At 68.1% G+C, this 457,639-nt stretch carries 410 protein-coding genes, 1 tRNA gene, 2 pseudogenes and 2 riboswitches (1 of these 415 cut by a window edge); of the genes and pseudogenes, 267 read left to right on the top strand and 146 right to left on the bottom strand.

Going from position 1 to position 457,639, the window contains the following annotated elements:
- Window positions 1-202: 202 nt before the first annotated feature.
- Entirely contained in the window at window positions 203-1,843 is a 1,641-nt protein-coding gene (locus ASC66_RS03960; protein ID WP_055834908.1) for a DEAD/DEAH box helicase, read from the bottom strand.
- A 406-nt stretch (window positions 1,844-2,249) separates the two neighbouring features.
- Between ASC66_RS03960 and ASC66_RS03955 the strand changes: the two genes are divergently transcribed.
- From ASC66_RS03955 to ASC66_RS03945, 3 genes are all read left to right on the top strand, one after another.
- Window positions 2,250-2,822, top strand: a complete 573-nt coding sequence (locus ASC66_RS03955) for an OsmC family protein (RefSeq protein WP_082491984.1) — start codon at window positions 2,250-2,252, stop codon at window positions 2,820-2,822.
- Window positions 2,823-3,022: 200 nt separating this feature from the next.
- Window positions 3,023-5,374 (top strand): HelD family protein, encoded by a 2,352-nt coding sequence (locus ASC66_RS03950; protein ID WP_055834904.1) that lies wholly within the window; start codon window positions 3,023-3,025, stop codon window positions 5,372-5,374.
- 207 nt (window positions 5,375-5,581) lie between these two features.
- The gene (locus ASC66_RS03945; protein ID WP_235496668.1) at window positions 5,582-6,034 is read left to right on the top strand and encodes an EVE domain-containing protein; all 453 of its coding nucleotides are present in this window, start codon (window positions 5,582-5,584) and stop codon (window positions 6,032-6,034) included.
- Here ASC66_RS03945 and ASC66_RS03940 read toward each other — a convergent pair.
- Window positions 6,006-6,533 (bottom strand): SRPBCC family protein, encoded by a 528-nt coding sequence (locus ASC66_RS03940; RefSeq protein WP_055834899.1) that lies wholly within the window; start codon window positions 6,531-6,533, stop codon window positions 6,006-6,008. The genes ASC66_RS03945 and ASC66_RS03940 overlap by 29 nt on opposite strands.
- A 122-nt stretch (window positions 6,534-6,655) precedes the next feature.
- Here ASC66_RS03940 and ASC66_RS03935 point away from each other — a divergent pair, with 122 nt between their 5' ends.
- From ASC66_RS03935 to ASC66_RS03840, 20 genes are all read left to right on the top strand, one after another.
- The gene (locus tag ASC66_RS03935; RefSeq protein WP_055834896.1) at window positions 6,656-7,945 is read left to right on the top strand and encodes a coiled-coil domain-containing protein; all 1,290 of its coding nucleotides are present in this window, start codon (window positions 6,656-6,658) and stop codon (window positions 7,943-7,945) included.
- Between the two features lie 52 nt (window positions 7,946-7,997).
- On the top strand, window positions 7,998-8,615 hold the full coding sequence (locus ASC66_RS03930) for a 2-phosphosulfolactate phosphatase (RefSeq protein WP_055834893.1): 618 nt from the start codon (window positions 7,998-8,000) through the stop codon (window positions 8,613-8,615).
- Window positions 8,616-8,841: 226 nt separating this feature from the next.
- On the top strand, window positions 8,842-10,614 hold the full coding sequence (locus tag ASC66_RS03925) for an ABC transporter substrate-binding protein (RefSeq protein ID WP_055834890.1): 1,773 nt from the start codon (window positions 8,842-8,844) through the stop codon (window positions 10,612-10,614).
- Window positions 10,615-10,715: 101 nt separating this feature from the next.
- On the top strand, window positions 10,716-12,623 hold the full coding sequence (locus ASC66_RS03920; protein ID WP_055834887.1) for a dipeptide ABC transporter ATP-binding protein: 1,908 nt from the start codon (window positions 10,716-10,718) through the stop codon (window positions 12,621-12,623).
- On the top strand, window positions 12,620-13,606 hold the full coding sequence (locus ASC66_RS03915; RefSeq protein WP_082491983.1) for an ABC transporter permease: 987 nt from the start codon (window positions 12,620-12,622) through the stop codon (window positions 13,604-13,606). Before ASC66_RS03920 ends, ASC66_RS03915 begins: the two co-directional genes overlap by 4 nt.
- A 3-nt stretch (window positions 13,607-13,609) precedes the next feature.
- On the top strand, window positions 13,610-14,575 hold the full coding sequence (locus ASC66_RS03910; protein ID WP_055834883.1) for an ABC transporter permease: 966 nt from the start codon (window positions 13,610-13,612) through the stop codon (window positions 14,573-14,575).
- A gap of 31 nt (window positions 14,576-14,606) precedes the next feature.
- Entirely contained in the window at window positions 14,607-15,893 is a 1,287-nt protein-coding gene (locus tag ASC66_RS03905; RefSeq protein WP_055834880.1) for an alpha/beta fold hydrolase, read from the top strand.
- A complete protein-coding gene (locus tag ASC66_RS03900) occupies window positions 15,890-17,320 on the top strand; it encodes an aminopeptidase P family protein (RefSeq protein WP_055834877.1) in 1,431 nt (476 codons plus the stop codon). Before ASC66_RS03905 ends, ASC66_RS03900 begins: the two co-directional genes overlap by 4 nt.
- A 102-nt stretch (window positions 17,321-17,422) precedes the next feature.
- Complete coding sequence (locus ASC66_RS03895; RefSeq protein WP_235496666.1) at window positions 17,423-18,121, top strand: GntR family transcriptional regulator; 699 nt, start codon at window positions 17,423-17,425, stop codon at window positions 18,119-18,121.
- Window positions 18,122-18,277: 156 nt separating this feature from the next.
- Window positions 18,278-19,462 carry an NAD(P)/FAD-dependent oxidoreductase gene (locus tag ASC66_RS03890; RefSeq protein WP_055834875.1) on the top strand — a complete coding sequence of 395 codons (1,185 nt, stop codon included), beginning with the start codon at window positions 18,278-18,280 and terminating at the stop codon, window positions 19,460-19,462.
- Between the two features lies 1 nt (window position 19,463).
- The gene (locus ASC66_RS03885) at window positions 19,464-19,787 is read left to right on the top strand and encodes a (2Fe-2S)-binding protein (RefSeq protein WP_055834872.1); all 324 of its coding nucleotides are present in this window, start codon (window positions 19,464-19,466) and stop codon (window positions 19,785-19,787) included.
- On the top strand, window positions 19,784-21,229 hold the full coding sequence (locus ASC66_RS03880) for an FAD/NAD(P)-dependent oxidoreductase (RefSeq protein ID WP_055834869.1): 1,446 nt from the start codon (window positions 19,784-19,786) through the stop codon (window positions 21,227-21,229). Before ASC66_RS03885 ends, ASC66_RS03880 begins: the two co-directional genes overlap by 4 nt.
- A complete protein-coding gene (locus ASC66_RS03875) occupies window positions 21,222-22,139 on the top strand; it encodes a dihydrodipicolinate synthase family protein (protein ID WP_055834866.1) in 918 nt (305 codons plus the stop codon). The genes ASC66_RS03880 and ASC66_RS03875 overlap by 8 nt, the downstream gene beginning before the upstream one ends.
- Before the next feature lie 26 nt (window positions 22,140-22,165).
- Window positions 22,166-23,167: a proline racemase family protein gene (locus ASC66_RS03870; RefSeq protein ID WP_055834863.1), complete on the top strand. Its 1,002-nt coding sequence runs from the start codon at window positions 22,166-22,168 to the stop codon at window positions 23,165-23,167.
- A gap of 45 nt (window positions 23,168-23,212) precedes the next feature.
- Complete coding sequence (locus ASC66_RS03865; protein WP_055834860.1) at window positions 23,213-24,712, top strand: aldehyde dehydrogenase (NADP(+)); 1,500 nt, start codon at window positions 23,213-23,215, stop codon at window positions 24,710-24,712.
- A gap of 174 nt (window positions 24,713-24,886) precedes the next feature.
- A complete protein-coding gene (locus ASC66_RS03860) occupies window positions 24,887-26,077 on the top strand; it encodes a branched-chain amino acid ABC transporter substrate-binding protein (protein ID WP_055834857.1) in 1,191 nt (396 codons plus the stop codon).
- Window positions 26,078-26,139: 62 nt separating this feature from the next.
- Window positions 26,140-27,057, top strand: a complete 918-nt coding sequence (locus tag ASC66_RS03855; protein WP_235496665.1) for a branched-chain amino acid ABC transporter permease — start codon at window positions 26,140-26,142, stop codon at window positions 27,055-27,057.
- Between the two features lie 4 nt (window positions 27,058-27,061).
- Complete coding sequence (locus ASC66_RS03850; protein WP_235496664.1) at window positions 27,062-28,306, top strand: branched-chain amino acid ABC transporter permease; 1,245 nt, start codon at window positions 27,062-27,064, stop codon at window positions 28,304-28,306.
- On the top strand, window positions 28,303-29,118 hold the full coding sequence (locus tag ASC66_RS03845; RefSeq protein WP_055834855.1) for an ABC transporter ATP-binding protein: 816 nt from the start codon (window positions 28,303-28,305) through the stop codon (window positions 29,116-29,118). The genes ASC66_RS03850 and ASC66_RS03845 overlap by 4 nt, the downstream gene beginning before the upstream one ends.
- Window positions 29,115-29,825 carry an ABC transporter ATP-binding protein gene (locus ASC66_RS03840; RefSeq protein ID WP_055834841.1) on the top strand — a complete coding sequence of 237 codons (711 nt, stop codon included), beginning with the start codon at window positions 29,115-29,117 and terminating at the stop codon, window positions 29,823-29,825. The genes ASC66_RS03845 and ASC66_RS03840 overlap by 4 nt, the downstream gene beginning before the upstream one ends.
- Here ASC66_RS03840 and ASC66_RS03835 read toward each other — a convergent pair.
- The 7 genes from ASC66_RS03835 to ASC66_RS03805 all read right to left on the bottom strand — a co-directional run bounded on the left by ASC66_RS03835 (window position 29,810) and on the right by ASC66_RS03805 (window position 36,115).
- Window positions 29,810-30,769 (bottom strand): ornithine cyclodeaminase family protein, encoded by a 960-nt coding sequence (locus ASC66_RS03835; RefSeq protein ID WP_055834838.1) that lies wholly within the window; start codon window positions 30,767-30,769, stop codon window positions 29,810-29,812. The genes ASC66_RS03840 and ASC66_RS03835 overlap by 16 nt on opposite strands.
- The gene (locus ASC66_RS03830; RefSeq protein ID WP_055834834.1) at window positions 30,766-31,794 is read right to left on the bottom strand and encodes a proline racemase family protein; all 1,029 of its coding nucleotides are present in this window, start codon (window positions 31,792-31,794) and stop codon (window positions 30,766-30,768) included. Before ASC66_RS03830 ends, ASC66_RS03835 begins: the two co-directional genes overlap by 4 nt.
- Window positions 31,795-31,871: 77 nt before the next feature.
- A complete protein-coding gene (locus ASC66_RS03825; RefSeq protein ID WP_055834831.1) occupies window positions 31,872-32,510 on the bottom strand; it encodes a CGNR zinc finger domain-containing protein in 639 nt (212 codons plus the stop codon).
- Window positions 32,511-32,560: 50 nt separating this feature from the next.
- Window positions 32,561-33,055, bottom strand: coding sequence for a SprT-like domain-containing protein (locus tag ASC66_RS03820; protein WP_055834828.1), 495 nt, complete (start codon window positions 33,053-33,055; stop codon window positions 32,561-32,563).
- A 64-nt stretch (window positions 33,056-33,119) separates the two neighbouring features.
- On the bottom strand, window positions 33,120-33,779 hold the full coding sequence (locus ASC66_RS03815; RefSeq protein ID WP_235496662.1) for a tetratricopeptide repeat protein: 660 nt from the start codon (window positions 33,777-33,779) through the stop codon (window positions 33,120-33,122).
- Window positions 33,780-33,800: 21 nt separating this feature from the next.
- A complete protein-coding gene (locus ASC66_RS03810; protein WP_502691572.1) occupies window positions 33,801-35,012 on the bottom strand; it encodes a PQQ-dependent sugar dehydrogenase in 1,212 nt (403 codons plus the stop codon).
- 227 nt (window positions 35,013-35,239) lie between these two features.
- On the bottom strand, window positions 35,240-36,115 hold the full coding sequence (locus ASC66_RS03805) for a spermidine synthase (protein WP_055834823.1): 876 nt from the start codon (window positions 36,113-36,115) through the stop codon (window positions 35,240-35,242).
- A 244-nt stretch (window positions 36,116-36,359) separates the two neighbouring features.
- On the opposite strand from ASC66_RS03805, the gene rpoB reads away from it, so the two are divergent.
- The 26 genes and pseudogenes from rpoB to ASC66_RS03680 all read left to right on the top strand — a co-directional run bounded on the left by rpoB (window position 36,360) and on the right by ASC66_RS03680 (window position 75,681).
- Window positions 36,360-39,848, top strand: a complete 3,489-nt coding sequence (rpoB, locus tag ASC66_RS03800) for a DNA-directed RNA polymerase subunit beta (protein ID WP_055834820.1) — start codon at window positions 36,360-36,362, stop codon at window positions 39,846-39,848.
- 43 nt (window positions 39,849-39,891) lie between these two features.
- Window positions 39,892-43,785, top strand: coding sequence for a DNA-directed RNA polymerase subunit beta' (gene rpoC / locus ASC66_RS03795; protein ID WP_055834817.1), 3,894 nt, complete (start codon window positions 39,892-39,894; stop codon window positions 43,783-43,785).
- 194 nt (window positions 43,786-43,979) lie between these two features.
- Window positions 43,980-45,128 (top strand): serine/threonine-protein kinase, encoded by a 1,149-nt coding sequence (locus ASC66_RS03790; RefSeq protein WP_082491982.1) that lies wholly within the window; start codon window positions 43,980-43,982, stop codon window positions 45,126-45,128.
- Window positions 45,129-45,171: 43 nt separating this feature from the next.
- On the top strand, window positions 45,172-51,303 hold the full coding sequence (locus ASC66_RS03785) for an Ig-like domain-containing protein (RefSeq protein WP_055834811.1): 6,132 nt from the start codon (window positions 45,172-45,174) through the stop codon (window positions 51,301-51,303).
- 87 nt (window positions 51,304-51,390) lie between these two features.
- The gene (locus tag ASC66_RS03780; RefSeq protein ID WP_055834809.1) at window positions 51,391-52,356 is read left to right on the top strand and encodes an AAA family ATPase; all 966 of its coding nucleotides are present in this window, start codon (window positions 51,391-51,393) and stop codon (window positions 52,354-52,356) included.
- Window positions 52,357-52,390: 34 nt separating this feature from the next.
- Complete coding sequence (locus tag ASC66_RS03775; RefSeq protein ID WP_055834806.1) at window positions 52,391-53,743, top strand: DUF58 domain-containing protein; 1,353 nt, start codon at window positions 52,391-52,393, stop codon at window positions 53,741-53,743.
- Complete coding sequence (locus ASC66_RS03770; protein WP_055834804.1) at window positions 53,740-56,352, top strand: transglutaminase-like domain-containing protein; 2,613 nt, start codon at window positions 53,740-53,742, stop codon at window positions 56,350-56,352. Before ASC66_RS03775 ends, ASC66_RS03770 begins: the two co-directional genes overlap by 4 nt.
- Complete coding sequence (locus ASC66_RS03765) at window positions 56,352-57,635, top strand: DUF5684 domain-containing protein (protein WP_157509622.1); 1,284 nt, start codon at window positions 56,352-56,354, stop codon at window positions 57,633-57,635. Before ASC66_RS03770 ends, ASC66_RS03765 begins: the two co-directional genes overlap by 1 nt.
- A gap of 3 nt (window positions 57,636-57,638) precedes the next feature.
- Window positions 57,639-58,514, top strand: a complete 876-nt coding sequence (locus tag ASC66_RS03760; protein ID WP_082491981.1) for a PP2C family protein-serine/threonine phosphatase — start codon at window positions 57,639-57,641, stop codon at window positions 58,512-58,514.
- A complete protein-coding gene (locus ASC66_RS03755) occupies window positions 58,504-59,583 on the top strand; it encodes a hypothetical protein (RefSeq protein WP_055834799.1) in 1,080 nt (359 codons plus the stop codon). Before ASC66_RS03760 ends, ASC66_RS03755 begins: the two co-directional genes overlap by 11 nt.
- A 400-nt stretch (window positions 59,584-59,983) precedes the next feature.
- Entirely contained in the window at window positions 59,984-60,670 is a 687-nt protein-coding gene (locus ASC66_RS03750) for a hypothetical protein (protein WP_157509621.1), read from the top strand.
- A 227-nt stretch (window positions 60,671-60,897) separates the two neighbouring features.
- Window positions 60,898-62,568, top strand: coding sequence for a GspE/PulE family protein (locus tag ASC66_RS03745; protein WP_055834792.1), 1,671 nt, complete (start codon window positions 60,898-60,900; stop codon window positions 62,566-62,568).
- Between the two features lie 27 nt (window positions 62,569-62,595).
- Window positions 62,596-64,671 (top strand): type IV pilus twitching motility protein PilT, encoded by a 2,076-nt coding sequence (locus ASC66_RS18540; RefSeq protein WP_200944686.1) that lies wholly within the window; start codon window positions 62,596-62,598, stop codon window positions 64,669-64,671.
- Window positions 64,671-65,900 carry a type II secretion system F family protein gene (locus ASC66_RS03735; RefSeq protein ID WP_055834789.1) on the top strand — a complete coding sequence of 410 codons (1,230 nt, stop codon included), beginning with the start codon at window positions 64,671-64,673 and terminating at the stop codon, window positions 65,898-65,900. The genes ASC66_RS18540 and ASC66_RS03735 overlap by 1 nt, the downstream gene beginning before the upstream one ends.
- Before the next feature lie 162 nt (window positions 65,901-66,062).
- Complete coding sequence (locus ASC66_RS18535) at window positions 66,063-66,491, top strand: type IV pilin protein (protein ID WP_055834786.1); 429 nt, start codon at window positions 66,063-66,065, stop codon at window positions 66,489-66,491.
- Between the two features lie 71 nt (window positions 66,492-66,562).
- Window positions 66,563-67,027, top strand: a complete 465-nt coding sequence (locus ASC66_RS03725) for a type IV pilus modification PilV family protein (RefSeq protein ID WP_055834783.1) — start codon at window positions 66,563-66,565, stop codon at window positions 67,025-67,027.
- Window positions 67,024-67,671: a PulJ/GspJ family protein gene (locus ASC66_RS03720; protein ID WP_055834780.1), complete on the top strand. Its 648-nt coding sequence runs from the start codon at window positions 67,024-67,026 to the stop codon at window positions 67,669-67,671. Before ASC66_RS03725 ends, ASC66_RS03720 begins: the two co-directional genes overlap by 4 nt.
- Entirely contained in the window at window positions 67,662-69,356 is a 1,695-nt protein-coding gene (locus tag ASC66_RS03715; RefSeq protein ID WP_157509620.1) for a hypothetical protein, read from the top strand. Before ASC66_RS03720 ends, ASC66_RS03715 begins: the two co-directional genes overlap by 10 nt.
- Window positions 69,353-69,565, top strand: a pseudogene (locus tag ASC66_RS18610) (prepilin peptidase); the annotation flags it as partial. The gene ASC66_RS03715 and the pseudogene ASC66_RS18610, both read left to right, overlap by 4 nt.
- Window positions 69,566-69,634: 69 nt before the next feature.
- Window positions 69,635-70,180: a prepilin peptidase gene (locus ASC66_RS03710; RefSeq protein ID WP_353612515.1), complete on the top strand. Its 546-nt coding sequence runs from the start codon at window positions 69,635-69,637 to the stop codon at window positions 70,178-70,180.
- Window positions 70,181-70,231: 51 nt separating this feature from the next.
- A complete protein-coding gene (pilM, locus tag ASC66_RS03705) occupies window positions 70,232-71,278 on the top strand; it encodes a type IV pilus assembly protein PilM (RefSeq protein WP_055834771.1) in 1,047 nt (348 codons plus the stop codon).
- The gene (locus tag ASC66_RS03700; RefSeq protein ID WP_157509619.1) at window positions 71,275-72,021 is read left to right on the top strand and encodes a hypothetical protein; all 747 of its coding nucleotides are present in this window, start codon (window positions 71,275-71,277) and stop codon (window positions 72,019-72,021) included. Before pilM ends, ASC66_RS03700 begins: the two co-directional genes overlap by 4 nt.
- Complete coding sequence (locus tag ASC66_RS03695) at window positions 72,021-72,875, top strand: GspMb/PilO family protein (protein WP_055834765.1); 855 nt, start codon at window positions 72,021-72,023, stop codon at window positions 72,873-72,875. Before ASC66_RS03700 ends, ASC66_RS03695 begins: the two co-directional genes overlap by 1 nt.
- A gap of 140 nt (window positions 72,876-73,015) precedes the next feature.
- On the top strand, window positions 73,016-74,143 hold the full coding sequence (locus tag ASC66_RS03690; RefSeq protein WP_055834763.1) for a hypothetical protein: 1,128 nt from the start codon (window positions 73,016-73,018) through the stop codon (window positions 74,141-74,143).
- A gap of 137 nt (window positions 74,144-74,280) precedes the next feature.
- A complete protein-coding gene (locus ASC66_RS03685; protein ID WP_055834760.1) occupies window positions 74,281-74,832 on the top strand; it encodes a DUF6121 family protein in 552 nt (183 codons plus the stop codon).
- Window positions 74,833-74,988: 156 nt separating this feature from the next.
- Complete coding sequence (locus ASC66_RS03680) at window positions 74,989-75,681, top strand: hypothetical protein (RefSeq protein ID WP_055834757.1); 693 nt, start codon at window positions 74,989-74,991, stop codon at window positions 75,679-75,681.
- 180 nt (window positions 75,682-75,861) lie between these two features.
- Here the strand turns inward: ASC66_RS03680 and ASC66_RS03675 are convergent, their stop codons facing one another.
- From ASC66_RS03675 to ASC66_RS03640, 8 genes are read right to left on the bottom strand one after another with little or no spacing between them, the layout of a single operon-like run.
- A complete protein-coding gene (locus tag ASC66_RS03675) occupies window positions 75,862-76,512 on the bottom strand; it encodes a hypothetical protein (RefSeq protein ID WP_055834754.1) in 651 nt (216 codons plus the stop codon).
- A complete protein-coding gene (locus ASC66_RS03670; RefSeq protein WP_055834751.1) occupies window positions 76,512-76,862 on the bottom strand; it encodes a hypothetical protein in 351 nt (116 codons plus the stop codon). The genes ASC66_RS03675 and ASC66_RS03670 overlap by 1 nt, the downstream gene beginning before the upstream one ends.
- Window positions 76,852-80,871, bottom strand: coding sequence for a type VII secretion protein EccCa (gene eccCa, locus ASC66_RS03665; protein WP_082491980.1), 4,020 nt, complete (start codon window positions 80,869-80,871; stop codon window positions 76,852-76,854). The genes ASC66_RS03670 and eccCa overlap by 11 nt, the downstream gene beginning before the upstream one ends.
- Window positions 80,868-81,707 (bottom strand): hypothetical protein, encoded by an 840-nt coding sequence (locus tag ASC66_RS03660; RefSeq protein ID WP_157509618.1) that lies wholly within the window; start codon window positions 81,705-81,707, stop codon window positions 80,868-80,870. Before ASC66_RS03660 ends, eccCa begins: the two co-directional genes overlap by 4 nt.
- A gap of 41 nt (window positions 81,708-81,748) precedes the next feature.
- Window positions 81,749-83,110 carry a type VII secretion integral membrane protein EccD gene (gene eccD / locus ASC66_RS03655; protein ID WP_055834746.1) on the bottom strand — a complete coding sequence of 454 codons (1,362 nt, stop codon included), beginning with the start codon at window positions 83,108-83,110 and terminating at the stop codon, window positions 81,749-81,751.
- Complete coding sequence (locus tag ASC66_RS03650; RefSeq protein WP_055834743.1) at window positions 83,107-83,358, bottom strand: DUF4179 domain-containing protein; 252 nt, start codon at window positions 83,356-83,358, stop codon at window positions 83,107-83,109. The genes eccD and ASC66_RS03650 overlap by 4 nt, the downstream gene beginning before the upstream one ends.
- Entirely contained in the window at window positions 83,348-84,472 is a 1,125-nt protein-coding gene (locus ASC66_RS03645; protein ID WP_055834740.1) for a DUF6177 family protein, read from the bottom strand. Before ASC66_RS03645 ends, ASC66_RS03650 begins: the two co-directional genes overlap by 11 nt.
- Window positions 84,469-85,422 (bottom strand): FHA domain-containing protein, encoded by a 954-nt coding sequence (locus tag ASC66_RS03640; RefSeq protein WP_055834737.1) that lies wholly within the window; start codon window positions 85,420-85,422, stop codon window positions 84,469-84,471. Before ASC66_RS03640 ends, ASC66_RS03645 begins: the two co-directional genes overlap by 4 nt.
- Window positions 85,423-85,571: 149 nt before the next feature.
- On the opposite strand from ASC66_RS03640, the gene ASC66_RS03635 reads away from it, so the two are divergent.
- From ASC66_RS03635 to ASC66_RS03565, 16 genes are all read left to right on the top strand, one after another.
- Complete coding sequence (locus tag ASC66_RS03635) at window positions 85,572-86,096, top strand: Imm61 family immunity protein (protein WP_055834734.1); 525 nt, start codon at window positions 85,572-85,574, stop codon at window positions 86,094-86,096.
- A 126-nt stretch (window positions 86,097-86,222) separates the two neighbouring features.
- Window positions 86,223-86,558 (top strand): hypothetical protein, encoded by a 336-nt coding sequence (locus ASC66_RS03630; protein ID WP_055834731.1) that lies wholly within the window; start codon window positions 86,223-86,225, stop codon window positions 86,556-86,558.
- 9 nt (window positions 86,559-86,567) lie between these two features.
- Window positions 86,568-86,885 carry a pore-forming ESAT-6 family protein gene (locus ASC66_RS03625; protein ID WP_055834728.1) on the top strand — a complete coding sequence of 106 codons (318 nt, stop codon included), beginning with the start codon at window positions 86,568-86,570 and terminating at the stop codon, window positions 86,883-86,885.
- 47 nt (window positions 86,886-86,932) lie between these two features.
- Complete coding sequence (locus tag ASC66_RS03620) at window positions 86,933-87,289, top strand: DUF6507 family protein (protein ID WP_055834725.1); 357 nt, start codon at window positions 86,933-86,935, stop codon at window positions 87,287-87,289.
- Window positions 87,290-87,292: 3 nt separating this feature from the next.
- Entirely contained in the window at window positions 87,293-90,451 is a 3,159-nt protein-coding gene (locus tag ASC66_RS03615) for a DNA/RNA non-specific endonuclease (RefSeq protein WP_055834722.1), read from the top strand.
- Complete coding sequence (locus tag ASC66_RS03610; RefSeq protein WP_055834719.1) at window positions 90,444-90,923, top strand: hypothetical protein; 480 nt, start codon at window positions 90,444-90,446, stop codon at window positions 90,921-90,923. The genes ASC66_RS03615 and ASC66_RS03610 overlap by 8 nt, the downstream gene beginning before the upstream one ends.
- Window positions 90,920-91,441 carry an Imm61 family immunity protein gene (locus ASC66_RS03605; protein WP_055834716.1) on the top strand — a complete coding sequence of 174 codons (522 nt, stop codon included), beginning with the start codon at window positions 90,920-90,922 and terminating at the stop codon, window positions 91,439-91,441. The genes ASC66_RS03610 and ASC66_RS03605 overlap by 4 nt, the downstream gene beginning before the upstream one ends.
- Window positions 91,442-91,664: 223 nt before the next feature.
- Window positions 91,665-92,144, top strand: coding sequence for a hypothetical protein (locus tag ASC66_RS03600; RefSeq protein ID WP_157509617.1), 480 nt, complete (start codon window positions 91,665-91,667; stop codon window positions 92,142-92,144).
- An 8-nt stretch (window positions 92,145-92,152) separates the two neighbouring features.
- Window positions 92,153-93,055 (top strand): hypothetical protein, encoded by a 903-nt coding sequence (locus ASC66_RS03595; RefSeq protein ID WP_055834710.1) that lies wholly within the window; start codon window positions 92,153-92,155, stop codon window positions 93,053-93,055.
- Between the two features lie 208 nt (window positions 93,056-93,263).
- Window positions 93,264-94,772 carry a YrhB domain-containing protein gene (locus ASC66_RS03590; protein WP_055834707.1) on the top strand — a complete coding sequence of 503 codons (1,509 nt, stop codon included), beginning with the start codon at window positions 93,264-93,266 and terminating at the stop codon, window positions 94,770-94,772.
- A gap of 21 nt (window positions 94,773-94,793) precedes the next feature.
- Complete coding sequence (locus tag ASC66_RS03585; RefSeq protein WP_055834706.1) at window positions 94,794-95,330, top strand: Imm61 family immunity protein; 537 nt, start codon at window positions 94,794-94,796, stop codon at window positions 95,328-95,330.
- Window positions 95,327-95,590: a hypothetical protein gene (locus tag ASC66_RS03580; protein WP_055834703.1), complete on the top strand. Its 264-nt coding sequence runs from the start codon at window positions 95,327-95,329 to the stop codon at window positions 95,588-95,590. Before ASC66_RS03585 ends, ASC66_RS03580 begins: the two co-directional genes overlap by 4 nt.
- 36 nt (window positions 95,591-95,626) lie before the next feature.
- Entirely contained in the window at window positions 95,627-96,091 is a 465-nt protein-coding gene (locus ASC66_RS03575) for a hypothetical protein (RefSeq protein ID WP_055834701.1), read from the top strand.
- Window positions 96,088-96,228, top strand: a complete 141-nt coding sequence (locus ASC66_RS18005; protein WP_157509616.1) for a hypothetical protein — start codon at window positions 96,088-96,090, stop codon at window positions 96,226-96,228. Before ASC66_RS03575 ends, ASC66_RS18005 begins: the two co-directional genes overlap by 4 nt.
- Before the next feature lie 84 nt (window positions 96,229-96,312).
- On the top strand, window positions 96,313-96,792 hold the full coding sequence (locus ASC66_RS03570; protein ID WP_055834699.1) for a hypothetical protein: 480 nt from the start codon (window positions 96,313-96,315) through the stop codon (window positions 96,790-96,792).
- 66 nt (window positions 96,793-96,858) lie between these two features.
- Window positions 96,859-97,257 carry an SseB family protein gene (locus ASC66_RS03565; RefSeq protein WP_055834697.1) on the top strand — a complete coding sequence of 133 codons (399 nt, stop codon included), beginning with the start codon at window positions 96,859-96,861 and terminating at the stop codon, window positions 97,255-97,257.
- Here ASC66_RS03565 and ASC66_RS03560 read toward each other — a convergent pair.
- Window positions 97,244-97,870, bottom strand: coding sequence for a TNT domain-containing protein (locus ASC66_RS03560; RefSeq protein ID WP_162243466.1), 627 nt, complete (start codon window positions 97,868-97,870; stop codon window positions 97,244-97,246). The two genes, ASC66_RS03565 and ASC66_RS03560, sit on opposite strands and share 14 nt — an antisense overlap.
- Before the next feature lie 356 nt (window positions 97,871-98,226).
- On the opposite strand from ASC66_RS03560, the gene rpsL reads away from it, so the two are divergent.
- The 4 genes from rpsL (at window position 98,227) to tuf (ending at window position 102,582) form a co-directional block, all read left to right on the top strand.
- Window positions 98,227-98,601: a 30S ribosomal protein S12 gene (gene rpsL, locus ASC66_RS03555; RefSeq protein WP_047405383.1), complete on the top strand. Its 375-nt coding sequence runs from the start codon at window positions 98,227-98,229 to the stop codon at window positions 98,599-98,601.
- Window positions 98,601-99,071 (top strand): 30S ribosomal protein S7, encoded by a 471-nt coding sequence (gene rpsG, locus ASC66_RS03550; protein ID WP_047405385.1) that lies wholly within the window; start codon window positions 98,601-98,603, stop codon window positions 99,069-99,071. Before rpsL ends, rpsG begins: the two co-directional genes overlap by 1 nt.
- Window positions 99,072-99,161: 90 nt before the next feature.
- Window positions 99,162-101,276: an elongation factor G gene (fusA, locus tag ASC66_RS03545; protein WP_055834692.1), complete on the top strand. Its 2,115-nt coding sequence runs from the start codon at window positions 99,162-99,164 to the stop codon at window positions 101,274-101,276.
- Window positions 101,277-101,388: 112 nt separating this feature from the next.
- Entirely contained in the window at window positions 101,389-102,582 is a 1,194-nt protein-coding gene (gene tuf, locus ASC66_RS03540; RefSeq protein WP_055834689.1) for an elongation factor Tu, read from the top strand.
- A 154-nt stretch (window positions 102,583-102,736) separates the two neighbouring features.
- Here the strand turns inward: tuf and ASC66_RS03535 are convergent, their stop codons facing one another.
- Window positions 102,737-103,144 carry an OsmC family protein gene (locus ASC66_RS03535; protein WP_055836288.1) on the bottom strand — a complete coding sequence of 136 codons (408 nt, stop codon included), beginning with the start codon at window positions 103,142-103,144 and terminating at the stop codon, window positions 102,737-102,739.
- Between the two features lie 175 nt (window positions 103,145-103,319).
- Here ASC66_RS03535 and ASC66_RS03530 point away from each other — a divergent pair, with 175 nt between their 5' ends.
- The gene (locus ASC66_RS03530) at window positions 103,320-103,502 is read left to right on the top strand and encodes an antitoxin (RefSeq protein WP_055834686.1); all 183 of its coding nucleotides are present in this window, start codon (window positions 103,320-103,322) and stop codon (window positions 103,500-103,502) included.
- A 104-nt stretch (window positions 103,503-103,606) separates the two neighbouring features.
- The gene (locus ASC66_RS03525; RefSeq protein WP_055834682.1) at window positions 103,607-104,335 is read left to right on the top strand and encodes a YoaK family protein; all 729 of its coding nucleotides are present in this window, start codon (window positions 103,607-103,609) and stop codon (window positions 104,333-104,335) included.
- 55 nt (window positions 104,336-104,390) lie between these two features.
- On the opposite strand, the gene ASC66_RS03520 is transcribed toward ASC66_RS03525, so the two are convergent.
- Complete coding sequence (locus ASC66_RS03520) at window positions 104,391-105,386, bottom strand: hypothetical protein (protein ID WP_055834679.1); 996 nt, start codon at window positions 105,384-105,386, stop codon at window positions 104,391-104,393.
- Window positions 105,387-106,038: 652 nt separating this feature from the next.
- Here ASC66_RS03520 and rpsJ point away from each other — a divergent pair.
- The 34 genes from rpsJ (at window position 106,039) to glmM (ending at window position 127,257) form a co-directional block, all read left to right on the top strand.
- A complete protein-coding gene (rpsJ, locus tag ASC66_RS03515) occupies window positions 106,039-106,347 on the top strand; it encodes a 30S ribosomal protein S10 (RefSeq protein ID WP_005050520.1) in 309 nt (102 codons plus the stop codon).
- A 10-nt stretch (window positions 106,348-106,357) separates the two neighbouring features.
- Window positions 106,358-107,017, top strand: coding sequence for a 50S ribosomal protein L3 (gene rplC / locus ASC66_RS03510; protein ID WP_055834676.1), 660 nt, complete (start codon window positions 106,358-106,360; stop codon window positions 107,015-107,017).
- Between the two features lie 4 nt (window positions 107,018-107,021).
- Entirely contained in the window at window positions 107,022-107,681 is a 660-nt protein-coding gene (gene rplD / locus ASC66_RS03505) for a 50S ribosomal protein L4 (RefSeq protein WP_055834672.1), read from the top strand.
- The gene (rplW, locus tag ASC66_RS03500) at window positions 107,678-107,980 is read left to right on the top strand and encodes a 50S ribosomal protein L23 (RefSeq protein WP_055834670.1); all 303 of its coding nucleotides are present in this window, start codon (window positions 107,678-107,680) and stop codon (window positions 107,978-107,980) included. Before rplD ends, rplW begins: the two co-directional genes overlap by 4 nt.
- Window positions 107,981-107,996: 16 nt before the next feature.
- Complete coding sequence (rplB, locus tag ASC66_RS03495; protein WP_055834666.1) at window positions 107,997-108,836, top strand: 50S ribosomal protein L2; 840 nt, start codon at window positions 107,997-107,999, stop codon at window positions 108,834-108,836.
- Between the two features lie 12 nt (window positions 108,837-108,848).
- Window positions 108,849-109,130 carry a 30S ribosomal protein S19 gene (gene rpsS / locus ASC66_RS03490; RefSeq protein ID WP_047405419.1) on the top strand — a complete coding sequence of 94 codons (282 nt, stop codon included), beginning with the start codon at window positions 108,849-108,851 and terminating at the stop codon, window positions 109,128-109,130.
- A 26-nt stretch (window positions 109,131-109,156) separates the two neighbouring features.
- On the top strand, window positions 109,157-109,522 hold the full coding sequence (gene rplV, locus ASC66_RS03485) for a 50S ribosomal protein L22 (protein ID WP_055834663.1): 366 nt from the start codon (window positions 109,157-109,159) through the stop codon (window positions 109,520-109,522).
- Window positions 109,522-110,277, top strand: a complete 756-nt coding sequence (gene rpsC / locus ASC66_RS03480; RefSeq protein WP_055834662.1) for a 30S ribosomal protein S3 — start codon at window positions 109,522-109,524, stop codon at window positions 110,275-110,277. The genes rplV and rpsC overlap by 1 nt, the downstream gene beginning before the upstream one ends.
- Window positions 110,278-110,279: 2 nt before the next feature.
- Window positions 110,280-110,699, top strand: coding sequence for a 50S ribosomal protein L16 (gene rplP / locus ASC66_RS03475; protein ID WP_055834658.1), 420 nt, complete (start codon window positions 110,280-110,282; stop codon window positions 110,697-110,699).
- Entirely contained in the window at window positions 110,699-111,019 is a 321-nt protein-coding gene (gene rpmC / locus ASC66_RS18530; protein WP_055834655.1) for a 50S ribosomal protein L29, read from the top strand. The genes rplP and rpmC overlap by 1 nt, the downstream gene beginning before the upstream one ends.
- 2 nt (window positions 111,020-111,021) lie before the next feature.
- A complete protein-coding gene (gene rpsQ / locus ASC66_RS03465; RefSeq protein WP_055834650.1) occupies window positions 111,022-111,327 on the top strand; it encodes a 30S ribosomal protein S17 in 306 nt (101 codons plus the stop codon).
- Window positions 111,328-111,361: 34 nt separating this feature from the next.
- Window positions 111,362-111,730, top strand: a complete 369-nt coding sequence (gene rplN, locus ASC66_RS03460; RefSeq protein WP_047405432.1) for a 50S ribosomal protein L14 — start codon at window positions 111,362-111,364, stop codon at window positions 111,728-111,730.
- Window positions 111,731-111,733: 3 nt separating this feature from the next.
- Window positions 111,734-112,093, top strand: coding sequence for a 50S ribosomal protein L24 (gene rplX, locus ASC66_RS03455; protein ID WP_055834648.1), 360 nt, complete (start codon window positions 111,734-111,736; stop codon window positions 112,091-112,093).
- On the top strand, window positions 112,093-112,671 hold the full coding sequence (gene rplE, locus ASC66_RS03450; RefSeq protein WP_055834645.1) for a 50S ribosomal protein L5: 579 nt from the start codon (window positions 112,093-112,095) through the stop codon (window positions 112,669-112,671). Before rplX ends, rplE begins: the two co-directional genes overlap by 1 nt.
- A 139-nt stretch (window positions 112,672-112,810) precedes the next feature.
- Window positions 112,811-113,209: a 30S ribosomal protein S8 gene (gene rpsH / locus ASC66_RS03445; RefSeq protein WP_055834642.1), complete on the top strand. Its 399-nt coding sequence runs from the start codon at window positions 112,811-112,813 to the stop codon at window positions 113,207-113,209.
- A 6-nt stretch (window positions 113,210-113,215) separates the two neighbouring features.
- Entirely contained in the window at window positions 113,216-113,752 is a 537-nt protein-coding gene (gene rplF / locus ASC66_RS03440; protein WP_055834639.1) for a 50S ribosomal protein L6, read from the top strand.
- Window positions 113,753-113,754: 2 nt separating this feature from the next.
- Entirely contained in the window at window positions 113,755-114,126 is a 372-nt protein-coding gene (gene rplR, locus ASC66_RS03435; RefSeq protein WP_055834636.1) for a 50S ribosomal protein L18, read from the top strand.
- Window positions 114,127-114,149: 23 nt separating this feature from the next.
- The gene (rpsE, locus tag ASC66_RS03430) at window positions 114,150-114,821 is read left to right on the top strand and encodes a 30S ribosomal protein S5 (RefSeq protein WP_055834633.1); all 672 of its coding nucleotides are present in this window, start codon (window positions 114,150-114,152) and stop codon (window positions 114,819-114,821) included.
- Window positions 114,821-115,006 carry a 50S ribosomal protein L30 gene (gene rpmD / locus ASC66_RS03425; RefSeq protein ID WP_047405444.1) on the top strand — a complete coding sequence of 62 codons (186 nt, stop codon included), beginning with the start codon at window positions 114,821-114,823 and terminating at the stop codon, window positions 115,004-115,006. The genes rpsE and rpmD overlap by 1 nt, the downstream gene beginning before the upstream one ends.
- Window positions 115,006-115,614: a 50S ribosomal protein L15 gene (gene rplO / locus ASC66_RS03420; protein ID WP_082491977.1), complete on the top strand. Its 609-nt coding sequence runs from the start codon at window positions 115,006-115,008 to the stop codon at window positions 115,612-115,614. Before rpmD ends, rplO begins: the two co-directional genes overlap by 1 nt.
- 124 nt (window positions 115,615-115,738) lie before the next feature.
- The gene (secY, locus tag ASC66_RS03415; RefSeq protein ID WP_055834630.1) at window positions 115,739-117,061 is read left to right on the top strand and encodes a preprotein translocase subunit SecY; all 1,323 of its coding nucleotides are present in this window, start codon (window positions 115,739-115,741) and stop codon (window positions 117,059-117,061) included.
- Window positions 117,058-117,702 carry an adenylate kinase gene (locus ASC66_RS03410; protein WP_055834628.1) on the top strand — a complete coding sequence of 215 codons (645 nt, stop codon included), beginning with the start codon at window positions 117,058-117,060 and terminating at the stop codon, window positions 117,700-117,702. Before secY ends, ASC66_RS03410 begins: the two co-directional genes overlap by 4 nt.
- 8 nt (window positions 117,703-117,710) lie before the next feature.
- The gene (gene map / locus ASC66_RS03405) at window positions 117,711-118,562 is read left to right on the top strand and encodes a type I methionyl aminopeptidase (protein WP_055834626.1); all 852 of its coding nucleotides are present in this window, start codon (window positions 117,711-117,713) and stop codon (window positions 118,560-118,562) included.
- A gap of 94 nt (window positions 118,563-118,656) precedes the next feature.
- Window positions 118,657-120,339: a phosphoenolpyruvate--protein phosphotransferase gene (gene ptsP / locus ASC66_RS03400; protein ID WP_055834623.1), complete on the top strand. Its 1,683-nt coding sequence runs from the start codon at window positions 118,657-118,659 to the stop codon at window positions 120,337-120,339.
- 158 nt (window positions 120,340-120,497) lie between these two features.
- Window positions 120,498-120,719 (top strand): translation initiation factor IF-1, encoded by a 222-nt coding sequence (gene infA, locus ASC66_RS03395; RefSeq protein ID WP_021759551.1) that lies wholly within the window; start codon window positions 120,498-120,500, stop codon window positions 120,717-120,719.
- Window positions 120,720-120,787: 68 nt separating this feature from the next.
- The gene (gene rpmJ, locus ASC66_RS03390; RefSeq protein ID WP_047405455.1) at window positions 120,788-120,904 is read left to right on the top strand and encodes a 50S ribosomal protein L36; all 117 of its coding nucleotides are present in this window, start codon (window positions 120,788-120,790) and stop codon (window positions 120,902-120,904) included.
- Window positions 120,905-121,069: 165 nt separating this feature from the next.
- Complete coding sequence (rpsM, locus tag ASC66_RS03385; RefSeq protein WP_047405457.1) at window positions 121,070-121,444, top strand: 30S ribosomal protein S13; 375 nt, start codon at window positions 121,070-121,072, stop codon at window positions 121,442-121,444.
- 42 nt (window positions 121,445-121,486) lie between these two features.
- Window positions 121,487-121,885 carry a 30S ribosomal protein S11 gene (gene rpsK, locus ASC66_RS03380; RefSeq protein ID WP_047405459.1) on the top strand — a complete coding sequence of 133 codons (399 nt, stop codon included), beginning with the start codon at window positions 121,487-121,489 and terminating at the stop codon, window positions 121,883-121,885.
- 160 nt (window positions 121,886-122,045) lie between these two features.
- Window positions 122,046-123,035 (top strand): DNA-directed RNA polymerase subunit alpha, encoded by a 990-nt coding sequence (locus ASC66_RS03375; protein ID WP_055834620.1) that lies wholly within the window; start codon window positions 122,046-122,048, stop codon window positions 123,033-123,035.
- Between the two features lie 64 nt (window positions 123,036-123,099).
- The gene (gene rplQ / locus ASC66_RS03370) at window positions 123,100-123,618 is read left to right on the top strand and encodes a 50S ribosomal protein L17 (RefSeq protein ID WP_055834617.1); all 519 of its coding nucleotides are present in this window, start codon (window positions 123,100-123,102) and stop codon (window positions 123,616-123,618) included.
- Window positions 123,619-123,818: 200 nt separating this feature from the next.
- Window positions 123,819-124,682 carry a tRNA pseudouridine(38-40) synthase TruA gene (gene truA / locus ASC66_RS03365; protein WP_055836280.1) on the top strand — a complete coding sequence of 288 codons (864 nt, stop codon included), beginning with the start codon at window positions 123,819-123,821 and terminating at the stop codon, window positions 124,680-124,682.
- A 204-nt stretch (window positions 124,683-124,886) separates the two neighbouring features.
- Window positions 124,887-125,333: a 50S ribosomal protein L13 gene (gene rplM / locus ASC66_RS03360; protein WP_055834614.1), complete on the top strand. Its 447-nt coding sequence runs from the start codon at window positions 124,887-124,889 to the stop codon at window positions 125,331-125,333.
- A gap of 52 nt (window positions 125,334-125,385) precedes the next feature.
- Window positions 125,386-125,868, top strand: a complete 483-nt coding sequence (gene rpsI / locus ASC66_RS03355; protein WP_055834611.1) for a 30S ribosomal protein S9 — start codon at window positions 125,386-125,388, stop codon at window positions 125,866-125,868.
- A gap of 27 nt (window positions 125,869-125,895) precedes the next feature.
- Window positions 125,896-127,257, top strand: a complete 1,362-nt coding sequence (gene glmM, locus ASC66_RS03350) for a phosphoglucosamine mutase (protein ID WP_055834608.1) — start codon at window positions 125,896-125,898, stop codon at window positions 127,255-127,257.
- 81 nt (window positions 127,258-127,338) lie between these two features.
- Here the strand turns inward: glmM and coaA are convergent, their stop codons facing one another.
- Complete coding sequence (gene coaA, locus ASC66_RS03345) at window positions 127,339-128,292, bottom strand: type I pantothenate kinase (RefSeq protein ID WP_055834607.1); 954 nt, start codon at window positions 128,290-128,292, stop codon at window positions 127,339-127,341.
- A gap of 83 nt (window positions 128,293-128,375) precedes the next feature.
- Here coaA and glmS point away from each other — a divergent pair, with 83 nt between their 5' ends.
- From glmS to ASC66_RS03305, 8 genes are all read left to right on the top strand, one after another.
- Complete coding sequence (gene glmS, locus ASC66_RS03340) at window positions 128,376-130,226, top strand: glutamine--fructose-6-phosphate transaminase (isomerizing) (RefSeq protein WP_055834605.1); 1,851 nt, start codon at window positions 128,376-128,378, stop codon at window positions 130,224-130,226.
- Window positions 130,227-130,263: 37 nt separating this feature from the next.
- The gene (locus ASC66_RS03335; protein WP_055834602.1) at window positions 130,264-130,677 is read left to right on the top strand and encodes a holo-ACP synthase; all 414 of its coding nucleotides are present in this window, start codon (window positions 130,264-130,266) and stop codon (window positions 130,675-130,677) included.
- Window positions 130,674-131,813, top strand: coding sequence for an alanine racemase (gene alr, locus ASC66_RS03330; RefSeq protein ID WP_055834599.1), 1,140 nt, complete (start codon window positions 130,674-130,676; stop codon window positions 131,811-131,813). The genes ASC66_RS03335 and alr overlap by 4 nt, the downstream gene beginning before the upstream one ends.
- A gap of 29 nt (window positions 131,814-131,842) precedes the next feature.
- Entirely contained in the window at window positions 131,843-132,301 is a 459-nt protein-coding gene (gene tsaE, locus ASC66_RS03325) for a tRNA (adenosine(37)-N6)-threonylcarbamoyltransferase complex ATPase subunit type 1 TsaE (protein ID WP_055836277.1), read from the top strand.
- Window positions 132,302-132,362: 61 nt separating this feature from the next.
- Window positions 132,363-133,031: a tRNA (adenosine(37)-N6)-threonylcarbamoyltransferase complex dimerization subunit type 1 TsaB gene (tsaB, locus tag ASC66_RS03320; protein ID WP_055834596.1), complete on the top strand. Its 669-nt coding sequence runs from the start codon at window positions 132,363-132,365 to the stop codon at window positions 133,029-133,031.
- Window positions 133,028-133,552 (top strand): ribosomal protein S18-alanine N-acetyltransferase, encoded by a 525-nt coding sequence (gene rimI, locus ASC66_RS03315; RefSeq protein WP_055834593.1) that lies wholly within the window; start codon window positions 133,028-133,030, stop codon window positions 133,550-133,552. The genes tsaB and rimI overlap by 4 nt, the downstream gene beginning before the upstream one ends.
- Window positions 133,553-133,560: 8 nt before the next feature.
- Complete coding sequence (tsaD, locus tag ASC66_RS03310) at window positions 133,561-134,631, top strand: tRNA (adenosine(37)-N6)-threonylcarbamoyltransferase complex transferase subunit TsaD (RefSeq protein WP_055836274.1); 1,071 nt, start codon at window positions 133,561-133,563, stop codon at window positions 134,629-134,631.
- 202 nt (window positions 134,632-134,833) lie between these two features.
- Complete coding sequence (locus tag ASC66_RS03305; protein ID WP_055834590.1) at window positions 134,834-135,388, top strand: DUF4190 domain-containing protein; 555 nt, start codon at window positions 134,834-134,836, stop codon at window positions 135,386-135,388.
- 70 nt (window positions 135,389-135,458) lie between these two features.
- Here the strand turns inward: ASC66_RS03305 and ASC66_RS03300 are convergent, their stop codons facing one another.
- The gene (locus tag ASC66_RS03300; protein WP_055834587.1) at window positions 135,459-136,661 is read right to left on the bottom strand and encodes a THUMP-like domain-containing protein; all 1,203 of its coding nucleotides are present in this window, start codon (window positions 136,659-136,661) and stop codon (window positions 135,459-135,461) included.
- A gap of 185 nt (window positions 136,662-136,846) precedes the next feature.
- Here ASC66_RS03300 and groES point away from each other — a divergent pair, with 185 nt between their 5' ends.
- The 3 genes from groES (at window position 136,847) to ASC66_RS03285 (ending at window position 139,681) form a co-directional block, all read left to right on the top strand.
- On the top strand, window positions 136,847-137,143 hold the full coding sequence (groES, locus tag ASC66_RS03295) for a co-chaperone GroES (protein WP_055834584.1): 297 nt from the start codon (window positions 136,847-136,849) through the stop codon (window positions 137,141-137,143).
- A 134-nt stretch (window positions 137,144-137,277) separates the two neighbouring features.
- Window positions 137,278-138,228: an EamA family transporter RarD gene (gene rarD / locus ASC66_RS03290; RefSeq protein ID WP_082492067.1), complete on the top strand. Its 951-nt coding sequence runs from the start codon at window positions 137,278-137,280 to the stop codon at window positions 138,226-138,228.
- A 142-nt stretch (window positions 138,229-138,370) separates the two neighbouring features.
- Entirely contained in the window at window positions 138,371-139,681 is a 1,311-nt protein-coding gene (locus ASC66_RS03285) for an ABC transporter substrate-binding protein (RefSeq protein ID WP_055834581.1), read from the top strand.
- Window positions 139,682-139,898: 217 nt separating this feature from the next.
- Here ASC66_RS03285 and ASC66_RS03280 read toward each other — a convergent pair whose 3' ends face one another.
- From ASC66_RS03280 to ASC66_RS03265, 4 genes are read right to left on the bottom strand one after another with little or no spacing between them, the layout of a single operon-like run.
- Window positions 139,899-140,678 carry an ABC transporter ATP-binding protein gene (locus ASC66_RS03280; protein ID WP_055834577.1) on the bottom strand — a complete coding sequence of 260 codons (780 nt, stop codon included), beginning with the start codon at window positions 140,676-140,678 and terminating at the stop codon, window positions 139,899-139,901.
- Complete coding sequence (locus ASC66_RS03275; protein ID WP_055834575.1) at window positions 140,665-141,579, bottom strand: ABC transporter ATP-binding protein; 915 nt, start codon at window positions 141,577-141,579, stop codon at window positions 140,665-140,667. The genes ASC66_RS03280 and ASC66_RS03275 overlap by 14 nt, the downstream gene beginning before the upstream one ends.
- On the bottom strand, window positions 141,569-142,549 hold the full coding sequence (locus ASC66_RS03270; RefSeq protein ID WP_055836270.1) for a branched-chain amino acid ABC transporter permease: 981 nt from the start codon (window positions 142,547-142,549) through the stop codon (window positions 141,569-141,571). Before ASC66_RS03270 ends, ASC66_RS03275 begins: the two co-directional genes overlap by 11 nt.
- Window positions 142,550-142,564: 15 nt before the next feature.
- Window positions 142,565-143,872, bottom strand: coding sequence for a branched-chain amino acid ABC transporter permease (locus ASC66_RS03265; protein ID WP_055834571.1), 1,308 nt, complete (start codon window positions 143,870-143,872; stop codon window positions 142,565-142,567).
- 259 nt (window positions 143,873-144,131) lie between these two features.
- Between ASC66_RS03265 and guaB the strand changes: the two genes are divergently transcribed.
- Complete coding sequence (guaB, locus tag ASC66_RS03260) at window positions 144,132-145,634, top strand: IMP dehydrogenase (protein WP_055834568.1); 1,503 nt, start codon at window positions 144,132-144,134, stop codon at window positions 145,632-145,634.
- A gap of 105 nt (window positions 145,635-145,739) precedes the next feature.
- Window positions 145,740-146,489 carry an SDR family NAD(P)-dependent oxidoreductase gene (locus ASC66_RS03255; RefSeq protein ID WP_055834565.1) on the top strand — a complete coding sequence of 250 codons (750 nt, stop codon included), beginning with the start codon at window positions 145,740-145,742 and terminating at the stop codon, window positions 146,487-146,489.
- Between the two features lie 182 nt (window positions 146,490-146,671).
- On the opposite strand, the gene ASC66_RS03250 is transcribed toward ASC66_RS03255, so the two are convergent.
- The gene (locus tag ASC66_RS03250; protein WP_055834562.1) at window positions 146,672-147,823 is read right to left on the bottom strand and encodes a MalY/PatB family protein; all 1,152 of its coding nucleotides are present in this window, start codon (window positions 147,821-147,823) and stop codon (window positions 146,672-146,674) included.
- A 302-nt stretch (window positions 147,824-148,125) separates the two neighbouring features.
- Here ASC66_RS03250 and ASC66_RS03245 point away from each other — a divergent pair, with 302 nt between their 5' ends.
- The 7 genes from ASC66_RS03245 (at window position 148,126) to guaA (ending at window position 157,112) form a co-directional block, all read left to right on the top strand.
- A complete protein-coding gene (locus ASC66_RS03245; protein WP_055834559.1) occupies window positions 148,126-149,871 on the top strand; it encodes an ABC-F family ATP-binding cassette domain-containing protein in 1,746 nt (581 codons plus the stop codon).
- A gap of 431 nt (window positions 149,872-150,302) precedes the next feature.
- Window positions 150,303-151,421: a GuaB3 family IMP dehydrogenase-related protein gene (locus tag ASC66_RS03240; protein WP_055834556.1), complete on the top strand. Its 1,119-nt coding sequence runs from the start codon at window positions 150,303-150,305 to the stop codon at window positions 151,419-151,421.
- A 101-nt stretch (window positions 151,422-151,522) separates the two neighbouring features.
- Window positions 151,523-153,259 (top strand): glycerol-3-phosphate dehydrogenase/oxidase, encoded by a 1,737-nt coding sequence (locus tag ASC66_RS03235; RefSeq protein WP_055834554.1) that lies wholly within the window; start codon window positions 151,523-151,525, stop codon window positions 153,257-153,259.
- Between the two features lie 63 nt (window positions 153,260-153,322).
- Window positions 153,323-154,078 (top strand): 2-oxoacid:acceptor oxidoreductase family protein, encoded by a 756-nt coding sequence (locus ASC66_RS03230; RefSeq protein ID WP_055834551.1) that lies wholly within the window; start codon window positions 153,323-153,325, stop codon window positions 154,076-154,078.
- Window positions 154,079-154,224: 146 nt separating this feature from the next.
- The gene (locus ASC66_RS03225) at window positions 154,225-155,046 is read left to right on the top strand and encodes an SURF1 family protein (RefSeq protein ID WP_235496658.1); all 822 of its coding nucleotides are present in this window, start codon (window positions 154,225-154,227) and stop codon (window positions 155,044-155,046) included.
- 9 nt (window positions 155,047-155,055) lie between these two features.
- Window positions 155,056-155,520 carry a DUF3817 domain-containing protein gene (locus ASC66_RS03220; RefSeq protein WP_055834548.1) on the top strand — a complete coding sequence of 155 codons (465 nt, stop codon included), beginning with the start codon at window positions 155,056-155,058 and terminating at the stop codon, window positions 155,518-155,520.
- A complete protein-coding gene (guaA, locus tag ASC66_RS03215; protein WP_055834544.1) occupies window positions 155,517-157,112 on the top strand; it encodes a glutamine-hydrolyzing GMP synthase in 1,596 nt (531 codons plus the stop codon). The genes ASC66_RS03220 and guaA overlap by 4 nt, the downstream gene beginning before the upstream one ends.
- Window positions 157,113-157,719: 607 nt before the next feature.
- Here guaA and ASC66_RS03210 read toward each other — a convergent pair.
- Complete coding sequence (locus ASC66_RS03210) at window positions 157,720-158,517, bottom strand: Bax inhibitor-1/YccA family protein (RefSeq protein WP_055834541.1); 798 nt, start codon at window positions 158,515-158,517, stop codon at window positions 157,720-157,722.
- Window positions 158,518-158,573: 56 nt separating this feature from the next.
- Complete coding sequence (locus ASC66_RS03205; protein WP_055834538.1) at window positions 158,574-159,134, bottom strand: hypothetical protein; 561 nt, start codon at window positions 159,132-159,134, stop codon at window positions 158,574-158,576.
- A gap of 49 nt (window positions 159,135-159,183) precedes the next feature.
- Between ASC66_RS03205 and ASC66_RS03200 the strand changes: the two genes are divergently transcribed.
- From ASC66_RS03200 to ASC66_RS03150, 11 genes are all read left to right on the top strand, one after another.
- Window positions 159,184-160,203 (top strand): glycerophosphodiester phosphodiesterase family protein, encoded by a 1,020-nt coding sequence (locus ASC66_RS03200; RefSeq protein ID WP_055836264.1) that lies wholly within the window; start codon window positions 159,184-159,186, stop codon window positions 160,201-160,203.
- Between the two features lie 109 nt (window positions 160,204-160,312).
- The gene (locus ASC66_RS03195) at window positions 160,313-162,859 is read left to right on the top strand and encodes an ATP-dependent helicase (RefSeq protein WP_055834535.1); all 2,547 of its coding nucleotides are present in this window, start codon (window positions 160,313-160,315) and stop codon (window positions 162,857-162,859) included.
- Window positions 162,860-162,895: 36 nt separating this feature from the next.
- Complete coding sequence (locus ASC66_RS03190; RefSeq protein WP_235496654.1) at window positions 162,896-163,963, top strand: FUSC family protein; 1,068 nt, start codon at window positions 162,896-162,898, stop codon at window positions 163,961-163,963.
- A gap of 168 nt (window positions 163,964-164,131) precedes the next feature.
- Window positions 164,132-165,418 carry a sugar ABC transporter substrate-binding protein gene (locus tag ASC66_RS03185; protein WP_055834533.1) on the top strand — a complete coding sequence of 429 codons (1,287 nt, stop codon included), beginning with the start codon at window positions 164,132-164,134 and terminating at the stop codon, window positions 165,416-165,418.
- A gap of 13 nt (window positions 165,419-165,431) precedes the next feature.
- Window positions 165,432-166,409 carry a carbohydrate ABC transporter permease gene (locus tag ASC66_RS03180; protein ID WP_082491975.1) on the top strand — a complete coding sequence of 326 codons (978 nt, stop codon included), beginning with the start codon at window positions 165,432-165,434 and terminating at the stop codon, window positions 166,407-166,409.
- Complete coding sequence (locus ASC66_RS03175) at window positions 166,406-167,248, top strand: carbohydrate ABC transporter permease (RefSeq protein WP_235496652.1); 843 nt, start codon at window positions 166,406-166,408, stop codon at window positions 167,246-167,248. The genes ASC66_RS03180 and ASC66_RS03175 overlap by 4 nt, the downstream gene beginning before the upstream one ends.
- Window positions 167,245-168,774 carry a glycoside hydrolase family 3 N-terminal domain-containing protein gene (locus ASC66_RS03170; RefSeq protein ID WP_055834530.1) on the top strand — a complete coding sequence of 510 codons (1,530 nt, stop codon included), beginning with the start codon at window positions 167,245-167,247 and terminating at the stop codon, window positions 168,772-168,774. The genes ASC66_RS03175 and ASC66_RS03170 overlap by 4 nt, the downstream gene beginning before the upstream one ends.
- Window positions 168,771-169,976 carry an anhydro-N-acetylmuramic acid kinase gene (locus ASC66_RS03165; protein ID WP_055834527.1) on the top strand — a complete coding sequence of 402 codons (1,206 nt, stop codon included), beginning with the start codon at window positions 168,771-168,773 and terminating at the stop codon, window positions 169,974-169,976. Before ASC66_RS03170 ends, ASC66_RS03165 begins: the two co-directional genes overlap by 4 nt.
- On the top strand, window positions 169,966-170,877 hold the full coding sequence (locus tag ASC66_RS03160; protein ID WP_055834524.1) for an N-acetylglucosamine kinase: 912 nt from the start codon (window positions 169,966-169,968) through the stop codon (window positions 170,875-170,877). Before ASC66_RS03165 ends, ASC66_RS03160 begins: the two co-directional genes overlap by 11 nt.
- Window positions 170,870-171,817 (top strand): N-acetylmuramic acid 6-phosphate etherase, encoded by a 948-nt coding sequence (gene murQ / locus ASC66_RS03155; protein WP_235496650.1) that lies wholly within the window; start codon window positions 170,870-170,872, stop codon window positions 171,815-171,817. The genes ASC66_RS03160 and murQ overlap by 8 nt, the downstream gene beginning before the upstream one ends.
- On the top strand, window positions 171,817-172,716 hold the full coding sequence (locus ASC66_RS03150; RefSeq protein ID WP_055834519.1) for a MurR/RpiR family transcriptional regulator: 900 nt from the start codon (window positions 171,817-171,819) through the stop codon (window positions 172,714-172,716). The genes murQ and ASC66_RS03150 overlap by 1 nt, the downstream gene beginning before the upstream one ends.
- 45 nt (window positions 172,717-172,761) lie before the next feature.
- Here ASC66_RS03150 and ASC66_RS03145 read toward each other — a convergent pair whose 3' ends face one another.
- Window positions 172,762-172,983 carry a hypothetical protein gene (locus ASC66_RS03145; RefSeq protein ID WP_157509614.1) on the bottom strand — a complete coding sequence of 74 codons (222 nt, stop codon included), beginning with the start codon at window positions 172,981-172,983 and terminating at the stop codon, window positions 172,762-172,764.
- A gap of 233 nt (window positions 172,984-173,216) precedes the next feature.
- Here ASC66_RS03145 and sucC point away from each other — a divergent pair, with 233 nt between their 5' ends.
- The 7 genes from sucC (at window position 173,217) to ddaH (ending at window position 181,941) form a co-directional block, all read left to right on the top strand.
- Window positions 173,217-174,386 carry an ADP-forming succinate--CoA ligase subunit beta gene (gene sucC / locus ASC66_RS03140; RefSeq protein ID WP_055834514.1) on the top strand — a complete coding sequence of 390 codons (1,170 nt, stop codon included), beginning with the start codon at window positions 173,217-173,219 and terminating at the stop codon, window positions 174,384-174,386.
- Between the two features lie 13 nt (window positions 174,387-174,399).
- Complete coding sequence (gene sucD / locus ASC66_RS03135; protein ID WP_055834510.1) at window positions 174,400-175,302, top strand: succinate--CoA ligase subunit alpha; 903 nt, start codon at window positions 174,400-174,402, stop codon at window positions 175,300-175,302.
- Between the two features lie 139 nt (window positions 175,303-175,441).
- The gene (locus tag ASC66_RS03130; RefSeq protein ID WP_055834507.1) at window positions 175,442-176,914 is read left to right on the top strand and encodes a hypothetical protein; all 1,473 of its coding nucleotides are present in this window, start codon (window positions 175,442-175,444) and stop codon (window positions 176,912-176,914) included.
- A gap of 183 nt (window positions 176,915-177,097) precedes the next feature.
- Window positions 177,098-178,354: a cell division protein PerM gene (locus tag ASC66_RS03125; RefSeq protein ID WP_055834506.1), complete on the top strand. Its 1,257-nt coding sequence runs from the start codon at window positions 177,098-177,100 to the stop codon at window positions 178,352-178,354.
- Between the two features lie 23 nt (window positions 178,355-178,377).
- Complete coding sequence (gene purN / locus ASC66_RS03120; RefSeq protein WP_055834503.1) at window positions 178,378-178,968, top strand: phosphoribosylglycinamide formyltransferase; 591 nt, start codon at window positions 178,378-178,380, stop codon at window positions 178,966-178,968.
- Window positions 178,965-180,569, top strand: coding sequence for a bifunctional phosphoribosylaminoimidazolecarboxamide formyltransferase/IMP cyclohydrolase (purH, locus tag ASC66_RS03115; protein WP_055834500.1), 1,605 nt, complete (start codon window positions 178,965-178,967; stop codon window positions 180,567-180,569). Before purN ends, purH begins: the two co-directional genes overlap by 4 nt.
- Window positions 180,570-180,660: 91 nt before the next feature.
- Entirely contained in the window at window positions 180,661-181,941 is a 1,281-nt protein-coding gene (gene ddaH / locus ASC66_RS18525; RefSeq protein ID WP_082491974.1) for a dimethylargininase, read from the top strand.
- A gap of 138 nt (window positions 181,942-182,079) precedes the next feature.
- Here the strand turns inward: ddaH and ASC66_RS03105 are convergent, their stop codons facing one another.
- Genes ASC66_RS03105 through ASC66_RS03090 form a run of 4 tightly spaced genes read right to left on the bottom strand, consistent with a single transcriptional unit; the run spans window position 182,080 to window position 189,705 of the window.
- Complete coding sequence (locus ASC66_RS03105) at window positions 182,080-182,763, bottom strand: ABC transporter ATP-binding protein (RefSeq protein ID WP_082491973.1); 684 nt, start codon at window positions 182,761-182,763, stop codon at window positions 182,080-182,082.
- The gene (locus ASC66_RS03100) at window positions 182,760-183,758 is read right to left on the bottom strand and encodes an ABC transporter ATP-binding protein (RefSeq protein ID WP_055836245.1); all 999 of its coding nucleotides are present in this window, start codon (window positions 183,756-183,758) and stop codon (window positions 182,760-182,762) included. The genes ASC66_RS03105 and ASC66_RS03100 overlap by 4 nt, the downstream gene beginning before the upstream one ends.
- An 8-nt stretch (window positions 183,759-183,766) precedes the next feature.
- Entirely contained in the window at window positions 183,767-186,601 is a 2,835-nt protein-coding gene (locus ASC66_RS03095) for an FtsX-like permease family protein (RefSeq protein ID WP_055834498.1), read from the bottom strand.
- Window positions 186,598-189,705 carry an FtsX-like permease family protein gene (locus tag ASC66_RS03090; RefSeq protein WP_055834495.1) on the bottom strand — a complete coding sequence of 1,036 codons (3,108 nt, stop codon included), beginning with the start codon at window positions 189,703-189,705 and terminating at the stop codon, window positions 186,598-186,600. Before ASC66_RS03090 ends, ASC66_RS03095 begins: the two co-directional genes overlap by 4 nt.
- Window positions 189,706-190,258: 553 nt before the next feature.
- Between ASC66_RS03090 and ASC66_RS03085 the strand changes: the two genes are divergently transcribed.
- The 3 genes from ASC66_RS03085 (at window position 190,259) to ASC66_RS03075 (ending at window position 195,043) form a co-directional block, all read left to right on the top strand.
- Window positions 190,259-192,115 (top strand): ABC transporter ATP-binding protein, encoded by a 1,857-nt coding sequence (locus ASC66_RS03085; RefSeq protein WP_082492063.1) that lies wholly within the window; start codon window positions 190,259-190,261, stop codon window positions 192,113-192,115.
- Window positions 192,112-193,929: an ABC transporter ATP-binding protein gene (locus tag ASC66_RS03080; protein WP_055834492.1), complete on the top strand. Its 1,818-nt coding sequence runs from the start codon at window positions 192,112-192,114 to the stop codon at window positions 193,927-193,929. Before ASC66_RS03085 ends, ASC66_RS03080 begins: the two co-directional genes overlap by 4 nt.
- 232 nt (window positions 193,930-194,161) lie before the next feature.
- Complete coding sequence (locus tag ASC66_RS03075; protein ID WP_157509612.1) at window positions 194,162-195,043, top strand: putative endonuclease domain-containing protein; 882 nt, start codon at window positions 194,162-194,164, stop codon at window positions 195,041-195,043.
- 80 nt (window positions 195,044-195,123) lie between these two features.
- Here ASC66_RS03075 and ASC66_RS03070 read toward each other — a convergent pair whose 3' ends face one another.
- Window positions 195,124-196,155, bottom strand: coding sequence for a LacI family DNA-binding transcriptional regulator (locus ASC66_RS03070; RefSeq protein WP_055834487.1), 1,032 nt, complete (start codon window positions 196,153-196,155; stop codon window positions 195,124-195,126).
- A gap of 207 nt (window positions 196,156-196,362) precedes the next feature.
- Here ASC66_RS03070 and ASC66_RS03065 point away from each other — a divergent pair, with 207 nt between their 5' ends.
- The 4 genes from ASC66_RS03065 (at window position 196,363) to ASC66_RS03050 (ending at window position 201,610) form a co-directional block, all read left to right on the top strand.
- Window positions 196,363-197,670 carry an ABC transporter substrate-binding protein gene (locus ASC66_RS03065; RefSeq protein ID WP_055834484.1) on the top strand — a complete coding sequence of 436 codons (1,308 nt, stop codon included), beginning with the start codon at window positions 196,363-196,365 and terminating at the stop codon, window positions 197,668-197,670.
- Window positions 197,671-197,799: 129 nt separating this feature from the next.
- On the top strand, window positions 197,800-198,813 hold the full coding sequence (locus ASC66_RS03060; RefSeq protein ID WP_082491972.1) for a carbohydrate ABC transporter permease: 1,014 nt from the start codon (window positions 197,800-197,802) through the stop codon (window positions 198,811-198,813).
- Entirely contained in the window at window positions 198,813-199,760 is a 948-nt protein-coding gene (locus ASC66_RS03055; RefSeq protein WP_235496647.1) for a carbohydrate ABC transporter permease, read from the top strand. Before ASC66_RS03060 ends, ASC66_RS03055 begins: the two co-directional genes overlap by 1 nt.
- Window positions 199,757-201,610: a glycoside hydrolase family 35 protein gene (locus ASC66_RS03050; protein ID WP_055834479.1), complete on the top strand. Its 1,854-nt coding sequence runs from the start codon at window positions 199,757-199,759 to the stop codon at window positions 201,608-201,610. Before ASC66_RS03055 ends, ASC66_RS03050 begins: the two co-directional genes overlap by 4 nt.
- Before the next feature lie 231 nt (window positions 201,611-201,841).
- Here the strand turns inward: ASC66_RS03050 and ASC66_RS03045 are convergent, their stop codons facing one another.
- The gene (locus tag ASC66_RS03045) at window positions 201,842-203,110 is read right to left on the bottom strand and encodes a type III PLP-dependent enzyme domain-containing protein (RefSeq protein ID WP_055834476.1); all 1,269 of its coding nucleotides are present in this window, start codon (window positions 203,108-203,110) and stop codon (window positions 201,842-201,844) included.
- A gap of 125 nt (window positions 203,111-203,235) precedes the next feature.
- Here ASC66_RS03045 and ASC66_RS03040 point away from each other — a divergent pair, with 125 nt between their 5' ends.
- The 3 genes from ASC66_RS03040 to ASC66_RS03030 are packed head-to-tail and all read left to right on the top strand — an operon-like array spanning window position 203,236 to window position 206,075.
- Window positions 203,236-203,586: a response regulator gene (locus ASC66_RS03040; RefSeq protein ID WP_055834473.1), complete on the top strand. Its 351-nt coding sequence runs from the start codon at window positions 203,236-203,238 to the stop codon at window positions 203,584-203,586.
- 15 nt (window positions 203,587-203,601) lie between these two features.
- Window positions 203,602-204,279, top strand: coding sequence for a LuxR C-terminal-related transcriptional regulator (locus tag ASC66_RS03035; RefSeq protein ID WP_235496645.1), 678 nt, complete (start codon window positions 203,602-203,604; stop codon window positions 204,277-204,279).
- Window positions 204,276-206,075 (top strand): histidine kinase, encoded by a 1,800-nt coding sequence (locus ASC66_RS03030; RefSeq protein ID WP_055834470.1) that lies wholly within the window; start codon window positions 204,276-204,278, stop codon window positions 206,073-206,075. Before ASC66_RS03035 ends, ASC66_RS03030 begins: the two co-directional genes overlap by 4 nt.
- Before the next feature lie 98 nt (window positions 206,076-206,173).
- Here ASC66_RS03030 and ASC66_RS03025 read toward each other — a convergent pair whose 3' ends face one another.
- The 3 genes from ASC66_RS03025 to ASC66_RS03015 all read right to left on the bottom strand — a co-directional run bounded on the left by ASC66_RS03025 (window position 206,174) and on the right by ASC66_RS03015 (window position 207,993).
- The gene (locus tag ASC66_RS03025) at window positions 206,174-207,022 is read right to left on the bottom strand and encodes an endonuclease domain-containing protein (RefSeq protein ID WP_055834467.1); all 849 of its coding nucleotides are present in this window, start codon (window positions 207,020-207,022) and stop codon (window positions 206,174-206,176) included.
- Window positions 207,023-207,211: 189 nt separating this feature from the next.
- Complete coding sequence (locus ASC66_RS03020; protein WP_055834464.1) at window positions 207,212-207,526, bottom strand: MGMT family protein; 315 nt, start codon at window positions 207,524-207,526, stop codon at window positions 207,212-207,214.
- Between the two features lie 11 nt (window positions 207,527-207,537).
- The gene (locus ASC66_RS03015) at window positions 207,538-207,993 is read right to left on the bottom strand and encodes a GNAT family N-acetyltransferase (protein ID WP_055834462.1); all 456 of its coding nucleotides are present in this window, start codon (window positions 207,991-207,993) and stop codon (window positions 207,538-207,540) included.
- A 176-nt stretch (window positions 207,994-208,169) separates the two neighbouring features.
- Between ASC66_RS03015 and ASC66_RS03010 the strand changes: the two genes are divergently transcribed.
- The 9 genes from ASC66_RS03010 to nagB all read left to right on the top strand — a co-directional run bounded on the left by ASC66_RS03010 (window position 208,170) and on the right by nagB (window position 219,267).
- Window positions 208,170-209,384: an NADP-dependent isocitrate dehydrogenase gene (locus tag ASC66_RS03010; RefSeq protein WP_055834459.1), complete on the top strand. Its 1,215-nt coding sequence runs from the start codon at window positions 208,170-208,172 to the stop codon at window positions 209,382-209,384.
- 128 nt (window positions 209,385-209,512) lie between these two features.
- Complete coding sequence (locus ASC66_RS03005) at window positions 209,513-211,414, top strand: heavy metal translocating P-type ATPase (protein WP_055834457.1); 1,902 nt, start codon at window positions 209,513-209,515, stop codon at window positions 211,412-211,414.
- 107 nt (window positions 211,415-211,521) lie between these two features.
- Window positions 211,522-212,679 carry an ROK family transcriptional regulator gene (locus ASC66_RS03000; protein WP_055834454.1) on the top strand — a complete coding sequence of 386 codons (1,158 nt, stop codon included), beginning with the start codon at window positions 211,522-211,524 and terminating at the stop codon, window positions 212,677-212,679.
- Window positions 212,680-212,729: 50 nt separating this feature from the next.
- Window positions 212,730-214,034 carry an extracellular solute-binding protein gene (locus ASC66_RS02995; RefSeq protein WP_055834451.1) on the top strand — a complete coding sequence of 435 codons (1,305 nt, stop codon included), beginning with the start codon at window positions 212,730-212,732 and terminating at the stop codon, window positions 214,032-214,034.
- Window positions 214,035-214,159: 125 nt separating this feature from the next.
- Complete coding sequence (locus ASC66_RS02990; protein ID WP_055834449.1) at window positions 214,160-215,116, top strand: carbohydrate ABC transporter permease; 957 nt, start codon at window positions 214,160-214,162, stop codon at window positions 215,114-215,116.
- Entirely contained in the window at window positions 215,113-216,036 is a 924-nt protein-coding gene (locus ASC66_RS02985) for a carbohydrate ABC transporter permease (protein ID WP_055834446.1), read from the top strand. The genes ASC66_RS02990 and ASC66_RS02985 overlap by 4 nt, the downstream gene beginning before the upstream one ends.
- Window positions 216,033-217,571, top strand: coding sequence for a beta-N-acetylhexosaminidase (gene nagZ / locus ASC66_RS02980; RefSeq protein WP_055834443.1), 1,539 nt, complete (start codon window positions 216,033-216,035; stop codon window positions 217,569-217,571). The genes ASC66_RS02985 and nagZ overlap by 4 nt, the downstream gene beginning before the upstream one ends.
- Window positions 217,568-218,482, top strand: a complete 915-nt coding sequence (locus tag ASC66_RS02975; RefSeq protein ID WP_055834440.1) for an ROK family protein — start codon at window positions 217,568-217,570, stop codon at window positions 218,480-218,482. Before nagZ ends, ASC66_RS02975 begins: the two co-directional genes overlap by 4 nt.
- Window positions 218,482-219,267 carry a glucosamine-6-phosphate deaminase gene (nagB, locus tag ASC66_RS02970; RefSeq protein WP_055834437.1) on the top strand — a complete coding sequence of 262 codons (786 nt, stop codon included), beginning with the start codon at window positions 218,482-218,484 and terminating at the stop codon, window positions 219,265-219,267. The genes ASC66_RS02975 and nagB overlap by 1 nt, the downstream gene beginning before the upstream one ends.
- Before the next feature lie 71 nt (window positions 219,268-219,338).
- On the opposite strand, the gene ASC66_RS02965 is transcribed toward nagB, so the two are convergent.
- Window positions 219,339-219,728, bottom strand: a complete 390-nt coding sequence (locus tag ASC66_RS02965) for a YrdB family protein (protein WP_082491970.1) — start codon at window positions 219,726-219,728, stop codon at window positions 219,339-219,341.
- Window positions 219,729-219,744: 16 nt separating this feature from the next.
- The gene (purU, locus tag ASC66_RS02960; RefSeq protein WP_055834434.1) at window positions 219,745-220,626 is read right to left on the bottom strand and encodes a formyltetrahydrofolate deformylase; all 882 of its coding nucleotides are present in this window, start codon (window positions 220,624-220,626) and stop codon (window positions 219,745-219,747) included.
- A 238-nt stretch (window positions 220,627-220,864) separates the two neighbouring features.
- Between purU and ASC66_RS02955 the strand changes: the two genes are divergently transcribed.
- Window positions 220,865-222,076, top strand: coding sequence for an MFS transporter (locus ASC66_RS02955; RefSeq protein WP_055834431.1), 1,212 nt, complete (start codon window positions 220,865-220,867; stop codon window positions 222,074-222,076).
- Between the two features lie 7 nt (window positions 222,077-222,083).
- Here ASC66_RS02955 and ASC66_RS02950 read toward each other — a convergent pair whose 3' ends face one another.
- The 7 genes from ASC66_RS02950 to ASC66_RS02920 all read right to left on the bottom strand — a co-directional run bounded on the left by ASC66_RS02950 (window position 222,084) and on the right by ASC66_RS02920 (window position 230,557).
- Window positions 222,084-224,552 (bottom strand): sigma-70 family RNA polymerase sigma factor, encoded by a 2,469-nt coding sequence (locus tag ASC66_RS02950; protein ID WP_162243465.1) that lies wholly within the window; start codon window positions 224,550-224,552, stop codon window positions 222,084-222,086.
- 328 nt (window positions 224,553-224,880) lie between these two features.
- A complete protein-coding gene (gene nagA, locus ASC66_RS02945; protein ID WP_055834425.1) occupies window positions 224,881-226,041 on the bottom strand; it encodes an N-acetylglucosamine-6-phosphate deacetylase in 1,161 nt (386 codons plus the stop codon).
- The gene (locus ASC66_RS02940; RefSeq protein WP_055834422.1) at window positions 226,038-226,826 is read right to left on the bottom strand and encodes a DeoR/GlpR family DNA-binding transcription regulator; all 789 of its coding nucleotides are present in this window, start codon (window positions 226,824-226,826) and stop codon (window positions 226,038-226,040) included. The genes nagA and ASC66_RS02940 overlap by 4 nt, the downstream gene beginning before the upstream one ends.
- The gene (locus ASC66_RS02935; RefSeq protein ID WP_055834418.1) at window positions 226,823-227,692 is read right to left on the bottom strand and encodes a class II fructose-bisphosphate aldolase; all 870 of its coding nucleotides are present in this window, start codon (window positions 227,690-227,692) and stop codon (window positions 226,823-226,825) included. Before ASC66_RS02935 ends, ASC66_RS02940 begins: the two co-directional genes overlap by 4 nt.
- Window positions 227,689-228,693, bottom strand: coding sequence for a 1-phosphofructokinase family hexose kinase (locus ASC66_RS02930; RefSeq protein WP_055834415.1), 1,005 nt, complete (start codon window positions 228,691-228,693; stop codon window positions 227,689-227,691). The genes ASC66_RS02935 and ASC66_RS02930 overlap by 4 nt, the downstream gene beginning before the upstream one ends.
- Entirely contained in the window at window positions 228,690-229,658 is a 969-nt protein-coding gene (locus ASC66_RS02925; RefSeq protein ID WP_235496642.1) for an ROK family protein, read from the bottom strand. The genes ASC66_RS02930 and ASC66_RS02925 overlap by 4 nt, the downstream gene beginning before the upstream one ends.
- Entirely contained in the window at window positions 229,655-230,557 is a 903-nt protein-coding gene (locus ASC66_RS02920; RefSeq protein ID WP_055834412.1) for an SIS domain-containing protein, read from the bottom strand. The genes ASC66_RS02925 and ASC66_RS02920 overlap by 4 nt, the downstream gene beginning before the upstream one ends.
- A 370-nt stretch (window positions 230,558-230,927) precedes the next feature.
- Here ASC66_RS02920 and ASC66_RS02915 point away from each other — a divergent pair, with 370 nt between their 5' ends.
- Genes ASC66_RS02915 through ASC66_RS02905 form a run of 3 tightly spaced genes read left to right on the top strand, consistent with a single transcriptional unit; the run spans window position 230,928 to window position 234,096 of the window.
- Window positions 230,928-232,181: an extracellular solute-binding protein gene (locus tag ASC66_RS02915; RefSeq protein ID WP_055834411.1), complete on the top strand. Its 1,254-nt coding sequence runs from the start codon at window positions 230,928-230,930 to the stop codon at window positions 232,179-232,181.
- Between the two features lie 41 nt (window positions 232,182-232,222).
- Entirely contained in the window at window positions 232,223-233,173 is a 951-nt protein-coding gene (locus ASC66_RS02910; RefSeq protein ID WP_055834407.1) for a carbohydrate ABC transporter permease, read from the top strand.
- Window positions 233,174-233,175: 2 nt separating this feature from the next.
- On the top strand, window positions 233,176-234,096 hold the full coding sequence (locus ASC66_RS02905) for a carbohydrate ABC transporter permease (RefSeq protein WP_235496639.1): 921 nt from the start codon (window positions 233,176-233,178) through the stop codon (window positions 234,094-234,096).
- A gap of 27 nt (window positions 234,097-234,123) precedes the next feature.
- Here ASC66_RS02905 and ASC66_RS02900 read toward each other — a convergent pair whose 3' ends face one another.
- On the bottom strand, window positions 234,124-234,897 hold the full coding sequence (locus ASC66_RS02900) for an AraC family transcriptional regulator (protein WP_286145580.1): 774 nt from the start codon (window positions 234,895-234,897) through the stop codon (window positions 234,124-234,126).
- 159 nt (window positions 234,898-235,056) lie between these two features.
- On the opposite strand from ASC66_RS02900, the gene ASC66_RS02895 reads away from it, so the two are divergent.
- The gene (locus ASC66_RS02895) at window positions 235,057-235,911 is read left to right on the top strand and encodes a phytanoyl-CoA dioxygenase family protein (protein WP_055834401.1); all 855 of its coding nucleotides are present in this window, start codon (window positions 235,057-235,059) and stop codon (window positions 235,909-235,911) included.
- Window positions 235,912-236,027: 116 nt separating this feature from the next.
- On the opposite strand, the gene ASC66_RS18385 is transcribed toward ASC66_RS02895, so the two are convergent.
- Together ASC66_RS18385 and ASC66_RS02885 are read right to left on the bottom strand one after the other, a co-directional pair.
- Window positions 236,028-236,441 (bottom strand): endonuclease domain-containing protein, encoded by a 414-nt coding sequence (locus ASC66_RS18385; RefSeq protein ID WP_235496638.1) that lies wholly within the window; start codon window positions 236,439-236,441, stop codon window positions 236,028-236,030.
- A 640-nt stretch (window positions 236,442-237,081) separates the two neighbouring features.
- Complete coding sequence (locus tag ASC66_RS02885; protein ID WP_055834396.1) at window positions 237,082-238,617, bottom strand: beta-N-acetylhexosaminidase; 1,536 nt, start codon at window positions 238,615-238,617, stop codon at window positions 237,082-237,084.
- An 87-nt stretch (window positions 238,618-238,704) separates the two neighbouring features.
- Window positions 238,705-238,788, top strand: a riboswitch (ZMP/ZTP riboswitch).
- Window positions 238,789-238,880: 92 nt separating this feature from the next.
- On the opposite strand from ASC66_RS02885, the gene glyA reads away from it, so the two are divergent.
- Window positions 238,881-240,158: a serine hydroxymethyltransferase gene (gene glyA / locus ASC66_RS02880; protein ID WP_055834393.1), complete on the top strand. Its 1,278-nt coding sequence runs from the start codon at window positions 238,881-238,883 to the stop codon at window positions 240,156-240,158.
- Window positions 240,158-241,045 (top strand): bifunctional methylenetetrahydrofolate dehydrogenase/methenyltetrahydrofolate cyclohydrolase, encoded by an 888-nt coding sequence (locus tag ASC66_RS02875; RefSeq protein WP_055834390.1) that lies wholly within the window; start codon window positions 240,158-240,160, stop codon window positions 241,043-241,045. The genes glyA and ASC66_RS02875 overlap by 1 nt, the downstream gene beginning before the upstream one ends.
- 93 nt (window positions 241,046-241,138) lie before the next feature.
- Here ASC66_RS02875 and ASC66_RS02870 read toward each other — a convergent pair whose 3' ends face one another.
- Complete coding sequence (locus ASC66_RS02870; RefSeq protein ID WP_055834387.1) at window positions 241,139-241,489, bottom strand: ArsR/SmtB family transcription factor; 351 nt, start codon at window positions 241,487-241,489, stop codon at window positions 241,139-241,141.
- A 57-nt stretch (window positions 241,490-241,546) separates the two neighbouring features.
- Between ASC66_RS02870 and ASC66_RS02865 the strand changes: the two genes are divergently transcribed.
- Together ASC66_RS02865 and ASC66_RS02860 are read left to right on the top strand one after the other, a co-directional pair.
- Window positions 241,547-241,975: an arsenate reductase ArsC gene (locus ASC66_RS02865; RefSeq protein ID WP_055836230.1), complete on the top strand. Its 429-nt coding sequence runs from the start codon at window positions 241,547-241,549 to the stop codon at window positions 241,973-241,975.
- A complete protein-coding gene (locus ASC66_RS02860; RefSeq protein ID WP_055834384.1) occupies window positions 241,972-243,327 on the top strand; it encodes an NAD(P)-binding domain-containing protein in 1,356 nt (451 codons plus the stop codon). Before ASC66_RS02865 ends, ASC66_RS02860 begins: the two co-directional genes overlap by 4 nt.
- 12 nt (window positions 243,328-243,339) lie before the next feature.
- Here the strand turns inward: ASC66_RS02860 and ASC66_RS02855 are convergent, their stop codons facing one another.
- Window positions 243,340-243,876 (bottom strand): gamma carbonic anhydrase family protein, encoded by a 537-nt coding sequence (locus ASC66_RS02855; protein WP_055834380.1) that lies wholly within the window; start codon window positions 243,874-243,876, stop codon window positions 243,340-243,342.
- A gap of 53 nt (window positions 243,877-243,929) precedes the next feature.
- Here ASC66_RS02855 and ASC66_RS02850 point away from each other — a divergent pair, with 53 nt between their 5' ends.
- Window positions 243,930-244,412: a YbaK/EbsC family protein gene (locus ASC66_RS02850; protein ID WP_055834377.1), complete on the top strand. Its 483-nt coding sequence runs from the start codon at window positions 243,930-243,932 to the stop codon at window positions 244,410-244,412.
- Between the two features lie 5 nt (window positions 244,413-244,417).
- Here ASC66_RS02850 and ASC66_RS02845 read toward each other — a convergent pair whose 3' ends face one another.
- Window positions 244,418-246,304 carry an ABC transporter ATP-binding protein gene (locus tag ASC66_RS02845; protein WP_055834374.1) on the bottom strand — a complete coding sequence of 629 codons (1,887 nt, stop codon included), beginning with the start codon at window positions 246,302-246,304 and terminating at the stop codon, window positions 244,418-244,420.
- 164 nt (window positions 246,305-246,468) lie between these two features.
- Complete coding sequence (locus tag ASC66_RS02840) at window positions 246,469-247,848, bottom strand: MFS transporter (protein WP_055834371.1); 1,380 nt, start codon at window positions 247,846-247,848, stop codon at window positions 246,469-246,471.
- A gap of 243 nt (window positions 247,849-248,091) precedes the next feature.
- Between ASC66_RS02840 and ASC66_RS02835 the strand changes: the two genes are divergently transcribed.
- Entirely contained in the window at window positions 248,092-248,541 is a 450-nt protein-coding gene (locus ASC66_RS02835; RefSeq protein WP_055834368.1) for a DUF2269 family protein, read from the top strand.
- A gap of 116 nt (window positions 248,542-248,657) precedes the next feature.
- Here the strand turns inward: ASC66_RS02835 and ribH are convergent, their stop codons facing one another.
- The 5 genes from ribH to ASC66_RS02810 all read right to left on the bottom strand — a co-directional run bounded on the left by ribH (window position 248,658) and on the right by ASC66_RS02810 (window position 253,540).
- On the bottom strand, window positions 248,658-249,140 hold the full coding sequence (gene ribH / locus ASC66_RS02830; RefSeq protein WP_055834365.1) for a 6,7-dimethyl-8-ribityllumazine synthase: 483 nt from the start codon (window positions 249,138-249,140) through the stop codon (window positions 248,658-248,660).
- The gene (locus ASC66_RS02825) at window positions 249,137-250,435 is read right to left on the bottom strand and encodes a bifunctional 3,4-dihydroxy-2-butanone-4-phosphate synthase/GTP cyclohydrolase II (RefSeq protein WP_055834362.1); all 1,299 of its coding nucleotides are present in this window, start codon (window positions 250,433-250,435) and stop codon (window positions 249,137-249,139) included. The genes ribH and ASC66_RS02825 overlap by 4 nt, the downstream gene beginning before the upstream one ends.
- Window positions 250,432-251,073 carry a riboflavin synthase gene (locus ASC66_RS02820; RefSeq protein WP_055834360.1) on the bottom strand — a complete coding sequence of 214 codons (642 nt, stop codon included), beginning with the start codon at window positions 251,071-251,073 and terminating at the stop codon, window positions 250,432-250,434. The genes ASC66_RS02825 and ASC66_RS02820 overlap by 4 nt, the downstream gene beginning before the upstream one ends.
- Window position 251,074: 1 nt before the next feature.
- Window positions 251,075-252,145: a bifunctional diaminohydroxyphosphoribosylaminopyrimidine deaminase/5-amino-6-(5-phosphoribosylamino)uracil reductase RibD gene (ribD, locus tag ASC66_RS02815; RefSeq protein WP_502691547.1), complete on the bottom strand. Its 1,071-nt coding sequence runs from the start codon at window positions 252,143-252,145 to the stop codon at window positions 251,075-251,077.
- Window positions 252,146-252,255: 110 nt separating this feature from the next.
- A riboswitch (FMN riboswitch) is annotated at window positions 252,256-252,396 on the bottom strand.
- 175 nt (window positions 252,397-252,571) lie between these two features.
- On the bottom strand, window positions 252,572-253,540 hold the full coding sequence (locus tag ASC66_RS02810; RefSeq protein ID WP_055834357.1) for a sugar-binding transcriptional regulator: 969 nt from the start codon (window positions 253,538-253,540) through the stop codon (window positions 252,572-252,574).
- Between the two features lie 192 nt (window positions 253,541-253,732).
- On the opposite strand from ASC66_RS02810, the gene ASC66_RS02805 reads away from it, so the two are divergent.
- The 3 genes from ASC66_RS02805 (at window position 253,733) to glpK (ending at window position 258,013) form a co-directional block, all read left to right on the top strand.
- Entirely contained in the window at window positions 253,733-255,496 is a 1,764-nt protein-coding gene (locus tag ASC66_RS02805) for a glycerol-3-phosphate dehydrogenase/oxidase (RefSeq protein WP_055834354.1), read from the top strand.
- A 232-nt stretch (window positions 255,497-255,728) separates the two neighbouring features.
- Complete coding sequence (locus ASC66_RS02800) at window positions 255,729-256,457, top strand: MIP/aquaporin family protein (protein ID WP_055836222.1); 729 nt, start codon at window positions 255,729-255,731, stop codon at window positions 256,455-256,457.
- A gap of 41 nt (window positions 256,458-256,498) precedes the next feature.
- A complete protein-coding gene (glpK, locus tag ASC66_RS02795; RefSeq protein ID WP_055834351.1) occupies window positions 256,499-258,013 on the top strand; it encodes a glycerol kinase GlpK in 1,515 nt (504 codons plus the stop codon).
- 445 nt (window positions 258,014-258,458) lie between these two features.
- On the opposite strand, the gene ASC66_RS02790 is transcribed toward glpK, so the two are convergent.
- The 9 genes from ASC66_RS02790 to sdhC all read right to left on the bottom strand — a co-directional run bounded on the left by ASC66_RS02790 (window position 258,459) and on the right by sdhC (window position 266,855).
- Complete coding sequence (locus tag ASC66_RS02790) at window positions 258,459-259,226, bottom strand: HAD family hydrolase (protein ID WP_055834349.1); 768 nt, start codon at window positions 259,224-259,226, stop codon at window positions 258,459-258,461.
- Window positions 259,223-259,795: a GNAT family N-acetyltransferase gene (locus ASC66_RS02785; RefSeq protein WP_055834346.1), complete on the bottom strand. Its 573-nt coding sequence runs from the start codon at window positions 259,793-259,795 to the stop codon at window positions 259,223-259,225. Before ASC66_RS02785 ends, ASC66_RS02790 begins: the two co-directional genes overlap by 4 nt.
- A gap of 8 nt (window positions 259,796-259,803) precedes the next feature.
- Entirely contained in the window at window positions 259,804-260,814 is a 1,011-nt protein-coding gene (trpS, locus tag ASC66_RS02780; RefSeq protein WP_055836219.1) for a tryptophan--tRNA ligase, read from the bottom strand.
- A gap of 64 nt (window positions 260,815-260,878) precedes the next feature.
- Entirely contained in the window at window positions 260,879-261,721 is an 843-nt protein-coding gene (locus tag ASC66_RS02775) for an exodeoxyribonuclease III (RefSeq protein ID WP_055834343.1), read from the bottom strand.
- Window positions 261,722-261,725: 4 nt separating this feature from the next.
- Window positions 261,726-262,997, bottom strand: coding sequence for a YihY/virulence factor BrkB family protein (locus ASC66_RS02770; RefSeq protein WP_235496636.1), 1,272 nt, complete (start codon window positions 262,995-262,997; stop codon window positions 261,726-261,728).
- Between the two features lie 346 nt (window positions 262,998-263,343).
- A complete protein-coding gene (locus tag ASC66_RS02765) occupies window positions 263,344-264,111 on the bottom strand; it encodes a succinate dehydrogenase iron-sulfur subunit (protein WP_055834340.1) in 768 nt (255 codons plus the stop codon).
- 2 nt (window positions 264,112-264,113) lie between these two features.
- Window positions 264,114-265,928, bottom strand: a complete 1,815-nt coding sequence (gene sdhA, locus ASC66_RS02760) for a succinate dehydrogenase flavoprotein subunit (RefSeq protein ID WP_055834336.1) — start codon at window positions 265,926-265,928, stop codon at window positions 264,114-264,116.
- 32 nt (window positions 265,929-265,960) lie between these two features.
- Window positions 265,961-266,413: a succinate dehydrogenase hydrophobic membrane anchor subunit gene (locus ASC66_RS02755; RefSeq protein WP_055834334.1), complete on the bottom strand. Its 453-nt coding sequence runs from the start codon at window positions 266,411-266,413 to the stop codon at window positions 265,961-265,963.
- A 16-nt stretch (window positions 266,414-266,429) separates the two neighbouring features.
- Window positions 266,430-266,855, bottom strand: coding sequence for a succinate dehydrogenase, cytochrome b556 subunit (gene sdhC, locus ASC66_RS02750; RefSeq protein ID WP_082492059.1), 426 nt, complete (start codon window positions 266,853-266,855; stop codon window positions 266,430-266,432).
- Window positions 266,856-267,036: 181 nt separating this feature from the next.
- Here sdhC and ASC66_RS02745 point away from each other — a divergent pair, with 181 nt between their 5' ends.
- The 8 genes from ASC66_RS02745 (at window position 267,037) to ASC66_RS02710 (ending at window position 276,522) form a co-directional block, all read left to right on the top strand.
- Window positions 267,037-268,158, top strand: coding sequence for a mannose-1-phosphate guanylyltransferase (locus ASC66_RS02745; RefSeq protein WP_055834328.1), 1,122 nt, complete (start codon window positions 267,037-267,039; stop codon window positions 268,156-268,158).
- A 30-nt stretch (window positions 268,159-268,188) separates the two neighbouring features.
- A complete protein-coding gene (locus ASC66_RS02740) occupies window positions 268,189-269,247 on the top strand; it encodes a BMP family lipoprotein (RefSeq protein WP_055834325.1) in 1,059 nt (352 codons plus the stop codon).
- A gap of 153 nt (window positions 269,248-269,400) precedes the next feature.
- Window positions 269,401-270,504: a BMP family lipoprotein gene (locus ASC66_RS02735; RefSeq protein WP_055834322.1), complete on the top strand. Its 1,104-nt coding sequence runs from the start codon at window positions 269,401-269,403 to the stop codon at window positions 270,502-270,504.
- Between the two features lie 188 nt (window positions 270,505-270,692).
- Window positions 270,693-272,210: an ABC transporter ATP-binding protein gene (locus ASC66_RS02730; RefSeq protein ID WP_055834319.1), complete on the top strand. Its 1,518-nt coding sequence runs from the start codon at window positions 270,693-270,695 to the stop codon at window positions 272,208-272,210.
- Window positions 272,207-273,475 (top strand): ABC transporter permease, encoded by a 1,269-nt coding sequence (locus ASC66_RS02725; protein ID WP_082491965.1) that lies wholly within the window; start codon window positions 272,207-272,209, stop codon window positions 273,473-273,475. Before ASC66_RS02730 ends, ASC66_RS02725 begins: the two co-directional genes overlap by 4 nt.
- A 14-nt stretch (window positions 273,476-273,489) precedes the next feature.
- On the top strand, window positions 273,490-274,770 hold the full coding sequence (locus ASC66_RS02720) for an ABC transporter permease (RefSeq protein ID WP_055836214.1): 1,281 nt from the start codon (window positions 273,490-273,492) through the stop codon (window positions 274,768-274,770).
- A 7-nt stretch (window positions 274,771-274,777) separates the two neighbouring features.
- On the top strand, window positions 274,778-275,215 hold the full coding sequence (locus ASC66_RS02715; RefSeq protein WP_055834315.1) for a cytidine deaminase: 438 nt from the start codon (window positions 274,778-274,780) through the stop codon (window positions 275,213-275,215).
- Window positions 275,216-275,220: 5 nt separating this feature from the next.
- Window positions 275,221-276,522 (top strand): thymidine phosphorylase, encoded by a 1,302-nt coding sequence (locus tag ASC66_RS02710; protein ID WP_055836210.1) that lies wholly within the window; start codon window positions 275,221-275,223, stop codon window positions 276,520-276,522.
- Window positions 276,523-276,525: 3 nt separating this feature from the next.
- On the opposite strand, the gene ASC66_RS02705 is transcribed toward ASC66_RS02710, so the two are convergent.
- Window positions 276,526-277,365 carry a siderophore-interacting protein gene (locus ASC66_RS02705; protein WP_055834312.1) on the bottom strand — a complete coding sequence of 280 codons (840 nt, stop codon included), beginning with the start codon at window positions 277,363-277,365 and terminating at the stop codon, window positions 276,526-276,528.
- A gap of 119 nt (window positions 277,366-277,484) precedes the next feature.
- Between ASC66_RS02705 and ASC66_RS02700 the strand changes: the two genes are divergently transcribed.
- The 3 genes from ASC66_RS02700 to ASC66_RS02690 are packed head-to-tail and all read left to right on the top strand — an operon-like array spanning window position 277,485 to window position 279,376.
- Window positions 277,485-278,606: an adenosine deaminase gene (locus ASC66_RS02700; protein WP_055834309.1), complete on the top strand. Its 1,122-nt coding sequence runs from the start codon at window positions 277,485-277,487 to the stop codon at window positions 278,604-278,606.
- 51 nt (window positions 278,607-278,657) lie between these two features.
- A complete protein-coding gene (locus ASC66_RS02695; protein WP_055834306.1) occupies window positions 278,658-279,104 on the top strand; it encodes a PTS sugar transporter subunit IIA in 447 nt (148 codons plus the stop codon).
- The gene (locus ASC66_RS02690) at window positions 279,101-279,376 is read left to right on the top strand and encodes a PTS sugar transporter subunit IIB (RefSeq protein WP_055834302.1); all 276 of its coding nucleotides are present in this window, start codon (window positions 279,101-279,103) and stop codon (window positions 279,374-279,376) included. The genes ASC66_RS02695 and ASC66_RS02690 overlap by 4 nt, the downstream gene beginning before the upstream one ends.
- A gap of 256 nt (window positions 279,377-279,632) precedes the next feature.
- Here ASC66_RS02690 and ASC66_RS02685 read toward each other — a convergent pair whose 3' ends face one another.
- Both ASC66_RS02685 and ASC66_RS02680 read right to left on the bottom strand, forming a co-directional pair.
- Window positions 279,633-281,357: a phospho-sugar mutase gene (locus ASC66_RS02685; protein WP_055834299.1), complete on the bottom strand. Its 1,725-nt coding sequence runs from the start codon at window positions 281,355-281,357 to the stop codon at window positions 279,633-279,635.
- Complete coding sequence (locus ASC66_RS02680) at window positions 281,357-282,184, bottom strand: purine-nucleoside phosphorylase (protein ID WP_055834296.1); 828 nt, start codon at window positions 282,182-282,184, stop codon at window positions 281,357-281,359. The genes ASC66_RS02685 and ASC66_RS02680 overlap by 1 nt, the downstream gene beginning before the upstream one ends.
- Before the next feature lie 104 nt (window positions 282,185-282,288).
- Here ASC66_RS02680 and ASC66_RS02675 point away from each other — a divergent pair, with 104 nt between their 5' ends.
- On the top strand, window positions 282,289-283,728 hold the full coding sequence (locus tag ASC66_RS02675; protein WP_055834292.1) for an NAD(P)H-quinone dehydrogenase: 1,440 nt from the start codon (window positions 282,289-282,291) through the stop codon (window positions 283,726-283,728).
- Window positions 283,729-283,859: 131 nt separating this feature from the next.
- Here the strand turns inward: ASC66_RS02675 and ASC66_RS02670 are convergent, their stop codons facing one another.
- The 3 genes from ASC66_RS02670 to ASC66_RS02660 form a co-directional block, all read right to left on the bottom strand.
- Window positions 283,860-285,059 (bottom strand): acyl-CoA dehydrogenase family protein, encoded by a 1,200-nt coding sequence (locus tag ASC66_RS02670; protein ID WP_235496635.1) that lies wholly within the window; start codon window positions 285,057-285,059, stop codon window positions 283,860-283,862.
- A 241-nt stretch (window positions 285,060-285,300) separates the two neighbouring features.
- Entirely contained in the window at window positions 285,301-287,061 is a 1,761-nt protein-coding gene (locus ASC66_RS02665; RefSeq protein WP_055834289.1) for an acetyl/propionyl/methylcrotonyl-CoA carboxylase subunit alpha, read from the bottom strand.
- Window positions 287,062-287,164: 103 nt separating this feature from the next.
- The gene (locus ASC66_RS02660) at window positions 287,165-287,803 is read right to left on the bottom strand and encodes a Maf family protein (protein ID WP_055834286.1); all 639 of its coding nucleotides are present in this window, start codon (window positions 287,801-287,803) and stop codon (window positions 287,165-287,167) included.
- Window positions 287,804-287,844: 41 nt separating this feature from the next.
- Here ASC66_RS02660 and ASC66_RS02655 point away from each other — a divergent pair, with 41 nt between their 5' ends.
- The 4 genes from ASC66_RS02655 (at window position 287,845) to ASC66_RS02640 (ending at window position 292,286) form a co-directional block, all read left to right on the top strand.
- On the top strand, window positions 287,845-289,218 hold the full coding sequence (locus tag ASC66_RS02655; RefSeq protein ID WP_157509610.1) for a class I SAM-dependent RNA methyltransferase: 1,374 nt from the start codon (window positions 287,845-287,847) through the stop codon (window positions 289,216-289,218).
- Between the two features lie 104 nt (window positions 289,219-289,322).
- Window positions 289,323-289,985: a response regulator transcription factor gene (locus ASC66_RS02650; protein ID WP_055836200.1), complete on the top strand. Its 663-nt coding sequence runs from the start codon at window positions 289,323-289,325 to the stop codon at window positions 289,983-289,985.
- Entirely contained in the window at window positions 289,972-291,270 is a 1,299-nt protein-coding gene (locus ASC66_RS02645) for a sensor histidine kinase (protein WP_055834283.1), read from the top strand. Before ASC66_RS02650 ends, ASC66_RS02645 begins: the two co-directional genes overlap by 14 nt.
- Complete coding sequence (locus ASC66_RS02640) at window positions 291,267-292,286, top strand: DUF8320 family protein (RefSeq protein WP_055834280.1); 1,020 nt, start codon at window positions 291,267-291,269, stop codon at window positions 292,284-292,286. Before ASC66_RS02645 ends, ASC66_RS02640 begins: the two co-directional genes overlap by 4 nt.
- Before the next feature lie 605 nt (window positions 292,287-292,891).
- On the opposite strand, the gene ASC66_RS02635 is transcribed toward ASC66_RS02640, so the two are convergent.
- Together ASC66_RS02635 and ASC66_RS02630 are read right to left on the bottom strand one after the other, a co-directional pair.
- Window positions 292,892-293,176 carry an acyl-CoA carboxylase subunit epsilon gene (locus tag ASC66_RS02635; protein ID WP_157509609.1) on the bottom strand — a complete coding sequence of 95 codons (285 nt, stop codon included), beginning with the start codon at window positions 293,174-293,176 and terminating at the stop codon, window positions 292,892-292,894.
- Window positions 293,176-294,813: an acyl-CoA carboxylase subunit beta gene (locus ASC66_RS02630; RefSeq protein WP_055834277.1), complete on the bottom strand. Its 1,638-nt coding sequence runs from the start codon at window positions 294,811-294,813 to the stop codon at window positions 293,176-293,178. Before ASC66_RS02630 ends, ASC66_RS02635 begins: the two co-directional genes overlap by 1 nt.
- 139 nt (window positions 294,814-294,952) lie before the next feature.
- Between ASC66_RS02630 and ASC66_RS02625 the strand changes: the two genes are divergently transcribed.
- From ASC66_RS02625 to ASC66_RS02610, 3 genes are all read left to right on the top strand, one after another.
- Entirely contained in the window at window positions 294,953-295,846 is an 894-nt protein-coding gene (locus ASC66_RS02625; protein ID WP_055834274.1) for a biotin--[acetyl-CoA-carboxylase] ligase, read from the top strand.
- Window positions 295,847-295,852: 6 nt separating this feature from the next.
- Window positions 295,853-296,449, top strand: coding sequence for a PH domain-containing protein (locus ASC66_RS02620; protein ID WP_235496634.1), 597 nt, complete (start codon window positions 295,853-295,855; stop codon window positions 296,447-296,449).
- Window positions 296,450-297,083: 634 nt separating this feature from the next.
- On the top strand, window positions 297,084-298,496 hold the full coding sequence (locus tag ASC66_RS02610; RefSeq protein ID WP_055834268.1) for an HNH endonuclease signature motif containing protein: 1,413 nt from the start codon (window positions 297,084-297,086) through the stop codon (window positions 298,494-298,496).
- Between the two features lie 46 nt (window positions 298,497-298,542).
- On the opposite strand, the gene ASC66_RS02605 is transcribed toward ASC66_RS02610, so the two are convergent.
- Window positions 298,543-299,046, bottom strand: coding sequence for a GtrA family protein (locus ASC66_RS02605; RefSeq protein WP_055834265.1), 504 nt, complete (start codon window positions 299,044-299,046; stop codon window positions 298,543-298,545).
- A 170-nt stretch (window positions 299,047-299,216) separates the two neighbouring features.
- Between ASC66_RS02605 and ASC66_RS02600 the strand changes: the two genes are divergently transcribed.
- The 3 genes from ASC66_RS02600 to ASC66_RS02590 all read left to right on the top strand — a co-directional run bounded on the left by ASC66_RS02600 (window position 299,217) and on the right by ASC66_RS02590 (window position 302,304).
- Window positions 299,217-300,347, top strand: coding sequence for a 5-(carboxyamino)imidazole ribonucleotide synthase (locus tag ASC66_RS02600; RefSeq protein WP_082491963.1), 1,131 nt, complete (start codon window positions 299,217-299,219; stop codon window positions 300,345-300,347).
- Window positions 300,348-300,433: 86 nt separating this feature from the next.
- Window positions 300,434-300,901: a 5-(carboxyamino)imidazole ribonucleotide mutase gene (gene purE / locus ASC66_RS02595; RefSeq protein WP_055836192.1), complete on the top strand. Its 468-nt coding sequence runs from the start codon at window positions 300,434-300,436 to the stop codon at window positions 300,899-300,901.
- Window positions 300,898-302,304 carry an LCP family protein gene (locus ASC66_RS02590; RefSeq protein WP_055834259.1) on the top strand — a complete coding sequence of 469 codons (1,407 nt, stop codon included), beginning with the start codon at window positions 300,898-300,900 and terminating at the stop codon, window positions 302,302-302,304. Before purE ends, ASC66_RS02590 begins: the two co-directional genes overlap by 4 nt.
- Before the next feature lie 110 nt (window positions 302,305-302,414).
- On the opposite strand, the gene ASC66_RS02585 is transcribed toward ASC66_RS02590, so the two are convergent.
- The 3 genes from ASC66_RS02585 to rfbD form a co-directional block, all read right to left on the bottom strand.
- On the bottom strand, window positions 302,415-303,551 hold the full coding sequence (locus tag ASC66_RS02585; protein WP_055834256.1) for a glycosyltransferase family 4 protein: 1,137 nt from the start codon (window positions 303,549-303,551) through the stop codon (window positions 302,415-302,417).
- Between the two features lie 20 nt (window positions 303,552-303,571).
- Complete coding sequence (gene rfbB / locus ASC66_RS02580; RefSeq protein WP_055836190.1) at window positions 303,572-304,570, bottom strand: dTDP-glucose 4,6-dehydratase; 999 nt, start codon at window positions 304,568-304,570, stop codon at window positions 303,572-303,574.
- A 67-nt stretch (window positions 304,571-304,637) separates the two neighbouring features.
- On the bottom strand, window positions 304,638-305,495 hold the full coding sequence (rfbD, locus tag ASC66_RS02575) for a dTDP-4-dehydrorhamnose reductase (RefSeq protein WP_055834253.1): 858 nt from the start codon (window positions 305,493-305,495) through the stop codon (window positions 304,638-304,640).
- A gap of 74 nt (window positions 305,496-305,569) precedes the next feature.
- Here rfbD and ASC66_RS02570 point away from each other — a divergent pair, with 74 nt between their 5' ends.
- The 4 genes from ASC66_RS02570 (at window position 305,570) to ASC66_RS02555 (ending at window position 310,735) form a co-directional block, all read left to right on the top strand.
- A complete protein-coding gene (locus tag ASC66_RS02570) occupies window positions 305,570-306,178 on the top strand; it encodes a dTDP-4-dehydrorhamnose 3,5-epimerase family protein (protein WP_055834251.1) in 609 nt (202 codons plus the stop codon).
- A gap of 5 nt (window positions 306,179-306,183) precedes the next feature.
- Window positions 306,184-307,044 (top strand): glucose-1-phosphate thymidylyltransferase RfbA, encoded by an 861-nt coding sequence (gene rfbA, locus ASC66_RS02565; RefSeq protein ID WP_055834248.1) that lies wholly within the window; start codon window positions 306,184-306,186, stop codon window positions 307,042-307,044.
- 241 nt (window positions 307,045-307,285) lie between these two features.
- Window positions 307,286-308,605: a hypothetical protein gene (locus ASC66_RS02560; protein WP_055834245.1), complete on the top strand. Its 1,320-nt coding sequence runs from the start codon at window positions 307,286-307,288 to the stop codon at window positions 308,603-308,605.
- A gap of 96 nt (window positions 308,606-308,701) precedes the next feature.
- Window positions 308,702-310,735: a cell wall-binding repeat-containing protein gene (locus ASC66_RS02555; RefSeq protein WP_055834242.1), complete on the top strand. Its 2,034-nt coding sequence runs from the start codon at window positions 308,702-308,704 to the stop codon at window positions 310,733-310,735.
- A gap of 46 nt (window positions 310,736-310,781) precedes the next feature.
- Here the strand turns inward: ASC66_RS02555 and ASC66_RS02550 are convergent, their stop codons facing one another.
- From ASC66_RS02550 to ASC66_RS02525, 6 genes are all read right to left on the bottom strand, one after another.
- Window positions 310,782-311,678: a hypothetical protein gene (locus ASC66_RS02550; protein WP_157509608.1), complete on the bottom strand. Its 897-nt coding sequence runs from the start codon at window positions 311,676-311,678 to the stop codon at window positions 310,782-310,784.
- Complete coding sequence (locus tag ASC66_RS02545) at window positions 311,675-312,538, bottom strand: glycosyltransferase family 2 protein (protein ID WP_055834235.1); 864 nt, start codon at window positions 312,536-312,538, stop codon at window positions 311,675-311,677. Before ASC66_RS02545 ends, ASC66_RS02550 begins: the two co-directional genes overlap by 4 nt.
- 19 nt (window positions 312,539-312,557) lie before the next feature.
- On the bottom strand, window positions 312,558-313,763 hold the full coding sequence (locus tag ASC66_RS02540) for an ABC transporter ATP-binding protein (protein ID WP_235496633.1): 1,206 nt from the start codon (window positions 313,761-313,763) through the stop codon (window positions 312,558-312,560).
- Window positions 313,764-313,816: 53 nt separating this feature from the next.
- Window positions 313,817-314,719: an ABC transporter permease gene (locus ASC66_RS02535; RefSeq protein WP_055834230.1), complete on the bottom strand. Its 903-nt coding sequence runs from the start codon at window positions 314,717-314,719 to the stop codon at window positions 313,817-313,819.
- Window positions 314,720-314,805: 86 nt separating this feature from the next.
- On the bottom strand, window positions 314,806-316,794 hold the full coding sequence (locus tag ASC66_RS02530; protein WP_055834228.1) for a glycosyltransferase family 2 protein: 1,989 nt from the start codon (window positions 316,792-316,794) through the stop codon (window positions 314,806-314,808).
- A 145-nt stretch (window positions 316,795-316,939) separates the two neighbouring features.
- Complete coding sequence (locus tag ASC66_RS02525) at window positions 316,940-318,292, bottom strand: glycosyltransferase family 4 protein (RefSeq protein ID WP_082491961.1); 1,353 nt, start codon at window positions 318,290-318,292, stop codon at window positions 316,940-316,942.
- Between the two features lie 198 nt (window positions 318,293-318,490).
- Between ASC66_RS02525 and ASC66_RS02520 the strand changes: the two genes are divergently transcribed.
- Complete coding sequence (locus ASC66_RS02520; RefSeq protein ID WP_055834226.1) at window positions 318,491-320,974, top strand: glycosyltransferase; 2,484 nt, start codon at window positions 318,491-318,493, stop codon at window positions 320,972-320,974.
- Here ASC66_RS02520 and ASC66_RS02515 read toward each other — a convergent pair.
- Entirely contained in the window at window positions 320,940-322,511 is a 1,572-nt protein-coding gene (locus ASC66_RS02515) for a DUF2142 domain-containing protein (RefSeq protein WP_055834219.1), read from the bottom strand. The genes ASC66_RS02520 and ASC66_RS02515 overlap by 35 nt on opposite strands.
- Window positions 322,512-322,731: 220 nt before the next feature.
- Between ASC66_RS02515 and ASC66_RS02510 the strand changes: the two genes are divergently transcribed.
- From ASC66_RS02510 to ASC66_RS02500, 3 genes are read left to right on the top strand one after another with little or no spacing between them, the layout of a single operon-like run.
- Entirely contained in the window at window positions 322,732-323,946 is a 1,215-nt protein-coding gene (locus ASC66_RS02510; RefSeq protein ID WP_162243464.1) for an acyltransferase family protein, read from the top strand.
- Window positions 323,939-325,006 carry an NAD-dependent epimerase/dehydratase family protein gene (locus ASC66_RS02505; protein ID WP_055834213.1) on the top strand — a complete coding sequence of 356 codons (1,068 nt, stop codon included), beginning with the start codon at window positions 323,939-323,941 and terminating at the stop codon, window positions 325,004-325,006. Before ASC66_RS02510 ends, ASC66_RS02505 begins: the two co-directional genes overlap by 8 nt.
- Window positions 325,007-325,009: 3 nt before the next feature.
- Complete coding sequence (locus tag ASC66_RS02500; RefSeq protein ID WP_055834211.1) at window positions 325,010-326,302, top strand: polysaccharide biosynthesis protein; 1,293 nt, start codon at window positions 325,010-325,012, stop codon at window positions 326,300-326,302.
- On the opposite strand, the gene ASC66_RS02495 is transcribed toward ASC66_RS02500, so the two are convergent.
- The 4 genes from ASC66_RS02495 to ASC66_RS02480 are packed head-to-tail and all read right to left on the bottom strand — an operon-like array spanning window position 326,227 to window position 329,809.
- Window positions 326,227-327,771 carry a DUF2142 domain-containing protein gene (locus ASC66_RS02495; RefSeq protein WP_055834208.1) on the bottom strand — a complete coding sequence of 515 codons (1,545 nt, stop codon included), beginning with the start codon at window positions 327,769-327,771 and terminating at the stop codon, window positions 326,227-326,229. The two genes, ASC66_RS02500 and ASC66_RS02495, sit on opposite strands and share 76 nt — an antisense overlap.
- 2 nt (window positions 327,772-327,773) lie before the next feature.
- Window positions 327,774-328,148, bottom strand: a complete 375-nt coding sequence (locus ASC66_RS02490; RefSeq protein WP_055834205.1) for a DUF2304 domain-containing protein — start codon at window positions 328,146-328,148, stop codon at window positions 327,774-327,776.
- Complete coding sequence (locus ASC66_RS02485) at window positions 328,145-328,882, bottom strand: glycosyltransferase family 2 protein (protein WP_055834202.1); 738 nt, start codon at window positions 328,880-328,882, stop codon at window positions 328,145-328,147. The genes ASC66_RS02490 and ASC66_RS02485 overlap by 4 nt, the downstream gene beginning before the upstream one ends.
- A 42-nt stretch (window positions 328,883-328,924) precedes the next feature.
- On the bottom strand, window positions 328,925-329,809 hold the full coding sequence (locus tag ASC66_RS02480; protein WP_055834199.1) for a glycosyltransferase family 2 protein: 885 nt from the start codon (window positions 329,807-329,809) through the stop codon (window positions 328,925-328,927).
- Between the two features lie 95 nt (window positions 329,810-329,904).
- Between ASC66_RS02480 and ASC66_RS02475 the strand changes: the two genes are divergently transcribed.
- Both ASC66_RS02475 and ASC66_RS02470 read left to right on the top strand, forming a co-directional pair.
- Window positions 329,905-331,059: a glycosyltransferase family 4 protein gene (locus ASC66_RS02475; protein WP_082491958.1), complete on the top strand. Its 1,155-nt coding sequence runs from the start codon at window positions 329,905-329,907 to the stop codon at window positions 331,057-331,059.
- The gene (locus ASC66_RS02470) at window positions 331,056-332,039 is read left to right on the top strand and encodes a glycosyltransferase family 2 protein (protein WP_055834193.1); all 984 of its coding nucleotides are present in this window, start codon (window positions 331,056-331,058) and stop codon (window positions 332,037-332,039) included. Before ASC66_RS02475 ends, ASC66_RS02470 begins: the two co-directional genes overlap by 4 nt.
- Before the next feature lie 6 nt (window positions 332,040-332,045).
- Here the strand turns inward: ASC66_RS02470 and ASC66_RS02465 are convergent, their stop codons facing one another.
- The 3 genes from ASC66_RS02465 to ASC66_RS02455 all read right to left on the bottom strand — a co-directional run bounded on the left by ASC66_RS02465 (window position 332,046) and on the right by ASC66_RS02455 (window position 335,895).
- Window positions 332,046-333,350 (bottom strand): O-antigen ligase family protein, encoded by a 1,305-nt coding sequence (locus ASC66_RS02465; protein WP_055834190.1) that lies wholly within the window; start codon window positions 333,348-333,350, stop codon window positions 332,046-332,048.
- Window positions 333,351-333,353: 3 nt separating this feature from the next.
- Window positions 333,354-334,655 (bottom strand): O-antigen ligase family protein, encoded by a 1,302-nt coding sequence (locus ASC66_RS02460; RefSeq protein ID WP_082491957.1) that lies wholly within the window; start codon window positions 334,653-334,655, stop codon window positions 333,354-333,356.
- Between the two features lie 61 nt (window positions 334,656-334,716).
- Window positions 334,717-335,895 (bottom strand): acyl-CoA dehydrogenase family protein, encoded by a 1,179-nt coding sequence (locus tag ASC66_RS02455; protein WP_055834186.1) that lies wholly within the window; start codon window positions 335,893-335,895, stop codon window positions 334,717-334,719.
- A 137-nt stretch (window positions 335,896-336,032) separates the two neighbouring features.
- Here ASC66_RS02455 and manA point away from each other — a divergent pair, with 137 nt between their 5' ends.
- Entirely contained in the window at window positions 336,033-337,274 is a 1,242-nt protein-coding gene (gene manA / locus ASC66_RS02450; protein ID WP_055834183.1) for a mannose-6-phosphate isomerase, class I, read from the top strand.
- 85 nt (window positions 337,275-337,359) lie between these two features.
- Here the strand turns inward: manA and ASC66_RS02445 are convergent, their stop codons facing one another.
- The gene (locus ASC66_RS02445; RefSeq protein ID WP_353612508.1) at window positions 337,360-338,436 is read right to left on the bottom strand and encodes a GlxA family transcriptional regulator; all 1,077 of its coding nucleotides are present in this window, start codon (window positions 338,434-338,436) and stop codon (window positions 337,360-337,362) included.
- Between the two features lie 36 nt (window positions 338,437-338,472).
- On the opposite strand from ASC66_RS02445, the gene ASC66_RS18000 reads away from it, so the two are divergent.
- The 5 genes from ASC66_RS18000 to ASC66_RS02425 all read left to right on the top strand — a co-directional run bounded on the left by ASC66_RS18000 (window position 338,473) and on the right by ASC66_RS02425 (window position 344,660).
- Window positions 338,473-338,637: a hypothetical protein gene (locus tag ASC66_RS18000; protein ID WP_157509607.1), complete on the top strand. Its 165-nt coding sequence runs from the start codon at window positions 338,473-338,475 to the stop codon at window positions 338,635-338,637.
- Window positions 338,622-339,584 carry a UDP-glucose 4-epimerase GalE gene (galE, locus tag ASC66_RS02440; protein WP_055834176.1) on the top strand — a complete coding sequence of 321 codons (963 nt, stop codon included), beginning with the start codon at window positions 338,622-338,624 and terminating at the stop codon, window positions 339,582-339,584. The genes ASC66_RS18000 and galE overlap by 16 nt, the downstream gene beginning before the upstream one ends.
- A gap of 148 nt (window positions 339,585-339,732) precedes the next feature.
- Entirely contained in the window at window positions 339,733-340,053 is a 321-nt protein-coding gene (locus ASC66_RS02435; RefSeq protein ID WP_082491956.1) for a WhiB family transcriptional regulator, read from the top strand.
- Between the two features lie 61 nt (window positions 340,054-340,114).
- Window positions 340,115-343,222, top strand: coding sequence for a glycosyltransferase family 2 protein (locus ASC66_RS02430; RefSeq protein ID WP_055834173.1), 3,108 nt, complete (start codon window positions 340,115-340,117; stop codon window positions 343,220-343,222).
- On the top strand, window positions 343,212-344,660 hold the full coding sequence (locus ASC66_RS02425) for a DUF5719 family protein (RefSeq protein WP_055834170.1): 1,449 nt from the start codon (window positions 343,212-343,214) through the stop codon (window positions 344,658-344,660). The genes ASC66_RS02430 and ASC66_RS02425 overlap by 11 nt, the downstream gene beginning before the upstream one ends.
- Window positions 344,661-344,767: 107 nt before the next feature.
- On the opposite strand, the gene ASC66_RS02420 is transcribed toward ASC66_RS02425, so the two are convergent.
- Window positions 344,768-345,226: a metallopeptidase family protein gene (locus ASC66_RS02420; protein WP_055834167.1), complete on the bottom strand. Its 459-nt coding sequence runs from the start codon at window positions 345,224-345,226 to the stop codon at window positions 344,768-344,770.
- A gap of 72 nt (window positions 345,227-345,298) precedes the next feature.
- Here ASC66_RS02420 and ASC66_RS02415 point away from each other — a divergent pair, with 72 nt between their 5' ends.
- Complete coding sequence (locus ASC66_RS02415; protein ID WP_055834164.1) at window positions 345,299-345,526, top strand: DUF3499 family protein; 228 nt, start codon at window positions 345,299-345,301, stop codon at window positions 345,524-345,526.
- A 68-nt stretch (window positions 345,527-345,594) separates the two neighbouring features.
- Entirely contained in the window at window positions 345,595-347,073 is a 1,479-nt protein-coding gene (gene ahcY / locus ASC66_RS02410) for an adenosylhomocysteinase (protein ID WP_055834161.1), read from the top strand.
- Between the two features lie 27 nt (window positions 347,074-347,100).
- Here ahcY and ASC66_RS02405 read toward each other — a convergent pair whose 3' ends face one another.
- Entirely contained in the window at window positions 347,101-347,946 is an 846-nt protein-coding gene (locus tag ASC66_RS02405; protein ID WP_055834158.1) for an RDD family protein, read from the bottom strand.
- A 17-nt stretch (window positions 347,947-347,963) separates the two neighbouring features.
- On the opposite strand from ASC66_RS02405, the gene ASC66_RS02400 reads away from it, so the two are divergent.
- Window positions 347,964-348,959 carry a stage II sporulation protein M gene (locus tag ASC66_RS02400; RefSeq protein ID WP_055834155.1) on the top strand — a complete coding sequence of 332 codons (996 nt, stop codon included), beginning with the start codon at window positions 347,964-347,966 and terminating at the stop codon, window positions 348,957-348,959.
- Window positions 348,960-349,007: 48 nt separating this feature from the next.
- Here the strand turns inward: ASC66_RS02400 and ASC66_RS02395 are convergent, their stop codons facing one another.
- The 6 genes from ASC66_RS02395 to ASC66_RS02370 all read right to left on the bottom strand — a co-directional run bounded on the left by ASC66_RS02395 (window position 349,008) and on the right by ASC66_RS02370 (window position 355,529).
- On the bottom strand, window positions 349,008-349,781 hold the full coding sequence (locus tag ASC66_RS02395) for an aquaporin (protein ID WP_055834152.1): 774 nt from the start codon (window positions 349,779-349,781) through the stop codon (window positions 349,008-349,010).
- 91 nt (window positions 349,782-349,872) lie between these two features.
- Window positions 349,873-351,243: a DUF58 domain-containing protein gene (locus ASC66_RS02390; RefSeq protein ID WP_055834149.1), complete on the bottom strand. Its 1,371-nt coding sequence runs from the start codon at window positions 351,241-351,243 to the stop codon at window positions 349,873-349,875.
- A 2-nt stretch (window positions 351,244-351,245) separates the two neighbouring features.
- A complete protein-coding gene (locus ASC66_RS02385) occupies window positions 351,246-352,223 on the bottom strand; it encodes an AAA family ATPase (protein ID WP_055836181.1) in 978 nt (325 codons plus the stop codon).
- A 41-nt stretch (window positions 352,224-352,264) separates the two neighbouring features.
- On the bottom strand, window positions 352,265-353,563 hold the full coding sequence (locus ASC66_RS02380) for a DUF4350 domain-containing protein (protein WP_055834146.1): 1,299 nt from the start codon (window positions 353,561-353,563) through the stop codon (window positions 352,265-352,267).
- A complete protein-coding gene (locus ASC66_RS02375; RefSeq protein ID WP_055834143.1) occupies window positions 353,560-354,255 on the bottom strand; it encodes a DUF4129 domain-containing protein in 696 nt (231 codons plus the stop codon). Before ASC66_RS02375 ends, ASC66_RS02380 begins: the two co-directional genes overlap by 4 nt.
- The gene (locus ASC66_RS02370) at window positions 354,252-355,529 is read right to left on the bottom strand and encodes a DUF7847 domain-containing protein (RefSeq protein ID WP_055834140.1); all 1,278 of its coding nucleotides are present in this window, start codon (window positions 355,527-355,529) and stop codon (window positions 354,252-354,254) included. Before ASC66_RS02370 ends, ASC66_RS02375 begins: the two co-directional genes overlap by 4 nt.
- Before the next feature lie 143 nt (window positions 355,530-355,672).
- Here ASC66_RS02370 and mtrA point away from each other — a divergent pair, with 143 nt between their 5' ends.
- From mtrA to ASC66_RS02335, 7 genes are all read left to right on the top strand, one after another.
- Window positions 355,673-356,350, top strand: a complete 678-nt coding sequence (mtrA, locus tag ASC66_RS02365) for an MtrAB system response regulator MtrA (RefSeq protein WP_055834137.1) — start codon at window positions 355,673-355,675, stop codon at window positions 356,348-356,350.
- A 3-nt stretch (window positions 356,351-356,353) separates the two neighbouring features.
- Window positions 356,354-358,018: an MtrAB system histidine kinase MtrB gene (mtrB, locus tag ASC66_RS02360; protein WP_055834135.1), complete on the top strand. Its 1,665-nt coding sequence runs from the start codon at window positions 356,354-356,356 to the stop codon at window positions 358,016-358,018.
- Window positions 358,011-359,744, top strand: coding sequence for an LpqB family beta-propeller domain-containing protein (locus ASC66_RS02355; protein ID WP_055834132.1), 1,734 nt, complete (start codon window positions 358,011-358,013; stop codon window positions 359,742-359,744). Before mtrB ends, ASC66_RS02355 begins: the two co-directional genes overlap by 8 nt.
- A 111-nt stretch (window positions 359,745-359,855) precedes the next feature.
- Window positions 359,856-360,611, top strand: coding sequence for a ComF family protein (locus ASC66_RS02350; RefSeq protein ID WP_055834130.1), 756 nt, complete (start codon window positions 359,856-359,858; stop codon window positions 360,609-360,611).
- A 90-nt stretch (window positions 360,612-360,701) separates the two neighbouring features.
- Window positions 360,702-361,370 carry a ribosome hibernation-promoting factor, HPF/YfiA family gene (hpf, locus tag ASC66_RS02345; RefSeq protein WP_055836178.1) on the top strand — a complete coding sequence of 223 codons (669 nt, stop codon included), beginning with the start codon at window positions 360,702-360,704 and terminating at the stop codon, window positions 361,368-361,370.
- Between the two features lie 234 nt (window positions 361,371-361,604).
- Window positions 361,605-364,412, top strand: coding sequence for a preprotein translocase subunit SecA (gene secA, locus ASC66_RS02340; protein WP_055834127.1), 2,808 nt, complete (start codon window positions 361,605-361,607; stop codon window positions 364,410-364,412).
- A 150-nt stretch (window positions 364,413-364,562) separates the two neighbouring features.
- Window positions 364,563-364,985: a DUF2871 domain-containing protein gene (locus ASC66_RS02335; protein ID WP_055834126.1), complete on the top strand. Its 423-nt coding sequence runs from the start codon at window positions 364,563-364,565 to the stop codon at window positions 364,983-364,985.
- A gap of 21 nt (window positions 364,986-365,006) precedes the next feature.
- Here ASC66_RS02335 and ASC66_RS02330 read toward each other — a convergent pair whose 3' ends face one another.
- Entirely contained in the window at window positions 365,007-365,462 is a 456-nt protein-coding gene (locus ASC66_RS02330; protein ID WP_055834123.1) for an Rv3235 family protein, read from the bottom strand.
- Between the two features lie 176 nt (window positions 365,463-365,638).
- Here ASC66_RS02330 and ASC66_RS02325 point away from each other — a divergent pair, with 176 nt between their 5' ends.
- The gene (locus ASC66_RS02325; RefSeq protein ID WP_055836175.1) at window positions 365,639-366,280 is read left to right on the top strand and encodes a hypothetical protein; all 642 of its coding nucleotides are present in this window, start codon (window positions 365,639-365,641) and stop codon (window positions 366,278-366,280) included.
- 7 nt (window positions 366,281-366,287) lie between these two features.
- Here ASC66_RS02325 and ASC66_RS02320 read toward each other — a convergent pair whose 3' ends face one another.
- Complete coding sequence (locus ASC66_RS02320) at window positions 366,288-366,623, bottom strand: helix-turn-helix domain-containing protein (RefSeq protein WP_055834120.1); 336 nt, start codon at window positions 366,621-366,623, stop codon at window positions 366,288-366,290.
- 130 nt (window positions 366,624-366,753) lie between these two features.
- Between ASC66_RS02320 and ASC66_RS02315 the strand changes: the two genes are divergently transcribed.
- Genes ASC66_RS02315 through ASC66_RS02305 form a run of 3 tightly spaced genes read left to right on the top strand, consistent with a single transcriptional unit; the run spans window position 366,754 to window position 370,179 of the window.
- The gene (locus ASC66_RS02315; RefSeq protein ID WP_055834117.1) at window positions 366,754-367,401 is read left to right on the top strand and encodes an SAF domain-containing protein; all 648 of its coding nucleotides are present in this window, start codon (window positions 366,754-366,756) and stop codon (window positions 367,399-367,401) included.
- 2 nt (window positions 367,402-367,403) lie between these two features.
- Window positions 367,404-368,663 carry a CpaE/TadZ family protein gene (locus ASC66_RS02310; RefSeq protein ID WP_055834114.1) on the top strand — a complete coding sequence of 420 codons (1,260 nt, stop codon included), beginning with the start codon at window positions 367,404-367,406 and terminating at the stop codon, window positions 368,661-368,663.
- 16 nt (window positions 368,664-368,679) lie between these two features.
- Window positions 368,680-370,179, top strand: a complete 1,500-nt coding sequence (locus ASC66_RS02305) for a sensor histidine kinase (RefSeq protein WP_055834111.1) — start codon at window positions 368,680-368,682, stop codon at window positions 370,177-370,179.
- A gap of 172 nt (window positions 370,180-370,351) precedes the next feature.
- Here the strand turns inward: ASC66_RS02305 and ASC66_RS02300 are convergent, their stop codons facing one another.
- Complete coding sequence (locus ASC66_RS02300) at window positions 370,352-370,600, bottom strand: WhiB family transcriptional regulator (protein ID WP_047407066.1); 249 nt, start codon at window positions 370,598-370,600, stop codon at window positions 370,352-370,354.
- Between the two features lie 219 nt (window positions 370,601-370,819).
- Between ASC66_RS02300 and ASC66_RS02295 the strand changes: the two genes are divergently transcribed.
- Window positions 370,820-371,224, top strand: coding sequence for a hypothetical protein (locus ASC66_RS02295; protein ID WP_157509605.1), 405 nt, complete (start codon window positions 370,820-370,822; stop codon window positions 371,222-371,224).
- Window positions 371,225-371,292: 68 nt separating this feature from the next.
- Here the strand turns inward: ASC66_RS02295 and bcp are convergent, their stop codons facing one another.
- The 3 genes from bcp to aroA are packed head-to-tail and all read right to left on the bottom strand — an operon-like array spanning window position 371,293 to window position 374,266.
- Window positions 371,293-371,772 (bottom strand): thioredoxin-dependent thiol peroxidase, encoded by a 480-nt coding sequence (gene bcp / locus ASC66_RS02290; RefSeq protein ID WP_055834107.1) that lies wholly within the window; start codon window positions 371,770-371,772, stop codon window positions 371,293-371,295.
- 34 nt (window positions 371,773-371,806) lie between these two features.
- Window positions 371,807-372,874: a ribosome small subunit-dependent GTPase A gene (rsgA, locus tag ASC66_RS02285; protein WP_055834104.1), complete on the bottom strand. Its 1,068-nt coding sequence runs from the start codon at window positions 372,872-372,874 to the stop codon at window positions 371,807-371,809.
- A gap of 30 nt (window positions 372,875-372,904) precedes the next feature.
- Window positions 372,905-374,266, bottom strand: coding sequence for a 3-phosphoshikimate 1-carboxyvinyltransferase (aroA, locus tag ASC66_RS02280; RefSeq protein WP_055834101.1), 1,362 nt, complete (start codon window positions 374,264-374,266; stop codon window positions 372,905-372,907).
- A 128-nt stretch (window positions 374,267-374,394) separates the two neighbouring features.
- Here aroA and ASC66_RS02275 point away from each other — a divergent pair, with 128 nt between their 5' ends.
- The 3 genes from ASC66_RS02275 (at window position 374,395) to ASC66_RS02265 (ending at window position 377,610) form a co-directional block, all read left to right on the top strand.
- Window positions 374,395-375,036 (top strand): sigma-70 family RNA polymerase sigma factor, encoded by a 642-nt coding sequence (locus ASC66_RS02275; protein ID WP_200944677.1) that lies wholly within the window; start codon window positions 374,395-374,397, stop codon window positions 375,034-375,036.
- Complete coding sequence (locus ASC66_RS02270; RefSeq protein ID WP_055834096.1) at window positions 375,033-375,275, top strand: zf-HC2 domain-containing protein; 243 nt, start codon at window positions 375,033-375,035, stop codon at window positions 375,273-375,275. The genes ASC66_RS02275 and ASC66_RS02270 overlap by 4 nt, the downstream gene beginning before the upstream one ends.
- 91 nt (window positions 375,276-375,366) lie before the next feature.
- Entirely contained in the window at window positions 375,367-377,610 is a 2,244-nt protein-coding gene (locus ASC66_RS02265) for an MMPL family transporter (protein ID WP_055834092.1), read from the top strand.
- 18 nt (window positions 377,611-377,628) lie between these two features.
- On the opposite strand, the gene ASC66_RS02260 is transcribed toward ASC66_RS02265, so the two are convergent.
- Complete coding sequence (locus ASC66_RS02260) at window positions 377,629-377,991, bottom strand: PGPGW domain-containing protein (RefSeq protein WP_055834090.1); 363 nt, start codon at window positions 377,989-377,991, stop codon at window positions 377,629-377,631.
- Between the two features lie 113 nt (window positions 377,992-378,104).
- Complete coding sequence (locus tag ASC66_RS02255) at window positions 378,105-381,800, bottom strand: multifunctional oxoglutarate decarboxylase/oxoglutarate dehydrogenase thiamine pyrophosphate-binding subunit/dihydrolipoyllysine-residue succinyltransferase subunit (protein WP_055834087.1); 3,696 nt, start codon at window positions 381,798-381,800, stop codon at window positions 378,105-378,107.
- Window positions 381,801-382,010: 210 nt separating this feature from the next.
- Between ASC66_RS02255 and guaB1 the strand changes: the two genes are divergently transcribed.
- The 5 genes from guaB1 to ASC66_RS02230 all read left to right on the top strand — a co-directional run bounded on the left by guaB1 (window position 382,011) and on the right by ASC66_RS02230 (window position 387,469).
- Window positions 382,011-383,450 (top strand): GMP reductase, encoded by a 1,440-nt coding sequence (gene guaB1, locus ASC66_RS02250; RefSeq protein ID WP_055834084.1) that lies wholly within the window; start codon window positions 382,011-382,013, stop codon window positions 383,448-383,450.
- Window positions 383,451-383,545: 95 nt separating this feature from the next.
- A complete protein-coding gene (locus ASC66_RS02245; protein ID WP_082491952.1) occupies window positions 383,546-385,024 on the top strand; it encodes a hemolysin family protein in 1,479 nt (492 codons plus the stop codon).
- Complete coding sequence (locus ASC66_RS02240; RefSeq protein WP_055834081.1) at window positions 385,021-386,076, top strand: hemolysin family protein; 1,056 nt, start codon at window positions 385,021-385,023, stop codon at window positions 386,074-386,076. The genes ASC66_RS02245 and ASC66_RS02240 overlap by 4 nt, the downstream gene beginning before the upstream one ends.
- Before the next feature lie 87 nt (window positions 386,077-386,163).
- Window positions 386,164-386,541, top strand: a complete 378-nt coding sequence (locus ASC66_RS02235) for a VOC family protein (protein ID WP_055834078.1) — start codon at window positions 386,164-386,166, stop codon at window positions 386,539-386,541.
- A 34-nt stretch (window positions 386,542-386,575) separates the two neighbouring features.
- Window positions 386,576-387,469: an ADP-dependent NAD(P)H-hydrate dehydratase gene (locus tag ASC66_RS02230; RefSeq protein ID WP_055834075.1), complete on the top strand. Its 894-nt coding sequence runs from the start codon at window positions 386,576-386,578 to the stop codon at window positions 387,467-387,469.
- Between the two features lie 180 nt (window positions 387,470-387,649).
- On the opposite strand, the gene ASC66_RS02225 is transcribed toward ASC66_RS02230, so the two are convergent.
- The 4 genes from ASC66_RS02225 to ASC66_RS02210 form a co-directional block, all read right to left on the bottom strand.
- Window positions 387,650-388,345 carry a YceI family protein gene (locus ASC66_RS02225; protein ID WP_055834073.1) on the bottom strand — a complete coding sequence of 232 codons (696 nt, stop codon included), beginning with the start codon at window positions 388,343-388,345 and terminating at the stop codon, window positions 387,650-387,652.
- 29 nt (window positions 388,346-388,374) lie between these two features.
- Window positions 388,375-389,163 (bottom strand): amino acid ABC transporter ATP-binding protein, encoded by a 789-nt coding sequence (locus ASC66_RS02220; protein WP_055834070.1) that lies wholly within the window; start codon window positions 389,161-389,163, stop codon window positions 388,375-388,377.
- Entirely contained in the window at window positions 389,160-390,029 is an 870-nt protein-coding gene (locus ASC66_RS02215; protein WP_055834067.1) for an amino acid ABC transporter permease, read from the bottom strand. The genes ASC66_RS02220 and ASC66_RS02215 overlap by 4 nt, the downstream gene beginning before the upstream one ends.
- 76 nt (window positions 390,030-390,105) lie before the next feature.
- The gene (locus ASC66_RS02210; RefSeq protein WP_055834064.1) at window positions 390,106-390,957 is read right to left on the bottom strand and encodes an ABC transporter substrate-binding protein; all 852 of its coding nucleotides are present in this window, start codon (window positions 390,955-390,957) and stop codon (window positions 390,106-390,108) included.
- 100 nt (window positions 390,958-391,057) lie between these two features.
- Between ASC66_RS02210 and ASC66_RS02205 the strand changes: the two genes are divergently transcribed.
- From ASC66_RS02205 to ASC66_RS02195, 3 genes are all read left to right on the top strand, one after another.
- Window positions 391,058-392,518, top strand: a complete 1,461-nt coding sequence (locus tag ASC66_RS02205) for a glycosyltransferase family 87 protein (RefSeq protein WP_162243463.1) — start codon at window positions 391,058-391,060, stop codon at window positions 392,516-392,518.
- 2 nt (window positions 392,519-392,520) lie between these two features.
- Window positions 392,521-392,838 carry a thiamine-binding protein gene (locus tag ASC66_RS02200; protein ID WP_055834058.1) on the top strand — a complete coding sequence of 106 codons (318 nt, stop codon included), beginning with the start codon at window positions 392,521-392,523 and terminating at the stop codon, window positions 392,836-392,838.
- An 82-nt stretch (window positions 392,839-392,920) separates the two neighbouring features.
- A complete protein-coding gene (locus ASC66_RS02195; RefSeq protein ID WP_082491951.1) occupies window positions 392,921-394,213 on the top strand; it encodes an MFS transporter in 1,293 nt (430 codons plus the stop codon).
- A 343-nt stretch (window positions 394,214-394,556) separates the two neighbouring features.
- On the opposite strand, the gene ASC66_RS02190 is transcribed toward ASC66_RS02195, so the two are convergent.
- The 6 genes from ASC66_RS02190 to ASC66_RS02165 form a co-directional block, all read right to left on the bottom strand.
- Complete coding sequence (locus ASC66_RS02190; protein ID WP_286145574.1) at window positions 394,557-395,213, bottom strand: response regulator transcription factor; 657 nt, start codon at window positions 395,211-395,213, stop codon at window positions 394,557-394,559.
- Between the two features lie 44 nt (window positions 395,214-395,257).
- Window positions 395,258-396,565 carry a hypothetical protein gene (locus ASC66_RS02185; RefSeq protein WP_055834055.1) on the bottom strand — a complete coding sequence of 436 codons (1,308 nt, stop codon included), beginning with the start codon at window positions 396,563-396,565 and terminating at the stop codon, window positions 395,258-395,260.
- Window positions 396,562-397,800, bottom strand: a complete 1,239-nt coding sequence (locus tag ASC66_RS02180; RefSeq protein WP_055834052.1) for a sensor histidine kinase — start codon at window positions 397,798-397,800, stop codon at window positions 396,562-396,564. The genes ASC66_RS02185 and ASC66_RS02180 overlap by 4 nt, the downstream gene beginning before the upstream one ends.
- A 42-nt stretch (window positions 397,801-397,842) precedes the next feature.
- Window positions 397,843-399,063 (bottom strand): homoserine O-acetyltransferase MetX, encoded by a 1,221-nt coding sequence (gene metX / locus ASC66_RS02175; protein ID WP_055834051.1) that lies wholly within the window; start codon window positions 399,061-399,063, stop codon window positions 397,843-397,845.
- A 370-nt stretch (window positions 399,064-399,433) separates the two neighbouring features.
- Window positions 399,434-400,765, bottom strand: a complete 1,332-nt coding sequence (locus ASC66_RS02170; protein ID WP_055834047.1) for a bifunctional o-acetylhomoserine/o-acetylserine sulfhydrylase — start codon at window positions 400,763-400,765, stop codon at window positions 399,434-399,436.
- A 154-nt stretch (window positions 400,766-400,919) separates the two neighbouring features.
- Window positions 400,920-402,011 carry an acyltransferase family protein gene (locus ASC66_RS02165; RefSeq protein ID WP_082491950.1) on the bottom strand — a complete coding sequence of 364 codons (1,092 nt, stop codon included), beginning with the start codon at window positions 402,009-402,011 and terminating at the stop codon, window positions 400,920-400,922.
- A gap of 78 nt (window positions 402,012-402,089) precedes the next feature.
- Between ASC66_RS02165 and ASC66_RS02160 the strand changes: the two genes are divergently transcribed.
- Complete coding sequence (locus tag ASC66_RS02160) at window positions 402,090-402,932, top strand: SDR family oxidoreductase (RefSeq protein ID WP_082491949.1); 843 nt, start codon at window positions 402,090-402,092, stop codon at window positions 402,930-402,932.
- A gap of 76 nt (window positions 402,933-403,008) precedes the next feature.
- Here the strand turns inward: ASC66_RS02160 and ASC66_RS02155 are convergent, their stop codons facing one another.
- Window positions 403,009-404,499 (bottom strand): MFS transporter, encoded by a 1,491-nt coding sequence (locus tag ASC66_RS02155; RefSeq protein WP_055834044.1) that lies wholly within the window; start codon window positions 404,497-404,499, stop codon window positions 403,009-403,011.
- Between the two features lie 80 nt (window positions 404,500-404,579).
- Between ASC66_RS02155 and ASC66_RS02150 the strand changes: the two genes are divergently transcribed.
- The 3 genes from ASC66_RS02150 to ASC66_RS02140 are packed head-to-tail and all read left to right on the top strand — an operon-like array spanning window position 404,580 to window position 406,460.
- The gene (locus ASC66_RS02150) at window positions 404,580-405,089 is read left to right on the top strand and encodes a phosphoribosyltransferase (RefSeq protein ID WP_055834042.1); all 510 of its coding nucleotides are present in this window, start codon (window positions 404,580-404,582) and stop codon (window positions 405,087-405,089) included.
- 52 nt (window positions 405,090-405,141) lie between these two features.
- Window positions 405,142-405,858, top strand: coding sequence for a uracil-DNA glycosylase (locus ASC66_RS02145; RefSeq protein ID WP_055836160.1), 717 nt, complete (start codon window positions 405,142-405,144; stop codon window positions 405,856-405,858).
- Window positions 405,859-405,881: 23 nt separating this feature from the next.
- Window positions 405,882-406,460, top strand: coding sequence for a GNAT family N-acetyltransferase (locus tag ASC66_RS02140; RefSeq protein ID WP_055834039.1), 579 nt, complete (start codon window positions 405,882-405,884; stop codon window positions 406,458-406,460).
- A gap of 89 nt (window positions 406,461-406,549) precedes the next feature.
- Here the strand turns inward: ASC66_RS02140 and ASC66_RS02135 are convergent, their stop codons facing one another.
- The gene (locus ASC66_RS02135) at window positions 406,550-407,374 is read right to left on the bottom strand and encodes an SDR family NAD(P)-dependent oxidoreductase (RefSeq protein WP_055834036.1); all 825 of its coding nucleotides are present in this window, start codon (window positions 407,372-407,374) and stop codon (window positions 406,550-406,552) included.
- A gap of 290 nt (window positions 407,375-407,664) precedes the next feature.
- On the opposite strand from ASC66_RS02135, the gene ASC66_RS02130 reads away from it, so the two are divergent.
- Entirely contained in the window at window positions 407,665-409,023 is a 1,359-nt protein-coding gene (locus ASC66_RS02130; protein ID WP_162243462.1) for a reverse transcriptase family protein, read from the top strand.
- Between the two features lie 128 nt (window positions 409,024-409,151).
- The gene (locus tag ASC66_RS02125; protein WP_157509602.1) at window positions 409,152-409,646 is read left to right on the top strand and encodes a hypothetical protein; all 495 of its coding nucleotides are present in this window, start codon (window positions 409,152-409,154) and stop codon (window positions 409,644-409,646) included.
- Here the strand turns inward: ASC66_RS02125 and ASC66_RS02120 are convergent.
- From ASC66_RS02120 to ASC66_RS02110, 3 genes and pseudogenes are all read right to left on the bottom strand, one after another.
- The gene (locus ASC66_RS02120; RefSeq protein WP_082491947.1) at window positions 409,643-410,344 is read right to left on the bottom strand and encodes a hypothetical protein; all 702 of its coding nucleotides are present in this window, start codon (window positions 410,342-410,344) and stop codon (window positions 409,643-409,645) included. The two genes, ASC66_RS02125 and ASC66_RS02120, sit on opposite strands and share 4 nt — an antisense overlap.
- A gap of 38 nt (window positions 410,345-410,382) precedes the next feature.
- On the bottom strand, window positions 410,383-411,282 hold the full coding sequence (locus tag ASC66_RS02115) for an ABC transporter ATP-binding protein (protein WP_055836155.1): 900 nt from the start codon (window positions 411,280-411,282) through the stop codon (window positions 410,383-410,385).
- Window positions 411,283-411,449: 167 nt separating this feature from the next.
- Window positions 411,450-411,800: pseudogene (locus ASC66_RS02110) on the bottom strand (GntR family transcriptional regulator); the annotation flags it as partial.
- 309 nt (window positions 411,801-412,109) lie between these two features.
- On the opposite strand from ASC66_RS02110, the gene ASC66_RS02105 reads away from it, so the two are divergent.
- The 9 genes from ASC66_RS02105 (at window position 412,110) to ASC66_RS02065 (ending at window position 421,814) form a co-directional block, all read left to right on the top strand.
- Window positions 412,110-413,516 (top strand): HNH endonuclease signature motif containing protein, encoded by a 1,407-nt coding sequence (locus ASC66_RS02105; protein ID WP_055834029.1) that lies wholly within the window; start codon window positions 412,110-412,112, stop codon window positions 413,514-413,516.
- A gap of 651 nt (window positions 413,517-414,167) precedes the next feature.
- Entirely contained in the window at window positions 414,168-415,595 is a 1,428-nt protein-coding gene (locus tag ASC66_RS02100) for an amidase (protein ID WP_055834026.1), read from the top strand.
- A 93-nt stretch (window positions 415,596-415,688) separates the two neighbouring features.
- Window positions 415,689-416,543: an ABC transporter ATP-binding protein gene (locus ASC66_RS02095; RefSeq protein ID WP_055834024.1), complete on the top strand. Its 855-nt coding sequence runs from the start codon at window positions 415,689-415,691 to the stop codon at window positions 416,541-416,543.
- 160 nt (window positions 416,544-416,703) lie between these two features.
- Window positions 416,704-417,693, top strand: a complete 990-nt coding sequence (locus ASC66_RS02090) for an iron-siderophore ABC transporter substrate-binding protein (protein WP_055834021.1) — start codon at window positions 416,704-416,706, stop codon at window positions 417,691-417,693.
- Between the two features lie 6 nt (window positions 417,694-417,699).
- Window positions 417,700-419,808, top strand: a complete 2,109-nt coding sequence (locus ASC66_RS02085; protein WP_082491945.1) for an iron ABC transporter permease — start codon at window positions 417,700-417,702, stop codon at window positions 419,806-419,808.
- Window positions 419,805-420,665, top strand: coding sequence for a siderophore-interacting protein (locus ASC66_RS02080; RefSeq protein ID WP_055834017.1), 861 nt, complete (start codon window positions 419,805-419,807; stop codon window positions 420,663-420,665). The genes ASC66_RS02085 and ASC66_RS02080 overlap by 4 nt, the downstream gene beginning before the upstream one ends.
- A 30-nt stretch (window positions 420,666-420,695) precedes the next feature.
- Window positions 420,696-421,061 (top strand): cupin domain-containing protein, encoded by a 366-nt coding sequence (locus ASC66_RS02075; protein WP_055834014.1) that lies wholly within the window; start codon window positions 420,696-420,698, stop codon window positions 421,059-421,061.
- An 80-nt stretch (window positions 421,062-421,141) separates the two neighbouring features.
- Complete coding sequence (locus ASC66_RS02070; RefSeq protein ID WP_055834011.1) at window positions 421,142-421,357, top strand: hypothetical protein; 216 nt, start codon at window positions 421,142-421,144, stop codon at window positions 421,355-421,357.
- Window positions 421,350-421,814, top strand: a complete 465-nt coding sequence (locus tag ASC66_RS02065) for a Clp protease N-terminal domain-containing protein (RefSeq protein WP_055834008.1) — start codon at window positions 421,350-421,352, stop codon at window positions 421,812-421,814. Before ASC66_RS02070 ends, ASC66_RS02065 begins: the two co-directional genes overlap by 8 nt.
- Window positions 421,815-421,854: 40 nt before the next feature.
- Here ASC66_RS02065 and ASC66_RS02060 read toward each other — a convergent pair whose 3' ends face one another.
- The 14 genes from ASC66_RS02060 to ASC66_RS01995 form a co-directional block, all read right to left on the bottom strand.
- Window positions 421,855-422,226, bottom strand: coding sequence for a hypothetical protein (locus ASC66_RS02060; protein WP_055834005.1), 372 nt, complete (start codon window positions 422,224-422,226; stop codon window positions 421,855-421,857).
- Between the two features lie 44 nt (window positions 422,227-422,270).
- Entirely contained in the window at window positions 422,271-423,821 is a 1,551-nt protein-coding gene (locus ASC66_RS02055) for a dihydrolipoyl dehydrogenase family protein (RefSeq protein WP_055834002.1), read from the bottom strand.
- A 52-nt stretch (window positions 423,822-423,873) separates the two neighbouring features.
- Window positions 423,874-424,701, bottom strand: a complete 828-nt coding sequence (locus tag ASC66_RS02050) for an arginase family protein (RefSeq protein WP_235496632.1) — start codon at window positions 424,699-424,701, stop codon at window positions 423,874-423,876.
- Between the two features lie 112 nt (window positions 424,702-424,813).
- Window positions 424,814-425,548 (bottom strand): PspA/IM30 family protein, encoded by a 735-nt coding sequence (locus ASC66_RS02045; RefSeq protein ID WP_055833996.1) that lies wholly within the window; start codon window positions 425,546-425,548, stop codon window positions 424,814-424,816.
- 115 nt (window positions 425,549-425,663) lie between these two features.
- The gene (locus ASC66_RS02040) at window positions 425,664-427,718 is read right to left on the bottom strand and encodes a TPM domain-containing protein (RefSeq protein WP_055833993.1); all 2,055 of its coding nucleotides are present in this window, start codon (window positions 427,716-427,718) and stop codon (window positions 425,664-425,666) included.
- Between the two features lie 148 nt (window positions 427,719-427,866).
- On the bottom strand, window positions 427,867-429,051 hold the full coding sequence (locus ASC66_RS02035) for an ROK family transcriptional regulator (protein ID WP_055833990.1): 1,185 nt from the start codon (window positions 429,049-429,051) through the stop codon (window positions 427,867-427,869).
- A gap of 139 nt (window positions 429,052-429,190) precedes the next feature.
- Window positions 429,191-430,165: an N-acetylglucosamine kinase gene (locus tag ASC66_RS02030; RefSeq protein ID WP_055833988.1), complete on the bottom strand. Its 975-nt coding sequence runs from the start codon at window positions 430,163-430,165 to the stop codon at window positions 429,191-429,193.
- Entirely contained in the window at window positions 430,162-431,433 is a 1,272-nt protein-coding gene (locus ASC66_RS02025; RefSeq protein WP_055833986.1) for a 6-phospho-beta-glucosidase, read from the bottom strand. The genes ASC66_RS02030 and ASC66_RS02025 overlap by 4 nt, the downstream gene beginning before the upstream one ends.
- Window positions 431,434-431,435: 2 nt before the next feature.
- Complete coding sequence (locus ASC66_RS02020; RefSeq protein WP_082491944.1) at window positions 431,436-432,257, bottom strand: carbohydrate ABC transporter permease; 822 nt, start codon at window positions 432,255-432,257, stop codon at window positions 431,436-431,438.
- Window positions 432,257-433,285, bottom strand: a complete 1,029-nt coding sequence (locus ASC66_RS02015) for a carbohydrate ABC transporter permease (RefSeq protein ID WP_082491943.1) — start codon at window positions 433,283-433,285, stop codon at window positions 432,257-432,259. The genes ASC66_RS02020 and ASC66_RS02015 overlap by 1 nt, the downstream gene beginning before the upstream one ends.
- Window positions 433,285-434,634, bottom strand: coding sequence for an extracellular solute-binding protein (locus ASC66_RS02010; protein WP_055836145.1), 1,350 nt, complete (start codon window positions 434,632-434,634; stop codon window positions 433,285-433,287). The genes ASC66_RS02015 and ASC66_RS02010 overlap by 1 nt, the downstream gene beginning before the upstream one ends.
- 228 nt (window positions 434,635-434,862) lie before the next feature.
- Window positions 434,863-436,050 (bottom strand): ROK family transcriptional regulator, encoded by a 1,188-nt coding sequence (locus tag ASC66_RS02005; RefSeq protein WP_055833983.1) that lies wholly within the window; start codon window positions 436,048-436,050, stop codon window positions 434,863-434,865.
- 204 nt (window positions 436,051-436,254) lie between these two features.
- The gene (locus ASC66_RS02000; protein WP_235496631.1) at window positions 436,255-436,920 is read right to left on the bottom strand and encodes a protein-L-isoaspartate(D-aspartate) O-methyltransferase; all 666 of its coding nucleotides are present in this window, start codon (window positions 436,918-436,920) and stop codon (window positions 436,255-436,257) included.
- Between the two features lie 32 nt (window positions 436,921-436,952).
- Complete coding sequence (locus ASC66_RS01995) at window positions 436,953-438,365, bottom strand: glycoside hydrolase family 1 protein (RefSeq protein ID WP_055833978.1); 1,413 nt, start codon at window positions 438,363-438,365, stop codon at window positions 436,953-436,955.
- Between the two features lie 243 nt (window positions 438,366-438,608).
- Between ASC66_RS01995 and ASC66_RS01990 the strand changes: the two genes are divergently transcribed.
- Entirely contained in the window at window positions 438,609-439,043 is a 435-nt protein-coding gene (locus tag ASC66_RS01990; RefSeq protein WP_055833971.1) for a hypothetical protein, read from the top strand.
- Window positions 439,044-439,169: 126 nt separating this feature from the next.
- Here the strand turns inward: ASC66_RS01990 and ASC66_RS01985 are convergent.
- Together ASC66_RS01985 and ASC66_RS01980 are read right to left on the bottom strand one after the other, a co-directional pair.
- Window positions 439,170-439,242, bottom strand: a tRNA-Arg gene (locus ASC66_RS01985).
- Window positions 439,243-439,308: 66 nt separating this feature from the next.
- The gene (locus ASC66_RS01980; protein WP_055833968.1) at window positions 439,309-439,947 is read right to left on the bottom strand and encodes a hypothetical protein; all 639 of its coding nucleotides are present in this window, start codon (window positions 439,945-439,947) and stop codon (window positions 439,309-439,311) included.
- Between the two features lie 45 nt (window positions 439,948-439,992).
- Between ASC66_RS01980 and ASC66_RS01975 the strand changes: the two genes are divergently transcribed.
- The 9 genes from ASC66_RS01975 to ASC66_RS01935 all read left to right on the top strand — a co-directional run bounded on the left by ASC66_RS01975 (window position 439,993) and on the right by ASC66_RS01935 (window position 452,690).
- The gene (locus ASC66_RS01975; protein ID WP_055833965.1) at window positions 439,993-441,690 is read left to right on the top strand and encodes an arginine--tRNA ligase; all 1,698 of its coding nucleotides are present in this window, start codon (window positions 439,993-439,995) and stop codon (window positions 441,688-441,690) included.
- A gap of 22 nt (window positions 441,691-441,712) precedes the next feature.
- Window positions 441,713-442,525, top strand: coding sequence for an LmeA family phospholipid-binding protein (locus ASC66_RS01970; protein WP_162243461.1), 813 nt, complete (start codon window positions 441,713-441,715; stop codon window positions 442,523-442,525).
- A gap of 158 nt (window positions 442,526-442,683) precedes the next feature.
- Entirely contained in the window at window positions 442,684-444,117 is a 1,434-nt protein-coding gene (lysA, locus tag ASC66_RS01965; RefSeq protein ID WP_055836142.1) for a diaminopimelate decarboxylase, read from the top strand.
- A complete protein-coding gene (locus tag ASC66_RS01960) occupies window positions 444,114-445,430 on the top strand; it encodes a homoserine dehydrogenase (RefSeq protein WP_055833960.1) in 1,317 nt (438 codons plus the stop codon). Before lysA ends, ASC66_RS01960 begins: the two co-directional genes overlap by 4 nt.
- The gene (thrC, locus tag ASC66_RS01955) at window positions 445,427-446,524 is read left to right on the top strand and encodes a threonine synthase (protein WP_055833957.1); all 1,098 of its coding nucleotides are present in this window, start codon (window positions 445,427-445,429) and stop codon (window positions 446,522-446,524) included. Before ASC66_RS01960 ends, thrC begins: the two co-directional genes overlap by 4 nt.
- 11 nt (window positions 446,525-446,535) lie before the next feature.
- Window positions 446,536-447,504: a homoserine kinase gene (thrB, locus tag ASC66_RS01950; RefSeq protein WP_055836139.1), complete on the top strand. Its 969-nt coding sequence runs from the start codon at window positions 446,536-446,538 to the stop codon at window positions 447,502-447,504.
- A gap of 483 nt (window positions 447,505-447,987) precedes the next feature.
- Window positions 447,988-450,180: a transcription termination factor Rho gene (gene rho, locus ASC66_RS01945; RefSeq protein WP_055833954.1), complete on the top strand. Its 2,193-nt coding sequence runs from the start codon at window positions 447,988-447,990 to the stop codon at window positions 450,178-450,180.
- A 99-nt stretch (window positions 450,181-450,279) separates the two neighbouring features.
- Window positions 450,280-451,362 carry a peptide chain release factor 1 gene (gene prfA / locus ASC66_RS01940; RefSeq protein WP_055833951.1) on the top strand — a complete coding sequence of 361 codons (1,083 nt, stop codon included), beginning with the start codon at window positions 450,280-450,282 and terminating at the stop codon, window positions 451,360-451,362.
- Window positions 451,363-451,538: 176 nt separating this feature from the next.
- The gene (locus ASC66_RS01935) at window positions 451,539-452,690 is read left to right on the top strand and encodes a N(5)-(carboxyethyl)ornithine synthase (protein ID WP_055833948.1); all 1,152 of its coding nucleotides are present in this window, start codon (window positions 451,539-451,541) and stop codon (window positions 452,688-452,690) included.
- 118 nt (window positions 452,691-452,808) lie between these two features.
- On the opposite strand, the gene epsC is transcribed toward ASC66_RS01935, so the two are convergent.
- Window positions 452,809-453,387, bottom strand: coding sequence for a serine O-acetyltransferase EpsC (gene epsC, locus ASC66_RS01930; protein ID WP_055833946.1), 579 nt, complete (start codon window positions 453,385-453,387; stop codon window positions 452,809-452,811).
- 4 nt (window positions 453,388-453,391) lie between these two features.
- Window positions 453,392-454,330: a cysteine synthase A gene (gene cysK, locus ASC66_RS01925; protein WP_055833943.1), complete on the bottom strand. Its 939-nt coding sequence runs from the start codon at window positions 454,328-454,330 to the stop codon at window positions 453,392-453,394.
- Between the two features lie 153 nt (window positions 454,331-454,483).
- Between cysK and prmC the strand changes: the two genes are divergently transcribed.
- A complete protein-coding gene (gene prmC, locus ASC66_RS01920) occupies window positions 454,484-455,365 on the top strand; it encodes a peptide chain release factor N(5)-glutamine methyltransferase (RefSeq protein WP_055833941.1) in 882 nt (293 codons plus the stop codon).
- A gap of 272 nt (window positions 455,366-455,637) precedes the next feature.
- Here the strand turns inward: prmC and ASC66_RS01915 are convergent, their stop codons facing one another.
- Entirely contained in the window at window positions 455,638-456,603 is a 966-nt protein-coding gene (locus tag ASC66_RS01915) for a TetR/AcrR family transcriptional regulator (protein WP_055833938.1), read from the bottom strand.
- 131 nt (window positions 456,604-456,734) lie between these two features.
- Here ASC66_RS01915 and ASC66_RS01910 point away from each other — a divergent pair, with 131 nt between their 5' ends.
- Window positions 456,735-457,639: the 5' portion of an ATP-binding cassette domain-containing protein gene (locus ASC66_RS01910; RefSeq protein WP_055833936.1), read on the top strand. It continues 58 nt past the right edge of the window; only the first 905 of its 963 coding nucleotides appear in the window; its start codon is at window positions 456,735-456,737; its stop codon lies off the right edge, out of view.

Raw genomic sequence — 457,639 nt, 5'->3', positions numbered from 1 at the left:
GAGACATACCCTTGGCCCCAGCGATTCACATGAGCTGAGCAGATGAGGCGCGCGAAGACGCTCGCGCGCTGCCTTCATTCCTGATCTCGTCCGCTGACCGGCATCGGCGCGAACTCGAGGAGGAACGAGGCTGGGTGGGCACCGGTCCACGCGCAGAAAGACGCGTGCGACCGGATGCACACCTGGGTGATGGGCGGAGTGACTAGCCCTGTGCGCGACGCGGGCCGCGGCCCTGCGCCGATCCGCGCACGAGGCTGCCGACCTGCAGGCCGCCGGAGCGGCCGCCCTGCGAACCGGATGCCGAACGCTCACCCTGTGCGGAACGGCTACGGCCGCCTTGCGCAGAGGTGGTGCGTGCGGCGCCGGAGCGCTCACCCTGAGAGGAACGAGGAGCACCGTCACGGCCGCCGTTGCCGGCGCCGTCACGGCCGCCGCGACCGCCGCCGGCGGAACCGCCGCGCGAGGAGTCCGACGAGGAGGAACCGGCTGGGCGACCAGAGCGGTCCCGACGGGCACGGCCTTCGCCACCAGCCGAGCCTGCACCACGGCCACCGGCGACGTCGCCACCGTCACGCAGCGCGCGCTTGCGCTGGGCGTTGGCGCCCTGCGAACGACCGCCGCCACCCTGCTGGGTGCGTGCGGCATCCACCGGGAGAGGCTTGACGTAGGCGGCAACCTCGCCGACGAGCGCCGACACGGCCGGCGAGTTCGGCGTGACAGCCTGGATGGCGACGTTGATGTCGGCCTTGCGCATGAGCTGCTGCAGGTCGCGCTTCTGGCCGGGGATGATGACGGTGACGACATCACCCTCGCTGCCGGCGCGGGCCGTGCGACCCGAACGGTGCAGGTACGCCTTGTGCTCCATGGGCGGGTCGACGTGCACGACGAGCTCCACGTTGTCCACGTGCACGCCGCGGGCTGCGACGTCGGTGGCCACGAGCACGCGGGCCGTGCCGTCGGAGAAGGCGGCCAGGTTGCGGTCACGCTGCGGCTGCGAGAGGTTGCCGTGCAGGTCAACGGAGGGGATGCCCTGCTCGGTGAGCTTCTTGGCCAGCTTCTTGGCGTGGTGCTTGGTGCGCATGAAGAGGATGCGGCGGCCGGTGCCGGAGGCGAGCGTCTTGACGAGCTCGTTCTTGGCGTCGACATCCGACACCTCGAAGACGTGGTGGGTCATCGCGGCGACGGGGGAGTTGGCCTCGTCGACCGAGTGCAGAACCTCGTTGTGCAGGAACTGGCGGACCAGCTTGTCTACACCGTTGTCGAGCGTGGCCGAGAACAGCAGGCGCTGGCCGTTGTTCGGGGTCTTGTTCAGGATGCGGGTGACAACCGGCAGGAAGCCGAGGTCGGCCATGTGGTCGGCCTCGTCGAGCACGGTGATCTCCACGGCGTCGAGCGTGACGAAGCCCTGCTTCATCAGGTCCTCGAGGCGGCCGGGGCAGGCCACGACGATGTCGACACCGTCACGGAGGGCGGCAACCTGGCGGGCCTGCGAGATGCCACCGAAGATCGTGGTGGTCTTCAGTCCGTAGGCGTCGGCCAGCGGGGAGAGCGTCGCGGTGATCTGCGTCGCCAGCTCGCGGGTCGGAGCGAGGATCAGGCCGAGCGGGCGACCCGGGCGGCGCTTGCCGCCGGAGAGCACGCCGCCGAGGCGGGCGACCATGGGCAGCGCGAACGCGATGGTCTTGCCGGAGCCGGTCTTTCCGCGGCCGAGAACGTCGCGGCCGGCGAGGGTGTCCGGCAGGGTGTCGGCCTGGATGGGGAACGGCTGGGTCTTGCCGTCGGCCGCGAGAACGGCGACGAGCGGGGCCGGGAGGCCGAGCGAAGCAAAGGTGATTTCAGACAAAGTGATGCCTTTCGGGCAGACCCCGGGGCGAGTGGCGCTCGGGGCACCGGTCTCGGTCGGATTTCTGGGCGGATCCGCACCGTGCATGCACAGGGCGGTTCAACCCACACGACCGACGATCGGGGATAATTGGCGAAGGTGCCGATGGGCACATCCGTTCGCCGTATGAAGAGTCAAATGATGTTGCGGGGCCAGGCCCGGCGCACACCGAAAGAATGCGTTCTACGACGCAAGGAGCGCAACAACGCACTCGCAAGTTCCATCAGTCTAGCACGAGCCGCCTTCGGGGCCGCTTGGGGCCCCTGTGACGCACTGTGACACGGGCGCTCGCGGCATCCGAATGCCGTCACTAACGTCGCAGCAACGGCGTGCGCATCGTGCGCCCCCGAGAATTCGAGGAGTTGCCATGAGCGCCGATGCTGCTGTTCTGACCGAGCCCGTTCCGTCAGAGATCCCGTCGATCACGCCGGAGGCGCGCCAGGAGCGCCTCACCGCCGTCGCGACCAACTGGATCGGCACTCTGAAGGAGCAGCCGGCCAAGGCGCAGCTCGTCTTCAGCGCGAGCGGCGAGGGCGTCGGATCGGTCGGCACCACCGTTCGCACCGGCAAGCACAGCTTCCAGATCGATGAGCCGGCCGGTCTTGGCGGCGACAACGCCGCACCGAACCCCGTCGAGGTCGCCCTCGCCGCGATCATCTCCTGTCAGGTCGTGACGTACCGCGTGTGGGCGCTCAGCCTCGGCATCGTGCTCGACACGATCGAGGCCAGCGCGGAGGGCGACCTCGACGTGCACGGCTTCTTCGGCCTCGACGAGTCCGTGCGCCCCGGCTTCACCGCCGTGCGCGTCACGGTGAACGTGAGCGGCCCGGAGACGGAGGCGCGCTACCGCGAGCTGCACGCCGCCGTCGACGCGCACTGCCCCGTGCTCGACCTCTTCGCCAACCCGACCCCGGTGCGGACGACGCTCATCGTCGACTGATCCACGACCCAGGGTTTCGACAGGCTCAACCAACGGGGTTGAGTCGAGTCGGGGTTTCGACAGGCTCAACCAGCGGGATGCGCGCAGCCCCCGTTGATTGAGCCTGTCGAAATCGTCTGCGGGAATGGGACGAAAAACGGGCACTCAGCTTCGGCTCCCCCACGGGGCGTAGACTTTCGGGCCGGAGAAAGTGGGGTCGTGTGCCGTCATCGGAACTCGAGCGGGAGCGCGCTGTCATCGCGTCGTTTTACCGTCGTCTTGACCAGTTGCGCGCCGAAGTCGAGGCCCGCCTCGGTGCCGTGCAGCGGGGCAATGTCGGCAGCAATCACCAGGCGCGCAGCGAAAGGGACTCCTTCGCCCGCCTGCACGAAGACAACCTCGCCCAGCTGAACGAGGTCGACGCCCGCATCGCCTTCGGGCGGTTGCAGGTGGTATCCGAGAACTCAGGCGACCACGGCGCCGACGAGATTCACTACATCGGCCGGATCGGCCTGCGCGACGTCGACCAGTCCACGATGCTGCTCGACTGGCGCGCGCCACAGGCTGGTGCCTTCTATCAGGCGACAGCGGCCCATCCGCTCGGCGTGCGCGCACGCCGGCACCTCACCATGCGTGAGCGCGAACTGACCCGCATCGACGACGAGGTGCTCGACGCCACGCTGCTCGACGAACTGCGCGAGGCGGCGCCGGGCGGGGCGGCGGGCATCGCCGCGCACGGCGCCGCCGTGGCATCCGGAGCCCTGCAGGGGGAGGGGGCGCTGCTCGCCGCCCTCACCGCGGAGCGCACCGGTCACATGCACGACATCGTCGCAACCATTCAGGGCGAGCAGGACCGCATCATCCGCTCCGAAATGCGCGGAGCCCTCGTCGTGCAGGGCGGGCCGGGAACGGGCAAGACGGCCGTCGCCCTGCACCGTGCCGCCTTCCTGATCTACGCCAACCGCGAGCGCCTCAAGTCGGCCGGCGTGCTCGTCGTCGGCCCGAGCGCCGCGTTCGTGCGCTACATCGAGGCCGTGCTGCCGTCGCTCGGCGAGACGGGCGTCGTCATGCGCACGCTCGGCTCGCTGTTCCCCGGCGTCGAGGCCGACGCCGACGACCGTGCGGATGTCGCCGCCCTCAAGGGCCGGCTCGAGATGAGTGGCTTGCTCGCCCGGGCCGTGCGATCGCGCCAGCGCGTCCCGGCGGAGGCGCAGCAGATCGTGCTGAACGGCGACACGCTCACCGTGCAGCCGACACTGATCGAGAACGCGATCCACCGCGCCCAGCGCACCGGCAAGCCGCACAACGTCGCCCGCGTCACCTTCGTCAAGCACGCCATCGCCGAGCTGGCCACCCAGCTGGCGACCCAACTGGCGGCAGCCGGGGCCGCGATCGACGACTCCGACGTCGCCGCACTCCGCGAGGACCTGCGCGAGAGCTACGAGGTGCGGGTGCTGCTGAACACGGCCTGGCTGCCGCTGACCCCGGAGAAGCTGCTCGGTGACCTCTACGCACGGCCGGAATGGCTGGCAGAGCTGACCCCGCGCTGGACTCCCGAGCGACGCGCCCTGCTCGCCCGCGAGCGCAACGCGCCGATGACGGTGAGCGACGTCGCCATGCTCGACGAGGCCGCGGAGCTGCTCGGCGACATGCCCGCCCGCCGCAGCGCTGCCGACCGCGAGCGCGAGCGCCAGCGCGAGGCCGACATCGAGAACGCCCGCGCCGCGATCCGCAACATGGGTGTCGAGGGCATGGTCAACGCCGAGGCCCTCGCCGACGGTTTCGCCGAACGGGGGGAGCGGATGAGCGTGGCGGAGCGGGCGGCATCCGACCGCAGCTGGACCTACGGTCACGTCGTCGTCGACGAGGCGCAGGAGCTCTCGCCGATGCAGTGGCGGTTGCTCGTGCGCAAGTCGCCGATGCGTTCCTTCACGATCGTCGGCGACATCGCCCAGGTGAGCTCTGCGGCCGGCGCACGCAGCTGGACCGAGGCGCTGAACGCCGGATTCGGCGACCGCTGGCGGCTCGAGGAGCTGAGCGTGAACTACCGCACGCCGGCCCAGATCGCCCGCGCCGCCGAGTCGTTCGCCGGCCAGGCCAAGCTGCCCATCACGCCGGCACGTGCCGTGCGCGAAGGCGACTGGCCGATCCTCACCGTTGTCGCGCCCGGAGAGCTTCCGGCTGCGGTGCTCGAGACCGTGCAGCTGCTGCTGGCGGATGCCGGGGCGGGCAACCTCGCGGTGATCGTGCCGGAGGAATCCGTCGACGACATCGCCGACTCACTGCGCGAGGCGCTGGACGGCGCGCTCACCGGCGGCGGCGCGCGGCGCATCGTCGGCAGGGGAGCCGCCGGCCTGGAGCTGCCGCTCGCGGTGCTCACCGCCCGTGAGGCGAAGGGGCTGGAGTTCGACACCGTGCTGATCGTCGACCCGCGGGGGATCGTCGCCGAGACGCCGCGCGGCGCCGCGGCGCTGTACGTCGCGGCGACGCGGCCCACGCAGCGACTGGCGATGGTCTACCCGCGCGGTGAGAGCGCGCTCACAGGCTTCGCGGAGGCGCCGAAACTTTTTTGACGCCACGCCGAGAATCTCTCACAAGATCGCGCGGTTGCGGCATCGGACTATGCCACTATGGCTTCACACGTTCGTCGCGAGATGTGCGTCGCGGGGCTCAGATGACCATTCGGGTTGGTTTTCTGAGCCCCCACCCTTTCCTCCGGGCCGCTCGGCCGGGGGTCGAGGGTGGCGTCACGGGTCGCTCCGATGCGCAACAATCGAGCCATGGCGATTCGGTACTGGCTCGGGGTTGTGCAGCGCGATCACGTGCGGCGCGGCGTCGAGCTCGGGATCGCCCAGCTCAACCACGGCTCGAAGCAGGCCGTCTCGCAGCTGCGTGAGGCCGACGGACTGATCTACTACTCGCCGCGGGTGAGCTGGCCGGACGGCGAGCCACTGCGGGAGTTCACGGCGATCGGGCGAGTGGCCGACGACACCGTGTTCCAGGACGGCGATGGCGCGGTCATGACCAACGCCTTCGGCGAGCCGTACCGGCCGTGGCGGAGGCGCGTCGATTATGACCAGTTCGCGGTGCCGACATCCGTTCGCCCGCTCATCCCGGTGCTCGACTTCACCTCGGCGTCGCCGAACTGGGGGTTCCAGCTGCGGCGTGGTCTGATCGAGCTGAGCAGGAACGATTTCGAGATCATCAAGGCCCAGATGCGGGCGGTGCTGTAGCGGGCGGTGCTGTAGCGGCGCCCTCTGCGCTCCATGTCGGCGCGAGCTGGCGCAGCCGTGCCGCGCGCCACTGCCAGAACAGCCAGACGGGGTACCAGGATGCCGCGGCGAGCGGTCCGCCGAAACGCAGCCGGTCCCGGTAGAGGGTGCCGCCGGACCCAGCCGGATCCGGCGAGACGGCCATGCGGTGATCCCAGGAGCGGATGATCGCGCCAGGGCCCGATCGCATTCCTCCGGTGTCGCGCAGCATCCGGACGCCGTCGGGCAGGCCGCCCGGATAACTCACGTCGACCGCGCTGGTGCCGACCGCGATGGTGCGGAGCGCGAGCGTCGTCATCAGGTGCTCACCCTCCGGCCACTGGGCCGGGAAGCCCCCTGCCTCCAGCGAGGCGAAGTCCAGCCACGGTGAGACGACCTCGCGCAGGGCCGCCGGGCTCCGCAATGCGTGCCAGGCGGCATCCGGGTCACAGTCCAAGACGACTTTGAGCATGACGATCATGCGGCGAGGTTACGCGGCCCCCGCGGGGAACGCGAGAGGCCGCTCAGAGCTCACGGCGGACGTACCGCGGGCGCACAGACGACAGACAGCTTGCTCTCACCGGCGCGTTCTAGGCTGGCCGCATGTCTGACTCGCTCTGGTGGCTGCCGTCGCTGCTGATATTCGCCATCGCAGCGGTCATCAGCGTCGTCGGCATCGCGGCGCTGCGCCGCGGTTCGGAACGCCGCGAGGCCGTCACCGACTCGAGCCTCATCGAGCTGCAACGCCGCGCGGGCGGGCTGCTCGTGCGCACCGACAATCGGGTGCAGGAGAGTGAAGACGAGCTCGGTTTCGCCCTGGCCGAGTTCGGAGACGCCGCAGTCGTCGACTACCGGCGCGCGATCAAGACTGCCAGGCGCCGGCTGCGCGAGGCCTTCCTTCTCCAGCAACGCCTCGACGACGCCGAACCGGACACGGTCGAGGAACGCCGACGCTGGAACACCCAGATCATCGAACTCTGCAACTCAGCGGATGCCGCACTCGCCAGCGAGGACGCCCGATTCCGTGAGCTTCGCAGCACCGAGCGCAACGCGCCGCAACAGTTCCTCGTCGTGCAGACCCAGTTGGCCGAGGCCGAGGCGCGCGCCGACGAGATCCGCGCGGTGCGCGTTGCCCTCGCCGCGCGCTTCTCACCGACGGCGCTCACCGCGCTGGAGCGACACCTCGATGAGGCGAGTGAGCTGTTGGTGTCGGCATCCGGCCTGCTCCAGGCTGCGGCGATGCGCATGCAGGGTGCTGGCGCCGAACCGGTCGCCGATGCGCTGCGCTCAGCCCACGACGATGTGACGCGCTCGGGGGCTGCGCTCTCGGCCGCCGAGGCCACCGCTGCACGCATCGCGGCCGCCGAGCTGGCGGCAACGAGCCTCGCCGGACAGCTGCGCGACGGAATCGAGGAGGCGCGTCAGGTGCGCGACGGCCACGTCGACCCCGCCGCCGCGGCGACGCTGAACCTCGGCATCGATCAGGCGGCCATGGCCATCGCCGAGCACGCCCGATCCGCACGTTTCGGCAGCGTCATGGCCGACCCGCTGGCCGACCTCGACGCACTGCGCAGCGCGATCGACCGGCTCGACAGTGCGACCGCGGCCGCCCGCGGCCAGCAGGATCGCCTCGAGCACGCCCGGCTCGCCCTCGGCGGGGCCCTCGTCGCCGCGCGCAGCCACATCGCCGTCGCCCGCGACTGCATCGTCGAACGGCGCGGCATCGTCGGTGCCCCCGCGCGCACCCGGCTGGCCGAGGCCGAGCGGCAGCTCATGCTCGCCGAGGCGGAATCCGACCCCGTGAGCGCGCTCGACATCGCCCGCCGTGCGGTGCGCCACGCGGATGATGCCGAGGCGCTCGCCCGCTACGACGCCGAGGTCCGCGGCCACTGAGCCCGCGCAGCCCCCGGCGACGAACAACCGCGGGCCGTGCCACGATGGACGGGTGACTTCCGCCCCGCTCCCCGCACACCCGGCCGCCCAATCCAAGTACCAGGTGCGTTTCGACTGGGGCGTCGACGGTGCGGAACGGATCGCGGCCGGCGCCGATGTCGTGGTCGTCGTCGATGTGCTGGGCGCGCAGCGGCACACGGTTCTGGGTGCCGGAGAGCAGGCCGAGCTGGATTCCCAGCAGGACGCGCTGCTCGCGGCCCTGCCACCGCAGGCCGCCGTGCTGAGCGCCGGATTCGGCACGGCATCGGCCGCGGCCCGCTGGATCACCGAGCAGCAGCACGCACTCGGTCGGCGCGCGATGATCGCCATCGTCGCGGCGGGCGGCGTCGCCGACGGTGAGGCCGCCGGCAGCGGCATCCGCTTCGCCGTGGAGGACCAGCTCGCCGCCGGAGCCCTCATCGACGCGCTCGCGACGCTCGGCATCGACTTCTGCTCGCCGGAGGCCGCGGCGAGTTGCGCCGCATTCACCGGGCTGCGCGGCGCCGTCGCCCATCTGCTCACCGCCAGCGCATCGGCGCAGCAGCTGATGGCGGCCGGTGTCGATGCGGGCGCGATCCGTGCGGCGGGTGCGCTCGACACCGGTGACGCGGTCACGATTCTGCGCGGCTGAATCATCCTCGCCGAGGCTCCCGGAACGCAGAGGGCTAGCGGAACACCGAGGGTTCCCGTATATTCCTTTTCACATCAGTAATATGTCACCGATCACACATCCACACCATCCTCGTGGATGTCGACACCGGCCGCGTGATCGGGCCGGGCGCGTGAGCCACGGCACAGGGCGCAGCGCCCACCATCATCCCCTGCACCACCCGAGTGATATCAACGAGGAGTCACACATGACCAGATACAGCCTGAAGCTGCAGACGATCGGGGTGCTCGCCGCCGCGGTGCTGCTCGGCACCGCGGCCTGCTCGGCCACGCCGGCCACAACGGAGGAGAGCGGCGGGACCGCGGAGACCGGCGGCACGCTCAAGGTGCTCGGCACCGGCGACATCGACCACCTCGACCCGGCGCTGACGGCGTTCGTGCCCGTCACCGCTCTGATGCGCGCGGTGAGCAGGCAGCTCATCAGCTACAAGACGATCGACGACGAGACCGAGCGGCTGGCCCCGCAGGGCGACCTGGCCACCGAGGTGCCGGAGCCGACGAACGACGGTCTCACCTACACCTTCACCATTCGCGACGGCGCCCAGTGGGACGCGCCGGACGGCGCGCGAGCAATCGTCGCAGCCGACTTCATCCGTGGATTCCAGCGCCTCTGCAACCCCTCGCAGGCCAGCCCGATGCTCGGCTACTTCTACGATCTGATCCAGGGCATGGACACGTTCTGCGAGGGCTTCTCCGGCGTCGCTCCCGAGGCCGCCCCGATGAAGGAGTACATCGAGGCGAACACGATCTCCGGCCTGGTCGCAGTGGACGACAAGACCCTCGAGATCAACCTCAATGAGGCAGCAGGTGACTTCGTCTACATGCTCTCGCTCAGCCCGGCATCGCCCGCGCCGGTCGAGGTGCTCGAGTACGTGCCGGATTCCGGGGAGTACCGTGCCAACTTCATCGCCAGCGGCCCGTACACCGTCGACTCCTACACCCCGGACAAGTCGCTCGTGCTCGTGCGCAACCCGGCGTGGACGAAGGAGAGCGACCCGCTCCGTGCCGCGAACGTCGACGGCATCGAGCTGACGGTCGGTCTCACCGGGGACGCCATCATGCAGCAGCTCCAGGCCGGAACCGGCGACATGCTCTTCGACACTGCGCCCGCCCCCGCGGTCGTGCAGCAGCTGAAGGCGGCAGGCGACCCGAAGCTCAGCTTCGTCGCCAGCGGCGGCGTGCAGCCCAACATCTGGATCAACACGGTCAGCGAGAACAACGGCGGCGCCCTGAAGGACCTCACCGTGCGCCAGGCGCTGCAGTACGCGGTCGACAAGGCCGCCGTCGTTCAGACGCTCGGCGGGCCGGACATCGCCGTCGTGCAGAACGGCATCTTCGGACCGGGCGTCCTCGGCTTCCACGAGTTCGCGCCGTACCCCAGCGATGGAGGAAAGGGCGACCCGGAGAAGGCCAAGGAGCTCCTCGCCGAGGCCGGCTACCCCGACGGTCTCACACTCAAGATGCCGTTCCGCAGCCGTGCGGGTGACTCCGAGATCGCTCAGACCATTCAGGCCAGCCTGGAGAAGGCCGGCTTCACGATCGAACTCGTTCCCGTGAACCCGACCGACTACTACTCGAAGTTCCTCGTTGATCGGGACGCGACCGCGGCGGGCGTGTGGGACATCGCCCCGACCGGGTGGACGCCGGACTGGCAGGGTGGAGCGGCGCGCTCCGTCTTCCAGCCGCAGTACACCTTCACCGGTGCGCCGCAGACCTACAACTATGTCGACTACAACAACGAGGAAGCGAACGCCCTCGCGGCGGAGGCCATCAAGGCCACCGACCCGGACGAGGTCGCCGAGCTGTGGGCCCAGGTCGACGAGCTCGTGCTCGCGGACTCCCCGACGATCCCGATCGCGTCGTCGAAGGCGATCCTGTACCACTCGGAGCGGGTGCAGGACTTCACGCCGTACGCGCTCAGCGTGCAGGGCGACTGGGCGAACGTCTGGCTCTCTGAGTAGCAGCAGGGCCACGGGGTGGCGGACCGCGACTGCGGTGCGCCACCCCGCGCCGAGCCGAGGCGCGGCGATGAGACACGCGTTCACTGACGACAGGAGACACCATGGCCGTTCTCGAGGCCCGCAACCTCAATGTGAGGATCCCGACAGAGGACGGGGTGATCCACGCCGTGCGCGATGTCTCGTTCTCGGTCGAGGCCGGCGAGTTCTTCGGAATCGTCGGAGAGTCCGGATCGGGCAAGAGCGTCATGGTGCAGGCCATCATGGGGCTGATCCCGCAGGCGGAGGTCACCGGGGAGGTGTTCTTCGACGGCCGGGATCTGCTCACGATGTCGGATGCCGAACTGCGCGCCATCAGGGGCGCATCGATCAGCATGGTGTTCCAGGACCCGCTCAGCAGCCTGCATCCGCAGTTCACGATCGGCTGGCAGATCATCGAGCAGATCCGCACCCACCGCTCGGTGAGCAAGGCGGAGGCCAAGGCCATGGCCATCGAGATGCTCGGCAAGGTCGGCATCCCCAACCCGGCCGAACGCTTCGACTCCTACCCGCACCAGTTCTCCGGCGGCATGCGCCAGCGGGTGATGATCGCGATGGCCCTCAGCCTGAACCCGCGGCTCGTGATCGCCGACGAGCCGACCACCGCGCTCGATTCCACCGTGCAGGCGCAGATCCTCGAGCTGCTCGACGTGATGCGCAGGGAGTTCGACGCGACGATCGTCATGATCACCCACGACCTCAACGTGCTCGGCCGGGTCGCGGACACCCTGATGGTGATGTACGCCGGGCACCGCCTCGAGCTCGGCGCCGCCGATCAGGTGTTCGGCCTGCCCGTACACCCATACACCGCGGGGCTGCTCCGCTCCTCGCCGAGCAACTACGCACCGGGCACGGCCCTCGTCCCCATTCCCGGGCGCCCGCCGAGCCTGCTGAACGCCGTCTCCGGCTGCGTCTTCGCCGAGCGCTGCCCGGAGGTGATGGAGCGGTGCCACAGCGAGCGGCCGCCGCTGCGCCGCTACGAGAACGGCAGCGAGGCGCAGTGCTGGCTGGAGGAGCCACCGGCAGAGGCCGCCGCGGCCGCGTCTGCGCCGCACGCGGTGCGCGCCGAGCGGCCGCTCACGATTGCCGGCCAGAACTCCCTCACGGAGGTCGCCAGCGCGGCCGTGCCCCCGCTCGTCCGCCTCGACGGTGTCGAACTCTCCTTCCGCGACAAGCGCCGGCGCGAAGACGTCCCCGTGCTCCGCGGCATCGACCTCACCGTCGAACGGGGTGAGACCCTGGGCCTGGTCGGCGAGAGCGGATGTGGCAAGTCAACGTTGGCGCGTGTGATCGCCGGGCTCATCCCCGCCGGTTCCGGCGAGGTCGAGGTGTCTGGCCACCGGCTCGGGGCGATGAACCGCGACGAATGGCGCGGACTGCGCCGCGATGTGCAGCTGATCTTCCAGGACCCATACGGCGCGCTCAACCCCCGCCGACGGGTCGGGTCGATCATCGGAGACCCGTTCCGGCTGCACAAGATCTGCTCCGGAGAGGAGCGCAAGCGCCGGGTGCAGGAGCTGATGGAACTCGTCGGCCTGAACCCGGAGCACTACAACCGCTTCCCCGCCCAGTTCTCCGGCGGCCAGCGTCAGCGCATCGGCATCGCCCGCGCCGTCGCGCTCCGGCCGGCGCTGATCATCTGCGACGAGCCGGTGTCGGCGCTGGACGTGTCGATCCAGGCCCAGGTGCTCAATCTGATGAGCAGCCTCCAGCGCGAGTTCACCCTCAGCTATCTCTTCATCTCGCACGACCTCTCCGTCGTCAGGCACGTCTGCGACCGCATTGCCGTGATGGATGCGGGCCGCATCATCGAACTCGCCCCGACAGAGGAGCTCTACCGCAACCCGCAGCAGCAGTTCACCAAGACCCTGCTCGCCGCATCCGCGCCCCTCGCCAGGCCGGAGCGCGGCGCCACGCCCAGGCTCATCGACTCGCGGGCGACCGCACAGCTCCAGGAAGAAGGCGCAGCATGAACGGGCCCACCTCGCGTCCGGCCAGGGTGAGCGGAGCCGCGACGACCGCGGTCGCCGTCGCCCGTGGCGGCGCGCAGAAAGTCGGCAACGACGCCGTCGTGCAGAGGGGCTCGGCCTCGCTCACCGTGCGTCGCCTGGTCAGGGACCCGGCGAGCATGGTGGCCGTCGCGGGGATCGTGCTGATCGTCGTGCTGGCCCTCGCGGCGCCGCTGATCGCACAGCTCACCGGGCACGGTCCGAACGAACAGTTCCGCGACATCGGCCTGACCCCGGAGGGGCTGCCCGTCCCACCGGGTGAGACCTTCCTCTTCGGCACCGACCAGTTGGGCCGCGACGTGCTCGTGCGCCTCGCGTTCGGGGCACGGGTCTCACTCGTCGTCGGCGTCGTCGCCTCGCTCGCCGCCGCCATGATCGGCGTGCTTGTCGGCATCACCGCCGGATACTTCGGCGGCAAGGTCGACACCGTGCTCAGCAGGGTCATGGACCTCGTGATGAGCATCCCGTTCCTGCTCGCCGCGATCGCCCTCGTCTCCGTCGTCGGGCCGAGCCTCGCGCTCAGCACCGGAGTCATCGTCTTCTTCACGTGGACGCCGCTGGCTCGCGTGATTCGCGGGCAGACGCTCGCGCTGCGGCAGCGCGAATTCGTCGAGGCCGCGCGGTCGCTCGGCGCCGGCCAGTTCTCGATCATCGTGCGCGACATCCTGCCGAATCTGATGGTTCCGATCCTGATCTACACGACGCTGATGGTGCCGGGCGCGATCGTCTTCGAGGCGACGCTGTCCTTCCTCGGAATGGGTGTCGTCCCGCCGACGGCCAGTTGGGGAGGGATGCTCGCCGAGGCCGCGAACAACTCGATCTACCTCGTCGCACCGTGGCTCGTGCTCATCCCGGGAACGGCGTTGCTCATCGCCACGCTGGCGTTCAACACCCTCGGCGACGGGCTGCGCGACGCCCTCGACCCGCGCGCGAGCAGGAAGGCCTGACCCATGCTCTGGAGATATCTGCTCAAACGGGTCGGCTTCGCCATCCTCGTGCTGTTCGTGCTCAGCCTCTTCGTCTTCGCCCTCTTCTACATCGCGCCCGGCGATCCGGCGCGCGCGATCGCCGGCGACAAGGCGACCGCGGAGGTGCTCGCCCAGATTCGGGAGAACCTCGGACTGAATGAACCGATCTACGTGCAGTACGGCGTGTTCATGTCGAACCTGCTGCAGGGAGACCTCGGCTATTCCTACCGCAGCCAGCTGCCCGTGACCGAGATCATTGCCGACCGCATCCCGGTGACGGTGTCGCTCGTGTTCGGCGCCGTCGTGCTCTGGCTCGCGATCGGGCTGCCGATCGGCATCACCTCCGCCCGCCACCCCGGCAGCTTCCGCGACCGGGCCGGTCAGGCGTTCGCCGTCGTCGGAATCAGCTTCCCCACCTTCGTGCTCGGCATGATGGCGTTGTACCTGCTCTACTTCATACCGACCCGCGCGGGGCTGATCCTGTTCCCGCCGAGCGGCTACGTCCCGCTGACGGAGAGTGCGGGCCAGTGGGCATGGCACCTGCTGCTGCCATGGCTCACCCTCGCGCTCGTGTCCGCGGCGATCTACGCCAGGCTCTCCAGGGCGCAGATGCTCGAGGTGCTCGGCGAGGACTACATCCGCACGGCCAGGGCCAAGGGCCTCACCGAGCGCCGCGTCGTCTACCGGCACGCGCTGCGCAGCGCGATGCCGCCACTGGTCACCCAGCTGGGAACGGACATCGGGCTCATGCTGGGCGGTGTGATCGTGATCGAGACCGTCTTCGGCCTGCCAGGGCTGGGCCGACTCGCGGTCACCTCCGTTGCGAACCAGGATCGCCCGGTGATCATCGGGGTCGTGCTCGTCGGCGGCCTGTTCATCGTCGTCATCAACATCATCGTCGACACCCTCTACGCGCTCATGGACTCGCGGATCCGCACCGCATCATGAGCAGGACGACAGATCAGGCAAGGACACCGCGATGACCATCGAATACACGATCCCCGGCATGCACGTGCGGGAGCACCGCATCATTGTTCCGCTCGACTGGGCGAGGCCGGATGCCGGCCAGATCGAGGTCTTCGCCCGCGAGCTGGTCGACCCGGCCCGCCGCGCGGAGGAGTTGCCGCTGCTCGTCTACCTGCAGGGCGGCCCCGGCGGCAAGTCGCCGCGGCCCACCTCGACGGATGGCTGGCTCGGCGCGGCGCTGAAGCGCTTCCGTGTCATCCTGTTCGACCAGCGCGGGACGGGCAGGAGCACCCGCGTGACCGCGGCGACGGTGCGCTCGCTCACCGAGCGGGACGCCGCCGCCCACCTCATGCACTTCCGCGCCGACTCGATCGTGCGGGACCTCGAGCACCTGCGGCGCTCCGTGTTCGGCGGTGTGCGGTGGCGGACGCTCGGCCAGAGCTACGGCGGCTTCATCACACTCAGCTATCTGTCCACGGCGCCGGAGGGCCTGGCCGCCTGCTACATCGCCGGTGGCCTCGCCGGGCTGGATGCGACCGCAGAGGAGACCTATCGGCGGACCTATCCGAGGGTGGCCGCCAAGACCCGCCGCTTCTACGAGCGCTACGAACGCGATCGCGCGAGGATCGCCGCCGTCGCCGATCGCCTCGACGCCACCGACACGCGTCTCCCGGACGGTGACCGTCTCACCGTGCGGCGGCTGCAGACACTCGGCATCGACCTCGGCATGGGGCGGGGGGCCGAACGGCTGCACTGGCTCTTCGAGGAGGCCTTCGAGGGCGAGAGCCCCGAGGCCGGCCTGAGCGACACCTTCCTCGCCCAGGTCATGACGCGAACCAGCTACGACGACAATCCGCTGTTCGCCGTCATGCAGGAGAGCATCTACGGGCAGGATGCCGCGCCCACCGCCTGGGCCGCGGAGCGTGAACGCACCCGGCATCCGCAGTTCGATCCGGCCGCCAGGCCGCTCTGCTTCACCGGCGAGATGATGTACCCGTGGATGTTTGACGAGATCCGCTCCCTGCGGCCGTTCAGGGCAGCGGTCGACGGGCTCGCCGCGTGGCAGGAGAACAGCCCGCTCTACGACGCGGAGCGACTGGCCGCGAACGAGGTCCCGCTCGTCGCCGCCGTCTATGACGACGACATGTACATCGACTCGGGGCTCTCCAGGGGGACGCTCGACCGGCTGGGCAACGCGACCGCCTGGATCACCAACGAGTTCGAGCACGACGGGCTGCACGGCCCCGTCGTCGCCGAGCGACTTTTCACACTCATGGACGACCGCGGAGGGGCACGATGACAACGATCACGACCAGCGAACGGGGCCGCCTGCCGCTCCTGACGACGAACGCCGGATTCCAGCGCCGCATGGCCGAGAACTGGGGGGTTCCCGATCGGGCCCCGCGCCTGGCCGCCGGGCTCTCCGCCTCGACGGCCGGGCACAGGGAGAGGCTGAGCGCGGAGTGGCCAGGCGCGACGCTCGTCGTCTCGGCCGGCGGCGCGATGCTGCGCAACGACGACGAGTTCTTCCCGTTCCGAGCCGACAGTGACTTCCTCTGGCTGACCGGATGCCCGTCTCCCGACGCGGTGCTGGTCATGTTCCCGAGCGGCACTGGGCACGACGGGGTGCTCTACCTCAGCGAGCCGATCGTCGCCGGCGATCCGGACTACGTGTCCGGGCGTGAGCGCAGCGAACTCTGGATGGGTGGCGCCCCGACGTTGCGGGAATGGTCGGAGGCGCTGGCCATCGAGGTGCGCGGCCTCGGCAGCCTCGCCGGAGACCTCGGTGTTGCGCGCTCGTCGGCGCTCTACTCTGCCGGTCGGCCCACCGCGGCATCCGGGCTCCCGAGCGAGCTGCACGCGCGCGGCGGGGCTGAGCTCGGCCGGAGTATCTCGGAACTGCGTGTCGTGAAAGACGACTGGGAGATCCAACAACTGCGGGAGGCCGTCGACGCGACGGTCGAAGGCTTCGAGGCGGTCGCCTCCGAGCTGCGCCGGGCGAGCGAGGACGGCGGCGAACGGTGGCTGCAGGGCACCTTCGACCGCATCGCACGCACGCGCGGCAACACGACCGGCTACCGTACGATCGTCGCGGCCGGTGACCACGCGCCCGTGCTGCACTGGACCCGCAACGACGGACCGATCCGCGACGGCGATCTGCTGCTGCTCGACGCCGGCGTCGAGATGCGCACCTTCTACACCTCGGACATCACGAGGACCTTCCCGGTCAGCGGCAGCTTCTCCGCGCCCCAGCGGCAGGTGCACGACCTCGTCCAGGCCGCCCACGAGGCGGGAATGGCCGCGGTGCGCCCCGGCAACACCTTCACCGACTTCCACCACGCCGCGATGGCCGTGATCGCGCAGGGCCTGCACGACTGGGATCTGCTCGGCGTGTCGGTCGACGAGGCGCTGAGCGAGGCCGGCCAGCACCACAGGCGCTACCTGATCTGCGGAATCGGACACCACCTCGGCATCGATCTCCACGACTGCAGCAAGGCCAGGCACGAGCACTACAACGGCGCAGAGCTCGCTCCGGGCATGGCGCTGACGGTCGAGCCCGGTCTGTACTTCCACGCCCACGACCGGAGCGTTCCGCCGGAGCTGCGCGGCATCGGCGTGCGCATCGAAGACGACCTCGTCGTCACGGCGAGCGGGGCCGACAACCTCAGCGCGGCACTTCCCCGCGACGCGGCCGGACTCGAAAACTGGGTGCGGAGGCTCAGATGACACGGAACCGCGCACGCCGTGCCCTACGATTCAAGGGGAACAGGCGCATGCCGTGCGTCGCGGGCGAGCCCGGTGTTCGAGCTGCTGCAGGAAGAGGCCGTCGTGGCTGAGAGTATGACGTTTGTCGGAGTCGAACGCCTCGAGCGCGGGGTGAGCCTGCGCGAGATGGTCGAACGCGCGCTCGCCGCGGCCATCATCTCGGGCGAGATGCCTCCGGGCAAACTCGTCTCGGCGCCCGGCCTGGCGGCACAGTTCAACGTGTCGGCCACCCCCGTACGCGAGGCCATGCTGAATCTCGAGAAGCGGGGCTTCGTCGAGGCCGTGCGCAACAAGGGGTTCCGGGTCACGGATGTCAGCGAGGACGACCTGCGCCAGATCGTCGGCGTTCGTCGCCTGCTCGAACCGGAGGCCATGCAACAGCTGGCCGGCGCCCTGCCGGAGAACGAGCTCCCCGAGCTGCGTCAGATGGCCGAGACCATCGTCGCCGGCGCGCAATCCGGTGACCTCCGCAGCTATCTGGAAGCCGATCAGCGCTTCCACCTCCGACTCACGGCACTGCTCGGCAACCCGCTCCTCGTCGAGGTCGTCGCCGATCTGCGCTCACGCACCCGCCTCGTCGGACTGGTCTCGCTCGTCAAGTCCGCCCAGCTCGAACGCTCGGCCGCTGAACACATCGAGCTGCTCGAGGCCCTGGCATCCGGCGACGGCGACGGTGCCCGCGCCCTGATGCACCGCCACATCGGTCACACCCTCGGCTGGTGGGCCGGCCTGCCGGAAGACGACGCAGACGCGGCGCACTGAGCCGAATGGTGCACACGCCGATGCCCACCCGGGCATTGGTGCGCCGATCACGCCGGCGCATGGCCGCAGAGCCGAGGGCGACCCACAACGGGGGCTCGCAACTTTTAGCAATGTGTGACATATTACTAATGTCACCACGCCAAAGGAGGAGTCGAGATGGCCACGGATGTACTCATCGTGGGTGCCGGAATCATCGGCGCCGCGTGCGCGCGCACTCTCGCCGAAGCCGGGCTGACGGTGACCGTCCTCGACCGTGGCGCCGCGGCATCCGGCACCAGCGCCAAGGGTGAGGGCAACCTCCTCGTCTCCGACAAGGGCCCGGGCGCCGAGCTGCGGCTCGCACAGTACGCTGCATCGCTCTGGCCCGCCGTGACGGCGCAGCTCAGAGAGCAGCTCGGCCCGCGCTTCCCCGACATCGAGTACGAACGGAAGGGCGGCATCGTCGTCGCGACCACGGAGGCCGGGGTGGCGCCCCTGCTGGCGTTCGCGGGCTCCCAGCGCGCCGCCGGCGTCGATGCCCGTGTGCTCGGGGTCGCAGACGCCATGGCGCTCGAGCCGGAACTGAACCCCCGCATCACCGCCGCCGTGCACTACCCGGAAGACGCCCAGGTGCAACCGGTGATCATGACGGAGGCGCTCCTGGCCTCCGCGCGCAGAAGCGGCGCGGTCGTGCACGCCGGCGTCGAGGTGATCGGCGCGCTCCGCGATGCGAGCGGCAGAATCAGTGGGGTGCGCACGAGCGCGGGCGAGATCTCGGCCGGCGTCGTGCTCATCGCGGCCGGTCCGTGGTCCGGTGAGGTCGCGGCGGCACTCGGAACGACGCTCCCCGTTCGCCCGCGACGCGGGGTCGTGCTCGTCACGAGCCGCATGCCGCACCGCATCTTCCACAAGGTCTACGACGGCGACTACTTCGGTGCGACCCAATCCAGCGACGCATCCCTGCAGACCTCGAGCGTCGTCGAATCGACCGCGGCCGGAACCGTGTTGATCGGTTCCAGCCGCGAACAGATCGGCTTCGACGACCGTCTCCGCGTGCCCGTGCTGCACGAACTCGCGGTCAAGGCGCTGCGGATCTTCCCCTTCCTCGCCGGCGCGAGCATCATGCGCAGTTACGGCGGATTCCGGCCCTATATGCCCGACCACCTGCCCGTGATCGGCGCCGACCACCGCATCGACGGGCTCTGGCACGCGAGCGGGCACGAAGGAGCCGGCATCGGCCTGTCGCTGGCGACCGCTGAGATCATCGCGGCCGACATGCTCGGACGCACCCCGCCGATCGACCCCGCCCCGTTCCGGCTCGACCGAGCCAGCCTGGTAGCCCACCTTGCGGAGGTGGCCTGAGATGGTCGCACGGCTCCTTCCCTTCGGCGATGACCGCGCCCGCCCCGCCCCGCCCACTCCCATCGAGATCTCCGTCGACGGCGTCACCGCCACCGGCGTGGCCGGCCAGAGCATCGCCGGTGTTCTGTTGGCCTCCGGCCGCCTCGACTGGCGGCGCACATCGACCGCCGGCGCCCCGCGCGGGCTATTCTGCGGCATCGGCGTGTGCTTCGACTGCATCGTGACCGTCAACGGTGATCGCGACGTGCGTGCGTGCATGCGCCGCGCCGCCGACGGCGACGAGGTGCTGAGCCAGCACGACGCCCTTCCGGAGGTGACCGCGTGAGGCGGGTCCTCGTGATCGGAGCGGGGCCGGCCGGGCTCGCCGCGGCGACCGCCGCACGGGCCAACGGTGCCTCCGTCATCCTGCTCGACGCCGCCGACGAGCTCGGCGGGCAGTACTGGCGGCACCTGCCCGCCGAACGACCCGCGGCCGACGAGCGCATCCTGCACCACGGCTGGTCGAGATTCACCGCGCTCCGCGAGGGGCTGGAATCCGACGCCGGCTGCGAGATCATCACCGGAGCACAGGTCTGGGCGGTCGAGGCCGGAACGGATGCCGCACCGACGGTGCACGCGCTGATCGGCCCCAGCGACGGCGGGCGCCGCCGCGGACGCAGCTTCACCCCCGACGCCGTCGTGTTCGCCACCGGCGCCCACGACCGCACGCTGCCGTTCCCCGGCTGGGAGCTGCCCGGCGTCTTCACCGCCGGAGCTGCCCAGGCCTTCGCCAAGGGCGAGCGGGTCGCCATCGGCCAGCGCGTCGTCGTCGCCGGCGCTGGCCCATTCCTGTTGCCGGTCGCCGCCTCCCTCGCCCAGACGGGTGCGACGGTGCTCGGCGTCTACGAGGCCAGCCGCACGGCCGGCCTGCTGCGCGGATGGCTGCCGAAGCCGTGGCAGCTGCTGGCGTCCGCGAAGAAGGGCGGCGAGCTTGCCGGCTACCTCGGCAGCCACATCCGGAACCGGATCCCGTACCGGCTCGGCCGTGCGGTCATCGCCGCGCACGGCAACGAGCGGGTCGAAGCGGTCACCATCGCCAGGCTCGACGCCGACTGGGCGCCGATCCCGGGAACGGAGCGCAGGATCGCGGCCGACGCTGTCTGCGTCAGCCACGGCTTCACGCCGCGACTCGAACTTCCGATCGCCGCCGGATGCCGGATCACGGGCGATGGTTTCGTCGAGGTCGACGCCGCGCAGCGTTCCAGCATCCGCGGCGTGTACGCGGCGGGCGAGATCACGGGCATCGGGGGAGCCGACGCCGCCCTGGCCGAGGGCGGGGTCGCCGGCCACTGCGCCGCCGGCGGCGACCCGAGCGACCGTGAGCTGCGCACCACCGTGCGCGCCCGCGGCAACGCGGGCGGCTTCGCCGCGCGGATCGAGACCGCCCACGGCATCCGCCCCGGCTGGACGGCCTGGCTCGGCGACGACACGATCGTCTGCCGCTGCGAGGAGGTGCCATACGGGCGGCTCCGTGACATCGCCCACGACACCTGCTCGAGCGGCCTCCGCTCTCTCAAGCTCAGCACCAGAGCCGGCCTCGGCATCTGCCAGGGCCGGGTCTGTGGCCGCACGGTCGAACAGCTGCTCGGAACCGCGGGCGGCGCGGGGGAGTCGGTCGGCAGCGACCGCCGCCCCATCGCCGCCCCCGTGCGCATCGGCGAACTCGCCGGAACCCTTTCACCGCAAGACCCCACCGAACACGTCCAAGGAAAGGACACCAATGTCTGAGAAGAAGTTCGACCTCGGCGGCGTCGTCGTCGCAACCACCCTCGCGTTCAAGGAAGACGCGTCGGCACCGGCCGGCCTCGCCGTCGACTATGACAAGTTCGCAGCCCACTGCGACTTCCTGATCGAGAACGGGTGCCGCGGCGTCGGCCCGAACGGCTCGCTCGGCGAGTACTCCAGCCTCACCGACGAGGAGCGTCGCCGCGTCATCCAGGTCGCCGTCGACACCGTCGCGGGCCGCGGCCTCGTCGTCGCCGGTGTGCACGGTGTCGGCTGGCACCAGGCCGTGCAGTGGGCCGAGTACGCCAAGGAGGACGGCGCGGACGGCGTGCTGTTGCTGCCGCCGACGATCTACCGGGCGAACAGGGCAGAGGTCATCGAGCACTACGCGAAGGTGAACGAGGTCGGGCTGCCGATCATGCTCTACAACAACCCGATCGACACGAAGGTCGACCTCACGCCCGATCTGGTCGCCGAGCTCTCCCAGCTCGAGAACGTCGTCGCCATCAAGGAGTTCACGACCGACATCCGCCGGGTGCTCGAGATCCAGGAACTCTGCGAGATCGACGTCATCGCCGGAGCGGACGACCTGCTGTTCGAGTCGCTCGTCGTCGGTGCGACCGGCTGGTTCGCCGGCTACCCGAACGCGTTCCCGAAGGAGGCCGTCGAGATCTACACGCTGGTCAAGGAGGGCCGGATCGACGAGGCGCGCGAGCTGTACAAGGCGTTGGTCGCCGTGTTCCGTTGGGACTCCAAGACCGAATTCGTGCAGGCGATCAAACTCTCCATCGACATCGCAGGGCAGAGTTACGGTGGCCGCACACGTCCGCCCCGCGGTCCGCTGAGCGCGGAGACCGAGTCCCGCGTGCGTGCAGACACGGAGAAGGCGCTCGCGTACATCGCGGGCCGCTGACCGCCGGGGACCTCAAGGAGCAAACGATGCGTTCCACGCGACTGATCAGCGCCGTCGATTCGCACACGGAGGGGATGCCGACGCGCGTCGTCACCGGCGGCGTCGGCGTCATCCCCGGTGCGACGATGAACGAGAAACGGCTCCACTTCATGGAGCATCTCGACGACATCCGCCTGTTCCTGATGAACGAGCCACGCGGGCACGCCGCCATGAGCGGCGCGATCCTGCAGCCCCCGACCCGGGAGGACTGCGACTGGGGCGTCGTCTACATCGAGGTCTCCGGCTGCCTGCCGATGTGCGGGCACGGCACCATCGGTGTCGCAACGGTGCTCGTCGAGACCGGCATGGTCGAGGTGATCGAACCGGTCACCACGATCCGGCTCGACACCCCGGCCGGACTGGTCATCGCGCGGGTCGCCGTCAGCGACGGTCACGCCGACTCGGTCACGATCGAGAACGTGCCGAGCTACGTCGACGTGCTCGATGCCAGCATCGAGGTTCCGGGTCTCGGAACGGTTCCATACTCGATGGCATTCGGCGGCAACTTCTACGCGATGGTCGAGCTGGATGCCGTCGGGCTCCCGTTCGACCGGGAACACCAGCAGTCCATCGTGCAGGCCGGGCTTCTGATCATGGACGCCATCAACACCACGGCGCCGCCGAGGCACCCCTCGATCCAGGGCGTCGACCACTGCCACCACGTCGAATTCATCGCACCAGGCTCGGACGCGACGCTCTCCAGACACGCGATGGCGATCCACCCGGGCTGGTTCGACCGCTCCCCGTGTGGGACGGGCACCTCCGCCCGCATGGCCGAGCTCTGGGCGCGCGGGGAGCTGGCCCTGAACACCGACTTCATCAACGAGTCGTTCATCGGCAGCCGGTTCATCGGCCGACTGATCGCCGAGACGGATGTCGCCGGGCGCCCAGCCGTCATCCCGACCATCACCGGGCGGGCGTGGGTGACGGGGATCGGGCAGTACATGCTCGACCCAGCCGACCCGTTCCCCACCGGATTCACCTTCTAGAGCACCGCACGTCCTAGAGCGCCGCACGTCGACCAAGGAGTCACCATGAGCAGCACCGCCACCCACGACCTCGACGCGATCGCGACAGCAGCCGCGGCGGCCGCCGAACCGTTCGCCGCGACGGACCCGCGTGCTCGGGCGGCCGCGATCGTGGCGATCGCCGACGCACTCGCCGGCGCCGCGGACGAACTCGTCGCCATCGCGGAACGCGAGACCGGCCTCAGCGAGGCCAGACTGCGCGGCGAGCTCAACCGCACATGCGTGCAACTGCGCCTCTTCGCCGACACCGTCGTCGACGGCAGCTACCTCGACGTGCGCATCGACCAGGCCGATCCCGGATTCGTGCTCGGCCCACGGCCCGATGTGCGCCGCTACCTCATCCCGCTCGGGCCCGTGCTGAACTTCGCGGCAAGCAACTTCCCCTTCGCCTTCTCCGTCGCCGGTGGCGACACCGCCGCTGCGCTCGCGGCCGGCTGCCCCGTGATCGTCAAGGGGCACTCCGGCCACCCGGAACTCTCCGCCCGCACGGCGCAGATCGTTGCGGAGGTCCTGGATGCCGCCGGGATGCCGCATGGCGTCTTCCAACTCATCAGCGGCCAGCGGGAGGGCGCCACGATGCTCAAGGACCCGCGCGTCAAGGCGGGGTCGTTCACGGGATCGATCGCTGCGGGCCGGATGCTCGCCGACATCGCCGCCGCCCGCCCCGCCCCGATCCCGTTCTTCGGCGAGCTCGGCAGCGTCAACCCGGTCTTCGTCACCCAGGCGGCACTCGACGAACGCGGCACCGGCATCGCCACCGGCCTGGTCGCGAGCGTCGCCGGCTCGGCCGGCCAGCTCTGCACGAAGCCGGGATTCGTCTTCGTGCCGGCCGGGCACGGGCTCGACGCCGTGATCGCGGATGCCGCGGCATCCGTTCCGGAGCACCGCATGCTCAACCAGCGGATCGCGGCCGGCTTTGTCGAGCGCCGCTCAGCGATCCTGGCGGCGCCCGGCGTTCGCGCGGTCGCCGCAGGAGCCGTGCGCATCGACGATGACGGCCACGGCTGGGCGACACCGAGCATCGTCGCCGTCTCACTCGCCGACCTCATCGCGGGCCGGGACGAGCTCCTGGACGAGTGCTTCGGCCCGCTGTCGATCCTCGTCGAGTACGAGGAGGGCACCGATCTCGCCGCGGTCGTTCCCACACTGTTCGAGGGCAATCTGACGGCCACCGTGCACGCCGGCGACACCGAGGACACCGCGGCGTTGCGTGCGCTCGTGCGCGTTCTGACCGGTCATGCCGGGCGTGTGCTGTTCGGCGGCTGGCCCACCGGTGTCGCGGTGACGCCTGCGATGCAGCACGGCGGCCCGTGGCCGGCGACGACCAACGACTCCAGCACCTCGGTGGGCACGGCGGCGATCGGCAGATTCCTGCGCCCCGTCGCCTACCAGGGTGCCGCAGAGCACCTGCTCCCGGAGCCGCTGCGCTCGGCCAACCCGTGGAACGTGCCGCAGCGCCTCGCGCCGATGGGAGAGTCCGACGGTTGGGGAGCCGCTTCGCGCTGAACCACAGCTGACGCCGGCTCCGTATCCGAATCGTGACCGACGAGCGGGGGCCGGCTCTTCCGCTCTCTGCATGCAGTATGTAACATGTCACACAGCAGACTCAGCACCACCACACGGGGCGCAGAACTCGGCGCCCGATCCGACGATCCACTGACGTATCCCGGAAGGAACACCATGACCAAGCACGGACAACCACGAGCAGCTCGTAGGCTCGTTCCCCTCGCCCTCGCGGCAACCGCCGCCCTGATCCTCTCCGGCTGCGCCGGTGGACTCGGGCAGGACACCGGCGGTGGGGACAGCGCGGAGGGCACCATCAAGCTCGGCATGCTCGCACCGTTCTCCGGGTCGGAGTCGGCGTTCGGCGTCTACATGGAGAACGGCGGCCAGCTCGCGGTCGATGAGATCAACGCGGCAGGCGGCATCGACGGCCGCGAACTCGAACTGATCACCGAGGATGACGCCTGCGATGCGACCGCCTCCGTCGCCGCCGCCAACAAGCTCGTCACCCAGGGCATCGTCGCCTCGGTCGGCGGCTACTGCTCCGGCGCGACCCTGCCGACCCTGCCGATCTTCAACGACGCCGGCATCCCCATGGTGATCCCGGCCGCGAACTCGAACAAGCTCGTCGACGCCGGCCTCGACACGGTGTTCCTGATCAACGGAACCGGGACCCAGCAGGCCGCGGCGACGCTGCAGTACGCGCTCAAGTCGGGTGCGAGCAAGGTCGCCGTGCTCAACGACAACACCGACTACTCCAAGGACCTCGCGACGTCCTTCGTCAACCAGGCCACGGAGGAGGGCACTCTGGAGATCGTCCTCGACCAGTCGGTCACGCCCGGCGAGAAGGACTACTCGGCGAACGTGAACAACGTGATGAACTCCAACCCGGATTTCGTCGTGTGGACCGGGTACTACCAGGAGGGCGCCCTCATCACGCGCCAGCTGATCGATGCCGGCTACACCGGCCCGATCCTCGTCGGTGACGGCAGCGTCGACAAGAAGTTCGCCGAGATCGCCGGCCCCGGCTACACCGACACCGTGGTGGGCACCTTCACGCAGACGCCCGACATGCTCGAGGGCGCTGGCGACTGGATCGCCTCGTACTCCGAGGCATTCGGCGCAGACCCCGGCCCGTACTCGACCCAGTCCTACGACGCCGTGCGCGTCATGGCAGAGGCCATCACGAATGCCGGCTCGACCGAGACGGATGCCGTCGTCGCCGCGCTGCGCGAGCTCGACGGGTTCCCGATCTTCTCCGGACCGCTCACCTTCACGGAGGAGGGCACCCTCAGCGAGGGCGGCTTCGCCATCGTGCAGATCGGCCCCGACGGCACCTTCGTGCTGAAGGACGACCTCCAGAACTAACCGTCCGCGTGCGGGCGCGGCGACGGCGCCGCGCCCGCACCCAGCAGTGAGGATCGCCCTTCGTGATTGACTTCTTCAGCGACCAGCTGTTCCAGCTGGTGTGGAACGGCCTGTTCGTCGGCTCGTTCTACGCGCTCGTGGCCCTCGGCTACAGCATGGTCTACGGCATCATCAAACTCCTGAACTTCGCCCACGGCGACATCTACATGCTCGGCTCGTTCATCGCCTTCGTCGTGCTCGGCGGGGCGGTCGGCCTCCTCGGAACGGCGTCGCTGCCGATCCTGTTGCTCGTGCTGCTCATCACCATGCTGCTCACCGGCGGCATCGGCGTCCTGATTGAGCGGGTGGCGTACAAGCCGCTGCGCTCGAGCCCCCGGCTGGCGGTGCTGATCACCGCCGTCGGGGTGTCGTTCACGATCGAGTACGGCGTGCGTCTGATCTTCGGCGCGGAGCCCAAGGTCTTCCCGTTCCGGATGGGCGGCGAGACGTTCTCGATCCTCGGCGGCCGGATCTCTCTGCCGCAGGTGGTGTTAATGCTGATCGCCGGCGGTCTGATGTGGGTGCTGCAGGCGTACATCATGCGCTCCCGTGAGGGCCGGGCGATGCGCGCCATCGCGCTGGACCCGCGGGCATCCCTGCTGATGGGCGTCAACGTCGACCGGGTGATCTCGCGCACCTTCTTCATCGGCTCGGCCCTCGCCGGCGCCGCCGGGGTCATGGCGGGCGCGTACTACGGCTCCATCGACTTCTTGATGGGCTTCACCATCGGACTCAAGGCCTTCACGGCCGCCGTCATCGGCGGAATCGGAAACCTCTACGGCGCCATGCTCGGCGGGCTCGTGCTCGGGCTGCTCGAGTCCTTCGGCACCTTCGTGCTCGGCGGCGAGTGGCGCGATGTGTTCACCTTCGCCTGCCTGATCCTGTTCCTCTCGATACGACCAACCGGCATCCTCGGCGCCCGCGTCGTGGAAAGGATGTGATCGCGTGACCGACAAGACCGTGCTCCCGCGGCTGGACCGCCTCTCCCGCATCACGGCGCCCCTGCCGATGCGCGAGCGCCCGCCGGCGCTCAGCGGCCTGCTGGCGCCGAAGCGATTCATGAGCATGCTCGGCCTGGTGCTCTTCCTCTGCGCTCTCCTGCTTCCCTTCATCACCGCCTCGCCGTACGTGATCTCGATCCTCACCTCCGCGTTCATCTACGTGATGATCGCGATGGGGCTGAACGTCGTCGTCGGCTACGCCGGGCTGCTCGACCTGGGCTACATCGCCTTCGTCGCCGTCGGCGCGTACACCTCCGGCATCCTCTCCACCCAGTTCGGTTTCAGCATGCTGGAGACGGTCCCGTTCGTGATCCTCGCCTGCATCATCGCGGGGCTGATCATCGGCGGTCCGACGCTGCGGCTGCGCTCCGACTACCTCGCGATCGTCACCCTCGGCTTCGGCGAGATCATCCGCATCACGGCGACCAACCTCGAGCTGACCGGGGGTGCCAGCGGAATCCACGGCATCCCGACCTGGGAGTTCTTCGGCTGGTCGTTCGCGGATGGCATCGAACTCGGCGGCATCTTCTTCAGCGCCAAGGTGCTCTTCTACTACTTCGTCGTGTTCGTGGCACTCGGCGTCGCCACCGTCGGTGCGGCGCGGCTGGCCAGCGGCAAGCTCGGTCGGGCGTGGAAGTCGGTGCGCGACGACGAGGACGCCTCGGAGGCGATGGGCATCAACGGCTACAAGGCCAAGCTTTCCGCCTACGTGATCGGCGCGGTCTGGGGCGGAGTCGCCGGTTCCCTGCTCGCGACCCACCTGAGCGCGATCTCGCCGCCGAGCTTCGAGTTCCTCTACTCGGCGCTCGTGCTCATGGCCGTCGTGCTCGGCGGAATGGGATCGACCCCCGGTGTCATCATCGGTGCGCTCTTCGTCTCACTCGCTCCCGAGTTCCTCCGCGACTTCGCGGAGTGGCGCTACCTGATCTTCGGTGTGCTGCTCGTCGTCGTCATGATCTTCCGGCCCGCCGGTCTCTGGCCGGCGAACTACGTGCTGCCGTTCCTCAAGAAGCGCGTCGTCGAACCCGTGCCGACCACGAACATCCCCTGGGCTGCGGTGTCCAAGGCGGATGTCGCCGCCGCCGAGGCGGAGCTGGACGCCACCGCGCCCCAGCCACCGGCTGCACCGTCGGCGGAACAGAGCCCTGCATCCGATCCGGGTGCCACCGATCACGGGAGCCGGCCATGACACAGCTGACAGAGACCCAGCCGAGCGACGCTGCCCAGCGGGGCGAGCTGCTGCTCTCCGTGCGCGATCTGGCCGTGCAGTTCGGCGGCGTGCGCGCCGTCGACGGGCTGAGCTTCGATGTGCACGAGGGCGAGATCGTCTCGGTGATCGGGCCGAACGGGGCGGGCAAGACCAGCGCATTCAACTGCATCACGGGCTTCTACCGCCCCAACGCCGGCCGCGTGCTCTTCGGCGGCGAGGACATCACCAGGGTGCGCCCGTCGACCATCACCATGAACGGCATGGCGCGCACCTTCCAGAACCTCCGCCTGTTCTCGGACATGAGCGTTCTCGATAATGTGAAGACGGCGATGCACAGCAGGATCCGCCAGAACGTGTTCGACCAGCTCCTGCATAACCGGCGCTACCGGGCGAGCGAGCAGAGGTGCACGCTCGACGCCCGCGGCTGGCTCGACTTTGTCGGCTTCCGCGGCGACGAGGAGCTCTTCGTCACCCAACTGCCATACGGTGAGCAGCGCCGCGTCGAGATCGCCCGCGCCCTTGCGTCGCAACCGCGGCTGTTGCTGCTCGACGAGCCCGGCGCCGGTCTCAACCATCAGGAGAAGGCCGAGCTGATGGTGCTGATCCGGCGGATTCAGCAGCTCGGGGTCGGGATCGTGCTGATCGAGCACGACATGGGCCTCGTGATGGAGGTGTCGGAGCGCATCGTCGTGCTCAACTTCGGCAAGGAGATCGCCGACGGAACACCCGTCGAGATCAAGAACAACCCGGCTGTCATCGAGGCCTACCTCGGAGCGGAGGAGACGGAATGAGCGTGCTCGTGCTCGACCAGGTCGAGCTGTTCTACCACAGGGTGCAGGCGCTGCGCGGGCTCAGCATCGAGGTGCACGAGGGTGAGATCGTCGCCCTGCTCGGCAACAACGGCGCGGGCAAGACTTCAACGCTGTCGATGATCTCCGGCCTCGTGCGCCCGCGCTCCGGCACGGTGCGCTGGGGCGACGCCGACCTCACCGCGATGAACCCGTGGGACATCGTCGGCGCCGGGCTGCTGCACATCCCGGAGGGCAGGCGCATCTTCTCCACGATGACGGTGCACGAGAATCTGCTCATCGGCGGCTACCTCGTCGCCGACCAGAAGCTCGTGCTCGATCGCATCGAGCAGGCCTACGCGTTGATGCCGCGCCTGGCCGAGCGCAGGGCGCAACAGGGCGGAACACTCTCCGGTGGTGAGCAGCAGATGCTCGCCCTCGGCCGCGCCCTCGTCGGAGGGCCGAAGCTCCTACTTCTCGACGAACCGTCGATGGGGCTGGCCCCGCTCGTCGTGAAACAGGTGATGGAGATCATCTCCGCCGTCAAGGCGCAGGGCACGACCGTGCTGCTCGTCGAGCAGAACGCGCGCGCCGCGCTGCGGATCGCCGACCGCGCCTACGTGCTCGAAAGCGGAGCCGTGACGATGTCGGGGCCGGCGGCCGAGCTCGCCGCCGACCCGCGCGTGATCGAGGCCTACCTCGGCGCCTGAACGGTGTCGGCGTGCGCGGCGGGAAGGCGCCGGAACACCTCGGCGGCGACAACCAGATCCTGCCAGCCCTGCCCGACGCTCTTGAAGACGCGCGGGCGGGGGCGGCCCGGCTGCGCCCGCCCCGTCACGAGTTCGGCGAGGGGCACGAGCGCGGCGGCATCCAGCACGCCCTCGTTCAGCGGCACGATGATGTCACCCGGCTCTCGCAGGGCGGTCGCCCGATCCTCGACGACGACCTGACTGCGGGCCATCAGGGCGGAGTCGAGCTCGCGCATCGTCGGCTCGTGCGAGCCGACCGCGATCACGCACGCGTCGTCCCGCACCAGCGCGCCGTCAAACACGGGTTCGCTCGCGGTCGTCGCGCAGACGATGAGGGGCGCGGATGCCACGGCGGAGGCGTCACCGACCGTGGCGAGCAGGCCGTCGGCACGCAGTCGCGCGGCCAGTGCCTCGGCGCGGCCGGCGTGACGGGCCACGATCGTCACCCGTTCCAGCGGGCGCACGGCCCGGAGCGCCTGCACGTGCCCCAACGCCTGAGGGCCGGAGCCGAACACCACCAGCTCGGCCGCGCCGGGCTCCGCGAGGTACGAGGCGGCGACCGCGGAGACGGCCGGGGTGCGCAGAGTGGTGATGGCGGTGCCGTCGACGAGGGCCAGCGGGCTCAGCGTCTCCGAATCCATCAGCAGGTAGACCGCCTGAATGCGTTCGAGACCGCGGTCGGGGTTGCCGGGCGCGACGGACGCCAGCTTGACCCCGGCGAAGCCCGCGCCCTCGGCCGGCATGAGCAGGAGCTGGCCGTTCTGCACATCGACGATGCTGCGCGGCGATCCGGCGGCCGGGTCGAGGCCGGCACGCAGCGCCGCGTCGAGGGCGGCGACAGCGCGCCCGAAATCCACGGAGGCGAAGACCTCACCGGCCGAGACGAATCGGGGTGCGGCGCTCATCGCAGCACGAACCCCGTGCCGAGCTCATCGTCGGCGTCGAGGACGAAGAGGTGCTCGCCGGTCTTGTGCGCCGAGCCGGTCACCTCAGGCACGACGGTCGCGACGCCGTGGTCCGCGGCTGGTCCGTTCTCGAAGCCGGCCTCGAAGACGGTGCCGACGATGGATTCGTGGCGGAGCGTCTGCTCAGGCAGCAGCGTGCCGTCATCGGCCAGCAGGGCGACGCGGGCGCCGGTTCCCGATCCGCAGGGGGAGCGGTCCACCTCGCCATCGGCGAAGACGGTGACATTGCGCTGGCGCGGGCCGGATGGGGTGGCGGCCAACTCGTCGAAGAGGATCGTGCCGTACACGCCGGAGAGCCGCTCATCGGACGGATGCCTGGCGTGGGCGGAGTCGTTGAGCAACCACTTGACCTCCCGCCCGATGGCGATGAGCTCGGTGTAGTCCTCTGGCGTGACGGCGAGCCCGACGTCGGCGGCGCGCAGCGAGGCGTAGATCGCCCCGCTGTAGCTGAGATCGACGAGCACGTCACCGCGGCTGGTGGAGACGGTCACGCCGCGAGCGATCACATACGACGGCACATTGCGGAACGTCACCCGCGTCGTGCGGCCGCCGACCCTTTCGACCCTGGCGGCGACGCGTCCGGACGGGACGTCGACGGTGACCGTGGTGACCCCGTCATCCGCGGCCTCGACCAGCCCGGACTCGACCGCCCACGCGCCCAGCGCGATGGTGCCGTGCCCGCACGCCGTCGAGAAGCCGTCCTTGTGCCAGAACAACACTCCGAGATCCGCTCCGTCGTCGTCGGGCGGAACGATGAAGCCGCCGTACATGTCGGCGTGGCCGCGCGGCTCGTTGCAGAGCAGGCGTCGGTAGCGGTCGATCTCTTCACTGCGCTGGGCGAAGACCCGCCGCGCTCCGACCGTCTCGCCGGGAATGGCCGGCATCCCGCCGAGGATGATCCGGAACGGCTCGCCGGCCGTGTGGTAGTCGACCGTTCGGACAGAGAGTGATGGCGTCATCGTCATGGCTCAACGATAGCGGCACAATGTGTGACATGGCACTGGGCCACGATGTCGATGTCTCGACGGACGCGCAGAGCGGACTACGCCGCGCTGGCGGCCTTGGCGCGGTGCTTGCGCACCTTGGCGCGGTTGCCGCAGCGCTGCATCGAGCACCACCGCCGGCTGCCGGCGCGCGAGGTGTCGAGGTAGATCAGCGAGCAGTCCTCGGCCGAGCAGCTGCGAATGCGCCCGCCGGCCTCCGGGCCGAACAAGCGCACGGCCTCGCGGGCGAGCGTCGAGAGCGCCTGCTGCGTGCGCACGCTGGCGTGCCCGGCCTGACGGGTGCCGCCGCCGAGGGCAGGGGGTACGTCGGGGGTCGCCGCGAAGAGGTTGACGATGTCGATGTCGGATGCCACCAGCTCCGTGCCGAGCGAGGAGGCGACGGCCAGGCGGGCGATCGAATCGCGGAGGCCCCGCGCATCGTCGAGGTCGCCGGGCCTGGGCGCACCCTGCACGGAGCCGAAACGTTCCGCCAGCCAGGCGATGAGGTTGTCGAGGCTGTGCAGCAGCTCGATTCCGGCACCGGAATCGTCGAGGGGGCCGCCGTCTGCCTGTTCGGCGACGATCGTGCCGGTGTAGGCGAAATCGAGCGCGGCGGAGCCGGAATCGAACCACCAGCGTGTGCCGTCATCCGGGGCCAACCACTGACCCGTGGGGATCACAACACTCGCAACTGCCATGTAACTACGGTATCGGGTTACCCGAGGGTGGCTGAACTCAGCCGCCGGCCTCAGCTGCTTTGGGCAGCGGCGAGGCGTCTGGCGGCCGGCGTGATCACACGGTGCTCCCAGACGATGAGGTTGGCCGTCGAGAAGCCGCGGCCGCAGACACCGCAGGAGAGCTGGCGCACCGGCTTGCGGTAGCGGTAGTGCGTGTGACCCGCCGGGCAGAGGCCGAGCCACGGGGCGAGCTCGTCGGCGATCTCGCCGTGGTGGGTGCGTTCGCCCTCGTAGCCGAGGTCGCGGGCGATCGCCGCCCAGCGTGGGCCGTGCCCGGCCCGGGAGCCGGCCAGCGCGTGCGCGACCTCGTGCAGCAGGATCTGGTGGATCTCGTCGTCGTCGTAGCGGGCGGCGAGATAGCGGGAGACGGTGATGCGCTTGGCGGTGAAATTGCAGAGGCCGGCGCGCTTCTTGGCGTTGTCGAAGCCGAAGCTCCAGACGGCAGGGTTGAGGTGCAGGGCGATGAGCGCATTCGCCCAGTGCCTCACACGTTCGAGATCTGCCATGGCATGAGACTACTGCCGAGCACCGACGCGGCGGAATGCCCGGATTCTTGGAGTTTCAGCGTGCTCAGGCGCTGCGCTCGACGCGGCCGATGAGCGGAACCGTTGCCGCCATCGACTCGGCGATCAGCGACTCGACGACGAGCACGGAGGTGAGCGATGTCTCCATCTGGTCGGCTGGGGCTCCGTGCTTCTCGCGGAGGAAGACCGCGGCTTTGAAGTCGGCGAGGGCGGCGGGCAGGTCGCCGCCGTCGAAGTGCACCTTGCCGCGGTGCTGCCTGGCGAAGGCCTCGATGCGGGTCCACTCGTGGGTGGCGGCATCCTCGGCCACCGCCGTCATCTCGGATTCGGCCTCTGCCAGCTTGCCCTGGAACTGCAGCACCTGCGCGCGGCGCAGCCTGGCCGCCGCGAGATCCTTGCGCTGACCGGTGAAGCGCGTGAGCCGCAGCGCCTCATTAGCGACGTCGAACGCCTCGTCGAGGCGTCCGAGCAGGCGCAGCAGAGACGTGCGTTCGGCCAGAGCGCTGAGGCTGCGCAGCTCGGCGATTTCGGCGAGCCGCTCCGTGGCGGCTGCCGTGTCGACCTTCTCGCGCAGTGTGACGGTGTCGTAGCCAAGAATGATGCTCAGAAGATTATCCAGACGTGCGTCGCGATGCTCTCGCGTGGCGGGGTGTTCCTCTCCACGATAACCCGCGCTTGGCCCACACGCGGGGGCCGCCACGCCCATCGTGCGAGTCGTGTACGCGGCTCAGCCGCCGGCCGGCACCAGCGCGACCTGCCACAGCCGGTCGTCGCCGTCGCTCGGGTCGCCGCGGCCGTCGGTGTTGTTGCTGAGGAACCACAGCGTTCCGTCCGGCCCGGCTGCCACGTCTCGGATGCGCCCGAACGCCCCGGTGAAGAGCGCGGTCGGCGGTTGACCGGCATCCGGCACCCAGCTCCAGAGGCGCTCGCCGCGGAGCGCTGCGATGAAGACGGTGTCGCTGATGACGGTCAGGCCGCTCGGGCTGGCCTCGCTGGTCGACCACTGCAGCACGGGGTCGACGAAGCTCGGGTCGCCGGCCGCGCCCTCGACGACCGGCCAACCGTAGTTGGCGCCCCGCGTGATGAGGTTGAGCTCGTCCCAGGTGTTCTGGCCGAACTCGCTCGCCCAGAGCCGCCCGCGGGAGTCCCAGCCGATGCCTTGCGGGTTGCGATGCCCGATGCTCCAGACCAGGCTGCCGAACGGGTTGTCGCCCGGCACCGCCCCGCTCGGAGTCATCCGCAGGATCTTGCCGCCGAGGCTGTCGGCGTTCTGCGCGTTGGCACTGTCGCCGGCGTCTCCGGCCGTCGCGTAGAGCATGCCGTCGGGGCCGAAGGCGATGCGCCCGCCGTCGTGGTTGGCCGCGCGCGGGATCCCGCTTGTCACCGGCTCCGCTGCCCCGAGGGCCAGCGCGCCGGCCGCGCCCTGCAGCGGCATCCGCACGATGCGATTGTCGGAGTCGCTCGTGAAGTAGGCGTAGATCCAGGTGCCGGACGCCGCGGGTGGCTGCGTGCCTGCGTCGGCCCCGGGTTCGAGTGCCGCGCCGACCGAGCGTGCGGCGAGCCCGAGTAGGCCGCCCTCCCCGCCGGGCGCGACGCCGTCGACGGTTCCGACAACGCGGGTGCTGCCGTCACCCTGCAGCTCCAGGATGTCGCCGGTGTCGCGCTCGCTCAGCAGGGTCGTGCCGTCGGGGATCGCGGTGCCGTCCGTCGTCGTGACCGATGGTGAGGCACCGACGGCGGCCGCCGTCATCCGCAGGATCGACCACGGCGCATCGAGTCCACCCGTCACGGCCCCCGGCTCACCGCTCGGCTGCACGGGAACGAGCACGGGCAGAGCGGATGCCGTCGCGCTCGCGGTCGGCCGCGGCACGGCGCTACTCGGCGCCGGGCTCGGTGCTCGCTCCGGCACGGTCGCCGTGCACCCGCCCAGCACCGCCATGGCCAGCGCCGCAACGAGTACGTGCCGTCCACCGCCCTGCACACTGCCCTGCACACTGCCCTGCACCCTGCCCTGCATCCTGCCCTGCACCGGTCCTCCCACCGTCGGGTCCAGTCTGCGCTCTCGCGCCCACCGAATCCAGAGTCCATTGAGAGCGGTCAAATGGCCGCTTTTCACGGTGTGGAAGCGGCCATTTGACCGCTCTCATCGGAAGTTGCGCAGGCGGGCTAGCGCTTCAGCTGGAAGATCGTGCGCTCCGGCAGCGGTGACGCGATCGCCGTGGCATCCGTCACGACGGTTCCGGCGTTCGCGAAGGCGTCGAGTTCCCTGCCGTCGATCACCTTGGCCGGGTGCGGCCCGCCCGCGAGCAGCCGGGGCAGCCAGTCCGTGTCGATGGGGTTCGGCGCGGCCACGAACACGAAGTTGCCGAAACGGCGGCCCTTGAGCACCTGCGCCTCGGCCATCGCGATCACGTTCGGCAGCACGGAGCGCAACGTCGCCGCCTGCGCCTTGGCGAAGGCGGAGCCGGGACCGTCGGCGATGTTGACCACCATGACGCCGCGCGGCGAGAGCAGGGGTGCTGCGAGGGCGTAGAACTCGCGGCTGGTCACGTGGGCCGGGGTGCGCGCTCCGGAGAAGATGTCGATGACGATGAGGTCGACGGTGCCACGCAGCCCCGGCGGCAGCTTGCCGAGCACCTCGCGGGCATCGCCGTGGCGCACGCGGATCTGAGCCCGCTTCGACCACGGCAGCGCGGAGCGCACGAGGTCGACGAGGTCGCTCTCGATCTCGACGACCTGCTGGCGGGAGCCGGGCCTGGTCGCCTCGACGTAACGGGGGAGGGTGAGTGCGCCGGCGCCGAGGTGCACCGCCGTGATCGGTTCACCCGGGTCGCCGATCAGGTCGATCACGTGGCCCATGCGCTGGATGTACTCGAAGAACAGTTCGCTGGGGTCCTCCATGTTCACGTGGGACTGCGGTGTCCCGTCGACAACGAGCTGGTAGGCGCCCTCGACGTAGGAATCGGGGGTGATCTCGGCTCTGTGCCCGCTGAGGGCGAGCTTCACGCTCGGGATGTCGTCGTTGCCGCGCCGTGAACTCATGTGTCCAGCGTAACGAGGCCGCGACGCGCCGTTATACCGGAGAATCGAAATCAGGTCAAGATTTGGCTGGACACGGCGCGTCAAAAGCCGTATGCTTGTTCTTTGCGCTCCCAGACATAACTATGCCTTCATATTGCGGTCGGCCTTGTGTCTCCTGATTTCATTCAGGCGCCACGCACATAGCGTCTGCGGAGTTCTCCTTACTGATCGTAACGACCCGACGGGGTCCACGGAGGTTATTTCCTTGGCTGCTGCGCGCAACGCAACCACCAACTCACCCAAGAACGGTCGCGCCGCATCGCGTCTCTCGTTCGCAAAGATCACTGACACCCTGACGGTCCCCGACCTTCTGGCTCTGCAGACCGAGAGCTTTGACTGGCTCGTCGGTAACGACGCCTGGAAGGCGCGTCTTGCAGAGGCAAAGGCCGCCGGTCGGACAGACCTGCCGGAGCACACCGGCCTCGACGAGATCTTCGAGGAGATCTCTCCCATCGAGGACCTCGGCGAAACGATGCAGCTCAGCTTCACCAACCCGGAGCTCGAGCCTGAGAAGTACACGATCGACGAGTGCAAGCAGAAGGGCAAGACCTACTCTGCGCCCCTCTACGTGAACGCCGAGTTCATGAACCACCTCACCGGTGAGATCAAGACTCAGACCGTGTTCATGGGCGACTTCCCGTTGATGACCCCCAAGGGCACCTTCGTGATCAACGGCTCGGAGCGCGTCGTCGTTTCGCAGCTCGTTCGTTCGCCCGGTGTGTACTTTGAGCGTCAGCAGGAGAAGACCTCCGACAAGGACATCTTCTCTGCCCGCGTGATCCCGAGCCGTGGTGCATGGCTCGAGTTCGAGATCGACAAGCGCGACCAGGTCGGCGTTCGCATCGACCGCAAGCGCAAGCAGTCCGTCACCGTGTTCCTCAAGGCTCTCGGACTCACCTCCGAAGAGATCATGGAGGAGTTCAAGGGCTTCGCGTCGATCGAGCTCACCCTTGAGAAGGATGCCATCCTCACCAAGGAAGAGGCCCTCAAGGACATCTACCGCAAGCTCCGCCCGGGCGAGCAGGTTGCCGCCGAGGCTGCGCGTGCGCTGCTGGACAACTTCTACTTCAACCCGAAGCGCTACGACCTCGCCAAGGTTGGTCGTTACAAGATCAACAACAAGCTCGGCCTCGAGGCCCCGCTGACCGACTCGGTGCTGACCGTCCAGGACATCATCGCGACGATCAAGTACCTCGTGTCGCTGCACGACGGCCAGACCACCATGCGTGGCACCCGTCAGGGCAAGGCTGTTGACCTGCGTCTCGACACCGACGACATCGACAACTTCGGTAACCGTCGCATCCGCGCCGTCGGCGAGCTCATCCAGAACCAGGTTCGCACCGGTCTGTCCCGCATGGAGCGCGTCGTCCGCGAGCGCATGACCACGCAGGACATCGAGGCGATCACGCCGCAGACCCTGATCAACGTGCGCCCCGTCGTCGCCGCGATCAAGGAGTTCTTCGGAACGTCGCAGCTGTCGCAGTTCATGGACCAGAACAACCCGCTCGCGGGTCTGACCCACAAGCGCCGCCTGTCGGCTCTTGGCCCGGGTGGTCTCTCCCGTGACCGCGCCGGTGTCGAGGTGCGAGACGTTCACCCGTCTCACTACGGCCGCATGTGCCCGATTGAGACCCCTGAAGGCCCGAACATCGGTCTGATCGGTTCGCTCGCCTCGTTCGCGCGTATCAACTCCTTCGGTTTCATCGAGACCCCGTACCGCAAGGTCGTCGATGGAATCGTCACCACGCAGATCGACTACCTCACCGCGATGGAAGAGGACGACTACATCGTCGCCCAGGCCAACGCGCTGCTGAAGTCGGACGGTCGCTTCGCCGAGGAGCGCGTCCTCGCTCGTAAGAAGGGTGGAGAAGTCGACCTCTTCAGCCACGACGAGATCGGCTACATGGATGTCTCGCCGCGCCAGATGGTGTCGGTTGCAACCTCGCTGATCCCGTTCCTCGAGCACGATGACGCGAACCGCGCCCTCATGGGTGCCAACATGCAGCGTCAGGCTGTTCCGCTGCTCCGCAGCGATTCGCCGCTCGTCGGAACCGGTATGGAGGGCTTCGCGGCCATCGACGCCGGCGACGTCGTGACCGCCGACAAGTCCGGTGTCGTTGCTGAGGTGTCGGCCGACGCCGTCACCATCCAGCTCGACGACGGTGGAACGCAGAGCTACTTCCTGCGCAAGTTCGACCGCTCCAACCAGGGCACCAGCTACAACAACCGCGTCGTCGTCTCCGCGGGTGACCGCATCGAGGCCGGCGAGGTCATCGCCGATGGTCCCGCGACCGACAACGGTGAGCTTGCTCTCGGTAAGAACCTGCTCGTCGCGTTCATGCCGTGGGAGGGTCACAACTTCGAGGACGCCATCATCCTGAGCCAGAACCTGGTGAAGGATGACGTGCTCAGCTCGATTCACATCGAGGAGTACGACGTCGATGCCCGCGACACCAAGCTCGGTAAGGAAGAGATCACCCGTGACCTTCCGAACGTGAGCCCGGAGCTGCTGGCCGACCTCGACGAGCGTGGGATCATCCGCATCGGTGCCGAGGTTCGCCCCGGCGACATCCTCGTCGGCAAGGTCACGCCGAAGGGCGAGACCGAGCTCAGCGCCGAGGAGCGCCTGCTGCGCGCGATCTTCAACGAGAAGAGCCGCGAAGTCCGTGACACGAGCCTCAAGGTTCCCCACGGCGAGCAGGGCACCATCATCGGTGTCAAGGTGTTCGACTCGGAGCAGGACGACGAGCTCGGCTCCGGCGTCAACCAGCGTGTTGTCGTCTACATCGCCCAGAAGCGCAAGATCACCGAGGGTGACAAGCTCGCCGGTCGTCACGGCAACAAGGGTGTCATCTCCAAGATCCTTCCGGTCGAGGACATGCCATTCCTGGCCGACGGCACGCCCGTCGACGTCATCCTGAACCCGCTCGGTATTCCGGGTCGAATGAACTTCGGCCAGGTCCTGGAGACCCACCTCGGGTGGATCGCCAAGCAGGGCTGGAAGGTTGAGGGAAGCCCCGCCTGGGCCAAGAAGCTGCCCAAGCAGGCTCACGAGGCTGCCCCGGGCACCAAGGTTGCGACCCCCGTGTTCGACGGCGCGTCCGAGGAAGAGATCGAGGGTCTTCTCGACTCCACGACGCTCACCCGCGATGGCGACCGTCTGATCGACCGCACCGGCAAGGCTCAGCTCTTCGATGGTCGCTCCGGCGAGCCGTACCCGCACCCGGTCTCGGTCGGTTACATGTACATCCTGAAGCTGCACCACCTCGTCGACGACAAGATCCACGCTCGTTCGACGGGCCCGTACTCGATGATCACCCAGCAGCCGCTCGGTGGTAAGGCGCAGTTCGGTGGACAGCGATTCGGTGAGATGGAGGTGTGGGCCCTCGAGGCCTATGGCGCCGCCTACGCACTGCAGGAGCTCCTCACGATCAAGTCGGATGACATCCTCGGCCGTGTCAAGGTCTACGAGGCCATCGTCAAGGGCGAGAACATCCAGGAGCCCGGCATCCCCGAGTCCTTCAAGGTTCTGATCAAGGAGATGCAGTCGCTCTGCCTGAACGTCGAGGTGCTCTCTGCCGATGGCACCGCGGTGAGCCTGCGCGACACGGATGACGAGGTGTTCCGCGCTGCGGAAGAGCTCGGCATCAACATCTCCGCTCGGTTCGAGTCGTCCTCCGTTGACGAGATTTAAGGCTGGCTTTTAGATGACTTCTGGAAATTTCCAAGGAGAGAAATTGCTCGACGCAACCACCTTTGACGAGCTTCGTATTGGTCTGGCCACCGCTGACGACATCCGTCGTTGGTCGCACGGCGAGGTCAAGAAGCCCGAAACAATCAACTACCGCACCCTCAAGCCCGAGAAGGATGGTCTGTTCGGTGAGCAGATCTTCGGCCCGAGCCGTGACTGGGAGTGCTCCTGCGGCAAGTACAAGCGTGTCCGCTTCAAGGGCATCGTCTGTGAGCGCTGTGGCGTAGAGGTCACCAAGTCGTCCGTGCGCCGCGAGCGCATGGGCCACATTGAGCTCGCCGCCCCCGTCACGCACATCTGGTACTTCAAGGGCGTTCCGAGCCGTCTGGGCTACCTGCTCGACATGGCTCCGAAGGACCTGGAGAAGGTCATCTACTTCGCCGCCTACATGGTGATCGACGTAGACGAAGACGGCCGCCACCAGGACATGCCTGGCCTTGAGAACGAGCTCCGTCTCGAGATCAAGACGCTCGGCGACGGTCGCGACTCCCGCATTGCGGCTCGTCTGGCCAAGCTCGAGGAAGACCTCGCCGCCCTGGAGGCGGAAGGCGCCAAGAGCGACCAGAAGAAGCGCACCAAGGACGCAGCCGAGAAGGAGATGACTCAGACCCGCAAGGCGGCCGACGAGCAGATCGCCCACCTCGAGCGCGTCTGGGAAGACTTCCGCAACTTGAAGGTCGGCGACCTCAAGCCTGAGGATGCCGTCTTCCACGAGCTGCAGGACCGCTTCGGCATGTACTTCGAGGCCTACATGGGCGCCGAGGCCATCAAGAAGCGTCTTGAGGCCTTCGACCTGGCCGCCGAGGCCGAGAACCTGCACCTGCAGATCACCGAGGGCAAGGGTCAGAAGAAGATCCGCGCCATCAAGCGTCTGCGCGTGGTGAGCTCCTTCCTCGCAACCGGCAACTCGCCGGCCGCGATGGTGCTCGACGTGGTTCCCGTGATTCCGCCGGAACTGCGCCCGATGGTGCAGCTCGACGGTGGCCGCTTCGCGACCTCCGACCTCAACGACCTCTACCGTCGTGTGATCAACCGCAACAACCGTCTGCGTCGTCTGCTTGACCTCGGTGCCCCCGAGATCATCGTGAACAACGAGAAGCGCATGCTGCAGGAGGCCGTTGACGCACTGTTCGACAACGGTCGTCGTGGACGCCCCGTCACCGGTACCGGCAACCGCGCCCTCAAGTCCCTGAGCGACATGCTCAAGGGTAAGCAGGGTCGTTTCCGCCAGAACCTGCTCGGAAAGCGCGTTGACTACTCCGGCCGTTCGGTCATCATCGTCGGCCCGCAGCTGAAGCTGCACCAGTGTGGTCTGCCCAAGCAGATGGCTCTGGAGCTCTTCAAGCCGTTCGTGATCAAGCGCCTGATCGACCTGAGCCACGCTCAGAACATCAAGGCCGCCAAGCGCATGGTCGAGCGTTCACGCCCGCAGGTGTGGGACGTGCTCGAGGAGATCATCCGCGAGCGCCCCGTTCTGCTGAACCGCGCACCAACCCTGCACCGCCTGGGCATCCAGGCCTTCGAGCCTCAGCTCGTCGAGGGTAAGGCCATTCAGCTGCACCCGCTCGTGTGTGCCGCGTTCAACGCCGACTTCGATGGTGACCAGATGGCTGTTCACCTGCCGCTGTCGGTCGAGGCCCAGGCCGAGGCCCGCATCCTGATGCTGGCATCGAACAACATCCTGAAGCCGTCTGACGGCCGCCCGGTGACCCTGCCCACCCAGGACATGATCATCGGTCTGCACCACCTCACCACCGTCAAGGATGGTGTCGTGGGCGAGGGCCGCGCGTTCTCCTCTGTGTCTGAGGCGATCCTCGCCTTCGACCAGAAGTCGCTCGACATCAACGCCAAGGTGCGCATCCGCCTCACCGACCAGCACTTCGCCGAGGGCACGCAGCCCGAGGGCGTCGAGCTCGTCGACGGCAAGGCGCAGGGCGTTGTGCTGGTGAACACCAGCCTCGGCCGTGCACTGTTCAACGAGGCGCTTCCCGCCAACTACCCGTACTTCGAGAAGGTGGCCGACAAGGGCACCATCTCCGAGATCGTCAACGACCTCGCCGAGCGGTACCCGAAGGTGGAAGTTGCCGCCGCCCTTGACAACATCAAGGACGCCGGATTCAAGTGGGCAACCCGTTCCGGTGTGACCGTCGCGCTCAGCGACATCCTCACGCCGCCGAACAAGCGCGAGATCGTCGCGGGCTACGAGAAGCAGGCCGCCAAGGTCCAGACCCAGTTCGACAAGGGTCTGACCACCGACCTCGAGCGTCGTCAGGAGCTCATCAAGATCTGGACCAAGGCGACCGAAGACGTTGCCGAGGCCATGCGGGCGAACTTCCCCGAGGACAACACCATCAACCGCATGGTGACCTCTGGTGCTCGTGGTAACTGGCTGCAGGTGCGCAACATCGCCGGTATGCGTGGTCTTGTGAACAACCCGAAGGGTGAGATCATCCCTCGCCCGATCATCTCGAGCTACCGCGAAGGCCTGTCCGTCGCCGAGTACTTCATTGCTACTCACGGTGCTCGTAAGGGTCTGGCCGACACGGCTCTGCGTACCGCAGACTCGGGTTACCTCACGCGTCGTCTGGTCGACGTGTCGCAGGACGTCATCATCCGTGAAGACGACTGTGGCACCGGCAAGGGCCTCGAGCTGCCCATCGCAGCCGAGGTTGACGGTGTTCTGCTTCGCGACTCCAACGTCGAGAACGCGGTCTACGCCCGCAGCCTGGCCGCAGCAGCGGTCAACGCCGCCGGTGAGGTCGTCGCCGAGGCCGGTGAGGACGTCGGTGACGTGCTCATCGACCAGCTCATCGAGAAGGGCGTCGGCAGCATCAAGGTGCGCTCCGTCCTCACCTGTGAGTCGGCCGTCGGTGTCTGCGCGAAGTGCTACGGCCGTTCGCTCGCAACCGGCAAGCTCGTCGACATCGGAGAGGCCGTCGGCATCATCGCGGCCCAGTCGATCGGTGAGCCCGGAACGCAGCTCACGATGCGTACCTTCCACACCGGTGGTTCGGCATCCGCCGACGACATCACGCAGGGTCTGCCCCGCGTGCAGGAGCTCTTCGAGGCCCGTACCCCCAAGGGTGCGTCGCCGATCGTCGAGGCCCCCGGCCGCATCACGATCGAAGATACCGACCGCAACCGTCGCGTGATCCTCACCCCCGACTCGGGCGACGAGCCGATCATCTACAACGTCCTGAAGCGTTCCACGCTTCTCGTTGAGGATGGCCAGCACGTCGAGCTCGGTCAGCAGGTCATCGTCGGCACGCTCGACCCGAAGGAAGTTCTTCGCGTCAAGGGTGTCCGCGAGGTGCAGAAGCACCTCGTCGGCGGCGTCCAGGGCGTTTACCGCTCGCAGGGTGTTCCGATCCACGACAAGCACATCGAGGTCATCGTTCGCCAGATGCTGCGCAAGGTCACCGTCGTCGACCACGGCGACACCGACCTCCTGCCCGGCGAGCTCGTCGACCGGATGAAGTACAACGAGCTCAACCGTGCTGCGCTCACCGAGGGCAAGAAGACGGCTTCGGCCCGTCAGGAAGTCATGGGTATCACCAAGGCTTCGCTGGCGACCGAGTCGTGGCTGTCGGCCGCTTCCTTCCAGGAGACCACCCGCGTTCTGACGCAGGCGGCCATGGAAGGCAAGAGCGACCCGCTGGTCGGCCTCAAGGAGAACGTCATCATCGGTAAGCTCATCCCCGCCGGAACGGGTCTGCCGCGTTACCGCGACGTCACCGTCGAGGCGACGGAGGAGGCCAAGGCCGAGCGTTACCCGAACCGCATCTTCACCGACGATGCCACGTTCAACGAGGGTGACCTGAGCTTTGTCGACTTCGACAGCTTCAGCTCCGACGACTTCACCCCGGGCAACTACAGCTAGTTTGTAGCAGCCTGGCGTGTAAAACGTCACCAGAAAGGCTCCGGATGCCGCTTCACGCGGCATTCGGAGCCTTTCTGCATCCGCGCCGGGGCCGACATGGCGCGTGTTCGGGGCGTCGGCGATCGGCCCGAGGGTAATTTAGGCTAGAGGGGCATATGTCTCGGCCGAGTGCCGCGAGGGAAGGGGACGCAGTTATGGCCAGTCGGCTGCCATCGACTCCTCCTGTGCTCTCCGGGTACAACTACGTTCGCCCGCTCGGCGCCGGCGGTTTCGCCGATGTGTTCCTGTTCGAGCAGAACCTGCCGCGCCGTTCCGTCGCCGTGAAGGTGCTGCTGCAGAGCGTCGTCGACGCCGAGGTGCTGCGCATGTTCAACGCCGAGGCCGACGTGATGGCCAGGCTCAGCTCGCACCCGTCGATCCTCACCGTCTACTCCGCCAGCATCTCCGCCGATGGCCGGCCGTACCTCGTGATGGAGTATTGCCCGAGCGGCCCGGCCGGCCGGTTCCGACGCACGCCGTTCACCACGACCGATGCACTCGACGTCGGAGTGCGCATCGCCAGCGCGCTGGAGACCGCGCATCGGGCGGGAGTGCTGCACCGCGACATCAAACCGTCAAATATTCTCGCAACGGCATACGGGGCGGCCGTGCTGAGCGACTTCGGCATCGCCAGCTCGCTCTCGCACTCGAGCTCCGCAGAACTCTTCGCGATGAGCGTTCCGTGGAGCGCACCGGAGGTGGTCGAGGAGCGCACCACCGGAACCATCGCCAGCGAGGTCTGGGGTTTCGGGGCGACGCTCTATTCGCTCCTCGCCGGGCGCACGCCCTTCGAGCCCGCCGACGGCGGCAAGGTGACGACCGAGCAGCTGCGCCAGCGGATCCGGCGCGCCAAGTACACGCCGATCAACCGCGCCGACGTTCCGGCCAGTCTCGAAACGGCGCTCTCACGCATGATGAGCTCCGACCCGCGCAAGCGCCCGGCGAGCCTGCTCGAGTGCGCCGAGATGCTGCGCGCCATCCAGGCCGAGATCGGGTTGACCCCGACGGCGCTCGAGGTGGCCATCGACGAATGGGCATCGGCCGGCGCCCCGATCGACTTCGCCAACACGGTCGTGCGCGAGCCCGTCGTCGCCTCCGTCCTCGTCGACGACTCCCGCGCCCGCGCTCGTGCGAGGGCGCGCGCCCGGGCGGCCAGACCCCGCTCGGTGACGGCACAGCCGAGCGACGACGGCAGCACCCAGAACGGCGCGACCGGTGCGCACCTCTGGCTGAAGCTCGGGGCGGCGGTCGTCGTCGGGGTGGGCCTGAGCGTCGGTGCCATGGCAATGCTGGGACTAATCTGATGCGGGCCGGAGTGCGCCAGTGACCCGCGCCGCGCGTCGTCGTATGCCCAGGGCGGTCTTCCAGGGCATCGCCGTCGGCGTCATCGGTGCCGTGCTCGTAGGCGCGGCGGTCGTCGCGGCCGGCTTCGACGTGAAGCAGACCCCGGTGAACGACGCCTCGATCTGGGCGTTGCAGAGCGGCGACGGCAACCGCTACGCCCGCGTGAACACCGAACTCGGCGAGCTCGACACCATCAAGACGGTGCGCAACCCGAGCGGCCTGGCCCAGAACGACAAGCACACCCTCCTCCTCGCACAGAACAACGAACAACTCGTCGACATCGACGCGGTCCGTCCGGTCGACCTCGACGCCACGAGTTCGGAGTTCGGCCACACCCCTGCCGGCACGGTGCAGGTCGTCAGTTCGCGCGACACCATCGCCTACCGCACGAGCACGGGCAGCGTCTACGTCGCCCGGATCAGCGACGGGGCCGCTGCCGTTCCGCTCGCCGTCGACCCCTACGCCGCCGATGAGGTCGAGCCTGGGCAAGAGCGCCGCTTCTACCGCTCCGACGCCATCGCGATCAGCGACAACGGCACCCTCGTCAGCTATTCATCGGCCGATCAGAGCGTTCTGCGCTATGCGATCGCGGACGCCGCCGTCGCCGGTGTCGACCCCGTCGCCGACGGTCCGACGGAGGGCTCCCCGCAGCTCAGCCTCGTGGGCGACGACTGGGCGCTGGCATCCGAGGATGGGAACGCGCTCTGGCTGCGTGGACGCGCCGCGCCCATCGACCCGCTCGTCACGGATCTCTTCGTGCTGCAGCAACCGAGCACGAGCGGCCGCGTGCTCCACATCGCCGATGACCGCGGCCTGCTCAGCGTCAGCATCGCCGACGGCTCGCTCGATCGGGTTCTCGGCGAGCCGGAGGGCGCCGCATCGCCGCGGCTCGGCGTCCCGGCCAAACCCACCGTGTTCCGCGGGCAGAGCTATGCCGCCTGGCTGCCGAGCGGCACCTCCGATGGCACGATGTGGACGAGCGACGGCGGTGAGCTCCCGCTCGACTTCGGCGAGCAGACGCTGAGCGACGACGCGCAGCCGGTGTTCCAGAGCAACGGTGCCAGGCTGATTCTGAATGACACCCAGAGCGGCTGGGTGTGGACGCTGCCGGACGGCGCCCTCGTGCCGAGCTCGCAGGACTGGGGTGTGCTCTCTGCCGAGCAGGAACAGAGCAGCGCGGAAGAGGAGCAGACGGCCGAGGTCCTCGACCCGAAGCCGCCCGTCGCAGAGCCGGACAACTTCGGAGTGCGGGCAGGTGCTCTCGTGATGCTCCCGGTGCTGCTGAACGACCATGATCCGAACGCCGACGTGCTCACCGTCGTGCCGGGCTCCATCACCGGGCTGCCGGCCGAGTTCGGAACCGTGAGCCTCACCGAGCAGTCGCAGAGCATCGCCGTGCGTGTCCCGGCCGATGCGCAGGGCAGCGCGAGTTTCAGCTATGGCGTCACCGACGGCACCCGCGCCGACGGCCTGAACTCGGAACCGACCACCGTCACGCTCACGGTGCGCGACCAGCTCAGCAACGAGGCACCCGTCTGGTGCGGAACGGAACGCTGCCTGGCGGCCTGGCCGACGCCGGAGCTGGCGCCGGGCGGAACTGTCACCGTGCCCGTGCTCCCCGGCTGGGTCGACCCGGACGGCGACCCGCTGTTCGTCTCCTCTGCGGTCAACCAGAGCGGCGTCGGCAGCGTCGGAACGACGCAGGCCGGCGAGGTCGTGTACCGGCATCCGAATCCCGCACTCGCAGAGCCGCTCACCGTGTCGATCCTCGTCACCGTCTCAGACACCAGGGGCGCAACGGCAGAGAAGACGCTCACGCTGCTCGTCACACCGTCGCCGCGCCTCGTCGCGACCCCGTTCGCCCTCACCACGGCCGTCGGTGAATCGCTCACGGTCGACCCGAGTTCGTACCTCGACGGCGTCTCCGGCAGCTACCGGATCGTCTCGGCGACCGCGCCGCCGACCGCGCAGGGCGTGGCCGTCAGTGTGAACAGCGGCGCATCGACCCTCGACTTCAGCGCGACGAACCCCGGCGACTACATCGTGCGCTACTCGGTCGCCGACGCCGTCGGCGAGGTCGCCTCCTTCGTCCGAGTGACCGTGCTGGCCCGGGATGCCGCCAGCCTCAGCACCGCGCCCGTGACCGTGTTCGTGCGGCCCAAGGCCGATGCCAGCGTCGACGTGTTCACCGCCGTGTCGAACCCGGCCGGCCGGGTGCTGCTCGTGAGCGACCCGTTGCCGCGCCCGGAACCCGGAGCCGCGCTCGAGGTGAGCGTCGTCGGCCAGAAGCTGCTGCGCATGCGCGGGACGACGGCCGATGAGCAGCCGGGACTGCTCGGAGTCGTCGCGTACACCGTCTCGGACGGCACGGGAGATCCGCGCTACCAGACCCAGGGCGAGGCCAGCGTCTACCTGCTCCCGGCGCCCACGCCGCAGCCGCCGATCGCGGTCGGCGACAGCATCCGCGTGCGCGCGGGGACGCAGATCGACATTCCTGTGCTCGCCAACGACCTGGCACCGGACGGCAACCGCATCACGCTGAACCCCGACTCGATCGTCAACCAGTCCGGCGAGGGGCTGGCCTTCGCCGCCGGCACGACGCTGCGCTACCTGGCGCCGAGCACGCCCGGCGACTACGAGCTGCGCTATTCCATCTCGATCGCCGGCTCCCCTGAGCTCAGCGACACCGCCGCCGTCACCGTGACCGTGACGCCGGAGGGTGAGAACCAGAAGCCGTTGCCACGCATGCTCACCGGGCGCGTGCTCTCCGGCGAGACCGTGCGCATCCCCTTCGACAGCTTCGGCATCGACCCGGACGGCGACGAGGTGTCGCTCGACCGGGTGCTCGGCCAGCCGAGCAGCGGAACGGCCTCGATCTCGGCCGCCGGCGACGCGATCGTCTACAGCAGCGTCAAGGGTTTCCGTGGCCCCGTGCAGTTCGACTACCGCGTGCGCGACGCGCAGGGCGACACCGGAACAGCCACGGTGCGGATCGGCGTGCTCGACGAGCAGTCCGACCCCAGCCCGATCACGTTCAGCGACTATGTGCAGGTGCAGGCCGGCGCCGACCGTCAGGTCGTGCTGCACCCGGCAGCCAACGACATCGACCCGACGGGCGGGGAGCTCAGCCTGACCGCGGTGCTGCCCGACGCGGTGCAGGGCACGGATGAGCACGCGGAGCTCGCAGCCCACATCCTCTCGGTGAACGGCGACGGCGGCAACGAGGTCGTGCTCAAGGCCGGAACCGAGCCGGGCACGATGGCCTTCACATACACCGTGGAGAACAGCCGCGGCGACGTCGGCGTCGGCCTGATTGTGATGACGGTCCTGCGCGCGTCGATCCCCGACCACCCGGTCATCGCTGACACCGTCGTCACCCTCGACGAGCGAGCGACGTTCGAGTCCGGCATCGACGTCGTCACCGGCAAGGTGTCGTGGACAGCGGGCGACGTCAACGACCTCACCCTGAGCATCTGGGGCGATCCGCACGGCGTGCGCGCATCCGGGTGGAAGCTGAGCGGTGAGGCACCGGATGCCGGCCTGCTGCTGCCGTTCGCCCTCACCGGCACCAACTTCGCCGGCGTCGAGGTCACCAGTTACGGCTTCCTGCGCATCCCGCCCGTGCGGGACGTCATCCTCTCGCTCAAGCCGGACCTCGCCCCGCAGAAGGTCAAGGAGGGCGAATCGCTGAGCTTCGACATGGCTCCGCTCGTCGCCATCCCGGCCGGCGAGACGCTCGAGATCGGGCGCGGCGACGTCGCGGCATCCGGTCAGCGGCCCGGCGGCAGCTGCCAGGCGGGCAGCGGCACCCGCATCGGCTACGAAGCCGGTGAGGGCCAGCCTTGGACGGACTCCTGCGTCGTTCCGGTGCGCCTGGCCGGCGGTGACGACTACACCCACCTCGTCGTGCCGATCGAGGTCACGCCGAAGGACCCGCAGCCCGAGCTGCGTCCTTCCTCGATCACCGCGAGCCCGGGCGCCGGCGCCGTCAGCTACGACCTGAAGCAGATGGTGCAGTGGCAGGGCAAGGCCGACCCGAGCTCGCTGGTCTTCGCCATCGACCAGGCTGCCGATCAGTTCACGGTGACGCAGGACGGCGAGCAACTCACGGTCACGGCGCTCGACACCGCGACTCCCGGCCTGGAGAACCCGGTGACGGTGCGGCTGAGCAGCCACCCGAACACCCCGCCCGCCGTGCTCTCGCTGCGCGTCGGACCAGCGCCGAGTGCTCTGCCGAAGGGTGGAACCGTTGCCCAGGAGTGCAGCCAGAACGCCGGCAGCAGCTGCGTCATCGACGTGATCGGTGCGCCGGGCGAGGCGAACGTCTTCCCGAACACCCCACTCAAGCTGGTCTCGGTGAGCGCAGTCGGCAGCTGTGCCGGCGTCAGCTTCTCCACCGAGGGCAGCTCGCAGGTTCGCGCCAACTGGTCGAGCGACGCGCCTGGCGGCATCTGCCAGGCCAGCTTCGTCGTCGAAGACGCACAGGGCAAGCGCAGCGCGGCCGAGCGCAACGGTTCGGTGACCCTCGACCTGCAGGGCCTGCCGCGGGCTCCGGATGCCGTCACCCAGGTGGCATACGGCGACGGAACGCTCACGCTGGCTGTCGCGCCGGGGGCCGCGACCGCCGCGCACCCGGCTCTGCAGGGCTTCGTCGTCACCCGTGGCGGCGCCGACGTGGTCAACTGCAACGCCAGCGGAGTCTGCCCGCCGATCACCGGCGTGAAGAACGGCGAGAAGGCGCTGTACGAGGCGCGCGCGGTCAACGCGACCGGTCGCTCGCAGGGCGCGGTCGGAGTGACGGCCTGGTCGTACGAGGTTCCCGGAATGGGGTCCGCCTCCGCCGAGCCCGTCTACGACTCCGCTCAGACGACGCTCAACCAGGGCGTCGCCGAGATCACCATCCAGAACACGGATCCGTCGACACGCTCCTACCTCGTCGGCGGGCGTGAGTTCCCGGCGTCATCCGCTGGCAGCGGATCGACGAAGATCACACTCGTGCTGCCCGTCGGCCCGAACACGCTGACGGTCCAGCCGCTCAGCCGGTTCGAGCGGCCGAGCGGAACGGGCCCGAACGACAGGCAGAACTCGGTCAGCGTGCGCGTGGCCGGATCGCCGAGCGTGAGTGCCGGCGGCCAACTTTCGGCCAGCGAGCGGAGCATCACCGCGCCGTCGGCCAGTGGGTCGAGCAACAACAGCGCGCGCGACACACAGCTGCTCTACATCGCGACCCCCGCCCCGGGCTCCGCGGTGTGCCGGGTCGACGGCTCTGGAGGCAACCTCAGGGTCGTCGGCAACGGCAGCGTCAGCTCGACGAGCCCGACGATCGGCGACCTCAAGCCCTTCACGAACTACAACGTCGACGTCTGCTTCTCGAACGGTTTCGGCTACGCGCAGCAGGGGCTCGGCACGACGTACACCTGGGACCAGCCGGCGGCGCCCTCCGGCTACAGCTACACCGTCAGCGGATCGAACGGCAGCTACACGATCGACGGCGAGCCGAGGAGCAGCGAACGCGTGCCCAACGGCTACAAGGCCGTGTTCAGCGGCTACCCGAGCGATGTGTGGGGCGCCGACCCCGGCATCACGGTGAAGTACTGCGTCTCGGGCAGCTCCGATCGCTGTGGGCCGGCGTCGGCCGTTCCTGCTGCGGAATCGAACAAGGCCTGGCAGCTCGCCCTCGACCCGATCGGACTCGCCGCGTGCGTTCCGGGTAATCTCCTGTCCTTCGCCGTCGGCGGTCGAGGAATCCAGAACGCCGCGCCCACGGTCGGCTCCACCGGCTACGAGTACTACTTCCCAGGCAAGGAGGGCGTGCCAGGCAAGGATGCAGTGGAGTACGACCCAGGATCGCCAGAAGTTCCGGCGGTGGAGCCGGATCTGGATGCCGAGGGCAATCCGATTCCGGGTACCGGGTCGCCGGCGATTCCGGCGGTCCCCCCGACGGCCGCGCAGCCCGCGGTTCCGGAAATCCCCGCTGAGCCTGCCGAGTGGCGCCAAGCTCCGGCCGACCTCGTCGTGCCCGCCGAGGCGACCAAGGTGCGCAAGGTCGCGTGGAGCCTCGCCTGGGTCGCCGCGCAGACCACGGGCTTCGACCCGATGAGCGGAACGCTCAGAGGCGAGTTCGACTGTGGCTGACGCGCGCGGCATCCGCACCTTTCAACTTGAACAGCACGCACGACCGACAGCTCAGACAACACGAATCCCTCAGAAGGCGACAACACGATGACAATCAGCCCCGAACAGACAGCCTGGTTCGCCGCGACCTTCCGCTCGATGGTGGAGAACGTCGAGACGGTCGTGCTCGGCAAGCGTCACGTCATCGAGCTGGCGTTCACCGCGATGATCAGCGAGGGCCATCTGCTGCTCGAGGACTTCCCCGGCACGGGCAAGACCTCGCTCGCGCGGGCCATGGGCCAGACCGTGCACGGCACGAACTCGCGCATCCAGTTCACGCCGGACCTGCTGCCCGGCGACGTGACCGGCATCACCGTGTACGACCAGAAGCGGGGCGAATTCGAGTTCCACTCCGGGCCGATCTTCGCCAACATCGTGCTCGCCGACGAGATCAACCGGGCGAGCCCGAAGACGCAGTCGGCGCTGCTCGAGGCGATGGAGGAGGGCAAGGTCACGGTCGACGGCATCACGCGCAGCACCGGAACGCCGTTCCTCGTGATCGCGACCCAGAACCCGATCGAGCAGGCGGGAACCTACCGGCTGCCAGAGGCCCAGCTCGACCGCTTCATGATGAAGACCTCCCTCGGCTACCCCGACCTCGCATCGACGATCCGCATCCTCGAGGGCACCAGCTCCGCGCAGCTGACGGTGAATCCCGTCATCACGCCGCAGGCCCTCGTCGGCATGAGCGACCTGGCCCGGGGCGTCTTCGTGAACCCGCTCGTGCTCGACTACATCGCCCGCATCGTCGAGGCCAGCCGCACGACGAGCCAGCTGCGCATGGGTGTCAGCGTGCGTGGGGCACGGGCGCTGACCAAGGCCGCCAAGACGTGGGCGGCCGCACACGAGCGTTCCTATGTGATCCCGGATGACGTCAAGCTGCTCGCCGAGCACATCCTCGCGCACCGCGTCGTCGTCGACCCGGAGGCCGAGTTCGACGGCGTCACCGCCAACGCCGTGATCGGGCAGATCCTGCTCGACATCGTTCCGCCGCTCCGCAGCGAACTGGCGTGACGATGACCGCAGCCAGCCAGGGGAGCGACCCGGCGTGACATTCAACACCGAGTCGCGGGGCACTCAGACCGCGACGTCGACGGGCCTCACGACGCACACCCGCTACTCGACCTCGCGTCGAGGGCCGGTCGTGCGCGCGCTCGTCTGGTGTGCCCGCGCCTGGGAGGCCGTGCGTTCCGCGGCCGTCGCGACCTGGAGTTGGTTGCGGGAGACGGTCACGGCCGCCGGCTGTCTCGCGCTGCTGGCCGTGCTCGCGCTTCCGGTCGGCCTGGTGCTGGGCTGGACGGAGCTGATCGTTGCCGGCGCCGTCGCAGCCGGCATCCTGCTGCTCGCACTGCCGTTCCTCGCCGGTGGCAAGGCCTACTCGGTCAGCTTCCACGTGCCCGTCGAACGCGTCGTCGCCGGTGGGGAGGTGCTCGGCACGCTCGACGTCACGAACGTTGCGAAGAACTTCGAGCTGCCCGGCCGCATCGACGTGCCGATCGGGCACGGAACGACCGAGATCTCCGTGCCGCTGCTGCGGCCGGGGGCGCACCACAGCGAGGTCGTCACGATCCCGACGCCGCACCGCGGCATCATCGACATCGGGCCCGTCACGACGCTGCGCACCGACCCCGTCGGGCTGTTGCGCCGCGAGCACGCGCAGGCGCAGGTGCACCGGCTCTACGTGCACCCGATCACGGTGTCGATCCCGAGCACCAGCGCCGGCTTCGTGCGTGATCTCGAGGGCAATCCGACGAACCGCATCGTCGCCTCCGACATGTCGTTCCACGCGATCCGCGAGTACGCGCCCGGCGACGCCCAGCGCAGCATCCACTGGAAGTCGACGGCGAAGACCGGTCAGCTCATGGTGCGCCAGTACGAGGAGAGCAGACGCTCCCGCCTGCTCGTCGCACTCAGCCTGTTCCAGAACGACTTCGCCGACGCCGACGAGTTCGAGATCGCCGTCAGCGTGGCCGGCTCGCTCGGTGCCAGGGCGATCCGTGACGGCCGTGACGTCGCCATTGTGGCGAGCGAGCAGATCGAAGAGCTCGCACGGAGCTCGGTGCACAGCATCCGCAGCCTGCCCGTCGTCTCGGCGCGCGCCCTGCTCGACGAGCTGAGCGCCGTCGACCGCACGCCGACAACCATGCCGATCGACGACGTCTGCGCACTCACCTCGCAGGCGATCCCCGACGTGTCGATCGCCTTCGTCGTGTGCGGGTCGACCGTTCCGGCCGCCCGCCTGCGCGCTCTCACCCTGCGATTCCCCCCGGATGTCGCCGTGGTCGCCGTACGGGTCGATCCGCTCGCGGTTCCGAGCTACCGTGAGCTCGCCGGCACCGGGGTCCTGACCATCGCGGTGCTCGACGACCTGCGCTCGCTGCTCGCCAGGAGGGCCTCGTGAACGGGCGGGCGCCAGGCGCAGGCGCGCGGCCGGGTGCTCGTCAAGAGGGTCGGCGCTCGGCGGCCAAGAAGCCGCTGCGCACCCGACTCGGCGAGGCCCCGCTCCTCGCCGGAGCCGCCTACGTGCTCGTCATGGCGCTGCTCGCGGCGTGGGCGGCCTGGCCGATCTACCAGAATCCGTACTTCTTCATCACGGCGACCGGCGCCATCGTGGTCGGGGCCGGTGTCGCCTTCCTCGGGCTGATCGGTGGCTGGTCCTGGTTCAACACCCTGCTCGCGGCGCTCGGCGCCTACCTGCTGTTCGGGGTTCCGCTCGCCATCCCCTCTGCATTCGGCAGCGTGACCGACGCATTCGGCGGCTTGATCGAGCTGTTGGCGCGCTCCGTGTTCGGGTGGAAGGAACTGGTGACGATCTCGTTGCCGGTCGGCAGCTACCAGGCGTTGCTCGTGCCGTTCTTCGCCGTGCTCTTCTCCGCCGTCGCTCTCTCGCTCTCGCTCAGCTGGCGTGCCAAGCGCGTCGACGTGCTCGCCGTCCCCGTGATGATGCTCGCAATCGGCTTCGGCATCCTCTTCGGCTCCAGCCTGATGAGTCCGGCGTGGAGCATCGGCGGGCTCACGATCCCGGCGCCGCGCGAGACAATGATCGGTCTGCTCGGGTTCCTCGCCTCGCTGGGCTTCCTGGTGGCGCGCACCCGCAGGGCCCGTCGGGCCGCGCAACGCCGCGGTGTGGCATCCGGAGGCGCCGTGCGCAGCCTGGCCGGATCGGCCCGCCGGGCCAGTCGGGTCGCGCTGACCGTCGGCGTGCTGGTGCTCGCCGCCGCGGTCGCCGTGCCCGTTGCCGCCGTGCCGTTGCGCGTTGACGAGCGCGATGTCTTGCGCACCACTATCGAACCCGAGCTGCAGCTGCGCGAATTCGTCAGCCCCCTGAGCTCCTACCGCGGCTTCCTCGGCGACGACGGCTTCGACGAGGAGCTGCTCACGGCCGAGGCGAGCGGCGAGGCGCCAGAGCGCCTCCGGCTCGCGGTGATGAGCTACTACGACGGTGAGGTGTTCCGTGTCGTCGACCCGGCCCGCGGGGTCACCGAACGCGAGACGGCGTTCGCCCGCACGCCCGGCGCAGCCTTCGGCTCCGATTCCGACACCCGCCTCGACGTCACGATCGCCGGGTACTCCGATGTCTGGATGCCGTTGGCCGGCAGCCTCTCTCGTGTCGACTTCCTCGGCGCCCGCAAGCAGGCGCTCACCGACGGCTTCTTCTACAACGACCAGACCCAGGCCGGCGTGCAGCTGAATGGGCTCCAGGAGGGTGACCGCTACCGGCTGCGGGCGATGGTCGACGGCGAGCCCATGGCGCTCAGCGACGCCCGGCCGCCGAAGAATCCCGACGAGCTCTTCGATGATGCGGTCATTCCCGAGAGCCTCGAGAAGTGGGTCGCCGCCCAGGAGATCGGCGCCAGCGACGGTGCGGCGCTGCAGGAGCTCGTCACCCGGCTCCGCGAGCGCGGCTACCTCAGCCACTCGTTGACGGCGGCGGGCGACGGCGGCCATAAATGGCAGCAGGAGCGCGGCGACGTCACCTTCGCGCCCAGCCTGGCCGGCCACTCCACCGGCCGCATCGACATGCTCTTCAGCGCTCTGCTCGACAAGCAGACCTCCACAGCCGCCACCGACAACGCCGACCTCGTCGCAGCGGTCGGTGACGACGAGCAGTTCGCCGTCGCGACGGCCCTCATCGCCGAGTCGCTCGGGTTCCCCGCCCGTGTCGTGCTCGGCTTCCGGCTCGACGGCGGGGCTCCGGCATCCGGAATGCCTGCCTGCCAGCTGGGAGTCTGCACCGGTCGGAACCTCAGCGCCTGGGCCGAGGTGCAGGATGCCGGCGGCGGCTGGATCACCGTCGACGCCACGCCGCAGTCCGCCAACCCGCTCGCCCCGAGCGACGAGCAGAAGCGCGACCCGCAGAACACGACGGAGGTCATCGCCGAGGGTGCAACCGAGGTGACCCCGCCGGACGCGGAGCCGGCCGGTGGCGGCGAGAGCCCGGAAGAGCCCAGCGAGGAGGGCGTCGACCTCGCCTGGCTGTTCGCGCTCTTGCGCATCGTCGGCCTCAGCCTGCTCGGACTGCTCCTGCTCTGCTCGCCGCTGATCGTCATGACGATCGTGAAGGCGATGCGCCGGCGCGGGCGCAAGAGCGTCGCAGACAGCACGGAGCGGATCGCCGGTGGCTGGGAGGACTACGTTGACACGGCCGTCGACTACGGTCTGCCGCGGCCCGGTGCGCGTACCCGGATCGAACTCGCCGAGCGCTATGAGAGCCCGAACGGGCACATGCTCGCCGTGCTCGCCGACGAGGCCGTGTTCGGCCCGGTCGAACCGAGCACCAAGGAAAGCGATGCGTTCTGGGCGGTCGTCGACGCCGAACGCGCGCTGCTCGCCCGGGAATTCACGTGGTGGCAGCGGCTGCGGGCCCGGCTCTCGTTGCGCTCCTTAACCCGCGTCATGGCGACGAGGGCACGCCGAGTCGATAGATTCGCAGGGATGCCCGCTACGACCACGCTTGCAGGGGGGAAGGCGCAGGCAGCTGCCGCGCCGGACGACGATGGGGGACGATGATGAGTGACAATTCTGTTCCGGGCTTCGGCGTGCTCATCGCACTGCTGCTCTCGCTCGCGTTCTACGTGTGGGCGTCCGCAGCGCTGGCCGCGGTCTTCAGCAAGCTGGGGGAGCCGGGCTGGAAAGCCTGGGTGCCGGTGTACAGCAGCTTCGTGCTGTTCCGGCTCGGCGGAGTGGCGCCACTCTGGGCCATCACGCTCTTCCTGCCGTTGATCAACGTCGTCGGTTTCGTCTTCTCGATCCTCGCCATCCACTCCATCTCGAAACAGTTCGGCAAGGGGGCGGGCTTCACCGTGCTCGGCGTGCTGCTGACGCCGATCTGGTCGAGCATTCTCGGCTGGGGCAGGGCCACTGCCGGGCAGACGGGTGCTGGGCAGGCGGGTGCTGTGCTGACGGGTGCTGTGCTGACGGGTGCTGGGCAGCCGGATGCCGCCGCGCCCGTCGCCGTCGTCTCGCCGTTCGGCATCACCTCCGGCGATGCCGTGCCGGCCCGAATCCCGTTCGGCGAGACCGTCCAGCCGGCGGCGCCGCCAATATCCGCAGCGCCGGTCTCCCCAACTGCGCCCGTTTCCTCGGCAGGGCCAGCAGCGCCCGCGGTATCCGTCCCGGCCGCCGCACCCGCTGTACTCGCCGACGAAGCGGTCCAGGAATCGCCAACCGCACCGCCCGTGTTCAGTTACACGCCCGCCGTGATCGCGACCCCGTCTCCGGTCGCGCCCCCCGCCCCCATCGAGATGCCGGAGGAGCTCTCCGTACGCGTCGAGCAAGCAGCGGGTGCTCCGGCCCGCGCCGCCACGCCGCTGATCGACTCCGTCCCCGACTTCAGCTCGCCGGTCGTTCCCGCCGCAGCGGCATCCGTCGTTCTCGACGAGCAGCGCGCGGAGACGCCCGCGCCGCAGCCGGCCGATGACGACGACGACATGGATGCGACGGTCATCGCCGGCCGCCGCAACAAGGCCTGGGTGTTCGAGACGGAGTCCGGCCAGCGCGTGCCGCTGAGCGCGGAAGTCGTGCTCCTCGGCCGCAACCCGGCCCCGCTGGACGAGCACCCCGATGCCCAGCTCATCACCGTGCGCGACGCCGGCCGCACCGTGTCGAAGACCCACGCGAGCGTGCAACTGCAAGGCGCCGCCTGGGTGATCACCGACCTGAATTCCACCAACGGTGTCTACGTTCTCGATGCCGAAGGGGCCGAGAACGAACTCGAGCCCGGCATCGCGACGGAGATCGCCGGCCGTTTTGTCTTGGGCGAACTCTCCGCCCGCATCTTCCAGGAGGAGTGACCGGTGCCCCAGCCGTCATCCGAAACACCGCCAACAGACGCCGTCGTGCTCCGCCATCAGGCGCGCAGCGACGTCGGGCACAAGCGAGCGGTGAATGAGGACTCGGTGCTCGCCGAGCACCCCGTCTACATCGTCGCCGACGGCATGGGCGGGCACGAGGCCGGCGATCTGGCCAGCGCCGCCGTCGTCGCGGCCTTCCGACCACTGGTCGGTGAGCGCGAGGTGCTGCCGGAGCAGGTCGTCGCCGCCGTCTCGCAAGCGCAGGCGGCGGTCGAGCGCATCTCGGCGGGGCGGGCACGCGGCGCAGGCAGCACGCTGACCGGAATCGTGCTCGTCAACGAGAGCACGAACCCGGCCTGGCTCGTGCTGAACGTCGGCGATTCGCGGGTCTACCGCCTGAGCGCCGGTGACCTCGGACGCATCACGCACGACCATTCGCTCGTGCAGGAGATGCTGGATGCCGGCACGCTCGCGCCGGCCGACGCGGCCGACTATGTCGGGCGAAACGTGATCACGCGGGCCATCGGCGCTGCCGATGCGCGGGCCGACTACTGGTTGCACCCGGTCATCACGGGGGAGCGGCTGCTGGTCTGCTCCGACGGTTTGAGCGGTGAGATCAGCGACGAGGGGCTGCGCGCGGTGCTGACCATGGGTGGCTCGGTCGACGCGACGGCCACCGAACTGCTGACCCAGGCACTCCTGAGCGGCGGACGCGACAACGTCTCGCTCATCGTCGTCGACGTGCTGAGCAGCGGCGTCACGGCGCCGGTGGATCCGAGCGGCGTCGATGTGAGCGAGAGCGAACACGACACCGTCGACCTCTCCCTCGAAGACACGGCAGAACTGCCGTGGCGAAAGGGGCGCGGCGGTGGGCGCTGACAACACCGATCTCGATCCCGATCTCGATCCCGAACTCGATGCCGATCTTGACGCCGACCTTGATGAGGCGACGCGCATCGTCACCCGCGGCGCGCAGCCATCGGTGTTCGACGACGCCACGCGCGTCGTCGCCAAGGGTGAGCCGGATGACGCCACGCGCATCGTGACCCGCAGGGCCGCCGCCGCTGCGCCGCCCACCCCCGTCATCACCGAGGCGTCCGTTGAGGGCCACGTCGCTGCCGAGCCCATTGTCGCCGAGCCCAGTGTCGCCGTGCCCAGTGTCGCCGCGCCTCCGAAAGCTGCCGGTGCAGTGCCGGCCGTCGCAGAGCGGTACATCCCCACGTCGGTGGCCGAGCCGGAGCTCGACGAGGCGACCCGCATCGTTCGGCGTGCAGCGCCCGCGCCCGCCAATGCTGCGCAGCCAGAGGATGATGACGCGGATGACGACGACGCCACCAGGATCGTGCGGCGCGCGCCCGCCGTCCCAACGCCCGCCGTCCCAACGCCAGCCACCCCGGCGCTCGCTGTTCCGGTTGCCGTCGCTCCAGCGCCCGCCGCGGCGCCGGAGTCTTCCGACGAGCCAGACGATGACGACGCCACCAGGATCGTTCGACGCCCGGTGCCCGAGGAGGAACCGGAGGACGACTCGACTCGAATCGTGCGCCGCGCTGCCCGCGCGGACGGTGACTCCGCAACTGCCGCCCCTGTGGCCGGCATTGCTGCCGACTCCGCACCGGATGAGTCCGCCGGTGAAGAGACCCGCGTCGTCGTTCGCGCCGGCGCATCGGCGCAGAAAGTCGCCGAGACGCCGCTGCCTCCGGTGACGGTGCCGACGGCATCCACGGTTCAGGCCCCGCCCGAGCGTGAGGTCTATTCGCCGCGGGCTGTGCCCGAACAGCAGCCATTGCAGCGCACGCACATCGAAGCGAGCTCACGGCCACCGGCCGCGGCTGCCTCCGCCGGCGCCCAGGCCCGTCGGCGTCTCGTCATCGCGGTGACCGCAATCGCCGGCGTCGCGGTGCTCGGCGCGGTCATCGCCGCCGCGGTGGTCCTGATCGCCGCCCTCTAGCGTCCTCGTCCCCTCGACCGCTCCGCTGGTTGAGCTTGTCGAAGCCCCGACACCATGAATGACGCCTCCTCCGCACGCTGGCTGGAGCGAGCGCCAGCGACCGAAGCCCTGACACCGCCGATCACGCCGCGCCCCTCCACGCTGGCTCGAGGGAGCGCCAGCGACCGAAGCCCTGACACCGCCGCAAACGCCACGCCCCTGACAACTCCGCAACTCCGCTGGTCGAGTAGCGAGGAACGAGCGTATCGAGGCCTCACGGGCTGCAGATTTCGCACGCGCGGGGGTCTCGATACGGCCCTGGCGGGCCTACTCGACCGACGGGTCCACACGGCCAACGCCGAACTGCCGACAGGCGGCTCGGCCGAACGGTAGCGGAGGGTGTGCTCGATACACTGAATCCATGACTGCGACGCAACCGCCGAAGCCTCGACTACGGCGCCCGGTGCTCTGGATCTCGATCGCAGCGGGGCTCGTGCTCGCCTTCGGCGCCGTCGCCGCCGGCTACGCGGTCGGTGCCGCGTCGTCCTCCAGCGAGGCAGCAGAGGTCGCGGCGGATCCGCCCGCCCGCCCCGAACCAGAGGCGAGCGCGCCGAGCGTGGCACTGCCGGAAGCAGAGCCGAGCGAGGAGCCCGTCTCGGTCATTCCGGCCGAGTGCACCGGAATCTACAGCTCCGACTGGTCCACCCAGCTGGACGGCTATGTCCTGAACCCCGCGTGGACCGCGGACCCCGATCGGAACTCCGCCATCGACCTGACCGACGACGAACTCAACGCGATTGTGCAGGCCGGCGATCCGCTTCGTTGCCAGTGGGGTCATGAGAGCGGGGGCAGCGACCGCAGTCTGAGGACCGTCGTTGTCGCGGTCACCGCAGAGCAGAGCGCGGCCGTGCTCGCGCGCCTGCAGACGCTCGGCTTCAGCTGCTACGAGGAACTCGGAGGCACGCGCTGTGTCAGTGAAGAGAGCGACGACAACGGCACCTTGGGCGAATCGCACTTCGTGCGCGAGGGCGTGTGGATCGCTACACGCTGGATGAACATGGCTCCCGACGGTTACACGCACGACATCGTCAACACGCTCTGGCCGTAACCAGCGCGCCACGCGGTCACGCCGTCGACGCGTCGTTCGCACGCGACTCCGCGAGCTGAGGCCGCCCCGGCTCCAGTGATAGTCAACACCCCGAACTAGGGTCTATCGGCGCGCCCGGAGCGCGCGCTACGTTGTCACGCTAGATAAAAACCTGAGCGCGTTCTTGCCCTACACAACTGCGGCTGCTCGGGAGTGCCGCAGCACGCCTTTTTCCCGAGGAGGTCATTGTGGCTACGTTGTCGGAAATCCTGATCCTTCACGGACATCTGCCGATCGAGCATCTTGACTCAGTGTCTGCGCCTGGCAGCAACGACGAAACCGTCGTGCGCGCACTGGTCGAGCGGGGCGTGATCTCTGAGATTCAGCTCACCAAGGCCCGTGCCGCCCAAGCTGGACTGCCCTACGTCGAGCTTCTCGACTTCCCCGTGGACCGTGTCGCGGTCGCGCTCGTGAGTGCCGCAGTCTGCCGGCGTCACGAACTCCTCCCCGTGGCCGTCTCCGGCGATCGCATCGCCGTGGCCATGGTGAATCCCGGCAATGTCTTCGCCATCGATGATGTGCGCGAGGCTTCCGGCCTGCACGTCGACCCGATCGTCGCCGAGCGCAGCGACCTGCTGGCCGCCATCGCCCGCTACCACCGCGCAGATGACGAGCTCAGCGACCTCACCACCACTCTCGAAGAAGAGAACGCGCCGCAGGAGTCCACCGACTTCGGCGTCGGCGACCCCAGCGAAGACGACGCGCCGATCGTGCGCTTCGTCAACCTGCTCGTGAGCCAGGCCATCCAAGACAAGGCCTCCGACATCCACATCGAGCCGGCCGAGCGCGAGATGCGGGTGCGCTACCGCATCGACGGCGTTCTGCACGAGATGCAGGCCGCCCCCAAGAGCATCCAGAACGGCGTGATCTCGCGGCTCAAGATCATGAGCGACATCGACATTGCCGAACGGCGCAAGCCGCAGGACGGCCGGATGTCGGTGAGCCACGGCGGACGCAAGATCGACCTGCGTGTCGCCACCCTGCCGACGGTGTGGGGCGAGAAGGTCGTCATGCGAATTCTCGACAACACCAACACGAGCCTCGACGTCCGCGACCTGGCCCTGCTCGACTACAACTTCGAGGCCTACAAGACCAGCTACTCGAAGCCGTACGGCATGATCCTTGTCACCGGCCCCACGGGTTCCGGCAAGTCGACGACGCTGTACACGACGCTCGGCGCCGTGGCCCGCCCCGAGATCAACGTGATCACGGTCGAAGACCCGGTCGAGTACCGGATGCCCGGCATCAATCAGGTGCAGGTGAACCCCAAGGCCGGTCTCACTTTCGCCAGCGCCCTCCGCAGCATTCTTCGATCTGACCCCGACGTCGTTCTGCTCGGTGAGATTCGCGACCACGAGACGGCTCAGATCGCCATCGAGGCGTCGCTCACCGGCCACCTCGTCCTCTCGACCCTGCACACCAACGATGCCCCGAGTGCGATCACCCGCCTCACCGAGATGGACATCGAACCGTTCCTCGTCGGTTCGGCCCTCGACTCCGTGGTCGCCCAGCGCCTCGCTCGCCGACTGTGCGAGCGCTGCAAGGCGCCGAGCGAGCTCGACCCGGAGTATGTCGCCCGCTTGCGATTCCGCTACGACCCGAGTCAGCCGCGGCCCGTCGTCTACGAGCCGATCGGATGCCAGAGCTGCTCGAACACGGGTTACCGCGGTCGCATCGCGGTGCACGAGGTGATGACGGTGAGCGAGGAGATCGAGCGCTTGGCCGTGGCCCGCGCATCGAGCGCCGAGATCGGCCGGCTCGCCCGCGAACAGGGCATGATCACGCTGCGCGAGGACGGTTGGGAGAAGGTCAAGATGGGCCTGACTTCGATCGAGGAGATCTTGAGGGTGGTGTCCTGACCCATGTGGAGAAAACGGAGAGAGACGATGGAAGACGCAGTGAACGAGACGCAGGGCGCCTCCATTGACGCGGACGCGTCGTCTGCCGGCTTCGATGATTTGTTCGCCGAGTTCACCCAGCGTGCGCAGGCGGCAGGGCTCGCCGTTCCTGGCGGGGACTCCGGCGTCCCCGCTGCGCCTGCTGTTGCGGCGCCCGTCGCGACGCCCATCGCGCCAGTGGCTGAGACACCCACACCCGAGCTGCGCCCACGCCTCGCAGTGCCGCCGGTCGGAGCGCCGTTCGGTGCCACCTACGCCCCGCAACAGACTGCGCCGATCGCCGAGCCCGCGGCTCCGCACTCCGACGTGCACGCGCCGGCCTATTCCGCGCTGACCGCTCGCCCTGCTCCGGTCGCGGCCGCGGAGTCTGCCGAATTCGACGTGCACCGCTTCGACCCCATCGCCTACGCCAGTGGGCTGGGAGCAGCCCCGAGCGCGCCGGCTCTAGAGTCGCCGATCTTCACGCCACCGGTTGCAAACGTCTCAGACGACGGGCTGCTCCGCGAACTCGGCTTCGCCGAGCCGGAGGAGCCTGCGGAGGAGCCTGCGGTGGAGCCCGCGGTCGAGTCAGCGGTGGAGCCCGCGCCGATCGTCGCTGCGGTCGAGGCCCCTGTTGCCGAGGTCCCTGCCTTCGACGAGAGAGACTTCGACGCGGCGCAATACCCGCCACCGACCCAGATGGTTCCGGTGGTGGAGCTGCCGGCTCCCGACGCTGTTCCGACGGAGCCCATCTTCAAGGCCCGACCGTACGTCGTACCTCCTCCCGTCGAGCCCGCGGTGGCAGAGGCGGCCGCGGTCACCGAGCCGCTCGAGATCAGCACCGAGCCGCTCGGCTCCGCGGATGCCGTCTTCCGCACCGACACCGGCGACGACCGTGAGTTCACTACGCTCAGCGCCGCCGAGCGCGATGCGCTCGCGAATGCCGACGCCTCCCTGGTCGCCGCCCTCAAGCAGGTCGTCGTGCAGCGGGCATCCGATCTGCACGTCACGAGCGATGCCCCGCCCATGCTGAGAATCGATGGCGGGCTGCGCCCCGTCACCGAGGGCGCTCAGCCATGGTCGCAGGAGAAGGTGCTCACCGCACTGTTCACGCTGCTGAGTGAAGAGCAAAGTGAACGTTTCGAGCGCGAACTGGAACTCGACTTCGCGTTCACGATCTCAGCGAATGCGCGCTTCCGTGTGAACTTCTACCAGCAGCGCGGTGCGGTCGGTGCAGCGTTCCGATTGATCCCGACCGACATCAAACAGCTCAAAGAGCTCGGCATCCCCGATGTCGTGGGCAAGTTCGCCGCGCTGCCGCGTGGTCTCGTGCTCGTCACCGGCCCGACGGGCTCCGGCAAGTCGACCACCCTGGCCGCGCTCATCGACCTCGTCAACGAGACCCGCGCGGACCACATCGTCACGGTCGAAGACCCGATCGAGTTCCTGCACACCCACAAGAAGGCGCTCGTGAACCAGCGCGAGGTCGGGTCCGACACGCACAGCTTCACCGCCGCGCTCAAGCACGTGCTACGCCAGGACCCCGACGTCATCCTCGTCGGCGAGCTGCGCGACCTCGAAACCATCTCCGTCGCACTCACAGCCGCCGAGACCGGACACCTTGTCTTCGCCACGCTGCACACGCAGTCGGCGCCACAGACCGTCGACCGCATCATCGACGTCTTCCCGCCGCACCAGCAAGAGCAGGTGCGCGCCCAGCTCGCCCTCACGCTGCAAGGCGTGGTGTGCCAGACGCTCGTCAAGCGCGCCAGCGGTGCCGGCCGCGCCGTCGCGACCGAGATTCTGGTGACCACGCCGGCTGTCAGCAACCTGATTCGCGAGGGTCAGACCCACCAGATCACCGCTGCGATGCAAGCCGGTGGCCAGTTCGGCATGCGTACCCTCGACCAGCACCTGGCAGAGCTGGTGAACGCAGGAGTCGTCAGCCATGCGGCGGCCACAGAGAAGTCACAGGACCTCGAGAGCCTCAGACAACTGATCACGCGTGCAGACAACGGTCGACCCGTCAATGCACTCTCCACGGGAGTCGACTACCGCGACGCCTACTCCGGAGCCACCAGCTGATGTCACAGACGAAGCCCTTCGCGTACACGGGGCGCGACTCCACTGGCAAGATCACCAAGGGGAAGATCGAGGCGATCAGCAGTGCCGCGGTCTCGAACAAGCTGCGCGGCCTCGGCATCGCGCCCGTGACGATCACCGAGACGCCGACCGGCTCCGGGCTCAATATGGAGATCAACCTCGGCAACCTCGGCGGGGGCGTGAAGCTCAAAGACCTTGCCGTGGCGAGTCGGCAGATGGCCACCATGATCGCCGCCGGCCTGTCACTGCTGCGCACGCTCACGATCCTGGCGGGGCAGACCGAGAACAAGAAGCTCGCCAGCACACTCGACGCCGTGCGCTCCGACATCGAGACAGGAGGCTCGCTCTCGGGAGCCATGGCCAAGCATGCGACGGTGTTTCCGCCGATCATGATCCACCTCGTGCGCGCGGGCGAGACCGGTGGCTTTTTGGAGCGTTCGCTCGAGCAGGTGGCCGACAACTTCGAGGCCGAGGTCAAGCTCGTCAACACGGTCAAGTCGGCACTCACCTACCCCGTGGTTGTGCTGATCATGGCGCTTCTCGCGATGGTGGGCATGCTCATCTTCATCGTGCCCGTGTTCGAGAACATGTTCGCCGGTCTCGGCGGCGAGCTGCCGTGGGCGACCCAGGTGCTCGTCGTGCTCTCCAAGGCCATGATCTGGGTGGGACCGGTGCTGCTCGTGGCGGGCATCGTCTTCGCCGTGTGGTGGGGCAAGAACAAGCACACAGAGGAGGTGCGCAAGGTTGTCGACCCGATGAAACTGCGGCTGCCGGTGTTCGGCGACCTGTTCAGGAAGGTCGCGCTGGCCCGCTTCACGCGCAACTTCTCCACCATGCTCGGTGCAGGAGTGCCAATCCTGCAGGGGCTCGCAATTGTCGGCGAGACCAGCGGTAACTATGTGATCGAGGAGGCCCTGCGCAAGGTGGCCGAGTCGGTGCGTCAGGGCCGTTCCATCGCCGAACCGCTCGCCAAGGAAGACGTGTTCCCGCCGATGATCGTGCAGATGGTGGCCGTCGGTGAGGATGCCGGTTCGCTGCAGCAGATGCTCGCGAAGATCGCCGATTTCTACGACGAAGAGGTGGAGTCGACCACCAAACAGCTCACCTCGCTGATCGAGCCGCTCATGATCGCCGTCATCGGCGTGATCATCGGGTCGATGATCGTCGCGCTCTACATGCCCGTCTTCAGCGTCTTCGACGAGATCAAGTAACACTCTGTTGCAAGGTTCCCGCTGTGGGGCCCCTGCAGTGGGGGTAGTTTTCCTTACAATCACCCCCGTTAGGGGATTTCGCTGGGAACTTGCTGTCAATATGCTCGTCACTCGGCAGACTCGTTTGCCGGTAATCCATCACCCTACAGATTGGAGACCGTCATGGTCACCCGCGTACAAGACGCACTTGCAGCACGACGCAATGCCGCCGGAGACCGCGAGAAGGGCTTCACCCTGATCGAGCTCCTCGTCGTCGTCCTCATCATCGGCGTGCTCGCCGCCATCGCCATCCCGATCTACCTCGGCCAGCAGGACACTGCCAAGGACAACGCGGTCAAGGCGGCTATCACCAACGCCAAGACGGCGGTTGTTGCCCAGTACGTTGTCGATGGGGTGCTTCCGACCGCCATTGGTGATGTCGATGCTTTCACCAGCAGCGACGACATCGACGTTGTGCTCGCGGTGACCGGCACGGCTCCCAACCAGCACTTCACGGTCACGGGTAACTGGGCGCCGGGAGGCACAGTCGTCACGGGCCACACCTGGGTGATCTCAGACACTGGTGCTGCAACGAAGCCCACTACTCCGTAACGCATCAGCACTATGACAGTCCTACTTTCAGTAGACGACTGACACCCGAACACAGAGTGGACTGACTCCCTATGGTCACCCTCACACCCGAGGCCGCGCTCGTCACCCCCGAGGGGGATGCTGATGAGCGCGGCTTCGGCGTGGTCGAAATCGTGATCTCGATGTTCCTGCTGCTCATCATCTCGGCGGCATTCCTGCCGCTGCTCATCACGGCGGTGAAGACCTCGAGCCTCAACGTGAGCGTCGCCACGGCGACGCAGATCGTCAACGAGCAGCTCGGGCTTGCACGATCCGAGATATCCAGCTGCTCCACCCTCACCACATACGGCGCATTCACCCCGAGCCCCGTCGTCGATCCACGCGGGATCAAGCTGTCGGTGGCGCGTTCCGTCCAGTTGTCGGATTGCCCCATTGCCATCGCCCCGGCCACGTCGCCGCTCTACCCTGCGATCGCCACCGTGCGGGTGTCGGTCGCAGACCCCAGTGGCGCCGTCATGGCCAGGGGCGTTGCGCTCGTCAAGATGGACAGGCCATGACGCTCCCGACGCGCGCGCGCCCCGATTCCAGTTCGGCTTCCATCGCGCCTTCAAGCGCGACCGACGAGCGCGGCTTCACGCTCATCGAGCTCCTGGTCTACTGCTCACTCTTCGTGCTCATCCTGACGATCGTCGGCGGTGTCCTCATCAACACGATGCAGAACGAGGGCCGTGTGCGCGACGCCTCCGCCGCAAGCTCGGCAGGCCAGCTGGTGGCGCAGTCGGTCAAGCGGGGCGTCGCAAACGCCACTGACATTTCGCACGTCGTCAACGCGGATGGCTCCGAGCGCATAATCGTGCACACCCGCAATCCGGACTCGCCGATCGGCTTCTCGTGTGAGGCGTGGGAGTACGTGCCGAATGCGGACACCCACCCTGATGCGTGGGTCGATGCCGACGAAGACGGCTCGATCTTCCGCAAGCGCGTGGCTCCCGTCTCGTCGGCATCAGTTTGGGGGCCGCAGCAGAGTGGCTGGATTCTGCTCGCCACCGGCGTCAAGCCCGTCGGTAGCAGCGTGTTCACCGCGATCGGGCCGCGCGTCGATCTGCGATTCAGCGTGGATGCCGGCGCCGCCCAGCCCGTCCTGATTTCGACAACCGTCCACCAGCGAGTTCCCGGAGCGGAGAGCACCGCATGTTTCTAAGCGCACAACACCGGCTTCACCGCAGCGCAGAGCACGGCAGCGCCCTGATGGCGGTCATCGCGGTGCTCGGAGTGACGGTCATCATCACGATGGCACTCGGCGCCATCACGATCAACGCGCTCAGCGCGACGGCGGCGACCCGCGCCGCCGTGCAGTCCGTGGCCGCAGCTGAGAGCGGCATTGACGCGGTGGCAGTGCGCATCCAGACGACACCGTGGGTGGCGGGCGGCATCTACACCAGTGCGAGCACCGATGCCCTGAGCTACACCGCAATCGTGAAGTGGTCGGCCTCGGCCGACCCGGCCGCGACGGAGTCGTCGTGGAAGACGACAGCACCCGACTCGACCGCTCGCCTCGTCCGGATCACCTCGACCGGCCAGGCGGCCGACAGCGGCGTCGCGGGCAATGCCATCGGCGATGTGCGCACCGTCGAGGCGATTTACTCCATGACGGTGAACCCCCCAGGGGTCGAGGCCGATGGCGCCGCCGTGTATGCCTACAGCTCCGGCAACTTCACTGGCTCTGGCACACTCACCTCCGGAACCGGCACCGTCCCGAGTGTTCAGATCCGCAAGGGTGACATCGCCTGCTCCGGCGCGAGCCCGACCTACGCAAATGTCATCGTCGCAGATGGCTCGTTCGACTCGAGCGGCTCCTGCTCCGTCAATGGCAACGTCTGGGCCTCGGTCGACGTGACGACATCGGGTACGGGATCGATCGGTGGCAGCGCCATCGCCGGCCGGAACGCCAGCGTGAAGGGCAGGATCGGTGGGAGTGTCTGGGGGCCCACAAGCGTCTTCCTCGGCAACGGCGCACAGGTTGCTGAAAACGTCGCAACCAACGGCACCCTGACTTTCAAGGGCGGAAACGTTCAAAAGGTGGCATGGTCGGCCAACGCCACGGACATTGCCCAGGGCGGTATGAACGTGGATGGCAAGCTCATCACGAAGACGCTCACGGGCAGCCCAGCCACATTCGCGGGCGGTGTCCTCAAGGGGAGTAACTGGTACAACCCCGGTTTCGTGGCTCCGACAATTCCATTCGTGCCCGACTGGATCGAATTCGACGGGAATCCCTCGCGGTGGACCGGGTTCTCCGTGACGACGTTGACGGGCACGTGCAACGCGATCGACGGTGCATCCAACTCCACCGCCATCAGCCGGGCCATCGCCGCATTGGGCGCGCAGCCGGGCGTCATCGACGCCCGAGGCTGCACGGAGCCTGCGGTGAACCTCGGCGGCACGGTGAAGGCGACGCTCACCTCTAACGTCGCCATCATCGCGAAGTCGTTCGCTCTGAGCAACGGCACCTTCGCTTCGGCGTCCACCCGCAAGCTCTGGCTCGTGGTCCCCGACCCGAACCCCGGCGACGCGGCGCCGACGTGCCCGAATACCGGAACGGTCAGTAGCCCGATCTACAAGGGCAATATTGCCCTCACCGGTGGGCTGACCCTCGAGCCGACAGTCTCCGCCATCCTCTACTCCCCGTGCCAGGTGCGAATCGGCTCGGGGATCCAGTGGCAGGGCCAAGTGTTCGGATGGCAGACCGTCATTGACGGTGCCGCCAAGCTCACCTACATGCCCGTGGGGCTGCCCGGTGTGAACCTCGCCACGGGCGAGGTATCGACGGTGCCGTCGGTCTATCCGACATTCGCCTCGCCCCTGTCGATTCGAGACGTCGGGTGACAGCCCTCCTTGTCGGCGTATTCGGCGCGTTCATCGGCTCGTTTCTCAACGTGGTGATCTACCGGGTTCCGCAGAAGGCCTCGGTGGTGTCGCCGCCGAGCGCGTGCCCGAACTGCGGCGCGCGGATCACGCCGTGGCAGAACATTCCCGTCATTTCGTGGTTGGTCTTGCGCGGCAAATGCGCTGCGTGCACGGATCCGATCTCCGTGAGATACCCGCTGGTCGAGCTCGGGACTGGGCTGGCCTTCGGCGTTGTCACCTGGAAGTGGATTTCGGCGATGCCAGTCGGCACTGCCCAGGGCGGCCTCGCCAGCGCGGGGGCGATTGTGCTGCTGGTGGCGTTCCTCTACCTGGCAGCGATCACGGTGGCGCTCGCGCTGATCGACCTGGAGCACCACCGCTTGCCCGACAGCATCGTGCTGCCGAGCTACGTCGTCGCGGGGGTGCTGCTGGCGGCATCCGCACTTCTCACCCAGAATCACACGGCAATGCTCGGCGCCGCCATCGGCGGTGCGGCCATGTTCCTGTTCTACTTCGTGCTCGCATTCATCTCGCCGCGCGGAATGGGCATGGGCGACGTCAAGCTCGCTGGCGTGCTCGGCCTCTACCTGGGCTACATCGGCTGGGGCGCTCTGCTGGTGGGCAGCTTCGGGGCGTTCGTTCTCGGCGGGCTGTTCTCGATTGTGCTGCTCGTGCTGCGCAAAGCCGGGCGCAAGTCGAGCATTCCCTTCGGGCCGTGGATGCTGGCGGCAGCATGGATCGGCATCTTCTTCGGCGAAACCCTGTGGTCGGGTTACCTCGGCCTCTTCGGTGTGCAGGTCTAGGGCCATGCTCGCAACTCTCGTGCATCTCGCACTCACAGAAAGGAGCCGCCTGTGGCTCACACGATAGTCGGAGTGGACTTCGCCGACGGCGTCATCCGAGCCGCCGAGCTAGGCGGCGCCCAGCGTCGCCGGGTGCTCGAGCGTTACAGCGAGATCGCCGTGCCGGAAGGCGCAATTGTGCGCGGCGAGGTGATGGAGCCGCACACCGTCGCGACCGTGCTCAAACAGCTCTGGGCGCAAGGCGGTTTCGGCAGCAAACAGATCGCGATCGGTATCGGCAACCACCGGGTGCTCGCCCGAGAGCTGACCGTTCCGAAGGCCTCGCGCCAGCGCATTCGCGAAGCACTGCCGCACCAGGTGCAAGAGATGATCCCGATGCCAGTGGCTGACGCGCTGCTCGACTTCTACCCCGTCGCTGAGGTCGACAGTGAGCACGGCCCGCAGGTGCAGGGTCTGCTCGTGGCCGCGGCCAAAGACGCTGTGCTCGGCAACATCCGTGCTGCCAAACTGGCCGGGCTCAGCACAGTCGAAGTCGATCTCATTCCCTTCGCGCTTTCTCGCGTGTACCTGCAGGGGCCGGATGCCGCCGGCACGGTGGCCCTCATCGAAATAGGCGGCAGCACCACCAGCGTGGTCATCGCCCGAGACGGCGTGCCGCAGTTCATCCGTATCATCCCGAGCGGGAGCGACCAGATCACGCACGAACTCAGCCGCCGGCTTGAACTGCCGCCGGCGCAGGCAGAACATCTCAAACGCGGCATCGGGCTGTCCGTCACCCCGGTTGCGCCCGAGAACCAGCGCGCTCTGGAAACGATCTATGAGGTGGCCGGCGAATTGCTCACGAGCCTCCGCAACACCATCAGCTACTTCACCAACACCCGCCCGGAGCAGCCAGTCCAGCGGATTCTGCTCGCAGGCGGCGGTGCGCTGCTACCCGGCTGCGAGCGGGCAGTCACCGAGGTGACGCGCGTGCCGGCTGTCATGGTCGACCCGCTGAACGGCATCGAGCTCTCACACAAGATCGATGAGGCCGCGCTGCGGGCGAACCAGCCGAATCTGGCGGTCGCTCTCGGGCTCACGCTGGGGATGGCCGCATGAGCGCGCAAAACATGCGCAGTCGCGGCGCAGTCGCACTGGACATCGGTGGATCCCCGCGGGTCGATCTGCTCCCGCCCGAGGTGCGCTCGGCCAGCGCCGCCCGGGTGCTGCGCCGGCGCCTCGGCGTTGCGATGATCGGCGTCGTCGCCGTGGTGGTGCTGGGGATCGCGGCATCCTCGATCTACGCACTCAGCAGCGTTGGGCGCCTCCTTGCCGCACAGAACAGCACGGGCGAGCTCCTCAGCGAGCAGGCCAAGTACATCGAGGTTCGCCAGGTGCAGCAGGAGCTGGCCGCGGTCGGCGACGCTCGTCAGGTCGGATCGTGGACCGAGGTGCAGTGGCGGGAGTACCTGGGCGCCGTCCAGGCGTCCCTGCCCGCCGGCGTCGTGGTGACCAACACGATCGTGACGGCGGCTTCACCGTTCGACGAGTTCCCGCAGGCGGTCAGCCCGCTGCAGGTTCCCCGCATCGCCACGCTGGCGCTGCAGGCCGAGTCGACCACGCTGCCTGACGTTCCGCGCTGGCTCGATGGCTTGGCCACGGTGCCCGGCTTCGCGGGTGCGACGCCCGACACCATTTCGCTTGACGCCACGAGCGGCATCTACAAAGTCACGCTCACAATGCACGTGAACGGCGTAGCCCTGGCCGGCCGATTCGTTCCTGAGGCAGCCGATCCGGCCGTCGCCGAAGCCGACGAGTCTGCCGATGCCGATGCCGACGCGACTGCGCAGGGGGATAACTGATGAATGACAAGAGAGTATGGACCATCGGTGCGGCGCTGCTGGCTGTCGTGCTGCTCGCCGGAGGCTATTTCCTCGGCGTCTCGCCGCAACTGGCCGCGGCATCGGCTGCCGACGCGGAGCGGAGCGCTGTCGAGGCGCAGAATGACGCCCTCGCGGCTGAGCTCGAGGTGCTGAAGAGCGACTATGAGAGCATCGACGCCTTCAAGGCTGACCTTGCCACGCTGCGCGAAGCTGTGCCGGACAACGCAGAGCTCTCGGCGTTCGTCGCCGAGCTCGATGCACTTGCCGCCGAATCAGGGGTGCAGCTGACCAGCGTGACCATTGCCGAGGCGAAGCCCTACACCGGACCGATGAACGCGGCCGCTCTGGTGCAGCCGCCCGGGCCGGTGAATGCGGCGGCGGAGGCGGTCGCGAAGGCCGCAGAGACCGGTGACCCCGCGGATGCCACAGCTGCCGCCGCGCTCGAGGAGGCGCTACTGCGCACGATCACCGCGCCGGTCGAGAGCCCGAACGTCACTACCCAGAACTTCGTGGCGATCCCGGTCGTGCTGACGATGGCGGGGGAGTATCCCAACTTGCTCGACTTCGTAGCCGGGTTGCAGAATGGCTCGCGGCTCACCTTGGTGAACGCGCTGTCGCTCTCGCAGGCGCTCGACGCGGCGCCGAGCGCGAGCGAGGATGCCGGCGGTCCGGCCGCGTCCGTGGTGCCGACGGCCGGCGGCGCGTACACAGCGTCGCTGAACGCAAACATCTACGTGCTGCTGAAGCCGGGTGATGCCCCCGTCGATCAGGCGGCAATTGATGCGGCGGCTGCTGCGGCCGCCGAGACTGCGGCCGCGCCCGACTCCGAGTAGGCGCTCGCGTGGGCGGCCCCGCCTGCGGCTTTCTCGTCGACTTTGTCGGGGAGCTGCCGCGAGGCTCATGACGATTGCCGCAGGGCATTGCTACAGTTACGGCTGAACTGGGCGCCATTGTGCGCGGGAGGAGAGTCAGCATGAGCGACACCACGCCGGAGCACGAGAACCACGAGGGCGAGGTCAGCGAAGCGCACGACACCGAGTCGAGCGGGGCGACTGGATCCGTACCCACGAACGATGAGGCGATCGATCTCGCCAACGAGCCGGAGTCCGCTCCCGCCGCAAACACCGCTGCATTCGACGACGCTGCGTTCGTCGAGCCGGTGACCGAAGAATCCGTCGCTGTCGAAGCTGAGCCGGATGCCGCAACCGCAACCTGGTCCGAGCCCGCACCGGCCGAGCCGACCAGCGCGCCGGAACCTGATGTGCAGGACACCGTTATCGTCGATGCGGTGCCTCTATCGCCGGTCGCAGCCCCCGAGGCAGCGCAGGCTGCTCCGGTTGACGCCGCAGAGGTGCCCGTTGCCTACCCGGTCGCGCCGGTCGCCCCGCAGCAGCCCGCTGCCGAGATCGACTACGCCTCGGCTGGCGTCGTCGGCGCGGCTGGTGTAGCCGGTGCTGCCGCTGCGGCATCCGCAACGCCCGGCGCCGTCTACGACCCCGCGACGATGAGTCCGGCCGACCAGTACGCCGCCAGCCCGCAGCCGATCTTCGTGCAGGCCCCGACGCCGCCCGCCAACAAGGGCAACCGCGGCATCGGCATCCTGATCGGTCTGCTCGCAACGCTCGCCTTCGCCCTGCTTTACGCGGGTGGCACGTACCTGATCAGCCTGAGCCAGAACGCGAGCATCGAAACCGCGAGCGAGAGCTTCGCGCTGTTCATCAGTAAGCCGGTGTTCTACATTCCGGTGATCTTCTTCTTCGGCGCATTCGCGCTGCTCGTCGCGATCGTCAATCGCGGCGGTTGGTGGGCCTACGTGCTCGGCGGTTTCGCCGTCGCCCTGATCGTGTACTTCTCCTTCGTCGGCGGTTCGCTGCTCACCGTGAACGCCTGGGAGATGACGCCGACCCAGGCCGCTCAGTTCATCGCGGCCCAGTGGCTGAACCCGGTCGCGATCATCGCCGCGATCGCCGCCCGCGAGGTTCCGATCTGGTTCGGTGCCTGGATCGCCGCCCGTGGTCGCAAGGTCACCGCACGCAACATCGAGGCTCGTCGCGAGTACGACCGCGTGCTGGCACAGGGTCCGACGCTCACCCGTCCGTAGCGTTCGCGCGTCGTACGTGCGAGAAACGGCACTGTTGCTGCAGAAGTATCTGCAGCAACAGTGCCGTTTCTGCGTGCCGCCGTCGGTGCCATAGTGGAGACAAGCGCGTGTGGAGACAACCCCGATGGGAGCAGGCCATGATCCCGCTCGATGAAACCGAGTACCGCCGATACGCATCGACGCTCGCCTTCTTCGCGCTCGGCCTCTACGTCGCACTCGTCGTGGCGAGCTTCGGCATGCTGAGCCTGTTCCTTGACCAGGAGGTGGTCGCCCAGACGGATGCCGGCCCGCTCGTCGGCCCGATCATGGTCGGTGCCGCAACGCTCGCCCTGTTACTCGTGATGTGGGCGGGAGTCGGCCGAGCGGGGCACGCGATGCACACCGTGCCGGTGAGCATGGTGCTGCTCGCCGCCGGGCTCAGCTACCTCTTCTACGGCTTCGCCGGTGCGCTCGTCTACGGGCTGAACGCCGGGAACACGGTCATTCCCGGCGAGAACGACGGCGTCGGCGGGGTGCCGGCCGAGCCGATCAGCGCCCTCCTCTTTCTTGCGGAGCAGCTGACGAGCCCCTTCGCCGGTGCCGTCGCGTTCTGGGCAGCGATTGTCGCGCTGCTCTACTTCGTCTTGCTGATCTGGCGGGCCCACGGGGGCCAGCGCCCGCGCTGGCCGTGGGAGAAGCGCCAGCAGTAGGCAGTAGGCAGTAAGCAGTGGGCAGTAAGTCGTCACAGGGGAGGGCGGCAAGCATCGGTTGCGGTTCCAGGGATTACCTGATTCTGGGCTGCCGCCTTTCGTGGCGCTGCGCGCCACGCTCGCGCAAGCACTTGCTTGGGAGTACCGTTTGAGGCTATGGAGGGCTCGATCGAAGCGCGCGTCAGCCACGAGGTCGACCTCTGGCTGCGCTGGCTGCCCAAATGGCAGCCGGGGACCCACCGCGCCCGCATGCGCCTCTGCCGCACCTGCTTCGGCTCGCCCGTGATCGCGGCGGCCGGTCTGACCACCGATGTCCCGCATGCCGTGCAGCACAGCATGTCCATGCGCATGAAGCTCATCATCGATGCCGCCGTCGACGACTACACCGACCGCAACCTGCCGCTGCTGCAGCGGGAACTCGAAGAGGCCGAGCGGCGCGATCGGGCCCAGCACTATCACCCGAGCGAAGGCCTCGGCCCCGAGGCAGCCGGGCTCGAGCTCGACCCGGAGCCCGAGGACGGTCACCCGTTCCTCTTCACTCTCGGGGAGCTCGCAGCCGGTTCTGCCCCGGATGCCGCAGGCGCTGCCGGGCGGGAGTCGGCCGCATCCGCCCCTGAACTGCCGCTCGAGCCGCCGCCGCTCTCCGAGGAGGAGAAGCAGGCGATCCGCGCCGAGGTGAGGCTCGCCGACGAGTTCGCCCAGCAGGTGGGCCGCCGCGTCTGTGCAGAGCTCGTGCAGCACCGCGAACGGATCACTGCCGGCGTCGCCCGCTACGTGGAGCCGCAGGTCGTGGCGCTGCTCGCGGATCTCGGCCGCGAGCTCGACTCACCGATGTGGCCGAGTTCCTGACCCTCTGAGGCGGCGCTGTCCGACCGGCGGAGCGTGCGCTGCGCCGGAGATCCGGGTGACTCGCGGCATCCGCCGCCCGAAATCACGGCGTGTCGACCGAAACTCCGGCGGAACGCACAGCAGCCACAGCGACGGCAGCAACAGCCGCCGCAGCCGCAGCAGCCGCCGTGCCGTCCGGGCTCAGCGCGCGCGACCGCGCAGGCCGCTCGGTGTGGGCGCCGGCAGCTGCGTGCGCACCACCGCCGTGATCGCCGCGATCGCGTTCGTGGTGCTCGCCGAGAGGGTGCGCGCCGACGCGGTCTGAGCAGAGAGCAGCGCGCGGTCGTACGGCAGCACGCCTGCCAGGTCGAACCCGCTCTCCGCTGCGGAGCCCTTCAAAACGGACTCCGGCGTGCGAGCCCCGCCCTGCCGAACGGCGACGAGCAGCGGGCGCGCCGGTGCCAGCGCGCCCCCGACGGCGCGCACGTGGTCGAGGGCGAGTGCGGCCGCGCGGAGACCATCGACGGTCGCAGCGGTCACCAGCACGACGACCGTGTCGCGCGTGAGCAGCGCGTTGACGCCGGCCGAGTAGAGCGTCGCGCCGACGTCGTGCACGGCCAGGCGGTCGTCGACCGAGCGGTCGAGCACGGCCGGGTCGAGGCGCGCGGCCAGTGCGCCCCCGCTGTGGTCGAGCAGCTGCGGGGCGCTGACGGGCGTGCCGAGCGATGCGGCGAGCAGCGCGGTGACGGTTGTCGTTCCAACTCCTCCGGCGGCGCCGACCACGACGACGCGCATCTGCTCCACTGCCTGCGGGGTCGCGGTCACCACTTCGGTGCCGAGATCGATGCTCATCAGCTCGCGTCCTCGAGCACGAGGGTCGCGCCGAGGTGCACGGCGAGCCGGTAGAGGATGTCGAGGCCGGGCTGGCCGTCGCTCCGCCACGGAATGTAGACCTCGCTCCACCAGAGCGGAGTGTGCACGGCGGGCGCCGACGGCAGCAGGCGCTCGATCTCGTGCGCGTTGGCGATCAGGGTGGAGTGTTGCACCGTGATCACGGCCTGCCCGTCGGCTCCGAACAGCTGGAGCGCGGCGCCGTCGTAGAGCGAGCGCACCTGGAGCTGCTCGTCGATGGCCGCCGCGGCCCGCAGCACGGCCTCGAGATTCACTCCGGTGGGGCTGAGCAGCACAGCGTCACGAGGCATGGGCCGATTCCTTTCGCTGGTCGTCGATCTCGTCTGCTTTGCCGTCGGCGTTGCCCTGCGCCGTGGCGCCGAGCGGGACGTTGGCGACCTGGATGAGCCGGGGGCGTTCGCCGCGCCGCACGAAGCGCCCGCGACCCGGCACCATCTGCTCGGCGTAGAGCTGCGGCAGGATCTGGCCCTCGCTGCGCTCACCGGACATGACGATCGCCGAGCCGCCCGTGTCGCGGATCGTCTGCAGCGCGACGTCGAACATGGCGCGACTGCTGCCGGAGACCGGCCGCGCGAGCAAGACGTGCAGGCGCAGATCGCGGGCGGATGCCAGATAGGGCAGCAGCGGCTTCAGCGGCTCCATGCCGCCGGAGGCCAGGATGTCGTAGTCGTCGACGACCACGACGATGCGCGGGCTGGCGTTCGTCGCGCCGGCAGCCTTGCCGGCATCCTGACGCTTCTCCAGCTCTTCGGCGATCGCGACGGCGAGACCCCGCGCCTCCCGGCTGTTCGAGGCGTGCCCGCCCATGTAGTCGTCGGGCACTCCGCCGACCAGGTCGCCGCGGAGGTCCATCAGCGCTACGACGAGCTCGTCGGCCGTGTAGCGATCGACGAGCGCGGAGAGCAGTGAGCGCAGCACCGTCGACTTGCCCGCCTGGGTGTCGCCGAAGACGAGCAGGTGCTGGTCGCGCGTGCCGAGCTCGAGGAACACCGGTTCCATGGTGTCCTGGCGCAGGCCGAACGGCAGCCGGTCCGGCTCGTCGAAGACGTCGGGCAGCAGCGCGGGCGAGAGGTCCTCCGGCAGCAGGCGGATCGGCGCGGCGGCCGGACCCTGCCAGCCGGCGGCGGTCTGCGCCGCGAGCGCCTCGAGGGCGTCGCCGAGCAGCGCGTCATCCACGTCTTCCATGGTCGGCAACGCGGTCTGCGCGAGCAGGCTCGCATCGGTGAGGATGCGGCCGGGTTGATTCGCCTTGAGCGTCGTGCTCAGCTTGCGGCTGATCACCGAGTCGGCCGGGTCGTTGATGCGCAGCTCGAGCCGGGTTCCGACGAGCGACTGCAGGTTCATCCGCATGTCGTTCCAGCGGTTCATCGTGATGACGACGTGGATGCCGAAGCTGCCGCCGCGGCGGAGCAGATCGGCCAGCGGCTCCTCGAGGTCCTCGAAGTCGGCGCGCAGCTGGGCCAGCCCGTCTACGAGCAGCACGACGTCGGCGCTCACCAGCTCGGGAATGCGGCCGGCCGCGTGCGCCGTGCGCAGCATCGCCGGCGAGTCGATGCCGTGGTCCCGGAACACCGCCTCGCGGGTCGCCAGCATGCCGTGCAGCTCCTCGAGCAGGCGGCGCAGCCGGTCGCGGTTGCCGCGGGTGGCGACACCACCGACGTGCGGGAACTGTTCGATGCGGCCGAGCCCGCCGCCGGTCAGGTCCATGCCGTACACGGTCACCTGGCGCGGCGTCTGGGTGAGGGCGATGGATGCCGCAACGGTGCGCAGGAAGGTGGAGCGCCCCGATTGCGGCGCCCCGATCACGGCGACGTGGCCGCCGGAACGGGTGAGGTCGAGTCGCCACGGCGCCTGCCGCTGCTTGGTCGGGTCGTCGAGCAGGCCGATGGGGACCTGCAGCGTGCTGGCGCCGTCCTCGGTGACGGCACCCTGCAACGCTCGGGCGAGGGTGACCCGGTTCGGCAGCGGCGGCAGCCAGACCGGGGCGGTGGAGCGGGCAGCCGTGCGCAAGCGGTCGACGCACTCGTCGATCAAGGCGCGCCCCGTCGTCGGACGCGACAGCTCCTCCTCGGCGGCCGCCTCGTCGCCGTCGGTGGCGACGCCGTTGTAGGCGGGCAGCAGCAGCGGCACCGCGGCGGTCTCCGGCTCGGCCAGCTCGCGGGCGAGATCGCCGGGCACCGGCCCAGAGACGTAGCCGGCGCGGAAGCGGCGGTAGATCGAGGTGTCGACCTTCAGGTAGCCGAAGCCGGGAACGGCGGGCAGGTGGAAGGCATCGGGGGTGTCGAGGATGACGGCGCTCTCGGCCTCGGAGAATGTGCGGAGGCCGAGCCGGTACGAGAGGTAGGTGTCGAGGCCGCGCAGCTTGCCGCCCTCGATCCGTTGGCTGGAGAGCAGCAGGTGCACGCCGATGGAGCGGCCGATCCGGCCGATGGTCAGCAGCAGGTCGACGAAGTCGGGTTCGGCGGTAAGCAGCTCGCCGAACTCGTCGATCACGACGAGCAGGTGCGGCATCGGCGGCAGTTCTGGCCGTTCGGCGCGGAGCTCCCGATAGTGGCTGATCGACGCCGAGCTGCCGGCATCCTTCAGCAGCTGCTGCCTGCGCACGACCTCTCCGGCGATGCTGGAACGCGCGCGCTCGGTGAGCTGCGGGTCATCGGCGAGGTTGTCGATGATGCCCGCGACGTGCGGGAGCCCCTTGAACGGCGCGAACGCCGCGCCACCCTTGTAGTCGACGAGCACCATGCTGAGGTCGTCGGGAGAGTGCGAGAGCGCGAGCCCGAGAATCAGGGTGCGCAGCATCTCGCTCTTACCGGAGCCGGTCGCTCCGATGCAGATGCCGTGCGGGCCCATGCCGAGCTGGGCGGACTCCTTGAGGTCGAGCAGCACGGGGGCGCCGACGTCGTCGACACCGATCGGCACCCGGAGGAAGTCGCGCGGCGATCTGGGCGCCCAGGAGGCGGCGGTGTTGAAGTCGGCCAGGTCGCGGATGCCGAGCAGCTCGGTCACCCCGATGGCCCGGCCTTCGTCGAGCTGCTCCTGCGCGCTGAGGCTCACGCGCAGCGGGCTCAGTGTGCGGGCGATGCCGGCGAGCAGCGGGAGCTCGACGCGGTCGATGCGGGCGCTCACGGCCTCGTCCGCGGCATCCGCACGCACGTCGTCGACCGTCGCGGTGCCGGCGTCGATGCTCAGACGCACGGTGACCTCGCTCGGCTCGTGCAGGCGGTCGCTCAGGAGGTGCACGGCGATGATGCGCAGCTCCGAGTCGCCGAGTTCCGCGTCGACGCTGGGCAGCACGGATGCCACCTGGCCGAAGTCGTCGATGAAGACGACGAGCGCCGAATCCGGCAGTGCGCGGGCGCGGCCGGCCGGAGGCTTCCGCTTGGCGGTGGCCGCCCGCTGGGCGCGCTCACCGAGCTCGCCGCAGATCACCTGGGCCAGCGCCGCGGTACTGGAGGCCAGCCGCCGCGCTGGCACGGGGCCGTCGAAGGTGTCACTCATGCTGAGGTGGGGGAGCAGGTCGACGCCCGCCCAGTCGGCGGCGGCGTGCTCGGGGAAGACGGCGGCCAGCTGCACGTCGTCCGGCGAGTGCATGGCCGCGATCTGCAGCAGCAGCGCGCGGGCGGCACCGAGCACGTCGCCCCGCTCTCCGATGATCGAGACGTGGCTGGCGCCGGCCAGGTCGATCGTCACGGGCATGGCCTGCACCCGGGAGTAGTGCCGCACGACGGCCTGCGCCTCGCCCGTCATGATCGGGTCGTATGGCTGGACCGGGTTCGCGTCATCCGGGATCGCGAGATCGAAGCAACGCACGTCGCCGAGGCCGATGCGCACACGGAGGAAGTCGACGTCGGAGCGCCTGCGCTCCCACCGTCTGGCCGGGTCGTTCACGAGCTCGCCGAGCGTTCCGGGGTCCGGGTCGAGGAGCAGCGCGTTCTCCCGCAGCTCCCTGCCGCGCCCGCGCAGGGTGCCGCGGAGCGTCTCGAGGTAGTCGAGGTAGTGCTCGCGTTGGGTGCGCCTGGTCTTCGCCTGGTTGCCGCGCTGCGACAGCGCCATGCCGACGCCACCGACGAGCGCGACGACGAGGATCATCGCGCCGACGACGACCATCACCGGGTTCGTGCGCAGCACCATGATCATCGTCATCGACGACAGGGCGCCGAGCACGGGCAGCATGGTCTGCATCGGCAGCCCGCCGACGGGGCCGTCCGGCATGATCGGCGGCGGCGCGATCATCTCGCGCTCGGTCGCTTCGACGGCGCGCGTGACGCGCGCGGGCCGGTGCACGATGCGGAGGGTCATGCGGGTACTCCCTCGCGAGCGGCGGTGACGCGGGTGGTGATGGCGCTGCTCACGATCGTGCCGGCGAGCCGGGCCGCGGCCAGGCGCGAGTGGGAGCGGGCGGGGCGGCCCGCCGCTCGCGCGGTGTCGAACGGGATGCCGAGCACGGGGACACCGGCGTGGCCCGCGACGGTCTCCAGCACCCGACCGGCGTCGCGACGCCGACCGTTGGCGACATCGACGAGTGCGAGCACGACGCGCGGCTCGGATTCTTGCCCCTGCAGCGCGGCGATCATGGCGACCGCCTCTTCTGCCGCACGGCGCTCGGCGCGGGCGATCAGACACACGACGTGGCTCGAGTCGGCGATCTCGGCGAGGTCGCTCTGCCAGGGGCGAACTCCCCAGTCGGTGCAGACGAGGTCGAAGAAGCGCGCGATCGGGCTCACCTCGGCCGCCCAGCTCGCAGTGGATGCCGGTGCGCCGGCGTCCCCGACGCGCAGCGTGAACAGGCCGCTCGCCGCCTGGGGCAGCCCGGCGACGGCATCCGCACCATCGCGGGCGCGCAGGCGGCGCTCGCTCGGCGCTGTCGGTATGGGCGGAGCAGCGGGGTCACTCGTTCCGGCATGCCAGCCGAACCCGAGTGGACCGCTCGCCGCGTCGACGCCCAGTACCCGACCGCTCCGTCGGGAGGCGAGCACAGAGGCCACGGCCGCAGCGGTCGTCGAGAGCCCGCTGCCGCCGTGCAACTGCACGAAGCCGACGCGCCTGCTCGTGGAGATGGGCTGGCGAATCGCGGTGTCGCCCTCGGAGATCGCCCGCGTGGTGTGCGCGGTCGAAGTGAGCATCGCGAGGGGCATCGCTCCGAGCGTCGCGAGGGGGGACAACGGGCGGGCGGCCATCAGAAGGTCTCCAGCAGCTGTGCGTACAGCCCGAACACGCCGAGCAGCAGCGGCACGGTGCTGACGACGGCGAGCGACTCGATCGTGTTGCCGAATCGGCGCAGCGTCGCCCGCGTGTGCGCGGCCGGCCGCACTCCGGCGCCGATGGCCACGAGCACGGCAGCCACGACGAGAGCCGCGAGCGCGAGCCATATTCCCGAAGCGGCATGTGCCGTGAAGGCGCCAACCGCGATGAGTGCGGTCGCCGTCCAGAGTGCGATCGCATCGATCGCCACGGGGAACGCGCGGGTGCGGAGCGCGGCCGTCGCCGCGAGGGCGGCGCCGAGGCCGATCGCCCAACCGTTCGTGCTGGCCACGAGGCCAACGCCGCAGAGGGCGAGCACGATGGCGGCGGCCACGGTCGACCACGACAGGGTGCGGTACGCCTCGTCTGCGGTGCTGAGCACGGTGCGCCGCGAACGGAGCCTGCCGGCGACGACCTCGTCGTCGAGGCCGGTGAGCCCGGCGGCGGCGAGGGCGAACCACGGCACGATGCCGCTGGCGAGGGCGGCAACGACGCCGCCGATGCCGAGTGCGCCGAGCGGGTCGACGCCCAGCGCAAGCAGGAGGAGCGGAACGAGCAGCAGGGCGACCCCGAGCAGGCTGCCGGCGAGGGCGGCCCCGCGGCGCTGACCGATACCGAAGCCGGCGGCAATGCTGAACCAGGCCAGAGTGATCGCGAGCGCGATGAGGGCGCCGAAGCGGGTCGGATCGGCAGTACCGGATTCGTCGAGCGCCGGCATCGCAATGGGCAGCAGGGCGGAGGCCAGCGGCAGGGAGAGGCCGAGCGCGGCGGCGGTGGTCGCGGTGCCGGCCCAGCTGAGCCCCGCGCGGCCGAGCAGCACGGCGGCGACGAGCAGCGCCGGCCAGGCGATGGCCAGCGGAAGCAGCGTCCCTGCCGCGGGCAGCGAGCCGGTGAGCAACGGGAGGGCGACGCCGCCGGCGATGGCGGCGATGAAACCGATCGCCACGGCGGCGACGGCGTGCCTGCTGCCCTCGCCCCAGAGGCCGCTACGGGTGCGCAGGGCGTCGGCGACGGCATCCGTCACGTCGGAGACCTCGGGCGGAGCAGGGGCGTCGTCGATGCGGCTGAGGTGCAGCAGCTCCCCGTCGAGCACGAGCTGTTGCGCGGCGGAGAGCCCGAGGTCGAGCTGCTCTCCTGTGCTGCGCACCAGCGCGAGCGGGCGGGCGATCGATCCGCTCGGCTCGGCGAGCAGCCCCATCAGTCGCGGCATGAGGCCGGCGAACGGCTCCTCGCTCGGAACGACCAGTTCTGCCTTGTTCAGGGTGCCGATCACGGTGAGGCGGGTGAAGTCAGTCATGGTGTCTCCGAAGACGATGTGGCTGCGGGCTTCTGCTGCTGCTGGGTGGCGAGGGTGTTGCTGACGAAGGAGACGCCGACGCACACGGCGCAGGCGACGGCGGCCAGAACGATGCTCGTCGTGAAGCGTTTGCGGTTGTCGTTGATCAGCCGCCGGCCGTCGAGCTCGCCGGTGAGGAAGGCTCCGAGCAGCCGGTTGCGGTGGGTCTTGACCGCCTCGAGCAGGATCGCGTCGTGGTTACGCGCCATGCTTGCCTCCGCTCTCACTCGTGTCGGTGTCATCTTTGCGGTGCCGGGCGTTCAGGCCGTCCAGGATCGTGCTGCCGCTGCCGAGGAGTGCGCCGAGGCGTTCGGCGTCGACCGCGCCGAGCACCGCCTCGACGCGGGGCCAACCGAGCTCGTCGAGGGTGCCGAGCGGGAAGAGCAGCGCGGGAATCCGCGGCCGGCCAACGGCGATGGCCCCGAACTCGGCGACCATCCGCGCTGGGTCCAGACCCAGGGCGCGTACACCGGGCGCCCCGATCAGCAGGGCGAGGGGGTTGGCCGGTGCCTGCAGCACCGGGGAGCGCAGCTGGCTGCTGACGCCCGGCCGGGCCAGCGCGAGCGCGATGAGCGGCATCGTCTTCTCCTCGCCGGCGGCGAGCAGGTCGAGCACACGTTTGGGGGCGGCGGTGGCCGAGTCCGACCCGGCAGCGCCGACGCCGAGGAACAGCTGCGAGATCTCCTCGAGGCCGCGGTCGGTGCGTCGGACGCCGAGCGTGCCCGTCAGCGGGTGCGTGCGCGTTCCCGCCAGCGCGAACTGGGTGTCTGCCGGCATCCGGCGGCGGGCGAATGCGGTGAGTTCGGCGCGATCCCAGCCGACGGTGGCCGGCTCCGTGACGCCCCAACCCATCGGTGCGACCCCCTGCAGCGTCGTCGTGGCCTGCTCGGCGAAGCCGCCGAGCACGGCGTCGGCGTCGGCGCGGTGGCGCACGGAGGCGTTGAGCAGGATCTCGAGCTGGTCGGTGGGCTTCGGCCGCAGGTAGTCCACGGCGACGTCGTCGATGTCGCGGATCGCGGGCGAGGCGAGCACCTCGTCGATCGCCGCGAGCTTCGCGCCCGTGATGCCGTCACGCAGCGTGCCGCCCTGGCCGCGCACGACCCACGCACCGCGGTAGTCCCGCATCGCCTGGTAGTACGCCTCGGTGAGTGAGCTGAGCTCATCGGTCACCAGCACGACGCGCACGTCGCCGCTCGCCGCCTGCACGAAGAGGTCGGCGCGCCCCTCGCTGAGGTAGATCACCGCGCTGCGGCTCTCGCTCTGCACCCAGCCGGCGTGCACGGCATCGACCAGCGGATGCCGGATGGTCTCGTGATCGGTCACTGTGCGCCTCTCATCGGCTTCACGAAGCTCAGCGAGCGGTCGCCGAGTGCGAGCGTCCAGCGCTCGGGAACGGGGGTGCGGATGCCGGCCGGAAGCGCTTCGCCCGGTGCTTCGGTCTCCGCGGTGCCGAGCAGCGCGGTGCCGTTGGTCGACCCGAGGTCTGTGACCCAGATCTCGCCGCCGGCCCATTCGATCAGCGCGTGTGTCTTCGACAGGGTGCGGGAGAGATCGGGCAGGGCCAGCAGTTCGTGCTGGATGCTCCCCACGGCATTGGACGGGTTGCGCCCGATGAGCAGCCCACCGTTCAGGCTGACGCGCTGCCCGCTGTCGAGCACGAGGGTGAGCGGGCCATCGTGCAGGGGAGCGGCCGCAGCGGCGGCAGCGGGAACAACTGCGGGAGCGCGAGGAGGCTGCGGCAGCTCGGCTGAGGCGGCGGGCTGCGCTGGCGCGATCGCCCGCGGCGCGAGCGGGACGAAGACGGCCCGGAGCGGGTCGCGCCCATTCAGCAGGTCGATGCACGACAGGCCGCGCCCGGCGCGCGTCACGATCCGTGTCAGGAGCGCCAGCGAACCGAGCGGTGTCGCGGTGAGGCTGTCGACCGTGCGGGTGCGGGTGATCCAGCCGCCGAGCCAGCGCCCGCTGCGCCCATTCGAGACCAGGCAGAACACGGCGGCAAGGACGCCGAGCAGCAGGAAGAGCAGGCCGACACCCTTCCCCGGGGGCAGGAACGCGCAGGCGATCACAGTAATCGGCACGAGCAGATCGATCAGTATCGCGAGCAGATGCCGCCACGGCGGTGCGACGGCGGTGCCGTTCAGCAGGGGAGCGGCGCTCGCGGCATCCGCGGAGGGTGCGTGCCTGCTTCCGCAGTGCCGGCAGTGCACGTCGCCGGCGTCGGACCATGCGCCACAGCGGCCGCATGTTGCGGTGAAGACGACTGCCGAAACCATGTACCCCCACCGCTCGATCGCGGGGCACCCCGCCCCGGTGTGGTCAAAGTTACCGTCTACCCCCCGAAGGCGTGTAATCACCTCGCCCGGATCCGACAGAATGGCTGCGCTCCGTATCGCTCGGGGCAGACGTGGAGAGGGGTCGGCCCATGCCAGACGAGGACTTCGGCGACGCGGACCGCGACGACGCGATCATCGCCCTGCTCGTGGAGAGTGGTGAGGCAGCCGGGCTGAAAAGGCTCGAACGGCCGGACTCGCTCGTAGTGCTGCGCGATCCCGAGATGATCTACACGCTGAGCGAGCGCGACGGCCTCTTCATCGTGCAGAGCAGCGGCCGCGGCACGGCTCCGTGGCTCGCGATGGCGAGCGAACAGCTCGAGGCGGCCGCGGCGGGGCTACTCCTCCTGATCGCGGTCCCGCTGCGTCAACGGCTGGGCCTGCCGCACCTTGAGGTTCCGCGAGAGTTGACCGACGGGGTGACCCTGGTACCGGATGTCGACGGGCTCCGGTTGCGCTGGAGCGCTGCCGGCCAGCCGCGCTCGGCCTGGTTTCCCGACAGTCACGCGGGGCGGCGCTCGGCGGTCGAGCTTTCGCACGCCGCCGGTCATCCCCCAGAAATGGTGGCGGTTTCCGTGCGCGACCAACGAGGGGCGCCGCTCTTCGCGCGGAAATGAAATGTCGCGTCACCCCCCGAAGGCGTGTCATCATGTCTTTCGGGGGAAATCCCTGCCGCAGCATTCGCACGCGACACTGGGGCTGAATTTCGCGCACGTCAGTGGCGCACGACGAGGGGAACAGTCATGAAGTTCGCAATGGGGGCCAGCACGCTGAGCACCTTGACCAAGAACACGTCGACGTCGAATGACGATCTCGGCGCACTGGTCAAGCAGCTCGCGGAGTCGGCCGAGCCGCTCCAGGGCAAGTTCAACGGCGCCGGCCGCGCCGCGTTCGATGCATTCAAGGGGCAGACCGACCGCATCGCAGCCGAGCTGAACGGCGCGCTCGCCGCGGTGCTCGGTGGTATCGCTGGCATGGACAAGGCCCTCGGTGAGGGTGACCAGGAGATGGGCAGCTCGACGCAGTCGTTGATGGCCAACTCGAACTTTGACGCAGCCCGCTTCGGCGGAAAGGCATAGGGGGAACCGATGAGTGCACAGGGTCAAGCGGATCGCCGCGACTACGACATCCACGCCTCGCAGAACGCGCAGGAGAACTTCAACCGCGTTGCCGCACAGCTGGAATCGCTGATCGATCAGCGCCAGAAAGACGTCAACGCCGCCATGAGCGACTACCAGGCGGACGGCGTCTCCGACGAGTACGCCGGCAAGGAGCTTGCCTGGCGCAATGCCGCCGGCGAGGTCAAGACGATCATCGCGACGCTCCGCGCCTCGATGGAGCAGAACGACGACACGGCTCAGACCGCTCTCGGCAAGGCCAAGTCCGCTGTCGACGGAATCGGCTAACTGACTCTGTCGGCACTGGTCGCGTAACGAACGAGGGGGATGGCGCGATGGCATCATCGGAAGGCTGGAGCATCCAGCCGGAGCAGGTCGCAACCGTGCTCACGGCGGTGAACGGCAAGGCGGAGCTGATGGGGGCAGCATTGGCGACGATGCAGGCCGACGTCTCGTCCGCCGCTGCGGCCACGGGCAACTCCGCGGCCATCTCGCAGGCGCTGATGGACTTCTTCGCGCAGGAGGGCCCGCGCCTCGAAGGGGTGAGCAAGCGCATCGCCGCTTCGCTCACCGGTGCTTCGGATGCCACATCCGCCTACGTCAAGGGCGACTACGAAATGGCCAGCACCTCACAGAGCCTGCAGGTCGAGCTGATCAACAACCCGGTACTCCCGGGCAACGGGGCGTACTAGAGCATGGCCGAACACATCAATCCAGCGGCGATCCCCGGCGACGCCCTGCAGCCCGAGCTGCTCGTACAGCACGCGGACTCGCTGTCGAAGGCGGCATCCGGCACCCGAGACCACGGCGCAGAGGTCGTCGCCGAGTGGCAGAAGCTCGCCGCGTACTACACAGCGCCGGAGGGCCCGCAGCTCTTCGCCGTGATGACACCGGTCGGGCCGGCCACCTCGGCGTTCGGTGACAACCTCGACGTCGTCGTCGCGGCGCTTAAGACCTTCGCCGACGAGGTGACCCCGATCAAGGCCGAGCTCGCCAGGCTTAAGGGCGAGGCCCAGACCTTCGTCGACACCACGGTCGCCAACGGCGTCGACGTGAAGTACACCGACTATGGCTACGGATACGGCGGATACGGCGCATCGGGCGCGTACGCCGGCTACGGCTACAACGCCTTCGGCTCATACACGCAGGCGGCAGAAGACAACCCCGTCACGCGCACGCACCACCAGAACTGGGACGAGAACCAGGGCGCCGTCGACAAGAACAACTCGCTGATCGCTGCGGTCAGCGCCCAACAGGTGAAGCTGTGGGCCGCGGAACGCACCTGCGCCAACAAGATTCGCGCCCTCTTCGGCGCCGAGCCGCTGCGTTCGATGCAGAGTGAGGATGACGCCCTCGGCTACGGCCTGAGCGAGATCCCCGAGGGCACCGAGATGCCGTGGGGCGCGGCGACGAAGCGCACGGAGGGCTGCGCAGAAGCATCGCTCACGTTCGTCTTCGAGGACGTGATCTGGAAGGGCATCGCCGTCGGAGGCGTCTGGGGCACGATCACCGGACTCGGCACCCTCCTGCTCGGCTACAACCCCGCCACCGGCGACTTCTTCAGCGGCGACGCCTACGGCGCGGCGTGGAGCGGGCTCGGCATGCTCGCCTTCGGGCTCGCGACCAGCGGCACCGTCGGCATCGTCGGCAGCTTCGTGCCCGGCCCGGTCGGCGACTTCTTCCGCGGCGGGCAGGAAGCCGTGGTCAACACGCTCAAGGGCGTTGTCGCCTGGGACACCTGGGCGGAGAACCCCGGTGAGGCGCTCGGCTCCTCCATCTTCAACATCGCGACGATTGTCATCCCGGCCGGCGCGGTCGTCGGCGGCGTCAAGACCGCGACCGGTGCGGCCAATGCCCTCGGCAAGGCCGCGAAGATCGTCGACATGGTCGACCCGGGGGCCTGGCTCAGCAAGGGTGTCCTCGGCGGCTCGAAGTTCATCGCGCCCTCGGTCGCCGATCTGTTGAAGTCGCTCGATTTCAACCTCGGCGACAACATGGGCAACCTCTTCGACGGTTCGACGCTCAAGATCGCGAACTTCGACGGCTCCACCTTCGACTTCACCCCGCCCAAGGCCGACGTGCCCGACAGCTTCGACGTGCCACCGGCGCGGGGAGCGGACGCGGCGGACGTTCCCGTGCGGATGCCGGAGTCCGTCGTCGCCGGCGCACCCGGTTCCTCCCAGCTCCTCAGTCCCGACACCCACATCGGTGGTACCGGCACGACCGTGCTCGACACGCCCCCCGGTCACGGCTCGGGTGGCGGCAGCGGTTCCGGCAACGGCACAGGTAGTGGCTCCGGCACGGGTGCCGGCGGCGGTTCTGGCTCTGGCGCGGGAACGGGTACCGGTGGCGGTTCCGGCCATGGTTCCGGCTCTGGCGCGGATGGCGCCGACGGCGTGCCGCCCAAGGACCCGAGCGATGTCGCCGACCCCACCGATCCGCCGAAGAAGCCGTGGGACCCCGAAATGGGCGACCCCGTGCTCAGTGATGCTGACTACGGTCCCGGGTTCGAGCGAGTCGATGACCGCACAGGCAGCAACCCGATCGATCCGAACTACGGCGACGTGCGTGCTGACGGCACGAGCGGCCACCTCGGTGACGCCTATGCGCACCCAGGCGCGATCTCCGACGACATCGCGCACATGATCGAAGACCCGCAAGCGCCCTACGGGCGGGGCGAGGACGGCCAGCCTTACTCGCGCGAGGAGTGGGAGTCGCGGTACACCGACGCCAACGGACGCCCGATCTACCCTGGCAACGATGGCGGCAAGGTCGACAGCTTCGTCGAGTTCAACACCATGGCCGACTTCAAGGCGCACTACGGCGAGACGCTGGATCGCTTCGGATCCGATGAAGGCAAGTTCCTCTCCTTCCCCGAGATGTCATTCGAATCTCGTTCGCTGCCGCCCAGCAACCTCAGCGACACGTACTCCACTTTCCAGCTCTCCGATGAGCTTCCCAAGGGCGCACACATCGAGGTGTCCGAGATCGCTCCCGCGTTCGGCCGTGACGGAGGCGGGCTGCAGGTCCGCATCCTCGATGCGGACGGCACGCCCCTCTCTGTTGAAGACCTGATGCATGGCGACAACCCCGTCCTGGTCCGGTCCGCACCGGGCGTCGAGGGCGGAACCTTCGGAACACCGGTGCACATCACTCCGAACGCATCGGGAGAGTTCGCGGCGCCGCCCGTGCAGAACAGCGTGGACGTGCCGGCCGCTGAGGTGCCGGGATCCCGCAGCCCCTTCGCGCCTCAGGGCGGTCTGCTTCCGGACACGGTCTATCACGTCGAGGGCCGCGGAGATTTCTACACGGACGCCGGCGGCTCCGTCGTCCACGTCGAAACCCGATATGGCGGCACGGGCAGCCTTCACCCCGACCTCATGACGCCGCAGCCGAACACGACGTATGTCGTTCACCCCGACGTGACCGCTCCGGTTGATGGCGCCAACCACGCACACGTGTTTCAGACGGATGCTGAAGGACGCACTGTACTCGCGCACACGGACCACCTCGCGCTGGGCGACGCCGACCGTTCGGCCTCGGTGCAGAGCCGGGTCGGGCACGAGGGTGGCGATGGCTACGAAGGCGGGCACCTGTTCGGCAATGGCTACGGTGGTGGCGGAGAGTACGCAAACACCGTTGCCATGTTGCGCGATCTGAACCGCGGTGCCGGCGACAGCTTCTTCAACCTGGAGAATCATTGGCGAGGGCTACTCAAAGCCGATCCCACAGTCATGATCGAGGTGGACATTCGACCGCACTATTCTGGGCAGAGCGTCGTGCCCGATGTGTTCGAGGTTGAGTACCGGATAGACGGCGGGCCCTTGGTCCGAAAGGAATATGAGAATGGCTGAGCAATCTCAGTTTGAGATCGAGCGCGACGCATTCAATGCGCTCGGCGTGCTGCTCTACTCGCTGCTTGCTGCTGGGGATGAGCGGATCGTGCTCGGTGTGAGCGCCACCTCGTCAACGAATGAACAGCATCTCAGGGCATACAACCCAGAGGGCCGGTTTGAGTCGCCCGAGGGGCGTTTCAACGACGCTCGTGGTTCGTTTGAGCTGTCGAAAGCGATGAAGGCTTTGCGGTCTGCGCAGTATCGTCCGGGCGCCGGAACGTGGTTCAGCGCACGCATCACGGTGAACGCGGACGGCAGCGCGACCGCGGAGTACAACTATGACGAAGAGCCAAAGTGGGATGTTCCGGTCGACCCGATCGCGTACGTGACAGATCAGGACGTGTTCCCGCGCGATGAGGCGCATCAGCCGGAGTGGTTGAAGCAGAAGCTTGCCGAGGGGCGTGTGCGTCTGGCGGCTCGCGACAAGTGAGCGCAGCCGGGACGCGTGACGAGGACGTCGCGGCGCTGGGCGTCGTGCAGCGGGTCGCCGCGCTGGCGAAGTTGCAAAGCACTGATGAGGAGGGCCTCCTCGTCAGCCTCTGGGACATGGAGATGAGATACACCATCACCGCCAACGACGGTCTCTTCGTCGTGCAGAGCAGTGACAGGGGCACGGCGCCTTGGCTGGAGATGGCCAGCGAGAGCCTGCCCGTCGCAGCCCGTGGCCTGGTGCTCATGCTGGCCGCGCGTGTACGACGGAATCTGGGGTACCCACCGATCGCGAAGGCGCTGGACTCGGCGGGGATGCCAGCCGGTGTCGTTTTGGAGCCGGACGTCGACGGGCTTCGGCTGCGCTGGAGTGAGAACGGTGCGCCGTGTTCCGCGTGGTTCCCCGACAGCATCAAGGGGCGCAGGACCGCGGCGCGATTCGCGTACATCGCCATGCACTCCCTCGACGAACTGGAACGGTCGCTCACATCGCACGACGGCGCACCGTTGTTCGCATGAAGACGCCCCCAGAACCCCGGCTTTGTCGGCGAGGGGGAGAACGCGATACTCCCTGAGTATTATCTCGATGCACCAGTTGATGGTCTGAAAGTGGGAGCAGAGATGTGGCGAATCCGTCCGGATGGAACGGAATCGCTCATGGCTGTGCTGGGGGAAAAGGGCTGGGTGAGGATCTGTGGATAGTCGCGTGCGGGAGTCGAACGATAGCGGAGTAGGTTCAGCCGTGCGAGCGCACGACTTCTTCGCGGTGGTGCACGGCGAATGGTTTGAATGGGAAGCCGTTTCAGGCTCCGGAGGAGCGATGCGGCTGTTGCCTTCATCCGCGCAGATTGCTGCGTTGCCGTGGGTAGCGGAATCGGTGGACGATCGTGGTCATCTCGACGTTTCCCATGACGAGATCGAGCGAAGCCTCTATGTCAAGCCACAGTGCACATTTCGGGGTGGCGGGCCGTTTGAGGTTTCGGGCATCAAAGATGCCGACGGTGCCTGGGTACGGCATGCCGTGTCGGCAGGCTCACCCGGGTACCGTGCGTTGATCCGCTATGTCGGTGAGGACTGGGCGTGGGCGGAGCAGTTGGAGGGTTTCGAGGTCTATGACGTGTACAGCGCCATGGGCGACTGTGTCCAGGCGTGGGTTCCCCTGTCGCAGATTTCCGACTATCGCGAGATTGTGGAGGAGCGCCCCATCCCCGGGCGCGGCTAGGAATTCTTGTGAAGTATCTGCAGAAGGCCGTGATGCCGGCGCGCGAGCGTGAGTGGTTGGCGTATGGCGAGGAAGCTGTCTACGGCTTTGTCGTTCAGGCCGAGCATGCCGTGTGGGCGGACACTCCGGAGAAGCTGTTCCGTGTGCACGGTCTGGGCTTTCCGGGTTCGCCGCTCAGCGCCGAGTTGAGTTTTCTTGATGTGATTCGGATTCCGGTGACACCGTTTGTACGGGTCGAGGCCGCCGTCGGCGGCACGACGCCGCAGGAGGCACTCCTGACCGGGGGCGCGTTCGTCGACCACCCGCCGTTCACGGGCAATGGTTTCGTCGGCGGTGTTCCCGAGCACATTGTGCCGTTGTGGTGGTTGGACCCGATCCGTATTCCGGCAGGCGCGGAGCTGTGGCGGGTCTTTGCCGACGCGCATGAGGAGCGCATCGCAACGTACGGGCACGTGGCCTCCGGCTGGTCGGCGGAGGGCGAGCACGCACTGGAGCGGGCTGCGTGGATGCCGCCGTCGGAGATCAACGGCGTGTTCGGCACGTGGCGGGGTGCGCGGGTTCTCGCCGATCCGCTGCCGAACGGTTCGGTCGTCATCGCGTCGGCGGGCGAGCTGCCCGGGCTGCGGCTGACCGAGCGGGGCATCTGGGCGGGCGTCGTCGATCAGGCGGAGGTCGACTCGCTGGTGGGGTTGCGGTTCACCTGCGTCTGGCATGGTTTGCGTTTCCAGATCGTTCGCCGTCTCCTCGGCGAGAACGGCACTCTGCAGGCTCGTCTGGTCTACATTGGGCGCAATGCGCTCAGCGCGGAGGCGGCCGGTTTGCAGAAGACGGATGCCGGCGCTTACGAGGCGACGGCCGCCTGGAGCGAGTTGGGCGAGGTGCAAGGCATCGAGCTTACGCCGGTCGAGTGATGGCCATGTTCGCGGATTCCGGCTGCGAATATTGTCGCGCCTACTGCACAGCGCACATGAATGAGGAGGTCTGGTTTGTCGGGCCCGGTCGGAATCAAGCGGATTTTTACCAGTGTCGCCAGTGTGGCTCGTATTGGGCGGTACCAGTCGGCGCGTATCCGGCCGTCGTTGTGAAAGACGTCGTTGATCGCGAATTGGACCGCCCAGAATGACGAAGATCTCTGCCGATACGGTCGATGCCCGCGCACGGGCCGTCGACGAGTTGTCGAAGATGGAGGCCACCGCCGGCCGGCCGCTTCGCTTCTTCGCGGGGGAGTTCGGCGTGCCCGAGTGTGTTGATCTCGGTGATGCCTGGCTCTTCAATTGGAATTCGGTCGCATACATCGAGGGTGGATCCCCATTCGATCAGGTGCTGATGGGGCCGATCGTGGTTCCGAAGGATGGCGGCGAGGTCGTACTGCTCGGAACCGCTGGAACAACCGAGGAACGTGTGGAGCACTGGAGACGCGCTCGACGGCCCCGCACGGTGCCAGAGGTGAAGCAGCTGACGCTTGCGGATGTCTGGCGCACCCACTTCGCGGGCACGGAAACCAGGGTTACGGCACGCGCCAGCCTGGGCCCCGCTCGCGTGATCGTCGAGGCCATCAACCCCGACGGGTCGCTGCAACTCGTCGGCGATGTGGCGCAGCTCGGCTCACGGGCGATTCGTGCGGCTGACTCCACCTACGCCTACTCGCGTGATCCGTGGGCGCTGGCCGAGGCTCATGCGGAGGAGCTGCACGACATCGTGATGGAGCGCACGAGCACGCGCGCCATCACCCGAACGGATGAGCTGCGCGGCGGCGCATTCACCGTCTACGATTCCAAGCGCTACGCCGTGCTCGACCGCACCGGCCACGTGGTCGATGGCGTGCCCCATGTGCAGCTCACCGCCATGCCGTCTTCCGCGGGGCCTTCCTCCGCTCCGATCTCCGTGCCGCGCGCCGAACTTACGGAGATCGAGCTGGTGACGTCGCGGGCCCGATGGCACGGGCTCGACGTGACCGTGGTCGGGATCAGCGCGGGAATGGCCCACATCACGGCGCCGAAGTCGGCTCCGCTGCGCGACGAACTGGGGCAGATTCGAGCAGGGATCGTGCACAGCGACAATGAGCGCTGTGGCTGGTCTGGTCTCGTGCCGCTGGTTGAGCTTCAGCCGCTCGCGGTGCAGAGCGTGGCCCGGCCACCGGGGCCGGCCGTGGTCAACGGCATGGTTGCCCGAGTGGATGGCGTCTATCTGCATGTCTCGGCATCCGTCGTCGATGGGGCGCGGGAGAGCGATGTCGTCGTCGCGGTGAAGCCCATCGGCGAGCCTGTCACGCCCGACTTCGCCCTCTACCCGCTGCGGGCACTCGCCTCGTCGCGGTTGGAGTGGCGCCGCGTCATCCCGGTGTCGGCCATTGAAAGCCTTGAGTGGGCCGAGACGGTGCTCGGCCACGATGTCGATGCGCACGGCGGCACTGACAACGGCAGCGTGCATGTGAGCGGCGTGAATCTGGATGACTGGGTTCTGTACACAGGCCACACGCAGGTCGCGCTGGACTCGGCCGCGCAAGCGGCGCTCCGGTACCGCAGCGTGCGGCTCGAACCACACGCGTCGGTGTTCGATGAGAGAATTTCCGAGGTGGCGCAGGGGTTCGGGCGCGTGCGCTCCCGACCGATCGCCGCGGCGGTCTGAGATCGTTTCAAGGGGGTACACATGGCTGAGTTGCTGCAGAAAGCACTGCTGCCCGCGCAGAGCGAGGCCATCGTCGAGCTCGGGCGGCAATGCCGCTCCACTCCGACGGCCAAGCCGGGATTCCTGCTGTGGATGAGCGATGGTGAGGTGCACGACATGATCACCGAAGCCGACGGCTACTTCGTTCTGCAGTACGCCACCCGGGGCGCGGCCCCGCAGCCTCTGTTCGCCAGCGAACACCTGGAAGACGTCGCCAAAGCCCTCGTCCTCCGGCTGGGCCCGGATGCGCGCGAGCTCGCCCGAGCGCACCCTCTGCCATTGCCCAGCAAGGAATCCGAGCTGGCCCCTGGCTGTGAACTCTCCCACGATGTCGACGGGCTTCGCTTGAGCTGGACCAGCGGGGGGCGTCTGCATTCAGCCTGGTTGCCCGACAGCCGGTCCGGCCGGATCCGCGCTGTGGAGTACTCGCACATCGCGCAGCTTCCGATCGAAGAGCTCGTACACGCATTTCTGGATGACGTCGCCCTCCGTCCCGGTGGGGCGGACGGCAGACGGTGAAGCCTCGTGATGAGTTCTTCTCCCACGCGGACCGGTACTCGCTCGGAACCGACGAGGAATCTGGACGACGGTTCGCATCGCTGCCGGTGAGCGCTGGGGTCGTCGACTATGAGGAGTACTACGAACTGACCGACGAGCAGTTCGCGCAGCTTCTTGCGGTGCCGACGGACGCGGTGACCTTCATCGAGGAATGCCGTCGCCGCGAGCACGATGACCTGCTCCTGCAGAATCCGGGATGGAACCGGGGCACCCAGGTTTGAGCGGCCCGGCTGTGTGGGAGGCGAAAGGCATGAAGAATGGATGACGAACGCGGCCTGATGGCTGAGCAGGAAGCGCTCGCCGTGGTCGGTCGGCAGCTGTACCGACTCATCCCGGAGGGGGCGCGCGCCGTCGTGTTTCGTGCCGCCGTGCTCTCCGCGGTCATGTCGGCTTCCGCTGTCGCAGAGGCCGAAGACGGATCGACGAGCGCTCTTCGTCTTGGCGGGAAGCTCGACAGCGATGACGTCGACGCCCTGCGAAGCCTCATGTATCGGCCGGGCAGTGGCACGTGGTTCAGCCTGGAGCTGACCGTGACCGCACAACAGAGCATGACATCCAGATTCAATAACGATGACGAACCCGACTTCGGTCTCGGCGGTGTGGACCCGATCGCCTACGTGACGGATCAGGACGCGTTCCCGCGCGATGAGGCGCATCAGCCGGAGTGGTTGAGGCAGAAGCTGGCTGAGGGGCGTGCGCGTCTGGCGGCTCGCGACAAGTGACGATTCCTGCATGGGGTGAAGAGAACATCGCTGCGCTGGGTGCCGTGGCGGCGCGATTCGCGCAGATCGCCGGTCGTTCTCTCGACGAGCTGGGACGGTCGCTCACGCCGCACGACGGCGCACCGCTGTTCGCATGATGCGGTCTGTCGACGATCCGCGCGCACGGGCCGTCGCTGAATTAGGGTCAACGATGGTGAATCTGAGAAGAAGGGTATTCCTGAATGGCCGACAACCACGGGATCAGTGCGGAACGAGACGCGTTCAACAGTGTTGGGGTCGGACTGTACCGGCTCATGCAGAATGGCGACTCGAAGATCGTGTATCTGGCGAGCATGACGGCGCCAGTCACCTACGAGCGCGTACGCGCCTTCAACCCGGATGGCCGCCTTGCCTCCACCGAAGGCCCATTTCGCTCTGTGCGGATTCCTTCCGAGCTTTCAGAGGCGCTCGGTCAGTTGAGAGCCGCGAGCAGCCGCACCGGCACAGGCACGTGGTTCAGTGCGATCATCGCGGTGAATGCCGATGGCAGTGCGTCGGCAGAGTACAACTACGAACGGGAGCCGGAGTGGGATGCCCCGGTGGACCCGATCGCGTACCTGACGGATCACGAAAAGTTCCCTCGCGATGAGGTGCATCAGCCGAAGTGGTTGCAGCAGAAGCTGGCCGAAGGGCGCGCACGTCTGGCGGCTCGCGAGAGGTGATGCTGCCCACGCTATGGGGCACAGGGCCGCCTACCATTGTGAGCTCAGGACAGAGGAAGAGGGACCATGAATTCGGCACGACCGGCGACAGTACTGGAACGAGCAATCGCCCGCGCGCACGCGGGCACGCTCGCCGCCCCGATCGTCCTCTGGACGCTGGCCGCCAGCGAGCTGCTCATCGTCAACCGGGATGCTTCAGATAACGGGGCCATGCCGGCGGATCCCGTGCTGCTGCACAGCGACAAGGGCACCTTCCTCGCGCTGTTCAGTCACAGCGACCAGGCGGCTGCCTATCTGACGGAGGGGCACGCGGCGGTCGCCATGGCCGGCCTGCAGTTGCTCCGGCGCTTGCCCGACGGCGTCGGCATCGTGATGAATCCAGGTTCGCGGCTGGGCTTCGAGGTGCCGGCCGACGGCGTGCAGGCCTTCGTCCGTGACCTGATTGGCGACGTCAGCGGTAGCTGATGCGCTGCAGGCGCCCGGTGGCGACGAGGTCGCGGATGCCGGTGTAGTCGTCGGCGAGGGTGAAGCGCAGACCGCCGCCCGGCTGGCCGAACCACGGCTGGGCCAGCTCGGCGCGCACCAGGATGTCGCCAGTCGAGAGGAAGCGGTGGATCTCTGCACCCTCGAGCGCGGTCGGCGGCAGCGAGCGCTGCCCGGCCGAGGTGTTCAGCGGGTAGAGGATGACGCCATCGAGGCAGCCGACCCGGTCGAGCGGCAGTCCGGCCGGCAGCTGGATGAGCAGCGATGAGCCGGGCTCCGCGAGCCGCTGCATGAGCTCGATGTAGTGCTCGCCGACCTTCTGGATCAGCTCGAACACCTGCTCCGGCGTGTACTCGACCGTGGCGGGCAGCGGCTGGTCGAGGTAGGCGAGGAGGCGCTCCTCGGCGTGCTCGGGGGAGTCGGCGGTGACGAGCGGGTACGTCCGGCCGTAGTCGATCGTGGCGACGACGGGGCCGCGCGGCCCGGCCGCGATTGTCAGCGCACCCTCAAGTGGCGTGCCGGAATCTCCGGGCAATTTCACAGCGCGCGGATTGATGCCGCGTGCGTTCAGCTGGGCCCGGAGATTTTCTACCATGGTGAACACGCTAGCCGACGCGTCTCGGGCCGGCATCCCGCCCCGCATTGCCAGCCATTGCACAGCTCTCGCCATTTGACCGCAGCGACACGGGAAGGTAATATTTCGTGGGTGTGCGCTTCGTCGTGCGCATGGTCCCTGCCCGAAAGGCGGAGCCCAGGCGCCTGAGGCACACACGCGGGAACCCTGAATTCGGGTTACCCCCACGGCATATCCACCATCCAAAAGCACTGCTACTCAGCGGCGCCGGTGGGTCCAGATGAACTCGACACACACTCCCAGACGCAAGTCAGGAAGAGCGTGTCGAATGCTAATCACCAGGCTGTCACCGTGCAGCACAAATAAGGAGCTCAGTAGTGCCAACGATTCAGCAGTTGGTCCGCAAGGGACGTACGCCGAAGGTCACCAAGACCAAGGCCCCCGCCCTGAAGGCCAACCCCCAGCAGCGTGGTGTTTGCACCCGTGTTTACACCACCACCCCGAAGAAGCCGAACTCCGCGCTCCGCAAGGTCGCTCGTGTCAAGCTCTCCAACGGCACCGAAGTAACCGCCTACATCCCCGGTGAGGGCCACAACCTCCAGGAGCACTCGATGGTGCTCGTTCGCGGTGGTCGTGTCAAGGACCTCCCCGGTGTGCGCTACAAGATTGTTCGCGGCGCGCTCGACACTCAGGCAGTTAAGAATCGTAAGCAGGCTCGCAGCCGCTACGGAGCGAAGATGGACAAGAAGTAATGCCTCGTAAAGGACCAGCACCCAAGCGCCCCGTCGTAGCAGACCCGGTATACGGCGCCCCCATCGTCAGCCAGCTCGTCAACAAGATTCTTCTTGATGGCAAGAAGGGCCTCGCCGAGCGCATCGTGTACGACGCACTCGAAGGCGTTGCAGCCAAGAACGGCCAGGACGCCGTTGTCACGCTGAAGAAGGCCCTCGACAACGTGCGCCCGACCCTCGAGGTCCGTTCGCGCCGCGTCGGTGGTTCCACCTACCAGGTCCCGGTCGAGGTCAAGCCTCACCGCGCCAACACCCTGGCTCTCCGCTGGCTCACCAGCTACGCCAAGGCTCGTCGCGAGAAGACCATGACCGAGCGCCTCACCAACGAGATTCTCGACGCGAGCAACGGCCTCGGTGCCGCTGTCAAGCGTCGCGAAGACACGCACAAGATGGCCGAGTCGAACAAGGCCTTCGCACACTACCGCTGGTAGTAGTCGCTTGTCGGATGCCGCAGGCTCACGCCTGCGGCATCCGAGAGCCTCGTTCGACCCCACCACAAACAAAACTTTCGGAGGAAATCCGTGGCACAAGACGTGCTCACCGACCTGAGTAAGGTCCGCAACATCGGCATCATGGCTCACATCGATGCCGGTAAGACCACCACGACAGAGCGCATTCTGTTCTACACGGGTGTGAACCACAAGATCGGTGAGACCCACGACGGTGCCTCGACGACCGACTGGATGGAGCAGGAGAAGGAACGTGGCATCACGATCACTTCTGCTGCCGTGACCTGCTACTGGAACAAGAACCAGGTCAACATCATCGACACCCCCGGCCACGTCGACTTCACGGTCGAGGTCGAGCGTTCGCTTCGCGTGCTCGATGGCGCCGTTGCCGTCTTCGACGGCAAGGAGGGCGTTGAGCCCCAGTCCGAGACCGTGTGGCGTCAGGCTGACAAGTACAACGTTCCCCGCATCTGCTTCGTCAACAAGATGGACAAGCTGGGCGCTGACTTCTACTTCACCGTCGACACCATCATCAAGCGCCTCGGCGCCAAGCCGCTGGTCATCCAGCTGCCGATCGGTTCCGAGTCCGGCTTCGAGGGCGTTGTCGACCTCGTCGAGATGCGCGCACTCACCTGGCGCGGAGACGCCAAGGGTGACGTCCAGATGGGCGCCAAGTACGAGATCGAAGAGATCCCGGCCGACCTCGTTGAGAAGGCTGCTGAGTACCGCACCCTCCTGCTCGAGACCGTTGCTGAGACCGACGACGCACTGATGGAGCGCTACTTCGGTGGCGAAGAGCTCACCGTCGCCGAGATCAAGGGCGCGATCCGCAAGCTCACGGTCAACAGCGAGATCTACCCGGTTCTCTGTGGCTCTGCCTTCAAGAACCGCGGTGTTCAGCCGATGCTCGACGCCGTCATCGACTACCTCCCGTCGCCGCTCGACGTGCCGGCCATCGAGGCCCACGACGCTCGCGACCTCGAGAAGGTCGTCATGCGCCACGCCGACGCGACCGAGCCCTTCACGGCTCTCGCGTTCAAGGTTGCCGTTCACCCGTTCTTCGGTCGTCTGACCTACGTGCGCGTGTACTCCGGTCGCCTCGACTCCGGTGCCCAGGTCATCAACTCGACCAAGGGCAAGAAGGAGCGCATCGGCAAGATCTTCCAGATGCACGCCAACAAGGAGATCCCCGTTGACTCGGTGACCGCCGGCAACATCTACGCCGTGATCGGCCTCAAGGACACCACCACGGGTGACACGCTGTGTGACCCGAACAACCAGGTTGTCCTCGAGTCGATGACCTTCCCCGAGCCCGTCATTGAGGTCGCTATTGAGCCCAAGACCAAGGCTGACCAGGAGAAGCTCGGCACCGCGATCCAGAAGCTCGCCGAAGAAGACCCGACGTTCCGCACGGAGCAGAACCAGGAGACCGGTCAGACGGTCATCAAGGGCATGGGCGAGCTCCACCTCGATATCCTCGTTGACCGCATGAAGCGCGAGTTCAACGTTGAGGCCAACGTCGGTAAGCCGCAGGTTGCTTACCGCGAGACCATCAAGCGGGCTGTCGAGAAGCACGACTACACCCACAAGAAGCAGACCGGTGGCTCGGGTCAGTTCGCCAAGATCCAGTTCGGCCTCGAGCCGATGGAGGTCACGGCCGACAAGATCTACGAGTTCGACAACAAGGTCACCGGTGGCCGCATCCCTCGCGAGTACATCCCCTCGGTTGATGCGGGCTTCAAGGACGCCATGCAGTACGGCATCCTCGCTGGGTACCCGTTGGTCGGCGTCAAGGCGATTCTGCTTGATGGCGCTGCCCACGACGTCGACTCCTCGGAGATGGCGTTCAAGATTGCCGGCTCGATGGGCTTCAAGGAAGCCGCTCGGAAGGCAAACCCGGTTCTGCTCGAGCCGCTCATGGCCGTCGAGGTGCGCACCCCTGAGGAATACATGGGTGATGTCATCGGCGACCTGAACTCGCGTCGCGGTCAGATCCAGTCCATGGAGGACGCAAGCGGTGTGAAGGTTATTCGCGCCAATGTTCCGCTGTCGGAGATGTTCGGTTACATCGGTGACCTGCGGTCGAAGACCTCTGGTCGCGCCGTGTACTCGATGACCTTCGAGAGCTACGCCGAGGTCCCGAAGGCTGTTGCCGACGAGATCGTGGCAAAGAACAAGGGCGAATAGCCCCTGTTAGTGCGAGCCGCCCGGTTCGCGTAACATAACAAAACAATCACCGTAGAGAACCGGTCGCAATCCAGCGACCGGGGCTTCTACTCAAGTCCTGAGGAGGACCCCAGTGGCTAAGGCCAAGTTCGAGCGGACCAAGCCGCACGTCAACATCGGAACGATCGGTCACGTCGACCACGGCAAGACCACGCTCACCGCAGCGATCTCGAAGGTTCTGGCGGACAAGTTCCCGTCTGCAACCAACGTTCAGCGCGACTTCGCGTCGATCGACTCCGCTCCCGAGGAGCGCCAGCGCGGCATCACGATCAACATCTCGCACGTTGAGTACGAGACCCCGAAGCGCCACTACGCGCACGTTGACGCCCCGGGTCACGCTGACTACATCAAGAACATGATCACCGGTGCTGCCCAGATGGACGGCGCGATCCTCGTGGTTGCCGCTACCGACGGCCCGATGGCTCAGACCCGTGAGCACGTTCTTCTCGCCAAGCAGGTCGGCGTGCCGTACCTCATGGTCGCGCTGAACAAGTCCGACATGGTTGACGACGAAGAGATCCTTGAGCTCGTTGAGCTCGAGGTTCGCGAGCTCCTCTCCAGCCAGGGCTTCGATGGCGACGAGGCTCCCGTCGTTCGCGTCTCGGGCCTCAAGGCTCTCGAGGGCGACGAGAAGTGGGTTGACTCCATCGTTGAGCTCATGGCTGCTGCCGACGAGCACATCCCTGACCCCGTGCGTGACCGCGACAAGCCGTTCCTCATGCCCGTTGAGGACGTCTTCACGATCACCGGTCGTGGAACGGTCGTCACCGGCCGCGCCGAGCGTGGCACGCTCGCTATCAACTCCGAGGTTGAGATCGTCGGCATCCGCCCGACCGTCAAGACCACGGTCACTGGTATCGAGATGTTCCACAAGCAGCTCGACGAGGCATGGGCCGGCGAGAACTGTGGTCTTCTTCTTCGTGGCACCAAGCGCGAAGACGTCGAGCGCGGCCAGGTCATCGTCAAGCCGGGTTCGGTTACGCCGCACACCGACTTCGAGGGCACCGCCTACATCCTTTCCAAGGATGAGGGTGGCCGTCACAACCCGTTCTACGCGAACTACCGCCCGCAGTTCTACTTCCGTACCACCGACGTCACCGGCGTCATCACGCTGCCCGAGGGCACCGAGATGGTCATGCCCGGCGACACCACCGACATGACGGTCACGCTGATCCAGCCGATCGCCATGGAAGAGGGCCTCGGCTTCGCCATCCGTGAGGGTGGCCGCACCGTTGGCGCCGGCACGGTTGTCAAGATCATCAAGTAGTTTCAACTACTGATCTCTGAAGGGGTCGAGCCTTATGGCTCGGCCCCTTCAGGCTTTAACGGCTCCGTTGGTTGAGCACCAGCTCGGTTGCCTGAGCACCAGCTCCGTTGGTTGAGCCTGCGCCGCCCCGAGCCTGTCGAAGGGTCGAAACCCCTCAGTGCGCGGGGTGGCCGTTGACGGTCGTGCTGACGTCGATGCTGCCGACAACGCTCCGGCCCACTGTGCACGCGCGATCGATCGACTTGCCGATGATTGTGCGCAGCGTGGCGACATCCGACTCGTCCAGGCCGTCGAGCTCGAGCAGGATCTCCTCCGCGATGGCACGGTACCGCTCCTCGTTGGGGTCGGCGACGCCATGCGCCCACACGGTGGCACGGTAGTCATCACCCAGCCGCCGAGCGGTGACGCGATCGGAGCTCATGCCGGCGCAACCGGCCAGGGCCAGCTTCAAGAGCTCTCCTGGCGTGAAGTGGCCCGCCAGCTCCGCCGGTCCGATCAGCACCTCACTCCCGCGCGCGTTGCGGCCGATGTAGCTGCGCGGGCCCGTACGGGTCGCGCTCACGCTGCCCGGTCCTGCGTGGGTGGACGGTGTTGGCTGTGGTGCGATTTCGCTCATCATTCATTGTGGCCCGCCCTCGCCGGAAACCGCCACAGCTCTTGCAGGTGTCAGCGCGCTGACACCACAATGAGGGTGGGCGTGCCGCTCGGCTCGCGCGCAGTGACCAGAGGGGCAACACATGGGTATCGAAGATCTGACCAACCAGGCCAAGGATTTCCTGAAGAGCGAGCACGCTGAAGGCATCAGCGACCAGCTGCTCGACGGGGCGGCCGGCCTCGCCAACAAGGTCACTGGCGACAAGTTCGCTGAGCACGTCGACACCGCGCGTGACGCGGCAGACGGAGCCGTCGGCAACGAGTAGGGGTTTCTTGGGCAGATGCCCGAAGGGAAGCGGGTCGGGCAGTCGCCCGGCCCGCTTTTCATGCCTGGGCTGCCGGCTTCGCTACAGTGTGAATGGAGGTCGGAATGACGGATGCAGTGCGCTCACCACTCGACAAGCGGAGTGCGGATCGGCTCTATCTGCCAGCCCTGTTGCTGCTCACCCTTGCCACGGGCGTCGTCGACGCGGTCAGCTACCTCGCGCTGGACCGGGTCTTCACCGGCAACATGACCGGCAACGTGCTCTTCATCGGCTTCGCGCTCACGGGGGAGGGCGGCATCCCGCTGCTGAACAACCTCATCGCGCTGCTCGGCTTCCTGGTCGGCGCCTTCGTCGCCGCTCGCATCCTGCGCCGGCGCAGCCACGACTCCCGGCTGCCGACCGCGAACCTCGTCGTTCTGCTCGGCGGAGCCGTGCTCACCCTCGCCCTGGCCGGCTTCTGGCTCGCCGTCGGCACGCTGGACGAGGCCACGCTGGTGCCCGTGACCGCGGTGCTCGCGATTGTGATGGGTGCGCAGGCGGCGAGCGTGCGGGCGACGGGCATCTCGGATGTCAGCACGATCGTGGTCACGAGTACCCTCGCCAATCTCGCGATCGACAGTCACCTCGCCGGCGGCACGGGCGACAAGTGGCGCCGCCGCGTGCTCGCCGTCGTGGCGATGGGCGGGGGAGGCGCACTCGGCGCGCTCATCATCCGCGCCACCGACCACGGAGCCGTGCCGCTGTTCGTCGCGGGAGCGGTCATGCTCGGCTGCGTCGCGCTGTTGCACTTCGCCCGTCGGCGCGAGGCGGCCTCGCTCGCGGCAACGCGGTAGAAGCGACAGTTTCGCGCCCCGACTGTCTGGCGCGGGTGCGTGGTTTCTACCGCGCTCAACGCCCGATGAGCCGTGGCGCACGCTCCGGCACGACGCCGATGCGAGCGAGCCGAGCCGACAACCGCACCGTGCTCATGCCGAGCTCGTAGTCCCAGCGGGTGAACGCACGAGCCTCGCGGCGCAAGGCGTCCTCACGGAGCTTCTCCGCGTAGACGATGTCGCGCGGATCCCGCGCTCCGAGCAGACGGGGGTCTGTGTACTTGCCCCGGCCGTCAGATTCACCGATTGCATCGACATGAGGCCAGTAGAAGTCGCTGTCGTAGTGCTCGCCGTCGATCACCCAATGATGCTGGAGCTCCGGCTGTGGCACTCCGATCCGCGCCATGGTGACCCGGCTGTTCGATTCGCTCACCGACTCGGCGCGTCCGTCACCGAAGTCGAGGAGTCCACGTGCGCGAGCCGATCGCTGGAACGGCAGCATGCGCTCGAATGTCTCGTCGAGCTCGGCCCTCGTGATCGCAGGGCGGCCGCCGAAGCGGGGAACGTGGAGGGCCGCATCGATGCTCGCCACCGCGGTGAAAGCGGAGGCGCTGCGCGCGAGGTCGATAAGCGTTCGCGCGAGGCCGGTGAGCACCAGCCCGTCGCGCTCGACAATGTCGGCGCCATCGAGCTCGGCGGCATGACGAATGCGATCCGGCGTCGACCTCCCGCCGGCTCTGGGACTGATCAGCTGATGCACCTCCGTGGGCCAGCGGCCGACGACTGGCAGCCCGTGTATGACAGCTGCTGAGGCGTGCGACAGCACTGGGACCTGTCCGCTCGTGCGCGCGACGCCGAGCACGAGGGCTTGGTAACGCTCGGTGGCGCTGAGTTCGTCCCAAACCGTGCGCCTCGCATAGAGGCCGCGTCGTAGCCTGATCAGCCGTCCGGCTGCGACTTCTCGAGCAAGCTGGCCGCGCACAGCACCGAGCGCGTTGTACTCAGCTGCGAGGAGAAGCGCGGGCGCAATGCGAAGGAGGTCGAGGGACTGAGCGCTCAATGCGGTCTTCATGTCGCCATCCTGAGCCCTCGCGCCGCCGAGGCGCCCGCGAACGTCGAAGCTGTGCAGAGCAGCCGGGGATGCCCAGCCTGTGCACAACAGCCGCGCGCACAATGGGCGAAGAGGCCCCGGACGCAGGCGCTGCAGAAGGTGCGGCTTCGCGGCACGAGGTGCTGGCGCGAAGGTGCAGTTTCTGGCGCGCGAGTGGCTGTGAAAACGCCCAGTGTGCGTGGCATCTCCGAGCGCCGCTGATGCCCGGAATCACGGGCCGGACGGGCGCCACGCCGACGCGACACGCCCGGGTTGCAGTTACCCCGGATCTATGGCAAACTTGTCCAGTTCAACATTTCTGTCGCGCGTGCCTCGCACGGTGACGGAATCACTGCCAGGCAGTGCATAGTTTCATCCGCGTCATCACCTCTGGTGAGCCGGATCGGGCTAGGCCGCGGGGAGCAGAACACACTTCATCACAACCTTCAGCACAGAGCCTCGCTCTGTGCTGTGACGGCCTCGGCCTGAGCGGGGAAGCGATGTGGGTGGGAGCGGGCTTCGGCCCCGAACCGCCCGATTGACAGATAAATAGTGGTGCGACTTACGAAGTACTACGACGGCGTCCAATGCAGCCAACCGGATGTAAGACGCCTTGACAGAGAGAGAGTCAGACATGGCGGGACAGAAGATCCGCATTCGACTTAAGTCTTACGACCACGAGGTCATCGATACCTCGGCTCGCAAGATCGTTGACACGGTCACCCGTGCTGGTGCCACCGTTGTTGGCCCGGTACCGCTTCCGACCGAGAAGAACGTGGTGTGTGTCATCCGTTCTCCTCACAAGTACAAGGACAGCCGGGAGCACTTTGAAATGCGCACCCACAAGCGTCTGATCGACATCATCGACCCGACGCCCAAGGCCGTCGACTCGCTTATGCGTCTCGACCTGCCGGCAGACGTCAACATCGAGATCAAGCTCTAAGGGGGCCGGGATGTCTTACGCAGATACGAAGACCTCCAAGGGACTGCTCGGCACGAAGCTCGGCATGACCCAGGTCTGGGACGAGAACAACAAGCTCGTTCCCGTTACCGTCATCGAAATCGCACCGAACGTGGTCACCCAGGTTCGCAACGTCGAGACCGACGGCTACCTCGCCGTCCAGATCGCGTCCGGTCAGATCGATCCCCGCAAGGTGAACAAGCCTGCCGCGGGTCACTTCGAGAAGGCTGGCGTCACGCCCCGCCGTCACGTCACCGAGGTCCGCACCGCGGATGCCGCTGACTACAGCGCGGGCCAGGAGCTCACCGTTGACGGTGTCTTCGAGGCCGGCCAGCTGGTCGACGTCATGGGCACCTCCAAGGGCAAGGGCTTCGCCGGTGTCATGAAGCGTCACAACTTCAAGGGTGTCTCCGCTTCGCACGGTGCCCACCGCAACCACCGCAAGCCCGGTTCCATCGGTGCTTCGTCGACCCCGAGCCGTGTCTTCAAGGGCATGCGCATGGCCGGTCGTATGGGTGGAGAGCGCGTGACCGTGCTCAACCTCAAGGTGCACTCGGTTGACGCCGAGAAGGGCCTCCTGCTGGTCAAGGGCGCCGTTCCCGGTGCTCGCGGCCGTCTCGTTTTCGTTCGCAACGCAGTGAAGGGGGCGTAACCAGATGGCTACAGCTACCAACACCATTGACGTTCTCGACGTAAAGGGCAAGAAGGCAGGCTCGATTGAGCTTCCCGCCGAGCTCTTCGACGTTCCGACGAACGTTCCGCTCATCCACCAGGTCGTTGTCGCGCAGCTCGCTGCCGCACGCCAGGGCACGCACAAGACCAAGGGTCGCGGCGAGGTTTCTGGTGCAGGCCGCAAGCCGTTCAAGCAGAAGGGAACCGGTCGCGCTCGTCAGGGCTCGATCCGTGCCCCTCACATGACCGGTGGTGGCATTGTCCACGGCCCGACGCCTCGTAACTACGAGCAGCGCACCCCGAAGAAGATGATTGCCGCTGCTCTGCTCGGCTCGCTCTCGGACCGCGCTCGTGGAAGCCGTCTGCACGCTGTCGAGACTCTCGTCCTTGGCGAGACCCCGAACACGCAGGCCGCACTGGCGTACCTCTCGACCATCTCGACCTCGAAGCACGTTCTCATCGTGCTCGAGCGTGGTGACGAGCAGAGCGCCAAGGCCGTGCGCAACATCCCGTCCGTGCACGTGCTGCCGGCCGACCAGCTGAACGCCTACGACGTGCTCGTCTCTGACGACATCGTCTTCACCAAGGCTGCACTCGAGGCGTTCATCGCTTCGAAGAGCAAGAAGGAAGAGGTCTCCGCATGAGCGCCACTCAGAACAAGGACCCTCGCGACGTCATCATCGCTCCGGTCGTTTCCGAGAAGAGCTACGGACTGATCGACCAGGGCAAGTACACCTTTGTCGTCGACCCGCGCTCGAACAAGACCGAGATCAAGCTCGCCATCGAGAAGATCTTCAACGTCGAGGTCGCGTCCATCAACACCCTGAACCGTCAGGGCAAGACCCGCCGCACCAAGTTCGGCATGGGCAAGCGCAAGGACACCAAGCGTGCCATTGTCACGCTCAAGTCCGGTTCCATCGACATCTTCACGGCTGTCGGCTAGGGAGCAGAGGAAAAACATGGCTATTCGTAAGTACAAGCCCACGACCCCGGGTCGTCGCGGATCTTCTGTTGCGGACTTCGCAGAGATCACCCGCTCGACCCCCGAGAAGTCGCTGCTGCGCCCGCTGCCCAAGACCGGTGGCCGTAACAACCAGGGACGCATCACGACCCGTCACATCGGTGGTGGCCACAAGCGCCAGTACCGTGTCATCGACTTCCGTCGTAACGACAAGGACGGCATCAACGCGAAGGTCGCTCACATCGAGTACGACCCCAACCGCACCGCACGTATTGCTCTTCTGCACTACGTCGACGGCACGAAGCGCTACATCATTGCGCCGAACAAGCTGTCGCAGGGTGACATTGTCGAGTCGGGTCCCGGCGCTGACATCAAGCCCGGCAACAACCTGCCGCTGAAGAACATCCCCACCGGTACCGTGATTCACGCTATCGAGCTCCGCCCCGGTGGCGGCGCCAAGATGGCCCGCTCGGCCGGTGCATCGGTTCGTCTCGTCGCCAAGGATGGCCCCTACGCGCAGCTTCGTCTGCCGTCGGGCGAAATCCGCAACGTCGACGCACGCTGCCGCGCCACGATCGGCGAGGTCGGCAACGCCGAGCAGTCGAACATCAACTGGGGAAAGGCCGGCCGTATGCGCTGGAAGGGCGTTCGCCCGACCGTGCGTGGTGTCGCCATGAACCCGGTCGACCACCCGCACGGTGGTGGTGAGGGTAAGACCTCCGGTGGACGTCACCCGGTCAGCCCCTGGGGCCAGAAGGAAGGCCGCACGCGCAAGCGCAACCTTCCCAGCGACCAGCTCATTGTTCGTCGACGCAACGTCGGCAAGAAGCGTAAGTAGGAGTTGTAGAAGATGCCACGCAGTCTTAAGAAGGGCCCCTTCGTTGATGACCACCTGCTCCGCAAGGTGATCACGGCGAACGAAGCCAACAACAAGAACGTGATCAAGACCTGGTCGCGCCGCTCGATGATCATCCCCGCAATGCTGGGACACACCATCGCAGTACACGACGGTCGCAAGCACATTCCGGTGTTCGTCACCGAAACCATGGTCGGGCACAAGCTCGGCGAGTTTGCGCCCACCCGCACCTTCCGTGGTCACGTGAAGGACGACAAGAAGGGCCGTCGCCGCTAACGCGGTGACGTGAAGGAGGAGAAGAAATGGTGGAGTCGATCGCACGCGTGCGACACATCCGCGTCACCCCCCAGAAGGCTCGTCGCGTTGTCAACCTGATCCGCGGCAAGCAGGCACAGGAAGCTTTGGCAATCCTGAAGTTCGCACCCCAGGGTGCGAGCGAGCCCGTGTACAAGCTGGTTGCCTCGGCAATCGCTAACGCGCGAGTCAAGGCAGACGCCTCGAACACATTCCTGGACGAGCAGGACCTGTACATCTCGCAGGCATTCGTTGATGAGGGTGCAACCCTCAAGCGTTTCCAGCCGCGTGCACAGGGCCGCGCATTCCAGATTCTGAAGCGCACCAGCCACATCACTGTTGTGCTCACCACTCCTGAGGAGGGCACGAAGTAATGGGTCAGAAAGTAAACCCTTATGGCTTCCGTCTGGGAATCACCACCGACCACGTGTCGCGTTGGTTCTCTGACAGCACGAAGCCCGGGCAGCGTTACCGTGACTTCGTCACGGAAGACGTCAAGATCCGTCGCCTGCTGAGCACCTCGCTCGACCGCGCCGGCGTTTCGCGCATCGAGATCGAGCGCACCCGTGACCGCGTCCGCGTCGACATTCACACCGCCCGTCCGGGCATCGTGATCGGTCGTCGTGGTGCAGAGGCCGAGCGCATCCGCGCCGACCTCGAGAAGCTCACGAAGAAGCAGATCCAGCTGAACATCCTCGAGGTCAAGAACCCCGAGGCCGACGCTCAGCTCGTCGCGCAGGGCATTGCCGAGCAGCTCACCGCACGTGTGGCCTTCCGCCGCGCGATGCGTAAGGGCCTGCAGGGCGCCCAGCGCACCCCAGCAGTCAAGGGTGTTCGCATCCAGGTCTCCGGCCGCCTCGGCGGCGCCGAGATGAGCCGTTCGGAGTTCTACCGCGAAGGCCGTGTGCCCCTGCACACGCTGCGCGCGAACATCGACTACGGCTTCTACGAGGCGAAGACCACCTTCGGCCGCATCGGCGTGAAGGTCTGGATCTACAAGGGCGACATCACCAACAAGGAACTCGCTCGCGAGCAGGCGAACCAGAAGTCGTCGCGCCCCGAGCGTAGTGACCGTCCCCGTCGTGCCCCGCGCGCCGAGGCACCGGTTGCAGCAGGAGTTGAGGCATAACCATGTTGATTCCACGTAAAGTCAAGCACCGTAAGCAGCACCACCCGGGTCGTAGCGGCCACGCCACCGGTGGTACCAAGGTCACCTTCGGTGAGTTCGGTATCCAGGCGATGACCCCCGCTTATGTGACCAACCGTCAGATCGAGTCCGCTCGTATCGCCATGACGCGTCACATCAAGCGTGGCGGAAAGGTGTGGATCAACATCTACCCCGACCGTCCGCTGACCAAGAAGCCGGCCGAAACCCGCATGGGTTCCGGTAAGGGTTCCGTCGAGTGGTGGGTAGCAAACGTCAAGCCGGGTCGCGTGCTCTTCGAGGTTGCCGGTGTCCCAGAGGCACTGGCCCGCGAAGCACTTACCCGTGCAATCCACAAGCTGCCCCTCAAGGCACGAATCATCAAGCGCGAAGAGGGTGACGCATAATGGCGATCGGTACCAAGGAGCTCGCAGCCGTCGAGCTCGACACATTTGAAGACGAGCGTCTCGTTGACGAGCTGAAGAAGGCCAAGGAAGAGCTGTTCAACCTGCGCTTCCAGTCCGCCACCGGTCAGCTCGAGAGCCACGGCCGCCTGCGCGCCGTCAAGCGCGACATCGCTCGTATCTACACGGTTCTCCGTGAGCGTGAGCTGGGCATTCGTGCCACGCCCGCACCGGTCGAGGTTCCCGCCAAGGCTGAGAAGAAGACGAAGGCCAAGAAGGACGCCGTCGAGGCTCCTTCGGCTGAAGAGACGAAGGAGGCCTAGTCATGGCTGAGACCAAGAAGGCTGCTGCAGCCGAGGTCGCCGAGACGGCTGAACTCGTCCGCGGCTACCGCAAGACCCGTCGTGGCTACGTCACCAGCGACAAGATGGAAAAGACCATCGTCGTTGAGGTCGAAGACCGCGTGAAGCACCCTCTGTACGGCAAGGTCATCCGCCGTACCTCCAAGGTGAAGGCTCACGACGAGCTCAACGCCGCAGGCATTGGCGACCTCGTTCTCATCAGCGAGACCCGCCCTCTCAGCGCTTCCAAGCGCTGGCGCCTGGTCGAGATCCTCGAGAAGGCCAAGTAAGCCCCCCGGGCTTGCTTCGTAGAAGGAGTTAGAAGTGCTTCAGCAAGAATCACGGCTCAAGGTCGCCGATAACACGGGCGCCAAAGAGCTGCTCACCATTCGCGTTCTCGGTGGCTCCGGCCGTCGTTACGCCGGCATCGGTGACGTCATCGTTGCCACCGTCAAGGACGCAATTCCTGGCGGCAACGTCAAGAAGGGCGACGTCGTCAAGGCTGTCGTCGTTCGCGTCAAAAAGCAGACCCGTCGTCCCGACGGTTCGTACATCAAGTTCGATGAGAACGCCGCTGTAATCCTGAAGAACGACGGTGACCCCCGCGGTACCCGTATCTTCGGACCGGTCGGCCGTGAACTTCGCGACAAGAAGTTCATGAAGATCATCTCGCTGGCACCGGAGGTTATCTAAGTCATGGCGAACATCAAGAAGGGTGACCTCGTAGAGGTCATCACCGGCCGTCGTCAGGAAAAGGGCGGCGACCGCGGCAAGCAGGGCAAGGTCCTCCAGGTCCTCGTTGAGAAGAACCGCGTGATCGTGGAGGGTGTCAACTTTGTCACCAAGCACGTTCGCGTCGGCCAGACTCAGGGCGGCACCAAGACCGGTGGCATCGAGCAGCACGAGGCATCGATTCACGTCTCCAACGTTGCTCTCGTTGACCCCGAGACCAAGAAGCCCACGCGAGTCGGCTTCCGCAACGAAGAGGTAACGAAGGACGGCGTCACCAAGACGGTCCGCGTTCGTTACGCAAAGAAGTCAGGTAAGGACCTCTAATGACTGACATCGCTACTGGCAAAATCCAGCCGCGTCTCAAGGCGAAGTACCAGAGTGAACTCTCTGCACAGCTGAAGGCCGACCTCGGCCTGACGAACGTGCACCAGGTTCCGGGTCTCGTCAAGATCGTCGTGAACATGGGTGTCGGTGAGGCGGCCCGCGATGGCAAGATCATCGACGGCGCTGTTTCCGACCTGACCAAGATCACCGGCCAGAAGCCGCAGATCAACAAGGCGCGCAAGTCGATCGCTCAGTTCAAGCTGCGTGAGGGTCAGCCCATCGGCGCCCACGTCACGCTGCGTGGCGACCGCATGTGGGAGTTCCTCGACCGCACGCTTTCGCTCGCGCTGCCCCGTATCCGCGACTTCCGCGGCCTGTCGGACAAGCAGTTCGATGGCAATGGAAACTACACCTTCGGTCTGACCGAGCAGGTTATGTTCCACGAGATCGACCAGGACAAGATCGACCGCGTTCGCGGCATGGACATCACTGTTGTGACGACTGCCAAGAACGACGAACAGGGTCGCGCGCTGCTCAAGGCGCTCGGCTTCCCGTTCAAGACGGCCGAAAACTCCTAGTAGTATCAATCGGTTGGCTCGTTGCGCTTGCAGCGGGCCAACCGATTACCGGGCACACGCATCCGCGCGTGCTCTCGCACCACAGGTCGGCACTCTTGTAAAGGGCGTCGAAACCTGGTGAATGAAGGAAATGCATCCTATGACGATGACAGATCCGGTCGCAGATATGCTGACCAGACTGCGCAACGCTAACTCTGCGTACCACGACACCGTGGCCATGCCGCACAGCAAGCTCAAGTCGCACATTGCCGAGATCCTCAAGCGCGAGGGTTACATCTCCGGCTTCGAGGTCACCGACGCGAAGGTCGGACAGACCCTCACGCTCAGCCTCAAGTTCGGCCCCAACCGCGAGCGTTCGATCGTTGGCATCAAGCGCGTTTCGAAGCCCGGCCTTCGCGTTTACGCAAAGTCGACCGAAATCCCCACCGTCCTCGGTGGCCTCGGTGTTGCCATCCTGTCCACCTCCAGCGGTCTGCTCACCGACCGCCAGGCCGAGAAGAAGGGCGTGGGTGGGGAAGTCCTCGCCTACGTGTGGTAATCACCTATGTCACGTATTGGTCGACTCCCCATTGACATCCCCGCAGGCGTCTCCGTGACGATCTCGGGTCAGAATGTTGCCGTCAAGGGTCCGAAGGGCGAGCTCGCTCTCGTCATCGCCAACCCGATCCAGGCCACGGTCGAGGAGAACCAGGTTCTCGTCACCCGCCCGGACGACGAGCGCGCATCGCGTTCGCTGCACGGCCTCACCCGCACGCTGATCGCAAACCAGATCATCGGCGTCACCCAGGGCTACTCCAAGGGCCTCGAGATCGTCGGTACCGGTTACCGCGTCGCGCAGAAGGGCAACTCGCTCGAGTTCGCCCTCGGCTTCTCGCACCCCGTCACCGTTGATGCTCCTGAGGGCATCACCTTCACGGTCGAGGGCAACACCAAGCTCACCGTTGCTGGCATCGACAAGCAGGCCGTCGGTGAGGTTGCCGCCAACATCCGCAAGATCAAGAAGCCGGAGCCCTACAAGGGCAAGGGCATCCGCTACGCCGGCGAGGTTGTCCGTCGTAAGGCCGGAAAGGCTGGTAAGTAACCATGGGTCTCGGAACCAGAGGAAAGAGCAAGTCGGCTGCGCGCACACGTCGCCACACCCGACTTCGCAAGAAGATCGAGGGCACCGCGGTTCGTCCGCGCCTCGTCGTCAACCGTTCAGCACGCCACGTATTCGTACAGGTTGTGGACGACAGCAAGGGCCACACGCTGGCTTCCGCTTCCACCATGGAAGCAGACCTGCGTACCTTCGACGGTGACAAGACGGCCAAGGCACGCAAGATCGGCGCACTCGTCGCCGAGCGTGCACAGGCTGCTGGCATCGACGCCGTCGTTTTTGACCGTGGTGGCAGCAAGTACGCGGGTCGCGTAGCCGCTGTCGCTGATGGAGCGCGAGAGGCAGGGCTCAAGCTGTGAGCGAGATTACTAAGGAGCAAGAGGTGGCTGTTGTAGAGGCACCGGTGGAGACCGCTGCATCGACGGCACCCGCACAGAACGAGCGTGAAGCTCGTCGCGGTGGCCGTGAGCGCAACCCCAACCGCGGCGATCGCGGAGGCCGCGACGCCGAGAAGAGCCAGTTCCTGGAGCGCGTTGTCACCATCAACCGCGTGTCGAAGGTCGTCAAGGGTGGTCGTCGCTTCAGCTTCACCGCTCTCGTCGTCGTCGGCGACGGCAACGGACTCGTCGGTGTTGGTTATGGCAAGGCCCGCGAGGTGCCGACCGCTATCTCCAAGGGCGTCGAAGAGGCCAAGAAGAACTTCTTCCGCGTTCCCCGCGTCGGCAGCACCATCCCGCACCCCGTCCAGGGTGAGGCCGCAGCCGGTGTCGTTCTGCTTCGTCCGGCCGCTGCCGGTACCGGTGTTATCGCCGGTGGCCCGGTTCGCGCCGTGCTCGAGTGTGCAGGCATCCACGACGTGCTGAGCAAGTCGCTCGGTTCGTCGAACACGATCAACATCGTGCACGCAACCGTCGCAGCCCTGCAGCAGCTCGAGGAACCTCGTGCCGTTGCCGCTCGTCGTGGGCTCCCCTACGACGAGGTCGCCCCGGCCCGTCTGTTGCGTGCCGAGGCTCAGGCAGCCGAGGCTGCCGCAGCAGCGAAGGCAGGTGCCTAATGGCCGCGCAGCTCAAGGTTACGCAGATCAAGTCCAAAGTTAGTGAGAAGCAGAACCAGCGCGACACGCTTCGCAGCCTGGGACTCAAGCGCATCGGTGACGTTGTCGTTCGTGAAGACACCCCGCAGAACCGCGGCTACGTCAACACTGTCGCTCACCTTGTCAAGGTCGAGGAGATTGACTAATGGCTGAAGCCAAGGAAACAGCAGAGAAGGAAGCCGTCAAGGCTGCCCCTAAGAAGGCAACCACGGCTAAGGCAGCAACCAAGGCTCCGGCCAAGGCTGCAGCCGAGAAGGCGCCCGCAAAGGCGCCCGCAAAGGCCAAGGCCGTCAAGGCCGAGGCTGGCGAGGCGCGCGAGCAGGTCCTCAAGGTGCACCACCTTCGCCCGGCTCCCGGTGCGAAGAAGGACCGCACCCGTGTTGGCCGCGGTGAAGGCTCCAAGGGTAAGACGGCTGGCCGTGGAACCAAGGGAACCAAGGCGCGCTACCAGGTCCGCATCGGCTTCGAGGGTGGGCAGATGCCTCTGCACATGCGCACCCCGAAGCTCCGCGGATTCAAGAACCCGTTCCGCGTTGAGTACCAGGTCGTGAACCTGGACAAGCTCGCCGAGCTCTACCCCACCGGTGGAGACGTCACCATCAGCGACCTCGTCGCCAAGGGTGCGGTGCGCAACAACGAAAAGGTCAAGGTTCTCGGCGATGGCGACATTGCGGTTAAACTGAACGTAACGGTCGACAAGGTCTCCGGCTCCGCCGAGGCTAAGATTGTCGCCGCTGGCGGATCAATCAACTAGTACACCAGTAGTTGTAACGAGCCTGTCGGGACCTCGCGTAGTATTCGTGGGGGCCCGGCAGGCTCGATTCACACAGTGGGTGTGAGAGCAGTGACTGATTCTTCACGGAATTACAGGAGGCCTTGTGTTTAGCGCGATCGCGCGGATTTTCCGCACGCCCGACCTTCGGAAGAAGATCGGCTTCACCTTGGGCATGGTTGCCCTCTTCAGACTGGGCTCGTTCATCCCCGCCCCGTTTGTCGATTTCGACAGCGTGCAGCAGTGTCTGGCAGCCAACTCCGACACCTCGGGCCTCTATGAGCTCGTCAACCTGTTCAGCGGTGGAGCCCTCCTCCAGCTCTCCATCTTCGCGCTGGGCATCATGCCGTACATCACGGCCTCGATCATCGTGCAGCTGCTGCGCGTGGTCATCCCTCACTTTGAGACCCTCTACAAGGAGGGTCAGGCGGGTCAGTCAACGCTGACGCAGTACACCCGCTACCTCACGATCGCCCTCGCGGTCCTGCAGTCCACCACGCTGATCACCGTCGCCCGCAGTGGTGCGCTCTTCGGCAGCTCGGGCAACCCTGCCTGCACGCAGCTGCTGACCAACGACGCCTGGTACGCGATCATGCTGATGGTGCTCACCATGACCGCCGGTACCGGTGTCATCATGTGGATGGGCGAGCTCATCACGGAGCGCGGCGTCGGCAACGGCATGTCGCTGCTGATCTTCACCTCGATCGCAGCCATGTTCCCGGCGTCCCTCGGACGCATCGCGTCCGCCAAGGGCTGGGACACGCTCGCCATTGTGATCGCCGTCGGCCTCGTCGTCGTCGCCGCTGTCGTGTTCGTCGAGCAATCGCAGCGCAGGATCCCGGTGCAGTACGCGAAACGCATGGTCGGTCGCCGCACCTACGGCGGCAACAACACCTACATTCCGATCAAGGTCAACATGGCCGGCGTCATCCCCGTGATCTTCGCGTCGTCCCTGCTCTACCTGCCCGCGCTGATCGCCCAGTTCAACCAGCCGGCTCCCGGCCAAGAGCCGCAGCCCTGGGTGCTGTGGGTGACCGCGAACCTCACCGGCGGCGGGCAGCCGCTGTACATGATCTTGTACTTCCTGCTCATCGTCGGATTCACCTACTTCTACGTCGCGATCACCTTCAACCCTGAAGAGGTCGCAGACAACATGAAGAAGTACGGTGGCTTCATCCCCGGCATCCGTGCCGGCCGGCCCACCGCCGAGTACCTCGACTATGTACTCACCCGCATCACGCTCCCCGGCTCTCTCTACCTGGGTGTCATCGCCCTGCTGCCGCTGGTCGCGTTCTCTGCGGTCGGTGCCGATCAGAACTTCCCGTTCGGCGGCGCCTCCATCTTGATCATCGTTGGTGTTGGTCTCGAGACGGTCAAGCAGATCGACTCGCAGCTGCAGCAGCGTCACTACGAAGGGTTGCTGCGATGAGCAAAACCGCCGCAGAACGCAACATCGCCCGAGGCGCACGCCTCCTGATCGTCGGTCCTCCCGGCGCGGGCAAAGGAACTCAGGCCAAGCGCATCGGCGAGACGTTCGGCATCCCCGACGTCTCGACCGGAGACATCTTCCGCTTCCACATCAAGAACGGCACGGAACTCGGCCTGCGCGTGAAGGCGATCGTCGATGCCGGTGACTACGTTCCCGACTCGCTCACGAACGAGATCGTGACTGCCCGTCTCGAGGAAGAGGATGCCGCCAACGGCTTCCTGCTCGATGGTTACCCGCGCACGATCGACCAGGTGCGCTACCTGGACGAGCTCCTGGCGAAGAAGGGCCAGCCGCTCGAGGCCGTCATCCGCCTCGTCGCCGACCAGGAAGAGATCATCGCGCGTCTCTCCAAGCGTGCGCTCGAGCAGGGTCGCGCCGATGACACCGAGGAAGCCATCCGGCACCGCCAGGAGGTGTACGCCCGCGAGACCGCTCCGCTGGTGGAGGTCTTCCGTGAGCGTGGCCTGCTGATCGACGTCGACGGCCTCGGCAACGTCGATGAGGTCGGCGACCGCATTAGCGCAGCGCTGCAGGCCGCGGGGATCGGCGAAGCCGACTCCGACGTCGCCGCCGCGTCTTAGGCCACTCGATGGGTTTTCGGCGCACGTCGATCTACAAGTCGCCAGCCGAACTCCGGCAGATGGTCGCGCCCGGTCTCGTGACCGCGGCCGGCCTGGCCGCCGTTCGCAGCAACATCCGGCCCGGCATCACGCCTCTCGAGCTCGATGGCATCGCAGAGGCCGCGATCATCGCGGCTGGTGGCGTTTCGAACTTCCAGCTCGTTCCCGGCTACCGCCACACCCTGTGCATCTCGGTGAACGCCGATGTCGTGCACGGGATCCCGAGCACACGCCCGCTCGAACCCGGTGATATCGTCTCCGTCGACGGCGGGGCAGATGTTGCCGGATGGAGCGGTGACTCCGCGTTCACCGTCGTCGTTCCCGACCCGTCGCGCCCCGAGCTCGTCGCGGCCCGTCAGCACCTCAGCGATGTCACGGAGCAGTCGCTCTGGCACGGCATCGCCCGGCTCGCACGGGCCCGGCACCTCAACGAGGTCGGTGACTCCGTGCAGGGCTACGTCGAGGCCAACCCGGCACCCGGCTCTGACGAGCCGTACGGGATCCTCACCGACTACATCGGTCACGGCATCGGGCGCAGCATGCACGAGGAGCCGCCGGTGTTCAACTACCGTGTGCGGCAGAAGGGTCCCGAGGTGAAGGCCGGCCTGGTCGTGGCCATCGAGCCGATGGTCGTCGCGGGCGACATCGACACCTTCACCCAGGACGACGAATGGACCGTCACCACGGAGGACGGCGGCGACGCCGCCCACTGGGAACACAGCGTTGCCGTGCACAGTGGCGGCATCTGGGTGCTCACGGCTGTCGATGGCGGAGCCGCGCAGCTGGCCCCGTTGGGCGTGACGCCCGTTCCCATCCCCTGAGCTCAGCGGCTAGGGTGTTCTCGACAGCAGCTCAGCACTGGAGGTCACTCGTGATGTGTGCACACAGAGGATGTCGAGCCGGGGGAGCGTTCCCATGCAGGTGAGCGGAACAGGCATCGGCAGCGGAATCGCCATCGGGCCGGTGGTGCGCATGCCAGACCCGCTGCCCGAGCCTCTCGACGTTCCGAGCGCGATCGGTGCGGATGCCGAGGGGCAGCGTGCCGAGCGAGCGCTCCGTGCCGTGGCCGCAGAGCTGCGCCGTCGCGGCGGGCTCGCCGGCGGAGCGGCATCCGAGGTGCTCGAGGCACAGGCGATGTTCGCAGAGGATCCCATGCTCGAGAGCGATGTCAGCGCCCGGATCGCATCGGGCAAGACCGCGGAACGAGCCGTGCATGAGGCCTACGCCGCCTACCGTGCCCAGCTCGTGGCGCTCGGCGGCTACATGGCGGAGCGCGCGGTCGACGTCGATGACGTCTCGCAGCGTGTCGTCGCGGAGATCCTCGGGGTTCAGGCCCCCGGTGTCCCGCACCCCGGCCACCCCTTTGTGCTCGTGGCGCGCGACCTGGCCCCCGCCGACACCGCGACGCTCGACCTCGAGCAGGTGCTCGCCCTCGTCACGATCGGCGGCGGCCCGACCTCGCACACCGCGATCCTCGCCAGGGACAAGGCCATCGTCGCCATCGTCGCGGCCGAGGGCGCGAGCGCGCTGAGCGATGACGACGAGGTCATCGTCGATGCCGAGAACGACGTGCTCGTGATCGGACCGACGGCGGCCGAACGGCGTGAGGCCGAGGCGCGGCTGGCCGAACGCGCGACGCGTCGTGCGGCCCCACTCACTCCGGGGGCGTTGGCCGACGGCACCCCCGTCCCACTGCTCGCGAACCTCGGTTCGTCCGCGGGAGCGGCCGGTGCCCTGGCCGCGGGCGCTGAGGGCGTCGGACTGTTCCGCACCGAGTTCCTGTTCCTCGAGGCAACGAACGCGCCGACGGTCGCGGAGCAGCAGGCCGAGTACACCCGCCTGCTGCAGGCCTTCGACGGCAAGAAGGTCGTCGTCCGTGTGCTCGACGCCGGCGCAGACAAGCCGCTGGCGTTCCTGCACGGAGACGGTGACCACGAGGACAACCCGGCGCTCGGGCTGCGCGGCATCCGCTCGCTGCGTGCTCATGAGCAGATCCTGCGCGACCAGCTCACCGCACTCGCGGCGGCCGATGCCGCCACGAACGCCGAACTCTGGGTGATGGCGCCGATGGTCGCAACGGTCGAGGAGGCCGAGTACTTCACGGCGCTCGCGCGCGAGCACGGAATCCGAACGGCTGGGGTCATGATCGAGGTGCCATCGGCGGCGCTGCTGGCCGACCGGATGCTGCCGACGACCGACTTCGCATCGATCGGCACCAACGATCTCACCCAGTACACGACCGCCGCCGACCGCCTGCTCGGCAGTGTCGCCGCGCTGCAGAGCCCGTGGAACCCGGCAGTGCTCCGCTTGATCTCCGAGGTCGGCGCCGCGGGCAGGGCCCTCGGCAAGCCGGTGGGCATCTGCGGCGAGGCGGCGGCCGACCCGTTGCTGGCCGTCGTGCTCGTCGGGCTCGGAGCGACGAGCCTCTCGATGTCGTCGGCCGCGATCGCCGACGTGCGAGCGTCGCTGCTGCGTTTCGATGCGGCCCAGGCCACCGCGATGGCGGATGCCGCCCTTGCTGCGGTCGGAGCCGCAGAGGCGCACGCGTCCGTCAAGGCTCTCGCCGCCGGCCTCAGCACGCCCAACAGTCACGAATGATACAGCCTGAGTTGGCAAAAACGGTGTTCATCCCATAAGATTGACCCTTGGTGTTTTGTGCACGTTTAGCGTGCCTCATTCGGCGGTTCCGCTCGGGTGAAAACACCGAAAACACACGCACGATCAGCATCCAATTACTTATTAGCGACGAAGAGGCTATGGCCAAAAAAGACGGCGTCATCGAAATCGAGGGCTCGGTGGTAGAAGCTCTGCCCAACGCGATGTTTCGCGTAGAGCTCACCAACGGACACAAGGTTCTTGCTCACATCTCGGGCAAGATGCGTCAGCACTACATCCGCATCCTCCCTGAGGACCGCGTGATTGTGGAGCTGAGCCCCTACGACCTGACCCGTGGTCGGATCGTTTACCGCTACAAGTAACGGGCGGCTGTTAAGTAACGGCTCGCGGCATCCCGCGAGTACGAAGACAGCGAAAACAAGGAACCACAATGAAGGTCAACCCCAGCGTCAAGCCGATCTGCGAGCACTGCAAGGTGATTCGTCGCAACGGCCGCGTCATGGTCATCTGCAAGAGCAACCCGCGCCACAAGCAGCGTCAGGGCTAGTCTCTTCTCCTTCACGGGGCAGATACACAATTCAACAACGAAATCGCATTCTCAAGAAGCTGAGCGCCTGTGCCTACACGGTCGGTCGCCCGGCGGACACCCACGGTTGGAGGCCGTGGCACCGAGAATGCACCACACCTCCACTCACCTCAAGGAGCAGCCACCATGGCACGTCTCGCAGGCGTAGACATCCCGCGCGAAAAGCGCGTGGAGATCGCACTGACCTACATTTACGGTGTTGGGCGCACAAGCGCGCTCAAGACCCTCGCTGACACCGAGATCGACGGAAACATCCGCGTCAAGGACCTCAGCGACGACCAGCTCGTTGCACTTCGCGACTACATCGAAGGCAACTTCAAGGTAGAAGGTGACCTTCGCCGCGAGGTCGCCGCCGACATCCGCCGCAAGGTTGAAATCGGATCCTACGAGGGCATCCGCCACCGTCGCGGCCTGCCCGTGCGCGGACAGCGCACCAAGACCAACGCTCGTACCCGCAAGGGCCCGAAGCGCACCGTCGCCGGCAAGAAGAAGGCTCGCTAGGCCCCGGCCAGCGACCCTCGCCTCTAGGATTCAGGAGAAATCATGGCAGCACCAAAGTCGGCCGCACGGAAGCCGCGTAAGAAAGAAAAGAAGAACATTGCTGTGGGCCAGGCCCACATCAAGAGCACGTTCAACAACACGATCGTTTCGATCACCGACCCCAGCGGAGCTGTTATCAGCTGGGCCTCGTCGGGAGCCGTCGGCTTCAAGGGTTCGCGCAAGTCGACCCCCTTCGCCGCTCAGCTCGCCGCCGAGTCGGCTGCGCGTCAGGCGCAGGAGCACGGCATGAAGAAGGTTGACGTCTTCGTCAAGGGCCCGGGTTCGGGTCGCGAGACGGCAATTCGTTCGCTTCAGGCCGCAGGCCTCGAGGTCGGCTCCATCAACGATGTGACGCCGCAGGCGCACAACGGATGCCGCCCGCCCAAGCGTCGCCGCGTTTAAAGCACTCTTCGCCGCAGTCTGAGCCTGCCTGGCCCCCTCCGGGGAGCCCGGCAGGCTCGGGCCGTGGAAAGTTCCTTACACAATTCAACAACGCCGGGCCAGCTACCCGGTCGACAACGCAAGTGTCATATAGCGGACACTTAGCCGAAAGGAATCAATAGTGCTTATTGCACAGCGTCCAACGCTCACCGAAGAGAACATTTCCGAATTCCGCTCGCGGTTCGTCATCGAGCCCCTCGAGCCTGGCTTCGGTTACACCCTCGGCAACTCGCTTCGCCGCACCCTGCTTTCCTCGATCCCCGGCGCTGCTGTCACCAGCATCCGCATTGATGGCGTTCTCCACGAATTCAGCACCGTTCCCGGTGTCAAGGAAGACGTCACCGAGATCATCTTGAACATCAAGGGCCTCGTTGTCTCGAGCGAGCACGACGAGCCCATCACCGCTTACCTGCGCAAGCAGGGCGCCGGTGAGGTCACCGCCGCCGACATCTCGGCTCCGGCCGGTGTCGAGGTGCACAACCCCGAGCTCGTCATCGCGACGCTCAACGACACCGCCAAGTTCGAGCTCGAACTCACCATCGAGCGCGGCCGCGGCTACGTGTCCGCCACGCAGAACCGCAACGAGTACTCCGAGGCCGGCCAGATTCCGGTCGACTCGATCTACTCGCCCGTTCTCAAGGTGACCTACCGCGTCGAGGCGACTCGTGCCGGTGAGCGCACTGACTTCGACCGCCTCGTGGTCGACGTCGAGACCAAGTCGGCCATCAGCCCGCGCGATGCAATTGCATCCGCTGGTCGTACGCTGACCGAGCTGTTCGGCCTCGCTCGCGAGCTGAACACCGCCGCAGAGGGCATCGAGATCGGCCCGGCTCCCGTCGACGCCGTGCTCTCGAGCGAGCTTTCGATCCCGATCGAAGACCTCGACCTCTCGGTGCGCTCGTACAACTGCCTCAAGCGCGAAGGCATCAACAACGTGAGCGAACTGGTCGCCCTCTCGGAGACCCAGCTCATGAACATCCGCAACTTCGGACAGAAGTCGGTGGATGAGGTCAAGGACAAGCTCGTGGAGCTCGGCCTGTCGCTCAAGGACTCCGTTCCTGGATTCGACGGCGCTCACTTCTACAGCGGCTTCGAAGACGAGACCAACTAGCGCTTTCCGCGCTACCCGTGGCTCGTCGCGAGCCTCCCACCACATTTGATACTGGAGATACAAAATGCCTAAGCCTACAAAGGGCCCCCGCCTCGGAGGCGGTCCGGCACACGAGCGCCTCATGCTCGCTAACCTGGCTGCTGCCCTGTTCACGCACAAGTCGATCAAGACCACGGAGACCAAGGCCAAGCGCCTGCAGCCCGTCGCCGAGCGCTTCGTCACCTTCGCCAAGAAGGGCGACCTGCACGCTCGTCGTCGCGTCCTCGCGTCGATCGGCGACAAGTCCGTCGTGCACGAGCTGTTCACCGTGATCGCTCCGCAGGTCGCCGAGCGCGATGGTGGCTACACGCGCATCACCAAGCTCGGCTTCCGCAAGGGCGACAACGCCCCCATGGTGCAGATCGAGCTCGTTCTCGAGCCCGTCGTCGCCAAGCCGAAGTCCGCCAAGAAGACCGCTGCTGCAGCTGCTGCCGCGGCTCCTGCTGCCGAGGCTCCGGCCGAGGTCGCCCCGGCTGAGGAGACCGTCGAGGTCGCCCCCGCCGAGGCAAGCGAGGCTCCGGCCGAGGAGAAGGCCGCCGAATAAGGCTGTCTCACCCTGCATCATCCGAAGGGCCCCGAACGCGAGTTCGGGGCCCTTCGTCGTTCCCGGGCACCCGGCGCGCTTTGCCGTCACGAATCGGGTCGGCCCGCTCTCCTAGACTGGATGCCGTGACTGAGCAGTATGCAGCCCCAGAGCCGGACCCGATCGATGACGACGCGGTGACTCGGCTGGCCCCCGGCAGCATCCGGCTCCGCCTCGACATCGCCTACGACGGCACGAACTTCAGTGGCTGGGCGATTCAGCCCGTGCTGCGCACCGTGCAGGGCGAGATCGAGTCGGCTCTCGACTCGATCCTGCGCCGCAACCCGCCGACGCCCCGCCTCGTGGTCGCCGGCCGCACCGACGCCGGTGTGCACGCGACCGGCCAGGTCGCGCACCTCGACCTCACCGAGGCGCAGGCGGCCAGCGTGCTGAGCCCGGCCAGGGGGCGCAACGCCCGTGCGGCGGACAGCGATGCCGCGATCGCACTGGCACGGCGCCTGAACGGCATCCTGAGCCAGAAGGGCGACATCGTCATCCGGTCGGCGCGGCTCGCGCCACCCGGCTTCGACGCCCGATTCGGCGCCCTCTGGCGCCGCTACGAGTACCGCATCGCCGACGCCTACTCCGAGCGCGACCCGCTGCAGCGATTCCGCACCACCTGGCTGCCTGGCCGGCACCGACTCGAACCGATGGACGAGGTCGCCCAGGAGCTGTGCGGGCTGCACGACTTCGCCGCCTACTGCAAGCCGAAGCCCCGCGCGACGACGATCCGCACCCTGCAGAGCTTCTACTGGCGCCGCGACGATCAGGGTGTGCTCATCGCCTCGCTGCAGGCCGACGCCTTCTGCCACAGCATGGTCCGTGCCCTCGTCGGCGGCTGCGTCGCGGTCGGCGTCGGCCGACTCACGCCCGCGCGACTGATCGAGCTGCGCGATGCGCGCGAACGCACCGCCGCGTTCAAGGTGATGCCGGCCCGCGGCCTGGTGCTCACCGAGATCGGTTACCCGGATGACGCCGCGCTCGCGTTGCGCGCCGCCGAGACGCGCGCGCACCGCGCCCTCTAGCAATTCACATGGCCGAGAGCGGGAGGCGCGGCATCCGGCCCGAATTGCCAGCACGCCGCCGAACGTCTATTATTGATCCTTGGTGCCTCGGCTAGCTGGCCGGGCCCGCGAACGTGAGCCCTCCATCGTTTGTGTTCCAGTTGAGAACACGCCCGGAGCGGGATTCACGAACACCTCCGTTCGACACAGAAAGCAGCCACTACAGTGACGCGCACTTACACCCCGAAGGCTTCCGAAGTTTCGCGCAGTTGGGTCATCATTGACGCAACTGACGTCGTTCTCGGCCGCCTCGCCAGCCACGCAGCAGTGATCCTCCGCGGCAAGAACAAGGCGACATTCACCCCCCACATGGACATGGGTGACTTCGTCATCATCATCAACGCCGAGAAGGTCGCCCTCACCGGCTCCAAGCTCGACCAGAAGAAGGCCTACCGCCACTCGGGTTACCCGGGCGGACTCACGGCTGTCAGCTACTCCGAGCTGCTCGAGAAGAACCCCGAGCGCGCCGTTGAGAAGGCCATCCGCGGAATGCTTCCGAAGAACTCGATCGGTCGCGCTCAGCTCAAGAAGCTCAAGGTCTACGCAGGCTCCGAGCACCCGCACGCCGCGCAGCAGCCGGTGCCGTACACCCTGACCCAGGTCGCTCAGTAGAGCCTCCCGGTCCCAGACTTCTCGACTTCTAAGACAAAGGATTACCACCATCGTGGCTAAGATCGCAGACCAGATTGACGCTCCGGAGAGCTACTCCACCGAGACGCCGGCCGAGGCAGCCCCCAAGGCTCCCCGCGCAGTGCTGAACGTTGGCGGCGCAGCTGTCGGACGTCGCAAGCAGGCCATCGCCCGCGTGCGCCTCGTTCCCGGCTCGGGCACGCTCAGCGTGAACAAGCGCGAGTTCGCCGAGTACTTCCCCAACAAGCTGCACCAGCAGCTCATCACCGACCCCTTCAAGGTGCTCGACCTCATCGGCAGCTACGACGTCGTTGCCAAGGTCACCGGTGGCGGCCCCTCGGGTCAGGCCGGCGCCATGCGTCTCGCCATCGCTCGTGCACTCAACGAGATCGACCGCGAGAACAACCGCGCCATCCTCAAGAAGGCCGGCTTCCTGACTCGCGACTCGCGCGTCATCGAGCGCAAGAAGGCTGGTCTCAAGAAGGCCCGCAAGGCCTCGCAGTTCTCGAAGCGCTAACCAGCGCCTCAATCGGAGTATCAGGCTTTGCCTCGACTCTTTGGCACGGACGGCGTCCGGGGCCTGGCCAACCGTGAACTCACGGCTGACCTGGCCCTGGGCCTCGCCCAGGCCGCAGCCACGGTGCTCACACAAGGGCGCCGTGCAGAAGAACGCCGTGCGTCTGGCCGACGACCTGTTGCAGTCGTCGCCCGTGACCCGCGTATCTCCGGTGAGTTTCTCACCGCCGCCGTATCGGCTGGTCTCGCCTCCTCAGGCGTCGATGTTCTCGACGCCGGAGTGCTGCCGACCCCCGCTGCGGCTTTTCTGATCGCCGACATCGGCGCAGACTTCGGTGTGATGCTCTCGGCATCGCACAATCCCGCCCCCGACAACGGCATCAAGTTCTTTGCCTTCGGTGGCACCAAGCTCCCCGACGAGGTCGAAGACCGCATCGAGGCGCATGTGCACAAAGACGTTCTCCTGCCGACCGGCGCAGACGTCGGGCGCATTCGTCGTTTTGCGGATGCCGAAGACCGATACGTCTTGCACCTTCTCGGCACCTTGCCGAATCGGCTCGAGGGGATCCACGTCGTTCTCGACTGCGCTCACGGCGCGGCATCCGGCGTCTCGCCGGAGGTGTTCACGAACGCGGGCGCGAAGGTCACCGTGATCGGTGCCGACCCCGACGGCATGAACATCAACGATGGCGTCGGTTCGACCCACCTCGACAATCTGGCCCGCGCTGTGCTCGAGCACGGTGCAGACGTCGGTATCGCGCACGATGGCGACGCGGACCGCTGCCTGGCCGTTGACCACGAGGGCAACATCATCGACGGCGACCAGATCATGGCGATCTTGGCCGTCGCGATGAAGGAACGCGGTCACCTCACCAACGACACCTTGGTCGCAACCGTCATGAGCAACCTGGGGCTGCGCAAGGCGATGGCGGCCAACGGCATCCACATGATCGAGACGCGTGTCGGCGACCGCTACGTGCTCGAAGAACTCAACGCCGACAAGCTCGCTCTGGGCGGCGAACAGTCCGGCCACGTCATCATGACGGAGTACGCGACCACAGGTGACGGCGTGCTGACCGGCCTGCACCTGGTCGCCGAGATGGCGCGCACGGGCAAGTCCATCGCCGAACTCGCATCGGTCATGACGGTCTACCCGCAGATCCTCGTGAATGTGCGTGGCGTCAATCACACGGCCATGGCGGGTGACGAGGGCATCGCAGACGCCATTCGCGCCGCTGAGGCCGAGCTGGGTGAGACCGGGCGTGTGCTGCTGCGACCGTCCGGTACCGAGCCGATGGTGCGCGTCATGGTGGAGGCCGCTGACCAGGCGACTGCCGACCGACTCGCGAACTCGCTCGCCGACGTCGTGCGGGAGCGCCTCGCGCTGTAGCAGAACTCGTAGAAACGGCCCGATACTCGCTGAGTACCGGGCCTTTTCTACGAGTGCGCCGCTCCCTGCGCCGCCCCGCTGTTAGAGCTTGCGGAGGAGCACGCTGGAGACGGCGTGGTCCGAGTCCTTGCGGAGCACGAGCGTGGCGCGGGAGCGGGTCGGGCGGATGTTCTGCAACAGATTCGGCTCGTTGATGCTCTGCCAGATGCCGCGGGCGCGGGCGCGCGCCTGCTCCTCGGAGAGCGAGGCGAAGCGGTGGAAGTAGGACTTCGGGTTGCTGAACGCCCCGCGCTGCAGTTTGAGGAAGCGCTCCTCGTACCAGCGGGCGATGTCGGAGGTGCGCGCATCGACGTAGACCGTGAAGTCGAAGAGGTCGCTCACGGCGAGGCGGTGGCCAGGTGCGGGTGGCTGCAGCACGTTCAGGCCCTCGACGATCAGCACATCGGGCTGGCGCACGGTGATCTGGGCGTCGGGCACGATGTCGTAGCTGAGGTGCGAGTAGAACGGCGCGCGCACCTCCGGCGCCCCCGACTTCACCGCGTTCACGAAGCGCAGCAGCGCACGGCGGTCATAGGACTCGGGAAAGCCCTTGCGCTCCATCAGGCCACGGCGCTCAAGCTCGGCGTTGGGCAGGAGGAAGCCGTCGGTCGTCACGAGCTCGACGCGGGGGGTGTCCTCCCACCGGGCCAGCAGCTCGCGCAGCAGGCGGGCGATCGTCGACTTGCCGACGGCAACAGAGCCGGCGACACCGATGACGAACGGCGTCGTCGCCGAGCGTTCACCGAGGAAGTCGCTCGTGGCGCGGTGCAGCTGCTTGGTTCCGGCCACATAGAGATTGAGCAGCCGGCTGAGCGGCAGGTAGACGTCGGTCACCTCGGAGAGGTTCAACGGTTCACCGAGGCCGCGAAGTTGCACGAGCTCTGTCTCCTGCAGCGGCAGGCGGGTGGATGACGCCAGTGCGGCCCAATCGGCGCGCTCCAACTCGACGAACGGAGAGTTGTGGCCACTGCCATTCTGGTTGCGCTGCTCGGCCATAACCCCCGAGTTTACTGGCATGCGGCGTGCCCCAGTCGCCGCGTCCGGAGCTCACAGCTTTTAGTCGACTAAAATCATGTCTCATGTGTGGAATCGTTGGATATGTCGGTGACAAGAAGAGCCTCGAGGTACTCGTCGGCGGACTGCGCCGTCTGGAGTACCGCGGTTATGACTCGGCCGGCGTTGCGGTGATCGACGACGCGGGAAATCTCGGCACGGCCAAGAAGTCCGGCAAGCTCGTCAAGCTCACCGATGAGCTCGCCGCGCACCCGATCGAGGACGGCCGCGCCGGCATCGGTCACACCCGGTGGGCGACCCACGGCGGTCCGACCGATGTGAACGCCCACCCGCACCTCGGCGACGACGGCAAGCTCGCGCTGATCCACAACGGCATCATCGAGAACTTCACCGAGCTCAAGAACGAGCTGTTGGCCGAGGGCTACGACTTCGAGAGTGAGACCGACACCGAGGTCGCCGCAGTACTGCTCGGCCGCGAGTACCGGCAGACCGGCGACCTGCGTGCGGCCTTCCGCAACGTGGTCAGCCGCCTCGACGGAGCCTTCACGCTGCTGGCCCTGCACCGCGATGAGCCGAACCTTGTCGTCGGCGCGCGCCGCAACTCGCCGCTCGTCATCGGCCTCGGCGACGGTGAGAACTTCCTCGGTTCCGACGTCGCAGCCTTCGTGCAGTACACCCGCACCGCGATGGCCGTCGGCCAGGACCAGATCGTTGCCATCACCCCCGACGCCGTCGTGGTCACCGACTTCGCCGGCGCCCCGGTCGAGGTCGAGACATTCGAGGTCGAGTGGGATGCCGCAGCCGCAGACAAGGGTGGCTGGTCCAGCTTCATGGCCAAGGAGGTCGCAGAGCAGCCCGACGCCGTCGCCAACACCCTGCGCGGCCGCATCGTCGGGGATGCCGTCGTCGTGCCGGAGCTGGCCGCATTCGGCGATGACGTGCTCGCCGGCATCCGCCGCATCGTGATCATCGCCTGCGGAACGGCCGCATACGCCGGCATGACCGCGCAGTACGCGATCGAGAAGTGGGCGCGGGTTCCCGTGACCGTCGAGCTCAGCCACGAGTTCCGCTACCGCGACCCGGTGATCACCGAGGACACCCTCGTGATCTCGATCAGCCAGTCCGGCGAGACCATGGACACGCTGATGGCCGTCAAGTACGCACGCGAGGCCGGGGCCCGCGTGATCTCGGTGTGCAACACCCAGGGCGCGACGATTCCGCGCGAATCGGATGCGGTCGTCTACACGCACGCCGGACCAGAGGTCGCCGTGGCATCCACCAAGGCCTTCGTCGCCCAGATCACCGCCCTCTACCTCTTCGGCCTGCACCTGGCCCGCGTGCGCGGCACGCTGAGCGAGGCCGAGCAGGCCGAGCAGGTGGCTGAGCTCCTCGCGATCCCCGCGAAGATCGCGACGGTGCTGGAATCCAGCGCAACGATTGCGCAGCTCGCGCACTGGATGGCCGACACCCGTGCCGTGCTCTTCCTCGGTCGCCACGTCGGCTTCCCCATCGCCATGGAGGGTGCGCTCAAGCTCAAGGAGCTCGCGTACATCCACGCGGAGGGATTCGCCGCCGGCGAGCTCAAGCACGGCCCGATCGCCCTGATCGAGCCGGGCCAGCCCGTGTTCGTCGTTGTTCCGAGCCCGCGGGGCTCGGCGACGCTGCACCCCAAGGTCGTCTCGAACATCCAGGAGATCCGCGCCCGCGGCGCCCGTGTGATCGCGATCGCCGAGCAGGGCGACGTCGCGGTGCTGCCGTTCGCCGACGAGGTCGTACGGATCCCGCTCGCCGGGCCGCTGTTCGAGCCGCTGCTGGCCGTCGTTCCGCTGCAGATCTTCGCGATGGAGCTCTCCATCGCCAAGGGCCTCGACGTCGACCAGCCGCGCAACCTCGCCAAGTCCGTCACGGTGGAGTAGCGCGTGCCACGCGGAGTCGAATGATCGGCGGACTCGGATGATCGTCGGGATCGGGATCGACGTCGTCGACCTCGCGCGATTCGAGCGCGCCATCGCCCGCACCCCACGGCTCCTCGAGCGCTTGTTCGCCGAGAGCGAACGAAGCAAGCCGGTGCACTCACTGGCTGCCCGCTTCGCCGCCAAGGAAGCGCTGATCAAAGCGCTCGGCGGTCCGGAGATGCTGCGCTGGCACGACATGGAGGTCATCAACGACCGAGACGGCAACCCCGGCTTCGCGCTGCACGGCGCGACGGCCGCCGAGGCCGCGGCCCGCGGCATCACGCGGATCCACCTCTCGATGAGCCATGACGCCGGAATCGCGACGGCCTTCGTGATCGCGGAATCGGAACCGACGACACCAGCACCACCAGCACCACCTGCACCATCTGCAACGGGAACGGACGAGACATGAGCGGCAACAGCGAAGCGGCACTGCGCGCTGCGGTGATCGACCTGGACGCGGTGCGTGGCAATCTGCGCGCCATCCGCGCGTTCGTGGGCCGCGACACCGCACCAGCGCCGCTCGTGATGGCGGTGGTGAAGGCGAACGCCTACGGCCACGGTGCGATCGCGGTCGCCCTCGCCGCTCAGGACGGCGGAGTCGACTGGCTCGGCGTCGCCGACATCGGCGAGGCCCTCGAGTTGCGTTCCGCCGGGGTGACAGCGCCGATCCTCGCTTGGCTGCACGGCCAGGACGCGGATTTCGCGGCGGCGATCGCTGCCGAGGTGAGTATCGGGATCTCCTCCCTCGCGCAGTTGCGGGCGGTGGCGGATGCCGCTCGCGCACTGCGGCGCGTGGCATCCGTCCAGCTGAAGCTCGACACCGGGCTGAGCCGCAACGGCATCGGAGCCGGCGAGTGGGCGGACGTCTTCGTGGCCGCCCGCGAGGCCGAGCTCGCCGGAGAGCTGCGCGTGGACGGCCTCTTCAGCCACCTCTCCAACGCCTCGCCGGCCGATGACGCCGCGCAATGCGCACTCTTCGACCGCGGCATCGCGGCGGCGAAGGCCGAGGGGCTCAGCCCGGCGTTGCTGCACATCGCCGCAACGGCCGCCGCGCTCAGCCTGCCGGCCGCGCGCTACTCCATGGTGCGCATCGGCATCGGCATCTACGGGCTCTCGCCCTGGGGCGACTCCCTCCCGGACGGCCTCGACCTCGTGCCCGTGATGACACTCACCGCCCGCATCGCCGCCGTGCGCCGGGTGCTGGCCGGCACCGCGGCCAGCTACGACTACACCTGGCGGGCCGAGCGGGACACCACGCTGGTGCTCGTGCCGCTCGGCTATGCCGACGGAATCCCCCGTCAGGCGTCGGGTCGGGCCAGCGTCTCGATCGGCGGTGTTGTGCACCCGGTCGTCGGCCGCATCGCCATGGACCAGTTCATCGTCGACGTCGGCGACGCCGAGGTGCACACGGGCGACGAGGTCGTGCTGTTCGGCGATCCGACGCGTGGGGTTCCGAGCGCAGAGAACTGGGCGGATGCCGCGGGCACGATCAATTACGAGATCGTCACCCGCATCGGCCAGCGCGTTCCCCGGAGCACCAGGTGATCACCCGCACCATCGACACGGCCGACGAGATGCACGAGTTCGGAGCGGCCATGGCCGTGCGTCTGAACGCCGGCGACCTGCTCGTGCTCGACGGCCCGCTCGGCGCGGGCAAGACCACCTTCACCCGCGGCCTCGGCGAGGGGCTCGGAATCCGCGGCACCGTCACCAGCCCGACCTTCGTGCTCGCCCGCACCCATCCGAGCGTCGTCGGCGGGCCGGCGCTCGTGCACGTCGACGCCTATCGGCTCGGCGACGCCAGGGAGCTCGACGACCTCGACATCGACTACGCGAACTCGGTGGTCGTCGTGGAGTGGGGCGCAGGCATGCTCGACGGCGTGAGCGAGTCCTGGCTGGAGCTGACCCTGCAGCGACCGACGGGGGCCGGGCCGGACGCCGCAGACTCAGCGGAGCTGGACGGCGACGAGCCCCGCGTGGTCACCGTGCGCGGCTTCGGGCCGCGCTGGGCCGGCACCGAGTTCGCCGCGTAGTCTCCCGGGCGCAGGCTGCCGCCTTTCGCGATGCTGCGCATCGCGCGCGTAGGCTGGAGGGATGCTCCTCGCGATCGATACCTCCGCCGGAACGAGTGTCGCCATTGTCGACCGTGACGCCGGGATCCTCGCGGAACGCTCCGTGGCCGACACGATGCGCCACGCCGAGGTCATCGGCGGCATGATCCAGGAGTGCCTCGCGGCATCCGGAACCAGCCGCGGCGCCCTCTCCGGCGTCGTCGCCGGAATGGGCCCCGGCCCGTTCACCGGCCTGCGCGTCGGCATCGCCGCCGCCCGCACCTTCGCGCTCGCACTCGGCAAGCCGCTCGTGCCCGTCGTGAGCCACGACGCCATCGCCTTCGCCCACTACGGAGGCCGATTCGCAACGACCGGCACTCCGGTCGACGCGCCACTGCTGGTGGTGACCGACGCGCGGCGCCGCGAGCTCTACTGGAGCGCCTACTCGGGCGTCGATGCGCTCGGTCTGCCCGTTCGCCGCGGCGGCCCCGGCCTCGCAAAGCCCGACGAGGTGTCGACGAGCGTTCTCGACGGCCTCGCCTTCGCCGGTGATGTGGAACGTCTGGATGCCGCAGAGGTCTCCGCCGGCGCCCTCGGCATGTTCGCAGAACTCAGCTTCGCCGCCGGCCGTCCATTCGCCGCCGACGAGCCGCTCTACCTCCGCTCGCCCGACGTCATGATCTCCACCGGTCCCAAGAGGGTCACCCGGTGACCTGGCAGCTGCGCCGGGCCGGTGCCGCAGACGTTCCGGCGATCATGGCCATCGAGACGGCGATGTTCCCGACGGACGCCTGGTCGCCAGAGGCGATGGCGCGCGACGTCTCCGACCCCAACTGCTACTACCTGGTGGCGTTCCCGCCCGAGGCACCGCAGCGCATCGAGGCCTACGCCGGGCTGCTCGCCCCGCGCGGCGCCTTCGAGGCCGACATCCAGACGATCGCCGTCGCAGAGGCCGCTCAGGGCAAGGGCCTCGGCCGGGTGCTCATGCTGCGCCTGATCGACGAGGCGCGCAGCCGCGGCGCGCGAGAGCTGTTCCTCGAGGTGCGTGCAGACAATCCGGGGGCCAGACACCTCTACGAGAAGCTCGGCTTCGCCGAGATCGGCGTTCGCCGCGGCTACTACAAACCCGACAACGTCGACGCCGTCGTGATGCGGCTGGCGATCACCGCGCCGCAGCCGGGCCTGGCCCAGTCGGGCGACATCACTTTCAAGCAGCAGGAGACACCCTCGTGAGCAGCACCATGAACCGCACCGATCCACTCGTGCTCGGCATCGAGACGAGCTGTGACGAGACCGGAATCGGGATCGTGCGCGGCACGACACTGCTCGCCAACACGATCGCATCGTCGATGGACGAGCACGCGCGCTACGGAGGGGTCGTGCCCGAGGTGGCCGCCCGCGCACACCTCGAGGAGATGACACCGGCGATCACCGCGGCACTGGCGGAGGCCGACATCCGGCTCGAAGACATCGACGCCGTGGCCGTCACGAGCGGTCCCGGGCTCGCCGGGGCGCTGATGGTGGGCGTCGGCGCGGCCAAGGCGCTCGCGATCGCGCTGGACAAGCCGATCTACGCCGTCAACCACCTCGTCGGCCACGTCGGCGCCGATCTGCTCGCCACCGGGCAGGACGGCGTCTCCGAGCCGCTGGAGTACCCGACCATCGCCCTGCTCGTCTCTGGCGGGCACACCTCGCTGCTGCTGGTGCGCGACCTCACCGGTGACGTCGAACTGCTCGGCGAGACCATCGATGACGCGGCGGGGGAGGCCTTCGACAAGGTCGCCCGCGTGCTCGGCCTGCCCTATCCCGGCGGCCCGCACATCGACCGCCTCGCTGCCGACGGCAACCCCAAGGCGATTCGCTTCCCCCGCGGGCTCACACTGCCCAAAGACATGGCCAAGCACCGCTACGACTTCAGTTTCTCCGGGCTCAAGACGGCCGTCGCCCGCTGGGTTGAGCAGAAGCAGGATGCCGGAGAGCCGGTGCCCGTCGCCGATGTCGCCGCGAGCTTCCGCGAGGCCGTCGTCGATGTGCTGATCGGCAAGGCGATCGCCGCCTGCACCGACCACGGGGTGCCGCGGCTGCTGCTCGGCGGCGGCGTTGTGGCCAATGCACGCGTGCGCGAGGTGGCCGGGGCGCGGGCCGCCGCAGCCGGCATCGAGCTGCGCATCCCGCCACTGAGCCTCTGCACCGACAACGGGGCGATGATCGCCGCACTCGGCGCGCAGTTGATCATGACGGGCCATGAGCCCAGCTCGCTGGACTTCGGCGCGGACTCGACCCTGCCCGTCACCGACATCCAGGTGCACTGACCCATCCAGGTGCACTCACTCATTCAGCTGAGCTGTCGATTTCCTGTGCTGACGCCGCACAACCTTGAAGCTGAGGTCTAGGCTTGAGGTGTGTCGCCCGGTTGCCGCTGTCGTTGACAGCCAGACTGCTCGATGCGACCATAGCTCCGCGGTGACCGTGAGGCCGGATTGGCCCGCACCGCAGACGAGAAGGGCTCAAACCATGACCGATCAGAATCTGCCCCCCGTACCGCCCAGCGAGCCGACGCCGCCGAACACGCCCGATGTTCCGGCAACCCCAGACGTTCCAGCGGCCCCCGAGGTTCCCGCAGCTCCGGCCTATGTCGCGCCCCCAGCGGCCTCTGAGGTTCCGCCGGCTCCCGCCTACGGTGCCCCGCAGGCTCCGCCCGCCCCTGCGTACGGTGAGGTTCCGCCGGCTCCGGCCTACGGTGCCCCGGCATACGGCGCCCCTGCTGCCGGCTACGGCCAGCCCGCTTTCGGTGCCGCACCGAAGACGAACACCTTCGCCATCGTGTCGCTGGTCGCCTCGATCGCCGGTCTGTTCACCGGAATCACCTTCCTGGTCGGCATCATCTTCGGCCACCTGTCGCTCAGCCAGATCAAGAAGACGGCAGAGGGTGGCCGCGGCATGGCGATCGCCGGCCTCATCATCGGCTACGTCGGCCTCGTCATCGGCATCATCGTGACGATCGCTCTGATCGCCTTCTTCGCGGCGCTCGCCTCGAACCCGAACTTCGACGGCACCTACAACTACTAGGCGCCGCGAGTTCCCAGCAACGGCTCCCATCCGCACGGATGGGAGCCGTTTCTGCGCGTTCGCCCGGTGGTTACACGCGCTCCACGAGCAGAGTCACGTGCTTGCCGGCGGCGCGGGTGAGCACGATCGTGGCGGATGCCGTGCCCTTGAGCTTCAGCCGGGAGCGCAGCGTGGCCGGGTCGATGTCGATGCCGCGCTTCTTGATCTCCAGCGTGCCGATGCCGCGGGCGGCCAGGGCGGCCTTGAGCTTCTTCTCGTCGGCCGGCAGCCGCTCGATCACGCGGAAGCACGTGGCGAACGGGGTCTCGTGCGCGGCATCCGCCGTGAGATAGGCGATGCCATCGCTCATCATCGATGCGCCGAGCGCGCGGGCGAGGTCACCGATCAGCCGTGAGCGGATGACGGCCCCGTCCGGTTCGTAGATGTACGCGCCGAGTTCGCCGACCTCGACGTCGTCGCTGTCGGCCGCCGCAGAGAGCTCGTGGCTGCCGTCGCGACCCAGCACCAGGGCGCTGCGTCGGATGCCGGGCCGCGCGAGCGCGCCGAACCAGAGTCCCATCTCGACGAGCTGGCCGTCGACAGAGACCCACTGCGCCTCCGCCTCGGCCGGGATCAGCGAGCGATCGAAGCCCGGGCCAAGCTTGACGCCGGTCGGCATCCGCTCGGCCAGGCCGAACGCGAAGTCCAGCGACGGCGTGTAGTCCTCCGGCCGGGTGAGCCTGGAGGTGTTGCCGTGCCCAGCGCTGCGGCGGGCGGGGTCGAGGTAGACGCCATCGGCCGGGCCGCCGTCCAGGGCCCCGAGGTCGACCTCCTCTGCGCGGGCGTGCAACACCGTCGCATGTGGGAACGGCGCGAGGTTGAACGAGGCCAGCGTCGCGGTGATCTCATCGGCATCGGCCGCGGTGACCCGCAGCTCCAGTGCGGCCATGGCGATGGCGTCCCCGCCGATGCCGCAGCCGAGATCGGCAACGTGCTTCACCCCTGCGCCGGCGAAGCGTCCGGCGTGCAGCGCGGCGACACGGAGACGCGTCGCCTGCTCGAGGCCCGCCTCGGTGAAGAGCATGGTGCGGGCGAACTCACCGAACTTGCCCGCGGCCTTGGCGCGCAGCTTGGCCTGGCTGAGCACGGCGGCGACGAGACCGGGAGCGTGCCCGGCCTTGCGCAGCTCGGCGACCGTGCGCACGACGTCGGCAGAGGAATCCCACTCCGGCAGTGAGTCGAGGAGCCGCAGCCCCTCGGGGGAGAGCAATTCGATGAGCTCGGAGCGTTCCATAGCTGCCACGCTAACACCGCAGCGGGGCGGCGACTGTGCCGGTGCCCCGGCCATCGATCCGGCGTACTCTCTGGGCGTATTCACTGGCACTCACGTTGCACGAGTGCCAACCAAGGCCTAAACTCGACTTAGCACTCTCGGTGTGAGTGTGCTAACTCCACGTCTTTTCTAGAAAGAGGTCAACCGTGTCGGTCAGCATCAAGCCGCTCGAGGATCGCATTGTCATCAAGCAGGTTGAGGCCGAGCAGGTCACTGCGTCGGGACTCGTCATTCCTGACACCGCCAAGGAGAAGCCCCAGGAGGGCGAGGTCGTGGCTGTGGGCCCCGGTCGCATCGACGACAATGGCAACCGCATTCCGCTCGACGTCGCAGTCGGCGACAAGGTTCTCTACTCCAAGTACGGCGGAACCGAAGTGAAGTTCGGCGGCGAGGACCTCCTCGTGCTGTCGGCTCGCGACGTGCTCGCTGTGGTCGTGCGCTAAGCATCACCGTTTTCGAAAGACCCGGATGGCTTCGGCCATCCGGGTCTTTTTTGTCGGCGCAACACGCCCGACGGCGCGGTGCACACTGTATACAGGCGTAGACTGCCGAAGTGGAAAAGCCCAACGAACCGCAGATCACCTCCGCACCGCCATCGGCCGCGCAGGTCTCGAACGCACCGGGCGCTGGTCGAGCCGGTCTGATCTACGCCGGCATCGCCTACGTGCTCTGGGGCTTCCTGCCGATCTACTTCATCTCGCTTGCCCCGAGCGGCGCCTTCGAGATCGTCGCGTGGCGCATCGTGTTCTCGCTCGTGTTCTGCGCACTGCTGCTCGCGGTCACCCGCAAGTTCAAGCCGTTCTTCGCGTTGCTCATGCAGCCACGCATCTCGCTCACCATGGCTCTGGCCGGCGCGCTCATCTACGTGAACTGGCAGACCTATATCTACAGCGCGATGAGCGGCCAGGTCGTCGAAGCCTCGCTCGGCTACTTCATCAACCCGATCGTTACCGTGTTCCTCGGCGTGTTCTTCCTGCGCGAGCGGCTGCGGCCAGCACAGTGGGCCGCCGTCGGTGTCAGCCTGCTCGCGGTGCTCGTCATTGCGATCAGTGCGGGCAGCGTGCCCTGGATCGCCCTCACGCTCGCCTTCTCCTTCGGCTTCTACGGGTACATCAAGAAGCGGGTCGGCAACACCGTCGATGCGGTGGCGGGGCTCACCATGGAGACGGTCTGGCTGTTCCCTGTCGCGATCGTGCAGCTCATCGTCGTGGCGGCGACGGTCGGCATCACCTTCGGCACGGTCAGCCCGGTGCACACAGCGCTGCTCATCGGCACCGGCGTCATCACCGCCGTCCCGTTGATCCTCTTCGCGGCGGCGTCGCGCAGGCTGCCCCTGATCTACATGGGCTTCATCCAGTACTTCGCCCCGGTCATCCAGTTCCTTGTCGGCGTGTTGATCCTCCAGGAGCCGATGTCCCCCGAGCGGTGGGTCGGCTTCTCGCTGGTCTGGCTGGCGTTGCTCATCCTCACCGTCGACGCGCTCGCCGGCAGACGTGGGAACCGGCAGACGGTCGCCGAGCTCGTCTGAGCGGAGGCGTTGTAACGATTTGACTCACTCCGCAACGTTGTGGCATCGAAGCCTTGTTTCGATGCTCAGTGGCCAATACTGTGACACCACGGCAGTCTGTTGACTGTCTCATCGGTGTTCATTCAAGCCATATAGGAGCAACATGAGCGTATTCGCGAAGGCCTCGGCCTCCCGCTCCGTTCGGGCAATGCTGAGCGGAGTCGCCCTCATCGGCGTCAGCGCACTCGTACTGACCGGATGCAGCAGCCCGGGAGAGGGCGAAAGCACCACATCGCCCGAGTCCACTACCCCTGCCGACGCCGGTGACGCACTGCCGATCGACGCAGGCGACCGCGAGCTTGCGCTCAAGCTGGGCCAGCTGGCCCCGCAGAGCGGATCGCTCGCATTCCTCGGCCCGCCCCAGATCGCTGCAGCGCAGCTCGCCGTCAACGACATCAACGCGGCCGACTTGGGCATCCAGCTCGAGCTGAACGTGCGTGACGAGGGTGACACGAGCGTCGACGTCGCCACCGGATCCGTGACCGACCTGCTCTCGCTGGGCGTCTCGGCCATCTCGGGTGCTGCAGCTTCGGCACAGACCCGCAACGTCTACGAGCAGGTCACGAGCGCAGGCGTCGTGCTGATGTCGCCGTCGAACACCGGCCTCGACCTCACCGACATCGCTGACAACGGCCTGTACTGGCGTACGGCGCCGTCTGACGTGCTGCAGGGTGAAGTGCTCGGAAACCTCATCGCTGAGGACGGAAACAGCACGCTCGGCATCATCTACCAGAACGATGCATACGGCACCGGCCTGGCCGAGACCACGAAGACCAACTTCGAGGCCGGCGGCGGAACCGTTGTCGCAGAGTCGAGCTTCAACACGGGTGACACGAACTTCACGACGCAGATCAGCGACGTGACGGCGCAGAACCCCGATGCGATCGCCCTGATCACCTTCGACCAGAGCAAGATCATCATCCCCGAGCTGGTCGGTTCCGGCTTCGCCGGAGACAAGCTGTACCTGGTTGACGGAAACCTCGTCGACTACAGCGCCGACTTCGCACCCGGCCTCATCACCGGCGCGAAGGGCACCAAGCCCGGTCTCGACCTGACGACGCTCGGTGACTTCACCGACCGCCTGCTCGAGGTCGACCCGACGCTGACCGACTTCACCTACGCGCCTGAGTCGTACGACAACGTCGTGCTCTTCGCTCTGGCGGCCTTCGCGGCCAACGACACGACGGGGCAGTCGATCGCCGACTACCTCCGCCAGGTCTCCGGCGGCAGCGGCGAGGGTGAGAAGGTCGACAGCTTCGAGGCTGGCGTCGCACTGCTCGAGAAGGGTGAGCAGATCGACTACGACGGCTTCTCCGGCCCGATCACCTTCGATGAGAACGGTGACCCGACCGAGGCGACCATCGGCATCTACCAGTACGACGCGGGCAACCTGCCCTCTGAGCGACTGAACTAGTAGCAGTCACGCGCAAGGGCCCCGGCTTCGGCCGGGGCCCTTCTGCATGCCCCGGAGGCCCCCTGCGCCCGCGCGCGACCGACCGCGGGCGGAGTTCGTGTTGGTCGACGGCCTACTCGATCAGCGCCGGCGGCAGAAACGGCGCAAGCGCGGCAGGAGTTGCTGCCGCGCTTGCGCCGTTTCTGGGGCGGATGCCGCGGCATCCGCTGGAGAGTAGCTAGTCGTCCTGTCCGAGGGTGCCGAGGTAGAGGCCGATCACCTTCGGGTCATTCAGCAGCTCGCGACCCGTGCCCGTGTACGCGTCGTGGCCCTGATCCAGCACGTAGCCGCGGTCGCAGATCTGCAGGCAGCGGCGTGCGTTCTGCTCGACCATGATCGTCGTGACGCCGGCCTTGTTGATCTCCTTGACGCGCAGGAATGCCTCGTCCTGTCGCACGGGGGAGAGGCCGGCGCTCGGCTCGTCGAGGAGCAGCACGTGCGGCCCCATCATGAGCGCGCGCGACATGGCCACCATCTGGCGCTCGCCACCGGAGAGCGACCCCGCCCGCTGGGAGAGGCGCTTGCCCAGCTCGGGGAAGATGGCCGTGACGAACTCCAGCCGTTCCGCGAGCCCCTTGGGCTTCTGGTAGATGCCCATCTCCAGGTTCTCCTGGATGGTGAGGGTCGGAAACACGTTGTTGGTTTGGGGCACGAAGCCGACGCCCTTGCCGACGAGTTTGTTCGCCTTGAGGTTCGTGATCTCCTCGCCGTGCAGGTAGATCCCACCCCCGCGCACCTTGACCAGGCCGAAGATCGACTTCAGCAGCGTGGACTTGCCGGCACCGTTCGGGCCGATGATCCCGATCAGCTCGCCCTGCCTGGCGGTGAGGGAACAGTCGGTGAGGATGTTGATGCCGGGCAGATAGCCGGCCGTCACGCTGCGCACGTCGACGACGACCTCGCGGTTGTCGGTTTCCGGCTGGGCGGCGGGCACGATCCCCGGGCTACTGTTCGTCATCGAGGAGCTCCTTAATGGCTTCGACATGCTCGCTATCGCTGCTGCCGAGGTCGCTGTCGTGGTGCTGGCCGAGGTAGGCGTCGATCACGGCCGGGTTCTGCATGACCGTGTACGGGTCGCCCTCGGCGACGACACGGCCCTCGGCCATCACGATCACCCAGTCGGCGATGTGGCGCACCATGTGCATGTCGTGCTCGACGAAGAGCACCGTCATCCCCTGCTCCTTGAGGCCCAGGATGTGGTCGAGCAACGACTGGGTGAGGGCCGGGTTGACACCGGCCATCGGCTCGTCGAGCATCACCAGGGTCGGATCGCTCATCAGCGCGCGCGCCATCTCGAGCAGCTTGCGCTGGCCACCGGAGAGGCTGGCCGCGTAGTCGTCCTGCTTGGCGTCGAGCTTGAACCGGGTCAGGAGCTCGAGTGCCTTCGCCTCGATCTCTTTGTCTTGCTTGCGCCAGAGGAACGGCAGCAGCGCGCGGAACATGTTCTCGCCGATCTGGCCGGTCGCGCCGAGCTTCATGTTGTCCATCACGCTGAGCAGGGCGAGGGATTTGGTGAGCTGGAAGGTGCGGATCAGGCCGAGCCGCGCCACCCGGTAGGCGGGGACGTGGGCGAGGTCCGTTCCGTCGAACGTCCACGTTCCGGCGTCGGGCTTGTCGAATCCGGTGAGCAGGTTGAAGAACGTCGTCTTGCCCGCGCCGTTCGGCCCGATCAGCGCTGTGATGGCGCCGCGCGGAATCTCGACGTGGTCGACATCGACGGCGGTGAGGCCGCCGAAGGTGCGTCGCACGCCGTCGGCGACGAGGATCGGATCGTTCTTGCGGCAGCCGGGGGCCGCGTCGCCGATGTGCAGGTCGACCGACTTGATCGGCTTGGCGCTGGGGGTCACGTTATTTGACAAAAGCCAGCTCCTTCTTGTTTCCGAGTATGCCTTGCGGCCTGAATATGACGATCAGCATGATGGCGACGCCGACCAGGATGAAGCGCAGCTGCCCGCCCTGCACCTGGGAGATCGGCAGCCACCCGGCCTCGACGGCGCGGGCGATGAAGCCGGAGAAGAACGACAGCAACACCCAGAACAGCATCGAGCCCACGACGGGGCCGAGGATCGTCGCGGCACCGCCGAGCAGCAGGATCGCGTAGATGAAGAAGGTGAGCGATGTCGCGTAGTGGGCGGGGATCACCGCGCGCGGCATGATGAAGATCATGCCGGCGAGCGTTCCGAACACACCACCGAGGATCAGACTCTGCATCTTGTAGGAGTAGACGTTCTTGCCGAGGGCGCGCACGGCGTCCTCGTCCTCACGGATGCCCTTGAGCACGCGCCCCCACGGGCTGCGCATGAGCAGCCAGGTGAAGACGCAGGCGAGCGCCACGACGGTCCAGGCCACGATGATGACCCACCAGTCGTCCGCGCTGTGCACCCACGGGCCGAAGCCGACCTGGCCCTCGAAGTTCAGCGGGTTCAGGGCGCGGAAGCTGTCCTTGTACTCGCTGAGGCCGTTGGCGGAGCCCGTGACGGCCACGAAGGAGTTCGTGGTGAAGAGCAGTCGCACGATCTCGGCCGCCGCAATCGTCACGATGGCCAGATAGTCGGCCCGGAGTCGCAGCGTCGGAACGCCGAGAATCAGGGCGAAGATCACGGACGCCCCGACGCCGACGAGCACGGCACCCCACACGGGGAGCCCGAAAGTGAGGATCGAGATGGCGTAGCCGTATGCGCCGAGCGCCATGAAGCCCGCCTGGCCGAAGTTCAGCAGTCCGGTGTATCCGAAGTGGATCGCCAGACCGAGTGCGGCGAGCGCGTACGCGGCCGTGGTCGGGCTGATCAGCTCGACCGCTGCGTTGGAGAAGATGAGTTCCCAGTCGATCATTGTTCAGCCCTCCTAGCCGATTCTCTCTTTGCGGCCCAGGATTCCCTGTGGCCGAACCAGCAGCACGACGATCAGGACGACGAGCGCCCCGACGTATTTCATGTCGGGCGGGATGACAAGCGTTGACAGCTCGACGAATAGGCCGACGATGATGGAGCCGACGAGGGCTCCGAACGCCGTTCCGAGCCCGCCGAGCACGACCGCCGCGAACACGAGCAACAGGATCTGGAAGCCCATGTCCCAGCTGACGCCGGGGCGGAAGTACGCCCAGAGGATGCCGCTCAGGCCGGCCAGAGTCGCGCCGATGACCCAGACGATGCGGATCACGTAGTCGACGTCGATGCCGCTGGCCGCCGCGAGGCTGGGGTTGTCGGAGACCGCGCGCGTCGCCTTGCCGATGCGGGTGCGCAGCAGGAAGTACGCGACGGCGAGCAGCACGACGATGCTGATGCCCATGCTGGCGAGGTCGATCCACGACAACGAGAGCGGCCCGAGCTGGAGCTCGGCCGGTGATGCGCCCGGCAGCTGCCTCGTGGCACCGCCGTAGAAGAACTGGTACGTGTAGCGCATCGCCAGTGCCAGGCCGATGCTCACGATCATGAGCTGGATGACGCCGACGCCGCGCTTGCGCAGCGGCTTCCAGAGGGCGGCATCCAGCCCCCAGCCGAGCGCGGCGCTCAATGCGAGGGCGATGATGATCGCCAACCACACGGGCAGCGCGAACGTCACCGAGAACGTCAGCGTCATCAGGGCGCCGAAGGTGATCAGCTCGGAGTGGGCGAAGTTGCTGAGCCCGGTAGTTCCGTAAATCAGCGAGAGGCCGATCGCCGCCAGCGCCAGCAGGAGCCCGAAGTTGAGACCGTTCGCGACCCTGTTGATCAGCTGGTCGAAGAAGGAGACCGTTGTCCTGGTGCCCTCGCCGAGGAAGAAGTTGACCGATTTCGTCTTGGTGAGCCCGAATTCCGCCGTCAGCGGGTTGCCGCCCTCTTTCACGACAACGCCCTTGGGGAGGGTGTCCTCGTCGAGCGTCACGGTGTACGTGGCCTTCTCCGGAACGCCGACACGCCATTTGCCGTCTGCGCCGGTCTCCACGTCGGTGTCGGTGCCTGGCCCTTCGACCGTGATCACCACGTCCTCCAGCGGTTCGCCGTCGAACGTCACATTCCCGGAAAGGACGTAATCGTATTTATCGACGTCGACGTCGTCGGCATGAGCCGGAGACGCGCCGAGGAGCGAGAGCGCGAGCGCGACGAATAGTAAGAGCACCGTCGCGACGACCGCGCGTGGTGACCTCTTGTGAGCCGATTCAGTGGATATCACTGCACCTCCATGGGTGGCGCCGACGAGTGAACTCGCTCGGCTCCGGGGCCTTACCGCTGACAACAGCGTCGACGGTACGTGCTGATTATGTCGTAAGTGTTTCGACTCGTCGCACTTTCAGCACTTGATTGTGATCTGAGGAATGCTCTGCGCGCAAACTCGCTTAACATTGACGTAAGCCAAGACCACGAGTTTTCGGCTCATACTGTGCTGGCGAATGCCAGGCAGACGACTTATTTCCTAGACGCAAAGGGGAGAAATGGATCAGGCAGATCCGTTCGGATTCATTGGACTTACCTACGACGACGTTCTGCTTCTCCCCGGCCATACGGATGTGATCCCGAGTGAGGCCGACACGAGTTCCCGGCTGACACGCCGGATCAACGTGGCGACTCCGCTGCTCTCGGCCGCGATGGACACCGTGACCGAGACGCGCATGGCGATCGCCATGGCCAGGCAGGGCGGCATCGGCATCCTGCACCGCAACCTGTCGATCGCCGACCAGGCCGACATGGTCGACCGGGTCAAGCGCAGCGAGTCCGGCATGGTCTCGAACCCCGTCACGACGACGCCGGAGGCCTCGGTCGCCGAGGTCGACGCCGTGTGCGCGACCTATCGGGTGAGCGGCCTTCCGGTCGTTGACACCGATGGCAAGCTCGTCGGCATCATCTCGAACCGCGACATGCGCTTCGTCGCGAACGCCGACAAGGCCACAACGCTGGTGAGCGAGGTGATGACGCGGATGCCGCTGATCACCGGCCACGTCGGCATCAATCCCGATGAGGCGCTCGCGATCTTCGCCAAGCACAAGATCGAGAAGCTGCCCCTCGTCGACGCAGAGGGCCACCTCACCGGACTCATCACCGTGAAGGACTTCGACAAGTCCGAGCAGTACCCGAACGCCACCAAGGACGCCGAGGGCCGCCTGCGCGTCGGTGCCGCGATCGGCTTCTTCGGCGACGCCTGGGAGCGCGCGGAGGCCCTGCGCGATGCGGGGGTCGACGTGATCGTCGTCGACACGGCCAACGGCCACTCCGCGGGCGTCATCGAGATGGTGCGACGCATCAAGTCAGATCCCACGTTCGAGCACATCGACGTGATCGGCGGCCAGGCGGCCACCCGCGAAGGCGCGCAGGCGCTCATCGACGCGGGCGTCGATGCGGTCAAGGTCGGCGTCGGCCCCGGTTCGATCTGCACCACCCGCATCGTCGCCGGTGTCGGCGTGCCGCAGATCACCGCGATCTATGAGTCGTACCTCGCGGCGCGCGAGGCGGGCGTGCCGATCATCGCCGACGGCGGCCTGCAGTACTCGGGCGACATCGCGAAGGCGCTGGTCGCCGGTGCCGACACCGTCATGATCGGTTCGCTGCTCGCGGGCACCGACGAGTCGCCCGGCGACGTGGTGTTCCAGGGTGGCAAGCAGTTCAAGCTGTACCGGGGCATGGGTTCGCTCGGCGCCATGCAGACGCGGGGCAAGAACACCTCGTACTCCAAGGACCGCTACTTCCAGGCAGATGTTCCGAGCGACGACAAGCTGATCCCCGAGGGCATCGAGGGCCAGGTCGCGTACCGCGGTTCGGTCGCAGCCGTCACACACCAGCTCATCGGCGGCCTGCGTCAGTCGATGTTCTACGTCGGCGGCCGCACCATCGTCGAGCTGAAGAACAAGGGCAAGTTCGTGCGCATCACGGCGGCCGGCCTCAAGGAATCGCACCCGCACGATGTGCAGATCGTCGTCGAGGCGCCGAACTACAAGCGCTAGCGGCTCCGGCTTGGCCCATCGGGGGCACCATGGCTCATGTGCGAACGTGGGCCACGGCGCCGCCGATGGGCCGTTGCTGTGTCGGCTGACGGCACAATGGAGTCCATGAGACGTTCAGTCGTGGTCGTGACCGGAGGAACCCGCGGCATCGGCGCGGCCATCGCCAGGGAGCTCGCGGCATCCGGTTGTGACCTCGTGCTGAGCTACCGCAGCAATGCGGATGCCGCGACGGCACTCCGAGCGGAGCTGCTGGGCCTCGGCGCCTCCTGTGAACTCGTGCAGGCCGATGTCACGGTCGACGGCGACATCGAGCGGCTCTTCGACGGCGCGCTCGCCCGCTTCGGCCGCATCGACGGCCTGGTGAACAACGCCGGTGCGACGATGCACATCGGCCCGCTGGCCGAGACACCCGCCGACGTCGTCCGTGCCGTGATCGAGCTCAACCTCACCGCCGCGGTGCTCTGCGCCAGGCGGGCCGTGCAGCTGATGTCCACGCGACTGGGCGGGGCGGGCGGCGTGATCGTCAACATCTCTTCCGGCGCTGCGACCCTCGGTTCGCCCGGCGAGTACGTGCACTACGCGGCGGCCAAGGCCGGCATCGACGCCCTCACGGTCGGTTTGGCCAAGGAACTGGGGCCGGAGGGCATCCGCGTCGTCGGTGTCGCCCCCGGCACGATCCGCACCGAGATCCACGCCGATGCCGGCGACGCCGGCCGACCGGACCGCGTTGCGGCCCGCGTCCCACTCGGCCGTGCCGGAGAGGTCGGCGATGTCGCCCCCATCGTCGCGTGGCTGTTCGGGCCGGGTGCCGCGTTCATCAGCGGGACCACGATCCGCGTGGCCGGCGGAGCGTAGCCTCTCAGCGGGCGGCGGTTCTCGGCGGCCTTGGCCTCGATACGCTCGTTCCTCGCTACTCGACCAGCGGGGTTTCTCCGTCCCGCGTGGCCGGCGGAGTTTCCTTCCCGCACGGCCGGCGGAGTTTCTCCGTTGATCGAGTAGGCCGCCCGCGGTCGTATCTAGATCCTGTGCGCGTCCGCTCAGCGGGCGGCGGCGATGCGCGCGACGGCCTCGCGCAGCAGTTCCGGCGAGCAGGCGAAGTTGAGCCGGGCGTGACCGCGGCCCACGTCGGCGCCGAAGTCGACCCCGGGCGTGAGCGCCACCTTCGCGACGTCGAGCGTCCGCTCGGCCGGTCGGTCGCCCCAGCCCAGCGCACTGAGGTCGAGCCAGGCGAGGTAGGTGGCATCGGGTAGGCGGTAGCGAGTGCCTGGCAGCTGCTCCTGGAGTAGCGAGGCGAGCAGGCGCCGGTTCTCGTCGAGCGTGCCGAGCACGCCGTCGAGCCACTCGCCGCCGCTCTGGAACGCAGCGACCGAGGCGATCTGGCCGAAGATGCTCGTGCGCCATTCCACCTCGTACGGCATCGCGGCGCGCAGGGCGTCACCGCGCTCGCTCGCCGTCACGATGAGCGCGCACTTGAGCCCGGCCAGATTGAACGCCTTGCTCGCGCTGGTGACCGCGACGCCGTGCTCGCGGGCGGCATCCGACACCGTCAGGAATGGCACGTACGGCACCTCGCCGTAGCTGAGGGCGCCGTGGATCTCGTCGCTGACGATCGTCGCGTTGTGTCGGGCCGCGATCTCGGCGAGCTGCCGCAGGGACTCGGCCGAGTGCACGAGGCCGACCGGGTTGTGCGGGTTGCAGAGCACCATGGCGCGGGCCCCGGCGGCGAATGCGGCATCGATGCCGTCCAGGTCGAGCGACCATCCCTCGTCAATCCCTCCGCTGAGCGGCACCTCGACGATCCGGGCGGATGCCTCCGGCGCCAGATCGAAGAATGGCGGGTAGATCGGGGGCGTGATGATGACCCCGTCGCCGGGATTCGTCGCCTGCCGGAGCGCCTCAACGATGCCCATCGAGACATCGGCAGTGCTCGTCACGCGGGCAGGGTCGACGGTCCAACCGAAGCGGGCCTCGGCGAAGGAGGCGAACGCCTCCGCCTGCGGCAAGCTGCTCGCCGTGTAGCCGGTGTCCGAACGACGGATCGCGTCGTGCAAGGCCGCCGCAACGGGCTCGGCGAGTGGGAAATCCATCTCGGCAACGGGCAGCGGCAGCACGTCGACGGGGAACAGCGCCCACTTCGCGCTGGTGCGGGTGCGCAGACGGTCGAGGGATTCGGCGGGGATGTTCGGCATAGCTCCAGCATGGCCCGCCGCCGTGCAGATTGCACTCATTTCCAGCCGACGTCGGCCGGGCGCGCCACTCGGAGCATCCGCCGTGTGACGCGTAGCCGGTTCGCGGAGGAGCGACGCAGATCGGCGTATTCCGGCGCCGAATCACGGCGTGTCGGCGCTCGCATCCGCTGACCGGCCGCCGCCGCGCGCACCGCTGACCGGAAGCGGCCGCTCGCACTGCGGCGAATGCCGTTGTAGTCTGGTCGGCTGCCCACTCGGCGGCGCTGTGATGCACGCATCCGGCCACCGACCTGGAGTTTCACATGGGCTACATCGACGTCAACGGCGTCTCTTTCTCGCTGCCGGACGGCAGGCCGCTGCTGGCCGACATCGCGTTCCGCGTCGGCGAGGGCACGACGACCGCGCTGATCGGGGCGAATGGGGCAGGCAAGTCGACGCTGTTGCGCATCATCCGTGGCCGGCTGCGAGCAGATGAGGGCAGCGTGTCGATCGACGGCGGGCTCGGCGTGATGGATCAGTTCATCGGGCACGGGGCGGTCGGCGGGCGCGACGGCCTCGATGACCCGGTCGACGCGGCAGCGGGCGGTGCGGCGTCTGCGCCCAGCATCGCGAGCCTGCTGATCGCGGTGGCGCCGCAGCGGGTGCGCGAGGCCGCGCTCGAGCTCGAGGCATCCGAACTCGCCATCATGGAGCACGACGACACCGTGAGCCAGATGCGGTACGCGACGGCGCTCGCCGAATACGCCGACGCCGGCGGCTACGAGCAGGAGACCATCTGGGATCACTGCACGATGGCCGCACTCGGCGTGCCGTTCGAGCGGGCCCGCTGGCGCGATCTCGGCACGCTCTCCGGCGGCGAGCAGAAACGGCTGGCGCTCGAGGCACTGCTGCGCGGCCCCGAGCAGGTGCTGCTGCTCGACGAACCGGACAACTACCTCGACGTTCCTGGCAAGCGCTGGCTCGAGGAACAGCTGCGGCAGACGCCGAAAACGGTGCTGCTGGTCTCCCACGATCGGGAGCTGCTGGCGCGGGCGGCCGATCGCATCGTCACGATCGAGCTCGGCGCGGCCGGCAACACGGCCTGGGTGCACGGCGGCAGCTTCGAGGATTACCACGAGGCGCGAAACGCCCGCTTCGACCGCCTCGACGAGCTGCGCCGACGGTGGGACGAGCAGCACCAGGCGCTGAAGACCCTCGTGCAGACCCTGAAGATCAAGGCGACGTACAACGACGGCATGGCCTCGCGCTATCAGGCGGCGCAGACGCGCCTGCGTCGCTTCGAGGATGCCGGCCCGCCAGAGGAGCGCCCGCCGGCCCAGGCCGTGAAGATGCGGCTGCGTGGCGCGCGCACCGGCAAGCGCGCCGTCGTCTGCGAGCAGCTGGAGCTGAGCGGGCTGATGCGCCCGTTCGATCTGGAGGTCTGGTACGGCGACCGGGTCGCCGTTCTCGGTTCCAACGGATCGGGCAAGTCGCACTTCCTGCGCCTGCTGGCCCGCGGCGGAACGGAGCCGGACGGCACGCTCGGGCACGTGACGGCGATCGGGCAGACGCTCGCCCCCGTTCCCCACGCGGGCCGAGCCGTGCTCGGCGCGCGGGTCGTGCCCGGCTGGTTCGCGCAGGTGCACGAGCACCCCGAACTGCGCGGGCGCACGCTCCTCGACATCCTGCACATGGGAGACAGCCACCGCTCCGGAATGCCGCGCGAGGCGGCCAGCGGGGCGCTGGACCGCTACGGCCTCGTCGCCGCCGCCGAGCAGACGTTCGACTCGCTCTCCGGCGGGCAGCAGGCGCGGCTGCAGATCCTGCTGCTCGAACTCTCCGGGGCGACGTTGCTGCTGCTGGACGAACCGACCGACAACCTCGACCTGGTGTCGGCGGAAGCGTTGGAGGACGCGCTCACCCGCTTCGACGGCACCGTGCTCGCGGTCACCCACGACCGGTGGTTCGCCCGTGGCTTCGACCGCTGCCTCGTGTTTGGCTCCGACGGCGAGGTGTACGAGTCGGAGGAGCCGGTCTGGACGGAGTCCCGCGTCGTGCGCGAACGGTGACGTGCCGCCGGTTGCGCCCCACCCGCTGGTTGAGCCCCCACCCGCGGGTTGAGCCCACACCCGCCGGTCAGCGCATGCCCGATGGTTGAGCCCACACCCGCGGGTTGAGCCCACACCCGCCGGTCAGCGCATACCCGATGGTTGAGCCCACACCCGATGGTGAGCGCACACCCGTTGGTTGAGCTTGTCGAAACCGCCTGAGAGGGTTTCGACAGGCTCAACCAGCGGAAGGCCGAGGCGCAACCAGCGGGAAGCTGTGACGAAACCAGCGGGAGATGCGGCGGGACCAGCGGAAGGCTGAGGCGCAACCAGCGGGAACCTGTGACGAAACCAGCGGGAGGAGCTCACGCCGCGGGAGGCGACGCTCAACCGGCAGGCGCGCGGCGCCCGGAACGCCGGGCCGCCGGGTTCGATAGGCTGGAGGGGTGAGCATGGAGATTGAAATCGGCCGGTCCAAGCGGGCACGTCGTGTCTACGCATTCGACGACATCGCGATTGTGCCGTCTCGGCGCACCCGCGACCCCGAGGATGTCTCGGTGAGCTGGTCGATCGACGCGTACCAGTTCGACATCCCGTTCCTCGCTGCGCCGATGGACTCCGTCGTCTCCCCGCAGACGGCGATCATGATGGGCCAGCTCGGCGGTCTTGGAGTGCTCGACCTCGAGGGCCTCTGGACCCGCTACGAGAACCCGGAGCCCCTGCTGGCCGAGATCCGCGGCCTGAGCGAGGCCAAGGCGACAGCGCGCATGCAGGAGATCTACTCCGCGCCGATCAAGCCGGAACTGATCACCGCCCGCATCGCCGAGGTGCGTGCGGCCGGCGTCACCGTCGCCGCAGCGCTCTCGCCGCAGCGCACGCAGGAGTTCTACAGCACCGTCGTCGCGGCCGGCGTCGACCTCTTCGTCATCCGCGGCACCACCGTCTCGGCCGAGCACGTCTCCAAGAACCAGGAGCCGCTCAACCTCAAGAAGTTCATCTACGAGCTCGACGTTCCCGTCATCGTCGGCGGCGCGGCCACCTACACGGCCGCCCTGCACCTGATGCGCACCGGTGCGGCCGGCGTGCTCGTCGGCTTCGGCGGAGGCGCGGCATCGACCACCCGTGCATCGCTCGGCATCCACGCCCCGATGGCAACGGCCGTCGCCGACGTCGCAGGCGCTCGCCGCGACTACATGGACGAGTCCGGCGGACGCTACGTGCACGTGATCGCCGACGGCGGCCTCGGAACCTCCGGCGACATCGTCAAGGCGATCGCCTGCGGCGCGGATGCCGTGATGCTCGGTGCGGCGCTCGCCCGCGCGAGCGACGCACCCGGCGGCGGCTACCACTGGGGCACGGAGGCACACCACCCCAAGCTGCCCCGCGGCAACCGGGTCCACGTCGGAACGGTCGCCCCACTCGAGGAGATCCTCTACGGCCCCGCACCCGTCGCGGAGGGCACCGCGAACCTCGTCGGCGCGCTGCGCCGCTCGATGGCAACGACCGGCTACTCCGACCTCAAGGAGTTCCAGCGGGTCGAAGTTGTTGTGGCTCCGTACCAAGCCAACTAGCCTCGAAAGTAGTCCGGCCGCCAGCCGGGCCCCGTAGTTCAGCACCACCGCAGCACCGCAGCACAGCAGTCCGTCAGTACCACGTACCTCGGGAGGCAATGATGGCCCAGCGCAACAGCGTGACGCGTTCGAGCAAGCTCGGACCGGAGGAGAGGGCTGCGGCTCTCACCCGGCTCAAAGAGAAAGAGCTGGACATCCTGGTGGTCGGGGGTGGCATCGTCGGGGCCGGGTCGGCGCTGGATGCCGTCACCCGCGGCCTGAGCGTCGGAATCCTCGAGGAGCGCGACTGGGCTTCGGGCACGTCGAGCCGATCATCGAAGCTGGTGCACGGCGGCATCCGCTACCTCGAACAGCTGGACTTCCGGCTCGTGCGGGAGGCGCTGATCGAGCGCGGGCTGCTGTTGCAGCGCATCGCACCGCACCTGGTGAAGCCGGTGCGCTTCCTCTACCCGTTGAAGCAGCGGGTCATCGAGCGCGCCTACGTCGGCGCCGGCATGCTGCTCTACGACATCTTCAGCTACACCGGCGGTCGCCCGCCGGGGGTTCCGCACCACCGGCACCTCAGCAAGCGCCAGGTGCAGCACCTGATCCCGTCGCTGGCGAATGACGCGCTGATCGGCGGCATCACCTACTACGACGCGCAGGTCGATGACGCGCGCTACGTGTCGTCGCTCGTGCGCACGGCCTCCTTCTACGGTGCGCACGCCGCCTCCCGGGTGCGTGTCGAGGGCTTCATCAAGGTCGGGCAGCGGGTCGTCGGCGTGCAGGCGCATGACCTGCAGACCGGCGAGAAGTTCGAGGTGCGGGCCAAGCAGGTCGTCAATGCGACCGGCGTCTGGACCGACGACACCCAGCGCATGGTGGGGGAGCGCGGCACATTCAAGGTGCGCGCATCAAAGGGCATCCACCTCGTTGTGCCGCGTGACCGATTCCAATCGGCGATGGGCCTGCTGCTCCGCACGGAGAAGAGCGTGCTCTTCGTGATCCCCTGGGGCAGGCACTGGCTGATCGGCACGACCGACACCGACTGGAGCCTCGACAAGGCACACCCGGCCGCCACGGCATCCGACATCGACTACCTGCTCGAACACGTCAACAAGGTGCTCTCGATCGACCTCACCAGAGAGGATGTCGAGGGTGTCTACGCCGGGCTCCGCCCGTTGCTGGCCGGCGAGAGCGAGCAGACATCGAAGCTCTCCCGCGAGCACCTCGTCGCGCACACCGTTCCGGGGCTCGTCGTGATCGCCGGCGGCAAGTGGACGACCTACCGCGTGATGGCCAAGGACGCCATCGATGCCGCCGTCGACGCGCTGGACGGCCGCATCCCACCGTCGACGACGCAGGACATCCCGCTGCTTGGCGCGGAGGGATACCAGGCGGCCTGGAACAAGCGCGGCCGCATCGCCCAGGCATTCGGGGTGCACAAGGTGCGCATCGAACATCTGCTCAACCGCTACGGCACGCTCACCGATGAGCTGCTCGATCTGATCAAGGCGGATGCCACGCTCGGCGAGCCGCTGCCGGGGGCCGACGACTATCTGGCAGCCGAGATCGTCTACGCCACCTCGCACGAGGGTGCATTGCACCTCGAAGACGTGCTCGCCAGGCGCACCCGCATCTCGATCGAGGCGTGGGACCGCGGCGTCTCTGCTGCGCCCGTCGCCGCCAAGCTCATGGCCGGCGTTCTGGGGTGGGACGAGAAGACCGAGGAACTCGAGGTCGCCAACTACCTCAAGCGGGTCGCGGCGGAGCGGGCATCGCAGGAGCAGCCGGACGACGAGTCCGCCGACAGGGTGCGGCTGGAGGCCCCTGACATCATGGCGGTCGAGGGCAAGTAGCTCTCGATCGAGCGTGTGGGCGTGTCGCCACCGCGGTGCTGCGCCCTCTGCGACGATGAGCTCATGGGGAGAATCACGCGGGACGGGCGGGGCGCCAGATCGAGCCTCATCGCGCTGGCTGTCGGGCTTGCCCTGGTCTTGGGCGGATGCAGCGCGACCCCGCTCTCCCCACAGGCTGAGCCGACGCCCACCGCGCCCGCGCGGCCGGTGCCGACCACCACGCTCGCGCCGGTCCCGGTCCCGGCGCAGCCTGTCATTGACGAGGAGATGCTCGGGCGGGTGAACGGCTTTGTGGCCAGACCCGATGTGCTTGAACTGCGCGGCGACGGCGTCGTCCTTACAACTCTCAGCTACATGTCGTCGCCGGCCAACGCGATCGCGGTGCTCAGCGCGGTGTTCGGCGAGCCGCCGGCCGACGAGGCCTACCAGGGGACGAACCACGCGCCGCCCGGGGTCTTCCACCGCTGGGACGACTTCGTTCTCGACGAGCGGCTGTACGACGAGCAGCGCCGCATCGACGACGGGCTCGACTACCTCGTGTGGCCTCGATTCGCGGTCTATTTCGACGGGCCTGCCAGCGGAGACATGCCCATGTCGAGCAGTGAGGGGATTCAAGCCGGCGACAGCTGGGAGTTTGCGTCAAGCCGTCCCGGTTTCGACAGTGACCTGTACACATGCATCGGCACCGTCGTCGACGTCGTTGATGTCCCCGCCCCGGACGGGAGCACCGCCCAGGCCGCCGTCGTCGCGGTTGAGTCCGATGAGGGCACGGTGCGTTGGGTCGGTGCGCCGGAAATGGTTGTCGACGGCTGCGCCTGAGACCACCAGCAAAGCGCGATAGCCTCGAGGGTATCGATTGCCTCGACAGAGCCTTCCTCTCGACAGAGCCTTCCTCTCGACTGGCGAGCGTTCGCCAGCATCACATTCCGCCCGTTCGCCGATACCCCGCAGGACACGATTCAACAATGCTCTCGATCATGCTGCGTCCGCGCTGGATTCTCGCCCTCCTCGGCGCGCTGGCGGTTGCCGCGGTCTTCGCGCTGCTCGGTCAGTGGCAGCTCCAGAGCGCCATGGAGAGCGGGCAGGCCGAGGAACGAACGACCGAGGTCGTGCAGCCACTCACCGAGGTCGCCAACCCGGCCGACCCGATCCGGCAGACCGCGACCGGCCAGATGGTCAGCGTCGACGGCCGCTACGTCGGCGGTGACGAACAGATCATCGCCGGCCGGCTGAACGGCGGAGTTGCCGGCTACTGGGTGGTCAGCCACTTCGCCGTCGAGCTGCCGGACACCCCCGGCATCCCCGTGGCCCGCGGCTGGGCTGCGGACGCCGAGACCGCAGAGCAGGTGGCCGCAGCGCTGGCCGAGCAGGACTCGGCCTCCGAGACCATCAGCATCACCGGGCGACTTCTTCCCACCGAAGGCCCCGAGGTCCCGGCGGAGGGAACCGACCCGCACGAGATGCGCACCGTCGCCGTCTCCGCGCTGATCAACCTCTGGGCGGACTTCGACAATCAGTCCGTGTACACCGCCTACATCGTCTCGGCTGACGCACCGACCGGGCTGAGCAGGATCGATTCGCCGGAGCCGAACCCCGAGGTCGAACTCAACTGGTTGAACATCTTCTACGCCATCGAGTGGGCGGTGTTCGCCGGCTTCGCGGTCTTCCTCTGGTACCGCCTCGTGCGCGACGCCTGGGAGCGCGAGCGTGAAGCGGCCGAAGACGCCGCAGCACAGGATGCGGCGGCGGCGCCAGCGGCGGACGAAGCGCTCAACGAGCGCGCGTAGACTAGAGTCATGCCCCTCGAGCCGAAACCCGCCGTATTCCCGCGCATTCGGAAGGCAGTGAAGCTGTACAAGGTCACCTCGGTGATCACCGGTGTCATGCTGTTGCTGCTCTGCGCCGAGATGATCGTGAAGTACGCCTTCCACCTCGAACTCTACGGATTCGGTGACGCCGGCTTCCTGTACTTCGCCCCCATGGTCGAAACGGCCACCGGCTGGGAGTCCACCGGCGTCGGAGCGAATCTCTCCACCGGCATCCTCATCGCGCACGGCTGGTTCTACGTCGTGTACCTCTTCGCGTGCTTCCAGCTGTGGAGCCTGATGCGCTGGCTCTTCCCGAAGTTCCTGCTGCTCGCCCTCGGTGGCGTGATCCCCCTGCTTTCCTTCTTCCTCGAGGTGCGCGTTGCACGCGAGGTCGAAACCTATCTGGCCAAGCGTGAAGCGGCGGCCACCGACCCCGTGGAGGCACACGCGTGACCGACCCCCAAGCTGAGGCGCCAACGGCGCAACGACCCGTACTGGTCGTCGACTTCGGCGCGCAATATGCGCAGCTGATCGCCCGACGCGTGCGCGAGGCATCCGTCTACTCGGAGATCGTCTCGCACGCGATCACCGCGGCGGAGGTTGCAGAGAAGAACCCGATCGGCATCGTGCTCTCCGGCGGGCCGTCGTCGGTCTACGAAGAGGGTGCCCCGCAGTTCGACCCGGCCATCTTCGAGCTCGGCATCCCCGTGCTCGGCATCTGCTACGGCTTCCAGGTGATGGCGACCGCCCTCGGCGGCGAGGTCGCACAGACCGGCAACCGCGAGTACGGCGCGACCCCGGTGACGGTCACGGATGCCAGCGGCAACGTGCTTCTCGCCGACCAGCCGAGCGAGCAGACCGTGTGGATGAGCCACGGCGATTCCGTGTCGAAGGCCCCGGAGGGCTTCACCGTTCTCGCCTCCACCGCTTCGACCCCGGTCGCCGCTTTCGCGAACGACGAGAAGCGCCTCTACGGCGTGCAGTGGCACCCGGAGGTCAAGCACTCCGAGCACGGCCAGCACGTGCTGGAGAGCTTCCTGCACCGTGCCGCGGGCATCGCAGCCGACTGGAACAGCGGCAACGTCATCGCCGAGCAGGTCGCCAAGATCCAGGCGCAGGTCGGCACCGGTCGCGTCATCTGCGGCCTCTCCGGCGGAGTCGACTCCGCGGTGGCCGCCGCCATCGTGCACAAGGCCGTCGGCGACCAGCTGATCTGCATCTTCGTCGACCACGGCCTGCTGCGCCAGGACGAGCGTCGCCAGGTCGAAGAGGACTACGTCGCCTCCACCGGCGTTCGCCTCGTCACGATCGACGCCCGTGAGCAGTTCCTCAACGCCCTCGCCGGTGTGAGCGACCCGGAGACGAAGCGCAAGATCATCGGCCGCGAGTTCATCCGCAGCTTCGAGCAGGCCGAGCGCGAGCTCGTCGCCGAGGCCTCGGCCGACGGCGAGCCGATCCGCTTCCTCGTGCAGGGAACCCTGTACCCAGATGTCGTCGAATCCGGTGGAGGCTCTGGCACCGCGAACATCAAGAGCCACCACAACGTCGGCGGTCTGCCTGAGGACCTGCAGTTCGAGCTCGTCGAGCCCCTCCGCACCCTGTTCAAGGACGAGGTGCGCGCCATCGGCCGCGAGCTCGGTCTGCCGGAGGTCATCGTCGGCCGCCAGCCGTTCCCCGGCCCCGGCCTCGGCATCCGTATCGTCGGCGAGGTCACCTTCGACCGCCTTGAGCTGCTGCGCAAGGCCGACGCCATCGCGCGCGCCGAGCTGACCGCCGCCGGCCTCGACAACGAGATCTGGCAGTGCCCGGTCGTGCTGCTGGCCGATGTGCGCTCCGTCGGAGTGCAGGGCGACGGCCGCACCTACGGTCACCCGATCGTGCTGCGCCCGGTCTCGTCCGAGGACGCCATGACGGCGGACTGGACGCGCCTGCCCTACGACGTGCTGGCGAAGATCTCCAATCGCATCACGAACGAGGTGGACGGCGTCAACCGCGTCGTGCTCGACGTCACGAGCAAGCCGCCGGGAACCATCGAGTGGGAGTAGCTCTGCAGCTATAGCCGGGAGCGGATGGTTCGCTCCTCAGCTCAGACAATGAACGACAGAGGCCGGGCCCCACCGGATCGCAGATTGCTTGCGATTGACGGTGAGGGGCCCGGCCTCTGTCGTTCATAACTCGGCACCCCGACCCAGGCAACCTCGAGAACCGTCACCGATGCCCGTGCTCCGGCGGGCGACCCGATCCGGCTAGAGAGCCAGCGTGAGGATGCACGCCGGCTCGAGCGAGCGACGCCGCGACGAAGGAGCAGCGCCGCACGCGAAGCCCCGAGCGGATCCGCCGATGCTGGTGCTGCGGCGGGCGACCCGATCCGGSYAGAYGYTCAGGGCTTCGGTCGCTGGCGCTCCCTCGAGCCAGCGTGAGGATGCACGCCGGCTCGAGCGAGCGACGCCGCGACGAAGGAGCAGCGCCGCACGCGAAGCCCCGAGCGGATCCGCCGACACTGCAGCCGCGACACCCTGACGACCCGAGCTGGTCACACGTTCAGGAGTGCGGACGCCGGCGTTCCCTCAGCCGCCGGCCGCCGGCGCCCGGGAACGCAAACGGGGCCGCCCAGAAGGGCGGCCCCGTGTGACGGGTGATTCGAGTGGCTGGTTAGTCGCGAGCGATCGCGAACATGCGCAGGATCTCGAGGTACAGCCAGATGACGGTGACCATGATGCCGAAGGCACCGGACCACGCGTACTTGCGCGGTGCACGGTTCTTGACGCCCTGCTGGATGAAGTCGAAGTCGAGCACGAGCGAGTAGGCGCCCATGATCACGACAAGCACGCCGAGCAGGAGGCCGATCGGGATGCCGAAGATCTCTTCACCGCGCAGGCCCCACGGGTTGCTGACCGCGCCCGTCATGCTGAGCACCAGGTTGAGCAACGAGAACACCAGATAGCCGACCATGGCGATCAGGAAGACCTTGGTGGCCTTCTTCGATGCGCGGATCTTGCCGCTGGCGAAGAGGGCCAGCGTCACGCCGACGACGGCGAGGGTGGCGAGTACGGCCTGAATGACGATGCCATCGTAGAGCGCCTCGTAGGTCGCCGAGATCGCACCGACGAAGATGCCCTGTGCTGCGGCGTAGGCGAGGATGAGGGCCGGCGACGGCTCCTTCTTGAAGATGTTCACGAGCGCCAACACGAAGCCGATGACGCCGGCGATCATCCACACGGCGGGCATGGTTGCGGCGGTGACCCAGCCCAGTGATGCGCCGAGGAGCATCACAGCGAAGGCGGCGACGCTCTTGACGACCGTGTCTTCGACCGTCATCCGGTCAGTGTCAGCGGCGCCGGCCGTCGGCCGGTTGTAGATGTCCTGCAGCTCCTCGACCGACACGGCGTTCGCGACGGACGAATTGCCGGTGAAGGCTTGGCTGCGGAAGGCGGGGTTCTCGAGTGCCATGGGATCCTCTGGGGCTCGGGGCGAAGCGCACGAGACGATGATGCCGCGTGCGGGTGCTATCCCTCTAAACTAGCGGATCTTGCTGTGCGTTGGCGGGAAGTCGCGCGGGCGAGCAGACGTGCCAACCAGGCACCGGCCAGCACGGCGGCACCGCTGATTGTGAACACAGCCCAATTTTGCTCGTAGCTGGCGAAACCCGCGCTGCACGCAGCCCCGACGCCGATCGGAAGCGCGAGAGTGAGCCACGCCAGTGGCGGTCTCTGACGCACCAGCAGCCAGCCGGCCAGGAACACCGTCGAGAAGACGGCGAAGTCGGCTCCGGCGAGCATCAGCCACGACACGAAAAGGCAGGGCCCGAGCGCGAACAGCCTGCGCCAGCCGCGGGCGGGGAGCACAATCCATCCCGTCGCCTGCAACAGCGAGCCGACGGCCAGAAACTGCAGGCTGTAGGTGCTGGTGAACAGCACGGATGCCACGCCGATCACGATCGCGCAGCCGCCGCCGATCAACCTCCAGCGATAGCTTCCCCAGCGCAGCGGCAACGCCCGAGTGGGTTCGGTGAACGGCAGCGGCTCGTTCGAATCGAGGGGCGCTCGGGATCCTGAATGCGTGGACATCGTCTCGATTGTTGCAGCGCAGCGCCTCTACGGCCATTACCCTTATGCCATGTCGCTCGTGTCTCCGCTCATCATCGGTCATCGGGGCGCCAGCGGATACCGTCCTGAGCACACCGAGGCGGCGTACCGGCTGGCCTTCGCCCTCGGTGCCGACGCCGTCGAGCCCGACATCGTCGCGACGCGGGACGGCGTGCTGGTGCTCCGGCACGAGAACGAGATCTCGGGCACGACGGATGTGGCGCGGCATCCGGAATTCGAGGGCCTGCGCACCACGAAAGTGATCGACGGCAAGGAGCTGACGGGCTGGTTCACCGAGGACTTCACCTGGGGTGAACTCCGCACGCTGCGGGCGCGCGAACGCCTGCCCAAGCTGCGCGCCGCGAACACGGCATTCGACGGCCGCTACCCGATCATGCGACTCCGCGACCTCTTCAACCTGATCGACGAGAGCTCTGAGGTGCTGCGGCGCAGCATCGGAATGGTCGCCGAGATCAAGCACGCCAGCTATTTCGAGTCGATCGGGCTGCCGCTCGACGAGCTCTTCGTTGCAGAGCTCGATGACTCCGGTTGGAGCTCCCGCGATGGGAGGCTCACGATGGAGGCCTTCGAGCTGACGGTGCTCGAGAAGCTCTCCGCGCTGGGTGCAGGCGGCAAGCGGGTGTTCCTGCTCGAGTCATCCGGCACACCGGAAGACCAACGTCTCGCTCACGGCGCCGCCGCGAAGAGTTACGCCGACTACGTGACGGAGGCGGGACTCTACGCGCTCGGCGGTGTCGTCGATGGCATCAGCGTCGACCGCAGGATGATCGTGCACCAGGATGCCGCAGGCCAGCCGCAGTCGAGCGACCTCGTCGATCTGGCGCACGCGGCGCGGCTCCAGGTCTACACCTGGACTCTGCGTCCGGAGAACCGTTTCCTGCTGCCGGCGCATCGAATCGGCAAGGGGGCCGGCACCTTCGGCCACTGGTGGAGCGAATTCGAGCTCGTGATGAGCACGGGAATCGACGGCGTCTTCGCCGACCACCCCGACCTCGCGCTCGCGGTACGCGACGGCCTGCGCGACGCGTAGCGTCGCGAAAGGCGGCAGCCCATTCCAAGGAAGCCTGGGGAACCGCCACCGATGCTGGCTAGGGGGCACGGGCGCTCTGTCAGCGGCCCCGCCTACACTGGAGTCAGACATGAGCACTCTCTTTGATCCCGACGAACCGACCGACTCGCGACCCATGATCGTGCACGACGGACCGGGTGGCTTTCCGTCCTCCGGCGGATCGAGCGGAGCGTCTTTCGGCGGGCCAGGCGCCATGCCGGGCGGACTTCCGGGTGGGGGAGCGTGGGCGGGCGGCGACAGCCTGCTCGATGGTTTGAACCCCGAACAGCGTGAGGCCGTCGAGTACCGCGGCCCCGCCCTGCTCATCGTCGCGGGCGCAGGCTCCGGCAAGACGCGCGTGCTCACCCACCGCATCGCCGGCCTCATCGGCAGTCGCGAGGCGTGGCCCAGTCAGATCCTGGCCATCACCTTCACCAACAAGGCCGCGGCCGAGATGCGCGAGCGTGTCGAACAGCTGCTCGGACAGGCCTCCAGCGGCATGTGGATCTCGACCTTCCACTCCTCCTGCGTGCGCATTCTGCGCGCGGAGGCCGAGAAGGCCGGGCTCAGCAGCAGCTTCACGATCTACGACTCAGCCGACTCGCGCAACGTCATCAAGCGCATCATCAAGGAGCTGGACGCCGACACGCTCGGGTTCACGGCCGCCGGCGTCTCCAACAAGATCTCCAAGCTCAAGAACGAGCTGGCGGATGCCGACAGCTACGCGCGCAACGCCAACCTCAGCGACCCGCAGGAGCTCATGTTCCTCGAGATCTTCCGGCAGTACACCCGCCGGCTGCGGGCCGCCCAGGCTCTCGACTTCGACGACCTCCTCGCCGAGACCGTCTTCCTGTTCCGGGCGTTCCCGGCAACCGCGGCGCTCTATCAGCGCCGCTTCCGGCACATCCTGGTCGACGAGTACCAGGACACGAACCACGCGCAGTACTCCTTCATTCGAGAGCTCACCCGCCCGATCGAGCCGCACATCGTCGCCGAGATGGCCACGGCAGGCCACCACGTGCAGTCGCTGCGCGACGCCAACGGCGGTATTCCGGGTGCATCACTCACCGTCGTCGGCGACTCCGACCAGTCAATCTACGCCTTCCGCGGTGCCGACATCCGCAACATCGTCGAGTTCGAGCGTGATTACCCGGGCGCGAAGGTCGTGCTGCTCGAGCAGAACTACCGCTCGACGCAGAACATCCTGAGCGCGGCGAACTCCGTGATCTCCAACAACTTCGACCGCAAGGACAAGAAGCTCTGGACGGCCGTCGGCGACGGGGCCAAGATCATCGGCTACACGGGATACTCCGGCCACGACGAGGCACAATTCATCGCCGACGAGATCGAGAAGCTGCACGGCGAGGGCGTCGCATACCGCGACATCGCCGTGTTCTACCGCACCAACGCACAGACCCGTGCGTTGGAAGAGATTTTCGTGCGCTCTGCCCTGCCCTACCGCGTTGTCGGTGGCACCAAGTTCTACGAGCGGGCCGAGATCAAAGACGCGATGGCGTACCTCATCGCCGTGGCGAACCCGGCCGACGAGCTCGCCCTCCGTCGCATCCTGAACACCCCCAAGCGCGGCATCGGCCCGGCCACCGAAACACAGCTCGCGAGCTTCGCCGAGGCCAACGGCATCAGCTTCCGCCAGGCCATGCGCGACGCGGGGAGCCTGGGCATGGGCCCCAAGGTCACCGGTGCGATCCTGCAACTGGCCAAGCTCCTCGACGAGGCCGCGCTCATGCTCGACCCGGTTTCGACAGGCTCAACCAGCGGGGGTGCCGGCGCGGCCAAGGTCAGCGACGTGCTCGGCTTCCTGCTCACCGAGAGCACACTGCTCGAGACGCTGCGCAACAGCCGCGACCCGCAGGACGAGACGCGTGCGGAGAACGTCGAGGAACTCCTCGCCCAGACCAAGGACTTCGTCAAGGAGAACCCGGATGCCGGCCTGATCGACTTCCTCACCCAGGTGTCGCTCGTTGCCGCAGCAGACGACCTCGACGACTCCAGCGGAACCGTCTCGCTGATGACGCTGCACACGGCCAAGGGGCTCGAGTACGACTCGGTGTTCCTGACCGGCATCGAGGAGGGGCTGCTGCCGCACCAGATGTCGGCGGGAGAGCCCGGCGGTCCGGCCGAGGAGCGCCGCCTGTTCTACGTGGGCATCACCCGTGCCCGGAAGCGCCTCTACCTCTCGCTCGCGATGACGCGCGCCCAGTTCGGCGAAACCAATGTGGCGATGCCGAGCCGCTACCTGCAGGAGATCCCCGGCGATCTGATCGAGTGGCGCCAGTCGCCAGGCATGGCGAACTCGCGCGGCGGAACCCAGCCCCGAGCGCTCAACGCCCGGCGTGACGGCTACGGCTCCCGCGGAACCGGCTCCGATCGCTTCGGCGGCGAGCTGCCGCCCGCGCCGAAGCCCAAGACCGAGTGGGCCAACCGGGTCACCGCGCAGGTGCGCGACAACGGTGACCTGACCCTGCAGGCGGGCGATCGCATCCGCCACGTCGACTTCGGCGATGGCCGCGTGAACCAGGTCACTGGCGAGGGAACGAAGCGGGTCGCCCATGTGCAGTTCGACAAGGCCGGCGCGAAGAAACTGCTGATCAAGATCGCCCCGATCGAGAAGTTGTAGACGAGAACACGAGAACACGAGTAGAGCAGCAGGCCAGTGAGCGTGGAAGAAGCGAAGCGGCCGCAGTCGTTGACCCAACGTCTGCGCTCATTGAGCGCGCTCGACGTCGAGGTTGCGAGTCGTGCAGCGCTCGCGATGGCGGTCCCGCTCTTCGTGCTTCTCGCGCTCGACCGTCTCGATCTCGCCGCCTATGCGTCGTTCGGCGCGATGACGGCGCTGTACGGCCGGAGCGAGCCGTACCGGCTGCGCTTCCGGAGCGTCAGCATCGCCGCAACCGGTCTCGTCGTGAGCGTTGCGCTCGGCACGACCATCGCCGCGACGGGTGCGGCACTCTGGGTGACCGCGCTGGCGCTCGTGCTGGTGATCGTCTGCGGCCTGGTGTTGGCCGCAGTCTTCGGCCTGTTCCCGCCGACGCCGCTGTTCTTCGTCTTCGGCCTGCTGGTCTGTGCGGCCGTGCCGACGCCGAGCGGAGAGCTCGTGCTGCGCATCGGAATCGCGGTGTGCGCCGCCCTCTTCGCGCTGGCGGTCTCGATGTCGGGATGGTTGCTGCGCCGGATAGCGGGCAGACGGCACGCTGACTGGTTCAAGACGCTGCCTCGCTCGCCGCGCATTCGATGGTCGGCCGCGCGCGAACCGCAACTGTGGTTGGCGGTGGCCCAGAACGTGGTCGGTGCTCTGCTGGCCGGTGCGCTCGCGATGGCGTTCGGAATCGGGCATCCGTACTGGGCTGTCGTGAGCGTCATCGCGGTGATCCCACCGCCCCACGCCCGGCATTCGATCTCGCGCGCCGTTCATCGCATCGTGGGAACGGCGATCGGCGTGCTCGTGACGGGGCTGCTGCTGTTCCCAGAGCCGCCGCCGCTTGTCATCCTGATCGCCGTGGTCTTCGCTCAATTCGCCGCCGAGATCCTCGTTGCCCGCAATTATGGTGCCGCACTCGTCTTCGTGACCCCGCTGGCTCTCGGCGTCGCTCATCTGGCGAGCCCGCTGCCGGTCGGCACGCTGCTCGTCGACAGACTGATCGAGACCGCCCTCGGCGCGGCCATCGGTCTGCTCCTCGTGCTCGCGGCCCGCCTGCTGCCGCCGCGCATTCTGCAGCCGTAGCTCGGAGGCGGCTTTCCCGTCGTCGGGACGGCCCTCTGGCACACAGTGCGCGAATCACGAGGTATCGTATTCAGAGTGCGTGAAAATAACTTTCGCACGTACGCATCAGCTTGGATACTATTTTCAATTCGCAATCACGGGCCTCGGCCCATCAATGAGGAGACTGCTATGAAAAAGCGTTACCTGCCGCTCGCCATCTTGGCAACGGCTGCACTGAGTCTGACTGCCTGTTCTGCCGGAACCACCGGCGGAAGTGGCAGTGACGCCACGGGTCAAACCCTTGATGTCTGGATCATGCAGGGAACCAACACCGAATCTGACGAGTTCTTCGAACGTGTCGGTGACGAGTTCACGAAGGAGACCGGGGCGAAGCTCAATGTTGAGATGGTGCAGTGGGCTGACGCTCACGACCGTTTCGTCACCGCGATTGCCGGTGGCACGACGCCCGACATCGCCGAGACCGGCACGACGTGGACCGCGGAATTCGCCGAGTCCGGCGCCCTCGCGCCGATCGATGACTATGTCACAGAGGCGGGCCTCGACGGCAAGCTCGTCGAAGGACTGGTCGAGGCGGGAACGCTCGATGACACCCTCTACGGCATGCCGTGGTACGCCGGCGTGCGCTCCGTGATCTACCGCACCGACCTCTTCGAAGCGGCCGGCATCGCCGTGCCGACGACCTGGGCCGAGTTCCAGGATGCGGTTCTCTCGCTCAAGGCGAGCAACCCCGACATCATTCCGTTCCCCGTCGCCGGTGATGCCGAACAGCTCACCTACCCGTGGGTTTGGGGTGCCGGTGGCGAGGTGGCCACGAAGAAGGGTGACACCTGGACCTCGGGTCTGGACAGCGCGAAGTCGCAGGCCGGAATCCAGTTCTACACCGACCTCGCGCTCAAGCACGGTGCGTCGACCGCTGGTGCAACCACGTGGAAGGAGACCGACATCCTCGACAACTTCGCCCAGGGCAAGGTCGGAATGGCGGTCATGGGCTCGTGGACCCCCGCGACGATCCTCGACAAGAACCCGGAGCTGGAAGGCAAGATCGGCTCATTCCCGATCCCCGGCCAGACCTCCGGCATCAGCCCGTCGATGCTCGGTGGCTCGCACCTCAGCATGTTCGAGTCGAGCGAGAACAAGGACCTCGCGTGGGAGTTCATGAACATGATGACCACCGGCGAATTCGCCACCGAGTGGGCAACGCAGAGCGGTTACTTCCCGGGCGAGACCACGGCACTCGACGCATCAGTCGCCAGCGCCGATGAGATCACCCAGGCCTTCGCGACCCAGATGGTCGACGGCGGCGCTTCGCTGCCCGTCACGCCGAAGTTCGGTGCCGTACAGGCCAAGAAGACCACCAACACGATGATTCAGTCGATCCTCTCCGGCGAGAAGACCGTTGAGCAGGCCACTGCCGACGCCGCAGCCGAGATGACCGACATCCTCAACGAGAAGTAAGAAGACACACTCGATGACCACCACGATTCAGTCGCCGGCCGCTGTCGGAACCTCGCGTTCCGCAGCGGCCGGAGGCCCCGGCCCTCGGCGGCGCAGGGCGATCACGATCGCCGCCGCCCGGCCGTGGCTCCTGCTCGCGCCGGCACTGATCGTGCTGGCCGTCCTGCTTCTCTGGCCGCTCGTTCGCGTCCTGATCTTCTCGTTCCAGGACTACGGACTGCGCGAGATTGTCAGCGGTGACACAAACTTCATCGGCGTCGACAACTACGTCGAGGCACTCACCGATCCTCAACTGTGGTCGGTCGTTCTGCCCAACACCGTGATCTTCGCCGTTCTCGCCGTGCTGTGCACGGTGGTGCTCGGCACTCTCGTCGCCATCTTGATGACCAACCTCTCCGTGCTCTGGCGCACGGTGGTCGGCAGCGCGATCATGGTCGCCTGGGCGATGCCCGCCGTGACCGGTACCTACGTCTGGGTGTGGATCTTCGACGCCGACAACGGCATCGTGAACCAGCTCCTCATGGGTGCCGGCCTGATGGACGAGCCATTCAACTGGTTCACCAACCGGTGGACCTTCTACCTGATCGTGCTCATCAACGTCGTGCACCACGGGTTCCCGTTCGTGGCGATCACGGTGATGGCCGGTCTGCTCGGTGTCTCCAAGGAAATGCTGGAGGCGGCGCAGATGGACGGCGCTGGCCCCATCCGCCGGTTCTTCCAGATCATCTTCCCGTCGCTCAAGCAGGTCTTCACCGTGGTCATCATCTTGTCCACGATCTGGGACTTCAAGGTGTTCGGGCAGGTCTATCTGATGCCGGGAGGCTCGGGTACCAACCGCAATGTGCTCAATCTCGGCGTGTGGTCGTATGTCGAATCGTTCGGTCAGAACCGCTACGGATTCGGTTCCGCGATTGCAGTGCTGCTCACGCTGGTGCTGCTCGTGATCACCATCATCTACATCCGGGTGCTCATGAAGGAGGACGAACTGTGAGTCGGAAAATCACGGCAACACGCGTTCGCCGCAACGTCATCGTCGGCGCCCTCGTAGCGCTCCTCCTGATCTTCACGCTGTTTCCCGCCTTCTGGATGATCTCGAGCGCGTTCGACGCCAACGCGGCGAGCGGATCCCGCGGGCTCTTCCCGTCTGAGCTCACCCTCGACAACTTCATCTACGTTCTCAACGACGGCGGCTTCGCGGTCTTCCTGCGGAACTCGCTGATCGTTGCCGTCGCCGTCGTGCTGTTCAGCGCGGTGCTGTCGCTGCTCGCATCCGTCGCCGTGGCACGCTTCCGCTTCAAGTTCCGCACCTCGATGCTGCTCATGATCCTCATCGTGCAGATGGTGCCGATGGAAGCCCTCGTGATCCCGCTGTTCGTGCAGGTACGAGACCTTCACCTGCTCAACACGCTGCTCGGTCTGATCATCGTCTACATCACCATCTCGCTTCCGTTCGGAATCTGGATGCTGCGCGGCTTCGTCGCCGCGGTCCCGGTGGAGCTCGAAGAGGCCGCGTTCCTTGACGGCGCGAGTTGGTGGCGGATGTTCCGCTCCGTCATGCTCCCGCTCGTCATGCCTGGCCTCGTCGCCACGAGCGTGTTCAGCTTCATCACCGCCTGGAATGAGTTCATCTTCGCGATGACGATGCTCGGCGGTGCCAGCGAGAAATACACGGTTGCCATCGGCCTGAAGCAGTTCTTCGGTGAGAACTCGAACGACTGGGGCAGCGTCATGGCGGCGTCCACCCTCATCACCCTGCCCGTCATGATCTTCTTCATCGTGGTTCAGGGCAAGCTCTCCTCCGGCCTCGTCGCGGGAGCGGTGAAGGGATGAGCGACTCAGCACTCACCCCGGATCGGGACGTCCTGGAGGCCGTCAACGGGGTCATCGTTCCCGGCTTCTTCGGCACCGAGCTGCCGCAGTGGCTTGCCGATGCGCTCGATGAAGGTGTCGCCGGCGTCGTCTACTTCGGCCAGAACATCTCCGAACGCACCGAGGAACTCTCCGCGGCGATCCGCGCGCACCGCGCGAACGCGCTCATCGCGACGGACGAAGAAGGCGGCACCGTCACCCGGCTGGAGTCAGTGCACGGCTCGACCATTCCAGGGCCGGCGCAGCTTGGCGTGGTGAACGACCCTGAGTTCAGTGCCGCGGTGGGTGCCGCGATCGCCGCCAGGGCTGACGCCGTCGGCATCAACCTCGTCTTCGGGCCGGTCGCCGACGTGAACACCAATCCGGCGAACCCCGTCATCGGAGTCCGCTCGTTCGGAACCGAGGCTCTCACCGTCGCCACCCATGTTGCGGCGACCGTGCGCGGCATCCAGGCCTCCGGTGCCGTCGCGGCGTGCGCCAAGCACTTCCCCGGCCACGGCGACACCCACTCCGACTCGCACCTCGCTCTGCCCGAGCTGAGCATCGCGGTCAGCGAGATCGAAGACGTGCACTTTGAGCCATTCCGAGCGGCAATCGCCGCGGGTGTGCGGAGCATCATGACCGCGCACATTCGGGTTCCGGCGTGGGGCGAGGCGCCGGCCACGCTCAATCCCGTCATCCTGGGCAAACTCCGAGCGCTGGGTTTCGACGGCGTCATCGTGACCGATGCGCTCGACATGGCGGCGATCCGAGAAAGCGTCGGCGCCGGGCCCGGCGCCGTGGCGGCGATTCAAGCCGGTGCCGATCTGCTGTGCATCGGCAACCCGCAGACCAATCTCGGCGGTTCGGGTGAGCCCGACGCCGACCGGCAGGACTACCTCGAGGTACGCGACGCACTGTTGGGGGCCGTTACGTCGGGAGCGCTTGACCTCGATCAGCTGCGCCGGGCAGCCGAACGCGTTCGGTTGCTCGCAACCGAGCTGGAAGCCGCGCGCGGCCCCGCCCGGCCACAGACCGTGGAACCCGAATGGGCAGCCGTCACCCGAGCGGCGATCGGCGTCCACGGCGACGTGGTGCGCTCGAAGGCGCGGCTGTCCCTGCTCGACCTGCGCGCCCGTGCGACCCTGGCGGTTGCCAATGAATCCGACGCGTTCCGGCTCGCCTTCGCGGCACACCGCGTCGTTGACACGCCGGCACGGATGACGCGGCAGGGCGTCGGCGCCCTCGACCACCTCGATGATGTGCTCGGCCACATTCGCGGCGACGACGATCTCGTCGTTCTCGTCGACCGGATCGGCGTGCCGGGGGCCCAGCGCGACGCACTCGCCCATCTCGCCGGATCCCGGCCAGACGCGGTCGTCGTCAATGTCGGCGTTGTTCCCGATGATGACTCCCTGAGCCCTCTGGACCGGATCGACGCCCGCGCCAGTTCTGCCTTGGCCGCTGGGATCGTCGCCGAGCTCATCTGCGCGGGGGGCCCCGCATGATCATCCTCTCGCTGCAGTCAGGCACGAGTGCCGACGGAATCGACGTCGCACTGGTCGAAGCGACCACGAGCGGCGATCCGGTCACTCCCGAGCTCACCATCGTCTCGCGGTGGAGCCGCACGCTTGACTGGGCCCCAGAGCTCCGCGCCCGAATCCTCGCCTACGCCGATGGAGAGTCGCTGGACGCCGGCGCGCACACTGCGCTCACGACAGCGATCGGGCACGGCTTCGCAGCGGCAGCGGCCACCGCGATATCCGATTCTGGTCTCGCACCGGATCTCGTCGTGTCGCACGGCCAGACCGTGTTCCATTGGGTCGAAGACGGCCGCGCCCGCGGCACCCTTCAGCTCGGTGAACCGGCCTGGATCGCCGAGGCCACCGATGCCCCCGTGCTCTCCAATCTGCGCGCCGCGGACATCGCCGCCGGCGGTCAGGGCGCTCCGCTCATGGGATTGTTCGACGCAGCGTTCTTCGGTCCTGCCGTCGACGTCGCCTCGCTGAACCTCGGGGGAATCGCGAACCTGCAACTCCTGCGCCCCGACGGTTCCTCCCTCGCATTCGACACCGGCCCCGCGAACGTGTTGATCGACGCGACCGTTGCCGAGCACAGCGGTGGGGCACTCGGATTCGACCGGGACGGGGCGCTTGCCGCCGCGGGCACCGCTCACGACGGCGTGCTCGCGGCGCTGCTCGCGCATCCGTATCTTCGACAAGCGGTACCCAAGAGCACGGGGCGTGAGACGTTCACCCTGGCTGTCGTCCGTGACGCCGAGGCGACGGCAGGCGTGCGCCTCGAGCTCCCGGATCTGATCGCGACGCTCACCCGGTTCACGGCGCTCACGGTTGCCGACGCGCTGCGCCGCACGGGGCCCGACGTTCGCACCGTTGTCGCCTCCGGCGGTGGCGTGCTGAACCCCAGCCTCATTCGAGAGCTCTCCGACGTCCTGGCCCGCGACGGGGTGAGCCTGCGCACGAGCGACGAGTTCGGCATTGATCCCGAGTTCAAGGAATCGTTGCTCTTCGCATTCCTCGGCTTTTGCTCGTGGCACCGCATCCCGGTGAGCCTCGTCCAGGGAATCGCCAGAATCGCGGGCACGATCAGCCCGGGGCCGCGTGGCTTCACCCTTCCTGCGCCGCTCAACGGGATCTCCCGGTTGAGTGTGGCCGCTGCACCGAACACCGGAGCCCACCATGCAGACTGAACCGCGCTATCTGGCAGTCGACCTGGGGAAGACCTCCTGCCGCGTCAGGCTGTTCGACGATGCCGGCATCATCGCCGAGGAGAGCGGCCCCGGTGCTCCAGGCATCGCCGATCTCGACGGGGCGACGCTGTCTGCTCACGCGATCCGCGACGTGTTCCTCCGGCTCCCCGCCACCGAGCGGGCAGCGCTCGCCGGTGTCGGAATCGGCGCGGCCGGCGTCGAGGCGGCCGGCATCATCGCCCGGGATCTCGTCGCGGAGGTGCGCGCGTTCACCGGCGCCCCGGTGGCCCTGATCAATGACGCCCTCGCCGCACACGCCGGCGCGTTCGATGGCGGTGCGGGAGTCATTCTGATCATCGGCACCGGTGCGATCGCCTACGCCGTCGCCGACAACGGGGCAACGCGTCAGATTGACGGCTGGGGCCCCTGGCTCGGCGACGAGGGAAGTGGGCGCTGGATCGGCCAGGAAGGCCTCTCCGCTGCCCTACGCGACGTCGATGGCCGTGGTCCAGGCACCGCGCTGACGGCCCGCGCCCGAACTCTGGTCGGTGACCTCGCCGCGATGCCCGCATGGGTGAGCGCAGAGGGCAACCCGGCCCGTCGTCTCGGCCGGTTCACCCCAGATGTGCTCGACGCCGCCGGCGACGGTGACGCGGTCGCCAGAGACATCGTCTCGCGTGCGTGCAACGCGCTTGTCGGAACCGCACGCGCCGCGGGTGCCTCCGAGATCACGATCTGGGGCGGCGTCGCCGCACACCCGTATTTTTCTGCCGAGCTGAGCGCGACCTTCGCCAACGCCGGCATCACCATCATCCCGTCTCGCGGGACTGCACTTGACGGATCAGCGCTCATCATCACGCGCACCGACTTGGGCTATGAAGAGAGGATCATCCGTGGATAGCTCGAACTCGACCGAGGACCGGGAGCAGCTGCGCGACTTCCTCGGTACGTTGCCGACCGAGACAGTCGGTGAGCGCTACCCGGATCTCGATCTGCTGGACGACGCCGAGCTCGTGCACGCAATGATCGAGAGCGAGCGCGCCGTCGCCGACGCGGTTGCCGCCCAAAGCACTCAGATCACCGCGGCACTCGCCGGAATCGTCGCGGGCATGGCGCGCGGCGGTCGGCTCATCTATATGGGTGCCGGGACCGCTGGACGTATGGGAATCCTCGATGCGAGTGAGGCCCCGCCGACGTTCGGCATCTCCAACGATGTCATTGTCGGCAGGATCGCCGGGGGCGAGACCGCCATCCACACGGCCGTCGAGAACGCCGAGGATGACGCGGATTCCGGTGCCCATGACGTCGATGGCCTCGAACTCGGACCAAACGACAGCCTTGTCGGCATCTCGGCCTCCGGACGCACCCCGTACGTCGTCGGAGCGCTGAACCGGGCTCGGGAGCGCGGTTCGTTCACCGTCGCGCACTCCTGCAACCCGAACTCGGCGATCGGTGCCGCGGCGCATGTCGCGATCGAAACGGAGGTCGGCCCCGAACTTCTCACCGGTTCAACCCGCCTCAAAGCGGGGTCTGCGCAGAAACTCGTGCTCAACACACTGAGCACGGGAGCCATGGTGCGAGCAGGCAAGGTCTACCGTAACCTTATGGTTGACCTTCGCGCGACGAATGAGAAGCTGCGTGCGCGCAGCGAAAGAACCGTCATTCTCGCCACTGCGGCCGAGCCCGCGATCGCGGCGGCGTCGCTGGAGGCGACCGGCGGCTGGGTCAAAGCCGCGATCCTGGCGATCGAGGCGGGGATCCCCGCAGCTGCCGCCGTTGCGACACTCGAAGGCAACGGTGGCTACCTCCGCGCCGCGATCACAGAGGCAACAACCAACTAGTGCGAGCACTCACGAGGATTCAGGGCTCGCTCGATCGATTCAGCGCCGCAGAGGCGCGGGTTGCCCGAGCGATCCTCGCTGATCCGCGAATCGTCGTCGACAACCCGATCAACGTCGTCGCGGAACTGTGTGGAACATCGGCGGCCACCGTTGCCCGGTTCTGCCAGGGCCTCGGCTACTCGGGCTACCGCGAGTTCCGGTTCGATCTTGTCGGCACGACGAGCCGCGACCAGGCCGACCTCGACCGTTCCAACGTGTTGACGGGCGACATCGACCCGGCAGACACCGTGGCCGACGTCGCCGCGAAGGTGCTCTTCCAGGAGACCCAGGCGATCGAGCACACTCTCCGCGAGCTCGACCTTGACGCGGTCGACCGCATCCGCGACGCTCTCGTGCTCGCGCCCGACGTCGTCATCGCAGGCTTCGGTTCCTCCGGCCTCACCGCGCGCGACCTGACCATGAAGCTGCAGCGCATCGGTCGTCGCAGCTCGTACCATCCAGACGTCCACCTCGCGCTCTCGTCGACCGCGCTGCTGGGCCATGGAGGTGTATTCATCGCCGTGTCACATTCCGGCGGCACGCCGGAGATCCTGGGGCTGTTGCGGGAGGCCAGGCGGACCGGTGCGACGACGATCGGAATCACCAATGACCCGGGATCGCCGATGGCAGAACTCTGCGACATCCTGCTCACGACGCAGGCACGCGAGAACGCGTTCCGCTCTGGCGCGACGGCAAGCCGGACCGCGCAGCTCGCCGTGACCGACGTGCTCTTCGTGCGTCTCGCACAGAGCCTGTTCGACACCATGACCGACTCGCTCAACCTCACCAGGGACGCGGTGCTCCGCCATCGCGACGAACCGGAACAGCACCGCCGCGCCGGGCTGCACCGCACGTCCTGACCGCGGACCCGGCCCGTGCCCCGGCTCGGCGAGGTGCTTGGCCCGCTATGTCGCGTCGTTGCCGGCGCGACGCAGCCGTTGGGCGCCGGGGCGCAGCGTCGTGCTGCTCTGCCACTCCTCGTAGCTGTGCGGCCGCCCGATCGGGCAGACGCACCCGACGTGGATGGGTTCCCCGGTCTGGCTGCTGACGTAGCTCTCGAGGTGCGGTGCCACCTGGCGCGCCGGGCGCGGCATCTGACGGCGTACTGAATCTCTGGGCGTGCTCACTGCGGTTCCTCACTGCTCCGGCCGATGCACTGTGGGGTGCATCTACTGGGAAGACGCCGGATGGCAGGATTCATGACGCCACTGCAGGAAATTCGTCGGAACTGTCGCTCGATCATGACGGGGTAGGCTGGACTACGGCCAGTGTGTCTTGACGCCGAGCTAGTCTGCGTCTGAACGCTGTTGCCACACCCTCAAACCATGCAGGAACGCTGAGCGCGGATTGGAAGAGCAGCGTGGATCTTTACGAGTACCAGGCCCGAGACCTATTTGAAAAGTACGAGGTCCCGGTACTCCCGGGTATCGTCGCGGACACTCCGGAGGAGGTGCGTGCAGCAGCCGAGAAGCTCGGCGGCGTCGTCGTTGTGAAGGCCCAGGTCAAGGTCGGAGGCCGCGGCAAGGCCGGCGGCGTCAAGGTCGCCAAGACTCCCGACGAGGCAGAGGCAGCAGCCCGTGCCATTCTCGGACTGGACATCAAGGGTCACATCGTGAACCGCGTCATGGTCGCCGGCGGCGCCCGCATCGCGCAGGAGTTCTACTTCTCCGTGATGCTCGACCGGTCGAACCGTTCGTACCTCTCGCTCGCCAGCTACGAAGGTGGCGTCGAGATCGAGGTTCTCGCAGTCGAGAAGCCCGAGGCTCTCGCACGCGTCGCGGTGGACCCGAGCGCAGGCATCGACCTCGCCAAGGCTCGCGAGATCGCGGTTGCCGCGAAGTTCCCCGCAGAGCTCGTCGACAAGGTTGCACCGATTTTCGTGCAGCTCTACAACGTGTACAAGGGTGAAGACGCGACGCTCGTCGAGGTCAACCCGCTCGTTCTCACTGAAGAGGGCGACATCATCGCCCTCGACGGCAAGGTCACCCTCGACGAGAACGCCGACTTCCGTCACCCGCACCACGCCGAACTCGAAGACAAGGCCGCTGCTGACCCGCTCGAGGCGAAGGCCAAGGCCAACGACCTCAACTACGTCAAGCTCGACGGTTCCGTCGGTGTCATCGGTAACGGTGCAGGCCTCGTCATGTCGACCCTCGACGTCGTTGCCTACGCCGGTGAGAACCACGGCAACGTGAAGCCTGCCAACTTCCTCGACATCGGTGGCGGAGCATCCGCCGAGGTCATGGCTGCCGGCCTCGACGTCATCCTCGGCGACCCGCAGGTCAAGTCGGTGTTCGTCAACGTCTTCGGTGGCATCACCGCGTGTGACGCTGTTGCCAAGGGCATCGTCGGCGCACTCGCCGAGCTCGGAAGCGCCGCGAACAAGCCGCTCGTCGTTCGCCTCGATGGCAACAACGTCGAAGAGGGTCGTCGCATCCTCGCCGAAGCGAACCACCCGTTGGTCACATTGGCCGCAACCATGGACGAGGGCGCCGACAAGGCCGCCGAGCTCGCCCACGCAGCGAAGTAAGGGATTTTCGAACATGTCAATCTTCGTCAACAAAGACTCCAAGGTCATCGTTCAGGGGATCACCGGCGGTGAGGGCACCAAGCACACCGCTCTCATGCTGAAGGCCGGCACCCAGGTCGTCGGTGGCGTGAACGCCCGCAAGGCGGGCACCACCGTCATCCACAAGGATGCAGAAGGCAATTCGGTAGAGCTGCCCGTGTTCGCAACGGTCGCTGAAGCGATGGAGAAGACCGGCGCAGACGTGTCGATCGCCTTCGTGCCGCCAGCCTTCACCAAGGATGCCGTCGTCGAGGCCATCGACGCCGAGATCCCCCTGCTCGTCATCATCACCGAGGGCGTTCCCGTTTCTGACTCCGCCGAGTTCTGGGCACACGCCCAGGAGAAGGGCAATAAGACCCGCATCATCGGGCCGAACTGCCCCGGCATCATCACGCCCGGAGAAGCACTCGTCGGCATCACGCCCGCGAACATCACCGGCAAGGGCCCGATCGGCCTCGTCTCGAAGTCGGGCACCCTGACCTACCAGATGATGTACGAGCTGCGCGACCTCGGCTTCTCGACCGCGATCGGCATCGGCGGCGACCCGATCATCGGCACGACGCACATCGACGCACTCGCTGCGTTCGAGGCTGACCCCGAGACCAAGGCCATCGTCATGATCGGTGAAATCGGTGGCGACGCCGAAGAGAACGCCGCTGCTTACATCAAGGCACACGTGACCAAGCCGGTCGTTGGCTACGTTGCAGGCTTCACCGCTCCCGAAGGCAAGACCATGGGCCACGCCGGCGCCATCGTCTCCGACGGAGCTGGTACCGCACAGGGCAAGAAGGAGGCCCTCGAGGCCGCCGGCGTCAAGGTCGGCAAGACGCCGTCCGAGACCGCAGCCCTGCTGCGTGAGGTCTACGCGGCCCTGTAGGCCCGCTCGCATCACGACGATCAGGAGGCCCGTTCCGCTCACGCGGGGCGGGCCTTCTGCGTGCCGCAATGCAAACTCCCCATGTTGCTCGAGCCGCTGCGTCACTACAGTGGGGGCAGCAGGAGCCGAAGGGGGCGTTATGACACGCAGGACGAAGGCAGAGCTGGAGGCGCTCGTCGCCGCACTCGAGGGCGAGAACGCTGCGCTCAAAGCCGGCGGCGTTGTCGACGCCACGGTGACGGATGTCGTGACCCCCGTAGCTCCACACGGCGTGGTCCTGACGCACCGGCGCAGCCGCTGGTGGGCGGTGCTCTCGAGCACGCTCATCATCATCGGGCTCATACTCACACCGATCGCCGTGGTCTCCAGCTGGGCGAAGGTGCAGCTGAGCAGCACCGACCAGTTCGTGGCGACCTTCGCCCCCCTCGCGGACGACCCCGCCGTGCAGAGCTACGTCTCCGACCAGGTCGTCGCCGTGATCGAGGAACAGGTCGACATCCCGGCCATCACGGCCGACCTCTTCGACGGGCTGGCACAGCTCGACCTGCCGCCGCGTGCGGCATCCGCCCTGGCATTGCTCGAGGCACCCGCCGCGGCCGGCGTTCAGAACCTCGTCTCGACGGCCGTCGACCGACTCGTGGCGTCGGACGCATTCAGCGACGTCTGGGCACAGGCGCTCCGCGTGAGCCACCGCCAGCTCACCGCCACCCTGCAGGGCGACTCGAATGCGGCGTTGTCGATCAGTGGGGGCGGAGAGCTCGGCGTGCAGCTCGGGCCGATCATCGAGGAGGTCAAGAAGCGGCTCGTCGACCAGGGCTTCGGCTTCGCGTCGAACATCCCCGTCGTCGAACGCACCATCGTGATCGCCACCGCCGATGCGTTCACCACGGCCCAGCTCGTCTACGGGTTGGCGATCGCGGTCGGCACGTGGCTTCCCTTCATCGCACTCGCGCTGTTGGCCGCCGGGGTGCTCGTCGCCAAGCGCAAGGTGCGCGCGCTTGTCGCCACCTCGGTCGCCCTCGGCGTGGTGATGCTGATCCTGGCAGCCGGCTACGGCATCGCGAGCATCTTCTTCGTCGCCTCCGTCTCGCCCGGTCTCATGCCGAGCAATGCCGCCGAGGTGATCTACAACCAGGTGATCGAGCTGATGCGTTCGACGACGACCGCGATGATCGTGCTCGCCTTCACGGTCGCACTCATCGCGTGGTTCAGCGGTCCGTTCGTGCCGGCGGTGAGACTGCGCGGTTTCGTGGGCTCCGGCCTGGATTCCGTGCGCACGGCGGCCGATCGCCGCGGAATCAGCACCGGCGGCTTCGGGGTGTTCCTGTACAAGCAGCGCGTGCTCGTCCGCGTTCTGATCGGTGTGGTCGCCGCGGCGGTGCTGCTGCTCTCCCGCCCGCTGAGCGGCGCGACCATCGTGTGGACCGCAGTGCTCGCCCTCCTGGCGGTGCTGGTCGCCGAGCTGCTGCAGCGGAGAGGACTGTTGGCCGATGTCGACGACGACGGCGAGGCTCCGGCCGCGGAGCCACCGGCAGGAGACTCGCCCAGCGGCCAGGACTCGGTGACTGAGGTTCTGTTCAGCGCAGAAGTCACCAGTGACAAGTCCGTCTGAGCGCGGCATACTCGGCTCATGGAAACCATTCTGATCGGCTACCTCGTCACCTTCGGCGTGGTCATGGGTGTCTTCGGCATCGCCTGCCTCGTCGCCCTGGCCAAGGCACCGTACGGCAAGAAGTAACGGCGCCCCGAGCGGCTGCCTGGCCTCCCGCGATGGCGGCGGTAGGCTCGTGAGCGCATGAATCGCATAACCATCGCCCTGCTCGCCGCGCTCGAAGCGGTCATCGCCGTTGCCATCGGGCTCGGCATCGCCCTCGTGCCTCTGACCATCCTGTGGGCGACGCAAAACGGCCTGAGCACCGACTGGACCGTGTTCTGGCGGGCAGCATCCGACGTCTGGTTGCTCGGACACGGGGTCGACCTCACCGTCACGCTCCCCGCCGCCCTCGTCGCGTCACTCGCCCTGCCTGGGGCGGATGCCGCCTTCACGCTGTCCATCGCCCTGCTCGGCTTCTCGGTGCTGACCATCGTGCTCGGCATCGGCGCCGGTCGCAGGGCGGCGCACTCGGCGCACCCCGTGCAGGCCGCCGTCATCGTCGTCGCCGTGTTCTGCGTGCTCGCAGCGCTCATCGCCCTGAGCGCCGGGCACCCGCTTGCCGCTCCGGCGCCGACACAGGCCATCATCCTGCCGGGGCTGATCTATGCGTCATCCGTCGTGATCGGCCTCGCCAGCTCGCGGCGCCCCGTACTCGGCGCCTTCGGGCGCACGGTCCAACGCGGCGTGGTCGACTGGGCCCGCCAGCTCCCCCCGCTCGTTCCCCAGACGGTTGCCGCCGGGCTGCGCGGGGGGACCATCGCGGCAGCCATCGTCGTCGGCGCGGGCGGGCTGCTGCTGACGTTCTCGCTGCTCACGAGCTACGCCACGGTGATCGGCCTGTACGAGTCCCTCCAGGCCGGGGCGCTCGGCGGCATAGCGCTGACGCTCATGCAACTGGCACTGCTGCCGAACGCCGTGATCTGGGCAGCCAGTTGGGTCGTCGGGCCCGGCTTCGCCGTCGGCGTCGGCACGAGCGTCTCTCCGGGTGCCACCGTGCTCGGCCCTGTTCCCGGGCTGCCACTGTTCGCCGCCCTGCCAGACGGCCAGGCGAGTTTCGGCTTCCTGGTGCTGCTCGTGCCCATTCTGGCCGGCTTCGCCGTCGGCGTCCTGTTGCGTCAGCGGATGCCGCAGCAGCAGCCCGGCTGGAAGATCCTGCTCGCGCACGGCCTCGCCGCCGGGCTCAGCGCCGGCGTCATCCTCGGACTCCTGGCGTGGTTCTCCGCCGGATCCGGCGGGCCAGGTCGCCTGCAGGAACTCGGCCCGAACCCGCTGCTCGTCGCTGTCTTCGCGGCACTCGAGGTGGGCGCCGCCGCGCTGCTCGGCTTGTTCAGCGGCGCGGTCGTGGCCAAGCGACCCGCTCGCGTGGTTCCGTCGGCCGCCGACTCGCTGAGCGAGTAGGCGGCAGGCGGTAGGCTCGACTCGTGCTGAAGCTCGTCGTCTTGATCTCCGGAACCGGATCGAACCTCCGGGCACTGCTCGAAGCCACACAGGCAGCCGACTACGGCGCCCGCGTCGTCGCCATCGGCGCCGACCGTGACGCGGATGGCCTCGCCCTCGGTGAGGAGTTCGGCATCCCCACCTTCACCGTGCCGTTCACCGCCTTCGACGACCGTGCGGCCTGGGGCGACGAGCTGCTCGCCCAGGTACAGCTGTGGGAGCCGGACCTCGTTGTTCTCAGCGGGCTCATGCGCCTGGTGCCGCCGCGCTTCGTCGCGGCCCTCACCCCCCACCTGCTGAACACCCACCCGGCCTACCTCCCCGAATTTCCCGGGGCCCACGGGGTTCGCGACGCGATCGACGCCGGTGTCGATCAGAGCGGCGCGAGCCTCATCATCGTCGACAACAGCGTCGACGGCGGGCCCATCGTGGCGCAGGAGCGCGTGAGGGTGCTGCCCGGTGACACCGAGCACGATCTGCACGAGCGCATCAAACCCGTCGAGCGTCGCCTGTTGATCCAGGCTGTGCGCGATCTAGCCGACGGCCACGTCAATCTCAAGGAGTTCACGCAATGAGCGGCCCCAGCCACGACCCATCCCTCTACCGTTCTCGCGACCTCGTCGCCGTGCGCCGTGCACTGCTCTCGGTGAGCGACAAGACCGATCTGCTCGAGCTGGCGGCGGCGCTTGCGGCATCCGGTGTCGAGATCGTCTCGACCGGCTCCACCGCGTCGACCATTCGTGACGCGGGCTTCGCTGTGACGGATGTCGCCAGCGTGACCGGCTTCGCCGAGGCACTCGACGGCCGCGTCAAGACGCTGCACCCCTCGGTGCACGCCGGCCTGCTCGCCGATCTGCGCCTCGAGTCGCACGAGGCGCAGCTACTGGAACTCGGCATCGCCCCGTTCGAGCTCGTCGTCGTCAACCTCTATCCATTCGCCGAGACGGTCGCCTCCGGCGCCCCGGCCAGCGATGTCGTCGAGCAGATCGACATCGGCGGCCCGGCCATGGTGCGCGCATCGGCCAAGAACCACGCCAACGTCGCCATCGTCGTCTCGCCGACGAGCTACCCGCAGATCATCGCCGCGCTGCAGGCCGGCGGCACGACACTCGCCCAGCGCCAGGCGCTGGCGGCAGAGGCGTTCCGCCACACGGCCACCTACGACGTGAACGTCGCATCGTGGATCGGCAACGTCGTCGCCCCCGACGATGAGGGCACCGGATTCCCCGGCTGGATCGGTGCGACGTGGACCCGCCAGCAGAGCCTGCGCTACGGCGAGAACTCGCACCAGAAGGCGGCCCTGTACCGCAACCGGGAGGGCGGCGGCATCGCCCAGGCCGAGCAGCTGCACGGCAAGGAGATGTCGTACAACAACTTCGTCGACGCCGACGCCGCCGTGCGGGCCGCCTACGACTTCGCGGAGCCGGCCGTCGCCATCATCAAGCACGCGAACCCGTGCGGCATCGCCGTCGGCGCCGCGGATGCCGTCGACCCGATCGCCTCGGCCCACGAGCGCGCCCACGCCTGCGATCCGGTGTCGGCATTCGGCGGCGTCATAGCCGCGAACCGCACCGTCACCGCCGAGATGGCCCGCACCGTGAGCGGCATCTTCACGGAGGTGCTCGTCGCCCCCGGCTTCGAGCCGGAGGCCATCGAGATCCTGACCGCCAAGAAGAACATCCGTCTGCTGCAGCTTCCGGCCGACTACCGCCCGATCGCGACCGAGATCCGCCAGGTTTCCGGCGGACTGCTCATGCAGCAGGCCGACTCCTTCGCGAACTTCAGCTCGGCCGGCTGGACCCTCGCCGCCGGCGAGGAGGCATCGGCAGAGACTCGGGCCGAGCTCGAGTTCGCGTGGCGTGCCTGCCGTGCGGTGAAGTCCAACGGCATTCTGCTGGCCTCCGGCGGCGCGTCCGTCGGTGTCGGCATGGGCCAGGTCAACCGGGTCGACTCCTGCCACCTCGCCGTGAGCCGCGCCGGTGAGCGCGCGAGCGGTTCGGTCGCCGCGTCCGACGCATTCTTCCCCTTCGCAGACGGCCTGCAGGTGCTGCTCGACGCCGGGGTGACGGCCGTCGTGCAGCCCGGTGGATCGGTGCGCGATGAGGAGGTCATCGCCGCGGCGACGGCCGCCGGCGTCACCATGTACTTCACGGGCGAGCGCCACTTCTTCCACTAGGGACTCCACGCTGCACGAGATGGCCGGATGCCGCGCACTGCGGCATCCGGCCATTCTGTCTGCGAGGGCTGTGAGCGATAGTCTCGCTGCTATGACTTCTTCGGATGCCGGGGCCCCCGTCCCCGCTCAGCACCCATTGCCCCAGCGCCGTCCCGGCGCAGACCGCCCCCGCAGCACCGCGGCATCGGTGCTCTCCGCACTGAGCGTCGTGTTCGGCGCCTACCTCGTCACCGTGCTCGGCTACTTCATCAGCAGCGGCCAGCAGGCCCAGGCGATCGCCCAGTTCGGCGGATTCTTCGCCCTGCCCGCACTCATCGCGTTCGTGCTGCTCAGCGTCTTCAACCTGCTCGGCGCCACGCGCGCCTGGCTGCCTGCCCTCGCCGGTGGCCTCGGCGCCGGCGTTCTCGGTGCGCTGCTCGGCTCGGCCGTGCTGATCTCCGGCACATCCGGCAACGTCTTCGCCTCGGACGTCGTCATCTACCTGTTCAGCAGCCTGTTCAGCTTCAACCTGCTCTTCGTGCTCTCCATCGCCGTCGCCTCCGCCCTGCTCGGGCCGATCGTCTACGACGCCGTGATCGGCTTCCGCACGATCGGGCGGCGCGTCGGCGAACGCCACGTCGCGCTCGTGCGCATCCCTGCATCCAACCTCGCCGATGGCGAACTGACCCACATCGACCGGATTCCGGTGAACGTCGAACTGGCCGACCAGCAGTGGGACAACTACTGCGCCGCACTCGACGCCGAGGGCTGGGAGACGATCGAGGTTCCTGCCGCGCCCGAGATGGCCGACTCCGTGTTCATCGAGGACGCCGTCGTGATGTTCGGCGAGCTGGCCGTGATCACGAGCCCCGGAGCCGATTCCCGCCGCGACGAGATCGCCGGCGCCGAGCAGGCCGTGCGTGAACTCGGCGGCCTGGCCATCGAGCGCATCCTCGCCCCGGGAACGCTCGACGGCGGCGACGTGCTGAAGATCGGCAAGACCGTCTACGTCGGTCGATCGCTGCGCACGAACGCCGAGGGCATCCGCCAGCTGCGCGTGCTGCTCGCCTCCCGCGGCTACACGGTTGTCGCCGTGCCGTTGACCAAGGCGCTGCACCTGAAGAGCGCCGTCACCGCGCTGCCGGACGGCACCGTGATCGGCTGGGCGCCCGTCGTCGACAACCCCGAGATCTTCGACCGCTTCCTGCCGATGCCGGAGGAGGCCGGCTCTGCCGTCGTCGTGCTGAGCGAGGACACGGTGCTCATGTCGGCATCCGCACCGCAGAGTGCCGCCCTGATCGCCGACCTCGGCTACCGGGTCGTCACCGTCGACATCTCGGAGTTCGAGAAGCTCGAAGGCTGCGTCACCTGCCTCAGCGTCCGCGTCCGCTAACACTCGGAAGACATCCGGTCCCGCTCACCGGAGCTGTTCCGTTCACCGGAGCCGTCCCTTCCCCGGATCTCCGGCCAGCGTACGGGAGCAGAGGTGGCCCGAGCGGCACGGGCGGCATCCGGCGGCAGGGGCGTGCGGTTAGCGGGCCCGCCCGTCGTGCAGCTCAAGGATCCGATCGGCTCGCTGCATCAACAGCGGATCGTGCGTGGAGACGACCGCGGCGATGCCCTGGGAGCGGACGAGCTCGACGATGAGGTCCATCACGGTTCCTGCCGTGCGACTGTCGAGCTGGCCGGTCGGTTCATCGGCGAGCAACACAGGGGGCCGCGTCGCCAACGCGCGCGCGATGCCGACCCGCTGTTGCTGACCGCCGCTCAGCTCGCCCGGCCGCTGTGCAGCGTGCCCGGCGAGGCCCACGAGGGCGAGGACCTCGGCGACCCTGGCGTCGCGCTCAGCGGCCGGAAGGCGCTGCAACCGCAACGGAACCTCGACGTTCTCCGCGGCGGAGAGCACGGGGATCAGCCCGAATGACTGAAATACGTAGCCGAGTCGGTCACGACGGATGCCGGCCAGCTCCGCCTCGCTCAGCATGCCGAGCTCCGCCTCGCCCAGCCACACCCGGCCAGAGCTCGGGGTATCCAGACCGCCGAGCAGGTTGAGCAGCGTTGTCTTGCCTGCGCCCGATGGCCCACAGACCACGAGGAGCTCACCCGGGTGCACCTCGAGCGAGAGATCGACGCACGCGTGGACGGCTCCGGCCGTGCTCTGGTAGACACGGCTCAGATTCTCTGCGCGCACCGCGGGCGCGCCTCGCTCGATCACGGCTTCTCCTCCGTTTCGGCGTCCCCGGCATCCGGTTCGGCCCCTGCTGCCGGTTCAGCCCCTTGGACTTGTTCAGCGGCCTCGCGATGCCCCGGCCACACGCCGACGTGGTCACTCTCGAGCGCCAGACGCACGCGGTCACGCAGGCTCAGATGCGTCACGAAGTCATCGGGGAGCTGCAGTCGGCCGACGCTGTCGATGACGGCGAACTCCTCTGCCACGGCGTGCTCCGTTCCGTGCTCGTCGCGCCGGGTACTGCGCAGGACCTCGGTCGATGTGCGGCCGTCGCGAATCTGCACGGTGCGGCGCACGTGCCCGGAGACGGTGGGATCGTGGGTCACGATGAGCGTGGTGACGCCGAGCTCCTCATTCACGCCGCGCATGGCCTCGAGCACCTGGGCCGATGTCTCCTCATCCAGTTCACCCGTCGGCTCATCGGCGAGCAGAACGGTGGGATTGTTGGCGATGGCCACGGCGATCGCGGCCCGCTGTTGTTGGCCGCCGGACATTTCGATCGGGCGCCGACCCGCGCACTCGCCCACCTGCAGCAACTCCAGCAGCTCGGAGACGCGTCGTGCACGAGCGGCCCCGCGCACACCGCCCGCCACGGCGATCGCCATCGCGACGTTCTCGGCGGCGCTGAGGTACGGCAACAGGTTTCGCGCCGTCTGCTGCCACACGAAACCCACCGTGTGACGCTGGTACCGCACCCGCTCCGCCCGTCCCATCGTGACCAGGTCGTGGCCGGCAACCCTGGCGACTCCGGCCGTCGGGGTGTCGAGCCCGGAGAGGATCGTGAGCAGGGTCGACTTCCCGGAGCCGGAAGCGCCGATCAGCGCCACCATCTCGGCAGCGTCGATGCGCAGGTTCAGGCCCTGCAGCGCCTGGACCTCGACACCCTGCGCCGTGAAGATGCGCACCAGGTCGGAGCACAACACGTGCGGCTCGGCGCCGGCCTGTTCACCGGTTCGCGCCGGTGCGGTGAAGCTCGTCATCTCTGCCATCATTCCTCTTCCAGACGAATTGCACGAGCGAGGCTCGCGCGTCGGGCCAGCGCGAGCGAGCTCGCCGCGGCCAGGAGCACGACGGCAAGGAAGCCACCGATCGATGCCACGATGAACAGTGGGTCGATGGATGCCGCGGGCTGCACGCTGCCGCCGGTGAACGGGGTCAGATCCACTCCGGCGAGCACCAGCTGTGGCAGCCAGAGCCCGAGCAGCGATCCGAGCGTGAGCGCCACGACCGCCACGGGCCCGATCTCCCAGAGCAACAACGCCCTGGCCTGCCCACGGGGGAGCCCGAGCACCCGCAGCACGCCGAGCAGCCGCTCGCGCGCCGGCGCACCGAGAACGAGCGTCATGACGACGGCGGCCGCGCTGAGCAACGCCGCGATGGTGATCGCAATGGCCAGCGCCGTCTGCAGCCCCGCGATCGACGGGTTCTGACGGATCTCCGCGCTGAGCCCGGCCGGGAGGGTCACCTCGATGTCGTCGCCGAGGAGCTCCACCAGCCGTTCCTGCACCGCCCGAGGGTCTGCGCCGGCCGTGAGGTCGATCAGCACCATCCGGGGGAGGAGGGTGGGCGTGAGAGCGGCGGCGTTCGCCTTGTCGATCAGCAGCCAGCGTGAACTCGTGGTGAGCGGCGAAGGGTCGGGACTGATCCCCACCCTTTCCGCCGGGTAGGTGCCGATCTGGAACTCTATGGCGTCGTCGAGGAAGTCCGATGCCCCGCGGGAGACCACGACGGGCGTCGGCCGAGCGCCCTGATCGTCCACCGCAGCCCCGAGCTCTGCCGGCAACGTGGGCGCCCCGGGAACACCGGCCTGCACCGCGGCGAGTTCCTTGCTGTCGACGACGAGCAACACGGCTGGAACGCGGGACGACTCGGCCGAGATCAGCACGGAACGCGCGGAATAGACCGGGGCCGTCGCCTCGATCCCCGGCACGGCGCGGAGCTGCTCAAGCTGATCCGCGGTGATCGGCGCAGCGCTCAGGCGCATGTCTGCGCCGACCCTGGCCGCTGCAGTCTGTTCAACGCCGCTGCTGACCGTGCCGAGCATCACGCCGGAGAAGACCGCGACGGAGACGCCGACGACCAGGGCGAGTACCGGCGCGAAGCCGGTGGCGGGCTCGCGCAGCGCGCGACGGGCTCCGAGCACGGAGACCAGGCCGCGACGGCGCCCGGCGGCCCGCTCGATGGCGGCCAGGGGGAGCGGGTACAGACGGAGCGCCGCGATACAGACCGCGAGCGAGAGCAGCAGCGGAGTCGCCGCCACGAGCGGATCCACCCCCGACGAGTCCTCGTCGTAGCCGCGGCCGAGAACGGAGACGGTGCCGGCCACCGCCAGGCCGATGGTGGCGAGCTCCAGCATCCAGCGCAGTCGCGGCCGCGCACGATGCGAGCTGCCACCGATCGCCCCACCCGCTCCGGGAGCACGCAAGCCGCCTGCGCCGAATTCGGACGCTCGCGCCACGAGGACCGTCAGCGGCGTTGCAGCCAACAGCACCGTGCAGGCGAAGCCGACTGTCGACGGGGCGACTCCGGGCACGAGCAGGGTGCCGAGCACCGCGCCGAGCACCGCCGCCGGCACGGCGATGAGCGCCCCCTCGATGCCCAGGACGAAGCGCAGTTGTCGTTCTGACGCGCCTCTGGCGGCAGCGAGGCCGATCGAGCGCCGGCGGCGATTGGCGACGATTCCGGTGCCGAGCACGATCACCGCGACGCTCACCCCGAACGGTCCGATGGCCGTGAGCGCGAGCACGGTGACGAGCGCGGCGTCGGCGCGCTCTGAACGCTCCAGGGTCGCGATAGCGGAGGAGCCGAGCTCCACCGCCCCGATGCTCGGGATCGACGGCACCGTTCCGGGCGGATCGAGCGGAGCGAAGCGGTCGTAGCTGTGCCCGGAGTCGACGACGACGGGCTGCGTCGAGACTTCGCGGAGATCGACGAGGAGCGCGGCGTTCTCTGTCGATCGAAGCGTCTGAAGCTGCAGGGGGTACCAGATGTGGCTGCGCGGCATCACGGGCATCACGCCGAACGCCGCCCACGATTTCGGATCGACGAACGCAACGCTGGTGAACTGCGGTGGACTGATCCCGTCATCGACGATGCTGGATGCGAGCGCGGCGAGGGTGTGCTGCCAATAGGGATCATCGGCATCGGCCGCGACGAAGATTCCTGCAAGCCGCAGCAGTTGCGCTCCAGCTCCATCGAGCTCCGTCCACCGTTCCTCGCCGATGGGCCACTCCATCTCGGTCGCCGTCTGCTCGGAGAGGGCGATCTCGACCGCATCCGCACGCGGCAGGGGCGTCGCGTCGCTCCGCGGGGCAGCCCCGTCGATGTAACGCACACGCTCGGCCATGCGCGGGTCGAAGGTCGGCAGCACCAGGTGCACCGGCGCGGCGGGTCCTGCACCGGGCTTCTGCGCACGGAGGGCACCGAACTGCACGGTGTATTCCGGTGCGCCGAAGCTCCGCTGGAGGAGTGGGCTGAGATCGTCCCGGATGCCGCGGAGCGCCGCCTCCTGCTTGCCCCACACCGCGGCGACCTCCTCGGAGAGACCGAGCTCGGCAGCAGATGAAGCCGATGGAACGGGCCCGATCTCCGGCCCGCCGGCCGCATCGGCGACGAGGTCGCGCTCCGGTGCGGTGAGCTCGGAGACCCGCTGTTGCACCGAGGCCGTGTTGAGCCGCTCGACGGCGCGGGGCGCAGCCATGCCGATCGTCGCCGCCCCGAGCACGAGGAGCGCGACGCCGATCGATGCGCCGGCCCGCGTGCTCAGCTGACGCCAGAGCAGCGTGGTGTCGCCGAGACGGCGAAACGGCGGGCGCGCGCTCATTCGCCCGCCTCGCGGAGTGTCGTGCCCTCCGCCTGACGGCGTACCCGGCGCGCGTAGTCGGCCGCCACGATGGCCACACCGAGCGCCAGCAGCCCGAGCAGCAGGCCGGCGGGGCCGAGGTCCACTCCGAGCGGCACGTGCAGGGCGGCAGGAGCCGCGCTGACGGCGGCGCGGGCCAACGAGGAGACAGTCAGTCCGGCAACGAGGAGCCCGCCCAGCAGCCCGAGCACTGCGGCGACGCCGAGCACCGCGACCAGCTCCGCGCTGCGGCCGCGGGCCTGCTGCCCGGCCGTCACACCGAGCGCGCGCAGCAGCACGGATTCGCCGCGCCGGGCGCTCAGCAGTGCCATGGCCGTGGCGAAGACGGCGAGCAGCGCGAGAGCGATCGCACCGGCCGCGCCCACCCAGAGGGCGAGCACCGCGGGCAGGAGGATGGCCTCCGTCGAGAGTTGGGCGGGCGTGGTCACGGTGGCGCCGGGTATGCCCAGAGCGCGGGCCGCCGTCGCGATGCGCGCGCTCGCCGCGGCGTCGCTCACACCCGCCTCGACGCCCGCCTCGGTGGGCCGCGGTGCTATCCACAGTTCATTGCCTCCCGGCACCGCGTCACCGGCGGCGAGGGCGAAGCGTTGCAGCGTGCCCAGGTCTGCCATCACGCCGGCCGAATCGCTGAGCGTCGGGAGCAGGGCCGAGCCCGCCGCGACGACACCACGCACGCGTCGGCCGTCTGCGGAGAAACGGAACTCGATCTGGTCGCCCGGCTCCGCGCCGAGACGGGCGGCGAGCGCCGTGCTGAGCGCGAGCGGTACCGGGCCGCTCGTGGCCGGGTCCACGAGCGCGCGGCCGTTCGTCGCATCCCAGGCGAGCGTCATCGCCGCAGGCAATCCAGCACTGACCAGATCCTCCGCATCCGAGGCATCGGCACCAGGGGATGCCGCGACACCCCGCAGGGCGATCTGCACGTCATCGGCACCGCCGGAGCCGAGGAGGTGACCCTCCAGCGCGACGAGCGAGCCGCCTGCGGCATCCGGCAGCGGCACGGCGAGCTCGACGCTGTTCCCGGCGGACAGCGCGAGGTCGCCGGCCGGCTGGTGACGCAGAGTGCCATCGGCAGCCGCCAGCCAGATCGAGAGCTGCACGGTTCCAGCGCGCGCGGCCTCGGGGACGACACTCTCGATGCTCAGCAGCACAGTGCGGGTGCCATCGGGCAGAGCGAGGCCGCCAGGCTCGCCCGGGAGCGCGTTCCGCAGGGCGGCGATGTCGAGTCGGCCGTGCAGATCGGGAACGACCGAGCCCAGCAGGGTGGATGGCAGCGCGATGAGGCTGGCCTTCTCTGAGCCGATGGTGATCGCTTCGGTGAGTGCCGGTGCGGCGGTCGCCGCCTCGATCTCGGCCGGCCCGGTGGAAACGCGCCCGGCCGAAACCAGCCCGGTCGCCTCCGATCCGCCTGGTGCCAGCTGCACCCGCACGGCGCTGCCCGTGCCGAGCATGGCCGTCGCGGTGTCGAGTTCCCGCCAGGAGGCGGCGAAGGCCGCGGCAAAACCCGTCCCGGCCGTCGCCAGCATCACGAGGATGGCGGCGACCGTGAACAGCGAGATGCGTCGCGCCACCTGCCTGGCCGGCAGGACGGGACTCAGCCCCGGGCGGCGTGCGGCGATCACGGCCGCGGTGGTGCCGAGCGGCGCGAGGAGCAGCGCGCCGAGCAGCGCGCAGGCCACGAGCGCCAAAGCGGGGGCGAGGGCGCCGAAGACCCCGCCGCGCCCGGCAACCGTGTGGAACTGCCAGAGAGCCAGCGCGGCGGCCCCGGCCACCAACACGCCGGCACCGATCAGCACGGCGCGGGAGCCGCGCCCGGCCGCCTCGCCGCGCGCTCGGTGCACGGAGGCCGCGTCCCGCAGCGCCACGATGATCGCGAGCGTCACCGCAGCGGCGGAGACGAGCAGCCCGATCGGCAGCGCCTGCAGGGCCGCGGATGCCGGATCTCCCGTGGCCGCGGCCGCCGCCAGCGCGCCGCCGAGAGCCGCACCGACGACGCCGGCCGGCACGGCGATGATCGCCGTTTCACCGAACGTCACCGCGCCGAACTGACGCAGGGATGCGCCGCGCGCGCGGAGCAGCCCCGTCTCAACGGACCGCGCCGTGGCGAGCACGCGGCTCAACTGGGTCAGCGCGATCAACCCGATGGCGGCGATCAGCACGACCGGAATCGGAGCGAGTCCCGCAACACTGCGCAGCGAGTTGTGCATGCGGTCCAGAGTGAGCGGCAGGGCGCCGCTCAGCGACACTCCGCTGCCGTTGAGAGTCGGATCCTCGCGCAGGGCACGCTCCGTTCCAGTGAGCGCATCACGCAGCTCGGCGACGCGGGGCTCGGTGAGCGTTGCGGCATCCGGAATGAGTGTCCAGCTGGCGTAGGGGGCGACGGGGACGCCGCTCTCTGCAAGCACGGCGAGGCCCGCTTCCCCGATGAGGAACGGGCCGAAGTCGGTTCCGCTCCGCCCGGTCTCGGCCATCGCATCGCCGAACCAGAACGGCGAGTTCGCGTCGATCGGGCGCCAGGTCCCGACAATGCGGAGAATTGCACCATCGCCCTCACGCGAATCAAGTCGGACGGTGTCGCCGATTGCGAGGCCGAGCGCATCGGCCGAGTCCTCGTGCACCGTGGCCTCCAGGCCGTCGGCCGATCCCGCTGCCGGCCAGTCGCCGGCGATGAGCTGCGCGTCGTCGTGCACGCCTTCGACTGCGGCAACGACGAAGCGCGCCTGCCCGCTTGTGATGGGGTTCGTGCCGCTTGTCGTTCCGGTGAGCGGGGAGGCCTGGACGGTGCGCGGCATGGAAAGAGCGCTCTCGGGCAAGATGCGCCGGAACGTCTGCTCGACACGCTCCCGTTGGTCCACCGCGTCCGGGGCGAGACGCATCGAGACCCGCAGCGCGGCGTCCGCCGGGGCGGAGTGCTCGAGCGAGGCGCGCATCCCCGCCTGCACCGCTGCATCGAGGTAGCCGAGCACCCCTGCCAGCAACGCTCCGGTGATGAGGACGACTCCGGCACAGGCTGCCAGAAGGCTCCGCGCTGCGCGCGAACGACGCGCGAGCAGGCCTCCCCAATGCATCCGTACTCCTTCGCACTCGCCGTCCAGCGTATAGCGAGACTGGTGCTTGCGCGGGGCGTCGATCTACCCATAGTCTGTAAGGCTGTGCGCCGAACGGATCCGTTCCACTCGTTCGCGGCACCGGATGACACGCAGCACCAGATGACAACGACGCGCCAGGAGGATGCAATGACACAGACAGCACACACCACGGTTCAGAGCCGTTATGTGGGTAGCGCTGCCCGTGCCGCGTCCCCGCTCTCCGCCCGCGTCTTTCTTCCGGCGCGCTAGGCCGCGCCGCACACGCGCTGCCCGCAGATCGCATCTGGCGCTCTGCCCATCCATCACTACGAGACCGCCTCGTCTTCTCTCGATCGCCCTGCGTTCGATGGCGCGAGCGAGCCGGATCTGAGCCCGCGAGATCGCGGCCTTTCTGCCACTCACACTCTGGGGAACCACCTTGTCTTCAACCGCTGAACACCAGCACCCGCCCACGCAGCACGGCGACGACGCCGCACCCCGGCTCGGCACCCTGCGCACGCTCTGGCGCCTACGCGCCTACGTCGGTCCCGCCATGCCCGCCTTCGTCGGCAGCATGCTCGCCGCGCTCGTCGCGCAGCTCATCGCGCTGACCATCCCGCAGGTTCTGCAACAGATCGTCGACGGTCCGCTGGCCGACAAGGATGCCGCGGCCGTCGTTCCACTCACCGTGCTCGTCTTCGTGCTCGGCGCCATCGAGGCGCTGCTCTACGGCCTGCGCCGCTGGCTCGTCGTCGGCCCGGGAACGCGGGTGGAGGCGCGCATGCGCAACGCCCTCTTCGCGAAGCTGCAAGACCTCCCGGTGAACTTCCACGACAAGTGGCCGAGCGGGCAGCTGCTCTCTCGCGCCGTCAGCGACCTCGGACTCATCCGCCGGTGGCTCTCCTTCGGCCTCGTGCTGACGATCGTCAACCTGCTCGTGATCATCGTCGGCGTCGGCATCCTGATGTCGATGAACTGGTTGCTGGGACTCATCTTCCTGGTCTGCTCGCTTCCGCTCTGGTGGGCCGGATACCGCTTCGAGGGGCGCTATTCCGAGAAGTCCCGCCTGAGCCAGGATCAGGCCGGCGACCTCGCCACCGCCGTGGAGGAGTCGGTGCACGGCATCCGCGTGCTCAAGGCATTCGGTCGCGGCAAGCACGCCCTGTCGAACTTCCGCAGCCAGGCCGAATCGCTGCGCAACACCGAGATCGCCAAGGCGAAGCTCGACGCGAGCATCTGGGTGTGGATCATGGTCGTGCCCGCGATCGGGCTCTCGATCTGCCTGGTCGTCGGCATCTGGCTTGCCGCACAGGGGCAGCTCAGCGTCGGTGAGTTGGTCGCATTCTTCGCGACGGCCACCGTGCTGGCGTGGCCGATCGAGTCGATCGGATTCATGCTCGCGTTCGCGCTCGATGCCCGCACGGCGACAGACCGCTTCTTCGACATCCTCGACAGCGAGAACACCATCGTCGACCCGGACGAGCCGCAGCGGCTGGATCGCCCTCGCGGCGAACTCGCGTTCACCGATGTGCACTTCCGCTACCAGGACTCGCCCGAGCGCTTCGGCGATCTGCTCGACGGCGTCGACCTCGTGCTCACGCCGGGAGAGACGATGGCGCTCGTCGGTCTCACCGGCTGCGGCAAGACCACCATGACGGCGCTCACGACCCGCCTCTACGACGTCACGGGCGGCTCGGTCACGCTCGACGGCGTCGACGTGCGGGCGTTCAAGCGCGAGGAGCTGCGTACCCACATCGCGATGGCGTTCGAGGATGCCACGCTCTTCAGCGCCTCGGTGCGCGAGAACGTGCTGCTCGGCCGCCCGGAACTCGCCGGCGATGACCCGACCGTGGTGGCCGAGGCCGAGCGGGTGCTGGAACAGGCACTCGCGATCGCCCAAGCCGCTTTCGCCTACGACCTGCCGGAGGGCCTGGACACCCGCGTCGGCGAGGAGGGCATGAGCCTCTCCGGTGGACAGCGGCAGCGCCTGGCGCTGGCGAGGGCCGTCGCGGCCAAGCCGGCCGTTCTCGTGCTCGATGACCCGCTCTCGGCGCTCGACGTCACAACCGAGGCGCGCGTTGAGGCTGCACTGCGCGACGTGCTCGCCTCGACGACGGCACTCATCGTCGCGCACCGCCCGTCGACGGTGATGCTCGCCGATCGGGTGGCTCTCCTGGAGGACGGCCGCATCACGGCGGTCGGAACCCACTCGGAGCTCCTGCGCACGAGCGACCACTACCGTTTCGTGATCACGAGCCTCGAGGAGGACGCGCGCATGACCGGGGTCGTCGACGATCGTGAGCCCGATCCGGACGTGGACCGCGCGATCGAGCGAGAGCTGACGATCGTCGCCGAAGAGGCGGCGGAGACCCGCGCAGAGCGCGCAACGCGAGAGGAGGCGGCACGATGAGCGACCAGACATCAGTCAGTGGAGTCCAAGGCGAGGAACGCAACGAGTACAGCAAGGCCGAGTCCAAGCAGATCCGTGCCCGCTCGCGGGCGTTGCTCGGCTCACTGCTGAAGCCCCTGCACGCCAAGCTGTGGGTCACCGCGGCCGCAATCGTCGTGTCCTCGGCCGCCCAGGTCGCCGGGCCGGCACTCATCGCCTACGGCATCGATCAGGGTATTCCAGCGCTCATCGACCAGAACTGGTTCCCCGTCGCCTTCGCCGGTCTCGCCTACCTGTTCACCGGCCTCATCGGTGGTGTCCTGATCGCCAGCTACATCAGGCTGTCGGCCAGGATCAGCCAGGCGGTGCTCATCGACCTGCGCACGCGGGTGTTCCTGCACACGCAGCGGCTGAGTCTGGAGTTCCACGAGTCCTACACCTCCGGTCGCATCATCTCCCGTCAGACCAGCGACCTCGATGCGATCCGCGAGCTGTTGGATGAGGGTCTCACCCTGCTCGTGCGCGGCCTCATGTACATGGTGTTCACCGCCGTGATGCTGCTGATCCTGGACGCTCCGTCCGGCCTCGTGCTGCTCGCCTCGCTGATCCCACTGGGGATCCTGACCCGCTGGTTCCAGTTGCGCTCGCAGACCCAGTTCCGGCGCTCGCGCGTGGCATCCGCAAAACTCATCGTGCAATTCGTCGAGACCATGACCGGCATCCGTGCGGTCAAGGCCTTCCGCAAGGAGAAGCGCAACGAAGACGAGTTCGGCAACCTCGTCGAGGACTACCGCAACGTGAACGCCAAGGTGCTCGGCCTCTTCGCCGTGTTCAACCCGGGCCTGGCGTTGATCGGCAACACGGCGGTCGCCGTCACCCTGCTCTGGGGTGGCTTCCGCGTCGTCGACGGCAGCCTCGAGGTCGGCGTGCTGCTCGCTGCCGTGCTGTACACCAAGCGCTTCTTCGACCCGATGGAGGACATGGCGATGTTCTACAACGGCTACCAGTCGGCCTCGAGCGCTCTCGAGAAGATCTCGGGCGTGCTTGAGGAACAGCCGAGCGTTCCCGACCCGGTGAAACCGGTCGACCTGTGGAATGCGAATGGCACGGTGCGCTTTGACGGTGTGCGCTTCGCGTACACGAAGGATCGCGACATCCTGCCCGAATTCGATCTCGAGATACCGGCCGGGCAGACCATCGCCCTTGTCGGCTCGACGGGTGCGGGCAAGACGACGCTGGCCAAGCTCATCTCGCGCTTCTACGACCCGAGCGAAGGCAGGGTCAGCCTCGACGGCGTCGATCTGCGCGACCTCCACCCGAAGGACCTGCGCCGCGCCATCGTGATGGTCACGCAGGAGGCGTACCTGTTCTCCGGAACGGTCGCAGACAACATCGCGATCGGCAAGCCGGATGCCACGCTCGATGAGATCAAGGCGGCGGCCCGTGCCGTCGGAGCCCATGACTTCATCGAGTCGTTGCCGAACGGTTACGACAGCGATGTGAACAAGCGAGGCGGCAGGGTCAGCGCCGGTCAGCGCCAGCTGATCTCCTTCGCCCGCGCCTTCCTGGCGAATCCGGCCGTGCTGATCCTCGACGAGGCCACGAGTTCGCTCGACATCCCGAGCGAGCGTTTGGTGCAGGAGGCGCTGCAGACCCTGCTCGCCGATCGCACGGCTGTGATCATCGCGCACCGTCTCTCGACGGTGTCGATCGCCGACAGGGTTTTGGTGATGGAGCACGGCCGCATCGTCGAGGACGGCACGCCGGAGCAGCTCATCGCGGGCACCGGCCGCTTCGCGCAGCTGCACGCCGCCTGGCGCGACTCGCTGGTCTAGCGGCCTGGAACAAGCGCAGTTCTCGCCCCTCCGCGCTGCCAATCGGGGCGAGAACTGCGCTTGTTGCGCGTCGTCGACGCGCCCACAGGCCCTCCTGTGGATAACTTTCGCACGAGCGTGGCGAATCCGTCACGATGGGCGCGTGCCAACGTCAAGCCCACTTCCGTCTCATCTGCGTGGTTCGGCGTTCGGCGTTCGGGACATCGGATGGCACGGGCTGAGCGACAAACGATTGCGCGGCAGGGACATCGATGCTCCATTCCACGGCGTGCGCAGTATTGGAATCGATACGCGGGACATTCGCGGACTGTGCGTGGCTTTCGAGCCATTGTTGGTGGGCAGCCGGGTGTTCTGCGGGGCGACGGCAGCCATTCTGCTCGGGATGCCGCTGCCGCTGAGACTGAGAACCGGCCGACTGCTGCACGTCGGGACTCTCGACGCACGGCAACCGCCACGGCGCCGTGGAGTCGTCGGGCACCGCCTCACAAAAGGAACTCGCACGATCGATGTGCCTGGCGGCTTCACTGTGACGGATGCCGCTTCGACGTGGTGCCAGTTGGCGGCCGAGCTCAGCCGTGAGGAGCTCACCGCCGTCGCAGATTACGTGCTCTCGGGGCTGCCGCTGTCTGGTTCTCGCCGGAACGCGCCGCTGTGCTCACGGGACGAGCTCAGCGCGGCCATTGCTGAACACGGCGCGCGCGTCGGCGTTGCGAAGTTGCGTTGGGCGCTGGAGCAGGCTCGCACCGGCGTCGACTCGGCACCCGAGACGGCGCTTCGGCTACTGCTCGTGGAGGAACACTTCACCGAGCCCGTCGTCGCGCTGCCCGTTCTTGTCGAACGCGGGACCATCACCCTGCATCCCGATCTCGCCTGGCCCGAGCTCCGCGTGGTGCTGGAATACGAGGGCGACGGGCATCGCGAGAGCAAGCGACAATTCCGTGCAGACATCCGCCGACGCGAGATGTTCGAAGCGGCCGGCTGGCGGGTTATCCGCGTCACCGCCGACGATCTGGGCCCTCTGCGAGACGAATTTGTCACGCGGGTGCATTCCGTTCTGGCCGCGCGAGTCCGGGACCTGCACCTCATGGCCCGCTTTCCCCAGAAAGCGCAGTAACCGCCCCCACAATCGCAGTCGTAGGGCGGAACCTGCGTTTGCTGTGGCGGATGCCGGCGGGCGGCGCGGCGGGCGCTGCGCTACGCGGCCGGCGGCGCGGTGCTGCCACGCACGACGAGCTGCGGCGACACCGACTCCGGTTCGGCCGCGGCGCTCGGGTCATCGATGCGGCGGAGCACGTGGGCGACGGCGCGACGGCCGATCTCGTCGAATGGCTGGGCGATCGTCGTCAACGCCGGGCTGCAGTATGCGGCCAGGGCGATGTCGTCGAAGCCGACGATCGAGACATCCTCCGGCACGCGGCGGCCGAGCTCGTGCAACGCGCGGATCACGCCGAACGCCATCTCGTCGCTGGCGACGAAGACCGCGGTCACCTCCGGCATCCGCCCGATCAGGAGGCCGGCCTGATAGCCGGATTCCGGCGACCAATCGCCGTGCAGCTCCGGCGGCACGGAGCGGCCCGCACTCTCGAGCGTCTCGCGCCAACCGTGCGCGCGGCTGGCGGCGTCGAGCCACTCCAGTGGGCCGGCCAGGTGCCACACGGTCTGGTGGCCGAGTTCGAGGAGATGCTCCGTGGCAAGGCGGGCCGCGGCGACCTGGTCGAGTTCAACGACCTCGGCAGACTCGGTGCGTGAGCCGTCGATTGTCACCGTGGGGATGCGACGGCTGAGTGCCTCGACGTCGTCGTTGGCGCTCAGCACGGGCACGGCCAACACGATGCCCTCGACGGCTTGCTCGACGAGCCGGGCCATGGCGGAGGCGATGGCAGGTGCGTCGAGGGACGCCGTCGTCGCCGTCGACACGGTGTAGCCGGCGGCGCGCGCGGCGCTCTCGATGCCGTAGGCCATCACCGCGCCGGAGTAGTTGACGGTGGCCAGGCTCACGACGCCGATGGTGCGGCTGCGGCCGGACGAGAGGGTGCGCGCAGCACTGTTGAGGCGGTAGCCGAGCTGATCGACGGCCGCGAGCACCGCGACTTTCGTCTTCTCCTTGACGTTCGGATGCCCGCTCAGCACCCGCGAGACAGTCTGCGCCGAGACGCCGGCCAGCTCGGCGACGTCGGTCATCCCCGGCGGGCGCGAGCCGCTGGCCGTGGCGGTCTGCTGGCTCATGTGCTGCCCTCCTGCGAGTGAACGTGATGTCGTTGACGAGGCAGTGGCGCGATGCCACGGTCACGATTGATAACGATCATAGTGGAAAAGATGCCTGAATTGCCGGGAATTTTGGGTGCAATGCGGAGAAAATCGAGGGCGTAATTGTTACCGATAACAAAGTGTGGCATAGTCGACCCAGCCACATTCTGGATCAAAGGAGAGACAGTGAAGAAGTCCGTATTCCGCTCAGCCGGCCTCGCCGGCGTCGTCACGCTCGGCCTCGCGCTGACCGCATGCGCCGGTGCAGCCCCCGCCGCGACCGGCGACGCCAGCAGCGGCACGCCCACCGAAGTGACCTTCTGGGGCTGGGCCCCCGGCTACGCCGAGGCGGTGGACGCGTACAACGCCTCGCAGAGTGATGTCACGGTCACCTTCGAAGAGGTCGCCCCCGGAGCCAAGGGCGGCTACGAGAAGATGCTCAACTCGGTGACGGCCGGCAATGCGCCGTGCCTCGCCCAGGTCGGTTACGAGACGCTCACGAGCTTCGCCGCACAGGGCGCTCTCGAAGACGTGTCGGAGTTCGCCACCGCGAACGAAGGCGAGTTCACCCCCGCCAGCTGGTCGGCGATGAGCATCGGTGACGCGGTCTACGGCGCTCCAGTCGACCAGGGCCCGATGGCCCTGTTCTACAACAAGGAGGTCTTCGACAGCCTCGGGATCGCCGTCCCGACCACGTGGGACGAGTACAAGGCGGCCGGCGAGAAGATCCACGCCGCCGACCCGAATAAGTACATCTCCTCCACCTACATGGACTACGACTACGCCGGATTCAACTGGCAGGCCGAGGCGCCGTGGTTCGGCGTCGACGGCGACGCGTGGACGGTGTCGATCGACTCCCCGGAGACCCAGAAGGTCGCGAGCTACTGGCAGGGCATGGTCGACGGCGGCCTGCTCAGCCCCGCGCCGATGTGGGACCAGTCCTGGTACGCCGGCCTCGGCGACGGCAGCATCGCCACGCACGTCGGCGCCGTCTGGATCGCCGGAATCCTCAAGGGCAGCGCCGCCGATGGTGCGGGCAAGTGGGCCGTCGCGCCGATGCCGCAGTGGGAGGCCGGAGACGACAAGGTCGGCAACGTGGGCGGCTCTGGCACCGCCGTGCTGAAGGGTTGCTCCACCCCCGAGGCAGCCTGGGACTTCGCGCACTTCATGAGCACGGATGCCGACACCTTCACGAACCTCGTGTCGACGGCCGGTCTCTACCCGGCGGCGACCGAGCTGCTCAGCCTCCCGGTTCTCACCGAGGGAGACGACTACTTCGGTGGCCAGGCGATCTTCGATGTCTTCGCCGAGGCCTCCCCGAACGTCACAACCGGCTGGACCTGGGGCCCGAACATGCCGGAGACCGTCGGCTTCCTGAACGACGGACTGGGCAAGGCCTGGGCCGGCGACGGCACGATCGCCGACGCACTCGCCGCGACGCAGACCAAGACGGTCGACGCGCTCACCGCACAGGGCCTCAGCGTTGCCGAATAACCGCGTTGCCGAATAGCCGCATCGCCGACTAACCGCGTCGCCGAGCAACGACACCGGTGGCGGGCCGATCACCCCCGGCCCGCCACCACCCGGCCCCGTCACACCCATCCCACCGCGAAAGGAGGCAGCATGACCGCCGTTGCAGCCACAGCAGCAGCCACCCAGTCATCGTCGCCCCAGTCCTCGTCGCCCCAGTCCTCGTCGCCTCAGGCATCGCCGAGCACGCCGTCGGCGAGTACCCGGAAGTCGGCCAGCGCGGCGGCTCTCCGCTGGCGCACCCCGATGCTCTTCCTGGCACCGTTCCTGCTGCTCTTCCTCGGCATGTACGTGCTGCCGATCGCCTTCGCCATCGCGCAGAGCCTGTTCACCCTGAAGCGCGACGGGCTCGGACTCACCGCCCCCACCCTGAACTTCGATCCGCTGGCGAACTACGCCAGGGTCTTCGCCGACACCGAGTTCACGGCATCCCTCGGCCGCGTTCTGCTCTTCGGCGTCGTGCAGGTGCCGCTCATGCTCGGGGTCGCCCTGCTGCTGGCGCTGCTCATCGACTCCAAGTCCGCGCGCGCCAAAGGCTTCTTCCGGTTGAGCAGTTTCCTGCCGTTCGCGGTTCCCGGAGTCGTCGCCGCGGTGATGTGGTCGTTCCTGTACTCGCCGGTCACCAGCCCGATCAACGGTTTCCTCCAGGACAGCTTCGGCTTCTCGATCCCGTTTTTCGGCGATGGCCTGGCCCTGTGGTCGGTCGCCAACGTCGTCACCTGGTGCTGGACCGGGTACAACATGCTGATCATCTACTCCGCGCTTCAGACGATCCCCGCCGAGACGCTCGAGGCGGCCAAACTCGATGGCGCCTCGGCCGTGCGGATGGCGTGGAGCATCAAGATCCCCATGGTGCGCCCAGCGATCATCCTCACCACGGTCTTCTCGATCATCGGTTCGGCGCAGCTGTTCAACGAGCCGACCGTGCTCAAGTCGATCTCTGGCGGCGCCATCACCTCCACCTTCACCCCGCTCATGGCGGCGCAGGCATCCGTCGCCGCCCAGAACTACCCCTACGCCGCGGCGCAGTCCGTCGTGCTCGCCGTGCTCGTCGGCGTGCTCTCCTGGGCGTTCTTCCGCATCACCAGCCAGGGAGATGACGCCTGATGCCAACGCTCAGCCCGCACGATCTCCGCCAGAACACGCTCGGCACCGCCACGCTGGTCTCTGCCACGAGGCCGCCGCGCCGTCAGCGCAGCCGTGACGGCAGCGCGGCCAACCCCATGGCCGGCTTCGCGAGTCGCTTCGGCGTGATGGCGGTGCTCCTCATCGCAGCCGTCTACTTCCTGCTGCCGATCTGGTGGCTGCTGGTCGCCAGCACCAAGCCGGCCGGCCGCCAGTTCGTCGGCAACGGGCTGTGGTTCGACGGCTTCGGCCTGGTCGAGAACGTGACCGCCGTCTTCGATGTCAACAACGGTGTGTTCGGCCGCTGGATGCTGAACAGTGTTTTCTACGCCGGAACGGCCGCCCTCGTCGGCACCGTGCTCTCGGCGATGGCCGGCTATGCGATCGCGAAGTACAGCTTCAAGGGCCGCGGCCTGATCTTCGGCGCGGTGCTCGCCGCCGTGCTGATCCCCAAGGTCATGTTCACGCTTCCGCTGTTCCTGATGTTCAACCAGGTCGGCCTGCTGAACAACCCGCTCGCTGTGTTGCTGCCGAGCGTCGTCAGCCCGTTCGGCGTCTACCTCGCCCGTGTCTTCGCCGCCCAATCCGTGCCGGACGAACTCATCGAGGCCGGGCGGCTCGACGGCGCCGGTGAGTTCCGCATCTTCCGTTCGGTGTCGATGCGCATCATGGCGCCTGCCCTCGTCACGATCTTCCTGTTCCAGTTCGTCGAGGTGTGGAACAACTACCTGCTGCCTGCCATGGTGCTCAACGACACCAGCTTGCAGCCGGTCACGGTCGGGCTCGTCGGCTGGGCGGCATCCAACGGCAATGTGCCGGCCGGAACCGTCGTCGTCGGTGCCTTCCTCTCGATCATCCCCCTCGTCATCGCCTTCCTGTGCCTGCAACGCTTCTGGCGCGCCGGCCTCACCGCTGGAGCAATCAAGTGAGTCTTCTTGCCGAGACGGATGCCGCGGCATCCGTCGCCGACAACCCTGCCCTCCCGGCCACCCTCGGCTACCGCGACGGCCAGTTCGTGCGGAGCGGCACCCCGCACCGCGTGCTGAGCGGGTCGGTGCATTATTTCCGGGTGCACCCGGAGCAATGGCGCCAGCGCCTGGAGGCGGTGGCCGCCCTCGGGCTGAACACCGTCGACACCTACATCGCCTGGAACTTCCACCAGCAGGGCGACGGCCCGGCCGATTTCACCGGCTGGCGCGACGTCGAGCGCTTCATCGGCATCGCCGCCGAGTTGGGTCTGGACGTGATCGTGCGGCCGGGCCCCTACATCTGCGCGGAGTGGAACAACGGCGGGCTCCCCGCCTGGCTCACCGGTCAGCCCGGGCTGCACCCGCGCTCGAGCGACGAGCGCTACCTGGCGGCGGTCACCGAGTGGTTCGACGAGCTGATCCCGCGCCTCGTGCGGCTGCAGCGGAGCAACGGCGGGCCCATCGTGGCCGTGCAGGTCGAGAATGAGTTCGGCAGCTACGGTGACGATCACGGCTACATGCGCTGGATGCGCGACGCCCTCGTGCAGCGCGGAATCACCGAGCTGCTCTACACGGCAGACGGTCCGACCGAGCTGATGCTCGACGGCGGAACGCTGCCAGACGTGCTCGCCACGGCCACATTCGGATCGAGGGCAGCCCAGGCGGCCGCCCTGCTGCGCTCGCGTCGGAGCGGTGAGCCCTTTCTCTGCGCCGAGTTCTGGAACGGCTGGTTCGACCACTGGGGTGAGCGGCACCACATCCGCGAGCCGGATGGCGTCGAGACCGTCGTGCGCGACATCCTCGGCGAGGGCGGATCGGTCAGCTTCTACATGGCCCACGGTGGCACCAACTTCGGCCTCTGGGCCGGAGCGAATCACGACGGCGATGTGCTGCAGCCGACGGTCACCAGCTACGACTCCGACGCGCCCGTCAGCGAGGGCGGCACCATCACGGCCAAGGGACGGATGCTGCGGCGCGTGCTCGGAGAGTTCACGGGACTGCCCCTGCCAGCCCCGCCAGCGCCGACACCGGTGCTGGGCGCGCGGGTCGTGACCGTCGAGCACCGTGCCGATCTGCTCGCCGCGGCGCGATCCGTCTCGGCCTCTGCCGAGAGCAGCGTGGCGCCCCGCCCGCTGAGCTTCGAGGAACTCGGCATCGACAGCGGGCTCGTGTTCTACCGGGCGGAACCGATCCTGCCGCGGGGGCAGAGCCTGCTCACGATCCGCGGCCTGCATGACCGCGCCCAGCTCTGGATCGACGGCGCGCTGATCGGAATGCTCGACACCGAGACTGCCGGGCACGGAATCCCCGTCGCCGGCGCGGGGGAGCGCGTCGTGCTCGAGATCCTCGTCGAGAACCAGGGGCGCATCAACTACGGCCCGCTGCTCGGCCAGGGCAAGGGGATTCTCGGAGGGGTGCAGATCGAGCGCCGACTCGTGCAGGGGTGGAGCAGCACGCCGCTGCCGCTGGAGCAGTGGGATGCCGCGCTGCTCGCGCGCGCAGCGGCTCCGGCATCCGCCGACCCCGATGGCCCTGGTTTCGCCGTCGCGACGTTGGACATCGAGCAGGCGGGCGACAGCTTCATCGCGCTGCCCGGCTTCGGCAAGGGCTTCGTCTGGGTGAACGGCTTCCTGCTCGGCCGGTACTGGGAGATCGGGCCGCAGCTGACCCTCTATCTGCCGGCGCCCCTGCTTCAGGCCGGCGAGAACACGATCACGGTGCTGGAACTGGAACACCGCGGCGCGGTGATCGAGCTGCGTGAGAGCGCCGTGCTCGGCCCGGAAGAGGAGTTCATCGAGACGTTCGACTGAACGCGACCGACTGTACCCGGGAGGATGCACGCTGTGCGGGCGCAGAAGCCCTACGCCCGCACAAACGCAAATTAATGAGCGGCCAGCCGACTCGTTTGTCGGGTACTCGGAGCACGCGGGCCGCAGCACTGGGATCAATCATGACGTTTACTCGCATTCGGGGCATCGGGGCGGCCCCTGAAAGCCCGGCCGGTGCACGTCAGACCCGGTGAACGTCAGACCCGGTACACGTCAGACGTTGACGGTGCGCTTGCCCTGGGCGCGTGAGGGGCGCAGCACATGCACACGCGTGCGGTGCACCGCCTCGAAGTTCGAGGCCATGACGAGTGAGTATGCACCCATGTCCGGGCAGAGCAGAACATCGTTCACGCCGAGGGGCGGCAGCGGGATCCCGCGGGCGATGACATCGATTCCGTCGGTGCTGGCGCCGACCAGGGTGCACGGGTACAGGGGTTCACGCGCGTCGCTTCCCGCGCGCTCGACCTCGCTCAGGCTGAACATGGTCGGCACCTCGCCGGAGCCGCGCAAGCCGGCGAAGCTGCCGTGCATGCCGTCGTCGAGGTAGTGCCAGACCTCGCCGTCCCTGGTCGCCTGACCGACCACGCTGGTGGCGAGGAGCATCGCCGGCGCAGCGATGCAGCGCCCGAGCACGGCCAGCACGCTGAGCCCCGGAACGCGCGGGGCCAGGATGCTGCGCACCACGGCGGTCATGGCATCGGCCCCGGCTTCGCCGCCCTCGTGATCCGTCGGCATCCCGCCGCCCAGATCGATGGTGTCGAGTCCGAGCCCCCAGCGGGCGTTGCCCTCGTCGATCAGCCGCAGAGCCTCGTGCACCATGGTGGAGAGTGCGGCAGGCGCGTCGGGCTCAGAGGCGTCGACGTGAACCGAGAAGCCCGCGACCCCGACTCCGAGGCTCGTGGCGAACCGGGCCAGGTTCAGGGCGTGCTCGCTGTCGATGCCGAAGTGCGCAGCATCGGCAACGCGGCGCAGCCGCAGCAGCAGCCGCAGCTCTGGGTGCACGCCGGCGAACTTGCGCACCTCGGCCGGATTGTCGGCGACGAAGAGACGCACCCCCGCGGCGGCCGCGGTCGCGATGTCGTCTGCGCGCTTGATGGGGTGCGAGAACACGGCATCGGATGCCGGAATCTGCTCGTGAGCGAGCATGGCCAGTTCGCCGGTGCTCACCGCGTCGAAACCGCCGCCACACGAGGCGACCGTGCGGATCACAGCCGGATGTGGCAGCGCCGCGAGCGCGTAGCGCAGCCGCACGAACGGCAGCAGCTCAGTGAAGCGCTCGAACTCGCCGGCGACCCTGGCCGGGTCGAGCACGAACAGCGGCGTGCCGGCACGGCGCACGAGCGCGGCCAGGCCGATGGTGCTCGCGTACTCGTGCAGCGCGGCGCGGTCGCTGCGGCGGTGCTCCTCTCTCTGGAGCTCGGCGCTGCGAATCCGGTTGGCAGCGGATCGCGGGCGTGACGGAATGACGGTATCGATGCTCATGACTGCCTCCTTGCAGAATTCCAGCTTCGCCGCTTCGCGAGACGGTGCGCATCCGCACCACCCCTCTGCATGCTCAGGGCACACCCCGATAGCCGCGGGAATGCGTCGGCGGTGAGAATCAAAACATGAACGCACGGGTACTGATTGTTGATGACCACCCTGGCTTTCGTGAGCAGGCCCGCCGCCTGCTTGAGCTCGCTGCATTCGACGTTGTCGGAGACACCGCGTCAGCGGAGCTCGGAGTCCAGCTCGCCCTCGATCTCACTCCAGATCTGATTTTGCTTGACGTAATGCTGCCCGATGCGGTGGGATTCGATGTAGTACCGCTTCTGCGCGAGCAGGGAAGCGCTGTGATCGTGCTCATTTCGAGCCGCGATCAGAGCGATTACGGCACTCGTGTTGAGTCCAGCGGTGCCGACGGATTCATTCCAAAGGACGAGCTCTCCGGTGAGATGCTGCGGAGGTTCGTCGCGTGAGCGAGGGCGTGAGCGGTGACGGGCGAAGCGGGGTCTGCCGGCAATCGCGCTCCTCTGCGCGTCGCGATCGCTGACGACTCAGTGCTGCTCCGCAGCGGCATCGAAACGGTGCTGCTGGCGCACGGTTTCGACGTCGTCGCCTCCCTCGACAGCGCAGACGGCGTGCATGAGCTGATTGAGGATGACCGCCTCGACGCGCTCGTCCTCGACATCCGGATGCCGCCGACGCACAGTGACGAGGGCCTGCTCGTGCTCGAGGCGCTCCGGGCGTCCGGATCCGACGTCGGGGTGCTGATGCTCTCGATGTATGCGACTCCCTCCTATGCGATTCGGGCCATGAGCGCGGGCGGCGGCACCGGCTATCTGCTGAAGGATCGCATCGCCGACCCGGAGTCCTTCGTCCACGCCGTGCACACGGTGGCGGGCGGGGGCTCGGTGGTTGACCCGGAGGTCGTCGCCCTGCTCGTCGGTACGCCGAGCTCCAACGCGCTCACCTCGCTGACCCCGCGCGAGCGGGAGGTGCTCACCCTGATGGCCCAGGGCAAGTCCAACGGCGGCATCGCCGCGGCGCTCTTCCTCAGCCTGAAGACGGTGGAGACGCACATCGGCAGCATCATGGCCAAGCTCGGCATCGACGATTCGCCGGGGGAGCACAGGCGGGTGCTGGCGGTTCTGCGGCTGCTCGGGCCGTGAGCCGCTCGCTGCCGCGACTGCGTCTCGCGCTCGTCGTCCTCGCGACCGCGGTCGTCTTCGCGGTCGAGGTGATCGGTTCGGAGGCGGGCGTCTTCCAGCCGGAGTGGACGGCGCCGTACACCGTCATGCACACGGCCGTCGGCCTCTGTTACGTGGTCTGCGCGTGGATGGCCTGGCGCACGGCCGACTCGCCCGTTCCCGGCCGCATCATGATCGCCGTCGCCTTCCTCTGGCTGCCGCCCACCTTCATCGCGGCGACGGAGCAGATCGGCTGGCTGTGGCCGCTGATGGAAGGGCTCGGGCTGGTCTGGGCTGTGCTTGTCGGGGCCATCGTCCTGGTGTACCCGGCCGGGCGCCTGCACGGCCCGATCGACGTCGCGATCGTCATGGTGGCGTGCACCGCGACCTCGATCAGATTCGTCTGTGCCGTGCTGTTCAACCAGCCGTCGGACGCGAGCCGCGACGTGGCGCCCAACCCCTACGCGATCGTGCCGGGGGACGAGATCTTCCTGCTCGTCGACCGGGCCTTCCGGCTCTTCGGTGTCGCACTGATCGTGCTGATCGTCGCGCTCGTGGTCACCCGTTGGGTGAGGGGGAGCACCCCGGCACGGCACATCGCGTTCGTGATGCCGGTCGCCCTGGTGCTCTGGGCGGCGGCGATCGCGTACGAGACGCTGATGTACTCCTTCGGCGGCACCGTGCTCGAGGTGCTCGGTTACGTCTCGCTCGCGGCGACGGCGGCCGTGCCGGTCGGCTTCGTCGCCGGACTCAGCTATCTGCTCGGGCTGCGCGGCCGCGTCTCCGACCTGATGGTGATCACGCGGGACGGCGTCGACCGCACGCTGTGGCAGTCGATCCTGGCCGACACGCTCCGGGATCCGTCGCTGCGGGTCTACTGGTGGGACGACGAGCGCCGACGCTACGTCGATTCACGCGGGCAGATCGCGGTTCCGACCGCACGCGGGGAGGGGCGCAAGCGGGGGGAGCGGCGCGGGTCGCTGCTGCCGATCAACACCCCGGACGGGCCGCTCGCCGTCATCCGGCACGACAGCGCGCTGAGCGAGAACGCGAAGCTCCTCGACGCCGTGTCGACGGCTCTGCGCTTGAGCGTGGACAACGGGCGGCTGCGCGGGGAACTCGAGGCCACACTGCGCGAGGTGCGGGAGTCGAGGCTGCGCATCGTGGATGCCGGCATCGCGGCCAGACGGCAGATCGAGCGTGACCTGCACGACGGCTCCCAGCAATCGCTGGTCGCCCTGGCGTTGCGCCTGAGGATGGCATCCGGCAAGGCGGAGCAGCTTGAGCAGCACGAGATCGCCGCCGACCTCGATGCGGCGCTGCAGCAACTCTCTGCCGCGCTCAAGCAGTTGCGCGAGCTGGCCCGCGGCATCCACCCCACCTCGCTCACCGTCGGTGGGCTGGCCTCGGCCGTGCCGGAGCTCGTCGCGCATTCCCCGGTGCCGATCGACACGCGCATCGGCATCGATGCCCGGCTGCCGTCCGTGATCGAGGCGACCGGCTACTTCTTCATCGCGGAATGCCTCACCAACATCGCCAAATACGCCGAGGCACGGGCCGGTCGCGTGATCGTGGTCGAGAGCGATGGCGAGCTCGTCATCGAGGTGTCGGATGACGGCAAGGGCGGTGCGTCGCTCGGAGTCGGCAGCGGCCTGCTCGGCCTGATCGACCGGGTCGAGACGCTCGGCGGGCGGGTGGAGCTGCGGAGCGCACCCGAGAACGGAACATCGGTGACGGCGTGGATCCCGCTCGTGCGCGACGCCGGCGTCGTCGCCTGACTCACTGGGACTGACTCGGGAGGAGAAAGCGCGGTGCGGAGGGCGCAATCGCGGAATCCATCCTCCCGATCGCGCTTTCTCCTCCGCAACGCACTCCGTCAGCGCGCATGCTTCTGGGCGTCGAGGTGCAGCTGCTGGGCCATGGCCCGGAGGATCTCGGCCTCCACCCGGGGCCACTCGAACAGAATCTGCTTGTAGTCGTAACGGAACACGGTGTAGCCGAGCAGGGCGAGTGCACGGTCGTGGGCGATGTCCGAGCGGCGCTGAACGGCATCCCGGTGATGCGCGAATCCGTCGATCTGCAGCACGAGGCGCTCGCCGATGAGGCCATCGACGCGGTGGCCCTCGATGAAGACCTGCTGGCGAACCGTGACGCCCAGGGCGGCCAGCCTCGCCACGGGGATTGTCTCCAAGCCGGAGTCGGACAGGCTCGAACACGCTGAGCGCAGCCGGCGGGCGGCGACGCTTCGGAGCGGAAGTCTGGCCAGATGGGCCTCGGAGACAAGCCCGTGGTTGAGCGCGGAGTCCCACACGGCCAACGCGTTCTCGAATGGTTGGCACCGCGCGAGGTGCACAAGCACGTTCTCGATTGGCTCAAGAAGCGAGTACGGCCTGGTCGGGGCCGGTCCAGCGCTCCAATGCAGGATGAGCCCGTCGCCGGTGACGTGGCCGGAGCGTGGATTGACCGAGAGGTGTGTCAGGCCGTCACCGAGGTGCCAGAGCCCGAGCCGTTGTGCGGCGCTCAGACAGCTCAGCCTGCCTCCGGCCTGAGCGGCCAGCCTGAGCTCGTCGGGGGTTGTGGGGAGTGCGATCCAATCGCGGCGGATGCGCTGCGCTGCGCCGGATTCGAGCGCGGCGCGCACGCTGTAGCGGGTGAATCCGGCAGTGGCGACGGTCTTGTTGTGCGCGATGCCGTCGTGCTGGGCCAACCATGCTGTGAGATTCATGACTCAAGCCTGAGCGTCGGCATCCGCTCGCACGGGTCCGGTCGTGATTCTGTGCAGAACTCCGCGGGAACGGTCGACTGTGCACAACTCGCTTGGGAGGAGAAAGCGCGGTGCGGAGGGCGCAATGGCGGAATCCATCCTCCCGATCGCGCTTTCTCCTCCGAATCCGGGGGCACGCGCGGGGCGGGGCTAGGGCCGCCAGCGCGCCGCGGCGTAGTCGACCCGGTATCCGTCCTCGCTCGTCGTCGTGATGAGCGGGGTGCCCTCTGCGTCGTAGTAGGGCAGCGCCCTGGCCGCCAGCCCGCGGGGAGGGTGGCCGCCGGCGCGCAGCACACGCCACCAGGGTGAGCTCGACCCGTAGTAGGCCATCACCTGCCCGACGGCGCGGGCGCCCCGTGATCCGAGCATCGCTGCAACGTCGCCGTACGTCATCACGTGCCCGGCAGGGATGTCGTCGACCACGGCCAGCACCGCCTCGGCGAATCCGCGATCAGGAACGGCCATGGCCGTGCAGGCTAGGCGATTTCGAGTGCGCCGATGACGTCGCCGTACTGCGTCTCGCCGATGTCGACGAAGCCGATGCGGTGGAAGAACGCCTCAGGGCCCGTCTCGCCCGGCTCCCACATCACCGTGATGCGCTTCACGCCGCGCTTCAGGGCCTCCTGGGCCAGCGCCTTCGCCGCGAAGCGACCGACACCCTTGCCTTGTGCGTCGGCGTCGACGTTGATGCGCCAAATGCATGCGCGGAATTCTTCATGCTCATTGTCAGGATCGAAGTTGCCGTGGATGAACCCGACGACCTTGTCGTCCTGCAGGACGACGCGCTGCCATGCGCTGCCTGGAACGAGTACCGAGGTCTCGGCCGAGTATGAGACGGGCGTGATGAACTGCTCCTGCCCGGGCTTCAGGCTCAAGCTGTTCGCCGCCACAACGTTCGACGCGGACAATTCTTCCAGTCGCAATTCAGCCATGGCCTTAGGCTAACCCGCCGAGCCCCGTTCGAGGTAGTCGAGCGGGGCTCGGTTACCGCGCATCTCGCGGGAACCGGGTATCCGGCATCCGGATCTCTCGATGTCAAGACAGTTGCGTGGCTCGGGTACGATTGCAGAGGCCGCTTCGGCCCCCCAACTTCTTGCAAGGAGACCCATTGTCAAAGATCAAGGTTGAAGGCACTGTCGTCGAGCTCGACGGCGACGAGATGACCCGCATTATCTGGCAGGCCATCAAGGACACGCTCATCCACCCGTACCTCGACGTGAACCTCGAGTACTACGACCTCGGCATCGAGAAGCGCGACGAGACCGATGACCAGATCACGATCGACGCCGCTCACGCCATCCAGAAGCACGGCGTCGGCGTCAAGTGCGCCACGATCACGCCGGACGAGGCGCGCGTCGAGGAGTTCGGCCTGAAGAAGATGTGGAAGAGCCCGAACGGCACCATCCGCAACATCCTCGGCGGCGTCATCTTCCGCGAGCCGATCATCATCTCCAACATCCCGCGTCTGGTTCCTGGCTGGAACAAGCCGATCATCATCGGCCGTCACGCCTTCGGTGACCAGTACCGCGCAACCGACTTCCTGTTCAAGGGCGAGGGCACCCTCACGGTCGAGTTCACGCCCAAGGACGGCGGCGAGGCACAGAAGTTCGAGGTCTTCCAGGCCCCGGGCGACGGCATCGCACAGGTGCAGTACAACCTCGACGCCTCGATCGTCGACTTCGCACGCGCCAGCCTGAACTACGGCCTGAGCCGCAACTTCCCGGTGTACCTCTCCACCAAGAACACCATCCTCAAGGCCTACGACGGTCGCTTCAAGGACATCTTCCAGGAGATCTTCGAGGCGGAGTTCAAGGAGCAGTTCGACGCTGCAGGTCTCACCTACGAGCACCGCCTCATCGACGACATGGTCGCCTCGGCCATGAAGTGGGAGGGCGGCTACGTCTGGGCGTGCAAGAACTACGACGGCGACGTTCAGTCGGACACCGTCGCTCAGGGCTTCGGCTCGCTCGGCCTCATGACCAGCGTTCTGGCCACGCCGGACGGCAAGGTCGTCGAGGCGGAGGCCGCGCACGGCACCGTGACCCGTCACTACCGTCAGCACCAGGCGGGCAAGCCCACCTCCACGAACCCGATCGCCTCAATCTTCGCGTGGACCCGTGGCCTGCAGCACCGTGGCAAGCTCGACGGCAACCAGCCGCTCATCGACTTCGCGCACACGCTCGAAGACGTCGTCATCAAGACCGTCGAGAGCGGCAAGATGACCAAGGACCTCGCCCTGCTGGTCGGCCCGGAGCAGGCCTACCAGACCACGGAGGAGTTCCTCGCCGAGATCGCGGACAACCTCAAGGCGCGCCTGGCTTAAGGCGCGACAGAGCAGTTCCCAGAGGGTCGGATGCCATGGCATCCGGCCCTCTGTCGCTGCCACCGCCAGGCACTGAGGCGAGCCTCGGCTTGCTGGCGCCGCCATCCAGAATGGGCCAAGCTCGAGGTATGGCATGGATTCTGAGGAACGCCCGCCGCTACCCGCTGCTCGCGACGACGCTGCTCGTCGCCGTGCTGGGAATCGTGCTCTGGGCCGGCGGCTGGCCGAGCGCCGTGCAGTGGCTGTTCAGCGGCTTCGCGCTCGTCGTCGCGGCGATGCAGGCCTACGAGATGGTCCGTGACATCATGCGCGGGCACTGGGGTCTCGACATCCTCGCCGTCACCGCCATCGTGGCCACTGTGCTCGTCAACGAATACGTCGCGAGCCTCGTGATCGTGCTGATGCTGACCGGCGGCGAGGCGTTGGAGGATTACGCCGCCGGACGCGCGAAGCGAGAGCTCAACGCGCTGCTGGAGAAGTCGCCGCAGTCGGCGCACCGGGTGCTGCCAGACGGATCGATCGAGGAGATCCCCGCCACCGCGGTCGCCGTCGGCGACACGCTGTTGCTGCGTCCGGCCGAGATCGTTCCGGTCGACGGCGTACTGCTCGGCGAGGAGCTGCCGGAGGGTGGTGGAGCGTTCGACGAGTCCTCGCTGACGGGCGAGAGCATGCCCGTGCAGCGCTTCGCCGGCGACGGCGTGCTGAGCGGTGCCGTCAACGGGCAGGCGGCCGTGCAGATCCGGGCGAGCGCGACAGCGGAGAACAGCCAATACCAGCGCATCGTCGCCCTCGTCGCCGAGGCCAGCGAGAGCAAGGCGCCGGTCGTGCGTCTGGCCGATCGTTACGCCGTGCCGTTCACGCTGTTCGCGCTCGCCGTCGCCGGCGCCGCCTGGGCGATCAGCGGGGACCCGGTGCGCTTCGCCGAGGTGCTCGTGGTCGCGACGCCGTGTCCGCTGCTGATCGCGGCGCCGGTCGCGTTCATGGGCGGCATGAGTCGTGCCGCACGCAATGGCGTGATCGTGAAAGGCGGCGGTGTGCTGGAACAGCTCTCCCGCGCACGCACGGTCGTCTTCGACAAGACGGGGACGCTCACCCACGGCACGCCGAGCCTGGCCGAGGTGCGGCCGGAGCCGGGGTTCACGGCCGACGAGGTGCTCGTGCTCGCGGCATCCGCCGAGCAGTACTCCTCGCACGTGCTCGCCGCCTCGATCATGCAGGCGGCACGGGATCGAGGCCTGACCCTGCTCCCGGCCGAGACGGCCAGGGAGGTGGCGACGCATGGCGTCGTCGCCAGAATCGACGGCCGGACCGTCACGATCGGCAAGCTGGGCTTCGTTCGCGACGCGGCGCCGGATGCGCTGGCCACACCGCTCTCCGGTGGCCAGCTCTCGATCGCCGTCGCCGTCGACGGCCGCTTCGCCGGCAGCATCGTCGCCAGCGACAGCCTGCGCGAGAATGCTGCAGCCACCGTGCGGGAGCTCGCCCGCCTCGGCGTTCGGGAGAGCATGATCCTCACCGGCGATGCCTGGCCGACCGCCGAGCACGTGGCCGCCCAGCTCGACATCACCAGAGTGCGGGCCGAATGCCTGCCGGAGGACAAGGTCACCGCCGTCCGCGAGATCACCGCCCGCCCCGTGATCATGGTCGGCGACGGCGTCAACGACGCCCCGGTTCTCGCCGCGGCGGATGTCGGCATCGCAATGGGCGCCAGGGGCTCCACCGCGGCAAGCGAGTCGGCCGACGTCGTGATCATGGTGGACGACATCTCGCGAGCCGCCCGCGCCGTGTACATCGGGCAGGACACGATGCGGATCGCCCTGCAGAGCATCTGGATCGGCATCGCCTTCAGCGTCGTGCTGATGCTGATCGCGGCCTTCGGGGTGATCCCGGCGACCGTCGGCGCCGGGCTGCAGGAGGTCGTCGACCTCGTGGCGATCCTGAACGCGCTGCGGGCGATCGGCTCGCGCCGCGACCGGGCCTGGTCTGTGCCTGCGGCCCCGGCGCCGCCGGTCACGGAACTCGCGCGCTGACGCCAGGGCGCAGCGGCCGAGAGCCCAAGGTCACAGATCCATAAAGGGCGGGAAAAATGTGCGTCCCGGGGTTGCGCATTGTTTGTTCGTAAGCTTTACTAACAACCATGACCGCAACGCAGCCCAGTCACGGGCGCATCCTCAGGCCCACCGCCAAGGTGCTGCCCGAGCATGCACGCGGCCACAATCGCGCTCTGGTGTTGCAGACCCTCTACGTGCAGGGTGCCCAGAGCCGCGCAGACATCGCCCGCGAAACCGGGCTCACCAAGGTCACGATCTCCGACCTCGTCGCGGAACTGATCGTCGACGGCATCGTCACTGAGCTCGGGCAGCGTGAGTCGACCCGTCCCGGCAAGCCGGCCACGATGATCGACATCGACCGCGGGGCGTTCCAGATCATCGGGATCGACCTCTCCGATCAGAACCTGCGTGGCGCGCTCCTCGACGTCGACGGGCGGGTTCTCCTGCGCGAGGGCGCCGATCGTGCCGGACGCACCGGTGACGCAGCGCTCGCCGCGGTGATCGAGCTCATCGAATCGCTGGTGCACCAGGCCAGCGCGCCGCTGCTCGGAATCGGCGTTGGCTCTCCCGGAATCGTCGACGTCACCGGCACCGTGTTGACCGCCGCCAACCTCAAATGGGCGAAACTGCCACTGCAGCAGCTGTTGCAGGAGCGCTTCGGCGTTCCGGTCCTCGTCGCCAACGACGCGGATGCCGCAGTGCTGGCCGAGCACAGCTTCGGCGACGCCAGCGGCGACGTGGTGCTCGTCAAGGTCGGCGCCGGCGTCGGCGCCGGGCTGATCCTCGGTGGGCGCCCGTTCTACGGCAGCAACTCGGCCGCCGGCGAGATCGGCCACGTCGTCATCGGCACAGACGGTGGACCCGTCTGCGCCTGCGGCAAGGTCGGCTGCCTGGAGGCCTGGCTGAGCGTACCGCGATTGACCGCACAGCTCGACGCGATCACGGGCGACGCCGCAGAGCGCTTGGCCGAGCGCGAACTCATTCTTCGGGAGGCAGGTCGCCGACTCGGCATCATCCTCGCCCCCGTCGTCGGTGCCCTCAATCTCTCTGAGATTGTCTTGAGCGGCCCGACGGAACTCCTTGATGGCCCGCTGGCGACAGCAACCATCGAGACACTCCGGAAACGCACGATGGCCGAGTTCACCGGCGATCTCACCCTCCGGATGACCGCACTGGCGCGAGACGACATCGTCTTGCGCGGCGCGGCCGTCATGGTCCTCTCAGGACAACTCGGGGTTTCATAGAACCCCACCGACCCGCAGCACAACACCCAACCAAGAGTAAGGAATCCGCAATGAAGAGAAGGTATGCAGGCCTCGCACTGGCCACCGCAGCGGCACTCGTTCTTGCTGGTTGCAGCGCAACCACCGGCAACGAAGGCGGTAACGACGGCGGCTCTGCCGACGGGCAGGACATCACGCTGTGGCTGATGGGTGGCGACACACCCGACGCACTGCGCGACTACCTCAAGACCGAGTACAAGGATGCCACCGGCGGCACCCTCACGATCGAGGAGCAGGGCTGGGGCGACGCACTCGCCAAGCTCACCACCTCGCTTCCCGACGCTGAGAACACCCCCGACGTCGTCGAGATCGGCAACACCTGGTCGCCGACGTTCACCAATGTCGGTGCGTTCAGCGACGTCAGCGACATGGTCGAGGAGCTCGGCGGCGACAAGCTGATCCAGTCCTTCGTCGAGGTCGGCGCGGTCGACGGCGCCAACTACGCCCTGCCGTACTACTTCGGCTCGCGGTACAACTTCTACCGCAAGGACATCTGGGCGGCAGCCGGCAAGCAGGTTCCGACCACCCTCGCCGAGTTCGACGAGACCGTGAAGGCGCTCCGCACCGACAGCCAGTCCGGTTTCTACATCGGTGGCTCCGACTGGCGCAACGCGATCTCCTGGATCTTCGCCAACGACGGTGAGCTCGCAGAGAAGGACGGCGACCAGTGGGTCTCCACCCTCTCCTCCGCCAACACCCAGAAGGGCATCACCCAGTTCGCCGAGCTCTTCGCGGGCGCATCCCTCGCCCCGGCCACGGAGTTCGACAGCACGCCGTGGGTCAACATCAACAACAACGAGGCGACGGGCGTTCCCGAGGCCGCGACCATCATCGCTCCGGGCTGGGCCCACTGGTCGATCGGTGACCTGAGCGCCGACCCCGACGATGCAACCAAGACGGTCGCGACCTGGAACGACGATGTCTTCGGTACCTTCGTGCTCCCGGGCGTCGACGGTGGCGCAGCCCCCGTCTTCGCCGGTGGCTCGAACATCGCCATCTCGGCGGCCAGCAAGAACCAGGCAGGCTCGCGCGAGCTGCTGAAGATCGTCTTCTCCCCGGAGTACCAGACGCTCCTCGGCGAGAACGGCCTCGGCCCGGCAAACCTGGACTACGCCTCTGCACTCGGTGAAGACCAGTTCGCCGCCGCGCTGATCGAGTCGGCCGCCTCCTCCAAGCTGACCCCCGCCGCTCCCGGCTGGGCTGCAGTCGAGGGTGCAGCACTGCTCGAGGAGTTCTTCGGCAAGGTGACGGCCGGTGGCGACATCAAGGCGCTCTCCGCCGAATACGACGAGAAGATCACCGCGCTCCTCAACTAGTCGGAGCGCAGCACCACAGCACTACAGCACGACAGCAACAAGGGGGCCGCGGGAACACCACCCGCGGCCCCTTCCCCTGAGACCACGCACTCGCATCGAACTCGCATTGAAAGGAGGATGAGACCATGAGCTCAACCGTCGCCACCGCTCCGGAACAGGCCGCGAAGCAGAATCCATCGCCCGCCCCACCCCGGCGCCGCGTTCCCGCCCCGTATTTCCTCCTCATCCCAGCCGTTGTCATCCTCCTCATCGGAATGGGCTACCCGCTCGTCTGGCAGATCGTCACCTCCTTCCAGGAGTTCGGCCTGAAGCAGCAGTTCGGCCAGCCGGCCGAGTTCGTCGGGCTCGCCAACTACCTTGATCTGGCCACGAACCCGGACATGTGGGGCGTCGTCGTGCGCTCGCTGCTCTTCATGGCGATCACCGCGTTCCTCACGCTCGCCATCGGCCTGCTGCTCGCTGTGCTGATGACCGCCGTCGGCAAGGCTGTCCGTCTGACCCTGCAGGTCTCGCTCCTGCTGGCATGGGCCATGCCGGTCGTCGCCGCGATGACGGTGTGGATCTGGCTGTTCGACCGCCGCCGCGGTGTCGTGAACTACCTGCTCGACATGATCCCCGGCGTCGACATGAACCGCTTCGCCTGGCTCGAGCACCCCCTCACCTTCTTCATGGTCGCGAGCATCATCGTCATCTGGATGTCGGTGCCCTTCGTCGCATTCTCGGTCTACGCCGGCCTCACCCAGGTCTCCGACGAGGTGCTCGAAGCCGCCCAGCTCGACGGTGCGACCCCCTGGCAGCGCCTGCGCTTCATCATCATGCCGATGATCCGCCCCGTCATCGCGATCGTGCTGCTGCTGCAGCTGATCTGGGATCTGCGCGTCTTCACCCAGATCACCATGCTGCAGGATGCCGGCTCCCGCGCCTCGGAGTTCGATCTGCTCGGCACCTACATCTACAAGCTCGGGGCCGGCTCGCAGGACTTCGGGATGGCCTCGGCCGTCTCCATCTTCGTACTCGTGCTCACCGTCGCGATCAGCTGGTACTACGTGCGCAGCCTGCTCAAGGAGGACGAACAGTCATGACCACAGCAACCACCCCGGCACAGATCCCGGTACCGCCGGCCGAGAAGCGTCCCTCCGGACGCAGCGCCAAGCTGCGCACCCGCCCGCCGCTCCGCCTCAGCCGCGTGATCTATTCGGCCCTCGCGATCGCCGTCGCCATCGGCTGGGTGTTCCCGGTCTACTGGATGATCAACTCCTCGCTGCTGCCCAACCGCACCCTGCAGTCATTCATCCCGACCTTCTTCCCGGTCAACGGCTCGCTGAACAACTACGCGAACACCCTCGAGGACGGCACCTTCTTCTCGGCTCTCGGGATCAGCCTCTCGGTCACCCTGATCGCGGTGTTCTGCTGCCTGCTCTTCGCCTTCCTGGCCGCGGTGGCGATCAGCCGCTTCCGGTTCAAGGGTCGCAAGAGCTTCGTGCTCGCCGTGCTCATCGTGCAGATGCTGCCGGCCGAGGGCCTGTTCATCGCCCAGTACAAGATGGTCGCCAGCGTCGGCCTGTTGAACTCGATCATCGGCCTGAGCGTCATCTACACGGCCGCCGTCGTGCCATTCACGATCTGGATGCTGCGCGGCTTCGTCGCCGGCATCCCGGCCGACCTCGAAGAAGCCGCCATGGTCGATGGCCTCAGCCGTACTCAGGCCTTCATGCGGATCACCTTCCCGCTGCTGGCTCCAGGCCTCGTCGCGTCCGGCGTCTTCGCGTTCCTGCAGGCGTGGAACGAGTTCACCGTCGCGCTCGTGCTGTTGCCGGCCGAGGCGATGCAGACGCTGCCGCTCTGGCTGCGCGGCTTCATTCAGGCCAGCGCCACCCGCGAGACCGACTGGGGCCAGGTCATGGCCGCGTCGACTCTCGTCGCCGTGCCCGTGATCGTGTTCTTCCTCATTGTGCAGGGCCGCATGACCAGCGGGCTCGTCAGCGGGGCGGTCAAGGGATGACTCTGCTCGCCAACGACCGGGCCACGCAGGCCGAACTGCGCCGCCGGGTCTCCACTACCTTGCTGCCCGGATTCGTCGGAACCGTGCTCCCCGAGTGGCTCGCCGCGCGGCTGCGCGACGGCCTCGGCGGTGTCTGCCTCTTCGGCATGAACATCGAATCAGGCAGGCAGCTGCGCGAGTTGACCGCCGCCATCCGCGCCGCGAACCCGCACGCGATCATCGCCATCGACGAGGAGGGTGGCGACGTCACCCGGCTCTACTACGACATCGGTTCGCCCTATCCAGGGGCAGCGGTGCTCGGCCGCGGCGACGACCTCGAACACACCGAGAACATCGGCAGGCTCGTCGGGTGGGAGCTGCGCCGCTCCGGCTGCAACCTCAACTTCGCGCCGTCGATCGACATCAACTCCAACTCCGACAACCCCGTCATCGGTGTGCGGAGCTTCGGCGTCGAGCCCGAGCGGGTCGCCGCGCACGCCGCGGCGTGGATCCGCGGACACCAGCAGACCGGTGTCGCCGTCAGCGCCAAGCACTTCCCTGGGCACGGAGACACCGCCGTCGACTCTCACCTCTCGCTGCCCGTGATCGAGCGCAGCATCGACGAGCTGCGCGAGCGCGAACTCGTTCCGTTCCGTGCCGCGGTCGCCGCCGGTGCACGCACGATCATGAGCTCGCACATCCTGTTGCCCCAGGTCGATCCCAATCAGCCTGCGACCTTCTCGGCCGACATCCTGCAGGGGCTGCTGCGCACCGAACTCGGCTTCGACGGAGTCATCGTGTCCGACGCCCTGGACATGAAGGGTGCCAGCGGGGTCCACGGCATCGCCGAGGCCGCAGTCCGGGCTCTCATCGCCGGCTGCGATCTGCTCTGCATCGGCACGGAGAACAGCGACGCGCAGATGGACGAGATCGAGGCGGCCGTTCTGGCCGCGATCGGTTCCGGGAGGCTCGGCGCCGAGCGGATCGCTGATGCCGCCGGCCGCGTCATCCGTCTGGCAGAGGAATCCGCCGCCCTCGAGGCGAGCATCCCGGTACCGGATGCCGTCGACACCGCCACCGACCCGATCCTCGCCACCGACCGCGTGATCGACACCTTCTCGATCTCAGAGCGTGCCGCGCGCTGGCTGGGCGCCGGAACGCGGGCGCAGACCGTCGTGCGCATCGACACGGTGGCGAACATCGCCGTCGGCGTCGCACCGTGGGGGCCGTTCGCCGAGATCGCGGAGGGAACGGTCGCGGCCGACCCGGCCTGGCTCGAGCCGAATGTCATCGGCATCTCGGCCGCAGCACCGACGATTCCGGCGCTCACCGGCCCGGTGCTGGTCATCGGCAAGGACAACCACCGGCATGGCTTCGCGACGGCGGCGATCGACACCCTGCGCGCTGAGAACCCCGAGGTGCTCGTCATCGACGCCGGCTGGCCGTCGGATGATCGCGCCTATGCCGACATCGCGACCTTCGGGGCCTCCCGTCTGCTCGGCCGTGCGTTGCTCGCCCTGCTGAATGCGGAGAATCGGCAGGAGCGCCGGGCGTGAGGATCGGCATTGACATCGGTGGCACCAAGACGGCTGCCATCGCGGTGTCGGATGACGGAACCTTCGGCGAGGTCGTGAAACGCTCGACCGGATTCGGCGGCCGCGCGGTGCTGCACAGCGCGGAGACGAGCGTGCGGCTGTTGGCAGCGCGCTCCGGCCTCACGGTGTCCTCACTGCGCTCGATCGGCGTCGGCATCCCCGGCGCCGTCGACAGTGCGAGCGGCATCGTCTCGCACGCCGTCAATCTCGGCGTCTCCGAGCTGGCGCTGGGCGCGGAACTCGGTCGGCGAATGGGCGTGCCCGTGCACGTCGAGAACGACGTCAAGGCGGCCGCGCTCGGTGCGCACCACCTGACGAGCATCGCTTCGGGGCTGAGCGACGGCTCGAGCATGGCCTATCTGAACCTCGGCACGGGCCTCGCAGCCGGAATCGTGCAGAACGGCGTTCTGCTTCGTGGCGTCAGCGGGGCGGCCGGCGAGATCGGTCACCTGCCCGTCGACCCGAGCGGCGCGCTCTGCGGCTGCGGCCAGCGCGGCTGCCTGGAGACGGTCGCATCCGGCTCGGCCATCGCCCGCATGTGGCCGAGCGACGCCGCGCTTCCCGCCGTCGAACTGTTCGAACGCGCCGCGGCCGGCGATGCGGAAGCAGTCGCCGTGCAGCGGACATTCTTCGAGGGAGTCGCCGCCGGGGTGCGCATGCTCGTGCTCACGGTCGACGTCGACCGCGTCGTGATCGGCGGTGGATTGAGCGCCCTGGGGGAGCCACTGATTCACGGCGTTCGCGGTGTACTGGCAGACTGGTCTCTGAGCTCCCCGTTCCTGGCCTCCCTGCGGCTCTCCGACCGCGTGCAGCTCATTCCCATCGGTTTTCCGGCCGCTGCGTTTGGCGCGGCACTAGTAGGAGTGAAGTAATGGCAGAGATCATCATCGTCAAGGATGCGGCCGCCGCCGGCGAGCTGGCTGCAGAGGCGATCCTGCGGCTCGTTGCCCGCAAGCCGGACGCCGTGCTCGGCGTCGCAACCGGCTCGACCCCGCTGGGCACCTACCAGGCCCTCGCTCGCACGGTGAAGGCAGAGAACCTCGACCTCAGTGCGGTGCGCGGCTTCGCCCTCGACGAGTACGTCGGCATCCCGGTCGAGCACCCGGAGAGCTACCGCTCCGTCATCACCCGTGAGGTCGTCGAGCCCCTCGGGCTCACCCCGTCGCTCGTGCACGTGCCGAACGGCCGACTCGACGGCATCCAGCACGCAGGCGACGAGTACGAAGCCGCGATTCGGGCGGCAGGGGGCGTCGACCTCCAGATTCTCGGCATCGGCCGCACCGGCCACATCGGCTTCAACGAACCAGGCTCATCGCTCGCCTCGCTCACCCGCACCAAGACGCTCACCGAGCAGACCCGCATCGACAATGCCCGCTTCTTCGATTCGATCGACGACGTGCCAACGCACTGCATCACGCAGGGCCTCGGCACGATCCTGCGCGCAGAGCACCTCGTGCTGCTGGCCTTCGGCGAGGCCAAGGCGGATGCCGTCGCCGCCGCCGTCGAGGGCGCGGTCACCTCGAGCCAGCCCGGCTCCGTCATCCAGCTGCACGCCCACGCGACCGTGATCGTCGACGAGGCCGCCGCGTCCAAGCTCGCCTTCGCCGACTACTACCGGCAGTCGTGGGACACCCGTTTCGACTGGGAAGTGATCTAGACCGCATCCAGACCGCAGATACAAGAAGCCCCGCACCTCCATGAGGTGCGGGGCTTCTGAAAGTCTGAGCGTCAGATCCGGCTGCGGCCGTTGATCACGCCGCTGACCGTCGCCACGAGTGCGAAGGCCGCGGCGATGTAGGGCTGCTCCATGCTCCACCAGGCGAAGGCGACGGAGCCCATCACGACGATCTCGATCAGCGCGCGCCCGAAGGCGTCGAGCTGGAACACGGCCTTGGGTGAGAGGAAGAGCGCCCAGAGCAGGATCGCCAGCAGCGGCGCGCCGATCCCGAAAGCGATTCCGGGCCACGGCATCGGCCACATGGTGAACCCCCAGATCGCGAGCGACACGACGGCGACGATCTCCAGCAGGAAGCGGATGATGTCGTTCGGGCTGACGCGCGGCGCGCGTGTTGCGGCGTCGCTGGCGGTCGGGCGGGAGGTTCCAGGCGTTTCAGTCACGTCTCAAGCCTACGTGCTAGCGGAAGATGATCGTGCGGGCGCCGTCCAGCAGCACCCGGTCCTCCGCGAACCACTTGACGGCCTGCGTGAGCGTGCGGCTCTCCTCGTCCTGCCCGATCGCGACGAGCTCCGAGGCACTGCGCGAGTGGTCGACGCGCACGACGTTCTGCTCGATGATCGGCCCCTCGTCGAGATCGCTCGTGACGAAGTGGGCGGTCGCTCCGATGAGCTTGACGCCGCGGGCGTGCGCCTGCTTGTAGGGGTTCGCGCCCTTGAAGCCGGGCAGGAAGCTGTGGTGGATGTTGATCGCGCGGCCGGCGAGTGCCGCGCAGAGCTCAGGGGAGAGGATCTGCATGTAGCGGGCCAGCACCACGAGCTCGATGTCGTGTTCCTCGACCGCGCGCAGGATGCGCGCCTCGAAAGCCGCCTTGCTTGCGGCATCCACGACGGGGAGGGACTCGAACGGCACGCCGTAGAAGCCGGCCAGATCGCGGAGGCTCCCGTGGTTGGAGAGCACGAGGGGGATGTGCACGGGCAACTGGCCGGCACGCTGGCGGAACAGCAGATCGTTGACGCAGTGCGCGGCGGTCGATGCGAGAACGAGCGTGCGGAGCGGGCGCCCGACGACGTCGAGGCGCCACTCCATGGAGTACGTCTGCACGACGGGCGCGAGGGCCGCCTCGAGCTCATCACGGGCCGCGTGCGTCTCGATCTGCAGCCGCATGAAGAAGCGCCCGGTGTCGTGGCTCGTGAACTGCTGGCTCTCGGTGATGTTGCCGCCGGCCGCGACGACGGCGCCGCTGATGGCGTGCACGATTCCCGGTCCGTCGACACAGATCAGCGTGAGCACCCAGTGGTGCTGCGTGGCCGGGGGTGTGAGTGCGGCGTCAAACTCCATCTGCCCAGATTAGTTGGAAAGGTGCGGGCGCGGATGCCGCTGCTAGGCTGAACCCGGTCGTGCGAGCGCGCACGGCCCTGGGCGCGCACAACAGCGCGTAGTCGACCCGCCCCTCGTGTCTGCCTCTGCGGGCGCTGCGATCCTGGACAGCTGAGATTCTCGACAGCCGAGATTCTCAACAGTCGAGATTCTCAACAGCCGAAGACGGGCGGGGAACGCCATTCATGGGTACTCACGAATGACTGCACACACCACCTCTCGTCCCACCGCCCCGGTATTCCCGTGGGTCGGACTCCTCACACTCGCCGTCGCGGTGTTCCTCTCGATCACGATCGAGATGCTGCCGATGGGCCTGCTGCCCGATATCAGCGAGGAACTGGGGGTCAGCGAACCCCAGGTCGGATTGCTCGTGAGCGTCTTCGCGTTCACCGTCGTCCTCTCCAGCGCCCCACTCATGGCCCTGACCCGTCGCCTGCCGAGGCAGCCGCTGCTCGTGGGCGTGCTCGTCATCCTGGCGTTCTCCAGCGTGCTCACCGCGATCGCACCGAGCTACGAATTCATGGTGGCAACCCGTGTGCTCGGCGGCGCGGCGCACGGACTGTTCTGGTCGATCGTCGGGGCCTACGCCGGCCATCTGGTTCCGAAGGAGCAGCTCGCCCGCGCCGTGGCCATCACCACGGCCGGAGGGTCGCTCGCCTTCGTGCTCGGAGTGCCGCTCGGCACGGCCCTCGGCCACGCCTTCGGCTGGCGGATCGCCTTCGCCGGCATCGCAGCGCTCACGCTCATCGGTGCGCTGCTCGTCTGGCGGTTGCTGCCGGGGGTGCAGCACCGGCACGCGCCGGCAGAGGGAACGGAGCACGTCTCCGTGCGCCGCGACCCGACCATGATCGCGGTGATCGTGGTCTGTGTGATCACCGGCGTCGTGATGATCGGCCAATACGCCGTGTACACGTACATCGCGCCATACCTGACCGATGTCGTCGGTGCGGATGCGGCACAGCTCGGCCCGCTGCTCTTCGGCTACGGAATCGCCGGCGCCGTCGGCCTGGTTCTGGCCGGCACGGTTCTCGGCCGGCGGCCGACGCTCGGCCTGTTGATCGCCTTCGCCGGCGTCGGGATCGGTGTCGCAGCGCTCGCCGCGTTCAGCGCGGTCCCCGTGCTCGCGATCGGCGCCTTCTTCTTCTGGGGTATTGCGTTCGGTGCGCTGCCGCCGCTGCTGAACACGCGCCTGTTGCACAGCGCTTCCGCCCGCATCCGCGATGCCGCCGCGGCGTTCTACACGACGGCATTCAACCTCGGCATCGGCGGCGGTGCGCTGCTCGGTGCCGCGCTGTACAACACCCTCGGACTGCAGGCACTGCCGTGGGTGTTCGTCGGCATCCTCGCGCTGTCATTCCTGATCGTCGTCATCACGGCACGGCGCCCCCACGTGCACCCGCACACCGACTGACAGAGGGTCAGAAAGCGCGCACCAGCGAGACGCTCGCCACGGGTCCCACCCTCGTCCCATCGCTGTAGTGGACGCTGAGGGTACCGGTATCCCAATAATTGCGATCCCGGTAGTCAAAGCTCGTCGTCGCCTCTCCCGCGGCGTCGACGGCAATGGCCCGTGTGTCGGTGGCGAACGGGACGCCGTCCCTGGAGGTGGCGAGCGCGACGGTGATGACGGCGCCGGGTACACCTCTGGCCAGGAGCACGACATCGGTCGACAATGGGATTCCGGCGCCATCCGATGGTGAGGCGATCTCGGGGGAGCGCAGCGCGAACTCGGTGACGGCACTCGTCTCGGAGCTGAGCCCGCCGACGCTCTGGGTGACGGCGACGCCATAGGGTGTGTCGGCCACGAGTTCGGTGACGGTCAGCGACCAGTGCCCGTCGGAATCCGCGGTCGCGGCGGCGCGGGAGACGCCGTCGACGAGCACGTCGATGTCCGCCCCCGGGACCGCATCTGTTCCCGCGATGACCGGGAAGTACCGGCCGTCTGCGGTGTCGACGGTGAAGCCGGGAGCGCTCGGGGCCGTGGGCGCGGCGCTCACGCTGAACGAGCTGGCGGACGCCGGTCCGTGACGGCCGTCGCTGCCGGTGTAACGCGCAGCCACGGTGGCCACACCGGTCGGGAGATCGGAGAGAGCGGAGGCCGCGCGGCCGTCGGCGTCGAGTGTCTCGCCAACCCAGCCGGAGCCGCCATCGAGACTGAACTCGAGCGCGGTGCCGGGGGCCCCCGCGAATTCCAGTGTCGGGAGCTGGTCTTCGCGGTGTTCTGAACCGGCGAGCGGGGCCGTCAGCGTCGGCGCCGAGAGAGTGAAGCTGCGCGCCGTGCTCGCGTCGGACGTCGCGCCTCCGGCAATCTGGCGTGCCGTCACCGTGTGCGCGCCCGGCACGAGCTCTGCACCGTCGCCCAGGCGGCTGACCGCAACAGACCACGCACCCGTTGCCGCGTCCGCGGTCACCGCTGCCACAGGGCCGGCTGGGCCCTGTCCATCGCGGCTGATCGTCAGCTCAACGGTCGCGCCCGGCTCCGCTGCGCCGGAGAGCAGCGGGAACAAGGTCGAACTCCCGGTGTCGACGGGGTCAAGCCGCGGTGCTGCCGGGACCGCGGGGATCACCGGTGGAGCGCTCGGGCCCGGCGTTGGAGTCGGCGTCGGACGTGGAGCCGGCGTTGCCGTTGGAGTCGCCGATGCGACGGGGGAGGGCAGCGCGGTGTCCGCCTCGATGCGCTCGGGAACCAGGGGGAGCGGAGCGGGGAGAGCGCTCGCCACCGGTGTCGGCGGCGGCGACGGTGGCGTGGCCACGTCGCCGGGGGCCGCCGCCTCGGCTTCCGCTACGGCGACCGGAGGCGCTGCGTCCAGCGAGCCGAACAGACCGGGTCCGACGGTCACGGCGGCGATCACCCCCGCCGCGACGGCGAGGGCGCCCAGGATGCCGGCGACCGTTCCGCCCGCAACCGCTGATCCTCCGCCGCTCGTGCCCGCTCCGCTGCCCGTCGCGGTGCCGCCACCGAAACCGCTCGTGATGCTTGCCGGCATCGCAACGACCGCGCCGGCGAGCTGGCTTGTCGGTCCGCCGGTCTGCAACCAGTACGTGTACGCGGCGGCCCCGCCGATGCCGGCCGTGAGGGGCAACAGCACGAGTGCAAGTCTGGAACCGACGTCCCTGGCCTCCGACGCCGCGATGGTGCACCTGGCGCAGTCGTCCAGGTGCTTCTCGAGCCGTGTCGTCTCGCGCTGTGAGAGGTTGCCGCGCGTGTAACCGCCGAGGCGTTCGATACTCCACCGGCAGTCCTCGTCGGCAGAGACGGCGTTGAGGTGCGCGCCGATCCACGCCTGCCGCAACCCCTCCCTGGCCCGATAGCTGAGCGCGGAGACGCCGTTGGGCGTCATCCCGAGCAGCGGCGCGATCTGGGCGGGCGTCATCGACTCGACCTCGCTGTACCAGAGCACCTCCTGCCAGCGCGTCGGAAGGGTGCGGAACGCCGTCGCGGTGAGGCTGCGGTCGAGGGCGAGCAGCCCGGCCGCCTCACCGCTGTTCGGATCCTCGAAGCTCTCCAGGGTGTCGATGGACGTCTCGCGCCTGGCCCGGCCCCAGCTCGCAGCGGTGTTGCGGATCGTCGTGAACAGATACGGCCGGAACGCCGCGGTCGGGCCGCGGCCCTTCTGCAGCAGCTGATAGATGCGCGTGAACGACTCGGCGACGAGATCGTCGGGATCGAGGCTGGAGGTGAACGACCGCGCGACCGTTCGCCCTGCTGCCGCGTGTCTTTTCCACAGCTCGGCGAATGCGGGGGAGTCCCCGTGCTTACAGCGCTCGACGAGTTGCGAGTCCGAGCTCGTCGCAACGGGTGGCGTCGCGCCACCGCCTTCTGTGGAGCTGAGGTCTGTCACGGGCTGTCTCTTGGCCTTCGTCGTCGGGTCGAGGGGTGTCGGCATGCAGCAGGGGGTAAGTCCGGAAACATGCTTACGTTGAGAGACGCAACGCGGTGCCATCTATGACGCGAGAAACACGACAATTCTCAGAATCTCCACGCTAACGCGCCGTTCGGGTGTTGCTTGTCAGAAACTCCTGTGAATCGGCGTCATGATCTCGGTGATCTGCGCTCTCTCCCGGTGAGAGGGATGCGCACCCGAAGCGAATCCCCCTCGACTCAAGGGAAAAAGCGTGCTCGAGCAGTGCTCGCGCACGGGGGACGGCGACGCTTCGGCGTGGCCGCGGGGGTCGGGGCGCCGGGACAGTGAGCCCGGCGTCCCTCCGCCGCGATCAGACGGTGACGGGAGCGCCGTTCGCCCAGACCGCGGCAACGGTGAAATCGTCGCGCATGATGACCGCGTCGGCCGCGAAGCCGACGGCGAGGCCGCCGAGGTCGGCACCGCGCCCGATCGCACGGGCCGGCACCGCGGTGACGGCCTCGATTGCCGTCGCCATGTCGATCCCGACCTCGGTGACCGCGCGGCGGACGGCGTCGTCGAGCGTGAGCGTTGAGCCGGCGATCGAGCCGCCGTCGACCAGGCGGGCGACGCCGCCCTGCACGTCGACGGCGAGCGCCCCGAGCAGGTATTCGCCGTCGGCCGAACCGGTCGCGGCCATCGCGTCGGTGATGAGGGCGATGCGGCCGGGGGCCGATGCGAAGGCCATGCGCACGACCTCTGGGTGCACGTGGGTGCCGTCGTTGATCACCTCGAGTGTCACCCCTGGCGTGTGCGTGGCGGCCGCAACCGGGCCGGGTGCGCGGTGGTGGATGCCGCGCATGCCGTTGAAGGCATGCGTGAGGATGCTGGCGCCGGCATCGAAGGCGGCACGGCTCTGTTCGTAGTCGGCCGCGGTGTGCCCGACGGCAACGGCCACGCCGGCGTCGACGAAACGCCCGATCGCGGCGGTCGCCCCCGGCAGCTCCGGTGCCAGCGTGATCTGACGGAGTGTGCCGTCTGCGGCATCGAGCATGGCGTCGAGCTCGTCGGCATCCGCTCGGCGCAGCAGACGCTCGTTGTGCGCGCCCTTGAACTCGCTGTCGAGGAATGGGCCCTCGAGGTGGGAGCCCAGCACGAGAGGGTCGATCGCGGCCAGCTCGGCGATTCCGGTGAGGCTCGCGAGAAGGTTGTCGCGGGTGTTCGTGACCAGCGAGATGACGGAGCGGGTGGTGCCGTGCGCCCGGTGCACGGCGAGGCCGGTGCGGATGCCCTCTGCGCCGTCATCGAAGGCGGCGCCGCCCGCGCCGTGACAGTGGACGTCGACGAATCCCGGCGTCAGCCAGAGGCCGCCGGCGTCGGTGAGCACGGTCTGGGCTCCCGCCAGCTCGCGCCAGCCGTCTGCGCCTCCGACGGCGAGGATCCGAGGGCCGGAGAAGGCCACCCAGGCGTCGTTCGTGACGCTGCCTCCTGAGACGAGGCGGGCGGAATGGATGACAACGGTTGCAGTACTCACTCGGCGATGATCACGTCATATCCGTGCTCGGTCAAGGCGGCGCGCTGCTCCGCCGTGATCCCGGTGTCGGTGATGAGTGTTCCGAACAGGCGGGCATCGCCCATCGTGGCGAAGGCCTTCTTGCCGATCTTGCTGGAATCGGCGACGAGGACCGCGCGGGCCGCCCTCGTGGCCATCAGGCGGTTGACGTTCGCCTCGCGCTCGTCGTGCGCTGTCGGACCGAGCACGGGGTCGATCCCGTTCACACCGATGAAGGCGATGTCGAGCGCGATGCTGTTCAGCACGACGTCGGCGTAGCCGCCGACGAGTTCATAGGAGCGGGAGTGAACGACACCGCCGGTGACGACGGTCTTGATCTGGGGGCGCATCGCCAACTGGGCGGCGATGTTGATCGCGTTGGTGACGACGGTGAGGTTGGCGTGCGGGCCGGCCTCCATCAGATCGGCGCGAGCGCCGAGGGCCGAGGCGATGGCCGTCGACGTGGTGCCTCCGCAGAGGCCGACGACGGCACCGCGCGGCGTCATCGCACTGGCGTACTGGGCGATCATCACCTTGCTGTCGGCGTTTTGTTGATGCTTGTAGCGCAGCGGGAGGTCATAGGCGACGGTCTGGCCGACCGCGCCGCCACGGGTGCGGGTGAGGAGCTGTTGCTCCGCGAGGGTGTCAAGGTCGCGCCTGGCCGTTGCGGGCGAGACGGCGAGCTTGCTGACGATCTCATCGACCTCGACCTGGCCGGTGTCGGCGAGCAGGTCGAGCACGGCATTGAGCCGCTCGGCTCGGTTCACGGTGTTCCCCCCTCGATTGCTGGGCCCGACGGGCGCAACGCGAACAATTCAAGCAGTCTGGCGGCCTCGACGGTGACCGCGGCGCGCCCGGGCGCAAGGTACTTGCGCGAGTCGACGAGGGTGGGGTTCGCGCTCAGCGCCTCGCGCACGGCGGAGGTGAAGTGGCCGTTGAGGTGCGTGGACACGTTGATCTTCGTCATGCCGGCCCGGATCGCGGACTGGATCTGTGCGTCGGAGGCGCCGGAGGAACCGTGCAGCACGAGCGGGACGGCGAGCGCGGCGTGCAGCTGGGCGATGAGTTCGGTGTCGAGGCTGGCGGAGCGTTCCGTCATGGCGTGCGATGAGCCGACGGCGACGGCGAGTGCGTCAACGCCCGTCGCGGCGACGAAGCTCACGGCCTCGGCCGGGTCGGTGCGCACGCCGGGCGCGTGGGCGCCGTCCTTGCCGCCGACCTTGCCGAGCTCCGCCTCGACGAAGACGCCGGCCGCGTGGGCGCGCTCGGTGACCTTGGCCGTGATCTCGACGTTCTGCGCGTACGGCAGGTGCGCGCCGTCGTACATCACCGAGCCGAAGCCGAGTTCGATCGCCGCGTAGGCGAGCGACTCGTCCTCTGCGTGGTCCAGGTGCACGGCGACGGGCGCGCTGGAGGCCCGCGCGATGGCGATCGTCGCCAGCGCGATCGGTTCGAGCGCACCGTGGTAGCGGGCGCAGTTCTCCGAGATCTGCAGGATGACGGGCAGGCCGGCCCGCTCGGCGGCGGCGACCAGCGCTTCGGCGGTTTCGAGGTGGATCACGTTGAACGCGCCGATCCCTGTGCCGCCTGCCGCGGCATCCGTCATCAGGGTGCGAGTGGGGGTCAGTGTCATGATCGGCTCTCTGTTGCGTGCGGGATGGTGTGGCGCTCGATGATGAGGCGCTCGGCGAGCTCGGCGTGCAGCGGAGAGATCTCCCCGGCCAGCGGCATCAGCACAGCGGCGGCAGACCAGGCGGTCGCACGGCGCACAATCGCCTCGGTGCTCGTGAGATCTGTGCTGCTGAGATCGGTGCCGCCGTTGCCGGCCTCGGCGAAGCAGCTCGCGACGGCCGCGACGGCGGCGTCACCGGCGCCCGTCGGGTTGCCGACGAGCGGTGCGGGCAGGCGGGCGCTGAGGTACTCGTCGCCGGCGCCGACCGCGATCATGCCCGCGCTGCCGAGCGAGAGCAGCACGAGGCCGGCCCCGCGAGCGATCAGGGAGCGTGCCGCCAGGATCGGGTCGCCGATGCCCGTCGCGGCGATGAGTTCGTCGCGGTTGGGCTTCAGGACGGTCGCACCGGCGTCAGCAGCCGCGAGCAGAGCCGTGCCAGAGGTGTCGATGATGCTCGGGATGCCGCGGGCCGCGGCCCTGCGGACCAGCTCGGGGTAGAAGTCGGCGCTGTCGTAGCCGCCGCCGGGGACGGGCGAAGCCGGCGGCAGGCTGCCGGAGCCGACCAGGCAGTGGGCGGCGGGGAGCGCAGCGTCGACGGCGTCGAGCAGGAGCAGCCACTCGGCGTCGCTGTGGTTCTCGCCGAACTCGTTGAAGATGCTGGTCTCGTCGTTGCCGGCGTCGTAGAGGGCCAGGGAGCGCCTGGTGCTCGCCGCGACGGGAACGAGTTCGTGCGGCAGGCCGCTCGCGCGCAGCTCGAGGTCGAGCTCTGCCCCCGTCGTTCCGCCCGCCGTGGCGATCGCGAGCACCGCGGCACCCTGTTGGTGCGCGACGCGGGCCACGTTCAGGCTTTTGCCCCCCGCCCGTGCCATGCCGCTCGGCACGCGGTGCGTTGCGCCGGGCTCGATGCGGTCGACCCACCAGGTGAGGTCGAGTGCCGCGTTCGGGGTGACGGTCAGGATCATGCGCTCTGCCCCGTCGCAGTCGTCGCGGAGAGATCGCGCGCCCGCAGCGCGGCACCGAGGAGCCCGGCGTCCTCGCCGATCTGGGCGCCGATGATGCGCGGTCGGCGGTGGAAGGTGAGCATGCCGTCGAGAGCGCGCTCGAGCGGGTCGAAGAGCGCGGGGCCGGCCTGGGCGAGCCCGCCGCCGAGCACGACGACCTCCGGCGCGATGATCGTGACGACCTGGCTGATGCCGAGGGCCAGGGCGTAGACGGCCCCGTCCCACACGGACTGGGCCGCGGTGTCGCCGGCCTGGGCGCGCAGCAGCACGGCGCGGGCGCCGTCGAGCGTCTCGCCGCTCAGCTCCGCGTAGCGGCGCACGATGGCGCCGGCGGACGCCAGCATCTCGAGGTGGCCGCGGCCGCCGCACGGGCACTCCGGGCCGTCAGGGATGACGATCGAGTGCCCGATCTCGCCGGCATAGCCGCCGGCGAGGTGCGGTTTGCCGTCGATGAAGAACGCGCCGGCGATGCCGGTGCCGATCACGAGAATCGCGGCATCCTGTGCCCCGCGTGCCGCACCGAGTCGGAACTCGGCCTCGCCGGCTCCGCGTACGTCGTGGCTGAACGCCACCGGCATGCCGAGGCTGTCTTGGCCGAGCTGCCTGAATGGCGCGTCGCGCCATCCGAGATTGCTGGAGAACACCCCGATCCCGTTCTCGTCGTCGACGAGTCCCGGCACGAGGATGCCGGCCGCGCGCGGCGTCACCTCGGGGAAGCGTGCGGCGTAACCGGCCGCGATCTCACGCGCGACCGCGACAACGGCCTGCGGCGTCTCGGCGCCGGCGAGCGGCGTCGGCGTGCGCGTGAGGCCGAGCATCGTGCCGTCGCCCGCGAACAGCGCCGACTTCATGTCGGTGCCGCCGACGTCGAAGGCGAGCACGGCGTCGCCGTGTCCGAGGGGGAGAGGGGAGTTCAGTGTGATCACGCGCCCAGAATGACAGATCGCGTGAGGTTGCGCGGCTGGTCGGCGTTCAGGCCCTTGGCGCGGGCGCGCTCGAGCGAGACGCGCTGCGCACGGATGAGGTCGGCCAGCGGGTCGAGCGAGCTGTTCTCGAAGCGCGCGCCGGTGCGGGCGACATCCGCGGCCAAGCCGGCAGGGGCCTCGCCGAACATCCAGGTGACACGGCCGGGGGCGGCGATCGCGATCGGGCCGTGGCGGTACTCCATGGCGGGGTAGGACTCGGTCCAGGACTGCGAGGCCTCGCGCATCTTCAGGCCGGCCTCGTGGGCGAGGCCGACCGTCCAGCCGCGGCCGAGGAAGCTGTACTGCTCGGCGGTGAGGAGCTCCTCGTCGAGCTCGGCCTCGACGGCGGTCTGTGCATCGTTGATCGCTGCGTCGAGGTTCTCGCCGAGCGATGCGCGCAGGAATGCGAGTGCCGTCGTGGCGAAGCGGGTCTGCACGACCGACTGCTCGTCGGCGAATGGCAGCTTCACCAGGTCATCGACGTTGTCGACGAACGGCGAGTTGACGTCGCCGACGATGCCGATGATGCGCTTCTTGCCGCGTTGGGCGTTCACCAGTTCGAGCACCTCCGTGGTGGTTCCGGAGCGGGTGAGGGCGATGATCGCGTCGTAGTCGCGGTCGACGAAGGCCTCGGATGCCGCGTAGGCATCGGTCAGGCCGAGACCGGCCCGCTCGCGCAGCTCGGAGTATGCCTGCGCCATGAACCACGAGGTTCCACATCCGACGATGGCCACCTTCTGGCCGGCGGCGGGGAGCAGCGCCTGCTCGGCGGTGAGAGCGGCGGCGCGTGCCCAGACCTCGGGCTGCGACGCCAGCTCGAGAGCCATGTGTTCGGTGGGTGCGGGGGTGCTCTGGGGCATGGGATCTCCTCGAAGGTTGCGCCTGAGCAGCCGCCTCGACGAAATGCTCACGATGACACTCAAAATGATTACTTCTGACTCTATCCGCTGTCAAGTGATCAGTTCAACGCTCGAAATACAGGTTTCCTTCCAGAAAGCTGATTTGTAAGGACGGTTTATAAACACCCGGTAACGATTCTGGAGAGGTGTTGACGGGGCGGCCATTGCGAGTAATGATTTCGATCACCCAGTGAACGGTCTTGATTGTTTACAGGATGAAACAGTCACGAAACATCAGACGAGCACGCTCGATCCAATGTTTCCGGCGAAACGCACTGTCGCGTGAGGGTCCTTCGGCGGCAGAGCATCCCAACAAGAGTGAGGAAGCACTATGAAGAAGACTCTGCGCGTCGGGGCCATGGTCGCCACTGCGGCACTGGCAACCATGACGCTCGCATCCTGCGGATTCGGCGGCGGTTCGAACGATGGCGGTGACAGCAGCGGCTCCGGCACGACGCTCAACCTGCTCGTCCCCAGCTACTCCGACAACACCCAGGGCCTCTGGGAAGACGTCATCGCCGGCTTCGAAGAGGCGAACCCCGACATCGACGTGAAGCTCGAGGTCCAGTCGTGGGACAACCTGGACTCCGTCATCACCACCAAGGTCTCCGGCGGCCAGGCGCCCGACATCTACAACGGCGGGCCGTTCGCCGGTTTCGCCGCCGATGAGCTGCTGTACACGACGGAAGAGGTCGTCTCGCCCGACACCTACTCCGACTTTCAGGACACCTTCATCAAGAACGCATCGGTCGACGGCACGGCATACGGCCTCCCGCTGATCGCATCGGCACGCGCGCTCTTCGTCAACAACGACCTGCTCGAGCAGGCCGGTGCGACGATCCCGACCACCTGGGACGAGCTCCTCGAGTCGGCCAAGAAGATCTCGGCTCTCGGCAATGGCGTCGCCGGCTACGGCATGCCGCTGGGCTCAGAAGAGGCGCAGGCCGAGGCCGCGGTGTGGCTCTGGGGCGGCGGCGGCACCTTCGGTGACGCGGACGAGATCACGATCGACACCCCCGAGAACCTTGTCGGCGCCGAGTTCATCCAGAAGATGGTCACCGAGGGCGCGACCCAGGCCGACGCCGGATCGACCGACCGCAGCCCGCTGATGGACATCTTCATCCAGGGCAAGATCGGCATGCAGGTCGGTCTCCCGCCGACAGTCGGACAGATCGCAGACGGCAACCCCGATCTGAACTACACGATCGCCCCGATCCCGACCCAGGACGGCAGCGCGCTGACCGTCGGAGTCGCCGACCACCTGATGGCGTTCAAGAACGACGGCAAGAAGCAGGAAGCGATCACGAAGTTCTTCGACTACTACTTCTCGCCTGATGTCTACGTGCCGTGGGTGCAGACCGAGGGCTTCCTGCCCACCACCAAGTCCGGTGCAGAGGCGCTGAACGGCGAAGAGGCGCTCAAGCCCTTCCTCGACGCTCTGCCCGCCGCACAGTTCTACCCGAGCACGAACCCCAACTGGTCGGCAACCGACGCCGCGTTCAAGGCGCTCTTCGGCCAGCTCGCGCAGGGCAAGGACGCCGCAACGGTTCTCCAGGAGATCCAGGCTCAGTCCGACGCCGGATAACCGACAGAACCAACACCCGTGGGATCGATGAAGGCAGTGAAATGAGCAACGCAACACAGAAGAAACCATCGATCCCCGCGGGGGCGGCCACCGGCCGCCCCCGCGCAGGGACGGGCGGCAAGGACCTGCTCGCGGCGTTGCCGTGGATCGGGCCCGTGCTGATACTGATCGTCGGCGTGGTGTTCTTCCCCGCCGGTGTGATGTTCTTCAACTCCACACGGGACATCAGTCAGAGCGGAATCGACAAGGGGTCCGTCGGCTTTGCCAACTACCTCGAGGTGTTCAACTTCGCCTACTTCTGGCCGATCTTCGGCCGGACCATCGTCTGGGTGATCGCCGTCGTCGTGTTGACGGTGCTGATCTCGCTCGGACTCGCCCAGCTGCTGAACAAGGCATTCCCGGGGCGCCAGCTGGTGCGTCTCGCCGTGATCGTGCCGTGGGCGGCATCCGTGGTGATGACGACGATGGTCGTCTACTACGGCCTCGAGCCGTACTTCGGAATCATCAACAAGTTCCTGGTGGACATCGGGCTCATCGACACGCCCGAGGGATACGGCTGGACGAGGAACGCCGACACGGCGTTCGCCTGGTCGATCGTGATCGCCGTCTTCGTGTCGCTGCCGTTCACGACCTACACGATCCTCGCCGGGCTCCAGACGATCCCCGGCGATGCCATCGAGGCCGCGAAGATGGACGGCGCAAGCCCCTCGCGCACCTACTTCAGCATCGTGCTCCCCCAACTGCGCGGGGCGCTCGCCGTCGCCGTGCTGATCAACATCATCAACGTGTTCAATTCGCTCCCCATCCTCAAGGTGATGACGGGGTCGATACCGGGCTACGACGCCGACACGATCATGACGATGATCTTCAAATACATCCAGAACCAACACAAGATCGATGTCGCCAGCGCGCTGAGCGTCGTCGCATTCGTGATCGTGATCGTGATCGTGGCGATCTACGTCAAGGTCGTCAAGCCCATGAAGGAGGTCTGATCGTGACTGCGACAGCCACGCCGGACCGCGCGTCAGAGACGCCGAACGCCTCCCGCCCGCCGATCACGCGCAAGCGCCGCTACACGGAAGACCAGATCTCTGCCGGCCGCGTCGCCTGGCGCATGGCCGCCGGACTCGCCGTGCTGCTGATCTTCATCCTGCCGTACGTCATCATGTTCTTCGGCTCGGTCAAATCCAAGTCAGAGATCCGCTCCGTCGACCCCACCTACTTCCCCACGGAATGGCACTGGGAGAACTACATCACCATGTGGTCGACGCCGGAGACCCCGCTGGTGCAGAACCTGATCTCGACGATCGTCATCTCGGTGTTCGCGACGCTGCTGGTGCTGCTCGTGGCGCTGCCGGCCGCCTACTACACGGCCAGGGCCCGCTTCCCCGGTCGCCTGATCTTCCTGTTCCTCGTGATCGTCACCCAGATGCTGCAGCCCGCGGTGCTGACCTCGGGTCTGTTCCGGCAGTTCGTCACCCTCGGCCTCTCGGACACCTGGCTCGCGATGATCCTCGTGAACGCGGCATTCAACCTCTCCTTCGCGGTGTGGATCATGCACAGCTTCTTCGCCGGCATCCCCAAGGAGGTCGACGAGGCGGCGCAGATCGACGGCGCGGGACGACTGACCGTGCTGTTCAAGATCAACCTGCCCCTGGTGTGGCCGGGCATCGTCACGGCGATCGTCTTCACCTTCGTCGCCTGCTGGAACGAGTTCGCGGCATCGCTCGTGATCCTCTCCACCGCGGGCAACCAGCCGCTCTCCGTCGCGCTGACGAAGTTCGTCGGGCAGTACGAGACCAGCTGGCAGTACGTCTTCGGCGTCTCGATCGTCGCGATCATCCCCGTCGTCGTCCTCTTCATGCTGATCGAGAAGCGTCTGGTCGGCGGACTCACCGCCGGCAGCGTGAAGTAGCGCACGGCGCACGGCGCGTCGGCGCGGCTACCCCGCTGGCCGGCCGCGGGTGAACTGGGAGCGGTGGCGGCTGGGGGAGACCCCGGCGCGCCTCGCGAACAGGCGACTGAAGTAGGCGGCATCCGCGTAGCCGACGAGCTCGGCGATGCGGGAGACCGGCAGCTCTGTGTCGACCAGGAGCTGCCGGGCCATGCGGATGCGTGACTGCACGAGCAGCTCGATCGGGGTGCTCCCCGTCGCGAGGCGCACCGCATCGCGCAGCTCGGCGATGCCGAGGCCGAGCCGCCGCGCGCGCTCCTCCATCGAGATATCGAGGGACGCGGATTCGACGAAGGCGGCGGTCGCACGCGCCGCGGCATCCGTGGGGTCCGCGGGCCGGATCGCGGCGGCGACGGCCACGAGAATCCGGTGGCAGAGAGCGGATGCCGAGAACGGCGCGATCGGGTCGGCCGCGCCGAGCGCGGTGCGGAGCTCGGCGAAGTCGCCGCCGAGCGTCGGCAGCTCCCGCAGCGGCAGCACCGGGCGCGCGCGGTCGAACAGCCCGAGCCGTGTGTACGGTTGCACGCCGCTGCCCGTGACAAGCAGCCAGCTCTCGCTCCAGCCCGCGGCATCAGGGGCATAGCCGTGCTCGGTGCCCGGCGTGACCGACAGGATGGCCGGCGCCTGCACCGGAATGCCGTCAGCGCCGGTGCGCCGATCGCGGTAGCTGCCGGAGCCGCTCGTGATGATCACGAGCGCATGGGAATCCAAGTATCGACTGTCGAAGCCGGCGGTGGCGTCTGCCTGTTCGCCCGCTCCCACGCAGCTAAGGCCGAAATCCCGGAGAACTCCGAGCGGATTCGCGTACTCGGCCCAGTCGTCCACCAACACTCCTTGTCGCGACGTGATCGTCAGAAGAATCCAAGTCGCAGTCTAGCGATGTGCATGGATTCCCGGGGCACGGCCCGGCAGAGTTGCTGCATGCTCACGTCAAACAGCTATGTCCTCGATGAGGATCTCGCGCGGCTCGCCGCACTGGAGCCGGTCCCGCCGGCGGAGCGCGGCAACCGCGAGGCGCTCTGGCAGCGCCTGCGCCGCGACGGCTACCTCTATCTCAGCGGGCACCTCGACCCCGAGCTCGTCGTCGAGTTCCGCCGCTATTACTTCGCGGCGCTGGCGCACACCGGGCTGGTCGCGCCGGGGAGTGACCCGGTCGACGGCATCGCGGGCGACGGACCGCTTGATCGCGGTGCCTACCGCGAGACCCTCTTCGACTCGATCGTGCCGAGCGCCGAGTACGAGGCGCTCTGCAGAAACCCGCTCATCGCCGAGTGGTTCGCGTGGTTCTTCGGCGACGACGACGTGCACCTGCACCGGCGCAAGATCATCCGGCACATCGCGCCGGACGAACGGGGCATCGGCACGGCGACGCAGGCGCACTACGACCTCGTCTACCTGCGGGAGGGCAGCGACAGGGTGCTCTCGATGTGGATCCCGCTCGGTGACATCCCGCTCGGTCTCGGTGGTCTGGTGTATCTCGAGGGCAGTCACCACTGGGTGATGGCCGAGGAACGCGAGGGTCGGCTCGCCAGGCCCGCGGCGTCCATCACCGCCGATCTGCCCGGGCTGGCGGAGCGCCACGACACCCGCTGGCTGATCACCGACTACGCAGCAGGTGACGTCATGGTGCACTCGGCCCACATCGTGCACGCGAGCCTCGACAACACCGACGCGGGCGGTCGGATGCGGCTGTCCACCGACATCCGCTACCAGCGCGCCGGCGAGCCCATCGACTGGCGTTGGCAGGAGCACTGGCACGACGACGACGGTCTCTGACCCCGCCCCGCCGCCGCCGTACACCCACGCGGCAACGCCGGCGGAGGCCTTCGGCGTGGCGGGAGGCCACAACTCCAGATTCCGGCCTCCCCTCGCGCCGATCACCTCCCGTCGCGCTAGTGCCTCACGGCGGCGAGGTGCAGGCCGCGGGCCATCGCAGCCAGAATCTCGGCCTCGACGGTGGCCCATTCGAAGAGGATCTGCTTGTAATCGAAGCGCAGCACGGTGTACCCGCGCAGAGTCAGTCGCCGATCGCCCGCGATGTCGCGGCGACGCTGCTCCGGCGTGCCGTGGTAACTAAAGCCGTCGATCTGGAGCACGAGCCTGTCACCGATGAGGCCGTCGACGGGGTGCCCGTCGAGCACGACCTGCTGGCGCATTCGAATTCCGATGCGTTCCAAACGTGCGCGGGGGATCGTCTCGACGCCGGAGTCGGACAGGCTCGAGCTGGCCGTGCGTACACGTCTGGCGGCAGCACTGCGCAGTGTGAGGCCGGCGAGGTAGTCGGGGTGCACGAGTCCCTTGTTCATGGCTGACTCCCAAACGACGAGAGCATTCTCAAACGGCTGGCAGTCGGCGACGTGTACGAGCGCGTTCTCAAGCGGTTCGACCAGCGCGTACTTCGGCGTTCCGACGGGGCCACCGCCCCAGTGCGCACGATGATCGCCGACCGCGAAATGTCCAGCGTTCGGAGGTACCGCGAGATGCGTCTGGCCATCTGGCAGGTGCCACAGCGAGTGGCGAGAGGCGACGCTGAGGCAGGTCAGCCGTGCGCCATAGCCAGCTGCGATGCGGAGGTCAGCTGGGGCATCCGCAGTGGCGAGCCACCGGCGCCGAACGCGCTGGACGGCACCGGCCCTCACGGCTGCCTCGATGCTGTATCTCGTGAAGCCAACGCGAACGGCATCGGTCGAGTGGGCAATTCCGGACTGTGAGTTGAGCCAGGTGATGAGGTGCATGCACCGAGCGTCACCCGCGGCGTCCTGCTCGGCCAGAGGAACGGTGGGAGCTGTGGAGAATCGCCACGCTGGCAGCGCCTGTGCAGGGCAGCCGCCACCGGGTGTCCGACGCATCACGGGAGGTGAAAGGCGCGAAGGGAGGCCGCAAATGAGAGAAGTGGCCTCCCGTGCCGCTCTTTACCTCCCATGCCGCGGGCGGGCGGGCGGGGAGCTAGGCGAGCGCGGTGCGGTGGTAACGGATGCCGAGGGCGTCGAGTCGCTCCGCGAACGCCGTGAGGCGGGGCGAGAACTCCGCGAAGCTGCGCTCTGCGGCATCCGGAGCGGCGCTCGGCGTGCCGGCCGGGGCCGGAGACCATGCGATCTCGGCGACCGCAACGATGCGCGGGAAGGCCATGACCTCGACATCCTCGATTCCCAGCATCGTCTCGGTCCAGATCGCGGCCTCGACGCCGAGCACCGACTCCTCCGGCAGGCCGGGCACGATCGCCGCCGGATCCCAGGAGTACGCCTGCTCGACGGAGGTGGGGCCGTCGGCCCAGTCCTGGCCGAGGCGGTCGCTGTCCGGGTAGTGGATGTCGAGGTAGCTGACATCGGCGGGGGAGAGGATGACGCTGCCGCCCTGCTCGACGAAGCTGAGTGTGTGCGCGGCGGCATCGGCCCGCGGCACGAGGTAGTCCCAGTACTGCCCGACGGTGCCGGGCGCCAGATCGCCGGACTGACCCATCTCGTGCCAGCCGATCACCGTCTTGCCGCTGGCCGCTCCGACACGGCTGGCGCGGGCGACGAAGCGCGCGAAGTCCTCGGCACTGAGGGTGAGGGACTCGTCGCCGCCGAGGTGCAGGTAGGGCCCGGGCGTCATCTCGGCCACCTCCCGCACAACATCCTCGACGAAGCGCCAGGTGGCCTCGGCTGTGGTGTCGACGGTGCTGATGCCCACCTCCGTTCCGCGATAGGTCGAGGTGGCGACGCCGCCGATGTTGAGTTCCGCGTAGCTGGCGAGGGCGGCGTTCGTGTGCCCGGGCAGGTCGATCTCCGGGACGATCGTGACGAAGCGGCTGGCCGCGTGCGCGACGATCTCGGCGTAGTCGGCCTTGGTGAAGAAGCCGCCGCCGCCGAGCACCGAGGTGGAGCTGCCGATCTCGGTCAGGCGCGGCCAGCTGTCGATCTGCAGGCGCCAGCCCTGGTCGTCGCTGAGGTGCAGGTGCAGGTGGTTGAGCTTCAGCAGCGCGATCGTGTCGATGTAGCGGGTGACCTCCGCGACGGAGAACACATTGCGGGCGACGTCGAGCATCGCGCCGCGGTAGGCGAAGCGCGGTGCATCCGTGATGAGCACGGCCGGGGCCACCCAATCGCCGCCGGCGGCACCAGTGTCGCCGCCGAGCGGCGCCTCGATCGCGGCGGGGAAGAGCTGGCGCAGCGTCTGGACGCCGTGGAACAGGCCGGCGGCGCTCGCCGCGGTGATCGTGATGCCGTCGGCACCGCTTCGCAGCGTGTAGCCGTCCGGAGCAGCGGCAGATGCAGCGGGGTCGAGCGTGAGCCGGATGCCGGCGGCATCCGCGGCGTCATCCGCTCCCGCGTCGACCGGCAGCGCGAACCCCGTGCGCGGCCGCAGCAGCCCGGCCAGATACTCACCGACGGCCGCAGCCCCACCCGCCGCGTTGATCCTGCTGGCGGCATCGAGCCGGAACGGGTCACCGCCACGCGACGTCAGCGAGACGGGGGCAGGCACGACTGTGATGCTGGACATCCCGCGAGTCTGGCAGGGTTCCTTACTACCGCGCAAGTGGGCGGAGCGGGGTCACAGGGTTTCGGCCGACCGGCCGAGCGACTAGGCTGAATGGGTCGCAACTGGCGTTCGGATGGTTCACCATCGGGGAGCGACTGACACGGTTAGTGGCCGCACGCCTGGGCCACGACGACTCGCTTTGCCCTGCGTTCAGCGAGAAACAAGCATCCGCTCGTTCACCGTGTTCAGGACCCTGAACCGGTACCCCTCTCAAGGAGTTGCCAGTGTCTGTACCGTCTACGTTCAACCAGCCGCTCGAGGTCGTCGACCCCGAGATCGCCGCCGTGCTCGAGCAGGAGCTCGGCCGCCAGCGCGACTACCTCGAGATGATCGCGAGCGAGAACTTCGTTCCCGTCTCGGTTCTGCAGTCGCAGGGTTCGGTTCTCACCAACAAGTACGCCGAGGGCTACCCCGGGCGTCGTTACTACGGCGGCTGCGAGTACGTCGACATCGCCGAGTCGCTCGCGATCTCGCGTGCCAAGAGCCTGTTCGGCGCCGAGTACGCCAACGTTCAGCCGCACTCGGGCGCCACGGCCAACGCCGCGGTGCTCAGCGCGATCGCCGCCCCCGGCGACACCATCCTCGGCCTCGAGCTGGCCCACGGCGGCCACCTCACACACGGCATGAAGCTCAACTTCTCCGGCAAGCTCTACAACGCCGTCTCCTACGGCGTCGACCCCGAGACCTTCCTCGTCGACATGAACGTCGTGCGCGACAAGGCCCTCGAGCACCGCCCGCAGGTCATCATCGCCGGCTGGTCGGCCTACCCCCGCCAGCTCGACTTCGCCGCCTTCCGCGCCATCGCCGACGAGGTCGGCGCCAAGCTCTGGGTCGACATGGCGCACTTCGCCGGCCTCGTCGCCGCAGGCCTGCACCCCTCGCCCATCCCCTTCGCGGATGTCGTCTCGACGACGGTGCACAAGACGCTCGCCGGCCCGCGCTCCGGCCTCATCCTCTCCCGCGACTTGGAGCTCGCCAAGAAGCTCAACTCCAACGTCTTCCCCGGCCAGCAGGGCGGACCGCTCATGCACGTCATCGCAGCCAAGGCGACCGCCTTCCTGCTCGCGGCGCAGCCCGAGTTCGCCGACCGCCAGGCACGCACGCTCAGCGGCGCGCGCATCCTGGCCGAGCGCCTCGTCGCCGACGACTCCCGCGCGGCCGGCGTCGACGTTCTCACCGGTGGAACCGATGTGCACCTCGTGCTCGCCGACCTCCGCAACTCGCCGATCGACGGCCAGCAGGCCGAGGACGCGCTGCACGCCGTCGGCATCACGGTCAACCGCAACTCGGTTCCCTTCGACCCGCGCCCGCCGATGGTCACCTCCGGCCTCCGCATCGGCACCCCGGCCCTGGCCACCCGCGGATTCGGCGATGTCGAGTTCACCGAGGTCGCCGACGTCATCGCCGAGACGCTGAAGCCGGATGCCGACATCAACGGTCTCCGCGCCCGCGTGAAGACGCTCACCGACGCGTTCCCGCTCTACCCCGGGCTGCAGCAGTAATGACGGCCATCACGCTGGACGGCGTCGCGACGGCGTCCGCCATCAAGGGCGAACTTGCCGATCGCATCGCCGCGCTCCGGTCCGACGGGGTCGTGCCGGGTCTCGGCACGCTGCTCGTCGGCGACGACCCGGGCTCCCGCAGCTACGTCGCGGGCAAGCACCGCGACTGCGCGGAGGTGGGCATCGAGTCGATTCGCGTCGACCTGCCCGCCGCGGCGACGAGCGCCGATGTGAAGCGGGCGATCGCCGATCTCAACTCGGCGCGCGAGGTGACCGGATACATCATCCAGTTGCCGCTGCCCGCCGGGCACAACGAGAACGCCATGCTCGAGCTGATCGATCCGGCCAAGGACGCCGACGGCCTGCACCCGACCAACCTCGGTCGGCTCGTGCTCGGTGTCGACGGCGCCATGGACTCGCCGCTGCCGTGCACCCCTGCGGGCATCGTCGAGATCCTGCGCCGCTACGACGTGCCGATGCAGGGCAGGCACGTCGTCGTCGTCGGCCGCGGTCTCACCGTCGGCCGGCCGCTCGGCCTGCTGTTCACGCGCAAGGGCATCGACGCGACCGTCACGCTCACGCACTCCCGGACCGTCGACCTGGCCGCCGAGGTGCGCCGGGCCGACATCGTCGTGGCCGCGGTCGGTGTTCCGCACCTGATCAAGCCCGACTGGATCAAGCCGGGCGCCGCGGTGCTCGACGTCGGAATCACGCGGGTGCACGACGAGGAGACGGGCAAGGGCAAGCTCACGGGCGACATCGACCCCGCCGTTGCCGCCGTCGCCGGCCACCTCTCGCCGAATCCGGGCGGTGTCGGCCCGATGACCCGAGCGATGCTGCTGAGCAATGTCGTGCAGGCCGCCGAGAGGCGCCTGCGCTCGCACTGATCGCGAGCACCGCACCGGATGCCGCGTGCGCCAGCCTCAGGGCGGCGCACGCGGCATCCGTCGTTCGGGCCCCGAGCAGTCAGGCGGCGCGGCTCAGACGGCCGTGATCAGCGCGGCGACACGGTCGATGGCGCCGGGTACGAGGGAGTAGTAGGCCCACGTCCCGCGCTTCTCGCGGTGTAGGAAGCCGGCGTCGACGAGGGTCTTGAGGTGGTGGGACACGGTCGGCTGGCTCAGGCCGAGCGGCTCCTGCAGATCGCACACGCACGCCTCGGATGCCGGGTGCGCAGCGACCATCGACACGAGCCGCAGCCGCGTCGGATCGGCCAGCGCCTTGAGCTGGCGGGCGAGTCCCTCCGCGGCCTCCGATGTGATCGCGTCCACGCTCTGCGGGGCACAGCCCTCGCTCACATCGCGCAGGGGCAGCAGCTCGATCGACGTCATAAACATAGACTAGCGTCTATATTGACAAACGTCGATGGATGCAGTGTGATTGCTCTCATGAACGCTGAAATCCCGCAGAACCCGACCGTGCTCTTCGTCTGCGTGCACAACGCGGGCCGCTCCCAGATGGCCGCCGGCTTCCTGCGCGAACTCTCCGGCGGAGTCGTCACCGTGCTCTCTGCCGGCTCGCTGCCCGCGGATCAGATCAACCCCACCGCGATTGAGGCCATGGCCGAACTGGGAATCGACATCGCCGGCGAGCAGCCGAAGGTGCTGACCGTCGACGCCGTGCGGGAATCCGATGTGGTGATCACCATGGGCTGCGGCGACGTCTGCCCGATCTTCCCCGGCAAACGCTACGAGGACTGGGAACTCGACGACCCGGCCGGGCAAGGCATCGACGCCGTTCGCCCCATCCGCGACGACATCAAGGCCCGCATCGAGGCGCTGCTCGGCGAACTCCTGCCGGCCGGCGGTGCCGCATGAGCATTGCCGGGGCAGAAGCGGAGCGTGCACAGCTGCCGATCGTCGTCATCGGTGCCGGACCGGTCGGGCTGGCCGCCGCCGCCCACCTGGTCGAGCGCGGCGAGTCCTTCCTGGTGGTGGAGGCCGGGCAGACCATCGCAGCGGCGGTGCGCGAGTGGTCGCACGTGCGCCTCTTCTCCCCGTGGAGCATCGTCACCGATGCCGCCGCCGTGCGCCTGCTCGAGGTGGAGGGTTGGACCGCCCCGGATGCCGCGGCGCTGCCCTTCGGCGGCGAACTCGTCTCCGACTACCTCGAGCCGCTCGCCGCGCTGCCAGCCATCGCCGCGGCGCTGCGGCTGAACACGGAGGTGCTCGCCGTCACGCGGGACGGCGCAGACAAGACGCGCTCGCGCCGCCGGGACCGCTCGCCCTTCGTGCTGCGGGTGCGCGGAGCGGATGGCGCCATCGCCGAGTTGGCCGCACGGGCCGTGATCGATGCCTCGGGCACCTGGCGCACGCCGAACCCGGTCGGCGCAGGGGGGCTTCCGCCGCTCGGCAGCGAGGCGGAGGGTGTCTCCGCCCTGCTCGAGACGGCGATGCCCGATGTGCTCGGGCGGGATCGCGAACGCTTCGCCGGGCGCTCCGTCGCGGTCGTCGGCTCCGGCCACTCCGCGACGAACACGCTCCTCGCCCTGGCGACGCTCGCCAGGGAGGAGCCGGAGACGCGACTGCACTGGGTGATTCGCGGCGCATCGGCCGCGCGCAACTACGGCTCGGACGCCGACGAGCTGCCGGCACGCGGAGCGATCGGTTCCCGCCTGCGGCGCCTCGTCGAGTCCGGGGCCATCACCGTGCACGAGCGCTTCGGCATCACGGCGCTGGAGGAGCGCGACGGCGCACTGCGCATCCACGGCGGGCGGGCGGGCGGGCCCGTCTCGCTCGACGTCGATCGGCTCGTCGCCGCGACGGGCTTCCGGCCGGATCTCGGCGTGCTCAGGGAGCTGCGCATCGAGCTGGACGACATCGTCGAGGCCCCGCGGGCCCTCGCGCCGCTGATCGACCCGAATCTGCACAGCTGCGGCAGTGTTCCCGCGCACGGGGAGGCCGAGCTGCGGCATCCGGAGGCCGACGTCTACATCGTCGGCATGAAGAGCTACGGCCGCGCGCCGACCTTCCTGCTGGCCACCGGCTACGAGCAGGTGCGCTCGGTTGTTGCAAGCCTCGCCGGGGACGACGAGGCAGCGCGCCGGGTGCAGCTGGTGCTGCCGGAGACCGGCGTGTGCAACACGGGCGATGCCGGTGACGCCGGCGGCGACGCCTGCTGCGCCGATCCGGCTCCAGTGCGGGTCGAGCTCAGCCTCGCCCGGCCCTGAGCGCGGCAGCGCTCAGTCGACGGCGGTCGTGTGCAGTTCGACGTGGCGCAGGTAGCCGGTTGCATTGGTGCGGATGCCGTCCCGCTCGGCCTCCGTCAGCTCCCGCCGTACCTTCGCCGGAACGCCGGCGACGAGCGAGCCGGGCGGAACGATCGTGCCCTCGAGCACGACGGCGCCGGCCGCCACGAGGGATCCGGCACCGATGACGGCGCCGTTCAGCACCGTCGATGACATGCCGATGAGACAGTCGTCCTCGACGGTGCAGCCGTGCAGCACCGCACCGTGGCCGACCGAGACGTTGCGTCCGACGGTGAGCGGGAAGCCGGCATCGACGTGGCCGGATACGTTGTCCTGCAGATTCGAGCCCGCGCCGATCACGATCGGCTCCTGCTCCGCCCGCAGCACGGCGTTGTACCAGACGCTCGAATCCTCGGCCAGGGTCACCCGGCCGACGAGCACGGCACCGGCCGCGACGAATGCCGAGTCTGCGACATCCGGTGCGGGAATGCCGTTGAGCGTGAGCACCTTGGCGAATGGATCGATCTTCATGCCGCCAGCCTAACCGCCGGGCCGGGCATCGGCCACGGCTCTAGGATCGGGGAATGGTCAACACAGAACACCCCGCCGTCGACCGGGTCCGCGAGGCGCTGGCCGCGCACGGAGTCACCCCGGAGATCCGCTGGTTCGACGAGGCGACGCCGACGGCGCAGGCCGCGGCCGACGCCATCGGCATCGAGCTCGGGCAGATCGCGAACTCGCTCGTCTTCACTCTCGACGGCGAGCCGTTGCTCGTGCTCACCTCCGGCGCTCACCGCGTCGACACCGCGTGGCTCGGCGAGCAGCTCGGCGGCCACATCGCGCGGGCGAGCAGAGAGACCGTGAAGGAGGCGACGGGCCAGGTGATCGGCGGTGTCGCCCCGCTTGGACACCCGGCCCCCGTGCGCACACTCGTCGACACCGCGCTGGCCGGTTACGACGTGGTGTGGGCCGCTGCCGGCCACGCCCACACGGTGTTCGCGACGAGCTACGACGAGCTGCTGCGCGTCACCGGCGGCACACCGACAGCGGTCGAACCGCCCGCCTAGCGGGGCTAGACCAGGAGCTGGTGCTTGGCGAGCTCCTTGTAGAGCGGGGTGGAGACCACCAGCTCCGAGTGCGTGCCGACGCCGACGACCTCGCCGTGGTCGAGCACGACGATCTGGTCGCTGTCGACGACGGTCGAGAGCCGGTGGGCGATCACGATGAGTGTGCGCCCCTCGGCGACGGCATCGATCGCGGCGCGCATCATCTGCTCATTCACTCCGTCGAGGCTCGACGTCGACTCGTCGAGCAGCAGGATCGGGGGAGCGGAGAGCAGCGCACGCGCGATGGCGAGGCGCTGGCGTTCGCCACCGGAGAGCATCACGCCGTCCTCGCCGACGGGGGCGCTGAGCCCGAGCGGGTTGCGTTCGAGCACCTCGCCGAGATTCACGGCCCGGAGCACCCGCTCGCACTCCTCGTCGCTGGCATCCGGTGTCGCCAGCTTCAGGTTCTCGCGCAGCGTTCCGGCCAACACGGGCGCGTCCTGCTCGACGTATCCGATCTGCGCGCGCAGTTCGGTGCGCGAGAGACCGCGGATGTCGAGGCCGGCCAGTCGGACCGCACCGACGCTCGGGTCGTAGAAGCGCTCGATCAGCGCCAGGATCGTGCTCTTGCCCGCGCCCGACGGGCCGACCAGCGCGGTGCGCTTGCCGCGCGGGGCCGCGAAGGAGACGCCGTGCAACACCGGCTGCTTGTCGGTGACGTTGCCCTCGGGCAGGTGCTCGTCGACGCTCTCGTTGGCCGGGTCGGCCTCGTCGGAGCGATTGAGGGCGTAGGCGAAGTGCACATCGTCGAACTCGATCGCCGTGTCATCCGTCGCGAGCAAGGCCCTGAGCTCGTCGGGAGAGACGCCGGCAAGCGGGGCGATCTCACGGTCGTAGTCGGACTCGGTCGGCAGCTCGATGATCTCCTGGATCCGGCCGAGGGCGCCGAGCGCCGCGTTGACGGAGGTGATGGCCCCGAACGCCGTGCCGAGCGGCATGATCAGCATGAACAGGAACAGGATGAACGTGACGAGGTCCGCCACCGAGATCGCGCCGCTGGCGACACGGAAGCCACCGACGCCGAGCACGACGAGCAGCGAGACCTGCATGGCGATGCCGGCGACGGGCACGACGAGGGCCGAGATACTGGCCACCCGGATGCCGGCTTCCCACGCACCCTTCGCCTCCTCCGAGACGGCCGCGATCTCACGGTCGGTGGCGTTGGACGCGCGGACGGTGCGAACGGCGCTGATGGCGCGCTCGACGCTGGCGGCCAGATCGCCGACCTTCGTCTGTGCCTGCAGGCTGGCCACCCGGATGCGGGCGGAGAGCAGCACGACGGTCACGATGGAGATCACGATCACGAGCAGCGTGAGACCGAGCAGCACGGGGTCGATGATGAGCATCGCGATGAGCGCGCCGACGAAGGTGAGCACGCCGCCGACGGCATCGACGAGGCCCTGGGTGAGCACCGCGCGGAGCAGCGTGGTGTCGCTGCCGACGCGGGACACGAGGTCGCCGGTGCGGCGGGTGTCGAACTCGGCGATGGGCAGGTGCAGCATGCGGGCGACGAGCTGGCGACGGCTGGAGAGCACGACGCCCTCACCGGTGCGCTGCAGCAGGTAGTGCTGGTAACCGCTGATGAGCGCGGCGATGACGACGAGGGCGACGAGGGCCCAGACGAGCATGCCGAGCGGCTGGCCGGCCTGCACGACCTCGATGAGCTTGCCGACGAGCAGGGGCTGCGCGAGGCTCGCCGCTGCGCCGAGAATGCTGAGCACGACAACGACGCTCAGAACGGCCTTGTGTTCGAGCAGGTACGGCAGCAGCTGGCTGAACTTCGCGCGCGGACCGGTTTCGACCGCGGCGCCCCTGCGACCGAAACCGCGTCGGCCGGGTGCTGCCTGCTTCACCGCTTGCTCGGGTGCTGCCTGCTTCGGTTCTGCCGACCCGGATGCTGTCGGCCTTGTTGTGCTGCTCACTGCTGCCTCTCGAACGACGGATGCCACGCGCTCAACTCTATTTCAGTGGCGCGTGGCATCCGGCCGGGTGGCCTGTGAAAAGGCTGGCCGTGAGACTAGGCGTCGATGTCGACGTCCTTCGTCTCCTTCGACAGGATCAGGGCGATCAGGGTGAGCACGGCCATGGCCGCCAGGTAGATGCCGACCCAGAACGGGCTGCCGTCACCGGCGCTCCACAGCGCGACGGCGATGAACGGTGCGACGGCCGCGCCGAGGATCGACGACACGTTGTAGCTGATGCCGGACCCGGTGTAACGCACATTGGTCGGGAACAGCTCGGGCAGCAGCGCGCCCATCGGGCCGAAGGTGAGCCCCATCAGCGAGAAGCCGATCACGAGCCACGCCATGACGCCGACGGTACCGGCGCCGAGCAGTGGAACCCAGAGCAGACCGAAGGCGATGATGCCGAGCGTCACCCAGATCAGCGTCTTGCGGCGGCCCCACTTGTCGGCGAGCGGGCCGGAGACGAGGGTGAAGATGCCGAAGAACACCACGCCAGCGATGAGCATGAGCACGAAGGTGTTGTAGGAGTAGCCGAGTCCTGGCTGCACGGTCGGGCTTTCCGGCGAGACCGGGGAGCGGCCGTAGCTGAGCGAGAACGTCGTCATCAGGTAGAACAGCACGTAGGTGGCGAGCATGAAGAAGGTGCCGAGCACCAGCTGGCGCCAGTGCTTCTGGAAGACGGTGGCCAGCGGCAGCTTGGTGAGCCTGCCTGCTGCGGATGCCGTCGAGAATGCGGTCGACTCGACGAGGCGCAGGCGCACCCAGAGGCCGACGATCACCATCACGACGGAGAAGAGGAACGGGATCCGCCAGCCCCACTCGAGGAACGCTTCAGACGGCATCGATGGGTCGTCCGAGGGGAGGGCGGCCGCGATGATCAGGAACAGGCCATTCGCGATGATGAAGCCGATCGGTGCGCCGAGCTGGGGGAAGGTGCCGTACCAGGCACGCTTGCCCTTCGGCGCGTTCTCGGTGGCGACGAGCGCGGCACCAGACCACTCGCCTCCGAGGGCGAAGCCCTGTGCGATGCGCAGGATCACCAGGAGCAGCGGGGCGAGCCAGCCCACCATGAGGTAGGTGGGCAGCAGGCCGATCATGAAGGTCGCGATACCCATCGTGAGCAGCGCGCCCACGAGGGTGGCCTTGCGGCCGTGCTTGTCACCGAGGTGGCCGAAGATGACGGCGCCGATGGGGCGAGCGACCATCGCGGCGCCGAAGACGGCGAAGGACTGCAGGAGCGCCGTCGTCTCGTCGCCCGCCGGGAAGAAGAGGTGGGGGAAGACGAGCACGGCGGCCGTGGCGTAGACGTAGAAGTCGTAGAACTCGATCGTCGTGCCGATGAGGCTGGCCAGGATGACCCGGCTGCGCGGGTTCGCCGGGGCGGATGTGGTCTGTGTGGATGTGGTCTGGGGGGACGAGGATGGTGCAGACATGCGTGAAGAGGCTCCGATGGGGCGCGCCACTGGCTGAGAGGCCGTGGGCGCAGAGATATGGAACCACGCGGTGTTGGCGTCGATCGGGCGCACGGGGCCACGGTGGTGAAGAGAGCGAGTTTTTGTCGCTTGTGGCAACCTATCCAGCCTACGCGGGCCGCACCTCGACACCGAATCGACGGTGAGCGCAGAACCCATCGAAAGACTGATGGCCCTCATCCGGCCGCTGACTAGGCTGGAACCATGGATACCCTGTTCAGCATTTTGCACGTCGTCAGCGCCGTCTTCATCGTCGGCCCGATGGCCATCCTGCCCATGACCGCCATGCGTGCCGTCCGTGCCGGCAACGGCGCCCAGGTCGCGGTGCTGGCCAAGTCCACCTACCTGATGAGCCTGCTGTCACTGCTCGTCGTGGTGTTCGGCTTCGGAGTGATGGGCATGTCCGACCCGAAGTATGACCTGTCCGTCACCACGCCGTGGGTCCTCTGGTCGATCGTCCTCTACCTGGTCGCGCTCGGCATCTCACTGTTCGTCGTCGTCCCGACGATGCGCAAGGCCGCCGAGGCGCTGCAGGCGAACGAGGGCTCAGCAGTCGCGGCCGCCCCGGTCAAGTACCCGGCCATCGCCGCCGGCAGCGGTGTCGTGGCGCTTCTGCTCGTCGCCGTCACGGTGCTCATGGTCTGGAAGCCGTAACAGCATCTCCCACGCCGGCTGAGAGAGCGCCAGCGAACGAAGCCCCGAGCGTTTCACTGAAACGCTCGGGGCTTCTCCCGTTGATGAGCCTGGTCGGCCCGCCGATCGAGCCTGAGTCAGGCGCGCAGCGTCGCGAGGGCTCTGGCTGTGGCGATGGCGGCCGTGGCGGCCTCCTCGCCCTTGTCCTCTTTCGAGCCGGGGAGGCCGGCACGGTCGAGTCCCTGCTGCTCGTCGTCGAGGGTGAGCACACCGAAGCCGACCGGCTTGCCGGTGTCGAGCGCCACCCGGGTGAGGCCGTCGGTGGCCGCTGCCGAGACGTACTCGAAGTGCGGGGTTCCGCCGCGGATGATCACGCCGAGCGCCACAACCGCGTCGGCACCGGCCTCGAGGGCCGCCTTGCTGACGACGGGCAGCTCGAAGCTGCCGGGAACGCGCACGATCTCGTACTCGGCGCCGGATGCCGTGAGCACCCGTTCAGCACCGGCGATCAGACCGTCTGTGATGACCTCGTGCCACTGCCCGGCCACGATCACGACGCGAAGGCCGCTGCCATCGATCGTCTCGCCGAGTGCTGCCGTTGGGGATCCTGCTCCGCTCATGATGCGTGCCCTTCTAGGAGTTCTTCAATGGGGAGATCGTCGTTGGCATCGGCCAACTGCTGATCGTTGATGCTGTGACCCATGCGGTCACGCTTGGTTTCGAGGTAACTCTCGTTGAAGGCGCCGACACCGACGACGAGCGGGACCCGCTCGCTCACCCGGACTCCGTGGAGTTCGAGCTGGCGCACCTTCTCAGGGTTGTTGGTGAGCAGGCGTACCGCATCGATGCCGAGATCGTCGAGAATCGCTGCAGCGGCGCCGTAGTCGCGGGAGTCGGCTGGCAGGCCGAGCGCGAGGTTCGCGTCCAGCGTGTCGAGGCCGTCCTCCTGCAGGCGGTAGGCGCGGAGTTTGTTGATGAGGCCGATGCCACGACCTTCATGCCCGCGCAGGTATATGACGATTCCGCCGTCGCGTTGGATCGTGGCGAGTGCCGCGTCCAGCTGCGGTCCGCACTCGCACTTGAGCGAACCGAAGGCCTCGCCGGTGAGGCACTCGGAGTGCACCCGGACGAGCGGGGCCTGCGAGCCGGGATCGCCGGCGAGGATGGCCACGTGGTCGGCCCCGCTCGTGCGGTCGCGGTAGGCGCGCACACGGAACGGTCCGTGCGTCGTGGGGATCGTGGTCTCGACCTCGAAGTTGACGCGCACATTCTCGACGACGGATGCCGCGGCATCCGCCTCGTCGTCGTGCTGCGCGTGCAACCAGTCCGCGATCGCGGCGACGGTCGTCACCGGCAGCCCCTCGCGGTCGCCGAGCTCGAGCAGCCCTGGCAGTCGCATCATCTCGCCGTCGTCGGCGACGAGCTCGCCGATCACGCCGACGGGGCTGAGCCCTGCCATCAGCATCAGGTCCACGGCCGCCTCGGTGTGGCCAGCACGCTCGCGCACTCCGCCGGCCACCGCGCGCAACGGCAGCACGTGGCCGGGGCGGATCAGGCTGGCCGGCTGGGAATCCGGGTCGGCGAGCACCCGCAGCGTGCGGGCGCGGTCGCCGGCGCTGATGCCGGTCGTCACCCGCTCCGCGGCGTCGACGGTGATCGTGTAGGCCGTGTTGCGGGCGTCCTCGTTGGCCTCGACCATGAGCGGCAGGCCCAGGCGGTCGGCGAACTCTGCCGGCATCGGTGCGCAGAGGAATCCGCTGGTGTTGCGCACCATCCACGCGATCCACTCCTGGCTGGCCAGCTCGGCCGAGAGGATGGCGTCGCCCTCGTTCTCGCGGCCCTCATCGTCGGCCACGATCACGGGCTTGCCCGCGCGCAGTGCCGCGATCACCTCGGGCATCGTCGACAGGCTCATGAAGCGCTCCTTACTGATTCAGCGGATGTCGCGCCCTGCAGCGCGAACATCCGTGCAACGTGGCGGGCCAAGATATCGGTCTCGATGTTCACGCTGTCGCCGACGACGCGCTCACCGAGCGTGGTCGCGACGAGAGTCTCGGGGATGAGTGACACCTCGAACCACTGCTCCGGCTCCGCGGCATCGCTGATGCTGCTCACGGTGAGCGAGACCCCGTCGACGGCGATCGAGCCCTTGTCGACGACGAGCGGGGCGTGCGCGGCGTCGAGGCTGAAGCGCACGACGCGCCAGGCGCTGCCGGGCGTGACCGCGAGCACGGTGGCCGTGCCGTCGATGTGGCCCTGCACGATGTGGCCGCCGAGCCGGTCGCCGACGGCGGTCGCTCGTTCCAGATTCACGGGGCGGCCGGCCGCGGCATCGGCCAGGGTGCTCATGGCGAGGGTCTGGGCCATCACGTCGACGGTGAACGTCTCGGCATCGCTCGCGACGACGGTCAGGCAGACCCCACTCACCGCGATCGAGTCGCCGTGGCCGGCATCGCTGACGACGAGTGGGCCGCGAACGGTGATGCGGGCGGCGTCGCCGGACCGCTCGACGCGTTCGATGCGGCCGAGCTCCTCGATGATTCCTGTAAACACGTCAGTGTCCTTTCGCGGCGGTGGCCGTGTGAGCGGTGGAGGGAGTGGGGGATGGCTGGGCGACGAGCAGCAGGTCGTCACCGAGGCGTTCGACGCTCCGCAACTCGAGCCGCATGGCGCTCGCGATCGAGGGGATGCCGAGCTCGCCGAGCGCGAGTTTCGGGCCGCCGAGGAGCATCGGTGCCAGGTAGATCAGCAGTTCGTCGGCGAGGCCGGCGGCGATGAACGCGCTCGCCAAGGTCGGGCCGCCCTCGACGAAGAGCGAGCGGATGCCGCGCGCGTGCAGATCGGCCAGCTGCGCGCGGAGCTCGAGACCGTCGTAGAAGAGAGGTGCGTGCGGGTGGGAGAAGACGGCGGCGTCCGGCGCGGTCCGGCGCCGACCGAACACGACGGGGATCGGCTGCTCCGGCAGCAGGCTGCCCTGCTCGTCGCGGGCCGTGAGCGAGGGGTCGTCGGCGAGCACGGTGCCCGTCCCGACGGCGATCGCGTCTGCGGCGGCCCGGCGCCTGTGCACGTCGCCCCGGGCGGCGGGGCCGGTGATCCACTGGCTCGAGCCATCGGATGCCGCAGCCCGCCCGTCCAGGCTCGACGCCCACTTGACCGTCACGACCGGCCGGCCGAGTCTGGCGGCAGGCAGCCAGTCGCCGAGCAGCGCCTCGCCCTCTTCGGTGAGGACGCCACCCGTCGCCGCGATTCCCGCGGCACGCAGGCGCTCCGCGCCCCCGGCGGAGGCTGGACCGGGGTCGGACACCGAGTAGAACACGGTCGCGACGCCCGCCTCGATCAGCGCCTCGGCGCACGGGCCGGTTCGACCGTGGTGGTTGCACGGTTCGAGGGTCACGATCGCGGTCGCACCGCGCGCGGCGCCTGGCGCGAGCTGCGAGAGAGCGTCGACCTCGGCGTGCGGGGTGCCGGCACCGCGATGCCAGCCCTCGGCGAGCACAGTGCCGTCATCCGCCAGAAGAATGCAACCGACCTGGGGATTCACGCCGCGGGCCGGACCGCGAGCGGCCAGCGCGAACGCGCGGCGCATCAACTGGTCGAGCGCGCTGCTCGGCGAGTGCATTCCCATGGCGATCCTTGTCATCAAGGCGCTCCGGGGTTGAGTGAAGGGTTCCGAGCAGGCTCGAAACTCGTCTCCTGCCGTGTGTTCGGAGTGATCCGGACACGTTCGACAATCGACGCGTGCATCCTCCCATCCGGACTTTAACCGTCGGTGCCGGAGTTTCACCGGCTCAACCGCTCCGCTCCCACCAGGTGGTCGCATCACGGCTCGCGGACTTTCACCGCCGGTTCGGATTCCCACCGACCCCGGAGCACGTTTCTTGCTTCTGAGTCTAGGCCAACGCCGTACGGCACGGATTATTCCCTTGCCCGTCGGGCGCTTCATCGGTCTCGTAGCCAAAACAGGCAAGCAGGAGTTGAACGTGCCGATACTGCCTGTTCTGAGTGCCACCGAACCCACCCAGCCTGTTTTCACGACGCGCGGGTAGCCCGCTCAGTCCAGGAGCGCCCGAGCGGTCGACTCGTCGACGATCAGATCGGTCACGAGCTCCGCGCTGAGGGCGCCGCGGAGGCTCGGCAGTTTTGACAGGCCGGCCACGACGCAGACCCGGCGGGGCGTGCGGCGCAGCAACTCGAAGCTCGGGCCGGTGCCGCGCTCGTTCAGGGCGATGCCGTCGGTCGAGCCGTCGGCCCGGTAGAACACCGTCGCGACGTCGCCGATCGCGCCGTCGCGGCTGAGCGACTGGAAGTCCTCCGGCTCCAGGTAGCCGCCGGCGTAGACGTGGCTCGGAACCTCGGCGAACGGGGAGCCGATGCCGAAGAGGGCGACATCCATGCTGCCCTGCATCTGCACGACGCGCTGGGTCGAGCGCTCTCGCCACATGGCGTGCTTGGTGTCGGGGTCATCGAAGAAGGCCGGAACGGGGAACTGCTGCACGTGGGCGCCGTAGGCGTCGCCGAAACGGCGCAGGATCTCGGAGGCGTAGAGGATGCCGGTCGTGCGCATGTTGCCGGCGCCGTTCAGCTGCACGATCTGGGAGTTGTGGGTCTGTTTGGGTGTGAGGTGCCGGCTGAGCGCGCTCATCGTCGAGCCCCAGGCGATGCCGAGTGACATGTTCGAATCGAAGAACTGGCCGAGAATTCGTGCAGCGGAGAGGGCGACCCGCTCCAGTCTGTCGACGTCGCTGGCGTTCTCCGGAACCGGAACGACGTGCGCGGTGATGCCGTGCCGTTCACGGATCGCCTCCTCGATGCGGCCAGGCATGTCCCGCGGTGAGCGGATCTGGATGTCGACGAGTCCGCTCGCCCTGGCATGGCTGAGCAACCGGGACACCGATGAGCGCGAGGTGTGCAGCTCGTGCGCGATCGCGTCCATCGTCAGGTCCTGCATGTAATAGAGGTGCGCGGCGCGCAGGGCGTCGCGGGTCTTGGCGGTTTCGGATGCCGCGTCGAACTCGTTCATTGCTGGTACTCATCTCCCTGCATCCGCCCTGCACATATGTGCAGCAGCTTTGAAAGATTGTGCGGATGTGTTCAAGATGTATTCATACACACGGGGTGGCAAAGATGCAACCCGCCCTGCACGCTGAACACGTGCAGCTGAATCTGAGGAACGACGCCGAGCGATCGGCGAGTCGGAAAGCGAGAGATCGAGATGTCGGCACAGGCCAACTCCGCACAGCACACCCCTGACACGCGGGCCACCGTCGCGGCGCTCCAGCAGCGCCCGAACGCCAGCGTGCTGATCATCGGTGCAGGAATCAACGGCATCGCCACCTTCCGCGATCTCGCCCTGCAGGGCGTCGACGTCGCCATCGTCGAGCGCGGCGACTACGTCTCCGGCGCGTCCAGCGCGTCCTCGCACATGATCCACGGCGGCATCCGCTACCTCGAGAACGGCGAGTTCCGCCTGGTCAAGGAGTCGGTCGAGGAACGCAACAGCCTCATCAAGATCGCCCCGCACTACGTCAAGCCGTTGAAGACGACTGTGCCGATCTTCTCCACCTTCTCCGGGGTGCTCTCCGCGCCGCTGCGCTTCCTCACGCACAAGTCCGGCAAGCCGACCGAGCGCGGCGCGCTGCTCATCAAGATGGGCCTCAGCCTCTACGACTCCTTCTCGCGCGACGGCGGCAGCGTTCCCCGGCACGAGTTCCGCGGCCGCAAGGAGTCGCTGCGCCAGCTCCCCGCTCTGAACCCCGACCTCAAGTACACCGCCACGTACTACGACGCATCCATGCACGACCCGGAGCGCCTCGCCCTCGACGTGCTGCACGACGGCCTCGCCGCCGGCCCGCACGCCCGTGCGGCGAACTACCTCGAGGCCGTCGGCATCGACGAGGACGGCGTGCGCCTGCGCGACACCGTCAGCGGCGAGGTGTTCAGCATGACCGCCGACGTGATCGTCAACACGACCGGCCCGTGGACCGACCTCACCAACAAGGCACTCGGCCGACCGAGTAACTACATGGGCGGAACCAAGGGCTCGCACATCGTGCTCGACAACCCGGCGCTGCTGGAGGCCACGGACGGCCGCGAGATCTTCTTCGAGCACGAGGACGGCCGCATCGTGCTGATCTACCCGCTCAAGGGCCGCGTGCTCGTCGGAACCACCGACCTCGAGCACGACATGACGCAGCCGATCCGCTGCACCGAGGCCGAGGTCGACTACTTCTTCGAACTCGTCGCGCACGTTTTCCCGCAGATCCCCGTCGACCGCTCCGAGATCGTCTTCCGCTTCTCCGGCGTGCGCCCGCTGCCCCGTCACGACGATGAGGCACCCGGTTTCGTCTCGCGGGACTACCGCATCGAGCAGACCCCGCTCACCGAGCTGCCCGGCACGACCCTGCTCAGCCTCGTCGGCGGCAAGTGGACGACGTTCCGTGCACTCGCCGAGCACCTCAGCACCGACATCCTGGGCATCATCGGGGGCACGCGCACGCAGAGCACCGAGGGTCTCGCGATCGGCGGAGGCAAGGGATTCCCGACCACCGACGCGGCCACCCAGGTCTGGCTCGCGAGCAACGGAGAAGAGCTCGGGCGTCAGCGCGCAGCCCAGCTCCTGGCCCGCTACGGCACGCGTGCGGAGCCGATGATCGACGAGCTGGTCAACGGCGACGGGGCACCGGATGCCGCCCTCGCCGGCGCCGCGGACTACTCGCGCCGCGAGATCGCCTACATCGTCGCCACCGAGCAGCCCGTCCACCTGATCGACCTCGTGCTGCGCCGCACCAGCCTCGCCTTCGTCGGCGCGCTGAGCGCCGATCTGCTGGGCGAGCTGGCAGACGTCATGGCCGCCGGCCTCGGCTGGGACGAGACCCGCAGGGCGACCGAGATCGCCGCGACGCGCGCGGAACTCGCCGAGGTCCACGGCGTGCGTCTCGGCACGGCGACGTCGACCACGAGCCTCGCCGGGGTCTGACCCATCCGCCCGCTGACGGGCGAGACGTCTGGCGCGGCGGGCGGGAGAATGCACGGATGTGCATGCGAAACGCCTGCCCCGCCGGGCCGGAGCCGGATACGGTTCTACAGGATTCGCTGAATCCGCCCCTTTCGCAGCGGAACTCACCGACGCGAAGAATCACGAAACAAATTGGAAGGTCAACGTGGACAATCTCGGAATTGTGTTCCTCTCGGAGCTGGTGGGAACCGCCATGCTCGTACTGCTCGGCTGTGGCGTCGTCGCCAACGTCGCGCTGGCCAAGAACAAGGGACTCGGCGGCGGCTTCCTGATGGTGAACATCGGCTGGGGCCTCGCGGTCTTCGCCGGTGTCATCGTGTCGTACGCCTCCGGCGCCCACCTGAACCCGGCCGTCACCGTCGGTCTCGTCGCCAACGGCGCGACCGAGTTCGGCAATGCGGCGCTCGGCACGACGGTCGCGGTCTCCGCGGTCTCTGTGCTCGCCTACATCGCCGCGCAGTTGATCGGCGCGATGCTCGGTGCCGCCTTCGTGTGGCTGGCCTACAAGCAGCACTTCGACGCTGAGCCGGATGCCGCCAACAAGCTCGGTGTGTTCTCGACCGGCCCCGCCATCCGCTCCTACGGCTGGAACCTCGTCACCGAGATCATCGGCACCTTCGTGCTGGTCTTCGTCGTCATCGGCTTCGGCGGCGGGCGTCAGGGTGACGGTGGCCTCGCGGCCCTCGGCGCGCTCCCCGTCGCACTGCTCGTGATCGGTATCGGTGCCTCGCTCGGTGGCCCGACCGGCTACGCCATCAACCCCGCACGCGACCTCGGCCCGCGCATCATGCACTTCCTGCTTCCGATCAAGGGCAAGGGCGGCTCCGACTGGAGCTACTCCTGGGTCCCCGTCGTCGGCCCGCTGATCGGCGGCCTGATCGCCGGTTGGTCCGCCCTCGTGCTGCTGCCGATCATCACCTAAACGTCCCACCACCTTCACCCGATAGCAAAGGAGTTATCACCATGGCTGACTACGTACTCGCCATTGACCAGGGCACCACGAGCTCGCGTGCCATTGTGTTCGACAAGGCCGGATCGATCATCTCGACCGGGCAGCTCGAACACGAGCAGATCTTCCCGCAGGCCGGCTGGGTCGAGCACAACCCCAAGGAAATCTGGGACAACACCCGAGAGGTGATCGGCCAGGCACTGTCCAAGGCGAACCTGACGCGTCACGACATCGCCTCCGTCGGCATCACCAACCAGCGCGAGACGGCTGTTGTGTGGAACAAGAACACCGGCGAGGCCGTCTACAACGCCATCGTCTGGCAGGACACCCGCACCCAGGACATCGTCGACCGCCTCGCGGCCGACGGAGGTACAGAGCGCTTCAAGCAGAAGGTCGGCCTGCCCCTGGCCACCTACTTCTCCGGCACGAAGATCGTCTGGATCCTCGAGAACGTTCCCGGTGCGCGTGAGGCAGCGGATGCCGGCGAGCTCCTCTTCGGCACCACCGACAGCTGGGTTCTGTGGAACCTGACCGGCGGCGTGGACGGCGGCGTGCACGCGACCGACGTCACCAACGCATCGCGCACCATGTTCATGGACCTGGAGACCCTGCAGTGGGACGACGAGATCCTCGCGATCTTCGGTGTTCCGCGCTCGATGCTCCCCGAGATCAAGTCCTCCTCCGAGGTCTACGGTCACGCCGACGAGCACTCGCTGCTGCGCGAGACCCCGATCGCCGGCATCCTGGGCGACCAGCAGGCCGCGACCTTCGGCCAGGCGGCCTTCGCCACCGGCGAGGCCAAGAACACCTACGGAACCGGCAACTTCCTCATCTTCAACACGGGTGAGGAGATCGTCCACTCCAAGAACGGCCTGCTGACGACCGTCGGCTACAAGCTCGGCGACGCACCGGTGCACTACGCGCTCGAGGGCTCGATCGCCGTCACCGGTTCGCTCGTGCAGTGGATGCGCGACAACCTCGGCATCATCGAGTCGGCCGCCGACATCGAGGAGCTCGCGAAGACGGTCGACGACAACGGTGGCGCGTACTTCGTGCCGGCGTTCTCCGGGCTGTTCGCCCCGCACTGGCGTGCAGACGCCCGTGGTGCGCTCGTCGGTCTGACCCGCTACGTCAACAAGGGCCACATCGCACGTGCCGCCCTTGAGGCGATCGCGTTCCAGACCCGCGAGGTCATCGACGCGGTCAACGCCGACTCCGGCGTTCCGCTGACCGAGCTCAAGGTCGACGGCGGTGCGACGGCGAACAACACGCTGCTGCAGTTCCAGGCCGACATCCTGAATGTTCCCGTCGTTCGCCCCGTCGTCGCAGAGACGACGGCGCTCGGCGCGGCCTACGCCGCCGGCCTCGCCGTCGGCTTCTGGAGCGGTCTGGACGACCTCGCCAAGAACTGGCAGGAAGACAAGCGCTGGGAGCCGAACATGGACTCCGGCGAGCGTGACCGTCTTTACCGCAACTGGAAGAAGGCCGTCACGAAGACCCTCGACTGGGTCGACGACGACGTCAAGTAACCAGTCGCAAGCCTCCGCCGGTCGGGCAGCGCCCCGCTGGATGAGCTTGTCCTAACCGCTGGTTGAGCCTCGCCCCGCTGGTTGAGCCACGCCCCGCTGGTTGAGCTTGTCGAAACCGCTGGTTGAGCCACGCCCCGCTGGTTGAGCTTGTCGAAACCGCTGATTGAGCCACGCCCCGCTGGTTGAGCTTGTCGAAACCAGATCACGAAGCCCCGTACTCACTGAGTGCGGGGTTTCGTGCTGCTCCGGCGCGGATGCCGGGCAACGGTCCGCTCAGGGCTTCGCGTGCCGGCCTCCTCGTTCCTCGTCGACCCGCTCGCTCAAGCCAACGTAGGGCTCCCACGCTGGCTCGAGGGAGCAGCCGAGGAACGAGGCCGCCCCCGAAGCCCTGACACGTGCGCAGACGCTTCGTGGCGGATGCAGAATATTCGTGGGCGGACGCGGCTCAGCGGGCGAGGAGTGCCGGGGTGAGCTCGGCGAGAGTCGCGATCTCGAGCACGCCGAGGGCGGCGGCGTCGGCGGCATCCTCTGCGGAGGCGGCGATGCCATCGCGGTTCAGCCAGACGCCGGTGAGACCGGCAGAGGCCGCGCCGATCGCGTCGGTGCGCAGGCGGTCGCCGACGTACACGGCCTCGGCCGGCGCCACGCCGAAGGCCGCGCAGGCCGCCTCGAAGATGCGCGCGTCTGGTTTGGCGAAGCCGAGCGCGCCCGAGGTGACGAAACGTTCGGGATGCACGTCGAGGCGCATCCGTGCGGTCAACTCCACCCGGTCGAGCTTGCGCTGCTGGAATGCCGGGTCGCCGTTCGTGATGATGCCGAACCCGACGCCGGGGATCGCCTCGTCGAGCGCGTCGAGGCAGCGCAGGGCGTCCTCGTGCAGGGTCCAGGCCGCGGTGTAGTGCTCGAAGTACTCGTCGAACCAGGCACCGCTGGCTGCGTCCCCCAGGTGCACGCCGTGGGCCGCCGCGAAGTCGCGGGCCCGCGCCCGGCGCTGTCCCTCGAAATCGAGCGTGCCCTCGAGATAGGAGTGGTAGTGCTTCTCCTCGAGCGCGTGCCAGAGGGCGACGGCATCCGGGGTGTGCACGCCGTCGAAGCCGCCGAGCTGGTCGATGTGCGCGACGATGCCGTGGGCGACCGCCGTGCGGTGCGCGAAGAGCGTGTCGTCGAGGTCGAAGAGCACCGCGGCGATGTCGGTCCGTGCTGTGCCGCTCATCCGTCGACCACCTCCTGTGGCCAGCCGTTATGCACCGAGCGGATGCCGGGTGCGAGGCTGGCGTGCCAGCTCTGCGGAACCGTGCCGTCGCGGCCGGGGGTCGTGGCCGGTGCGACTCCGATGTAGCGGAAGCCGGACTTCCTGGCGACGCGCGCCGAGGCTGTGTTGCCCACAACCGCCTCCCAGAGCACCGCGGGGGCGTCGGGGATCCCGCCGTCGAAGACCCAGTCGGACACGACAGATACCGCTTCGGGCATATAACCGAAGCCGCGGTGTTCTGCGCCGAGCCAGAAGCCGAGGTCGTGGCGCTGCAGGCGGAGTGCGATCATGCCGATCACTCTGTCGTCGCCCTGCAACCGCACGGCCCAGGTCGCCTCGTTTCCGTCACGCCAGCCCGCGGGAACCACGTCGGAGACGAAGCCGACGGCGTGCTCGCGCGTGTACGGCCAGGGCGTCGGCAGGTACTTCTCGAACGCGGCATCGGTGCAGTACTCGGCGATGGCGTCGATGTCATCCGGCCCCGGCTGGTTCAGGACCAGGCGGGTCGTGCGCAATTCGAACGGCTGCATGGTCTGCCCTAGCGGACGCGCCGCAGGAAGCCGATGCGGTCGTAGACGGTCTCGAGAGTGGCGTCGGCGATCGCCGAGGCACGGTCGGCGTTGCCGGCCAGCACGCGGTCGAGCTCGGCCGGGTCGTCGAGCAGCGCGGTCGCCTTCTCGCGGATCGGTGAGAACTCGGCGACGACGAGCTCGACGAGCTCCTTCTTGAAGTCACCGTAACCCCGACCGGCGAAGGCGTCCTCGATCTCGGTCAGCGAACGGCCGGAGAACACCTGGAAGATCGTCATCAGGTTCGAGACGCCCGGCTTGTGCTCCCGGTCGAAGCGCACGACGCCGTCATCGTCGGTGACCGCGCGCATGATCTTCTTCTTGATCGCGCCCGGCTCGTCGAGCAGCCACAGGATGCCGGCTGGAGACTCGCCGGACTTCGACATCTTCGAACCGGGGTTCTGCAGATCGTAGATGCGGGCGGTCTCCTTCTGGATGACCGGCTGCGGAATGGTGAAGGTCTCGCCGAAGCGCGCGTTGAAACGGGTGGCGAGATCGCGGGTGAGTTCGACGTGCTGCTTCTGGTCGTCTCCGACCGGCACGACCTCACTCTGGTAGAGCAGGATGTCGGCCGCCATCAGCACCGGGTAGGTGAAGAGACCGACCGAGGTGGCATCCGCGCCCTGCTTCTTCGACTTGTCCTTGAACTGCGTCATCCGCCCGGCCTCGCCGAAGCCCGTGATGGTGTTCAGGATCCAGGCGAGCTCCGCGTGGGCTGGCACGTGGGACTGCACGTAGAGCGTCGAGCTCTCCGGGTCGATCCCGGCCGCGATGTACTGTGCGGCGGTGCGACGCGTCTTCTCGCGCAGCTCCGCCGGGTCCTGCGGCACCGTGATGGCGTGCATGTCGACGACCGAGAACAGCGCGTCGTGCGTCGTTTGCAGCTGCTTCCACTGCAGCAGGGCGCCGATGTAGTTGCCGGCGTGCAGCGAGTCCGCTGATGGCTGCATGCCCGAGTACAGGCGGGGGAGAGAGGTCATGGTGCTCATTTCAAGGCTGTGGTGAGAGTGGTGGCGCCGCCGTTCGGCTGGCGAACCCGGGAATCTAGATGGCGTAGTCGACGACGACGGGGGCGTGGTCGGACCATCGCTCGGCGTAGGACGGGGCGCGATCGATCGTGTAGTTCGCGACGGTGGCTGCCAGCGCGGGGCTCGCCAGGTGGTAGTCGATGCGCCACCCGGTGTCGTTGTCGAACGCCTGCCCGCGGTTGGACCACCACGAGTACGGGCCCTCCACCTCGCCGGCCCACTTGCGGCCGACATCGACCCAGCCGAGACCGGCACCGTTGTTGTACTCCGCCTCGCCCTCGGCGCCGACGAAGCGGTCGAAGTAGGCGCGCTCATCCGGCAGGAAGCCGGCGCGCTTCACATTGCCCTTCCAGTTCTTGATGTCGAGCGTGCGGTGGCCGACATTCAGGTCGCCGAGCACGAGCGCGTACTTCGAGTGCGCGACGAGCTCCGGCAGGCGGGCCTCCATGGCGTCGAGGAACTTGTACTTCTCGACCTGCTTGGGGGTGTCGGCCTCGCCGGAGTGCACGTAGGTGCTGACAACGGTGAGGATCTGGTCGCCGACGCGGTAGTCGGCCTCGAGCCAGCGCCCGGCGCTGTCGAAGTCGACGGCGCCCAGCTCGACGCGGTGGATCTCGGCGTTGCGACGGCTGGCGAGTGCCACGCCTGCGCGCCCCTTGGCGGTGGCCGCGTCGTGCAGGATGTTCCACTCCTCGCCGAGCAGCTCTTCGAGGTGGCTGGTGTCTGCGCGCACCTCTTGCAGCGCCAGGATGTCGACATCGCGGCTGGCCAGCCAGTCACCCATCCCATTGCGGTAGGCGGCGCGCACGCCGTTCACGTTGACAGAGGCAATACGCAGTGGCGACGACGCAGAAGACATGACTTCAGTCTAGATTGCCGCGCGAGGCGTCATTCGGACGGCCGTGCTTCGCCGGGGCGGATGCCGCGGCATCCCGTGTCCGGTCGACCCCGTGCTCCTGCATGACCTCGTCGTAGTGCTGCTGCGCGATCCGAAGCTGCAGGGCTGCGGCAGGGCGTCGGAACCACGATGCGGCGTCGCGGGCGCGCTTGGCGTCACGGAGCGCAACCTCGGCGGCGAGCCGCACGGCCTGGTGCTCGGCCTCGCGGCGCTCGGCCTCGAGTTGCTCCTGCGTCACACTCCGCAGCGAGATGCCCCGATCGCCGGCGGCGACGGCGATCCACGCCGCGGCGACGAGGGTGACGATACTGGTGAGCCGGAACCAGAGCAGCAGACCGACGAAGACCGCGAAAGTGGCCAGCAGGGGGTTGTTCGTGACGCCGCCGATCAGCGTGCCACCGAGCACCTGAAGCACGGTGAGGGCGCCGGCTCCGAGGAACGATCCGCCCCAGAGCCGGTGCCACGGCACACTGGCGCCGGAGAGGAAACGGAACATCGCCGCGAGCACGCCGGTGTTGATGGCCAGAACGAGCAGCAGGCCGACGAAGCTGCCGGCGACCTTGTACCAGAACGAGTCACTCGAGATGCCGAGCAGCTGGAACATCCAGCTCACCGCTGCCGTGCTGGCGACGGTCAGTGCCGAGGCGAACAACAGCACCGCGCCGAACACGAGTGCCGCGAGCAGGTCCCTGGCTTTCAGGAGGACGTAGGAGCGGGTGTCCTTCGGGAGCCCGAACACGCTGCGCACCCCGAGTCTGGAGTAGGTGACCCAGCCGATGGCGGTCCAGATCAAACCAGCGGCCGCGATGACTCCCGTCCAGCTCAGGAGGAAGGTCGATGAGTCGGCCAACGCGGCGAGGTCGCTGGGCTTGATCGCACCCTCCTCCCCGATGAGCCCGGGAACATAGGTGTTGATGAGGTCTTCGAGCGCCTGCATCGTGCCCGGGCGGGAGGTGAACCAGATCCCCGCGACGGAGAAGACGACGTAGACGGCGGCGAAAACGGCGAAGAGGGCCTGATAGCTCATCCCCGCGGCGAGCAGGAAGCCGTTGCGGGCGAGGAAGTGCCGCCACACACGGACAGGGAACAGCGCGAGCGTCTTCTGGGTGATCTGCGTCACCCGCTGCACCGGCTCACCGAAGCGCTCACGCAGCGGCTCGCCGAAGGCGTCAAGAGACTCCCAGCGGCGCCGCTCAGCCTCAGGCTCTACGGCGGGGCTGCTCTCGTCTCGGCTCACAGTCTCACCCTAGCGGCGCGGCGCGCAGCGCCGCGAAAGGCGGCAGCCCTTACCAAGGCAACCTCGAGAACCGCGCGCGATGCTGGTGCGGTTTCAACACGTGTGACCGGAGCATCGTGAGTGCCAGGGGTGCCTTCGACAAGCTTGACCAGCTGTGTTCGGCCCTGTCAGGGCTTCGGTCGCTGGCGCTCCCTCAAGCCAACGTGAGGGGGTGGTGTCGAAACCGACCCAGCATCGCCTACGGTTGCCGAGGATGCCTTGGTGGTGGGCTGCCGCCTTTGGCGACGCTATGCGTCGCCCCCGCCGAGTTCTCGACGGGGGCTTCGCTGCGATGCGGCAGCGGATGCTACGGCTTGCCGCGCATGATGGCCTGCTTGACCTCGGCGATGGCCTGGGTCACCTGGATGCCGCGGGGGCATGCCTCTGAACAGTTGAAGGTCGTGCGGCAGCGCCACACGCCTTCCTTGTCGTTGAGGATGTCGAGGCGAACCTTGGCGTCCTCGTCGCGGGAGTCGAAGATGAAGCGGTGCGCGTTGACGATGGCGGCCGGGCCGAAGTACTGGCCGTCCGTCCAGAACACGGGGCAGCTCGAGGTGCAGGCTGCGCAGAGGATGCACTTGGTCGTGTCGTCGAAGCGCTCGCGCTGGGCGACGGTCTGGATACGCTCCTTGCCGCCCTCCGGTGCCTTGTTGGCGATGAGGAACGGCTGCACCTCGCGGAACGACGCGAAGAACGGCTCCATGTCGACGATCAGGTCCTTCTCCAGCGGAAGACCCTTGATGGCCTCGACGTAGATCGGCTTCGAGATGTCGAGGTCCTTGATCAGCGTCTTGCAGGCGAGGCGGTTGCGGCCGTTGATGCGCATGGCGTCAGAGCCGCAGATGCCGTGGGCGCACGAGCGACGGAACGTCAGTGATCCGTCCTGCTCCCACTTGATCTTGTGCAGAGCGTCGAGAACGCGGTCGGTCGCGTACATCTCGACGTCGAAGTCCTGCCAGCGCGGCTCTTCATCGACCTCAGGGTCGAAGCGGCGGATCAGGAACGTCACCGTGAATGGGGTGATGGCCGGGTCGGCGTTGCCCGGGCGGTCGGCGGCAATCGTCGTCGTGCTCACGATCAGTACTTCCTTTCCATGGGCTGGTAGCGCGTGATGGTGACGGGCTTCCAATCCAGACGGATGTGGTCGGCGGCGTCCGCCGAGAGGGCGTCACCGGAGAGGTACGCCATGGTGTGCTTCATGTACGTCTCGTCGTCGCGGTTCGGGTAGTCGTCGCGCATGTGGCCGCCGCGGCTCTCCTTGCGGTTGCGCGCGGAGAACACGACGACCTCGGCCAGGTCGAGCAGGAAGCCGAGTTCGACGGCCTCGAGCAGGTCGGTGTTGAAACGGTGGCCCTTGTCCTGAACGGCGACGTTCTTGTACCGCTCGCGCAGTCCGTGAATGGTCTGGGTCACCTCGGCCAGGGACTCGTCGGTGCGGAACACCTGAGCCTTGGCATCCATCATGTCCTGCAGTTCCTTGCGGAGCACGGAGACACGTTCGGTTCCCGTCGAGTTGCGGATGCCGTCGATGAGCCCGCGCACGGCGGCAGCCGGGTCGGCCGGCAGCGGCGTGAACTCGGCGGTCTTGGCGTACTCGACGGCGTTCTGGCCGGCGCGCTTGCCGAACACATTGATGTCGAGCAGCGAGTTGGTGCCGAGACGGTTGGAGCCGTGCACCGAGACGCAGGCACATTCGCCGGCGGCGTAGAGGCCGGGCACGACGGTCGTGTTGTCGCGCAGCACCTCCGCGGCAACGTTTGTGGGGATTCCGCCCATCGCATAGTGCGCGGTCGGCATCACGGGAACGGGCTCGGTGACCGGGTCGACACCGAGGTAGGTGCGAGCGAACTCGGTGATGTCCGGCAGCTTGGTCTCGAGCACCTCTGCGCCCAGGTGCGTGCAGTCGAGGTAGACGTAATCCTTGTGGGGGCCGGCGCCGCGACCCTCCGCCACCTCCTGCACCATGCAGCGGGCGACGATGTCGCGCGGGGCGAGGTCCTTGATGGTGGGGGCGTAACGCTCCATGAAGCGCTCACCGCTGGCGTTGCGAAGGATCGCGCCCTCACCGCGGGCACCCTCTGTGAGGAGGATGCCGAGGCCGGCGAGGCCGGTCGGGTGGAACTGGAAGAACTCCATGTCCTCCAGCGGCAGGCCCTTGCGCCAGATGATGCCGACGCCGTCACCGGTGAGGGTGTGTGCGTTGGAGGTCGTCTTGTAGATCTTGCCGAAGCCACCGGTGGCGAAGATGATCGCTTTGGCCTGGAAGACGTGCAGTTCGCCGGAGGCGAGGTCGTACGCGACGACTCCGGACGGCTGGTCCACGCCGTCGACGTTCGTCATGACGAGGTCGAGCACGTAGTACTCGTTGAAGAAGTTGATGCCGTGCTTGACGCAGTTCTGGTACAGCGTCTGCAGGATCATGTGGCCGGTGCGGTCGGCCGCGTAGCAGGCACGGCGCACGGGCGCCTTACCGTGGTCGCGGGTGTGACCGCCGAAGCGGCGCTGGTCGATCTTGCCTTCCGGCGTGCGGTTGAAGGGCAGGCCCATGTTCTCGAGGTCGAGGACCGCGTCGATGGCTTCCTTGGCCAGGATCTCGGCGGCGTCCTGGTCGACCAGGTAGTCGCCACCCTTGATCGTGTCGAAGGTGTGCCACTCCCAGTTGTCTTCCTCGACGTTGGCGAGCGCTGCCGCCATGCCACCCTGCGCCGCACCGGTGTGCGAACGCGTTGGGTACAGCTTGGAGATCACGGCGGTCTTGGCGTGCGGCCCTGCCTCGATCGCGGCGCGCATGCCGGCGCCACCGGCGCCGACGATCACGACATCGAACTGGTGATAGTGCACGCCGTCAACGACGGTGTGATCGGCGCTGGCGAACGATGAGGACTGGGTCACAGTGGCATCCGTACTTTTTGTGGTGATGGGTGTTAGCGCGCTGCGCAGAGCGCTGGCAGCAGGTCGGCCGGCTGCCCAGGGGGGCAGGGGTCGAAGGTGAAGACGACGAGGGTGCCGAGCACGATGAGCACGACGACGGCGGCCAGCACTGCGGACTTCAGGACGCCGCGGGTCAACGGAAGCGTCGCGTAGTCGTTGATGAGGGTGCGCATGCCGTTGCCGCCGTGGATCAGGGCGAGCCAGAGCATGGCCACATCCCACCACTGCCAGAACGGGTCGGCCAGCTTGCCGCCGACGAAGCCGAAGTCGATGGCGGAGATGCCATCGCCCAGCATGAGGTTGAAGAAGAGGTGGCCGAAGATCAGGACGACCAGCACCACGCCGGACGCGCGCATGTAGATCCAGCCCCACTTCTCCCAGTTCACGCCGCGCTTGGGCGCGGGGCGTGCGGGGGAGCGGGGGGCTTCGATTGTTGTTGCAGTCATGATGTGCTCCCCTTTCCTAGTGGCTGAAGACGTTGATCAGGTGGCGAGGGGTGAAGGCGAGCATCGTGATCACCCAGAGCGCGATGACCACGTAGAACATCAGCTTCTGGTGCTTCACGCCGCCGGCCCAGAAGTCGATCAGGATGATGCGCAGGCCGTTGAAGGCGTGGAACACGATCGCACCGACCAACGCAACCTCGCCGAGACCCATCAACGGCGTCTGGTAGGTGCCGATCACGACGTTGTACGCCTCGGGGCTGACGCGGATGAGCGCGGTATCAAGAATGTGGACGAGCAGGAAGAAGAAGATCGCGACACCGGTGATGCGGTGCAGAACCCACGACCACATGCCTTCGCGGCCCCGGTACAGGGTTCCCGCCGGGCGTCGTGATGTCGTTGTCTTCTTGGCTGCTGTCAGGGTTCCTGCCGATTGCTGTGGCATGAACAACCCTCCCTGGCTGAAATGTGGCCAGTCGCTGGCCCGAAGTGCTCAATGAGCATGTGCACTCATCCTATTCCTCACTCTCAGCGATTTTCCGGTTAGGCATGCCTAAGTTCGCGCGGCACGGGGTGCGTCGTGCACGGACCGGCGGCGTTGCTGGTGGCTGGCCTAGGCTGGCAGCGTGAGTACCTCTACTGCGCTCGACCGTTTCTACAGCGTGATCCCGGCCGGCGGCATCGGATCGCGGCTGTGGCCGCTGTCCAGAGCCGACGCGCCCAAGTTCCTGCACGACCTGACCGGCTCCGGCCAGACCCTCCTGCGCGACACCTGGGTCCGGCTCGCGCCGATCTCCGGTGAGCAGCGCATCATGGTCGTCACCGGCCGGGCGCACCGCAAGGCCGTCGAGGAACAGCTTCCCGAACTGGCAGATCACAACGTCGTGCTCGAGAGTGAGCCCCGTGACTCCGCTGCGGCGATCGGCCTGGCCGCCGCCATCCTCGAGCGTCGTGAGCCCGGCGTCATCATCGGCTCCTTCGCCGCCGACCACGTCATCCACCGCGACGACATCTTCCGTGCGGCCGTCGCCGAGGCCGTCGAGGTCGCGGATGCCGGCTACATCGTGACCCTCGGGATCCGCCCGACGGAGCCGGCCATCGGCTTCGGCTACATCCACTCCGGTGACAAGCTCACCGTCGAGGGTGCGCCCAGCGCGCTGACCGTCAAGTCCTTCGTCGAGAAGCCCGACCAGGCCACGGCGAAGAAGTACGTGGCCAGCGGCCACTACCTCTGGAACGCCGGCATGTTCATCGCCCGCGCCGACCGGATCCTCGAGGAGATCGGCAACTCGGAGCCGGAACTGCTGGCAGGCCTGCTCGAGCTCGCCGCGGCCTGGGATGACCCCGCAACACGCGGACCGGCCGTCGACCGGATCTGGCCCGGCCTGAAGAAGATCGCGATCGACTACGCGGTGGCCGAGCCGGCCGCAGCGGCAGGCAGGCTCGCCGTCATCCCCGGCCGCTTCGACTGGGACGACGTCGGCGACTTCGCCTCGATCGCCAAGCTGCACTCCGGTGGGCGCAAGCGGGATCTCGCGATCCTCGGTGAGAACGCCCGCGTGCTCGCCGACTCCTCGAGCGGCATCGTCATCTCGGAGGGCGGGCGCACGATCGCCCTCATCGGCGTCGAAGACATCGTCGTCGTCGACACTCCGGACGCACTGCTCGTCACGACTAGCGCGAACGCCCAGAAGGTGAAGGCCGTCGTCGACGCGCTCAAGCTCTCCGGGCGCACCGACGTTCTCTAATCACATCGTCCTGAAGGAACGGTAACGACCATGGCTCGACTCACTGCACCCCTCGCGATGATGGCCGGCGCGGCCCTCCTCCTGGCCGGCTGCGCCACTGCCCCAGACGCCGGCGGCGAATCGAGCGCGTCCGAGTACTGCGCTCGCATGGTCACGAACTCCGGCGGCCTCGAGGACCGCTCATTCAACCAGTCGAGCTGGGAGGGTCTGCAGCAGGCGAGCGCCCAGTACGACATCGACGTGAACGCCATCGTCTCGACATCCGAGACCGATCTGGCGCCGAACGTCGCCCAGGCCGTCGACACCGGATGCCAGTTCATCCTCACCGTCGGGTGGGAGCTCGCCGATGCCACGATCGCCGAGGCAGAGGCCAACCCCGATGTGCACTTCGCGATCGTCGACGAGCAGGTCGATGGCGCGAACATCAAGCCGATCGTCTTCGACACGGCCCAGGCGGCATTCCTGGCCGGCTACCTCGCGGCCGGGGTCACCCAGACCGGCATCGTTGCGACGTTCGGCGGCGGCAACCAGCCTCCCGTCACGCTGTTCATGGACGGCTTCGTCGACGGCGTCGCCGAGTACAACACGGCGCACGGCACCTCCGTGCGGGCGCTCGGGTGGGACAAGGACGCCCAGGACGGCACATTCACTGGCGACTTCGAGGACATCGCCAAAGGCAAGAGCTTCACGCAGGGTTTCATCGATCAGGGCGCTGACGTCATCCTGCCCGTCGCAGGACAGGTCGGCGAGGGCGCTGCAGCCGCGGCCAGCGAGAACACCGGCGTGTCGATCATCTGGGTCGACAACGACGGATACGAGACGCTTCCGGCCGAGTTCCGCCCGCTCGTCTTGACCAGCGTGCTGAAGAACATGGAGGACGCGGTCGTGAAGATCGTCGGCGACGACATCGCCGGCGACTTCGACAACGCTCCATTCGTCGGCACACTCGAGAACGGCGGCGTCGAGATCGCGCCGTTCCACGACCGGGCCTCGCTCGTGTCGCCGGAGCTCGCGGCAGAGGTTGACGGCATCCGGCAGGGCATCATCGACGGCGACATCGTTGTGAGCTCACCGAGCACACCAGAGTAGTAGCTGGACCCGCGTGCTCATATGAGCAGAACATCGCGAATTCATAACCATTGCGCCCGGAGTGGACTTTGCCCGGATAGACCGGGAAATATTCGGTAACCTGACTTGCATATTGGCCTCGGAAACCGCCGGGGCGCCAGCTTGGAGGTTACTTTGACAATCAAGACCCGGAAGGCCGGATTCTTCGGTCTTGCCACACTCGGCGTAGCCGTTCTCCTTGCAGGTTGTGCGTCCGCCCCCGACTCGGGCTCGGACTCGACGGATGCCGCGGCGCCCGACTTCCTGCCCTGCATCGTCTCCGACTTCGGCGGCTTCGACGACCACTCCTTCAACGAGTCCTCCTTCAACGGCATCACCGCCGCTTCTGAGGAGCTCGGCGTCGAGTTCAAGGAAGCGGAGTCCAAGTCTGAGGACCAGTACGAGAGCAACGTCTCGAGCATGGTCGACCAGGGCTGCGACTTCATCCTCACCGTCGGCTTCGCCCTGGCCAACGCCACGCGTGACGCCGCAACGGCCAGCCCGGACACCCAGTTCGCGCTGATCGACTCCGCGCTCTCGAACGACGACTTCTCGCCGCTCACGCTCGACAACGTCAAGCCGGTGCTCTACGACACGGCTCAGGCCGCCTACCTCGCCGGCTACCTCGCCGCGGGCACCTCGAAGACCGGAACCGTTGCAACTTACGGTGGCCTCCCCTTCCCGTCCGTCACCATCTTCATGGATGGCTTCGTCGACGGCGTTGCCAAGTACAACGAGGTCAAGGGAACCGACGTCAAGGTGCTCGGCTGGGACAAGGCCAAGCAGGACGGCACCATGGCCGGCAGCTTCGATGACATCAACCAGGGCAAGACCCTGACCCAGGGCTTCATCGACCAGGGTGCCGACATCATCCTCCCGGTCGCCGGACCGCTGTTCCAGGGCTCGGCTCAGGCCATCCAGGACTCGGGCAAGGATGTCGCCATCATCGGTGTCGACAGCGACCTGTTCCTCACCGCACCGGAGTTCGGCGCGATGTACCTCACCTCCGTCATGAAGCAGATGGAAGACGCAACGCAGACGATCATCGTCGACGCCGCCAACGGCGACTTCAGCGCCGACCCCTACGTCGGAACGCTGGAGAACGAGGGTGTCCTCCTCGCTCCGCTGCACGACTGGGAGTCCAAGGTTGACCCCGCCCTGATCGCCGAGGTTGACCAGCTCAAGGCTGACATCATCGACGGCACCATCACGGTCGAGTCGCCTTCGACCCCGAAGTAATCCCACCCGCGGCCGATCCGGCCCGCGAGTGACACATGGGGGAGGTCAGCATCTGCTGGCCTCCCTCGTTCTGTGCCGGGACGTCCCGTCGAGCCCTGGTGGCCGTTGTGTGAGAACATCGGCAGTCGAGCCTGCTCATTTGAGCAGGTGCTCGCGCAACTCCACAGCACTCAATAGAATTTGGAACCATGAAGCTCGAACTTCGAGGCATCACCAAGCGCTTCGGTGCGCTGGTGGCCAACGATCACATCAACCTCACCGTCGAGGCGGGTGAAATCCATGCGCTCTTGGGCGAGAACGGCGCAGGGAAATCAACGCTCATGAACGTGCTCTACGGCCTGTATCAGGCCGATGAAGGCGAGATCCTCCTGGATGACGCCGTGCAGCACTTCTCCGGTCCCGGCGACGCCATGGCGGCAGGCATCGGCATGGTGCACCAGCACTTCATGCTGATCCCCGTGTTCACGGTCGCAGAGAACGTCATGCTCGGCCACGAGGAGACCGGATTCGGAGGCAAGCTCAACCTCGACGCCGCCAGGCAGCGCGTGCGTGAGATCTCCGACCGTTTCGGATTCCACGTCGACCCCGATGCGCTGATCGAAGACCTCCCGGTCGGCGTGCAGCAGCGCGTCGAGATCATCAAGGCGCTCTCGCGTGAGGCGAAGGTGCTGGTCTTCGACGAGCCGACCGCCGTCCTCACGCCGCAGGAAACCGACGAGTTCATGGTGATCATGCGCCAGCTCAAGGAGACGGGCACCTCGATCGTCTTCATCACCCACAAGCTGCGCGAGGTGCGCGAGGTCGCGGACCGCATCACCGTCATCCGTCTCGGCAAGGTCGTCGGCGAGGCATCGCCGACGGCGTCGAACGAAGAGCTCGCGACCCTCATGGTCGGCCGAGCGGTCGACCTCACCGTCGACAAGGCGCCGGCAGCCCCCGGCGCACCTGCACTCGTCGTCACCAACCTCAGCGTTCTCGACCCGCTCGGCCACATCGTCGTGAACGACATCAGCTTCACCGTCGCCGCCGGTGAGATCCTGGCCATCGCCGGTGTTCAGGGCAACGGTCAGACCGAGCTCACCGAGGCGCTCATCGGCCTCCAGCCCCGTGTCATCGGCGACATCACACTCGACGGCACCCCGATCCGCGGCCACTCCGTGCGCAAGATCCTCGACGCAGGCGTCGGATTCGTGCCGGAAGACCGCAACGAAGACGGCCTCGTCGGCGCGTTCACGATCGCAGAGAACCTCATGCTCGACCGATCGGACGGCGCACCGTTCGTGCGCATGGGCAACATCCAGAACTCGACACTCGATGACTTCGCCCGCGACAAGGTCAAGGAATTCGACGTGCGCACCCAGGGCATCGACGAGCCGGTCAGCCGGCTCTCCGGCGGCAACCAGCAGAAGGTCGTGCTGGCGCGGGAACTCAGCCGTGAGCTGCGACTCTTCGTCGCCGCCCAGCCGACCCGCGGAGTCGACGTCGGTTCCATCGAGTTCATCCACAAGCGCATCGTCGCAACCCGCGACGCCGGAACCCCGGTGATCGTTGTCTCCACCGAGCTTGATGAGGTCGCGGCACTCGCCGACCGCATCATGGTGATGTACCGCGGCAAGATCGTCGGCATCGTCCCCGGTGACACCCCCCGTGCCGATCTCGGCCTCATGATGGCCGGCGAGAAGCCGGCAGAAGGAGCGGCCGCATGAGCGATCAGCAGGCTCAGCAGGCCCCCACGACGAACGTGACCTCAACGCAGTCAACCGAGGAACCCTCGCGCTGGCACCGGATGTTCCGCGAGATCACCACCGGAAGCGCCATCATCTCGGTGTTGGCCGTCGTGCTCGCACTGCTCGTCGGTGCCGTGATGATCGCGTTCACCAACAAAGAGGTACAGGCGACCGCCGTGTACTTCTTCGCCAGGCCGGGTGACACATTCATCGCGATCTGGGACTCGGTCGCCGGAGCGTACTCCGCGCTGTTCCAGGGCTCGATCTACAACTTCCGCCGCCCCGGTTTCGCCGATGGCATCAAGCCGCTCACCGCGACGCTCACCTTCGCAACGCCGCTGATCGCGGCCGGCCTCGGTGTCGCACTCGGTTTCCGCGTCGGCCTCTTCAACATCGGTGGTCGCGGCCAGATGCTCATGGCAGCCGCGCTCGGTGGCTGGGCTGGATTCAGCCTCGACCTTCCGCCGGTCCTGCACATGATCGTCGCACTCGTGATCGGTGTCATGGCCGGTGCACTCTGGGGTGGCATCGTCGGTCTGCTGAAGGCCCGAACCGGTGCGCACGAGGTGATCACGACGATCATGCTCAACTACGTCGCCTTCTACCTTGTGAGCTACTGGCTGCGCGAGGGCTTCCTGAAGACGCCGGGATCGAACAATCCGAAGAGCCCGGCCACGGACCCGAACGCCGTCTTCCCCGACCTGCTCGGCCCCGGCTACAACCTGCACTTCGGTTTCATCCTCGTCATCGCCGCGACGGTTTTCGTCTGGTGGTTGCTGTCGAAGTCGAGCCTCGGCTTCAAGTTCCGCGCCGTCGGTGAGAACCCGAACGCCGCACGCGTCGCGGGCATCAACGTGAAGCGCATGTACGTCTACGCCATGCTGCTCTCCGGTGGTCTCGTCGGTCTCGCCGGCATCAACCAGGTGTTGGGAACGACGACAAGCGGATTCGGTGCGGGCATCGACTCCGGCATCGGCTTCGACGCGATCACGGTCGCACTGCTCGGTCGATCCAAGCCCTGGGGCGTCTTCGTCGCCGGCATCCTGTTCGGCGCGTTCAAGGCCGGCGGCTTCGCCATGCAGGCCGCAGAGGGCGTTCCGATCGACATCGTGCTCGTTGTGCAGTCGCTCATCGTGCTCTTCATTGCCGCACCGCCCCTGGTGCGCGCGATCTTCCGCCTTCCGGCTCCCGGACCCATCCGCAGAGCCACCCCCACCGTTACGAAGGAGGTGGCAGCCAAGTGAGCACCATCGCCCCCGTGTCTCGCCCGACCGAGCCGAACGCCCCGACGCCGGGACCCGGCGTCGCACTGATCCGCAACTGGAAGACTCCGGTCGCGCTCGGGATCTTCGCCCTCCTGGCGGTCCTCCTCCTCGTCGTCTTCGGCCGGGACGGCGTCAGCACCATGCGGCTCTCGACGAGCTCCGACCTCATCCAGCTGCCCGACGTCGAGCTGCCGACCCGCGAAACCGGCATCGTCATCTCGGTGCTTCTGCTCGCGATCGCGGCGTACAGCGCCTGGCTCGTCTACAACCACAAGAAGACGCCGCTCTGGCTGATCTCGATCTTCGCGTTCCTCGCGCTGCTCGGGTTCCTCGTCTGGGCATCCGCCGGTGCGACGATCCCCGTCCCCGGCCTGCTCTTCGGCTCGCTCAGCCTGGCCGTCCCGCTGATCTTCGGTGCGATGGGCGGCGTGATCTCCGAGCGCGCCGGTGTCGTCAACGTCGCCATCGAAGGTCAGCTGCTCGCCGGCGCATTCACCTCTGCGCTCGTCGCCTCGATCACCGGGCAGCCGCTGCTCGGCCTCGTGGCCGCGATGGTGGCCGGCGTGCTCGTCTCCTTCGTGCTCGCCGCCTTCTCGATCAAGTACTTCGTCGACCAGGTCATCGTCGGTGTGGTGTTGAACGTGCTGGTGACGGGCCTCACGGGCTTCCTGTTCTCGCAGCTGCTGGCCCCGAACGCCACGACGCTCAACGCGCCTCCACGCTTCGAGCGGATCAACATCCCGTTCCTCTCCGAGATCCCGCTGATCGGGCCGGTGCTGTTCCGCCAGACGATCATCGTGTACATCATGTACGTCGTGGTCGCCGCCGTGTACTTCGGCATCTTCCACACCCGCTGGGGACTGCGCCTGCGCGCCGTCGGTGAGCACCCGCAGGCCGCCGACACCGTCGGCATCAACGTCACGGGCACGCGGTTCTGGAATGTCTCGCTGGCCGGTGCCATCGCAGGACTCGGCGGGGCGTACTTCACCCTCGGCTCCGTCGGCGCCTTCGGCAAAGAGATGACGGCCGGCGCCGGATTCATCGCCCTCGCGGCCGTGATCTTCGGCCGCTGGGATCCGATCCGGGCCACGCTCGCCGCGCTGCTGTTCGGTTTCGCGTCCAATCTGCAGAACGTGCTCAGCATCATCGGTTCGCCGGTTCCGAGCGAGTTCATGCTGATGCTGCCGTACCTCGTGACGATCTTCGCCGTCGCCGGTCTGGTCGGGCAGTCCCGTGGGCCTGCGGCATCCGGCAAACCGTATATCAAGTCCTGATCGGGAGATGACAGTGGAACCCGTCTCAGCACCGAAACCGGACGCGGAGAGCATCGACTGGGAAGCGCTGCGCGCCGCGGCCACCGCGGCCATGCGGAACGCCTACGCGCCGTACTCGCACTTCCCCGTCGGTGCAGCAGCATTGGCAACCGACGGCCGCATCGTCGCCGGCTGCAACGTGGAGAACGCGTCGTACGGCGTGACGCTCTGCGCCGAGTGCTCCCTGGTCTCCGGGCTGCACATGGGCGGGGGAGGCCAGCTGGTGGCCTTCAGCTGCGTCGATGGCAACGGCACCGTGCTGATGCCGTGCGGGCGCTGCCGGCAGCTCCTGTTCGAGCACGCCGTGCCCGGGATGCTGCTCGAGACCGTGAGCGGCATCCGCACGATTGAAGAAGTACTGCCTGACGCCTTCGGGCCGCGGCAGCTGATTGAGTTCGGAGCATAGTGACCATGGCCGCAATCGAGGCATTCGACGCCGTCGACCTGATCCACACGAAGCGCGACAACGGTGTCCTCACCACCGCGCAGATCGACTGGCTGATCGACGCGTACACGCGCGGTTACGTCGGCGACGAGCAGATGGCCGCCATGACCATGGCGATCTTCCTGAACGGGATGTCGCGCAGCGAGATCCGCGACCTGACAATGGCGATGATCGCCAGCGGCGAGCGGATGAGCTTCGCCGCTCTCGGCAAGCCGACGACCGACAAGCACTCCACCGGTGGCGTCGGCGACAAGATCACCCTGCCGCTGATGCCGCTCGTCGCGGTCTTCGGCGCGGCCGTCCCCCAGCTCTCCGGGCGCGGCCTCGGCCACACCGGAGGCACGCTCGACAAGCTCGAGTCGATCCCGGGTTGGCGTGCGAACCTCACCAACGAGGAGATGTTCACGCAGTTGCAGGAGCACGGGGGAGTGATTAGCGCCGCAGGCAGCGGTCTGGCGCCCGCCGACGGCAAGCTGTACGCGCTGCGCGACATCACGGGAACGGTCGAGGCGATCCCGCTGATCGCGTCCTCGATCATGTCGAAGAAGATCGCGGAGGGAACGGGAGCACTCGTGCTCGACGTGAAGTTCGGTTCCGGCGCCTTCCTCAAGGACATCGAGCGCTCGCGCGAGCTGGCGCAGACGATGGTCGCACTGGGTGAGGATGCCGGCGTCGCGACGTCCGCCCTGCTGACCAACATGAACGTGCCGCTCGGCCTGGCCATCGGCAACGCCAACGAGGTGCGCGAGTCCGTCGAGGTGTTGGCCGGTGGCGGCCCGCGCGATGTCGTCGAGCTCACGGTGGCGCTGGCCGAGGAGATGCTGGCGCTCGTCGGCATCGTCGACGTCGATGTGGCTGCCGCGCTCACGGACGGCCGGGCCATGGACAAGTGGCGCGATGTCATCCGTGCCCAGGGCGGCGACCCGGATGCCGCGATGCCCGTTGCCCGCGAGACCCACACCGTGCTCGCAGACCGCGACGGCGTGCTCGTCGAACAGCAGGCGCTGCCATTCGGAATCGGCGCCTGGCGCCTCGGTGCCGGCCGTGCCCGTAAGCAGGACCCCGTCCAGCACGCCGCCGGCATCGACCTGCACGCGAAGCCGGGCGACACCATCCGCAAGGGTCAGCCGCTGTTCACGCTGAGCGCCGACGAGCCGGAGCGCTTCGCGCGAGCACTGGAGGCGGTCGACGGTGCCTGGCGTATCGGCGAACCCGGCGAGCCTGTGCTGGACGGCGGGCCGCTGATCGCGGAGCGCATCGGCCGCTAGCGGCTACGTGCCCGCCCGGCGGCCGGCCTTCCAGTAGCCGGAGAAGCGCACATTCGCCTTCGGGACCCCGAGTGACACCGCGTGGCGGCGAACGCCGGTCGCCAGCGCGGACTCGCCGACCGCGAAGACGTAGCAGGCGGCTGACGGCGCGGGGAGCCCGGCGATGTGGGCGAGTGCGGCCACCCCGGGCAGGGCGTGCGGGGCCGCGGACTCTGCGCGCACGACCCAGTGCACCTCGATGCCGTCCGGCTGGCCGAGCGCCCTCCTGTCGCCGGCGTGCGGCACCTCGATCACGGCGGCTCCGCGCGCGGTGCGCGGGAGGCTGCGCAGGATCCCCTCAACCGCGGGGAGGCCGGACTCGTCGGCGACGATCAGGGTCTCGTCGCTCCCCCGGGGAGGCGCGTACATGATCCCCTGGTCGAGCAGACCGATCGGCATCTCGGGGCGAGCACTCAGCGCCCACGCCGCGGCGATCCCATCGACCGAGCCGGATGCCGGGTCGCCGTGCACGACGAAGTCGATGTCGATCTCGCCGAGCTCCGGCCTGATGCCCGCAACCGTGTAGTTGCGGCAGTCTGGACGCTTCGCGCTCGGCGTCGCGAGCCACTGGGCGTACCAGAGCGCCGACGTCCTGGTCGGCAGCCGGAAGTCCTCTTGGCCGGCGCGCGGGAGGAAGAGCCGGAACCACTGGTCGTATCCCATCGGTGTGAAATGTCGCAGAGCGGGACCGCCGACGGTCACCCGCTGGATCGACGGGCTGAGGCGGGCCGAGGCGAGCACGGCGAGGCGCAACACCTGCGGATCGCTCGGCTTGATCGCCGTTGCGGTTGATGAGTTGGCCATTGCATCCTCGCTCGTCGTGGTTAGCTAAGGCTAACCTTAGCGACCGTGTTCGATGTTGGCGGAATGCGGCTGCGAATCTGCCGAGACATCCCGACCACCCGACCACTAGATTTGTAAGGGTGAACACCTCTCAGAGCGAGCACCTTCTGCCCGGCGGCGCCATCAGCATCGAAGCACTGCCCAAGATATCCCTGCACGACCACCTCGACGGTGGCCTGCGGCCGCAGACGATCATCGAACTCGCCGATGCCATCGGCATCGACGTGCCGACCACCGATGCCGCGAAACTCGGCACCTGGTTCGCGGATCAGGCCAACTCCGGATCCCTCGTCGAGTACCTCAAGACCTTCGACGTCACCACGAGCGTGATGCAGACCGTCGAGGGGCTCGAGCGGGTCGCACGCGAATTCGTGCAGGACCTCGCGGCCGACGGCGTGATCTACGGAGAGGTGCGCTGGGCGCCCGAGCAGCACCTCGCCCGCGGACTCAGCCTCGACCAGGTCGTCGAAGCCGTGCAGCTGGGCATCGAGGCCGGCATCGACGACGTCTTCTCATCCGGCCGAGAGATCCGTGTCGGCCAGCTCGTCACGGCGATGCGCCACGCAGACCGTGGGCTCGAGATCGCCGAGTTGGCTGTGCGCCACCGCGACCGTGGCGTCGTCGGCTTCGACATCGCCGGTGCCGAGCTGGGCTTCCCCGCCGGCAACCACCGCGCCGCATTCGACTACCTGGCCAAGGAATTCTTCCCCGTCACCGTGCACGCCGGCGAGGCCGACGGCATCGACAGCATCCGGGGCGCGCTCTTCGATGGCCGCGCCCTGCGCCTCGGCCACGGCGTCCGCCTCGCGGAAGACGTCACGATCGAGCGCGAGGATGACGACAACAGCTACGTCACGCTCGGCCCGGTCGCCCGCTGGGTGCGCGACCGCCAGATCACGCTCGAGCTCAGCCCGTCCTCGAACCTGCAGACCGGTGCCATCGCGGCCTGGGGCGATGAGCTCATCGACCACCCGTTCGACCTGCTGTACCAGCTCGGCTTCCGTGTCACGGTCAACACCGACAACCGCCTGATGAGCAACACGACGCTCAGCAAGGAGCTCGGCCTGCTGAGCGACGCCTTCGGTTACGACGTCGACGACTTCGAGCAGTTCCAGCAGAACGCCGTCGCTGCGGCCTTCCTCCCCCTGGAGGAGCGCGAGGAACTCGCTGAGGAGATCGCTGACGCCTACGCCGAGGTCTGATCCTCCCACCCGCACCACCCTCGCGCACCACCACCTCTCTGAAAGACACCGATGACTCTCCCGCCCCTGCCTGACTCGGCCATCGACATCGCCGTGCGCGCCGACGACTGGCGCGCCGCCGTCGAATTGTGCGGTGAGGCCCTGCGGCGTTCCGGCGCCACCAGCGCCGGATACACGGGGCGCATGGTTCAGGTGATCGACGAGTTCGGTGCCTACATCGTCATCGCCCCCGGGCTCGCGCTGGCCCACGCCCGACCCGGCCCCGACGTGCTGCGCGAGGGCCTCAGCGTCGTCACGCTGGCCGAGCCCGTCGCCTTCGGGCACCCGCACAACGACCCCGTCAGCGTGCTGATCGGTCTCGCGGTGAAGAGCTCCGACGAGCACGTGCACTCGATCGCCGCGCTGGCGAACGTGTTCAACGACGAGAGCGTGATCCCCGCCTTGGCCGCGGCACCGGATGCCGCAACGGTTCGCGGTCTGCTCGGAGTCGACGCGTGAAGATCGTCGCCATCTGTGGTGCGGGAATCGGCACCTCGGGAATCCTCAAGGTGAACGCCGAACGCGCCCTCGAGCGGCTCGACATCGAGGCCGAGGTCTCGGCATCCGACGTCGCCAGCCTCGCGGTCGCCGCCGCCGACGCCCAGGTGATCCTGACGTCGCCGGAGCTGGTCTCCCACATCGGTGCGACCAACGCCGACATCGTGGTCATCAACAACTACTTCGATCTCGAGGAGATCATGGAGAAGCTCGAGGGCGCCCTCGGCTGGTAGCGGCGCACCACGGGGCGTCGAACACGAAACGGCCCGGTCTGCAGCTGCAGACCGGGCCGTTTCGTTGATTCGAGGCAGCTGGTGAGCCTCCCGCTGGTTGAGCTTGCGGCCGCTGGTTGAGCCTGCGGCCGCTGGTTGAGCCTGCGGCCGCTGGTTGTGCCTGTCGAACCGCCGAGCAGCGGTGACGGTTTCGTAGGCTTCCTTGGTGGTGGCTGCCGCCTTTCGCGTAGTAGCCCGACGCTGGCGCGTCTGGCTGCTACGCGCCGATGAGGGCGCGCATCCCGATGTCCAGAGCGGCCACCGTCGCGGCAGCGGCCGCCTCGCGCTCGACGACGCTGCCGTCGGTGGACGACGCGTCGATGTACACCTTGAGCTTGGGCTCCGTGCCGCTCGGACGCACCATGACGCGGGCGCCGCCGGTGAGCCAGATGCGCAGGACATCGCTCGGCGGCAGCGCGCCGAAGCCCGCACCGAGGTCGTCGATCTGCTCGACCCGGATGCCGCCGATCTCCACCGGCGGGTCAGCGCGCAGCGCCGACATCACCTCGGCGATGCGGGAGAGATCCGTGACGCGCACGGAGACCTGGCTGGAGGCGTAGGCACCGAAGGTCGCGGTGAACTCCTCGAGGTGGTCAGCGATCGTGCGGCCGGAGGCCTTGAGCGACGTGGTCAGGTCGAGAAGAGCAACCGCGGCGGAGATGCCGTCCTTGTCGCGCACGGTCTCCGGGTTCACCAGGTAGCCGAGCGCCTCCTCGAAGCCGAAGATCAGCCCGGGAGCGCGCGAGACCCACTTGAAGCCGGTCAGCGTGTTGGCGAACTCGAGTCCGTAGTGTGCGGCGACGGCCTTGAGAGCCGGCGAGGAGACGATGGAGCAGGCGAGGGTGCCAGCCGGTCCGTTGTCGCCGGATGCGGCGGCCACGGCCCGCTCAGCGGCGCGCCAGCCCAGCAGGGCGCCGAGCTCGTTGCCGCTCAGGCGACGGTAGCCGGTTGCATCCGTCGCGGAGGGGATCGCGATCGCCAGCCGGTCGGCGTCGGGGTCATTCGCGATGATGAGCTCAGCGCCCAGCTCGCGCGCCAACTCGATCGCCAGATCCATCGCGCCCGGCTCCTCCGGGTTCGGGAACGCAACCGTCGGGAACGCCGGGTCCGGATCGATCTGCGCGGCGACGACATGCGGTGCGGAGAAGCCGGCCGCGGCCAGGACGCTGCGGGCGGTCTCCCACCCGACGCCGTGCATGGCGGTGTAGACGACGGAGAGCTCAGCGCGGCCACCCGCCGGAGCCTCGGACGCCACGGCGGCCGTCGCGGCGATGTAGGCGTCGATGACGCCCTCCTCGGCCGTCTCGAAGGATCCACGCGGCAGCTCGAGCACGTTCTCCTCCGCGGCGACGCGCAGGATGTGGTTCGCAATGGCACCGTCGACGGGCGCGACAATCTGTGAGCCCTCGTTGCCGTCACCCAGGTACACCTTGTAGCCGTTGTCGTTCGGCGGGTTGTGCGAGGCCGTCACCATCACGCCGGCGCTCACATCGAGGTGGCGCACGGCGAAGGCGAGCACGGGGGTCGGCAGCAGGCGGGGCAGCAGGATCGCCCGCACCCCGGCTCCGGCCATCAGCTCCGCCGTGTCCCTGGCGAAGATGTCCGAGTTCTTGCGGCCGTCGTAGCCGATCACCACCGACGGGGCAGCACCCGACGTCTGGCTCTGGCCGGCGGCCTCGACCAGGTAGCGGGCGAGACCGGCTGCGGCCTGCGAGACCAGCACGCGGTTCATCCGGTTGGACCCGGCGGCGATCTCGCCGCGGAGTCCGGCCGTGCCGAAGGCAAGACGCTCGTCGAAACGGTCATGCAGCTCGGAGGAGGCGTCGGCATTGCCCGCGGCCGCCGCGTCGATCAGCTGCTGCAGCTCGGCACGGGTCTCCGCGTCGGGGTCCTGGGCGAGCCAGGCCCGCGCCGTCTCGAGCAGAGCGGCATCCGAGCTCATCAGATCGCCGCCACGATACGGGCCAGCAGTGCGCTGATCACGGGCTCGGCCATCTGGCCGGCCTCGATCACCTCGGCGTGGCTGAGCGGGGTCTTCTGGATGCCGGCCGCGAGGTTGGTGATGAGCGACATGCCCAGCACCTCCATGCCGGACTGGCGTGCGGCGATCGCCTCGAGTGCGGTCGACATACCGACGATGTGGCCGCCGATGATCTTCGCCATCTGCACCTCGGCCGGCGTCTCGTAGTGCGGTCCGCGGAACTGGCAGTAAACGCCCTCATCGAGCGTGCTGTCGATGGAGTGCGCGAGATCGCGCAGGCGCTTGGAGTACAGATCGGTGAGGTCGATGAAGGTCGCGCCCTCGAGCGGAGAGTCGGCCGTCAGGTTGATGTGGTCGCTGATCAGCACGGGGGTGCCCGGCTTCCACGTCTCCTTGATGCCTCCAGCCCCGTTGGTGAGGATCATCGTCTTCACGCCGGTCGCTGCGGCGGTGCGCACGCTGTGCACGACGCGGCGGACACCGTGGTCCTCGTAGTAGTGGGTGCGTGCGCCGATCACGAGGGCGCGCTTGCCGCCGGGCAGCAGCACGGAACGCAGCGTTCCGACGTGGCCCTCGAGGGCCGGCTTGCTGAATCCGATGATCTCGTGCGCCGGAATGGTGGCGGTCGTCTCGCCGAGCAATTCGGCGGCCTTGCCCCAGCCGCTGCCGAGGGTCAGCGCGATGTCGTGGCGTTCGACGCCGGTCTTCTCGGCGATCTGCTCTGCGGCGATCCGTGCGACATCGAACGGGTCGGAATCGGGCAGGTCAAGTGGGTTCTGTACAGACATGCATCAACTCTAATGACGGATGCGCCCGCGCTGCAGATTTTGCTCATATGCAGCTGAGGGTGTGCTCATTTGCTGCGTTTGGAGCGGCAGGGGAGAATGGAGCAATGGCCTATGAGTTCGAACGCACCCACAGAATTGCAGTACTCGGTGGAGGGCCCGGTGGTTACGAAGCGGCACTCGCCGGTGCGCAGCTCGGTGCGGAGGTCACGCTCGTCGAACGCGTCGGAGTCGGCGGAGCAGCCGTGCTCACGGATGTCGTTCCGTCCAAGTCGCTGATCGCGACAGCAGAGGCCTCGAACTCGATCAAGGAGGCCGCCGACCTCGGGGTGCAGTTCTTCACCCGCGGTGCCGACGGTGTGCCGGTGCGGCCGGAGGTCGCCATCAACCTGGCCGCGGTCAACAAGCGCCTGCTCAGCCTGGCGCGCCAGCAGTCCGAAGACATGAAGGCCAACCTGCTGCGTGCGGGGGTCCGCCTCGTGCAGGGCGACGGGCGCCTGGACGGCACCGGCGCCGTCATCGTCTCGACCGCTCAGGGCGACGCCGGAACCGATTTCGATCGCATCGAGGCCGACACGATCGTCGTGTCCGTCGGTGCGAGCCCGCGCGTGCTGGCCTCCGCGGTGCCGGACGGCGAGCGCATCCTCACCTGGACCCAGCTCTACAACCTGCAGACGGTGCCAGAGCACCTGATCGTCGTCGGCTCCGGTGTGACCGGTGCCGAGTTCGCCTCGGCGTACCGCGCGCTCGGTGCCAAGGTCACGCTGATCTCCAGCCGCGACCAGGTGCTGCCCGGCGAGGATGCCGACGCCGCGCACGTGATCGAGAACGCCTTCAAGCGCAACGGCATGCGGGTGCTCAGCAAGTCGCGCGCCGACTCGGTCGTGCGCACGGAGGACGGCGTGCTCGCCACGCTCTCCGATGGACGCACCGTTGAGGGCAGCCACTGCCTGATGGCCGTCGGCGCCATCCCGAACACGGCGGGGATCGGCCTCGAGGAGGCCGGCGTGCAGCTCGACGACAGCGGCCACATCCGGGTGAACAGGGTCGCACGCACCTCGATGCCGAACATCTACGCAGCCGGCGACTGCACGACCTTCATGCCGCTGGCGAGTGTCGCATCGATGCAGGGCCGCACGGCCGTGTTCCACGCCATGGGCGACGCCGTCAACCCTCCGGCGCTGCAAAACATCACCTCCAACATCTTCACCCAGCCGGAGATCGCAACCGTCGGCTGGACGCAGAAGCAGATCGAGGAGGGCATCCGCCGCGGCGAGATCTACAAGCTGCCACTGGCCTCCAACCCGCGCGCCAAGATGATGGGGATCAAGGAGGGCTTTGTGAAGCTCTTCGCCAGCCGCGGCACCGGAACGGTGATCGGCGGCGTGATCGTCGCGCCCAAGGCCAGCGAGCTGATCTTCCCGCTGGCGCTCGCCGTGGAGAACCGACTCACGGTCGACCAGATCGCCGACGCGTTCCCCGTCTACCCATCGCTCAGCGGCTCGATCTCGGATGCCGCCCGCGCCATGCACATCGTCGACAAGTAGCGGGCGCAGCCGCTGGTCAATCAGCGGAACGGCACCGCTGGTTGAGCTTGTCGAAACCCAACCAGCGTCGGTGACAGTTCCCGGGGTTGCCTTGGGTCTGGCTGCCGCCTTTCGCGACGCTGCGCGTCGCGCTACTTGAAGGCGCTCTCGCCCGTGATCCTGCGGCCGATCAACAGCGCCTGGATGCTCTCCGTGCCCTCATAGGTGTGCACGGCCTCCATGTCGACCATGTGCCTGATCACGTGGTTCTCCAGCAGCACGCCGTTGGCACCCATCATGTCGCGGGCGATGGCCGCGACGGATCGTGCCTTGCGGGTGCACGTGTACTTCGCCATCGACGCCATCACGGGGTCGAGTTCGCCGCGCTCGTCGAGCTTCGCCAGGTGCATGCAGTGCAGCTGCATCGAGGTGACGTCGGAGAGCATCGTCGTCAGCCGCTCCTGCACGAGCTGCGACTGGGCCAACGGCCGGCCGAACTGCACGCGCTGGGTCGCGTAGTTCAGCGCCGCCTCGTAGCAGGCGATGGCATGGCCGAGCGCCGACCAGGCCACACCGAGCCGGGTGGCGTAGAGCACCGTCGAGGTGTCGTTGAAGCTCCGCGCGCCGGGGAGCACGGCGTCGGCCGGAACACGCACGTTCTCGAGCGTGACCCGGGTCTGGTGCACGGAGCGCAGGGCCACCTTGCCGGTGAGCACCTCGGCACTGTAGCCGGGGGTGTCCTGCGGAACGAGGAAGCCGCGCACGCTGCCGCCGTGCTTGTCGGCGCTCGGCACCCGCGCCCACACGATCGTCACGGCGCCGCCGAGCCCGTGGCCGATCCACTTCTTCGTGCCGTTGATCACCCAGCCATCGGCATCCGGAACAGCCGTCGTCTCCAGGGCGACCGAATCCGAACCGTGCAGCGGCTCGGTGAGCGCGAAGGCGGCGAGCACCTCGGCGCGTTCGATCGGGACAAGCCACGTGGCCTTCTGCTCCGGGCTGCCGTGCAGCGCGATCGTGCGCAGAGCGAGACCACCCTGGATGGCGATGATGGTGCCGAGCGAGCCGTCGCCGCGCGAGACCTCCATGGTCACAAGCCCGGCGCCGAGCGGCGACAGCGTGCGGAGCCCGTCGCCGGAGACGCCGTCGTTCAGGAGCCCGAGCTCGCCCATGCGGCGCACCCGCTCGAGCGGGTAGTCCGCGTTCTCCCACGCCTCATTGATCGTCGGCCAGATCTCTTCGACGAAGCCGCGGGCCCGCTGCCACACCTCACGGTCGGCCGCCGGGATATCGTCGAACACCCGATAGAAGTCGGTGTCGAGCGGCTCTGAAACGTCGTAGTCCTGGATCACGTGGGTCCTCCCAGCCAGGCGACGCCGGATGCAGCGTCGCACGGTGTCCCGCGGCGCGGAGAGTGCGCAGCGGGGCGCGGCGAGAGCCTTCTGGGCATCGTCGCCGCGCTCCCAGTCTTGCCCGTCGCGGCCCCCGTGTCGAGCATTGGAATCGCCGCGTCGCGGAGAATGCGCGCGACACGCGGGGAAAACAGAACGGCGGCACCGCGCAGTGCGCGGTGCCGCCGTTCAGAGTTGGTGGCTAGTCGACGATGCTCATCAGCAGGTGTCCGGAGCTGACGGTCGCACCGACCGCGGCGTTGACGGCCCCGATGGTGCCGTCGCGGTGCGCGGTGATCGGCTGCTCCATCTTCATCGCCTCGAGCACGACGATGAGGTCACCCTTGATGACCTTGTCGCCCTCCGCGACGGCGAGCTTGACGATTGTGGCCTGCATCGGCGCTTTCACGCTGTCGCCGGTCGAGGTGTCGACGGCGTGGCCGGCACGGCGGCGCGGCGCGGGGCCGGCGGTGTGCTCGGCGGATCCGGGCAGCAGGCGGGTGGGCAGCGTGACCTCGATGCGGCGGCCGTCGACCTCGACGACGACGCTGTGGCGGGCCTGCGGGGCCGCTGCCTCTTCGCCGGTACCGCTCCACGGCTCGATGGTGTTCTCGAACTCGGTCTCGATCCAGCGGGTGTAGATGCTGAACGGCGCGCCGTCGGCCGGCGCGAACGCGGGGTCGTTGACGATTGCGCGGTGGAAGGGCAGGACCGTCGGGAGGCCGGCGACCTCGAACTCCTCGAGGGCACGGCGGGAGCGCTCGAGGGCCTCGTCGCGGGTGGCACCGGTGACGATGAGCTTGGCGAGCAGCGAGTCGAAGGAGCCGGAGATGACGTCGCCGGCCTGAACACCGGTGTCCACGCGCACGCCAGGACCGCCGGCGGGCTTGAAGACGTGGATCGGGCCCGGAGCCGGCATGAAGTTTCGGCCGGCATCCTCGCCATTGATGCGGAACTCGAAGGAGTGGCCGCGCGGGATCGGGTCCTCGTAGTCGAGCACGCCGCCCTCCGCGAGGCGGAACTGCTCGCGCACGAGGTCGATGCCGGTGATCTCCTCGGAGACCGGGTGCTCGACCTGCAGGCGGGTGTTCACCTCGAGGAAGGAGACGGTGCCGTCCTTGCCGATCAGGAACTCGCAGGTGCCGGCACCGAGGTAGCCGACCTCCTTGAGGATCGCCTTGGACGCGCGGTACAGCTCGGTGTTCTGCTCCTCGGTGAGGAAGGGGGCGGGCGCCTCCTCGACGAGCTTCTGGTGGCGGCGCTGCAGCGAGCAGTCGCGGGTCGAGACGACGACCACGTTGCCGTGCGCATCGGCCAGGCACTGCGTCTCGACGTGGCGGGGCTGGTCGAGGTACTTCTCGACGAAGCACTCACCGCGGCCGAACGCCGCGATCGCCTCACGGGTGGCCGAGTCGAACATCTCGGCGACCTCGCCACGTTCGCGGGCGACCTTGAGGCCGCGGCCGCCGCCGCCGAAGGCCGCCTTGATGGCGACGGGCAGCCCGTGCTCGTCGACGAAGGCGAGCACCTCTGCGGCATCCGCGACCGGGTTCAGGGTGCCAGGGGCCAGCGGGGCCCCGACCTTCTCTGCCACGTGGCGGGCGGAGACCTTGTCGCCGAGCTTCTCGATGGCCTCCGGGCTCGGGCCGATCCAGGTGAGTCCTGCATCGATCACGGCGCGGGCGAAGTCGGCGTTCTCGGCGAGGAAGCCGTAACCCGGGTGCACGGCGTCGGCGCCGGAGCGGCGCGCGATCGAGAGCAGCTTGTCGATGACGAGGTAGGTCTCTGCGCTGGTGGTTCCGTCGAGGCCGTATGCCTCGTCGGCGAGCTTGGCGTGCTGGGCGTCGCGGTCCTGGTCGGCGTAGACGGCGACGGAGAGGATCCCGTGGTCGCGAGCGGCTCGCATGACGCGGACGGCGATTTCGCCTCGGTTAGCGACGAGGACCTTGGTTATGCGCGACATAGTTCCCTAGCTTATTGCCCCGACCGCGCCCGCCTTTGGCCGGTATCGACAAACATGCGCGATGAACGCTGCGGATGTCGACAACGGCGAGGTGTGCGGAGACTCAGCCGCGGTTCCACAAACTGGGCCAGCTGACACCCAGCTCGCGCACCAGCTCCCGCAGCGTCGAGAGCGACAGGCCGACGACGGTGCTCGGATCGCCCTCCACACGGCGGATGAACGGGCCGCCCAGGCTGTCGATCGTGAACGCCCCGGCGACTGCGAGCGGTTCCCCGCTGGCGATGTAGGCGTCGATCTCGTCTGTGTCCGGATCGGCGAAGCTGACCGTTGCCATGTCGGCGCGGCCGACGGCGCCGTGTGGCTGCCCGCCGCGGTGATCGATCAGCCAGTGGCCGGACCAGAGCTCGCCGCTCTTGCCGCGCTGGGCCAGCCAACGCTCGCGCGCCACCTCCGGGCGGTGCGGCTTGCCGAAGATCTGCCCGCCGAAAAGGAAGGCGGAGTCGCCGCCCAGGATGAGGCCGTCGATGGGCGCACCGGCCACATCCAGCCCGACGATCGCCTCGGCCTTGGCCCTGGCGAGCAACTGCACCATCTCGGCCGCAGGCAGCGGTCCGCGCTCGGCCTCGACACGGGCGACGAGCGCGTCCTCGTCGACGCCGGGGGAGTGCGTGAGCGGTTCGATGCCGGCGGCGCGGAGCGTGGCCAGACGCGCCGGCGAGGTCGAGGCGAGATAGAGGCGCATCGGGGGCCTTTCGAATGGTCGCGGTGTGGGACGATCAATACATGGGTAATCGAGCACGTTCTGCAGCATCCGCACGGCCGAAGGGTGCAGCGTCGCCCGGTACTCGAGCCGAGCGCAAGCCGGCCGGGCCGAACGTCGGCACCGAGGTCGAGCTCGACGTCACCAACGTAGCCCACGGCGGCGTCTTCGTGGCCCGCAGCGAGGGCCGCGTGATCTTCGTCAGCGACACCCTCCCCGGCGAGACGGTGCGCGCGCGCATCACGGATGACGGCCACGCCAGCTTCTGGCGTGCAGAGACCCTCCAGGTGCTGAGCGCCGCGCCCGAGCGCCGCGAACACATCTGGGCAGAGGCCGCGCTCAGTCGTGACCCCTCCGAGCGTGCGGGCGGCGCCGAGTTCGGCCACATCACCATGGACAAGCAGCGCGATCTGAAGCGTGCGGTGCTCGTGGACTCGCTCGAGCGCTTCGCGAAGCTCGGCAGCGATGTCACCGACGCCATCACCGTCGAGGCCATCGCCCCGGCCAGCGATGCCCCGGAGAACGCGGCAGAGGACGGCACCGGCTGGCGCACCCGCGTGCGGCTGCAGGTGGACGAGCAGGGCAAGGTCGGCCCGTACGCCGCGCGCTCGCACAACGTCGTCCACGTCGGCTCCCTCCCGCTGGCCACATCGAGCGTCGCCGAGACCGCACCGCTCACGCAGCGTTTCCCCGGCGCTGCCTACGTCGACGTCATCGCCCCGAGCGCCGACGCCACCCGTGTGGTCGTCGTCGAGCGCGATGCCAAGGGGCGCCCGGCGCGGTCGGCATCCGAAACCGTTTACGAGGTCGTCAACGAGCGCACATTCGGCCTGTCGGCCGGCGGCTTCTGGCAGGTGCACGCGAACGCGGCAGACACCCTCTACCGTGCGGTGCAGGCGAGCATCGACGAGGCGGAGTTCGACCCGCGCGCGGCCAACCTCGACCTCTACGGCGGCGTCGGCCTGCTCGCTGCGGCCGTCGGCGACCGCTTCGGCGAGACGGTGCGCATCACGACCGTCGAGTCGGATGCCACCGCAACCGACCACGCGGCCGAGAACCTGGCCGAGTGGGTGGGCGCCGCCGCGATCACCGACCGCGTCGACCGCTACCTGGCCCGCGTCGGGCGGGACGCCAGCGCCACCGAGCGCGCCAGGCTGCAGGCGGCGACGGTCGTGCTCGACCCGCCCCGTGCCGGAGCCGGCCGTGCGGTCATCGACTCACTCGCGGCCCTGCGCCCGCGTCAGCTGATCTACGTCGCCTGCGACCCGGTCGCACTGGCCCGCGACATCGGCCTGCTCGCCGGGCACGGCTACGAGCTCGCCAGCCTCAACGCCTACGATCTGTTCCCGAACACCCACCACGTCGAGGCTGTCGCCCGACTGGTGCCAACACGCTGAGTCCGAAACGAAAAAGACAATGATGCCTCCGGTGCGGGGCTATCGTTGGCGACGGGGAAACGAAGGGCAGGATCACCGTGAGTCAAGAGGTGGCGGTCGGGCAGATGCTCGTACGTGTGGCAATCGTCGACGACCACGAGTCGGTGCGACTCGGAATCAAGGCGGCCTGTGAAGCGGCCGGCTATGAGGTCGTCAACACGGCGGCGACGGCGCAGGGCCTGATCGACGCGATCGACGGCCGCCCCGTCGACGTCGTCGTGCTCGATCTCTCGCTCGGCGACGGATCTCGGGTGACCGACAACGTCAAGCTGGCGCAGGCGACCGGCGCGGCCGTGCTCGTGCACAGCATCGCCGACCGCGTGGCCAGCGTGCGCGAGGCGCTCGCGGCCGGTGTCGCCGGCGTCATCCCCAAGTCCTCTCCGACGACGACGGTCATGGCGGCGATCGCCACCGTGGCGCGTGGCGAGGTGCTCAACAACCTCGAGTGGGCGACGGCGATCGACGCAGACCGCGACTTCGCCAAGGCCCAGCTCGGCCGACGCGAGCGCGACGTGCTCCACCTCTACGCCTCAGGGCTCCCGCTCAAACTCGTCGCCGGACAGCTGGGCATCGCCCACTCGACCGCCCGCGAATACCTCGACCGCATCCGCGTGAAGTACGTCGAGGTCGGGCGCCCCGCGCCCACCAAGGTCGATCTGCTGCGGCGAGCCGTGGAAGACGGCATCCTGCCTGGCCTCGACCAGGACGGCGAGGATGGCCGCGGCTGAAGCCGTAGCGGCGACGGGCGGGGTCGCCGGCTCGACGCTCCCGACGATGCGGACCGGCATCAAAGCGATCAGCGCGGCCAAGATCGAGACGATCGTAGCCCGCGCCGCCGGCATCCTGGGTGTGGTTTTCGGCTTGCAGAGCGTGCCGATCATGTTCAGCCAGCTGCCCGACCTCGATCCGGTGTGGGCGGGTGCCGTCAACCTCGCCATCTTCGGCGGCCTGATCTTGGTCGCCATCGCGACGCTGTTCAACCGCTTCGTGCGGCTCACGACGAGCTGGGTCGCCTTCGCCTACCTCCTCGGACTCCTGGTCTGGCCGCTGACGGTCGTTGACGCCTCGATCTTCACCGACCAGAAACCGTGGCTCTGGTTCCTCTGCACCGTGGCGACCGCGTGCGCGGCCGTCGCGTTCCCCGTCGGCTGGGCCGCCGCATACACACTGCTCGTCCCCATCGTCTACGGCGCCCTGCGCACATTCCCCTCCGGTGGAAACGTCGACACCGCTCTCGCCGCCCTCGACGCCGTCTACGCGATCATGCTGGGCCTTGTCGTGCTGATCATCATCACGATGCTCAGGCAGGCGGCAGCCGCCGTCGACCTCGCCCAGGCCGCAGCGCTCAGCACATACACGACCGCCGTGCGGCAGCATGCGACCGAGCTCGAGCGCATCGAGGTCGACGCCATCGTCCACGACAGCGTGCTGACCACCCTGCTCTCAGCGGCCAACGCGCGCACGCCCGCCGACGAGGCGCTCGCCGCCAGCATGGCCACGGAGGCCATTGCGCGACTGGATGCCGCAGGCGCGGTGATCCCCGGAGACGATCGCGTGGTGCCCGTCGAGCAGCTCGAGCGCAGGCTGCGCGCTGCGATCACGGCCTTCTCCGCTCCGGTCAGTGTGACCGTGCGTCAGGCACACGGCCTCCGGCTGCCGGCACAGGTGACCGAGGCGCTCTATTCCGCGGCCGTGCAGGCACTGGTCAACAGCATGCAGCACGCCGGCGGCACGGGGACGGAGCCGGCGGTGCGGCGGCCCATCCGGCGCTCCCTCAGCCTCTCGGCCGGTGAATCCGGCGGTGTGCGACTCGAGATCGCCGACACCGGGATCGGCTTCGACATCGACAAGACGCCATCGGCGCGCATCGGCCTCCGGGTGTCGATCCTCGAGCGGATCGCTGCCGTCGGCGGCGAATCCAGCGTCGACAGCGCGCCAGGCGCCGGCACACGGATTGTGCTCGAGTGGCCGGCCGCGAACGCCGTGGACCTACAGCAGGGGGTCGACGCATGATCACGATTCCCCGGCTGCTGATCCTCGCCCTGGGCGCGCTGTTCTCCGGATACCACATCGTGCTCGGGCTCTACGCCCTCGCCGTGCCCGTCTCGCCGTGGCCATCAATCGTGGCCATGGGGCTCTACGCCTGCGCCACGCTGATCAGCCTGTGGCCGAGCAGCCCGACCCGGATGCCGCTCTGGCTGGCCGGATTCGACCTTGCCATCGCCATCGCGCTTCCATTGATCGTGACGAGCCAACTCGACCCCAACGCCGACAACGGCTACGCCACGTGGTACGTCGCGGCCGTCGGAACGCTGATGACGATCGCCGCCGCCAGACGGCGTCTGGCTGTCGCGTGGATCGGCGTCGGCTTCCTCGCGGTCCAGACCATGCTCTGGGCCGGCCCGGGCTCGCTCGGCGGCATCGGCGTCGTCGGCAGCATCGTCTGGGTCGCCGTCGCGCACATGCTGGGACGTCAGCTGGCCAAGGCCGGCCGCGACGCCAACCACTTCGTGCGCGCGGAGCGCGAGGCGACGGAGTGGCAGGCGGCCCAGGATGCGCACCTCTACGAGCGTCGCTTCCGGCTCGCCCAGACCAACCGCATCGCGGCGCCGATGCTGCGCCGCATCGCCGATCTGGGCGGCGATCTGAACGCCGATCAGCGGCAGGAGTGTCGCAACCTCGAGGCGGCCATCCGCGATGAGATCCGCGGCAGGATGCTGTTGAACGACAGCGTGCGTTCCGCCGTGCGTGGCGCCCGCAGCGGTGGCGCGATTGTGACGCTGCTCGACGAGGGCGGCATCGACGAGCTGGACGATGATGAGCGTGAGCGCGTGCTGGACGCGCTGGCGGCCGCCATCCGCGGCAGCGCGGCGGACAAGATCATCGCCAGGACGGTCTCCGACGGTTCGGAGACCGCGGTCACCGTCGTCGGTCTCAGCCAGAGTGACGACGGCAGCGCGAGCGCGCTCGGCCAGGAGGAGCTCGACGACGAGGTCGAACTCTGGCTGGAGATCCCGCGCCAGAGCTGACCGCGCGGGGCGCCGTGTGTGCGCTCGGCCGGAGATGTGGTCGCCGCGTCGGTGGAGCGGGCCCCCGCGGCGCCGTGTCGCCTGAAACACCGGCCGAACGAGCGCGGGATCCCGGGCAGCTGTCGGCCGCGAAGGCAAAAATAAAGGCCGAAAGGGAGCCGGTCTAAGACCGACTCCCTTTCGGCATCCGAGTCAGGGCGACAACCCGAATGTAACCCTGACTCGCCCCCAAAGCACTCGCCTGCTTACCCTAGTCGACGAGTGATTGGTGGTGTAACTCAATGAGAGACACCTAGCAAGAACTATATTGCCGCAGGCCCCCACCCTCTGAAAGTCGGCTTTTAGGGGGACATTGGGGTACAAAATGGGCGAGTCTCGGGGTGCATGTCGCCGCAGCGAGGCCACAACGGGGCCGAACGCGTGGTTTCCGGGGTGCAACGGCTGGGGTACAGCCGCCGGCGCATCGGACGGCGTGCAGTGATCAGGGTACAACGGCCGGGGCGAGGCCGCCAGGGGGTGTTGTCGTTTCCACGCCGGCCGTCAGGCGGCGTGCGTCACTGCCCGTGCGTCACGCGGGCTGCGTCACGCGGCCTACGGCACGGGCGTCAGAGCGTCGGGCGCGCCCAGCGGCCCTGGCCGGGCTCGATCGGCGTGCGCAGCGCGCGCTGGCTGCGCTGCCACGCCGAGGTCCCGCGCCCGGGCGCCTGCCCGAGCATCGCGGACTCCTGTTCGAGCACGGAGCCGAGCACGGCGGTGACGGCCGCTCGCTCCGGCTCGCTGACGTGACGGGTGACGAAGCGCAGGCTCGCCGGATCGAATCCGGATGCCGTGGCATCCGGATTCTGCTCGCCGTTCGACGCGGCGTCGTGGGGTGCGGCGTGCTTGGCCATCAGAGTGGGATGTTCCCGTGCTTCTTGGGCGGCAGACTGGCGCGCTTGGTGCGGAGGGCGCGGAGTGCCTTGACCACGGCGACGCGCGTGGCGGCCGGCTCGATGACGCCGTCCAGCTCGCCGCGCTCCGCGGCGAGGAACGGGCTGGCCACGTTGTAGGTGTACTCGTTGGCGAGCTTGGTGCGCACGGCCGCGACGTCTTCTCCGGCCTCCTCCGCACGCTTGAGCTCCGGGCGGTACAGGATGTTGACGGCGCCCTGGCCGCCCATCACCGCGATCTCGGCCGTCGGCCAGGCGAGGTTGATGTCGGCGCCGAGCTGCTTCGAGCCCATCACGATGTACGCGCCGCCGTAGGCCTTGCGGGTGATGACGGTGACGAGCGGAACGGTGGCCTCGGCGTAGGCGTAGAGCAGCTTCGCGCCGCGGCGGATCACACCGGTCCACTCCTGGTCGGTGCCTGGCAGGTAGCCGGGAACGTCGACGAGGGTGAGGATCGGGATCGAGAATGCGTCGCAGAAGCGCACGAAACGACTGGCCTTCTCGCCGGCGTCGATGTTGAGCGTTCCGGCCATGGCGTTGGGCTGGTTCGCGATGACGCCGACCGAGCGGCCCTCGACCCGGGCGAAACCGATGACGATGTTCGGGGCGAACAGCGGCTGCACCTCGAGGAAGTCACCGTTGTCGACGACGTGCTCGATGACGGTCTTCATGTCGTAGGGCTGGTTGGGCGAGTCGGGGATGATCGTGTTCAGCTTGCGATCGGCATCCGTGACCTCGAGCTCGACGTGGCTCTCATACACGGGCAGCTCGGCCATGTTGTTGTCCGGCAGGAAGCTGATCAGCGTGCGGGCGTAGTCGAGCGCGTCGGGCTCGTCGCTGGCGAGGTAGTGCGAGACGCCGGAGATCTTGTTGTGCGTGAGCGCACCGCCGAGCTCCTCCATGCCGACATCCTCGCCGGTGACGGTCTTGATGACGTCCGGGCCGGTCACGAACATCTGGCTGGTCTTGTCGACCATGATGACGAAGTCGGTGAGCGCGGGGGAGTAGACGGCTCCGCCGGCGGCCGGGCCGCAGATGATGGAGATCTGGGGGATGACGCCGGAGGCGGCCGTATTGCGGCGGAAGATCTCGCCATACTTGCCGAGGGCGACGACGCCCTCCTGGATGCGGGCTCCGCCGGAGTCGAGGATGCCGATGATCGGAACGCCGGTCTTCAGCGCCAGATCCATCACCTTGATGATCTTCTCGCCGGCGACCTCGCCGAGTGAGCCGCCGAAGATCGTGAAGTCCTGGGAGTACACGGCCACCTGGCGGCCGTGGATCGTGCCGGTTCCGGTCACGACGGCGTCGCCGTATGGGCGCTTCGCCTCCATGCCGAATGCGTGCGTGCGGTGGCGCACGAACTCGTCGAGCTCGACGAAGGAGCCGGGGTCGAGCAGCTGCTCGATGCGCTCGCGCGCCGTCATCTTGCCCTTGGCGTGCTGCTTGGCGATCGCGGCTTCGCCGCTGGCCGTCACGGCTTCGTGGTAGCGACGCTTCAGGTCGGCGAGCTTGCCCGCCGTCGTGTACATGTCGGGGGCCGCAGTGCTGGAGTTCTCGGTCACGCGGTTCACTCTATCGTGCACGCCACCGCGCATTCCTTTGATGATTCCCTACAAAGATGCCCGAAGAGCTTGTCGACAGACACGCCTCCTCCCGCGCCCGAAGGCGGTCGGGCTCGGGCACAATGGCCAGAGCCCCGCGAACAACGGAGCCCGTGAACACGAGGAGACCTCCATGCAGAACGACGACAGCGCCGCTCCGGCGGTGGCGGCCTTTCCGCGGAGCGCCGGCGCCGTTCCCCGCTTCGAGGCTCTGGCTGAGACCGGTTCGACCAACGACGAGCTCGTCGCGCGCGCGAGCGGCGCCGAGGCTGCCGACTGGCCGGATCTGGCCGTTCTCGTCACCGACAATCAGACCCGCGGGCGTGGGCGCCTCGGTCGCATCTGGCTGGCTCCGACGGGCAAGTCGCTGGCGATCTCCGTGCTGCTCCGCCCGGTCGTGCCCGGCGACGGCGCGCTGCCGCTCGAGCACTTCGGCTGGTTCCCGCTGCTCGCCGGTGCAGCCATGACGCGGGCGGTGCGGGCCGTCGTCGACTCCGCCCATGAGGTGCGGGTGGCAGAGGCCATCGCCGCGGGGGAGAGCGATGTCGCCGATGCGCCGGCGGTGCGGTTGAAGTGGCCGAACGACGTGCAGATTTCGGGGTACAAGGTCAGCGGCATCCTGAGCGAGCTACTGCCGGATGCCGCGGGCGTCGTGCTCGGCGCCGGACTCAATGTCTCGCTCGACGAGCACGACCTGCCCACGCTCACCTCGACATCGCTCACCCTCGTCACGCGCAGGCCGGTGAGCCCGGATGCCGTGCTGGCGGCGTATCTCACGGAGCTCACCGGGCTCTACCGCCGCTTCCTCGCCGCCGGTGGCGACGCCGTCGCCAGCGGATTGCACGCCGAGGTGAGCGCGCTCTGCGGCACGCTCGGCCAGGATGTCCGGGTCGAGCTGCCGGGCGGGGGAGAGCTCCTCGGCAGGGCGACGGCGATCGAATCCGACGGCCGGCTGCGGGTTCGGGAGCACGGCAGCGGCGAGGAGACGTCTGTCGCGGCGGGAGATGTGACGCATCTGCGGTATTAATGGGCTATGACGAACGTCGGTGGAGCCGGACTGCCCGCGCCGGGCGGGATGCCCGCGCCCGCGGCTGGGCAGCAGCTCGCCGCGCCTGCTGAGCACGTCGTCGCGCGGGTGCGCAGACATGGCCGGATGCTGTTCTGGCCATCGATCCTCCTGATCGCCGTCTGCGGGGCCGCCGGCTACTACGCCGGGCAGATGGACGAGGAGTGGCAGAGCATCGCCATCCTCGCCGGAGCAGCGCTGCTCGTGCTTCTCGGCTTCGTGCTGCCGTTGTTGGCCTGGCTGAGCCGGCGCTACACGATCACAACAAGGCGCGTGATCGTGCGGCACGGCTTCTTCGTGCAGGTGCGCCAGGAGCTCATGCACAGCAGGGGCTACGACGTGAGCGTGCGCCGCTCGTGGCTGCAGAGCGCCTTCCGCACGGGCGACATCCTGATCAATACGGGGCTCGAGCAGCCGATCGTGCTGCGGGACGTTCCGAGCGCCGACCTCGTGCAGCGCACACTGCACGATCTGATGGAGGCCAATCAGAGCCTCATTGCCGCGCGCCGCCAGCACGATCAGGCCACTCCTGGTGACCACACGATCGCGTGGGGCCAGCGCTAGGCGAATCCCGACACGACCGGCCGCGCCCACTCACGCCGGCTCGAGGGAGCGCCAGCGACCGAAGCCCTGACACACCCGAACACTCCGCTGGTTGAGCCTGTCGAAACAGCTCCGCTGGTTGAGCCTGTCGAAACAGCTCCGCTGGTTGAGCTTGTCGAAACCCAGACACCGCCGGAACCTCGCCCGCTCCCACGCTGCCTCGAGGAAGCGCCAGCGACCGAAGCCCTGACACACCCGAACACCCCGCTGGTTGAGCTTGTCGAAACAGCTCCGCTCGTTGAGCTTGTCGAAACCCTGACACCGCCGGAACCTCGCCCGCTCCCACGCTGGCTTGAGGGAGCGCCAGCGACCGAAGCCCTGACACACCCGAACACCCCGCTGGTTGAGCTTGTCGAAACAGCTCCGATGGTTGAGCTTGTCGAAACCCTGACACCGCCGGAACCTCGCCCGCTCCCACGCTGGCTTGAGGGAGCGCCAGCGACCGAAGCCCTGACACCACCGAACACTCCGCTGGTTGAGCCTGTCGAAACCACTTGATCACGGTTAGGTCACGGTCCGCTCCGCCTGTGGATAACCCCTGATTCCGGGCCTGTTTGCAGGACTCCGTGTCGGTGGTTGGTGAGACGATCTAGTCATGAGCGAAGCAGTGCTGCAGCTTCCCGGATCGGCCACCGACCCGGTCATCACACAGTGCCTCACCGGCGTCGCCTCCACCCAAACCACGCTCGGTTCCGCTCTGGCGGAGCAGTACCGCTTCATCGAAACGGCCCGCTCCCATGCCGTCGCCACCGCCGACCCGATGGGCCGGACCCGCCGGATCGAGGAGGAGTTCGCGCTCCGCAGCATTACCGCCGAGTTGGCCTTGGTGTTGCGGGTCCATGAGCGCACCATGACGGGACTGATCTATGAGGCCAAGCAGCTCGGCACCGTCTTCAGCAAGAGCCTGGCCGCTCTCGCGGCTGGCACCGTCGGCCAACGCCACGTGCGCGAGATCCTCGCCCAAGCGGTCACCCTGCCGCCTGAGTTGCACGCCCGTTTCGAAGCGGAGGCGTTGCTGAAGGCGGCCACGCAAACCCCGACCGCGTTCCGCCGGACGGCCGCGCGAATCCGGGAACGCCTCCACCCCGACTCCCTCACTTTGCGGGCGGCGCAGGGCCGCACGGAACGCAGGCTCTGGTTCGAACCCGCCGCCGACGGCATGGCGTGGCTGCATCTGCACTTGGAGGCGGAGAAGGCGATCGCGATCACCGAACGGATCAGCCACCTCGCCGACCACGCCCAAGCTGAGTCGCTCGACACCGCTCACCTCGCCGACACCGAGGTCGCGCTCAGCCCTGGCACGCACGCCCAGTTGGAGGCGGACATCGCCGCCGAACTGCTGCTCATCCCCACCGCTGCCCCCGCCGAGGCGGCCGCGAAATCGCGGATGCCGGGGTTGGCGTTCTCCCGCCCCGAGGTCTTCGTGGCGGTGCCGAAGTTGACGATCCCGTACGCGACCCTGATCGGCCAATCAGACGAGCCGGGCGAGCTCCACGGTTACGGACCGATCGACGCCGACACCGCCCGCCGCCTCGCCGCCGAGGCCCCGACACTGCACCGCATCCTCGTCGACCCGGTCGACAACACCCCGCTCCAGCTGGACCGGCACAAGTACACCCTCAGCGCGGCGTTGCGCCGCTGGATCCTCTACCGGGACCAGACCTGCCGCTTCCCGGGTTGCACCCGCACAGCCGAGCGGTGCGAGATCGACCACACCCACCCCTTCGAGCGCGACGGGCTCACCGAAGAGTGCAATCTCGCGGTGCTGTGCAAGAAGCATCACCGGCTCAAGCACAACTCCCGCTGGCGAGTGCAGCAGATGGGCGACGGTGTGCTCCGCTGGACCAGCCCGGCCGGCCGCACCTACGACACCCACCCGTCCCCACCCAGCAGCCGAAGACCCCCACCGGGCTCACCGGCCGAGCCGGCACCCCCGCTGGTTGAGCCGCCCCCGCTGGTTGAGCCTGTCGAAACCACCACGCACTACCCGGACGCTCCGCCGTTCTGATCACGTTTCCCGCTGGTCGAGTAGCGGGCCTCGCTGTGAAAGCGCGTCAGCTTCCGGTGAGCTGTGGGGCCGACTGTTCGCCGAGAATCGCCCTGCTTGGAGCGAACACCCAGTAGCGGTACATCAGGAAGCGGAACGCGGCGCCGAGGGCGAGCCCGATGACGTTCGAGGCGATGTTGTCGGCCAGCAGCGAGGTGTAGCCGAGCACCTCACGCGAGAACCACAGGCAGCCGACTGAGATCGCCATGCCCGCGATGCTCACGGCGAAGAACTCGACGCCCTCACGCACGGTGCGCCCGGTGCGTTGGCTCCCGAAGGTCCAGAAGCGGTTGCCGATCCAGTTGACGAGGATCGCGACGGCCGTCGAGATGATCTTCGCGATGATCGGGCCGGATGCCATGTTCTCCGGGCTCAGCACGGTCGCGCGCAGCAGGTTGAACAGCGCGACATCCACGACGAGCCCGACCGCACCGACTGCACCGAACTTCGCCGCCTGGACTGCGAACGCCCCGATGCGTGCCCTGGTGAACCGTGACGGCAGCTGGGCCATGGTCGGATCCCGTCGGTTGAATGGAGCGCACTGAATTGTGAGCGCCGGGTAATGAGCAAAGATAGTAGAACGACGCGCAGGGCAGTTTACGGCCATGCGATCGCGTGATGCTGAATGCGTGCTGCACGGCATCCGTGATTCACCTGCAGACTTTGAGAGAGTGCGATTCCATGATTGTTGGAGTGATCGGTGGGGGCCAGCTGGCCCGAATGATGATTCCCGCCGCGGTGAATCTCGGCATCGAGATCCGTGTGCTCGCCGAGGCCGAGGGAATGGCGGCCGACATCGCGGCCACCGGAGTCGGTGACTACCGCGACCGTGAAACCGTTCTCGCCTTCGCGCAGACCGTCGACGTCATCACATTCGACCATGAGCACGTGCCGCAGGACATCCTGCGTGCGCTGATCGAACAGGGCACGCCGGTGCACCCGGGACCCGACGCTCTGCTGTACGCGCAGGACAAGCTGACGATGCGCGCGAAGCTCTCGGAGCTCGGCCTGCCGGTTCCCGATTGGGCGGCGATCGAGGATGCCGAACAGCTCGGAGCCTTCCTCGAAGCACACGGCGGCCGTGCCGTCGTGAAGACCCCGCGCGGCGGCTATGACGGCAAGGGCGTGCGCGTCGTGCGTGCAGCGCACGAGGTCGACGACTGGTTCCAGACGCTCGCCGAGGACGGCCGCGGGGGAGCGCTACTCGTCGAGGAGCTCGTCGAGTTCAAGCGTGAGCTGGCACAGCTCGTCGCCAGGCGCCCGTCTGGCGAGATAGCGGCCTGGCCCGTCGTCGAGACCGTGCAGCTGGACGGCGTGTGCAGCGAGGTCATCGCACCGGCGCCGCACTCGGCAGGCAAGTTGGCGGATGTCGCGGCGGAGATCGCCGTGACGATCGCTGACGGCATCGGCGTCACCGGTGTGCTCGCGGTCGAGCTCTTCGAGACCACCGACGAACGCCTGCTCATCAACGAACTCGCGATGCGCCCGCACAACAGCGGGCACTGGTCGCAGGACGGCTCGACGACCAGCCAGTTCGAGCAACACCTCCGCGCCGTGCTCGACCTGCCGCTCGGCGGCACAGCCGCGCGCGACCCGTGGACGGTCATGGTGAACATCCTCGGCGGGCCGGCATCCGGCAGCCTCGCCGACCGCTACGCGCCGATGCTCGCCGCCCACCCCACCGTCAAGGTGCACAACTACGGCAAGGACCCGCGCCCCGGCCGCAAGGTCGGCCACGTCAACGCCAGCGGCGACGATCTCGACGATGTGAGCTATCAGGCGCGAGCCGCTGCGGCGTTCTTTCAGGACTGAGCAATAACATTGTCTGCGTGCTCAATGACCTCGTGAACGACGACTCCGCTCTCGACGCCGTGCCAACGCCTCTTGTCGGTGTTGTCATGGGGTCCGATTCCGACTGGAACGTCATGAGCGCGGCGGCTGAGCTGCTGCGCGAGTTCGGCGTGCCGTTCGAGGTCGAGGTGCTCTCCGCGCACCGCACCCCGGAGAAGATGATCGCGTACGGCAAGTCTGCGCACGCGCGCGGCATCCGCGTGATCATCGCTGGTGCCGGTGGCGCCGCGCACCTGCCCGGCATGCTGGCATCGGTCACCACCCTGCCCGTCGTCGGCGTCCCCGTTCCACTCGGGCTGCTCGATGGCATGGACTCGCTGCTGTCGATCGTGCAGATGCCGGCGGGCGTGCCCGTCGCCACCGTGTCGATCGGCGGAGCCAAGAACGCCGGCCTCATCGCCGTGAAGATCCTCGCCACCGCCGACGACAGCCTGAGCGATGCCCTGGGACAGTACGCCGAGAACCTCGCCGAGCTCGTCGAACAGAAGAACGCAGCTCTGCAAGCCCGCCTATGAGCACCTACCCGAGTTTTGCCAACGCATCGAGTGCGGCGAGCCCGATGCGCTTCCCGGATGTCGGTTCCTCCACCGTCATGACGCGGCGCGCCTGGTGGCTCGTCGTGCTCAACTTCCTGATTCCCGGTTCCCCACAGGTGCTGGCCGGCAACCGCCGGCTCGGCCGCTTCGGGCTGGGCTGCACGCTCACCCTCTGGACGCTGGCCGTGCTCGCCCTCGTCGTCTGGCTGATCTGGCCGGACACCCTGCTCACGATCGCCACGAATTCGATCACGCTCTGGGTCGCCGCCCTGTTGCTGGTCTTCTACGCCGTGGTCTGGGTCGTACTCTCGCTCGACACCCTGCGCCTGGTGCGGCTCGTGCGCACCAAACCCTCTGCGCGCGGCTGGATCGCCGGCCTCACCACCGTCGCGATGCTCGCACTCTCCGGCACGGCGGCGTACGGGGCGTTCGTCGCGACGACGACGAGTACTTTCTTGTCCTCGGTCTTCATCGCCGGCCCGACCGAAGACCCGATCGACGGGCGCTACAACATCCTGCTCCTCGGCGCAGACACCGGTGCCGACCGCGAGGGCACCCGACCGGACAGCATCTCGGTCGTCAGCATCGACGCCGAGACCGGCCAGGCCGTGACGATCGGCCTGCCGCGCGACATGAAGTACTTCCCGTTCCCAGAGGGCTCACCGCTCGCCGCGGTGTACCCGGAGGGCTATGGCGCGATCGACGGCTGTGAGGTCGGTGAGCCGGACGGATGCCAGCTCAACTGGGTGTACAGCGAGGTCGATCTCAAGAGCCCCGAGATGTACCCGAATGCCGTCAACGAGGGCAGCGAACCCGGCGTCGAGGGCATGCGCTCCGCCGCTGAGGGCATCACCGGCCTCACGATCCAGTACTACGCACTCGTGGACATGCAGGGCTTCTCTGACCTGATCGACGCTCTTGGCGGCGTCACGATCAACGTTCCCACCGACGTGCCGATCTACACCGACGAGACATTCACCGACGTCGCGCATTGGATCTATGCGGGCGAACAGCAACTCGACGGCAACCTTGCGCTCTGGTACGCGCGCTCCCGGCACGACACGACCGACTACGACCGCATGGCCAGGCAGCGTCAGCTCCAGGATGCCGTGCTCAAACAATTCAACCCGGCCAATGTGCTCTCCAAATTCGAGGAGATCGCGAAGGCGGGCACCAAGGTCGTCAACACCGATATCCCGCAGAGCATGCTCGGCTACTTCACGCAGCTCGCGATGAAGACCAAGGAACTGCCGATGATCAACGTCGAGCTGGTTCCGGACAACGGCGTTGACCCGCTCGACCCCGATTACGACTACATCCGCCAGCTCATCGACGAGGCGCTCGCGCCGCCGCCGACGGAGGAGCCGGCTCCGGCGGAGTAGCGCAACGCGCAGCGTCGCGAAAGGCGGCAGCCCCAACCTCGGCAGACCCGGGAACCGTCAGCGGTGCTGGCTCAGCGTCGCCGTGCACAGCACCGAAAAAGCTGCGGCCCCTACAGGTCGGCGTGCAGCTGCCAGACCCGCTCTGCGGCATCGCGCCAGCTGAATGCCTTGGAACGGTCACGGCCGGCAACGCTCAGCCGCCCGGCGAGGACCTCGTCCTCGAGGACCGTTCCGATCGCTGCAGCGAGACGCTCCGGGTATCCGTCGGCATCCTCGCGTTCGACGGTGACGCCGGCGTCTCCGGCGACCTCAACGAGCTCTGGGGCGTCGGAGTGCACGACGGGCACGCCGAACTGGAAGGCCTCGATGATCCGGGCCGCGAAGCCCTCCGCGAGGCTCGGGTAGACAAACACCGCAGCGCGTGAGAGCACGACGGCGAGGTCGGCCGGCGAGAGCTTGTCGAGCGAAAGCACCTGGTCTTCGGCAAGGCCTGCCTCATCGGCAACGGCGGCCAACTCGACGTCGCCCCAGCTGGATGGGCCGAGCACGACGAGGGGCAGATCAGGGGCCTTCGCGCCACCCAAGCCCTCGATCAGCGCGAGAACGCCCCTGCGGGGTTCGAGTGTTCCCGCGGTGAGGATGAAGCGTTCGGGAAGCCCGAGCGCGGTGGCGCGCTCGTCGGCATCCGCCGGAAGCTCAAGCCCGGAACGCGCGGCACCGGGGATCACGCGCACGCGATCCCCGAAGGCGAAGCGCTCCAGCAACTGCTCGGCCAGGGCATGCGTCGGCACGACCACCGCATCGGCGTGCTTGCGGGCGCGCCGCATCATCGACTTGTGCCAGGCGACCGTGGCGGGCGAGAGCGAGTCAGGGTGCGTCCACGCCAGCAGGTCGTGAACGGTGACGGCGATCTGCGCGCCGTCGTTCACGCGGTCGTGGCGGCGCAACGGGGCGAGGAGTCCAGGGGCGTGGATCATGCCGCCGCCATTGGACGTCGTGATCCCGAGCTGCCAGGCGGCAGCGAGCTCCCGGCGCGGGAGCGTCGTCGTGTACAGCCCGCGGAGTCCGGGAAGCGCCGCCTCGAGGCGTTCGTACTTCTCGCGCTGCGACGCCGAGACGATGCCTTCGACGTCACAGCCGCGGGGTGCCGAGGCGATCAGCTGGCGAGTGAGTTCCTCGCTGTACAGCCCGACCGGTCCCGGGGCCGGGGCGATGATCTGATCGACGACGACGCGCAGAGTTGTCATGACGGTGGTGACCTGGGCCTTTACTGGCCCTGGGCCTTGTAACGGGCCTCTGTGGCGTCCTTCTGCGGTGCCCACCACGACTCGTTGTCGCGGTACCAGGCGATCGTGTCGGCGAGGCCGGCCTCGAAGTCGGAGAACTGCGGGCTCCAGCCGAGCTCGGTGCGCAGGCGCGTCGAGTCGATCGCGTAACGCAGGTCGTGGCCGGGACGGTCGACGACGTGGTCGTAGGCGTCCGCCGGCTGGCCGAGGGTCGTCAGGATCAGTTCGACGACCTCCTTGTTGTTCTTTTCGCCGTCGGCACCGATGAGGTAGGTCTCACCGATCTGCCCCTTGTCAAGGATCGTCAGCACGGCAGACGAGTGGTCGTTGGCGTGGATCCAGTCGCGCACGTTCTCGCCGCTGCCGTAGAGCTTGGGTCGCTCGCCGCGGAGCACATTGGTGATCTGGCGCGGGATGAACTTCTCGACGTGCTGGTAGGCGCCGTAGTTGTTCGAGCAGTTGGAGATCGTGGCCTTGACCCCGAAGGAACGCACCCAGGCGCGCACGAGCAGGTCGCTGCCTGCCTTGGTGGAGGAGTACGGGCTCGACGGGTTGTACGGCGTGTTCTCGGTGAAGCGGTTGGGGTCATCGAGCTCAAGGTCGCCGTAGACCTCGTCGGTGGAGATGTGGTGGAAGCGCACGTCGTGCTTGCGCGCGGCCTCGAGCAGAGTGAACGTTCCGATGATGTTGGTGTCGAGGAACGGGCGCGGGTCGTCCAGCGAGTTGTCGTTGTGGCTCTCTGCGGCGTAGTGCACGACCGCGTCCACCTCGGCGAAGAGCTGATCGACGAGTGCAGCGTCGCTGATGTCACCCTCGACGAAGGTGAAGCGGTCGGCGGGAAGGCCGTCGAGCGAGGCACGGTTGCCGGCGTACGTGAGCTTGTCGAGCACAGTCACGGAGTGCTCCGTGTTGGCCAGCACGTAGTGCACGAAGTTCGAACCGATAAAGCCGGCGCCGCCGGTCACAAGAAGTCTAGACACCCCGTCATTGTAGTCAGAGCTTGCCGAGGGGATGCCGAGTGCGCGCTGCGCGCGCACTCGGGCGACGCTATGCGGCGGGTTTGGCGACTGCGCCGGACGCCACAGCATCCGCCAGCGCCTCGCGCCAGTCGCGCATTTCCGGCAGGCCGGCCGCGGCCCAGGCGTCGTGGCCGAGAACGGAGTACGACGGGCGCGGGGCGGGGCGGACGAAGGCGGTGCTGTCGGTGGGCAGGACGCGCTCGGGGTCGAGGCCGGCCTCGGAGAAGATGGCCTGCGTGAAGTCGAACCAGGAGCCCTGCCCGGAGTTGGTGCCGTGGTAGGCCCCGGCCGGGGCATCGGACTCGGCGAGCAGCACGATCTGGCGGGCGAGGTCGGCGGTCCACGTGGGCTGGCCGAGCTGGTCGACGACGACGCTGACCGTGGGGTGGCTTCCGGCCAGACGGAGCATGGTCGCCGCGAAGTTCGGGCCGTGCTGGCCGTAGAGCCAAGCGGTGCGCACGATGTAGGTGCCCTCTGGGTGCTCAGCGGTGGCGAGTTCCTCGCCGGCCGCCTTGGTGCGGCCGTAGGCCGAGATCGGTGCGCGGGGCGCGGTCTCGGCGTATGGGCTGGTCGCTGCCCCGTCGAAGACGTAGTCGGTGGACACCTGGATCAGCTTGGCGCCGGCCTCGCGCGCGGCTATGGCGAGGTTCTTCGCACCCGTAGCGTTCACGGCGAATGCTGCGTCCTCGTCGCTCTCCGCGTCGTCGACCTTTGTGTAGGCGGCGGCGTTGATCACGACATCGTGGCCGGCGACGGCGGAGCGAACGGCGTCGAGGTCGGTGACGTCGAGGTCGGAGCGGCCGAGCGCGGTCACGTCCTGCCCGGCGAGCACGGTTTGGAGGTCGGTTCCGAGCATGCCTGCAGCTCCGGTAATCAGATATCGCATGGGTCCCATGTTATTCGGGGTCGGCCACCACGCTGTCCGCGGACTCCCAGCCGCCGATTGCTAGACTCTCAGGCGTGCAAATCCGTGAACTGAGCATTCCTGACAGCTACGAGATCACCCCGAAGCAATTCGGAGACGACCGGGGGGTCTTTCTCGAGTGGTACCGCTTCGACAAGCTCGAAGAGGTCGTCGGGCACTCGATTGACCTCAAGCAGGCGAACACCTCCGTCTCCAAGCGCGGTTCGGTGCGCGGCATCCACTTCGCCGACATCCCGCCGAGCCAGGCCAAGTACGTCACGGCGCCGCACGGCGCCGTGCTCGACTTCGTGATCGACATCCGAGTCGGATCGCCGACATACGGGCAGTGGGATTCGGTTCTGTTGGACGACGTCGACCGTCGCGCAATCTACATCGCGGAGGGCCTCGGCCACTGTTTCGTCGCACTCACCGAGAACGCGACCGTCAGCTACCTGGTGACAGACACATTCAACCCGGGGCGCGAGCACGGCATCAACCCGCTCGACCCCGAGATCGGCCTGGAGTTCGGTATCGACCTGAGTGAGGCGCTGCTCTCGCCCAAGGACACCGAGGCGCCGAGCCTCGCCGAGGCCGCGGCATCCGGCCTCCTGCCCAGCTGGGAAGCGGCGCGGGCGTACTACGAGACACTGAACGCAAAGGGTTAGAGACAATGCGCGGAATCATTCTGGCCGGAGGATCGGGAACCCGACTCTGGCCGATCACCAAGGGCATCTCGAAGCAGCTCATGCCCATCTACGACAAGCCGATGATCTACTACCCCTTGTCGACGCTGATGATGGCCGGCATCAACGAGATCCTCATCATCACGACGCCGGAGTACAACAGCCAGTTCCGCGCGCTCTTCGGCGACGGCTCAGAGCTCGGCATCTCGATCCAGTACGCAGAGCAGCCCTCTCCGGACGGCCTCGCCCAGGCGTTCATCATCGGCGAGGAATTCATCGGCGACGAGAGCGTCGCGCTCGTGCTCGGGGACAACATCTTCCACGGCACCGGCCTCGGCTCTGCGCTCCGCAAGAACAGCGAGATCGATGGCGCACTCATCTTCGCCTACCAGGTGAGCGATCCGACGTCGTACGGCGTCGTTGAGTTCGACGACGACTTCACGGCCGTGTCGATCGAGGAGAAGCCGGTCAAGCCGAAGAGCAACTATGCGGTTCCCGGGCTCTACTTCTACGACAACTCTGTTGTCGAGATCGCCAAGACGATCGAACCGAGCGCGCGCGGCGAGCTCGAGATCTCCACGGTCAACGAGCGTTACCTCGAGGCAGGGTCGCTGCAGGTGCAGGTGCTCGACCGTGGAACGGCATGGCTCGACACCGGCACATTCGAGTCGATGATGCAGGCATCGGAATACGTCCGTGTCATCGAAGACCGCCAGGGCTTCAAAGTGGGGTGCATCGAGGAGATCGCCTGGCGTGCCGGCTGGATCGATGACGCCCAGCTTGCCGCGCTCGCCGCCCCGCTCGTGAAGAGCGGATACGGCCGATACCTGACGTCACTTCTGGCGTAGCGCCACAGCACGCATTGACTGCGGCCCCGACTCCCAGGAGTCGGGGCCGCGTTCGTTGGCGCACGGGGACGACCCGAAGCGAGCATGTGAACCCATTCAGGTTCGCGATGGCGATCTTGATCGGCGCCGCCGCCGACGCACAGGATGAGCGAGATATGATCGCTTCATGCTCTCGAGTCGACGTACGCTGCACGCGCCCGCTGGGGCGCCGTTGATCCCTCACACCGGGTCCCTGTAGCGAATGGGTGACTTTGCACGCAGGCGACACGCGCTTGCCCTGTGGATCCGCAATGCCTGGGTTCCACTCGTGCTGGTGGTGGTTGCGATCATCAGTGGCGGAGTGCTGACGGCGAGCCATTCCGACCAGTTTGCGCCGTTCGACGAGTGGGTCTACTACGACTACACCGTGAAATTCCCGAGCCAGGGCGTCGTGCGCCAGGGCGAGTACATCGGCCACGAGGCGCTTGTCGGAATGGCCTGCGACGGCGACGCATTCGGTCCCCGTGGGGAACCGTGTGACAACGTCCAGGACATCCACGCCAACTACCCGCAGCAGGGCAAGACATCGGCGGACATCTACACGCCGCTGTACTTCGCGATCACCTGGGTGCTTGGAAAAGGCATCCAGTTCGTTACCGGAGCCGAGTTTCTCACCGCGGCGAGGGCTACGGGGATCTTCTGGCTCGTCGGCGGGCTTCTCGTGTTCTACAAGCTGCTCAGGCTGCTGAAGGTCCGCAAGTTCATCGCCCTCGGTCTTGGCCTCGTGGTCATCGGGGCGCCGACCACGTTTTGGGCGAACACCTACATCTCGACGGACGCTCCGGCGTTCCTCGTTGGCGCATCCGTCTTGCTGGCGGGCGTGAGCGCCATTCAAGGGCGATCCAGTCCATGGTGGCTTGTGCCGATAGCGGTCGTCGCGATCCTGCTCAAGGTCACCATGGTCTTGGCGCTTGGGGTGGGCGTTCTCCTGATCCTGTTGTATCTGCTCTTCGCACGCGATGCGGTTGAGGCGCCTCAGCGGCGTCGACTTCTCTTCGCGACGGTGACCGCTCTGGCGGTCGCCGGCATTGCGCAGATCGGCTGGCTCCTCGTCCGTGCCCAGATTTCCCTCGGCACGGGGGCAGACCAGGGCCTCGCCAAGGACTTCCTGTGGCGTGACATCGTCGGCATGCTCTCACTGTTCATCAACCCGGGCGCGCTCGGCGGCGGTTACCTCGCCGAGATGCGGTTGCCTCCCGTGATCGGAGCGCCGCTCGTTCTGCTCACGGTGGCCGGGGTCATCGGCTTCGCGCTCTCCCGCTTGCCAACCGCATTCGACAAGGCCCTCGCCATCGCGGTCACCGTCTCGGCCACGCTCTTCGCTCCGATACTGGCGATCGGCATGTACCTGCTGCTCGGCGACGTGTTCCCGGTACTCGCCCGCTACGCCATGCCGCTCCTGCCGGCATTCTTCGTGACCACAGCGCTGATCGTCAAGAATCGCGCTGCCGAATGGGTCATCGTGCTCTACGGCGGCTTCCTGATCGTCGCGGTGATTACGACGTCCGTGCTGTTCGGCTAGTCCCGCAGCCCCGGCCCGGGTGAATTTCTGTGGCATATTCCGTGATCGCCGGACTGTTGCCCGAGCGTTGCGGTGCACGGCCGATATGATCGCGGAATGCTCTCTCCACGCGTGCTGAAGTCCGTGACCGTCACTCTGTCGGCCATCCTGATCGCAACGGGGACCGCTCTCGGGCCGGTCAGCATTGCGGCGGCCGAGGAGATTCCGTCCGGTTCGTCGGCCACGAGCACGCCGCAACCCGGCGAGGATGCCACGCCATCGCCATCGCCATCGCCGTCTTCGACGCCGACACCCACTCCCACTCCGACAACGGAGCCATCCGACGGCCCCACGGCTCCGGTCGAGCAGCCGAGCGATGCTCCGACGGAGGCGCCTGAGGACGGCGAAGAGCCGGCGCCGCAACCGCCGAGCGAGGAGGCCCCTGCGCCCGACCCGGCTGAAGAACAGGCGCCGCCCGCGCCAGAGGCGGTCAGCCCGCTGGCCGAGGCCGAGATCGGAACATTCGCGATGAGTGCCCGCGCGATCAGCGGCGGGGACTTTCGGCCCGGCCTCATCATCAGCGACTACAACTTCTACAACGGCTCGGCGATGACCGAGGCGCAGATCCAGGCGTTCCTTGACGCCAAGTGCAGCGGGGCGAGCTGCCTGAACAACGTCCGGATGACAACGCCGACGCGCACCTGGAGCTATGGCACCTGCTCGACGTATCAGGGCGGAGCGAACGAGTCCGCGGCACGCATCATTGACAAGGTGCAGCGGGCCTGCGGAATCAGCGCGAAAGCGCTGCTGGTGATTCTGCAGAAGGAGACGTCGCTCGTCTCGATGCCGTCGTCAGACTCGAGGTTTGACAGCCACATGCGCAAGGCCATGGGATACGGCTGCCCCGATACGAGTAGCTGTGACTCGATGTTCTATGGCTTCTTCAATCAGATGTTCGCCGCGGCGCGCCAGCTGGTCTGGTACAGCAACCCCGAGGCCAGCATGTACAACAGGTTCCCGGCACGCAAGACCTCCGCGGTTGGCTATCACCCCAATGCGGCGTGCGGATCCTCCTCGGTGTACATCGAGAACGATGCCACTCACGCGCTCTACAACTACACGCCATATCAGCCCAACGCCGTCGCGCTGTCCAACGTCTATGGTTCACAATCCGACGGCTGCTCCTCATACGGCAACCGCAACTTCTGGGTGTTCTACAACGACTGGTTCGGCGACCCGACCGACGGCAGGCTTCCGAACGTCTCCCGTATCAGCGGAGCCGACCGCTTCTCCACGGCCGTGGGAATCTCCAAGTCCAGCTACCCGAACGCGGGCGTCCCCGTCGTGTACATCACCACGGGAGAGAGTTTCCCCGACGCTCTGAGCGCGGCCCCTGCGGCCGCGACGCAGGGCGGTCCGCTGCTGCTGACGTTCCCGACCGAGCTGCCCGGCGCGACACGAGACGAGTTGGCGAGGCTGAAGCCGCAGCGGATCGTCGTCGTCGGAGGGGTGCAAGCCGTCAACAAGAGCGTCTACGCGCAACTCGAAAAGATTCAACCGAACATCCAGAGGATCTCGGGCGTCGATCGCTACGAAACCTCGCGCAAGATCGCCGCGACGGTGTTCCCGCGCGCGACGAGCGCCTATGTCGCCACAGGCCTGAACTTCCCCGACGCGTTGTCGGCGAGTGCCGCCGCAGGCGCGAAGGGAATCCCCGTGCTGCTCGTCGATGACTCACGAGACGTGCACCCGGCGACGCTGTCACTGCTCGGCTCAATGGGTGCGACGTCTGTGAAGATCGTCGGCGGCGCGAATGCGGTCTCGGGCACGCAAGAATCAGGGTTCAGGGGCGCAGGTCTCGGTATCACCCGCTTGTCCGGTTCCGACCGCATCGGCACCAGCATCGCAATCAATGACGACGCCTTCCCATCCGCCTCAACGGTGTATCTGGCAACCGCCGTCGACTACCCCGATGCGCTCGCCGGGGCCGCAGCGGCCGGAAAGGCGAAGAGCCCGCTCTTCGTCTCGTTCCCCGGATGCATGCCAGCCGCCACTCGTGACTCCATCACCAGCCGCCAGACATCGAGTCTGCTGCTGCTCGGGGGCACGTCGGCGCTCAGCCCAACGGTCGCCCAGCTGGGGCGCTGCTGAGGCCAGGAGCGCGGGCCGGCCGCCCCAGAAGGACGGCCGGCGCGCATCAACGAGGTGGTTTGTGCTCGATGAGGTAGCGTCTGAACTCGTCCTTCAGCGCAGCGTGCTGCGGGAACTGGTTCGTCTCGTGGAGTACGAAAGTGATGTCCACATCGGCCTTGCGCACCTGCCAACCCAGTGACTTCGCGTACCCGCAGAGCCACTGGTCCTCGAGGAATGCATAGCGACGAGGCAGCTCGGTGAAAAAGCGGCTGGAGCGAACGATCTCGATGTCGCAGACTGCTCCACCGGTTCCGGCGTAGTCTGCGAGACCGCCGGGCGGTGTCGGGGTTCGGTTCCAGTGCGAATCGATGTAGTTCCACGCCCAGAAGCCTGCGAACTCGCGGGGGGCGGCGTACGTGAGCAAGGAGTCGATGAACGTCGGGCTGACGTCCTGGTCGTCGTCCAGCGTGATGAAGTGCCCGCGAAAGCCGTCGCGGAACAGGTCCTTGGCGAGGAAGAATCTGCCGATGCCGCCGACGTTTCGCCGACTCAGCACATACTCGACGCTCTCGACCGCGCCGGATGCGGTGAACGCGGCGATGTGTTCACGGTAGTGCCCGTCATCCTCGGCGTTGTTGTTCCAGAACATGACTCGCAGCGGGCGCTCCGTGGACTGTGCGTCGAGCATCGCAAGGATCTCATCGATGCGTCCTGGCCGATTCCACAGGCACAGGATCACAGGCAGGGAGCCGAGCCGTGGCGATCCCACGAGCGTCTCGGTGCGAAAGTCACCGATGCGTCCGCGGAAGGTCTCAGAATTCCAGGAGGCTGTCTCTCGGGCCGATCCGGCCGTCTCTCCGACATGGCCGAGCCAGGCGTACACCCCACGTTTCGCGACGCCTGCCCGGCGACGGAGCGATCGCACCGCGCGGCGCGCGAATGCCGGCTGAGGGTTGGTCACCGACTCACCCACCAGCTGCGCGCGGCCAGGCCGAGGCGCAGGACAGCCCGAAGCGGGGCGAGATACCAGGCCGAGTACTTGTCGGCAAGATAGAGGTAGGCACTGCTGTGATGGGCCCGCTCCATGCGTTTCGCACTGTTGGAGGTTGAGTGCGCCCCGGTGTGCGTGACGGTCGAGCTCGGAACGTAGATGTTTCGCCAACCGGACTTGCCCAGGCGCGCGCCAAGATCGACGTCCTCGAAATACATGAAGAACCGCGGGTCAAAGCCCTTGACCGCGTCGTATGCGCTCTTTCGGACGAGGAGGCAGGCTCCGGAGAGCCAACCGGCGTCACGGGGCTGCGTGCCGTAATCACGCTCGGCGCGGTAGCTGATCGACCAGGGATTGCTCGGCCAGATCCGACCGAACAATGCGTGACCTACCCCGGTCCGCAAGGACGGCAGGTTGCGCGCGGACGGATACACGGTGCCGTCGACATCCAGGATCCGGGGTCCGACGGAACCGGCATCGGCGGTACTCTCCGCTGCGCGGACGAGCTCGTCGATGGCGCCGGGGGCGAAGCTGACGTCCGGGTTCGTGATGAGCACGTAATCCGCCTCGGCGCCGTGCGCGTCGACTCCGGCCGCGACCCCTCCGCCGTAGCCGCGGTTGTCTGCAAGCTCAAGCAGGATGGCGCCGTGGGTGGCTGCCAACGATCGCTCCAAGCTGAGGTCGCGCGATGCGTTGTCGACGATGACGACCGTCAGCGGTAGTGCACTGGCGGTCGACAACGACTCGAGGAATGGGATCAGCGTCTGCCCGGTGTTGTACGTGACGGTGACAACGAGAACTGATGGGGGCGTCTTGCCAGAGTGATTCATGCGATGAAGGCAGACGTTCTCAGGCCGAAGCGCCCTGGTCGATGAACTCGGGCTCCGCGTAGGTGGTTCCGACTGCAAGCGGTGTGTCAGCGACGTCGAAGGTGCACCCCTGCGGCAAGTCGAAAATGTGCCGTCCGGTAGAGTCCATGATGGACGCGTTCACGAAGTACTTGCCGGTACCGAAGTGCGAGTCGCGCAGGCGGAACTGCACGGTGCGCTTGCCCTCGAAATGGCCGAGTGCGATTCCCAGCCGCTTGCTCGTCGTGCCGTAGACGACCTGACCGAGCGTGTTGTCGATCTGGATCGCGCACATCCAGTCATCCGTGCCGGTGAAGTGCTCGATGTCCATCGTGACGACGATGTCGTCGCCTTGCTCGATGGCAGCGTCGTCCGAGCGGCCGTCGGCCCGCGCGGCGACGGCGTGGATCACGGCCTCGCGGTTGGCCTCTTCGGCTGAGTGCACCGTCGAGGTGTGTGCCACCCGACGATCCTCGAGGATGTCGCGGAACTGGGCGACGGCCTCGTGCGGCTCGCCGTCGAACACGACCTCGCCGCGGTTGAGCAGGATCGCCCTGTCGCACATCTCCGGCACCTGGCTCAGCGAGTGGGTGACCAGGATGATCGTGCGACCTTCCTCCTGGAACGAACGGATCTTGTCGAGGCACTTGCGCTGGAACGCCTCGTCGCCGACGGCCAACACCTCGTCGACCAGCAAGAGGTCAGGGTCGGTGTGCACGGCGACGGCGAAGGCGAGACGCACGTACATTCCCGATGAGTAGAACTTCACCTGGGTGTCGATGAACTCGCCGATCTCGGAGAAGTCGAGGATGTCGGTGAAGCGCGCGTCCACCTCGGCGCGGCTGAGCCCCATGATCGATGCGTTGAGGTACACATTCTCGCGGCCGGTCAGATCCGGGTGGAACCCGGCGCCGAGCTCGAGCAGGGCGGCGATGCGCCCGCGCCGCGCCACACGGCCGGACGTGGGATCGATGATTCCACCGATGACCTTGAGGAGCGTGCTCTTGCCCGAGCCATTGTGGCCGATGAGCGCGACCGTGTGGCCGGCCTGAATGGTCGTCGTGACGCCGCGCAGCGCCCAGAATTCCTCGCGGTGCTGTTTGCCACGCCCGAAGGTGACCAGCCGTTCCTTGAGCGAATTGTCCTTGCGCAGGACAAAGCGCTTCGATACATCCTCGATCGTGATGATGTCCGGCGCTTCGCTCATGCTTGTTGATTCCGTTTCGTATGTCTGCGTCATTCGAACTGCGTCGCTTCCCGCTACAGGACCTGCGCGAAGTTGCCCTGCAACCTCGAGAAGACACGCTGGAAGACGGCGATCAAGATCGCTCCGACGACGAACGCGATCCCAAGCCGGAGCATGAGGAAGTCGGGATAGGCCACAACGTCATGTCCGCTGATCCAGAACGCACGCTGGAAGCCGAGGACGGCCAGCGTGATGGGGTTGTTGGTGTAGAGGTCCAGAAGCAGTCCGGGGCCGAGTGCATTCTTCACCATCTCCCAGGCGTAGACGACGGGGGAGGCCCAGAGCAGGAGCAGCAGCACGACCTCCACCAGGTACTGGACGTCACGGAGGTAGACGTTGACCGCCGACAACAGAATCCCGAACGCTGTCGCGAAAACGAGCAGCACCGCGAGCGACGGAATGAAGTAGATGAGCTCGGGGGAGATCGGGAACACCCCAAGCAGGATGGTGGCGATCAGCAGGATTCCGAGTTGGATGACGAAGTTGAAGATCGCCGACCCGACGCTGGCGAGGGGGAAGATCTCACGCGGCAGGTACACCTTCTTGATGAGGCCCGAGTTTCCGACGATCGAGGAGGTCGCGCTCGACATGATCTCACTGAAGAGACCGTAGGCGGTGAGCCCGGTGAAGACGTAGATCGCGAAATCAGGAATCCCTCGCGCCGCCCCGAGGAACTGGCCGATCACCACGTAATAGATCAGCAATTGGGTGATCGGGCGAACGAGCGTCCAGACGAAACCGAGTGCGCTGTCCTTGTATCGCGACTTCAGGTCGCGTCTGATGAGCAGCGAGAGCATCTCGCGCTGCTTCGTGATCTCCCGCACTGATGCGATGAATCCTTTGCCTGAACCGGCGCCGGACCCTACCGTCACCAACTCCTGCTGTGCGAGAGCGGCGAATCGGTCCTGTGCTGACATGCGGCTTCATTTCATTTTGGGGCAATGGACTGTCACAAGCATAGTGCGGCACTCTCCGAGCTCCCTGACGGGACGAGTGCGCCGGATCAGCCTTGCTCGCGGCCCCATCGGGAGAGGAAGACGCGCTTGTTGTTCTCCGATTGGGCGAACCTGCCGGGGCTGAAGACGCTGAAGTGCGTGACCCGCGATGTCGGGACTACGGCGAAGCGAGGATGCCCGTCCTCGGCCATGCGCAGAGCGAGGTCGGCGTCCTCGAACCCGTTCGAGTAGATCGGGTCGAATCCGCGCAGCCTGGCGAAGTCGTGAGCCCTGTACATGCTTGCGATGCCGGACAGCGCGATGAGCTGCTGCTCCGATCCGATAGCCCTGCGGTCGCGGGGGAGCCCGCTGTCCGGGTCGAGCTCGAGTCCTGCGCTCTCGATCTCACCGGTGGGTGCGTAGACGACCGCTTGGGCGGCGGTGAGCCCGGGATCGAGCGTCAACTGTGCGCGGAGCGGCGCGAGCCAGTTCGGCCCGACGACCACGTCGTTGTTCACGAAGGCGACGAACTCGCCTCGCGTCTGGGCGAAGGCAAGATTCGAGCCGAGGGCGAAGTTGGTGTTTCTCGGCAGGGACACCAACCGAACCGTGGGATGTCCGCTCAAGCTCGCGGACAGGATCTCCCTCACCGATCGGGGGGAGCCGTTGTCCAACACCAGGAGTTCGAACGTGACGTCCCCGGAATTCGTCAGTACCGACTGCACCGCGTCAACGGTCATGCGCCAGTCGGCATAGCTCAGCATGACGACCGAGACGAGCCCCGCCTGTCGATCCGCGACAGCCTCCGTGATGCTCGGCCAGTCGAGCAGGTACTTGGAGAGCACGACCTGCTCCCAGCCGTTCGGCTCCGTTGTGCTGATGCGCTTCATGTCGCCCCTGTGGCTGTATGCCACACCGATGGTGGGAAGGAACCGGAGCCTGCCCAGATCGGCCAGCCGGATGACAAGGTCGTAGTCGACCCAGCGCCGGAGGGCCTCATCGAATCCACCGATCTCGGTGACGGCCGAACGGCGTGCGATGAGCGTGTTCAGGTCGATGAAGTTGCCGCCGTTGAGGAGGTCGTCCCGCGTTCCGCTCTGGGCGAGGAAACTCTTCTCGCCGTGCTCGTCGACCATCTCAACCGCTGCATGCGTTGCCACAACGTCTCGGTCGGCGAAGCCGGGCAGGCTGAACTCGATGAAGTCAGGGAGCCACGCGTTGTCCGAGTCGATGAACGCAACGAAATCACCGCGCGCGTCTGCGAGGCCGTTGTTGCGGGCTGCGCACACGCCACTGGGCGGCTGCCGGAGCAGTCGGACCCGGGGGTCACGCTCGGCAAAGCCTTCGACGACGGCGATCGTGGCGTCGGTTGAGCCGTCGTCGACGATGATGAGCTCCCAATTCTCATGGGTCTGGGCGATGACGGATTCGATGGCGCCGGAGATGATGCCCGCGCGATTGCGAACGGGCATGATGGCCGAGACCAACTGTGCGCGTTGGGACGGGGCGACGTCGGCCGCGATGGGTTCAGGCGCCCACTCGTGGGTCAGCCGGGGCCGCACGAAGTGAGCGCGCTCGTTGATCTGTCGCGTGGATTCCAGAGCCAGCGCCCTGGCCTCGCCCCACGTCGGCGTTCCGACAGCCCACGATGGGGTGGGCAGGATCGTGTCACTCGTCGCATCCGCCAGGAAGAACTCGATCGCCTCGCGCCCTGAGATCGGAACAGGGAGTTGCGCCTCCGCCCGTCGGGCCGCGAATACCCGCGCGTCAAAGTAGGGCGAGCTTGTGGTGAGGGGCTCGGACCCGAAGAAGAACGAGAGGAAACACGGTTCAGACCCTCGCGAGGTCTGGAAGCGGTACCACTCGTCTTGGAACAGTGGTGTGGGCGAGAGCCCGGCCTTCATTCCGACGTCCATGAAGTGGATGACGGCGTCGCGTCTGCGCGGAAAGAGTTGCTCGGCCTGCGCCTCGTAGAATTCCTGGTCGAAAAGCGCCGAGCGTTTGATCGCCGAGATCTGCCGGTAGCGGTCGAGCGGAAGAAGGTATGAGTTGATCATCTTGTAACGCCTCACATGGGTGCGAACTCTACGCGCTGTTAAGCGAGGTGCGATCTCCATCGATCTCCTTGTCCCGGCCTGCCCATGTCTGTCGCGCTGGGACAGTTTGGATCAGACTACCGAGAAGAAGGAGCCGGCGGGCACGTCAGTTCCGAGGGCCCCGTGGCCTCACCGTCGCAGTCAGCCACCGCAGCGGGCGGGTCATCTTCCACGACGTGCTGCGTTCCAGACCGTCGACACGTCGTTGCAGGGCATCGAGCTCCTCATTGCGGGGTGTCATCACGGGGCGGCGGTTGTCTGCTGCCTTGCGCGGTGCCGCGCAGAACGCCACGAGGGGCGCCAGCACCGTCGTCCACCGCATGGTGACCGCGAAATTCGTCACGTTCGCGGTGATGCGCTCTCTCTCGCCCTCCCGGTAGAGCACGTCTTCCAACGCGGATTCGAGAGCAGCGGCGTCCTCCGGGGGCACCACCCGCCCGAGGTCGTGCTGTCGGACGATGCTCGCGAACGTGTCTCCGTCCGTGCTCACGATCGGCAGGGACGCCCACAGGTAGTCGAGAATACGCGTGCGGAAGCTGAACGCGGTCTCGAGGTGGTCGAAGTGGGTGCTGACTCCGAGGTCGGCGTCGAGCAAGAAGTTGCTGCGCTCCTCGTAGGGCACCCAGCCCTCGTTGAAGAACACGACGGAATTCAGCAGGCCCAGCTCCTCAGCGAGCTCGCGGGTGCGCAGCGAGACCGCCATCTCCGGAACGTTCGGATTGGGGTGCTTGACGCCAAGGAAGAACAGTCGCAGGTCGGGATGCCGCTTCGACAAGGAGTGCACGGCGCGGATCAATGTCAGCGGGTCGAACCAGTTGTAGATGCCGCCGCCCCAGAGAATGACGGTGTCGCTCTCCGAGATACCCGGAACGACCCCCTTGATGCCGTGGCGCGTCTGGGTCGGCGCGGCGTCTTCGATGCCGAAGGGGGCGACGTCGAGCAGGGAACGCAGGCTCTCATCTTCGTCATACGTCGCCGGGTTGATGCGATACAGCCCTGCCAACTGTCCGAGCCAGAAGTCACGCTGCTTCTCCGAGGCGCAGAGCATGAAGTCTGCGCGCTCGATCTGGATGTTCAGGACTTCGGCCGTCTGGAGCGACAGCGCGTAGCGCGCCTCCGAAGTCAGGTCTTTGCCCTGTTCGAGCACCTCGAGGTGCATCGGGTCATAGATATCGGCGACGAGGATATAACGGGGGTCGCGCAGCCACGGAAAGCTGGACAGCACGTGCCCCTGGAACACGATGACGTCCGCCCAGTCCGAATACTCGCGCAATAAGGCTTCCGGGGCGAACTCGATGGGGAACGCATCGTGCTCAAGCTCGGCGTGGACCGTCGACACGAGACGCACGACCGCGCCGGCAGCCGAAAGCACTTTGGCCATCTCGAATGCGCGGATGGCTGGACCTGCCATCTTGACCCCGATTGAGTCCGGAGTGATGATGAGGACTTTGCGTTCCAACGGGATACCTCGTTCTACACGTGAAGGTTCGGTGTGTGGCCGGGCCGCTTCAACAGACACTGAGTCGGTCGGCAAGGCAGTTCAGGAGACTAACACGACTGGCTTGCCTGCTCCTGTGCGCGCAGCGGGGAGGCGCCCAGATTGTGGAGAATCCGATTGGTACACTCAAATCTGCCATTCCCATATAGAAAGGCCCGCATGCCCAAGCAGCGACCCGGTGTCGTTTCCGTTGTCCTCGTGAATTTCCGAGGCACAGACGACACCATTGAAGCCATCGACAAACTGGGCAAGCTGGACTGGCCATCAGAGCTGCTCGAGATCGTCGTCGTCGAGAACGCCTCCGGCGATGACAGTGCAGCACGCATCCGTGCCGCGGCCCCGCACGTGCTACTCGTTGAATCCAGGAAGAACCTCGGCTTCGCCGGCGGCTGCAATCTCGGTGTGAAAGCCTCCTCTGGCGAGTTCATCGCCCTGTTGAACAACGACGCGAAGCCGGATGCCGCCTGGGTCCGTGCCGCCGTCGAGCGTTTTGCCGAGAGCCCCACGATCGGTGCCGTCGCCAGCCGCGTCCTCGACTGGGACGGCGAGCTCGTCGACTACATCGGCTCCGCCATGACCTGGTTCGGCCAGGGCTACAAGCCCCTCACTGCGCAACCCGTTCCGAGCGACCCCGACAGCGTGCGCGATGTGCTGTTCGGCACGGGTTCCGCCATGTTCGTGCGACGCAGCGTCTACGACGCGCTGGACGGTTTCGATGAGCGCTACTTCATGTTCTTCGAGGACGTGGACCTCGGGTGGCGGCTCAACCTGCGCGGATGGCGCTACGTCTATGAACCGGCGTCGCTGGCTTACCACAAGCACCACGCGTCGATGTCGTCGTTCGGCTCCTTCAAGGAGACGTACCTGTTGGAGCGCAACGCGCTCTTCACGCAGTACAAGAACCTCGGCGACGAAGCGCTCGCGCAGGCGCTTCCTGCGACCCTCGCGTTGACCGTGCGTCGCGCGGTCGCTCGCGGCGAGCTCGACTCGACCGAGTTCGACCTGCGCAAGGGCGCAGACAACGGGCCGACGATGGAGGTCGCGAAGGAGACGCTGGCAGGGGTGTACGCCATCGACCAGTTCGTGGAGAACCTGCCATCGCTTCGGGAGTCCCGCGACAAGATCCAGGCGTCACGTGTCGTCTCCGACAACCGGCTGTGGCGACTCTTCGGCGAAACCGACGCCCCGTCCTATCAGTCAGAGCACTACCTCGAGGGCTACGACAAGATCGTCACCAGCTTCGGAGTGACCGAGTCACCCTCGGTGACGAGGGTGCTCGTGATCACGGGTGACCCGATCGGCGCGAAGATGGCCGGCCCTGCGATCCGCGCGTGGAACATGGCCGAGGCGCTCTCCGCCGACAACGAGGTAACGCTGGTGACGCTGGCCGGCGCCGAGCCCGTCTCCGCACCTTTCGACGTCGTGCACGTGCGCCCCGGCGATGACCGTGCCATGGCCAAGTTGGAACGCGCGAGCGACGTCATCGTGTTCCAGGGCTTGGCCATGGCCCTGTTCGACAGCCTGCGCAAGAGCGACAAGATCATCGTCGCCGACATCTACGACCCCATGCACCTCGAGCAGCTGGAACAGGGGCGCGAGCAGGGCAACGAGCAGTGGAACAAGCAGGTGGTCGATGCCACGGAGGTGCTCAACGAACAGCTCTTGCGTGGAGATTTCTTCCTGTGCGCGTCCGAGCGTCAGCGGCATTTCTACCTCGGACAGCTCGCTGCCCTCGGCCGCATCAACCCGGCCAACTATGCGAGCGACCCGGACCTCACCGGCCTGATCAGCGTCGTCCCTTTCGGGCTGAACGACGGGTTCCCCGCCCAGAGCAAGCCCGCGCTCAAGGGAGCACTCCCCGGAATCGCGCCAGACGACAAGGTGCTGCTGTGGAGCGGCGGCTTGTACAACTGGTTCGACCCGAAGACGCTCATCCGTGCCGTCGCCAAGCTGTCGGAGACGCACGACAACGTGCGCCTGTTCTTCCAGGGCACGAAGCACCCTCACCCGGGTGTTCCGGAGATGGGCATCGTCGCAGAGTCCCGAGCCCTTGCGAAGGAGCTCGGCGTTCTCGACAGTGCGGTGTTCTTCAATTCCTCCTGGGTCGACTATGCAGATCGCCACAATTACCTGGGCGAAGCCGATGCGGGAGTGAGCACGCACTATGCCCACGTGGAGACGACGTTCTCGTTCCGCACCCGCATCCTCGACTACCTCTGGGCGGAACTGCCCATGGTCGTGACGGAGGGTGACCACTTCGCCGAGCTGATCGCGCGTGAGCAGCTGGGCGTCGTCGTCCCGCCGACCGACGTCGCTGCTCTCGCCGACGCGCTCGAGACGGTGTTGTTCGACGAGAAGTTCGCTCGCGCCGCACGTCGCAATATCAAGCGTGTGCGCCAGGACTATGAGTGGGGAGCGGTGCTCGCTCCGCTCGTCGACTTCGTCGCGAGCCCGCAGCATGCACCGGATCTCGTCGCGAGCGGAGTTGTCACGGCCGGTTCGACCGGCGGCGTGCGCAAGCCCGTCATCCGACGTAAGAAGCACGGGATCCGCCACGATGCGGGACTCTTCGTGCACTACCTGAAGAACGGCGGCCCGAAGGTCGTCGTCAAGAAGGTGCAGAGCCGGCTACGACGCCGCTAGGCGTTGTCTCGTGCATCGGGGCTTCCGCGATTCGGAGGCCCCGAGCACGGAGGGTCAACGCGGCAGCCGCGATGACAACGACGGCAAATGCCGCGGTGAGGCCGAGCCAGGTGCCCGGGGGCTGCCACTCAGGTTCACGGAGCATCTCCGACCAGGTGCCCGACCCGACCACATAGCGGCGGAGCACCCAGGCGAATGTGACGGTGTGGCCGATCGCCATCGCCCACACCGCGACGCTGATGAGCCGTCTCCTCGCGGCCGTGCCCACGATGGGCGTCATCTCGTCCAGTGCGATTCCGGCACAGAGCACGAGGCAGCTGTAGATGGCCATCATGTATCGCCCCTGCCAGATGAAGCCGTAGTCGGCGAGCAGGATGCCCTGGGACAGGGGCGGGACGACGACGGCGCTGACCAGGAGCACGATGGTCGCCCATCGGCCGCTGCCACGGGCGAAGAGCACAGCGGCACCGATCAACCCGCCGAGCACGAGTGTCCACACGAGCACGGCGAGTTCGGGCGCCGGCTGGTCGACCCAGCCGAAGAGGCCGATCCACGCCTTCGCGAAGTCGAGGGTGCGGTCGGCCATGTACTGCACGCCGCTGAGGAAGCCGCCGCCGAGCCCCGGTGCCGGGGGCAGCTCACCCTCGGGGACGACAGGAACGGGTCTCGTGAACCAGATGAGCGCCGCAACGCAGCCGGCCGCCGACAGCGCCAGCGCGATCCAGCTCGGGACCTTTGACACGAGCGATCTGAGCGTGGCCCTGTCGCTGAGCAGGAAGGCGACGCCGATGATGATGGCCGTCCACAGGAGGGCGATGCTCCTCGTGTTGACGAGCAGCCAGGCGCTGAGGACGACGAGACCGGCCCGCTCCCACAGCACGGCCGGCCGCGTCTGCTGTCGCAACACGAGCGTGAGCGTGGTGAAGAGGGCGGCGGCGGCCGTGACCTCGATGGCGTTCGGGTTGATGGATCCGCCGAGGAAAAGGAGCATCGGGGTGAGCGAAGCCGCTGCCGCGACGACCTTCCACCGGGCCGCCCCCAACTGCACGAGCGATGTCGCCGCGACCGCGAAGAGCGCCGCCGTGAGCACTGCGCTGACGATACGCATGGCGTAGAGGGCAGCGTCACCGGAGAGGAACAATGTCGGCCAGCCGACGAGGGCGTAGTAGACGGGGCTGTTGATCCCCGCGGATGTCGCCGCCGCAACGATCTCATCCGGGTCTCCTGCGAGCGGGACCTGGCAGCCGGCGCTCGCCGCAGGATCGAACGCGAAGCAGGGCATGGCGCTGGTATCTGCGATGTACCGTGGCACCTGCACCTCGAGCTGCCACGGCACCGTCTCCGACGGCGGTGCCGTGATTTGGCCGCGGGCGACGGCCGCCGCGCGCACCGCGTGGGCCGGTTCGTCAGGCACGGCCATGAGCGGGGACGCGAGCGCCCAAAGCGTCATCATGGACGCGACGAGGGCGAACACCGCGCCAAAGAATGCCCATCGACCGGGGGAGACCGCGGCCGGGGTGCCGGTGACAGACTTCATGCTCGGTTCACTTCTCGTGGAAAGATTCGGATCGGGCCGGGCCCGCAGATCATCCCCAACCCTAGGACATCGCTCCCGCGCGGCGCCCATGGGGAGCAGTCCTTCAGCCGATCTGCGCTAAAATCGAGAAAGATTGGCGCTTGTCGTGAGCGAGTGTGCCCGGAACCAGGGTCGATGCCGTCGATTTGTCCGAACTGACCGAGCGAGAATCCGGGTGCGAGTGAGTACTGATGTGAGCCCAGCGCCCGTCGAACGCGTGACTCTGCGCAGCGGATTGAGCGGCCGCCACAATGCCCTCGGCGTCATCCGTTTCCTGTTGGCGGCCGCGGTCATCGTCTCTCATGGCTTCCCGCTCTCCGGATGGGGCAACGACCCGTTCTTCACCCGATTCCACAGCCAAGAGAATCTCGGCGGGGTCGCGGTGATTGGTTTCTTCGCCATCAGCGGGTACCTCATCACGCGCAGCGGCATGGCGAGTGGCGTGTTGGAGTACATCTGGCGACGGGCATTGCGTATCTTCCCCGCATTCTGGATCGTGCTGGCCGTCGGCGCCTTCATTGTGGGGCCAGCCGTCTGGTTGATGGAACAGCGCCCGATGAGTGAGTACTTCACGCCGGGCGCCGGTGGCCCATTCGGCTACATCTCGCTGAACTGGCAGCTCACGATCCACCAGTGGGGAATCCACGACATTTTCGCCACGACGACGCCATACGGCGAGATCGCAGGCAGCGTCTTCAACGGATCACTGTGGACACTGAGCTACGAGTGGTACTGCTACCTGCTGATCGGTGTTCTCGTGCTCTTCGGCGTCTTCAGCCGGGCCAAGATCATCATCGCGGCGCTCACCGTCGTCTTTCTGTTTCTGCAGATCGTCCGCTTCGCATCGCCACAGACCCTCGGGCAGGTCGTGCCGTGGCTGTCCGACCCGCTCACGATCAACCTCACACTGATCTTCCTGTGGGGGGCGTGCTTCGCGGTCTACGCGGACAAGGTGATCATCGACGACAAGCTCGGGCTGCTCGCCGCCGCTGTCACGATCTACACGCTCATCAACGGGGGATTCGGCATCGTCGGCTTCCCGGCGTTCGCGTACCTGCTGATGTGGCTGGCGGTACGCGCACCCACGCCGTTCAAGAAGATGTTCAGCAAGAACGACTACTCGTACGGCATCTACCTCTACGGTTTCCTCGTTCAGCAGTTCGCCGCCTACATGGGCTGGAACCGCTGGGGGTACCCGATCTACATCGTGATCTCGCTCGTGCTCTCGTGTGCTCTGGCTTTCGCCAGCTGGCACCTCATCGAGAAGCGGGCTTTGGCACTCAAGGACTGGGGCCCGGGTCGCGGGCTCAACTATTGGTATCAGCGGGTGCGCGCACGCTTCGGCCGCGCGCAGGCCAGCACCAACGAATCGATCGGAGATCTGAACAATGGCTAATGCTCAGTTGGGCGTTGTACTCGTGACGGGCGGAGCCGGCTTCATCGGTTGTGCACTCTCGCAGAAGCTCGCGGCATCATCGGAGCGCTGGGTCGCTGTCGACGTCATGCACCCGCAGGTGCACCAGACCGCGGAACGCCCGGCGGATCTGCACTCTGCCGCCGAACTGATCGTCGGCGACGTCACCGACGCTGCCGTCTGGGACGAGGTCCTCGCGTCCGTCCGTCCCGACGTGATCATCCACCTCGCGGCGGAGACCGGGACGGCGCAGTCGCTGCACGAGGCGACCCGCCACGCCGACGCCAACGTCGTCGGCACGACCGCAATGCTCGATGCACTCGGACGGGCGGGGCACGTGCCGGCACGGATCGTGTTGAGCAGCAGCCGCGCCGTGTACGGCGAGGGATCCTGGCAGCGTGAGGACGGAACCGTCTACCAGCCGGGAATGCGCAGCCACGCTCAGCTCGAGGCCGGGCAGTGGGACTTCCCGGGCGCTCGCGCACTCCCGAGCTCCGTCGATGCGACGATCCCGAGCCCCACGAGCGTCTACGGTGCGACGAAGCTCGCGCAGGAGCACATCCTCGCCGCCTGGGTCGGGGCGCTCGACACCGAGTTGACGATTCTGCGCCTGCAGAACGTGTACGGCCCCGGCCAGTCGCTCATCAACTCGTACACCGGCATCGTCTCGCTGTTCTCCCAGATGGCCGAACAGGGAGCGTCCATCCCGGTCTACGAGGACGGTCTCATCACCCGCGACTTCGTGTACATCGACGACGTGGCCAACGCCTTCGTGGCCGCCCTCGCCCGCCCGCGCGCGAGCGGCGTGAGTCGCTACGACGTCGGCTCCGGTGTCGGCACGACGATCCTCGAGCTGGCCGCAGCCATCGCGGAGTACCACGGTGCTCCGGCGCCGGCCATCAACGGGGCTTTCCGCGACGGCGACGTGCGTTTCGCGGCCTGCACCATTGATCGCACTCTGGCCGAGCTGGACTGGGCGCCGCAGTGGAGCGTCGCGCAGGGTGTCGCCGGGCTGCAGGAGTGGATTGCGGCGCAGGCGTAACACATGAGCGACCCCCGCGCAGCCGCCGGCCGATTCAGCGGAGTCAGGCTCATCCTTCTGGCGACGGTCATCGCGGGAATCTCCGGTTATGTGACGCTGGGGCTCGTTGCCGGCGTCATCGGTCCGGAGCGCTATGTCGCGTTCAGCGTCTTCTGGGGCACTCTCTACCTGCTGGTCGGCACCCTCTCCGGCATCCAGCAGGAGGTGAGCCGCGCGACGTCTCCGCACGAGGAGGGCTCGGCGCGGGCGGAAGCCGGTGCCCACGTCGCGCGGAACTTCGGAATCGTAGCGACGGTTCTCGTCGGCGCCGTCGTCGGATTCAGCGCTCCGCTGTGGATGCCGGTAGTGCTTCCTGGCAGCTCCCCGATCGTTGCGATCGCGATCGCCGTCGGCGCGGCCGGGTACACGGTCGTCGCCACCTTGTGCGGAACGCTGTACGGTCTGAACCGCTGGGCCGCGCTGGCCTGGCTCATCGGGCTCGACGGCGTCTTGCGCCTGCTCGCGGTCGGTCTGGCGTTGCTCTCCGGTGGAGGCGATGACGCACTCGCCGCCGCGACGGCCCTGCCATTCCCGATCACGCTCATCGTCGTGTGGCTCGTCATCAGGCGAGGCGTCATCGGCCGATCGCGGCTGGATGTCGGCTACAAGGCCCTCAGCTGGAACGTGGCCAGAACACTGTTGGCTGCGGCATCCATGGCTGCTCTCATCAGCGGATTCCCCACCTTGATGGGGGCAACGAGCGCGGGAGAAGATCCCGCACAGCTCGCGACGCTCCTGTTGGTCATCACCCTGACCCGCGCGCCACTTGTCATCCCGGTCCTCGCATTGCAGAGCTTCCTGATCGTCAAGTTCAAGGACCGCGGCGGCAACTTCTGGCGCGTCTTCTTCACCGCCATCGGGGGCATCCTGGCTGTGGCCGTCGTTGCCGCGCTCCTCGCGGCGGCGATCGGGCCGTGGCTCGTGCAGCTGGTGTTCGGATCGGCATACGCGGTCGATGGTGTCGTGCTCGGCGTGATTGTCGTATCCGGCGGCGTCACCGCGGCCCTGTGCGCGAGCGGTCCAGCAGTGCTCGCACTGGGCAAGCACGGCGTCTACACGGCCGGATGGGTGCTCGCAGCGCTCACGACGATTGCCGCTCTCATGCTGCCGCTCGACCTCGTGCTGCGCACGGAGCTGGCCCTGCTACTCGGGCCGACCGTCGGGCTGCTCGTTCACACGGTCTATCTGGTGACGGCGGGGCGCTCGCGCTCCGTCAGCGCCGAGTCGGTGCCGGACTCCGACGGGGCGCGCCCGTAGAACCACCCTGCGCGCGCGCACGCGACGAGCGTCAGCACGAACGCGCAGCAGAGAATGGCGACGCCGCCGGGTGGTGACCACTCGGGGGCGCGCAGGAACTCGCCCCACGCGATCGGCGTACCAACCGCGTAGCGCCCCAGCGTTGTGACGAAGCTCTCCAGCTGAGCGAAGCACCACAGCGCGATGCAGTAGCCGAGCAGAGTGTTGATCACGCGCGACGGGGCCCGCTCGGCGACGGCATCCCCGAGCAGCGCCGCGGCCACGACCAGCAGAATGCCGAGCATGGGTGCCGCGTAGCGACCCTGCCAGATGTAGCCGCCCTGGGTGACGTAGCTCGCCTGGATGAGCGCGGGCAGCATCACGAGCGCGGTCAGCGCCGCGAGCACAACGACGCGCTCCCGCCCGCGCAGCACACTGATGGCGAAGAGAATGGTTCCGCCGATCAGGAGCGAGAGAACAAAGATGGTCGCGGGGGGAGCGATGGTGTCTGCCCACCCGAATTCGGCGACCATGCCGCTGGCGTACTGAAAGCTGCGTGTCAGCACCGTCAGAAAGCCGACGACGGGGTGCGTTCCGACACCGGGATAGTCCGTTTCCACCTCGCCGTCTGCGATCGCGGAGCCGAGCGAGTTGCTGAGCGTCGTCCACAGCAGCGCGAAGCCGCCGGCGGCCGCTGTGATTGTCGCGGCAAGCCGCACCGCATGCCGCTGGAAGAGTGTGCGCAGCAGATCGCCCCTGGCCAGCGCGACGGGGAGGAGCACGGCGATCGCGACCCAGAGCGGGCTGATGCCCCGCATGTTCATGGCCACGGAGCCTGCGATGGCGAGCACGACGACCCGTTGGGTCGTGCGAGCGTCATCCGGGTGTCGGACGAGGGAGAGCACCGCAACGGTCACGGTGAGCACGCCGGCGATCTCCGGGCCGCTCGGATTCACCACGCCGGCGATGAAGACGGTGAGCGGGGTGACGGCAGCGAGCAGCCCGATCGTCGGGATGGCTCGGTGCCGCCAGCTCGCGACGAGCAGGAAGCTGAGCGCAAGCAGCGCCGAGGTGAGCAGCGCACTCGCGATGCGCATGCCGTAGACGGCCACCTCGCCGTCGAAGACCAGACTCGGCCAGCCGACGAGCGCGTAGTAGAGCGGGTTGTAGAGTCCGGCCGTCGTTGTCGTCTCGACCAGACCGTCGCCGGGCGGGGTCGAGGGCGCGCAGCCGGCCGACTGCTCCGGGTTGAACGCGAAACAGGTCTGCGCGTGAGTGAATGCGACACCCGCCGGAACGGTGACCGCGTGGCCGTTCTCCCCGGCAACCCCGACGAACTGGCCGCGGGCGACGGACGCCGCCTTGATGAGGTGTGCCGGCTCATCCGGGGCAGCGGCGAGGGGAGTGGCAATCGCCCACAGCCCGGCGAGCAGGCTCAAACACAACCAGGCCGTGAAGAAGGTCCGCGTCGTTGCGGAACGGCGTCTCACGGCTACGTCGAGTCGTTCTCGCGGCGCGCTCGAGACTCGAGCGCCTCGATGCGTAGATCCTGCAGCGCGCTCTGTTCTGCCAACACGCGCGTCTTGTCCTCGAGATCGGTGAGCTCCGCGCTGTGCTGAATGCAGACCAGGAAGAGGATCAGCACACTGACGAAGAACACCAGATTGGTGGGAACCTCAACACCGACGATGCCGGCCGCCCACTCCAACACAGGGGGGAAGATCCCGATCAGCAGTGCGAGCACCCCTGCGACCAGCCACCACACGGCGTGGCGCTCGCGCAGCCGACGCCGCCGAAGCATCTCGATCACAACGATGAGCGTCAGGAGTGCTGCGGCGATTCCGAAGATGTAACTCGCGAGGCTCAAGCGACTACGCCTTTCTCCGCGAGCGGCACACGTGGCCGCATCAGCGCAATGAGCAGGGCCATTCCGGCGCGGCCGAGGTAGGCCGCGGCTTTGACCGGGTTGTGGGACGGCGTTCCGCCGGCGCGCGGACGCATGGCGACGGGAACTTGACGGATGTCGCAGCCTGCCCTGGCGGCGATCACCAGCGACTCGATGGTGTCGCCGAGGTACTCAGCGGGGTAATGCTCCGCGAACAGCGCGACGGCCCGGGGCCCGGTCGCGCGGAATCCGGACGTCGTATCGGTGAGTGTCGTCCTGGCGAGTCGGCTGATCACACTGGCCAGGACGACCATCGCCCACTTGCGCGGACCACGCACCGTGTAGTCGCCCTCTCCGGCGAAACGCGCACCGAGCACCAGATCCGCCTCCGCGAGCGTCTTGAGCAGCACGGGAACACCGGCCGGATCATGCTGACCATCGGAGTCGACCTGCACGACATTCTCGAAGCCGTGCGCCATGGCGTACTTGAATCCGGCTCGCATCGCGCCGCCGACGCCGAGGTTGTACGGCAGGCTCAACACGGTCGCACCGGCTGCGCGGGCCATGGCGGCCGTGGCATCCTTTGAGCCGTCATCGACCACGAGAACAGCGACGCCGGGCAGCTTCTCGAACACTTCGCGCACGACGGCACCGACGGCCTCCTCTTCGTTGAGCGCGGGCATCACGATGAGGGTGCGCGCGAGCGAAGAGGTCATTCTTGAGATCCTAGCAATGGCTGTGCGTGGCGGCGTTCTGCGCTAGCCGGTGAAGACATGGCGGAGCAGGGCGGAGCGCCCGGCGCTGTTCTTGGCGCGGATGGCTGCCGGTACTTCGGTCAGCGCGTTCAGGCGGGAGGTGAAGTGCCTGCGGGCCGCTCGGGCGGCCTTCGGCCAGCCCAGGGCCGTGCATGCGGTCGACGTCTCACGGAAGAGGGTGAGCTCCTGGGCGAACTTGGATCCGTCCGGCCCGGTCACCGCGGAGACGCTCGCGGAGTGCCGCCGGTAGTTGAAGCACAGGGCGTCATCTAACACCAGAGAGCCGCCGCCCTTGGTGATCTCCAGGAGCATCGCGAGGTCTTGAACGACGTCGAGGTCGGTGCGGAAGTCGCGCTTGCGCAGTTCCTGGACGTTCCAGACCAAGGAGGGGAAATACGTCCAGTTCCCGCGCAGCAGGCTGGTCGCCAGCTGCTCGCCGCGATACTCCCGTGCGCCGCTCCCGTTGAACCGGTAGATGGCCTTCACCCTGTCGGCGAGCGGACGCGACGGCGCGCCGTTCTCATCGATGACGCTGACCCCCGGCTGGATCACGCCGGCGTTGGGGAAACGCACGATGAGTTCCTTCACCCGGCCGACGTAGTTGGGCAACATCACGTCGTCGCAGCCCATGAGGACGGCGAAGTCGCTCTGCATGAGGGTGATGCACTTGTTGTAGTTGCGGCTCGGGCGCAGATTGTGCTCATTGCGGATATAGCTGATCCGGGGGTCTCCGAGGCCGACGAGCCACTCACCGGGGGCGAGGTCGGGATAGACGTCATCGACGACGACGAGTCGCCAGTCCGGGTCGCTCTGCGCGCGCACACTCTCGACGGCGGCGCGGAAGTGGTCGAAGCTGCCGTAGAACGGCATCATGATGTCAAGGGTCACTGGGGAGGAATCCTGGCTCTTTCAGCGGGGACGATGAGGACCCTCCATGCTCGCACATCGCGCTGGGCTTCACCCGAATCACTAAACTAGACCGGATGTCAGTATCTAAGAACGGTGCGCCCGGGAACTCGGCGTCCACAGAAACCGGGCGCAGCGACGGCACTCCGATCAGAGTGACGCTGTCCATGCTCTCGCTCGTGCCAGGTGGCATGGGCGGAAGCGAGACGTACGCGCGGGAACTCGCGCGCGGGCTCGACGCTCGCGCCGACGTCACCGTCGACGCCCTGGTCCCGGAGAACGCAGCCGGAAGCTCCGGACTCACCGCCGAACACGCCATCGATGGTGTGATCGCGCGGCCGTCGACCGTTGGACGCCTGCGCGCACTGCTCAGTGCGACGCTTGCAAAGCGCTCGATTCGGGCGGTCAGTGCCGATGCCGCCGTCGTGCACTTTCCGTTCACGGTGCGGGTGCCGAAGGCGGCGGCCGGCCAAGCCACGGTGATGACCGTGCACGACGTGCAGCACCGCGAATTGCCGCACCTCTTCTCCTTCGCCGAGAAGCTCTTCCGCGTCTTCAGTTACGAGATCCCCGCCCGCAAGGCCGACATCGTCGTGACCATCAGCGAATTCGCCCGTGGCGGCATCGAGAAGCACCTGAGGGTTCCCGCCGAGCGCATCCGTGTCATCCCGCTCGGCGTCGACATCACGGAATTCACCCCGTTCTTCGGAGAGCGCGAGGACTTCGTGCTCTACCCGGCCCGCGGCTGGCCGCATAAGAACCACGCCGCCCTCCTCTCCGCCATGGAGCTGTTGCGCGTCGACCGCCCTGGGCTGCGCCTGGTGCTCACCGGGGGCAACCTCGACGCGCTTGGCAGCATGCCGGAGTGGGTGGAGCGTCGCGGGCTGGTTCCCCGTGAGGAACTGCTCGGGCTCTACCGCAGCGCATCCGCCCTCGTCTTCCCGAGCCTCTACGAGGGCTTCGGTCTGCCGCCACTGGAGGCGATGGCCTCCGGCTGCCCGGTTGCCGCATCGAACGCCGGCTCGATTCCCGAGGTGTGTGGGGACGCCGCGGTGCTCTTCGACCCGAACGACCCGTCAGACATCGCACGCGGTGTGCGCGAGGCGATCGCCGCAGGGCCAGAGCTTGCCCGGCGCGGGCTCGCCCGCGCCGCCCAGTTCACCTGGGAGTCGTGCGTTGACGGGCACGTCTCCGCATTCCGCGACGCGGCGCGATTGCACGGCGCCCGATGACCGCGCGCATCTCCGTCGCCCTTGCGACGCACAACGGCTCCGCGTTCATCCGCGAGCAGTTGCGGAGCATCCTCGCCCAGACACGCCCCGTTGACGAGATCATCGTCTCCGACGATGCCTCACGTGACGACACGGTTGCGATCATCGAAGCGAGCGTCGCGGAGTGGGCGAGCCTCCATGCCCCCGTGCCGGCCCTGCGCATCCTGCGCAACGAGTTCGCGCTCGGGGTGACGGCCAATTTCGAGCAGGCACTGGGCGCGTGCTCAGGCGAGATCATCGCACTGTGCGACCAGGACGATCGCTGGGATGACGGCAAGATCGCGGTGATCGAGGAGGCGTTCCGCGCGCGCGCGGAGTTGGAGCTCGTGCACAGCGACGCGCGGATCGTCGATGCGATCGGGACGCCGACTGGGCTCCGCCTCCTCGAGACGCTCAACGTCTCCGAGTCGGAGCGGCGCGAGATTCGCGGTGGTCGCGCCATCGACACTCTGCTGCGGCGCAACCTGGTCACGGGGGCCACCGCGGTGGTGAGTCGCGGTCTCATCGAGCGCGCCCGCCCATTCCCCGCGTCCTGGGTGCACGACGAGTGGCTTGCCGTGATCGCGGCGTCGACAGACCGCCTTCTGCTGATCGAGCAGGATCTGATCGACTACCGCCAGCACGGCGCCAACCAGATCGGTGCGACATCCCTGACGGGGTCGATCCGGCTGGCCCGCCTCATGCAGCCGCGCACAGACCGCGATGCCCGCCTCTTGGCGCGGGCCATCGACCTGGCCGAGCGACTCCCGGGAACGGGGGCGCCCCAGCACGTCGTCGAGCTGGCGCAGGACAAGGTCGTGCACGAGCGAGTGCGCAGCGGCTACCCCCGCGCCCGCCTGCTTCGCCTGATCCCCGTGCTGAAGGAATGGTTCAGCGGGAGGTACCGCCGCTTCGGGCTCGGCGCGCAGGATGTGCTGCGCGATCTGATCCAGCCCGTCTGATCGGGGCTATTCCTCCGGAACCGGTGCAGGCTCGTGCCGGCGCAGGGCGTCCCGCCAGCTCATGCTCTGCGAGGCCTTGATGGCGCAGACGATGAGCAGCATCCAGCCGTACTCGCCGAGCACCGTGCTCTCGGCGAATGAGGTCACGGTCAGCGCGACCACGATGAGCGCGGGCCAGACGTAGACAGAGCTGCGCTTCTCACTGGCGAGCAGCCACGAGCGCACGAGTGCGAAGCCGATCAGGGCGCTGAAGCTGATGAGTCCGACGATCCCGAGCTGGAAGTACACGTCGTAGAAGGCGCTGAGCGCCGAGTTCTGGGTGCCACGCGTGGCGAGGTTGATCCAGATGTACGGCGGCTCCAGCGGCGGCCAGGCGCCCACCCACCCCCAGCCCTGCAGCGTGTTCATCTGCGAGTACCGCACGATCTCGCGCCAGACCGCGATGCGCACCTCGAACTCGCTTCCGGCATTGAGCAGTTCGAGGATCCTGGAGCGCGTCAGCCAGAGCACGAGGGCGGTGATGGCCACGACCGTCAGCAGGCCGAGCTGCCAGTACATGCGCGTTGCGCTCGGCACCCGACGGATGCCGGCGAGCGCCAGCGCGGCGATGCCGACGACGATGAAGGCGCCCATGGTCACGGGCGAGCCGGAGAGCAGCACGCAGAGCGTCGCGAGCCCGATTGAGAACGCGCCCTGCATCCGTGGCACCGAGCGTGTCATGAATTCGATCGAGAAGGTGATCAGCCCGATCAGTGCGATCAGGCCGAGTTGGTTGCGGCTGCCGAAGACGCCCTGCAGCGGCCCGAGCGAGGTGAGGTTGCCCTGGATGTCGAGGAAGGCGATCGGCAGATCGAGGAGCACCCCGGAGAGCACCTCGAGGGCGAGGGAGAGGCCGAGCAGCACACGCAGCACGTCGCCGAGTCCGCGCACCAGCTGGATCGTGTCGCGCACGAGTGTCAGATAGACACCCAGCGCCGTGAAGAGCAGCAGGTAGAGCACCTTGGCCCCGCTCAGCACCGTCGTCGTGCTCCAGAACACCGAGATCATGGTCCAGCCGAGGAAGACGAGCAATGTGATCGGCGGCAGGCCGTACCAGTCGATCGCCTGCCTGCGGGCGAGGAGCGAGAGAGTGGCGAGGGCGACGAGGGCGACGAGGATGGCGAGCAGACCCGGCCATCCCATCGTCGCCCGCAACAGGTGGGTGCTGAAGGCGGCGCCGAGGATGCACAGCGTCAGGGCCGCGGCGAAGCGCGCCGAGCCCAGCAGGTGGGCGACGGCGGGCGGCAGCACGGGGCGTCTTGCGGCATCCATGCGTCAGGGCATCGTCTCGACGCGGCCGAGATTGCGTTTGGTGATGATGGCGAGCGCGACCAGCAGCATCCAGCCGCTCTCGATCAGGATCCGGCTTTCCGCGACGCTCTGCACGATGAACGCGACCATGAGCAGGAACGGCACGAGGGCGGATGCCGCATACGGCCGATTGTCCTCCAGCGCGTCCCTGGGCCGGTCGACGGCCAGGAACCAGCTGCGCCAGAGGGTTCCGATCACGAGTGCGGCGAAGAGGACGACGCCGATGACGCCGAGCTGCAGCCACACGTCGAGCCAGGCGTTGTGGGCCTGCAGGTATGTGACGCCCTTGCGGACCGCGAGGTCATCGAACGGTTCGACCCACGGGGCCCAGTAGCCCACCCAGCCCCAGCCGGCGACGGGGCGCTCCGCGGCGAGGCCGGCGACCGACGACCAGATGTCGAATCGCCCGGTCAGGTCCTCGCTCTTGCCGAAGAGGGCCAACAGCTGGCCCCACAGCGCGACGAGCAGTACGCCGCCGAGCACGAGCAGTCCGGCAGCGGTGAGGTAGACGGGGCGCCGTGCCTCCGGCCCGACCCTGCGGGCCCACAGCGCGAAGCCGAGCGCCAGCGCGACGACGGCGACGGCGATCATCACGGTGGCCGAACGCGTCAGGGCGAGCGTGAACACGGCGGTGGCCAGCCAGAAGATGCCGGGGCCCCTGCGCACGCTCCGTGCCGCCAGCTGGGCGCCGAAGACGATCACGGCCATGAGCGCGGCGGCGGCCAGCAGGTTGCGGTTGGCGACGATGCCCTCGATCGGGCCGCCGTCGAAGAGCAGCCCGCGTGACCAGTAGAAGGCGGCGGGAACCGTGCCGTCGTAGTCGGTGAAGAAGGGCAGGATCGGACCGCCGACGACCCCGGCGACGTAGATCTCGAACAGCAGCGAGAGGCCGAGCACCCAACGCAGCGCGACGCCGAAGGTGCGCAGGAACTCGACCCAGCTCAGGCAGAGCCCGAGGAAGAGCGCCGAGAGGGTGGCCGAGAGTTGGGCCGCGATGCCGATGGCCGTCGCACCGGGGTAGAACGACCACGCGAGGGACAGCACGGAGAAACCGACGAAGAGCCACAGGCTCTTCGGCATCCGGCGCCACGACCAGTCCGGCCGCAACCGCACGAGCGCGACCACGGCGGCGACGACGACGAAGAGCGCCAGGGCACCCCAGCCCCACCATCCGAGCAGGTTGCGCCAGAACTGGCCGGCAATGGCCGTGAACAGCAGCAGGGAGGCCAGTGCGCGCACGGCAAAACGGCTACGGACCGGCTTCATGCTCCAAGGCTATCGAACTCGGACGGCGCGGCACGGCCGCCCCACCGCGGCAGGGGCGATCTCAGACGAACGCCGCCTGCCCGGTGATGCTGCGCCCGACGATGAGCGTGTTCATCTCGCGCGTGCCCTCGTAGGAGTACAGCGCCTCCGCGTCGGCGAAGAAGCGGGCGATGTCGTAGTCGATCACGATGCCGTTGCCACCGAAGAGTTCGCGGCACCACGCCACGGTCTCGCGCATGCGGGAGGTCGCGAACGCCTTGGCCAGGGCGGAGTGTTCGTCGCGCTGCTCGCCGCGGTCGAGCATCTCGGAGACCCGGACGACCATGCCGAGCGATGCGGTGATGTTCCCGAGGCTCTTCGCCAGCATGTCCTGCACCAGCTGGTGCGCTCCGATCGGCTTGCCGAACTGCTCACGCTCCCTGGAGTACGCAACGGCCGCCTCGTAGGCGCCGGCCGCGACGCCGACGGCGGCCCAGGCGACCTCCGCACGCGTCAGCCGGAGCACCTTCGCCGTGTCCTTGAACGAGTTGGCGTTCGCCAGCCGGAGCGACTCGGGCACGACGACGTCCTCGAGGGTGATGTCGGCGTTCTGCACGGCGCGGAGGCTGATCTTGCCCTCGATCTTGCTCGCGGTGTAGCCGGGCGAGCTGGTCGGCACGATGAAGCCCAACACCCGGTTGTCCGCGACATCCTTCGCCCAGATCACCGTGATGTCGGCGAACGTGGCGTTGCCGATCCAGCGCTTGGCGCCGTTCAGCACCCAGTTGTCCCCGTCGCGCCTGGCGGTGGTGCGCAGGCCCTGGGCGCTATCGGATCCGCTCTGCGGCTCGGTCAGGCCGAAGCTGCCGATGACCTCACCGGATGCCAGGCGCGGCAGCCATTCCGCGCGCTGCTCCGGCGAGCCGCAGACGGCGATCGACCCGCAGCTCAGACCGTTCTGCACGCCGACGAAGGTCGCGACGGATGCATCGACCCTGGCCAGCTCGAAGGCGAGAAAGCCGCGGAAGACGGCGGAGTTCTCGAATGGTCGGGTCTCGTCCCAGGCGTAGCTGAACTGACCGAGCTCGGCCAGCGGCCGCACGATCTCGGTGGGGAACTCCGCACGATCCCAGTAACCGCCGATGATGGGGCGCACCTCGGAGTCGAGGTAGCCGCGCAGCGCCATGATCGCCTCCTTCTCCTGCTCGCTGAGCAACGACTCGTAGTTGTAGAAGTCGGAGATGAGGGGCTCGAAGGTCATGACGGCGCTCCATTGCAAACGGAGGCCCCTGTCGCCAGGGGCCTGTCGGTGATGTCACGCTCAGCATAGGTGGCGGGACGGCCGGCGGCGAAGGCACTTGGTAGTTTGGTCTCACGCCAGCAGGACAGGACCCCACGATGTTTGTAGCAATCACCAACACCCCGCGCGATTACGCCTGGGGATCGCGCACGGCGATCGCCGAATTGCTCGGGCACCCGGCGAGCGGGGCCCCGGAGGCCGAGCTCTGGCTGGGTGCGCACTCGGGATCGCCGAGCGTGATCGTCGGCGCACGGGGCGGATCCGCGGCGACGCTGTCGGAGCTCGTGCAGAGCGACCCGGTCGGCGTGCTGGGGGAGCGGAGCATCGCCGAGCACGGCGAACGCCTGCCATTCCTGCTCAAGGTGCTGGCCGCCGCCGGACCGCTGTCGCTGCAGGCGCATCCGTCGCCCGAGCAGGCGCGCGCCGGATTCGCGCTCGAGAACGAGGCGGGCATCGCCATCGATGCTCCGGATCGCAATTACAAGGACGCCTTCCACAAGCCGGAGCTGATCGTGGCGCTGAGCGAGAGATTCGACGCACTCTGCGGCTTCCGCGACCTCGCACAGACCCTCGACATCGTCGCCGAGCTGCAGAGGGCGGATGCCGCGACCGCCGACCCCCAGCCGAGTCCGCTCGCGGCGCTGGAGGCTGTGCTACGCGGACGCGACGGCCTGCGGGACACCGTCGAGTGGCTGCTGCGCGACGGCCGCGGCGAGGACAGCGGCGAGGTGAAGTGGCTGGTCGAGCGGGTCGTGGCGCTCGCCGCATCCGCAGCGCTCGCCAACAGCCCGTTCGCCGCCGAGTTCGCGACGGTGGGCACCCTCGCCGATGCCTACCCAGGAGACCCGAGCATCGTGCTCGCGCTGCTGCTGAACCGGGTGACGCTCCGGGCCGGCGAGGCGCTCTATCTGCCGGCAGGCAACATTCACATGTACCTCGACGGACTCGGCATCGAGCTGATGGCAGCCAGCGACAATGTGCTGCGCGGTGGCTTCACGCCCAAGCACATCGACGTCGACGAGTTGCTGCAGGTGCTGCGCTTCGACCCCGTTCCCGTGCCGCGCCTGGAGCCGGAACGCCCCGCGGACGGTGTGCGCGTCTACCGGCCGGACGTCCCCGATTTCGTGCTGTACGCGATCGAGCGGGCCGAAGCCGATGCGTCGTCGGAGGTCACCCTGAGCGGTGCGGCGATCGCGCTCTGCACGGCCGGAACGCTGCGGCTGACGGGCGGGCGCAACGCGAGCGAGATCGCCCGCGGCGAATCCGTGTTCATCACGCCGGAGGAGGGAACGCTCAGCGTCGCCGGTTCCGGCACGCTCTTCGTCGCCACCGTCGGCTGACGCCGTGTCTGAGCGCACCCCGCTGATCGAGTAGCGCGACGCGCAGCGTCGCGCTACTCGATCAGCGGGGAACGACTGCGAGTGTTCAGGCGTCGAGCAGCTCGCGGGCGCCCCGGCGGGAACCGAAGGTGCGCCGATACGCCGTCGGCGTCGTCTGCAGCACCTTGACGAAGTGGTGCCGCATCACCGCTGCGGTGCCGAAGCCCGTGTCGCCGGCGATGATCTCGAGGCCGAGCTCGCTCTCCTCGAGCAACTGCTGCGCGCGCAGCAGACGCTGACGGTTGAGCCAGGCCGTCGGCGTCGTTCCGAGCTCTGCCCGGAAGCGCCTGGCGAAGGTGCGCGGCGACATCAGCGCCGTGCGGGCGAGCTGGTCGACGGTGAGCTCCTGATCGAGGTGCTGCAGCATCCAGTCGGTCACGGCGGCCAACGAGTCGTTCGGCGCCGTCGCGGTCGGCAGCTGGATGAACTGCGACTGCCCGCCGTCGCGCTGCGGCGGCACGACCATGCGCCTGGCGATGATGTTGGCCGCGGATGCCCCGAGCTCCCGGCGCACGATGTGCAGTGCGGCGTCGATGCCGGCGGCGGTGCCCGCACCCGTGACGACGTGACGGTCCTCGACGAAGAGCACATCGGCGTCGACGGTTGTGCCGGGGAAACGCTCAGCGAGTTTGTCGGTGTAGAGCCAGTGCGTCGTGCTGCGGCGGCCGTCGAGCAGCCCGGCTTCGCCGAGCACGAAGGCGCCGCTGCAGACGCTGAGCACCCAGGCGCCGCGGGCCTCAGCCTCCTGGATCACCCGCAGGATCTCGGGGTGCACCGCGGGGGCGCCCTCCGCGCTGATCGAGGAATCCATGTACGCGGGCACGACGACGAGGTCGGCGTCGGCGGCGGCCTCCAGATTGTTGTAGATGACGATGTCGAAGCCGAGCTTCATGCGGATCGGCCCCGGCTCTGCCGCGACGATCGTGAAATCGAAGGCCGGGCCGCCCTGGGCGGAGCGATCGATCCCGAACACCTCGCAGACGACGCCGAACTCGAACGGTGCCATGCCTGGCAACGCGATGCAGACGACCTTCTCGAGCATGTCACCCTCCGTCGAATGGGCCGAGCGCCCGGATGCCGTCCGACATGGCAGGAACTCGACGAATGCTGTCAATGCTGCCACTCGCGGCAGAAAAACACAAGAGCAAGACTTTCTGCCATGTTGATTCTCATTCCGCTCCTGGCCCTCGTGATCTGGGCCATCGTCCACACGATCATCGTCCTGCGGCGCGACGGCTACGGCCGCTGCAATACAGTGGAGGCTGGCCTGCGGCAGGCGCCGCGGAACTCACTGGAGATGGGGCAGCAATGGCGTGGTTGGTAACGGGTGGCGCGGGATACATCGGCTCGCATGTTGTGCGGGCCTTCCTGGCCGACGGCATCGACGTCGTCATCGTGGATGACCTCTCCAGCGGCCACGCCGACTTCGTTCCGGCCGAGGTGCCGTTCTACCGCGGCAGCATCCTCGACGCCGAGCTGCTGGCCACGCTCTTCGCCGAGAACACCATCGACGGCGTCGTTCACGTCGCCGGCTTCAAGTACGCCGGGGTCTCGGTGCAGCGACCGCTGCACACATACGAGCAGAACGTCACGGCGACGACGGTGCTGCTCCAGGCGATGCAGAACGCCGGTGTCGGCCGCATCGTGTTCTCCTCCAGCGCCGCCGTCTACGGCACGCCTGACACCGATCTGGTGACGGAGGCGACCCCGAAGGCCCCGGAATCGCCCTATGGCGAGAGCAAGCTCATCGGAGAGTGGCTGCTGCGCGATGAGGGCATCGCGACGGGCCTCGCCCACACCTCGCTGCGCTACTTCAATGTCGTCGGCTCCGGTCACGACGGTCTCTACGACACCAGCCCGCACAACCTCTTCCCGCTCGTCTTCGAGGCGCTGCTGGACGGGCGCACCCCGCGCATCAACGGCGACGACTACAACACGCCGGATGGCACCTGCGTGCGCGACTACATCCACGTGGCCGACCTCGCCCGCTCGCACGTCGCCGCGGCGGAGCGCCTCCAGGCCGGGGACCCGATCGAGCCCGTGTACAACCTGGGCAGCGGCGACGGCGTCTCCGTCGGTGAGATCATGAGCACCATGGCCGCGGTCACCGGCATCCCGTTCACCCCGGAGATCGCACCCCGCCGCGGCGGCGACCCTGACCGCATCGTCGCCTCCGGCGAGCTGGCGCGGCGCGACCTGAACTGGGAGATGCGGCACAGCCTCGGGACGATGGTGCAGAGCGCCTGGGACGCGCGACGCGCCGCCGCCTGAGTTCCGGTTCGTACGCTCCGGCGCGTCGTGAACTCTCGATATTGAGTTGAGGGTTTACGATCTGCGACTTGACGCCACCCTAATGACAACGGTGTAATTAGTTCGGACGCGCCGGGCCGGTGCGTGGACAAGAAGGGTGGGAGACGATATGGCTGAATCTGATTATCGTCCGGGGGTACCCGAGGATTGGTTCGTCGATCCTGTCAGGCTGGGTGTTCCCGGTGTCAGGCAGCACATCGACGGTGACAACCCCTTGGCCTGGCAGACTGATTCGCTCTGTGCGCAGACCGACCCAGAGGCGTTCTTCCCGGAGAAGGGCGGCTCGACGAGAGACGCCAAGAAGATCTGCGGATCGTGCGAGGTGCGCTCGGAATGCCTCGACTACGCTCTCGCGAACGACGAGCGATTCGGCATCTGGGGTGGCCTGTCCGAACGCGAGCGCCGCAAGCTCCGCAAGCGCGCAAGTTAGTTCGCGGCGCGCCTGCGGCCTCATGCCCGTTGACGCAGACGCAACCTAGGCTGTTCCCGATATGTCTCCCCGAGTAACCGCCATCCTCATCGCGCGCAACGGCGCCCAGCATCTCACCCGAACTCTGGCGGCCCTCGCGGCGCAGACGCGCCGGCCGGACTCCGTGATCATGGTCGATTGCGGGTCGACGGATGCCACCCCGCAGCTGCTGGCGGAATTCGGCCCGACCCAGTTCATCTCGGCCGGAGAAGAACTGAGCTTCGGCGATGCCATCGCGGCCGCCGTCCGTGTCACCGCGACGCCAGAGGCCGACGACGAGTTCCTCTGGCTGCTCGCTCAGGACACGGCGCCGGAACCGGGGGCGCTCGCCGCCCTGGTCAATGCGCTCGAGATCGCGCCATCGGTCGCCGTCGCCGGACCCAAGCAGATGGACTGGGACCGCGCGGACTACATCCGCGAATTCGGTGAGACGATCACGCGCTTCGGCGCCACCGTTCCCGTCGTCGGGGCAGAGCTTGACCAGGCCCAGCACGACGGCCTGAGCGATGTCCTGGCCGTCGGCTCAGCCGGCATGCTCGTGCGTCACCGTCTCTGGGAGACGCTGGCCGGTTTCGACCCAGCCCTGCCCGTCGTCGATGACGCGCTCGACTTCTGCGTGCGCGCCAGACTGGCCGGCCACCGCGTCGCCCTCGTGCCTGCCGCGCGCGTCGCCGTCGCCGGCGACGGCATCGCGGGTGCGGGCAGCTCGCAGAAGGGCAGCGAGCGGCGCAGGCGGGTCCGGCTGCGCCGGCAGGCCCAGCTGCACCGCAGACTTGTCTACGCGCCGGCGGCTGCGCTGGTGCTGCACTGGCTCTCGCTCGTCCCGCTGGCCTTCGTGCGGGCGTTCGTACGCCTGATGCAGAAGGAACCGGGGTCGATCGGCGCCGAATTCGGTGCCGCATTCGGTGCCGCGTTCTCCGGCATCCGCGTCTCCAACGCGCGGCGCCGGCTCAAAACCACGCGCACCCTCGGCTGGGGTTCGATCGCGTCCCTGCGGATGCCGAGCGCCGAGGTGCGCCGCCGCCGGGCGCTCGTGCGCGAACAGCAACGCTCCCGGGTGCGCGGGTCACGCCACGAACTGGCCTTCTTCAGCAGCGGGGGAGCCTGGACGCTCATCGTCGCGGCCGTCGTCGGCGTCGCACTGCTCGCACCCCTGCTCGGCGCCTCGGCGCTGGACGGGGGCGGCCTGCTGCCGGTGAACGCGCCGGCCGTGCTCTGGCAGAACATCGGTTACGGCTGGCGCGACATCGGAACCGGTTTCGTCGGTGCGGCCGATCCATTCGCCGCGGTGCTGGCCGTGCTCGGTTCGATCACCTTCTGGTCGCCGTCCGCCCTGCTGCTCGCCCTGTACTTCTTCGCGCTGCCGTTGGCCGCGCTCGGTGCGTGGCTGGCCGCCGCCCGACTGACCATCCGCGGGGCCCTGCGGGCGCTGGCCGCCGTGCTGTGGATGCTCGCGCCGACCTTCCTCAGTGCGATCGCCGACGGCAGGCCGGCGCCGATGATCGCGCACATCCTCCTGCCGTGGCTGTTCTTCGCCGCGGCCGCAGCCGCGCGCTCGTGGTCGGCGTCCGCGGCATCCGCTCTGCTCTTCGCGGCAATCACCGCCTGCGCGCCGTCGCTCACGCCGGCACTGCTCGTTCTGTGGCTCCTCGCGGTGCTGTTCAGCGGCCGCTCCATCATGCGCTTCATCGGCATCCCGATCCCTGCGCTCGTGCTGGCCGCCCCGCTTGTGCTCGACCAGCAGCTGCGAGGCAATTGGTTGGCGCTCCTCGCCGACCCCGGTGTTCCGCTGCCCGCAGAGCACACCTCGAGCTGGCAGCTGCTGTTCGGATTCCCGAACGGCGACTTCGGCGGCTGGGGAGCGCTCGTTGAGTCGCTCGCGCTGCCCGGCGTGACCGCCGAGATCCTCGTGCCGATCCTGTTGGCACCGCTCGCTGTCCTGGCACTGCTCGCCCTCTTCCTGCCCGGCTCCCGCACGGCGCTGTTCGGTCTCGTCACCGCGCTGCTCGGCTTCGCGACGTCCATCGCGGCGGTCCAGATCGCCGTGGCCACGTTCGGCGATCAGAGCATCCTCGTCTGGCCGGGCGCCGGTCTCAGCCTCTACTGGGCCGGCCTCATCGGCGCCGCCGTGATCGGGCTGAACGCACTCGGCCGGGCAGGCACCGCCCCGACGATCATCTCCGGGCTGGCACTGACCATGGCCGTCATCCCGCTTGCCGGCTCCATCGCCCTGGGCGCGGCCGCACCGAACCCCGCCGCCGTCCACGCCGGCGACGCGCGCATGCTTCCCGCCTTCGTCACCGCCGAGGCGCAGACCGAGCCGCGCGCCGGGACTCTCGTGCTCGTGCCGCAGTCGAATGGCGGGGTGCTCGCCCAGCTGCAGCGCGGATCCGGGACGACGCTCGACGACCAGTCGACGCTCTTCGCGACCCAGACCGAGCCGAGCGAGGACGACGCCATGCTGGCGGAGCTGGCGGGCAATCTGAGCTCGCGCAGCGGATTCGATGCCCAGCCGAGCCTCGATGCGCTGGCGATCCGCTTCGTGCTACTGGCCCCGGCCAGTGCAGCGCCCGGCGCCGACGTCAGCACGGATGCCGCAGACACCGCGCGGCGCACGGCGAGCTCGCTCGACGGCAACGCACTTCTGGTACCGGTCGGCGAGACCGATTTCGGAACCCTGTGGAGCTACCAGACGAGTGACGTCGCCGCGTCGGACGCCGCCGCGATCCCGGCGGACGCCGGCGGATTGCTCGGTCGGGCCGTGATGTGGACTCAGCTCGCCGTCTTCGCTTTCGTCGTCTTGCTCTCGATCCCGACCGGTGTCGGGCGTGACATGCCAGGCGGCCGGACGGCCGTGCCGGCGCCCGTGCTTCCCGAGGCGCCAGCACGGACCAGGCAGACGAAGCAGACGAAGCAGAAGCGCGCGAAGGAGAAGCCGACGAGAGGGCGGAGGGCGGCCGAGTCGGCCGAACTCGCCCCGGTGGAGCCCGCAGCAACAGCCGAGCCCATCGCGCCGACTGACACAGGGACGACTGACACGGCGACGACCGAGGCAGCGACGACTGGCACAGAGACGACCGACACAGAGACGACCGACACAGAGGAAAGCGGGCAGAGCGATGAGCGCTAGCCGCCGATGGGCGCTGGTCGGCGCCCGCGCCATGACCGGACTGCTCGGGATCGCCGCAGCGGTCGCCACCGTCGGTGCTGCGACGCTGCTCCCGTGGCCGAGCCACATCGTGCAGCCGAACGCCGAGCTCGTCACTCCGACCGCCAGTGGGCAGCAGCGTGTCTGCCCCGGCCCGCTGCTCGCCCTCGCCGCCGACGCGAGCGCGGCATCCTCCGCCTCCTCGATCGGTGCAGCAGACACGCTCTACGCCGCTGGACGCTCCGGCTCCCTCTCGGCATCCGACATCACGGTGAGTCCATTGGCCGCCCCGGACAACGTCGCTGGCGATGTCGCGGGAACGCCGCTTCTGCTGAGCATCCCGGCGGCCGACTCCGCGCCGCTCATGGCCGGCGCGCAGTCGCAGACGGCGACGACCGAGACGCTCAGCGGTTTCACCGCGGCCGGCTGCGGCGAGGCGTCGTCCGACGGCTGGTTGGTCGCGGGCTCCACCGCGATCGGGCACACCAGCCTGCTACTGCTCAGCAACCCGAGCGACGTCGCGGCATCGGTCGATCTGAGGCTGTACGGCGAGGGCGGCCTCGTCGATGCGCCGGGATCGACCGGGATCCTGGTGCAGCCCCAGTCGCAGCGCGTGATCCCGCTGGCCGGACTCGCGCCGAACCTCAACTCGCCCGTCGTCCATGTGGCCACGCGCGGCGGCCAGGTCGTCGCGTCGCTGCAGCAGAGCGTCATCCACGGTCTCGTCCCCGGCGGCATCGAGCTCGCCGGCACCACGGCGGCGCCGGCCCTGGAGCAGCTGATCTCCGGATTCACGGTGCCGGCCGCCCTGATCGACGAGACCCAGAGCAACGACAGCCACTTCCACGATGACCAGGCCGCCGTGCGCGTGCTGAACACCGGCGCGGATGCCGCGGAGCTCACCGTGAGTGCGACCTCCGACGACGGGGGCAATGGCGCGTCGATCACGGTCACCCTGGAGCCCGGCGTCGCGTCGGAGGTCCCTCTCAGCGAACTCGCCGCCGGTAACTACACGGTGCGCCTGAACGCTGACCAGCCGATCGTCGCCGCCGCGCGCAGCACGGAGAAGTCGGCGACGAGCGAGGACTTCGCGTGGTTCGTCGCCTCCCAGGCACTCGTCGACGACAGCGCCATCGTCGTCGCGGACGGACCGGCCCCGACGCTGCGGCTGGCGAACCCGCACGGCAACGCCCAGCGGGTCACCCTGCAGGACGGTTCAGGCACCCCGCTGACGGTGAACCTGCCGGCAGCCGGCTCGGTGAGCGTTCCCCTCACCGCCGGTGCCTCGTACACGCTCGGCGCCAGCGAGACGGGCGGCGTCGTCGCGAGCGTGAGCTACCAGGGCGGCGCGGCGCTCTCCTCGTTCGCGCTCAACCCGCCCGGGCCGCTCGCCCGCGCGATCGCCGTCTACACGCACTGACGCAACCGCCTCGCACACGCTCGAGCGGTAGAAACCACACCTACCCGCCCGACGTTTCCGCCGCGAAACTGCGGTTTCCGCCGCGGCGCGCTGCCGATGCGGCGTCGCTAGAAGTGGCGGAAGCGATCGGGAGCCAGGTCCCACGGGTCCTTGCCGAGCAGATCGCCGACGGCACGGAACACGCAGCTCTCCACCATCATGCGGCGGTGGATGTCGTCGTTGTGGTGCAACTTGCTCATCCGCTGGATGGGGACGCGGTAGAACACGATGCGCCCCCGTTCAGGATCGACGCTCCAGCGGTCGATGTGATCGCCGTGCAACGCCTGTTCCGGCGCGGCGGCGACCTCGAAGCGCACAGAGGACAGCTCGGCCGGCCAGACTCCGCGGAGGTACTCCGCTGTCGAGAGGATCGTCTGCTCGAACATGTCGATGCGGCCGTTCAGCATCGGAAGGTACGGGCCGGCCACCGAGGAGCGCAGGCCGCGACCGTGGCGGTCGCGGATGCCGCGCCGAGCGGAACCGCCCGCCGAGGCACGGCCAGACGAGGTACGGCGCGAACGAGGCATAGCACCAATCCTAAGCCGCGAGGCTGGGCTGCAGCACGCAGTGTCGTGCTCTGGCGATACGCTGGAGTCGACATGAACAGGCCCTGCTCCAAGATCGCGTGCCAAGGCCAGGCGGTCGCGACTCTCACCTACGACTACGCCGACTCGATGGCGGTGCTCGGCCCGCTGAGCGCCACGGCCGAGCCGCACGGCTACGACCTCTGTGCCCGGCACGCCGAACGGCTCTCCGCGCCCGTCGGCTGGCAGGTCGTGCGTCATATGAGCCTCGTCTCCGATGGCGGTCAGCGCGCGGCGGAGTGACACGCTTCGCCGGGTAACGAAGGCGGAACAAAACGACGCCGACATCCGGAAGCTGCGAGAATAGCGACATGACTCTCGCGCCCTCCTCTGCCCTGTCGTTCAAGGTCGCCGATCTCGGTCTCGCCGAGGCCGGTCGACACCAGCTGCGGCTGGCCGAGAATGAGATGCCGGGCCTGATGGCGCTGCGCGCCGAGTTCGGCGAGTCCAAGCCGCTGGCCGGGGCCCGCATCGCCGGCAGCCTGCACATGACCGTGCAGACCGCCGTGCTGATCGAGACCCTCACCGCCCTCGGTGCCCAGGTGCGCTGGGCCAGCTGCAACATCTTCTCCACCCAGGACGAGGCGGCCGCGGCCATCGCCGTCGGGCCGACAGGCACCGAGCACGAGCCGGCCGGCGTGCCAGTCTTCGCCTGGAAGGGCGAGACGCTCGAGGAGTACTGGTGGTGCACGGAGCGCATCTTCGACTGGAGCGCAGAGGCCGCGGCGGCCGGCGAGAGCTGGTCCGGCCCGAACATGATCCTCGACGACGGCGGAGACGCCACGCTGCTGGTGCACAAGGGCCGAGAGTTCGAGCTCGCGGGCGCCGTCCCATCGACGACGGATGCCGACAGCGCCGAGTACCGCGTCGTGCTTGACACGCTGCGCCGCTCGCTGGACCTCTCCACCGACCGGTGGACGCGCATCGCCGCCGAGATCAAGGGTGTGACGGAGGAGACGACGACCGGAGTGCACCGCCTCTACGAGTTGGCGGCATCCGGTGGGCTGCTCTTCCCCGCCATCAACGTGAACGACTCGGTCACCAAGAGCAAGTTCGACAACAAGTACGGCATCCGCCACTCGCTGCCGGACGGCCTCAACCGTGCCACCGACGTGCTGATGGGCGGCAAGGTCGCGTTCGTCGTCGGCTACGGCGACGTCGGCAAGGGCGCGGCCGAGGCGCTGCGCGGCCAGGGCGCCCGCGTGATCGTGAGCGAGGTCGACCCGATCTGCGCGCTGCAGGCGGCCATGGACGGCTACCAGGTCGCCAGGCTTGAGGACGTCGTCGGCGACGTCGACATCTTCGTCACCTGCACGGGCAACTTCAACGTGATCACGGTCGAGAACATCCTCGCGATGAAGCACCTCGCCATCGTCTCCAACGTCGGCCACTTCGACAACGAGATCGACATGGTCTCACTCGAGAATCTGCCGGGCGCCGTGTCGGTGCAGATCAAGCCGCAGGTGCACGAGTGGCGCCTGCCGAACGGTCGCAGCGTGCTCGTTCTCAGCGAGGGTCGCCTGATGAACCTCGGCAACGCCACCGGTCACCCCTCCTTCGTGATGAGCAACTCCTTCACCAACCAGGTGCTCGCCCAGATCGAACTGTGGTGCTACCCGGAGAAGTACCCGGTCGGCGTCTACGTGCTGCCCAAGCACCTCGACGAGAAGGTCGCCCGCCTGCACCTGGACGCACTCGGCGTGCAGCTGACGACGCTCACCCCGGAGCAGGCCGCCTACATCGGCGTCGCCGTCGACGGCCCGTACAAGGTCGACCACTACCGCTACTGATCCACAGCAGTCGGCGGCGGCCCGGGGCTAGCGCTCCGGGAAGCCGTGCGGCAGTCCGGTGAGCACAGGGTCGAGCCTGGCCAGGCGCTGCCTGCCGAGTTCCAGAGCGGCGGCGTCGCGTTCCCTGCGCAGGGCCACGACCCCGGCCAGGAAGAGCTCCGGCTCGATCTGCGGCAGGGGTGAGACGTAGACGGATGCCTCGCGCGCCAGCTCGCCGGCGAGGCGGGTGCGCGCGGCATCCGAGAGCCGGGGTGCCTGCTGCAGGAATTGTGCGATGCGACGCTGCAGCCGGTCAGGGAGGGTGGCGACGTCGGCGAGCTCCGCCCAGGCGAGCAACGGCTGGGGTACGCCGTAGACCGGCGCGGCGTAGTGGGGAACACGTTCCATCTGTGAGTGGGTGCCGGCGAGGATGTCGCCGAGGCGTTTGCCCTGCGCGTTCAACAGTGCCACCATCGCGGCCAGCCCGCCGAGCGTCATGTAGATCTCGATCACACCGAGCAGTGCGCGCACGAAGGCGTGGCGCATCGCGATGGCGCCGCCGTCGTCGCGCACGATCCGCGCGCCGATGGCCAGCTTGCCGAGGGAGCGCCCGCCGCTGGCCGTCTCCACGATGGTCGGGGCGATCACCAGCGCCGTCACGAGCCCGATGATCGACAGCGCGGTGGCCATGGACTGGTCCATGCCGTCGCCGGCCGCGGCCGCGACGATCCAGGCGAGCAGCGCAAAGCCTCCGAGGTAGACGACCGCGTCGATCATCGTCCCCGCCGCACGGATCAGCACGCTGGCCGGCCGCACGTCCAGGGCGACCGCCTCGCCGGTGAACACCGTGTCGGCGTCCGGATGCTGTTCGCTCAGCGCGCTCGGCTCGACCATGGTTAGTATTCAATCAGATGGATCTCGACGCCTACTCCGCAGCCCACCGTGAACGGTGGGAGCGTCTGGACGCCCTGGCGGCGCAGCGCAGGCTGAGCGGCGCGGAAGCCGACGAGCTCGTCGATCTCTACCAGGCGGGGGCGACGCAGCTCTCGCAGCTGAAGACAACGGCGGGGTCCACGCTGCAGGGCGATCGACTCTCCGTGAGCCTGTCACGGGCGCGGCTCCGATTCACCGGAACCGGCGACAACCTGCTCGCCCAGCTGCCCCGCTTTTTCGTCGTGCAGCTGCCGGCCGCCCTCTACCGCGTGCGGTGGCTGACGCTCGTCTACGCCCTGGCCACGGTGCTCATCGCGACGCTCTACGCGCTCTGGGCGCTCGGCGACCCGCAGGTGCTCGCGAACTTCGGCTCGAAGGAGCAGCTGGCCCAACTCGCCGACGAGGACTTCGTCGACTACTACTCCGCGAATCCGGCCGCGTCCTTCGCCGGTCAGGTGTGGACGAACAACGCCTGGATCGCCGCGCAGTGCATCGCCTTCGGCATCCTGGGCGTCTACGTTCCCGCGGTGATCTTCAGCAATGCGCAGAACCTCGGCGTGACGGCCGCCGTGATGTTCGCGCACGGGGAGGGTGACACGATGTTGCTCTACATCGCCCCGCACGGTCTGCTCGAACTCACCAGCGTCTTCGTCGCCGCGGCGGCAGGAACACGCATCTTCTGGTCCTGGATCGCGCCGGGAGCGCGCACCCGCGGTCAGGCGCTGGCGGCAGAGGCCCGCGCCATGTTCACCGTCGTGATCGGCCTGGCCATCGCCCTGTTCGTCTCCGGCATCATCGAGGGCTTCGTCACTCCGGCGCCGTGGCCGTGGCCGGTGAAGATCGGCATCGGGGCGCTCGCGCTGGCCGCGTTCCTCGTCTACATGCTCGTGCTCGGTGGCCGCGCCGCCCGGGCGGGCGAGACAGGCGACCTCGACGAGTTCGCGGCAGGGGCCAGGACGATCGCAGCCGCCTGAGTCGGCCCCGCCCTGGTGGGAAGAGCCGACTGTTGGTCAGCGTCTGCGTCAGGCGTTGGCGCTCACACGCTCCGCATCCGCGCTGAGCGCGACGGTGCGCTCGAAGAGGAGAGAGAACGTCGCACCGGCGATGATCGCACCGATGACGGGGGCCAGCAGGGTGACCCAGACCTGACCGAGGGCCTCCGGGCCGCCGAAGACCGCCGTCGCGAGAGAGCGGGCCGGGTTGAACGAGGCGTTCGACACGGGGATGGCGATCAGCGCGAGCAGGGTCAGGGTGAAACCGATCGCGAGAGGGGCGAAGCCGGCCGCGGCCCGCGAGCTCGTGACGCCCAGGATCACGTAGACGAAGATCGCGGTGGTGATGACCTCGATGAGGATCACAGAGAGCAGGCTGAACCCGCCGGGGGAGAGCACTCCGTAGCCGGTTGAGGCGCCCGTGAACTGAGCGGTCAGGTCGGGGTTCTCGCCGCCGGAGAGGATGACGAAGAGCAGCGCCGATGCGGCGATGCCACCGAGGAACTGCGCGACCAGATAGCCGAGCACATCGCCCCACCCGAAGCGGCGTGCGACGGCGAGGCCGAGCGTGACGGCGGGGTTGAAGTGGCCACCGGAGACCGGGCCGAGCGCGTACGCGCCGACCACGACGGTGAGGCCGAGCGCGAGGGCGACGCCGAGGAAGCCGACGTTGAGGTTGCCGTCGCCACCGTTGAAGCCCGCTGCGAAGAGCGCGGTGCCGATGACGCCGAAGACGAGGATGAACGTGCCGGCGAACTCTGCGGCGAGGCGTGCGCCGGTGCTCGGTGAACTCGATGATGTCATGTGGTGCGGCTCCCTAATCAAACGAACAGAACGATCAGGAGAGTAGCGGTGCCGCGCCGAACGGCGCGCACATCTGACGGTGTGTGACGGTTCAGAGCCGCCCGGCGGCCTTGAGGGCGATGTAACGGTCGGCGAGGGCGGGGGGCAGATCGGCCGGTGCGGCGGTGACGACCTCCGCACCCGACTGCCGTATCGCCGCGGAGACCCTGGCGACGTCGAGCAGCGCGCGTTCGGCCGCGGCCGCCCGGTAGATCTCGCTCCGACGTCCGCGCTCGGCCGTTGCGGCGAGAACGGCCGGATCGGTGACGGACGCGACGATGACCGTGTGCCGTTTGCTCAGCTGCGGCAGCACCGACAGCAGGCCGGATGCCGCGCCTGGCGCTTCGATCGCGGTGAGCAGCACCACCAATGCGTGCCTGCTGGTGACGCCGCGCACGAGCGAGGGAACGGCGTTCCAATCCATCTCGATGAGCTCCGGTTCGATCAGCGCCATCGAATCGACCATGCGACTGAGCAGCTCCGCACCGCTCGCACCCTGTACCCGGCCGCGCACGAGGCGGTCGTATGCGAGGAAGTCGACACGGTCCCCGGCGTGGGATGCGAGGGCCGCGAGCAGCAGTGCGCCCTCGAATGCGGTGTCGAGGCGGGGCTCGTCGGCCACCCGAGCGGCCGAGGTGCGCCCGCTGTCGAGCACGATCACGACGCGGCGGTCGCGTTCTGGCCGCCAGGTGCGCACCATCAGGTTCGGCGCCATCGTCGCCGCCGTCGCCGTGGCGTGCTGCACCCCTGCGCCCAGCAGCGGTCCGCTGCGGCGTGCCGTCGCGCGCCAGTCGATCGAGCGAACGTCGTCGCCGCGCACGTACTCGCGCAGGCTGTCGAACTCGGTGCCCTGGCCGCGCACCATCACGGCGGTGCGACCGTCGAGCTCGCGCAGCCGGGCCAGACGCGAGGGCAGGTGCTTGCGGGCGTTGAACGGAGGCAGAACGCGCACCCGGCCGGGCGCTCGGAGGGTGGCCTGGCGTGCGGCGAGTCCGAGCGGGCCCAGGGAGCGCACGGTGATCTGCTCCACCCGGCGTTCGCCACGGCGGAACGGGGTGAGCACGGTGCTGAGTGCGCGGCGTTCGCCGGGAGGAAGCGCGACGGCGGCCCGGTTGCTCGCCGGCCCGGCCGAGGGCTGCCAGGCGTCCCGCACGACTCCGCGGAGCGCGCCCTTCCCCGTGTTCGTCAGAAACAGCCGGGCGTCGACGCTCTCGCCGAGGCGCACCCGCGCGGGGATGACGCGCTCGGTGGCCAGTTGCCGCGGCGAGGCCGCGAGCAGCAGGTCAACGATCAGCAGTGCGAGTGCGAACAGCAGCCAGACCCCGAGCACCGTCGCCGCGGCGCCGAGCGATTCCCCGCCGAGCAGCACGATGGGCACCGCGCCGATGGCGAGGAGCAGCACGAATCTCGGCGTGATCGCCATCGCTAGATCGGAACCTGAACCTGCTGCACGATCGAGCGCAAGATCGCGTCGACCGAGACGCCCTCGAGCTCAGCCTCCGGGCGCAGCTGCACCCGGTGCCGCCAGACGGGCAGCAGCATCGCCTGCACGTGGTCGGGGGTGATCGAGTCGTAGCCGCTCAGCCAGGCCCACGCCTTGGCCGAGGCGAGAAGCGCGGTCGTTCCGCGCGGGCTCACGCCGAGCTTGACCGATGGGCTCGTGCGGGTGGCGCGGGCCAGATCGACGACGTAGGCGAGGACATCGGCGCTGACTCCGACGGATGCCGCGGATGCCTGCGCCGCGGCCAGCTGCTCGGCGTCCAGCACGGCGGTGACCCCGGCGCCGGCCAGATCGCGCGGATTGAAACCGGCCGCGTGTCGGCGCAGCACCTCGATCTCGGTGTCGCGCTCCGGCAGATCGAGCACGAGTTTGAGCAGGAAGCGGTCGAGCTGCGCCTCCGGCAGCGAGTAGGTGCCCTCGTACTCGACGGGGTTCTGTGTCGCGGCGACGATAAACGGTTCCGGCAGCGCCCGGGAGACGCCGTCGACGGAGACCTGACGCTCCTCCATCGCCTCGAGCAGCGCCGACTGCGTCTTCGGCGGGGTCCGGTTGATCTCGTCGGCGAGCAGGATGTTCGTGAAGACGGGGCCGGCGCGGAACTCGAAGTCGCCTGCCTTGACGTCGTACACGATCGAGCCCGTCACGTCGCCCGGCATCAGGTCCGGTGTGAACTGCACCCGGTGGGTCTGCAGGTTCAGCGCCGCGCTGAGGCTGCGCACGAGCAGCGTCTTGGCGACGCCGGGCACACCCTCCAACAGCACGTGGCCGCGGGCCAGGAGCGCGATGATGAGCCCGGTGACGGCGGCATCCTGACCGACGACGGCCTTGCCCACCTCCGTGCGCACCCTCGCCAGCGCCTGGCGCAGCTCGGTCGCCGAGGCCGCGTCGCTGGACTCTGGCATGCCTCGCAGCGGTGCGGCAACGTTGTCAAGACCGGTGTCTGTCATGGTTCCATTCTCTCGGTGCGGGAGTCGGTGGGGGTGGAGTGGCGGATGTCGGTGTGTCCGTCGCCCGGCCGGGTGGCCGCCTGCACGGCGCTCTCCAGATCGAGGAGTCGGTCAGAGAGGGCGAGCAGTTGGGCGTCGCTCTGCGGCTCCTCGTCGAGCAGCGTCGCCCGCACCCGGCGCGGGTCGGAGCGGGTGGCGGATGCCGCGGACGCCACGACCTCCTCGAGCGTTGCGGTGCGCGCCAGGCCGAGCGCCGTCGCGATGCGCCCGACGGTGGCGATGCGCAGCGCGTCGACGGCGCGCAGCCGCTCGGAGTTGCGCGCGTAGAGACGAGCCCGCCCGTCCATCGTCTCGCTGGCGCGCACGGTGACGGGCAGGTTCTCGACCACGAGGGGGCCGAAGCGGCGGCCGTACGCGAAGGCCGCCGCGATGCCGCAGAGCACGAGCAACACCATCACGGGTGTCACCCAGCCGGGCGTGAGCTCGGCCAGGCTCGGTGTTCCGGCCGCGACGTCGGCGAGTGTCGGCAGGTACCAGACCAGCGTCGGCCGTTCGCCGAGCAGGCCGAGGGCGAGCGCCGCGTTGCCCGCGGAGGTGATGGACCCGTTGGCGAAGATCGCGCGGTCGCTGACCAGGGTGATCGCGCCCTGAGCCCCGAGCCGGCCGTCGCGCTGCACGAGCACAGACGAGCCGCTGGCGGCGTCGCCGAAGCAGGCGGTGTAGGCCGCGGCATCCGCGGGAACGCTTAGCGTCTTCAGCGCAGCACCATCCGCCCCGGCCACGCTGCCCGCGCGCTCTGCGGCCCCGAGTCCGCAGCCGGCTCCGGCTGCGATGGGTTCCTCTGCGCCGACACCGCCGAACCCGATCTCCGGCGACAGCTCCTGCAGATAGGCGAAGCTCGGCTCGACGATCACCGCGTGCCTGGCATCGCCCAGGCGCGCGATCTGCCCGTCGCCGAGGATGTCGTCCGGGTCGGAGACGAAGAGCGTCACAGCGTCGGCGGCACTCAGATCGATCGCGGCGTCGAGGCTGTCGGCGATGACGACGTCGACGCCCTGGGCGCGGAGCACCTCGGCCAGCGCCATGCCGCCGGGCGGCGCGGGATTCTCGGCGCCGAGGGGTGGGCCGCCGACGGCCGATGCGTTGCTCAACGCCATGGCGATCAGCGCGACGAGGAGCGCGCCGACGCCGGCGATCACCCAGAACGCGGCCCGCTTGCCGGCGGAGCGCAGGGTCGGCGTGATCGCTGGGGCCGGCTGCGGGGCCCGAGCGCCCTGGGCGGTCTGGACGCTCATGAGCGAGTCCCCTCGCCGGATCCGGCGACGGTGTGCAGCTCCGCGGGCTCGGGCAGCGCCGGCCTGGCCTGGCGCACCCGGTCATCGAGCGCGCGCACCGCACGGTAGTCGGCCTCGCTGCCCCGGTGCTCCAGGTAGCGCACCTCGTCGAATGCGTCGGCGGCCCGACGGAGGGGGTCGCTCTCGGCCGGCAACGCCCTGGCGGCGGCACGGGCGAAGTCGGTCGCCGTCGTCCCCGGGTTCACGGCGACGACGGTGCGCTCGGCCAGCCCGGCCGCCAAGGCGCGGAACTGTTCGGCGATCGCGAGTGACCAGTCGGCGGATGCCGCTGCGGCGCTCGCGGCGGCACGCATCTGCTCCGCGGTGCGCGCGTCGCGCTCGCCGAAGAGCAGCGGTGCCTGCTTCCTCCGGCGGTTCAGGCGCGGCACCCCCCAGATCAGCAGCGCCGCGACGAGGATGCCGACGACGATGACGGTCGCGACGAGGGGCAGCCAGCCGCCCCCCGCGCCGTCCGCACCGGAGAACAGCGAGGCCAGCCAGTCGAAGAAGGCCTTCGAGGCCAGATCGAACCAGCTCGGTTCGGCGGCCCGGTACGGCGGCTTGGCCAGCTCCTCGCGCAACAGCCGCCGTGCTTCTTCGGCATCCGGGTCGAGGGGGATCGCCGCGACGACGGCCCAGAGGCCGCCCGTCATGCGGCGGCGGTGCCGCGGGGCAGCAGGTAGGGGTCCTGAGCGTCGGAGTCGCCCAGCTCGCGGGCCTCGACGAAGCGCATCAGCTCGAGGTCGAGACCCTCCTTGCGCATGCGCAGATCGATGTAGATGAGTGCGACCGTCGCCGACTGGGCGACGATGGCGATGGAGCCGATGATGAGCGTGACGAGCATGAGCAACAGATAGGAGGCGATCGCGGGCCCGACGGTGCCGAGCACGTTGTTCGGATCGATGAACGTCGCCGCGAAGCCGTAGATCAACGACACCGGCAGCGTCACGATCTGGCTCACCGCGTTCACGATGAAGGCGACGAGGAACTGCACGCCGAAGGTCTTCCAGAAGTAGCCGCCGGTGAGCGACCACGACCGAGCGATCGCGGCGGCGACCCCCTGCTTCTCCAACACGATCAGGCAGGGAACGAGCGAGGTTTTCACGGTCAGCCAGACGAAGAGCACGATGAGACCGAGCCCGAGCAGGATGCCGACGCCGATCGTCGCGCCGAGCCATGCCTGCCCCTGCACGGCGAGCACGGCCACGATGCCGACCGCGGCGGCGATGCCGACCGCGTATCCGAGGATCAGCAGGCCCATCCAGCCGAGCAGCGGCCACAGGCGGCGGAGGGCCGCCTTCCACAGCGTGAACAGGCGGAGCTTCTCGCCCAGGGTCGACCTGGCGACCTCCAGCACGATCACGCCCTGCAGCAGTGCGGACGCCAGAACGGTGAACACCACCGGAATGAGCGCGGCCAGGATGATGGCGGCGATGCTGCCGGCCGTCACCGCCTCGCGTTCGGCCGCGCTCGCACTCTCAATACGGTCGAGCGCGATGAAGGTTGCAGGGCCGAGCACGAGCAGCGAGATGAGCACGGAGAGCGACTGCACGATCAGCGCGCTGCCGAATGTGGCCTTGGGGTTCCTGCGCAGCACCTGGAAGGGTGCGCCGAGCAGGGTTCCGAAGCTGAGCGGGCGCAGGGGGATGAGCCCGGGCTTGGGCGGGGGCGTCCATGCCGGCTGCTGGCCGAACGGAATCTGCCCAGACGGTGCCTGCCCGTATGGGGCCTGTCCGTACGGCGCTTGGCCATAGGGCGCCTGCCCGTACGGGGCCTGCCCATAGGGCGCCTGGCCATACGGGGCTTGGCCGTATGGTGCCTGGCCCTGGGGGGCCTGGCCATGCGGGGGCTGAGCGGGTGCCGGCGCCGGCGCTGGCTCGGCCGGTCGCGCCCCCGATGGCGACTGCCAGCTCTGCTCGTCGGTCATTCACCCATGCTGCCACATCGGGCTCCCGCCTTGGCCCGTGGCCACGCGGCGAATCGCGCCGAAGAGCGCACGACTCGACTACTGTTGTCCCAAAGTATGCCGCCGCGTGCTCTGATGCGCGCGGCCCCAGCGGGAACGGAATCATGAGCGCACGGATTTTGGTCGTCGATGACGACACCGCACTCGCGGAGATGATCGGCATTGTGTTGCGTAGCGAGGGCTTCGAGCCGAGCTTCTGCGCGGATGGCGCGCTCGCGCTCGACGCCTTCCGGCAGTACAAGCCGGATCTGGTGCTGCTCGACCTCATGCTGCCCGGCCGCGACGGCATCGAGGTGTGCACGCAGATCCGGGCAGAGTCCGGCACGCCCGTCATCATGCTCACCGCGAAGTCCGACACGACGGATGTCGTCAAGGGGCTCGAATCGGGGGCGGATGACTACATCGTCAAGCCGTTCAACCCGAAGGAGCTCGTCGCCCGGATCCGCACCAGGCTGCGACCGAGCACCGCGGCATCCGAGTCGCTGCACGTCGGCGACCTCGTCGTCGATGCCGCCGGCCACGAGGTCAGGCGGGGCGATCAGCGCATCAACCTGACACCGCTCGAATTCGACCTGTTGCTGGCGCTGGCGTCCAAGCCGCAGCAGGTGTTCACGCGCGAGATGCTGCTCGAGCAGGTCTGGGGCTACCACTACAAGGCCGACACGCGCCTCGTGAACGTGCACGTGCAGCGGCTGCGGGCGAAGGTGGAGCACGACCCGGACAATCCCCGCATCGTGATGACAGTGCGCGGAGTCGGCTACCGGGCCGGCGCCGTCAGCTGAGCCATGGCCGTCCGCGCCGGCGCTCGCCGTTTCGAGTGGCGTTCGTGGCGCAGCTGGCCGCAACAGCTCGGGCGGCTGTGGCGCCAGTCGCTGCAGTTCCGCACCGTTCTCATCTCGCTCGGGCTCTCGAGCGTTGCGATCCTGCTCACCGGCATCTACCTGTCCACGAGCGTGAGCAACAATCTGTTCCAGGCCAGGCTCGAACAGGTCCTCGGCGATTCGGCGCGTGCGGTCGCATCGGCCCAGCAGCTCGTCGACGCCTCGGACGCCACCGACCGCGCCGCCGTGCTCGGCGTGATGAACAGCGCGCGTAACGCGATGAGCACCGGTGCGGCCAGCCGTCAGGTCGCCGGCTTCCGGGTGCCCGGCCAGGAGCCGAGCGCCGTCGCACCGTTGGACTTCGTGCCGTCATCGCTGCGCTCCGGTGTGATCACGCCGGAGCTGCGGGAGAACGTCAGGGAGAATCCGGACGAGCAGTTCTGGCAGTCGGTCAGCCTGCAGACGCCGGAGGGCGGGACGGTTCCCGGCATCGTCGTCGGATCCCAGCTCGTGTTGCCGACGGCGGGGCGCTACGAGATCTACATCGCATACAGCCTGGCCGACGCCGAGCAGACCCTCGGGTTCGTGCAGCAGACGGCCGGGATCGCTGCGATCGCGTTGCTGCTGCTCATCGGCGCCGTCACCTGGGTCGTCGTGCGCCTCGTCGTCAACCCGATCCGGGTGGCGGCAGAGACGAGTGAACGCCTCGCGGACGGCGAGCTCGAGGTGCGCATCCCGGAGAAGGGTGAAGACGTCATCGCGACGCTCGCGCGCTCCTTCAACGGCATGGCGGACAGCCTGCAGGCCCAGATCCGCAAGCTCGCCGATCTCAGCGAGGTGCAGCAGCGCTTCGTCTCGGACGTCTCGCACGAGTTGCGCACCCCACTCACCACGATCCGGTTGGCCGGCGACGTGCTCTACGACCAGCGCGGCACCTTCCCGCCCGCGACGGAGCGCACGGCCGAGCTGCTGCACACCCAGGTCGAACGATTCGAGCTGCTGCTCGCCGATCTGCTCGAGATCAGCCGCTACGACGCCGGCTCCGTCGGTCTCGACCTCGAGGCGACGAGCCTCGTGCACATCGCGGAGGAGACGATCGAGACGATGAGCGGCCTGGCCGAGCAGAACGGAACAGAGGTGCGCCTCGTCGCCCCCGGCGGGCACCTGCCCGCCGAGCTCGACCCGCGCCGCATCCGCCGCATCGTGAGCAATCTGCTCGGCAACGCGATCGAGCACAGCGAGGGCAAGCCGATCATCGTCTCCGTCGACAGCACGTCCACCGCGGTCGCCCTGACCGTGCGCGACTACGGCGTCGGAATGAAGGAGCACGAGGCCGCGCTCGTCTTCGACCGCTTCTGGCGCGCGGACCCGTCGCGCAAGCGCACGATCGGTGGCACCGGCCTCGGGCTCCCGATCTCACTCGAGGACGCCCTGCTGCACGGTGGCACGATCGATGTCTGGTCGACGCCCAGGGCCGGCTCGGCGTTCCGGCTGACGTTGCCGCGCGTGCACGGGCGGCCGATGGGTGAATCCCCGCTGCCGCTGCCGCCGGAGGATGCCGGCGCCGCCCGCCCGGCCGAGCCTCAGGCCCGGCCGGTTGATGACACCCAGGAGGCCGCAGATGTCTAGACGCCAACGCACCGGCCTGACCGCGCGCATCCGTGCCGCGCGCATTCTGGCCATGGCGACCCTCGGCGCCCTGATTCTCAGCGGCTGTGCCGGCATCCCGAGCTCCGGGCCCGTGCATGCCGGGCAGGCGGTGGAGAGCGAGGCCAGCCCTGAATTCGACTTCCTCGCCCGCAGCCCGCAACCGGGCGCGACGCAGGAGGAGATCCTGCTCGGCTTCGTCGAAGCGGCCGCCAGTCCGCAGGATCGCTACGCGGTCGCCAAGGAGTTCCTCACCCCCGAGTTCAGCACCGAGTGGGATCCCGATGCCAGCGCGCTCATCGACAGCGGAATCCAGCGCAGCCCGCAGACCCTGAACGCGGACGCCATGACCTTGACGGTGTCGGCGCTGGCGGATGTCGGCGTCAGCGGTGAGTACATGCAGCGGGATTCTCCGACGACCCAGGTGCTCGGCTATGAGTTCGCCCAGATCGACGGGGAGTGGCGCATCAGCAGGGCCCCGCAGGGGATCCTCGTCGACCAGCCGACCTTCTCGCTCGTCTTCGGGAGCTACCCGCTCTACTTCTTCGACCCGACCTTCAGCTACCTCGTTCCCGATCTGCGCTGGTTCCCCCGGCGCACCTCGACGCCGACCGTGATCGTCAATGCTCTGCTGAGCGGGCCGAGCGAGTGGCTGGACGGCGCCGTCCGTTCCGCCTTCCCGGAGGGGACGGCCCTGACGACGGCATCGGTGCGCGTCGTCACCCGCAGCGCCATCGTCGACCTCAGCCCGAGTGTGCTGCAGACGGAGGCGATCTCGCTCCAGCGCATGCAGCTGCAGCTGCGGGAGAGCCTGCAGGGCGTCTCCTCGATCACCGGCGTCACGATCACGGTCGATCAGATCGAGCAGCAGATCTCCGACACCCTCGCCCCCGTCATCCAAGACCCGCACGTCGACCCGCGTGCGCTGATCCTGCGCGACGGCGAGTTCGGGCATCTGGCGGCGAGCGGGGACACGATCACCCCGATCGACCTCTCGGAGCAGATCGTGGCGCTGAAGCCGAGCGCGGTCAGCGTCGGGATCCCGCAAGGCTCCGGCAACACCGCCGCCGTCCGCAGCGAGCTCGGAGTCAGCGTCGTGCGCACCGGCAGCGAGCCGCGGCTGCTCGATGATCGGCCGGGGCTGGTCGCGCCCGTCGTCGACGTCTTCGGCTACGTCTGGTCGGTTCCGCGGAACGCCCCGGGGGCGCTCCTCGCCTTCGCCCCCGACGGCACGAGCACGCCTGTTGCCACGAGCTGGCCGGACGCGACGAGCATCACCTCCCTCGCGCTCTCGCGAGACGGCACGAGGCTCATCGCCCTCTACGAGGCGGGAGGAGCGACGCGGCTGGTCGCGACCGGGATCCTCAGGCAGGAGGGAGAGGGGCGCAATGTGCCAGAGCGGCTCGGCGTCCCGTTGGAGCTCGCCGTTCCTGCCGCCGCCCCCTTGGCGACGGCATGGGTCAACGAGCTCACCGTCGCGACCCTGACCGAGGGACCGGCGGAGGAGACGATCATCACGACGCAGCAGCTCGGCGGCCCGAGCAGCGAGATCGAGGGGGCACCCGACGCACTCACCCTGAGCGGGGGCAACACGAGCCGCGAGCTGCGGCTGCTGAGCGGGGCGGGAGAGCTCATGCAGCGCCGAGGCCTGTCGTGGCAGCCGCGCATCGACGGCGTGAGCGTGCTCGGCATCTCGATCGGCCTCTGACACCGGCGGTGCTGTTGTGTCTGTCCTCCACAGGGCGGGGGAGGGCGTCCGTTCTACACAGGCGGCGGCCTCGGATGCCGGCGGCTGCCGATTGCGGCGCAGGCTGGAGCCATGGACGTCTCCGGCTCGGCCGTGCGGGCCGCGCTCCCCGGTGCGCTCTCCCACTCGATCCCCGACGCGCTCTCCGACGCGCTCGCCGTGTGGGCGCCGAGCGACTGCGTCGGCTGCGGCCGTCATGACCGCGGGCTCTGCCGTGAGTGCGCAGCCGCGTTCGCGGCGGAGACCCCGCACAGCACCGTGCGGCTGGGCGAGACGGTCTGGTGCGGCCTCGACTACGCCGGAGCGGCCAGGCGGGCACTGCTCGCATTCAAGGACGCGGGCCGCACCGAGGCAGCCGGCGCGCTGAGCGTTCCGCTCCGTGGGGCGATCAGCGCCGCACTCAGGGCGGCGCTCGCCGCGGATGCCGGTGCCGCCGGGATCCGCATCGTCACGATTCCCTCCGACCCCGCTGCCGCGATGCACCGCGGCTTCCACCCCGTCAACACCCTCCTCGCCGCAGCCGGGCTGCGCAGCACGGCGCTTCTCAGCCACGGTTCGGCCCATCTCGACCAGGCCGGCCTCGGCCGCGAGGCGCGGGCGCTCAACATGGCCGGCACCCTGCGCGTGCGGGGCGGCGCCGGCTCCGTGGCCGGGCTGCGGGTGCTCGTCGTCGACGACATCCTGACCACCGGGTCGACGATCGCGGAGGCCGCACGGGCGCTCAGGAGCGCGGGAGCGGAGGTCTGCGGATGCGCCGTTGTGGCCGATACCAGACTGCGCGCGGACGCCCACGCATGGTCACAGGAAGTTCGGATGAATAGCCGATGACTTTCCATCGGACAACGGCTACGGTTGGCTCAAAGGCGAGAAAGGTCCGCCCTGTAGATGCCGGGCGGCACGCCTATCTGGGAGGTCGTCATGGAAACAAACATCGTCGGACGCAACCTGGGAATCACTGATCGCTTCCGTGAATACGCCACGGACAAGGCCGAGAAAGTAGCGGCTCTCGCCGACAAGGCACAGGCGCTGGAGATCAAGGTCAGCCGCCACAGCCAGGTCACCGGCACCGTGCGGAGCGACCGCGTTGAGCTCACGTTGATCGGCAAAGGGCCTCTGGTACGAGCCGAAGCCGAGGGCTCAGACAAGTACGCCGCGTTCGATGTCGCGCTCGGCCGCCTGCTCGAACGGGTGCGCAGAGCCAAGGACCGACGCAAGGTGCACCGCGGAAACCATCGCCCGACCTCCCTGCGTGAGGCGAGCACGGGAGGCTTCGAAGCCGTGCACATGACGCCGGCCGATGCCGAGGTCTTGGAGCAGGTGCGCACCGGATCCATCCCCGTCGTGAGCGAGGAGAACAGCGAAGAACTCGACGACGTGTACACCCCCGTCGTGATCCGCCGCAAGCTCTTCGCATCGATCCCGATGACGATCGACGACGCCCTGTACAACATGGAACTGGTCGGGCACGACTTCTACCTCTTCCACGACATCGAGACCGACCGTCCGAGCGTCGTGTACCGCCGCAAGGGCTGGGACTACGGCGTGATCGGCCTCGGCGACTCAGAGCGCGAGGCGATCTCGGCGTAACGCCGGCCGGAGTGCCCGGGCCCCACATCAGTCGCTGATGTGGGGCCCGGTGCCGTCTCGGGCCGGGCGGGGACGCAGACGCTCCGCTCTCAGCGAACCCGGTGTCGGTATTCACAGTGCGCATCCCGATACGCTTGCTATCGTGGCCGAGTGGAGTCGGCCGCGCGCTGACGCGCCCCGTTGCACATGCCACGGCGGCACGACCCCGAGCCCTCAGACAACTGGAGACAATCCGTGGCCTCAATTCTCGAAAAAGTCCTGCGCGTTGGCGAGGGGCGCACACTCAAGCGCCTCGAAAACTACGCCAAGGCGATCAACGCGCTTGAAGACGACTTCACGCACCTCAGCGACGAGGAGCTCAAGCACGAGACCGTCGAGCTGCGCGAGCGCTACTCGAACGGCGAATCGCTCGACGATCTGCTGCCCGAGGCCTTCGCCGCCGTGCGTGAGGCCAGCCGCCGCACCCTGGGCCTGCGCCACTTCGACGTGCAGCTGATGGGTGGAGCCGCTCTCCACCTCGGCAACATCTCCGAGATGAAGACCGGTGAGGGCAAGACCCTCGTGGCCACGACGGCCGCCTACCTGAACGCCATCACCAGCCGCGGCGTGCACATCATCACGGTCAACGACTTCCTCGCCAGCTACCAGTCAGAGCTCATGGGCCGCGTGTTCCGTGCGCTCGGCATGACGACCGGCTGCATCGTCTCCGGTCAGACCCCCGAGGTGCGCCGCGAGCAGTACGCCTCCGACATCACCTACGGCACGAACAACGAGTTCGGTTTCGACTACCTGCGCGACAACATGGCCTGGCAGACGAGCGACATGGTGCAGCGCGGTCACTACTTCGCCATCGTCGACGAGGTCGACTCGATCCTCATCGACGAGGCGCGCACCCCGCTGATCATCTCGGGCCCGGCATCCGGTGAGGCCAACCGTTGGTTCACCGAGTTCGCGCAGCTGGCCAAGCGCCTCACCCCCGGCACCGACTTCGAGGTCGATGAGAAGAAGCGCACCGTCGGTGTGTTGGAGCCCGGTATCGAGAAGGTCGAGGACTACCTCGGCATCGACAACCTCTACGAGTCGGCGAACACCCCGTTGATCTCCTTCCTGAACAACGCCATCAAGGCCAACGCCCTGTTCAAGCGCGACAAGGACTACGTCGTGATGAACGGCGAGGTGCTCATCGTCGACGAGCACACCGGCCGCATCCTGATGGGACGCCGCTACAACGAGGGCATCCACCAGGCGATCGAGGCCAAGGAGGGTGTCGCGGTCAAGGCCGAGAACCAGACCCTGGCGACCGTCACCCTGCAGAACTACTTCCGCCTGTACTCCAAGCTCTCCGGCATGACCGGAACCGCCGAGACCGAGGCGGCCGAGTTCATGTCGACCTACAAGCTCGGCGTGGTGACGATCCCGACCAACAAGCCGATGAAGCGCATCGACCAGCCCGACCTCGTCTACAAGAACGAGGAGGCCAAGTTCGGCCAGGTCGTCGAGGACATCGTCGAGCGCAACAAGGCCGGTCAGCCTGTGCTCGTCGGAACCACCTCCGTCGAGAAGAGCGAGTACCTCTCCCGGCTGTTGGCGAAGAAGGGCATCCGCCACGAGGTCCTGAACGCGAAGAACCACGCCCGTGAGGCCGCCATCGTCGCGCAGGCCGGCCGTCTCGGCTCGGTCACCGTCGCCACCAACATGGCCGGCCGCGGCACCGACGTCATGCTCGGCGGCAACGCCGAGTTCCTCGCCGTCGCCGAGCTGAACGCCAAGGGCCTCAGCCCGGTCGACACTCCGGAGGAGTACGAGACCGCATGGGATGACGTCTTCGAGAAGGTCAAGGCCACGGTCAACGAGGAGGCCGCCAAGGTCGTCGAGGCCGGTGGCCTCTACGTGCTCGGCACCGAACGGCACGAGTCGCGCCGCATCGACAACCAGCTGCGCGGTCGTTCCGGCCGTCAGGGCGACCCGGGCGAGAGCCGTTTCTACCTCTCGCTGACCGATGACCTGATGCGCCTGTTCAACGCCGGTGCCGCCGAGGCGCTGATGGGGCGCACCGGTGTCCCGGACGACATGGCGATCGAGTCCAAGGTCGTCAGCCGCGCCATCCGCAGCGCCCAGTCGCAGGTCGAGGCCCGCAACGCCGAGATCCGTAAGAACGTGCTCAAGTACGATGACGTGCTCAACCGTCAGCGTGAGGCGATCTACAGCGACCGCCGCCACATCCTCGAGGGCGACGACCTGCACGAGCGCACTCAGGCGTTCCTGGAGAGCGTGATCGACGACGTGCTCGCGCAGCACACCAGCGAGGGAGCGGGTGACGACTGGGACTTCGATGCGCTGTGGACCGAGCTGAAGACGCTCTACCCCGTCGGCATCACCATCGACGAGGTCGTTGCCGAGGCCGGCAACAAGGGCAAGATCAACCCGGACTTCATGCGCCGCGAGATCCTCTCCGACGCCAAGCTCGCCTACCAGAAGCGTGAGGAGTCCCTCGGCGCTCCCGCGATGCGCGAGCTCGAGCGTCGCGTCGTGCTCTCGGTGATCGACCGCCGCTGGCGCGAGCACCTGTACGAGATGGACTACCTCAAGGACGGCATCGGCCTGCGCGCCATGGCGCAGCGCGACCCGCTGGTCGAGTACCAGCGCGAGGGCTACACCATGTTCCAGCAGATGATGGGGCAGATCCGCGAGGAGACCGTCGGCTTCCTCTTCAACCTCGAGGTCGAGGTGACGCAGGCACCCGGCGAGATCGGCGCACCGCGCGTCGCCGCGAAGGGGCTCGCCCGCTCCGAGGCGCCGACCGACAAGCTGAGCTACATCGCGCCGAGCGACTCCGGCGACGTCGAGGTGCGCAACCAGCGCGGTCAGATCCAGCAGGCCGCGACGGACCGCGCCCGCCGCCAGGTTGCGGCCAGCCAGGTCGAGCCGGAGGACGCCGCCGAGGGTGCGGAGCCTCAGGCCGGCCGTGGAGCGTTCGGACAGAACACCGGCGGTGCCGCTCCCGTCAACCGCGCGGAGCGTCGCGCGCAGGGCAAGAAGTAACCCACAGCAGTCCATGAGGATGCCCCCGCACTGAGCGGGGGCATCCTCTTTCTGTCGGCAGCACCAATCTTTGGGTTGATGCGCGGTGGGAGGCGGCCGGGGCACGATGGAAACCTTGGTGTCGATCGAGCCCAGGAGAAAGTTGTCATCATGAAGAGGTTGTTCTACGCCGCGTTCGCGTCGATGCTGCTCGGAGTCGCCTCCGGGCTGTTCTATCGCGAATTCACCAAGGCCAACGACTTCGTCGGAGACACCCAGCTCGCGCTCGTGCACACGCACCTGCTCGCACTCGGCATGACGGTGTTCCTCATCCTCCTGGCGCTCGAGAAGCTTTTCGCGGTCGCGCAGAGCCCGCTCTTCGGCTGGTTCTTCTGGGTGTACTGCGCCGGGCTGCTGCTGACCACGGGCGCAATGGTCGCCCACGGATCGCTCACCGTTCTGGGGGAGCAGAGCACCGCCGCCATCGCAGGAATCGCCGGCATGGGGCACATCCTGCTGCTGGTCGGCCTCGTCCTCTACTTCGTCGCACTCCGCCCGAAGGTTCTGGCAGCCGCGAGAACTCCCGCACTCTGAGTCGGCCTGTCGCGGCCGCCGTCACAGGATGCTGAGCGCGCTGGCTCGCCAGCGGTGGTCGAGCCCCTCCAATCGGATGGCCACCGCGCGGCTCCTCGCCCTGCCGTGCACGATCACGACGGCCTCGACGATGCCGTCACACGGCTCTGTCATGACCACCCGCGCGATCGTGACCACCGGCCGGGCGGCGGGCATCCGTTTGACGGCCCGTGCCCGCGCGGCGATGCCGGCGCGCGTCTTCAGCGCCGTGTAGACCTCGTCGGTGACCCAGCGGCCGATCTGCTCGAGGTCGCGGATGCCGCCCAGGATCTCCAGCACGCAGCGCGTGAGGTTGATCAGCAGTGGCTCAGGGTCGGGCAACTCCCCTCGAGCGCTCCGTTGCCTGGTGAAGACGTCGTCGTCCGGGTCGACGGCGACCAGCGCACTCGCGCGCGCATCGGGTACCGCCGCCGTGCCTGCATGCTCGGGTTCTGACATGACATCTCCGCTTCGGGGGCGCGAGGGCACGTCGCCACACCAGGATGAAATTTGTGCCCCGTTCAGGGGGTACTGCCTGTCGCACATGAAAGCACCCCGCGTCCTCGTCTGTCTAGAGCCAGATCGCTCTGTGGATAACTTTCCTGCGCCCCGGCCGGAGGCACTAACGTGTGGACATGCGCTGGGAGAGCCTGTTCGACGACCTCGAGAGTCAGCTCGAGCACGAGCTCGGCGCGGAGGAGGCCCAGCTCGCAGCCGAGGAGGAACGACTGCGGCTCGGCCGGCTCTCGCTGCGCGCACGGCTGAGCGCTCTCGCCGCCGGGCCAGAGGGCGCTCCGGGATTCGGCTCCGGCGACTCTGCCGGCGTTCTGCGGATCGAGCTGCGCAGCGGCGCGCTCGTGAGCGTGCGAGCGCTCACCTTCGGCAAGGACTGGTTCGCCGGCGAACTCGTCGCAGCAGGCGTGCGCCGACCGCAGTGCGTCATTCCCTTCGCGGCGATCAGCGGCGTGCTGCTTGACCGTGGCGGCGTCGAACGGAGCCTGCGCGAGCAGCCGGGCGCATCGGCTCGCCTGGCCGAACGGATCGGACTCGCCTTCGTGCTGCGCGATCTCTGCCGGCGACGGGCCGCGGTCGAGCTTGACTGCGGTGGGAACCTGTCCGGCGCCGCGCGTGTGTTGCACGGCACCATCGACAGGGTCGGGCGCGACCACTGTGATCTCGCCATGCACGACGTCGGTGTTCCGCGGCGGAGCGCGCTCGTGACGGGCTACCGGATCGTGCCGTTCGATCAGCTCATGATGCTCCGCCTCACGGTCTGACGCGCGGTCAGTCCCTGGGGCGCTTCGGCGGGGACGGCTGGCCGCTCCGCACGATCGTGCCGCCGGAGAGTTCGGGAATGTTGGCGAACTCCGCCTGATTCCAGAGCCCCATGCGACGAGTCTCCTCGTACTTCGCCTCGATGTAGGCCTCGAGCACGATCCGTTCGACGCGCCACATGCTCGCGCCGCCACTCGTGTCGGCCGTGCGCCCGACCCTGATCGCCGGCAGCTCGCCGGAGCGCACGAGGGCCAGCACATCGTCGACACTCACCGAGAGAATCTCGGCGGTGTCGCCGAGGGTCAAGAAGCGACCGAGTGCATCTTCGGGGGCGGCAGCGGACATAGTTCGATTATGGCCTCGCGCACGGGCTGCGGTGCCGGGGGATCGCGGCTGTGGATAACTTTTTCGGGCGTCGACGATCTTTGCGATCATGGGAACCCACGGCGACGGAACACGAGGGAAGGCGCCACTCATGGGGCAGGAGACAGCCGGAGCACGCGCTGCGAAGCGGCCGTTGTGGTTCGACCCGCGCTTCTTCGTCGGTGTTGTGCTGGTGCTCGGGTCGATCATCGGTGTCACCGCCGTCATCGCGAGCGTCGACGACACTGCCCAGATGTACGTCGCCCGCACCACCCTGCCGGCGGGGACCACGATCACCGCCGCCGACCTGGAGCCCACCGCTGTTCGGCTCGGCACCGCCGAGCAGCGCTACCTGGACGTTGCAGAGCTGCCAGACGACGGGCTCGTGCTCAACAGGGCTGTCTCCGCCGGTGAATTGATCCCACTCACCGCGGTCAGCGACGCGGCAGAGCTCGGCTGGACGGGGGTCGTCGTCGCCCTCTCCGGCGATATCGCGGCGTCCGTGACGCCAGGGGCACCCGTCGATCTCTGGGCGGCGCAACAGCTCGAGCACGGCCGCTACGGGCCGCCGGGTGTCATCGTCTCCTCGGCCGAGGTGGTCAGGGTGCTCGACGACGGAGGTCTCCTCGGCGCGGCAGGGCGATCGGTCGAACTGCGCCTGCCGACCTCCTCTGTCGCAGCCGTGCTGCAGGCGGTCGCGAACGCGGACGCGCTCTCGCTCGTACCGGCCAGCCTCGGCGCCGAGCTCGGCGCGGGCTAGCCGTGGTCACCCTCGTCCTCGGCCTCGACGCCAGGGCTGAAGACCGCCTCTTGGCCGACATGATCGAGCACGGCCACAGCGTCGCGGCCAGGCTCGGCTCAGCGCGTGAGATCATCGTGGCCCTCGACGAGCAGCGGCCGGACGCGGTTCTCGTCTCCGCGACCCGGATGACGCTGGGACCGGAGCTGCTCGCGGCCTGCGACCGGCGCGGCATCCGACTGGTCGCCCTGGCCGCCGATGCCACGGAGCGCCGGCACGCCGCCGTGCTCGGCCTGCACGAGGTCGTCGCGGCCGACGCGGCCTGGCCGGAGATCGAGGGGATGCTGAGCGCGGGAATCCCGTTGCCGCTGCGGACGGCCGACGAGCAGCCGGCGCGCGGGCGCGGAACCGTGATCGCCGTCTGGGGGCCGGGTGGGGCGCCGGGGCGCACCACCATCGCCGTGAATATCGCGGCCGAGATCGCGGCCAGCGGCCACTCCGTCGTGCTGGCGGATGCCGACAGCTACGGCGGCAGCATCGCGCCGCTGCTCGGCATGCTCGACGAGGCACCCGGATTCGCCGCGGCATGCAGACTGGGCGGCACCGGCAGCCTGAACGCGGCCGAACTGGAGCGGATCGCGCAGCGCTACGACTCACCCAATGGCTCATTCTCTGTGCTGACCGGGATCGGTCGTGCCGCACGCTGGCCGGAACTCGGCGCCGACAAGGTGAGTGCCAGCATCGAGGCGTGCCGGGACTGGCGCGAGTATGTCGTCGTCGACGTCGGCTTCTGCCTCGAGGACGACGAGGAGATCTCCAGTGATCTGTTCGCCCCGAGGCGGAACGCCGCGACTCTCGCCGTGCTCGCGGCCGCCGATCGGGTCGTCGCGGTCGGTCTGGCCGATCCGCTGGGGCTGTCGCGCTTCCTGCGCGGCTTCTCCGCGCTCGGTGAGGCGGCGCCGAGCGCGCAGATCACGGTGCTGCTGAACCGGGTGCGGGCCAGCGCGATCGGGCTCGACCCGCAGGCGCAGCTGCGCCACACGCTGCGCCGCTTCGGCGGGATCGAGGACGCCACGCTCGTGCCGCACGACCTGAACGCCGTCGACACGGCCGTCCTCGACGGCCGGACGCTGCGTGACGCCGCTCCGCGCTCCCCGGTGCGCACGGCGCTGGCAGCGCTCGTGCAGGAGAGCTTCGTTCCGGCGGCCGCTGTGCGGAGCCGCCCGTCGTGGCGGCCGCGTGCGCGGCGGGGCGGCGCCGCGGCGATGTCGAGCGCACAGTGAAGGTACGCTGGATGCCGTGTCGACGCTCAGTGATCTCGTACTTGCCCAGGGCCGCAGCAGCCAGGTTGATGTTGACTGGCTGCACATGTTGGTGGCCGACGGTCAGCTCATAGCCGACCTTGCCTTCGCCGACATTGTGCTGTGGGTACCGACGGAGACCGGCAGTTTCGTCGCCGTCGCCCACGCCAGGCCGTCCAGCGCCGCGACGTTGTTCTACCGCGACTTCGTCGGCCAGGAGATCAAGGCCGAATGGCGCAAGCAGGTGACAGAGGCCTTCGAGACGGCGAAGATCGTCGACAACACCGCGCCGGATTGGTACGAGGAGACCCCGACGCGGGTGAAGGCCATCCCCGTGATGCGCCGCCTCTCGGCATCCGGCTCGGCCGTCGCGCCGGACCCCGTCGCCGTGATGACCAGGCACACCAACCTCAGCGAGGCCCGCACCCCGAGCCGCCAGGAACTGACATTCAACGACTGCGCCAGCGAACTCTTCGCGATGATCGCGACGGGGGACTTCCCCGACCTCGGCGCACCGACCGGGCCGAGGCGTGGAGCGCCCCGCGCGTCCGACGGCCTGATCCGTCTCGACGTCGACGGGATCACGACCTTCGCCAGCCCGAATGCGCTCTCGGCGTTCAACCGCATGGGCTTCGTCGATGAGCTCGAGGGCGAGTCGCTCGCCGAGGTCACAACCAAGCTGCTCCCCGGCAAGCTCGTCGTCGACGAGTCGCTGCCCCTCGTCGTCACCGGGCGGGCACCCTGGCGCACCGACATCGAGGCGCGCGGCGTGACCGTCGGCCTCCGGGCGATCCCGATCCGCAACCGCGGGGAGCGCATCGGCGCGATCGTGCTCTGCCGCGACGTGACGGAGCTGCGTCACCAGGAACGCGAGCTGATCACCAAGGACGCCACGATCCGCGAGATCCACCACCGGGTGAAGAACAATCTGCAGACGGTGGCGTCGCTGCTGCGCATCCAGGCCCGTCGTGGTCGCTCAGAGGAGGCCAGGGAGGCGCTGGCGCAGGCCATGCGCCGGGTCGCGGCGATCGCCGTCGTACACGACACCCTCTCGGAGGGGCTCAGTCAGAACGTCGACTTCGACGCCGTCTTCGACCGTGTGCTGCTGCTCGTCGCCGAGGTCGCGTCCGCGCACAACACCACCGTCCACCCCAAGTCGAGCGGCACCTTCGGCGTGCTGCCGAGTGAGTACGCGACCCCACTGGCTCTCGCGCTGACCGAGCTCGTGACGAACGCCGTCGAGCACGGCCTGGCGGGCCGCGAGGGAGAGGTTGAGATCATCGCGGAGCGGGATGACGAGACGCTCACCGTGCGCGTGCGCGACACCGGCTCCGGGCTCCCGGAGGGCAAGGTCGGTTCCGGCCTCGGCACCCAGATCGTGCGCACGCTGATCCAGGGAGAGCTGGGCGGAACCATCGACTGGCACACCGTTCTCGGCAGTGGCACAGAGGTGACGATCGAGATCCCGTTGCGCTGGCTCGACAAACGTCAGCACTAGGCCGCCGGCCGGGGAGTACCGCAACGCACCGACATCGGTGACGGTTTCCGAGATTTCCTAGGTGGGGGCTGCCGCCTTGCGTGACGCTACGCGTCACGCAGAAGCGCCGCACGAGTTCTCGTGCGGCGCTTCTGCGTTGATGTGTTGCGTTGTTGCGTGTGTTGCGTGCGCTCTAGGAGGCGCGGCGTGCGCGTGCGGCGCGGCGCTTGAGTGCGCGGCGCTCGTCTTCGCTCAGGCCACCCCAGACGCCGGAATCCTGACCGGTCTCGAGCGCGTACTGCAGGCAGATCTCGGTCACATTGCATCGACCGCAGACCGTCTTGGCCTTCTCGATCTGGTCGACGGCCGGTCCGGTGTTCCCAACAGGGAAGAACAGCTCGGGGTCGGCTGTGAGGCAGGCAGCTTTATCGCGCCAATCCATGGGGGTGCTCCTTTATTGCGGGGGGAATTTCGCAGAGCCGATTGGCTGACATGCGAGGAACGGTCAGGTTGCAGGAAGTAGGATCTGACATGATCAGCTCACGTCCCTGTGAGCGTCAACTTGACCTCAAATATGCTCCCATAGTGGGCGTGTCAAATCAATAGTTTTGTATGGGATTCCCCTGTGAGTAACGAGCTGTCTACCCCTGAAAACCGGGGAATGTACCCCCCATTCCGACGTCGCCCGTCACGCGGGATGGTGCTGCTGTTCGCGCTGCTGTTCGCCGAGGCGGCTCTCATGCTCGTCGCCGTGATGTGGCTCGTTTTCGAGCTCATCACCGAGCAGCCGGCCTCCTTCGTCAGCGCCGTCGCGATCCTCGTGCTCACGATCGTCGCGTTCGTCTTCGTGACCGCCGTCGCAATCGGCGCCGTGCAGAGGCGCTCCTGGATCCGGGGCGGCGCGATCAGCTGGCAGCTGATGCAGATCGCGATCGCCGTCGGCTGCTTCCAGGGCATCTACGCGCGGCCGGAACTCGGCTGGGCCCTGCTGGCCCCGTCGCTCATCGTCATCGCGCTGCTGCTCGCGCCCGGCATCCGCAACCAGTTCGCCCACGACGAGGGCTGAGACGCCCGCTGGGGCGGCGCTCGTCGTCAGACGGTGGTCGTCAGGCGCTGGTCGTCAGGCGCAGATCTTCAGGCGCTGATCTTCAGACGCTTGCGCAGCATCGCCACGTGGCCCGTCGCCTTCGTGTTGTAGAAGGTGTGCGAGACGTGCCCGTCCTCGTCGATCACGAAGGTGGAGCGTAGCGTGCCCGTGATGATGCGGCCGTAGCTGTTCTTCTCGCCCCAGGCGCCGTAGAGCCTGTGCACCGTGAGGTCCTCATCGCTCAGCAGCGGGAACGTCAGCGCATCGCGCTCGGCGAACTCGGCCAGCGTCGCGACGGAATCCTTGGAGACGCCGAGCACCTGGTACCCGGCCGCGGCGAGCGAGCCGAGGCTGTCGCGGAAATCGCAGCTCTGGGTCGTGCAGGCCGGCGTCATGGCCGCCGGGTAGAAGTAGAGCACCACCTTCTGGCCGCGGTAGTCGGACAGCGACACCGGAGCACCGTTCTGGTCGTTGAGGGTGAAGGCGGGGGCGGGCTGGCCGGGCTCGAGGCGCACAGATTCGGTCATGCTTCCACCGTAGCCGGTGCCGGCCGGCGCACGGTCAGCGCTCGGTGCTGACCGTGCGGTTGGACGGCGCGAAGGTGGCCAGCAGGCGCTGCAACGAGTCGAGGCGGGCCGGGCCGGTGTCGCCGAGGCTTCCGGCCGCGACGGCCTCCATGATCGCGCAGTCCGGAGCGTCGGGCAGGTGGCTGCAGCCGCGCGGGCAGGCCTCCGCGACCGTCGCGAGGTCGGTGAAGGCCTTCAGGATGTTGTCGGTGTTGATGTGGCCGAGGCCGAAGGAGCGCACACCGGGGGTGTCGATGACCCAGCCGCGGCCCGCCTCCGTCTCGAGGCGCAGTGACACCGTCGAGGAGGAGGTGTGCCTGCCGCGCCCCGTGACGGTGTTGACGACGCCGACGGCGCGCTTGGCGTCGGGAACGAGCGCGTTGACGAGCGTCGACTTGCCGACACCGGAATGGCCGACGAACACGGTGTCGTGGCCGACGAGGGCGGAGCTGATGGCCTCGAGCGGCATCTCGTCGCTCCGACTCGTGAAGACCTGGAACTCGAGTCCGGCGAAGTTCGCCAGGAATTCGGCCGGATCGGCGAGGTCGGTCTTGGTGATGCAGAGAATCGGCGTGATGCCGGCGTCGTAGGCGGCGACCAGGTAGCGGTCGACGAGACGGATGCGCGGCTCCGGGTTGGCCGCGGCGACGACGATGAGCATCTGGTCGGCGTTGGCGACGATCACACGCTCGACGGCGTCGGTGTCGTCCGCACTGCGGCGCAGCAGTGTGACGCGGGGCTGGATGCGCACGATGCGGCTGAGGCTGCCCTCTGCACCGGTGGTGTCGCCGACGATGTCGACGCGGTCGCCCGTGACGACAGCCTTCTTGCGCAGCTCGCTGGCGCGCGCGGACGTGACCTGCCGCTCGTCGGGCGTGTTCTCGTCGAGCAGCACCGTGTAGCGGCCGCGGTCGACGCCGAGCACGCGACCGGTCAGGGCGTCGCTGTGCTCTGGCCTGGTCTTGGTGCGCGGCCGGTTGCCCTTGCGGTTGGGCCGCACCCGCACGGCGGATTCATCGAACTCCGGCTCGTCGTCGTCGGCGTCATCGCTCCACCAGCTCATGCAGCCGACCCCACTCGCAGCGTCGTCATGTCAGGCGCCGTGACCGCTCAGCATGGAATGCCAGAGCTCGGTGAACTGCGGCAGCGTCTTGCCGGTCGTTCCGATGTCCTCGATCTCGACGCCGGGGACGGCGAGGCCGATGATCGCGCCCGTCGTCGCCATGCGGTGGTCTTCGTAGCTCAGCCAGGTTCCCCCGTGCAGCTCTGCCGGTTCGATGTGCAGGCCGTCCTCGAGTTCGGTGACATTGCCGCCCAGCTTGTTGATCTCGGTGACGAGGGCGGCGAGGCGGTCGGTCTCGTGGTGGCGGATGTGACCGATCCCGGTGATCGTGCTCGGCTCCGACGCCAGCGCCGCGAGCGCGACGAGGTTCGGCACGAGTTCGCCGCCCTCCGGCAGGTCCAGGGTGACGCCGCGGATGCCGTCGCCGCCGGTCACGGTGAGGCGGTCGCCGTCCCGATCCACGGTGGCGCCGAAGAGCGGCAGCAGATCGGCCAGTCGTGCGCCGATCTGGGTGGTCTCGCTCGGCCAGCCCGTGATCGTCACGGAGCCGCCGGTGACGAGGGCGGCGGCCAGGAACGGAGCAGCGTTGGAGAGATCGGGTTCGATGGCGACATCCGCCGCGGCGATCGGACCGGGTGCGACGACCCAGGTGCCGGGTGCGGGGGAGTCCACCGTGACCCCGCGGGCGGCCAGCGTCTCGATCGTCATCTCGATGTGCGGCATGCTCGGCAGGCGCTCACCGGAGTGGCTGAGCGTGAGGCCGTTGTCGAAGCGGGCGGCGGCCAGCAGCAGGCCGGAGACGAACTGGCTGGAGAGCGAGGCGTCGATGGTGATCTCACCACCCTCGATGCGGCCGGATCCGTGCACGGTGAAGGGCAGCACGGGGCGGCCATCGTCGTTGATGTCGACGCCGAGCGCGCGCAGCGAGCTGATCGTCGTGGCCATGGGGCGGCGGCGGGCCGCCTCATCGCCGTCAAAGGTGGTCGGGCCGAGAGCGAGCCCGGCCAGCGGCGGCAGGAAGCGCATCACGGTCCCGGCGAGCCCACAGTCGATCGTCGTGCTGCCGCTGAGCTCCTCAGCGGGCGTGATCAGCAGGTCGGGGCCGTACTCGCCGTCACCGGACACCGACTCGATGACGGTGCCGAGCTCGCGCAGCGCCTCGACCATGAGGTCGCTGTCGCGCGAGTGCAGTGGTGAACGCAGCCGCGACTTACCGTCTGCCAGGGCCGAGAGAACGAGCTCGCGATTGGTCAGCGACTTGGAGCCGGGGAGCGAGAGAACCGCGCTCGTCGGTGCAGACGCCGTCGGCGCCGGCCACAGCGTTTCTTCGGGCTCCGGGCTGTTTTCGCCGTACGGATCGAAGTCGGGCTTGGAATATCTCGAGATCAGCATTGGTTATCAGAGTAGTCGGTGCCGCTCCATGGCGCAGGCTGATGACGAGGAGAACGATGGCGCAGACCGCATTGCTCGATCGCCCCAGCGGGGCGTTCGCAGTGGCAGACGCTCTAAGATTGCCGGTGATGACCACCGACTCCACAGACGCCGAGGCGCTCGGCGCAGCAACTCCTGACCTCAGCACGCTGTTCGAAGAACAAGCACTCCCGTTCATCGACCAGCTCTACGGTGCTGCGCTGCGGATGACGAAGAATCCCTCCGACGCGCAAGACCTCGTGCAGGAGACCTTCGTCAAGGCCTTCGCCGCGTTCAAGCAGTTCGAGCAGGGCACGAACCTCAAGGCGTGGCTCTACCGCATCCTGACGAACACGTTCATCAACACCTACCGCAAGAAGCAGCGCGAGCCCTATCAGGGCACGATCGATGATCTCGAAGACTGGCAGATGGGTGGCGCAGAGTCGACCACCGCGAGTTCGAGCCGCTCGGCGGAGGCCGAAGCGATCGACCACCTGCCAGACAGCACCGTGAAGGACGCGCTGCAGTCGCTGCCGGAGGACTTCCGCCTGGCCGTGTACTTCGCCGACGTCGAAGGCTTCTCCTACCAGGAGATCGCCGACATGATGAAGACCCCCATCGGCACCGTGATGAGCCGCCTGCACCGCGGCCGACGGATGCTGCGCGAGATGCTGGCCGGCTACGCCCTCGAACAGGGCATCGGCCGCGCCACACCCGACACCGGTGTCACAGCACCAAGGAGCAAAAAATGAGTGATTGCGGATGCGAGAAAGCCAAGGCTGAACTCGAGGAATATCTGCACAATGAGCTGTGCAGCACGGATGCCGCAGACATCCGGGAACACCTCGCGAATTGCCCGGAGTGCACCACGGAGCATCTCGTCGGACAGGTTCTGACCGAGGCCGTGCAGCGGGCGTGCAAGGAAAGTGCGCCGGAAGACCTGCGCGACCAGGTTCTCGCGCGTCTGCGCCTCAGCCAGCAGCACGCCTAGTTCGACCGCGCGGAGCCTGTGCAGTCCCGAGTAACAGCCGTCGCGGTCCCGATTGCTAGCTTAGCTAGATAAATAGGGTAACGTAGGCGGAGTGAAGACCGCCGTTTCCGACGCACCCCCCGTCCAGCCGCGCCCAGCATCGCGGGTTCCCCGCTGGCTGCGGGTGCTGATCCCCGCCGCGCTGATCCTCGTCTGGTTCGCGCTGTTCGGCCTGGGCGGCGCGTCGTTCGGGGCGATCAGCGATGTGTCGACCAACGATCAGGCGCAGTTCCTCCCGGCCAGCTCCGAGGCCACCAAGGTTCAGGAGCTGCAGGCAGACTTCCGAGGCGATGAGGCGATCCCGGCCATCGTGATCCTGCAGCGTGACGGCGGCTTGACCGAGGCAGACAACGAGGCGATCGCGGAGCTGGCAAGCCAGTTCCAGTCGACCGACGGCGTGCTCACCGACGGCGTCTCCCCGGCGATCCCGTCCGAGGACGGCGAGGCCGCCGAGCTGTTCGTGCAGATCGACACCGCGGCCGAGGTCGGAGACGTCGTCTCGGAGCTTCGTGCTGAGCTCGCGGACGCTGAGACCGCCGGCCTCACCGGACACGTGGCCGGCCCCGCCGGATTCACCGCCGACCTCTCCGGGGCATTCGCCGGCATCGACGGGCTGCTCCTGATCGTCGCGCTCTCCGCCGTGTTCCTCATCCTCGTTATCGTGTACCGCTCGCCCTTGCTGCCGCTGATCATGCTCGGTTCCAGCCTCACCGCGCTCTGCGCCGCCGTGTTCACCGTCGTGCAGCTGGCCAGGGCCGACATCCTGCTGATCAACGGCCAGACCCAGGGCATCCTCTTCATCCTCGTGATCGGCGCGGCAACCGACTACTCGCTGCTCTACATCGCGCGCTACCGTGAGGCGCTACACGTGCACGAGAGCAAGTGGACGGCGACCTGGGCGGCCCTGCGCGGCTCGTGGGAGCCGATCCTGGCCTCGGGCGGCACGGTCATCGCCGGCCTGTTGATCCTGCTCTTCAGCGACCTGAACTCCAACAAGATCCTCGGCCCCGTCGCCGCGATCGGCATCGTGTTCGCGCTGCTCGCCTCACTCACCCTGCTCCCTGCGCTCATGTTCTGGGCGGGTCGCACCGCGTTCTGGCCGCGCCGCCCGCAGCTGGGTCAGACCGGACCGAGCGAACAGGGCATCGACGCCAACGGCATCTGGCCGCGCCTGGCCCGCCTTGTCCGTCGCCGTCCGCGCGTGATCTGGATCGGCTCGACGCTCCTGCTGGTGGTCATGGCGCTCGGGATGACGCAGCTCAAGGCAGACGGCGTCTCCTCCGGCGAGTTCGTGCTCGGGGAATCGCAGTCCCGCGACGGTCAGGCCCTGCTCGCGGAGCACTTCCCCGGCGGCTCGGGAACACCGGCCGTCGTGATCGCGCCGGAAGGTGCGCTCCAGGACACGGCCGACGTGCTGCTCGCCACCGACGGTGTCGATTCGGTCACCGTGCTCTCGGCCGACTCGCCGAGCGGATCGTTGCCGGTCACGAGCGATGGGATCCAGGCGCTCGGCGCCCCCGGCAGCGAGCCGAGTGACCCCACCGTCGTCGACGGACGGGTGCTGCTGCAGGCGACGCTCGTCTACGCCGGCGACTCGCTCGAGGCCGAGGCGCTCGTGAAGGAACTGCGCACCGAGCTCAGCGGCGTCGGAACGTCGGCAGAGCCGGTTCTCGTCGGCGGCACCACGGCGGTCGCGCTCGACACGAACACCGCGGCGATCCATGACCGCAACCTCGTCATCCCGCTGGTGTTGATCGTGATCATGCTGATCCTGATGCTGCTGTTGCGCGCGATCGTCGCGCCGCTGCTGCTCATCGGCAGCGTCGTGCTCTCCTTCGCTGCCGCGCTCGGTGTCTCCGCGATCGTGTTCAACCAGGTGTTCGGATTCCCGGGGGCCGACCCTGTCGTGCCGCTGTTCGGATTCGTCTTCCTGGTTGCGCTCGGCGTCGACTACAACATCTTCCTCATGACGCGGGTGCGTGAGGAGACGGCGGTGCACGGTGCGCGCGAGGGAATCCTGCGCGGGCTGATCGTCACCGGCGGTGTGATCACCTCGGCGGGTCTCGTGCTTGCGGCGACGTTCGCCGCCCTCGGCGTTCTGCCCATCCTGTTCCTGGTCCAGCTCGCCTTCATCGTGGCGTTCGGCGTGCTCCTGGACACCTTCCTGGTGCGCTCGCTGCTGATTCCGGCGCTCGCATACGACATGGGTCGTGTCATCTGGTGGCCGTCAGCGCTCTCCAGAATGCCGGAGACGCCGCGTTTCGACGCCGCTGATCGCTCAACGCCCGAGCGGTAACCTGGCGCGAACCCGCGGCTACTCGGCCGCGGGTTGCGGCGCGGCGGCCCTGGCCGCATCCCGGCGAGCCTTCGCTGCCTTCGCGGCGGCCACGCCCTTGCCCACAGCGGTGTTCGCGGTGCGGCTCACCTTCTTGGCGCCCTCGAACTCGGTCGCGAGAATGCCCAGGCCACCGAGCGCGATCAGGGCTCCAGGCCCCGGCAGCGGCATCAGAACGATCCCGAGTGCGACCGTGCCACCGCCGACGACGCCGACCCCGGTTCTGTACACGGTGTTGACCGTCTGGTTGCGGCGGATGACGCGCCGTGCACCGTGTGCGGCGGTGCTCGTGGCCCGTCCGAAGGCCGCCCCGACGCGCTTCGCACTGTTCTGCTCGCTCATACGCCCAGCCTAGGACGCGCGCCTGTGCGAACCACCGCGGTGCCTCCCAGACGGACAGAAGGCCCGCCGCGACCGGAGGGTCGGGGCGGGCCTTCGTGCGATCTCTCGCTCTGTTACTCCAGCGTGAGCGCGGCGCGCAGCAGCTCGGCCTGCTCTGCGGCGTGGCGCTTGGCCGAACCGGCGGCGGGCGACGCGGATGCCGGGCGCGACACGACCCCGACCGGACGCTGCCCGATCTTGGCCGTCTCGAGGCAGAAGAACGGCCAGGCACCCTGGTTCTCCGGCTCGTCCTGCACCCAGTACAGCTCGGCGTCCGGGTACTGCTCGACGACCGACTTCAGCTCGGCTGCCGGAAGCGGGTAGTACTGCTCCATGCGCACGAGGGCGATCTGATCGTTGGGGTTCTTCTCGAGCTCGCTGCGCAGGTCGTAGTAGATCTTGCCGGCCATGAACAGCACGCGCTTGACGGCGGCCTTGTCGGTGATGCGCGCATCGTCGATCACCGGTTCGAAGACGCCGCTGGTGAAGTCGGCGACCTCGCTGGACGCACCGCGCAGACGCAGCATGGCCTTCGGGGTGAAGACCACGAGCGGACGACGCGGGCGCTGGTAGGCCTGGCGGCGCAGCAGGTGGAAGTACGACGCGGGGGTCGACGGGCGTGCCACGGTCATGTTGTTCTCTGCGCACAGCTGCAGGAAGCGCTCGATGCGCGCGGAGGAGTGGTCGGGACCCTGCCCCTCGTAGCCGTGCGGGAGCAGCATCACGACGCTGGAGCGCTGACCCCACTTCTGCTCGGCAGAGGAGATGAACTCGTCGATGACGGTCTGGGCGCCGTTGGCGAAGTCACCGAACTGTGCCTCCCAGAGCACGAGGGCGTCGGCACGCTCCACCGAGTAGCCGTACTCGAATGCGAGGGCGGCGTACTCGCTGAGGAGCGTGTCGTAGATCCAGAACCGGGCCTGGTTGTCGCTGACGTTGGCCAGCGGCAGCCATTCCTGGCCGTTGACGCGGTCGTGCAGAACGGCGTGCCGCTGGACGAAGGTGCCGCGGCGCGCGTCCTGACCGGCGAAGCGCACGGGGGTGCCCTCCAGCAGCAGGGAGCCGAGGGCGAGCAACTCGCCGAAGCCCCAGTCGATGTTGCCGTTGCGGCTCATATCGAGACGCTTCTGCAGCAGTTGCTGCAGCTTGTTGTGAACCGTGAAGCCGGCCGGCTTGTTGTTGAACGCGTCACCGATCAGGTGCACGACGGCCTCGGAGACTCCGGTGACCTCCGGAACACCGACGGCGTCATCCGGCTCGCCGTTGCTCATCGGGTTGACCACGGTCATCGACCCGGTCTGCGCGGCGTGTGTCTCCATGAACGCGCGCTCCAGGCGGTCCTGGAAGTCGCGGTGCGAGGCCTCGTACTCCTCCTCGGTGATGTCACCACGTCCGACGAGGGCCTCGGTGTAGAGCTTGCGCACCGAGCGCTTGGCCTCGATCAGGTTGTACATCAGCGGCTGCGTCATCGAGGGGTCGTCGCCCTCGTTGTGGCCGCGGCGGCGGTAGCAGATGAGGTCGATCACGACGTCACGCTTGAATTCCTGGCGGTACTCGAACGCGAGCTCCGCCACGCGCACGACGGCCTCGGGGTCATCGCCGTTCACGTGGAAGATCGGGGCCTGGATGGTCTTGGCGACATCGGTCGAGTAGACGGAGGTGCGCGCCTCGCCGGGAGGCGTCGTGAAGCCGACCTGGTTGTTCACGACCACGTGGATGGTTCCGCCGGTGCGGTAGGCACGCAGCTGCGACATCTGCAGGGTCTCGAGCACGACACCCTGGCCGGCCATGGCCGCGTCACCGTGCACGAGGATCGGCAGGGTGGAGAAGGTGCCGATCGGCTTGCGGTCCTGCTTGGCGCGGACGATGCCCTCGAGCACGCCGTCGACGGCTTCGAGGTGCGAGGGGTTGGCGGCCAGGTAGACGGGGATCTGGGCGCCGGTGCTGCTGCGGAAGACGCCCTCAGTGCCGAGGTGGTACTTGACGTCGCCGGAGCCGTGCACGTTCTTGTTGCTCGCGGTGCCCTCGAACTCCTGGAACACCTGGCCGTAGGTCTTGCCTGCGATGTTGGTGAGCACGTTCAGGCGGCCGCGGTGGGCCATGCCGATGGCTGCCTCGTCGAGGCCGGCCTCTGCCGCGCCGGCGAGGATGGAGTCGAGCAGGGCGATCGTGGATTCGCCGCCCTCGAGGCTGAAGCGCTTCTGGCCGACGTACTTGGTCTGCAGGAAGGTCTCGAATGCCTCGGCCTCGTTGAGCTTGCCGAGGATGCGCAGCTGCTCGTCGTGCGTCGGCTTCTCGTACTTGCGCTCAACCTTGGACTGCACCCAGCGACGCTGCACCGGGTCCTGGATGTGCATGTACTCGATGCCGGTCGTGCGGCAGTAGGAGTCGCGGAGCACTCCGAGGATGTCGCGCAGCAGCGCAGAGCGCTTCTCGCCGAAGCCGCCGGTGACGAACTCGCGGTCGAGATCCCAGAAGGTGAGCCCGTGGGTCGCGATGTCGAGGTCGGGGTGGGAGCGCTGCACGTACTCGAGCGGGTCGATGTCGGCCATCAGGTGACCGCGGACGCGGAAGGCGTTGATGAGCTCCTGCACGCGGGCCGTCTTGTCGATGGCGCTGGCGAGGTCGACGCTGATGTCGGGCGCCCACTCGATCGGGGCGTACGGGATGCGCAGTGCGGAGAAGATGTCGCTGTAGAAGGTGCGCTGGCCGGTGAGCAGCTCGTGCACGATCTTGAGGAACTCGCCGGAGCCCGCGCCCTGGATGACGCGGTGGTCGTAGGTGCTGGTCAGCGTGATGGTCTTGCCGATGGCGAGGTTGGCGAGTGTCTTCTCGCTTGAGCCCTGGAACTCGGCGGGGTACTCGAGCGCACCGGCACCGATGATGCAGCCGGCACCCTTCATCAGACGCGGCACGGAGTGCACGGTGCCAATTCCGCCCGGGTTCGTCAGCGAGATCGATGCGCCGTTGAAGTCGTCGGCTGTGAGCTTGTTGCCGCGGGCGCGCTTGACCAGATCCTCGTAGGCCGCAAGGTACTCGCTGAACGTCATGGTGTCTGCACGCTTGATGGCGGGCACCAGGAGGGCGCGCGAGCCGTCGGGCTTGGGGATGTCGATCGCGATGCCGAGGCCGATGTGCGCCGGCTTGACGACCGACGGCTTGCCGTCGACCTCTGTGTAGTACACGTTCTGGCTCGGGAACACCTTGAGGGCCTGGATCAGCGCCCAGCCGATGAGGTGGGTGAAGGAGATCTTGCCACCGCGTGCGCGCTTGAGGTGGTTGTTGATGACGATGCGGTTGTCGATCATCAGCTTCGCCGGGATGGTGCGAACGCTGGTCGCGGTCGGCACGCTGAGGCTGGCGTCCATGTTCACAGCGAGGGTCTTCGCCATGCCGCGCAACGGCGTGACCTCGTCCGGGGTTGCCGCCGGCTGCTCGGTCGCGACGACCTGCTGCGGCGTCGTGATCGGCGCATCGGCCGGAACGGGTTCCGGCTTCGGGGCGACGGAGGTGGTCTTGGCCGCCGGCTGGCTGCCGATCACGGAGATCGGTGCGGTGACGGGGCGCGGCTCGGCCGCGGGTGCGGCGGGCGCCTCGGCATCCTGGGCCGTCTTGGGCGTGTAGTTCTCGAGAATCGACCACCACGACTGGTCGACCGAATTCTTATCGACGAGGAATCGTTCATACATCTCGTCGACGAGCCATTCATTGGCCCCAAATTCTTCCGACGTTGTTTCGTCGGAACCCGACCCGGTCAACTGGCTCGACACAGCCGATCGCCCACTCTCTTCGTTGATTCTGGAACTGGGATGCGCTGGCGTCTTATGGATACCCGCAGCAGGGTTCAAGCCTAATCCCCTTTTGTGCGCAACGGTGTGCGCCGCGACTGCGCGGCGCAGCCCCGGTCGCTCCGTGGATGCTCCCGGGTGGTCGAACGCGACAGGTGCGCTCGCACATGCAACGGGGATAGCGTTGGCAACATGGAGTTCTACCGCACAGCGCCGAGCCACGACCTCACCTATTCCGATGTGTTCCTGGTTCCCAGTCGCTCCGCCATCACGAGCCGTCTCGACGTCTCGTTGGCCCCGAATGACGGCACCGGTGCGACGATTCCGATCGTGGCCGCGAACATGAACTCGGTCACAGGGCCACGGTTGGCCGCCTCACTCGCCCGCCGCGGCGGCCTCGGCGTTCTGCCGCAGGACATGCCGCTGCAGCAGCTGGATGCGGCGATCCGCTGGGTGAAGGCCCAGTCGGTGCGCTTCGACACGCCCTTCCTCTTCTCGCCGGACGCCACCGTCTCCGAGGCGCTGCGGCAGGTGCCGGCGGCGGCGGGGCACGGCATCCTCGTCCAGGACGATGGTGGCGCCTACCGCGGCTGCATCCAGGCGGCCAGGCTCGCGACGGCGCCGAGCGACGCCCGGCTCGGCGATCTGCTGCACGGAGAGCTGACCGCCCTCGACGCCGACGACGTCGACACGGCCCGCCGCGCATTCGACGTCATGGCGGCCGCCGAGCTCGATTTCGCCCCTGTGCTGCACCACGGCGTCGTGGTCGGCACGCTCAGCCGGACCAGCGCGCTGCGCTCGACGATCTACCAGCCCAACGTCGACGGCTCCGGCCGTCTCGCCGTGGCCGCCGCGATCGGCATCAACGGCGATGTCGCCGCCAAGGCGCAGGCACTCGCCGCCGCCGGCGTCGACGTGCTCGTGCTCGACACGGCACACGGACACCAGGACGGCATGCTGCGCGCCCTCGCCACGGTCAGTGGCCTCGGCCTCGGCATCCCGCTCGTCGCCGGCAACGTCGTGACGGCGGATGCCGTCGCCGATCTGGTCGGGGCCGGTGCGAGCATCATCAAGGTCGGTGTCGGCCCGGGCGCCATGTGCACGACCCGCATGATGACGGCCGTCGGGCGGCCGCAGTTCTCGGCGGTGCTCGAGACGGCGGAGGCCACGCGGGAGCTCGGCGCGCACGTCTGGGCGGATGGCGGCGTGCGCTACCCGCGCGACGTCGCACTCGCGCTGGCCGCCGGCGCGGCATCCGTGATGATCGGATCGTGGTTCGCCGGCACCATCGAGGCGCCGGGCCAACTCGCGACGGATGCGGCGGGCCGGCTCTACAAGGAGAGCTGGGGGATGGCCTCGACCAAGGCCGTCAAGGAGCGCTTCGAGCGTCTCGACGCCTACGAGCTGGCGCGGAAGACCCTCTTCGCCGAGGGCATCTCCTCCTCGAAGATCTTCCTCGACCCGCAGAGGCCGTCGCTGGAGGACCTGCTCGACATGATCACCTCGGGAGTCCGGAGCTCGTTCACCTACGCCGGCGCCCGCACCGTGACGGAATTCCAGCAGCTGGCCCGCGTCGGTATCCAGTCGGCCGCAGGTTACGAAGAGGGCAAGGCGCTGCCAGTCAGCTGGTAGCCGGCTCGCATATACTGGCACCACAATGGACGACCCTCCTCCTGCCAATTCGCCCTCCCATAAACCCATGCCCGTGACCCGCGGGGGTGATCGCGATGTCTGAGTGGATCATGCTCGGCATCGGACTCCTCCTCACCGTGGGAACGGGCCTCTTCGTCGCCAGTGAGTTCGCGCTGGTGAACCTCGATCGCGCCGAACTCGAAGCCAGGCGTGAGCGCGGTGAGAGCAAGCTCGGCATGACCATCGCCGCGCTGAAGATCACCTCGACGCACCTCTCCAGCGCCCAACTCGGCATCACGCTGACGACGCTGCTGACCGGTTTCACGATGGAACCGGCCATCACGAGCCTGCTCACCCCGGTCTTCACGGACTGGGGAATCCCGGCGGCGATCATCCCCGTGCTCGCCACGACGATCGCGATCGTGCTCGCCACGCTGCTCTCGATGATCCTCGGCGAGCTCGTCCCGAAGAACTTCGCGCTGGCGCTGCCGCTGGCCACCGCGAAGCTCGTCATCCCGTTCCAGACCGGTTTCACCCTCGTGTTCAAGCCGGCGATCGTCCTACTGAACGGCAGTGCGAACGCGATCCTGCGCTCCTTCGGCATCGAGCCGAAGGAGGAGCTGAGCGGGGCCAGAACGGCAGAGGAGCTCTCGTCGCTCGTGCGCCGCTCCGCCAGCGCGGGCATGCTCGAGGCCGACACGGCGACGCTGCTGAACCGCACCCTGCGGTTCGCGGGGCACACGGCATCCGATGTGATGACGCCCCGACCGCGCATCGCCAGCATCGCCCGCACCGACAGCGCCCAGGCCGTGATCGAGCTCACCGCCCAGACCGGGTTCTCGCGCTTCCCCGTCGTCGACGAGAGCGTCGATGACGTCGTCGGCGTCGTGCACGTGAAGCAAGCCATGGCCGTTCCCCGCTCCAAGCGGAGCGAGGTTCCTGTCTCCGCGCTGCAATCCGATGCGCTGCGCGTGCCGGAGACGATGAAGCTCGACACCCTCCTCGGCGAGCTCCGTGGCCGTGGTTTCCAGATGGCGGTCGTCGTCGATGAATACGGCGGAACGGCCGGCGTCACGACCCTCGAGGACCTCGTGGAGGAACTCGTCGGCGAGGTGGCGGATGAGCACGACCGCACCCGTGCCGGCGTCGTTCGCCAGGCCGACTCACTCACCTTCCCCGGGCTGTTGCGGCCAGACGAGCTACTCGAGCGCACCGGCATCAAGGTTCCGGAAGACGGCCCGTTCGAGACCGTCGCCGGCTTCGTGATGAGCGAACTCGGCCGGCTTCCCGTCGTCGGGGACACGGTGCTGATCCACGGCGGTGAGCTGCGGGTCGAGCGCCTGGACGGGCGCCGCATCGACAGGATCCGCTTCACCCCGGATCCGGAACCGATCGACGACGCTGCGGCGGATGCCGCTGCCCAGGGCACGGCCACCGGCCCGACCGCGCGGCGCGCGGCATCCGCAGCCCGCAAGGCCGCCGCCGCCTCGGCCGCCGCGGACGTCACGGCCGTCACGGCCGTCACGGATCTCGCCGCGGGCGAAGCCTCGACCCGAACGGAGGGACAGCGATGAGCGACTGGGCCGGACTGGCATGGCTGGTCGTATTGCTGCTCGGGAATGCGTTCTTTGTCGCCGCGGAGTTCGCGGTGATCTCCGCGCGCCGTTCCCAGATCGAGCCGTTGGCCGAACAGGGCAAGGCGAGCGCCAAGACGGCGCTCTGGGCGATGGAGCACGCGACGCTCATGCTGGCGACCAGCCAGCTGGGAATCACCGTCTGCTCGCTGCTGATCCTGAACGTGTCGGAGCCGGCGATCCACCACCTGCTCGCCATCCCGCTCGGCCTCACCGGGTGGTCGGAGGCCGTGATCAGCGGCATCGCATTCGCGATCACGCTCGTGCTCGTCTCGTACCTGCACGTGGTGTTCGGCGAGATGGTTCCGAAGAACCTCTCCTTCTCTGTGCCCGACCGGGCCGTGTTGCTGCTCGCCCCGCCGCTCGTGCTCGTCGCGCGTATCTTCAAGCCCGTGATCGTCGCCCTGAACGCGGTGGCCAACGGCGTGCTGCGCCTCGTCGGCGTGACCCCGAAGAATGAGACGACGAGCACCTTCACGCTCGACGAGGTGGCCACGATCGTGAGCCAGTCCACCCGGGAGGGTGTGCTGCGCGACAGCACAGGAGCCCTGAGCGCTGCGTTCGAGTTCACGACGAAGAAGGTGCGCGATGTCGCCGTGCCGATCTCGGCGCTCGTGAGCCTGCCGTTCGGCGCGACCCCGACCGATCTGGAACGGGCGGTGGCCCGCCACGGCTTCTCCCGCTACGTCATGCTCGACGAGCGCGGTGAGCCGAGCGGCTACCTGCACCTGAAGGACGTGATCGATCTGGACCTGATCCCGGATGCCACGACTCCGGTCTGGGACGAGCCGGTTCCGGCCAAGCGCATCCGGCAGCTCGCCTCCATCTTCGAGGGCACCGATCTGGAGGACGCGCTCACCGCCATGCGGCGCACCGGCGCCCACCTGGCCCGCGCCTTCGACGCGGACGGTCAGGCGATCGGCGTGCTGTTCCTGGAAGACATCATCGAGGAGCTCGTCGGCGAGGTACAGGACGCCACTCGGCGCATCTGAGGGTGATCTCGACGAACGGATGCCGGCGGCTTGCCCCGCCGGCATCCGACGGCGTAGCCTCGATCGGGGGAGAAGAGAGCAATCCTCATGTTGGGCTTCACGAATGTCATGGCCGTGCTTCCCGCGAGTGACTTGGAGCGGGCGCGTGGCTACTACAAAGACAAGCTGGACCTCGAACCGGAGATGAGCGAGGACGGCGCCCTGATCTACAACATCGCGGGCGCGCGCGTCATGCTCTACGAGACGAGCTTCGCCGGCACCGCGCAGAACACCGCGCTGACGCTGGAGGCCGACAACCTCGATGCGACGATGGCGGAGCTGCGCAATCGGGGAGTCGTCTTCGAGGAGTACGACATGCCCGGCCTCAAGACCGAGAATGGCGTCGCCTCGATGGGCACCGAGCGCGGGGCCTGGTTCGTCGACAGCGAGCGCAACATCATCGGAGTCATCGAGCGCTCCGCGTAGCGCATTTTGCCGCTCCGCGGCCTATCGTTGAGGCATGGACATCTCGGCGGAATGGCTGGAGTGGGACGTCGCACGGGCGCGGGAATGGCTCGTCGTTCCGCGGGCGGGTGACGACAAGTATTCGCGCGGCGTCCTCGGTGTCTTCACCGGTTCGCACGACTACCCCGGTGCCGCCGTTCTCGGCGTCGAGGCTGCCATGCGCACGGGCGTCGGCATGGTGCGCTATACCGGGCCGAGCTCCGTGCGCCAGCTCGTGCTCGCCCGCCGGCCGGAGGTCGTCGGCGTCGGCGGACGCGTGCAGGCCTGGCTCATCGGTTCGGGCATGACGAGCTCGCGCCGCACGCTGATCCTGGGCGGGGAGCTCGCCCAGGCGACGGCACAGGGCGTGCCCACCATCCTGGATGCCGGAGCGCTCGACCTCGTGCACGAGGCACGCGGGTCCGTCGTGCTCACCCCGCACTACCGCGAGCTCGCCGAGCTGCTCGCCGAGACCGCCCGCCGAGCCGGGCACGCTGCCAGCAAGGCACACGCCGACCACGGCAGCCCGCCGACGGCCGCCGAGATCGGGGCGCGTCCGGCCCTGTGGGCGGCGCGTGCCGCCGAACAGCTGGGCGCGACGGTGCTGCTCAAGGGCTCCGTCACGTACATCGCGGGCCCCGACGGCGCCCGCTTCACGGTGTCCGGCATCCCGAGCTGGCTGGCGACGGCCGGAACCGGCGATGTGCTCGGGGGAATCCTCGGCGCGCTGCTCGCGACGCGCCACAACGCCATCGCGCAGGACGCGGCCGCGATCGCGCCGATCGCTGCGACGGCCGTGCTCGTGCACGCCCTCGCAGCACGGCGGGCGTCGCAGGGCGGTCCGATCCTCGCGCTCGATGTGGCCGAGGCGGTTCCGGCCACGATCGCCGCGATGCTCGCCGGCGACTGAGCGCCCGCGGCGCGCCGAAGTGGCTCTCTTTCGACCGAGCGTTTCGAAAGCTCCGCTGGTTGAGTAGGCCGTCCACGGCCGTATCGAAACCGAGGGGCCTCGAAAACTGCACCAGCATCGGTGACGATTCCTGAGATTGCTGAGTTCGGGCTGCCGCCTTTCGCGACGCTGCGCGTCGCGCTAGGCGGGTTCGATGTTCAGCAGGAACTCGATCGAACCGCTCGGCTCGACCGAGACGAAGCCGAGGTCAGGGGCCTCGACGCCGAAGTCGGCGAAGGTGATCGGAACACTGCCGCTCACCTGGCCGCCGTCGCCGGAGAGCACGGCCTGGACCTCGGCATCCACCTGCCTGGTCTCTCCGTTCAGCGTCAGCTCGCCGCGCACCGACACGGTCTGCACCTCGCCGCCGACGGGCGGTGCCGCGGCGCTGACCGGCTCGAGCAGGCGGAACGTCGCGTCGGGGAACTCGGCGACGTTCAGCGCACTGCTGCGGAAGTAGTCGTCGCGGTTCGCGGAGTCCGTCTCGATGGAGGCCACATCGACGCTCACCTCGGCCGAGGTCAACGTCAGGGTCTCCACGTCGAAGCTGCCGGAGACCTCGTCCGTGCGCCCGACCACGGTGACGTTGGTGCCGTTCAGCACCTCGTCGACCCGGTAGCCGGCGAAGGAGTCCGCCGCGACGCCCCAGGTGCCGCTCAGATCATCGCTCGGCTCGGTGCTCGCCGCGTCGTCGCCCGGCGTCGGGGCCTGCACGGTCGGCGCGGCCTCCGCCGGCCCGACGATGAGGTCGCGATAGATGATGGGGCCGGCGATGGCGGCGGCGCCGATGGCGACGACGGCCGCGACGGACAGCACGACGATGGTCTTCTTCTTCACGGGTTCCTCAGGATGGGGGTCGGTGCGGCTCAGGCTGGATCGGATCCGAGGAGGCCGGGTGCGGTGAACCGCGTGAGGAACTCCCTGGTTCGATCCTGCACCGGGTGCTTAAGGATCTGCTGAGAAGGACCCTGTTCGACGATCTGCCCGCCGTCGAGGAAGACGACGCGGTGTGCGACATCCCGCGCGAAGGCCATCTCGTGCGTCGCCATCAGAATCGTTGAGCCGCCCGCTGCGAGCGTGCGCACGAGCTCGAGCACCTCGCCGACGAGCTCTGGATCGAGCGCGCTCGTGATCTCGTCGAGCAGCAGCAACTCCGGATCGGTGGCGATGGCGCGCACGATGGCGACCCGCTGCTGCTGCCCTCCGGAGAGCCGATCGGGGAACTCGCGTGCCTTGTCGGCCAGGCCGACCTGAGCCAGCAGCTCGAGGCCGCGCCGCTCGGCGGCCTTCTTGCCCGTGCGCTGCACGGCCCGGCTGGCGAGCGTCACGTTGTCGAGCACGGAGAGGTGCGGGAACAGGTTGTAGTGCTGGAACACGACACCGATGCGCGCACGCACGGCGTCGAGCTTGACGCGCGGGTCGCTGACATCCGTTCCGCCGAGGAACACCTGGCCGTCATCGATCGGCTCGAGCAGATTCGCCGTGCGCAACAGGGTCGACTTGCCGGAGCCGCTGGCGCCGATCAGCGCGACGACCTCGTGCTTGTCGATGTCGAGGTCGATGCCGCGCAGCACCGCGGTGTCGCCGAATGACTTGCGGATGCCGCGGAGGCTCAGCACCGGGCCGGTGCCGGCAGCGGCGGTGCGCTCGCTCATACGATGCTCCCCATCTGCTCCCGGCGGCGCATGCGCGCGGTGTACCAGTCGGTCAGCCGGATCATCGGCCAGGCCAGCAGCACGAAGAGCAGCCCGGCCAGCACGTAGGGCGTGAAGTTATAGGTGGCCGCGGTCTCGATCTGGGCGGCGCGCACGGCGTCGACCGCTCCGAGCACCGAGATCAGGCCGACATCCTTCTGCATGGCGACGAAGTCGTTCATCAGCGCGGGCGTCACCTTGCGCACGGCCTGCGGCATGACGACCCGGCGCATCGTCTGGCCGTGGCTCAGGCCGAGCGCACGGGCGGCGAGGCGCTGCGAGGGGTGCACGGCCTCGATGCCGGCCCGGAACACCTCGGAGACGTAGGCGGAATAGGTGAGGATCAGCGCGATGGTGCCCCAGAATTCGCTGGGCATGCGCGGGAAGATGCCGAGCCCAGGGATGCCGAACCCGACGAGGTAGAGCACGATGATCAGCGGCATGCCGCGGAACAGATCGGTATACCCGGTCGCGAGGGCCCGCAGCGGGAAGAAGATCGGTCCGCGCAGGGTGCGCAGCAGGGCGAGCGCGACGCTGAAGATGAGCACGCCGATCGCGGCGAAGAACAGCACCCGGATGTTGAGCCAGAGACCCTCGATCACCCGCGGGAACGCTTGGATGGCGACATCCAGGTTGAAGAAGCTCTGCTGCACGGCGGTCCAGCCGGGGGTGTTGATGACGAGCACCCAGACGAGGATCGCGAAGACGAGGGTGCTGGCGACGGCGACCGCGACCGATCCGCCGTTCTGGCGTCGCCTGTATGCCCGTCGCCCGAGCTCGATCTCGCTCGGGGCGTGGGCCTCGCTCTCACGCACTGCGCTGCTCATCGATCTGTACCCACCGCATCAAACTAGCGGATGCCAGCCCCTCGGCCGGGCCGGCATGCATTCCGGATCCGCGGTGCTACTGCAGGACGGGTGCTGATGCCCCGGTGGCCAGCCACTCGTCGGCCAGGGCGTCGAGCGTGCCGTTCTCGCGCAGCGCGTCGACCGCGGCGGTGACGTCGGCCGTCAGCGCGCTGTCCTTTGCCAGCACGAGGCCGAACTGGTCTCCCGTGTTGCCCTCGGTCTTCGGCAGCTGCCCGATGATGGACCCACCGTCCAGCTCGACACCGGTCAGGTAGAAGGCCGTCGGCAGGTCGACGACGATCGCGTCAACGGTGCGGTTCTGCAGGGCGAGCTTGGCATCGTCGTTGGTGTTGAACGCCTGGGCGCCCCGCGTCGGTGCGATCTCGCTCTCGACGGCCTGGAAGCTGGTCGTGCCGGTCTGAGCGCCGATGAGCAGGTCCTTGAGCTCGGCGATGGATGCGGCGCCCTCCGCCGGCGAGCCGGCCACGGTGATCACGGCCTGCGTCGTCTCGTAGTACGGGCTGGAGAAGTCCACCGTCTGTGCGCGCTCCTCGGTGATCGAGAACTGCTGCAGGTTGATGTCGAAGTCCTTCGGGCCGGGCGCGATGGCCTGGTCGAATGTGCTGCGCACCCAGACGACGTCGTCCTCGGCGAATCCGAGTTCCTCTGCGACGGCATAGGCAACGGCGGCCTCGAAGCCCTCACCCGACTCCGGCGCGTCGTCGAGCACCCACGGGAAGTAGGCGGGCTCGCCGGTCGCAACGGTCAGCTTGCCATCAGTCACATAGTCGGATGCCGGGGCGTCGCTCTCGGCGCTGCCGGCGCCGCCACTGGCGCACGCGGTCAGGGCGAGCAGGGTCGCGGAGGCGGCGATGATCGACAGGGTGCGGGCGCTGCGTGAGAACATGAGGGCTCCAGACGGGTGCGGGATCTCCATTCTGCCGCCGGCCTGGCCGGCAGGCACAGGGGCGCGACGCATTTCGACATGCACGGGTAGCATGGCGAGCATGTCCGATCCCTCCGCGTCACTCCTCGGAGCTGCGGATTCCGAGCGGGATTCGAGGGCGGATTCGCGCGCTCAGCTGGGGGAGCAGGCGATGGCGCAGGCCGGGCCAGAAACGCGGCAGCAGGCGGAGCCGTTCGACGGGCATCACCCGCACGATGGCGCCGGGACGCCGGCCGACCGTGGGGAGCTGCTCCGGCATCCGCTCACCCTCTGGGTGGCCTTCGCAATCGTGCACACCGCGCTGAACCTGCTCTGCCTGCACGCGCAGGGCTGGCCGCTCGGCGATGTCGAGGCCGTCTACAAACTCTGGGTGGCCCAGTCCGCGAACGGCGGCAGCCAGGTGGGCATCGATGAGCCCTGGGTGTACCCGATCCTCGCCTACATTCCGATGGCGCTGGCGAATCTGCTCGGGCCGACGCTGTACGCGCAGGTCTGGCTCGGGCTCGTGACGCTGCTGAACGCCGCGGCATTCGCCGTGCTGAGCGGCGGGCTGCGCCGGCGACGCGCCCGCCCGCGCTGGCGGGTGGTCGCCGCCTGGTGGTGGCTCGCGTTCCTGATGTTGCTCGGGCCGATCGCGCTGGCGCGCATCGATGCCATCACCGTGCCGGTGGCGATCATCGCGATGCTGCTCGTTGCCGGTCGCCCGGCGGTCGGCGCCGCCCTGTTGACGATCGCGGCGTGGATCAAGGTCTGGCCCGCCGCGCTCGTCGCCGCAATGATCGTGGCGTCGCGCGCCAGGCTCCGCGTGCTGCAGAGCGCGGCGGGCGTCTGCATCACCGTGATCGCGGTGAGCATGGTGCTCGGCGGGGCCAGCTACGTGCTGAGCTTCGTCACCGAGCAGACCGGGCGCGGACTGCAGATCGAGTCCCCGGTCAGCACCATCTGGATGTGGCAGGCGGCGATGGGCGTTCCCGGTGCCGGCGTCTACTACGACCGCGACATCCTCACCTTCCAGGTCGCCGGTTCCGGAACCGAGCTGGCGAGCGCGCTGATGACGCCGCTCATGGCGATCGCCGCGGCCGTGGTCGTGCTGCTCGGCGCGCTGCGGATGCGGGAGGGTGCGCACTTCGCCCGTGTCTTCCCTCCGCTCGCACTCGCGCTCGTGCTGGTGCTGATCGTCTTCAACAAGGTCGGCTCGCCCCAGTTCATGACCTGGCTGGCCGCACCGATCGTGCTCGGACTGATCTACCGACGGCGGCAGTGGCTGCTGCCGGCCGGGCTCGGCCTCGCGCTGGCCGCGCTCACCCAGCTCATCTATCCCTACCTCTACGGCGAGCTGCTCGCGGCGTCGCCGGCCATGGTGCTGCTGCTCACCCTGCGCAATCTGCTGCAGATCGTGCTGCTCGGCTGGTCCGTGTACGCGCTCGTGACCTCCCGCGCCCCGCGTTCCTCCCGCCATCCCGCTACCGCGCCTTCCACCCCCGCGCCGTCAACGACGGCGCCGTCAACCACCTTGGAGTAATCATGCTTGTCGCCTTCTCTGTTGCCCCGTCGGGAACCGGTCACGCCGACGGCTCCGTGCACGATGCCGTCGCGGCCGCCGTGCGCATCGTGCGCGAGTCGGGCCTCCCGAATCACACCGGATCGATGTTCACCGAGATCGAGGGGGAGTGGGACGAGGTGTTCGCCGTCATCAAGCAGGCGACGGACGCCGTCGCCGCCTACGGTTCGCGGGTGTCACTCGTGCTGAAGGCCGACATTCGGCCCGGCTACAGCGGCGAGATCACCGGCAAGGTCGAGCGGCTCGAGTCTGCGCTGCAGCGCGGCGCGGCCGCCGAGTAGTCGAGAAGTCGCCGCGCCCCAGGCGGGCGCGGCGACGGAACGCGCGTTATCGAATCGATTCGATTCCGCGTACACTGGCTCAGTGACCCAGCAGAACTCAGTCGAATCCGCGGCAGACGCGCCCGCCCTCTCGCCCGCGCGCGTGCGTTTCGCGCTGCTCGCCCTCGCCCTCGGCGGTTTCGGCATCGGAGCGACCGAGTTCGTCGCGATGGGGCTGCTGCCGAACCTCGCAGCCGATCTGATTCCCGGTCTGTACGCGAGCGATCCGGCCGCGGCCAACGCCCAGGCCGGCTGGCTGATCAGCGCGTACGCCCTCGGCGTCGTCGTCGGCGCCCCGACCATCGCGGCCGCCGCCGCCCGTTGGCCGCGTAAGAAGTTGCTGCTGGTGCTGCTGACCGCGTTCACACTGGGCACCCTGGCATCCGCACTGCTGCCGACCTTCGGCTGGGTGCTCGCGGCCCGCTTCGTTGCCGCGCTGCCACACGGCGCATACTTCGGCATCGCCTCGCTCGTCGCGGCCAGCCTGATGGGCCCGGGCAAGCGCGCCCGCGGCGTCGCGCTCGTGCTCTCCGGCCTCACCATCTCGAATGTGATCGGCGTCCCGGCGATCACCTGGCTCGGTCAGCTCGCCGGGTGGCGTGTCGCCTACGTCGCCGTCGCCGCGATCTTCGCGCTCACCTTCCTGGCCGTGCTGCTCTCCGTGCCGTTCCAGCCCGGCGACAAGACGGCCACCATGCGCCAGGAGCTCAAGGCCTTCGGCCGCGCCCAGGTCTGGTTCGCGCTCGGCATCGGTGCGATCGGATTCGGCGGGCTCTTCGCCGTCTACAGCTACGTGGCCCCTCTGGTCACCGAGGTGACCGGGCTCGGCGCCTCGGCCGTTCCGCTCGTGCTGATCGTCATCGGACTCGGCATGACGGCCGGCAACTTCGCCGGCGGCTGGGCGGCGGACAAGAGCGTGCGCCGCAGCATGTTCGGCTTCTACGCGGTCATGCTGGTCGCCCTGCTCGGCCTCGCGCTGACCGCCCAGACCGTGCCGGGGCTGCTCGTGTTCGTCTTCCTCGTCGGCGGGGCGGCGGCGGCGCTGTCCCCGACCATCCAGACCAGGCTGATGGATGTCGCGCGCGACAGCCAGTCGATCGCGGCGGCGCTGAACCACTCCGCGCTGAACATCGGCAACGCGCTGGGCGCCCTGCTCGGCGGTCTCGCCATCGCGGCCGGGTTCGGCTACGTGGCTCCGGTGTGGATCGGCCTCGGGCTCACCGTGCTCGGGCTCATGATCGCGGTGCTCAGCTTCTCGTGGGACGGCCTGCGCCGCCGCCGCGGCGAGGTACTCGGCTACGGCACCGAGCTCATCCAGACGGTCAACGCCCGCTGACACTCCGAGCTCGCGCGGGTGGTTTCGACAGGCTCAACCAGCGGAGTGTGCGCGACGCGAAGCGTCGCGAAAGGCGGCAGCCCCAGCTCAGGCAATCTCAGAAACCGCACCGATGCTGGGGCGCTTCGGCACCTCACCCTGTTTGAGTTCGTGGTTTCGACAGGCTCAACCAGCGGAGTGTGTGCCGCGCCCGCATCCCGTTGTAAGGACATAGTTCGCTTGTAAGGACGTTCTCGCTCGCGGCGTCCTTGGAATCGAGCGAGGCGTGAGGCGGCCGGTGGTGGCGGCGGGAACGCGAAACGGGCGGGTGGCCGAAGCCACCCGCCCGTCTCGCACGCACGAACTAGTCGGTCTGCAGCAGGATTCCGTCCTGGATGGCGCGCTTGCGCAGCGCCACCTTGGTTCCGACGTCGAAGCCGGCGACGCGGTACTTCTCGCGGATGCGCTTGAGGTAGGACTTCGCCGTCTCCTCCGAGATGCCGAGCTGGAAGGCGACGGCCTTCACCGGCTCGCCGGCGCCGTAGAGTGCCATCACGCGGCGCTCCTGTGCGCTGAGACGCGGGGTGTCGCCACGGTTGCCGGAGGTGAGCGCGAGGTCGAGCTCCTCGGAGATGTACGACTCGCCCTTGTTCGCAGCGCGGATGGCCTCGACGATCATGTCGGCCTCCTCGGTCTTGACGAGGTAGCCGAGCGCACCGGCCGCGAGGGCCTCACGCACGACGGCCGGCTCGGAGTACGTGCTCATGAGCACCGTCTTCACGCCCGTCGTCTTCAACGTTGAAATCTTGAGCGACACCGGAATGTTGTCTTTGAGGTCGAGGTCGAGCAGTACGACGTCCACGGGGAACTGGGGGTGCGAGAGCAGCTCGGGCCAGGTTGTGGCCGCCACGACGAGGTTGATGTCATCCGCTGCGCCGCGAATCCATTCGGTGAGTGCGCCGAGCAGCATCTTGTGATCGTCGACGAGAGCCAGACGGATCTTATTGGCCGGGTTTCCCACTCATTCCTCCTTGTGCAGACGCACGTCGCGGTGCCCCCGATGCACTACGCATCCACCGGATTGTCGACCACGCATTCGATTTCCACGTGCAGGTCTCCCTTGCGCGTGTACTCCGAATGCGGGCCAACACTAGAGATAGCTTCCCACGTCGCGGGGTCTACTTTGCGCCGTGGCACACCCGTGGCGTGAAGAAAAATGGGAAACCGGATCTTTCGGTGCGATCCGGGCGTCACCGGGGCCCGCGGGCCGATCTCGATGTGCAACATGACGTCACGTCGTTCGGTGTCGCTGACCAGCAACCAGACGGCGATCAGCATCGCGTCGCGCTGCGCGGGCGAGAGCAGACCGGCCAGGCTGGCCGGGTCATCGATCGAGACGGCCGGGGCCAGGAACTCCGATTCGGTGATGGCGTTGTGCAGCCAGGTCTTCTTGCGACCCTCGACGAGGTGCAGCCGCAACTGGGTGGCCAGCTGCGAGGCGGCACTCGCGGCATCCGGATGCAGCGGAAGCGGCGTCCGCCCCTGTGCCACGTCGTCGAGCAGACGCTCGGCGTCGAAGTCGAGGCGCACGAGCTCTTCGGAGGCCAGCATCCCCACGGCCAGGCGCGGGGCGTCGACGGCGCTCTTGACGAGCACGAGGTCGAGTTCCAGCTGCACCATGCGTCGGAACGCGCGCACGACCGAGATCGCGATGAGGGGCAGCCAGACGGCGATCGCCATGGCGACGAGCTCTGGCGCCAGGGTCAGGATGTCGCTGCGCCCCTCGGCGATCGCCGCGAACAGCAGCACACCGCCGAGTGTCGCCGTAGCGGCCATCACCTCGCGGGTCTCCCGAACGCTGACGAGTGGGGTCATCATGACACCCGCGGCGACGGCGGCCGTGGGGTAGATGCTCTGATCGGCCAGCCCCCACACCGCGGAGAGGTCGAGGAGCACGGCAACGGCCATGCCGCCGAGGGTCACGGCGAACAGCCACCGCGGCATCGTGCCGCCGTGCATTCCAACGCCGGTGAAGGCGCCGGCCGCCGTGATGAGCAGCACGATCCAGGCCGCGAGCACGAGCAGCGGCGACGGATACTCGCTCCACTGCTCGCCGCTGCGCCAGAGCAGGAACAGCGACATCACGATGCTGCCGGCGATCATGCCGCCCGCGAGGTCGCGGCCGCCGAGACCGCGCTGGTTCGCCCGCGTCGTCGACACGGTGCGTTCCGCGCGACGGAAGGTGAGCGACGGGTCGCGCTGCTTGCGTTCTCGCCCCACGATCACGCCGAGGGTGTTCTCCTCGATGCCGCTGCTCGACTCAGTCGCCCCGCCGTGTCGCCGCTCGGATGCCGCGCGCCGCCTGCCGATCATCGTGCACCGTCCGATCGCAACTGCTCGTGGCCGAAGACCTCGTCGTTCTTGGGCACCTCGAGCACGACCGTCGTACCGGCGCCCGGAGAGGAGAACAGGCGCGCATTGCCGCCGACCTCGCGCAGGCGGCCGACAACGGACTCGGCGAAGCCGAGGCGTGCCGGGTCGACCTCGCCGAGGTTGAAGCCGACACCGGCGTCCGTGATCATGGCGCGGAGCGTGTGCTCGTCATCGGTGATGGTGACGTCGGCCTCGCTCACCTGGGCGTGCCTGCGCACATTCTCCAGGCACTCGCCGAGGGCACCGAGGAAGGCGTCGAGCACGTCGCTCGGCAGCAGCACCTGCCCGCTGCCGTGCCACTTGACGTCGAGCCCCATCCGGCCGAAGCGCTGCTTGACGGATTCGAGCGTGTTGCCGAGCGCCGACTCGGCGACGGGTTCGAGCGTGTACGCCCCCGAACGCTGCGGTGTCGGAACACCGCCGAGACGCAGCTGACGCAGCAGCTTGGCGTCATCCGCCGCCTGGTGGCGGAGGGCCTCTGCACTGACGCCGACGCCGGAGTGGGCGAGCAGGGTGAGGGTGGCCAGCACCGTGTCGTGGAGCAGGCGGGCGTCCTGCCTGCGCTGGGCCTCCGCCTCGCTGGCGAGGCGCTCAGCGTGGTGGGCCCGACCGATGCTGGCGATGCGCTGCATCACGCGCGGAACGCTCTGCGCGATCCACCAGCCGGCCGCACCGATCGCGAGCCAGGCCGCGATGGTGAGCAGGAGCGGAGTCGAGTCGGGGAAGGTGCGCGGGGCGGTGGAGACGGCGACGCTCGCGCAGGTGACGAGGAAGCCGAGGCCGAGCAGCACCAGCCTCGGCAGGCTCACCGTGGCCATCAGCGCGAGGGCGCCGAGCGTTCCGGCGCCGATCACAGAGATGGTCGCGACCGCGGCGATGCTGGGGTCGCGGTCAACGCCGACCATTCCGGATTCGCCCGGATCGATGCCGAGCAGAAGGATCGCGAAGTTGCCGGAGACGAGGCAGATCGCGCTCCAGAGGGGCGTTCCGCGCTCACCGATGAAGTAGTGCGCGATGGCCGTGATGGCCAACAGCGCCAGCGTCGCGGCCAGCGTCAGCACCGAGACGGCGCCGGGCAGCAGCACACAGACCGCCGCGAAAGCACAGGAACCGAGACCGGAGAATCGAACGGTCCTGCGCAGAAGACGGTCGCGCTCCTTCAGAATGCGCTGCATGGATCCTGCCGGTGATATGAACGAGTGGGGTACAGGCTCAGACTATCCTGCCGACTCTTCGCCGTGCAGCAGTCGCCGCAGCTCGGCCGCCACGATGTCGGTTTCGATCAGGAAGCCGTCGTGGCCATACTCGGAGACCAACTCGACCGGGACATCACCGTCGATGTTGCCGGCGATGCCCGCTGCGATCACGCGCTGCCCGTCGAGCGGGAACAGCCGGTCGCTGTCGATGCCGAGCACGAGGGTGCGCGCCGTCACGAGGCCGAGGGCGGCCGCGACACCACCGCGGCCACGGCCGATGTCGTGCGAGTTCATCGCCTCGACGAGCGTGATGTAGCTGTTGGCATCGAAGCGCCTGGTGAACTTGTTGCCGTGGAAGTCGAGGTAGGACTCGACGGCGAAGCGGCCGCCGGCGCCGAGCGGGCTGATCTCGCTCTGCCAGCTGCGCTCGAAACGTTCGTTGAGCTCGGCGTGGCTGCGGTAGTTGAGCATGGCCATCCGGCGGGCCAGGGCCAGACCCCTGGTGGGGCCCTCGCCGGCGACGGCGTCGTAGTAGTCGCCGCCCTGGAACAGCGGATCGGTGCGCACCGCCTCGATCTGCACCGAGTTCAGTGCGATCTGGTCGGCGGTCGTCACCGGGGGAGCGGCGAGCACGGCGAGCCGCTGCACCCGCTCCGGCCGACCGACGGCCCATTCGATGGCGTGCATGCCGCCCATCGACCCGCCGATGACGGCGGCCCAACGGTCGACGCCGAGCGCGTCGGACAGGGCGGCCTGGGCGGCGACCTGGTCGCGGATGGTGAGGAAGGGGAAGCGGGTTCCCCACTCGGTGCCGTCCGGCGCGAGCGAGGCCGGCCCCGTGGAGCCCTGGCATCCGCCGAGCATGTTGGGGGCGACGACGAACCACTGATCGGTGTCGATGGCCCTGCCGGGGCCGATGATGTCGCTCCACCAGCCGGGCGTCGCGTGTGCCGGGCCGGCGTCGCCGATGACGTGGCTGTCGCCGGTGAGAGCGTGCAGGACGAGAACGGCGTTGTCGGCCGCGGCGTTGAGCTCGCCCCAGCTCTCGTAGGCGATGCGGGCGTATGGCAGCCGGCCGCCCGCCTCGAAGTGCCGCTCGCCGATGCCGACGAAGCGGCGGTTGCCGACGGGGTCGCCCTCGCGCCATGCGCCCGTTGCCGGGGCCTTGCCGAGCAGCGTGCGCGCCTGGGCCTCTGTGATGAAGCTCGAGGGCGCGACATCCGCCGAAGTCTGCCAGTCCATGCCTCAATTGTGCCGTGCATATGGGGGACTACAGGGTTTGTTACAGCCGCGCCGCGAAACCGCGCGGCGCCCCGTTGATTGAGCCTGTCGAAATCCGTTCGCGGGGTTTCGACAAGCTCAACCAGCGGGACCGGCAAGCTCAACCAGCGGGACCGGCAAGCTCAACCAGCGGGACCGGCAAGCTCAACCAGCGGGACCGGCAAGCTCAACCAGCGGGACCGACAAGCTCAACCAGCGGGACCGACAAGCCCAACCAACGGGACTGACAAGCTCAACCAACGGGACTGGCGACAGGCTCAACCAACGGAGATGGAAACAGCGCTGCCCCGACCGGAGTACCGGTCGGGGCAGCGTGAGGGTGCTGTGCTGCTTACGCGTTCGCGTTCGCGGCGTCGGTGACGGCGCGGGCCGCGGCGAAGCCGGTCTCGAGGTCGGCCAGGATGTCGGCGACGTTCTCGATGCCGAGGGAGAGGCGCACGAGGCCGGGGGTGACACCGGCTGTGAGCTGCTGCTCAGGGGAGAGCTGCGAGTGCGTCGTCGATGCCGGGTGGATCACGAGCGAGCGAACGTCGCCGATGTTGGCGAGGTGGCTGAACAGGCTCAGGTTGTCCACGAGTGCACGGCCGGCCTCGACGCCGCCCTTGAGCTCGAAGGAGAGCACGGCGCCGACACCCTTGGGGGCGTACTTGTTGGCGGCGGCGTACCACGGGCTGGAGGGCAGGCCCGAGTAGTTGACCGAGGCGACATCCGGGTGGTTGTCGAGCCACTCGGCGACGTCCTGGGCGTTCTGCACGTGGCGCTCGATGCGCAGCGAGAGGGTCTCGATGCCCTGGATGAGCTGCCAGGCGCTCGCCGGGGCGATCGCGGCACCGAGGTCGCGCAGCAGCTGCACGCGGGCCTTGATGATGTAGGCGAGGCCATCGCCGACCGCTGCCGTGTAGCTGGCGCCGTGGTAGCTGGGGTCCGGCAGCGTGAGGCCGGGGAACTTCTCGACGTTCTTGGACCACTCGAAGGTACCGCCGTCGACGATGATGCCGCCGATCACGGTGCCGTGGCCGCCGAGGAACTTCGTGGCCGAGTGAATGATGATGTCCGCACCGTGCTGGAACGGCTGGATCAGGTACGGGGTGGCGATCGTGTTGTCCACGATCAGCGGGACGCCGCTCTGGTGCGCGACGTCGGCGACGAGCGCGATGTCGAGGATGTTGATCTTCGGGTTGCCGATGGTCTCGGCGAAGAACAGCTTGGTGTTCGGGCGTGCCGCGCGGCGCCACTCCTCCGCGTCGTCCTGGTTCTCGACGAAGGTCGTCTCGATGCCGAGCTTGGCCAGCGTGTACTTGAACAGGTTGTACGTTCCGCCGTAGATCGAGCTCGACGAGACGATGTGGTCGCCGGCCTGGGCGACGTTCAGCACCGCGATCGTCGCGGCGGACTGGCCGGAGGAGAGCAGCAGCGCGCCGGTTCCGCCTTCGAGGGCGGTGACGCGCTGCTCGACGACATCCTGAGTCGGGTTCTGGATGCGGGTGTAGATGTTGCCGAACTCGGCCAGCGCGAAGAGGTTCTTGGCGTGGTCGGAGTTGTTGAAGACGTAGGAGGTGGTCTGGTAGATCGGTGTCGCGCGGGCGTTGGTCACCGGGTCGGGGCGTGCGCCGGAGTGGACCTGCTTGGTTTCGAACTTCCAGCGTGCGGTGTTGTCGCTCATGAGGGTGGGTTCTCCTTAGAGCGTCTGGACCGTCCACCGCTCGAGAGTGAGCCTATGGGCTCCGCCGAGCGGTGCCAATACACCCCGAAACGCGTCGTAACACTGCAAATCCGGGTGTAGTTCCTGCGATGGGAATGCGGTGGGTCCGCGCCTTCTAGCGCGGTGTGTCCCGTGGCAGCACGATCGTTCCGGTGGCGGTGCTGTCCTCCCTGCGGAACAACCACTCGGCGCGCGGCTCGACGAGTGGGCGGAACACCCGCCGGATGAACGGCATCGACAGCACGATCGACACCGCGATGCAGAACACGATGACGGCCGGCAACACCCACCACGGCTGCGGGCCGGCCAAGACGCCGCCCTCCCTGATCGGAAACAGCAGGAAGGTGTGCAGCAGGTAGATGTACATCGTCGCGGCGCCCAGGCCCGTGAACCAGGTCGTGCGGCGCGGCATCAACATGAGGAACGCGATCACCAGGGCGAAGGCGATCAGCATGACGGCGAGGCGGATGCCGCCGGCCCACCACTCGGGGTAGCCGATGCTCGTGTACGACTCGTCGTAGAGCAGGAAGCGTCGGAGCTTCATGTCGCGCCACGCGTCGATGCCGAGCGTGACAGAGACCGCGAGGGCCGCGAACAGGGCGATCGCCACAGCCCGCCAGCGCCAGATGACGGATGGACTCATGCTCAGCCAGCGCCCGGTGACCTGCCACTGTCGCAGGCTCCAGCCGAACACGAAGAACGGGAGGAAACCGAGGGTGCGGGAGAGGGCGAACAAGGAGTCGATGTTGGCGAAGTAGCCTGCGCCGATCGAGAGGGCGATCGAGATGAGCAACGGCCAGCGCAGCAGCACGATGTACGGCAGCACGATGCGCCAGACGGCGAGGGCGAGCAGGAACCAGAGCGTCCAGCTCGCGCTGGAGTAGTCCAGCCAGAACTCGCCGCCGCTCACCCAGCGGACCACGGTCCAGATCGTCTCGAAGATCAGATACGGCAACAGGATGTCGGTGAAGACGCGCTTCATCTGCCGCCCGTTCGGCGTGCCCGACTTGGCGAAGTAGCCGCTCACCGTCACGAAGACACCGACGTGGAAGGCGTAGATGAAGAGGTACGTCGAGTAGGCGGCATCCGATTCGCTGATCAGCTTGAGGATGCCGTGGCCGACCACCATGAGGGTGATGGCGATCCACCGCGCGTTGTCCCAGAGGGGCACGCGACGCTTGGCTTTGCTGGCGGCGAGAGAAGTCATCGTGAACCATTCTGCCCCGCGGGCGGCGTCGGCCGCTCGGTTTGCATGCGCGACCCCGGCACCCGGCACAATGGAGCCATGAGTGAGACGGGTGCGGTTGTGACGGATGCGGCAGTGACGGACGTGGTAGCGACGGGTGCGGGTGTGAAGCGCGCGGTTGTGACGGGCGCGAGTTCCGGGATCGGCGCGGCGACGGTGCGCCGACTGCGCGCCGCCGGCTGGGACGTCGTCGGGGTCGCCCGCCGCGCGGAGCGTCTGGCGGCGCTCGCCGCAGAGACCGGTGCGAGTGTCTTCGTCGCCGATCTCACCCAGCAGGCCGACGTCGACGCCCTCGCCGCCCACTTGGCCGCGACGGGGCCGCTGCATGCCGTTGTGAACAACGCGGGTGGAGCCAAGGGTCTGGCCAGCGTCGAGGGTTCGGATGCCGACGACTGGCAGTGGATGTTCGAGATCAACGTGGTCGCCGTCAAGCGCGTCATCACGGCCCTGCTGCCGCAGCTGCGCGCCAGCGTGCTGGCCGACGGCGGCTGTGCCGACATCCTCAACGTCACCTCGATCGCCGGGCACGTCGCCTACGCCGGCGGCGGCGGATACAACGCAGCAAAGTTCGCCGCGCACGCGATGACGGCGGTGCTGCGGCTCGAGCTGAACGGCGAGCCGATCCGCGTGATCGAGGTCGCGCCCGGCATGGTGCACACCGAGGAGTTCTCGCTCGTGCGCTTCGGCGGCGACCAGGCCAGGGCCGATGCCGTCTACGCCGAGGTGCCGGATCCGCTCGTGGCCGACGACGTCGCCGACGCGATCGTGCACGCGCTCACCCGGCCGGCGCACGTGGACCTCGACCTGATCGTGATCAAGCCGGTCGCACAGTCCGCCCCGCACCTCGTCGCGAAGGGCGCACTCGCACCGCGCAACGCGTAGCGTTGCGAAAGGCGGCAGCCCTCGCGCAGGCAGCCTCAGGAACCCCAGCCGATACTCGGCGGTTTCCTCGTCCCGTTTACTCGGGCACGGCGGCGACCGCGGCCAGCTCATCGGCGACGGTCGTGTCGGCGAATGCGAGCTTCGGCACGAAGAACAGCAGCACGGCCGCGGCCAGGGCTCCGAGACCGCATACCGCCCAGACGACCATGTAGCCGGCGAGGCTCGCGGCCGTCGAGGTGACCGCGGAGGCGGCTCCGGCCAGCAGCACGACACCGAAGAGGGCGGACGCGAACGAGCCACCGATCGTCTTCGTCGTGTTCGTGAGGCCCGAGGCAACACCGGTCTGCCCGCGCGGGGCGGCGGCGGCCGCAGCGGCGGGCAGCGCTCCGACGAGCGCGCCGGAACCGAGGCCGGCGATGAACATGTTCATGAAGACCTGCCACGCCTCGAGGTGGAACGGGATGAAGAGCAGGTAGCCGATCGAGACCAGGAACGCGGCTGCGATGAGTGCGACCCGCGGGCTCAGCCGCTTGGACACGATCGGGAACAGCAGGGCACCGACGATCATCGAGATCAGGTACGTGCCGATGAGCGTCGAGATGTCGGAGGCATCCAAGCCCAGGCCGTAGCCGTTGGCCGTGTCGGTTCCGGCGTAGGTGGCGAGAGGTGCCTGGGCGCCGAGCAGGCTGATGCCGATGAGACCGGCCGTCAGCTGCACCGGCCACATGTTCGGCTGGCGCAGCACCCGCAGATCGATCGCGGGGTCGGCCTGCCTGAGCTCCCACTTGCCGAACGGCCAGAAGCTCAGCAGTCCGATGGCGATGAGCGCCCACACCCACCACGTCTCCGGCCCGTTGATGCGCATGAAGGTGAGTCCGGAGGTGATCAGCAGCAGGCCGATGGTGAGCAGGCTGAAGCCGACGACATCGAGCGAGCGCTTCTCTGTGCCCGGCTCGGACTCCGGCACGCCGAAGAGGATCGCGAAGAAGACGAGCGTGACGGCGATCGCCGGCACGAACAGGGTGAGTGTGACGTTCTCGCCGAGGGCGGCGAAGACACGACCAGCGCTCAGGGCACCGATGATCGCGCCGGCCTCGAGCGCGACGACGAGCAGCCCGGCCGCGCGCCTCGTCTGCGACGGACCGTGGCCGCTGCGGCGGCCGCGGTCGAAGATCAGCGCCACCTCGAGCGGCAGCCAGACCACGTAGAAGCCCTGCAGCGCCCAGGCGGCGAGGAAGCTCCAGAAGTCACCGGCGAAGGCGAGCCACCAGCTCGCTCCCGCGGTGAGCACGGTGGTGGCGAGCAGGATCCGCTTGTGCCCGAACATGTCGCCGAGCTTGGCGAGGAACGGAACGACGAGGGCGGAGAGCAGCAGCTGCGAGGCCTCGAACCAGTTGAAGTCGGCGTCGTGGATGCCGAGGTGGTCGACGAGATCGGGGATCAGGGGGACGTAGTAGCCCTGCAGGATGCCGCTCGTGATCTCGACGAGGAACAGCCAGCCGACGATGGCCGCGGTCACCCCCGCAACGTTCCGTGCGCCACGCTGCGCAGTGGGTGCTGAAGTCATCCTCGGATGCTACAGCCTGCGGCATCCGCAATTCGTTCACTGCGTGCGGCAGTCGGGCAGAGTGCGATTACCCTTACTTCATGGCATTTGACGCAGACGACTCCGCAGCAGGCAACGAGACCATCGAGAAGGAGATTCTCGAGTGGTCGGAATTCGCGGACGCCTCGCGCGATCTGGCGCGGGAAGTGCTGGAGAGCGGCTTCGTCCCCGAGGTCGTCATCGCCGTCGCCCGCGGCGGACTCCTGCTGGCCGGCGCCATCTCCTACGCACTCGGCACCAAGAACTGCGGTTCGATCAACGTCGAGTTCTACACGGGCGTCAATGAGCGCCTGCCCGAGCCGCAGCTGGCCGCGCCGATGCTCGACGCGCCCGCCCTCGCCGGCAAGCGCGTGCTGCTCGTCGACGACGTCTCCGACTCCGGCCACACCCTGGTGAAGGTGCTCGGAATCCTCGCCGAGAACGGCGCAGAGGTGCGCACCGCGACGCTCTACACGAAGCCGCACACGGTGCTCGAGCCCAACTTCTACTACCGCAAGACGGCCGGCTGGATCGTCTTCCCGTGGTCGGCGCTGCCGCCCGTCGCGGTCTAGCCTGCACGGCCGCGTCGTGACGGACCCCGGCACCGACCCCGGCCGCGAAGCGGTGTCCGAGCACACCGTGTTCGATCGTTCCGGCGTCCACCCCGGCTGGGCGAGCGCGCTCGCCGCGGTGGAGGCCGAGCTGGCCGGGCTCGAGCGCTTCATCGCGGACGAGCCTGGCTTTCTACCGGCCCCGGATGCCGTGCTGCGCGCGCTCCGGGTCGACCCGGCAGCCGTGCGCGTGCTCATCGTCGGCCAGGATCCGTACCCGACGCCCGGCCACTCGATGGGGCTCGCGTTCTCGGTCGCGCCGCACGTGCGACCGTTGCCGCGCAGCCTCGCCAACATCTACACCGAACTGCGCGACGACCTCGGGATCGCGACGCCGACGCACGGCGACCTGAGCGCGTGGGCGGATCAGGGCGTGCTGCTGTTGAACCGCGTGCTCACGGTGCGGCCGGGCGCCGCCGGCTCGCACCGAAGGCGCGGCTGGGAAGCCGTGACGGAGGAGCTGATCCGCTTCATCGTCGCGCGCGATCCGGCGCAGCCGCTCGTGGTGATCCTCTGGGGCAACGACGCGCAATCGCTCCTGCCGCTGCTCGACGGCGCGAGCGTGATCTCCTCCGCGCACCCGAGCCCGCTGTCGGCCAGGCGCGGCTTCTTCGGATCCCGGCCGTTCAGCCGTGCCAACGCCGCGCTCGTCGAGCAGGGCGCGCCACCCGTCGACTGGTCGCTCGGAGCGGTGGAGGAGCCGCATCCGACGCTCGAAATGCTCTGGTAACAGCGCCGGGTTAATCTGGAACCATGCTCGAAGAGGAATACCAGCCGCGGCGCACGCTGCCCAGGCACCTGCAGAAGACGGAGGCGCCGGAGGCGCCGTTTGAGTACTCGCTGCGCGAGACGACCGCGGCCGATCTGCCGCACATCCGCGAGATCTACAACTACTACGTCGCCAACTCGACGGTGACCTTCGACGAGGACGCCATGACGCTGGCGGAGTGGCGCGACAAGTTCGAGTACCTCGCCAAGCTCGAGATGCCGTTCATCGTCGCGATCTCGCCGAGCGGCCAGATCCTCGGCTACGCCCTCGTCACGCCGTGGAAGCAGAAGCGCGCGTACCGCTTCACCGTGGAGAATTCGATCTATCTCGGGCCGGCGGCAACGGGCAAGGGGCTCGGGCGCGTGCTGCTGGCCGAGCTCATCACCCGCTCGAAGCAGGCGGGGCTCAAGGAGATGATCGCCGTGATCGCCGATCAGGGCGCCGACGCGTCGCTCGCCCTGCACCAGCAGTTCGGCTTCCACGAGATCGGCCGCATGGGCCGGGTCGGCTTCAAGTTCGAGCGCTGGCTCGGCATCGTGATGCTGCAGCTCTCGCTCAAGTAGCCGCGCAATCCACTGAGAGCGGTCAAATGGCCGCTTTGTGGCGCTCACAACGGCCATTTGACCGCTCTCAACGGAACGTGCGGGCGGGGCTAGCGGCGCCGACCTGGCGTCGTGTTGCGGCCGAGCACGGTGAGTAGCGAGCGTTGCGGCACCAGACGCACGCCGCGCGCGGCGAGGGCGTTCGCCACTCCGCTGACGACGCGGGGCGGAGTTGAGCGCGCATCGAGCGCGCGGAACGTGGTCGCGATCACCTGGGTCGCGCTCTGCGGGTTGCCGAAGAAGACCTCTTCGTTCTCTGCGACCGTCTTGAACTCCGTCGCCGTGGGGCCGGGGCAGAGCGCGAGCACCTTGAGCCCGTTGCCCTTCGCCTCGTACCAGAGGCCCTCCGTGAAGCTCAGCACATACGACTTCGTCGCCCCGTACACCGACATGAATGGCACCGGCTGGAACGCGGCGGTGCTCGCCACGTTGATCAGTGCACCGGTGGCCGGCGCGCTGCGGCCGTGCGCGATGAGCTCCGGCCACAACGCGCGTGTCAGCTCGGTGAGTGCGAGCACGTTCAGCGTCACCTCCTGGCGCACCCGCTCGGCGTCGAGCGCGCCGAAGTGGCCGTAGCTGCCGAACCCGGCATTGTTCACGAGGCTCGCCACGCGGATGCCGCGCTGCTCCAGCTCCGCGACGAGCACGGCCACCGCGCCGGGCGCCGTGAGGTCGAGCGGAATCACGGTCGACACCGTGCCGAAACGTTCGGCCAGGTCGACGGCCAGCGCCTCCAGCCGGTCCTGCCGGCGGGCCACGAGCACGAGGTCGGCGCCGCGAGCCGCGAACTCGCGCGCGAACTCCGCGCCGAGACCACTGCTCGCCCCGGTGATCAGAACGGTCGTGCCGATGGGGTTGAAGACGAAACGAGACATGGTTTCAGGCTAGACCCGATGCCCGCTGCGCGGGCAGCCGAATCGTGGGGCCGCTCGCGAGCCGCCGGCGGCGATGTCACAGGCCATTGCTAGGGTGACGCCATGCGATGGCGTGCGGACGAGGTGGGTGGTGCACGAGCTGTTCCTCCCTCTCCGGGGCTACCCCGGGGCACGCAGACCGAGATGAGACAAACACCGTCGGCACCACGCTGCGCTCCGCGCAGCTCCGTGCCGACACCGATCGACGAGTCGTCCGCACGCTGTCGCGCCCTTCTTCTGTCGAGCCGCCTGTGACGGCGGATGCCGCGAAACGGCGGAGCCCGCATCCGAGTGTCGAGGCGCTCGCCCGCGCCATCGGCTACGGGCTGCTCGCGGCCGAGCACTGGGAGCGGCGCTCGCTGATCGCGGCCGCGAGCGACGTGCTCGGCGCGCGGCGCCGCTGGGTGCCCGGACTCGTCGACGAGGTGCTTGCCGTCTACCACCGGGCTCCGCTCGATTCCCCGCGCGAGCTGGCCGTCGTGGTCGCGCGGACCGTCGCATTCGGCGACGCCGTCGAACGCGCCGTCGAGCGCGGTGCGCCGATTCCGATCCGCCACTACCCGGTGACGCCGGCATCCGCCCGGCCGGGCACCCTGCCGGTGCCGCGCCTCGACACCCTCGCCGACCTCTCCGCGCTCCTCGGTCTGGACATCGGCGAACTCGAGTGGTTCGCCGACGCCCGGGGCTGGAATCGCCGCGCGCCGGAGCGGCTGCAGCACTACCGGCACGAGTGGCGCACTCGGCCGGGGCGCACACCGCGGCTGCTCGAGGTTCCCGAGCAGCGCATGCGCCGCGCGCAGCGCACCCTGCTCGACACGGTGATCGGTGTGCTGCCGGCGCACGACGCGGCGCACGGCTTCATGCCGGGGCGTGGGGTGATCAGCGGTGCGGAGGCGCACCTGGGCAGCGCCGTCGTGATCTCCCTCGACCTCGTCAGCTTCTTCAGCAGGGTTTCCGCCAGGCAGATCTACGCGGTGCTGCGCCGGGCGGGGCTGCCCGAAGTCGTCGCCCACCGCGTGACGGCGCTCTGCACACACGCCGTGCCGCCCGCGGTGTTGGCCGGCATGCCGCCGGGTGGAAGCCCCGAGGAGCGCTTCGCCCTCCGGCAGGCGCTCGCCCGGCCGCACCTGCCGCAGGGTGCGCCGAGCTCTCCGATGCTGGCGAATCTCGCGGTGCGCCGCCTCGATGCGCGGCTCAGCGGCTGGTCGGATGCCGCCGGCGCCCGCTACACGCGCTACGCCGACGACCTGAGTTTCAGCGGCGGAGCCGAGCTCTCCCGGCGGAGCGACGCATTCGTGCGCGGCGTCGCGCGCATCGTGGCCGCGGAGGGGCACGAACTCAATGAACGCAAGACCCGGGTGCGCCGGGCCGGTGAGCGGCAGAGCGTCACCGGGGTGGTCGTGAACGACCGGCTCAACCTGGCGCGCCGCGACGTGGATCAGCTGAAGGCCATCCTGCACAATTGCGCCGTGCACGGGCCGGAGAGCCAGAACCGTGCCGGGCACCCCGACTTCCGGGCGCATCTGGAGGGGCGGCTGAACTGGGTCGAGAGTCTCAATCCGGCGCGCGCAGCGCGGCTGCGGCGGGACTTCGAGCGCATCGCCTGGTGAAGCGGCGTCCGGCGCTCGCCGCGCTCGGTGCTCGGCGGTTCTTGGCCACGCAGGCCGCTGACCTGCTTGGCCGCGCTCCCACGCCGGCCGCGCTCTCCGACCGGCCGCGCAGAACCTAGGATCGAGGGATGCCCTCCGAGTCCTCCCCAACGCGCCCCGACCCTGCGCACCCCAACCCCGCGCAGCCCGCTCCGTCGACCCGCCCCGAGCGGCACACCGTGTTGCGTTCCTTCGCCGGGCACCTCGACGCCGATCCGGCCAGCGTCTTCGCCGCACTGCGTCAGCGGATGCAGGGCGCACCGGGCGTCGCGGTCGATGCGGTCGCGCGCGAGATCGCGCAGCAGGGCGGCTGGTGGTATCGCGGGGAGTACCGGGTGATGGCGGAGCCGGCAGACCATGACGCCGCGGCTGGTCCCGCGGCCGGCGCCGCGGCATCCGGAACCCGGCTCGAATACGAGATCGTCAACGTCGCGCAGAGCTGGCACTGGGCAGGGCCGATCGCCGGGCGGAAGGTGCTCGCCGACGCGCCCTACGGCTTCCATGCGCTGCTGAGCGACATCGAGGCCGAACTGGATCCCGGCTCCGACGCCGAGCGCGAAGCGCCGGAGCAGCCGACGGACTAGTTCTTCGTCGTCGCCTTGCTGAGCACCGCGAAGCCGGCGAGGCCGGCCAGAATCGTCGGCACCAGCGACCAGGCCGCGAGGCCGATCGCTCCGCTCTCCGTCATCCAAGCCCCGATCGCGGCCCAGCTGTTCGTGTAGGTGATGAGCGCGAAGCCGCCGACGATGGCGACACCGCCGAGCACCCAGAACAGCACCATGCCGTTCACGCGCCAGCGCATATAGATCGTGGCGATGGCCGCGCCGACGAAGCAGCAGAACAACTGCAGCGTGAAGAACAGGAACCAGTAGGCGAGTGGGCTCGCGTCCGGCCCGAGCACGGTGAAGATGGTGCCGTTCAGCCACCAGCCGCCGCTCGCGACTTCGATCGCAGCCAACGCGGTGAGCACGACGGCGTTGGCCGCTCCGATCAGTGCGAAGGTGAGCGCGGTGCCGAGGTAGAAGTCGCGGCGGGTCACGCTGAAGCCCAGCGCGAACGGGAAGGTGAGGTTGATCGACATGATCGCCGCCACCATCAGGTAGATGAAGATCGAGCCGACGGCGCCGCTGGCGACGCCGATGCCGGTCACGCCGACCGAGCGCAGAATCATCCAGATTGCGAGGGTCATGGCGAACGCGGTGCCGAGGATGATCCACGGCAGCACGACGTAGGTCCAGCGGTTCACGAGGTGCAAGCGCACGACGTTCCAGATGCGGGTCATGGTGGGCGTCCTTACTCTGATGTCGTCTTCTGACATGCTCAGGCCGAGGCCTGGAACTCGTGGGCGGAGGTGTTGGTGGTGCGCACGATGAGCTGCTGTAGCGAAACGGGCAGCAGCTCGAGGCCGGATTCGGCGGCATCCGCGCGTTCGAAGGCGTTCAACTGGCCTTGAATGGTGACGGATGCCAGCCCGCCGATGCTCTCGCTGTGCAGCAGTTCGCGTCCGGCGGTGAAGCGGTCGACGGCGGCGCGGGTGCCCGCGACGGTGGTGGCCGAGCCGCGCAGGGTGTCGGCCTCCTCGTCGATGATGATGCGACCGTGGTCGATCACGAGCACATGCTCAAGCAGGTTGCTCACCTCGTCGATGAGGTGGGTGGAGAGGATGACGGTGCGCGGGTGCTCCGCGTAGTCGCTGAGCAGGCGGTCGTAGAAGATCTGCCTGGCGACGGCGTCGAGGCCGAGGTATGGCTCGTCGAAGAAGGTGAGCGGGGCACGCGAGGCGAGACCGACGATCACGCCGACGGCCGAGAGCTGACCGCGGGAGAGCTTCTTCATCGCGCGGTTCACGGGGACGGCGAACTCCTCGATCAACTGCTCCGCGAAGGCGGCATCCCAGTTCTTGAAGAACCACGGCGCGCTGCGGAAGACGTGCTTGGCGCGGAACTCGTCCGGGTACTTCTGGCTCTCCTTGATGAAGCAGATGTTCTCGAGAACGGCGGCGTTCTCGACGGGGCTGGCCCCGAACACGTCGATCGTGCCCGAGGTGGCGAAGTCCTGACCGGTGAGCAGCTGCATCAGCGTGGTCTTGCCCGCGCCGTTGCGGCCGAGCAGGCCGTAGATCGTGTTCTCGCGCACCGTGAAGCTCGCGTCGTCGACAGCGGTGACCTGGCCGAAGCGCTTGCTGAGGTTGGCGACCGAGACGACGTTGCTCGTTGTCATGGTGTTCATGAGTGTGTTTCCTTCGGCTGTGCGTGTGTCGGCTCTGCGTGGATGGGTTGTGCGTGTGTCGGGGTGTCTGCGGCCAGTGATGCGTGCACCCGTTGCGGTGCGGCGCGCTGCCGCGCCGCGCTCGGGGAGTCGACACTGGCCCCGGATGCCAGAAAGGCCGCCTCCTCGAGAAGCAGCTCGCCGAGCCGGGCGGGGGAGATGTCGAGCTTGGACGCCTCGGCCAAGAGGGGGCGCAGGTACTCGATGCTGAAGCGCGCTCGCCGCTTGTCGATCAGGCGCTCGCGGGCGCCGCTCGCAACGAACATTCCGATTCCGCGCTTCTTGTAGAGGATGCCGTCGTCCACGAGCAGGTTCACGCCCTTGCCGGCGGTTGCTGGGTTGATCCGATAAAACGCTGCGAACTCGTTCGTCGACGGCACCTGGCTCTCCTCGGGCAGCTCGCCGGCAATGATGTCGTCCTCGACGCGCTCGGCGATCTGCACGAAGATCGGCCGATCGTCGCTGATCACCGCACGCCTCGCATGGCGCTCGGCTTCGTCGGTTCATTACTCATGTAACTAACCAACCGCCTCGCCCGCCGTTTGTCAAGTGCTCCCTTCCAGCCGTGCCCCCGCTGGTGAGCCTGTCGAAACCCCGGTGGTTGGGCTTGTCGATACCCGGCCGAAACCGCTCCATTTCCGTTGGTCGAGTAGGCCCGCCAGGGCCGTATCGAGACCCCAAGCGGGCACCTCTCCTCCACAGGCGCGAATCCCCGGAAACTTATCCACATCAGGCCTTTTTCCTAGGTGAACCTGCCTTGCCGGGGTAAAATTGGACCCATGGGAACCCCAACGGAGACACTCGCAGAAGCACAGCAACTGCTGCTCTCCGCCCTCGCCGATTCCGACGCACGTTTGTTCCACCCCGACGCCCTGTTGGAGTTCACTGCCTCCGCCGAAGCCGTCGGCCGCCTCGCCGACGCCCTCCGCATCCGGGCCGCCGGCGAGGTCGCGTTCCACTCCCGGCCCGAGCTCGGTGAGGACCGCCTCTCGGCGAAGAAAGGCTGCCGGAACGGTGTCGAGCTCCTCGCCCGCATCACGCTGGCCTCCGAGCGCACCCTGACGCAGCGGATGCGTCTCGGCGAAGCCACCCGGTCCCGAATGGCGCTCAGCGGGGAGAGCATGCCGGCCCGCTTCGACCACGTCGCCGAGGCGCTCAGTACCGGGTCGATCGGCTACGACAGTGCGACCGCGATCATCGACACCCTTGAACCGATCCGCGGCCGGGTCGGCGACCTCAACGTCGAACACGCCGAGACGGCGCTCGTTGCCGCGGCGACCGGGCCGACGGTCGAGTCCCCGTTGCCGTTCGCCGCCGACGAGGTCCGCGGCCAAGCCCGGGTGTGGGAGAGCGTGCTCGATGAGGACGGCAGCATCCCGGCCGAAGAACGCGCCATGCAAGCACGCGGGATCAGCGCCGGGTTCACCCGGGACGGGGTCGTGCACCGCAAGATGACTCTGCTGCCAGAGATCGACGCGAAATTCGAAACCTTGATGAACGCGTATCTGAACCCGCGGAGCAAACCTTCTTTCGCGGACCCTGACCCGGAGGCGCCGAAGGACCCGCGCGCGACCGCGCAGGCCCGGCACGACGTCTTCGCCAGTCTGATCGATGGGGCGGCCCGCAGTGCGGACAGCCCGACGATCGGCGGGGCCGCACCGACCGTGCTCGTCTCGGTCCGACAAACCGACCTCACCAATGGCACCGGGTCCGGGTTCATTGAGGGCTGCGAGGCGCCGATCTCGATGCAGGCCGTGGAGCAGTTCATCTGCGCCGGCGGGCAACAACATGTGCTGATCGGCCCGGACGGCACCATCAACGCCATCGGCTCCCACGACCGCCTCTTCAACGCCACCCAGCGGCGGGCGATCAGCCTCCGCGATGGCGGCTGCATCATCCCGGGCTGTTCCATCCCCGCCGCCTGGAGTGAGATCCACCACGTCAAGGAGCACCACGCCGGCGGCGAAACCGAGACCTGCAACGGGGTGCTCCTGTGTTGGTTCCACCACCACACCATCGACACCAGCGGGTGGCAGATCATGATGATCAACGGTGTCCCGCATGTGAAACCGCCGCCCTGGCTCCGCGGCGGCCACTCCGACGCCGACACCCCCTGGCGCAGATCGACCAAGTCCCGCACCCAACAAGCCGACCTCCTGCAACTCAGTCAGCTGCTGGTCCAGTAGGCCGCCTGCGGCCGTATCGAGACCCGACGACCTGACCGATCCGGTCAGACGCTCAGGGCTTCGGTCGCTGGCGCTCCCTCAAGCCAGCGTGAATATGCACGTCGACCGAAGCCGCGGCGCGGGGACTCACGAGACTGAGCCTGCGGCGTGCATGTGCGCGTGCATATGTACGTCGACTGTGCTTGCGGCGGCACTCTGCACGATGGCTCGAGCGAGTGGCGCCGCGACGAAGGAGCAGCGACGCACGCGAAGCCCCGAGCGGATCCGCCGACACTGCGGCCGCGACCTTCAGGGCGACCCGATGCGGTGACACGCTCAGGGCTTCGGGGGCGGCCTCGTTCCTCGGCTGCTCCCTCAAGCCAGCGTGCGTGAGCGTCGACTAAGTCTGTGCGGCGGCACTCTGCACGATGGCTCGAGCGAGCGGCGCCGCGACGAAGGAGCAGCGACGCACGCGAAGCCCCGAGCGGATCCGCCGACACTGCGGCCGCGACCTTCAGGGCGACCCAATCCGGTGACCCGCTCAGGGCTTCGGGGGCGAACTCGTTCCTCGGCTGCTCCCTCAAGCCGGCGTGCATATGCACGGCCCTCTCTCTGCACGCTGGCTTGAGCGGACGGCACCGCTCTCGGCGGCAATCGCAATAGGCTCGGGGGATGGCTGAACTGCACGATCTCACCGCGCTCGACCAATGGCAGGCGCTGCAGAAGGGTGAGTTCTCGCCGCTCGATCTCACCGAGCACTACCTCGCCCGCATCGAGCGCCTGAACCCCGAGCTGGGTGCCTTCGTCACGGTGACGCCGGATGCCGCACGCGCCCGCGCCGCCGCGGTCGAATCAAACGTGCCGCGCACGGCACCGATCTGGGGCCTCCCGTTCGGCGACAAGGACCTCGAGATGCGCGCCGGCGTGCCGACCCGCTTCGGCTCCCGCCTCTTCGCCGACTTCGTCCCGCCGATCTCGGACGAGATCGTCGAGGCCATGGACGCCGCAGGCGGCGTGAGCCTCGGCAAGACCGCGACCCCCGAGTTCGGGCTGCCGAGCTACACCGAGAGTCTGGCCGGCCCTCCCGCCCGCAACCCGTGGGATCCGACCCTCGGCTCCGGAGGCTCGAGCGGTGGTGCTGCGGTGGCGGTGGCATCCGGAATGCTGCCGTTCGCACCGGGCAGCGACGGCGGGGGATCGGTGCGTATTCCCGCAGCGGCATGTGGTCTCGTCGGGCTGAAGCCCTCGCGTGGACGCGTTCCGAGCGGCAGCGCCATTGACTCCCTCGCGGGCCTTGCGGTGCCCGGCCCCCTCGCCCGCACGGTCAGCGATGCGGCGCTGCTTTTCGACGCCATGATCGCGCCCAGCGGCTACCCGGCCGACCACCACTACGCGTTGCGTGCGCCCGGCGATGACGGCCCGTTCCTGGCGGCGGCGGTGCGCGGCGAAGGGCGCTTCCAGCTCGGTGTGATGACGACATCCGCCTGGGACAACGCATACGACATCACGATCGCACCCGAGGCGCGGCACGCCCTCGACGCAGCCGTCACCGCCTTGTCCACGATGGGCCACGGCATCGAGGAGACCGCGCTCGAGCCCGACGACAGCTACGCACCCGCGTTCCGCACGATCTGGCAGGCCGGCGCAGCCAGTATCCCGGCCGAGTCCGCCGAGCAGGAGCAGCTGCTCGAGCCGCTCACCCGGTGGCTGATGCACCGCGGCCGTGAACTCAGCGCTCGCACCCTCGCCGAGGCACTCAAGACGCTCGCCGCCTACGAGCGCTCCCTCATCCGCCAGCTCTCGCGCTTCGACGCCGTGCTCACCCCCGCACTCGCGCTCACCCCTCGCCCGCTCGGCTGGTACGACGCCGCAGACGGCGAACGGAACTTCGCCCAGCAGGTGCAGTACACGCCGTTCACCTCGATGCTCAATGTCAGCGGGCTGCCCGCGATCGTGCTGCCGATCGCCGAGACGGATGCCGGCCTGCCGATGGGTGTGCAGCTCATCGGGCGACCGGGCGGTGAGGCGACCCTGCTCGCCCTCGGCGCACAGCTGGAGCGGCGCGTGCGCTGGGAGCGCAGGCATCCGCAGGGCTGGTGAGCTCGAGCGCAATGGGGGACAGTTTGCCCGAATAGTTAGGCAATCCTCACTTCAACTTGACAGGGTTAGATAAGGCTTACCTAAAATGGGTGAATGCTCGGAATCGACCTCACCCTCGCCTACAACGGTACCCCCGTTGTTCACGGCGCCGACATCGCGCTCGCACCCGGCCGGGTCACCGCGCTGGTCGGTCCGAACGGCAGCGGCAAGTCCACTCTGCTGCGCACGCTCGCGCGTCTGCACGCACCGGAGTCCGGGCGCATTGAGCTCCCCCTTGAGGGCGCGGGCGGTGCAGCGGATGCCGACGCGATCGACGCGCTGAGCCTCAGCAACCGCGACTTCGCCCGCCGCGTCACCCTGCTCGCGCAGAGCCGGCCGACCCCCGCCGGCCTCTCGGTGCGTGAGGTCGTCGAATTCGGCCGTCACCCGCACCGCGGCCGCTGGACGCGCGGCGACGCCGACGGCGCGGCCGTTGTCGAGCACGCCATGAGCATCACCGGCGTCGCCGAGCTCGCCGACCGCCAGGTCGACCGCCTCTCCGGCGGCCAACTGCAGCGCGTCTGGCTCGCCAGCTGCCTCGCGCAGGACACCGCCGTGCTGCTGCTCGACGAGCCGACCACCTACCTCGACCTCCGCTACCAGGTCGAGCTTCTCGACCTCATCCGCGACCTCGCCGAGGTGCACGGCGTCACGATCGGAGTCGTGCTGCACGACCTCGACCAGGCCGCCGCGATCGCCGACCACGTCGTGCTGCTCGCCGACGGCCGCGTTCAGGCCTCCGGTTCGCCGGCGCATGTGCTCACCTCCGAGCTGCTGAGCGAGGCGTACGGCATCCGCGTCGACGTGCACAACGACGAGGCGAGCGGACACGTGCGCACCCGGGCGATCGGCCGCCACAACGCGGCACGAACGGAATCCCGCCCAGTCCTCGAACTCGCGCTGGCCTAGCGCCGGCACCGGCGGCGAGCCGGGCCGACATCGGCCGGGCGTCAGCGTGCCCGCACCCCATCAACCCCCGCACCAAGCCATTCCAGCACCACTCCACCAGACCCCCGCACCACCCCTGGCGATCCACGTCGCCGTCTCCCACCCCAAGGAACCCATGACAATGCCAATCAGAACCGCGCGCACCGTCGCCCTGTCCATCGCTGCGGCCGCGACCGCAGTACTCCTCGTCGGCTGCGGCACGACCGAAGACACCACGCCTGCGGCATCCGGCAGCGATGCGGCCATCACCATCACCGACGACCGCGGCGAGACGATCTCGCTCGACGCACCGGCCACCAAGGTCGTCGCGCTCGAGTGGAACACCGCCGAGAACCTCGTCGCACTCGGCGTGATGCCGGTTGGTGTCGCCGATGTCGAGGGCTACACCACCTGGGTCAAGGCCGAGAGCCTCGACGAGAGCGTCACGGATGTCGGCCAGCGCGGCGAGCCGAGCATCGACGCGATCGCGGGCCTCGCCCCCGAGCTCGTCGTCACCACGAGCGATCTCAGCGAGAGCGCCATCGCCCAGATCGAGGAGTTCGCCCCCGTGCTCGTCGTGCGTGGAGCCAACGCCAGCGACGCCATCGGCCAGATGGAGAAGAACCTCAACAACATCGCCACGGCGACCGGCACAGAAGACGAGGCCGCCGAGCTGATCGAAGGCTTCGACGCGAAGATCGCCGAGGGCAAGGAAGCCGTCGAGGCCGCCGGCCTCACCGGCACCGAGTTCTTCATGAGCGATGCCTGGGCCTCGAGCGGTCAGGTCTCCATCCGCCCCTACGCCCAGGGTGCGCTGCTCTCTGAGATCACCGAGGAACTCGGCATGAAGAACGCCTGGACGGCCGAGGGTGACGCCGACTACGGCCTCGGCTCCACCGACGTCGAGGGCCTCACCGCACTCGGTGACGTGAGCTTCTTCTACATCGCCACCGACGGCATGGACCCGTACCAGAACGAGCTCGCGACGAACGCCGTCTGGACCTCGCTGCCCTTCGTGCAGAGCGGCAACGTCCACCGCCTCGCCGACGGCATCTGGATGTTCGGCGGCCCCTCTTCGATGAACGACTACATCGACGCCGTCGTCGCAGCCGTCGCGCCCGCTGCCAACTAACACATTGTGACAACACTCCAGAGCGCCCCGAGCGCGACGGATGCCGCAGCACCGGCGGCCAGGAAGGCGACACTGTTCGCCGCCCTGGCCGCCGGCCTCGTGCTCGTCGCCGTGCTCGCCGCGATCCACGTGACGCAGGGCTCGTCCTCCGTCAACGTCATCGACCTGTGGAACGTCCTCACCGGCAACGGCGACGACCAGGCCGCGGCCGTGCTCGTCGCCTCCCGCGTTCCCCGCCTGCTCGCCGGGCTGCTCGTCGGAGTCTCCCTCGGCGTCGCCGGCATCGTGATGCAGACCGTCGCCCGCAACATCCTCGCCTCACCGGACACCCTCGCCGTCAACGCCGGCGCCTACCTCGCCGTGGTCGCCGTCACCGCGTTCGGCATCACCGTCCCGCTGCTCACCGGCAGCCTCATCGCCTTCCTCGGCGGCCTCGCCGCCGCCGCACTCGTTCTCGGCTTGGCCGCGGGTGGCGGTGGCAACGGCGCCAACGGTGCCGGCACCGTTCGCCTCGTGCTCGCCGGCTCCGCCATCGCCCTGGCCTTCAGCGCGCTCACCACGATGCTGCTCCTGCTCTTCTCGGAGGAGACGACGGGGCTCTTCGCCTGGGGTGCCGGAACCCTCGGCCAGACCAGCCTCGACGGCGTCGCCCAGCTCGGCCCGCTCGTGCTCGCGACCGTCCTCGTGCTCATGCTGTTCGCCCACAAGCTCGACATCCTCGCCCTCGGCGACGACACCGCAGCCGTGCTCGGCGTGCGCGTGCGCCGCACCCAGACCATCGCCATCGTGCTGGCCGTGCTGCTCTCGGCATCCGCCGTCACCGTCGCGGGGCCCATCGGCTTCGTCGGCCTCGCCGCGCCCGCGATCGTTCGCCTCATCGCCGTCCGGATCCCGGGGCTGCAGCGCCACCGTGCGCTCATCCCGGCCAGCGCCATCATGGGCGTGATCGTCGTGCTCGGCGCCGACGTGCTGCTGCGCCTGCTCTTCGGCGGGGCGGCCGGCGTCGAGGTTCCGACCGGCGTCGTCACCACCTTGTTCGGGGCCGTGTTCCTCGTCATCCTCGCGCGGAAGCTCACCGACACCGGGTCCACGGGCGCAGCCGCGGGCTTCGCGCTCAGCTCGACGGCCAGCCCGCGTACCCGCCGCGTTCTCATCGTCGGCGCCGCGGTGCTCCTCGTCGCCGTCGCGTTCGTCTCGCTGTTGCTCGGTGACGCGAAGCTCCTCGCGGGCGACCTGCTCAACTGGCTCACCGGGCAGGCCGGCCCCGTCACCGAATTCGTGCTCAACACCCGGATGCCGCGTGTGCTCGCCGCGATCCTCGCCGGTGCGGCACTCGCCGTCGCCGGTGCCGTCGTGCAGGCGGTCTCCCGGAACCCCCTGGCGGAGCCTGCGCTGCTCGGCGTCACCGGCGGTGCCGGGGTTGGCGCCGTGTTGATCATCACCGTCGCGCCCCTCGCCAGCTTCTGGGCGGTCACGGCCGGTGGCCTGCTCGGAGCGGTCGCGGCGGCCGTCATCGTCTTCGGCCTCGCCGCCCGCGGCGGCTTCGCGCAGAGCCGGCTCATCCTGATCGGTATCGGAGTCTCGGCCGCAGCCGGCGCGATCGTGAGCATGCTGATCATCTCCACCGACCCGTACAACGGAGCCAAGGCCCTCACCTGGATGGCCGGCTCCACCTACGGCCGCACCCTGCCGCAGCTCATCCCGGTGCTGATCGCGATCATCGTCGCAACGCCGCTCCTGATCCGCGCGCGTCGTGACCTCGACGTGTTGGCCCAGGATGACGACACCCCGCGCATCCTCGGGGTGCCGCTCGGTCGCACCCGGCTGGGCATGCTCAGCGTCGCGGTCGTGCTCACCGCCACCGCGGTCGCCGCCGTCGGCATGATCGGCTTCGTCGGACTCGTCGCGCCGCACGCTGCCCGCGCCCTCGTCGGCGGCAGGCACGCGCTCGTCCTGCCCATGTCCGCTCTACTCGGCGCGCTCCTCGTCTGCGTCGCAGACACGCTCGGCCGCACCGTCATCGCCCCCGGCCAACTGCCGGCCGGGCTCCTCACCGCCGTCGTCGGCGCACCATACTTCGTGTGGCTGCTCTGGCGCTCAAGGAGAACATCATGAAGCCCAGCTACCGGCACTTCGACGTCACCGTCGCCAGCATCCGCCCGCTCAGCCGACACTTCACGCGGGTGACCTTCACCGGGCCCGATCTGCACGAGTGGGGCTGGTTCGGCGCCGACCAGCGCATCAAGGTCGTGCTGCCTGGCGACATCTGGCGCACGTACACGATCCGCGCCGCACGGCCGGAGCTGCGCGAGGTTGACGTCGACTTCGTCTCGCACGGACTCACCGGCCCTGCAACGCGCTGGCTGGCCGCGGCCGCGGTCGGCGATGCGCTCGGGCTGATCGGTCCGGATGCCACCAGCGGCGCCGAACCGGACGGATACGTCTGGCGGCCGGGCGATGCGCGCACGCTGTTGCTCGCAGCGGACGAGACGGCCGTGCCCGCGGTCGCCGTGATCCTCGAGGGCCTGCCGGCGGATGCCACGGGCCATGTGTTCCTCGAGGTGCCGACATCCGGCGACGCGCTGCCGCTGCACGCCCCGGACGGCGTGAAGATCAACTGGCTTCCGCGCGAGGAGCTGGCGTACGGCGAGGCACTCGTGCCGGCCGTCACCGCCTGGATCGATGCCTGGGCCGCCGAATGGGCTCCCGTGGAGCCCATTCCCTCGGCGACTCCCGCCCCGCTGCCCGCGGCCGCGATCGACGAGGCGTCTGGCGCGGACGCGGAGAACACCGAGTACGAGATCCTCTGGGAGGTGCCGGAGCAGGCGGCATCCGCCGACCTCTACGCCTGGCTGGCCGGAGAGGCCGGAGCAATCACCGGCCTCCGCCGCCACCTCGTGCGCGAGCGCGGCGTCGACCGCAAGCAGGTCGCATTCATGGGCTACTGGAAGCTCGGTCGCTCCGAGAATTAGGGAATTGCCCGGCAGGGTTAGGCTCGGCGTATGTCTGACGATGTTCGCAACGTGCACGAAGCTCTATCGGAAATCGTCGAGCATTGGCAGCCGCATCGGCTGACCAGCGTCAATGACTACGACGTCAAGGTGGTCAAATTACAGGGTGAGTTCGTCTGGCACACCCACCCGGAGAGCGATGAGCTGTTCATGGTGGTGAGCGGGCAACTGACGATCCAGCTTCGTGATCGCGACGTCATCCTGAACCCGAACGACGTATTTGTCGTGCCGCGGGGAGTCGAGCACTGCCCGAAGGCGACAGCAGAGGTGCACGCGATTTTGTTCGAGCCGAAGGGCACGGTCAACACCGGGGACGCCGGCGGCGAGCTGACTGCGGAGTTGCGCGAGCTGGGCTGACCACTGGGCAGATCTACGGCCGCGGCCCAATCTGTCAGTTTGACTTGACAAGACGCAACTGTCAGTTCAAACTGACAGACATGGAACCAATGGATCTAGACCAGTTGCGCACCGCCGACCCGGCGACCGGACTGCGCGCCGTGACGGCGCTGCATCGACTCGCAGAACGCATAGAGGCGACCCACGTCGCCGAGGCGCGACGAGCCGGATGGTCATGGGAACAGATCGGTGACGCGCTCGGCGTCACCCGTCAATCGGTGCACGCGAAGCACGGGAAGCGAGAGAGCAATGTTTGAGCGATTCAGCCGATCGGCACGGGCGGCCGTCGAGGACGCGGTGTACGAGGCGGGGCGGCGCGGCGACCGACGCATCGGCACGGAGCACCTGCTGCTCGCCCTCCTGGCGGACGACGAGCTGGCGACGATCGTCGGCGTCGACGCGTCGGCCGCCAACGAGGCCGTCGACCGTCTGGACCGCACGGCACTCGCAGCGGTCGGGCTCACGCTGGGCGAGTACCGGCACATCCCGCTCAACCGCTCCACCCGACACACGGCGTCGATGACGTCCGGCGCGAAGATGGTGCTCAAGCGTTCCCTCGCCGCCGCAGTATCCGAGAAGGCGAAGACCATCACATCGCGGCACATGATGGTCGCGCTGCTCGAACGGAGTGAACCAGACCCGGCCGCGACGCTGCTCGCCGCGCTGCCCGTCGATCGCGCGGCACTGCGGGAACGGCTCGGCCAGGCCGGCTAACGCCGTGGCGGCGGGCTGGGCGGCTGTCGGTGCGTGTCGTCTAACGGCCGCGCGTGCGCAGGTAGCCGCCCTTTTCCAGCCCGGCCTCGATCTCGAAGCGGTTCTTCAGCGGGTTGCGACCAGCCAGCAGGTACAGCAGCGGGAACAGCATGCCGTAGCGCTGCCACTGTCGTTTGTGCACGACCTCGTGCTCGAGCACATCAGCCGTCACATTGTGGTCGGTCAGGTAGCACGCCCCGACGCAGGAGCCGCCGCGGCCGAAGGCCCACTTCGGCAGGCCGCGGAAGACGAAGAGGCCGTCAACGCGCTCGACACGGCCGGTGCTCCAGATGAAGCCCCAGACCAGGCCGACGGCGGTTGCGTAGAGGTAGCCGAGCCGGCTGAGGGGGGAGTCGAAGAGGAGCGTGCGCACAGCCTCAGCGTAGCCGCAGCGCTCGGGCGAATCGGCGCTGCCGCTCAGGCCACGTTCGGCCGGCCGTACTCCTCGAGCAACCGCAGCCAGAATTCGCTGATCGTCGGGAACGCCGGCACCGCATGCCAGAGCCGGCGAAGCGGCACCTCCCCGACCACCGCGATGGTTGCGGCCTGCAGCAGCTCGGCGACATCCGGCCCGACCATGGTGATGCCGAGGATCACCTCGCGCTCGACGTCGATTATGGCCCGCACCTGCCCCTGGTAGCCATCGCGGTGAAGCGTCGCACCGGAGACCCAGCCGAGGTTGTAGTCGATGACCCGGATGCCGCCGGCCGACTCCGCCCGTTTGGCCGCCGCTGCGGCCGTCAGCCCGACGGATGCGATCTCCGGATCGGTGAACACCACCAGCGGAACCGCTGCGTGATCGGCCGTTGCCACGTGAACGCCCCACGGCGCGTCGTCGACCCGGCCGCCGTTCGCGCGCGCCGCGATCACGTCGCCGGCCGCGCGCGCCTGGTACTTGCCCTGATGCGTCAGCAGCGCGCGATGGTTCACGTCACCGACGGCGTAGAGCCAACCGCCGGCCAGCGGTCCGTCCTGAGCATCCGCGTCGCCGGCAGCCGCGTCGCCAGCGCCCGCGTCGCCAACGGCCGCGTCACTCGGCGGCGCGACGCGCATCGTATCGTCGACCGTCAACCAGTCGCCCGGTGCCAGGCCGACGGTCTCGAGCCCGAGCTCGCCGGTGCGCGGCGCGCGGCCGGTGGCCACGAGCACCTCGTCCACATCGACGTCCTTCTGGGAATCCGAGTCGAATGCGATCCGCACGACTCCGTCTGGGCCACGGTGCACGCCGCTCGGCGAGATGCCCGTCAGCACCGTGACGCCGGACGCGACGAGCGCTTCCCGCACGGCGACACCTGCGAACGGTTCCATGCCGCCGAGCAGTCCGCCACGGGCGATGAGGGTGACCTCGGCTCCGAGCGCGCGGAACACCGTGGCCATCTCGCAGCCCACGCTGCCGCCACCGATCACGGCCAGCCTGCGCGGCACCTCGCTCACGGATGTCGCCTCCCGGCTCGTCCACGGTGCGGCCTCGGCGAGTCCTGGAATGTCGGGAATGGCCGGGTCGGTCCCGGTGCTGACGACGACGGCGTGGCGGGCGCGCACGGTGATGGGGGCGGCATCCGGGCTGGCGGCGTTCGCGCTCGAACCCTGGTTCACCGTCACGGTGCGCACCCCGCTGATGCGGCCGTGTCCGCGCACGAGGTCGATGCCCGTCTTCTCCAGCCAGCTCTCCTGCGAGGAGTCGTCCCAGTCGCCGACGAACTCGTTGCGACGGCGCAGAACCGCTTCGACGTCGAGCTCGCCGGTGACAGCGGCATCCGCACCGGCCACGGCCCGCGCGGCAGACAGCGCTGCCGCCGGCCGCAAGAGGGCCTTGGAGGGCACGCAGGCCCAGTACGAGCACTCACCTCCGACCAGTTCGGACTCGATGACGACCACGCTCAGGCCGCCGGCCTTCACACGGTCGGCCACATTCTCGCCGACGGGGCCGGCCCCGATCACGATCACGTCATAGTCGCGCTGTGTCATGGCGGCAGCCTAGACGCTGTCCCCGCGTGCGGCCACGTCTTGCGCCCAGCGGCTACCGTGTCAGCGAGCCGATCACGCGCAGAATGCTCGGCAGATCGTCCTCGGCGTCGAGCGGGGAGGCGGGGGAGAATCCGGCGATGGTCGCACCGGCGAGGGTGAATTCGGCGCGCAGGGCGGTGATCGCGGCGGTCAGCTGTTCCAGCGTCATACCGAACGGAAGAGGGTTGGCGAGCCCGGCGATGACGGCGGGGTCGAGCACGTCGAGGTCGATGTGCAGGTAGACGGTGGAGGCACCCGTCGCCCGCACGGCGTCGACGAACGCCGTCGGCGTCTCCAGATCCATGCTGGGGATCTGGGTGAGCTGCTTCTCGGCGATGAAGCGCTCCTCGCCCGGGTCGATGTCGCGGATGCCGGCGAGCACCAGCTTCGCCGGGTCGAGCGTGTGTGCGGCATCCGGAACCAGCACCCCCTCTCCGCAGAGCGCGCGCAGCACCATGCCCGTGAACGCGCCGGACGGTGAATCCTCCGCCGAGTTCAGATCGGGGTGCGCGTCGAACCAGACCACGGCCACATCGCCGGACGTGCGCGCAATGGCGTGCTCGATTGAGCCGAGGGAGACCCCGCAGTCTCCGCCGATCGTCAGCGCCCAATCCTCCACGTGGTTCAGCGCCTGGAGCTGGCGCTCGCGCACCCGCAGCAGTGAGGAGAAGCGCAGGATGCCGGTGTCGAGGGCGTCACCGCTCTCGACGGGCACATCGACGAGCACCGTCGACGACGCCGGCAGATCGCCACGGATGGCCTCTGCCCCGTCGGCCAGGCGCATCGCGCGCGGAGAGACGGAGCCCTGCCACTGGGGAACTACAACAAAAGTCACGGCCACGGTCTCAGTATCCTCCCGACGGGCGCAGAACGGTGACGAGAGCGACCGGGCACTCGCCCAGCCGGTGGCGAGACGAGGGCTCGGCCGCTCACGATGAAGGCGGCGCCGCCGGTTACTGACCGATCGCGCTGGCCGAGCCGCCGGCCTTCAGCGCGGCCAGGCGGGCGTCGACCTCGGTGAGCTCGCCGATGTCTTCGAGTTCGTTGAACTGGGCGTCGAGGCTCGAGGCCGCGAGTTCGCTTGCGCCGCGAACCCTGGCCTCCTCGCGGCGGATCTTCTCCTCGAAGCGCGACACCTCGCTGGTGGGGTCGAGGATGTCGATGCTCTTGACGGCATCCATCACCTGCGTCTGCGCCGCGGCCGTCTTCGAGCGGGCGATCAGCTCATCGCGCTTGGAGGCGAGCTGGCCCAGTTTGTCCTTCATCGCGTTCAGGCCGGACTTCAGCTTGTCGACGATCTCGGTCTGGGAGGCGATCTGCGGCTCTGCGGCCTTCGCCTCGTTCTCCGAGGTGATCTGGCGGCCGAGGGCGACCTTGGCGAGGGCGTCGAACTTGTCAGCGCCGGCCGCATCGCCTGCTGCACGCAGCTCGTCGCCCTTGCGGCTGGCGGCGATAGCCTTGTTGCCCCATTCCCTGGCGGCCTCCACGTCTTCGCGGTGGTCGTCTTCGAGCAGGCGCAGATTGCCGATGGTCTCCGCGATTGCGCTCTCGGCGTCGGCGATGCTGTTGGTGTAGTCACGCACCATCTGGTCGAGCATGAGCTTTGGGTCTTCCGCCGAGTCGATCAGGGCGTTGATGTTCGCCTTCGCGAGCTGTGCGATGCGACCGAAGATGGACTGCTTAGCCATTGTGTGTTTCCCTTCCCAAGGTTTCTTCTGGTTCGTTGCGGTACTGCTGGGTCGTCGTTCCTGATGGGTCGTGTCGATGGATCATGTCGACGAGCCGGGGATCGCCCGTGCTCGCCTAGAAGCGGCCTCCTGAGCCCCGGCGTGAGCGCGTTCCGCTGCCTCCGAAGCTGCCTGGGCTGCGGCGGCCGCCTCCGCCACCTCCTCCACCGCCGAAGATGCTGCCGCCGCCGGAACCGCGGGAGCCACCGCCGCCGCCACCGCCGAGGACCGAGTTGATCAGGATTCCGCCGAGGACGGCGCCCATCACGTTGCCGCCGGAGCCGGAACCGCCGCTGCCGCCGCCGAAGAGGCCACCGAGATCGCCGAGGCCGCCGCCGGCCGAACCACCGAACGCCCCGACGTCGTTCTGGGCGAGCCGGATGGCCTCGGCGCCGAGCTGATTCGCGCGCTGCGCCTGGGCGAGCGCCTGCACGGGGTCGGCGCCGGCGATCGACTCCGCCTGCACGATGAGCCGTCCGGCCTCGGCGAGACGGGTGCGGGCCTCGGCCCCCACGGCCCCGCGCCTGGCGGTGATGAAGTCTTCGGCGGCCGACACCTGGCTGCGCGCCGCGAGCAGCGTCTGCGAGAGTGCCGCGCTCGCCCGCTGCTCCGCGGCCCGCGCATCGCGCACGCCGCCCAGCACGGAGTCGATCTGGGTGTTCGCCGCCTCCAAGCGCTGCACGACCTCGACCGGGTTCACCCGGTCTGCCGTGAGCTTGGCGCTGACGTCGGCGAGCACCTGTTCCGTGGATGCGATGACGGCGGCCAGTCGGCCAGAGGCGTCCGCTCCTGGCGGCAGGGCCTTCGCCTCGGCGACATCGCGCTGCAGATCGCTGATCGCGGCAGAGAAACTCGCCCTGGCCTCTGTCAGGTCGTGGTCGAGCCGGTCGATGGCGTCCAGCAGGAGCTTGGCCTGGTCGACGGCCTCCTCACCGGCGCGGATGTCGACGGCTGCATCGCTCGTTCTGCCAGCGGCCAGTGCCGCCTCCGCCTCGCCGAGCGCCTGTGCGGCGAAGCCCAGACGGTCCTCTGCCTGCTGCGGGTTGTCGGCGATCGTGGCGAGCGCGGCATCCGTGTATTGAGTGGAGAGCGTGGCGAGAATTGCGCGGACACCGGCGAGCCTGGCTTGCTGTGTCCCGGCCGCCTGCCGCGTCGTCGCGAGGGCCTGCGGGGCGTTCTTCTCGAGTGCACGGAGCGCGTCGAATGCCTCGGCCTGTTCGTCGAGTACGGCGTTCGCCTTCTCGCAGTGCTCGATGATCTGGGCGTACCAGCTGCGCTGCTGCTCCTCGGTGTCCGGTTCGGCGTCGTCGAGCTTCTGCTGCAGCGTGAACCCATTGGAGAGTTGCGCCTTCGCGTCCGCCAACGCCTGCTGAAAACCGGAGGTCGCCTCGCTGCCGTATGAGGCGATGGCGAAGCCGAGTTCCTCCTCGCTCGTCTTGACGGCGTCATCCGTTCGCACGAGTGCGCTGCCCGCACGCTGCTTGAGCTCTGCGGTGCTGAGCGCCCCGATGCCCTCGCTCGGCTGCCCGCCGGATGCCGGCGACTTCGTGCGTCGGCGCAGCACGACGAACAGCACGACACCGACGACGACGATGGCGATCAGGATGAACCACACGAATCCGGAGCCGCCGCCGGAGGTCGAACCGTCCAGCGATCCGCCGCCTGCGGCGCGCTCGAGCCCGGTGGCCGCGCCGATCGCGGCCCCGGCCCAGTCGCCGTCGCGCAGTGCCGGTTCGATGTAGTTCGCGTCGATCTCGGCGAGTTGCTCATCGCTGAGCGGGGCGTCCGGTGCCGCGGACAGGTAGTAGGTGCGCCCGTCAATGGCGACGGCGAGCAGATAGTCGTTGCTGCCCATGCCGTTGGCGTTGGCCGTGTCTTCCGTCCAAGCAGCGGCGTCGTCCGGGTTCGTGAAGACGTCGACGTATGCGACGAAGAGCTGGATGCGTTCCTTCTCGTACAGGCTGTCAATCGCCTGCTCCACCTCGGCGGTGCGGTTCCCGAGCGCACCGACGGTGTCGACGATCGGGCTGGCCCCGAACGAGACGGGCTCGGCGGCCGACGCCGCCAGCGGGGCGCCGAAGACCAGGGCGATGACTGTCAATGCGGCTCCGACGCCCCAGCGAGTTCGCATCAGTCAACTTTCTTCTACGACGTCTCATCCGGTGTGAAAGCCCCCACGCAGAAGCACCGAGAACCACCCGTTTCGGAGCGGTCTTCGCAGTCTAGGGCGAGCGCGTCGGGCGAGTCTAGGCGGAAGCTGTGAGTCCGCTCCGACTCCCTCAGCCGCCGACGAGGGCGACGCGATCGAGCAGCTCGGCCCTGACCTCGGTCACCAGCAATTCGCGCGCGCCTTGCAGCACGGCATTGTCACGCACCGTGGTCGCGACGACCTCCGGGTACCAGCGGCTCATCGTGCGGATGTGCTCGGCCACGAGCTCCGCCATGTCTGCACCGCCGGCGCTGCCCGTCGGCCCGCTGAGCACGATGAGCTCAGGGTCGAGCACGGAGAGCAGCGGGGTCAGGCAGATCGCGATGCGCGGAGCGAGATCCTCGAGCACCGAGCGACGGTTCGGCGCGGAATCCAGCGCCGCGAGCGTCGCGGCGAATCCATCGCCGCTGATTCCGTGGCCGTTGAGCAGGGCGAGAACGGCGCGACCGCCGATCAGATCCTGCACCTCGCGCAACGAATCGCCGTAGTGACTGGCCGCGTGGGGGATGGGCGTGAAGCCGATCTCCCCTGCACCGCCGAAGGCTCCGCGGTGCAGCGATCCGTTGATGTCGAAGGCGGCGCCGACGCCGTTGCCGAGCCAGATCGTCACGAACACCTCGCGACCGAGGCCCGCGCCGGCGACGCGCTCGGCCGTCGCGGCGAGGTTCACGTCGTTCTCGATGCGCACCTGCACACCGAGTTCCGCCTCGAGCAGCTCGCGCACGCCGGTCACCGGCCACTTCGGCAAGGCCTCGGTGAACAGTTCGTCGTCATGGCGCGGATCGACATAGCCGGGGATGCCGATGCAGAGCTTGTGCACGGCTGCCGGGTCAGCGCCGCTGGCCTCGCAGGCACGCTCGATGGCGCCGCGCACATCGCGTACGGGGTCGCGTTCGGAGAGCTCGGCCGACAGCGCGGCGGAGACCGTCGGATGCTGGGTTCCCGCCGCGTCGACGACGCTTGAGCGGATCTCATCGGCATCGAGGTCGATGGCTACGCCGATGGCGCCGTCAACGCGCGCGGCGTAGATGATCGGCGACGGACCGGGGGTGCCGGTCTGCCTGCCGGCCTGCACGATGAAACCGGACTGCTCCAGCCGGGTCATCATGAGCGAGGCGGTCGGCTTGGAGACGCCCGCGAGCTCACAGATCCGGTTGCGGGTCAGCGGCCCGTGTTCGAGCAGCATGGCGAGTCCCGTGCGGTCGTTCACCGCTCCGAGCCACGCGGGAGTTCCCTGTGAGGAGTTCACAGCCACGGCGCCGCCTTCGTGCAGTCATGCGGCCGTGGCCGCCTTGTAAGGAGTCCTGACGAGCATAGCGTCGCTCGGTGCCGCACTCGTTCCCCTGACGCGCCACTCGGAGCCGCCCGAATACCGCCGGGCTCCGGCGCCCCGCTCAGGCGAGCGTCGCCAGCACACGCTCGTGAGCTGCGGCATCCGCCCCGATCTGGTCAAGAACGAGCAGGCTCGCGCCGACGACGGGGCGTGCCGTGACCACCTCCGGCCTGGCCAGGGGGGCCGCCTCGGCCAGCCCGCCCCGGATGCCGGAGAGCAGCCGGGCATTGCCGGCGGCGATCACTCCGCCGCCGAGCACCACGGGAACGGCACGGTGCAACAGCTCGAGCCGCCGCAGCGCGGTCACCGCCATCACCACAATCTCCTCGACCTGGCGATCAAGCAGCGCGAGCGCTGTCCGGTCTCCGGCGTCGGCGGCCGCGAACAGCACGGGCGGGAGCGATGCCAGCGCGGCACCCGGCAGACGGCCGAAGTGCAGCGCCTCGGTCACGGCGCGCACCGTCGGAAGCCCCAGCGCCGCCGGCAGGGCGGTGCGCAGCAGCGTCTCCTGCCCGCGCCCGTCCTCTGCGCGTGCGGCGTGCCAGAGTGCCTCCTGGCCGAGGTGGCCGCCGCCGCCCCAATCGCCGGAGATCGAGCCGAGCGCCGGGAATCGCACGCTGGCGCCGTCTTCCCGCACGCCGATGGCGTTGATGCCGGTGCCACAGACGACGGCGACGGCGTTCGGCTCGCCCGTTCCGACTCGCAGCAATGCGAAGAGGTCGTTGTCGACGACGGGTGGCCGCGCCGTGTTCCGCGCCCAGCCGAGGCCAGAGATCGCCGCGGTGAAGTCCTCGATCTCCGCGGGCAGGTCGAGGCCGGAGATGTAGCAGGCGACATGCTCCGGTGCCGAGCCTGCCGTGGCGATCGTCTCGCGCACCGCGGCGTCGAGCACGTCGACTGCGGCGGCGAGGCCGATATTCTGAGGGCTCGAACTCGGGCCAGATGCGCGCGCGAGGATCTCGCCATCCGGGGTGAGCGCGACGGCATCAGTCTTGGACCCTCCGCCGTCGACGGCGATGAGTACCCGCCGTGTCATCGGGCCCAGGCCAGGTGCTCGCGGTTGCCGGCGATCAACAGCTCGCTGAGCTTCTCCGCGCGGTCGTACTGCAGCACGAGCGGGTGCGCCATCATGGCGCGCACCACCCGCTCGCGACCGCCGTGGATGGCGGCGTCGAGCGCGAGACGCTCGTAGCCTGCGACGTTCGCGATGAGTCCGGCGATGTCGTCGGGCAGCGGTGCGACGGGCAGGGCGACGAGGCCGGAGCTGTTCACCGTCGCCGGCACTTCGATCACATGGTCATCCGGCAGGAACGGCAGCGTGCCGTTGTTGGCGAGATTGACGACCTGGGCGTCGCCACGATCATTCAGAAGCGAGGCGATCAGGTCGACGGCGGCCTCGGAGTAGAAGGCACCGCCACGCTTCTCCAACTGAGCCGGCTTCGTCGTCACGCTCGGGTCTGCGTAGATCTCGAGGAGCTGCTTTTCGACGTCGAGAACGGCGTGGGCGCGGGTGGGTTCGCCGAGTTGCTCACCGAGCACGACGTCGTGAGCGTAGAAATAGCGCAAGTAGTAGCTCGGCACCGCGCCCAACATGGTGATCAGGGATGCCGGCAGGCGAACCTCTTCTGCCACAGCTGGCAGATGGGAGCTGAGAAGTGCGGGGAGCCGATCGATTGTTCCTGACGGGGTCTTCACCCGCACGCCGCGCTCCCAGCTGAGGTGGTTCAATCCGACATGGTCGAGGGTGACGTTCCGGTGGTCAACTCCGAGAATGTTCGCAAAGCGGCGTTGGAAGCCGATCGCGACGTTGCAGAGCCCCACGGCGCGGTGCCCTTCGTTCAACAAAGCGCGGGTGACGATGCCGACGGGGTTCGTGAAGTCGATGATCCATGCGTCTGGCTTCGCGTGCTTACGGATGGTCTCCGCGACCTGCAGCACCACGGGAACCGTGCGCAACGCTTTCGCAAACCCGCCAGGACCGGTGGTCTCCTGGCCGATGCAGCCACAGTCGTGAGGGAACGATTCGTCGCCGTGGCGGGCGGCCTGCCCGCCGACACGCAGTTGCAGCAGGACTGTGTCCGCATCCGAGACTCCCGCAACGAGGTCGGTCGTCGGGATCACCTTTCCCGGGTGCCCGGCTGCGGCGAACATGCGTTGTGAGATTCCCGCGACCAGGGCGAGCCGTTCGGGGTCTGTGTCGACGAGCCAGAGCTCGTCGATCGGGAGCCCGTCACGCAAGCGCGCGAATCCATCGATGAGTTCAGGGGTGTAGGTCGACCCTCCACCAACAACAGTGAGTTTCATGATTATCCTTTGACTCCAGTCAGGGTGATGCCCTCAACGAACACGCGTTGGGCGAAGAAGAAGATGAGAACGACGGGCACGGTGACGAGCATGGTCATCGCCATGGTGAGGCCCCAATCGGTGCCGTGAATTCCGCGGAATGAGGCCAGACCGTAGGCGACGGGCCATGCATCCTGGTTCTCGGAGGTGTACAGCAGCGGGCCGAAGTAGTCGTTCCAGGAATGGAAGAACATGAAGATTCCGGTCGCGGCGATGCCGGGTTTGGCCATGGGCACCATGATGCGCGTGAGTACACCGAACTCGCCGTTGCCGTCGATGCGCGCAGCGTCGGCGTACTCGCTTGGGATGGTGAGGAAGAACTGCCGCAGCAAGAAGATGGAGAATGCATCTCCGAGCAGGTTCGGCAAGATCAGCGGCCAGAGTGAGCCGGTGAGACCCAGGTCTGACCACATCACATAGATCGGGATGGCCGTCACCTGTGGTGGTAGGAGCATCGCGATGATGATGGCGGTGAAGACCACGTTCGACAGGCGAAATTTGATCTTGGCCAGCACATAGGCGGCGGGAACGCTCGACACGAGCATGAACACGGTCGCGAGGATCGCGTAGATCGCCGAGTTGGTGAACCATCGCACGAGGGGTGCCTCGGTGAACACGGTGGTGTAGTTCGACCATTCGAACGGTTGTGGCCAGAGGGCCGCGGTGAGCGTTTGATCGCTTGACATCAGCGAGGTGAGAAACACGAAGATGATGGGCGAGACGAACATGATCGCCAGTGCGAGCAGGATGGCATTCTCGCCGATCCAGTAGAGCGTGCGGCGCATTATGAGGTGCCCTCCGGGGTGAAAGCCTTGAATCGGCGCAACAGCAGAATCAAGAGAATGCTGGCGACGATGAACAACAGCACGGCCAGCGCCGATGCATAGCCCAGCTGATAGTTGCTGAAACCGCGTACGTAGAGCCATTGGGTGTACGTGAGCAGAGAGTTGCCCGGATAGCCAAGTGAACTACCGGTTCCTCCGCCGACAACGGCCTTTCCGCTGGCCACCCCCGAGGCCACGGCTGCTTCGGTGAAGTACTGCAGCGCGGCGATCACACCCGTGATCACGGCGAACATCAGCACCGGTGTGATGCTCGGGAAGGTGACGTAGCGGAGCTGTTGCAGGCCGTTTGCGCCATCGAGCGATGCGGCCTCGTACTGGTCGCGCGGCACATCGAGCAACGCGGCCAGGAAGATGACCATGATGTCGCCCATCACCCACACGCCCAGAATGACGAGCGAGGGCTTCGACCACGATGGGTCATTGAACCAGAGTGGTCCTTGGATGCCGAAGAAGCCGAGGATCTGGTTGACGGGGCCGGTTCCCGGATTGAACAGGAACACGAAGGCGACAACAGAGGCCACGGGCGGCACGAGTGCCGGAAGGTAGAAGATCGTGCGCCATGCCCCGCTGCCGTGCTTGGCCCGCACGAGCAGCCCGGCGATGCAGAGCGCGAAGAAGATCTTGATGGGAACCAGGAACACCACGAACCACAGGGTGTTGAGCGTCGCAATCCACACCTTGGGGTCCTGAGTGAACAGGTATTCGTAGTTGCGCCAGCCGATCCACTCCGGTGGAGAGACCATGTCGTATCGCGTGAACGAGTAGTAGATGGAAGCAACGAGCGGGTAGACGAAGAAGATCGCCATGCCGAGAAGAGCCGGTGTGAGCAGCACGATCACGGTGAGAGCGCGGTTGCGGTGCGCCCGGCTCGACCGGCCGCGGCCGTTGGCCACAGTGCGGGGAGGGTGGGGCACCGCGGGGCGGCCGGCCGAAGCCGGCTGCCCCGCAGTGGTCGTCGTGGAGCTCATTACGGGCCGCTTACCAGGTTCAGCTGGTCGTTGATCTGCGTGTCAACCTCGGCGAGGCCCGCTGGAAGGTCGTCGACGGCGCCGCTTTGGTAGCTGAGCCAGAGGTCCTCGAATGCCTGCTGGTAGCCGGCTCCGAGCGCGCTCGGTGGGGTGGTCGTCGAATTCGGGTTCTGCATGATGTCGAGGAAGGTCTGGAACTGCGGGGAGACCTCGAGATCGGGTGACGCCAGTGCGTCGGTCGTTGTCGGGGCGTTCTTCAGCCCGTTCGAGAGTTTGACGCTGGCAGCCGTATCGGTCGTGAGGTATTTGAGAAGTGCCCATGCGAGCTCGGGGTGCTTGGAGCCCTTCGCGATGCCGGCGATGTTTCCGGTCACGTAGCCACCGCCGTAGAGGGAGGGGTCGCTGGCGAGTACCGGGATCGGTGCCGTGCCGTAGTTGAGCTCCGGTGCCTGATCGTCGATGAACGCCGTGCGGTACTCGCCGTCGATGTTCATCGCAACGGTGCCACGCTGGAAGGCGTTGTCGGCAGAGAACTCCTGGCCGAGACCGGCGGTGAATGCGCTGAGCTTGTCATAGCCGAGCGCATCGATGAAGCCCTTCTGCCACTCCATCAGCTCTGACCAGCCCGGCGAGCTGGATATGGCCGATGTGCCATCGCCGTTGAGCCACTCCGTGTCGCCGAGCGGGCTGAAGTTCGCCACCGTGTTCTCGTACCAACCCATCATCGGGTTGAAGCCCAACGTCTTGATCGATCCGTCATCGTTGAAGGTCGTGAGCTTCAGCGCCATCTCCTGTAGCTCATCCAGGGTCTTGGGTGGCTCGGTGAAGCCGCCGGCCGCGAGCAGATCCCGGTTGTAGTAGAAGCCGTATACGTCCGCGAGCACCGGCATGCTGCAGCGCACGCCGTCGAATTCCGTGTAGCTGCGCACGGTGTCCGAGAACTGATCGAGGTCGATGTCGTCACGCTCGATCACCTCGCCAAGATCACGGAAGGCACCTGTCGAGCAGAAGTTCCCGACGATGTCGGTGGAGTAACTGAGACCGAGGTCGACCTTGTCGCCCGTGGCGATGGCCTTGCGCAGTTTCTCATCGTCCTGGCCGCCGTGCACGTCAACGGTGACGCCGGGGTTGGCGGCTTCGAAGTCGTCGACCACCGACTGGATGACCTCGGCTTCGCGGTCGGAGAAGAAGTGCCAGAAAGACACCGTCCCCTCGAGCGTTTCGGGCTCTGTCGCCGCGAAGTCACTGCCAGTGCCGCCGCCCGAACTGCAGCCGGCGAGCACGAGGGCTGCTGTTGCCGAGATGGCGGCGAGGACGGCAACGCGTCGTGGGATATTGCGAGAATTCATGAGTGAGCTCGTTTCTGTGATGTCGAGAACCGGCAGTGCGCGCGCTGCTGTGAAGAGCAGAGCCAGAGCCAGATGGCCGGAGTGAAAGACCGACGGCGAGGGGAGCGCCGCAGGCAACGCGAAAATGGGGTCGTTCGAGCGCACGCCGAGTAGACCTGTGCCGCACTCATCGTCAATCGGTGCGGCGGTCGGCTGGAATGCACCCGCGGGGGCGGGCGAAGGTGTGAGCTACGCGGAGGGGGTGATGATGTCGTCGAGCAGTGATGTGCGCACATCTGCGACGAGGGCGTCGTGTGCACCGCGGAGCACTGGATGTGCCCCGACGGTCGTGGCGACGACATCCGGAGACCAACGGGTGGTTCTGCGGATGTGGGTTCGCACGAGTTCGGCGAGCTGGCTGCCGCCAGCCGCGCCGATCGGCCCCCCGAGCACGACGGTGCCGGGGTCGAGTACGGCGAGCACCGGAAGCACGCCGTGGGCGAAACGGTGGGCGAGCTCGGTGAGCACGGCTGATCGCACCTCGGGCGTCGCCGCCGCGAATCGGTGGAGCCGGTCGTCGAGCGTGCGCCCTTGCACGCCACTTGTTCGCAAGAAACGAGAGACGGCCGGGCCGCCCATCAGGTCCTGCAAGTTCTGGGCGGCCGGATCCATTCTGGCCGCGGTAAGCGGGATGGGCAGGTAGCCGATCTCTCCGGCTCCGCCGGCCGCACCGCGCAGCAGGCTGCCATTCTGGTCGATTGACACGGCGAGGCCGGCTCCGATCCAGACCAGGGCGAATCCGGCGGCATCGACGCCTGCGCCGCGAGTGCGCTCCGCGATGGCGGCGAGGTTGGCGTCATTGTCAATGGTGACTGCTCGCTGGAGGCCGTCTTCAAGGTGCGCACGCAGCCCACGCCGCGGCCATCCAGGAAGGTGTTCGGCGAAGCTCAGTTCGTCGGTGCGAGGATCGATCGAGCCCTGCACACCGATGAGCACACGGCGCACGGTGTCCGGATTCCTGCCGGCCGCGCCACAGGCGGCATCGATAGCTGAGCGGATGTCGCCGAGCGCGCTGCGCTCGCCGCCGCGTGGCACGGGCATGGAGATGATGGGATGTTCGGCGCCACTGACGTCGGCGACGGTCGCATTGATGGCCGTCGGTGTGATGTCGACCGCGACGCCGATGGCCCGATCGGTGTACACGGCATAGGCCGCGGCGTTCGGCCCGCGCCCGCCCGAGACCTGGGTGGCCTCGTAGATGAGGCCAGCCTCTTCGAGGCGGGAGACGATTTGCGCGGCGGTGGGCTTGGAGAGGCCGGAGAGCTCGCCGATACGGTTGCGGGTGAGTGCACCATGGTCGAGAAGCAGGGTCAGCGCGGTGCGGTCGTTGATTGCGCCGAGCCAGCCGGGGGTGCCCTGGGCGTTCTTGCTTGCCACGATCTCTCCTCTGAGCTGGTCTGCCGGATTGGTGATTCCGCTTGCGAGTCTTGCACGCGGGCGCTGTTTCCCATGCCGTAGGAAAAATGTAACAAGAAAGTTTCTTAATAGAAAGAGTGTGGCGAAATATTTTTGTGTGGCCGGCGCGCGCGTGGGCTACGCGGCACGTCAGGGGGCACGTCAGGGGATCAGTTCATGCCGGCGTCAGCGCTTCGGAGCGGGTCGCGGCGCCCAGCCCTGCTCGCCGATCAGCGGCACGAAGCGCACAGCGCCGAAGCTCTCGCGGTGCCAGTCGTCGCCGTGCCTGGTCGCCGAGACGAGTTCCTGCCAGCCGCGACGCTCCTCGATGGGCATCACGAGGCGACCGCCGTCGGCGAGCTGTTCGCGGAGCGCGGCCGGCAACGTCGGCCCGGCGGCCGAGACGATGATCGCGTCGAACGGGGCCTCGGCCGCCAGTCCGATGCTCCCGTCGCTGCAGAGCACGTGGGCGTTCGCGTAGCCGAGGCGCGCGAGACGCTCGGCTGCCGTCGCGGCCAGTTCCGGCATCCGTTCGACGCTCCACACCTCCGCCGCCATCACGGACAGCACGGCGGCGGCATAGCCGGAACCCGTTCCCACCTCGAGCACCCGGCTGCGCGGCCGAATGTGAGCGGCCGCGGCCATCAGAGCGACGATGTACGGCTGCGAGATCGTCTGCCCGTCGCCGATCGGCAGCGGATGGTCGCCGTAGGCGTCGTCGATGTCGCGCGGCCGCACGAATTCCTCCCGGGGCACGGAGGCCATGGCCTCGAGCACCGATCTGTCACGGATGCCGCGGCGGGCCAGCTGCCACTCGAGCATCTCCGCCCGTCGTGACGCGAACTCGGTCACCCTTCCAGTACAGCACCGCTCGGGCGGGGGCGCTACGCCCGCTCGCGGTTGGCCTCGATCACCCGGCGGTACCAGTGGTAGGAGTCCTTGGGTGTGCGCTTCTGCGTGTCGAAGTCGGTGTGCACGAGGCCGAAACGCTGCGAGTTGCCCACTGCCCACTCGAAGTTGTCCATGAGCGACCAGTGGAAGTAGCCGCGCACATCGACGCCTTCCTCGATCGCATCGGCGATGGCACGCAGGTGCGCGTCGGTGTAATCGATGCGGCGCTGGTCGTCCACGCGGCCTTCGCCATCGGGCCCATCGTTGATGGCCGCGCCATTCTCGGTGATGTAGACCGGCGGCAGGGCGTCACCGTAGCGCTCCCGGAACGAGAGGAGCAGTTCGGTGAATGCATCGGGCACGACGGGCCAGTCGAAGTCGGTGCGCGGGTAGCCGTCGATGTCGACGAGTTCGAACGGCAGGCTCGCGTCCAGCTCGTGGCCGTCGATGAGTGCCGGACCGTCGCTCTCGCCCTGGCGTGCGCTGTAGCCGGGCGCTGCGACCATCGTCGGGTTGTAGTAGTTGATGCCGTACCAGTCGATCGGGCTGGAGATGATGGCGAGGTCGTGCTCCAGAACCTCGGCCGGCGCATCCGGGAGCAGGCCAGCCAGTGCCTCGGGGTAGCGGCCGGTGAGGATCGGGTCGGCGAAGATCCAGTTGGCGATGTTGTCGTAAAGCCCGGCCGCCTCCTGGTCGGCTGCGGACTCGCTGGCGGGCCAGCTCGGGGCGTGGTTGTTGGCGACGCCGATGTTGGACGCGCCGGCGGCGCGGAGCGCCCGCACGGCCAGGCCGTGGCCGAGCAGCAGGTTGTGCGCCGCGGGCAGGGCCTCGAAACCGAGCTGGAGGCCGGGGGCCTGGATGCCGGCGCCGTAGCCGAGCATGGTGAGCACGACCGGTTCGTTGATCGTGATCCAGCGCGGAATCCGGTCGGCGAAGTGCTCACCGACGATGCCGGCGTACTCGCCGAAGCGCAGCGCCGTCTCGCGGTTCAGCCAGCCCCCCGCCTGCTCCAGCGGCAACGGGGTGTCCCAGTGGAACAGCGTCGGCGACGGCGTGATGCCGGCGTCGAGCAGCCCGTCGACGAGGCGGTCGTAGAAGTCGAGCCCGAGCGGGTTGATGGCGCCCGATCCGGCTGGCTGGATGCGGCTCCACGAGAAGGAGAAGCGGTAGGCGTCGACGCCCAGCCCGGCCATCAGAGCGATGTCCTCCGGGTAGCGGTGGTAGTGGTCGCAGGCCACCTCGCCGCTGTCGCCGTTCAACACACGACCGGGCTCGGCGCAGAATGCGTCCCAGGAGCTCGGCCCACGGCCGTCCTCGGCCGCGGCGCCCTCAATCTGATACGCGGCGGTCGACACGCCCCAGAGGAAGCCGGTCGGCAGCACGGGCAGGGTGGGCGGCTGGTTCATTGATGGCCTCTCGACGGCGCTGTCTGGGGTGATGCTCCGAGGCTGGTCGAAAGGGGGAACTAAGTCAAGCGTCTGGGTCAATTGACCCACATTTGTTTTTGTGCGACCTCGCGCTGTCCGTGGCCCTCGGGCGCCATGCGCCGCTAGAGTTTCGAATTATGGCGGCCCGCCGCTCATCACCGTTTCGCCCGTTCGCGTCCGCGGAGAGCACAGCTCCACGGGGCCTCTACTGCAAGGAATCCGATGTCCAGCAGCAAATCCAACCGAAACCACAACACCAGCCACAACAACAGCGGCCGCAGCACCGCCAGCCGTAGCAACGCCAGTCACCACGAGGAGACCCTCGCCGACACCGAGAGCATGCGGAGCAAGCAGGGACTCTGGGGTGCGTTCGCGGGCCTGATCGTCGCGGTCCTGATTGCGTTCCCGCTGTCGGCGGCGTGGGCCTTCGCAACGCACCCGACCTCGCAGAAGCTCTTCGGCGGGCGGCTCGAGGAGGCCTCGCAGTTCGGCTACTCGCTGTTCTGGTGGCTGATGGTGTTGCTCATCGTCTCGCTGCCGTTCCTCGTCGGCTTCGGCATCGCCAAGCTCAGCTCCAGGGGCCTTGCGATCGCGGGCGCCATCATCGCGGTGTTCATCATCCTGATTCTCGTGCTCGGCCAGATGTTCGTCTTCTAGACGAAGCCCGCAACGCCTCATCCGCTCGCCAGAGAATGTTCAGATCCGCCGGATCCTGCACACTCGCTGGCGAGTGGGTGCGTTAACGACGAAAGCGGCCCACTGTCGTGAACCGCTTCGTGCTTGTGCCCCCGGAGGGATTCGAACCCCCGACCTTCGGTACCGGAAACCGGCGCTCTATCCCCTGAGCTACGGAGGCGCTTGAACGAGATTACCCCATTCGGGCGGGCCGGCGAGACCACGGCCGGCCGCCCGGCCCGACGGGCTACTGCGGCAGGTGGGAGAGCGCCGCGCGCACCAGCGTGTCAGCGTCGCCCGGCTCGAAGAACATGGTGGAACTCGCGGTCAGCCAGTACGTCGGAGTGAACACCTGCACCTCGCCCGCGCCACCGACGACTCGGAAGAATCCGGTCACGGCGGGGGGAGCGCCGTAGGTCGGAACGGGCTGGCTCGCCGTGGCCGCGGCGTTCAGCGCCAGCGTGAGCTGCTCCGGGCTCGGCTGCGAGAGGGCGAAGTTCATCAGCTCGCCGCTGGTCTGGTGCAGGTAGCCGCAGGCGATGCCGCTGTCGGCAACCGCTGCGGCGGCGAGCGACCCCTCCGCGGGCACGAAGCCGGGGTCGGTGCTGACATTCGGGTTGAAGTCGTAGATGTCCTGCGGCGTGAGCAGCTCGTCGCAGCTGAGCGTGATCGGTGTGCCGGGCACGGCCGTCTCGGTCGGCTGGGCCGTCGGCTCCGTGCTCGGGGCATCCGTCGGCTCTGCGGTGGCCGATGCGCTCGGATCCGGGCTCGGGCTCGCCTCGGCAGCGCAGCCGGAGAAGCCGATGACGGCCAGGAGCGCGAGGGATCCGACGGTGAGAACAGAGCGCGAGCGGGCGCGGCCAGCGGCAGTGGAGACAAGAGGCATGTAGGCGACTTTAGCAATCAGAGGGCGCGACTAAGATTGAGCCTCGTGACTCCCGCAGAACTCTCCCAGTCCCTCGTCGGCATCGTTCAGACCATCGTCGACGCCCGACGCGAGCGCGGCAGCGAGAACAGCGGCGAGAATACAGCGGATGCCGCCCCGGCGCTCAGCGCGGCCGATGTCGTGCTCGAGCGCCCGAAGAACCGCGAGCACGGCGACTGGGCGTCCAACATCGCCATGAAGCTCGCCAAGCCGCTCGGCGTGAACCCGCGCGAGCTCGCCACAGAGATCGCCGCGGCCGCCGCCGGAATCGACGGCATCGCCAGCGCCGATGTCGCCGGCCCCGGCTTCATCAACTTCCGCATCGACGCGGCCGCCGCCGGAGTGCTCGCCCAGCGCATCGTCGAGGCCGGAGCGGACTACGGCCGGAGCGATGCCCTCGTCGGCAGCACCATCAACCTCGAGTTCGTCTCGGCGAACCCGACCGGTCCGCTGCACATCGGTCACACCCGCTGGGCGGCGCTCGGCGACTCGATCGGCCGCGTGCTGCGCGCTGCGGGCGCCACGGTCGCCAACGAGTACTACATCAACGACGCCGGCAACCAGATGCAGAACTTCGGCGCATCCGTTCTCGCCGCGGCCAAGGGCGAGCCGACACCTGAGGGCGGCTACCCCGGCGCGTATATCGCCACGCTGGCCGAGCAGGTGCTCGCCCGCGAGCCCAAGCTGCTCGAACTCGATGATGCCATCGCGCTGCATACGGCCACCGAGATCGCCTACGAGCTGCAGCTGGCCGAGATCAAGGCCTCGCTCGACCGCTTCAACGTGCAGTTCGATGTCTGGACCAGCGAGCGCACCCTGCACACGGCCGACGCCGACGGCGTCTCCGACATCGACACCGCCGTCGAGCGGCTGCGCGCCCAGGGCCACGTCTACGACGAGGACGACGCCGTGTGGGTGCGCACGACCGACTTCGGCGATGACAAGGACCGCGTCATCCGTCGTGGCAACGGCATCTACACCTACTTCGCCGCGGATGCCGCCTACTACCTCAACAAGGGCGACCGCGGCTTCCAACACAAGATCTACCTGCTCGGCGCCGACCACCACGGCTACGTGCACCGCTTGAAGGCCCTCGCCGGTGCCGCGGGAGACGACCCCGAGAAGGACGTTGAGGTGCTGATCGGGCAGCTCGTCAGCATCAACGGAGCCAAGCTCTCCAAGCGTGCGGGCAACATCATCGAGCTCGACGACCTGCAGGCCTGGCTCGGCACCGACGCGCTGCGGTACACGCTCGGGCGCTACCCGGCAGACTCCCCGCTCACGATCGACCCGGAGATCCTGCAGCGCCGCACCAACGACAACCCGGTCTTCTACGTGCAGTACGCCCACGCCCGCACCTGCTCCGTCGCCCGCAACGCGAAGGGCTCCGGCGTCGACCGCAGCGCCTTCGTCCCCGAACTGCTCGACCACGAGACCGAATCGGCGCTGCTCGGCGGGCTGCAGGAGTTCCCCCGGATCGTGCGGCAGGCCGCCGATCTGCGCGAGCCGCACCGGGTCGCCCGCTACATCGAAGAGCTGGCCGGCCTCTACCACCGCTGGTACGACAACTGCCGCGTCATCCCGCTCGGCGAGGAGCCGGTCGGCGATGTGCACCGCACCCGGCTCTGGCTGAACGATGCCACCGGCCAGGTCATCAAGAACGGCCTGGGCCTGCTCGGGGTCAGCGCACCGGAACGGATGTAACACGATGTCTGGGGGAGGCACGATGTCTGGGGGAAACAATGCGGGTCACGACATGCTGACGCCGGCCGAGGCGGGCACCGGTGGCGCGACGCGCAGCCGCCGACCGCTCGTGATCGTGTTGAGCGTCGTCGTCGGCATCGCCGCGCTCGTCGGGCTCTTCTTCGTCGTCGACGCGATCGTCCGCGGCATCGCAGAACAGCGCGTCGCAGAGGAGATCGTCGGCCAGCTCCCCGAGAACGTCACGGCCACCCCGACCGTCACGATCGGCGGCACCAGCGTGATCGCGCAGTATCTCGGCGGCAGCTTCGATGACATCACGATCGAGGCCCCCGATTCCGTCCTCGACGGCATCCCGGCCGATGTCACCCTGCACGCCACCGGCTTCCCCGTCGACGGCACTCAGCCCGTCACCGCGCTGAGCGGCACGGCGACCCTCAGCGAGGACGCGCTCAACCAGCTGATCGAGCGCACGGCGCCGAATTCGGCCGTGCAGCTCGGCGATGGCGAACTGAGTTACGCGGCATCCGCGACCTTCTTCGGCTTCACCGTCGGCTACCGGGTCACCGGCGAGCTCGAGGCGGCCGGCGACCACGTGCTCGTCACCCCGACGGGCGCCGATGTCACGGCGGGCGGGGGCAACCTCGACCTCAGCAATCTCGTCGAGATGATCGTCGGCTCTGAGCCGGTGAGCATCTGCACGGCGCAGTACCTGCCGGAGGGCGTCGAGGTCGCCGATATCGACGTCGCCCCCGACAGCGCAACGGTGCGCCTCGCCGCGGCCGATCTCGTGATCGACGAGAACACGCTGAGGACCCTCGGGAGTTGCACGCCGTAACCGATTCGCTGGGGCCACGCTGTTCTCGCTAGTATTTGCGGTACCTCGCCCCACCGTCGGCGGCGTTGTCTGTTTGCTGGCTTCAGGGACCAATCCGGGTTCGCTCGCCGCGCAGTGTGACTCCCACTCGTTCTCTTCGTGAGGTCTTCACCGTGGCCATATTCGCCCTTGCCCCCGATTGGCTGACCGTTCCGGTCGACGCCAACGCACTCGATCCAGCCATCTGGCCGCAGAACTCCGAGCGCACCGCGAGCGGTGAGATCAGCGTCGCCGGCGTCAGCGCAACCGAGCTGGCCGCCCAGTTCGGCACCCCGCTCTACGTCTTCGACGAAGACGACGTCCGAGCCCGCGCGGAGCACCTGCGCGTAACATTCGAGGCCGCGTTCGCCGCCGTCGGAACCACCGTCTCCGTCTACTACGCAGGCAAGGCGTTCCTCAGCACCGCCGTCGTCGGCTGGGTTCTGGGCGCCGGCCTCCGCATCGACGTCTGCAGCGGCGGCGAACTCGCCGTCGCCCTGGCCGGTGGCGCGGATGCCGCCCAGCTCGGTTTCCACGGCAACAACAAGTCGCTCGCCGAAATCGAACGCGCCGTCGGCCTCGGGCTCGGCACCATCGTGATCGACAGCGCGATCGAGATCGAGCGCGTCGCGGCGGCCGCCACGCGACTCGGCCGTACCCAGGCCGTGCGCCTGCGCGTCAACAGCGGCGTGCACGCGCACACCCACGAGTTCCTGGCGACCTCCCACGAGGACCAGAAGTTCGGCATCACGCTCTCCGATGCAGCGGAGCTCGTCGCCGCCATCCGCGCGCACGACAGCCTCGACTTCCGCGGTCTCCATTGCCACATCGGCTCGCAGATCTTCGACGCGGCCGGTTTCGCCGAGTCGGCGGCCCGACTGCTCTCCCTGCACGCCGAGCTGCTGGCCGACGGCCCCGTTCCCGAGCTCAACCTCGGCGGCGGCTTCGGCATCGCCTACACCGCTGCAGACACCCCGACCCCGCTCGAGGAGCTCGCCGCCGGCATGGCCGCGGCCGTCGCCGCCGAGTGTGCGCGGCTGCAGATCCCGCTGCCGCACATCGCGATCGAGCCCGGCCGCTCCATCGTCGGCCCTGGCGGCATCACGCTGTACGAGGTCGGCACGACCAAGCAGGTGACGGTTCCGGACGCCGCGTCGAACGCCGATGACGACGTCACCCGGCTCTACGTGAGTGTCGACGGCGGCATGAGCGACAACGCCCGCCCTGCGCTCTACGATGCCGACTACACGGTGCGGGTGGCCAATCGGGCGCCTGCGGCACAGCCGCGCCTCGTGCGGGTGGCCGGCAAGCACTGCGAGTCCGGCGACATCGTCGTCGACGCCGACTACCTGCCCGGCGACGTGACCCCAGGCGATCTGCTCGCCGTCGCCGCGACCGGCGCCTACTGCTTCTCGCTCGCGAGCAACTACAACTATCTCGGTCGCCCGCCCGTCGTTGCCGTGCGGGGCGGCGTCGCCCGCGTGATCGTCCGAGGCGAGACCGAGACCGACCTTCTGGCCCGCGACACCGGTGTCGCGCCCACTTCAACAACCACCGAGGAGCGCATCCGATGATCGCCTACCGTTCCCTGCGCGTCGCCCTGCTGGGCGGCGGCTCCGTCGGCGCCCAGGTCGCCCGCCTGCTGCTCGAGGAGCAGGAGGAGCTCGCCCTGCGCGTCGGCGCCAAGCTCGAACTCGTCGGCATCGCCGTGCGAGACGTCAACGCGACGCGCACCGTCGACCTCCCGAAGGAGCTCTTCACCACGGATGCCGAGTCCCTGATCCTCGGCGCCGACGTCGTGATCGAGCTGATGGGCGGCATCGAGCCGGCCCGCACCCTGATCCTGCAGGCGCTCAGCTCGGGAGCCGACGTCGTCACCGCCAACAAGGCGTTGCTCGCGACACACGGACCCGAGCTGTTCGCGCTGGCCGAGCAGGTCGGCGCCCAGCTCAACTACGAGGCGGCCGTCGGCGGCGCGATCCCGATCATCCGACCGCTGCGCGACAGCCTCGCCGGCGACACCGTGCGCCGCATCCTCGGCATCGTCAACGGAACGACGAACTTCATCCTCGACCAGATGGACTCGACCGGAGCGACGCTCGAGGATGCCCTCGCCACGGCGACGGAGCTGGGCTACGCCGAGGCCGACCCGACCGCAGACATCGGCGGCTTCGACGCGGCGCAGAAGGCCGCGATCCTCGCCGGCCTCGCCTTCCACACCACGGTTCCGATCGAATCGGTCTACCGCGAGGGCATCACAGAGGTCTCTGCCGAACAGATCGCCTCCGCCCAGAAGGCCGGCTACGTCGTCAAGCTCCTCGCCGTCTGCGAGCGGGTCACCGACCCGGTCACCGGCGCGGAGGGCGTCTCGGCCCGCGTGCACCCGGCCATGGTTCCGCGCGAACACCCGCTGGCCGCCGTGCGCGGTGCCAACAACGCCGTCTTCGTCGAGGCGGAGTCCGCCGGCAGCCTGATGTTCTACGGAGCGGGCGCCGGGGGAGTCGAGACGGCATCCGCGGTGCTCGGCGACCTCGTCTCGCTCGGCCGCCGCCACGTCGCGGGCGGTCCTGGCCTCGGTGAGTCCACCCACTCCGAACTGCCGATCCTCGACATCGGCAGCGTGAGCACCCGCTACTCCGTGAGCCTCGAGGTCGCCGATGAGCCCGGTGTTCTCGCAACGATCGCCGGCGTCTTCGCCGAGCACGGTGTCTCGGTCGAGCTCGTCGAGCAGTCGGTCCGCGGCGACTCCGGCACGGCTACCCTTGTGATCGGAACCCACAAAGCCCCCGAAGCGGCCCTCGCCGCAACGGTCGACGCCCTGTCGTCAAACAGTGTTGTGACATCCGTCGCATCCGTCATCAGAGTTGAAGGAGCCCAGCGCCCATGAACGCCCAGCCCAGCCCCACTTCACGGCAATGGCGCGGCGTGCTGCGTGAATACGCGGACCGCCTGAATGTGACGGACGCCACCCCCGTCATCACCCTGGGTGAGGGTGGAACCCCGCTCATCCCGGCCGCGGCGCTCTCCGCCCGCACCGGAGCCAAGGTGTGGGTCAAGTTCGAGGGAATGAACCCGACCGGTTCGTTCAAGGACCGCGGCATGACCATGGCCATCTCGAAGGCCGTCGAGGCCGGAGCCAAGGCCGTCATCTGCGCGTCCACCGGCAACACCTCGGCATCCGCCGCCGCCTACGCCACCCACGCGGGCATCACCGCAGCGGTGCTGGTGCCTGAGGGCAAGATCGCCATGGGCAAGCTCAGCCAGGCCGTCGTGCACAACGCGCAGCTGTTGCAGGTGCAGGGCAACTTCGATGACTGCCTCGACATCGCCCGCGACCTCGCGGCCAACTACCCGGTGCACCTGGTGAACTCGGTCAACCCCGACCGCATCGAGGGCCAGAAGACGGCGGCATTCGAGGTCGTTGAGGTGCTCGGGGATGCCCCGGACTTCCACATCGTTCCCGTCGGCAACGCCGGCAACTACACCGCGTACTTCCGCGGCTACAGCGAAGAGCTCGAGCGCGGCGCGACCACCAAGCTGCCCCGCATGTTCGGCTTCCAGGCCGCCGGCTCCGCGCCGCTCGTGCTCGGCCACGTCGTCAAGAACCCCGAGACGATCGCCAGCGCCATCCGCATCGGCAACCCCGCATCGTGGGAGCTCGCCCTGAACGCGCGCGAGGTCAGCAACGGCTACTTCGGCGCCATTGACGACGCCCGCATCCTCGAGGCATACCGCATCCTCGCCGGCGAGGTGGGCATCTTCGTTGAGCCCGCCTCCGCCATCAGCGTCGCCGGTCTGCTCGAGCAGGCGGATGCCGGCAAGATCCCCGCCGGCGCCACCGTCGTGCTCACGGTCACCGGCCACGGCCTGAAGGACCCGCAGTGGGCCCTGCAGACCGCAGACGGCTCTGCCGTCCAGCCCACGATCGTGCCGGTCGACACCGCAGAGATCGCCGGCGTGCTCGGCCTGGCCAAGGCATGACCAGCGGCGACATGCCTGGCGCCGGGAACGCGCAGCGGAGCACTCCGCTGACCGAACTCGGCGCACTCATCGACGGCCGCCGTGTCGAGGTCAAGGTTCCGGCCACCACCGCGAACCTCGGCCCCGGCTTCGACACCCTCGGCCTGGCGCTGGCCCAGTACGACGACCTCGTCGTGACCGCAACCGCGGCACCCGGCGTCTCCGTCGATGTCCGCGGAGTCGGCGCCGGCGAGGTGCCCACCGATGAATCGCACCTCGTCGTCCGGGCCATCGCGCACGCCTTGGCGCACTACGGCTACGCCCTGCCGGGGCTGCACCTCGAGGCGCACAACACGATTCCGCACGGCCGTGGCCTCGGATCCTCCGGCGCGGCCATCTCGGCCGGCGTCATCGCCGCGCGCGGCCTGCTCTCCGGCATCGCCGACATGAGCGACGCCGACGCACTGGTGCTGGCCACCGAGCTCGAGGGGCACCCGGACAACGTCGCGCCCGCGCTCTTCGGTGGGCTGACAATCGCATGGGTGACGCCGGATGGCCCGCAGCACAAGAAGCTGATGGTGCACCGCGGCGTCTCTCCCGTCGTCTTCGTGCCGGAGGCCGAGATGTCGACGGCGCTGGCCCGCAGCCTGCAGCCGGAGTCGGTGCCGCACGAGGACGCCGTGTTCAACGTCTCGCGCTCGGCGCTGCTGATCGCTGCCCTCATCCAGAGCCCGGAGCTGCTGCTCGCGGCCACGGAAGACAAACTGCACCAAAACTACCGTGCGGCCGCGATGCCCGAGACGAACAGTCTCATCTCGCTGCTGCGTGAGGCGGGCCTTCCGGCCGTCGTCTCCGGTGCTGGTCCATCGATTCTGGTGCTGGCGAGCGACCCCAGCCAGCGCCTGATCGCGGCCGAGCTCGTCGCGCAGCACGCGGAGACCCCGTGGCAGGCGCTCATGCTCGCCGTCGACGTCAAGGGAACGGTGCTGAGCGTCAGCTAGCTGACATCAGCCAGCACCGATCCTTTCGTCACACTGCACGTGTTGCAGATTCGAGCGGATGCCGCAGCCTCACGCTGCCGGCATCCGCTCGTCTCGTCTCCACCGGTCAGTTCTCGCAGCTACTGGTGTGAGGCGCAAGGGTGTCAGGCTCAAGCGCGTCTGGCAGATGGCGGCGAGCATCGGTATCTGATTCGTGGGCTTCCTTGGAAATGGGCTGCCGCCTTTCGTGTCGCTTCGCGACACGCCGGCGAGTGGCGCGAGGTGCGTTGTGCGGGAACGCCCTGTTCGGGGTGCTAGGCTGACAACGCACCCGGTAAACGACGCTCACCAGCGAACCAGAACCCGGTGTATTTCTAGCAACTATTGCTTCCGCTCGCGCCCACTGCTCTGCGCGTCATCTCTCTTGATACTCGCTTTCAGAAGCTCGAACGATCAGCTCCCTGGCACACCCATGTTGTGCACAGGCGGAAGGACCACAACCCCATGACTGATGTCACACCCGGCGCTACCGGCGCCCACACCCGCACCGCACTGAACGCCCTGCGCGTCGCCGAGCTCCAGGCTCTGGCGAACGAGCTCGGCATCAGCGGAGCAGGCAAGCTCCGCAAGGGCGAGCTTGTCGACGCGATCACCGAGTCCCAGGCATCAGCGGCGTCCGCTCCTGCCGAGGCTCCGGCCGCTCCGGTCGCAGCCGCTCCGGTCGCTGCCCCGGTCGTCGCCGAGGCTCCGGCCGCCGCCGCTCCGGTCGCTGACGAGGTTCCGGCAGTGCAGCCGGCCCGCGCCAAGCGCGGACCACGTCGTGCGAGCACCTCCACCGCCGCAGCCGGCCACATCAACATCGAAGGCGGAACCGGGCTCGACAGCCTCGTGCCGGCCCTCGACGCCGTCGCAGCCAACAAGGCCCAGAAGGTCGAGCGGGCCCAGCAGACCCAGCCGGTCGAGCAGCCCGAGCAGGCTGCGGAAGCCGTCTCAGCCGAGACCGGCGAGGCAGCGGGCGAGAAGCCCGCCGGACAGAACGAGCGCGGCGGCCGCAACCGTCGTAAGAACGGCCGCGCAACGGATGCGACGGCAACCGCTGAGGCAGCGCCCGCCGCAGAGGCGGCCGGCGACGCCGCCGTCGCAGCCGAGCCTGCCGAGTCGGACGCCGCGGCGCCGGCAGCCGAGGAGCCCCGCCAGGGCCGCGGCCGCAACCGCAACCGCAACAAGCAGCAGAACACGGCAGAGCAGTCCGACGACCGCCAGCAGGCCGACCGTCAGCAGGCTGACCGTCAGCAGGCCGAGCGTCAGAACACCGAGCGTCAGAACACGGAGCGTCAGGGCAACCAGCGCAACCAGCGCGGCCAGCAGCAGGAGGGCCAGGGCGCCCAGCAGGCTCAGAACCGCGGCGAGCGTGACAGCGCTCGTGAGCAGCGCGAGATGCTCGACGGTGAGCGCGGCGGCCGTAGCCGTTACCGCGACCGCAAGCGTCGTGGCGGAGCCAGCGACGAGGACTTCGAGCCGGAGCTCAGCGACGACGACGTGCTCGTACCAGTCGCCGGCATCCTCGACGTGCTCGACAACTACGCCTTCGTGCGCACCAGCGGCTACCTGCCGGGACCGAGCGACGTCTACGTCTCGCTCGGCCAGGTCAAGAAGTACAACCTCCGCAAGGGTGACGCCGTCGTCGGCTCCATCCGCCAGCCGCGCGAGGGCGACGCCAACGGCCGCCAGAAGTACAACGCGATCGTCAAGGTCGACTCGATCAACGGCCAGAGCGTCGACGAGGCCGCGGCCCGCGTCGAGTTCCAGAAGCTCACCCCGCTCTACCCGCAGGAGCGTCTGCGCCTCGAGACCGAGTCCGGCAAGCTGACACAGCGCATCATCGACCTCGTCGCCCCGATCGGCAAGGGCCAGCGCGGCCTGATCGTCGCGCCGCCGAAGGCCGGCAAGACGATCGTGCTGCAGCAGATCGCCAGCGCCATCGCCATCAACAACCCCGAGGTCCACCTCATGGTCGTTCTGGTCGACGAGCGCCCAGAAGAGGTCACCGACATGCAGCGCACCGTCAAGGGTGAGGTCATCGCCTCCACCTTCGACCGCCCGGCAGAGGACCACACCACGGTCGCCGAGCTCGCCATCGAGCGTGCCAAGCGCCTCGTTGAGCTCGGCCACGACGTCGTCGTGCTGCTCGACTCGATCACGCGCCTCGGCCGTGCCTACAACCTGGCTGCCCCGGCATCCGGTCGTATCCTCTCCGGTGGTGTCGACGCCTCGGCGCTGTACCCGCCCAAGCGCTTCTTCGGTGCCGCCCGCAACATCGAGAACGGTGGCTCGCTCACCATCCTGGCGACCGCGCTCATCGAGACCGGCTCCAAGATGGACGAGGTCATCTTCGAGGAGTTCAAGGGCACCGGCAACATGGAGCTGCGCCTCTCGCGTCAGCTCGCCGACAAGCGCATCTTCCCGGCCGTCGACGTCAACGCCTCCGGCACCCGCCGCGAGGAGATGCTGATGAGCGCCGACGAGGTCAAGATCACCTGGAAGCTGCGTCGCGCCCTCGCCGGTCTCGACCAGCAGGCGGCCCTCGAGGCCGTGCTCGGTCGCCTCAAGGAGACCCAGTCCAACGTCGAGTTCCTCATGCAGGTGCAGAAGACGATGCCGGCCGGTGGCAACAGCCACGAGAACGACCACCGCTAGCTCTCCGTCAGAACCCGTCTGGGCCAGCCGCGCACGATCGTGCACGGCCGGCACAGGCGGGTTCTTGCCGTTGAGAGAGAATGAGTCACGGAGGAAGTCATGTTTGAATCTGTTCAGGTCCTGTTCAAGGAACACGCCGAACTGCAGGAGCAGCTCGCCGACCCCGCGTTGCACGCGGACGCGGCGCGCGCCAAGAAGGTGAACCGGCGCTACGCCGAGTTGTCCAAGATCGTCGCGGCGCACGAGGGCTGGGTGCAGGCCCAGGACGACCTCGCCGCAGCCAAGGAGCTGGCGAAGGAAGACGACGCCTTCGCCGAGGAGCTCCCCGCCATGGAGGAACAGCTGGCGACAGCGCAGGAGAAGCTGCGCCGTCTGCTGATCCCGCGCGACCCGGATGACGGCCGCGATGTGATCATGGAGATCAAGGGTGGCGAGGGCGGCGCCGAGAGCGCGCTGTTCGCCGCGGACCTGCTCCGCATGTACATCCAGTACGCGGCATCCAAGGGCTGGAAGACGGAGATGCTCGAGAGTGACGAGAGCGATCTCGGCGGCTACAAGAACGTGCAGATCGCAATCAAGTCCAACGCCACCGACCCGTCGCAGGGTGTCTGGGCTCACCTCAAGTACGAGGGCGGTGTCCACCGCGTGCAGCGCGTTCCCGCCACCGAGACGCAGGGCCGCATCCACACCTCGACCACCGGTGTTCTCGTCTTCCCCGAGGTCGACGAGCCGGAAGAGGTCGAGATCCAGGCGAACGACCTCAAGATCGACGTCTACCGTTCCAGCGGCCCCGGCGGCCAGTCGGTGAACACGACGGACTCCGCCGTGCGCATCACGCACCTTCCGACCGGCATCGTCGTCGCCATGCAGAACGAGAAGAGCCAGCTGCAGAACCGCGAGGCCGGCATGCGCGTGCTGCGCGCCCGCATCCTGGCCCGCCGCCAGGAGGAGCAGGCAGAGCTCGACAGCGCCAAGCGCAAGACGCAGATTCGCACCATGGACCGCTCAGAGCGCATCCGCACGTACAACTTCCCGGAGAACCGCATTGCGGACCACCGCACGGGGTACAAGGCGTACAACCTCGACTCCGTCATGAACGGCGCACTCGAGCCCGTCATCGAGTCGGCGATCCAGGCCGACGAGGAGGCGCAGCTCGCCGATATCGGCGACCAGGGCAAGTAGCGCAGCGCACGACGCACCAGACGGTGGCGCAGACGGCTTCGGCCGCTCTGGGCCACTTTCTGCATTCCGGGCCAGTTTCTGCGTTCCGCGCCACGTCATGTGGCGTGGCGCTCCCTGCACGGTGCAGTAGTGTCGGCGGTACGGAGTCACACTGGCCCCCGTGAGCGGATGAGCACATGCCTCCAACGCACGAAACGGTTCTCGGTGTGCTCGGCGCATCGCGCAAGCCCGATGAACGACGAGTCCCCATCCACCCGGCGCACTTCGAGCGCATCGCGGAGTCGCTGCGCCCGCGCATCATCGTCGAAGAAGGCTACGGCAGGCACTTCGGTGTCGGCGATGCCGAGATCGCGCCGTTCGTCGGTGGGATCCGGCCGCGCGACGAGCTGATCGCGGCATCCGATGTCGTGCTCCTTCCCAAGCCGCAGCTGGAGGATGTCGCCGGGCTCCGAGACGGCCAGACGCTCTGGGGCTGGCCGCACTGCGTGCAGGACGCCGCGCTCACCCAGCTCGCCATCGAGAAACGCCTGACGCTCATCGCGTTCGAAGCGATGAACCACTGGCAGAGTGACGGGGGGTTCGGCCTGCACGTCTTCCACAAGAACAATGAGATTGCCGGCTACAGCTCCGTGCTGCATGCGCTCGGCCTGTGCGGTTCAACGGGCGACTACGGCCGCCGGATGACGGCGGTCGTGATCGGCTTCGGCGCCACGGCGCGGGGGGCTGTGACGGCGTTGAACGCCCTCGGAATCCACGACGTGCGCGTGCTCACCAACCGCCGCGTCGCCTCGGTCGCCGCACCGATCCACTCCGCCCAGATCGTGCAGTTCGACCATGATGACGGCCCCTACCTCAGCGAGGTCATCACCGACGAGGGCAGGGTTCCACTCGCCCCGTTCCTCGCTGAGAGCGACATCGTGGTCAACTGCACGCTGCAGGATCCGAACGCGCCGCTGCTCTACCTGCGCACCGCCGACCTCGGCGCCTTCCGCCCCGGCAGCCTCATCATCGACGTCTCCTGCGACGACGGCATGGCGTTCGACTGGGCCCGCTCGACGAGCTTCGCCGATCCGATGTTCACGGTGGGCGGCAGCATCAACTACTACGCCGTCGACCACAGCCCGTCTTATCTGTTCAACTCCGCGAGCTGGGAGATCAGCGAGGCGCTGCTGCCGTTCCTCGGAACGGTCATGGCCGGGCCGAGCGCCTGGTCCGGCAACGAGACCATCAGCCGTGCGATCGAGATCGACGGCGGGGCGATCGTGAACCCCGCGATCCTGGCGTTCCAGCATCGAGAGTCCGTGTATCCGCATCGCCGTCTCGGCTGAGGCATCGCGCCGACGCGCTCTGCGCCACTTCCGGCGATCCTGCGCCACTTTGTGTGGCGCAGAGCAGCACGAACGGGCGCGGAGCGCCCGGCATCGGCAGTGGCGGCTGTGCGGTCGGCTAGATGCTCCAGTCGTGCACGCCGCGGGCGGCATCCGTGGTCTCTGGCTTGACCGGGCGGATGTGCGCCGGAATGCCGATGACCAACGAGTGCGGGGGAGCGTCCTTGCTCACGACGGCGTTCGCGCCGACCGTGCTCCACGCGCCGATCACGATGTCGCCGAGCACCTTCGCGCCGGCACCGACGGTCACGCCGTCCTCCAAGGTCGGGTGCCGTTTCTGGCCGGGTGTGAAGCCGTGGCGGCTCTTCCCGCCGAGCGTCACGCCGTGATAGAGCATCACGTCGTCGCCGAGCACGGCCGTCTCGCCGATGACGACGCCCATGCCGTGGTCGATGAAGAGTCGGCGCCCGATCGTGGCGCCCGGGTGGATCTCGATGCCCGTCAGGAAGCGGGTGAACTGTGAGAGCAGCCGGGCCGGAAGGCGGAATCCGCCCTCCCAGAGCCGGTGTGCGAGCCGATGGCTCCATACGGCGTGCAGGCCAGAGTAGGCCAGGAAGACCTCCGCATTGCTCCGAGAAGCCGGGTCGTGGGCTCTGGCCGTGGCCACGTCTTCCCGGAGCGCTGCGAAGAAGGTCATCTGCTTAGTCAAGCAGGTCTTCGTAGAGCACGGTGCTGACGTAGCGCTCACCGAAGTCGGGAACGATCACGACGATCGTCTTGCCGGCGTTCTCCGGGCGCTTGGCGACCTCGAGGGCGCCCCACACTGCGGCGCCGGAGGAGATACCGCCGAGGATTGCCTCGTCGGTGGCGAGTCGGCGGGCGGTTGCGATGGCATCAGGGGTCGCGACGTCGATGACCTCGTCGTAGACGGTGGTGTCGAGGATCGCCGGCACGAAGTTGGCGCCGAGGCCCTGGATCTTGTGCGGGCCGGGCGTGCCGCCGCTGAGGATCGGGGAGTCGAGCGGCTCGACGGCGATGATCTGGATGTCTGGGTTGCGCTCCTTGAGCAGGCCGCCAGCTCCGGTGATGGTTCCGCCGGTGCCGATGCCGGCAACGAAGATGTCGATGTTGCCGTCGGTGTCGGCCCAGATCTCCTCGCCGGTCGTCGCACGGTGGATGGCCGGGTTGGCGGCGTTCGCGAACTGGCTGGCGAGAATGGCGCCCGGCGTCGCGGCCACGATCTCGTTGGCCTTCTCGACAGCGCCGCGCATTCCGTCGGCACCGGAGGTCAGCACGACCTCCGCACCGTAGGCACGGAGCAGCACGCGGCGCTCCTTGCTCATCGTCTCCGGCATCGTGAGCACGACGCGGTAGCCGCGTGCCGCACCGACCAGCGCGAGCGCGATGCCCGTGTTGCCGCTCGTTCCCTCGACGATGGTGCCGCCGGGCAGCAGCTCGCCAGAGGCCTCGGCCGCGTCGATGATCGCGACGCCGATGCGGTCCTTCACGCTGGCGGCGGGCGAGTAGAACTCGAGCTTGGCCAGCACGGTGGCGCCGGCGCCATCCGTGATGCGGTTGAGGCGCACCAGGGGGGTGTTGCCGATGGTGTCGACGATGCTGTCATAAATTCGGGATGCCATGAGCTGGGCCTTTCGGTGCAGATTCGACGGGGAGAGCACGGGGGAGAAACCACGGGAGAACGGGGAGTTGCGGAGCGCTGAACCGTTGTCGGCACAGCGCGATCAACACTAGGCCTCTCAGTCAACACAGGCGAGTGCGTTACATTCCCTAACGTGAATGTTTCCGATAATGACGCCGCCCGTTCCCTCAGAGAGCTGCGCGACACCGCGGCGGCCCGGCTCGGCGCCGCGGGGATCCTCGACGCCCAGATCGACGCGGAGCTGCTGATCGGACACGTGCTGGATCTCTCCCGTGGGCAGCTGCAGGCGCGCATCGTCACCGACTCCACTCTGAGCGCGGCGCAGGCCGAGACGGTCGAGGAGATGGTCGAACGGCGTGCCGCTCGCGAGCCGCTGCAGCACATCACCGGTCTGGCGCCGTTCCGCTCACTCGAGCTGGCCGTCGGCCCCGGGGTGTTCGTGCCGCGTCCGGAGACCGAACAGGTCGCCCAGCTCGCGATCGACGCGCTGCACGCCGCGGCCGCCCCCAGCCCGATCGGGGTCGACCTCGGAACCGGCAGCGGCGCGATCGCGCTGGCGATGGCGACCGAGGTGCCGCGCGCACGCATCTGGGCGGTCGAGAACTCCCCGGAGGCATTCGTCTGGACCAGCCGCAACTTCCGTGAGACGGACGCCGACAATGCCACGCTGCAGTTCGCCGACCTCGCCGATGCGCTGCACGAACTGGACGGCACGGTGAGTGTCGTCATCTCGAACCCGCCGTACATTCCCCAGGACGCCATCCCGCGCGACCCCGAGGTGCGGCTGTTCGACCCCGAGCACGCCCTCTACGGCGGAGCGGACGGACTCGACGTCGTTCGCCACGTCTCCACGACCGCGATGCGTCTGCTGCACGCGGGCGGAACCCTCGTGATCGAGCACGGCGAGCTGCAGGCGGCGGAGATCGCCGCGCTGCTCACCGCCGACGGCTGGCGCGCCGTCGCCTCGCACCGGGACTTCACGACCCGCGACCGCGCGACGACCGCGCTGCGCTGACGCCGTCCGCTGGTTGAGCCAGCAACACCGTCACCCCGTTGGTTGAGCCTGTCGAAACCCCGTCCCGCTGCTTGAGCTTGTCGAAACCCCGTCCCGTTGGTTGAGCTTGTCGAAACCCCGGAAACCCCGTCCCGTTGGTTGAGCTTGTCGAAACCCCGTCCCGTTGGTTGAGCTTGTCGAAACCCCGTCCCGTTGGTTGAGCTTGTCGAAACCCGCTCCCACGGCCCGATCTCGGCAGGCTCAATCAACGGAGTCTGCGCGGCCTCGGCGCGCTACTTCGCCCGCGCCGCGCGTTCGACGGCTTGTTTGGTGACGTCGCGTTCGTGCTTGAGCGCCTCCCGCAGCCTCTTTTCGGCTTCTCGCCGAGCCTTCGCCGCCTCGCGAACTGCCTTGTCCCTGGCGATCACCGCGTCGGTGGAGGCGTCGCTGCTCCTGGTGGCGTCGGCGTCGACCGCTTCCCTGTCGCCCGACGCTCGCTCGACGAGCGCGACGTGCGCCGCGATCCCGTCGAGGATCCGCTCCCGCCCGAACTCGAAGTCGTCGCCCTCGTCCTCCTCGCCCGGGACGCCCGTGTAGACGCCGGCGGTGAGCAGGGGACTCAGATAAGGGAAGCGCTCCGGCGTGACCAGCTCAACGAGCAGTTCGTAGAAGTTCGCGCCGCTCACATCAGCGGGATCGGCGGCCGCGGCCGTCGCCGCGGCGATGTCACGGTTCTGTCCGGCGACTGCCCGCGCGTAGCTCGTCAGCAGCATGAGCGTTGCCATCTTCTCGCCGTCGCTGAGCGGCAGGGAGCGGACCTCGCGCAGGAACCAGTCGACCATCGCGAGACTGTTCGGCGTGATCGGCGCCCCGGAGATCGGGATGTCAATGATCCACGGGTGCTCCGTGTACACGTCGAGCAACGCGATCAGCCAGCCGCGCACGCCGTCGCGCCAGTTGTCCGCGCCCGGTTCCGGCGGGATCGGGCGCTCGCCGGCGGCCTCCTGCATGAGCAGGATCAGGTCGTCCTTGCTCGTCACGTAGCGGTAGAGCGACATGGTCGTGAAGCCGAGCACACCGGCGACCCTGCTCATCGACACGGCGGCGAGACCCTCAGCATCGGCGATGTCGATCGCCACATCGACGATGCGCTCGATGCTGAGCTCGCGCTTCGGGCCACGCTGCGGATGCGCGGCGACGCCCCAGGCGAGCGCGACGGCGCGGGGGAGTTCGGGCTCTGTGCGTGGCTGCTGGCTCATTGTTCCCGATCGTGACGTACGCCACCCGGCGAAATCGCACGAGGTGTTGACGACCAGTCTAGAACTGTGTATTAGTTAAACAACAGTTGATGTCATAAACAGTTTGGCATGTACACAGAAGGGTATTCGTCATGAACCTCGCGATCGAGGCAGCCGGCCTCACGAAACGGTACGGAAAGACAGAGGTGCTCAGTCACCTCGACCTCGCCGTGCCGCGCGGCACGATCTTCGCGCTGCTCGGGCCCAACGGGGCGGGAAAGACGACGACGATCAACATTCTGACGACCCTGGAACGAGCGGATGCCGGCACGGCGCGGGTCGACGGGGTCGATGTCGGCAGCGAGCCGAAGCAGGTGCGCAGCCGCATCGCGGTGACGGGGCAATCCGCCGCCGTCGACGGTGTGCTCAGCGGCGAGGAGAACCTGCGCATGATGGGGAGGTTGCTCGGCCTCGGCTCCCGTGAGGCCCGCGTGCGAGCGGGCGAGCTGCTGGAGAGCCTCGAGCTGAGCCCGGCCGCGCGTCGGCCGGTCAAGAGCTACTCGGGCGGAATGCGACGTCGCCTCGACCTCGCCATCAGCCTCATCGTCACGCGCCCCGTGCTCTTCCTCGACGAGCCGACCACCGGCCTCGACGCGAGGAGCCGGCAGCAGCTCTGGGGTGTGATCCGTTCGCTGGCGGCCAACGGCAGCACGGTGTTCCTGACCACCCAGTACCTCGAGGAGGCGGATGTGCTCGCCGACGACATCGCCGTTCTGAACGGCGGTCGCGTCGTGGCATCCGGAACCGCTGCCCAGCTCAAAGCCCGGGTCGGTGGGGAGAGCGTCGAGCTCCACGATGAGCTCGGTGCCCTGCTGTTCAGCGTGCCGAGCGATGGAAGTGTGCCCGGCGTCCGTGCCGCGATCGATGAGATCGATCGCCTCGGCCTTCGCGGAGTGATCAGCCTGCGTCGGCCCAGTCTCGACGACGTCTTCCTGGCGCTCACCGACCCCGGCACGGCCGAGAACCCAATCGCGCCGAACACACCGACCACGCCGGG

This window comes from Leifsonia sp. Root4, from assembly GCF_001425085.1.
Lineage (GTDB): Bacteria > Actinomycetota > Actinomycetes > Actinomycetales > Microbacteriaceae > Microterricola.
The sequence above is the reverse complement of the archived record's forward strand: the minus strand, read 5'-3'. Positions and strand labels throughout refer to the sequence as shown.

What these genes read in the sequence shown, in the direction of transcription:
- ASC66_RS03955 (WP_082491984.1), top strand. Translation starts at nt 2,250, where the DNA reads ATGAGCGCCGATGCTGCTGTTCTGACCGAGCCCGTTCCGTCAGAGATC.
- ASC66_RS03945 (WP_235496668.1), top strand. Translation starts at nt 5,582, where the DNA reads ATGGCGATTCGGTACTGGCTCGGGGTTGTGCAGCGCGATCACGTGCGG.
- ASC66_RS03940 (WP_055834899.1), bottom strand. Translation starts at nt 6,533, where the DNA reads ATGATCGTCATGCTCAAAGTCGTCTTGGACTGTGACCCGGATGCCGCC.
- ASC66_RS03935 (WP_055834896.1), top strand. Translation starts at nt 6,656, where the DNA reads ATGTCTGACTCGCTCTGGTGGCTGCCGTCGCTGCTGATATTCGCCATC.
- ASC66_RS03925 (WP_055834890.1), top strand. Translation starts at nt 8,842, where the DNA reads ATGACCAGATACAGCCTGAAGCTGCAGACGATCGGGGTGCTCGCCGCC.
- ASC66_RS03920 (WP_055834887.1), top strand. Translation starts at nt 10,716, where the DNA reads ATGGCCGTTCTCGAGGCCCGCAACCTCAATGTGAGGATCCCGACAGAG.
- ASC66_RS03915 (WP_082491983.1), top strand. Translation starts at nt 12,620, where the DNA reads ATGAACGGGCCCACCTCGCGTCCGGCCAGGGTGAGCGGAGCCGCGACG.
- ASC66_RS03910 (WP_055834883.1), top strand. Translation starts at nt 13,610, where the DNA reads ATGCTCTGGAGATATCTGCTCAAACGGGTCGGCTTCGCCATCCTCGTG.
- ASC66_RS03905 (WP_055834880.1), top strand. Translation starts at nt 14,607, where the DNA reads ATGACCATCGAATACACGATCCCCGGCATGCACGTGCGGGAGCACCGC.
- ASC66_RS03900 (WP_055834877.1), top strand. Translation starts at nt 15,890, where the DNA reads ATGACAACGATCACGACCAGCGAACGGGGCCGCCTGCCGCTCCTGACG.
- ASC66_RS03890 (WP_055834875.1), top strand. Translation starts at nt 18,278, where the DNA reads ATGGCCACGGATGTACTCATCGTGGGTGCCGGAATCATCGGCGCCGCG.
- ASC66_RS03885 (WP_055834872.1), top strand. Translation starts at nt 19,464, where the DNA reads ATGGTCGCACGGCTCCTTCCCTTCGGCGATGACCGCGCCCGCCCCGCC.
- ASC66_RS03875 (WP_055834866.1), top strand. Translation starts at nt 21,222, where the DNA reads ATGTCTGAGAAGAAGTTCGACCTCGGCGGCGTCGTCGTCGCAACCACC.
- ASC66_RS03870 (WP_055834863.1), top strand. Translation starts at nt 22,166, where the DNA reads ATGCGTTCCACGCGACTGATCAGCGCCGTCGATTCGCACACGGAGGGG.
- ASC66_RS03865 (WP_055834860.1), top strand. Translation starts at nt 23,213, where the DNA reads ATGAGCAGCACCGCCACCCACGACCTCGACGCGATCGCGACAGCAGCC.
- ASC66_RS03860 (WP_055834857.1), top strand. Translation starts at nt 24,887, where the DNA reads ATGACCAAGCACGGACAACCACGAGCAGCTCGTAGGCTCGTTCCCCTC.
- ASC66_RS03845 (WP_055834855.1), top strand. Translation starts at nt 28,303, where the DNA reads ATGACACAGCTGACAGAGACCCAGCCGAGCGACGCTGCCCAGCGGGGC.
- ASC66_RS03840 (WP_055834841.1), top strand. Translation starts at nt 29,115, where the DNA reads ATGAGCGTGCTCGTGCTCGACCAGGTCGAGCTGTTCTACCACAGGGTG.
- ASC66_RS03835 (WP_055834838.1), bottom strand. Translation starts at nt 30,769, where the DNA reads ATGAGCGCCGCACCCCGATTCGTCTCGGCCGGTGAGGTCTTCGCCTCC.
- ASC66_RS03830 (WP_055834834.1), bottom strand. Translation starts at nt 31,794, where the DNA reads ATGACGATGACGCCATCACTCTCTGTCCGAACGGTCGACTACCACACG.
- ASC66_RS03825 (WP_055834831.1), bottom strand. Translation starts at nt 32,510, where the DNA reads ATGGCAGTTGCGAGTGTTGTGATCCCCACGGGTCAGTGGTTGGCCCCG.
- ASC66_RS03820 (WP_055834828.1), bottom strand. Translation starts at nt 33,055, where the DNA reads ATGGCAGATCTCGAACGTGTGAGGCACTGGGCGAATGCGCTCATCGCC.
- ASC66_RS03815 (WP_235496662.1), bottom strand. Translation starts at nt 33,779, where the DNA reads ATGGGCGTGGCGGCCCCCGCGTGTGGGCCAAGCGCGGGTTATCGTGGA.
- ASC66_RS03810 (WP_502691572.1), bottom strand. Translation starts at nt 35,012, where the DNA reads ATGGCGGTGCTGGGCGGGTGCACGGCGACCGTGCCGGAGCGAGCACCG.
- ASC66_RS03805 (WP_055834823.1), bottom strand. Translation starts at nt 36,115, where the DNA reads ATGAGTTCACGGCGCGGCAACGACGACATCCCGAGCGTGAAGCTCGCC.
- ASC66_RS03790 (WP_082491982.1), top strand. Translation starts at nt 43,980, where the DNA reads ATGGCCAGTCGGCTGCCATCGACTCCTCCTGTGCTCTCCGGGTACAAC.
- ASC66_RS03785 (WP_055834811.1), top strand. Translation starts at nt 45,172, where the DNA reads ATGCCCAGGGCGGTCTTCCAGGGCATCGCCGTCGGCGTCATCGGTGCC.
- ASC66_RS03780 (WP_055834809.1), top strand. Translation starts at nt 51,391, where the DNA reads ATGACAATCAGCCCCGAACAGACAGCCTGGTTCGCCGCGACCTTCCGC.
- ASC66_RS03765 (WP_157509622.1), top strand. Translation starts at nt 56,352, where the DNA reads ATGAGTGACAATTCTGTTCCGGGCTTCGGCGTGCTCATCGCACTGCTG.
- ASC66_RS03750 (WP_157509621.1), top strand. Translation starts at nt 59,984, where the DNA reads ATGACTGCGACGCAACCGCCGAAGCCTCGACTACGGCGCCCGGTGCTC.
- ASC66_RS18540 (WP_200944686.1), top strand. Translation starts at nt 62,596, where the DNA reads ATGGAAGACGCAGTGAACGAGACGCAGGGCGCCTCCATTGACGCGGAC.
- ASC66_RS03735 (WP_055834789.1), top strand. Translation starts at nt 64,671, where the DNA reads ATGTCACAGACGAAGCCCTTCGCGTACACGGGGCGCGACTCCACTGGC.
- ASC66_RS18535 (WP_055834786.1), top strand. Translation starts at nt 66,063, where the DNA reads ATGGTCACCCGCGTACAAGACGCACTTGCAGCACGACGCAATGCCGCC.
- ASC66_RS03725 (WP_055834783.1), top strand. Translation starts at nt 66,563, where the DNA reads ATGGTCACCCTCACACCCGAGGCCGCGCTCGTCACCCCCGAGGGGGAT.
- ASC66_RS03720 (WP_055834780.1), top strand. Translation starts at nt 67,024, where the DNA reads ATGACGCTCCCGACGCGCGCGCGCCCCGATTCCAGTTCGGCTTCCATC.
- ASC66_RS03715 (WP_157509620.1), top strand. Translation starts at nt 67,662, where the DNA reads ATGTTTCTAAGCGCACAACACCGGCTTCACCGCAGCGCAGAGCACGGC.
- ASC66_RS03710 (WP_353612515.1), top strand. Translation starts at nt 69,635, where the DNA reads ATGCCAGTCGGCACTGCCCAGGGCGGCCTCGCCAGCGCGGGGGCGATT.
- ASC66_RS03700 (WP_157509619.1), top strand. Translation starts at nt 71,275, where the DNA reads ATGAGCGCGCAAAACATGCGCAGTCGCGGCGCAGTCGCACTGGACATC.
- ASC66_RS03695 (WP_055834765.1), top strand. Translation starts at nt 72,021, where the DNA reads ATGAATGACAAGAGAGTATGGACCATCGGTGCGGCGCTGCTGGCTGTC.
- ASC66_RS03690 (WP_055834763.1), top strand. Translation starts at nt 73,016, where the DNA reads ATGAGCGACACCACGCCGGAGCACGAGAACCACGAGGGCGAGGTCAGC.
- ASC66_RS03685 (WP_055834760.1), top strand. Translation starts at nt 74,281, where the DNA reads ATGATCCCGCTCGATGAAACCGAGTACCGCCGATACGCATCGACGCTC.
- ASC66_RS03680 (WP_055834757.1), top strand. Translation starts at nt 74,989, where the DNA reads ATGGAGGGCTCGATCGAAGCGCGCGTCAGCCACGAGGTCGACCTCTGG.
- ASC66_RS03675 (WP_055834754.1), bottom strand. Translation starts at nt 76,512, where the DNA reads ATGAGCATCGATCTCGGCACCGAAGTGGTGACCGCGACCCCGCAGGCA.
- ASC66_RS03670 (WP_055834751.1), bottom strand. Translation starts at nt 76,862, where the DNA reads ATGCCTCGTGACGCTGTGCTGCTCAGCCCCACCGGAGTGAATCTCGAG.
- eccCa (WP_082491980.1), bottom strand. Translation starts at nt 80,871, where the DNA reads ATGACCCTCCGCATCGTGCACCGGCCCGCGCGCGTCACGCGCGCCGTC.
- ASC66_RS03660 (WP_157509618.1), bottom strand. Translation starts at nt 81,707, where the DNA reads ATGCCCCTCGCGATGCTCACTTCGACCGCGCACACCACGCGGGCGATC.
- eccD (WP_055834746.1), bottom strand. Translation starts at nt 83,110, where the DNA reads ATGACTGACTTCACCCGCCTCACCGTGATCGGCACCCTGAACAAGGCA.
- ASC66_RS03650 (WP_055834743.1), bottom strand. Translation starts at nt 83,358, where the DNA reads ATGGCGCGTAACCACGACGCGATCCTGCTCGAGGCGGTCAAGACCCAC.
- ASC66_RS03640 (WP_055834737.1), bottom strand. Translation starts at nt 85,422, where the DNA reads ATGGTTTCGGCAGTCGTCTTCACCGCAACATGCGGCCGCTGTGGCGCA.
- ASC66_RS03635 (WP_055834734.1), top strand. Translation starts at nt 85,572, where the DNA reads ATGCCAGACGAGGACTTCGGCGACGCGGACCGCGACGACGCGATCATC.
- ASC66_RS03630 (WP_055834731.1), top strand. Translation starts at nt 86,223, where the DNA reads ATGAAGTTCGCAATGGGGGCCAGCACGCTGAGCACCTTGACCAAGAAC.
- ASC66_RS03625 (WP_055834728.1), top strand. Translation starts at nt 86,568, where the DNA reads ATGAGTGCACAGGGTCAAGCGGATCGCCGCGACTACGACATCCACGCC.
- ASC66_RS03620 (WP_055834725.1), top strand. Translation starts at nt 86,933, where the DNA reads ATGGCATCATCGGAAGGCTGGAGCATCCAGCCGGAGCAGGTCGCAACC.
- ASC66_RS03615 (WP_055834722.1), top strand. Translation starts at nt 87,293, where the DNA reads ATGGCCGAACACATCAATCCAGCGGCGATCCCCGGCGACGCCCTGCAG.
- ASC66_RS03610 (WP_055834719.1), top strand. Translation starts at nt 90,444, where the DNA reads ATGGCTGAGCAATCTCAGTTTGAGATCGAGCGCGACGCATTCAATGCG.
- ASC66_RS03590 (WP_055834707.1), top strand. Translation starts at nt 93,264, where the DNA reads ATGACGAAGATCTCTGCCGATACGGTCGATGCCCGCGCACGGGCCGTC.
- ASC66_RS03585 (WP_055834706.1), top strand. Translation starts at nt 94,794, where the DNA reads ATGGCTGAGTTGCTGCAGAAAGCACTGCTGCCCGCGCAGAGCGAGGCC.
- ASC66_RS03575 (WP_055834701.1), top strand. Translation starts at nt 95,627, where the DNA reads ATGGATGACGAACGCGGCCTGATGGCTGAGCAGGAAGCGCTCGCCGTG.
- ASC66_RS03570 (WP_055834699.1), top strand. Translation starts at nt 96,313, where the DNA reads ATGGCCGACAACCACGGGATCAGTGCGGAACGAGACGCGTTCAACAGT.
- ASC66_RS03565 (WP_055834697.1), top strand. Translation starts at nt 96,859, where the DNA reads ATGAATTCGGCACGACCGGCGACAGTACTGGAACGAGCAATCGCCCGC.
- ASC66_RS03560 (WP_162243466.1), bottom strand. Translation starts at nt 97,870, where the DNA reads ATGGTAGAAAATCTCCGGGCCCAGCTGAACGCACGCGGCATCAATCCG.
- rpsG (WP_047405385.1), top strand. Translation starts at nt 98,601, where the DNA reads ATGCCTCGTAAAGGACCAGCACCCAAGCGCCCCGTCGTAGCAGACCCG.
- ASC66_RS03530 (WP_055834686.1), top strand. Translation starts at nt 103,320, where the DNA reads ATGGGTATCGAAGATCTGACCAACCAGGCCAAGGATTTCCTGAAGAGC.
- ASC66_RS03525 (WP_055834682.1), top strand. Translation starts at nt 103,607, where the DNA reads ATGACGGATGCAGTGCGCTCACCACTCGACAAGCGGAGTGCGGATCGG.
- ASC66_RS03520 (WP_055834679.1), bottom strand. Translation starts at nt 105,386, where the DNA reads ATGAAGACCGCATTGAGCGCTCAGTCCCTCGACCTCCTTCGCATTGCG.
- rpsJ (WP_005050520.1), top strand. Translation starts at nt 106,039, where the DNA reads ATGGCGGGACAGAAGATCCGCATTCGACTTAAGTCTTACGACCACGAG.
- rplC (WP_055834676.1), top strand. Translation starts at nt 106,358, where the DNA reads ATGTCTTACGCAGATACGAAGACCTCCAAGGGACTGCTCGGCACGAAG.
- rplD (WP_055834672.1), top strand. Translation starts at nt 107,022, where the DNA reads ATGGCTACAGCTACCAACACCATTGACGTTCTCGACGTAAAGGGCAAG.
- rplW (WP_055834670.1), top strand. Translation starts at nt 107,678, where the DNA reads ATGAGCGCCACTCAGAACAAGGACCCTCGCGACGTCATCATCGCTCCG.
- rplB (WP_055834666.1), top strand. Translation starts at nt 107,997, where the DNA reads ATGGCTATTCGTAAGTACAAGCCCACGACCCCGGGTCGTCGCGGATCT.
- rpsS (WP_047405419.1), top strand. Translation starts at nt 108,849, where the DNA reads ATGCCACGCAGTCTTAAGAAGGGCCCCTTCGTTGATGACCACCTGCTC.
- rplV (WP_055834663.1), top strand. Translation starts at nt 109,157, where the DNA reads ATGGTGGAGTCGATCGCACGCGTGCGACACATCCGCGTCACCCCCCAG.
- rpsC (WP_055834662.1), top strand. Translation starts at nt 109,522, where the DNA reads ATGGGTCAGAAAGTAAACCCTTATGGCTTCCGTCTGGGAATCACCACC.
- rplP (WP_055834658.1), top strand. Translation starts at nt 110,280, where the DNA reads ATGTTGATTCCACGTAAAGTCAAGCACCGTAAGCAGCACCACCCGGGT.
- rpmC (WP_055834655.1), top strand. Translation starts at nt 110,699, where the DNA reads ATGGCGATCGGTACCAAGGAGCTCGCAGCCGTCGAGCTCGACACATTT.
- rpsQ (WP_055834650.1), top strand. Translation starts at nt 111,022, where the DNA reads ATGGCTGAGACCAAGAAGGCTGCTGCAGCCGAGGTCGCCGAGACGGCT.
- rplX (WP_055834648.1), top strand. Translation starts at nt 111,734, where the DNA reads ATGGCGAACATCAAGAAGGGTGACCTCGTAGAGGTCATCACCGGCCGT.
- rplE (WP_055834645.1), top strand. Translation starts at nt 112,093, where the DNA reads ATGACTGACATCGCTACTGGCAAAATCCAGCCGCGTCTCAAGGCGAAG.
- rpsH (WP_055834642.1), top strand. Translation starts at nt 112,811, where the DNA reads ATGACGATGACAGATCCGGTCGCAGATATGCTGACCAGACTGCGCAAC.
- rplF (WP_055834639.1), top strand. Translation starts at nt 113,216, where the DNA reads ATGTCACGTATTGGTCGACTCCCCATTGACATCCCCGCAGGCGTCTCC.
- rplR (WP_055834636.1), top strand. Translation starts at nt 113,755, where the DNA reads ATGGGTCTCGGAACCAGAGGAAAGAGCAAGTCGGCTGCGCGCACACGT.
- rpmD (WP_047405444.1), top strand. Translation starts at nt 114,821, where the DNA reads ATGGCCGCGCAGCTCAAGGTTACGCAGATCAAGTCCAAAGTTAGTGAG.
- rplO (WP_082491977.1), top strand. Translation starts at nt 115,006, where the DNA reads ATGGCTGAAGCCAAGGAAACAGCAGAGAAGGAAGCCGTCAAGGCTGCC.
- ASC66_RS03410 (WP_055834628.1), top strand. Translation starts at nt 117,058, where the DNA reads ATGAGCAAAACCGCCGCAGAACGCAACATCGCCCGAGGCGCACGCCTC.
- map (WP_055834626.1), top strand. Translation starts at nt 117,711, where the DNA reads ATGGGTTTTCGGCGCACGTCGATCTACAAGTCGCCAGCCGAACTCCGG.
- ptsP (WP_055834623.1), top strand. Translation starts at nt 118,657, where the DNA reads ATGCAGGTGAGCGGAACAGGCATCGGCAGCGGAATCGCCATCGGGCCG.
- infA (WP_021759551.1), top strand. Translation starts at nt 120,498, where the DNA reads ATGGCCAAAAAAGACGGCGTCATCGAAATCGAGGGCTCGGTGGTAGAA.
- rpmJ (WP_047405455.1), top strand. Translation starts at nt 120,788, where the DNA reads ATGAAGGTCAACCCCAGCGTCAAGCCGATCTGCGAGCACTGCAAGGTG.
- rpsM (WP_047405457.1), top strand. Translation starts at nt 121,070, where the DNA reads ATGGCACGTCTCGCAGGCGTAGACATCCCGCGCGAAAAGCGCGTGGAG.
- rpsK (WP_047405459.1), top strand. Translation starts at nt 121,487, where the DNA reads ATGGCAGCACCAAAGTCGGCCGCACGGAAGCCGCGTAAGAAAGAAAAG.
- rplQ (WP_055834617.1), top strand. Translation starts at nt 123,100, where the DNA reads ATGCCTAAGCCTACAAAGGGCCCCCGCCTCGGAGGCGGTCCGGCACAC.
- coaA (WP_055834607.1), bottom strand. Translation starts at nt 128,292, where the DNA reads ATGGCCGAGCAGCGCAACCAGAATGGCAGTGGCCACAACTCTCCGTTC.
- glmS (WP_055834605.1), top strand. Translation starts at nt 128,376, where the DNA reads ATGTGTGGAATCGTTGGATATGTCGGTGACAAGAAGAGCCTCGAGGTA.
- ASC66_RS03335 (WP_055834602.1), top strand. Translation starts at nt 130,264, where the DNA reads ATGATCGTCGGGATCGGGATCGACGTCGTCGACCTCGCGCGATTCGAG.
- alr (WP_055834599.1), top strand. Translation starts at nt 130,674, where the DNA reads ATGAGCGGCAACAGCGAAGCGGCACTGCGCGCTGCGGTGATCGACCTG.
- tsaE (WP_055836277.1), top strand. Translation starts at nt 131,843, where the DNA reads ATGCACGAGTTCGGAGCGGCCATGGCCGTGCGTCTGAACGCCGGCGAC.
- tsaB (WP_055834596.1), top strand. Translation starts at nt 132,363, where the DNA reads ATGCTCCTCGCGATCGATACCTCCGCCGGAACGAGTGTCGCCATTGTC.
- tsaD (WP_055836274.1), top strand. Translation starts at nt 133,561, where the DNA reads ATGAACCGCACCGATCCACTCGTGCTCGGCATCGAGACGAGCTGTGAC.
- ASC66_RS03305 (WP_055834590.1), top strand. Translation starts at nt 134,834, where the DNA reads ATGACCGATCAGAATCTGCCCCCCGTACCGCCCAGCGAGCCGACGCCG.
- ASC66_RS03300 (WP_055834587.1), bottom strand. Translation starts at nt 136,661, where the DNA reads ATGGAACGCTCCGAGCTCATCGAATTGCTCTCCCCCGAGGGGCTGCGG.
- ASC66_RS03285 (WP_055834581.1), top strand. Translation starts at nt 138,371, where the DNA reads ATGAGCGTATTCGCGAAGGCCTCGGCCTCCCGCTCCGTTCGGGCAATG.
- ASC66_RS03280 (WP_055834577.1), bottom strand. Translation starts at nt 140,678, where the DNA reads ATGACGAACAGTAGCCCGGGGATCGTGCCCGCCGCCCAGCCGGAAACC.
- guaB (WP_055834568.1), top strand. Translation starts at nt 144,132, where the DNA reads ATGGATCAGGCAGATCCGTTCGGATTCATTGGACTTACCTACGACGAC.
- ASC66_RS03255 (WP_055834565.1), top strand. Translation starts at nt 145,740, where the DNA reads ATGAGACGTTCAGTCGTGGTCGTGACCGGAGGAACCCGCGGCATCGGC.
- ASC66_RS03250 (WP_055834562.1), bottom strand. Translation starts at nt 147,823, where the DNA reads ATGCCGAACATCCCCGCCGAATCCCTCGACCGTCTGCGCACCCGCACC.
- ASC66_RS03245 (WP_055834559.1), top strand. Translation starts at nt 148,126, where the DNA reads ATGGGCTACATCGACGTCAACGGCGTCTCTTTCTCGCTGCCGGACGGC.
- ASC66_RS03240 (WP_055834556.1), top strand. Translation starts at nt 150,303, where the DNA reads ATGGAGATTGAAATCGGCCGGTCCAAGCGGGCACGTCGTGTCTACGCA.
- ASC66_RS03235 (WP_055834554.1), top strand. Translation starts at nt 151,523, where the DNA reads ATGGCCCAGCGCAACAGCGTGACGCGTTCGAGCAAGCTCGGACCGGAG.
- ASC66_RS03230 (WP_055834551.1), top strand. Translation starts at nt 153,323, where the DNA reads ATGGGGAGAATCACGCGGGACGGGCGGGGCGCCAGATCGAGCCTCATC.
- ASC66_RS03225 (WP_235496658.1), top strand. Translation starts at nt 154,225, where the DNA reads ATGCTCTCGATCATGCTGCGTCCGCGCTGGATTCTCGCCCTCCTCGGC.
- ASC66_RS03220 (WP_055834548.1), top strand. Translation starts at nt 155,056, where the DNA reads ATGCCCCTCGAGCCGAAACCCGCCGTATTCCCGCGCATTCGGAAGGCA.
- ASC66_RS03210 (WP_055834541.1), bottom strand. Translation starts at nt 158,517, where the DNA reads ATGGCACTCGAGAACCCCGCCTTCCGCAGCCAAGCCTTCACCGGCAAT.
- ASC66_RS03205 (WP_055834538.1), bottom strand. Translation starts at nt 159,134, where the DNA reads ATGTCCACGCATTCAGGATCCCGAGCGCCCCTCGATTCGAACGAGCCG.
- ASC66_RS03200 (WP_055836264.1), top strand. Translation starts at nt 159,184, where the DNA reads ATGTCGCTCGTGTCTCCGCTCATCATCGGTCATCGGGGCGCCAGCGGA.
- ASC66_RS03195 (WP_055834535.1), top strand. Translation starts at nt 160,313, where the DNA reads ATGAGCACTCTCTTTGATCCCGACGAACCGACCGACTCGCGACCCATG.
- ASC66_RS03185 (WP_055834533.1), top strand. Translation starts at nt 164,132, where the DNA reads ATGAAAAAGCGTTACCTGCCGCTCGCCATCTTGGCAACGGCTGCACTG.
- ASC66_RS03180 (WP_082491975.1), top strand. Translation starts at nt 165,432, where the DNA reads ATGACCACCACGATTCAGTCGCCGGCCGCTGTCGGAACCTCGCGTTCC.
- ASC66_RS03170 (WP_055834530.1), top strand. Translation starts at nt 167,245, where the DNA reads ATGAGCGACTCAGCACTCACCCCGGATCGGGACGTCCTGGAGGCCGTC.
- ASC66_RS03165 (WP_055834527.1), top strand. Translation starts at nt 168,771, where the DNA reads ATGATCATCCTCTCGCTGCAGTCAGGCACGAGTGCCGACGGAATCGAC.
- ASC66_RS03160 (WP_055834524.1), top strand. Translation starts at nt 169,966, where the DNA reads ATGCAGACTGAACCGCGCTATCTGGCAGTCGACCTGGGGAAGACCTCC.
- sucD (WP_055834510.1), top strand. Translation starts at nt 174,400, where the DNA reads ATGTCAATCTTCGTCAACAAAGACTCCAAGGTCATCGTTCAGGGGATC.
- ASC66_RS03130 (WP_055834507.1), top strand. Translation starts at nt 175,442, where the DNA reads ATGACACGCAGGACGAAGGCAGAGCTGGAGGCGCTCGTCGCCGCACTC.
- ASC66_RS03125 (WP_055834506.1), top strand. Translation starts at nt 177,098, where the DNA reads ATGAATCGCATAACCATCGCCCTGCTCGCCGCGCTCGAAGCGGTCATC.
- purH (WP_055834500.1), top strand. Translation starts at nt 178,965, where the DNA reads ATGAGCGGCCCCAGCCACGACCCATCCCTCTACCGTTCTCGCGACCTC.
- ddaH (WP_082491974.1), top strand. Translation starts at nt 180,661, where the DNA reads ATGACTTCTTCGGATGCCGGGGCCCCCGTCCCCGCTCAGCACCCATTG.
- ASC66_RS03100 (WP_055836245.1), bottom strand. Translation starts at nt 183,758, where the DNA reads ATGACGAGCTTCACCGCACCGGCGCGAACCGGTGAACAGGCCGGCGCC.
- ASC66_RS03095 (WP_055834498.1), bottom strand. Translation starts at nt 186,601, where the DNA reads ATGAGCGCGCGCCCGCCGTTTCGCCGTCTCGGCGACACCACGCTGCTC.
- ASC66_RS03090 (WP_055834495.1), bottom strand. Translation starts at nt 189,705, where the DNA reads ATGCATTGGGGAGGCCTGCTCGCGCGTCGTTCGCGCGCAGCGCGGAGC.
- ASC66_RS03085 (WP_082492063.1), top strand. Translation starts at nt 190,259, where the DNA reads ATGCCCGCCTTCGTCGGCAGCATGCTCGCCGCGCTCGTCGCGCAGCTC.
- ASC66_RS03080 (WP_055834492.1), top strand. Translation starts at nt 192,112, where the DNA reads ATGAGCGACCAGACATCAGTCAGTGGAGTCCAAGGCGAGGAACGCAAC.
- ASC66_RS03070 (WP_055834487.1), bottom strand. Translation starts at nt 196,155, where the DNA reads ATGAGCCAGCAGACCGCCACGGCCAGCGGCTCGCGCCCGCCGGGGATG.
- ASC66_RS03060 (WP_082491972.1), top strand. Translation starts at nt 197,800, where the DNA reads ATGACCGCCGTTGCAGCCACAGCAGCAGCCACCCAGTCATCGTCGCCC.
- ASC66_RS03055 (WP_235496647.1), top strand. Translation starts at nt 198,813, where the DNA reads ATGCCAACGCTCAGCCCGCACGATCTCCGCCAGAACACGCTCGGCACC.
- ASC66_RS03045 (WP_055834476.1), bottom strand. Translation starts at nt 203,110, where the DNA reads ATGAGCATCGATACCGTCATTCCGTCACGCCCGCGATCCGCTGCCAAC.
- ASC66_RS03040 (WP_055834473.1), top strand. Translation starts at nt 203,236, where the DNA reads ATGAACGCACGGGTACTGATTGTTGATGACCACCCTGGCTTTCGTGAG.
- ASC66_RS03025 (WP_055834467.1), bottom strand. Translation starts at nt 207,022, where the DNA reads ATGAATCTCACAGCATGGTTGGCCCAGCACGACGGCATCGCGCACAAC.
- ASC66_RS03020 (WP_055834464.1), bottom strand. Translation starts at nt 207,526, where the DNA reads ATGGCCGTTCCTGATCGCGGATTCGCCGAGGCGGTGCTGGCCGTGGTC.
- ASC66_RS03015 (WP_055834462.1), bottom strand. Translation starts at nt 207,993, where the DNA reads ATGGCTGAATTGCGACTGGAAGAATTGTCCGCGTCGAACGTTGTGGCG.
- ASC66_RS03005 (WP_055834457.1), top strand. Translation starts at nt 209,513, where the DNA reads ATGGCATGGATTCTGAGGAACGCCCGCCGCTACCCGCTGCTCGCGACG.
- ASC66_RS03000 (WP_055834454.1), top strand. Translation starts at nt 211,522, where the DNA reads ATGACCGCAACGCAGCCCAGTCACGGGCGCATCCTCAGGCCCACCGCC.
- ASC66_RS02995 (WP_055834451.1), top strand. Translation starts at nt 212,730, where the DNA reads ATGAAGAGAAGGTATGCAGGCCTCGCACTGGCCACCGCAGCGGCACTC.
- ASC66_RS02990 (WP_055834449.1), top strand. Translation starts at nt 214,160, where the DNA reads ATGAGCTCAACCGTCGCCACCGCTCCGGAACAGGCCGCGAAGCAGAAT.
- ASC66_RS02985 (WP_055834446.1), top strand. Translation starts at nt 215,113, where the DNA reads ATGACCACAGCAACCACCCCGGCACAGATCCCGGTACCGCCGGCCGAG.
- nagZ (WP_055834443.1), top strand. Translation starts at nt 216,033, where the DNA reads ATGACTCTGCTCGCCAACGACCGGGCCACGCAGGCCGAACTGCGCCGC.
- nagB (WP_055834437.1), top strand. Translation starts at nt 218,482, where the DNA reads ATGGCAGAGATCATCATCGTCAAGGATGCGGCCGCCGCCGGCGAGCTG.
- purU (WP_055834434.1), bottom strand. Translation starts at nt 220,626, where the DNA reads ATGGAGTTTGACGCCGCACTCACACCCCCGGCCACGCAGCACCACTGG.
- ASC66_RS02955 (WP_055834431.1), top strand. Translation starts at nt 220,865, where the DNA reads ATGACTGCACACACCACCTCTCGTCCCACCGCCCCGGTATTCCCGTGG.
- ASC66_RS02950 (WP_162243465.1), bottom strand. Translation starts at nt 224,552, where the DNA reads ATGCCGACACCCCTCGACCCGACGACGAAGGCCAAGAGACAGCCCGTG.
- ASC66_RS02935 (WP_055834418.1), bottom strand. Translation starts at nt 227,692, where the DNA reads ATGACACTGACCCCCACTCGCACCCTGATGACGGATGCCGCGGCAGGC.
- ASC66_RS02930 (WP_055834415.1), bottom strand. Translation starts at nt 228,693, where the DNA reads ATGATCCTGACCGTCACCCCGAACGCGGCACTCGACCTCACCTGGTGG.
- ASC66_RS02920 (WP_055834412.1), bottom strand. Translation starts at nt 230,557, where the DNA reads ATGCCCCAGAGCACCCCCGCACCCACCGAACACATGGCTCTCGAGCTG.
- ASC66_RS02915 (WP_055834411.1), top strand. Translation starts at nt 230,928, where the DNA reads ATGAAGAAGACTCTGCGCGTCGGGGCCATGGTCGCCACTGCGGCACTG.
- ASC66_RS02910 (WP_055834407.1), top strand. Translation starts at nt 232,223, where the DNA reads ATGAGCAACGCAACACAGAAGAAACCATCGATCCCCGCGGGGGCGGCC.
- ASC66_RS02895 (WP_055834401.1), top strand. Translation starts at nt 235,057, where the DNA reads ATGCTCACGTCAAACAGCTATGTCCTCGATGAGGATCTCGCGCGGCTC.
- ASC66_RS18385 (WP_235496638.1), bottom strand. Translation starts at nt 236,441, where the DNA reads ATGAACAAGGGACTCGTGCACCCCGACTACCTCGCCGGCCTCACACTG.
- ASC66_RS02885 (WP_055834396.1), bottom strand. Translation starts at nt 238,617, where the DNA reads ATGTCCAGCATCACAGTCGTGCCTGCCCCCGTCTCGCTGACGTCGCGT.
- ASC66_RS02875 (WP_055834390.1), top strand. Translation starts at nt 240,158, where the DNA reads ATGACGGCCATCACGCTGGACGGCGTCGCGACGGCGTCCGCCATCAAG.
- ASC66_RS02870 (WP_055834387.1), bottom strand. Translation starts at nt 241,489, where the DNA reads ATGACGTCGATCGAGCTGCTGCCCCTGCGCGATGTGAGCGAGGGCTGT.
- ASC66_RS02865 (WP_055836230.1), top strand. Translation starts at nt 241,547, where the DNA reads ATGAACGCTGAAATCCCGCAGAACCCGACCGTGCTCTTCGTCTGCGTG.
- ASC66_RS02860 (WP_055834384.1), top strand. Translation starts at nt 241,972, where the DNA reads ATGAGCATTGCCGGGGCAGAAGCGGAGCGTGCACAGCTGCCGATCGTC.
- ASC66_RS02855 (WP_055834380.1), bottom strand. Translation starts at nt 243,876, where the DNA reads ATGAAGATCGATCCATTCGCCAAGGTGCTCACGCTCAACGGCATTCCC.
- ASC66_RS02850 (WP_055834377.1), top strand. Translation starts at nt 243,930, where the DNA reads ATGGTCAACACAGAACACCCCGCCGTCGACCGGGTCCGCGAGGCGCTG.
- ASC66_RS02840 (WP_055834371.1), bottom strand. Translation starts at nt 247,848, where the DNA reads ATGTCTGCACCATCCTCGTCCCCCCAGACCACATCCACACAGACCACA.
- ASC66_RS02835 (WP_055834368.1), top strand. Translation starts at nt 248,092, where the DNA reads ATGGATACCCTGTTCAGCATTTTGCACGTCGTCAGCGCCGTCTTCATC.
- ribH (WP_055834365.1), bottom strand. Translation starts at nt 249,140, where the DNA reads ATGAGCGGAGCAGGATCCCCAACGGCAGCACTCGGCGAGACGATCGAT.
- ASC66_RS02825 (WP_055834362.1), bottom strand. Translation starts at nt 250,435, where the DNA reads ATGAGCCTGTCGACGATGCCCGAGGTGATCGCGGCACTGCGCGCGGGC.
- ribD (WP_502691547.1), bottom strand. Translation starts at nt 252,145, where the DNA reads ATGGGAATGCACTCGCCGAGCAGCGCGCTCGACCAGTTGATGCGCCGC.
- ASC66_RS02810 (WP_055834357.1), bottom strand. Translation starts at nt 253,540, where the DNA reads ATGAACGAGTTCGACGCGGCATCCGAAACCGCCAAGACCCGCGACGCC.
- ASC66_RS02805 (WP_055834354.1), top strand. Translation starts at nt 253,733, where the DNA reads ATGTCGGCACAGGCCAACTCCGCACAGCACACCCCTGACACGCGGGCC.
- ASC66_RS02800 (WP_055836222.1), top strand. Translation starts at nt 255,729, where the DNA reads ATGCTCGTACTGCTCGGCTGTGGCGTCGTCGCCAACGTCGCGCTGGCC.
- glpK (WP_055834351.1), top strand. Translation starts at nt 256,499, where the DNA reads ATGGCTGACTACGTACTCGCCATTGACCAGGGCACCACGAGCTCGCGT.
- ASC66_RS02790 (WP_055834349.1), bottom strand. Translation starts at nt 259,226, where the DNA reads ATGAGCGGCACAGCACGGACCGACATCGCCGCGGTGCTCTTCGACCTC.
- ASC66_RS02785 (WP_055834346.1), bottom strand. Translation starts at nt 259,795, where the DNA reads ATGCAGCCGTTCGAATTGCGCACGACCCGCCTGGTCCTGAACCAGCCG.
- trpS (WP_055836219.1), bottom strand. Translation starts at nt 260,814, where the DNA reads ATGACCTCTCTCCCCCGCCTGTACTCGGGCATGCAGCCATCAGCGGAC.
- ASC66_RS02775 (WP_055834343.1), bottom strand. Translation starts at nt 261,721, where the DNA reads ATGTCTTCTGCGTCGTCGCCACTGCGTATTGCCTCTGTCAACGTGAAC.
- ASC66_RS02755 (WP_055834334.1), bottom strand. Translation starts at nt 266,413, where the DNA reads ATGACTGCAACAACAATCGAAGCCCCCCGCTCCCCCGCACGCCCCGCG.
- sdhC (WP_082492059.1), bottom strand. Translation starts at nt 266,855, where the DNA reads ATGCCACAGCAATCGGCAGGAACCCTGACAGCAGCCAAGAAGACAACG.
- ASC66_RS02740 (WP_055834325.1), top strand. Translation starts at nt 268,189, where the DNA reads ATGGCTCGACTCACTGCACCCCTCGCGATGATGGCCGGCGCGGCCCTC.
- ASC66_RS02730 (WP_055834319.1), top strand. Translation starts at nt 270,693, where the DNA reads ATGAAGCTCGAACTTCGAGGCATCACCAAGCGCTTCGGTGCGCTGGTG.
- ASC66_RS02725 (WP_082491965.1), top strand. Translation starts at nt 272,207, where the DNA reads ATGAGCGATCAGCAGGCTCAGCAGGCCCCCACGACGAACGTGACCTCA.
- ASC66_RS02715 (WP_055834315.1), top strand. Translation starts at nt 274,778, where the DNA reads ATGACAGTGGAACCCGTCTCAGCACCGAAACCGGACGCGGAGAGCATC.
- ASC66_RS02710 (WP_055836210.1), top strand. Translation starts at nt 275,221, where the DNA reads ATGGCCGCAATCGAGGCATTCGACGCCGTCGACCTGATCCACACGAAG.
- ASC66_RS02705 (WP_055834312.1), bottom strand. Translation starts at nt 277,365, where the DNA reads ATGGCCAACTCATCAACCGCAACGGCGATCAAGCCGAGCGATCCGCAG.
- ASC66_RS02695 (WP_055834306.1), top strand. Translation starts at nt 278,658, where the DNA reads ATGACTCTCCCGCCCCTGCCTGACTCGGCCATCGACATCGCCGTGCGC.
- ASC66_RS02685 (WP_055834299.1), bottom strand. Translation starts at nt 281,357, where the DNA reads ATGAGCTCGGATGCCGCTCTGCTCGAGACGGCGCGGGCCTGGCTCGCC.
- ASC66_RS02680 (WP_055834296.1), bottom strand. Translation starts at nt 282,184, where the DNA reads ATGTCTGTACAGAACCCACTTGACCTGCCCGATTCCGACCCGTTCGAT.
- ASC66_RS02675 (WP_055834292.1), top strand. Translation starts at nt 282,289, where the DNA reads ATGGCCTATGAGTTCGAACGCACCCACAGAATTGCAGTACTCGGTGGA.
- ASC66_RS02665 (WP_055834289.1), bottom strand. Translation starts at nt 287,061, where the DNA reads ATGTCGCGCATAACCAAGGTCCTCGTCGCTAACCGAGGCGAAATCGCC.
- ASC66_RS02660 (WP_055834286.1), bottom strand. Translation starts at nt 287,803, where the DNA reads ATGCGCCTCTATCTCGCCTCGACCTCGCCGGCGCGTCTGGCCACGCTC.
- ASC66_RS02655 (WP_157509610.1), top strand. Translation starts at nt 287,845, where the DNA reads ATGGGTAATCGAGCACGTTCTGCAGCATCCGCACGGCCGAAGGGTGCA.
- ASC66_RS02650 (WP_055836200.1), top strand. Translation starts at nt 289,323, where the DNA reads ATGCTCGTACGTGTGGCAATCGTCGACGACCACGAGTCGGTGCGACTC.
- ASC66_RS02645 (WP_055834283.1), top strand. Translation starts at nt 289,972, where the DNA reads ATGGCCGCGGCTGAAGCCGTAGCGGCGACGGGCGGGGTCGCCGGCTCG.
- ASC66_RS02640 (WP_055834280.1), top strand. Translation starts at nt 291,267, where the DNA reads ATGATCACGATTCCCCGGCTGCTGATCCTCGCCCTGGGCGCGCTGTTC.
- ASC66_RS02635 (WP_157509609.1), bottom strand. Translation starts at nt 293,176, where the DNA reads ATGGCCAAGCACGCCGCACCCCACGACGCCGCGTCGAACGGCGAGCAG.
- ASC66_RS02630 (WP_055834277.1), bottom strand. Translation starts at nt 294,813, where the DNA reads ATGCGCGGTGGCGTGCACGATAGAGTGAACCGCGTGACCGAGAACTCC.
- ASC66_RS02625 (WP_055834274.1), top strand. Translation starts at nt 294,953, where the DNA reads ATGCAGAACGACGACAGCGCCGCTCCGGCGGTGGCGGCCTTTCCGCGG.
- ASC66_RS02620 (WP_235496634.1), top strand. Translation starts at nt 295,853, where the DNA reads ATGACGAACGTCGGTGGAGCCGGACTGCCCGCGCCGGGCGGGATGCCC.
- ASC66_RS02610 (WP_055834268.1), top strand. Translation starts at nt 297,084, where the DNA reads ATGAGCGAAGCAGTGCTGCAGCTTCCCGGATCGGCCACCGACCCGGTC.
- ASC66_RS02605 (WP_055834265.1), bottom strand. Translation starts at nt 299,046, where the DNA reads ATGGCCCAGCTGCCGTCACGGTTCACCAGGGCACGCATCGGGGCGTTC.
- ASC66_RS02600 (WP_082491963.1), top strand. Translation starts at nt 299,217, where the DNA reads ATGATTGTTGGAGTGATCGGTGGGGGCCAGCTGGCCCGAATGATGATT.
- purE (WP_055836192.1), top strand. Translation starts at nt 300,434, where the DNA reads ATGGGGTCCGATTCCGACTGGAACGTCATGAGCGCGGCGGCTGAGCTG.
- ASC66_RS02590 (WP_055834259.1), top strand. Translation starts at nt 300,898, where the DNA reads ATGAGCACCTACCCGAGTTTTGCCAACGCATCGAGTGCGGCGAGCCCG.
- ASC66_RS02585 (WP_055834256.1), bottom strand. Translation starts at nt 303,551, where the DNA reads ATGACAACTCTGCGCGTCGTCGTCGATCAGATCATCGCCCCGGCCCCG.
- rfbD (WP_055834253.1), bottom strand. Translation starts at nt 305,495, where the DNA reads ATGCGATATCTGATTACCGGAGCTGCAGGCATGCTCGGAACCGACCTC.
- rfbA (WP_055834248.1), top strand. Translation starts at nt 306,184, where the DNA reads ATGCGCGGAATCATTCTGGCCGGAGGATCGGGAACCCGACTCTGGCCG.
- ASC66_RS02560 (WP_055834245.1), top strand. Translation starts at nt 307,286, where the DNA reads ATGGGTGACTTTGCACGCAGGCGACACGCGCTTGCCCTGTGGATCCGC.
- ASC66_RS02555 (WP_055834242.1), top strand. Translation starts at nt 308,702, where the DNA reads ATGCTCTCTCCACGCGTGCTGAAGTCCGTGACCGTCACTCTGTCGGCC.
- ASC66_RS02545 (WP_055834235.1), bottom strand. Translation starts at nt 312,538, where the DNA reads ATGAATCACTCTGGCAAGACGCCCCCATCAGTTCTCGTTGTCACCGTC.
- ASC66_RS02540 (WP_235496633.1), bottom strand. Translation starts at nt 313,763, where the DNA reads ATGAGCGAAGCGCCGGACATCATCACGATCGAGGATGTATCGAAGCGC.
- ASC66_RS02535 (WP_055834230.1), bottom strand. Translation starts at nt 314,719, where the DNA reads ATGTCAGCACAGGACCGATTCGCCGCTCTCGCACAGCAGGAGTTGGTG.
- ASC66_RS02530 (WP_055834228.1), bottom strand. Translation starts at nt 316,794, where the DNA reads ATGATCAACTCATACCTTCTTCCGCTCGACCGCTACCGGCAGATCTCG.
- ASC66_RS02520 (WP_055834226.1), top strand. Translation starts at nt 318,491, where the DNA reads ATGCCCAAGCAGCGACCCGGTGTCGTTTCCGTTGTCCTCGTGAATTTC.
- ASC66_RS02515 (WP_055834219.1), bottom strand. Translation starts at nt 322,511, where the DNA reads ATGAAGTCTGTCACCGGCACCCCGGCCGCGGTCTCCCCCGGTCGATGG.
- ASC66_RS02505 (WP_055834213.1), top strand. Translation starts at nt 323,939, where the DNA reads ATGGCTAATGCTCAGTTGGGCGTTGTACTCGTGACGGGCGGAGCCGGC.
- ASC66_RS02500 (WP_055834211.1), top strand. Translation starts at nt 325,010, where the DNA reads ATGAGCGACCCCCGCGCAGCCGCCGGCCGATTCAGCGGAGTCAGGCTC.
- ASC66_RS02485 (WP_055834202.1), bottom strand. Translation starts at nt 328,882, where the DNA reads ATGACCTCTTCGCTCGCGCGCACCCTCATCGTGATGCCCGCGCTCAAC.
- ASC66_RS02475 (WP_082491958.1), top strand. Translation starts at nt 329,905, where the DNA reads ATGTCAGTATCTAAGAACGGTGCGCCCGGGAACTCGGCGTCCACAGAA.
- ASC66_RS02470 (WP_055834193.1), top strand. Translation starts at nt 331,056, where the DNA reads ATGACCGCGCGCATCTCCGTCGCCCTTGCGACGCACAACGGCTCCGCG.
- ASC66_RS02465 (WP_055834190.1), bottom strand. Translation starts at nt 333,350, where the DNA reads ATGGATGCCGCAAGACGCCCCGTGCTGCCGCCCGCCGTCGCCCACCTG.
- ASC66_RS02460 (WP_082491957.1), bottom strand. Translation starts at nt 334,655, where the DNA reads ATGAAGCCGGTCCGTAGCCGTTTTGCCGTGCGCGCACTGGCCTCCCTG.
- ASC66_RS02455 (WP_055834186.1), bottom strand. Translation starts at nt 335,895, where the DNA reads ATGACCTTCGAGCCCCTCATCTCCGACTTCTACAACTACGAGTCGTTG.
- manA (WP_055834183.1), top strand. Translation starts at nt 336,033, where the DNA reads ATGTTTGTAGCAATCACCAACACCCCGCGCGATTACGCCTGGGGATCG.
- ASC66_RS18000 (WP_157509607.1), top strand. Translation starts at nt 338,473, where the DNA reads ATGTTGATTCTCATTCCGCTCCTGGCCCTCGTGATCTGGGCCATCGTC.
- galE (WP_055834176.1), top strand. Translation starts at nt 338,622, where the DNA reads ATGGCGTGGTTGGTAACGGGTGGCGCGGGATACATCGGCTCGCATGTT.
- ASC66_RS02435 (WP_082491956.1), top strand. Translation starts at nt 339,733, where the DNA reads ATGGCTGAATCTGATTATCGTCCGGGGGTACCCGAGGATTGGTTCGTC.
- ASC66_RS02430 (WP_055834173.1), top strand. Translation starts at nt 340,115, where the DNA reads ATGTCTCCCCGAGTAACCGCCATCCTCATCGCGCGCAACGGCGCCCAG.
- ASC66_RS02425 (WP_055834170.1), top strand. Translation starts at nt 343,212, where the DNA reads ATGAGCGCTAGCCGCCGATGGGCGCTGGTCGGCGCCCGCGCCATGACC.
- ASC66_RS02420 (WP_055834167.1), bottom strand. Translation starts at nt 345,226, where the DNA reads ATGCCTCGTTCGCGCCGTACCTCGTCTGGCCGTGCCTCGGCGGGCGGT.
- ASC66_RS02415 (WP_055834164.1), top strand. Translation starts at nt 345,299, where the DNA reads ATGAACAGGCCCTGCTCCAAGATCGCGTGCCAAGGCCAGGCGGTCGCG.
- ahcY (WP_055834161.1), top strand. Translation starts at nt 345,595, where the DNA reads ATGACTCTCGCGCCCTCCTCTGCCCTGTCGTTCAAGGTCGCCGATCTC.
- ASC66_RS02405 (WP_055834158.1), bottom strand. Translation starts at nt 347,946, where the DNA reads ATGGTCGAGCCGAGCGCGCTGAGCGAACAGCATCCGGACGCCGACACG.
- ASC66_RS02400 (WP_055834155.1), top strand. Translation starts at nt 347,964, where the DNA reads ATGGATCTCGACGCCTACTCCGCAGCCCACCGTGAACGGTGGGAGCGT.
- ASC66_RS02395 (WP_055834152.1), bottom strand. Translation starts at nt 349,781, where the DNA reads ATGACATCATCGAGTTCACCGAGCACCGGCGCACGCCTCGCCGCAGAG.
- ASC66_RS02390 (WP_055834149.1), bottom strand. Translation starts at nt 351,243, where the DNA reads ATGGCGATCACGCCGAGATTCGTGCTGCTCCTCGCCATCGGCGCGGTG.
- ASC66_RS02385 (WP_055836181.1), bottom strand. Translation starts at nt 352,223, where the DNA reads ATGCCAGAGTCCAGCGACGCGGCCTCGGCGACCGAGCTGCGCCAGGCG.
- ASC66_RS02380 (WP_055834146.1), bottom strand. Translation starts at nt 353,563, where the DNA reads ATGAGCGTCCAGACCGCCCAGGGCGCTCGGGCCCCGCAGCCGGCCCCA.
- ASC66_RS02375 (WP_055834143.1), bottom strand. Translation starts at nt 354,255, where the DNA reads ATGACGGGCGGCCTCTGGGCCGTCGTCGCGGCGATCCCCCTCGACCCG.
- ASC66_RS02370 (WP_055834140.1), bottom strand. Translation starts at nt 355,529, where the DNA reads ATGACCGACGAGCAGAGCTGGCAGTCGCCATCGGGGGCGCGACCGGCC.
- mtrA (WP_055834137.1), top strand. Translation starts at nt 355,673, where the DNA reads ATGAGCGCACGGATTTTGGTCGTCGATGACGACACCGCACTCGCGGAG.
- mtrB (WP_055834135.1), top strand. Translation starts at nt 356,354, where the DNA reads ATGGCCGTCCGCGCCGGCGCTCGCCGTTTCGAGTGGCGTTCGTGGCGC.
- ASC66_RS02355 (WP_055834132.1), top strand. Translation starts at nt 358,011, where the DNA reads ATGTCTAGACGCCAACGCACCGGCCTGACCGCGCGCATCCGTGCCGCG.
- ASC66_RS02350 (WP_055834130.1), top strand. Translation starts at nt 359,856, where the DNA reads ATGGACGTCTCCGGCTCGGCCGTGCGGGCCGCGCTCCCCGGTGCGCTC.
- hpf (WP_055836178.1), top strand. Translation starts at nt 360,702, where the DNA reads ATGGAAACAAACATCGTCGGACGCAACCTGGGAATCACTGATCGCTTC.
- ASC66_RS02335 (WP_055834126.1), top strand. Translation starts at nt 364,563, where the DNA reads ATGAAGAGGTTGTTCTACGCCGCGTTCGCGTCGATGCTGCTCGGAGTC.
- ASC66_RS02330 (WP_055834123.1), bottom strand. Translation starts at nt 365,462, where the DNA reads ATGTCAGAACCCGAGCATGCAGGCACGGCGGCGGTACCCGATGCGCGC.
- ASC66_RS02325 (WP_055836175.1), top strand. Translation starts at nt 365,639, where the DNA reads ATGCGCTGGGAGAGCCTGTTCGACGACCTCGAGAGTCAGCTCGAGCAC.
- ASC66_RS02320 (WP_055834120.1), bottom strand. Translation starts at nt 366,623, where the DNA reads ATGTCCGCTGCCGCCCCCGAAGATGCACTCGGTCGCTTCTTGACCCTC.
- ASC66_RS02315 (WP_055834117.1), top strand. Translation starts at nt 366,754, where the DNA reads ATGGGGCAGGAGACAGCCGGAGCACGCGCTGCGAAGCGGCCGTTGTGG.
- ASC66_RS02300 (WP_047407066.1), bottom strand. Translation starts at nt 370,600, where the DNA reads ATGGATTGGCGCGATAAAGCTGCCTGCCTCACAGCCGACCCCGAGCTG.
- ASC66_RS02295 (WP_157509605.1), top strand. Translation starts at nt 370,820, where the DNA reads ATGTACCCCCCATTCCGACGTCGCCCGTCACGCGGGATGGTGCTGCTG.
- bcp (WP_055834107.1), bottom strand. Translation starts at nt 371,772, where the DNA reads ATGACCGAATCTGTGCGCCTCGAGCCCGGCCAGCCCGCCCCCGCCTTC.
- rsgA (WP_055834104.1), bottom strand. Translation starts at nt 372,874, where the DNA reads ATGAGCTGGTGGAGCGATGACGCCGACGACGACGAGCCGGAGTTCGAT.
- aroA (WP_055834101.1), bottom strand. Translation starts at nt 374,266, where the DNA reads ATGCTGATCTCGAGATATTCCAAGCCCGACTTCGATCCGTACGGCGAA.
- ASC66_RS02275 (WP_200944677.1), top strand. Translation starts at nt 374,395, where the DNA reads ATGACCACCGACTCCACAGACGCCGAGGCGCTCGGCGCAGCAACTCCT.
- ASC66_RS02270 (WP_055834096.1), top strand. Translation starts at nt 375,033, where the DNA reads ATGAGTGATTGCGGATGCGAGAAAGCCAAGGCTGAACTCGAGGAATAT.
- ASC66_RS02260 (WP_055834090.1), bottom strand. Translation starts at nt 377,991, where the DNA reads ATGAGCGAGCAGAACAGTGCGAAGCGCGTCGGGGCGGCCTTCGGACGG.
- guaB1 (WP_055834084.1), top strand. Translation starts at nt 382,011, where the DNA reads ATGGAGTTCTACCGCACAGCGCCGAGCCACGACCTCACCTATTCCGAT.
- ASC66_RS02245 (WP_082491952.1), top strand. Translation starts at nt 383,546, where the DNA reads ATGTCTGAGTGGATCATGCTCGGCATCGGACTCCTCCTCACCGTGGGA.
- ASC66_RS02240 (WP_055834081.1), top strand. Translation starts at nt 385,021, where the DNA reads ATGAGCGACTGGGCCGGACTGGCATGGCTGGTCGTATTGCTGCTCGGG.
- ASC66_RS02235 (WP_055834078.1), top strand. Translation starts at nt 386,164, where the DNA reads ATGTTGGGCTTCACGAATGTCATGGCCGTGCTTCCCGCGAGTGACTTG.
- ASC66_RS02230 (WP_055834075.1), top strand. Translation starts at nt 386,576, where the DNA reads ATGGACATCTCGGCGGAATGGCTGGAGTGGGACGTCGCACGGGCGCGG.
- ASC66_RS02220 (WP_055834070.1), bottom strand. Translation starts at nt 389,163, where the DNA reads ATGAGCGAGCGCACCGCCGCTGCCGGCACCGGCCCGGTGCTGAGCCTC.
- ASC66_RS02215 (WP_055834067.1), bottom strand. Translation starts at nt 390,029, where the DNA reads ATGAGCAGCGCAGTGCGTGAGAGCGAGGCCCACGCCCCGAGCGAGATC.
- ASC66_RS02210 (WP_055834064.1), bottom strand. Translation starts at nt 390,957, where the DNA reads ATGTTCTCACGCAGCGCCCGCACCCTGTCGATCATCGCCGCCTCCGCG.
- ASC66_RS02205 (WP_162243463.1), top strand. Translation starts at nt 391,058, where the DNA reads ATGTCCGATCCCTCCGCGTCACTCCTCGGAGCTGCGGATTCCGAGCGG.
- ASC66_RS02200 (WP_055834058.1), top strand. Translation starts at nt 392,521, where the DNA reads ATGCTTGTCGCCTTCTCTGTTGCCCCGTCGGGAACCGGTCACGCCGAC.
- ASC66_RS02185 (WP_055834055.1), bottom strand. Translation starts at nt 396,565, where the DNA reads ATGATCGGCAGGCGGCGCGCGGCATCCGAGCGGCGACACGGCGGGGCG.
- ASC66_RS02180 (WP_055834052.1), bottom strand. Translation starts at nt 397,800, where the DNA reads ATGCAGCGCATTCTGAAGGAGCGCGACCGTCTTCTGCGCAGGACCGTT.
- metX (WP_055834051.1), bottom strand. Translation starts at nt 399,063, where the DNA reads ATGGACTGGCAGACTTCGGCGGATGTCGCGCCCTCGAGCTTCATCACA.
- ASC66_RS02170 (WP_055834047.1), bottom strand. Translation starts at nt 400,765, where the DNA reads ATGAGCGACAACACCGCACGCTGGAAGTTCGAAACCAAGCAGGTCCAC.
- ASC66_RS02165 (WP_082491950.1), bottom strand. Translation starts at nt 402,011, where the DNA reads ATGACTTCTCTCGCCGCCAGCAAAGCCAAGCGTCGCGTGCCCCTCTGG.
- ASC66_RS02160 (WP_082491949.1), top strand. Translation starts at nt 402,090, where the DNA reads ATGAGTGAGACGGGTGCGGTTGTGACGGATGCGGCAGTGACGGACGTG.
- ASC66_RS02155 (WP_055834044.1), bottom strand. Translation starts at nt 404,499, where the DNA reads ATGACTTCAGCACCCACTGCGCAGCGTGGCGCACGGAACGTTGCGGGG.
- ASC66_RS02150 (WP_055834042.1), top strand. Translation starts at nt 404,580, where the DNA reads ATGGCATTTGACGCAGACGACTCCGCAGCAGGCAACGAGACCATCGAG.
- ASC66_RS02140 (WP_055834039.1), top strand. Translation starts at nt 405,882, where the DNA reads ATGCTCGAAGAGGAATACCAGCCGCGGCGCACGCTGCCCAGGCACCTG.
- ASC66_RS02135 (WP_055834036.1), bottom strand. Translation starts at nt 407,374, where the DNA reads ATGTCTCGTTTCGTCTTCAACCCCATCGGCACGACCGTTCTGATCACC.
- ASC66_RS02125 (WP_157509602.1), top strand. Translation starts at nt 409,152, where the DNA reads ATGCCCTCCGAGTCCTCCCCAACGCGCCCCGACCCTGCGCACCCCAAC.
- ASC66_RS02120 (WP_082491947.1), bottom strand. Translation starts at nt 410,344, where the DNA reads ATGACCCGCATCTGGAACGTCGTGCGCTTGCACCTCGTGAACCGCTGG.
- ASC66_RS02115 (WP_055836155.1), bottom strand. Translation starts at nt 411,282, where the DNA reads ATGACAACGAGCAACGTCGTCTCGGTCGCCAACCTCAGCAAGCGCTTC.
- ASC66_RS02105 (WP_055834029.1), top strand. Translation starts at nt 412,110, where the DNA reads ATGGGAACCCCAACGGAGACACTCGCAGAAGCACAGCAACTGCTGCTC.
- ASC66_RS02100 (WP_055834026.1), top strand. Translation starts at nt 414,168, where the DNA reads ATGGCTGAACTGCACGATCTCACCGCGCTCGACCAATGGCAGGCGCTG.
- ASC66_RS02095 (WP_055834024.1), top strand. Translation starts at nt 415,689, where the DNA reads ATGCTCGGAATCGACCTCACCCTCGCCTACAACGGTACCCCCGTTGTT.
- ASC66_RS02090 (WP_055834021.1), top strand. Translation starts at nt 416,704, where the DNA reads ATGCCAATCAGAACCGCGCGCACCGTCGCCCTGTCCATCGCTGCGGCC.
- ASC66_RS02080 (WP_055834017.1), top strand. Translation starts at nt 419,805, where the DNA reads ATGAAGCCCAGCTACCGGCACTTCGACGTCACCGTCGCCAGCATCCGC.
- ASC66_RS02075 (WP_055834014.1), top strand. Translation starts at nt 420,696, where the DNA reads ATGTCTGACGATGTTCGCAACGTGCACGAAGCTCTATCGGAAATCGTC.
- ASC66_RS02070 (WP_055834011.1), top strand. Translation starts at nt 421,142, where the DNA reads ATGGAACCAATGGATCTAGACCAGTTGCGCACCGCCGACCCGGCGACC.
- ASC66_RS02065 (WP_055834008.1), top strand. Translation starts at nt 421,350, where the DNA reads ATGTTTGAGCGATTCAGCCGATCGGCACGGGCGGCCGTCGAGGACGCG.
- ASC66_RS02055 (WP_055834002.1), bottom strand. Translation starts at nt 423,821, where the DNA reads ATGACACAGCGCGACTATGACGTGATCGTGATCGGGGCCGGCCCCGTC.
- ASC66_RS02045 (WP_055833996.1), bottom strand. Translation starts at nt 425,548, where the DNA reads ATGGCTAAGCAGTCCATCTTCGGTCGCATCGCACAGCTCGCGAAGGCG.
- ASC66_RS02040 (WP_055833993.1), bottom strand. Translation starts at nt 427,718, where the DNA reads ATGCGAACTCGCTGGGGCGTCGGAGCCGCATTGACAGTCATCGCCCTG.
- ASC66_RS02030 (WP_055833988.1), bottom strand. Translation starts at nt 430,165, where the DNA reads ATGACACGGCGGGTACTCATCGCCGTCGACGGCGGAGGGTCCAAGACT.
- ASC66_RS02025 (WP_055833986.1), bottom strand. Translation starts at nt 431,433, where the DNA reads ATGAAACTCACTGTTGTTGGTGGAGGGTCGACCTACACCCCTGAACTC.
- ASC66_RS02020 (WP_082491944.1), bottom strand. Translation starts at nt 432,257, where the DNA reads ATGCGCCGCACGCTCTACTGGATCGGCGAGAATGCCATCCTGCTCGCA.
- ASC66_RS02015 (WP_082491943.1), bottom strand. Translation starts at nt 433,285, where the DNA reads ATGAGCTCCACGACGACCACTGCGGGGCAGCCGGCTTCGGCCGGCCGC.
- ASC66_RS02010 (WP_055836145.1), bottom strand. Translation starts at nt 434,634, where the DNA reads ATGAATTCTCGCAATATCCCACGACGCGTTGCCGTCCTCGCCGCCATC.
- ASC66_RS01995 (WP_055833978.1), bottom strand. Translation starts at nt 438,365, where the DNA reads ATGAACCAGCCGCCCACCCTGCCCGTGCTGCCGACCGGCTTCCTCTGG.
- ASC66_RS01990 (WP_055833971.1), top strand. Translation starts at nt 438,609, where the DNA reads ATGTCCAGCAGCAAATCCAACCGAAACCACAACACCAGCCACAACAAC.
- ASC66_RS01980 (WP_055833968.1), bottom strand. Translation starts at nt 439,947, where the DNA reads ATGCCTCTTGTCTCCACTGCCGCTGGCCGCGCCCGCTCGCGCTCTGTT.
- ASC66_RS01970 (WP_162243461.1), top strand. Translation starts at nt 441,713, where the DNA reads ATGTCTGGGGGAAACAATGCGGGTCACGACATGCTGACGCCGGCCGAG.
- ASC66_RS01960 (WP_055833960.1), top strand. Translation starts at nt 444,114, where the DNA reads ATGATCGCCTACCGTTCCCTGCGCGTCGCCCTGCTGGGCGGCGGCTCC.
- thrC (WP_055833957.1), top strand. Translation starts at nt 445,427, where the DNA reads ATGAACGCCCAGCCCAGCCCCACTTCACGGCAATGGCGCGGCGTGCTG.
- thrB (WP_055836139.1), top strand. Translation starts at nt 446,536, where the DNA reads ATGCCTGGCGCCGGGAACGCGCAGCGGAGCACTCCGCTGACCGAACTC.
- rho (WP_055833954.1), top strand. Translation starts at nt 447,988, where the DNA reads ATGACTGATGTCACACCCGGCGCTACCGGCGCCCACACCCGCACCGCA.
- prfA (WP_055833951.1), top strand. Translation starts at nt 450,280, where the DNA reads ATGTTTGAATCTGTTCAGGTCCTGTTCAAGGAACACGCCGAACTGCAG.
- ASC66_RS01935 (WP_055833948.1), top strand. Translation starts at nt 451,539, where the DNA reads ATGCCTCCAACGCACGAAACGGTTCTCGGTGTGCTCGGCGCATCGCGC.
- epsC (WP_055833946.1), bottom strand. Translation starts at nt 453,387, where the DNA reads ATGACCTTCTTCGCAGCGCTCCGGGAAGACGTGGCCACGGCCAGAGCC.
- cysK (WP_055833943.1), bottom strand. Translation starts at nt 454,330, where the DNA reads ATGGCATCCCGAATTTATGACAGCATCGTCGACACCATCGGCAACACC.
- ASC66_RS01915 (WP_055833938.1), bottom strand. Translation starts at nt 456,603, where the DNA reads ATGAGCCAGCAGCCACGCACAGAGCCCGAACTCCCCCGCGCCGTCGCG.